Genomic DNA, 461,373 nt, shown 5'->3' on the forward strand with positions numbered 1-461,373 from the left:
TTCGTGGGCGACATGACCCACGACATCGAAACCGCCCGTCACGGTGGAATTTCCTCCATCGCCGTGCTCACCGGCTACACGCATGCCGAACCGCTGGCTGCGGTGCGACCGGACATCACCGTGCCGGATCTGGGCGTCCTGCGTTCGCTGCTCGGCCGCACCACCACCGCCCCGCGCCCCATCGCCACGGTGGGAGCCCTGCTTCATGACGGCCACGGCCACGTGCTGATGGTCCGCACCCACAAGTGGAGCCACCGCTGGGGCATTCCCGGTGGCAAGATCCGTCGTGGAGAAACCTCCCTCGATGCCCTGCGCCGCGAGATCCGGGAGGAAACCGCCGTGGAGCTGGACAACATCCAGTTCGCCCTCGTCCAGGACTGCATCGATTCCGAGGAATTCGAGCGCCCCGAGCACTTCCTGCTTCTGAACTACGTGGCGCGCGCCCGAACCACCGCGATCCAGCTCAACGACGAGGCGGAGGATTTCAAATGGCTGTCCCCGGCCGATGCCCTGACGCTCGATCTCAACCACCCCACCCGCGTCCTGCTGGTGGAGGCGATGGAGCGTGGGATGATCCCGGAGATGGAATCCTTCGCCTCCTGATATGACCGATACCATCGAGATCCGGAAACTCCGCGTCACCACCCACATCGGCGTGCCGGATGAAGAACGCGCCGCGCCGCAGGAACTGCTGCTGAGCATTGTGATGACACCACAAGCCTCCTTCCGACATCTCGGCGACGACATCGCGCAGACCGTCGACTATTACGCGGTGTCTCTGGAACTCGAAGCGCTCGCAGCGGAGAAACCGCGCAAGCTCATCGAAACCCTCGCCGCGGATGTGGCGGATCATTTGCTCTCCCATCATCCCCTGCGCCGGGTGGACGTTCTGGTGGAGAAATTCATCCTGCCGAACACCGAATGCGTCGCTGTGCGGACGGTTCGCGAAAAGGTCGCTTGAACGGCCCTTGTCGCCGCGGGTGCCATGCGGTTGAGTATGGCCAGCATGACCCGCGAAACGCTTGCTGAAGTCCTCGAAGAAATCGCCCGGTTGCTTGAGCTGAAGGGCGAGAATCCTTTCAAGGTCCGCGCCTACCGGCAGGGCGCGGAGGTCGTACTGGGTTACGATGGCGATATCGTCGCCCTCGCCGCCGCCAACGACTTGGAAGGCATCAAAGGCCTCGGCGACGCCTTGCGCGACAAGCTTCATGAACTCGCGACCACGGGGGAGCTCCAGTTTCACAAGAAGCTGCGCGCGGAGTTTCCGGAGGGTCTGTTCGAACTCTTCGATGTTTCCGGACTCGGGCCGAAGAAAATCAAGGCGCTCTTTGAGACGCTGGAGGTCGGCTCCATCGCGGATCTGAAAGCCGCCTGCGATGCCGACAAGGTGGCAGGTCTGCCCGGCTTCGGCGCGAAGACCCAGACGAAGATTCTGGAAGCCCTCCAGCAGCGCGAGAGTTTCGCCGACACCTTCCGCCTCGGCACGGTGACCTCGTTGGTCGATGACATTCTGGAAGCCCTGCGCGATCATCCGGCGGTATCGCAGGTGGCCGTGTGCGGATCGTTCCGTCGTGCGAAGGAAACGGTGCATGATCTCGATTTCCTGGTCGCCACCAAGGAGCCCGCGGAGTTGTGCCGCTACTTCACCACGTTCCCGATCGTGAAGTCGGTGATCGCCCGGGGTGAAACCAAGACCTCGGTGCGATTGGACAATGGCATCCAGTGTGACCTGCGCGCCGTATCGAACGCGGAGTTTCCTTTCGCGCTGATGTATTTCACCGGTTCCAAGGAGCATAACGTGGCGATCCGCCAGCGCGCGCTGAAACACGGCTGGTCGCTCAACGAATACGCCCTCACACCCGTGGAAGGAGTCGCGCCGCCACCCGAGATCCACGACGAACCGGGGCTCTACAAGGCGCTCGGCCTGCGCTATGTCTCACCGGAGCTGCGCGAGAACCGCGGCGAAATCGAAGCCGCGGAAACCGGCGACCTGCCACGGCTGGTCGAACTCAGCAACCTGCGCGGCACCTTCCACAACCACACCAATGCCTCGGACGGCGTCAACACGCTGGAGGAAATGGCGGAGGCGGCCCAGGAACTAGGACTCCAGTACCTCGGCATTTCCGATCATTCCAAATCCTCGTTCCAAGCCCGCGGTCTCGATGAGGAACGTCTCACCGACCAGATCGGCGCGATCCGCGAGCTGAACAAAACCTTCAGCGGCTTCCGGATTTTCGCCGGCTCCGAGGTGGACATCCTCAAGGACGGCTCGCTCGACTTCGACGATGCGATGCTCGCGCAGCTCGATTTCAGCGTGGCTTCCGTTCACAACGTTTTCACGCTTTCGGAGGACGAGATGACCGCGCGCATCTGCCGCGCGATGGAGAGCGAGCACGTCACCATGCTCGGCCACCTCACCGGCCGGCTGCTGTTGAAACGCGACGGCTACGCGGTGAACCACGCCAAGATCATCGACTGCGCCGCCGAGACCCGGACCATCATCGAGCTGAACTGCAACCCGATGCGCCTCGACATGGACTGGCGCTGGTGGAAGCGCGCCAAGGACAAGGGCGTGCTCTGCTCCATCAACCCGGACGCCCACGCCACCGACCAGCTCCAGTTCCTCCACTTCGGCATCCGCCTCGCCCGCAAGGGCTGGCTGTCCAAGGAAGACATCCTCAACACCCGCTCATTGGCGGAAGTGGAGAAGTTCCTGAAGACCCCGAAGGCGAAGCGGTGAAGCGGGTGTCCTGCGATCACTTTGCCAGCTCTCACTTCAGGCATCTCCGGAGGGTGGAGAAATGAAATCGGCTGAAGGAAAAATGGAAAAGGCAGAGCACCCATCGTGTCCCGGGTGTTCCCCCGCATCCTCACGGGAACGGATGCGGGATTCCTCCTCACGGGCGAATCCCTCTCTGATGGCTTGGACTTCCTCATCCGGAAGGCGGATTCCTTCCGGATAATCTTTTCCGCAGAAATCACAAGCACGGCGGAGGCGGCTATAGACCAGCCGTCCGCAATGGGGACACTTCATCGTCTCATTTGTTCGGGATCGAATAATACACCTGTTCCAGCGCAAGGAGGGTGTAGGCGGTGACAAGCACCGGATTGCTTTCCATCCATTTGCCGTCGGTGTTCTTCCAGGAACCGTCGCCCTGCTGGAGGGAGAGGAGCTTGTCAGCCACGTCCTTGCGCCAGTCGGCTTCCTTGCCATCGGCCAGCTTGAGGGTGGCGATGTTCGCCGCGCTGAGCGCCTTGGTCATGGTCTGGTAGTAGTAGTATTGGCCGCTGGTGCCGAGGCCGGGGTTTTCTGAGACGGTGTAGTTCCTGCCGAGCCATTCCTTCACCGCCTTCACCCGCGGATCATCGGCGGAGACCTTGGCGTAGATCATGGAAAGCAGGCCGGCGTAGGACATGGAACCGTAGGAACGCAGCGCCTTCCTGCCGTCCGGCAGCGTGTCCTCGGCCTTGGAGCCGGTGGGGCTGTAAACGAAGCCGCCCTTGTTCTTCGGATCTTCCGAGACCCATGGTTGGTCGTTGGTGGCGGAAAGGTTCTGGCAGCGCGAAAGAAAGGTCTCGGCGGCCTTCCAATCGAGGTCCGGCTGGTCGCCGAACTTGCCATCGGCCACGACCTGCGCGGAAAGCGAGATCGCCTCGATCGCGAGCCAGGTGTTGGAAAGGTCGTCGTGGTCCTTGTTGGTACCCGCGCCGTAGCCCACGCCACCATCGTTCGGATTGTCGGTCTTGCCCTTCTCACCTGTATCCCACTGCTGGCCGATGAGGTGCTTGCGCGCGCGGACGATGGTCGGCTCGTAGTCGCTCTTGCCAAGTACGACGAGTGCCGTAATGGAGGTGGCGGTGTTGTAGGTGGACAGGCCGCGGTTGTAGATGCCGCCGTCCTCCTTCTGCTGCTTGATGAGCCAGTCGTATCCCTTCGCGACGTATTCCGGCGTGTCCTTCTTCACGTTCACATTCGGATCGCGGGTGGCGGCGGTGAGGGCCAGCGCGGTGAAGGCGGGGATGCCCTCGTCATCCCAATGGCCGTCCTCCTTCTGCTGGGACTTCAGCCACGCGTTGCCGCGGGCGATGGCTTGCTTGATCTCCTGCTGCACCGAGGCGTAGCGGTCGGAGGTATCCGCGGCGGTGGCGACACCGGCGGCGAGGATGGAGAGAAAGGCGGTGGCTTTCATGGGGTTGCGACGGGTTTCGGGGATTGGTTCGGAGTGATGATGAGGACAACCGGCGTGCCGATGGCAGGCACGCGCTTGGGAAAGGGCAGCCACGCTTCATCGTCGTTGTTGTCCTTGCCTGGATAATTGAGAATGGCGCTGCTGCTGAGGAAAATCGCAACCACGTCACCGGTTGCCTCGGCCTGGTAGCGGTTGTTGGAAATTTCCGACCCACCGTAGACCCACGGCCCGGAGGGCATCTGCTTCTCGGTGACGGCGTGGGCAATCCATTCATTCACCGGCACCGCGCGGGTTTTCCCCGTGCCATCGGACCACTCGACCTTGATGTCCACGCGGGCACCCGCCTTCACGTCCGCGGCCACGTTCGGAAACTTTGTCCCGGCCTCGTGGTCGACGGGTGAATCCGTCGCATAAAGCTCCTTCGACGCCGGATAGCGCAACAGGGTGAAGACGACATTGAGCTTCGTGGGCGAAACCTCGGTGGAGAACAGCGATTCGTGGACCTTGCCACGGCTATGGACCACCAGATACTCCAGCAGCCCCTCCGTCATGTTCACCTTGGCGGGGAACCGGATCTCCCTCGATTTCTGGTCAAAAGTGATCTCACCCAGCTTGTAGCGGCTGCCGTCCAGCCGCTCGATGGCCGGTTTGGCTTCCGCCGTTTTGGCGGGAGGCTCCTGCGGACGCTCCTCCGCCACCGCCGCGATGGGCAGCATCAGCAAAAAGGAAAGTGTCCGGGGAACTCCCATGACGCTGAGAATCATGCGGCGACCCTGTCTTGTCAAAAAGAGCCGGAGCCGCCTGACAGTTGAGAATGTGACCCGAAAAGTTTCCGCTTCAGCGGGTCGGCCGGGTGCTCCGGGGAGCTGGATTCGGAGCCGGAGTGGCGCGGGGTGCGGGTTTAGCAGGCGTGGTTGCAGGTTTGGCGGGTTTGTTCGGAGTGCTGTTGCCACGGTTCGGACGAGGAGCCGGCTCCTCGTTCCGGCGCTCGGGCGTGGCGGGAGCGGGCGGTGGCGGCGGGGCGAGATTCAATCCCGCTCCAAGTTCACGCCAGCACAGCCGGGTAATCCGGCAGTTCAGGGACTCCACCGGGTCTTCCCCGGAGGGCAGTTCCGACAGCGGTGCGTAGGCGGTCTTCCGCTTGAGCTGGCCGCCTACGAGTCCATAGACGGTCGCAAACACCTGGGAGCGCAAATGGGCGGGATTTTCGACGGTGAACGACAGCGCCTCGGTCGCCGGGGCATCCTTCGCAGCACCGCTGATCCACAGGGCTACGGGAGCAGGACCGGTGGGGTTCGGCATCTTCTTGCCCACCGCGATGTCCACGGTGACCGTGAGGATGCCTTTGGAGGCGACAGCAATCTCCCGGGCCACATCGTCCAGAATCGGCTTCAACGCGGTGGCGGTCGCCTGCCCCGTACCGGCATGGATCACGATTGGAATGGAGTCCTCCGGATCGATGTTCCACGCGGGAAGGGTGGGGCGCAGGCGTTTGACCGAGGCCAAGGCCTGCGCGATGCTATCCGGATCGGGCTGCGGTTGCGCGTGATCGATCACCCGTTCCCAGGCGAGCAGGGCCCGCTGGAAGGCACCCTTCGCCTCCAGCGCGGTCGCCAGCTTCACCAGATGGTCGCTGCCCTTGGGCGTCTCCACGGCATAGCTCTGCAGACCGGGCGAGGTTTCCAGATTGCCTAGGTCGATTTCCGGCTCCTGAGGCGTATCCGGAGCGGGCTCGACCGGTTCCGCCTGACCATTCACAGCCGGGCGGCGAGGTGCATCGGCCGGGGCGTTTCCGGAAAAATCACGAGCCGCCTCGGCACGTGCCTGCGCCAGTTTCTGCTCCGGGGGCGGGCTGACGAAATCATAGCCGAGCGTCCCCTGCCACCAGATCAGCGCGACGACCGCGGCAACCAAGGGCAGAACGATATAAAGAGGCACTCGCACGCGCGGAACGTGACGCGGGGCCGCAGCGCCGAAAAGCGGAAACACGCAGCCTCATACGAAAAGCGGCAAAGCAAAACGCCCCGTCCGGAGAACCGGCGGGGCGTCTGCGAAAAACCAGGAAAAAGCTTACTTCTGCTCGGCGGACTTCACAAGGAGGGCACGCTTGCCGACACGACCGCGGAGGTAGTGAAGCTTGGCACGGCGGACCTTGCCCTTGGAGGCCACTTCGATCTTCGCGATGCGCGGGGTGTGCAGCGGGAACACACGCTCGACGCCTTCACCGTAGGAAATCTTGCGGACGGTGAACGAGGCGTTCACGCCGGTGCCGCGCTTGGCGATGACGAGACCAGCGAAGATCTGGACGCGCTCCTTGCCGCCTTCGACGACGCGGGTGTGGACCTTCACGGAATCACCGACATGGAATTCGGCGACGTCCTGCTTCAACTGCTCCTGCTCGATTTTCTTGATGATGTCCATGGGTCCTCCTTCGCTGGAAATTGGTTCCACACGGCGAGCTGGAAAACAGATCGTGCCGCGCGGGGGCGGGAGAGCTAGAGGATCTTCCCACCGATTGCAACCGCGAAATTCACCGGGTCAGGCTTTTCCGTACACCGCCCCGGGATCGAAGGTGCGGCCACCGCCGGTAAATTCCAGTGCCGCGGCACCATCCGGGCCCTTCACCACGCGGCGGTAGAAGCACGAGCCGCGCCCGGTGTGACAGGCTCCGGCACCCACCTGCTCCACCACCAGCACCAGGGCGTCCTGGTCGCAGTCGGTGCGGATTTCCACGATTTTCTGCACATGCCCGGAGGTCGCGCCCTTGTGCCAGAACTCCTTGCGGGAGCGTGACCAATAGACGGCTTCTCCGATTTCCAAGGTCCGGCGGAGGGATTCCTCGTTCATGTAAGCGAGCATCAGCGGCTCGCGGGTCACGGAATCGATGGCCATGGCGGCAATCAGTCCATCGGCGTCGAATTTCGGGGCGAAGGCGGCGCCTTCCTCGATCTCGGCCTTGTTGCCACGGGGTGCGAACACAGGATTCATGGCCGGGAACGTGCAACCGGCCCCCCGCCCTGCCAAGTGCCAAAGTGACCTGGTATTGACCCGGTGGCCCCGGGCGGAACAGCATCCGGGCGCAAAATGGCTTACACGGCGGATCATGCATACCAGTTGGTCGAGGCGGCGCACGAACGCGGCCGGCTTGCCCACGCCTTCCTGATCAGCGGCGCCCGTGGCAGCGGCAAGGAAGCCCTCACCGCCCGGATCATCCAGCTGGTGAATGGCTCCGGAGCGCAGGGCGGCGGTTTCGATCTCTTCGGTGAGCCGGTGGTGGTGGAAACTCCGCCGCTGGATGACCTGGAGGGTCCGTGGGTCCACATCCTGCGCCCGCGCATGAAATCCCGCCGCATCGCGGTGGACGCCATCCGCGATCTGGAGCGCCCGCTGCGCCTCACCGCCCCGGAGGGGAAATGGAAGGTCGGCGTGGTGGCCGAGGCGGACCGGATGGGCGTGGAAGCCTCGAACGCTTTCCTGAAGACCCTTGAGGAACCACCGGCCCGCACCCTGCTGCTACTCCTGACCTCCAATCCACAGGCCTTGCTCCCGACCATCCTCTCCCGCTGCGTCCGTCTGCCACTGCTCGGCGGCGTGGGACTGGAAGCGGAGGGCGGTCAGGAGCTCGTCACCTCCCTGGACAAGGTCACCGCCAGCGGCCTCGGCAACCCACGCGTCGCCCTCTCGATCAAGGCGGTCTTTTCCTCCATCCTCGAACAGCGCCGGGATACCGCCACCGCTGCGGCGGAAGCCGCCCTCAAGGAAGAAGAACAGGCCTACAAGCAGGTCACGGAAGGCGACTGGCTGAAGCGCCGCGAGGAATTCCACAAGGCTGCCGCCGAATCCGAATACCTGGAAGCCCGCGGACGCCTGTTCGACGTGCTCACCGCCTGGGTCGCGGACGTGCTGCGGGTGAAATCCGGCGCGGGCGGGCTGGACTTTCCTGACTCCCTGCCCGCCCTGCGGAAAGTCGCGGACGCCGAGCCGGAAGGCCGCTTGCTCCAGCGCATGGAAGCCTTGGAATCCCTGAGACGCTCCCTGGACACCAATGCCCAGGAACAACTCGCCCTGGAAGTCGGCTTCCTGAGAACCTTCGGATGACATATCTTTATCCACCCGGATCAAAGATATGCAAATGGGAACCGCTCCGCGCATCGCGCGCGGAGCGTCCCCAGTTACGGAGTCCCGGATGACTCTTCCGCCGGAGACGGGGTCCGGCTCATGCCATCCGGGTGGCTTTTGCTTCCGGACCCGTCATCCGGTCAATTCAAGTCTCCCGATTGATGGGTGAAATTCGAATCGATGCCGACCCACCCGAAGAAGTTGGTCGCACCGGCGATGAATCCATTGGTGCCGCAATCGCTGAATTCAGCGCAGTCAGCCGTGCAGCCGACGACGTTGACCTTGTCGCTCTTGCCCGGGCCAACTTCCACCGACAGCTTTTCCGCCGCCGCGAGGTTCAGCTTGAGGCTGTCCGTATCCGAGCCGGTATCGACGCAGATACGTTCGCAGCCGAAGGACGGGAAGGAACCCACCTGCACGGCCACGTCATCCTTGCCGCTGCCGCTGGTGACCTCCAGTTTCCGCACCTCGAAGTTCTGGACCACGATGCGGTCGTTGCCACTGCATCCGGCGATGGTGGACCACTTGGAGCCGTAACCGTTCCCACCTTCGATCCCGCGGGCTGACAGCAGATCGGTGTCCTGCCCGCCGTACCAGATGGTGTTGTTCAGCACGACCACGTTGGTGAGGTTGATGGCATCATTGCCATCATCACCTTTCACGCAGAGGTAACCTCCGGAGTTGCTGCTGCCGGACACCTCCGCGATTCCCGACGGAGCTTCAGACGATCCTCCGATCGTCAGGTTGAGCAGGATGAGCGCATCGTTGCCCGAGCCGAGATACACGCGCAGGAACTTCGGGATCACGCCGTCGTGGATGCCCACGCCGTCATTTCCACCCTTCATGTCGAGGCGCATGCCGCAATAGACATCGAACAACTGGAAGCTCGATCCATTGACCTTGGTGCCGCCGGTCCCCGCGACACGCCAGGTGACGGGACCGACCTGTTTGATATCGAGTTTGTCGGCACCGCTGGTGCCGCAAATGATGAGATCACCACCGTCCATGTAGGCGTTCACGTCGCCACCTTTGGACAATGGAGCGGAGGCAATGGCCGCGAGGCAGGCCACTGAAAAAACACAAGACTTGGTTTGGTTCATGGTTTTCTCCTTTGTTGGGGGATAGTGTGTGTATTGCTTTTTGCAAATAATGTCAATTTGTTCACACAAAGAAGATTAGACTAAGCAATGATTAACTATAACAAAGGTTAACAGTTTCAAAATCGACCGCACAACAGACTCACGCGCGCCCAATGTTTCGTTCTTCCAATGCGACGGCATCGGGTGTTGAATGACCCTTGTGCCACCCTCCTCTCCACCGGCGCGCGTGTCCTCCCCTTGGCGATTCATGCCCCCCCTGCTGGCCATCGGCGTTCTCGCCGGAGCCGGAGTTCTGGCGCGGAAAAAGGCAATGGACCGGGAGAGCCCGGGAGAAAATCCGGCGGGCATCGTTTCCCCATCCCGGAGCCCGCATGCCCCCGACGATGCGGAGCCCGTCGATCCCAACGCCTATTTCCCGGAGCCGCCGGAGGACAAGAAATGGTCGCCACCGCTGAAAAGTGCACTTCAGGGAATCTTCAGGGAACGCAACGAAGCCGCACGTTCGAAGCTACTCCAGCAAACCGCTGAAGCCATCCCCCCCACGGACTTTCCCGATGTCCTGTCCTACCTCCGGGAATTCGACCGCGAGGACGTCGCCTCGAACCTGACGGCGGATCTGGCCAACCGCCTCATGGAACGCTGGGCCGCGGCGGATCTCAAAGGGCTCTCGGATTGGGCCGCCAAGTCACCACCCGGCACACTCCGGGACGATGCCATCAGTTGCGTGATCCAGGAAACCGCCTCCAAGGACGCGGCAGCAGCGGAAGCATGGGCGCGGACGCTTCCCGATCCTGAAACCCGCACATCCGCTCTCCGCGATCTGGCGCAGCACCAGACCATCGAGCACCCCGAAACAGCCCTGAGACTGCTGAAGGATCTGCCGTCGGATCCGGATGATCTGGAGACCAATGCCCAGATCTCCCTGGCCGCCTCGAACTGGGCCCACGATCATCCGGAGGACGCCACCCGCTGGGTGGGGCAACTGGAGGACTCTCCGATGAAAACGGAAGCCCTCGCGGGAATCGCGATTTCCATGGCGGAAAAGAACCCGGCCGAGGCGGCGGCTTTCGCCGTGGACAAAATGCCGGCCTGCCAGCGGCAGTCGGACACCGTCGTGGGGGTGGTCCAGCTCTGGGCGCAGCAGGACCCACTGAAGGCCGCCGATTGGGTGGCGGATTTCCCGGCCGGTGCCATGAAGGACTCCGCCAGCCGCACGTTGGTGGCCATTTGGTCACAGACTGCACCGGACAAGGCCGGAGCCTGGTTGAAACAGCAGGTCGCGAAATAGCGGCCCGGTTTCAGAACTCGTCTCCGGCACCTGCCTCATCCAGCACCGCCACGCTTTCCAGCAGACGGTCAAGGCCTTCGGTCACGGTGAGAATTCCATCCAGCCAGCGCTGGATCTTCCACGCGGGTCCGGCCAGTTCCAGAAGATGATCGAGAGCCTCGCGGGTGACGAATGGTTCCAATCCGTATCCCACCATCAGCGCCCCCTCGGCGCGGCCCGGATCGACCGCCAGCAGGATCGTATGGTTTTCCGCACCGCGATGGGTGTCTCCGGCGAAGGAAGCCGCATTGAAAACCCAAAAGGCATGCAGGCCGAAGGGATGATCCGCCGGAAAGGAATGGATCACCACTTGGAGCATCACTTGAGGAAACTTCCGCTCCAGGGTCTCCTTTGCCTTGAGAAGCTTCGCGACTTCATGTGGCCCGAGGTGGCCGCCATCCGAAATACCCGTGGTAAGACGGGGCAGCACGCCCAGCAGCGCCGATGTACGCGGAAACGTCATCCGGCACGCCGGGCACTCCGGCGCGCCGGGAGCCAGCGGGGATCGGCAGAACGGACACAGCATCGGCAGGGAATCTAACCGATGTGGACGATAAGGAAAGCCCGCAAGCATGAAGGCTCACTGCACCGTGATCACCATGCGCTCTCCCATGCCACGGTACACCTCGTATTCTCCGGGTCCCGCATACAGGCTGGACACCCGGAAGAGCACCAGTGGATCGCCCGCGGCCAATCCCTTGCCATCCAGCTTGTTTGTCGAAGGTGCGCGATCCGGCTCCGTGACGGTCGCTTGGAATATCGGACCGCTGCAGGTGATCTCCACGATTCTTCTGAGCCCGTTGACCGTCGTCACCGTAGCCGTGGCCCGCAGTTGGCTGTCAACTTCCACAGCCGACACCGTGGCATCTGAAATCGAAGCCCCGTTCGCACCGAAGAGTTTCACCGTGATCCTGCGGGCAGCTCTTCCGTCCTTCTTCTCCACCGGCTTGGAAGCTTCTGCTTCCGCGGCAGAAAACATCGGCACCGCGGCCAGAACTCCGGACAACAACACAACCGACAACAGTTTGATTCGTTTCATGGCTTTTTGATTCCGCGCTAGGACTGACGGGAACGTGGAATGATTCAATGCTTTTGCCACTCCGGCTCTCCCGCCGCCACCGCTTTCGTCTTGGCACTGTCGCTCCCCCGCCCCACGCTCCCCGGCACACATGCAACGCTTTGCCAACAAAACGGCCGTGGTCACCGGTGCCGGACGCGGGATCGGCCAGGAAATCGCCAAAGCCCTCGCCGCCGAGGGCGCGAAGGTCGCCGTCGTGAGCCGCAGCGAATCGAGCTGCGGAAAAGCAGCCGAGGAAATCAACGCCCTCTACCCCGGCTCCGCCACCGCCTACGCCGTGGACGTGGCCGATCACGCCGCCGTACAGGAACTCGCCAAGAAGATCGGCGACGAACTCGGCACCGTGAACATCCTCGTGAACAACGCCGGTGTCACCCGCGATGGCTTGCTCATGCGCATGAAGGAGGAGGACTGGGACACCGTGCTCGATACCAATCTCAAGGGCGCCTTCAACACCGTGAAGGGCTTCATGCGCGTGCTGATGAAGGCCGAGGACCCACGCATCATCAACATCGCCTCCGTCATCGGCCTCATCGGCAATGCCGGGCAGGCGAACTACTCCGCCTCCAAGGCTGGCCTCATCGGCTACACCAAGGCTGTCGCCCGCGAGCTCTCCGGCCGCAAGGTGACCTGCAACGCGGTCGCTCCCGGCTTCATCACCACCGATATGACGGACGAACTGCCGGAAGCCGTCCGCGCCGAGGTGCTAAAGAAAATCCCGCTCGGTGACTTCGGCAAGACCGACGACATTTCCGCCGCCGTGCTCTTCCTCGCCAGCCCGGCGGCCCGCTACATCACCGGCCAGGTGCTGGCGGTCGATGGCGGCATGACCATGTAATCAACGCCACCGGCTCTCCTCCCAAATGGAACTCCTCATTCTCCGCCACGGCAAAGCCGAGGACCACGGTCACCCCGGAGGCGACGGCGAACGCGCGCTGGTGGAGAAGGGATACAAGCAGGCACGGCGTGCGGGTGAACTCGCGAAGGCCGCAGACCTGCTGCCGGATCTGGTCCTCACCAGTCCGCTGGTGCGCGCCCGCCAGACGGCGGAAACCTTTTGCGAAGCCGCCGGGATTTCCGCACCGGTGATCCAACCATGGATCGCCTGCGGCATGCGCGCGGACACGGCGATCAACGAACTCCGCGCATTCGATAGATTCCGCCGCATCCTGCTTGTGGGCCATGAGCCGGATCTCTCCGGCCTGATCGAGTTTCTTCTCGGTGCGAGTGGCGGAGCGGTCGACGTGAAGAAGGGCGCACTCGCCTGCCTGGACGTCTCGCCATCCGGACGACGCGGCCGCCTGCTGTTCCTCATCCCGCCGAAAATGGTGGAATGATGGAGCTCGGGAGCGTGGCTCCATCTAACGATACGTCACCTCGATCGCGGTCGGCACCTTGAAATGGCGCGCCATCTCCCGTGCCCGCCAGTGGAGATCGCCGTGGCTGGGGCTGGAGTCCGGACGACGCGACAGCATCCAGTGCAGGTAGGGCACCAGCTTGTAACCTGCTGTCCGAGCATAGCCCGCGCCGATGATGTCCGCCCGCAGTTCCTGCTGGGGATTGGTATTCCCGCGGTGGCCGAAGTTGTAAACCTGATGCGCGAACTCATGGCCGAAGATGAAGGCCCACGCGTTCAGCGGAATTTCCCGTGCTGCCCGCGGATTCACCAATATCCGGTCACCACCGGAAGTCTCCTGGATCGAGGCGACGGGGCCGTTGGGGAAAATACTCTGCTGCACCGATCCTGAAATACGGCGTCCTGCCACCGCCGCCACCTGGCGTGCGACGTGATCGATCTCCCACAAGCCGAGTGCCGGCCGGTTGGCCGGATCGTAGCGCAAGATACCGGGATGACCGGCATACGGGGTCGGAGACGGCCCCGCGCACGAGGCCAGCAGCAGCACAGGCAGCAGCAGGATCAATCCCTTCATGCCTCATCCTTGAACGGCTCCGCTTTCCGCTCTTCAAGACAGCGGGTGAGCCAGCCGACGAGCTTTTCCGCTTCCTCCGATTCGGTGCGGAGCGAGCCGAGCGCGTTCCAGTCGATGTGATGGCGGGAGTGCGGCGCGGCAATGCGGTTGATCTCCAGCTTGCCCATGATCGCCTCGGTTTCCCGCGGGTGGGCGTTGAGAATGTTCGCCGGGCGTGGCAGGTCATCGAGCGCATCGGCGGTCAGGCCGAAGGACGTCACCCCCACGCCGAAGAGTGCATTGAGCTTGCGGAGGCCATCGGCCAGCGCCTCATCCTCGATCGGTGCGGCGTAGATCAATTCCCCACCTTGCGCCCACATCGAGACGGCCAGCGTCTGGAAGAAATCCTCACGGTAGCTGAGCAGGGAGGGCTGGATGCGCAGACGCGCGCCATGCAGGCGGAATGGCGGCAGGCCGAGGCGTTGCTTCAACGACAGCATCGTCTCATCGAGCGTCATCTCCTCGTCCGCGGATTCGCCGGTTTCCCAATCGACCAGCACCAGTTCCGGATACTTCCAAAGATTGCCCAGCGGAGCCTCCTTGGCGAAGGCATCGCGGAAGGCGAAGGGAAAGCGGCCGTTGATTTCGAAATAGCGGGTGACCACCGCGCGGAACTTGCGGATGCGCATCAACGCGTTGTCCGCTGTCTGCGGATCCGCGGTGAGATCGTCGAGACGGCCCTGGGTCATCGACAGCAGCTCCTGCGCACCGGACAACGCGGGCACGGAGGCGGTGCGCTTGTAGTAACCCTGGCCCTTCTCCACCTTCGCGATCGGCGAGGCCGGATCACATGACATGATGGAGAAATGATAACGCAGCGAGGCGTCCGAATAATTTCCGGTGAGTTGCAGGCGGGTCAGGCGGATCAGTTCGGTTCCCTTGATTGCATCCACGGGATTGTTGGGAAGCAACGAGGGCAGGATGTCCGATAACTGCTTGCGAAGACTCATGGTTGGGGGCGTGACCGCGTGAAATGCGTTAGGGTTATCCAATTCCCACCCTGCGTCACCATCAAGCCCGGAATGGAACCATTTTGAAAAACGCCATCCCGGAGCCGCAGGTTTTTTGAAGGAATTCCGCCCCGGACTTGTCCAATCGGACAACCCGGCTACCCTTGCTCCTATGCTCCGCGCCCTTTTCGCCACCACCGTACTGGCCATCGCCAATGCCTCCGCCCAGGACCCCGATCCCGCCCGGATCATGGAAGGCACCCGCATCGCGACCACCCTCCAGCAGAGCGACCTGCACGGCAATCTCTCGAAGAACGGCGTGAAAACCCCGGTGCATTTGTTCCTGCGCGGCAAGGACATCCAGTTCGCCTACGACACCGGCGGCACCACCCAGCGCTTCCACCTGCGTCTGGGCGATGGAAAATACGACCTCTTCGATGTCGGCGCGGATGGCAAGACGACCGTCTTCCCGGCCGCGAAGCTGACCAGCCCCATTGCCGGGACGGACCTGACCTACGAGGATCTGTCGTTCCAATTTTTTTATTGGCCGAATCCCAAGCTGGAGGACATCGAGAGCGTCGGCGGGCAGGATTGCTACAAGATCCGCCTGAACAAACCCGCGGGCAGTGGCGGCCGCTATGCCGTGGTGTATGTCTGGGTCCACACCAAGCAAGGGGCTTTCATGCGTGTCCGTGGTTTCGACAAGAGCGGTGCCATGTTGAAGGAATTCCAGGTCGATGAGATCATGAATGTCGGCAATGGAGTTTATACGTTGAAGAAGATGACCGTCTCCAGCATGGCGGGTGACCGCCGCACCGGCGTCACCACGCTGCTCTTCGACAAGCCCCAGGATGCGGGCGGACCGAAGGGCTTGCGCTGAACCCGGCGATCGATTTCGCGTTTGCCATTTCCACTCCACGCTCTAACACCCGCCCCGTGACGCGATTCCGCCCCTGCATCGACCTTCATGACGGGAAGGTGAAACAGATCGTCGGCGGCACGCTGCGCGATGGCGGAGCCGGACCAACGGAGAACTTCGTTTCCGAAAAGCCGTCCGGCTGGTTCGCGGAATCATTCCGCCAGAATCATCTCACCGGCGGTCACATCATCAAGCTCGGCCCGGGCAATGACGAGGCCGCCCGCGAAGCGCTGACCGCATGGCCGGGCGGCATGCAGCTTGGCGGCGGCATCCACGCGGACAATGCCGCGGAGTGGATCAAGGCCGGGGCGAGCCATGTGATTGTCACCTCGGTGCTCTTTGACAAGGAAGGACGCTTCCTGCCGGAACAGCTCGCTGCTTTGGTAAAAGCCGTGGGTAAGGACCGGCTGGTGATCGACCTTTCCTGCCGCCGCACCGAACGCGGATGGACCGTGGCGATGAACCGCTGGCAGACGCTTACGGATCTGGATGTGACGGTGGAGACGTTGGATCGTCTGGCACCCTATTGCGATGAGTTCCTGATCCACGCCGCGGATGTGGAAGGCCTCTGCCGCGGCATTGATGGCGGGTTGGTCGAGTTTCTCGGCAATTGGGGTGAAATCCCGGTCACCTACGCCGGTGGCGCCGCCAGCTTCGCGGACGTCGCGAAGGTGGACGCGCTCGGCCAAGGCAAGGTGGATGTCACCGTCGGCAGCGCGCTGGATCTATTCGGAGGCAAGGGCGTGCGCTACGCGGATCTGATCGCGTGGAACCGGAGGTGACCACTTCACATAGCCGAACTGGTGACAGTTCAGCCACCACTTACGGTGCAGCGATCACCCCGACCTCGGCGGCGGTGACGTGGTTCTTCTCTACCGCATGCAGGCCGGTGAAACGGAAGTAGCGGGCGGACACAGGCGCTTGCAGCGGCACGATCTGCTCGATCGGGTTCGCCTTGATGTTGGAAAATTCCCCTTCCGCCGCCAGCGACCACGTCTGACCATCACGACTGACCTCGAAACGATAGCGGTCCGTCATGCCGTGCGCGATGCCATCCTGTCTCGGCAGATAGCTGAAGCCGGCGATCCTCACCTCGGCTCCGAGGTCGATCACGAACCCCTGTGGCGGTGGCAACTCTCCGGAGGTCGGATGCGTCTGCCATAGCGTCTTCGGATTTTCGTCCATCGCGTTCCTCGCATCACCCGCCGTCGCCGAAACCACTTTCCAACCCGTCTTGACCATGCCAAGCGCACGGGTGGCGATCGGGCCGAGTTTATCCCCCGCCACGATGCGGGCCTTCACCGTGCCACCAGACGGAAACACGACCGGCTCCCGGTATTCGGTCGAAGCCGCAGAGGGATCGGAGCCGTCCGTGGTGTAGCGGATCGTGCCCGCGCCTTGAACGCTGATGGAGAGTTTTCCCGCCGCATCACGCGTGATCGACGGAGCGACCATCATCACCGGAGCCCGGAACACGGCCAGTTCGCTGATGCACGGCACCGCGGGGGAAGCCGTGATGCGGAGACGCAGCCGGTCGGTGGTGCAGCTTGAGGAAAGACGTGCGAGCACCTGGTTGCCGATGGTCGAGCCCTTGTGGATTTCCTTCCAATCATCGCCCTGCCAGGCATCGAGAGCGAAGCCCTCCACGCGTTGGCCGAGGCGGATTTGCTCGCGCAGGCGGATCACGTCGAAAGTCGCTGGAGCGGCGAAACGGATCTCCACGGACGGCGCGTTGTTGCCATCGTCCACGGTCCAATAGCTGTCGATGTTGCCATCGGTGAGGTTGCCGGGCGCGAACTTCGCATCACTGCCGCGGAAGGAGGCGGCGGCCTTTGCACCGCGGGCGAAATCCTTGGAGAGCATTATTTCGCGCAACTCCCGGAATCCGTTCAGAGACGCGATGTCCGGCGCGCTGAGTTGTCCCGTGCGGTTCGGCGGGACATTGAGGATGAGATTCGCGCCACGTCCGACGCAATCAAACCACACCTGGAGGAGTTTGTCCGGGCTCTTCACCTGCGAATCCTCCCGCTGGTGCCAGAACCAGCCGTGCCGGATGGAGGTGTCTCCTTCCGCGGGCACCCAGCGGTCACCGTGGGCGAAGCCGATCGCGCCACTGCCACCGCGCTTGCTGTCCAGCGTGGCCCAGTGCGGGTAACCCACATGCCCCTGCTCCGAGCCACCCCAGCGGGCATCGCCGGATTCACCTCCGCCCCACACCACGCACTGCGGCTGAAGCCTGCGGACCATTTCGACGATTTTCGGAAAGTCATAGTAGTTCGGCGGAATCTTGCGCGTTTCCTTCGCACCGCCATACCAGCCGTCGCCGCCGTTCGCGCCATCGAACCAGATCTCGAACACCGGCCCATAGTTGCCGAGCACCTCGCGGATCTGCTCGTGAAATACCTTCACGTAGCCCTCGCGGCCGTATTCCGGCTGGCTGCGGTCCCAGGGCGAAACATAGACGCCGAACTTCATCCCCTCCGCCTTGCACGCCTGGGCAAAGTCCCGGACCAGATCGCCCTTCCCACCCTGCCAGGCGCTTTTCGAAATGTTGCGATCCGTCGTCTTGGTCGGCCACAGGCAGAAGCCGTCGTGGTGTTTCGCGGTCAGGACCACGCCGGTCATGCCCGCCTCCTTGAACTGCCGGACGATCACCCGGGCGTCGAAGGATGAGGGATTGAACAACTTCGGATCCTCATCGCCATATCCCCACTCGCGATCGGTCCACGTATTCAGCCCGAAATGGACGAAAGCATAGTATTCCATCCGCTGCCACTCCACCTGGCGTCCGGCAGGCACCGCTCCAAAGGGGGCCGGAGGCGAGGCAGCCCAAGCGGAGGCCATCAAGGCTAACGCGGGCAACACACGGGATAGGAAGGACATGGCGTGGGGATTGAGACTGAAAGGGCGTGGGCGGACAATCGGCGATTCTCCCTACCAATAGGGTGCGCAAAGCGGGAATCTTATCTCCCAGTCCGGAATCCGGCCGTTTTCTTCTTGCGTGGTGAAAGCTGTTGCGGGGTTTGTCCCCCCTGCCCTAGCCTTTGCCCGTGCCTGAACTGGACGTGCAACCATTTACCGAAGGAGCGGTTTTGAACCGGGATTATATCCGGGCGGCCTTCCGATCGATGCTACGGGCGCGTCTTCTGGAGAACAAACTCTCCAGTCTCTACAAGGCAGGCAAGATCGTCGGCGGAGTCTATCTCGGGCGAGGCCAGGAGGCGGTCAGCGCCTGCCTCGGCGCGGCCCTGATCCAAGGGAAGGATTTCTTCGCCCCACTGATCCGCGACCAAGCCGGTCGCGACGCCTTCGGCGAACCGATGATTGACTGCACCCGCACCTATCTGGGCTCCGTGCTCGGGCCGATGCGCGGCCGGGATGGCAACATCCACCGCGGCCGCCCCTCGCTGGGAATGCCGGCGATGATCTCCCATCTCGGCGCGCAGGTGCCGCTGATCGCGGGCATGCTTTTCGCCAAACGCCTGAAGGGCGAGCTGGCCGGCGTGGTCGGCGCGACCTGCATCGGTGATGGCGCGACTTCCACCGGCGCCTTCCACGAGGGCGTGAACCTCGCCGCCATGGAAAAACTTCCGATGGTCGTCGTGGTGGCGAACAACGGCTTCGCCTACTCGACCCCGAACGACCGCCAGTTCGCCTGCCGCGATCTGGTCGAGCGCGCCCGCGGCTACGGCATCGCCGGACACGCCGTGGATGGCACCGACCTGCTGGCCTGCGCCTCCGTCATCGGCAATGCGGTGGCACGCGCCCGCGAGGGCCACGGCCCGCAGATGGTGGTGGCCCAACTGCTGCGCCTCTCCGGCCACGGCGAGCACGACGATGGCTCCTACGTCCCCGATACGATGAAGGCCGGTCACTACGGCCGCGATTGCATCGAGGTGGCCATGCGCCAGCTTGTCGAGCACGGCTTCGCCACCGTGGATGAACTTTTCGCCTGGCAGGACGAGACCGCGGAAGAGGTCCAGCGCAGCGTCGCCCAGGCACAACAGGAGCCGCTACCCGATCCCTACACGGACGATTGGCGCGCCCTTTCCACCCGACTTTCCTAATCTTTCCCGAGTGAGTGTCACCTACATCGACGCGATCCGCGAGGCGCAGGCAAAGCTGCTGCGCGAGGACCCGCGTGTCTTCCTCTACGGCCAGGACATCGCCACCTTCGGCGGAGCCTTCAAGGCCACCAAGGGCTTGGCGCAGGAGTTCCCGAACCGCGTGTTCGATGCTCCGATCTCCGAGGACGCCATGCTCGGCCTGGCGGTTGGCACGGCCATCGAAGGCATGCGCCCGATCATTGAAATGCAGTTCGCCGACTTCTCGTCGATCGCGTTCAACCAGATCGTCAACCAGGCCGCGACGCACTACTACCGCACCGGTGTTCCCGTCCCTCTCACCGTGCGCCTGCCCTCCGGCGGCACACCCGGTTCCGGCCCCTTCCACAGCCAGAGCATGGAATCGATCTACGCCCACTACCCCGGGCTGATCGTGGTGACTCCCGCCACCGTCTCCGATGCCTACCACATGCTGCTCGACAGCGTGGCGCTCGATGACCCGGTGATCTACTGCGAGCACAAGTTCCTCTACCGCTGGCTCAAGGCGAAGTCGATCAACGGCGACCACCTGCCCATCGGTCAGGCCCGCATCGTCCGCCCCGGCAAGCACGCCACCGTCGTGACCTACTCCGCCATGGTCCATGAGGCCGTGCGCGCCGCCGAGCGCCTGCACGAGGACGGCTGGGAAATCGAAGTCGTGGACCTGCGCTCGGTGAAGCCGCTGGACATGGACACCGTGCTGGCCTCCGTGGCCCGCACCGGCCGCCTGCTCGCCGTGGGTGAGGCGTTCCCATGGGGTGGCGTCACCGCCGAAGTGGTAGCCCGCACCGTGAGCGAGGGCTTCCACCTTCTCGACGCACCGCCGCAGCGTCTGAACTCCCGCGACACGCCGGTCCCCTATCATCCGAAACTGTGGGCGGCCCACCGCCCCACCCCCGAATCGATCGGCGAAGCCCTGCGCCGCCTCCTTTCCTTCTAACGACCATGCCGTTTGTTCCGATCCTCATGCCCCAGCTCGGCGAATCCATCGCCGAGGCCACCATCGTCCGGCTGGATGTCGCGGTGGGCGATACGGTGCGCACCGACCAGGAGATCATCGAGGTCGAGACGAACAAGGCGGTGATGGGTGTCACCACGCTCTGCGATGGCATCGTCTCCGAACTCCGCGCCCAGGAAGGCGTCTCTTATTCAGTCGGCACCGTGCTCGGCATGTTGGAGGTGACGGCGGAAGAAGTCACCCGCACCGGCGTGGAGACGCTGGAGATGATGGAGGCGAAACTCAGCGTCAATCCACCACCCGGCAGCCAGCAGGCGGAGGAGAACCTTCATTTCGGCAATCAGGACGACAGTTACGAGGAAGCTCCCGCCGTGGTGCCCAGCGTCAAGGGCCTGCCCGTGCCCACCGGCACGATGGGCGCCCACTACATTTCGCCGCGGATGCGCGCGCGGATGGATGACCTCGGCCTGCGTGAAGCGGACATCTCCGCCATCGTCGGCACCGGTTCCGGCGGCCGCGTGACGGTGAACGACCTCGAGCGTTTCATCGACTACATCGAAACCTGGCCCAGCAGCCAGGCCTCCCCGATGCGTCTCGCCGTGGCGGATGCCATGCGCCGCAGTTGGACCCGTCCGCTGGCCACCGTCGGCCTGCCGGTCCGCCTCGACCGCGTGCTGGATCACCGCCGCAACAGCAATCCGAAGCCCGGTCTCACGCTCTATCTCCTCCGTGCCTTCGCCAAGGCTCTCTCCGAAGACCCAGCCAGCGCGGGCTTCCTGATGGGCGGCAAGGTCGTGCATCCCCGCGCCTTCGACATCGGCGTGGCCGTTCAGGTCGAGGATGGCGTGGTGGTGCCGGTCATGCGCAAGGTGGACCAGAAGCCACTGCGCGATCTCGTGCGCGAGTATGATGATCTCGTGGACCGCGGCCGCCGCCGCCGCCTCACGGAGGAAGATACCAAAGGAGGCATCGCCACCGTGACCAACTTCGGCACCTTCGGTCTGACTTGGGCCACGCCGATCCCGCTGCCGAATGAAACGCTCATCCTCGGCATCGGTGCGGGCGTGAAGAAACCGGTGTGGAGCACCGAAGTGGAAACGTTCCTGCCTGCAACGGAGGCGGACCTCGTTCTCACCTTCGACCACCGCGTGGTCGATGGCGGCGGCGCGGGCCTGCTTCTCAAGCGCGTGGGCGAACTACTACAGAAGCCGGAGGAACTCTGAGTTCCGGGGCATCTTTGCTGTAGTCCGCGCTCCGACTACAGCGATCCGCTCCATAAGATTTCAGTTCCAGTCCGTGTAGAGTCTCACGCCGACCTTTTTGCAATCGATCGGAAAGATCTGCACATTGAGCCAATCGCCGGTCGGGGAATCGCACTCGTAGGAGGCGATGGGGCGCTTGGCGATCCATGGCGCGGAAACTTGATACTGGCCGTTGGCCGGAATCATGAGATGGCTGCCGCGGATCCTCAGCGTGGAAACGAACGAACAAAGATCGGTCCTCGCCATCTCGAAGGTGGAGGACGCCCCTCGGTCCAGGATCATGTGCCAAGCATCGCCGCGGCATTCGGGATTCGAGGCGGACGAAGGGAGCGACAAGCCGTGTTCCCTCACAATGCGCTCGGTCGATTGGTCGAGAATGCCCTGATAGGTCACCACGACCGCCGCAACGATCATCAACACCGCCGCGCTCCAGACCACCCTGCCGAACCAGCGGCCCGGCGCGAAATCGCGGGGAGCGGTCAACAAAGGATCGCGATCATCGGGCATGGGGCAAATACGCCATGGAGTGCCATTTTCTCTCACCATCCGGGCACCCCGACCGGGCTTGACCGGAGCGGGCATGGCGGCTTTCCTCCAGCACTCGTGGATAAGGTGGATATTCCCAAGAAAGCCATTTACCGGCTTTCCATCTATTACCGCTGCCTGCAGCGGCTGAAGGAAAACGGCGTGGAAACAGTCAGTTCCACGGCGCTGGCACGTGCCGCGGGCGTGAAGCCCTCCCAACTCCGCAAGGATCTGGCCTATTTCGGCCAGTTCGGCACCCGCGGCCTCGGCTATCCGGTGGAACTGCTGGCGACCACCATCCGCGAGACTCTCGGCCGCGAACGGCTCCAGCCGGTGGTCCTCATCGGTGCGGGTAATCTCGGCTCGGCGCTGCTGCGCTACCAGGGCTTCCAAAAGGAAGGCTTCGAGGTCGTGGCCGCCTTCGATTCCGCCCCGGATGCGGCGCGGGCCCGCGGCATCAACGTGCCGGTCTATCCGGACACCGATCTCGACGAATTCCTCGCGAAAAACGGGATCAAGCTTGCGATTCTCTGCATCCCGGTCGAATTCGCGCAAGCCACCGCCAACCGCCTCGTCGCCGCCGGCGTGCAGGGCATTCTCAATTTCTCGCCGATCCTCCTGGAGGTGCCGGCGGACGTCACCGTGAACAATGTCGACCTCGCCCTCGAACTCGAACACCTCAGCTACTTCATCCGCTGACGCGCGGGAAACCTTCGTGGCTGCCGCCCTGGTGGCGAACGAATCCGCCCTGATGGCGGAAGCTCTCCAAACCACCACCAGCCTCGAGCCCGCCCGCGAGGCCGTGCTGGCCGCCTTCCTGGGCCTCTGCCGCCAAGCTCCGGAACAACTGCCGGGCGGAGCGAAAAGCTGGCTGGAAGCCGAGGTCCGCAAGCAAGCCCGCCGCCGCGCGCCGAAAGGCCCCGTCGCAGGTGAGGATGTCCGCTGGAAACGTGTGGCCGGAGCTGGCGAATCGACCGGGATCCCCGATCCCACACCGGCCACCCTGCTCCCTACCCAGCGGGAAGCCATTCTCCACACCGCCAGACAAGCCGCCTCGGCTCCAGATGAAAGTCCTTCCCGGCATCCGCGCTGGCTGATGCCAATGGCCGGTGCTGCGGTCGCCGTGATCGGTGGCGTCCTGCTGATCAACCGCTCCCAACACAAGGAGCAGCTCCGGCCCACTCCAGAGCCCGCGCCTGCGGCGGCAGCTCCCGCGCCTTCTGCTTCCTCCCAAGCACGGGAGGCACCAGTTTCCGCCCCAGCCCCTGCGGTGGCGGATGTCTCCCTGCCGAGGGATGCCTTCCTGCTGCCGCTTCCCGGGCCTCCGAGTGGCGTGGATCCGGCCCAGCCGGTCATGACCACCGCCGGGGCGAATGCCCGTGCCCGCGACAAGGCGTTGGAAACCTCGCCTGCCGACTTTTTGGCCGCTGCCGCCAGGCAATCCGCCGCCAACCGCGAGGTCGATCTTTCGACTCTGCCGGAAACGGTGATCCGCGACCACGTGCCCACCTCTGCCTCGAAGCAGCTCCCGCTGCCATTGCTGGCCGGAAGCAACAGCCTGTCATGGATTTCCAGCAGCGTGACCGGCAAGCGCGCCCTTCCTCCGGCCAAAGCGGTGCGCCTTGAGGAATTGCTCAACGCCTTTCCTCTGGTGCCCGGCGGCACCACCGCCATCGCGAAGGGCACCACCCTCACCGTGGAGTCGCTTTCCTGCCCGTGGAAACCTTCCGCCTCCTTGGTCATGCTCCGGTTCCAGGGAGCCGCCGATGGCCCGCGCTCGGTGGAAGCGGCTCTGGAGGTCGATCCCATGGCGATTTCGCAATTCCGCCTGCTCGGCTACTCGCCGGTCAAGGGGCTGGAGAACGAAACCCTGCCTGGAATTCTCCCGGCGAAAACCGGCACCACCCTTCTCATCGAGTTGGAGCCCCGCGCCAGCGCTCGTTCGCTGGGGGAAATCCGCTGGAAAGTCGACGGCAAGGATGTGCCCGCGCTTCAGATCCAGCGGATCCCGGACGCCGAACCCTCCGACAACGCCCGCTTTGCCACCCTGCTCGCCGTGTGGTCGATGTGGCTGACCCGCGACCAACCGGAACTCGTCGACGAGGATCTGGTCTCCGGCCTCGCCCGCGAATGCGCTGGCAGTGACCTGCCCAAGGACCGCCGGGACGCCCTGGTGCTGATCGCGAAGAGCCTGGAGCTGCGGTAAAGGAGTTGCTTCCCCGGGCCAGGGGCCTCTTGATCCCCCGCATGCCGACGGTGCATGTGGATTTGGCGGAACGCTCCTACGACGTGGTCGTGGAGCCGGGGGCTTTGGCGAAAGCAGGTGAACTGCTCGGCGCGATCGGTTTTGGCAAAAAGGTCGCCATCGTGAGCGATGCGACGGTGGCCAAATTTCATGGCGAACCGCTGAAGGCCTCGCTCGCCGCGGCGGGCTTCCAGACCACACTTCACACCGTCCCCTCCGGCGAACCGTCGAAGTCGCTCTCCCAGGCCGAGGAACTCTGCCGCTCGATGATCCGGGCCGGCCATGACCGGAAGTCCTCCATCATCGCGCTCGGCGGCGGAGTCATTGGCGACCTCTCCGGATTCGTGGCCGCCATTTTCTATCGCGGTGTTCCTTTCGCCCAGATCCCGACCACCATCGTCTCGCACGTGGATTCCTCCGTGGGCGGCAAGACCGGCGTGAACGTGGCCGAGGGCAAGAACCTCGTCGGTGCGTTCCACCAGCCGAAGCTGGTGATCGTCGATCCGGAACTGCTGCGCACCCTGCCCGCACGCGAGTTCCTCGAAGGCTTCGCCGAAGTCATCAAGCACGCCGCCATCCGTGATGCCGCGATGCTGGATGAACTCGCCGGACTCGATCCGGACTCCCGCGACGTGCCCGCCGACCTCATCGCCCGCAATATCGCCATCAAGGCCCGCATCGTGGAAGCGGATGAGCAGGAACTTACCGGAGAGCGCGCGTTGCTGAACTTCGGCCACACCATCGGCCACGGCATCGAGGCGGCCGTCCCCTACGGGGAGATGCTGCATGGCGAGGCAATCTCACTGGGCCTGCGTGCCGCCCTCCACATTTCGGTGAAACGTGCGGGACTCGCTCCGGCGGACGCCGCCCGCATCCTGGGGCTGCTGAAGCGGTTCTGCCTGCCGGTGGTCCTGTCCCCGGAAATTACGACGGAAACAGTCCTTGAAAAGTTGGGACGCGACAAGAAGTTCGAGAGCGGCAAGGTCCGCTTCGTGGTGCTGGACCGGCCCGGATCGGCGCGGTTGAGCGACGAAGTCACCCCGGAGGACCTCCGCGAAGCGATCGAACATCTGCGCACCCAGCCATGAATCTCGGCCTTTACACCGGCGGTTTCGTCCAAACCAACGGCTACCTGATCGAAGCCCCCCGCGGTCACATTCTCGTCGATGCCCCGGCCGGGGTGGTCGCGTGGATGAACCAGAAGGGCATCCACCCCACCGATGTTCTGCTCACGCATCAGCACTACGATCATGTCGAGGACGTGGCCGCCCTGCACCGCTTGGGGACCCGCATCCATGCCTTCGCGGACTACTCCCCGGAGCTCACCCTGGAAGCCCACGCCCGGCAATGGGGCTTGCCCATTCGGATCGAACCCTACGAGGTGAACCACCTGCTCACGGTCGGTGAACCACTCAAGATCAACGGATTCGACATCCAGCTCGCCCACGTCCCCGGCCATTCCCCGGATAGCGTGACATTTTTCTTCCCGGAGGAAGGCGTGCTGTTTTCCGGAGACACCCTGTTCGCCCGCAGCGTGGGACGCTTCGACCTGCCCGGCGGCGATGGCGAGCTCTTGCTCGAAGGAATCGCGTCCAAGCTTCTGACTCTGCCCTCCGACACCCGCGTGTTCCCGGGCCACGGTCCGTCCACGACGATCGGAAAGGAACTCAAGGGCAATCCGTATCTCTGAGCGGCGGCAAAACCGCTCCACAGAGGCGTTTCAAAGCCTTCCGGCGGGCGATAAAACGACTGGAAACCGGGCTCCTTGTCTGGAAGGTTAAGCTATCGCGCTCCGGTCGGAAATTCCGCCGCTCCACGCATGTCCGAACGCCCTCCATCGCCCCCTCCGGTGCCGATTCCCGAATCGCTGCGCTTGCAGCTTGAGGAATTCCGCCGGGTGCTTTGGCGGATCAAGGTGCAGGAGGCGGTGATCGCCGGGGTGATCGGGCTGCTGGTTTCATTCCTGGTCGTGTACGGGCTCGACCGGATCTGGCAAACACCGGCGCTGGTTCGCTTGGCGATCCTGCTGGGAGGCACGTCCGTGTTCGCGGTTTTCGCCCCGTTCTGGATCCACCGCTGGGTCTGGCGTCATCGCCGGGAAAACCAGCTCGCCCAGCTCATCGCCCGCCGCTTCCCGGGACTGGGAGACCGCCTGCTCGGTGTGATCGAGCTTCAGAATCAGGACGAGAATGTCACCTCGCTTTCGCCACGGCTGCGCGCCGCAGCCATGGAAGCGGTGGCAGCGGAAGCCTCCGCACGCACGCTGGCGGAAGCACTGCCCCCCGCCCGTCATCGCAAGTGGGCGCTCGCCGCATTGGTGCTGGCGGCGGGTGTCGCCACGATCTGGGTGGTCGCGCCACGGGCGGGCACGAATGCCCTGCGCCGCTGGCTGATGCCGCTCTCGGACACGCCGCGCTATACCTTCACCATGCTCGATTCACCGCCCACCGAGGTGGCGGTGCCATTTGGCGAGGCCTTTGACCTCACGCTGCGGCTTGCCAACGACACCGAGAGACGACCGCCAAACGCCAGCGGACGCTATGGCTTGCAGCCGCCGGTCGCCACGGATCTCGCGGAAGACAGCTACCACTTCCAGTTTCCCGGCCAGCAGGATCCGGGCACGATTGTTTTCCACATCGGGGATGCGGTGCATGAAACCCGGATTATTCCGGTTCAACGCCCTGCCGCGGAAGGCACGGTGGCGCGTGTGATTCCTCCGGCGTACCTGGGCATCCCGGAGAAAACCATCGAACTGGATACAGGCGTGCTGAGCGTGGTGGAAGGCAGCCAGGTGGATGTCCGCATCCGCACATCCCGCGCGCTTTCTTCAGCGCACTTTGGTCCGACCGTTGCCAATCGCATCCCATCCGCGGACGCGAAGGACGCCTCCCCCTTCGTTCCCGTGGAAGGCGATCTCATCCTGAAGGGCAGAGAAGCCCACATGCCGTTGCTCGCGGTAGGACAGGTGCCGTTCGACATTCCATTTTCATGGAAGGACGAATACGGCCTCGGTGGTGGCGGCAGCTTCAAGCTGCGCGTCGATCCACTCAGGGACGCCGCCCCCACCGCGTATCTCCAGGGAATCGAGCGTCAGAAGGTCATGCTGCCGGAAGAGACCATCGATCTCGAGGCGCTCGCCGAAGATGACTTCGGATTGAAGACCGCAGGTATCGAGTGGCAGGGGGAATTCAGCCGCCCCACCGATGAAACTCCGGCCACCGGCGGGATGAAGCTCAGCGATGGCGGCACCGAGCTGCGCCGTTTCTCCGGCCCGGTGGCGTTCTCCCCCGGAGCCTTCGGCATCGGCCCCCAGAAGCTCACGCTGCGGGCCTATTCGGAGGACTACCTGCCGGGGCGTCCTCGGATGTATTCGGAGCCGGTCACACTCTACATCCTGAGCCGCGACGAACACGCACAGATGCTGAAGAACCAGTTCGACCGCGCCATCACCGAGCTGGAGGATCTCGCCCGCCGCGAACGGAACCAGCTTGAAGAAAACGAGCGCATCGAGCGGCTGGATGGCGCGGACCTCCAGAAGGAGGAAAACCGCGCGCGGCTCGATGCCCAGCAACAGGCCGAAGCGGAAAACACCCGCCGCATGCAGGAACTGTCACAACGCATGGAGCAACTCATGAAGGACTCCACCCGCAATGGCGAGATCGACAAGAACACGCTCAAGAAAATGGCGGAATCGATGAAGTCGATGCAGGAGCTCTCCACCCAGGATCTGCCGAAGGTCGATTCCAAGCTCGGCGATGCCAACGAGGAAACCAACACGCCCGAAAAGACCAAGAAGGACGTCCAGGATGCGGTGAAGGAGCAGCAGAAGGCCGTGGAGAAAATGCAGGCCGCCATCGAAAAGGCGAACGATGCGAATCGCCGCTTCGAAGCGGGCACCTTCGTCAGCCGCTTGAAGAAGGCCGCGTCGGAGGAAGAAAGCATCGTCAACACGCTGGTGAAGCGCTACTCCGAGACACTCGGCCTCAAGGCGAACGAACTCGATCCCGCCGACCAGCGGATGGCGAACGAATCGATCCGCCAGCAATCGGACACGGCCTCCGATGTACGATGGATCCAGGAGGACCTCGGCCACTACTACACCCGTACCGAGAAGGCCACCTTCAAGGAGATCCTCGATGAGATGCGGGAGTCGAAGATCGATCTGGGTCTGGAGGACATCCGCAACCGCCTCCAGATCGCCCGCAACTTCACCGCCACGGAAGGCGCCAAGGAATGGGCCACGCGTCTCGGCGATTGGGCCAGGAAGCTGGAAGGCGAGATGAACCAGCAGAATGGCGGCGGCCAGGGCGGCGGCCAGGGCAATTCCGAGGACGAGGATTTCGAATTCATGCTGCGCGTGATGAAAATGGTGCAGCAGGAAATGGACATACGCGCCCAGACCCGTGCGCTGGAACAACTCCAGCGTTCACGGCAATCCACACCCGCAACACCGAGCGAGCCATGAAACACAGCCTTCTTTCCATCCTGATGGCGGCCATGGTCCTGCCACTGGCGGCCGATGAACCGGCACCCGCCAACCCGCCTGCCAAAGCCGCGGACGACAAGACGGAGGCGGAGCCGGAAGAGGATCACAAGGCCGGCTCCGGCAAGCTGGCCACGCGCCAGGATGAACTTTCCGCGGACGTCCAGCAGCTCGCCCTCGAGCAAACCGTCCAGAAGGTCATCGATCTGCTCAAGGAGTGCGAGGACATCATGGGCGAGGCTACCGAGCGCCTGATGGATCAGGACACCGGCGGCAAAACCATCGCCGCCCAAACCGAAGTGATCGAAAAGATCCTCGAAGCCGCAAAAGCCCGCCAGCAGCAACAACAGGGCGACGGCCAGCAAAGCCAGAGCCAGGCGGGCGGCGCGATGATGGACATGCTCGAACGCATGGCTGGCAAGGAACAGGCCGGAGATCAGCAAGGTCCTCCGAAGGAAGGCCAGCAGGGCGGCGACACCGGTGGTGGCGGCGTCCATGGCCTCTCCGATACCACCAATACCGCTGGCAATGGCATCGCCGGAGACGGCAAGGAAGAGCAACGCCGCGTTCCGAAAGCCGCCGGAACCGCAGGCAAGGCGCTGCCGGAGGAATTCCGCGGCGCGCTCGATGCCTACAACCGCGGCGCGGACAAACTCGTCAAATGAAAGCCTTCCTTCACATCTGTCTCGCAGGATTCACCCTGTCCGCATCCGCACCGGCGGCGGAACCCACACCAGAGGAATGGAAAAAGCTCTGGGAGCAGGACAAGCAGGCGGTGAAAACCGGAGTGTGCCAGGTCCACCACACCTCCATGCCCGCCACCACCGTGCCGATTCACTACGGTCTGGTGCGTCCCGACCCGAAAGGCCCTACCGAAGCGGAACGCATCCGGCTCTTTCCCCACGCCCGCAAGTTCCAGTTGGGAGGCTGCTGCCCGATCCCGGATGAAACCACCGCCACCATTCCCGTTTGCGATTCGTGCGTGAAAGCGGAAGCCGCATGGCTGGCCGCCCGCAAGGTCTCCCGCCCCGCGTCCCCGAAGAAATGAGATTTCTCGTTCCATTCCTGCTGATCCTGTCCGCCACCCTCCGTGGCCAGGACCTGCCGCGGCGCACCGATGACACGATCCCGGCACAGGTGGAGTCCATGTATGTACGAGGTCTCCAGTATTTGGGAAAAAGCCAGAACGCCCAGGGCTCGTGGACGGACTCGGTGGGCGGCGAGCCGGCGGTGGTCGGGCTTTGCGTGCTGGCCTTCCTTGCCCACGGTGAGGACCCGAACGTGGGACCGAACGCACCGTTCATCCGCAAGGGCATCGACTACGTCCTGTCCCAGCAGAACTCGGGCAACGGCTATATCGGCAACAGCATGTACAATCACGGATTCTCCACGCTCTGCCTGGCGGAAGCCTACGGCATGGTGGACAATCCGAAAATCGCTCCCGCGCTGAAGAAAGCCGTCGAACTCATCCTCAACGCCCAGAAGCGGAACACCCGCTTCAACGCCTGGCGCTACACGCCGGACAGCAAGGACGCGGACACCACCGTTTCCGGCTGCCAGATCGTGGCTCTCCTCGCCGCGCGCAACGCGGGAGTAGGCGTGCCGGATGACGCGATCAACAAGGGCCTGGCCTACCTGGCCAAGAACCGCGACAGCGAGGGCGGCTACGGCTACACCTCCATGGGTGGCAGCAAGCCGACCCTCACCGCGATCGGTTCGCTCTGCCTCTCGCTGGCAAAGAGCAAGGACAGCAAGGAATACAAGAACAGCCTCGAGTATCTGAAGAAGAACCTCGACTACCGCGACCGCTACTATCCTTACTACTACGAATACTATATGTCGCAGGCCCTCTTCCATGCCGACGAAGCCGTCTGGCGCGACTGGAACGCCCGCAACATCCGCTACATGGCCACCCTCCAGAACCGTGACGGCTCCTGGCCCGGTGCCCAGGGAGGATCGTTCAGCACCGCGGGCGCGCTGCTTTCGCTGGCGCTGAACTACCGCTTCCTGCCCATCTACGAAAAATGAAGCGCCTCGTTCCCATCCTGCTCCTGGGCTTTCCCGCGGTGGCCGCGGCCCAGGACGGCGTGCCGGGCGATCTGCTCCGCTTCACCAATGGCGACCGGCTGGACGGGCATTTCGAAGGATTGAAGCAAGGGCCGTCCGTGATGTGGCGGCGCGACGACGTGAACGCCCCCTTGGATTTCAAAACCACCCAGCTCCGGCAGGTGGTGCTGCGCTCGGCACGCCCGGCCAAACCGCTCCCGGATTTTTCCAGCGTCGGCCTGGTCAATGGCGACCGCATCCCAGGCACGCTCACCGGGATGGATGCGGAGGAACTCACCCTGGAAACGACCTGTGCCGGGCCGCTGACGATCCGCCGCAAGGACGTCACCATGATCTCTCCGAACCCCTTGGGCGGAAAGCTGCTCTACTCCGGGCCATTCTCGGACGAAGGTTGGACACTGGCCGCGATGAATCAGGAGGACGAGCCGGCCGCACCCGGCGACAAGGCAACCAAACCCGAATCCGACGAAGGAAAGAAGCCGCCCTCGTGGAGCTACTCCAGCGGAGCCTGGTATCATCGCCAGGGCCCCGCCGCACTGGTTCGTGACGTGCGGATGCCGGACCGGGCGCTGATGCGCTTCCAGATCGCATGGAAATCACGGCTCGCACTGGCGATCGCATTCCACGCGGATTTCAAGAAGCCGGACAAAGACGGCCAGCCGCGTTCCGATTCGTCCAACGGCCCGGGTCTGCCGCAAATGTTCGGCAACGCCTATGTGATGAACCTCTACACCGGCTACGTCATCCTGAACCGCTGCGGCTACGACGCGAATGGCAAGCCGGTCCTTGAGCGCATACAGTCCAGCGCCACCAACGCGCGCCTGCCGGAAACCGGCGAAGCCACCGTGGAAATCCGCTGCAACCGCAAGAGCGGCGAGATCGCCCTGTTCATCAATGACGAGTTCGCCGTCCAGTGGACGGAAGGCACGGGCGAGGGTGAGGACAGCTATGCGGGCCGCGGTGGTGGCATCGGATTCCAGGTGCAGACTTTGTCCACTCCCGGGCAGTCAACCTCCGTGCCGGTCCGCATCTCCGACGTGATGGTATCGGAGTGGAATGGCATGCCGGATGCGGCGCGCAGCCTCCAGACGAACGATCAGGACATCGTGCTGCTCACCAATGGCACGGACCGCTTTTCCGGCGAGATCACCGGCATGAAAAAGAACCGGATCCAATTGAAAGGCCGCTATGCCGATTTCGAGTTTCCGTTGGAAGATGTGGCGGAGATCCGCTTCGCCCGCAACCGCCAGGCCAAGCCATTGCCAGCAGCCACGGAGCAGGTACAGGTGAGGTTCCTGCCCTTCGGACGGATCTCCGGCACCGCCGCGGAAGGAACCCATTCCAGCGTCATCCTCAATTCCCCCATCCTCGGGAAAATGAAGGTGGATCTCGATTACTCCGTGATGCTCGATTTCAAAAACACGAACAGCTTCCTGGATGAGTGGGATCCCCAGTTCTGATGTCGCACGTCTCGCGTGCGGGCTGGCGTGTCTCGCCCTTTCCAACGCGCGCGCCGATGAGATCGTGATGGAGGGTTCTTCCAAGCTCTCCGGCAGGGTCACGGCCATGTCCGAAAACGGCGGCGTCCAGATCGAGTCCCCGATGGCGGCGGAACCGCTCTCTCTCCGGCCCGGCGTGGTGAAGCGTGTCGTTTTCACCGATTCCAAGGATGCCCCTCTTCCCGGCAGTACCCGCCTCAAGCTGGTGAATGGCGATGTGGTGCCCTGTGAGTTGAAGTCGCTGGACGCCCAGAACCTGCTGGTATCCACCTCGTTTTCCGGGGATCTCAAGATCCCGCGCCCGATCATCGCCGCCATGGATCTGGGAATCCATGAGGAGAAGGTGCTCTACAACGGCCCCGCCGGACTGGAAGGCTGGACCAACGACAAGTGGCGGGCGGTGGAGAGCCGCTTCAGTTGCTCCGGCAGCGGCAAGCTTTCCCGCTCGTTCGATCTGCCGGATCAATACAGCCTGCGCTTCACGCTCTCTTGGCGTGGCAACCCGAACTTCCAGACCACCTTCGGCGATATTCCGGACTCGGACTCCGCCTTGATGAGCCGCTATGCATTCCAGTTCAACAATGGCGGCATCGAGCTGCGCCGCCTCGGCGGCTCACGGACCTCCACCACCCTGATCCAGCTCAGCAAGGACCGCACGCCGGATTCATTCCCCAACTCCCGGATGAACGTGGAGATCCGCGTGGACCGGACCCAGAACGTGCTGGTGCTGCTCATCGATGGAGTGGTGGAAGGCCGTCGCGCCGATCCGATCAAGGAGCCGCCCGCGGGAGGCGGACTGACCTTTTCCGCAAATGCCGGCGCGGACACGGAGGTCACACTGACCAACCTGCGTGTCCTGACCTGGGATGCGGACGGAGACCGCCACCGCACCGAGGAACGCGGCGACAGCGGCTCCGACACGCTGATCCTCGCAGAGGGCGACCGCTACAGCGGAAACCTGGAGGCCATCCGCGCCGGTGCCGATGGCAAGGCCGTCCTCTCCTTCAAGAGTCCCGTGCTGGAGCAGCCGATGAATATTCCCGCGCGCAAGGTCTCGACGGTCTTTTTCAAGGATCCCGCGAAAAACGACAACGCCTCCACCGCCCCGTTCATTCTGCGGCTGCAGGGTGGTGGCAGTTTCCAAGTGGATGCATGTTCGTTCTCCGGCACGCAGATCGATATCCGCCATTCGAAACTCGGCACCCTCTCCTTGAAACGCTCCGCGGTGGCTTCCATCGAACAAGCGGGTGGCACCAACGAATCCCGGGAATGAAATCCAGCCTGACATTCCCGCTCTTCCTGTTGGCCACGCTTCCTGCCGTGGCCGCCCCCGGCGGCACCATCCAACTCTCGAACCGGGACCAGATCGGAGGAGAACTGGCGTCCATCGGCAAGGATCGCATTCTGTGGAGTTCGCCACTGCTGGAGAAACCCGCTCCCTTTCTGCTCAACAAGGTCCAGGAATTGAACCTCCCGACCGTGGTCCCCGAGAGCCTCGCCAACTACGATGCGGTGGTCTCCCTCACCAATGGCGACGCCCTGCGCGGACAACTGGCCTCGGTGACCGACAAGGCTATCGAGCTGGACACCTGGTATGCCGGACGCATCACCGTGAACCGGCCGATGGTGGAAGCGGTGCGGATCGAGGATCGCCCGAAGCTGTTGTTCCGTGGTCCGGATTCGCTGGAAGGCTGGACGCAGGACGAGTCCTCGGAAAAATCCGGCAAGGGCTGGACCTTTGAAGGCGGTGCGTTCCAATCCCACGGCGGTGGCGCGATCTCCCGGGACGTGAGCCTGCCGGATGTCTGCCGCATCGCCTTCAATCTCGAATGGCACTCGACTCTCCGCACGACGCTGCGGTTTTCCGCCGATCTAACAGCCAAGGCCAATCCTCCGAATTGCTACGAATTGGGAATGCAGCGCCGCTTCGTCGCGCTGCGGAAGCGCTTCCCGGGAGCCCAGCAATTCGTCCCCGGTTCGCAAAGCGTTCCCGAGTTCAGCGAGAACGAAAAGGCACGCGTCGAGGTATGCATGGATCGCAAGAAGGGGATCTTCAATCTGATCGTGGACGGTCGCTCCGTGGTCGTGTGGACCGATCAGAACCCGAATGACGCGGTCACGGGAGGTGGCATCCAGTTTCTAACGGAAGACTCCAATCCGGTCCGCATCTCACGCATCGAAGTCTCGGCCTGGGATGGCGTGATCGAACAACAACCGGAACAGGAAGATCTCCTGGGGGCGGAGCAGCAGGACAACGAGGCGAAGGAAGCCAAGGCGAAGGAAGCGGAAAGCGGGCGCATGATGCTGCGCAACGGCGACTCGATGGCCGGTGAAGTGCTCTCGATCCAGAACGGGGTGATGAAGGTGAAGACCCGTTTCGGCGAGGTGGATCTTCCGGTTTCCCGTCTGAAGAACATCGCCCTCAAGCCGGTCGAAGCGGAAGTGCCCAAGATCCGCGACGGCGACATCCGCGCCTGGTTCCCGGATGGCAGCCGGGTGGTGTTCCGCCTGGACTCGGCGACCGTGGATACCCTGACGGGCTTCAGCCAGAACTTCGGCACCGCCACCTTCAAGACATCCGCCTTCAGCCGGATCGAATTCAATCTCTACGACCCGGCTTTCATGGAACTGCGGGGGGAGAAGGGTTGGTAGCCCGGATGAGATCGGCGAGCGCCGCCCGGAGCAATTCCTGATACTCGTCCCGCGGCACCTCATACGCGCCGAAAGTCGCGAGATGGGGCGTGAGCCACTGCGTATCTAGTAATTGGAAGCCGTGCATGCGCAGTCTCTCGACGAGATGGACAAGCGCGATCTTCGAGGCATCCGTCTTCCGGGAAAACATGCTCTCACCAAAAAAGACCTTCCCCAGGGCGACCCCGTAAAGGCCGCCCTGCAGGCCCTCCGCATCCCAGCACTCCACCGAGTGGGCGAATCCCATCTCATGAAGCCCGCGGTAGCTGTCGAGAATTCGTGCGTCGATCCACGTCTCCTCCCGGTCCGCGCAACCGCGCATCACCTCCAGGAACGCGGTGTCCCAACGGATCTCGAAGGGCCGCTTGCGCAGCGCCTTCTTCAATCCATGCGGAATATGGAATCTGGCATCGAGTGGAATCACACCCCGCATTTCCGGCGAGAACCACAGGATCTCGCCTTCATGCGCCATCGGAAACACTCCCTGCGCGTAGGCGCCGAGGAGTGATTCCGGCGGGATGATGCCGGAGCTCACGGCTTGCCCGCGGCCGGCTTCGGCTTGGGAGCATCGCCACCCTTGGCATCGGCTTTCGGAGCGGCGGGCTTGTCGGACTTGATGTCCTCCAGCGCCTTCTTGCCCTCGGCCTTCTGCTCGGGGGTGAACTTGTCATCCAGCTCCTTCGCGAGCTTCGCGCCTTCCTCCTGCTTGCGCTCGGCGGCCAGCGTGGCGAGGGCCCAAGCCTTCGGCAGGTCCTGCTTGATGCCGGTACCGGTGGCGAACAAACGCGCGAGCGCGTAGGTGGCGGGACCGTGGCCTTGGTTGGCGGCGAGTGCGTAGAGCTGGCCGGCATTGGCCATGTTCTGCTGCACGCCACCGGCACCACGCTCATACATGGTGGCCAGATTGTTCTGGGCCGGAGCGAAGCCGCCCTGGGCCGCACGGGTCAGCCAGGCAACAGCGGCCACCGGATCGGCGACGCCACCGAGCTTCTGGGAAAGGTAGAACAGCGCGAGTTCGTTCTGCGCTTCCGACAGACCACCGGCGGCGGCGGAAAGGAGGTGGCCGTAACCGATGCCGATATCATCCGGTGTCGGCTTTTCCTTGGAAAGCCGGGTCACCGCCAGACGCAGATGAGCGGGAGCGCTGCCAGCAGTCGCCGCCTTTTCCAGCAGCTTCAGACCGCGATCCTCGTCCTTCTCGGTGCCTTTGCCTTCGAGATAAGCCTGGGCGGTGCGAAGGGTGCAATCGACCTGACCGGCGTCATCGCCCTTGCGGTAGGTTTCGAGCGCGGCCTTCGGGTCTTTCTTCACGTTTTCCTCGAAATCGCCGAGCGCGAGATAGCCTGAGTATTCCTTGGCTTCGAGTGCCTTCTTGATCCATTCACGGCCTTCCTTCTCATTGCGCTGGGCTTCCGCTCCATTGAGGAGGCGGGAGCCGAGGGCCACCATCGCACCGGCATCGCCGAGACCGGCCGCCTTGCGATAGGTGTCGTTGGCTTTCTTGAGGTCCTTCTTGTCCGGGAAACCGAACTGGCCTTCGTAGAGGCGGGCCAGCAGCATCAGAGACGGCGGATCACCGGCATCGGCCGCACGGGACCACCAGAACACGACCTTGTCGTAGTCCGGCTCCTTGCTCAGACGGCCACGGAGCCAGGCTTCACCGAGGATGCGACCTGCCACCGCCGGATCGTCCTTGGCGGCGTTTTCCAGCGCCTCCCGGCCCTGGGTGCGCTCCTTTTCGTCCTCCGAGGCCAGCAGGATGAAGGACATGCGGTAAGTCGCGTCCTTCTGGCCGGTGGCGGCGGCCTTCTTGTAATATTCCAGCGCCTTTTCCTTGGAGGCTTCAGCGCCCTGGCCGCTCTCATGAGCGAAGCCCATCAGGTAGAGCGCGTCACCGTTGCCTTGCTCGGCCAGTGGCTTCGCCAGCTCAATCGCCTTGGCGTGACGCCCGTCCTTGAAGGCCTCCAGCGCCTCCTTGGCAGGGCCTTCCGCCTTCTTGTTGAGGCCGGTGGACGGTTCCACCGGCATCGAAACGGCCGCGGAAAGAACAGCCACCGAAGACCAGGCGACCAACAACGAGAGGAGAGCGGTTTTCAAACGCATGGCGCGACGCTAACGGGGGCCAGCGCCGCGGGCAATAAACAATCGAACCGCATTCAAGGGCATTTCCGGCACCGGAAAATGCTCAGGAAAAGTTAAGAGTCATCCCTGAAACACCCGCGATGACTTCACTCCAGTTCCCGCCGCAGCGCAGACGGCCGGTTGCTCGTGATGAAGGAGACGCCGAGTGCCATCACCTTCCGCGCCGTGGCCGCATCATCCACCGTCCACGAGTCGAGTGGGACACCCAGCGACTTCAGCCATTCCCCGGAAACCGGAGCTCGGCAGTCGAACTGGAATCCCTGCGCCTTGCAGTCCTCAAACTGCTTGCGATACGCTGCTGCCTTGTCCGGCTGATCGACGTCCTTGAGCGAGGAAACCAGATGGGCTTGAAACTCCGGAAGTTTTTCGCGGCACGTGGCGATGACGGCAGGATCGAAGCAGATGATGATGACGTGCGCGGTGTCCGCCTTCTTCTCCAACAGGAGGCGCCGGATGGGATCCACGATCGCCGGACCGGTCTTGATCTCAAGGAAGAAGAACTTTCCCTGCGGCAGCACATCGAGCACCTCGCCCAATTTGGGAATCTTCTCACCGGCGAAGCGCGGAGACTTCCACGAACCGGCATCCAGCTTCGCCAGCTCCGCGTAGGTGCTGTTGGCGATGACGAGATTCTTGTCCGCGGTGCGCTTGGTGTCCGCATCGTGCATGCACACGATCTCGCCATCGGAGGTGAGACGGAAGTCCCCCTCGATGCCATCCGCGCCCTGTTCAAGCGCCAGCCGGAAGGCGGACAGCGTGTTCTCCGGAGCCTCCGAAGAAGCCCCGCGATGGGCAATGAAGCGCGGCATCTCCGCCATGGCGGAGACGGAGAACACGACCGGCAGGATCAGACTGAGAAGCTTCACTCCCGACGATAGCACGCGGGAGCGCGGGATCTTTCACTTCTTCTTCGCCTGGTTCATCGCCTGGCTGAACCAGTCGTTGCCACCACCGCCGCCACCCTGCTGCGGGCGCGAGTCGCGTTGGAAGCGCTGGCCGCCACCACCGCCACGGCGGTCGTCGCGATCGCCCGGAGCGCTGCGGCGGTTTTCCATCTCCGGCTTCGATTTCATCGAGAGCGCGATGCGATTCCGCTTCAGGTCCACCTCGACCACGGTGACATTCACCTTCTGGCCGACCTTCACCACCTCGCTGGCATCGCGGACGAACTGGTCCGAAAGCTGGCTGACGTGGACGAGGCCGTCCTGGTGAACACCGACATCCACGAAGGCGCCGAAGGCGGTCACATTGGTGACGATGCCCGGCAGCTTCATGCCCGGGGAAAGATCGGCGGGCTTCTCCACTCCGGCGGCGAATTCGAACAACTCGAACTTCGCGCGCGGGTCGCGGCCCGGCTTGCCGAGCTCGGAAAGAATGTCGCGCAAGGTCGGCAGACCGACATCGCCCTCCACATACTTCTGGAGATCGATCTTCTTGTGGAAGGCTTCGTTGCCGATGAGCTCGCCCACCTTGCACCCGAGGTCGGACGCCATGCGCTCGACCAGCGGATAACGCTCCGGATGTACCGCGGAGGAATCCAGCGGATGGGCGCCACCACGAACGCGGAGGAAGCCAGCCGCCTGTTCGAAAGCCTTGTCACCGAGACGCGGCACCCTCTTCAGATCCGCACGGGAAGTAAACGCGCCGTTCTCATTGCGGAAGGCGACGATGTTCTCGGCCAGCGAGCTGTTCAGGCCGGAGACGTAGGAAAGCAGTTGCTTGGACGCGGTGTTCAGTTCGACGCCCACGGCGTTCACCGAGCTGATCACGGTATCATCGAGGCTGGCCTTGAGCGCGCGCTGGTCGACATCGTGCTGATACTGGCCGACACCGATCGACTTCGGATCGATCTTCACCAGCTCGGCGAGCGGATCCATCAGACGGCGGCCGATGCTGACAGCGCCGCGCACGGTGACGTCGTGATTCGGGAACTCTTCACGCGCCACTTCGGACGCGGAGTAGATCGAGGCACCGCTTTCATTCACCATCACCACGACGATGGAGGACGGCAGCTTGAGCTTCTTCACGAAGGCCTCGGTCTCACGGCTGGCAGTGCCGTTGCCGATCGCGATGGCCTCGATGTCGAACTTCTTGATGAGTGTGGTGAGTTCGACTGCCGCTTCATAGAGCTGCGTGTTCGAACCGGCGGTCGGATGAATGACGGTGTGGTGCAGCAGCTTGCCGGAGCGATCGAGCACGACCGTCTTGCAGCCGGTACGGAAACCAGGGTCGATGGCGAGCAGGCGCTTCTCACCGAGCGGCGAGGCCAGCAGCAGTTCGCGGAGGTTTTCGGCGAACACCTGGATGGCGGTTTCATCGGCGCGCTTCTTGCCGAGCAAACGCATCTCCGTCTCCATGGAAGGCATGAGCAGGCGCTTGCAGCCGTCTTCAACCGCCATGCGGACCTGATCGCCCGCCTTGCCGGAACCGCTCACCCAATCCGACATCGCCAGACCGGTCACGCGCTCCAGCGGCACCTCCACGCGCATGAGCAGGAAACCTTCCTTCTCACCGCGGCGGATCGCCAGCATGCGATGGGACGGGATGTTTTTGAACGGTTCGCTCCACTCGAAGTAGTCGCGGAACTTCGCGGCTTCCGCATCCTCTTCCTTTCCATACATCACCTTCGAGGAAACGGTGGACTCTTCCTCATAACGCTGGCGGGCGCGGCCACGGAGCGCGGCATCATCGGCCACGCGCTCGGCGATGATGTCGCGGGCTCCGGCGAGGGCATCGTCCGCAGTCGGCACTTCCTTCTCGGCGTCCACGAACTTCGCGGCCTCCTCGGCGGGATCGGAGTTCTGGTTTTCGAAAATCCAATCGGCCAGCGGTTCGAGGCCACGCTCCTTCGCCTTGGTGGCGCGGGTCTGGCGCTTCGGACGGAACGGCGCGAAGATATCCTCCAGCGAGGTCATCGTCGCCGCACCCTCAACCTTCTTCTTCAGTTCCGGCGTGAGCAGCGAACGCTCTTCCAGCGACTTCAGGATCGCCGAGCGGCGGGAGTCGAGTTCCGCAAGTTGCAGCATGCGGTCGCGGATGGTAGTGATCTGGACTTCGTCGAGCGAGCCGGTCTGCTCTTTGCGGTAACGGGAAATGAACGGGACGGTGCCCCCTTCGGCGAGCAGCTTGGCAGTGGCGGCCACGGAGCGGGCGTTGATCCCGGTTTCACGGGCGATCACTTCCAGGTGCTTGGCGGCGGCTTCGGTCGGGGCGTCAGTCATGCGGTGGAGCGGTTGGGTAGCCGAGACCGCGCCAATTGGCAACCGCACGAGTTTCCGGAGAATCGAAACCACGCAAAATCAACGGGTTATTCTGCGGAAGAAATCGACCCGCATGGCGGTATCTCCCCCTCTCGCATGCATGTTTCCACCTTCTTTTCCACCCTGCTGCTGGCCCTCCCGGCGCTCGCCCTCGCCGATCTTCCCCCTCCTTTTCCGAGCGATCCCGCCGCGGCGGCGGAACGTACCTGTTTCCAGACCTCGGAAGCCTGGAATCCGAACGGCAACCTGCGCTCCGATGTCGCGCTCGTGTATGGCATCGATGCCGGTCTGCCGGACCGGATCAAGACCTGGCGTGATCGCGGCTACCGCGTGCATGTGATGACCGGCGTCGCCTGGGGCAACTACCAGGACTACCTCTACGGCCGCTTCGATGGCGTGAACCACGAGGACAACGCCCAAACCGACAAGAACGGCAAAAAGATCGGTCACGGTGGCGACGTCTACTACATGTGCCCGACTTCCAACTACGGCACCTACCTCGCCACCGGCGTGCAGCGCGCGCTCGATGCCGGAGCGGAGGCGATCCACCTGGAGGAGCCGGAGTTCTGGGCCCGCGCGGGTTACTCGGAAGCTTTCAAACGCGAGTGGCAGGACTACTACAAGGAACCCTGGCAGCCGCCGCATCTCACCGTGGACGTCCAGTGGCGGTCCTCGAAGCTGAAGTACTATCTTTATCGTCGCGCGCTGCAGCAGGTGTTCGATCACGTGCAGACGTTCAACCACAAGACCGGAGCCAAGGTCCGCTGCTACGTCCCCACCCACAGTCTGATCAACTACGCCCACTGGTGCATCGTCAGCCCGCAATCGAGTCTGGCGAACCTCAACGGCTGTGACGGCTACATCGCCCAGGTCTGGACCGGCACGGCGCGGACGCCGAACCACTTCCGCGGCGTCGGAAAGGAGCGCACCTTTGAAACCGCGTTTCTGGAATACGGGGCGATGCAGAACCTCGTCCGCTCCACCGGCCGCGGCGTCTGGTACCTGAACGATCCGGTGGAAGACAATCCGCGCCACGATTGGACCGACTACCGCACCAACTGGGAATCCACTCTGGTGGCCTCCCTGCTCCAGCCGGACGTTTCCAGCTACGAGGTCGCACCATGGCCGGAGCGGATCTTCGGTGGCAAGTATCCGAAGAGCGCCAAGCCGGAAGACCGGAAGCCGATTCCACCCGCCTACGCCACGGAACTCCAGGTAGTGATGAACGCGCTCAATGACATGAAGCAGCCGGACATCCAGTGGGAGGCTGGCACTCCCGGCATCGGCGTGCTGGTCAGCGATTCGCTGATGTTCCAGCGCGAGCAACCGACACCGAGCGATCCGAACATGGCGCACTTCTACGGTCAGGCGATGCCGATGGTGAAACGCGGCATCCCGGTCACGCCGGTGCAGCTTGAGAACGTCGCCCTCAATGGCTTCCTCGACGGCATGAAGATTCTGATGCTGAGTTACCAGGGTCAGAAGCCGATGAGCGCCGATGTCCACGCGCCGCTGGCCGCATGGGTCAAGCAAGGCGGCGTGCTGGTGATGATCGACGACGACTCCGATCCCTACAACCGCGTGAAGGAATGGTGGAACGAGGATGGCAAAACCACCACCGTGCCACGACAGCATCTTTTCCAAACGCTCGGGGTGAAGGATGAAGCGTTCACCGGCACCAACGAAGTCACCGTCGGCAAGGGCGCGGTGATCTGGTTGAAACGGAGTCCCGTGGGCCTCGCCCTCAGCACGGAGGCGGATGCCTTGCTCGCCTCGGTCATCAGAAAGGCCATCGAGCGAAGCGGCGGCACTTGGAAGGAAACGAACCATCTGGCCCTCCGCCGCGGTCCCTACTGGATCGGTGCGGGTCTGGACGAAAGCATTGGCGGTGATGCGAAAACCCTAACCGGTCGTCTTGTCGATCTCTTCGATTCAGAGCTGAAGGTCCAACGCACCGTTGATCTCACGCCCGGCAGCCGGCGCTTCCTCATGGACCTTGATCGGATCAAGGGAACTGGTACACGGGTCCTGGCCTCCGCATGCAAAGCTCTTCCCGATCCCAGCAAAGGCCATCCAGCGTGGACCGTGGAAGGAGTCGGAAATACGGAAGCCATCGTACTGATCTCCTGCGACAAAGCGCCGAAGAGCATCCTGCTAGGCGGCCAACCTCTGGCCTCCTTCGACTATGATGCTGCGGAAAAGCTGCTTCGGGCCCGCTTCCAAAACGAGGCGACGCCCCGACTGCTGGAGATGATAGTCGAATAATACTTGCGGCACCCTTCTGTCGTTCACCTCTGAAGGGCCGAAGGCCCGCTCCATATCAGCCCAGCCCGCAAGGGCTGGGCTGATGACCTGGAAATTTGGAGGGCTGAAAGCCCGATCCATATCGGAAAAGGATCAACGCATGGCCCACGAACGAACAATGGATCGGACCTTCAGCCCTCGTTCTCCCTCCATCATTGACCCAGCCCTTGCGGGCTGGGCTGATATGGAGCGGGCCGTTGGCCCTTGAGAGACAATCCGCAACCCAATGCCGATATCGTCCTTCAATCCATCAGCGTTGATGGACAACAAGCAGCCCCGGTTTCTCAAGGAACCCGGGGCTGCTTTGTTCAATCAAAATCCCACCTGGGTATTGATCCCCATCTCCCCGTGGAGTTCGGGACCGCCGTGGCGGGGCTCGACCATCTGCTCGAGCGGGTCCGTTGATCCCCAGTCCTTGCCGGGGGTGGTGGAACACGAAGCCAGCATGGCCACGCCGAGCAGGAAGAAAAGCGACCGGATCATGGTCACTTCTCTACCGTGCCGTTGTGGATGATGTCGAGGAAGCTCTGGGGATCGAGGGAAGCACCGCCGATGAGCGCGCCATCGATGTCCGGGCAGGCCATCAGCTCGGCGGCATTGTTCGGTTTCACGCTGCCACCGTACTGGATGCGCACTTTCGCGGCGGTCTCCGCGCCATAGAGGTCGGCGATCACCGACCGCACGAAAGCGTGCGCCTCCTGAGCCTGCTCGGAGGTGGCGGTCACGCCGGTGCCGATCGCCCACACGGGCTCGTAGGCCACGACGGTTTCGGTCATGTCCCGCTCTGACACGCCCTTGAGGCCTTCGGTGATCTGGGTACGGAGCACGGACTCCAGCTTTCCGGCTTCGCGTTCGACGAGGGTTTCACCGATGCAGAAGATCGGGCGCAGGTTGGCTTCGCGGGCTTTCTTGAGCTTCGCGTTGATGACCTCGTCGGTCTCACCGTAGATCGAGCGGCGCTCGCTGTGGCCGAGGATCACGTAGTGGACCAGCAGCTCGCGGAGCATGACCACGCTGACCTCGCCGGTGTAGGCGCCGGAGTCGAACTGCGAGCAGTTCTGTGCGGCGATGGCGATGCCGTGGTGGTTGTTGAGAGCCTCGGCCGCCTTCGGCAGCGCGATGAAAGCCGGAGCGATCACCACATCGCAGGAGAAGGGCTGGTTCTGGATCTTGGAAAGGATGCTCTTCACAAAGTCCTCCGCCTCGGACGGACCTTTGTTCATCTTCCAGTTTGCGGCGAAAATCGGCTTGCGGCTCATACGGGGAAAGAGGGGATTTTTCAAGGGAGTGCGGGCCTTCGACGTGAAGGCCCGCGGAAACATTCAGGCATTCGTGAGAGCGGCCACACCGGGCAGTTCCTTGCCTTCAAGGAGTTCGAGGGAAGCGCCACCACCGGTGGAGATGAAGGTCATCTTGTCATCCAGGCCGAACTTGTTCACGGCCGTGACGGAGTCGCCACCGCCCACGATCGTGACGCCATCGCTGGCGGCCATCGCTTCGGCAATGGCCTTGGTGCCCTTGGCGAAGGAATCCAGTTCGAACACACCCATCGGGCCGTTCCAGATCATGGTCTTGGCCTTGGCGATCTCGGCGGTGAACTCGTCGATGGCGACGTCACCGATGTCGATGCCTTCCCAACCGTCCGGGGTGAAGCCGCCCTTTTCGTACGGATCGGTCACCTTGGTTTCGGCACCTTCCTTGAACTCCTGGGTCACGCGGGTATCGGCCGGGAGCAGGAAGCCCACGCCCTTGTCCTTCGCCATTTTCAGGATGTCGAGGGCGAGCTCGAGCTTGTCGGCTTCGACGCGGCTGTTGCCGGTCTGGTACCCCTGGGCCTTGCGGAAGGTGTTGGCCATGGCACCGCCGATGATGAAGGCATCGGCCTTTTCCATCAGCGCGGTGATGACCTGGATCTTATCGGACACCTTCGCGCCGCCCATGATCACGAGGAACGGACGCTCCGGGTTCTGGAGCTTGCCATCAAGGTATTCCAGCTCGCGTTCCATGAGGAAGCCCATGGCGCTCTTGGAAACGTAGTGAGTCACCCCCTCGGTGGAGCCGTGGGCGCGGTGGGCGGTGCCGAAGGCATCATTCACGAAAATCTCGGCGCTGCCGGCCAGTTCCTTGGCGAAGGCGGCGTCATTGGCTTCCTCGGCGGCGTGGAAACGGGTGTTTTCCAGCAGCAGCACCTGGCCCGGCTGGAGCTCGGCGCGCAGGGCGGCGGATTCGGCACCGATGCAATCCGGAGCCAGCTTCACGTCCTGGCCGAGGATCTCGGCGAGACGGGCGGCGGCGGGAGCGAGGGAGAACTTGGCTTCCGGGCCACCCTTCGGACGACCGAGGTGGGAACAGAGCACAAGCTTGGCACCACCCGCGAGCAGATGCTTGATCGAGGGCACGGCGGCCTGGATGCGGGTGTCATCGGTGATGACGCCTGCATCATTGAGCGGAACGTTGAAGTCCACACGCATGAGGACTTCCTTGCCCTGGACGTCGAGATCGCGGATCGAGAGTTTGGCCATGAGGCGGGAATCCCGCCCGAGCGCCCCCGGCAAGTCAAGTGCAAGTCAAGACGCGCGCGGAACCACCATCCCGCCATTTCCGGCCTCCACGGCGACCAGGCACACATCGTCATCGTATTGCGCCCGTTTCTGGAAGGCCGTCACCTCGCAGACGATTTTGGCCGGCATGGCGGCCATCGGGCCATCCAGCGCCTCGTCGAAATACTTTGCCAACCGCTCGACCCCGAAGGCCTCTCCAGACGGATTTTCCGCCTCCACCGCCCCATCCGTATAGAGCAGGAAGACATCACCGGTGCGCAATTGGGAATCGGTGGTGCGGTAATTGACCCTCGGCACCAGCCCCAGAGCGGGCTGGCGCGGCGGATCCGTCCACAGCGGTTCGGGCTCCTTGCCACTGCCGCGGCGGACCCGCAGGGGGGCGGGATGCCCTGCCACGGCCCAGGAAGCCTTCCCGTTGCGGGTGTCCAACACGAGGAAAAAGGCCGTCACGAAAAGAGTCTGGCCGCTGCGGGCGATCACGTCGTGGAGGTGCTGGTTCAGTTCGCTGAGGAATGCTCCGGGGTTCCGCGCCTGCTCGGTGCTGTTCCGCACCAGAGCCCGCAGGATCGCTGTCACCAGCGCGGAACGCGCGCCATGCCCCATCACATCCGCAATCAGCACTCCCGCGCAATCCTCACCCAGCTCGATCAGATCGAAGAAATCGCCACCCACCGTCGAGGCCGGCTGATAGAAATGCGCGAACTTCAGCCGCATGGCGGTATCCACCTCGGCCGGTGGCACATCCGGATATTCGGAGGGTAGCAGGGCGTTCTGAAACTGCCGGGCCATCTCCAGATCCTCCTGAATCAGAGAGGTTTTCGCGGATACCTCGGCCTCCAGTTCGCGATGGTAGCGGAGCACCCGGGAAGTCATCACCGCCAGATCTCCGGCCAGTGCCTCCACCTCGTCTCCGGTGTGGATCTGCTGGATACGCTGCAGATCCAGCTCCGCCTCCGCGCGTTTTGCTTTCGCCACCTCCTCATCCCCACCCTCGTCACGCTTCAGGCGGGCGGTGGCGGAAATCGAGCGCGCCGCCCGTCCGAGGGCCTCCAGCGGCCGCAACACCTTGCGATTGATGAACGCGAATCCCGCCAGCGCGCAGAGCCCGACGAGCAATGCAGAACCCACCCCGACCCATGCCAGATTCCGCCTCAGCGGAGCCACCACTTCATCCCTGCGTGACGAAAAAATCACATACCCTCGCGGCTTCGAATCCCCTTCTCCGAGAGCCATGAATCCACAAAGGCGGGATTCCCCCTCCTCGTCCCGGCGCACCGTGCCACTGCGCCCCCCTCTCTGAAGACTCCTCAACTGGGATTCATCGAGCCGATCCCGGAGCGAGACATAGCCGCTTCTGGAACTGGCGAGAATCCTCCCGTCCGGCAGGACGATTTCCCAGCGCTCCCCCTTTTCCTCGCCATCGAATCCCAACGAGCGGAACAACGAGGTGATGTCCACGGAGAGCTTGGCCACCCCGGCAAATGCCGATCCATCGTACAACGGGATCACCACGTCCTGCGAAAAAACCCGCGAGCTTTCGTCATACTCCAGCGCATCGGTCCATACCTGCCCTTTGGCCATGGCCCGGCCTTTCTGCCACCAGGCCTCATCCGCCTGATCGTAGTCACTGGTCTTCTCGTTGGTGGAAACCAGGCGGCCTTCCTTGTCCGTGACGATGGTCTCCGCCACCTCCGGATGGTGCGCCAGGAATTCACGGAGGTTGTCCGCCCCGCGGTTCCGGATGGTCGCCTGGATATGAGGCTCGTTCACGTCCCACGACGCCCACGAGGCATCGATGCGCCGGGTCTCCTCCTGAACCTCCCGGATGTCCCGCTTTGACAGTTCCCGGTTTTTCTCCGTGAGAAATTCGAGCATGGAAGGGTCCGCGTTCTGCCATGTGTCGAACAGTTTCCCCTCCTCGTTGGAGGCCTGCTGGATCGCCTGCACCAGCGTCAGCGCCTCCATCTGGTGCATCTTCCCGCGCTCCCGGATCATGCCCCGGTAGCCGATGGTCTCCAGCACCACGAGCCCCACCACCAACGGCACCACCGCGGCGATCAGAAGCGCCGCGACAAATTTGCCACGCAGTCCAGGCAGATGGAACCTCATCGTTCCCATCTAACACCTTTCGGACCCGTTCCGCCAGAACCTTTTGCCTATCCGTCCCGCCTCAGCGTAACCGTATCGGTCAGCCCCCAGGCCGCCAGCAACGCCCTGACCGATGCATCGACCACCACGACATTCGCGGTCCCCTCGTAGCCAGCGGTCGTGTTGACGGGCTGCATCTCCTCAAAACCCGGCGCGTACTTGTCCGAGCGGTGGATCAGAAGATTGCACCGGCGCAACCGGGCTTGGTCGTCCGGATTGGCGGCGGGAAGGACGGGAATCACCAGCGAGCGGAGCTTGGGAAATTCCGAGGTCGCGACGAATGCCTCGCACGCGCCCATCTGGGCATCGGTAAGCTCCATTCCGGAATCGATCGCACGCATCGCCAGCATGCGCGCGTGATAGGAGAGCGCGGCCAGCTTGTCCGAGCGTTTGAGCAACCGCATCGCGCCACGCGCGAATTGGCGGGCTCCATCCGGGGTGAAGTGGATGCCATCCTCCCGGGGAATGTCCGCGGTATCCACCAGGAAATAGCGGGAATCATTGACCAATCCATCCAACTGGCTCTTCCGCTGGCGATGCTCGCATTCCACCTGGATGGGCAGGCGGTTCAGGTTCACGTACGCCACCCGTTCATAGATGCAGACCAGATTCGGAAATCCCGTGCCGGCACGCACTGCATTATTCCAAGCGACCGAGCGGGCTCCGTAGCTCTCGGCCAGGGCGTAGGGGTCGGTGAAGTGGGCGTTGTAGTCCACCGGACCACCGGGCACCCCGTTGGGCTTCCATTGGTTGGTGGCATCATCCGTGTCGTTCTCCCCCTGAACGAACAACATGGCGACCTTCGATTTCGGGTTCCGCCGCACGAGGTCATACTGCGCCTGCATGGCGGCGAGGGTCCTGTCTCCGCCGTGCAAGGGATCCCTCAGATAAGCCAGGGACCCGGCCGGGGCCGCGGTGAGATCGACGTGCGGCGTCACTTCGTAACCGCTGCCGTCCGCCTTGTCCCGCATCCACGCCATCAGCGAGGTGGCGGAGAAGTGCGGGCTGAATGCCAGCGCGGGGTTGGCGAAATTCGCTGCCAGGGCCTCCCTCAACGCGGACACGGAATAGGCATAGTTGCTCTGTCCGCCTCCCATGAAGAGCGCCGTCTCCGGATATTCCCCGTTCTTCTTGCGCTCCAGCCAGCGCTCGAACTTTCCCAGATCGGCATCACCGAGCATGGTGGGGAAAAATGCCGCATAGCGCACGGTGATCGGAGATGTATGGGAAACCGGATCATAGCTGCACCCGAGATTGAAAGTTCCCGCCTGCCCGGTGGTCTTCGAGGAAACCGCGCGGGTCGTCTCGCTGCCATCAATCTTCGTCTTCACCAGATTGTCTCCCGATCGCAGGACCACCACCCGCCAGTTGTCGTTCGGGAAAAGTGGAAAATCCGTCGTCAGCCCTTGGTCACCATCCCAAACCGTCCGCGTCGCAATGTCACCTTGGAACCACTGCGCCTCCAGGGCCCGGCCTGCCTCAAACGAGCCGCCGAAAAGCTGGCTGTAGTTGGTGATCCCCGGCCGCACCTTCACCAGCAGCACCAGAGTCCAGTTGGATCCCACGCCTCCCGCCCACATCGGAAACTGAAGGTTGTCCCCCGCCCCGTCGAATACCACCGAGCCGCCCTGATAGACCGGGCGGCTGCCTTGGACGGTTTGCACGTTCGAAGTGATCCCGCTGCCCTTCCATTGGGAAACCACGGAACCGTCCGCCGCAGCTTGGAAATCGATGGTGGCATCAAGCTGCCATTTCGGAGCCAGCACCGAGGGATTGAAATCCTCTCCGATCACGGACACCCGGTAGTAGGCCTTCGGAGCCTGCTGGGGATCGGCGATCGATTTCCCCAGTCCATCGCCCACCACAATATCGGATAGAGCCGTCCACGAGCCGGGAGCCAGTGTCTGTGATCGTTCGACCCGGTAGAGCTGGTTCCGGTACGCCTGCCACGAAACCGTGGGGCGTCCATCCGCACCCATCCCGCAGCTCACGGGAGGGAGTTCCGGCAGCGTGACGCCTCCGGCAGCGGAGACTCCACACAAGGCGATGGCGATGAAACGACGCACGGGTTCGATAAGGGTGCCGCACCCAAGCACGGGTGCGGCCGGACGCAAGCCATTCATGAAAAACGGCGGCCCGGAAACCCGGACCGCCGTTTTTGAAAAATCAGGTGTCGGCCGTGGATCAGAGGCCCTTCTTGACGACGTCGAAGAGAAGGTTGATCACGCGGTTGGAGTAGCCCCACTCGTTGTCATACCAGCTCACGAGCTTGAAGAACGTGGAGTTCAGCTCGATGGAGGAACCGGCGTCGAAGATCGAGGAATGGTTGTCGTGGATGAAGTCGGTGGAAACCACTTCGTCCTCGGTGTAGGCGAGGATGCCATTGAGGTAGGTGTCGGCGGCCTTCTTCATCGCGGCTTTGATCTCGGCCAGCGAGGTTTCCTTGGTCGTCTTCACGGTGAGGTCCACCACGGAGACGGTCGGAGTCGGCACGCGGAAGGACATGCCGGTGAGCTTGCCCTTCACTTCCGGGCACACGAGGGCGACCGCCTTGGCGGCACCGGTGGTGGACGGAATGATGTTGATCGCAGCGGAGCGGCCACCCTTCCAGTCCTTCTTGGACGGGCCGTCCACCGTCTTCTGGGTGGCGGTGTAGGAGTGGACCGTGGTCATGAGACCTTCCTCGATGCCGAAACCTTCCTTGAGAAGGACATGCACCAGCGGGGCGAGGCAGTTGGTGGTGCAGCTCGCGTTGGAGATGATATGGTGCTTCGCCGGGTCGTACTGGTGGTCGTTGACGCCCACCACGAAGGTGCCGTCCTCGCCCTGCGCGGGAGCGGAAATGATGACCTTCTTGGCACCAGCGACGATGTGGCCCTTGGCCTTGTCAGCGGCGGTGAAAAGGCCGGTGGACTCGATGACAACTTCGACACCGAGCTCCTTCCAAGGAAGGCCATCGGGAGTGCGGGCGCTCACGACCTTGATGTCATGGCCGTTGACCACAAGCACGTCATCTTCTTCCAGTTCCGGCTTGGACTTCTTGGAAGAAACGGTGCCGGCGAACTTGCCCTGCGTGGAGTCATACTTCAGCAGGTAGGCAAGGTTGTCGGCCGGAACGATGTCACCCACGGCGACAACGTTGAAAGTGGTGCCGAGGTGGCCCTGCTCGACGAGGGCGCGGAACACGAGGCGTCCGATACGCCCGAAGCCGTTGATGGCGATGGTGGTCATGGTGTTGGAAATGCCCTGAGGCGGTAGGAGGCGATGCTTCGGCGGACCCCAATGGCCCGCCCGGCCGGGCGATTATGCAAGCAGCCCGCATGCCGTCAAGCAGGGGTCGAAGGGCGATTTTCCACCGGCTGGAGTGTCCGGAAATCGCCGGTTGCCGGTTGTTTCCGGCGTTTTCACCCGTATGATGACCCACCATGTGGCGTGTTTTCGCTTTTTCCTGTGTTTTGTTGTTTCCGCTCGCCCTTTTTTCAGAGGCAGAGACCGTCATCCATGAAGTCGCGCCGCTGGGAGAGCCGTTCCGAAAGGAAAACCTCACCGGCACCTTCGTTTTCGGAGACCCGGCGACCGGTTCCGTGAAAGTCTGGAACGCCGCCCGCGCACGCAAGCGGGAGATCCCAGCCTCCACCTTCAAGATCGCGAACACGGTCATCGGCCTCGAAACCGGCGCGGTCAAAAACGTGGATGAAGTGCTGCCCTACGGCGGCAAGCCGCAGTGGATGAAGGAATGGGAGCATGACATGCCGCTGCGCGAGGCGATGGCCCTTTCCGCAGTACCGATCTATCAGGAACTCGCCCGCCGCACCGGCCTCGAACGGATGCAGGCCACCGTCACAAAACTCCACTACGGCAACGACCAGGTCGGCAAAGTCGTGGACCGCTTCTGGTTGGATGGACCTCTGGAAATCTCCCCGCTGGAGCAGGTCGGTTTCCTCGGCCGCCTGCTTGCCAGCAAGCTGCCGGTTTCCCAAGCCGCGATGACGGGCGCAAAAGACATCGTGCCGAAAACCGCCCTCGGCACCGCCACGGTCCACTACAAGACAGGCTGGTCCACCAATAGCAAACCGCAGCAGATCGGCTGGCTGGTGGGATGGCTCGAAACCTCGGATGGGAAAACGACACCATTCGCCCTGAACATCGACATGCCCACCCAGGATCTGGCGGCCAAGCGCCTGCCTCTGGCGCTCTCTTGTCTGGAGATCGTCAAATAACAACATCGCCGCGTTTCCGTAGGATTGCCCACGGGGTCGGCTCGGACTATGCTTCAAGGGCGGACGGTTCATCCCCCACCCGGAACCGCCCCTGTCCCCTTGCATGAGAATCCTGATCCACGATTACGCCGGTCATGCTTTCCAGACGGCGTTAAGCCGGGAACTTGCCCGGCGCGGCCATGAGGTCGCGCATCTGTTTGCCAGCGATCTGCAAACTCCGCGCGGCGATCTGAAGGTCCGAGACCATGACCCGGCAGGACTCGCCTTCCACGAGATCCCGATGGATCCGGACTATCCCCGCTACAAGTACTCCTTCCTGCGCCGCCGCAGCATGGAGATCGGCTACGGCAGGCGCGCCGCGGACTTCATCCGAGCATGGAAACCGGACGCCGTGCTTTCCGGGAATACGCCCACCGAAACGCAGGAGGAGATCACCCGCGCGGCCATCGAGTCCGGAGCGCGCTTCTACTACTGGCTTCAGGATTTCTACAGCCTGGCAGTGGACAAACTGCTGCGGAAGAAGATCCCGGTCGTGGGACATGCCGTTGGCGCGTGGTACCGCTTTTTGGAAGGCCGCCAGTTCCGGCGCAGTTCACAGGTTGTGGCGATCACCGGAGATTTCGGGCCGATCCTCCAACATGAATTCGGAGTCGCTGCCGAACGTGTGGCCGTGGTGCCGAACTGGGCGATCATCGAGGAAATGCCCGTGCATCCCAAGGACAACAACTGGGCGCGGAGGCACGGTCTCCACGACAAGTTCGTCTATCTCTACTCCGGCACGATCGGAATGAAGCACAATCCCGGTCTGCTGCTCGAACTGGCACGACGTTTCTCCAATGATCCGAACGTGCGGGTCGTGATTGTATCGGAAGGCATCGGTGCGGAGTGGCTCAGGAAAGAAGCGGGCGATTCCTTGAAAAACCTGCTCCTCCTCCCCTACCAGCCCTTTGCGGAGCTCCCGCAGGTGCTGGCCTCGGGAGATGTCCTGATCAGCATTCTCGAACCCGACGCGGGAATCTTTTCCGTGCCCTCGAAAACACTCAGCTACCTCTGTGCCGGGCGTCCCCTGCTGCTCGCCGTGCCTCGCGAGAATCTCGCCGCCCGTATCACCCGCGAGGAAGGAGCCGGGGTCACCGTGGAACCCGGCGATCTGGATGGATTTATCTCGGCGGCCGCCAACCTTCTAACCGATACTGCACGCCGCGAGGAAACGGGACGCAATGCCCGCGCCTACGCTGAGAAAACCTTCTCCATCGGCCCCACGGCCGACAAGTTCGAGCACATCCTCGCAAACCAAGGGTGAGAACCCGGCCGACTTCTAATGCGCTGCCTTTGGATCACCCGCCAGGACCCGCGACCGTCGAACAGCGGCGAGTTGATCTACACCCGCGGCCTGCTGCGCGCGCTTTCCGCACACCCCGGATTCAAGGTGACGGTGCTGGCCCATCGTGCCGTGGGCACACCGGATGAACCGCCCGATCCCAAGCTGCGCTGGGAACTCCACGGCTGGATTCCGAACGGCCGGCTCGGCGGGCTGGTTTCCATGCTGCCAAGCGATGCATGGCGGCTGGGCAATTTCACCATGCGGGACAGTCTGGAAACGCTCTCGGAAGAGGGGCACTGGGACTGGGTCATCATCGACCAGGCAGCTTGCGGCTGGGTGCTCAAACATCTCCCCCAACCCGGCCGACCCCGGGTCGCCTATATCGCGCACAATCACGAAGCCTCCGTCCGCAAACAAGTGGCATCCGAACGCGGCGGCTCGCTGCCGTTCCGCATGGCATTGGCATGGGATGCCTGGAAATACGGCAAACTGGAACGGGCGATCTGCGAACGTGCCGATCTCATCTCCGCGATCACACCGCGGGATGAAGCTCTCTTCAAACAGGAGTTCCCCGGCAAGCGTACCCTCCGCCTGCCTCCCGGCTACAACGGGCCTGCGGTGGAATCACCGCCTCCCATCACAAAAAACAGTCCGCGCCGTGTGGTATTGGCCGGTGCCTTCGAATGGCTGGCGAAACGCCGCAATCTCGAACTCTTTCTCGCCGCCGCCGATGCCCCGTTCCGGCATCACAACATCCGCTTCGTCGTGGCGGGCAAGGCGGACACCGATTACTTCGCCGGGCTCGACAGGCGCTACCCCTGGGCCGAGTTCCACGCCAATGTGCCGTCGATGGACCCCTATCTCGCCAACGCGCGCATCGGACTCATTCCGGAAGCGTTGGGCGGTGGCTTCAAGCTGAAGGCGCTCGACTACATCTTCCGCGGCCTGCCGGTGGCCGCACTCGAACAAGCACTCAGCGGACTGCCGGTGAACCCCGCACAGGATGTCATCACCGCCCGCCAGCCCGCCGAACTCGCCGAAGCGGTGGCGGCAAGGATCGACGATCTTGAATTCCTGAACGCCGCAGCCTCGCGGGCACTGTTCGCCTGCCGCGCGTCCTTCCAATGGAGCGACCGCGGCTCCGTACTGGCCGCAGCCTTGGAAGACATTTCCACTTCCCCGCCCCGTCCGTGATTCCAGCCCGCTCCATCCACAACCATGCCATTCAGGTACCCGCCGAAACGAAGGCCGGCCGGGTGGAGTTGTGGTTGTGGGTATTCATGATGTCCTTCGCCCTCGACTATCGGGCGGACGAGGCCCGCGCCGAAACCGGCGGTGCCGGCCTCGATCAACTGGTCTTCCTCGGACTCGCGGTCATTTCCACCCTCGCGATCCTATGGCATGGGTGGCGGCATCTGCTCACCCGGCCGGGCGCATGGACGCTGCTCCTCTGGAGCGGCTTCCTGCTCTACATGCTGGCGAATTCACTTCTCCAGGGCGTGGTTCCCGGCCACTCCCTGCGCATCATCCTCCCGCTGGTCTTGTGCCTTTGTGGAATGATGAATGCCCACATCGCGGGATGCATGGGAGTCACGCCTGCGCGGATCGTCGCACCGGTGTTTGTCGCCGCCTGCACCAACATCTGCTGGCGGATCGCACAGGGATTCCTCTTCAAGGGCGTGACGCTCGATACCGTCCGCGTGGAGGTACAAAGCTCAGCCAACAACTGGCTGGCGGCATGGATCGGCTGCTGTGTCCTGCTGCGCCGTGGATTCGACTGGCGGCTGTTGATCGGCTGCGGCGTGCTGTTCACGGGCATCTTCATCACCGTGACGCGGTCGCTGTTGTTCCCGGTGTTCGCGTCCGCGATGGCGGTTTCGATCTGCTATCTCATCGGCACGACGTGGGGCTTGTTCAAGCTCTTCGAACTGCCCCGCCGGTTGATGCCGGTCGGCGTGGCCGCCGGTTTGATCCTATTGGGAGCCGTCGCAATGTTCGTGATCGAACCCACCCTGGTCGAGCGCTGGGACGAGCGGCTCTTCCACCACGCGTCCGACCGCAATGTCGCTTCGGACATTTCCTATCTCACCCGCCGCGCGGAAGCGGACGCGATCCTTCATATCCTCAACAAGGATCCCGTCCACTTCGTGAATGGCAAGGGCATCGGTGCGACCTACTATTGGGATCCCGCCTACATGCCGGAAATCCATCTCGTCTATCCGCCGGAGATGGAACTGGGCCACGAGGTCTGGTTCGCCGGCCACTCGCTGTGGACCTATTCACTTTTCTCCGGTGGAGTCATCGGCGTCTGCGCGTTCCTGCTGCTGCTCGGCGGAACGATGATCGCAAGCCTGAGAGGTGCCCGCGCCAATGCCACCGATCCCGGCCCGGACCAATGGCTCGCGTTCCTGCCATTCGTCGCCGTGTTGTGCCTGGCGAGTGAAAGCTTCACCTCAAATCCCTTCGATGAACGCCTCGCGTCCATCATCTTTGGCATCATGGCGGGCCTGCCGCAGGCCTTCATGGTGCGCGCCTCGTGGATTCACGCCACCCGGCAGACGTCCTTCGTTCCGTTCCGATGAGCCGCCCTTCCACAAGCCGCCCCACCGTCGCGCTGATCGACCCGCTGTGGTACGGGCATCATCCGATGTACTTCTCCCAGTTCACGGCATCGTTCCTGAACGCGGGAGCGCGGGTGATCGGCCTCTGTCCGAAACCGGAAGCCGCCACCGCCGAGGCGATCGCCACCGCGCGCTACCGTGGCATTCCGGATGCGGAAACACGCATTTCGATGCACCTGCTTCCGGCCGGCCACCGGAGCTGGTTCCGCGGCCGCTTCGAGGGAGATCCGTGGCGCACCTTCCAGCGGTGGAAACGGGCCGCACATGCACTGGAACAAGCGGAGGAGACCACCGGCTGGTTCGCGGATCTGGTGTACTTCCCTTACCTGGACAGCTACCTGCGTTTCCTGCCGATCGCCCACGTGCCTGCCGCCACCTTCGGACGTCCGTGGGCCGGTTTGTATCTGCGCAACCATCATCACGACGAGCAACCGTCCATCAAGCGTGCGCTGCGTTTCCTGGCCAAAGGTGACGCGCTGATGCGCAGCGATCTCTGCCGCGGCATCGGCGTGCTCGATGAACGCTTCAACGAATCGCTCCACGCCTACACCGGCCAAACGATCACCGCGTATCCGGACGCCACCAACACTGACATCACCCCGGAACCCACCGGACTGGCGAAAACAATCCTCGCGGAAGCCCGTGGCCGGAAGATCATCGGCTTGATCGGACTCGAGCGGCGCAAGGGCATGTTGACCCTGTTGAAGGTCGCGCAGGAAGCCCATCGCCTGAACCTGCCGTGGTTCTTCGTCTGCGCCGGAGTCTTCGGACGCGATCAGTTCAATGCGGAAGAGCAGGCTTTCATCGATGGCATCGTTGATGAGATCCGCGCCGGGCGGATGGACAACCTGCACTTCGATCCCGTGGCGGAACGGATCGGCACGGACGCGGAGTTCAATTCGCTGTTCAGCACTTTCGACGTGGCCTGGACCGCCTATGAGGGCTTTCACGGCAGCAGCGGCGCGCTGACCAAAGCCGCTGAGTTTGGCATGCCATCTCTTGCCACCGCCGGAGAATGCATCGGCGGCAGGGTCGAACGACACCGCATCGGCCTCACCATTCCGGAGGGGGATTCCGGCAGGGCCCTCGAAGCCATCCGCCGGATGCTCGACGGGGTGGACTGGCAGGACCGTCCGCTTTCACCCAACTACGACGCCTATCGTAGCGAGCACGGCCTCGCCCGGCTCGACTCCATCCTCGCCGCATTGGTCACGGAGCGACCTTGAATTCACGGATCATCCGTTTCGGGATCACCACCTCCTTGCGATCCATCACACCGCTCTCGTTCCGGAATGAAATCGAGAGGACCACCCGGTCCGGTTGCACATCCCGCAGGTAGCCTGTGCAGATCGCTCCCTGTGGGGAATCGAGCATCATTTCCGGCGCGGTGGCTCCGCCTTCCAGTCCGGCGGCACCTCCATACACGGAAACCGCGCAGAGGCTGCCGCGGTTCGAAGCACTGACATCGGTCACATTGAGCGCCCGGTAACGGGCAACCTCCTCCATGCTGGGACGGGTGAAGGTCACAGGATCCTTGCAGGCGGAGAGAGCCAACACTGGAACGAAGGCCAACCATGGGAACAGTTTCATGACCAGGCACCGGGATTTCCGGCATCCCCTTTTACCCGCCGCCGCTCCGGCGATCAAGCGACGGTTCCTTCACAGACCCGAAGATCCTTTGCGGTCCCGGGGAACCTGCTATTCCTTCCAACACACGATGCCAGTCCCTTTGTTCATCGCCCATCGCGGAGCCTCGGACGCGGCTCCGGAAAACACCCTGGCGGCTTTCCGCATGGCATGGGATGAGGGCGCGGACGGCATCGAGGGAGATTTCCGCCTCACCGCGGATGGCAAGGTGGTCTGCATTCATGACGCCAATACCGGCCGCACCGCCGGCAAACGGCACACGGTGGAACGCTGCCATTGGAAGACCCTCGCGGGGCTCGATGTGGGATCGTGGAAAGGAAAGCGATTCGCCGGTGAACGGATTCCATTGTTGGAGGAGGTGCTGGAGACCATGCCCGAGGAAAAGCGCTTGTTCATCGAGATCAAATCCGGACCGAAAATCATCGATCCCTTGGTGGAAGCTCTGGAGACCCAGCATGCCGACCCGGAACGAATCGTGCTCATGTCCTTCGATAGCGGGATCGTATCCGCCTGCCGTGAACGGATGCCTGCGTACCAGAGCCATCTCATTCACTCTCTCAAAGGAGTGGCCAAACCGGAAAAGGCAGCTGCCTACGCTGCCGAGTTCAAGCAATGCGGCGCGCAAGGATTGCAATTCGATTGCAAGGCCCACGTATCCGCGAAATGGCTGGCGGCATTGAAGTGCCCGTTGACCTCGTGGACCGTCAACGATGTGAGGGCCGCGCGAAAGGTGATCGCGCTCGGCGTGAACTTCATCACCACCAACAAGCCTGCGGAGCTACGGGCCAGGTTGGGGATGTAACCGTGATTCCCCCCAAGACGATCTTTGCCCCAACGGAGCCAAGAGGGGCATCTACTACTCCCGCCACGCATCGAGAATGTCCTGCGCCCAGCCCGGCAGATCGTCCGTGGACAGCAGTCCATCCACCTGTACCAGAGTGGTCGCCTGTACCGTGTTGTCCACAGCATGAGTATCGGAACTGGATCCTCCCTCCACCCGCAGCAGCCCGTAGGCAGGCGGCGTGGAACTCGCCAGCGCGAGATTGCCTGCGATGACGATGCCCACGGGATGCACATGATCTTCCGTGCCGAAGTTCACCAGTTCCGGATAGGCCAGCAGCGCCGCCGGGACCGATGGTCCCGCAAGCGCCGTGATCCATCCCTTCTCGTAATCTGGCAAAAGGTCCGCCGCCCACGTCGCGAACAGAAACGCGACCTCGCACGGCATCGAACAATCGAGAAACAGATTCCCCTCCACCCGGTTGTAGCCACCGCCATGAACCATCACGGTCCAATCATCGCCGGTCGCACCGACATTGCGGAAAAGGTTTTCCTCCACCGTCACGCCCATGGTGGCATTGTCGAGATACACGGCGGAGCGGTTGCCGCCCGCACGTCCGATGTCATCGAAGAAATTGCCGCGGACCACCGTTCCCCTCAGCAACGGACTCTCGCCGGTATTCAAATAGACCGCCCCCATGTCACGGAAGTCCTTGCAGGTGCGGCGGAAGAGATTGTCCTGGATCAGGAAGTCATTCCCCTTCGCCTCGATCGCCATGTGGGGCAGGTCGAGGAACTGGCAATCGGTGACCTGATGACCCACGCCATGGAGCTCCACCGAAGCATTGAACACATGCGACCACCAGGCATTCCGCTGGAACAAGCAATGATCCACCGTGCTGCCGGAGGGAGCCAGAAGCACCGGATCACCACCGCTCAGACGCAGCGCCGCACCACCGCACGATTCAAAAAGGCAGTTGCTGACATGGATGCCCGCACCCTCCGCCACCAATCCATCCCCGCCATTGCGGCGGAAGGTGGTGTTGCGGACGATCACATCATTCCCGGCGATGATTTCCATCAGGCCATCACGCGCGCCGTCCAAAACCACGCCATCCAAACGGAATCCGGCAGCAGACTTGACGCTCAGGAGAGGACCGGTGCTCCATGTGACGCAGGCCGAGGTTTTCCAGGCATCCCCCGCGGAAGGTGGCAGCAGGAGCAAACGTTTCTTCGTGGCATCGATGCAATACTCGCCCGGCATGCTGATCTCGGAGATCGCGTTGACCACGCGGAAGCCGGGATGAAGGAACGATTCGTTCATCAATCCGCTGACCTCGCCATCCGCGAGGGTGAGCGTGCGGGTCAGCCGGTTGACGCGGCTGATCTGGTTGAAACTCCACTCCCAGTCGTAGCCGAAGGTTCCGTCCACCCACAGGTTCCGTTCCTTCGTCCATGCCGTGAGCCGGTCCGTATTGAGGCGGAAGGTTCCACCGCGCTTGTAGAAGTACCGGGAGTCTTTGCCATCGCGAGTGGGACCGGCATCAAGGATCGCGTCCGGCTTCACCGTGCCTTGATCCGGCCAAGCCGCCAGTGGCATCGGATTGCCGTTTACGAACAACAACGCGGGCGGGGTTTCGCGCACTTCCGCCACATTGAAACCGCGGCGGCTGAGATGGCCGGGATCTCCGGTGGCGATCTGCGAATACGGCACCTGCACGACCTGCCCGCGCGCTTCCGGGCTCAGTTGCTTCAAGGTGGCCGCATCCGGCTTCTTCCAGCCCGATGCCGGAATATTCCGGAAGCCGGTAACGACCGCGCCGGGTTGGCCGCTGAGCGTCAGCGAGCCTTTGATGGATGATGCATGGCTGGCGTTGATTTCGATCGTCTTCGCTATGACGTGCTGCCCCGGCTTCAGCACGATCACCGAATCGCCGTCACTGCGCTTCGCCGCACGATTCAGCGCCTCGGTCAACGTCGCCAACGGCAGCGCATTGCTGCCGCTGAAGCGATCATCCCCTCCGGGTGCGACATACCAGGTGGACGCCCATGCGGGAGCAACAAGCAGACAGGAAAAAAGAACCGGGCGGATCATGCGGAGCGGGGTGGAGAATCGGAAAGCGGAGGGGACGGACTCAGCACGCGCGCCACCATGAAGGGCAGGATGCGACCGGTCATCAGCAACAGTACGCCGCCCATGCACAGCAACATGACCGGGAGGCCTCCATAGTGCAGTCCCACCCATGCGGCCACAGCCACCAAGGCGGACTCGAACAACTGGATGCGGGCCATGCGCGTGACCTGACCCGTGCCGATCATCAGCGTATGATTCAGGTGCCTCCAGATGTGCGCCACGAAATAGAATGCGTAGCAGGCGAAAATCCCGTGACCGAGATTCGCGAACTCCTGACCGAGCCATAGACGGAACACCCACGGACCGAATGCCGTCAGCCCGATCGCGGAGAGCAATGCGAGTCCGCCACCATAGCGGTAGAGCCGTGTCGCCGCTCGGCGTGCCCAATCGCGATCATCCCGCGCCAGAGCCTCGGCGACCGCAGGCCATGTCGGCGTGCTGATCATCAGCACGAAACCCGCCTGCATGATCGTGAGACTGACAAAGACCCCATACAACGCCACCGCCGCCGGTCCGCCATCGCGCCCCACCATCCAGCCGACCACGTTGTACTCCACGATACCGGTGATCAGGCAGCAGGTGGAGAATGCCAGACCATCGCCCATCAGGTGCTTCGCCGTTCCGGGCCGAAACCAACTCCAGGAAGGAATCACCTCAGGCCGCTTCCGCCAGAGCAGCACGGTATTCGCCAGCTTCGCGAGCACCAGTGAACCATGAATCGCCAGCACCAGAAACCACACCTGCGGCACGAAATGGACGCCGATTCCCACCGCCAGCGCGGCGAGCAAGTTTCCCGCCGCCCCGCAGGCATTGGTGGTCGCGATCTCCAGATAGCCCTCGCGGATGCGCTCGGTGAGATTCAGCAGAAAGAGCAGCAGGAACAAACCCAGTCCTGTCCACAACGCAGGTCCCAACACGCTTTCCTGTCCGGCAAAGGCAGCGCCATACAACCGGGCCACCGGCAATGTTGAAAGAACGACCCCTGCCACCAGGCCCACCAACAACGACACCGCCAGCATGACGAAAAACGCGGTGGATGCCAGCGTACGCGCCTGATCGCGATCACCCGACGCCGAGGCCTTCGCCAAGCCATGTGCGAGGGCCGGCCCCACGCCGACCTCGAACAATGACACGGTGGTCAGCGTGAGCGTAACGCTGGTATAGATCCCGAACTCCGCGCGCCCCAGCACGCGGATCGCAATCGGAATGGCCAGCAGTTGCAATCCCGCCGTGCCCGCCTTCGACAACAACGAAGTCGCAACCGCAAGACGGATCGAGCGGTCGCGGCGGCGGACATGGGTCGTGTCGGGGGCGATCTCCATCGGCGGGTTTCCGGCGGACTGCATGGCTTTACAGGATTCAGGCACGTCCGGAAACCCCCGTTTTCCACGGGTCAACAAGCTCCTTTCCGGTTCACGAAGGTCCGGATCATGATCTGGAAATCGAGCAGGAAGTTCCAGTTCTCGATGTAGTCGAGGTCGAACTTGATGCGCTCACGCAGGCAGGTATCGCCGCGCAAGCCGTTGACCTGCGCCCAACCTGTGACGCCCGGCTTGATGTTGTGGCGCACATTGTAGTGCGGAATCTCCTCCTTGAAGTCCTCGATCAATTCCGGGCGCTCGGGGCGCGGACCGACGAGGCTCATGTCACCGCGCAGCACGTTCCAGAACTGCGGCAGCTCGTCGATGTTCCACTCGCGCATGAACTTGCCCACGCGCAGACGGCGCGGATCATCCTTCACCGTCCAGCCGGGGGAGCCGTTGGCTTCGGCGTCGATTTTCATGCTGCGGATCTTGAGAATCTCGAACGGCTTGCCATTGAGGCCGATCCGGCGCTGGCGGTAGATCACCGAACCGCGCGATTCCAAACGCACCAGCAGGCAGAAAAACGCGATGACGGGGGAGAATACCATCAGACCGATGATCGCCCCGATGATGTCGGTGGTGCGCTTCAACGCATTGTTGAAAGCGTGATGCAACGGCAGTTTGCCGACGCCAAGCACCGGCATGCCGTGGAAGCTCTCAAGATGGAGGCCGGACACCAGCACCTGGAAGCAATTCGGCACCATCTTGAAGTCCACGAACTCCTTGCCGCAGCACTCGGCCAGCGAAACCATCTGGCCGCGGTCGAGCACGCCATCCACCGCCATCACCAGATCGGCTCCGGTTTCGCGGATCAGCGGACGGAGGTCGTGATAGCCGCCGAGCACCGGAATTTCTTCCGGCGGCTGTACTTCGAGAGCTCCTCCCGGAGGTGCGATCACACCCACGACCGACATGCGCTGGGCACGGCCCTCCGTGAGACGCGCCACCGCACGGGCGCATTCCTCGTTCCAACCGACGAAGACCGCCTTCTGGCGCAACGCGTTCGCGAAGGATTCGCGGCGCAGCACGCAGTAGAGGAACCAGCGCCAGCCCATCAGCATGACCATGCTGGTCACGCTGGCGATGCCGCAATACATGCGGCTGATGGCGGGATCGATCTTGAAAACCAGCGCAAGGCCAAGGAAGCCGACAAACCACATCACGCACGACTTCACGATGACGGCGAAGGTTCGGCGGATCGCCAGATAATTGCGGGGATCGTGCAGGCGGAAATTCGCCAGCAGGAACATCAGCAGAGCGCTGCCGAACACCACGTGTCCGACGTACGCGCGAAGGTCCATGCCACCGGGGTGATCGACACCGATGTGCTTGAGACCGGTTTCAAACCGGACGAGATACGCGGCCACGAGAGCCAATACGACCACACCGGCATCTCCCAGGAAACTGATGGCTACCAGTTTCTGGTGGGCGACCCAGGGGCGTTGGCGATGTCGTAGGGTGTAACTACCGTTGTTTGCTATCCTAGTGCTAGGGGCCGGAGCGACAGCTGGGGGGAGCTGGGCCACGGGAAACGCAGGGGGGATGCGGTTCATGGTGGGGGATGTGGGGATGACGCAGGGACGCCCGCTCCCCGGCTGGGGGAGGAGGAACAGGCAATCCGGAGATGGGTAAACGGCGCTCATGAGGGTGAGGGCACGAAAAGAGAATCGGCACCGCCGGGGCGGGCCTGGCGGATTTTCATCGCCGTGGAAGGAGGAGTCGCACGGGGCGCGGGCAGCGAGGAACGAACAACCGGCACCGAGGGGCCGGTGTCACCACCCGCTTTGACGCGGGCAGGCAGTTCATTCCAAACGAAGCCGACCAGCGGGCCACCGGAGGTGCGGACGAGATCGGCGGCTCGGCGCAAGTCACGGCGATCGCTGGCCTTTTCACGAACCACCAGGCAGACCTGATCCGCATAACGACTGATCGCGAGCGCATCGCTGGTGCTGAGGATCGGCGGGGTATCGATGACCACGCAATCGAACCAACGATAGGCGTCTTCCAACAGCGCTGGGAAGCGCGTGCCGGACAGCAGCTCCGAGGCATTCGCCTGCATGGTGCCGGAGGACAGCAGATAGAGATTCGGCAGCGCGGTGGGATGGCAGGTTTTCGCTGGTTCCGCAGCTCCGGAAAGATAGTCCGCGAGCCCCACCTGGCCATCCACGGAACGAAGGTGCTCTCCGCTCAATCCCGGACGGCGCATGTCCGCATCCAGCAGCAAGGTGCGCAGTCCCTGCATCGCGAGTGAGGCGGCGTAGTTCATCGCGCAGAACGAACGACCTTCGCCCGGCTTCGCGCTGGCGAACATCACCGTGGCCGCACCGGTATGGCCGGGGGACGGAGCGAGCGCCGCACGCAGACGACGGAAGGATTCGGAGGTTTCGGAACCCGGCTGGGAAATCAACACCGGATCGCCATCCGTGCCTTCACGCAGGGCGGCTACAGAGCTTAACATCGGCACGCCGGTCACACGTGCGGCGGCGGCGGCATCTCGGACTTTGCCATCGGTCACTTCCAGTCCAACTGCCAGCAGCAGGCCGAAGAAAATACCACCCGCTCCGGCCAAGGCCATCATTACGGTCTTGCGCGGCTTGATCGGCTTCTCCGGCAGCATCGGCGTATCCTCCCAGCGCAGGACCGGACCGGGCACTGCCGCGGCCAACGCGGTTTCACGCAAACGGGCCGCAACCGCTTCATGCGTCGTGCGATCGGCGAGAGCCTCGCGTTCAAGCGCCTCGAACTGCGCGCGCAGACCCTCCGCCGCCACGGTGGAGGAACGCGCTGCATTTACCTCCCGCGTCAGCTTGGCTTCGTTGTCCGAGGCGATCTGGTAGTTCTTCGCCACCGCCTCACCGGCGGAACGCGCCGCTTGGGCGAGATTCTCACGCAGCTTCTTCAGCTCATTGAATGTCTCGATGTAGGTCGGGTGTTTGTAAAGGTAGCGTTCCTTCACTTTCGCGAACTCGACTTCCTTGTCCTGCACCGCGCGCACCAGCGACAGCACGCCGGAAGAACGCTCGCTGTTCGGCAGTGCTGCGACCGCATCGGGATGTTCCGGGTCGAACTTGCGGAACGCATCGGCCTCGGCTTCAAGGCGCAGGCGCTCCGACTTCACCCGGGTCAGCTCGCTTTCGATCCGGCCGAGGTCATCGGAGTTCGGGCCATTACGGCCACCAATGCCGGGAATCGGATGGGCATCACGGAAATCCTGAAGCGCCTTCTCGGATTTTGCCATGCGCTCGCGCAAGGACTTCTCCTCCTGGGAAATGCCACCGGCCACCTGGCGGGAAAGATCGCCCTGACGCTCGGCGATCCATTTCTCGTATTCGGTCACGAGCAGACCCACGAGTTGCTGCGCGCGGTCCGGATCGGTGTCCTCGACCGCGATATCGATCAAGCGCGTGCCACGGCGCAGTTCAACCTTCACCCGCTTCGCGAACGCGGTCAGCAGTTGCTGGCGGCTGGTGGCACCACCGGTGAAATCCGGCTGGTCAGCGAACTTGCCGGAATCGATCACCCGCATCAGCAGCGTCGAGGCCACAAGCCCCTGCTCGACCGAGCGCATCTGCTCAAGATCACGGGTTTCCTCCGGAGCGATCGCCCCGGACTCCACCACCCGCGGCGCGCGCGCGCTGACGTAAACGGAACCGGTCGCCTGATAGACCTTCTTCGCGTGCTTGAGATACATCCACATGCCGCCGAGGCACGCCATGACGACCAGGGCGATCACCCACGAACGGCGCAGCAGAACGCCGATCATCCGCAGCGGCTCCACCTTCGGCAGATATGCGGTCGCCGACGCACCGCGCGCTGCGGCCAACGATTGGTTGGCAGGCCCGAGGGAGTAGTCGGATGGACGGTGCGGAGCCATGAAGTTCAGAAGAGGCTTTCAGGAATGTTGATCACATCGCCGTCGCGCAACGGGATGTCCTTCGCCTTGCCGGTGGTGATTTCCTTGAGATCGACCTGTTGCACGGCACCGCCACGTTTCAACGTGAGTTTGCGGGCATTGCCGATGCGGGTGACACCACCGGCCATGCCAACGGCTTCCACCAATGAAAGCTGGCGGTTCGCGGGAAGCTCGAAAACGCCCGGGTTCTGTGCCTGGCCGAGCACCGTGATGGTGCGGCGGATGCGCGCGCCGATGGAAACCGAAACCTGCGGGCGCACCAGATAGCCGTCCTTGAGCTTCTGCTCGATCGCCTTCGCCGCCTGGTCGGTGGTCAGGCCCTGCAAATGCACGGTCCCGATCAGCGGCATGGTGATGCTGCCATCCGCGGAAAGCTGGCCGCGGGTGGCCAGCTCCTCTTCGCGGAACACCGTGATTTCCACGGTATCCATCCGCCCGATCACCCCGGACGATTTCCCGGCATTCTCCTCCGCTGCCCGTACCAGGAGGGGCAGGCAGGCAAGAAGGCCGATGAGGAATCGCATCACGGTCATGAGGATTAGAATTTGTAGCCGACCTGGACGCCGACGCTGTGATTGTCGTAGCCGAAGCCGCGCTGGTTCGAATCGTCGCGCTCGAAGCGGTAATACCCTTCGATCTGGACGTTTTCATTCATCTGATAGCGGAGGCTCGGGCGGATGAAGACGATGTTGTCACGGCGATTGGCAAAGCCGGGGCCGGACACCTGTTTGTAATCCGCATTTTCAATGCCACCTTCGAGGCGCGCGCTCCATTTCTCACCCAGCCGCTGGTCCAGGCCGACGGAGGCTCCGGTGAGATCGTAGTTCTGGCCGGGGTAATAGGCCGAGGCCTCGGTGCGGCGGTAGCCACCCGCGAAAATCTCGGTGCCCATCCGCGGACGCCATGCGACCTTGGCCTCGAACACCGGCGAGGTGGAGGAACCGGCGTCGTAGCGGCGGTGCTCGGCTCCAGCCTCGATATTGAACGAGATCTTTTCCCGCGGCTGCCACTCGAATTGCACGGTGCCGCGCTGGATGCGTTGGTCGCCCGCGCCATCCACCTCGAAGGTCCCCGTCCGATAGGCGAGCCCGACGCGGGTTTTCGGAGAGTATGAATAGCGCAGCGCGACCTCGCCGTATGCGCTCCGCGAATCCACCAGCAGGCGATCCTTGTAGTCGTTCGAGGACATGCCCGCCGCCAGTTCAATCGCGAGCTTTTCGCGCGGAGTCCACGCCATCCGCACGGCTTGATCGAGAATCACCCGGTCGGTCTGCCTGCCGGTATCCGCCGTGGCATCGCCCAGTTGCCGGACCCGACCACCGTAGGCGATGGCCACCTTCGGGCCACCCCAGCCGATGTCCCAGGATGCGTCCTGGTCGATCCGGTTCGAATCGCTGTGATCGGTATAGAGGACGCCCACCGGCCGGTAGGCCACACGGACGTAGCCACCTTCCCTGCCATCCGGATCTCCGTAGGTGTAAGCCATCGAGGGGGAGATGCGCACCACGAAGTCCTTCTCCCGCGCGGAAGAGGACAGGTAGATATTGTCGTCATAGGCCCCGGACACCGCCACGCCCACGTCCAAGCCCTGGGTGCGAACCTTCCCGGCGTTCGGGTCCTGCCGATAGGCCAACCCCGGCTGCGTCCGCACATCGAAGCGATCGGAAACGCGGCTTTCGATACCGCTTCCGGCTTCCTGACCCCACGTAGGTAGCACGACACCGACCGACAAGACGGCCAGCGCCACGCAAACCACCGGGGGGGGATGTGGTTTTCGGGACATGTCAGGGGGAGAACGGCGGAAGGATAAAAAATGCGAACTCTCGTCACAAGAATTTTCGAGTTTCCCAAACCTACGAGTTCGCGTAATATCGAAGCCCAATCGTTGGTGTTTCAATACTTTCCAGCTCCCAACAGCTTTTACCCCGCAGGAAAGCTTTCGTAATCCCCCTCATCTAACGATCACGACAAAAATTGATATTTAATATATCTTAAATATCCGCGATTGACCCTGCGGTTCCTCACCCCCTCCCCCAAAAGGTCATGTCGGCCACCCCTGCTCTCCCCGGGCACGACACCCCTGCCCTCGCCCCTCTGCCGGGCATTCCTCCCTGTCCCCTCTCGGACGAGATCGCTCTCGTTTCCGGAGCTTCGTCGCTCACCTATCGCGAACTCGCGATCCGGGTACACGCGCTTTCTTCCTTTCTCCGCACGCACGGCGTCGGTCCTGGCGTCCATGTGGGCGTCGCGCTGAACCGTTCCATCGAGCTGATCGCCGCGATTCTGTCGGTTGTGGAAGCGGGTGGCGCCTACGTGCCGCTCGATCCCTCCTACCCGCAGGCGAGGCTCGATCATATGGTGGCCACTTCGGGCCTGAAATGCATTCTCACGCTGCGCGCTCACACGGGACTCTTTCCAAACACGGACTGCGTGGCGCTGGATGAGTTCGAGGTGAACTCCGTGAGCGGCGACATGCCGCCTGCCGCCAACGGCAACGACCCGCTCTACGCGATCTTCACCTCCGGCTCAACCGGCCAGCCGAAAGCCGCGTCCGTCTTCCGCCGCGGCTTTTCCAATCTGGTGGCTTGGTATGCGAAGGAACTCTCACTCGGCCCGGACGACCGCTCACTGGTGATCAGCTCGCCGAGCTTCGACCTGACTCAGAAGAATTTCTTCGCCCCGCTGGTGACCGGCGGCCGGATGATCCTCGATGACTGCCAGACCTACGATATTTCCCGTATTTCAAAGCTGATCCGCGACCACGGCGTCACGTTGGTCAACTGCACGCCGAGCGCCTTCTACCCGCTGGTGGACGCTGCGGCAGCGGATGGCTACGCGGCACTGGCCACCCTGCGCTGGGCCGTACTCGGCGGGGAACCGATCTCGATCCCACGCCTTCGCGACTGGCTGGAGCATCCCTCCTGCCGCGCCGAGATCGTGAACACCTACGGTCCCACCGAGTGTACGGACATCTGCGCCTTCCACCGCATGCATCGTGGCAATCTCGATGCGTTCTCCTTCGTGCCGCTCGGCCGCGAGGTGCCGAATGTTACTGTCACGATCCGCGATGAAGACCTTTCGATCCTGCCCGATGGCGAGCTCGGCGAGCTGTGCATCAGTGGCGCGGGCGTCGGCGGCGGCTATTTGAATGATCCCGTCCGCACGGCGGAACGCTTCGTGCAGGACCACACGCTCTATAAGACCGGCGATCTCGCCAAGCGTCTGCCCTGCGGCACGCTGGAGTTCCGCGGTCGCGCCGACCATCAGGTGAAGGTGAACGGCTTCCGCATCGAGCTCGGCGAGATCGAGATCGTGCTCAACCGCCACGCTGCGGTGAAAGAAGCAGTGGTGATCGCACGTGACCAACGTCTGATCGCGCACGTCCAGAATGAATCTCCGGTGGAGGCCGCCGCCCTGCGCGAGCATCTCGCCACCGCGCTGCCCGCTTACATGATCCCGGGCGAGTTTCATTTCGTCAGCGTCTTCCCACTCACGCCGAACGGGAAGGTGGACCGGCTGGCGCTCGTAAACAACGGACACGCGGTAGCTTCCACACCCATCGCCCCGGCCAGTGACCCACATGAGGCGCGTATCCTCTCGATTTGGTCGGAGGTGCTGGAATGCCCGGTCTCTGATCCGACCGCGAACTTCTTCGACCTCGGCGGCACTTCGATCCTGCTCGCCGTGGTGCATGTGAAACTCCGCGAGGCCACCGGCCGCGACATTCCGATCACCGAGCTTTTCGCCCGTCCGAGCGCCCGCACGCTAGCCGGGTATCTCCAGCCGCAGGCCGCCCCCACGGCCAATTCCACCGCCCAGGACCGCGCCCGCATGCAGCAAGCGGGGATGGCCCGCTTCCGCCGCTCCACCCGATGAACGAGGAATTTCAAGAACCCGAAGCCATCGCCGTGATCGGCATGGCAGGTCGTTTCCCCGGTGCGCAGGGACCGGACGAGTTCTGGCAGAACCTCATCACCGACAAGGACTGCATCACCCGCACCGGTGTCCGCACCGATGCCGAGGGTCGGAAGTACGTCGGAGCCCGTAGCACGCTGGAGTCGCCCGATCTCTTCGACGCCTCGTTCTTCGGCATCTATCCAAAGGAAGCGGAGCTGATGGACCCGCAGCACCGCATCTTCCTGGAATGCGCGTGGGAGGCACTCGAACACTCCGGCCACGATCCGGCGGCGTTTCCCGGCATGATCGGCGTCTATGCCGGTCTCAGCCTGAACACCTACCTGCTGCACAATCTCGGCAAGGCCCGCGATCTCGCCGCCAACTACCAGGTGGCCGAGTACCAGACGATGCTCGGCAACGACAAGGACTTCCTGCCGGTCCGCGTGTCCTACAAGCTGAACCTGCGCGGCCCGAGCATGGCGATCCAAACCGCCTGCTCCACCTCGCTCGTCGCCATCGCCCAGGCCGCCACCGCATTGCTGACCTATCAGTGCGACATGGCGCTGGCGGGCGGTGTCTCGATCAGCTTCCCGCAGATGCGCGAGTATCTGTTCACCGAGGAAGGCATGGTTTCGCCGGACGGCACCTGCCGCGCCTTCGACGCGAATGCAGCAGGCACGGTCTTCGGCAGCGGCTGCGGTGTGGTGCTGCTCAAGCGCCTCAGCGAAGCCATCGCCGACCGCGATCCGATCCTCGCCGTGATCAAGGGCTGGGCCGTGAACAACGATGGCTCCGACAAGATCGGGTTCGCTGCTCCCGGCGTGAACGCGCAGGCCGATGTGATCGCACTGGCCCAGGCCGCCGCCGGAGTGCATCCGGAAGACATTTCCTACATCGAGGCCCACGGCACCGGCACGCCGCTCGGCGACCCCATCGAAATTGCCGGTCTCACCAAGGCCTTCCGAGAAGGTGGTGCACAGGGCAACGGCTACTGCGCCATCGGCACCGGCAAAACCCACATCGGACATCTCGATGTGGCCGCCGGTGTCACCGGGCTGATCAAGACGATCCAACAGTTCCGCCACGAAAAGATTCCCGCGCTACTGCACTTCCAGGCACCGAATCCGCGCATCGATTTCGCCAACAGTCCGTTCGCGCCGGTGCAGCGCGAGTTGGAATGGAAATCGAACGACAAGCCGCGCCTCGCGGGCATCAGCGCCTTCGGGGTCGGTGGCACCAATGCCCATCTCGTCCTTTCCGAACCGCCGACACCGCAGCCAGCCACTCCGGTGCGCAAGCAGCAGTTGCTGGTCCTTTCCGCGAAGACGCCGACCGCGCTCGATGCGATGGCGTCGCGACTCGCGGATCATCTGCTGAAGGAAGCGCTCGTACTCGGCGATGTGGCCCACACGCTGACCACCGGACGCCGCGGCTTCCTGCATCGTCGTGCGGTCGTCGCGGCCGATGTTTCCGAGGCAATCGCGAAACTGCGCGAGACCACTTCTTCCGCCCAGGCTCTTGCCGCCGCACCGCGCGTCGCCTTCCTGTTCCCCGGCCAGGGCAGCCAGTATCAGGACATGGGCCGCGATCTCTATCAGAGCGAGCCTGCATTCCGCCAAGCCATCGATGAATGCGCCGCCCTGCTCCAAGGCCATCTCAATCTCGACATCCGCGCCACGCTGTATCCCACCGATGCCGATCGTGAGGAAGCGGGCAAGCGCATCCACCAGACGTGGCTCACGCAGCCCTGCATCTTCGTCGTCGAATACGCGCTCGCGAAGCTGTGGATGTCATGGGGTGTCACGCCTTCCCTGTTGATCGGCCATAGCATCGGCGAATATGTCGCTGCCGTCTTGGCAGGCACGTTCACGCTTGCCGATGCGCTCAAGCTGCTCTCGGTGCGCGCCCGCTACATGCAGGATCTGCCGGGTGGCGGCATGCTTGCGATCCGCCAAGGAGCCGATCAGCTCACGCTACCAGCAGGCATCGAGATCGCGGCGATCAACAGCCCGCAGCTCTGCACCGTCTCCGGCAGCCACGAAGCCATCGCCGCCTATCAGGCTGAACTGGAAGCAAAAGGCGTGGTAAGCAAGGTGCTGAAAACCTCGCACGCTTTCCACTCCGCCGCGATGGAACCGATTGTCGCGCCCTTCACCGCCGAGGCCGCGAAGATCCCCGCCAACCCGCCATCGATCCCGTGGATCTCGACCGCAACCGGCCAGCCCATGGATGCCGCCACTCTCGCCGATCCCGGCTATTGGGCGCGCCAGCTCCGTCACTCCGTGCGCTTCAGCGATGCGCTTGCCACCGCGTTCACGGAAACGGGCCTGCTGTTGCTGGAGGTCGGCCCTGGTCAGGCACTCGCGCCCTTTGCCCGCCAGCATCCGGCACGCGCTACCACGCCGGTGGTTTCCACGCTGCCGTCTTTCTCGCCCACCACCGATCTCTCCGACCTCCTCACCGCTGCCGGGGAGCTTTGGAAAAACGGCGTGTCGATCGATTGGTCGGCGCTCTCCGGCGGAGTGCCGCACAACCGCGTCCACCTTCCCACCTATCCGTTCGAACGCCAGAGCTTCTGGATCGATCGTTCGTGCGAGCCCGTCGCCTCCATCCCATCCGTGGCTGCGCCGGGTCTTCCGTCTCCTGCTGCTTCTGTTCCACCCCCTCCCCCACCCGCAGTCATGTCCACCTCTACTGACCGCAAACCCGAACTCTCCGCCCGGCTCCGCGCCGTGGTGCTCGAACTCTCCGGCATGGCCGTGGAGGACGACAAGGCCACCTTCACCGAGATCGGATTCGATTCCCTTTTCCTCACCCAGGCCAGCCAGGCGATCCTCACGAAATTCGGTGTGAAGGTGACGTTCCGCCAGATGCTCGGCGAGCTGTCCTCCGTGGCCGCGCTGGTGAACCATCTCGACAAGGAGATGCCCGTCTCCGCACCGACGGCTGCGCCAGCTACGACGTCTGCCGTAGTTTCAGCGCCTGTTGTTGTTCCGCAAGCCGCCGGCAGCTCGCCCATCGAGCAGCTCATCGCGAACAACATCCAGCTCATGCAGGCATTGCTGGAAAGCCATCGTGCGGGCAACGCTCCGGCGACAGCACCAGCACCCGCTTCCACCCTGCCGGTCGTCCAATGGCCTGCGGACAAGCCGCGCACCACCGCAGCCAACAGCCGCTTCGGCCCCTACAAGCCCATCGAGAAAGGCGAGAAGGGTGGGCTCACCGCCACCCAGCAAAGCTCGCTCGACGCCCTGATCGACCGCTACACCCGCAAGACTCCGGGTTCGAAATCCTACACCGCCGAGCACCGCGGCCACTACGCCGACCCGCGCGCGGTCGCGGGCTTCAAGTCGCTGTGGAAGGAAATGGTCTATCCCATCGTCTCTCAACGCACCAAGGGCGCGCGGCTGTGGGACATCGACGGCAACGAATACGTCGATATCACCATGGGCTTCGGCACCTACTTCTTCGGCCACTCGCCGGAGTGGATCACCGAAGCCATCGAGACCCAGCTTCACACCGGCATCGAGATCGGGCCGCAGTCACCCATCGCTGGCAAGCTCGCCGGAGCCATCTGCGAGCTGACCGGCATGGACCGCGCGACGTTCTGCAACACCGGCTCCGAGGCGGTGATGGCCGCCATGCGCCTGGCCCGCACGATCACCGGACGCCAGCGCATCGCCTACTTCACCGGCGACTACCACGGCATGTTCGAGGAAGTGCTGGTGCGCGGCGCGTGGATCGATGGCGTCTACAAGGCCCAGCCGATCGCTCCCGGCATCCCGCAGAATCTGGTCGAGAACATGCTGGTGCTCGATTACGCCGATCCCACCTCGCTGGATATCCTGCGTGCCCACGCCCATGAGCTGGCCGCCGTGATGATCGAGCCGGTGCAGAGCCGCGCGCCCGGCCTCCAGCCGCGCGAGTTCATGCACGAGGTCCGTGCCATCACCCGTGAGGGCGGTGCGGCGCTGATTTTCGATGAAGTCGTCACCGGCTTCCGCTGCGCGCCCGGTGGAGCCCAAGCCTACTTCGGCGTGGAAGCGGATCTCGCAACCTACGGCAAGGTCATCGGCGGCGGCATGCCCATCGGTGTGCTGGCCGGAAAGCGCGAATACATGGACGCCCTCGATGGCGGTGCATGGAACTACGGCGACGATAGTTTCCCGGAGGTCGGCGTGACATTCTTCGCGGGCACCTTCGTCCGCCATCCGCTGGCGCTCGCCGCCGCCTGGCGCGTGGTGCAGCACCTCAAGGGCGAAGGCCCGCGCCTCCAAATTGACATGGAGGAACGCGTCAGCCGCCTGTGCCGCACGCTCAACGATCACTTCGATGCCATCGGCGTGCCGCTGCACATCCCGCACTTCAGCGCCTACGCGGTGATCGAGCACGCGCCCGATCTCAAATACGCCAGCGTGCTGTGGTATTTCCTCCGTGAGCGTGGTGTCCACGTTTGGGAAGGTCGCCCGCTTTACTTCACCACCGCCCACACGGACGAGGATCTCGATCTCGTCGTGCGCGGTTTCGTCGGAGCCGTGGCGGACATGCAGACCGCCGGTTTCTTCCCGGCCTCGCATGAAGGAGCGCCTGTCGCTCCGGAAGCCTTCCCACGTCACGACAGCTCGCCGAGCACCGAGGCCCAGCGTGAGATCTTTCACGCGGTCCAGATGGGTCCGGAAGCGAATGCCTCGTTCAACGAATCGAACCTGATCCGTTTCGATGGTGTCCTTGAGCCGGAGGCTTTGAAAACCGCGGTGCTCGATCTTGTCGTGCGCCACCCTGCTCTTCGCAGCACCTTCAGCGAGGATGGCACCACGCAGCTCTTCCATCCCGCGCCACGCGAGTTGGAGATCGTCAGCCACGATCTGACCGTGCTCGCGGATGCTGAAAGCCAGTGGGAGGACATCCGCCGCGAGGAATCGTTACAGCCGTTCGACCTCGTCACCGGTCCGCTGGTGCGCGTCCACCTCGCACGCTTCGCCGAGGATCGCCATGAATTGCTTTTCACCGCCCATCACCTCGTCTGCGACGGCTGGTCGTTCGGCATGCTGATGGCGGAACTCGCCACCGCCTACGATGCCCGCAAGGCCGGTCATCTGCCGAAGCTTCCGCCCGCGATGCCCTTCGCGGAGTATGCCCGCCATGAAGTGGTCACCCGTGATTCGCAGGAGACACTGGATGCCGAGCGCTTCTGGGTTTCGAAGTTCGAGCAAGGCGCACCGGTGCTGGAGCTTCCCGTCGACCGTCCGCGTCCGGCGGTGAAGACGTACGCCGGCTCAATGGAATCCATCGAACTGGATCCGCAACTCTACGTCCGCCTCAAGAAGGAGTCTTCGAAGCTCGGCGGCACCCTGTTCGCCACGCTGCTTTCTTCCTTTGCCACGCTGCTGCACCGCCTCACCGGTCAGGATGACGTGGTGATCGGCGTTCCCGCCGCAGGCCAAACCCGTATCGGCCGTGATGAACTCGTCGGCCACTGCCTGAACTTCCTGCCACTGCGTCTGAAGCCCGCAGGAGATCGTTCGTTCCGCGAGTTCGCCACCGAAGTGAAGGACGAGGTGCTCGAAGCCTACGACCACCAGAACTACACCTTCGGCAGCCTGCTCAAGAAGCTCACGCTGCCACGCGACACCAGCCGCCTGCCGCTGGTCACGGTGATGTTCAACATCGACCGCTCCGGTTTCGACCAAGTGCGCTTCGACAAGCTCACCTTCGATGTCGAGACGAACCCGAAGCGCTTCGTCAACTTCGACCTGTTCTTCAACCTCTCGCAGTCCGACCAGCGCATGGTCGTGGAGTGCGAATACAACACCGACCTCCACGATGCGGCGACGATCCGCCGCTGGCTCGGTGCTTTCGAACAACTCATCGGCAGCGCGATCGCAAAGGGCGACTCCACGCTCGACGAGCTTCCGATTCTGGCACCCGCCGAGCGGGAACAAACGCTCGGCGAATGGAATGCGACCCAACGCGACTATCCGAATGCGACCGTGGATCAACTCGTCTCCGGTCCTGCCGATAAAACCGCCATCCGCTGCGGGCAGCAAACGCTGACCTACGCCGAGTTGGAATCCCAAGCCACCACCCTCGCCGCACGCCTCCAGGCGTCCGGCGTGAAGCGGGGCGATCTCGTCGGCATCCACCTTGAACGTTCCACCGCCATGGTCACCGGCCTGCTGGCGATCCTGAAGTGCGGGGCCGCCTACGTGCCGATGGACCCCGCTTTCCCGGCCGAACGCCTCGCGTTCATGGTGGAGGACGCCCACATGCCGGTGATCCTCACGCAGTTCTCGCATCGTCACGCGCTGCCACCGACGACCGCCAAGCTCATACTCATCGATGATGCGCCGAACGGAGAAACGTTCACTGCTGTCGAACGCCATCCAGAGGATCTCGCCTACGTGATCTTCACCTCCGGTTCCACCGGTCGTCCGAAGGGAGTCCGCATCCCGCATCGCGCGGTGGTGAACTTCCTCCAGTCGATGCGCCGCGAGCCCGGCCTCACCGCCGATGACGTGTTGCTCGCGGTCACCACGCTGTCCTTCGACATCGCTGGCCTCGAACTGTTCCTGCCGCTCACCACCGGCGCCACCGTGGTCATCGCCACGCGCGACACCGTGATCGATGGCCATCTGCTCCAGCAGGAGATCGACCGCCACGCCATCACCGTCCTCCAGGCCACGCCTTCCACCTGGCGTTTGCTATTGGAGGCGTCATGGCCCGGTAAATCCGATCTCAAGGTCCTCGTCGGCGGCGAAGCCGTGCCACGGGACCTCGTCAACCGCCTGGCCCCGATCTGCAAGGAAGCGTGGAACGTCTACGGCCCCACCGAGACCACCATCTGGTCCACCACGATCCGCCTCCATGAGGAAGACGGTCCGGTGTCCATCGGTCGCCCCATCGACAACACCCAGGTCTACATCGTCAATTCCGCCTTCCAACCGCAACCCATTGGCATCGCCGGTGAACTCCTCATCGGTGGCGATGGCCTTGCCGCCGGTTACCACGATCGTGACGACCTCACCGCCGACCGTTTCGTTTCTGTCTCTCAACTCTCAACTCCAAACTCTCAACTACTCTACCGTACCGGCGACCTCGCGCGCTGGCGTGCGGATGGCACCATCGAGTGCCTCGGCCGCATGGACCATCAGGTAAAAGTCCGCGGCTACCGCATCGAGCTGGGCGACATCGAGTCCCACCTCGAACAGCATCCGGATGTGGAGCAAGCCGTCGCCCATGTTCATGATGGACGTCTTGTCGCCTACCTCCGCACCAAGGGAGCCCCGGCCGCGTCCGAAGACACCGCCATCTGGCAGGACCAGTGGGACATGCTCTACAGCTCGGCCATCAGCCAGTCCGGCTCCAGCAAGCTCGACAACCTTGATGCGGTGATCACTTCGTGGGCGGGACTGGAGAACGCGGGCGAACAGGTCTCCGAGTGGATCGACACCACCGTCGAACGCATCCGCAGCTACGGCTCGCGCCGTATTTTCGAGATCGGCTGCGGCACCGGCCAGATTCTCTCGCGTCTCGCGCCCGAAGCGGAAGCCTACTGGGCTGCGGACATCTCCAAGGTCGCGGTCGAGGCTCTCCAGAAGCATGTGCCGCTGGCTCAGGTGAAATTGTTCCACCGCCCCGCGGATGATTTCTCAGAACTTACCGCCGGAAGCTTCGACACCGTCATCATCAACTCAGTGGCGCAGTATTTCCCGAACGCCGCCTATCTCCAGCGCGTGCTGGAAGGAGCCACCCGCCTGCTCAGCCCCGGCGGACGCATCTTCCTCGGCGATATCCAAGGCAATGCGCTGCTCTCCGCCCATCATGCGGAGGCTTTGCGCGAGCGCGCACCCGCAGGCACCACCTGCAAGCAGCTCCGAGAGAAGATCAACCAACGCCTCGCGCAGGAAACCGAGCTTTCCGTCGATCCCGCATGGTTCGATCAACTCGGACTGCCTGGCATCAGCCATGTCACCATCCAGCTCCGCCGCGGCCGCATCACCAACGAAACGACCACCTATCACTACGACGTGGTTCTCCATGCCGATCCGGCACCGGCCACCCTCGCGATCACCCAATGGCGCGATTGGCAGCGGCTCAATCTGGAGCAGTTGGAAGCGATGCTCGCCGGGCAACCGGAGCAACTCGCCTTCACCCGCATTCCAGATGCCCGCTTGTCGAGGCCGTTGACCTTCCTGCGCCAGCTTCTCGATGGCGAAGCCGATGCATCGCTGCCCGAATGGCCCGGCTCGCCATCGTTCGCGGTGACGGCGGAGGAGCTGTTCGCGGTCGCCATCCAGGCCGGATACCAAGCCTATGTGCAATGGCACACCGATGGCACGGATGGCCTCTTGGATGCCGTGTTCCTGCCTGCGGAAAACACCGTTCTTCCACGCCACCTCAGCCACGCGCTGGCCAAGCCCGCCTTCTCGCTCGTCAACACTCCGACCCACGACCAGAAGGGCGGCAACGATGCCGTGATCCCCACACTGCGGCGCCACCTCGCCTCGCAGTTACCGGACTACATGATCCCTTCGGTGTTCGTGATCCTCGCGAAGTTTCCGCTCACACCGAATGGCAAGGTGGATCGCAAGGCCCTCCCTGCTCCCGATGCTCCGGTCCATGCCACCACGCCACGCGAGATCGTCGCACCACGAAATGACACCGAACGCGAACTGGCCTCGATCTGGCAACAGGTGCTCGGCTTGGAGAACATCGGCATCGAGGACGACATCTTCGAGCTCGGAGGTGATTCGATCCTGATCTTCCAGATCACCACCCGCGCCAACCGTGCGGGGATCGCGCTCACCCCCGCGCTGGTCTTCCGCCTCCGCACCATCGTAAAACTGGCCGAGGCGGTCGCAGCCACTCCTGCCGGACCCGTCGCCACCACACCGACCATCCAGCGCGTGAACCGGGATGCCTACCGACGCAAACTCTGAACCCGCCATGAACCCGCTTCCGGCAGATTCCGAAACTCCCTCGTCCGACTCCATGGCGGACGAGGTGCTGGCATTCCCCGCGTCACCCGCACAGGAGGCGTTCTTTTATCTTGAGCAACTCTTCCCGAGTCATCCGGCATTCAACGTTCCGGTGCGGTTCCGTCTGGATGGCGCGCTCGACCTCGCCTTGTTGAAGCGTTCCTTCGAGGCCCTGGCGTCGCGCCATGAAACGCTGCGGACGTCGTTCTCCGAACAGGACGGCAAGCTCCAGCAGATCGTGGGCCCGGAGCAGGCGGTGCCGATGCCAGTCACGGACATTTCTCATCTGTCCGGCGCGGAACTCGATGCGGAGATCGACCGCCTCGGTTCCTTGGAAGCCCGTGCGCCCTTCAAGCTCACCCAAGCCCCGTTGTTCCGTGCCAGCGTGCTCGTGATTGGCCCGGACCGCCACATCCTGCAAATCACCATCCACCACGCGGTGAGCGATGGCTGGTCGATCGGCATCATCACCGACGAGCTGGCCGCGTTCTACAACGCCTTCCTGCAGGACGCCGAACCCGATCTCGAGCCACTCGCGGTCCAATACGCCGACTTCACCATCTGGCAGCGCGAGTTTCTAGAGGGCCCCGAAGTCGCGGCCCATCTCGACTATTGGAAGAAGCAGCTCGATCACTACGCCGAACTGGAGCTGCCCACCGATCGCCCGCGCCCTGCTAACAAGTCATGGGACGGCGACATCGTCTCACGCATTCTTCCCGCCTCGCTCAGCGCGAAGGTCGCGGCTCTGTCCCGCGAACAGGGTGCAACCATGTTCCATGTCTTCCTCGCCGCCTTCAAAGCGGTAGCCAGCCGCTACACCGGGCAGGATGACATCGCTGTCGGCTCGCCGGTGGCGGGCCGCACCAACGCGGAACTGGAAGGCGTGATCGGCACCTTCATCAACAGCGTGATCCTGCGCACGAATCTCGCCGGTGATCCATCATTCCGCGAGCTGCTCAATCGCGTGCGCGACAGCGCCACCGATGCCATCGCGCATCAGGATCTGCCGTTCGAAAAACTGGTGAAAGCCCTGCAACCACGCCGCGATCCGGGCCGCAATCCGCTGTTCCAGATCAACTTCACCCACCAGCGCGACTTCGTGCGCCCGGTATCCTTCGGCGGCGCTCGGCTCACCGCCTTTCCCTCGCGTTCGCCCGGCGCGATCTTCGACCTGCACTTCTTCATGGTGGAACGTGCCGATGGCTGGCGCGCGTCCTGCGATTTCGCCCGGGATCTTTTCGACCGCGAGACGGCGCTGCGCCTGCTCGATCATTTCGAAACGCTGCTGGAAGCCGCCACGGCCACACCGGATCGCCCGCTCTCCAGCCTGCCGATCCTCACACCGCCGGAAATGCTCCAGTTTGAGGATTGGTCCGGCAAACGCCCTCTTTATCCGGCGGATGAAACGCTCGGCAGCCTGTTTCTGCAAAGTGCCCGCCGCCATGCCGACCGGACGGCCCTTTCCTACGACAAACGCAGTATATCCTACCGCAATCTGGCTCATGCCGCCCTCTCCATCACCGACAAACTCACGGCGAATGGCGTGAAGCCCGGCGACCATGTCGCACTCTGCGCTCCTTCCGTGCCAGAGATGATCGCCGCCCAACTTGGCATCGTGCTGGCAGGCGCATCCTGCGTGCCGCTCGATCCGGACTACCCGGTCGACCGCCTGCGCTACATGCTCGGGGACTGTGCGGCTCCGGCGCTGCTAATCGCTTCCTCGCTGAAGGATCGTCTGCCAAACGGCACGGCCAACGTCATCGCGCTGGAAGCCATCGCCACCGGCACCACCGCGGAGATTCCGGACGCTCCAATCCACGGAACCACCGCGGATTCCATTTCCCACGTCTTCTACACCAGCGGCTCGACCGGCATTCCCAAGGGCGTGCAAGTCCGGCATCGCGGCATCTCGCGGCTGGTTCACGATGGCGGCTTCATGGAGTTCGGGCCGGAGGATTCGTTCCTCCAGGCCGCGCCCATCTCATTCGATGCCGCCACGCTGGAGATCTGGATGCCGCTGCTGCACGGTGGCCGGGTGGTGCTCGCGGGCGAGGGAGGCACCACGCTTACCGGCATCGCACGGGCGGTGAAGGAAGAAGGCGTCACCTGCCTGTGGCTTACGGCGGGCTTGTTCCAGTCGATGATCGACGAGCACGCCGCCGAACTACGAGGACTGAAGTATCTCCTCGCCGGCGGTGACGTGCTCTCCCCGGGTCACGTGAAGAAAGCTCTGGAGACACTTCCCGATACCAGGCTGATCAACGGTTACGGTCCGACCGAAAACACCACCTTCACCTGCTGCCATCGAATCACCGCGGACGATCTCAAGCGCCCTTCGATTCCCATCGGCCGTCCGGTTTCCAACACCACCGTCCATATTCTCGACGAAAGGCTCCGGCCCGCTCCCATCGGTGTACCCGGCGAGCTCTTCACCGGTGGCGACGGGCTTGCCGCAGGCTATCTGCACCAGCCGGAACTCACCGCGGACAAATTCATCGGCGGTCCCTTCGGAGCTCCCCTCTACCGCACCGGCGATCTCTGCCGCTGGCTGCCGGATGGGACCATCGAGTTTCTGGGCCGCCGTGATCATCAGGTGAAAATCCGCGGCTTCCGGATCGAGACCGGCGAAATCGAAACCGCCCTCGCCGCCCATCCCGACGTCAACCAAGCCAAGGTGGCTGCACGTGGTGCGGATGCCGGATCGAAGAAGCTGCTCGCCTGGATCACTCCCTCGGGCACCACGGCACCGGATACCACGGCGATCCGCGATTTCCTCAAGGAACGCCTGCCCGCCTACATGGTTCCGGCGGCCATCGGGGTGATCGGACGTTTCCCGCTCAATGCGAACGGCAAGATCGATACCAAAGCCCTGCCGGATCCATCGCTCGGCAACAATAGCGCCACCAATCTTCCTACCACGGAAACCGAGAAACGCCTCGCCGCTATCTGGCAGGAGCTTTTGGAAATCCCCGCTGTCGGCATCGATGACGAATGGTTCGATCTCGGCGGCCACTCGCTGCTGGCGCTGAAACTCTTCTCCCGCCTACACCGTGATTTCGATCAAAGCCTGCCGCTGGCCACGCTGATCAGTCATCCCACCATCCGCACGCTCGCCGCGGTGATCTGCCCGGAGGTCAAAAAGGAGATCGCTCCAACTGCGGAAGTCCAGGGGGCAGCGCTCATCGTCACACTCAACGAAGGCAGCCGCATCCCTCTCTTCGCCGTCCATGGCGGTGATGGCGCCACCCTGTTCTACCGCGAACTGGCCTCCCTGCTGAGGGACCGGCCCTTTCATGCGATCGAATCCCTCCAGCTCAATCACAGCGGACCGCTTGAGGTCGGCTCGATCGAAGAAACCGCTGCGGCTTACATCGAGGTCATGCGTCGCATCCGCCCGCAGGGTCCCTATTGCCTAGCCGGGTATTCATTCGGCGGCCTCGTGGCCTGGGAGATCGCACACCAGCTTGAGAAAGTCGGTGAGGGCATCCCGTTCGTCGCGCTCTTCGATACGGCGAACCCGGTCGCCTATGCCCGGAAAAACAACCCGCTCGAGCGCGTCCGCTCATTCTGGGATCAGCACTCGGACCTGCCGGTTACGGAACGCGCGGGTCGTCTGGCCGCACGCTTTGTCGAAGGCACGCGCACCCACTTCCGCGTGAAGCGCGAGAGCGCCGAAGCCGCCATCGCCGGTCCGGCCGAAGCCCACACCGATCTCCGCCGCGTCCAACTCCGCGAGGCCCATGACGAGGCGATGCAGCGTTACCAGCCGCCGCGGCTCTCCGGTGCTGCGCATCTCTTCAAGGCCCGCTTCACCGGAGACAAGGTGGAGATGGCGGCGGACTATGGTTGGACTCCATTCTGTGAGAGTCTGACGATTCGCGAGATCCCCGGCCAACATCTCACACTCTTCGATCCGGAGAATGTCGGAGAATTCGCGCGTTCGCTTGATGCCGCGCTTCAATCCTGCGACCCGCGCTGACATGCCCGCACCGCTTCCAGGCACACTGCAGATCCACATCATCCGTCCCGGTGATGTGCCGCAGGATCTTGTGGAGCATTGCCTGACGGATGCAGACCAGAAACGGGCCGCCTCATTCCGCTTCCCCGAGCACGCCTCACGTTGGAGCCGCTACCGGGCAGCGCTGCGGATGATTCTGGCGGAATGCACCGGCGATACACCCCGGCAATTACCGATTTTCGAGGGAAAACATGGCAAACCGCAGCTCCGGGACCACGCCTTGCATTTCAATCTCTCCCACGATGACACGCTCGCGCTGGCCGTCCTTTCGGTGGATGGCCCCGTGGGCATCGATTTGGAAAGCCGCCATCGCGCGAAAGACCTGCCCGCCTGCGCGGAAACCTTCTGCCATCCGGAAGAACTCGCCTCCGGTCCGGATGATGCGGCTTTGCTGCGTATCTGGACAGCCAAGGAAGCCTGCGTGAAGGCGAGCGGCACCGGCTTCACGGTATCTCCCTGCGAGATCCGTGTCGTGGAAGACGGAGTGTTGGATGCCTCCGGCGTGACGTGGCCACTGCTCCGCTTGGAGCATCCGGCTTTGGCCGGACACCTCGCCCACGTTTGCGCCTTGCAGATGCCTGCCTTCATGGAGATTCTTGACGAGCCGGTGGCTCATCGTTTCACCGCCGCCACGTCCTGACTTTCCATGGCCGAGGTTCTTCAATTCCACTGTCCTGCCTGTGGCGGTCTGCTTCAGATCCCCGCCAGTGGAGCTGGCATGCGCGGCCCATGCCCTCAGTGCCATCATCCGATCATCGCCCCGGATCCACTCCGTGGCATCCCGGCCTGCGTGCTCGCCGTCGCACCGCCGCCAGCGGTTCCGGAATCCCAGGTAGCAGAACCACCGCCCGCTCCTGTGGCCACGGAAGAAATTCCGATCGCCACCATTCCGCACGCATATGCCGAATCTCCGGCTCCGGTTGCACATGTCGGACCTATGGCAGCTCCCGCACCCGTGCTCGAAACGCCACGGCCTGTCATCCCAGAACCTCCACCCGCACCAGCTACAGCCGATCCTGTTGCACCAGCCCCCCTTCCATCACCTCCCGCACCCACGTCTTCGCGCCTGGGGCTGGCAGCGGCTCTTTTGATCGGAGGGCTGGTGGCCGTACTCGCCTTCGCCGGTGGTTACCAGAGCGGGCATCAACCCGTTTCCAGTGCGCCCTCTTCAGTGGCCGCGCCTTCCACAGTCACCTCACCGAATCCAACACCGCACGTCGAACCCGTTGCTCCGAAAGCGAAGATCGTGGACGAACCGTCATCGGAGCCCCCATTGCCCTTCGCCCCAACCCTGGCGGCACCCCGCGCGGCTTTGGAATCCTTTCTCACAGCACCCGATTGGACCAAACGTGCTGAATTCGTCCTCTATCCGGATCGCGTTCGCCCCCGCATGCAGGCCTACTACTCGACTCATCCCGACAAGCCCACGCCTTGGTCCAAGCTGGAGGTCGAGCATTGCGAGGTAGTGGATTCCACCGGCTTCCTGCTTTCCGTCTTCCGCGTCCACACTGCCGCGTTTCCCAAGGGCTATCCGGTGGCCGTTGCTGAAACCGCTATAGGCTGGCGTGTCGACTGGGATTCGTTCATCGAGTATCAGGACAACCTTTTCCAACAGTTCATCGCAGCGACGGGAGAGGGCAAAGGGACTTTCCATCTGATCGTGCGACAATCCCCGGAACCAGCGAAGACGGCGGGACGGATTGATTACGAAATCATCCCCTTCACCGCACCAACGGGCGCGGCTCAAAAGGCCGGTGTCGCCAAGGATAGCACCGCCGCCGCCCAGCTTGCCCAAGTCACCCAGGATGGCAGCGTCGCCACCCTGGTCCTGGAGCTCGCCCGTCACATGAATCCGGATGGGACGAAGCGCCTGGATATCCTCTCCGTGCCCGCCACCAACTGGCGGCCACGGGAGGAATGATGGCCAGGCCTATTTCTTCTCCAGTCCCCGTCGTCCGGCCTCCATCGCAAGCGCGACGTTGAAGTAGATCGTCCCCTCCTTTCCTCCCGGCATCTTGCACACCATCTTGTCGCACGGTCCATCCACCAGACTCTGACTGGAAAGCTCCGCGCCAAAATCGCGGAGGATGGCATACTCCTCCGCAACCGCGATCACCTTGAAGCCGGTCTTCGCGGTTTTCCCATCCCCGGAGGCAATGACCGACTGCATCAATCCCGTCGAGAAGTAGGAATGATACATGTAGCTCTTCAAATCTCCCAACCGGCGGGCGGCCGCCGCCCGCAGCATATGAGCCTCGGCATCCACAGGGCATCCTTCCAACCACTTCCCGGACAATTCGAAGGCTCTCTGGTAACCGCCTTCCTTGAAGGCATCGAACAGCGCATCACGCTTTTCATCCGTAGTCCAATCGCCCGCGAAATCCGGCCTCTTGGCATAGTCGAGGCGCAGCTTGGTGAAGTAGGAAACATCCGCGGAAGGCAACTCCACCTTTTCCACGGAAGCAGATGGTTTCGCCGGAGCATCAGGCTCGGCCGCGAGAGCACCCACCAGGAGAAACGGCAGAAGCAAACAACTCTTCATGATGCCCGCATGCCTATCACGGCACGCGGGAAACCGGGAGATAAAAGCGATCCCGAAATGGAAACGGCGGACCTCCCGGTCCGCCGTTCAATAGTCAGCTTGGCTGCGGATACTTATTCGCCTGCTTCATCCGCAGCTGCATCCGGTTCTTCAGAGGCGCCATCTTCGCCCGAAACTTCATCCGCGTTCGCAGAGGAATCCTCGCCGTCCGGAATCACTTTCGAAATGTCCTGAAGCTTCTCGCCTTCGCGCAGCGTGAGCAGTTTCACGCCCTGGGTGTTGCGGCCGGCCTCACGGACTTCCGCGACGCGGATGCGGATGCTCTGGCCGCTGCTGGTCATGAGCATCAGTTCGTCCTCTTCCGTGACAGTCACCGCACCGACCACCGGGCCGGTCTTGTCCGTCACCTTCATGGTGATGATACCCTTGCCGCCGCGCGATTGCTTGCGGTACTCGTCGAAGGCGGTGCGCTTGCCGATGCCGTTCTCCGAGGCCACCAGCAGGGTGGAGCCCTCGGTGACCAATGCAAGGCCGACGACGAAGTCGCTTTCCTCCGGACGGATGCCCGCGACACCGGCGGTGTTGCGGCCCAGCGGGCGGGATTCATCCTCGTGGAAGCGGATGCTCATGCCCTCGTGGGTCACGAGGATCACGTCATCGCCACCGCTGGTGAGACGCACGCCGATGAGTTCGTTGTTCTCCTCCAGGTTGATGGCGATGATGCCGTCCTTGCGATAGTTGCGGAACTCGTTGAGCGCGGTCTTCTTCACCTTGCCCGAGCGGGTGGCGAAGAACACGAAACCGGCGTCCTCGCGGAAGGTGACATCGTCACCCTTCTCATCCGTGGCGCGCTCAAGACGCAGCAACGCGGCGATCTTTTCCTCCGGCTTCAGGTTGAGAACGTTCCGGATGTTGCGACCCTTTGAAGTACGGGAACCTTCCGGCACCTCATACACGCGCTCGACATAGACGCGGCCCGTGTTCGTGAAGAACATGAGGTAGTCGTGCGCCTGGACGCTGAAGAGATGCTCTACGAAATCGTCCTCGTCATCCTTCGAAGCCGCGCTGCGCGTCTCCATGCCGCGCAGGCCCTTGCCACCGCGGCCCTGCACGCGGAACTCGCTGGCCGGGGTGCGCTTGATGTAGCCGCGGTGCGAGAGTGTGACGATCATCGCATCGTTCGCGATCAGGTCCTCGATGGCGATCTCTCCTTCTTCCGGAAGGATCTCGCACTTACGGGGAGTGGCGTACTTGCCGCGGATGGCAAGCAGCTCATCCTTGATGATCGTGAGCACACGGATCTCGCGGGCGAGGATGTCGAGCAGGTCCGTGATCTCGGCGAGCACGCCGTTGTATTCGGACTGGATCTTGTCTTTCTCCAGCGCGGTGAGCTGGTAGAGGCGCAGTTCCAGGATCGCATTGACCTGACGCTCGGTGAAAATGTAGCGACCACCCTGCACCCCGGCCTGGCCGCGGATCAAGATGCCGATCTTCTCGGCCGTCTCCTTGCTGAAGCTGTAGGCGGCGAGGCGCTCGCGGGCTTCGTCGCGGTTCTTCGAAGAACGGATAATGTGGATGAAATCGTCGATGTGCTCCAGCGCGAGCAGGTAGGCTTCCAAAAGCTCGGCACGCTCCTCGGCCTTGCCGAGCAGGTAGCGGGTGCGGCGCACGATGACCTCGCGGCGGTGCTCGATGTAGCAATCGATCGCCTCCTTGAGCGAAAGCAGTTTCGGGCGGCGATCGTGGATCGCCAGCATGTTCACGCTGAAGCTCGTCTCCATGGAGGTGAGCTTGTAGAGCTGGTTCACCACCACCTGCGGACGGGCGTCGCGCTTCAGCTCGATCTCGATGCGTGTCTCCTCATCGGAAAGGTCGCGCATGCCGGAGATGCCGGTGAGGATCTTCTCATTCACCAGCTCCGCGATGCGCTCCTGGAGCGTGGCTCGGTTCACACCGTAGGGAACCTCGCGGATGGTGATGAGGGACTTTCCGTTGTCCATCTCCTCAATCTCCATCTTGCCCCGCATGCGGATGGAGCCGCGGCCGGTGCGGAAGTATTCCTCGATGCCGCGCACGCCGCGGATCTCGCACGCCACCGGGAAGTCCGGGCCTTTGACGTAGTGCATCAGCTCCGGAAGCGTGATCTCCGGATGGTCCACCTGCGCGCAGATGGCATCCACGATCTCGCCGAGGTTGTGCGGCGGCAGGTTGGTGGCCATACCGACCGCGATGCCGGTGCCGCCATTGACGAGCAGGTTCGGAAAGGCGGAGGGAAGAACGGTCGGCTCGGTGAGGCGTTCGTCGTAGTTCGGAACGAAGTCGACGGTGTCCTTCTCCAAGTCCTCCATCATCGCGAGGCCGAGGTGCGTCAAACGTGCTTCGGTGTATCGCATGGCGGCCGGCGGGTCGCCTTCCACAGAGCCGAAGTTGCCCTGGCCGTCGATGAGGCGCTCGCGCATCGACCAGTGCTGGCCCATGTTGACCAGCGTGGGATAGATGACGGCTTCACCGTGCGGATGGTAGTTACCGGAGGTGTCACCGCAGATCTTCGCGCACTTGATGTGCTGCTTGCCGGGCGCGAGGTTCAGCTCGCGCATGGCGAAAAGGATGCGGCGCTGCGAAGGCTTCAAGCCGTCCCGGACATCCGGAAGCGCGCGGGAAATAATCACCGACATCGAGTAATCGAGGAAGGACTTCGAAAGTTCCTCGGCTACGTTGATCGGCTTGATGTGGTCGTCGGACATGGAAATGGGAAGTGACCGGTGATCAGTGGACAGTGATCAGAGGGAAGAAAACAAAAGGGGCGGGATCAGACGTCGAGGTTTCTAACGTTGAGCGCGTTGTCCTCGATGTAACGTTTGCGGGGTTCGACGATGTCGCCCATCAACCTGTCGAACATGAGGTCCGCCTCGACGGCGTTGTCTTCGTCCAACCGCACACGCAGGAACTGGCGCTTGCCGGGGTCCATGGTGGTCTCGAACAACTCCTTGGCGTTCATTTCACCCAGACCCTTGAATCGCTTGATCTGCACGCCACGGCGACCGATCTCGAGCACGCGGTAAAGGATGTCCTGAACGGAGAAGACGGGTGTGACGGACTGCTTCTCACCCTCGCCTTCGACGAGTTCGAACAGCGGCGTGTCCATGGAGAAGAACTGCTTGGTATCGAGACCCTTCTCACGCAGGCGCGAGAACAGCTTGGTGATCGCATGCGATTCGTGGAGTTCATGCAGCACCGCGCGGCGGCTGGGACCGGCCACGTGGGCGGTTTCATCCACGATCTCTCCGAACAAGCGCAAGTCGGGATTCTCCGCGGAGAAGGCGCGAAGCGCGGAGTCATCCGTGAAGTAATGCACCGATTCATCGTTGCCGACGCGCACTCGCACCATGTAGGTGGGCAGATCCTCGCCATTGCGGGCATCCAAATACGCCTGGAAGTCCCCACCGTTGCCACGGATGGAATCCACATAGCGTGAGAGCGAGGAAAGCGTCTCGAGGATCGACTTCAACTCCTCCACGTCAAACGAACGGCTGGCGTCTGCCGTCCGCAACGTCACGTCACCTGCTCCGAGATCGATCAGGATGCGGTTCAGGGATTCATTGTCCTGCACGTATTCCTGGCGCTTCTTGCGGGACACCAGGTAGAGCGGCGGCTGCGCGATGTAGAGGTAGCCGCGCTTCACCAGCTCCGGCATGTGGCGGCAGAAGAAGGTCAGCAGCAGCGTGCGGATGTGCGAGCCGTCCACGTCGGCATCGGTCATGATGACGATCTTGTGGTAGCGCACCTTGTCGATGCGGAAGGATCCCTCCTGCTCGCCATCGCCGATACCCGCGCCGATGGCGGTGATCATCGACTGGATTTCCTTGTTCTGGAGCGCGCGGTGGAGGCGGGCCTTCTCGACATTGATCAACTTGCCTCGCAGCGGCAGGATGGCCTGCGTGCGGCGGTCACGGCCTTGCTTGGCGGAACCACCCGCGGAGTCACCTTCGACAATGTAGAGCTCCGACTTCGCCGGATCACGCTCGGAGCAGTCCGCCAGCTTGCCGGGCAGGCCGCCGCCGGAGAGCGCGGACTTGCGGACCGTCTCGCGGGCCTTGCGTGCCGCCTCGCGGGCGCGCGCGGCGTTCACCGATTTCTCGATGATCCGCTTCGCAACGTTCGGGTTGTCCTCGAAGAACTGCATCAGCCCTTCGTAAACGATCGAGGAAATCACGCCTTCGATCTCCGCGTTCACCAGCTTGTCCTTGGTCTGGGAGCTGAACCGCGGATTCGGCATCTTGATCGAGATCACGCACACCAGACCCTCGCGGACGTCATCGCCGGACAGCGAAGGGTCCTTGTCCTTCAGGATCTTGTTGGCCTTCGCATACTGGTTGATGCCGCGCGTCAGCGCCGTGCGGAAGCCGGTCAGGTGCGTGCCGCCGTCCGCGTTCGGGATCGAGTTCGCGAAGCAGAGGATCTGATCGTTGTAAGAGTCGTTGTATTGGAACACCACGTCGGCGAAGACATCGTCGCTCGATTTTTTGCCGTCGTAGTCGATCTCCACCTGGCGCTTGCCAGTGAGGATCACAGGCTCGTGGATCACCGTCTTGTTCTCACCGAGCTGATGGACGAATTCCTCGATGCCCTTCGCGTAGAAGAACGAGGTCTTTCTCGCCGACTCCGGACGCTCGTCTTCGAGGTCGATGGTCAGGCCGGGATTGAGGAAGGCCAGTTCACGCAGGCGGGTGGCCAGGCGGTCGAACTTGAACTCGATGGTATCCACGAAGATCGTGGCATCCGGGAAAAAGGTGATCGTGGTGCCGGTGCGCTTTTCATCCACCTCGCCGACCACTTGCAATGGCTGGGTGGTCTTGCCCCGCTCAAAGGAAATCATGTGGACCTTGCCGCCACGGAACACCTCGGCCTTGAACCAGTCGGAGAGGGCGTTCACGCACTTCGCACCCACGCCGTGGAGACCACCGGAGTACTTGTAGGCGCCTTGGCCGAACTTGCCGCCGGCGTGCAGATTGGTCAGCACCAGCTCCACCGCCGGGATGCCGAACTTCGGATGGATGTCCACCGGAATGCCACGGCCGTTGTCCGCCACGGAAATCGAACCGTCCACATGGATCGCCACCTTGATGCGCTGGCAATATCCTGCGAGGTGCTCATCGATGGAGTTGTCCAGCACCTCGAACACGCAGTGGTGCAAACCACGCTCGTCCGGGTCGCCGATGTACATCCCTGGACGCTTCCGGACGGCTTCCAGTCCCTCCAGCTTGTCAATCTGGGCGGCGTCGTACTGCTGTTGGCTGGCGACCTGGGTTTCGGGCTTCGGAGGTTCGATCGGCGTCTCGGACATGGGCTGGGAAAAGGTCCGAAATCCCAGCCATTTGAACAAGGAATTTCCTCGAAAAAAGGCGTTAGAAACCCGCCAAAAAGATATTCATTTTCAACGAATTACACTTCTACGACCGCCCCAACCAGAAGATCAGCAGCAAGCACAGCCCGACCACCAGTCCGGAGGCTCCCAAAAAGCGGTAGAAGCCCTTCATTTCCTTCTCATTTTCATGCGAAAAATCCCGGATCACCTCCGGAGACACGCCTCGTGGTCCGCCCATCATTGCTTTCGCTCCCGGTGTTTTCACTCCCTGCTTTTTCAATCGCGGGATCACCGGAACCTTGTCACCAGCGGCTCCTTCCTTTTGCCCGCCCACCGGCATCGCCGCAAGAGATCCCGGAGAGCGAATCCACCCTCCACAAGCCGGACACGGCCCCGACATGGAAACCTCCCCCGCAGGCATCAGCAGCCGCACTCCGCACCCCGGACAACAAAATGCCCGCTTGCCAGCTTCACGACTCCCCGATCGCGGCAATACCTTTGCCATAACTCTCCGAGATAAACCACGAATCCGCGGCTTTCTCAAGAGAGTCGATTTTCCATTCTCTTATGGCTCCAGTCCGAGGCAGCGACGCTGCCAGCCAAGCAGAAGCTCGGCCGGAGCCACCTCCTCCGCCGCGATGCTTTCCAGAGACGCACGGGGAGCAATAAGAGAGCCGTCGATATCCAGATCCCGCGACACCTGATCGCGGGTCTTAAGCAACTGATCCAGCCGCCGGTCAAAGCCGGAATCCCTTCTTCTCCTACGGCCTCGCGGACGATCAGGATATCCCGACTCAGGCATGGCATCCACCGCCGCGATCGCCTCACGGAAACGGCGCACCCGGTCCGGACGGAAGTAAGACGGCAGCGAAATCTGACCACCGTCCGCCAAAGCCACGCTCCAATCCACCAGCAGGCGATTGGTGGCAACCATGAAGGAGGGACGGTCCCAGGCTTCCGCCTCCGCATCACGCCATTGCCAGACCGCCCGCAGATAGGCCAAGCCCTTGCCGTCAAGGCGGCCGGAGCCCTGGATCCGCCACGCATCCTCGCGCGAATCATCGCGCTCCAGGACACGCTTGCGAGCCGCCACGCAGCTTTCGTCAAACCATTCGAAGCGCCCTTTCGCCTTGAGTTCGGCGACGATCTTTTCGCCCATCGGCATGAGATAGCGCACGTCATTGAGCGCATATTCCACCATCTTTCCGGAGAGCGGACGCTTGCCCCAATCCGCTTTCTGCGAGGACTTCGAAAGCTCGATACCGAAGTAGTGCAACACAAGATCCGCCAGACCAAACTTCCGGGCTCCCAGCAAACGGGCGCCGATCTGGGTGTCATACACCGTGGCCGGCAAGGAGCCGAACTGGCGCCGCAGCATCGTCATATCATAGTCGGCACCGTGCATCCACACGACCGCCTTCGAGAGCAATGTGGCAAGCGCGCCCATCTCCTGAAGCGCGAGCGGGTCGATCAGCACACAACGCTCTCCGATGGCAAATTGGATCAGGCACAACGATTCCCGGTATCGATGGAGGCTGTCCGCTTCGGTATCCACCGCACACACCAAAGTGCCCGTCCCGGGAGCCGCGCTTCGGACCAGACGCTCCAGCCCCGCCGCATCCGCAATGATACTCTCGTGGTCGTCGTTACTCACGCTGGGCTGGGTTTTGCAACTTGGCTTCGGCTTTTTCCAGAATTTCCACATCATTTCCTTCGGATTCATTCCCGGTGACAAGGAAGCGGACGAGATCCATGGCTTCCCCGCGGGTGGATGCGTCCTTATTTTTCGCAAGAGCCACCGCTCCGGCAAGCCGAACCGGATCAGGACGGTTGTGAAAATCAGATAGCAGGATGGAAGCCAGTTCGGGAGGAAGCGCGGGATCGCGGGCAAGCGCCACCAACCCCTCGCCCTGGCCGTCCGGAGTCAACAGCACGGCATGCTCCAAAGCCTCGATACGCTCCTCCAAGGGGATGTCCTTCCGGCCGGCCAGATCCTGGAGCTTGACGGCCACGGCCGCATCATCACGGGTGGTATCGCGGAGAATGGCATCGAGTTGGGCGGAACCGGAAGATTGCTGGTCCTCCCGCACCCTTCCGCGCTCCGGGCGCTTGATCTGCCCACCCTGATCGCTCCCTGCCGCGGGCTTCACCTCCCGCTGGGTGGTGGCGCGCGGCAAGACCACGGAAGACGTTCCGGAGCTCTTCTGACGCGAAGTCAACAGGATGGCCAAGACAGCCAGCAGGCAAACACTCGCCGCGAGCAGCAGCTTCGAAGAACGGGACATGGACGGAAAAGTAATGATGGCTCGATAAAAAGAAACGCCGGAGAAAACGAATTTTCCCCGGCGTCTCATGAATCAGCGCGTCAGACGCGCGGCAGGATTACCCCTTCTGCTCGATGAAGTAATACTGTCCGCCGATCTTGACCCTGGCGGTCCGCTTCAGACCAGTGGCATTGGCCGCCACCGTGATGGTGACCGCACCATCGCCCGTGCCGGAAGCAACGTCCAAGGTAACCCAGGTGGTCGTGGCGGCATCCACCACTTCAGCTTCCCAAGCGCCCGGGGTGAGGATGGTGACGTAGTAGACACCACCCGTCTTCGGCACCGGAGCGCCGGTGGAGTGGGCACTGAGGGTGGTGATCGGAGCCGGAGTGCCGTCATTCAGCACGTAGGCGAAACGACCACCGCCAACCGGGGCATAGTAGTGGCCCGCGATACGCTCCTGCTTCTGGATCGGCACCGCACGGGTCGGGATTTTGGCCTTGCTGAGACCACGGCTGACATCATCGATGCCATAGGTGGCGGTGGCGAGACCGGTCTTCTTGTCGTAGCGGCCACTGTAGGTGTAGAGGTTCACCCGCGGGATGGTGATCTGGCCGTTGGCAGCCCAGGTCGCAATGATGGAGTCACCGGAGGCGGCACCGTCGGCGAACTGAGCAACGACGTTGTTGGTGGTGGCCGGGAACGAAGTCAGACCGATGAGCACGGAGCTGGAGAAGCGGCTGCCTTCCAGGATGCGGCTCTGGTCGTAGCCGTTCTTGTAGGTATCCGTGCCGATGCCGGACAGGCGGATCATGCGAACGGCACCATCGAAGTCGCTCGCATTCGGAATGTCGCGGAACACCAGGTTGCCGGCCACCGCGATGCGGGCGTTGGTCGTCACGCTGGAGAACAGCGGAACGAGGTCACCGTTGTTGACCGTGCCGGACCAAGTGCCGGTCTGGTTGTCCGGAAGCATGACCTTCATGGTCACCTTGCCATCCGAGGTCACCGTGGTGGTGCCGATGAGGTCTCCGGTCGGTCCCGTCACGACGCCGGCATTGGCGGCGAAGGTGTAGGCACCGGCCAATCCCGTCGGATTGGTGCGGGAGTAGGCGGCGCGGCGCAGTTCGAAATACTGCTTGGCGGCGGACGGGGTCGTGAACGTGCCTTGGATCTGATACTTCAGACCGGCATCCTGAACGAACTGCATGTTCACTCCGGTGACACCCGGCAGGGTGGTCAATCCACTGGTGGAGATACCGTTGGCGTCAAAAGTACCACGCAGCGTGCCTTTGGTGCCGATACCTTGCTCGGTGCCGGTGTAGGCGCCCTTGTTGGTCACCTTGAGGGTCAGCGTGCCGATCGGCGTGCCGGTATTGTCAAAGACGAGACCGGTGTAGGAACCATTGACGGCCGGATCCGCGTAGTTTGTCGGAGAGCCCGGATTGCCGCCGAAGGACGGGACATTCGGGTCGGTGTGGTTCACCTTCACCTCAACGCCATCCGGCACACCATCACCATCGGAATCCGGATCGAGCGGATCGGTGGAGTAGGTCATGACTTCTTCGAAGTCGGTCAGGCCGTCACCATCGGTGTCCGCCAGATTCTTGTTGGTGCCGTAAGTGATGAGCTCCTGGTAGTCGGTCAGACCATCACCATCGGTATCGATGAAGAACGGATCATTGCCATCCAAAGGATCGGTGCCGAGCGTGACTTCCTGACCATCGGTGAGGGTGTCGTTGTCGGTATCGTTGTCGAGCGGGTTGGTCTTGCGATTACGGACTTCATCGTAGTCGCTCAGGCCGTCACCGTCGGTATCGACGACGTTCGGGTTGGTGCCGAGGACACCTTCCTCGGTGTTGTCAAGGCCGTCACCATCGGTATCCGGTCCGCGCAAGCGATAGGTGCGGAAACGCGCGATATTGCCGGACGGCTTTTCCGCGGTCGTGAAGGTCCAGCCGACATCATCCGGATCAAGGGTGATGTCCGTCGTATCGAGCACCACGCGGCCCGGGCCGTTGTTGGTGGTGGTCGGTCCCGGCAGGCCGTCGAGATAGATCTGGGTCGGGGTGATAACCAGAGCAACACGGCCGTAGTGCTTGATGCGCACCAGCGGATGGTTGCCGGCACCGTCCACAGGGGCGTGGGCGTTGTCCCAGAACACCGCTTCGGTGTCGGTCACGAACATCGGCTCGGCGAGGTTCGAGGCAGCCGGAAGAACGTTGTAGCCCTGGGCGTTCGAGTTGAGCCAAATGACGCTTTCACCCTTGATGATGACCGCGGAGCCAAGACCGGCGTTCGGGTTCGGGGTGACGCCATCGGGCTTCAGGGCCGGAGCCGGATTGATCGCCTTCACTTCGGCATTGCCCAGACCATTGACCGGCGGCTGGGCAGTGCGGACCAGAGTCGCACCGGAAGCACCGGACAGCTTGTAGGTGGTCACCGTGCCGTTCGGCAGCGGGGTGGTGGTGAAGGTGTAGAAGTACTGATCGTAACCCACACGCGTCACCTTCGGGAAGTTGAGCGGAGTCTGGGTGTTCGCGATACCAAGGCTGGTGGTCGCGGTCAGCAGGTTGGCGGAGTTGCGGGAAACTTCGAAGTACCCCGGAGCTTCGTTCGACGGAGAAGCCGCGAAGGTGCCGTCACCGTTGAGGTCCGCCGCATTGCGGTAATAGACGAGGCGGTTGTTGGTCAGGTAAAGCACCGAACCGAGGTCCGAAGGCTTGCCAACGTTGGTGGTGGACTGCGGCGTATCAACCTTCAGGAACAGGCCGTCCCCGTTCATCCACAGGAACTCAAGCTGGGTGAAGAAAGTGCTGGTATCGAGGCTGGCGTTGCGGAAAAGCGAAGCGCCATCGCTGCCCCAGCCAACGGCCGAAATATCCGGGCCGTTCTGGCTGTTCGAATACTGCAGGGAGTCCGCCAGCGTGTAACGGCTGACTTGGCTGAGACGCTGGGCGCCGCCCTGGAAGGTCACACGATAGGAACGAATGACGGCGTCGTCATAGATGTTGCGCGCCGGGTTGATCGTGTCCGTGCCGTTGTCGTTGCGCTCCGTGGTCACCAGCAACAGGTTGCCGGTGGTGGTGGTCAAGGAAGGCGTGTTCAGCACTTCCTTGCCTTCCAGAGCAATCGGCGTCTCGCTCACCGTGCCATCCACATTGACGGTGTAGAGGCTGACCTGAACCTTGGGCTTGTTGACGTAGAAATCGTAGTCCGCGAAGTGGTTTTTCCAGACGATCAGCTCGTTGTTGCTCACGTACAGGGGAGTCGCGAGCTCGGAGTTCGGGATCGTGCGGTAGTTGCCGACGGAATCCACCCAGATCAGCACGCCGGACGCATCCAGCACGCTGCTGGAACCATCGTCACCAAACTTGTTGAAATTGACGTTGTTACCGAAGGGCGTGAACGCACCGGAAATCGAAATGTCCTTGGTGCGCAGCAACTGCGGGTTGTTGTGTTGTGCCGATGCGATCGCTGTCAAGGACAAGAGCGTTCCAGACAGGGCACCGAAATGTAGGGCTTTTCGGGAAACCATGTGGAGACAACTAGCCGCAAGGTGGGGAGCCACAAGCAAAAAAGATCATGGTCGAAAAACCTGCGTAAATCCCGCGCTAACAAGGTTTGCAGCGCCTCCTCGGGAGGAAGATCCACTGTGCATGCTGCATCACCCGACTAACACTTCGTAATCACATTGTGATCGCTAAAGCCATTTCAGTATCAAGGCGAAACCGCGTTTCCTAACACCCCATTTTTCGCCTCTCAAGGCCCTGCAACTCCCCAAAAACGGCCACCCGCACACGCAATGGTGCATTTTGCAATTTAATTAAGTAATATTAAATAATATGCAGTTTTCGGCAAAAAACTCCGATTCCCACTCCTTTCTCCGGCCACAAAAAAACCGGCACCCTGAACGGGTGCCGGTTCGAAAGTCCTGAGAACTTGCCGCGCTGATCAAAGGGCGAACAATCGTTTTCTCACGGAGGAAGCGGAGGGCCGGTGAGGACGAACCGCATGCGATAGATTGCCGTGGGTGGCGCGCTGGCCTCAACAAGACGAACGGTCAGCGTGGGAGGAGTCAGGCCCAGAGTCGTAATCGACACAAGCTCACTCACCCAGGCACCGGTGCCGGTCTTGGTGGCGAGCTGTGTCCATACGACACCATCGTAGGAGCGCTCCAAGATATACTGGACATCATTCGGCGGAGTGATCGGCAGGGTGAAATCCGTCGTGCCAGCCTTGCCGGGAACGGCAACGAAATAGGGGGTCGCCGGAGTCACCGCGAATGGATCCCGGCCCAGGGCATGCTCGACCAGGTTGTTCTCGCTGTCTCCATCCGCATTGGCCGTCGGAGTCAGAGCCGAGAGCGGATAGAGGGTATTCTCCACCAAGTTGCGGTAAAACGGCGTATCCGCGATCTGCACCTCAAACTGTGGGGCGAGCAGGAAGTCCGTATCGTTCTTCTTCGAGTTGATCGCCTGGATGGCCAGCACGTTGCTGCCGTTCACCAGAGCGGATTTGAACGAAGTCAGGTCGATATCCAGCGGAGTGGCCACTTGGGCCGCGGTGCGCTTGATGGTGGTGGAGTTCCAAGCCGGAACGCCCGCCGGGGCATTGCGGCGGATGATCTCCGTGCCATTGAGATACATGATGAACCCGTCATCGAACTTCATCTTGAGGCGCATGGACGTCACATAGTCCACGGACCTGACAGTGAAGGGCACGCGCACGAACAGGTTGGAACCCTTGTTGTAAAGGGCGGTCCTGATGTCCGCTCCGCCGATGAGGTCGGTCTTGTAGAGGTTCCGGGTGTTGTAGCCCAAGGCGAGCTTGGTAGCAGTCCAGGCGGCATCGTTGAACGCGGGAAGCGTCCAGGTATTGCCGAGAGCACCATTGGTGGGCACCAGCATGCGGGCTGCGGAGGTGGACACCGCGGCTCCGATCTTGCGGACCGCCACATTGATCGGGAACTCACGATAGGTACGGACCTGGCCGTCGGTGGCCGTGAGCGAAACCTTGAAAGCTCCCGGAGTGGAGAAGGTGATCGGCGTGGTGACACCGGCGGGATTCTGAATCCGTGCGGCTCCCGAGGTCACATCCCAACGGATGAACGGAGTGATCGAGGTCGGCACGCCGTCATCGGATGCGGCTCCCGAAAGATTTCCGACGAAATCATAGAACTCGGTCGGAGATGTCACCGTGAGCACCGGACCCAGGTTGCTGAAGTTCCGGACATCATTCACACCTTCAACGGAAATCTGGACCGTATCCGTGCTGGAGAAACCGTTGGTGGTGACTTTCAGCTGGAGATTATAGATGCCGTTCCGGCTGAAGGCAGCACGGGTGTTCAGAGCCGCGGGCGCGGAGAAGGTGGTGGTACCACTCGGGGGCCCGGAAAGCTGGGACCACTGGATGATCGTAGTGGCATTCTGACCAGGGGCGGCGGCGGCGAGATAAACGCCATGACCCTCGCGCACGCTCACACCGTCCACTGTCGGCTCGGTGATCGCAACCGCACCGGAGCCAAGCCCGGGAATCACGCCGCTGATGGCGTAGGTACCAATGGAGCCATACTTGCTGTAGCCGCCGGTATCGAAGGTGCCTTCCGCGGCTCCTTCGACAGACAGGCGGTAGGTTCCCGCCGGGAGGACCTGGCTGACGCTTGCGGTCATCGCTCCTGCTGGATTGCTGGCCAATAGCACGGTGCCATTGGCATCGTAAAGAGTCGCCGAGATGTTGAGGTCCGTGGCGTTGGGATTGATGGCGGCGGGCGACTTCAGGTTGATCTGGCAGTTGCCGCCGGTGGTGCTGAACGTGAAGTAATCGATGTCCGTATTGGTCGCGATCAATCCATTGACGGCCAGCGCTCCCGATGAGTTTTTGGTGAGCGTGGAAGCTGTCGCCGGAGTATTGCCATACTCGTCGGTCATATAGCCAATGCCATTGACAGCACCGGAAATGATCGCGAGGTCATCCTCGAAGTTCGTGGCTCCGGTGTAATCGCCATTGGAAAATTGGACGATCGGGATGCCATAGGGGGCACCCATGATCGGCCCCCAGGCTCCATTGCCGGTACCGTAGTACTCGGCGGTGCCGAGACCGTCATGCAGCAGGCCGAAGGTGTGGCCCACCTCATGGCTGGCAGCCAAAGCCGAACCGTAGACGCTTCCGGTTCCAGTGGTGTAAACCCAGCAGGGATCACCGGAGCCATCCGACCACGAACCAAGCAAAGCAATACCGCCGGTTCCAAGCAAGAACGACAGCGGGGACGGGGTCAGGATCACACGCATGCGGCGGGTGGACGGCGCGGCGTTGAAGACAGCTTCATCGGTCGTGACCGTGACATTGAACGGTGCGTAGTCCTCCGCCACCACTTGACAAATCGAGGTCATTTCCGCCTCGGTGTAGGTGGGTGCGAGGGCGTTGATCGTCGGTTCCAAGGCGCTGTTCCAGCGGGAGCCGGTCACCACCTGGCCATCGAAGTCGAGATAGATGCATCCCCTGGCACCCGGCCGGCTGTTGAACTTGGGAGGATCCACCGCCTGGGGACCACCTGAAGCGGCGGCAGTGCCGGCACTGGCGGTCGGAGCGGGAGGCATGCCCTTGGCAATGTGCGCGTCGCCATGCTCGTCTTCATCAATCGCCGAGCAAAAAAGCTCGGTCTGAGCCATGCGCTTGAAAACCGGGGCGGACACGGTGCCATTCCAGCGGTAGGACGAAAGAGAGTCCTTGGGAACGAGATCCGCGAAAAGGGAGCCGTTCTTCTCGACACGCACATGAAGCGTGGAGCCATCCTGACCGAAATCAATACCCACCACGGTGCCGCCAGCGGGGCTGGGGCTGCTCATGAACACCTTGCCGGACATGGGCTTGCCATTGCCGAGATCAAGGGAAACTTCATCCCCAACCTTTTTGTCGAGGAAAGCGGCAGGATTCTGACCCTTCCAGGCAACGCCCTCCCACAGGGCGGCCTTATCAGCCACGCGCAGCCGGGACATCACCGCGTCCGGCTTGCTATCGTCATCACGGGAAGCGCGGGAATTGTGCTGGGAGCGGACATCGGCTCTCGGAGCGGCTGCCTTTCCTTCACCCTGGGAGGAAGCATTCTGCCGCCCTTGGTGAACAAAAAGTGCCGAAACCGCGAGTCCGGCCAACACGGCTGGCAACAGGATTTTTGAGAAACGGGGTTTCATTGTTCGAAGTGGAGATTAGAAACCGCATCGTTGGTGGCAAGCCACAAACCAACGCGGATATGAAATGAAGGCCTAACACTGCAATTTACAGCGTGGGAGGCACCTTCAGAGGGAGGTATCCGGGCTCAACGCAATCCCCGGAGGAGGAGTTCCGCGTTGCTCTTGGTGGCCCGCAGATTCGCCATCAGGGTCTCGATGGCATCCCCCACCGGCAACTGGGCGAGCTGGCGCCGGATATCGAGAACCCGGGCAAACTCTTCCGGATGATAGAGGCGGTCGTCATTGCGGGTTCCGGACTGGGGAATGTGGATGGCGGGGAAAACACGGCGCTCCGCGAGCTCCCGGTCCAGTTTCACCTCCATGTTGCCGGTTCCCTTGAATTCCTCGAAGATCACATCGTCCATGCGGCTTTCCGTCTCCACCAGAGCGGTGGCAAGAATCGTCAGGCTGCCGCCTTCCTCGACATTGCGCGCCGTGCCGAAGAATTTCCGGGATTTCTGCAGCGCTACCGGACTGATACCGCCGGAGCCGATGGGACCACCCTGCATGGAGGAATTGTGGCCGCGGGCGAGGCGCGTGAGGCTGTCCAGCAGGAGGATCACATCCTTGCCAGCCTCCACCAGACGCTTGGCGCGCTCAATCACCAGATCAGCGACCTGGGCGTGGCGCTTGGCGGGCTCATCAAAGGTGGAGGCGAAAACCTCCGCGCCCACGGTTTCCTCGAAATCGGTCACTTCCTCCGGACGCTCGTCGAGCAGGAGGATGATGAGGACGGCCTCCGGGTGATTCTTCCGGATCGCTTTGGCGATCTGCTTGAGAAGGATGGTCTTGCCACCACGGGGCGGGGCAACGATCAAACCACGCTGGCCCTTGCCCAGTGGAGCGATGAGGTCCAGCACCCGGACGCTGAGGAATTCCGGCCCTTCCCCTTCCAAGAGAATGCGGCGGTCCGGAAACAGCGGGGTCAGCTTTTCAAAATCCTTCGGCACCTGATACCCGGCCGCCGGGATGCCCTCGATGGCCACGGCTTCGTAGCCGGAGAGATATTTGTCACGCTCACGGGGCGCGCGCACCTTCACTCTCACGCGCTGGCCGATCCGCAGGCCCAGATCCCGCACCATGTTGCCGTGCAGGTGGAGATCGTCCTGCGAGGGACGGAAACTGCGGGCGGGATCACGGAGCATCGCGTAGTTGTCCTTGGTCTGCTCGAGGATTCCCTCCCCGACCAGTTCGACACCTTCCCGACCATAGAAGCCGAGCAACTCGAACACGAGCTGGCTCTTCGACAGCCCCGCCTGGATCCTCACCGGAATGGCATCGGCCATCGCCTGAAGATCGGCGAGCGGTTTCTGCCGGAAGACATTGATGTCGATCAAGGCCGGCAGCACCGGCGCGGCAACCACCACGGCGGGTTCGCTTTCAGGAGCGCCCGCAGCTTCCGCGGCGGATTCGGGATCATTCGGAATCATCATGGGATGGAGAGGGAGAAGCGGCGGATCTGGGACCGGAGGACTTCCGGCGGGCCTTCATTCCAGAAGACGATGTCCGCACGACGCATTTTTTCTTCGATCGGCAGTTGCGCCGCGAGGATGGCTTCCATGAGAGCATCGTCAAAGCCGTTGCGTGCTTTCAGCCGGAGGATCTGGGTTGCGCGCGTCACCGCAACCAGCAGCGAGCGTTCCTGACCGAAATCAAAGCCCTTTTCAAAGAGCAGCGGAACGTCCGCGACGAAAAGCACCTGCCCCTCTTTAGCCGCCGCGGCGCGGGACGCAAGACATTCCTCGCGCACCCGGGGATGCAGCACCCCCTCCAGAGCCAGGCGCGCGGCCGGATCGGCAAATACCCGCTGCCGCAGGAAAGCGCGATCCACGCACCCCTCCACATCCACCGCATCGTCTCCGAAAAGCCCCCTCACCTCCGCGGCGACTCCGGCATCGGCAGCCAGCAGCCCACGCACACTGGCATCACAATCGAAGATCCGGGCACCCGGCATTTCCTCCTCCAGCAGGCGGCAGAACGTGGACTTGCCAGTGGCAATCCCTCCGGTGAGGGCGAATGTGCGCATGCGGCAATCTCGCGGCAGACCCCGCGCCCTGCCAAGCGCCATCTGCCACGCCCACCAACAACCATCAGCCAAAAAAACGGGCGGGAGTTTCCTCCCGCCCGTTGGAATCAAACTGGTCTTGCCAACCGATCAGGGAGCGGGAGCAATCGCCGGCAGCACGCCAGGTCCCGGCACGTCACCACCGGTCGAAATCGGCGAGGCCAAGGGAGTCGCGGCAGTTTTGCCGGATTCCGGACCACGGATCGGGCGACCGGTCGCATCGATGATCTCCGCGGTCACGAAGATGATCAGGTTGCTCTTGATCCGGTTTTCCGACTTCGACTGGAACAGGCGGCCGATGTATGGGATGTCTCCGAGGATCGGCACCTTGTCTTCGACATTCTGCACGTCTTCGCGCATCAGGCCACCAACGGCGACGGTGTAGCCGTCATAGATGGTGAGCGAGGTATTGACGCGGCGGCTGGAGAAGACCGGCATCTCAATGCGGTTTTCCGTGATGGTCACCGTGCGCGGATTGCCGAGGGCATCCGAGGACGGGGACTGGATCGGGCTGCCGTAGTTGATGAAGCCTTCGAACTCGACGATTTCCGGCACAAAGCGCAGGTCGATCGTGAAGTCGTTGTCGGCGATGTTCGGCTCGATCTCCAGCGTGACACCGGTGTTACGGGTCTGGAACGCGGTCGGCGTCGCCGGAGTGACCGGGAAGAGACCGACGGAGGAAGAACCAAGACCAGGCCCAAGCGGGTTGCTGATCGAAGAAGTGCCGACGGAGTTCGGAAGTTCCGGGGGCTCGTATTCGGTCGGGTAGATAAACTCGCGGATGATCTCGATCGTCGCCTTCTGGCCGGGGCGGGCCATCACGCTCGGAGCGGTCATCAGGTCGGTGCCCTTCTTCTGGGACAGACCGCGCATGATCATCTGGACCTGGTTGTTGTCGAACAAACCGGTGAGCGCGAGGATGCCAGGAGCCGGGTTGGCGGACTGGGCGGTGCGGTTCGGATTGTTGAGGACCGAGTCGATATTGTTGCGGGTGATCGCACCATCACCGGAGCGGAGGCCGCCGGTCACGATGTTGTTCACATTGGTGCCGGTTGCGGTCGGAACACCACCAATGGGCACGCCATCCACCGGGCTGAGGAAGTCGGTGTTGGTGCGAGCCATGCCATTGCCGATGGTACCACCGCCGAGGAAGGTTTCCGCGCCGAGGCCGAATGGGGAAACGATCCAGTCGAAGCCGAGCTCGTCCGTATTCTCCTGGGAGATTTCGACGAACTTGGTGGTGATCTTGACCTGCTTCGGCGTCTTGGTGCCCATGGCCTCGACAAGCTGGTCGATCTTGTCGAGCTCGGTCGGGGTATTGGTCACCAGCAGCATGCTGCCGCTGAGAGTGGCGGAACTGCCTTCCGGGAAGACCACGCCGGCCTTCTTCAGCAGATCGGAGATCGGCGGACGGGCCGTGAGCTTGTTACCGGACTCCGTGGCACCGGAGGAAGCGGCGAACGGATCGGCCGGAGCCGCGGCGGCACCTTCGCCCGCGCTGCCTTCCAACATCGCGCCGAACGCCGGCGGGACGCGGAACTGGCGGGTAAAGAGGTCTTCACCGGTTTCGGTCTGAGGCACCAGGGTGACCGCGTATTCGTCCACCTTGTAACGGAGGCGGGCCTGATCGCAGATGTACTTCAGGGCGACCTGCAGCGGCACGTTGGTCAGGCGCAGAGCCTTGATGCGGGCGGCACCGGGCTCGTTGTTGATACCGAGGCCGGCGGAGTCACCAGCAGCGGCGGCACCCGGGGTCGCATTCGGAGTATTGGGGCGGCGCACGACGAAGTTCACACCCCTCTTGGCGGGGTCCACTTCGAGGTTGTCCAACTCATAGGCGCGGCGGCGGAGATACTCGACGGCTTCTTCCACCGTGGTGTCCTCGAAAGCGATCGAAGGCACGATGATGGAGCGGAGCTTGTTGGTGATGTAGCTGGTACCGGTGGCACGATTCGCCTCCTGATCGACCGGGATCGGCGGAGCTTCGGCAGGCACGGAGAGCTCCCACGCGCGATCAACCTGCATGAGCAGTTCGGCACGGGTCTGGTCGTAGGCGGCGCGGTAGTAATCGGACTTCGCACCGGCGACTTTCTCCATGTAACGGCGCGCGGCGCTGTTGTACGGGTCAACGCGCAGCACGTCCTCGAAGTGGCGCTTGGCCTCATCGAACTTGCCGAGGTTGTAGGCACCCTCACCCAGATAGAGGCCCTTGCGGACTTTTTCGACGTTCTGGGTGTGCTCGTAAGTCAGAGCCGGATTGGTGCGGATCGGATCGTTGAGATAGCCGAGCTCACGCTTCGCATCAAGATTCTCAGGATCCACATCGGCCTTGAGAACGTCATTGAGGAGCTGCTTCGCCTCATCGTACTTGCCGACCTTGCGGTAGTACTGGGCCAGAGCCACGCTGCCATCGATGTAATGCTTCGTGTAGGAATCCTTGCGGTCAGCCAACACGGGTGCATCGGGAAGACGGTCGAGGGCTTTGCGATACTTGTCGACTGCCTGCTGGTAGTCGCCCTTGGCGTAGGCTTCGCGGCCTTCGAGGAGCAAGCGGTCGGCATCCGCGACTGCTTCCTGGCGACGGATCATCTCGCGCTGGGCGAGACCACCACCGCCGTATCCATCGCCCGCATAGGCGACCGACACCACGGCTGGCGTGGCGGCGGCGACAGCCATCAGGGCGACGGCGGTACGACTGTTTCGATACAATGGCGTTTTTTGCATGGTTGGCTGACGTTTCTTGCCGGTGTTCACGGGGTTTGGAAAGCGATTTTTTCCGAAAGAATCAGGCTATCAGCCCTTCGGAATCGCGAGGGTTTTGGTTTCTCCGGACGGAGTCGTGTATTCGACTTCGATCCCTTCGGGGGTGACTTTCTTGAGAAGGTATTCCTTTTTGGCGGCGGTGGAAGGCAGGGCGAAGCGGGTGTTCTCCTCCACCTTGAACTCGGTGCCATTCTGGCCGATCGCCTCCAAGGTCATGACCGCGGTGCGGTCATACTGGAAGAACTCCTTCTTGCGGCCGTCCGGGATGTTGTTGGGGATGCGGTAGGTCACACCCTTCTTGTTTTCACGCAGGTCCTCGATGGTGAGATAGGTCCGCTCCTCTTCGGAGTGGGTGCTGTTGTTCATCTCCTTCACCTTTTCACTGCCGGCGAGCTTGAAGCGGTTCGTCATGAGGCCCTTCGTGAAGAACTTGTCGCCGGTATTGACGGGGTCCACGGCACCGGCCTTGTTCTCACCCTTCTTGCCGTCCTTCAGCTCGAAGTACTGCATGGTGAACTGGCCGGGAGCCAGTTCCATGCCGGGAGCGAGGAGCCACTGGAGCGACTCATCCCGGACATACTTCAACTTGGCAGCCAGAATCGGATGTGAAGCGGGATCGTTCGGGTTCGAGCTGGCCGCGAATTCCTCCTGGTTGCTGAAGCCATCGTTGTCCGCATCGCGCTGCGGCGAATCCGCGAAACCGGGATCGAGGCGGTTCTCGATCCACCACTTGTTCGGGATGCCGGCATGGATCTCCGCTCCTTTGACGGGATCGACGGGCTTGTCGAGCTCGCCCTTGCGAAGGAACAGCGGGATGCCCACGAAGAGGTCCACCGGGCGGTCGTCGAAGATGGTCGGGACCCACACGCGCTTCTGGCCGAGGGAACTGATGGCCGCCGGAATTTTCTCGGCACCATCGACCGCGGTGTTCTTGTTGCCGCCGCCTTTGGTCGAGACATTGAAGTCTTCATCCACCGCGCCGATCTTGGACCAGCCGAGGAAGGCCAGGCCGCCTGCCACGACAATGGCGGCGCCGATGGAGGCTTTTTCGTAATTTTGGGAAATCCAGGACATGGATCTGTGAAATGGGTTTGATCAGAGTTTCGAAGTATCTTTGGCAGCGAGGAACCGCATCAGGTCCACGCGCACGAATACCGTGACATTCTCCTGGCCGAGGACCTGCTGGAGAATCTTGCTGGTATCGGCCTTGGGTTTCTTGGCGTCTCCGGCGGGAGCGGCGCCTTCCCCCAGATCGAATCCCGCGAAGGGGTTGGCAGCGGCACCGGCACCGGCGGCCTTCGGCGTCTCGAACTTGGCATCCGCGGGAACCGGGCCCACCTGCTTCTCGTTCTCCACGCGGATGGTACGAATCACATAGTAGTTGTCCGGCGAGGCCGAGAGGGCGGTGAAGAAGTCGCGCACGGACTTCTCGCCGCCACGGAAGGTGATCTCGAAGGACAACGGCCGGACGGCCGCATCCTTGTCAGAGAAGACACCGCCCGCTTCTTCCGCCAGCGCCTGGCGGTGGACGTTCACCAGTTCCTGCGGAGCGGCCTTGGCAAGAGCCATGAACACTTCGGTAAGAGCACCGAGCTCATAGTTGAGAATACCGGTGGCGCTCTCCGGAGCGAGGGTGCTCTTGTAGTTCTCGAAGCCGACGAAGAACGACTCGGGAAGCGTGGCCTTCGAAGCGGCGAAGGCCTCATGAACTTTGTCCGAGGAAGCCTTCACGTTGTTGGTGAAGTCCTGCGGGCTGATGTTCTTCACCTCGGCCGGGCGGAACTTGTTGAAGGACTCCTGCAGCTTGCCGAGCTCCTCCTTGTATTCCTTGATCGCCACGTCCTTGCCACGGGCGTTCTCCTTGGCCGGATAGAGCGTGAGCTTTTCAGCAGCCGCGACCGCACTGGCATCCTCCGTGTAAGAGTCCTGCGCCTTCTGATATTTGCCGGAGAAATGGGAGCCCAGGAAAAGAAGGGCTCCAGCTCCGACGATGGTGACACCACCGAGGCCGGCGACAAATGGGTTTTCCTTGATCCAACTCATGGAATGCGTGTGAAAGGGTTTATTTGATGGCAACCTCGCGGGAGAGCAGGAGGTAGAGTTCGAACGGCAGCGCGAGCTCGTCCTTCTCGGGGATGGCGGTGACCTTGAGGATGTTCTCGTCGCGCAGATCGACTTCCTTGCCGGTGGCATCGACCGCCTTGAACTTGAAGTGGGCCGAGTTGTCCCGAAGGTTCTTAAGCAAAGCGGAAACGATGTTCTGATCCTTGTCATTCTTCCGCCAGAGACCGCGGATCCGGATCGCATTCGCCGCCGGAGCGGCCGGGGCCGCAGCCGGACCGGCGGTCTTCTTGCCGCCTTTTGCCGCTGGAGCAACCTCCTCGATCCGGATGTCCGCCAAGGCGCTGAGCCCATAGGCGACGGCGGCGAAATCGGGTTTCACCACCTCGACACCGGCCGCGGTCTTGGCTGCCGCCGGATCCTTCGGCGGGAAAGGGCTGTAGCCACGAAGGGGCGCCAGTTCGGTGACCCACACGGCATCGCTGGCGAAGGCGTTGCGAAGCTCGCCGAGAGCATCGTGCCAGAAGGCGCGGTCGCTTTCAGCACTGGTGTAGCCATCGGCAACCTTGCGGAGTTCCGCCTCCTTCTTCAGCAAACCTTCGATCTCCTTCTGCACCGGAGCGAGCCCGACCTTGGTCTCGTGCATGTCCTTGGCCTTCTCCTCGGCCTTGCCAGCGGCCATGGCCTGGAACCCGGCGTAGGCACCCGCACCGGCAAGCACGATGGCGGCGGCAGTGATGAGGAAGGGCTTGCGACGCTCCGCCGCACGGGATTGCTCGACCGCGGAGGGCACGAGATCAATGTTGATCTTGGCCTTGCCAATACCACGGAGACCAAGGCCCACCAGTTCGCCCATGAGGTGGGCTTCACGCTGGAGGCGTTCCGTATCGACGTTTTTGGAAACGGCGACGGTGGCCATCGGATTGAAGATCTCGACCGGCAGGTGAAGCTTTTCTTCGAAGAACTCGCGGGTGTACGGAAGGCTGGCACCACCACCGGCGAGATAGACGCGGCGCGGGGCATTGCCACCGTGCTGGCTGCGGTAGTAGTTGGTGGTGCGGGCGATTTCCGCCGGCAGGCGCGTCAGCGCGTTCCGGATGGCCATGGCCAGCGCGGCGACGGATTCATCGAGCTGCTCGGTGTGGCCACCGCCGAGCGCGACAAGACCGTTGCTGATCTTCTGGTTCTCCGCCTCAACGAACGAGACGCCGTATTCCTTCGCGATGGCCGAGGTGATGGCGACGCCGCCGATCGCGATGCTGCGGGTGAAGAAGCGGCCGCCCTCGATGTAGAGGAGGTTGCTGGTCTTCGCACCGATGTCGATGAGCAGAACCGGCTCGCCCAGATCGCCGTAAGAGGCGCGGAACGAGTTGTAGAGGGCCATCGGGGCGACATCGACCTCGGCGGTGGAGAGACCGGTTTCGGTCACCACGCGGTTGATTTCATCGAGGGCCTCGCCCTTGATCGCGACGATGACGACTTCCTTTTCGCCCGCGCTTTCGAGAAGCTCGTAGTCCCACACGACCTCATTGATCGGGAAGGGAACGTGCTGCTGGGCCTCGAAGGTGACGAGCTGCTCGATGTTGTCCTCCTGGAGAGGGGGCAGCTTGACGAAACGGGTGAAGACGGATTGTCCGGAGATCGCGTAGCGGACCTTGCTCTTGCCGAGCTTCAAGCGCTGCACCAGCGAGGCGATGGCGGTGCGGGTCTGGGACATGCGGATGGCCTCGCTGCCGGGATCGGCGACGATGGTTTCCGCGTCGTAATTTTTCAGGATGAGACCGCCGTTTTTCGAAGGTTCGAAAACGGCAGCGCTGATCCGCTGGGAGCCGATGTTAAGGGCGACGGTGGTCTGGTTGTCAGCCATGGTGGAAAAACGATAGGTAACTGGAGCCGGATGACCCGGCCGGGTTTTTGAAGAGAGCAGTCAGGAAAGCGAAATCAGCGCTTTTCCTCGATTTCCGCGTAGCGGTCCCACCACAGCATCTTGAACGGCGTCTCGTTCTTGTTCAGGAGCGGGAACTTGCTGCTCTGGTCGGACAGGCTCGGGGCGTTCCACCAGCCGGGCTGCATCTTGGAGGTGGCTTCGCCAACCTTCACGCCGTTGACCAACACTTCGAGACCGACGACTTCCACGTCCTGCTTGCCGGCACGGTCATGGCCGGTGATGCGCTTCAACATCGTCGGGGAAAGATAGACGGAGGTGTAGATCGCCTCGTCGAGCGGGACATTGATGTGGGTGATGTCCTTGCTGAGCTTGAGCATGCCCTTGCCGTCCGGATTCTTCACCGCGACGTACCACTTGACGGTCACCTGGTCCACGAAACCGATCTTCTTCTGCTCTCCGGCACCGGCGAAGGTGAGTTCCGCCTCGGCTTCGAGCCAATCCTTCGGCTTGAAGGCCTTTTCCTTGCCCGAATTGACCTGCGGGGAAGGGATACCGTCGAAGGTGATCTTTCCAACGGTGGCCTTGACCTGGGCCGAAGCGGTGGAGATGACCGCGCCGACAAGGGCGAAGCCGACAAAGAGGGTTTTACCGAGCGATGTGCGCATGTGTTTCAGGTTTCTCCAAAACCTAGGGAATGCGTTTTCAGGTTGGCCAGATAAAACCTCACTAAACCGGCAAATAATCAGGCCTCGTATTTACACGAATCCTGCTGTTGGAGGCCTCGGCGGTTGACGCCGGAGCCCCCCCGGTGCATCGCTGACCCATGATTTCCAACAGTCTCCGCCTCACCCCCGGAACCCCTTTGACCGTCGGCAGCTTCGGCGACGGGGAGGCCTTGCGGGGAGCGGGTTCCGGCCCGGTGCTGGCAGCCTGCGAGGTGGCGGAGATCCGGCTGGACGTTCTGGCTGCGGAGGGATTGGAGCCGGATCGTCGGCTCTGGGCTCATTTGGAAGGAGTTCCGCTGCTCTTCACCGCCCGCCGCCGCGAGGAAGGCGGGGCCATGGATTCCACCCCGGCCCAGCGCCGGAGCTGGCTGGAGACGGCTCTGGAAGACGCCGCCGCCATCGACATCGAAGTGGCCAGCCTGTCGGACTATCCGGGTCTGTTGGAGATCCTGGCCGGGCGGAATATTCCGCTGGTCGCGTCCTTCCACGATTTCGAAGGCACCCCAACCACCCCGGACCTGTTGGACCGGCTGGAGACGGCCCGCGCCGCCGGAGCCGCGGTATTCAAGGCCGCTGCCCGGGTCCACACCCCGGCGGATGTGGCAGCCCTGGCGGATTTCCAGCGGACCGACCACGGCATGGCGAAGGCACTCATGGGGATGGGTCCGCTCGCCCCGGTGTCCCGCCTTCTTTGCGCGCAATACGGCTCCGTGCTGAATTACGGCTACCTCGGCAAGACCCCGACCGCTCCAGGGCAATGGAATGCGGCCCGGTTGAAAGATGCCATCGGATCGGTGGAGCCTGCCTAAGCTCCATCGGGCGCAACCACATTCACCTACCCCACCACCTCCACCGGTGCGTCCGGCAGGGCATTGAGGAACATCTTGCCGTAGCGTTTGGTTAGAATGCGGTTGTCGAGGATGCAGACCAAGCCGCTGTCCCGCGCGGTGCGGATGAGACGGCCGACACCTTGGCGGAGCTTCAGGATCGCTTCCGGCACGGAGTAGTCCATGAAGGGATTTCCGCCCGCGGCCTCGATGGCTTCCAGGCGCGAAGCCGTCAGAGGATGATCCGGCACGGCGAAGGGCAGGCGCGTGACCACCACATTCGACAAGGCCTCGCCCGGCACGTCCACACCGGTCCAGAAGCTGTCCGTGCCGAAGAGCACGCTGTGAACATCGCTGCGGAATTCCTCGATCATCTTGTGGCGTGGCAAGCCCTCGCCCTGCATCAGCAGACGCCAGCCCTTCTTGCGGAAAAACGTCTCCAGCTTCGCCGCCGCATCACGCATCGTGCGGTAGCTGGTGAAGAGCACGAAGGCCCGCCCCTCGCTGGCCTCCACCGCATCGCGGATGCCATCGGCGAGCGCCTGATCGTAGCGCGGCGTGCCAGGATCCGGGATCGACTTGTAGATCTTCACCCGCATCTGGCGCTGGAAATCGAACGGACTGCCGATGCTGAGCGCGCGGGCGTTTTCCGCACCCACCCGGCCACGGAACCATCCGAGTTGCGGGTCCCCCACCCCGAGCGTGGCACTGGTGAGGATGCAGCTTTTCCCCTTCTCAAACAAAAGCGGCCGCAGCTTGTCCGCGACATTCACCGGCGCGCCGTGGAGCGAGTATTGCGTCTCATCGCGACCACTGCGTTCGACCCAATAGACACTGTCCTCATTGCTCTGATCGAGGAACACGGACACCGCGCCATGGGCCTCGCGCAGACGACGCGAGGCATCCTGAAGCTCCGAACGCGTGGCCTCGTTCTCCACGTCCGCGGCGAGCGCATCGATCTCCTGCCAGAGATTGCGTAGCGGTTCAGCGAGCGAGTTCGGCACCAGCTCCGGCTGGCGGACGCGGAACTCCTTCGAGAAATCCCCGAACCGCGCCGAGTCACCGAGTTGATGGAAAAAACGGTCCGCTGCCTGCATCGCCTCATCCACCGCGGTGATCGCGGAGGCTTTCCGGAAGGAACGCAGCAATCCCTTGCGCGTGCGCGGGTGATGCAGCCGCTGGAGATCGAAGCGCAACCCGGATTGGGACAAGCGCAGTCCGAGCTGGACCGCCGCCACCTGCTCGATGGTGTGGGCCTCATCGAGCACCACGAAATCGTTCGGAAACAGAAAGCCCGGTGACTTGTCTTCGATCTCCTCGCCGCTGTTGAGCAGCGCGAAGAACAGGGTGTGGTTCACCACCACCAGCTTCGCATCCGCCGCGGCCTTGCGGGCTTCCTGAAAAAAGCAATCGCCACGAGGACCGCAGTAGCGGGCGGTGCAGAGATGCGCCTCGCTGCACACCTGCAGCCAGACTTTCATCGAGGGCTGGAAATCCAAGCCGCTGAGCGTGCCATCGCGGGTCGCCTCGGCCCATTGGCGGATGCGCTCCAGTTCATCGCTCTCGCTGGTGGTGAAAAGATCCGCCGCCTGCTCGCGGGCGCGCTTCAAACGCGACGGGCACAGGTAGTTCTGGCGCCCCTTCAGCAGCACGGCGGGCAATTCCTCGCCGAGAATTTTTCTAACAATCGGGATGTCCTTCCGGACCAGCTGCTCCTGGAGATTGATCGTATGGGTGGAAATGACCGCCTTGCGGCCGGTCTGGAGAGCGAACTTCGCCGCAGGCACGAGATAGGCCAGGGACTTCCCCACCCCGGTGCCCGCCTCCGCCACGAGGGGCATGCTGCCCACCAGCGATTCCGCCACCGCCACGGCGAGCTCCTGCTGCTGCGGCCGGAATTCGAAGTCGCGGGACTTCGCGAGAGCCCCCTTGTTGGAAAACGCGTCCCTCACCAGTTCGGCGAATCCGGGCATCGGCTGGCCTTCGGTGAGGGCGATCATGTGCGGCCCATCGCACCCGTGAACGGCCCCGCTGCCAAGCCACAAACGCGCCCGCCGGATCATCCGGACCTAACACCGGATGAATACCTTCCGCCTGCGCGCGTCCAAGGCGGGCTTGAAAGCCGACAACACGCTCGACACCCGGCCCACCCCGGTCACAAGCTCCGCCCACCGAGGACCGATGCTTTTTTCCCGTGAGATCCTAAGGCGCGTGCTCGTGCCCCTGCTCCTCGCCCTGTTGGGCGTCGGCCTGTTCAACTGGCTGGTCCCGGGCGAATCACGGGCGGTTTACGAACAACTGAACGGATTCCCGGACTCGGACGCGGGTGCCCATGCCGTGCGCCCCACCCTGCTCGGCGCGTTGTGCTTCCTGCCTGCGGTCTGCGGCATCCTCTACTCGATCGCCGGAACCATGGCCCGCTACATGACACGGCAGTTCCTCGGCATCTTCACCATCTGCTTCTGCGCGCTGCTGACGATCTGGCTGCTGCAGGATCTCCAGAACAACCTCCCGGACCTGCGCGGCGGCAAGCACCTGTTCCAGACGATTGTCACCTTCTACGCCACCCGTCTGCCCTTCATCGTCCGCGAGTTGCTGCCCTACGCACTGCTGCTTTCGCTGCTGTTCTGCCTCGGCAAGCTTTCGAAGAGCCGGGAGATCGTGGCCATGATCCAGACCGGCCGCAGTCTGCCGCGGATCGTGAGTCCGTTGATCGTGGCCGGCCTGACCGCCACCATCCTTTGCATGGCCCTCAACTACCACTGGGCTCCGATTGCGGAAGGCAGCGGCGAGGAACTGCTCCAGCAGGCGAAGGGCGCGACGATCTCCGAAGCCAGCAACGTCCTCTACCGGAACTCCACCAAGCACCGGCTGTGGATGGTCGGAACCTTCCCGAAAAACTACGAGAAGGGCGAGCCGCTCCTCAATGTCGAGGTCACCACGACCGACGATGCGAAAAACCTGCTGACACGCATCTCCGCGGATCGCGCGATCTGGAACCGCCGCGACCGTTCGTGGACCTTTGAAAACGCCTGGGAAGGCGACTTCAAGGAAGTGAAATCCATCTACGAAGGCGAGCCGGACCGGATCGAACCGGTCTTCAACGACAACGAAGGCCAGCCCCGGACCGTGGTGCGGCGCGGCTGGAGCGAGACGCCGTGGCAGCTCATCAAGCCCGGCCTTGCCCCGCCCTATCTGGGTATTCCCGATCTCAACAGTTGGCTGCGCGCCAACTCTGGCAACGAGGTGACGATGGACCCGTCTCCGTATCTGACCCAGTGGCACTACCGCTGGGCGCAGCCGGTCATCTGCCTCGTCACCGTGTTGCTCGCGGCTCCGCTGGGCATCCACTTCTCGCGGCGCGGCTCGACGGGTGGCGTGGCGGTGGCCGTGGCGCTGTCCGGCTCGCTGCTGTTTCTCACCACCATGAGCCTGAGCCTGGGTGAAGCGGCGAAAATCTCTCCGGCGGTGGCCGCCTGGACGCCAAACGTGGTGTTCGCCCTGCTGGGGATCTACCTGTTCCACCGCCGCATCGCGGGTCGTCCGATCTACCAGTCGATCCTGAAGCTTTTCCCTGGCTGCAACTGAACGGATCGCACCGCGCGCGGCTTTTCGATTCCCTACCCGCCTTTCCGGCGCTTTTCTTTCTCCATGGCTCTCGCCGAATCCTGGCATCTCCGTTCCCGCTCCCGCGAATGCGCCGCCACCGGGCAGCCGTTCACCGACGGCCAGCCGATCGTGACCGCGCTGTTCCCCGATCCCGAGTCCAGCGGCTATCTCCGCAAGGACTTCAACGTCGATGCGTGGAAAGAGCGTTCCGATGAGGAGGAGAAGCCGTTCTCGTTCTGGAAGGCCGTGTATCACGCGCCCGTCGCCGAGGAAAAACCGGCGATGCACAAGGAGAACCCGGAAGACCTGCTGCGCCGCCTCGTGGAGGAAGACGAGGATCACACGGAAAACGTCCGCTACATCCTCGCGGTGATGCTGGAGCGCCAGAAGCTGCTGCGCGAGACCGATACCCAGCGCCTGCCCACCGGCATCCTGCGGGTGTACGAGCACCGCAAGGCGGGGGATGTTTTCATCATCAAGGATCCGAACATCCCGCTCTCACAGGTGGACAAGGTGCAGGAGGAAATCATCCTGCTGTTGGAAAACGGCGGACGCCTGCCGGTGGCCGAGATTGAGCAAACCGCCACCGAGGAGACAACCATTGCTGAAGCTTCCGAACCACCTGTCGAACAAGCGGAAGAAAAACCGTTGGTTTCCGACTCCGAGGAAGAAACCTTGGCGACACAAGAAGAGGAATAACGGCGGGCATCCATCTGTCCGGACATTTTCAATTCCGTCTGCCATGACCCCTCGGATCCATCTCATCGAGAAACTCAATCACATGAAACCCCTGCAGCTCGGCTCATCGGAATATGAGAGCGGCTGGTGGGTGGTTTCGGAAGGGACGGCCCGAAAATTGGTCGGCGGGGGAATCTATTTCCACAAAGCCCAAGCCTCACCTTCGTACTTTGGCGGCATCATCGACGATTTTTGCATCGAAACGCAAGGAGAGCGAAGCGGACGGATTATCTTCAAATTCCGCGCAGACCCTGCAAATTTCAGAGGTTTTTCCGCCGGAGCCGACGGCTGGGGCAACGAGAAGAAAATTGTTCTCTGAGTCCAAGCGGACTGCCCATCAGACCGGCCTGAAGTATCCCTACCGCAACCGCCCGTCGAGGCCACCAGCCCACAGCTCCGCCACGATCGCTTCCTGTGCGGTCTCCATCTGATCACGCTCATCCGGATCGGCGTCCTCATGCCCTGCGAGATGCAGCAGGCCGTGGACGAGATAACGGAGCAGTTCGCGGCCGACCGGCTCATCGTATTCCGCCGCCTGGCGCAGCGCCACTTCCGTGCCGATCACGATCTCACCGTGATGGAAGGTGATCACATCCGTTGGTCCCTCGATGTCCATGAAATCGCGATGTACGCGATCGCTGGTGGCATCATCGACCAAGGCCACCTCGATGGTGGCGAGCAGCGACAATGGCGACTCGTCATGAGCGGCGCGCGCAAGCGCCAGACGCGCGGCATCCCCTGCCGCATCCTCCAGCGCGGTGAGCCAACCTTCCGGAACCGGGACTTCCTCCTGATGATTGCCGACAATGACTTCGAGACTCATGGAAAAGGGTTCGGTTGGCGGGTTGCGGGAAAGGCACGATCACGCCGCCTCGTCGGGCCGGAAGGACCGGCCGCCGCGCGTGGCATCGCGATCAAGCGGTGGCGCGACAAGGCGGTGGGTATCGACACGACGGCTGGCGGTGGTGCCGCCGGACGTGCCCTTGTCCGCCTTGTCCTCGGGATAGTCGATCCGGCTGTGTAGCATGGATCGGAGGGTGTTGGCGAAACTTTCCTTCACCTTGGCCAGTTCGCGGCAGGACATCATGCACTCGTCGAGCTGTCCGTCGGCGATGCGCGCCTGGACGATATCGTCGATCATCGCGCGGATCTTCGCCGGAGTCGGCTTGCGCAGCGTGCGCGAGGCGCTCTCGATCGAGTCCGCCAGCGAGATGATGCCGCTCTCCGCGGTGCGGGGTTTCGGCCCGGGATAGCGGAAGTTCTTTTCCTCCACATGCGGCAGATCCTCGCGGTTGCCGAGCCCCTTCTCGACCTTCTCCATTTCCGCGCGCTTCTGCTCCTGCGCCTTACGATAGAAGTAGTAGACCAGCGAGTCGCCGTGGTGCTCCTGGATCACATCGATGATCCGGGGGTTGAGCTTGTGCTTCACCGCGAGGTCCACGCCGTCCTTCACGTGGGCGATGATGACCAGCGCGCTCATGGTCGGTGTAAGCGAATCGTGCGGGTTCTCCGCGCCGTCGTGCTGGTTCTCGATGAAATACTCGGGCTTCTTCAGCTTGCCGACATCGTGGAAGTAGGAACACACGCGGCAGAGCTGGGCGTTCGCGCCGATGCTCTCGGCCGCGGCCTCCGCCAGCGAGGCCACCACCAGACTGTGATGGAAGGTGCCGGGGGCCTCAAGCTGCATGCGGCGCAGCAGCTTGTGATTCAGGTCGCTGAGTTCCAGCCAGGTGATGCCGGTGGTCAGCTTGAAGATGCTTTCAAACACCGGCAGCAAGCCGCCAACCAACAGGGCCGTCATGATGCCGGTGCCAAGCGCGGCGGCACAGCCGAGGCCGAAGACCTGGAGCTGGTCCATGACCAACTGCATTTCCATCGGAGCGAAGGGATCAATCTGGCGGAACAGGATCGCCAGCACCAGAGCGGCAATACCCACCGAGCAACCCGCGCGGAGCAGTTGCACGCGCTTGAACACCCGGCTGGTGAAAATGACGGCGGTCATGCCGCACACCAGGCTGGTCACGAGGAACAGCACCGTCTGGTTCGAAGGCACGAACAACGCACCTACCAAGCTCACATAGACGGCGGAGAAGGCTCCAACCGAGCGGCCGAGGAGCACCCCGTGGAGCATGGGGGCGAGGGCGAAGGGGATCAGCAAAAGCCGGTACATCTCCGGCATCGATTCACCGGCCAGCAGCACGATGGTCAACCGGACAATGGCCAGATGGCCCAGCATCCCGCCCAGCACCAGCACCACGCGGCTGTTGCGACGGCAGGACGCCTCCCGGCCGACGTGGAACATGGCGACCGCGGTAAGCGCCAACACGAACCCGCAGACCGTGCCCATGAGCGGATCCGCGGAGAAAATCGAATTCTGGGCCGAACGCAGCACCAGCACGGCGGTACCGACCGCGAAGGTCGCGTAGAGTGCAAAACGCACCCAAACGCTGAACTCCAGCGACTGCATCGTCACGCTCTCCGCATGCACGCGGCGCTTTTTCCCGGACGACAGTCCCTGTCGGGCCAGTCGCCATCGTTTGATCGCATCCAAAAATCCCACGGGCGTTCGATCGGTTCGGGACAAAGAAGGGCGCGAATCCCGCGCCCTTCTGCGAGGGAACAGCTACCCTATCCCCACCCCCTTGGCAATGCGCAAATCCCGACCCTCTGCCTCGAATCCTTAGCAACAAAGTCAGCTTTATCCCTTCTGAGGGCCACGGAATTTGTCGTAAGCAGCCACAATCCGGGCCACCACGGGGTGGCGGACGATGTCCGCCGCAGAGAAGCGGATGAACGCGATGGACTCGATATTCTGAAGCGCCCGCTCCGCCTCGAAGAGGCCGGAGGCCTGACCTGGCTTGAGGTCGACCTGGGAGCCATCGCCCGTCACCACCATCCGGGAACCCTCCCCGAGGCGGGTCAGGGTCATGAACATTTGCTCGCGGGTGGTGTTCTGCGCCTCATCGAGGATGACAAAGGCCCGGGCCAGCGTGCGGCCACGCATGAAAGCCAGCGGCGCGATCTCGATGGTGCCGTCCTCCAGATAGCGCTGCCCCTCTTCCGGTGGCAGCATGTCATGCATGGCATCGTAGAGCGGGCGCAGGTAAGGAGCGACCTTCTCCTTGAGATCGCCGGGCAGGAAACCGAGGGCCTCCCCCGCCTCCACCGCGGGCCGGGTCAGCACCACCCGGTTGATGAGACGCTTCTTGAGCATGGTCAGGGCCATGGCCATGGCGAGGTAGGTCTTGCCGGTGCCGGCCGGGCCGAGGCCGAAGGTGATGTCGTTTTTCTCGATCGCCTTGAGGTATTCGAGCTGCTGCGGGGTGCGCGGCACCACCGGTTTGCGGCCCCGCAGGCCCAGCAGCCGGACTTCCGCCAGATCCGCCACCTTCACATCCCCGCCGCCGGTGGCAACATCGACCGAAAGGTGAAAATCCCGCTGGGATATGGTCGAGCCGTTCCGCCGTGCCTCCTCGAGATCATGGAAGACCGACTTCGCCCGTTCGACGGCGTCTTTCGGGCCGGAAAGCATCACCCAGCCGTCCCGGGTGATCGCACGCACGCCCAGCTTTTCTTCCAGATACTCCAGATTGTGCGGGTCATCGGCGAACAACGAGTGCAGGAACCGGGGGGTATCGAACTCCAGGCGGATTTCGGCATGCTTCTCTTCGCTCATTCGGATGCATCTAACGGTAACCCCGGATGGCGGTCATTGCAAAAATTCCGGCCCTGATTTTGTCTTGAAATCCACCTCGTACGGAAAAAATCAAAACGCGTCCCGTAACTGGTGGCGCTGAACCGAACGCCGGTCTGGCAACCCCATTTTCCTGATCCCATGATTGAAGTTGAGAACCTCAGCAAACACTTCGGCAGCAAGACTGCCGTCGACAACCTGTCCTTCTCCGTGAAGAAGGGCGAAGTCCTGGGCTTTCTCGGGCCCAACGGCGCCGGAAAATCCACCACCATGCGGATGATCACGGGCTTCATCCCGCCCAGCGCGGGCGATGCGAAGCTCTGTGGCATCTCGATCGTGGACCAACCGGCGGAGGCCAAGAAGAAGGTCGGCTACCTGCCGGAATCGGCCCCGCTCTATAATGACATGACCGTGTCCGGCTTCCTGAAGTTCTGTGCGGACATCAGAGGCCTCTCCGGGACCCGGAAAAAGGACGCCGTGGAGAGCGCCATCGAGACCTGCTTCCTCGGCTCGGTCGCCCATCAGGGCATCGAAACGCTGTCGAAGGGTTACCGCCACCGCACCTGCCTGGCCCAAAGCCTCCTTCACGATCCGGAAATCCTGATCCTGGACGAACCCACCGACGGCCTCGACCCGAACCAGAAGTTCGAAATCCGCCAGTTGATCAAGCGCCTCGGCGCAACCAAGACGATCCTGTTCTCCACCCACATCCTCGAGGAAGTGGAGGCCGCCTGCTCCCGCGCCGTGATCGTGGACCGCGGCCGCATCGTCGCGGACGGCACCCCGGCCGAACTTGTGAAGCGCGGCGGCGGATCGCTCCACGATCTCTTCCGCAAGGTCACCAGCCGCGACACGGAGGCGGCGGCCTGAAAACGGTTAAAGGTTCAGGGTTCGAGGTGATTGGGCATGCGCCCCGACCTCTTCCCCCTAACCCATAACCTCCAACTTTTAACTTCTTCCTACCTACTCCATGAAACACATCTGGACCATCTTCAAGCGGGAGATCGTCAGCTACTTCACCCACCCCATCGCCTACGTGGTGATCGTGGTGTTCATCTTCCTCTCGATGCTGCTCGCATTCACGTTCGGGAACTTCCTGGCCGCGCGCGATGCCTCGCTCACCTACTCGTTCTTCCTCTACCTGCCACTGCTGCTGATGATCCTCGTCCCCGCCGTGGGCATGCGCCTGTGGACGGACGAGCAGCGCAACGGCACGATCGAGCTGCTCGGAACCTTCCCGATCTCCACCTGGAACATCATCGTCGGCAAGTTCCTCGCCGCTTCCCTCGTGTGGCTGGTGGCGCTGGCGCTGACCTTCCCGATCTGGATCACGGTCAACTACCTCGGCAATCCGGACAACCTCATGATCTTCTCCGGCTATCTCGGAGCCTTCATGCTGTGCCTCACGTTCCTGGCGATCACCCTGCTGGTGTCCGCCTTCACCCGTGACCAGGTCATCTGCCTCGTGGTGTCCTCCGGCATCTGCATCGTGCTGGTCCTCACCACCTTCGAATCGGTGGTGCAGATCTACGCGCAGAGCATGCCGCAGTGGCTCGTCTCCTCGCTGACCTCGGCCGGCGTCTGGGACCACTTCATGTCGCTCGCCCGCGGCCTGTTCCGCCTCCAGGACTTCGTCTGGTTCGGCTCCATCATCCTGACCTGCCTGCTCGGTACCAGCGCGGTCCTTTCCGCGAAGCGCGCCTGATCCCCACGGAAAGCAGAAACCGAAACACGCACCTTTCCCAACCATGTCCGCCAAAACCACCCATCCGGTGCTCAGGACCGTTCTCGGCATCATCGCCCTGATCCTGATCCTCGCGCTCGGCAACGTGCTCGTCTCCTCGCTGGGGATCGGCCATCGCGGCGCCGATTTCACCGAGAACAAGATCCACACCCTCTCCGACGGCACCAAGGCCATCCTCAAGGAGCTCGACGCACCCGTCGTGATCCGCTACTACGCCTCCCGTAATACCGGCTACCTGCCGGAGGAGCTGAAGCTCCACATGCGCCATGTGGACGACCTGCTGAAGGAATACACCACCCTCGCCGGCGGCAAGCTGCGCGTGGAGAACCTCGACCCGCAGCCCGACACCGACGCCGAGGACTCCGCGAACCTCGATGGCATGAGCGGCCAGCGCCTCAATGACGAGAACCTGTTCTTCGGCATGGCGATCTCCTGCCTCGACAAGACCGCCAAGCTGCCCTTCCTCGATCCGAACGACGAGACGATGCTGGAATACCAGCTCTCCCGCGCGATCTCCGAAGTCAGCACGGTCAAGAAGCCGGTCGTCGGCGTGATGTCCGCCCTCGATCTGGAAGGCTCTCCGGCGATGATGCCCGGCCAGCAGGCCAGCCAAGGCTGGATCATCTACCAGCAGCTCAAGCAGTCCTACGACGTGAAGAACCTCGGCATGGCCCCGACCGCCATCGATCCGAAGGAAATCAAGGCCCTGCTGCTCTTCCACCCCGCCAACATCACCCCGGCCGCCGAGTTCGCCGTCGACCAGTATCTGCTCCAGGGCGGCACCGTGATCGCCTGCGTCGATTCCTTCTCGGTCGCGGCCCAGATGACCAGCGGCGGCAATCCGATGATGGGCGGTGGCACTCCCACCACCTCCACCCTGCCGACCCTGTTCCCCGCGTGGGGCGTGACCTTCGAGTCCGGCCAGGTTGTCGCGGATGGCACCTATGCCACCATGATGAATGGCAACCGCAAGGCCGTGGCCGTCCTCACCCTGCCGCAGACCGCGATGCAGAAGGACAACGTGATCACCCGCAATCTCGACAGCGTCACCCTCTTCCTGCCCGGCGGCTTCGTCAAAAAAGGCGGCGGCGGAGTGAGCATCAACACGCTGCTCAAAACCTCCGACCAGGCCGCGCTGGTGGACTCCACCCGCGCCGCGCAGCTCGATCCGAAGCTGGACACCACCATGACCCGCAGCGGAACCGCCTACGACCTCGCCCTCACCCTCGATGGCAGGTTCAAGTCCGCCTTCCCGAACGGCAATCCGGCCGATGCCGCCAAGCCCGCCGATGACAAGAAGGACGGCGATAAGAAGGATGAGCCGAAGAAGGCCGATTCCCTCAAGGAAGCCACCGCCGAAGGCCACGTCTTCCTCATCGGTGACGTGGACGCCTTCTACGACCGCTTCGCCTATCAATCCCAGAACTTCGGCGGCATGCAGATGGTTTCCCCGATCAATGGCAACTCCCCGCTGCTGCTGAACCTCATCGACCAGGCCGCCGGTTCCTCGCACCTCATCGGCGCCCGCAGCCGCTCCGCCACCCGCCGTCCGTTCGATGTCATCCAGAAGATGGAGGACGACTTCAACAAGACCATCGGCACCAAGATCGAGGAATTCGAGAAGCAGAAGACGGAAGCCCAGCAGAAACTCTCCGCCCTGCAGACCCAGAAGAGCCGCGGCAGCGAGCTTTACCTCTCGCCCGAGCAGGAAGCGGAAATCAAGAAGCTGCGCCAGCAGCAGGTCGATGCCTCCGGCAAGGTCCGTGACCTGGAGAAGGACCTGAAGCGCCAGAAGGACAATCTCTTCGGCCGCATCTTCCGCTACAATGTCCTCGGCATGCCGCTGCTGGTCGCGCTGTTCGCGATCGGCCTCTTCATCACCCACCGCAGCCGCACCCGCGCCCGCTGAACCCACCCTCACTCCAGCCTCAATCTTTTAAGACCATGTCAAAACGCCTGGTTATCGTCCTGTGGGTCATCGCCGTCGCTCTCGGTGGCCTCGTCTATGTTGTGAAGTCCGGCCAGAGCACGCCGGCCAAAGGCAAAGCCGCACGCAAGTCCGGCCAGACTTTGTTCGAATCGTTCCCCGGCGCTGAAGTCGCCGCGATCACCATCAGCGGCGCGGACGGCACCACCCACCTCGCCAAGAAGGACGGCAAGTGGACCGTCACCGACCGCGACGCCTATCCGGCGAACACGCAGAATGTGAACGATCTCATCCGCACCATCGGTGACGTGAAGGTGGTCGGCGCGATCGAAGATGCCGCTTCCTACTCCGCCCGCTTCGGCATCGATCCCTCTGCCGCGAAAGCGGAGGACCGCGGCATCGAGCTGACGTTTGCCAACGCTTCCGGCAGCGAGCTTGCCAAGGTCTCGCTCGGCAAGAGCATCGGCGGCAGTGAAGCCGGGCCGATGGGTCCGATGGGCGGTGGCTCCACCGGCCGCTTCGTGCTGAACCAGGGCGACAAGTCCGCGATCTACAGGACCAGCGAGATGTTCAGCGCGGTGAGCACCGATCCGAAGACCTGGTTGTCCGAGGACTTCATCAAGATCGAGAAGCCGAAGAGCGTGTCCGTCACCGTGCCGGGCAAAGGCGACATCGCGTGGAAGGTCAGCCGCGACAACGAAGAAGCCAACTTCAACCTCGAAGGTGCGAAGCCGGAGGACAATTACGATGCGTCCACCGCCACCCCGCTGAAGACCTTGTTCTCGTTCGCGAAGTTCGATGACGTGGTGCCCACCGCGGATGTCGCGAAGCGCGCCCAGCCGGACCAGAAGCGCGTGGCCACCATCGAGACGTTCGAAGGTTCCACCTACACGCTCAACATCACCCCGGCCAAGGCCGCGGACGCGAAGCCCGGTGAAGAACCGCCCGCCGCCACCGATGGCAGCTACTTCGTCACCGTGGACGTGACCGCCACCCTGCCGACCGAGCGCAAGAAGGAAGAAGGCGAGAAGCCGGAGGACGCCAAGGTCAAGGACGAGGCTTTCACCACCCGTCTCAAGGATCTGAAGGCCAAACTCGCCGCCGATCAGGCACTGAAGGGACGCACCTTCGAGCTCCGCCAGTTCGCCCTCGACATGCTGCTCAAGGGCCGCGACGGCTTCAAGAAGCAGGCCGCACCCGCCGGTGGTCCGCAAGGCATGCAGGGAATGCAGGGTCTGCCTCCCGGCATGATGATGCCCCACGGTGCCACTCCCGGCCCCGGCACCAAGGCCGGACCGGTGGAAGCCGTCACCCCGCCGATCCAGGTCCCCGCCCAGAGCGAAGACGACAAGTGAAGCCCGGCACGGTTCTCTGAATCTCCGGACGGCGGACCGCAAGGTCCGCCGTCTTTGTTTTTCCGGCATCTGGTTGCCTGAACCGACCGGTTGGCCACCGATAGAAGCAGGCTTCCTTGTTCCGTAGCGGAAATTCCATGCTTCCGTTCATTGCCTGTCTGCTCCTCCCTGCCGCCGTCCTCGCGGCCGAGCCCGCGGTGACCGATCTCTTCCGCGGCAGCGGTCATGCACCGGATCACACGTATCGTATCCCCTCGCTGGCGGTCACACCGAAGGGCGCGCTGCTTGCCTTTGCGGAGCTCCGGAAGAACAACGGCGGCGACACAGGGGATATCGATATTGTTCTCAGACGCTCGGACGATGGCGGGAAGACTTGGAAGCCGATGCAGGTGATCGCCGATTTCGGGATGGACACCATCGGCAATGCCACTCCCATCGTGGATCAGCGGACCGGTCGCATCACCGTGCTGGCGCAGTGGAACCGCCTTCCGGAACGCAAACTCGCTCCCGGATTTGGCGAAGACTCGCGTCGCCTCTACCAACTGCACAGCGACGATGACGGCATGACGTGGTCCCGGCCGGAGAACATCACGGAGCAGGTGAAGCAGCCCTCCTGGAGCTGGCTCGCCACCGGCCCCGGCGCGGGCATTGTCCTCACCCGTGGCACGCACAAGGGGCGCTATGTGGCCGGCATCAATCATCGCGAAACCGCAGGCGACGCTCCCGGCTACTACGCGCACGCCATCTACTCCGACGACTCCGGAAAAACCTGGAAATCCTCCCGCACCTACGCCTCCCGTCACACCAACGAGTGCGAGATCGCGGAACTCACGGACGGCTCGCTGATGCTGAACATGCGCAACCACGGCTCCAACAGACGCGACCGGGCCATCGCGATTTCCAAGGATGGCGGCGAAACGTGGGAAGACACAAGATGGGATGCGAATCTTCCCGAACCCCAGTGCATGGGCTCGATCCGGCGGGCCACATGGCCGTCGGACTTCAAACCCGGTCTCATTCTCTTCTCGAATCCCGCATCCCGCAAAAGCCGGCAGGATCTCATCCTACGCGGTTCCCTTGACGAAGGCGTGACCTGGCCGCTGGCGAAACTCATCAAATCCGGAGATGCCGCCTACAGCCACCTCGCCACGCTGCCGGATGGAACCATCGCCATTGCCTACGAAACCGACCGCTATTCGCGCATCGCTCTCACCACGATCCAGCCAGCAGATTTACAGTCTGCCCCGGAAGTCGCGAACCCGGACGGCACCTTGAAAGAAAACGCGGCGCGTTAGATTAAATCACCGGACAGCACTGGCGCGCCGGAACAATCCGTGCCATCAGTGCCGCGCCCCGGCGGGAAACGACGTCGGATGCCGTTTCATTCCATGTCCGACCCATCGCTTCCGGAGGCATCCTCCGACACCCGGCCTTCCCCAACTTTCTGGCGGAGCGTCGGCCAATCGCTGAAAGGCGAACACCACGACTACACCTCCGAGCCGCTCGGCCGGGCGGTGCTGCTGCTGGCTGTACCGATGGTGTTGGAAATGGTGATGGAGTCGTTGTTCGCGATCTCGGACGTGTTCTGGGTTTCGCACCTCGGCAAGGACGCGGTGGCGGTGGTCGGCCTCACCGAATCGATCATGACGCTCATCTACGCGGTCGCGATCGGCATTTCGATTGCAGCGACCGCCATTGTCTCGCGCCGCATCGGTGAGAACGATCCGGAGAAGGCATCGCATTCCGCAGGCCAGATCGTGCTGGCGGGCCTCGGGATTTCCGCCGGCATCGGCGTGGTGCTCGGCTGGTATGCTCCGCAGATCCTGCGGGCCATGGGTGCCGATGAAGGCATCGTGGCGATGGGCTCGGATTTCGCGCGGGTGATGTTTGGTGGAAACACCACCGTGTTCCTCATTTTCCTGATCAACGCCATCTTCCGTGGCGCGGGGGATGCCGTGATCGCCATGCGCACGCTCTGGCTGGCGAACGGCCTGAACATCGTGCTCGGTCCCTGCTTCATCTTCGGCTGGGGGCCATTCCCCGAAATGGGCGTCACCGGTGCTGCCGTCGCCACCAACATCGGCCGCGGAGTCGGCGTGATCTACCAGCTCTGGCATCTGACCGGCCATCACAGCCGCATCCGCGTGCTGCTCCGCCATTTCATTCCGGACCGCGAGGTCCTCGGCACCCTGATGAGCAAGGCGGGCAGCGGCATCGCGCAACTTCTGATCAGCACCACGAGCTGGGTGGGTCTGTTCAAGATCCTCGCCCTCTTCGGCAGCTCCGCGCTGGCGGGCTACACCATCGCCATCCGCATCGTGATCTTCGCGCTCATGCCCGCGATGGGACTTTCCAATGCCGGAGCGACGCTGGTGGGACAGAATCTCGGCGCGGAAAAACCGGACCGCGCGGAGGCCGCGGTACGCATGGCCACGCGTTACAACATCCTCGTGCTCGGCATCGTCGGATTGCTCTTCATCCTTTTCGCCGGACCGTTGGTCAGCCTCTTCACCCATGAGCCGGATGTTCACGGCTATGCCCGGCAGGCGCTATGGATCGTGAGCCTGGCATTCCCGCTCTACGCCGCGGGCATGTGTCTGGAAGGCGCGTTCAACGGAGCCGGTGACACCTGGACGCCGACCCGCTTGAATCTCTTCTGCCTGTGGCTCGGCCAGATGCCGATCGCATGGATTCTGGCCAAGCCACTCGGCCTCGGCCCCACCGGCGTTTTCATCGCCGTACCGGTGTCGTTCTCCATGCTCGCCATCTGGAGCTGGGTGCTCTTCCGCCGCGGCAAGTGGAAGCTCCAGAAGGTTTGAAATGCAGCACAAGCATTCCTGCTTGTGCTACTTAACGCTGCGCGGTTTGTGGAGCGGGCTCCAGGATGCGGATCTCCCCATCGCTGGCCTTGCCGTCCGGAATGTCTGACACCACGACCTTGAGTGTCAGCTTCGCTTTGAGAATCGCGGGCTCCAGTTCCACGCTGAACAACCCGGATTTCTTCCCCTTCAATGCCAGCGCGCGGTCATCGGCATCCACCTCGGTTCCATCGGCGAACAAACGCAGGTTCTCGATGTTCACCATCTCGCCATTCGTCTGCACGAAGGCGACCGTGAGCTGCCCCGGCCTGCGTTCGCCGGGCGGCAGCGGAATCTCCACCTCATGCCACCCATCGGTCACCACCGGTGCATGCTCGATGCTGTCACGCGTCCAGGAACCCACCTGCACGAAAGTCTTCGCATCATAGGTCGCCGGCTTTGGATCAGCCTTCGGCGAAGGCTTGAGCGTGACCGACGCCCGCACGTTCTCCGGCAAGGCATTGATCACCGCGGTGACCGTAGCGGCGAACGCCTCTCGGGCATTTGCTGCGGCCCCGATGCCATTGAGATACTTCACCAGTTCGTCCGTCTTGGCGGGCACCTTGAGCACCGGTGGCACCGGCGCGGTTTCACCCGCCTTCGGCTTCTTCGAGAACACCGCGAGCTCGATGACCTTGTCCACCTCCTTGCCCTTCAGCCCCAGGGTGACAAGCTGCCGGGAAAACACCTCGGCAAACGCCTTGGTGCCGAGATTCGCCTGGCGGGTCGCGGTGGCGTCGGCCAGTCCGGTCGCGATCTGTCCCAGATACGCGGCCTTCTGGCTCACGGTGAAGGCGGGATTGAGGCGCTTGGTTTCCGCCTCGCGGCGCAACGTCTCGGTGGCCATCGGGAACTCCGCCAGATCGCGGGCAAGATCCACGCATTCCTGGGACAGCCGGGTGATGAAGAGCGGTTTGTTGTCCTCCATCAGCAGTTGCATCATCGCCGCCCGGGAGAGGAAATGGAAGGGACACAGCTTGGATGCCTTGTCGAGGTTCGCGAGCGCGGCGGAGTTGTCGCCGGAGCAGAGCTTCACATTCGCAAGGCGGCGCAGGCGCTCCGCGTCTCCGAACTGCGGATGGTTCCACGCGCGGCTCAGCAGCTTGATGTTCACGCTGTAGTCGCAGGCGAAGAACTTGATCTGGTGCGCGCCGAAGCTGTCCTTCCAGCCTGAGACGAAGTTGCCGCCATCCCAGGAATTCGGCGACCCCTTCAAGATGAAAGCACAGTGTCCCGGCTGGCCGATGGTGAACGCGGGCAGTCCGAACACGTTCGCCACGCTGATGCCGGTGTTCGAGAGCCCGCCACAGACCGAACCATAGTCGGCGATCATCATCAGCGTGTTCGGCTTGCCGTCGAAATACGCGGAGCCGTGGATGATCGAGTCCCGGTAGTTGTGGAGCCGGTACTTGACGATCTGATACTCCATGTTCCCGGCCCCGCGCGGATTGAACCGGTCCGGCGGCAGCATCTCCTGCGCCCACTTCATCTCCTCGATCGAGCGATAGGAGGCATGCACCGTGTACACCAGTTCCCACGCCGGAGCGGCGGAAAAGTAGGACATCAGTTTCCCCTGCTGGAACGAAGCCCGGTAGAAATCGTAGCGCTCCATCGGATCGAGCACGCGATCGATCTTCTCGTCCCATGCCGTTTCCGTGACGACACGCTCCTTGCCATAGGCGATGGCGAACGCCGCCCCCACCCGGCACCACAGCCCGCCGTGGCTTTCCGGATCCTTCTGCCAGATCTTCTGCCATACTTGGAGACCGTAAGTGCGATCGGCCTCGGCGAAGGCGAAGAAAGTACTATCGAGATAGTAGCCAAGCGCCCGCGGATCATTGAGCAGCCACGAAAGGAACGCCTTGCCCTCGGCGGTCTTCGCCACCGTGGCGAGCGCGTCATTGCCCATGGTCTTGTCCGGCTGGCCGGGACGGGTCGCAGGCGGCAGGCCGGTGGAGGCCATCGTCTGGAGCAGGAATTCGTGGCGTGCCAGATCGAGGTCGAGCGCCTTGGCCTCGGCGGCCGTCAGCGATGGCTTGGCCGCAGCGGCATTGATCCGCGCGGCCAGCGTCTTCCGCCACGCCTTGAAGTCGCCGCTGCTGATCGCCGCGGCCAATCCGGCATCGGCGGGCGCGGTGGCGGCCGGAGTTTCCGGAGCGGCGTGCAGCAAAGGCGCGGCCGCGAACGTTCCCGCCGAAAACATCAGCAACCGGGCATACGCAAAGGTGGATTTCATCGCTGGAGAATCGGGAAAGTTCAAGGGTTGGCAGGAGCGGCAGGGGGTGCGGAAAGCGTGCGAACCAACGGTTCGACCGCACCGCGCATCTTCTCGGGAACCAGAGCAAGGCGGAAGCCAACCGTGCCGCCGCGGAAATCGGATCCCGGCTTGCCATCCGGCTTCTTCCCGGGAGCCGCGGCGTACTTCGCCGGATCGGCCCAATCGCGGGCCGCCGCACGGGTGCCCCGCTCGCCATCGATCCAGCAACCGCCGCGCATCACCCGCAGCTCGATTTCCTCCTTCTGCTTCTTGCCGGGAAAAACGCTCTTCAACGGCAGCGGATCGGTTGCCGTGCCGCCGGAATACGGTGCCGCCGGATCCAGCACCCATTCACGGACATTGCCCAGCATGTCGAAAAATCCCCAGGCATTCGCCTTCTTTTTTCCGACCGGATTGAGGCGGGCGCCCATCGAGTATGTCCATGGACCAGCGGTCTTCATGTACCAGATCGAGGCATCCCGCTCGGTGGTACTGGCAGGCACCAGACCCGCGGACCCCGCGCGACACGCGTATTCCCATTGGGCCTCGGATGGCAGGCTGAAGACGTAGCCCGGCTTCAGCCGACCCGCGTCGCGCTCGCGCTGCGTGAGCTTGTCGCAAAAGGAAATCGCCTGCCCCCAGGTCACATCCGCCATCGGCAGGTCACCAGCCAGTTCCTTGGTATCCTTCGGGCTGCCGATAAACGTCGGCCCCGCAATCGGCCCCATCACCGCCTCCCACTGGGAACGGGTCACTTCCGTTTTGCCAAGCCAGAATGGCTGGCTGATCGTCACCACCGTCGCCTTCAGCTCGGACGGAAAACGCTCCGGGTCCTTGTCATCCGATCCCATCCGGAACGTCCCACCGGAGACCCCGATCAATTCCAAACCAGGTGCGGTGAGATGGAGCGGCGCAGGCGCGTCCTCTGCCGCCGAAGCGGAGAGCGATGAAATGGACACGACGGTCCACAGAACATGAGACAGACGGGGCATACGGAACGCGGGTATATACCCCGCAACCCGGCAAATGTTACACGCAAATTTCAGAGGTGCCATTGGGGGAAACCCGCACCCGGGACGAGATCGAGGCTCCGGTGCCAGCTTCGCAAAATCACAAACAAAACCCGCTTTACGACAAAGACACGTGCGATTCCCGGACCATGCTGCGTAGATGCACGGCGTTTCCCTAAGACTCCGCCGTTTTTCGTCATTTGATCCGCATTCCTATGAAACACTCCTGGTTGCTTCTCGCTGCCGCACTTTTCGGAACCGCCCACGCGGCGGAGCCAAAGCCGAACATCGTCCTCATCAATGCAGATGACCTCGGCTATGCCGAGCTCGGCTGCTACGGCCAGCAGAAGATCAAGACCCCGAACCTCGACAAGCTCGCGGCGGGCGGCGAGCGCTGGACCAACTACTACTGCGGCGCCCCCGTCTGCAGCCCCTCCCGCAACGTGCTCCTCACCGGCCGCCATGGTGGCGGCTGCGACGTGCAGGACCTCAAGCGCGTGGACAAGAGCGAGGGCAGCAAGGACGCCGAACTCAAGGGCGACTGGCCGATTTCCCAAGGAGCCTACACGCTTCACATGGCTCTGAAGAAGGCGGGCTACGACACCGCCACCTTCGGAAAATGGGGCCTCGGTGAGTTCGGCACCAGCGGCGCGCCGGACAAGCACGGCACGGATGTCTTCTACGGCTACACCGACCAACGCGCCTGCCACAGCTTCTATCCGGCATTCCTCTGGGACAACGGCCGCAAGGACATGCTCAACGATCCCGAGATCCCCGGCCATGCCCGCCAGCCGGAAGGTCCTGTCGATGACGCGAAATACACCGGCACCAAGCACGCATCGAAGGAGATCGCGGAGCGCATGCTGGAGTTCGTAAACAGCCGCCAGGCGGACGGCAAACCGTTCTTCCTCTACTACGCTCCGACCGAACCCCACGTGGCGCTCCAGCCGCCGAAGGAGTGGCTGGACAAGTATCCGAAGGAGTGGGACACCGAACCCTATCGCGGCAACAACAGCTACCTCCCCCACTCGCGTCCGCGGGCCGCGTACGCCGCGATGATTTCCTTTCTCGACCACAATGTCGGCCAGCTCATCGACGCGCTGAAGGCCAAGGGCCTCGACAAGAACACCATCGTGGTCTTCACCAGCGACAATGGCACCACCCACGATGTCGGCGGCGTGGATCACAAGTTCTTCAACTCCGTGGCCGACCTCCGCGGACTCAAAGGCCAGACCTACGAAGGCGGCATCCGCGTGCCGGGCATCGTCTATTGGCCCGGCAAGGTTCCCGCGGGCAAGGTGGTCGACCAGCCCGGTTACGATGCCGACATCATGCCAACACTGTGCGCGCTGGCGGGGGCTGATGCCGGCCAGCCATATGGCGACGTACTGCTGCCGGTGTGGCTCGGCGAGAAAGACAAGCTCGAATCCCGCAAGCCGATGGTGTGGTGTACCGGCGGCTATGGTGGCCAGGTGGCCGTGCGCATCGGGGACATGAAGGCGGTCCGCCGCGATCTTTTCCCCACAAGCAAGAACGGCCCTTCCAACTGGGAGGTCTATAACCTCTCAAAGGACCGTGGCGAAACCACCAACCTCGCCGCCACCCGCCGCGACGTGATCGAGCAGGCCGTGGCCGTGATGAAGAAGGAATACAAGGCGGCCGACGGCTTCCCGGAACTCCGGATCTTCGCACCGGAAAAGAAGGAGGGCGAAGCCGCGCCCTCCCCCGGTGAAGCCATCTTCAAGAGCCTCGACAAGGACAACGACGGCCGGCTCACCTTCGAGGAATGGAAGTCCAGCCCGAAGGGGAAGGCGCTCAAGCCCGAGCACCGCCAGAAGGCCTTCAACAGCCTGGACAAGGACAACGACAAACGGATCAACCGCGATGAGTTCCTGACCCAGTTCCGGAACTGACTCCGGTTGACGGCTGACACATCCGGATACAATTTTTCCCGCGTGCCCGGGCGGAAGGCGTGGTATCTCCGTGAAGCCACGCCTCATGAGTTCCTCGCCCCACATCGCCGTCGTGGATGACCACAAGGACATCCGCGAGCTGCTGGTCCGCTATCTCGGATCGCACGGCTACCGGGTGAGCGAGGCGGACAGCGCCGCGGCATTCCGCTATCTGCTGGAGCGCAGTTCACCGGACCTCGTGGTGCTGGACATCATGATGCCCGGCGAGGACGGCCTTTCGCTCTGCCGCGATCTGCGCGCGAATACCCAACTGCCGGTGATCTTTCTCACCGCCGTGAGCGAGGACACGGATCGCATCATCGGTCTGGAGATGGGCGCGGACGACTATCTGACGAAACCTTTCAACCCGCGCGAACTGCTGGCCCGCATCAAGGCGGTGCTGCGGCGTTCCAACAGCCTGCCGCCGCAACGCGATGCCCCGCGCTCCGGCAATCTCCGTATCGGCGACAAGATCCTCGATATGGAGCGCCGCGAAATCACCGGCCCGGATGAAGTCGCCGTGCCGCTCAGCACGGCGGAGTTCCGGCTGCTCGCCGTCTTCCTCGATCACCCCGGCATCATCCTCAACCGCGACCAACTGCTCGACCTCACCACCGGACGTGCGGCGGACGTGTGGGACCGCAGCATCGACAACCAGGTCAGCCGCCTGCGCCGCAAGATCGAGCCCGATCCGAAAAATCCGACGCTCATCCAGACACACTGGGGCGGCGGCTACAGTTTCACCGGAAAGGTGGAGAAGGCATGAGACGCTTCTGGATGCGCAGCCTCACCGGGCAACTCATCGCGCTGATGCTGTTCACGCTCCTGCTCTCGCAGGTGGTGTTCTATTTCATCAACAACGACGAGCGCGACCGCTCGATGCGCAACGTACGTCAGGAAGAGTTCATCGCCCGCGCCATGGCCGTGGCACGCCTCATCGGCACCACCGATCCCATCCAGCACGGCGAGGTCATCGGTGCGGCGAACACGCCCGTCGTCCGCTATTGGCTAAGCGGGAAAGAACCCGGCGACCCGATGGAATGGCAGCAGGCCGCACGCAAGCGTGTGCTCCGCGCCCTGCCGACCATCCATGAGATCACCGCCTACGATGACCAGACGGAGTATCCACCCAACCCGCGCCTGAGCGAGAGCGACGTCCCCCTCCAGCCCGGCCCCAGGTGGACCCTGGTCACGCGCGGCACCGGCGGACAGGCCGCGCATTTGCTCGATCTCGAGGCATGGAACGGCTTCGGCCTCGCCAGCGAAGCGAAGCCCGGACTGTGGTTGAACGCGGTCTATGCCAAGGCCGAACCCACCACCCTTTCCCGCCGCTACTACGTCATGCTCGGTGTCGCCGCACTGGTACTTTCCGGCATCGCGATTCTCGCGGCACGACGTGTCGGCCGCCCGCTGCGTCACCTTACCGTCGCCGCCGAACGGCTCGGACGCGGCGAGGAAATCGTACCCGTTCCCGAAGCCGGTGCCGATGACATCCGCCACACCGCGGAAGCCTTCAACCGCATGCAGTCGCGCCTGCGCCGTTTCGTGGAGGATCGCACCCGCATGATCGCCGCGATCAGCCATGATCTCCGCACGCCGATCACCTCGCTGCGCCTGCGCGCCGAGTTCATCGCCGATCCGGAAACACGCGAACCGATGATCGCCACGCTCGATGAGATGCAGGCGATGACGGAAGCCGCTCTGGCGTTTTCCAAAGGCGAATCCATCACCGAGCCCGCGCGTTCCATCGATCTCGCCGCGCTGTTGGAAAGTCTTTGCGACGATCTCACCGCCATCGGCCTCGATGTCTCCTTCGAAGACGGCGAGCGCATCCCCTGGCGCTGCCGTCCGGACGCGCTGCGCCGTGCCTTGCGGAACGTGATCGAAAACGCCGTGCGCTACGGCGAACGCGCGCGCGTGAAACTCGAGCGCGCTCCCGGAGTCCTGCACATTCTCGTGGACGACGATGGCCCCGGCATGCCGGAAGCGGATTTTGAAAAGGTCTTCGCTCCTTTCGTGCGTTTGGAAAGCTCGCGCAATCGCGATACCGGCGGGGTCGGCCTCGGTCTTGCCATTGCACGCTCGATCGTGCGCTCGCATGGTGGAGACATCACGCTCGCCAACCGCGAGGATGTCGGCCTGCGCGTAACCATCGTGTTGCCAGGGGAGACGTTGTGTTAGTTTGAATCCACATTCCACACCTTGACTGGATCTCCTGCGCACCAACGGTGCGGCCCATACCAGCCAGGGGTCGAAAACCCCTGGACACAGCAGGACACGATTCGCATCCTGAAGGAATGCCCCATGCTGGGTGGAGCGGCGGAGCGAGGATGCGTCTTGAAAAGCATCTCCCTAACGGGATACCTTGCATTGCTTGGTCCTGTTTTACCCGTGGAGTGATCAAGCGTGGAATCCAGAACAACCTGCCATGAAATCCTCCATTCCCGCCTTCGCTGCAATCCTGCTTGCGACGCTCGCCATCCCCATGCCGCTGTGCCACGGCGAGGATCTTTCTCCCGACGAGAAGATCGCCGCCAACCTTGGAAAAACCGAAGCCTTGGGAAAGCTCACTTTGGATCAGAAGGCCACCGACGTGGAAAAGCTGCTGGGCGCACCCGATTCCAAAAGCAAGGCGGTGCATGAAGAAGGTGGCAGCGGCGACTGGGTCGAAACATGGAAGTATGCCAAGCAAGGCATCGAACTCCGGATGGGAGCCCAGGGCAAAAAAGAGGTGAAGCGAATCCTGCTCATCACCGCATCGCCCGCATGCAAGCTGGCCACCGCGCGCGGCATCAAGATCGGCAGTACCAAGGAGGAAGTCGAAAAGGCCTACAAGGACGTGAAAGCCAAGGACGCCTCTTTCGCGGAAAAGGACACCTTCGTCGTCGGCTCTATCTCGCCGGGTCTCGTCTTCACCTTCAAGGACTCGAAGGTGAACGGAATCCTCTTCGGAGAATTGGGTGACTGAACATCAGTGCGATCACCACTCACTTCTTCAAAACAGAGAGAAGTGGTGGCCCGAGCCGGATTCGAACCAGCGACACGCGGATTTTCAATCCGCTGCTCTACCAACTGAGCTATCGGGCCATTCCCTTGCGGGCGGGGCCGGGATTAAGGGTGTCCCCACGGGCTTTGACAACCGGAAAATTGAAAAATGTTGGCATCTTTCCCACCCCTGAACGGATGCCCGGTTCGCGGGGTCTTCTCTTGATTCCGGATTGCTGATTCTGGAGTCTCCCGGCCATGTCACGCAGCCACCGCATCACCGTGCTAGCCGGAGACGGCATCGGTCCCGAAGTCATGATCGAGGCGCTCCGCGTTCTCGACGCCGTGCAGGCGAAGTTCGGATTCCAAGTCACCCGCACCGAGCACCTCGTGGGTGGTGCGGCAATCGACGCCACCGGCCACCCGCTTCCGCCGGAAACCGTGGATGCCAGCGAAAAGGCGGACGCCATCCTCTTCGGCTCCGTGGGTGGCCCGAAGTGGGAGAACCTGCCGCCGGACATCCAGCCGGAACGCGGCGCGCTGCTGCCTCTGCGCAAGCACTTCGGCCTCTTCGCGAACCTCCGCCCGGGCGTGTGCCTGCCTTCCCTCACCCACGCCTCGCCGGTGAAGAACGAACTCATCAAGGATGGCTTCGACGTACTGTGCGTGCGCGAGCTGACCGGCGGCGTCTACTTCGGCAAGCCCAAGGGCCGCCATGAGGAAAACGGCGAACCGGTCGCGCTGGACACCATGATCTATCGCAAGAGCGAGATCGAGCGCATCGCCCGCGTGGCCTTCACCGCCGCCATGGGTCGCGACAAGCGCCTCGTCTCCGTGGACAAGGCCAACGTGCTCGCCTCCTCCGTGCTGTGGCGCGAGGTCGTCATCGAGGTCGCGAAGGATTTCCCGGAAGTACAGCTCTCGCACCTCTACGTGGACAATGCCGCGATGCAGCTCATCCGCCGCCCGGGCGAGTTCGACGTGCTCGTCACCGAGAATCTCTTCGGCGACATCCTCTCCGATGAGATGGCGATGATCTCCGGCTCACTGGGCATGCTGCCGTCCGCTTCGCTCGGCCAGCGCCACGAAAACGGCCTCTACTTCGGCATGTACGAGCCGTCCGGTGGCTCCGCTCCGGACATCGCCGGCCGGGGCATTGCCAACCCGATCGCACAGATCCTTTCGCTCGCGATGCTGCTGCGCTTCTCGCTCGGTGAAACCGGAGCCGCCGATGCGATCGACGCCGCCGTGGCGAAGGCCATCAACGATGGTTATCGTACTGGTGACATCGCCACCGGTGCCGAAGGCGAGATCCGCGTGGGCACCGCCGCCATGGGCGATGCGATCCTCGCCGGCCTCTGATCGGATGCTTCACGGGAGCCCGGTCACGAACCGGGCTTCCACTCCACCGTGGAGATCAGCTTCACGGCTCCCTGCATGCGGACGCTGGTACCGCCGTCATCTCCGGACATCGTGATGGCGGCATCCATTTCCTTCCGCAGCACCACCGGATGCAACAGCGAGAGCCAGACTTTTCCTGAGTCGATCATGTAGTCGCAACTGGTCTTCTTCCCATCCTCACGGAGCAGGTTGCGCTGGGTACACATCCCACGGACGGAGAAACGCCCGCAGGGATGACCGCCGATTCCTTCCACGCCCTCGAAGACAAGGTCCAGCTTGCCGGACTGGGCATCGCGGAACAGCAGCTTGAGACCGTCACCGGTCAAAGAAATGGCGGAGCCTTCCTTGAAGCGCGGCTTTCCGAACCAGAATCCCGAGGGCAGCGCGCCGGAATGGGACGCCATCGAGCCGATCACCGGCTCCACCTGCTCCAGCCACACCATACGCTTGAAGTCCGCGGAACGTCCCTCGGTCTTCCACTTGCCATTCGTCAGCTTGAAGGTCGCGGAAAGTCCGTTGGATTCGGATTCCACCGCCGCGGGCTGGACCGGTGCTTCCTTGCTGTCCTTCGCTGGCAGCGGCGTGGGAATGAACGCCTGGCGCTCGATGGTCAGGGTCAGCCGGTCACCCTCGCGTTTCCAGACATGCACGCTCTCCTCGGTGCCATCCTTGATGGAGGCCTCCTTGCCGAGCGCCGACTGACGGGTGAAACGCAGGCCCTTGCTCTCCATCCGCTCCTTTTCACGAACCGTGAGCAGTGGAGGGAAAGGCAGGTCCTTGCGGAACCGGACTCCCTCCTCCGTGCGGTCGATCTGTGCCTCCAGCGCCTGATCGATCGCCCCCCCCGGGCTGCCCTTGTCCTGCGGCGAAGAGGATTTCCCATTCCCGCTGCTGGAGGCCTTCGCCTTCGCATCGGCAACCGCCTGCTTCACCTTGTCACAGGAAACGAGGCAGGCACAGAACAGCAGCGGGAGCCATGGCAGGCGCATGCCATGATTCGATAGGCTAAAATATCAGCCCAGGCCAGCTTTCAATGCGGTCACTCGGATTTCCGGCACTCCAACGACTGGTCCATCTCACCCGCCGGATTTTCCTCCCGTGCCACGCCGACGATCACCGCCGGCACGCCGGCCACGGTGGTATGCGGCGGCACATCGGCCAGCACCACCGATCCGGCCCCCACCTTCGCCCCGGTGCCAATCTCGACCCGGCCGAGGATCTTCGCCCCGGCTCCCAGCAGCACGCCGGAGCGCACGATCGGATGACGGTCGCCCGTGTCCTTGCCGGTACCACCGAGAGTGACCTCATGCAGGATCGACACGTCGTTTTCGATGATCGCCGTCTCACCGACCACGAAGGAGGTGGCATGATCGAGCAGGATGCCGCAGCCGATCCGGGCCGCCGGGTGGATGTCCACGGCGAAGGCCTCGCTCATCACGCTCTGGAGATACAGCGCCAGCCAGCGCCGCTCCTCCAGCCACAACTGGTGCGCCACCCGGTAGGTCGCCAGTGCCAGAAAGCCCTTGTAAAACAGCAGCGGCTCCAGCGGAGAGAAGCAGGCCGGGTCACGCTCGTAGATCGCCATCATGTCCCGTGCCGCCTGGGACACGAGCTCCGGATGATCGCCGAAGATCTGGTTGAACAGGGGCTCGAGTTCCGCGCGGGTCATGTCCTCACGGGCGAGCCGCCGCGCCAGGCGGGCGGACAGGGCCTCTCCCATATTCGAGCGCAGGAAGACCACATCACGGAGCAAGTGGGCCAATCCCGGCTCCTGCTCCACCACCGTCGTGCCATCCCGTTTCAGGTGCTCCCACACCTCCCCGATAGCCATTTCGCGGCAGGGATTCGCTTCTGTTGCCTTCTTGCTCGCCGTGGGGGCGTGAATGTGTACCGAATCGGTCATGAAAATTTCCCAGAAGCTCGAATATGCCTGTCGTGCCCTCGCCCAACTGGCGCGTCGCAACGACGGACGGACGTTAACACGCCTCGACGAGCTCGCGCAACGGGAAGCGATTTCCGCCAACTTTCTGGTCCAGATCCTCAACGATCTGCGCCGTGCGGGCCTCATCGACAGCCGCCGGGGCAAAGCAGGAGGCTACCTGCTGGCCCGTCCCGCCAAGGAGATCACCCTGCGCCAGATGGTGGTGGCGGTGGACCCGGCCCTGCTCCAGTTCTCCGTCTCCAACGAAGGCGAATCCGGCCCGGGGGTGCGCGCGGCATGGGAACGCGTTTCGAAAGCTCTCGGCGAGTCGCTGGACGCGGTGACGCTGGAGGCCCTGTCCCAACAGGCCGCGGACCAGATGTTCTACATCTGATTTCCCGTGGGCAAGCGCGGTCGTTAGTCAAGAAATACGAATTATTTCACTGGCGGTAACAACTGGTGCGGGGTAAAATCATGGTCGTCCCGCCTACCTTTCCGCCTCCATGCCCGGCAACGCCGAACACACCCACCATATCCGGCTCCGCACCCAACAGTTGGAGATGAACACCTCCCCGGCCGTCAGCGATGACTACGAGGGAAAGCTCCAGGCGGCCCAGGTGCAACTGGAGGAACTCCAGAAGCAGCGCGAGGAACTGGAGCGCAAGAAGCAGGAGTTGGAAGCACTCAACGGACGCAAGCGCCAGTTCCTGTCCTCCCAGGTGGAGCTGACCGAGAAACTTTCCGCGGCGGTAACACGGATCGACCGCGAACTGTATGAGATGCGCCAGGAAATGGAGGATCTCGAGCAGTGCCGCGTGTGCTTTGCCTCCCACCTCGACAAGCTCCAGAAATACAATCCGGAAGCTTGGTCCAAGGAGCAGCTCGCCGCCCATCTCGACCGCGCCACGACCTCCGCGGAGCTGGCTGCGGACGAATACGAGCAGGCGGCCGCACACTTCAGCAACATGCGCAGCGGCGAGATCTTCGGCCGCGGCAAGGCCCGCCGCCCCGGTGCATCCGCCGGCGGCACCTCTGATTTCACCGCCCAGTTCCGCAGCGGACTGGCCTTCAACCTGCCGGTCCTCGTGCTCGGCGGGATCGCCTTGATCGTCTATCTCCTCAAGTAAGCAGGTCATGGCCGCCCGGAAGAAAAAGCCGCAGAACCTGGACCCCGAGCTTCAGTTGCTCGTGGATCAGGAGGCGGTGCTCCGCGCCCAGATCGCGGTGACAGCGGCCGAACCTGAACGCCTGCGCCGCCAGTATGAAGAGGAGCGTGCCACGCTTCCTCCGACCGAGGATTTCCGCGATCGCGAACGCCGCCGCGCGTTCGAAGAACTGGCCACCCGGGGCAAGGTCCGCAACGAGCACAAGAGCCAGCGCCGCAGCCTGCTGCTGCTGGTGCTGCTGCTGGCCGCCACCACCAGCCTGGTCATGTGGGGGCTGCAACTGATGCGCGGTTGAGAACCAGCCGGAGGTTCCGGCTTCGGACGATCAACCCGGCTCAACGCCGAAGCGGTCCATATCGACCACGCCCTTCACCACTTCCACGCCTTCGGCACGCAGCATCCGCGTCTTGCGGTCCATCTCCGGACCTTCCGTCTGCCCGCTGAATCCTCCGAGGGCGCCATTTGACCGCACCACGCGGTGACAAGGCACTTCCGGGGCAAACGGGTTTCTCGCCAGCGCGGACCCGACCGCCCGCGCGCCCCCTTTTCCCGCACAACGTGCGACCGCGCCATAGGTGGACACCTTCCCTCTCGGGATCAGGCGGACGACTTCATAGACCGCCATCTCGAATGCCATGGGTTCACGTTCCTTCATGGCGGTCTCTCGTAAAAGTCACTCTTCCGCGCCGCCAAGACGCTGGCGCAGTTCCGGCCACTGGTCGCGGCTGACGATATAGCCCACGCAGTTTTCCGAGCCGCAGAGGCATGGGTGATCCTCGTAGCAATCGACATCGAATCCGTAGTCGAAGGTAAGTTCCTCGCCTTCCTTGATCTCCCGGAGCGAGTGGATGAAAATCTTCCGGCCTTCGATCCACGCCTCACAGTTCGGATTGCAGGAATGGTTGATCAGGCGGGCCGTGTTCCAAGGAACGTTGCCATCAATGTCCCAGCGCTTGGAAAGCGTGAAAATGTACACCGCCGCATCGCCGGTTTCGATCGCCTTGGCATGCTGGGCATGGGCCCGCTTGTCGCTCTCCTCCTTGTCCACCAGCTCGCCGACATACTCGATGATCTTGGTCTCCTTCGGGATGAATTGCGTGGCATAAACCCCGCGCCCGTGAATCACCGAGCCGCGCACCTCGCAGTATTCGCTCTGCCCGCGGTTCCAAAGCTCCGTGAGCTTCTTCCGCAACCACGCATCCTGCGCCTGTTTGTTCTTCGCCGCCTTTTTGGCCATAACCTCGCTCGGAAAAAAATCGTCTGTTACTTGCGTTCGCCCCCGATCTCCCCGCCGCCGATCTTCGGCAGTTGGAGATCCACGGGCAGGGAGAAGAAAAGGCTGCGGAGATCCGCCAGGGTCGCCGAAGAACCATCGATGAAAGTCCAGTCGTACTTGCCCTTGTCCGATACCGCGACCTGGAAGGAGGTGCTCTCCGCCATCGTGCTCGCACCGGTCTTGGAAATCTTGAAGCGCGTGACCGTCGGCACGATCACCAGCCATTTGGTGTAACCCATGACCGCCACATCACTGCCACCAACCTTTTCGATGCGCTTCCCCGGCGCCACTTGGAAAATCTGGGGCGCGCCTTCCGGTTTGGAAGAAAGCAGTGTCACTCCGTTCTTCTGAAGCAGAATCGGTGCCTGGGCGAGTTGGGCATTGAGATTTTCCATCCCGCCGGCGCGCTTGGCCATGCGCTCCTTCCACTGCGGATACATCCGGTCGATGGCAATTTGATAACGGCCTGCCACCACCTCCGTGCAGAGTTTTTCCACGGCGGCCTTGGCGGAAGCACCCAGATCCGCCGGAACCGGATCGGCTTTGACCACGTTTTCGCCAGGAGCCGGCGCGGCGGGAGCCGGAGCAGGATTTTGGGCGCGCAAAGAAGCCGCTGTCACAAGCAGAATCCAAGGAGTGGCAAGGAGGGAACGGAGCACTATCACGCTTCAACCGATGGCCGCTGCGGCCCGTTCCGTCAAGCGCGCCCGGAATCCGCTTGGAATTCGCAGCCGGTCGGGGTAATCCTCGCCGCCCCATGGCGAAGCAGGCACTCGGAAAGGGACTAGGAGCCCTCATCAAGAAACAGACCGGAAGCGGAGTCCCCGCGTCCACCGTTTCTCCCGATGAATCGAAGCGCGTGCGTGACGTCCCACTCGACCAGGTCGTTCCTTCGCCTCTCCAGCCGCGCACCACTTTCATCGAGTCGCCTTTGGACGACCTGATGGAATCCATCCGCCAGCACGGCATCATCCAGCCGCTGATCGTCCGTCCGGTGGACGGCAAGCTGGAGCTCATCGCCGGTGAACGCCGCTGGCGCGCTTCGCAGAAACTCGGTCTGGCCACCGTGCCGGTCATCGAGCGTGAAGCCTCCGATCGCGATGTGTTGGAAATGGCTCTCATCGAGAACCTCCAGCGCGAGGATCTCAACCCGATGGAAGAAGCCGCCGGCTATGTGCGCCTCGCCCGCGAGTTCACGATGAAGCAGGAGGAGATCGCCGCCCGCGTCGGCAAATCCCGCGCCAGCGTCGCCAATGCGATGCGCCTGCTCGATCTCCATTCGGACGTGCAGTTGCTCGTCGCCCAGGCACGCCTCTCCGTCGGCCACGCCAAGGCCATCCTTTCGATCAAGGACCGCGATGCCCAGTTGCTCGCGTCCGATCAGGTGATCCGCCGCCAGCTCACCGTCCGCGCCACCGAGAAGCTGGCACAGACCTTCCAGAACGATCTGGCCACCCCAGCCGCAGACGGCACGAAGAAGCCTGCGGCCGCCACCCCGGCCCGCGAAACCGACGCCCACATCCGGGCGATCGAGAACCGGCTCCGCGATCTCTTCGCCACCCACGTGGCGATCACCCACAGCCCGAAGAAGGGCAGGATCGAGCTGGAATACTACGGCAACGACGATCTCCAGCGCATCCTCGAACTGCTCGGAGCGGACGAGGTATGACCCAGGAAGGCAGGACATTCCTGTCCTGCCTAGGGAAGGCCGCGAGTGATCCACCATGAACCCGCCCATCTCCCGGATCGCCCTCTATGTCCGGGACATGGAGAAAGTCGCCGCATTCTACGAGCGGCACTTCGGTTTCACCCGCACGGACACCGGTCTGACGGACAAGTTCCTCCTCACCCCGCCTTCCGGTGGCTGCGCTCTGGTGCTTCTCCAAGCGAGCAAAGGCCACAAGACCGGTCAATCGAACGTGAAGCTCATCTTCGATGTCGGAGATGTGGCCATGTTCAAAGCGGATAGCGCGAAGAGCGGCCTGAAATTCGGAGCCATCCACAAGGGGTCCGGCTACGAATTCGCGAACGCGCGCGATCCGGCAGGAAACCCGATCCAGATTTCCAGCGGCTATCGCATGGATGGCAAACCTAGCGCATCGCCCGGCGCCTGACCATCAAGCCACCCATCCCCGCGCAAAGCAGCAGCGCCGCCGCGGCAGGCTCGGGAACGGCTACCACGGAAAAGGTCACATCATGACCTCCGGCAAGCGAGTTGGTCGTCGCATCTCCCGTGTAGCCGACGCGGAATGCCAGCCCGAGATCCGCGAAGTTGGCCTCTCCGCCCACGATCGACTGGGTGTAGGTATTCCCGCCTTCGGTGATCGTGAGCTGCCCGAAGTTTCCGGTCGAAGTGCCATTGCCCAGCGTGAAGAGGAAATAGTTCGCGGGCATGGCCTGGGTCGCCTGGTCCTGCAAGTAGGACAGGGCATCCGAGGTCAGGTTGATCTGCAAGGTCGCGCCGGAATCGATGCCCAGCACACCTGCCGTGCCACCGCTGATCGCGATGCGGTCATAGTCCACGCCTGCGGTCGGGGTCCCACCCACTCCCGTTTCGATCGCGAACTGCGCCGTCGATCCGGCCTGATACTGGATGCTGGCCGCGGTCAGGATCTGCGGATCACCCGGATACGTGGAGCCACCGTTGCCGACCACCACCGCCCCCACCGTGCCGTGCCCGCCGAGCTGGCCGCCACCGCTCACGGTGACGGCACCCGAACCGGTGCCGAGTCCGGTGGTATTGTTCACGATCAGTTTGCCCCCGGTGATCTCGGTGCCGCCGCGATAGGTGTTCGCCGCGGTGAAGATCGTGGTGCCCGCCTGGTTCACCACCTTGGTGCTGCCGGAGATCAGGATGCCGGTGCCGCTGCTGTTCTTGAACTCGTATCCGCTTTCGTTGTGGTTGAAGGTGATCGTCGAGACCGCCGGCACCGTGGGCGGATTGGTACTAGTGGAATAGTAGCCATTGATCTCCGCCAAGTTCAGGCGGCCCGCCGCTCCGCCGTTGCCGATGTAGAGATTGCCGGTGCTGGCAGGGGTTCCGGGATTCGAGCTCTGCGGCGATCCTCCCAGAGTCAGGAGACCGTTGCCGGTGCCGCTCGCCGAGCCGGTGTTGGACACACTCACCAGCGCGCCATCGGCCACGGTGAGAGAGCCCGTCCCGCTTGACGACCCCAGGTTGAGCAAGCCGACGGCATTCCATTGCGAGCCTTGGCCCGTCACGGTCATCGTTCCGGTGCGGCCCAGGAAGCTGCCGATCGTACTGACCCCGTTGGAATTGAGAATGCCCCCCGCGCTGACCGTCGCTCCACCTGTCACGGTGCTGTCCACGAGGAAACTTCCGGTATTCACTGTCGAGGCCGCATGCGTCACTGGATCCGTCCCCGTGATAAGCAGGGTGCTGCCGGGCGACACGCCAAGCCCGCTCGAACTGATCAGGCCGCCGTGGTTCACGGTGACGGAGCCCGTTCCATTGGTGCTGCCCACGGAAAGGCTCATGTTCGGAATGATCCATTTCGTGCCATCTCCATCCACGGAAACCGTCCCTTTGCCACCCGAAGAGGAACCAACGGTCACGCCATAGAACGTCGGAGAGGTCGGCAGTCCGTTGCTGGTCATCACCGCCCCCGATTGGAGAATCAGATTCGCCGTGCCGGATGAGGCGATGAAAACGCTCTGGTTGGTGGTCAGGGTCGAACCCACTCCGCTCACCGTCACCGTGGCAGTCACACCCGCACTCTGGCCGACGCTGAGGGCATTCGTGACATAGTCGCTGTCCCCATCGACCCTGAGAGTGCCATTGCCAGTGTAGCCGATCCACGTCGAGGTGTAGTTCGGAGCGATGTAGGTGTTTCCGGTGGGTGTGATGGTCGCATGGGCCGACGGCGTCGGAAAGCCCAGCGAGAAGGCGATCGCGGCGGGTGCGAACAGGGAAAGGGAGGACGGCAGTCTGGGAGTCATCACCGGATAGGATCCCTAACAGTATGCGGCCGCTCAAATCGCAAAACCCCGTAGCGGGTACGGGGTTTTTGGAAGAGGCCGGAGCTTGCGCTGCGGCATGAATCGGAAAGGCTGCCGTCATGATCACCCGTCGCATTCCCCTCCGGCTCGCCGTCATGGCAGTGCCGTGTCTGGTGGCGGCGGGACTCGTCTGGCTGCTCCTGATCTTCGCAGGAGAGCGGACAGGCATGACGATGCTGCCGGACACCGCAGGCTCCATGGCTGAGTATCATTTCGACCCGGGCGGACGACTGGACGTCGAGCAGGTGAAATACCTGCCTCGGGAGGAATGGCGCCCGATGTCTTCCCGCGGATTCGCCCAGACCAACCGTAAGGATGAAATCCTCTGGTTGAAGGTCACGCTGGCCAATCCCACCCCGAACACCCAACACGGAGTCCTGGAGAATGGCGACTACTTCGCCGACCGTATGGACGGGTGGATCGCCACGGATCAAGGAGACACCCATTTGCTCTCGGGAGAAGGCGTGCCGGCGGCGGAGAAAAGCATTCCCGGACGCGAAATGGCGGTGCCTGTCAGCGTGCCCGCACGAAGTCGCGCGGTGATCCACCTGCGCTTCCAGAACTACTACGGAGCCTTTGCCCGGCCCGTGTGGTGGCCGGATGCCGCCAGTTTCCACCTCAACCGGATGCGCTCCGGACTGGCGGAAGGCATCTACCTCGGCGGCCTGCTCGCCCTGCTCGGCTACAATGCCCTGCTGTGGCTGCGCCTGCGCCAGAAGGACATCGGCTGGTATGCGAGCTATCTCGCCACACTGGCGGCATTCATGTTCCTTGCCCGCGCGCAGTTGCCCGCCCTTGGATTCGCCCTCGGTTCTCCATGGTTGGAAAAGGTGCTCACCTTCGTGATGATCACGAGCGCGGTCTGCCTCACCCGCTTTGCGATCGAGTTCCTGGATCTCCGCGCGGGATTTCCCAGGATGAACAAGGCCTTCCGCCGCTGGTGCGGAATTCTGGCCTTGCTCGCAGTGAGCTCGCTGACCATTCCATCGTGGCCCGCATGGCCGTGGCTCAGAACTTCCACCTTGGTCGTCGCCATCACGCATGTCGGATTGGTCGTGGCGGTGGTCGCTTCGTGGCGGGCCGGTGTGCGGCAGGCCCGTTACCTTCTGCTGTCATTCGGCTGCCTGTTCGCGGGTTCGCTGCCGATGATCGCCGTCTGGTTTTTCGAAACCACGCTGCGGGACGTTGCCATGCGCGGGCTGATGATCGGCTCCGCCTTGGAAATGCTGCTGCTGTCGCTGGCGGTGGCCGATCGTTTCGCACGGGCACAACGCCAGTTGCTCGAAGAAACCGAGCAGCGTCGCGCGATTGAAGAAGCCTATGCCGACGAACTCGAAGAGGAAGTCCGCGAACGCACCCGCGAACTCCAGGCCGCCAATGCCGACAAGGACCGGATGCTAGCGGTCATCGGCCACGACCTCCGCGGCCCGTTGACCGGCCTGATGCGCTCCGCCGATGGGATGCCCGGCGAGTTCTCCCACGGCGTGACCCGCACCAGCCGCGCGTTGCTGCTCATGATCGAGGACCTCGTGCTGTGGGCCCGACTGAAAGCAGGCAAACCCGCCATCTCCCACCAGACCGCGGACGAGATCCTCCTACCCGCCGCCGCCCTCCATCACTCACTGGCGGATCACGCCGGAATCCATCTCACGGTGGACGTGGCGGAAGACCTGCAAGTGTCGGCCGATCTGGTACTCGCGCAAACCCTGATCCGCAATCTCCTCGCCAATGCCCTGAAGTTCGCCCGCACCCGCGTGATCCTGCGCGCGGCCGCTGTTGCGGATGGCGTGCGCTTCACCGTCGTCAACGACGGCCCTCCCCTGTCCCCCGAAGTAGCCGCCCGCCTGCTGACAGGTGAAAACGAACCGATGACCGCCACCGGCGGCATGGGCCTCAATCTCTGCCGGGAAATCTGCGCGGTTCTCGATGTGAAACTGACCGCCCGTTCCGACTCGGGAACCGGTACCGAATTCGGATTCACCCTACCCGCCCCCCACCCGAACGCATGAACATGGAATCCTCCGCTCCCCGCCTCATCCGCGTGATGATCCTGGAAGACCAGGGCATGATCCGTACGTTCTTCGAACGCTGGCTGGCCACTCTTCCCGCCTACATCCTCGTTGCTTCCGTCCGCTCGGGAGAAGAAGCCCTCGCCCTGGTGGAATCGGCACGGGCGGATGTGGTGCTGGTGGACTACCAGCTTCCCGGCATGGATGGCTTGGAGTTCGTCCGAGCCGCGCGCCAGATCCGCCCGCAGCTGCGGGCACTGGTGGTATCCTCTCTCGTCGATGTGCTCGTGCTCGCACGCATCCGCGAAGCGGCGGTGGAAGGCTACGTCGAGAAGGACGCGACGCCGGAACAACTGGCGGAGGCACTTGATGCGGTGGCGAACGGGCAAAGCTATTTTTCCTCCGCCTTCCGCGAAACGCTCAAGCAGGAAGGCGCCAAGGCCGAAAGCGTCGGCAAGATTCTGTCACGCCGCGAGCAGCAGGTGCTGCGGCTTCTCCTGGAACGCAACAGCAACCGCGAGATCGCCGACAAGATGGGATTGAGCGCCCGTACCATCGAATTCCACCGCGCCAACCTGATGACCAAGCTCGATGCGAAAAACTACACCGAGCTGGTCACCGCCGCCGCGCTGCGAGGCTGGACTGTGTAAGTTGATGGCGAGTGGTTCCATGGCTCTTCACCCTCCATTGATCCGAACCTGCCCGGATGCGACATGGCGGTGGAACTTTTTTCTCAAAACCTTGCCCACTCCATCCTAGGTTCCTTCCCGGCCATGCAACTCACCGACTCAGGCTGCGAACTCCGCCCCACCGGGATCGATGCCACCCGCCTCGCCCTGCTTCGTGAAGAGCTGTTTCAGGAAAGCCGTGCCGGCACACGTTGCCTGCTTGATCATCCGTTGGTGCGGGAAATCGCGATTGCCCTGCGGCACGAACTTTCCGCGACAGGCCATCTTTCTGAAAGCGCAGTGGCCATCCAGGCAATCGCCTTCGACAAAACCGCGGAAACCAACTGGAAGGTCGCATGGCATCAGGATCTGATGTTTCCCTTCGCCAGAGCCGTCACCACGGCGGGCTACGATCTGCCGCGCCTCAAGGACGGAGTGGACTACGCCCGGCCGCCTGTGCCCGTTCTGGAGCGTCTGCTGGCGGTGCGCCTGCACCTGGATGATTGCGATGAGACGAACGGCCCGCTGAGGGTGATTCCCGGCAGTCATCGCCATGGTATCATTTCGACCGATGACGTCCCCTCTCATCTGGTACAACAGGAGGCCATCACCTGTCTTGCGAAAGAGGGAAAGGCTCTCTTGATGCGGCCCCTCCTTCTCCACGCTTCCTCGCAAGCAACCGTTCCGAAACACCGGCGGGTGCTGCATTTCGTCTATGACGGCGGCGGCCCCATGACGGAGGAATGGCACCGCCGGATCTGAACGGGAGACAAACTAAAACCCGCGCCCGGAATCCGGACGCGGGTTGGGTCATGGCATCCTGTTCCGTTCAGGGAACGACCGTGATGCTGTCAAAGGACGAGGTATTGCCCGTGCCCGCGGTACCGCTGGCCACGTTCAATCCGATGTAACAGTTGGTCGCCATGCTGACGGTAACACTGCTGATCGTGGTCCAGGTAGTGCCGTTGGTGCTCCGGGACGCGGTGAACGAGTTGCCGCTGCGTACGATACGCACCCAGATGTTCGGAGCCGTGCCACTGCTGCTGGACGTCGTCGTGACGCTGCCGCCCGCGGTGGTACGGCGCTGCCACTGCCAGGCACCACTGCCATTCACGGAGAGCGCGGCCATCCGTGAGTTGTTCGCCAGCGTGTCACGGATCATCACTCCGACACGTGCGGACGTGCCGGTGTTCTGAAGCGCGCTGACCCGGGCGATGATGGAGCCGTCCCCGCTGAGCGCCTGATAGAGGTAGCGGAAGTTGTCCGTCGTTCCACCCAACGGCCCCGCACCGGTGACGGTGTGGACGTTGTTGTAGAATTCCGCACGCCCGACCAAACCGGTGGTGCCGATGTCCGCCGTGACCCACGGCGAGGGATACGGAGTCACCGCCACATTGTCAAAGGTCGCCGTGCTGAGCATGCCATCGACATGCGAGGTCACCGCCAGACCGGCCGTCACCGTGGAGGTCATGCTGATCGTCGCCTGCCCCACCTGGGTCCATGTCGTGCCGTTTGCGGAGACATAGGACGTCAGCAATGAACCGCTGCGGGTGATGCGTACCCAGTTGTTCGGGAAGGCGTTGATCGCCGGTCCCGCCACGTGGGTACTCGCGCCGTTGGTAGTGGTGCGGTACTGATAGGCGAAGCCGTTGCCCGGTGTCACCTGCATCATCGCCTGCGTCGAACCGGCTGCGGACGTTTCACGGATCATCACCCCGGCCTTCGCCCAGGCATCGGTATTCGTCTGCGAGGTCACGCGGGCGCGGATCTCGCCATCACCGGTCAAGGTCGTGGACGCATAATAGAACGCATCCGCCGTCCCCCACACATCCGCCCCACTGCCGGTGACGGTATAGACTCCGCTGGCATAGCTGCTGCTGCCCGCGGCCGCCACGCTGCCCACATCCGCGCCGGTCCAGCCAGAGGGCAGCGAGCCACCGGTGACCGTCACGGTGTTGACCGACGAATCCACCGTCGCACCCCCATCGTAGGTGACACGCGCTTTCAACGCGTGACCACCCAACGTGGAAGTCGCCCAGGTCACGCTGTACGGTGAAGTCGCATCCTCGCCGACCAAGGACGCCCCGTCATAAAACTGGACTTTGCCAATATTGCTGAAGTTGTCCGTCACGCTCGCGGTCATCGCGGTGCTGACCGGGGAAGCCAGGCTCGCTCCGTTGGCCGGAGCCGTGAGCGAAACCGTCGGAGCCGTCCCGGCGGAACCCGTGAGCGGCGTGGCGATGTTGTCGTAGCACTGCTGGATCTCCGCAGGACTGAGCGAGCGGACATACATGCGGCTGTCGTCCATATTCCCCTTGAAGCGGCGGGTGCTGCTGGTCGGGTCGTAGCCCAGGTAGAAGTTGCCGTCGAGAGGCGTGCTCGTCTGGGCGGCGGTGTGAACGGCCGAGCGCAGCGTCGTTCCATCATGGAGATAGAGGGTGGCCTTGGTCGGCTCCACTACCAGCGCAACGAAGCACCACTGGTTGTCCGGAATCATCAATCCGGAATAATACCACCAATAGTTCTCACCCCACGAATATCTCAGGTCGTTGTTGTCGCCGACCATGATGCCGCTACCCGCATTCGTGCCGCTGGCCCTGCTGTACACCAGCCCGGACCACGGGGTCTGGCTGCCGTTGCGCTTGATCCAGCCGGTGATGGTGAAGGTATTGCTGGTCACGCCGAGCGGCAGGACCTTCACATCATCGTTGACGCCATCAAAGGCCATGCTGTTCCCGGTATTGGCACGCGCGCCAGCCTGGCCGAGCGTGGGCGTCCCCTCATAGGCGCCAGTCAAACCACCCGCGCCATTCGCTGCGGTGGTGCCACTGGTTTCATCCAGTTTCCACTGCTGGTCGGCCAGCACGGTCGGGGTGTTGCTGAAGACCTGCACGCGGCCGTAGCCGAATTGACCCGCACTGTCGGTGACACGAACGGTCAGCACCGCAGTGCCGGGGTTCGGCAACGAGGCCGGAGTGACCACGGTGACCACTCCGGTGGTGCTGTTGATTGCAAATACGCCGCTGCCATTGCCCGCCACGATGGCGAAGCCGGTGATCGTGCGGCCGGTTTCCGGGACGGCGCTGACCGTGCCGAGCACCGTGTTCGCGGCCATGCTGGCACGTGCTTCGAAGTTGATCGCCGACATCACCGGCACTTCCACCGTGTTGGTGACGTTCACCGTAAACGTGCGGGTGATCGCGTCGCGCGTGCCGCTGAGCGGGATGCCATCGCCATAGGCGGTGACCGTCAGCGAATACGAAGTGGCGCGTTCGTAGTCGAGCGCACGCACGCTGAGCACACCAGTCCCGCGGTCGATAGTAAAATCCCCGTTCGGATCACCGCCGGTGATCACGAAGGTGTGAGTCTCACCCGGATCGGGGTCGGTCACCGAAAAGGCATGGACGACGGTGCCCGTCGCTGAGCTTTCCGGCAGGGTCACGGTGCCCGGGTTGCTGATCCCGGTCATGATCTGGTTGTCGCTCCATACCGGATAGCCTCGCGAACTGATGAGCGTCTTCACCGATGCGGTGATTTCATAACCCGCACCCACCTTGCCGAGGCCATAGCGCTGGAAGTAGGTGTCGAGATTCCGCCCGGTGGCATCGCAGAACAGGATGTAGAACCGGTTGCGCTTGAAGTTCGGATCACTGGTGCTGAGATTTTTCAGGTCGGTGTCGGTCGATCCGCTCGGATTCTGCAGGTAGTTCATCAGCCGTGTGAACGCCGTCTTGTAGGCGGTCCAGCCGAAGGCCTCGGAGATGTTGTAGTAGAAGTCGTAAACGACCTCTCCCTTGTCATTCACCGGATCGCCCTCGCAGGCGACCTGCCATGTCTGCTGTGCGGCAGGCAGGGCGAAATAGTCCGCACGGCGGATGAGGCGTTCCGAAGCATCAAGCGAAGGGTGGGAGTTGTTGTCCCAAGCGGTATGCTTATGCACCATGTTGAAGATCATGCCCGGGAACAGGTTCACATCCGCCTCGGCATGCGTGGGAATGACGAACGCTCCGTCGAAGTTGTCCTGAAAGCCATGGCCGAGCTCGTGGTAATTGCCCCACGAGCCATTGACCCGCGCATCGTTCAACTGCTCCGCGCTGTCGGTGCCCCAGCCGGCCTCGATGGGATACCCGGCATAAGCCGCACCCGCCGCCACATAGCGCGAGGTCGCGATCGCTTCACTACGCTTCCGCCATGGCGTGTAGCCGTAATACTCGTCCGCAGTGTCCATCACGGTCTTCCAGTGGGTCGCCACCGCCGTCGGATTGGTCATCGCGGAGAGCTGGGATTTTGGAACGTAGAGCGTAAGCTTGTCGGTTTTGACGTAGCCATAAGGCGCGGGCTTGGTGCTCAGTCCGGTATTCCATTCGGTATCGGTGTTGGTGCCGAGGGTGAAACAGGGCGCTTCAAGTACTCCATCCACCGTAACATTGAAGGTGCCCAGGCTGCTGCCCGCGGGCACGAGGATCGTCACCAGACCACCGAAGACATTTCCGGTCTGGGTAGCGGTCGCCGTCAAGGGCACGCGACGCCACAGCTTCGGGAAGTAGCTGAAGGTATCCTGGTTCCAGGTCACATCCTCGCTGCCATTGCCGCAGATGTGCACCTGGAGTCCCGCCGCCGTCATACCGGACGGAATGGTCACGGTGATGGTCGCTCCGGGAGCGGCATAGAGACCGGTTTCCACACGCGTCGGCTTGTAGCCCTGGTTCATGTAGAAGTCGGTGGCGGTGGTGCCATTCACGGAAACAGTGCGGCTCACCGTCGAACCCGCCGAAGGCGAGCCCGGGAAATCCGCCGCCGCCGGATGGGCGAACAATTGCGCGGGCGTCATCGTATCGAAGAGACTCGATTGATACTGCGCGAGCATGGCTTCCACCGGTTTCGATGCTTTCGAGATCGGGTTCGCCGCGGTCGGCGCGATCCAGCCGTAGTGGCTGGCATCACTAAGCGTGCCCAGATCGGTGGTGAGCGCGGTGATGTCGGTCCGCACCGCCAGCACCTGTGCGATGGAGGCGGAGGCGATCACCTTGTCTGCCAGGGTCATCGTGATCAGCCCTTCCTTGTCCTTCACCAGATCACCGCTGCCATTGAGGGCGCTGTAGTAGGGCGAGGGTGAGGAGGAAGGCACGGTAGCGGGACTGGGGCCATTCCAGCCCGAACCGCTGTAGGTCAGGCCGAAGGGTGTGAGCACGTTGAAGGCGTCCGTGGTCGGCGTGGCACCGAGCGCCCACGGCGTGGCTCCGCAGACGATGCCACCACCTCCCGCGGTGAAGGTCTGGATCTTCGTGACCGCTGCGGCGCTGTAGCCCGAGTGCCAGTCGAAGATGAACACATCCACGCCGCTAAGATCGTTCGTGGACGACGACATCGTGGTGGTGACCGTCTTGGTCAGGTAGCCGCGGCTGGTCCAGAAGGACGCCGTGATTCCGGAGCCGCAACCCACCGTGATGGTGGAGGGTGTGGTCTTGCGGCTGGCCCACTTCACCGCGCCTTCCAGCAAGGCAGGCATCGAATCCCCGCCGCCGTTCAACGGACCATTGTGGGAGAAAGCCACGGCGCGGGCGGCCGTGGACACATAGCTGTCATTGTAGCGGCCCGCGGCCATCATAGCCATGCCGCCGCTGTCCATCAGGATCGGGAAGGCGGCCTTGCCGTGGCGGGCGACACTGCCGGGGGAACCCCAGCCGGAAACGGCCAAACCGGCCGATGTGCTTGTGATGCTTCCATAGTCGGCGGCGATATCTGCGCGCAGCACCTGGACGGAAGCCATCAGCACCACCACCGCAGTCACGCGTGAGGAAATGCTCATTTTTCTTGGGTTGGTTTTCAGGTTTTGAAGAAAGCGGGGAGGTTCCGGTTACATGCAAAAACCGGATTCCCCACTTCCACCCTAACAATTCCCTGTCCGCGTCCAGCAGGGAAAGCCATTTGATTCCACCCTTGAGCCGCTCCAAGGCGCAAGGCACACCAAATCCTTTGTAATCAGATCATTGGCATAAGGAATTTCCCCCATATGGGAAATGCAGTCCGGTCTTCCTTTTTTCCGCGCAACCCTTTTGAGTGTAGGGTGTTCCCTCTGGATTGTTTATGCTACCCTTGGATCGACAACCGCTTTCCCGGCAGGTCGCCATCAGACTGCTTGAGGAAATCCAAACCGGGCGCTGGCGCGAGCGCCTTCCCGGATATCGTGATCTCGGCAGTTTGCTGGGAGTCAGCCGCACCACCATGGAAGCGGCGCTGGAGCACCTGACCCAGGAGGGAGTGCTGATGCCGCCCAGCGGCCGCCGCGGCAGACGCATCCGCAAGGATTTCAAGCACGCCACCTCACGTCCGCAGCACCACCGCGTGCTGCTGGTGGGTGAGGCCCCCCTGCCGCGCCTGTGGCCCTTCACCCGCAGCGTGGTGGAGGAAAGCATCCAGCGGCTGCACCGGCGCGGCTACGAGGCGGACTATATCCTCTGTCCGGCACTCGCTCATCCTCATCCGGAAGCCGTCCTCGATGAACTGCTCCAAGTCCACCCGGACTGTCTGTGGATTCTGGTGAAACCTCTCCACGCGAGCGTCCAATGGGCGATCTCCCGGCGGATCAAGGCGGTGCTCCTGGGCGGAGAAGTCCGGGGCCACGGCGCGCTGCCATGTGTGGCCATGGCCATCGCGCCACTGCTGGCGGATGCCACCAAGCGTCTCATCGCCTGTGGTCACCGTGACATCGTTTTGTGCATCAACGATCTCGGCGAATACGGCAGGGCCGCCACCATCCAGTTCGCACGACCGATTTTCACCGAAGCGGGAATCCCCTTCGACTCGCTGCGCAACGTGCCCGAAGCCATTGCCAACGGGCCGGAAGGATTCAACCGCCTTTTGGAAAAGATATTCAGCGACAAGCGGCCAACCGCCATCGTAGTCCGCTGGCTGGGCGAAGCTCTCGCCTTGTCCAGCTTCTGCATGAAGCACGGCATCCGCATCCCGCAGGATCTTTCCGTCCTGGTGGCGGAACTCGATGACCTCACCGACTGGCATACCCCGGCGTTGAGCGGCTACTCCCTGACCACGCATTCCTATGTGACCCATATCGACCGCTGGGTGGAAAGCAACGGCACCGCCCTTTCAGGAGGGCTGATCCAAGTCATGCCGCGCTTCGTTGAAGGTGCCACCATCGCCGCCCCACGGAAAAATCCCGGAATCCAGCAGTCCGCCTGACCTTCCGGTTCACCTTGCCGTCCGGGCGATCCCCCGCCATCGTCCGCGTCCATGAAGCAGCGTGTGGTGCTTGTGTTGATCGCCGCGATCGTGATCGCGGTGGCTGGTGTCGTCGGTTGGCGTCTCCGTTCCTCCACCGGTGGCGACCTCGGTCAAAACGCCTACCAGCACACCGCCGCCATCCTGGCCATCGGCCCCCGCCCCCCGGGCTCCCAAGGCCTCGCCAAGGTCCGCGCCTATGTGAAGGGTGAATTGGAAAAATCCGGTTGGTCGGTGAAGGAACAAACCTTCAAGCGGCCGACTCTCAAAGGCGAGGTCGAATTCGTGAACGTCCGCGCCCGTTACTCGAAAAAGAATACGGACGTCTGGAACGGATCACGGGAGGGTCTTCTCTGCGCCCACATCGACTCGAAGGACATTCCCGGCATCGAGTTTCTCGGAGCGGACGATGCGGCCTCGGCCTGCGCGGCCATCGTGGAGATCGCGCGCCACCTCTCGGTCGAAAAACCGGAGCAGGCGGAAAAACTCGAACTGGTGTTCTTCGATGGCGAGGAAGGCTTCAGCGATACCATCACCACCGTGGACGGTCTCTTCGGCAGCCGCGAGTACGTGAGCCTGTGGCGCGGGCAGGCGCAGAAGCCGCGCTTCGGCATCCTGCTCGACATGATCGGCCACAACAATCTGAAGATCACATTGCCTGGTGATTCCCCCGTGTTTCTCAAGGACCACGTGCTGGCTGCCGCGGAAGAGGAGAACGTGAGGAAGCACTTCAGCGTGTCCGACTATTCCATCACGGACGACCACGTACCTCTGAACCAGGTCGGTATTCCTACCATCGATGTGATCGGGGATTTCTCGAACTTCAACTGGTGGCACAACAAAGGCGGCGGCAAGGATGATCTCTCGGTGATCTCCGCCGACTCGCTCGACAAATCAATCCGTGTGACAATCCGCACCTTGGACAGACTCCTTGGCAAAGGCGGCTGAATATGACATTCCGCCGTCATGAGCGGATGGAATCGGGACGCAAATGAGTCCGCTGGCCAGGATATCGAAGATCTGGCCTACCCTCCCTATGGTGCTGGCATCATCAGAAAAGTCCTACTCGGATTTCTTCTTCCGGGCTGGATAGGATGGCATGCAGTCAGCGGTTGGCTGACAGAGCGTCTCTATCTACCTGGCAAAGGCGGCACCGGCATCTGGATCACCGGCGGCAGCGCGCGGTGGCTGGCGGTGTCTTACGCCGGAATGGCGCTTTTCTGTCACACCCGCTGGTTCCTGGGTTTGCTGGAGAACCGATTCCGCCTGTTCGAAATGCTGACTGTGGTTTCGATCCTGATGATCGTCGCCGGGATGATCGGCATGTGGGTGTTCCTTTTCGATCTCTGAGCGCCTCAGGACGCCAGCACCTGCTTCACCGCCTCACGCTTGAGGCGGAGCTCCCGCCATTCGTTCACCAGGCGGCTGACTTCGATCACGCCGCAACCTGCGGGAAGTTTCACATGGCGGCCTTCCCACCACACGCCGCGGATCGCGACGATGGCATCGAAGCGCCCGTGATCCCAAACACCGAACGGAGCGCCGAACTCATACGGACATCCCAGACGGCGACGCCAGGCGATGAGCTGGGCCAGCGTTCCCGGTGTTCGTGGATGCGGTCCGAGCGCGGGCGTGGGATGAAGACGACGGATCAATTCCGAAGGCTTTTGCGATTCATCCAACCCGACCTCAATCGGGGAAAGGAAATGCACCAGCGATCCGAGATCGAGGATCGTCCGGTCTCCACGATGAACCGTGCCAATATCGCCCAGTTTCGAAACCAGCGACTGGGCGACGTATTCGTGCTCGCGGATCTCCTTTTCATCCACGGCGAAGACCACGCGTTCCTCGCGCTTCGCCGTACCGGCCAACGCCATGGTGACCAGTTTCCGATCCACCAGTGAAAACAGCACCTCCGGCGTCGCCCCGGAAAATCCCTGGTTGTCCTCCACCCAGGCGTAGGACAAGCGCGGTGAACCCTGACGGGTCATCGCGGCGGCGAGATCGAGAGGTGAACCGGAAACCAGCGTCCCCTCCTCCACCACCACCGGCACGGTTTTTTCAAAAGTGCCACGGCGGATCTCGTCCATCACCTCTTGGAACACCCCAGCAAAAGGTCCGGCATCGATCTCATCCCATTCGCATTCCGGAAGCGGACGATTGGAAAACCGCCGTTCCAATTCCCGGGCATCCAGATATTCGAACGCCGCTGGAATCCGCCACGGCTCCGGTTGGTCCAAGCCATAACGTTGCAGGTAGAACGCCACACCATCCACGGGTGGAATGGCTGCGGAAGTGAATGGACCGTAGCCCAGCACCACCGAACCATCCGGACGGGCGAGCCAGGCGAGAGATCCAAAATCGTTCATGCTTCCGCAGAGACGATGACCGGCCGTTCTGCCGCCGACAAGCCCTGTGGCTCGCCACCGCGCACCATCGTCCCCAACTTGTCCTCCAGCAGGGCGGTGAGTTCCAGCGCGCCACCTTTCTGGGGAAGGGCACCGGATTCCAGCAGCGCCGTGACATCGATCGGCTCGCCAAAGACGATCCTCGCCCTGCGCGCCACGGGATAGGTGGCCTTTCCAAGCAGATCCTCCTCCAGCTTCATCAGCGTCTCCGCGATGCGGTGATCGTCCGGATCTTCCGCCAGATAGACGCCGGGATAACTATAAACCTGGTAGGCGACGTGGATGCGCCTGATGTCATCCAGCATCCGCGCCCGTTCCGAGGGAGACGGCTTCTTTTCCGGATCGAGCAAAGCCCGGCGGATGCGGGAGCGCAGACCACGGACGCGTTCCGGAACGGTCTCCGCACGTGCGTCCTTGCCATGACGGCTTTCAACGTCCTCCAGCAAGCGCTCGCGCAGACGTTCGAGACGCTCGGCCAAAGTGCCAGCTTCCGTTTCGCCGAAAAACTCCATTTCCTTCGCGGCCAGCAAAGCCGGACCGAGGCAATACAGACGCTCCACCATCGGCAGGTCCTCCTTCGGAGACCAGTTGATGGTCTTCTCCAGCGCCGCGATCCGCTCCGGAAAAGTTTCACGCACCGCGCCGTCATACTCGAAGCGGAAAGCGATGGGAAAAATCCGCGCGCGCCGTGGAGCCGGAAGTTTCCGCGCCACCTTCAGCAGAATGGACGCCAGACCATCATGCAGTGGATCGAGCCACTCGTGGTGATGGTAGATCTCTCCTTCCGGATAGATCACCAAGGGGTATTTTCCCTCCTCCAGGATCGAAAGCGCCATCTTGATCGCAGCGATGTCCGCACCATCCCGGTCGACCGAGAACACCCCTCCGCTCTGGAGCGCAAAGGAGTTGAGCGCACCCGCCTCGAAAATCTCCCGCGCGCCCATGAACCGCGGCCGGATGCCAATCCGCGCCGTCACCTCGCTGAGCACATGCACATCCGCGTGATCGGCGTGGTTCGGAGCCAGCACCACGGCATCTCCCGCATCCATCGCCGAGCGCAAGGCCTCGATCCCGTGGCACTCGATGGCCTCCACGTTATAGACCCATTTCAAGAACACACGGCGGTTCACCCAGCGCAGCAGCGGATTCAGCCATGGCCGGTCCACCGGTGGCCGGAAACGATAGGGTCGGTCCTGTGGCAGCTCTCTCATCCGCAACCGCACGCTAACAAGCCGAAGCCTCCGCGGTCAACGGGAGGAAGCCTGCTTCACCCAGGTTCCCAGGCGCTGCTGGAGCGGTTCGAGTCCCGCACGATAGCGCGAGGATAGTTCCGGGTCTGCCAGCCAGCGATCAACCTGCCCCAGTGCCGCCCGGTCTCCGGCGGCAATCCCCTCCTTCGAATAAGGTGCGGGGTTTTCGCCATACAGGCGGTAGCCGGTGGTCGCGTTCCGGAGCGGAAAGATTTTCAGAAAGGCGGCCGCTTCTTCCGCGGTCAGATCGGGATTCCGGAGATAGGTATCCGCTGCTGCGAGCTGGCGGGCATCCGAGGGATCAGCGCGGGCCATCAAGGCAGCCCGCTCGGCCGGGGCCAAACCGGAGGTATCCGGAGAGGCGATCACCTCTGCCATGGCCGCAGGATGAGCGGAAGCAAATTCATCGAGCGCCATGGTCCGGAGCATCGGGTTGCCCTTCCATGCCAGAACCTGTCGTGCAGCAGCAGAAGTGCCGACGTAGCGGACCATGTCGAAGGCTTCAGCGAATCCCGGCTCGGTTCCCCAGCCGGCGTGATTCAACAAACCGCCAAAACGCGAGAGCAGCTCTTGATCGGTCGCACGGCCCGGGCCTTTTCTCGTCAACGAGCGGAGCGCCACCGCGAACTCATCCGCGGATTTGGTCCCATCCATCACCTCCCGGGCCACCGCCGGAGTCGCAGCAGGATCGGAGACGGCCAGCACATCGAGAAGAAATACCCGCAGCGTGGGCCAACCATCGAGAAGGCCATGAGGACCGACAGCGAATTTGATGCCGGTAGGGAGATCCTCTCCGGAGCGTAGAATCTCTCCCAAGACGGCGGTGAGCACCGTCGGGTCCATCGCCACCCATTCGATGCGAAGCTCCTTCAGACGAGCCTCGATTTCCTCCGGAGTCGGGCGGGGTTCCGCCTTCATCCAGCGCATGAGCTCCTTCCACGCTCCGAGAATCGAGCGGCGCTGGGATTCATCCCGGGCGGCAAAATCCGTTTCGTCCTCCCCGTCCGCTACCACCGTGGCCGGGTGCGAAACAACCGGCGATCCTGAAGGCACATCGGGCTGCGACCGGAACAGCCACCAACCGGAAACCACGGCCAGCGCGATCAGAACGATCCAGCCGCAGGTCCGCTTCGCATTCACAGCCCGGTTCCGCCCGTTCCACCACCGGTGGTGGTCTCCGCCTTCCCGGCCCCGATCTCCAGGACGATCTTGTTCACGGTGGAGATGTCTCCCTTCAGACGATCCTGCACGCGGACCATCCACGGGCCGTTCGGATAGACATCCTTGAAGGCCTCGCTGAAGTCCTTGTCATCCAGCACGAGATTGTGGATGCCGCCGCCTTCCTCGTTGTGGACGATCACACCGCTGCCACCCGGGCCCTGGAGGATGATGAACAGATCGCCTTGATGATCGGTGGTGATATCGAGCGAGAGATGCACCTTCGAAACCTTGGTCCCCTCCTCGAAGCGCGAGACATTGAAGCGGAAATCGGTATAGCGCTGCACGCCATCCGGGAGCTTCTTCGGCTTCGTCATCGGGAAGAAGTACGAGGTCGCCGCCACCCCTGCGACCGAAACCGGAGCAGCCGGAGTCGTTTTCACGATGGGTGCAACGGAGCGGGTCAGGGCATTCACGTCCGGAGAGAATGCATAGACGATGCTCTCCGATGGACGGCCCCCGACCAAAATCCCGGATGCCACCCAGGAGCTTCCCTTCTGAACCCAAAGGGGGCCGCCGCTGTTGCCAGGACCGGTGGAGATCAGGCTGGCGCGGAAGGCCTTTCCAAAGAACGGTTGATACGGGGTGATCCCGGGTCCGGTCTGATACATGTAGAAGCCCTCGATGTCCTCCTCGGTGTAGGCGTTCTCCCCCGGGTATCCCGTGATCATGGTCGTCACGTTGTTCCGGATATCGCGGTAGCCGTTCGTGTTCAAAACCGCCGGGGTTCCCGGAATCAAATCCTCGAATGCGAACGCGAGCACCGCATCGCGGCTGAAGGCACCGTTGGTTTGGCTTCCCTGCGTCTCGGTGAGGCTTTGGTAGGACTTGAAGCGATAGTAGCCGCGGCTGAGGACCATGGTTTCCTCGTCCAGATCCTCGGTCTCACCATTCGCCGTAGGGCACCAGACAGGCGGCGGATCCCAGGTCAGGGATGTCTCGCCGACCGTGGAAACGACGTGAGCCGCCGTGAAAAAGGCCCGTTGGTTCCAAGCCACAAAGCCGCTGCCGCGGACTTCATCTCCGAGAACCGCACCGTTGAAACGGTACGGTTCCGTACCGATCACAAGCGGATCGATCTTCACCGGAGTGAGGGTTTTAGACGTCTCGCCATGCGCCAATCCGGCGAGCGAAAGGATTCCCAAGGCGGAAAGGGTGGAGGTTTTCACGGGAACAGCAGGGAAATTTTTCCTTGGATTGCTTAAAGATCAACAACCCCGGTGTCAAGCCGACCCGGTGCGACCCAAGACACCAGATGGCGCAAGCCGGGGCGCATTCCAGATTGCCTGTCGGGGTTTTGTTGGGAAAGATTGGGAATCATCCCCATGCCGAAGAAAGTATTCATCGCCGTCGATCTGGGAGCCGGCAGCGGCCGCGTCATCGCCGCCAAGACCGATTTCTCCACCTTGGAACTGGAAGAGGTCCACCGTTTCGACAATCCGGGCACCGATCTGCCCGACGGCTCCTACTGGAATCTCATCGGCCTCTACCGCGAGATCCTCACCGGCCTGCGAACGGCGGTGGAACGCTACAGTGACAAGATTGTTTCGATCGGCTTGGACACTTGGGGATGCGATCACGGCCTGCTCGATGGCAAGGGCCAGCTTCTCGGCATGCCGCACCAGTACCGCGATCCGCGCCACGAAGGCATGCCCGAAGTGATGCACGCGATCCTCCCGGAAGTAGAGATCTTCGCCCAGACCGGCGTGGCCACGAATTTCTACAACACCTCGCTGCATCTGCTGGCGGAGTTGAAAAAGCAAAGCCCGGGCCTGCTGCATGCAGACCGCCTGCTCTTCACTCCGGACCTGCTGGCCTATTGGCTCACCGGCGTCCAAGCGGTCGAGCGCACGGTGGCCTCGACCTCCCAGCTTCTCGATCCACGCAGTGGTGACTGGGCCTGGGGCGTGATCGAGACGCTCGGCCTGCCTTCCCGGATCTTCGGAGACATCGTCGCTCCCGGCACCGTGCTCGGCCCGGTGCGGGCGGAAGTGGGACGGCAAATCGGCCGCAGCGATATTCCGGTGGTCGCCTCCGCGTGCCACGACACCGCTGCCGCCGTGGCAGGTATTCCAATGACCGGGGAAAGCAACCTGTGGCTGTCCTCCGGCACGTGGTCGATCATGGGTATCGAAACCCGCGAGCCGATCACGGGGCCGGATGCCTTCAAGGAAGGTTTCTGCAACGAGCTCGGTGTGGACGGCACCGTCCGCTTCCTGAAAAACATCGCCGGTCTGTGGCTGATCCAGGAGTGCAAGCGCCAGTGGGCGCTGGATGGGGAGGACATCACCTATGCCGGCTTGGCCGAACTGGCGAAGGAGGCGGAGTCCTTCAGCGCCTTCATCGATCCGGACGATCCGGTCTTCTCCAGTCCGGGCGACATGCCCGCAAAGATCTCAGCGTGGTGCGAGCGCACCGGCCAGACCGTACCGAAGAAAAAAGGCTGTATCCTGCGCATCGCCACCGAATCGCTGGCACTCAAGTACCGCATGACCCTCGACAAGCTGCGCCAGCTCACCGGCCGCAACTATGCGCGTCTGCATGCAGGCGGCGGTGGCATTCAGAACGCCCTGCTCAGCCAGGCCACGGCGAACGCCATGGGCATCGAAGTCGTGGCCGGTCCGGTGGAAGCCACCTCCTGCGGCAACATCATCACCCAAATGGTCGCCACCGGCCACCTGCCGGATTTCCAGGCCGGCCGCCAGCTGATCCGCGACTCCTTCGAGTTCATCACCTACACGCCTCGTGATACCGAGGCCTGGGAGGCAGCCTATACGCGCTTCCGCGAACTGCTCGACCGCTGAACCGCGCTTGTGACCTCCATGAAACAAACTCAGCGGGCCGGATGGCTTTCACCCACCATCCGGCTTGCGATCTGATCCATCCTCGCCACCGCTATTCCCATGATTGATCCGGAACGCATCTTCGAATCCGATTTCCTCCGCGCCACCGAAGCCGCCGCTCTTTTCGCCCACCGTTGGATGGGCCGGGGCGACAAGGAGGCCGCCGATGAGGCCGCATGCGATGCCATCCGCGGCATGTTCGACCTGATGGACATGCGCGGCGAGGTGGTGATCGGCGAGGGCATCAAGGATGATGCGCCGGGCCTGTTCAAGGGCGAGAAAGTCGGCACCTGGCTCGAAGGTTCGCCGCAGTTTCACATCGCGCTCGATCCGGTGGACGGCACCACCAATGTCTCCAAGGGCATGCCAAATTCGGTGGCCTGCATCGCCGCCGCCATTCCGCGCAATGGCGAGGAGAACGCGCTGGAGGACATCCCGGCCTTCTACATGGAGAAGCTGGCTTATCCGGAAAAGGTGCGCCGCGCCTTCATCGCCGATCCTTCGCTGCCGATCAGCGTGGAAGCGCCGACCGAAGAAGTCATCAAGATCACCGCGAAGATCCTGGAGAAAGACATCCGAGACATCGTCGTGATGGTGCTCGATCGCCCGCGCAACCAACCTTACATCGATGCGGTGCGCCGCGTGGGCGCGAAGCTGCGCATGCTGGCGGATGGCGACATCGCAGCGGCCATCGCACCCGGTTTCCCGGACAGCGGCATCGACCTTTACGTCGGCATCGGCGGCTCCCCGGAAGGAGTCCTCTCGGCAGCGGGCCTGCGCTGCCTCGGCGGCGGACTCCAGGCCAAGGTCTGGCCGCGCGATCCGATGGAACGCCGTCTCCTCATCGCGGAAGGCCATGAGAGTATCCTCGACCGCGTCTATCTCTCCAAGGATCTCGCCAAAGGAGACAGTATCATCTTCAGTGCCACCGGCATCTCGGACACCCCGCTGCTGCGCGGTGTGGAAGTCCGCGGCAATGTCGCCCGCACCCACTCCGTGCTGATGCGGGTGAAAAGCCGCACCATGCGCTCGATCAAGGCCCATCATGATCTCGGCACGAAGACATTCCATCTGCGTTCGAAGCAGGCGGAAGTGCTGCTTTTGGATTGAGAGGCCTTCCGGCAAGAGGAGGCCCCTTCGCGGAGCCAAGCTCCATCTGCTTCCGCGGCCAGCAGAAACCGCAAGTAACGGAGCGAAGAGTGCCAAATGAAAATGGCGGATCGGATTCCGCCATTCCTTGGGATTTTCCAACGGTCGGATGCCCACCGGTACCGGCATGAAAAAAGCCCCGCCACCCTTGCGGATGACGGGGCTTGGGAACTGGATCGGAAGAAGCTTACTTCTTCTTCGCTTCCTCGCGGGCCTTGGCCTTGGCGATGACGTCATCGGAGACGTTCTTCGGCGTCGCAGCGTAGTGGCTGAACTCCATCGAGAACTGGCCACGACCGGAGGTCATGGTGCGCAGGTCACCGATGTAGCCGAACATGGCGCTCAGCGGGGCCTCGGCCTTGATGCGGACACCACCCGGGGTCGGCTCCTGGCCTTGGATCATGCCGCGGCGGCGGTTGAGGTCGCCGATGACGTCGCCGACCTTCTCTTCGGGAGCGAAGACGTCGAGTTTCATCATGGGCTCGAGGATCTGCGGGCCGCACTTGACCATGGTCTGGCGATACGCGGCCTTTGCGGCGATTTCGAAGGCGATGTTGCTGGAGTCCACCGCGTGGAAACCACCTTCCGTGAGCGTGACCTTGAAATCCAAGCAAGGGTAGCCGGCAAGAGGTCCCTTATCGATGGAGGTCTTGAAGCCTTTTTCGACGGCGGGGATGAACTCCTTCGGAATGCTGCCGCCGACCACTTTCGATTCGAAGATGAAGCCGGAGCCGGGTTCGCCTGGCTCGATGGTGTAATCGATCTTCGCGAACTGACCGGAACCACCGGACTGCTTCTTGTGGGTGTAGCCGTCGCTGACCGCCTTGGTGATGGTTTCGCGATAGGCGACCTGCGGGGCGCCGACGGTGACCTCCACCTTGTGGGTGCGCTTGAGGATGTCGATCTTGATGTCGAGGTGGAGCTCGCCCATGCCCTTGAGAATCATCTCATTGGTTTCCTCGTCGGTTTCGACGCGGAACGAGGGGTCTTCCTGGATCATCTTGCCGATGGCGGTGGCCAGCTTTTCAGCGTTGGCCTTGTCCTTCGGAGCAACGGCGATGGAGATCACGGGATCCGGGAACACCATCGGCTCGAGGGTCGCCGGATTCTTCTCGTCGCAAAGCGTGTGACCGGTCTGCACGTTCTTCATGCCCACGATGGCGACGATGTCACCTGCCTGGGCGGAGTCGATTTCCTTGCGGTCGTCAGCGTGCATTTCGACCATGCGGCTGATACGCTCGGTCTTGCCGGTGAAGGAGTTGAGCACGACGTCGCCCTTCTTGATGGTGCCCGAGTAGATACGGGTGAAGGTCAGTGCGCCGAACTTGTCGTCCATGATCTTGAACGCCAGGCCGCGGAACGGGGCGGTCGGGTCGATGATGGCGAACTTGCCGGTCTCGTTGCCTTCTTCGTCCACTTCGGGAAGCGGCTTCACGTCGGTCGGGCTCGGGAGGTAATCCACCACGGCATCGAGCACGAGCTGCAGGCCCTTGTTCTTGAAGGAGGAACCGCAGTAGGTCGGGAAGAACGCGAGATCGATCGTGCCCTTGCGGATACACTTCTTGATCTGCTCGATCGAGGGCTCTTCGCCTTCGAGGTACTTCTCCATGAGTTCGTCGTCCTGTTCGACGGCGGTCTCAATGAGGGCGGCGCGATATTCCTTCGCCTTCTCCACCATGTCGGCGGGGATTTCCTCGATCTTGAAGTTTTCCGGCTGGCCGGATTCGTCCCAGATGTGGGCCTTCATGCTGAGAAGGTCGACCACGCCGGCGAAATCGGACTCGGTGCCGATCGGCAGGACCATCACCAGCGGGTGGGCGCCAAGGATCTTTTTGACCTGGCCCACGACGCGGTAGAAGTCAGCGCCAATACGGTCGAGCTTGTTGACGTAGATGACGCGTGCGACTTCGGAGTCGTTGGCGTAGCGCCAGTTGGTTTCCGACTGCGGCTCAACGCCGCCGGAACCGCAGAACACGCCCACACCGCCGTCGAGCACTTTCAGCGAGCGGTACACTTCGATGGTGAAGTCGACGTGGCCCGGGGTGTCGATCACGTTGAACTGGTGGTCCTTCCAGAAACAGGTGGTGGCCGCCGATTGAATGGTGATGCCGCGCTCGGCTTCCTGCTCCATGAAGTCCATGGTGGAAGCGCCATCGTGCACTTCACCGATCTTGTGGATCTTGCCGGTGAGCTTGAGAATACGCTCGGTCGTGGTCGTCTTGCCGGCGTCCACGTGGGCGAAAATGCCGATGTTGCGGTATTTGGAGAGGTCTTTCATGCCGTTGAGTGTAAGTGGGGTTCGGGGGCCGGCTGGCCACGCCGCGCGAATTGCTAGTCGGCCAGCGGCATTTGGCAATGCCGGAGTCGGATTTTCCGCAGGGGAGGGCGAAGATGCTCCCGGTTTGCGCCTCCGCAACCGGGAAATCCCACGCCAGTGCCGTCACACGGCAGCCATGACCCGTCCGGAAACCGCCTGCCAATCGGCATCAGTCAGGCAGCAAGGGTCGGCGGCGACCCAGTGGCCGGGCTCGATTTCCACGAGAGGGAGTTCCTTGCCGATGGTTTCCTCGTAGCGGGGATGCTTGATGCGGTGGCCGAAGGCGCTGCCTGCGGGCGGATTGATCGGGGACGGAACATCGCCTTCCAAGAGAATACGCTTTTTGACCGCCAGCGGATCGGGCTCCGGAATCGCGGAAAGGAGTGCCTTGGTATAGGCATGGCGGGGATCGCGGTAGATCTTCTCCGCATCCGCCAGCTCCACGATCTTGCCGAGGTACATCACCGCCACGCGGTCGGAGATGTGTTTCACCACCGCCAGATCGTGGGCGATGAAGAGATAAGAGAGCTTCATTTCCTGCTGGAGTTCCAACAGGAGATTCAGCACCTGGGACTGCACCGAAACATCGAGGGCGCTGACCGGCTCATCGCACACGATCAACTTGGGCTCCAGGGCAATGGCCCGGGCGATACCGATGCGCTGGCGCTGACCGCCGGAAAACTCGAACGGGTATTTTTCGGCCGCCGTCTTCGGCAGGCGCACACGATCCAGAAGCTCCGCGACCCGCTGGCGACGCCACGCGGCATTCCCCGCCCCGTGGATGATGAGCGGCTCTTCCAGAATCTCGAACACGCTGTGGCGGGAATTCAAAGACTCCACCGGATCTTGAAAGACCATCTGGAGATCGCGGCGGAGAGGCCGCATGGCCCCAGTGCTGGCGCGGGTGATGTCCCGGCCCTCGAACGCAATCGAGCCCTGGGTCGAATTCTCCAAACGGACGATCGCCTTGCCGAGAGTGGACTTTCCGCAGCCGGACTCCCCCACCAGACCGAGCGTCTCCCCCGGAGCGATGTCAAAGGACACCCCGTCCACCGCGCGCACAGCCCCGGTCTGTTTCAGAAACAGACCACCGTGGACGGGGAAATGGACCTTCAGGTCGCGGACGGAAAGGATCGGCTGCATCATTTTGGCTCTTCGAAACAATTCGGGCATGTCTCCGCCCAATGACCGGGAGAAACCTCTTCAAACGCGGGGCGCTCACGCAAAACGGCCCCTTCACGGCCCATCCGCTGGCAAAAACGGCACCCGGGAACGAGATCAAGTAAACCCGCCACCATGCCGGGAATGGTCGGCAGGATGGATTTCCGGGGAGTCGCCAGCGTGGGAATGGAGGCCAGCAGACCGCGGGTATAGGCGTGCAGCGGACGCTCGAACAACTCGCGCACGGGAGCCTTTTCCACCACCCGGCCGCCATACATCACCACCACCTCGTCGCAGGTCTCGGCGATCACCCCGAGATCGTGGGTGATGAGAACAACGGACATGCCCATCTCCGCCTGGAGCTGCTTCATCAGATCCAGAATCTGGGCCTGCACGGTCACATCGAGCGCGGTGGTCGGCTCATCCGCGATCACCAGATCGGGACGGCAGGCGAGCGCCATGGCGATCACGATGCGCTGGCGCATGCCACCGGAAAGCTGGTGCGGGTAATCCGAGATGCGGTGCTCCGGCGCGGGAATGCGCACCAGCTTCAGCATCTCGATCGAAGCATGCCACGCGTCCTTCTTGCTCATCTTCTTGTGGAGGATGAAGCATTCGGAAAGCTGCTTGCCGATGCGGTGAACCGGATTGAGGGCCGTCATCGGCTCTTGGAAAATCACGCCGATCTCGCCGCCGCGGACCTTGCGCATCTCGGCATCCGTGGCCTTGAGCAGATTGCGGCCTTTGAAGTTCACCTCGCCGTGCAGGATCTTGCCCATCGGCTGCGGCAGCAGACGGATGATGGACATGGCCGTCACGCTCTTGCCGCAACCGGACTCGCCGACGATGCCGACGGTCTTGCCGCGCGGAACCTCAAAGGACACGTGGTCCACCGCACGCACCAAGCCGCCATCGGTATCGAAGGCGGTGATGAGATCGTGAACCTGAAGCAAAGGATCGGACATGGTCATTTCTCGGGAGTCTTCTTCCGGTACTGGTCGAAGATCAGATTCTGCTCGGGGAAGGTCCGCCCGTGCTTCATCGCATCCTCGGTATCTGCCTTGATGTCGCTGTCGATCCAGTGGACGTAGCTGGTATCCGCCTCGTTCGTGAGACGGACATTGAAATTGTCCGGCCAGCGCACCCAGCGCCAATATCCCACGCGGAAGAAGGGACGCTCGTAGGAGGGCACCCAGATGGCCCGGTCGTTCATGATCTCTTCGATCTTCCAGCTCGAATCCTTGATGCTTTCCAAGCTGCGGGCGGCGCGGTTTTCCTCCAGGATGGGATCCACGCTGGAATCGGAGAACACGGAGATGTTGTTCGTCATCGGACGCGGCTTGTCCGATCCCGGTTCATAGGCTTCCGAGGAATGGAACTGCTGGAAGTAGTCCGGGAAGGGAGGCGTCAATTGCCATCCAGTGAACGCGATCTCATGCTCCTTCCGCAGGACCTTCTGGAAGGACGCCGTGCCGTCCATCCCCTCCAGCTTGTATTCGACTCCGCAGCGGAGCGCCTCTTCCTTGATGCGCAGCATAATGGGATCGATGATGGGATGCTTGGAGAAATTGATCGTGAATGAAAGCCGCTGTCCCTGCGCGTTTTCCAACACTCCATCCGCGCCAGCCTTGGTGAACCCGGCACGTGCGAAGGCTTCGCGTGCGAGATGGATCGAGAAAGGCCGGGTGCGGACGTTCGGGTTCGAAAACTCCCCGAACCCGGCGCAGAGAAGATTGAGTCGCTCTCCATCGCCGCGCAGGTCCATCTCGATGACCTTCTCGAAATTCGAGGCATGCTGGAGCCCGATCCGGATGTCCTGGTTCGAAAGCAAGGGGCGGCTGAGATTGAAATAGAGGCCCCGGGAAATCGCCGGGTATTCGTTGTAGAACGTGGCCTTCTCGATATAGCCGTCGAAGACCTGCGGCACTTCGGTCTTTTCGTACCACTTCTTAGCATCGTTGAGCAGATAGCAATCGACTTCTCCGCGGAGGAAGAGCTGGAAGACTTTCTCCTCATCCCGCACCAGAGTGTATTCAATGCGATCGGCATTGAAGCGGTTGCGATAGAATTTCTTGTCCTTCGCCCACCAGTCTTTCACCCGGGTCATGGCGATCGAACGTCCCTTGTCGATGTCCTCCTCGCGGATCTTGTAGGCTCCGGTGGTGGGGCGGGGACGCCAGTTGTAGCGCTTCTCGAAATCCGGTCCGAACTCGCGGTAGAAGTCCTCCTGAAAGGCATAGACCCCTGCCTGCGCCGCCGCCAATGGTTTCGGGTAAGCCAAGCGAATGCACAAGTAATCGTCCCCATAGGTGGCGATGCCCCAATACTGTTCTCCGAAATACGTGCGGTAGTATGGCTCGGTCAGATAGCGGGAAAGGTAGACGTAGAAGGTCATCATGAAGTCGCCGGACTTCACCTTTTTCCCGTCCGACCAACGTGCGTCCTTGTCGATGTGGTAGTAGATTGTCTGCCCGTCGGCAGCCACCGACCATCGGTCCGAGACACCCGGCATGACCCGTGCGGTGTCCGGGTGGAATGACGTCAGACCGATCTCGATGTCATCCCAGTGGCAGTTCCGGAAGGAATTGTTCGCCTCGGCTCCCACGCATCGGATCGTCGGCGGATAGGTGTTTCCTTGGATGATGTTATGATAGGTGCCTCCTTTCTTCGCCTTGGGCGAGCCCAGATCGGGCTGCTCCTGGCCATCCTCCCATTGCAGATCCTTCGGCAGATCGGCCTCGGTGAAAACCTCGAAGTATTTCGGCCGCTCCAGATGGTGGTTCAGCGCATCCGATTCGCTCTTCTTGTCCTTCCGCTCCGGATCAGGAAGGTCCTTTGCCAGGGCGGCATCGAGCTCGGCACGGCGGTCCTGAAGCTTTTTCAGCACCTCGGCATTGTAGCGTTCGTAAAAGGCGATGCGCTCGGCGGTATTGTCATAGGCGGCCTCGCCCGAACCAGCCTGACGCTGGCACGATGACAAGACGGCCGTGAAGACAACCGCGACAAAAACAAGGAGCGGACGCATCATCGGTAGGTGGTGAATTTCTTCGGATCGAAAGCCTCGCGGATCGCTTCTCCCACGAAGGTGACCAGAATGAGCAAGCCCACCATGACCACGAACACCGAGGTCACGATCCATGGCGAGGTGAGGTTCGACGTCCCGTCATCCAGCACGCGGCCCCAGCTCGGATACCGGTCCGGGAGGCCGAAGCCGAGGAAGTCCATCGCGGTAAGAGAGGTGGTCAGGCCCGCCACACTGAAGGGCAAAAGGGTTACGATCGGGGAAAGGGCGTTCGGAAGGATGTGCCGGAAAATCACACGAATGGTACCCGCACCCTGTACCCGCGCCGCCGCCACATAGTCGCGCGCCTTTTCCTTGTAGGTGGAGGTCCGGAGATAGGTGGCGACATACATCCAGGAAAAGAAGCAGTAGATCAGCAGGATATTCGCGAGCTGGATGTTGTCCCGGCCGAGGTTCGCCGTGATGATCATCACCACCAGCAGGAATGGCACATTGGACAGCACCTCGATCACCCGCTGGAGGATCAGGTCGAACCAACCGCCGAAGTAGCCGGACAACCCGCCGAGAATGATGCCAATGCCGTAAGTGAGCACCAGATAGAAGACGGAGGCCTTGAAGATCACCTGAAGTCCTCCGAACATTTGCGCCGCGATATCCCAGCCCTTGGAGTCGGTGCCGAGATAATGCCGGGCCTTCATCGTCGGCGGCGCGGGCGGGAAGATTTCCTCGATCCATTGCCCGGTGGGCAGTTCGGCCGTCCCTTCCGGAGCGGTGGTGCTTTCCCTGACACCCTGCTTCCACACTTCGCGCCCGAGGAATTCCTGGCCAGTTCCGTAAAGCAACGCATTCCCATCCCGTACGCCCTTCCGGAAACGGGACACGACGACTTTCTCGTCAGCGGCTTCCGCCCGGAATTTCACGGCTTGTCCGTTGTAAGGTTCCGTTTCTCCCGGGCGGTAAAGCTTTCCATCCGTTTCCACGAGAGGCCGCTGGACCACATCGTCTGAATCGAAAGTAGGGTCCCACGGAATGGGCGCCAGAATCACGCGGTTGCCGCCCCCCTCCTTGGAGAACTTCTCATGGAGTTCGCGATAATTGGTTTCCTGATCGTCGGAACCGCCGAACTCCCGCTCCGTGAAAATCTTCTGCACGAAGGCCGGGAATACCCAGTGTCCGTCGTGCTTGACGGCCAGTGCCCGCTTGCCCACCAGCACCTGATCCAGCAGTGCCACGAACAGCAGGATCACGAGAATGCGGAAAGACAACCACCCACGCCCGATCGACCGGAAGCGGCTGAATTTCCGGAGCGTGAGCGGATTCCACTGAAAGCCGCCGCCAAACACGATCATCAGAAGACCGGCAAGGGCGAGTCCCAGACAGATCGCGTGACCAATCCAGTTCTTGATCGGCCGGGCCTCACCAAACCAGGTCACCGGCTCTGCGGCGAAAGAGAAAAACCACCGTAGCGACGGCAAAGCCAGGCCGGCTTCATAGCCAACCGCCGCCCCGATCGCCGTGATAAGCAGCAACAGCCCGAGTTTGCGGGGAAAGGTCATTTGAAAGTCACTCGGGGATCAACTAGGGCCACGCACAGGTCGGACAGGATGTTTCCGATCAGCAGCAGGGTGGATGAGATGAAGAGCACGCCCATCATGAGAGGTTCATCACGCTCGAGGATCGCATTGAACTGGAGCAGTCCGAAACCGTTGATGTCAAAAACCCGTTCGATCAACATGGACCCAGCCACAAGCAGCGAAACATTGTTTCCGAAGGTGGTGGCGATGGGGATCAGTGAATTGCGGAACGCATGTCGGAACACCGCCGATGGGAATGATACCCCCTTGGCCGTGGCGGTCCGCACGTAATCGGCCGCCAGGTTATCCATCAGGGAGTTCTTCATCAGCATCGTCGTGAGCGCGAAGCTGCCGACCAGATAACAGATGGCGGGCATTGCGGTGTGCTGGTACAGATCCTTGATCTTGCCCGCCAAGGTAAGACTCTCGAAATTGTCTCCGGTGAATCCGCGGATCGGAAACCATCCCAACTTCGCGCCGAGGAAAACGACCATCAGCGAGCCCAGCGCATACCCCGGCACGGCATAGCCCGCGAATACCGCAGCGGAAGTCAAATTATCCAGCCAGGTACGATGCTTGATGGCCTTCACGATTCCCAGCGGCACGCAGATGCCATAGGTGGCGATCAAGCTGATGATGCCGAAGTAGATCGAGACCGGTATCCGGTTCACGATCATCTGCCAGACCGGATCCTGATATTTGGAAGAACTGCCGAGGCTGCCCTGGAGCAATCCATCGTAGCCCTCCCGATAAAGCACGGCACGGTAGCCGATCTCACTGCGGAGCGGAACACCCTGCAGCCATTTTTCCCATCGCTCCGCCTGTTCCTGCGGTGTCCGGATCCGGACCTTCCACCCTGTCAGATCGGCGTCTTTGACGGGTTCGAGAATGGCACTTCCGTCATCCTTGAGGGTTACCTTCGCCTCGAAAACGGTCGCAGGGACGGGGATGATCGCCTCCTTCTGTCCTACCGGGATTTCGACCCCGGTTTTTTCCAAATCACGGGGTTTCAGCCCGAGCCATTCGAAATAGGCGACCATCAATGGCTTGTCGCGGTTGTATTTCTCCTCCTGCTCCAGCACCTGCGCCGGTTTCAAAGAGAACCCGGATTCCGCACGGGTCCGCTTCCCCTCTCCACCTAACAAGCGGGACATGCTCTGCTCCATAGGGCCACCGGGAGCCTTGCGCATGATCAGGAAGACCAGCAGCGTGATCCCCACCAAAGTCGGCGGAATCAGCAGGAGGCGGCGGATGAAATAGGCAGTCAAAGGTGGAATGGAAAAGGCTTCGGCGGTTCTACCCGCCCGTAACGACCATGCAAGTACTGAACCATTCTATCAAATAGATCAGAGAACTCACCAAAAGCGGCACGCAATCCGCTCCCGTTTTCGGCAATTTTGGGAAAAATCCTGTTCCCCAATCCACATTCACCCCGGCAGACTCACGCCCGACATGTTCCGACCGATTGCCGTCCTCGCCCTCTCCACCCTCCTGCTCGCATCCTGCCAGCGGGAAACCCAGGTCGAGCGGGCGAACCGCGAAAAAGTCCTCCTCGTCGGCAACGGTGACGACCCGAAGGCCCTGGACCCGCACCTGGTCACCGGCGTGATCGAATCCAATGTGATCCGGTCCGTGCTGGAAGGGCTGGTCGCAGACGATCCTGAGAAGGACGCCACCTATCGGCCGGGTGCGGCCACCTCGTGGGAACACAACGCGGACTACACCGAGTGGACCTTCCACCTACGACCGGGAGCCACTTGGTCGGACGGCGCCCCGCTGACCGCTCACGACTTCGAGTTCGCCTACCACCGGAACCTCCACCCGGACCTCGCCGCGCCGTATGTGGAAATGCTTTACTTTATCAAGAACGCCGAAGCCTTCAACAAGGGCGAGATCAAGGACTTCAAGGAAGTCGGGATCGCCGTTCCGGATGACTACACCCTCAAGGTGACATTGCGCGAACCGGTGCCCTATCTGCCGGGCGTGACCCGCCACTACAGTTGGTTCCCGGTGCCAAAGCACGTGATCCTCCAGTATGGCAAGATGACCGACCGCCATACCAAATGGACCGAGCCGGGCAACATGGTGTCCAACGGTCCCTTCGTCCTGAAGGAGTGGAAGCTCAACGACCACCTCGAGGTCACCCGCAACCCGCGCTACTGGGATGCCGCAACCGTCAAGCTCAACGGCATCCGTTTCATCCCGATCGAGAATTTCTACTCCGAAACCCGTGCCTTCCTGTCCGGCCAGCTCCACACCGGCTACCAGGTGCCGCCCGATCTGGTGGACAAGTTGAAGGCCGAATACCCGAAAGAACTCCATCAGGAGCCCTATGTCGGCAGCGCCTTCATTCGCATCAATACCACCCGCCCGGGCCTCGACAATCCGAAGGTTCGCATGGCGCTCTCCCTCGCACTCGACCGGAAGGGTCTGTGCGACGCTGTCCTCAAGGGCTACCAGCCTGCTGATACCCTCACTCCGCAAATGGGCGACTACAAACCGGACCCGGTAGTCGGCTCCGATCCGGAAAAAGCCCGCAAGTTGCTGGCGGAAGCCGGCTATCCGGAAGGCCGCGGCTTCCCCCGCTACACCCTGCTTATCCGCAGTGCCGGCGCCCGCACCTCCGCCGAAGCCCTGCAGGCGATGTGGAAACAGCAGCTCGGCATCCTCATCGACATCCAGGCCAAGGACTTCGGCTCCTACATCAGCGCCCAGCAGTCGATGAACTTCGACCTCGCGATCGCCGGATGGATCGGGGACTACCTCGACCCCAGCACCTTCCTCCTGATGTGGACAAAGGACAACGGTAACAACAACACCGGCTGGGCCAGCACGAAGTTCGAGAGCCTCCTCAACGAGGCCGCCCATCAAGCCGATCCCTTGCAGCGCCTCGACAAATTCAGACAGGCCGAGCACCTGCTCATGGATGAGCAACCGATCATTCCTTACGCTTGGCAAGCACGGAACTATCTCCAGCGCCCGGAGATGAAAGGCTGGTATCCCCTGCTGCTGGACAACCATCCGTGGAAGGCCGTCTACCTCGACACTCCCTGATCGCCGCACGCCATGTTTAAGAATATTCTCAACCGGCTGCTTCAGGCCATCGTCGTCCTCTTCGTCCTCTTCACGGTCACGTTCTTCCTGGTGAAGGCGCTGCCCGGCGGACCCTTCCAATCCGAGAAAGCGATCCCGCAGCACATCCGGGCCAGGATGGAGGAGCAGTGGGGACTGCACAAAAGCCTGCCCGAACAATACGGGATCATGCTGAAAAACTACCTCACCGGCAATCCGGGACTGTCCACCCGCCTGGAAGGACGGGAGGTCACGGACGTGATTGCGCAGGCGTTCCCGGTTTCCGTCCAACTCGGAGTCGTGGCGATGTTTGTGGCGGTAACCATCGGCATTCCGGCGGGATGTCTTGCCGCGGCGAAGAAAAACAGCCTGATCGACACCGGCTCCATGGCGGCCGCGATGATCGGCATCTGCCTGCCATCCTTCGTGATCGGACCGCTGTTGGCTGAATTCTTCGGACGAAACTTGCACTGGTTTCCTTCCATGGGCTGGGACCGGACCAATCCCTCGACCTGGATACTTCCCGCAGTGACGCTCGGCTTGGCCTATGCCGCCTATATTTCGCGCCTCACACGCGCCGGCATGCTGGACACCTTGTCCCAGGACTTTGTCCGCACCGCTCGCGCGAAGGGCGTGCCGGGCCTCCAGATCGTCTTCCGCCATTGCCTCCGTGGCGGACTGATCCCCGCCGTCGCCTACCTCGGGCCGGCTTTCGCAGGCATCATTTCCGGCTCGGTGGTGATCGAGACCGTCTTCCAGATCCCAGGTCTTGGACGCCACTTCATCAAGGCCATCGAATCCCGCGACGCTGGAATGATCATGGCTCCGGTCCTGCTTTTCGGCTCTCTCATCATTCTGGCGAACTTCGTCACCGATGTCCTCGCCCTGTGGCTCAATCCGCGTCTGCGGAAGTCGTCCTGATCCCTCGCTCCCGAGATCCATCTTTTGCCCAAGACCATGTCTTCCGCTTCTCCCACCGCCCAGAAGGGCACATCACTCTGGCGTGATGCCTGGCTACGCCTCAGCCACAACCGGGCTGCCGTCGCAGGTCTGGTAGTCCTGATGCTGATCGGCTTGGTCTGTGTCGTCCTGCCTTTCATCCCAAACGCCCTTCAAGACCCGAACGCTCTGAATCTCCCGAGCAAGAACCTCCCGCCTACCAGTTCACACTGGTTCGGCACCGACCAGCTCGGCCGAGATATCTTCGCACGGGCGGTGTTCGGCGGACGCATCTCCATTCTGGTCGCCCTGATCACCACGTTCGTCTCGGTTTCCATCGGCATCGTCTGGGGCTCCGCCGCCGGCTATGTCGGCAGCAAGGTGGATGCGACCATGATGCGTATCGTGGACATCCTCTTCGCGCTGCCGTTTCTGGTCATCGTGATCCTTTTGTCCGTCGTGCTGACCCCTCGGACCAACCTCTTGACTGAAGCGATCGTCAACATGGTCGCAGGAAACCAGGCGAGCATGCCGGAACTCGACAAGGTACGGACGTGGGTGGAACCCATCACCTCGCTGGTTCCTCTCTTCATCGCCATCGGCGCGCTGTCATGGCTCACCGTTTCCCGCATCGTGCGCGCACAGGTGCAGAGCGTGGCGAAGCTCGATTTCGTGGAAGCCTGCCGCTCGCTCGGTCTCGGCCACCTGCGCATCCTCTTCCGCCACATCCTGCCAAACACCCTCGGCCCGATCATCGTCTATACCACGCTGACGATTCCGGGCATCATGCTTTTCGAAGCCACGCTCTCGTTCCTCGGCCTTGGCGTGAAGGCCCCGAACAGTTCATGGGGCGTGCTGATCCAGGAAGGAGCGAACGTGATGTTCTCGAATCCCTGGCCGCTGTTCTTCCCGTCCGTGCTGTTCTCGCTGACGCTGTTCTCTCTGAACTTCCTCGGCGATGGCCTGCGCGACGCGCTCGACCCGAAGTCCGCGAAGTGATGCGTGGCGGCGGTTTCCAACCGCCGCCACTATCAAACCAAACGCCGCACCACCGCCTGCTCCGGCAGGCTGCAATGGTCGGCCTTGCCAAACCAGTGGTAGCGGTTGCGGGCGATCCAACGATAAAGCGCGTCCAGCCATCGCTTCGGCACGATCGCGAGCACCAACGCGAGGTTGAAAGGAAAACCCAGCGCCCGCATCAGCTCCAGCCAGCCGGAGCTGTGATGGAACGCTTTCCCATCGCTTTCGCGGAACACCACCATGGTGTCATCCGCGGGATCTTCATGCATGGTGATGCCCTTCGACTTCGCAAGCTCTCCTTGCAGCGGGGAAAGGCGGACGCGGTCATGCCAATCCAACCGCGCCAGCAACCGGATGCTGCCGGAGCAGAAGGCGCATTCGCCGTCGAAGAACACGATCCATTTCACCCCATCACTTTTTGCGCTTCCGGCATGCGGCGCAACACCGGATGTTAGCTCCCATGGAGCCCGCCCGCATCCAGGATCTGCCAACCGCCGAGCGCCCGCGCGAGAAGCTCGCCCATTTCGGACCAGCCGCGCTCGACAATGCGGAGTTGCTGGCGCTCTTCATCCGCACTGGCACCAAGGGCCGCAGTGCGATTCAGATCGGCCGGGATCTGCTTCAGAAATACGGCTCCATCGGTGCCCTGGGGCGAATGCCGGTCACCGCATTGGCGAAGGAAAAGGGACTCGGCCTCGCGAAGGCATCACAACTGGCGGCGGCCTTCGAACTCGGTGCGCGGGTGGCACGCGAACAGGTCCATCTCACGCCGCTGGATTCACCGGAACGAATCTATGATTTTCTCGCTCCGCAACTCGGTCACCAAACACAGGAACATCTCGTCGTGCTACTGGTGGACACCCGGCTGCACCATGCGGGCACGATTTCCATTTCGATGGGCACGGTGAATGAAACCATCGCCCACCCGCGGGACATCCTGCGTCCGGCACTCACCCATGGCGCCTACGGCTTCATCCTCGCACACAACCACCCCTCCGGTGATCCGCGCCCGAGCGGAGCGGATGAAACGATGACACGGCGCATTCAAGAAGCCGCGGAGTTGATGCAACTCCGCTTCCTCGATCACATCATCATCGGGCGGCCGTCGCCTGCACGGCAGGCATGGTTTTCATTCCGTGAAGCGGGCGTGATCCGCTGACTCAGATCGCCTTCACCAGATCCGACTTCGCGGCCGGAATGGCGAGGTGTTCCGGTCCGAGCTCAAGCCCCTTGGCCGCTCGGACATCGCTGTCCACCGCATCCATGATGTCGAGTTCCGGGCGGAAGTCGGCGGCGTGGTAGGAGCTGCGCACCAGCGGGCCGCTGGCGACGTGCTTGAAACCTTTTTCCAGCGCGATGACCTTCAGTTCATCGAACACGGCGGGCTCGATGTACTCCACCACCGGCAGGTGCTTCGGCGTCGGGCGGAGATACTGGCCGAGCGTGAGCACGGTCACATCATGGGCGAGCAGATCGTCCATCGCCTGGAGGATTTCCTCACGGCGTTCGCCAAGGCCCAGCATGATGCCGCTCTTCGTCGCCACGCGGCCGCTCACCATCGCCTTGGCCTTCTTCAGGACGGCCAGCGAGCGGTGATACTTCGCACGGGAACGCACCAGCGGAGTGAGCCGCTCGACGGTTTCCAGGTTGTGGTTGAAGATGTGCGGACGGGCGTCCATGACCATCTGGAGGGCCCAGTCGCGGTCATTGAAATCAGGCACCAGCACCTCGATGACGATGCCGGGATTGGTCTCTCGGACGGTCTCAATGGTTCGCTGGAAATGCTCCGCGCCGCCATCCTTGAGATCGTCACGCGCCACCGCGGTGATGACCACGTGTTTCAGGCTCATGCGGCGGGTGGCCTCGGCCACGCGGGCCGGTTCGTCCGATTCGAGGGCGTCCGGACGGGCGGTCTTGACGGCGCAGAAACCACAGGCGCGGGTGCACTTGTCGCCCGCGATCATGAAGGTGGCGGTTCCCTGCCCCCAACACTCCCAGCGGTTCGGGCATTGGGCCTCCTCACAGACGGTGACCAGCTTCAGGTCCTGCACCATGGATTTGGTGGACCAGAACACCGGGTTGTTCGGCAGCCGCACTTTGATCCAGGAGGGCTTCTTCTCCCGGTGCAACGCCGGATCCATCTTCATTTTCGGACCGCAGGCACTCATATCGACGCGCGGAAGCTAGTCCTCCCTCCCCCCCGGGGAAAGCGCAAATATCCAACAAAAGATGCCGGAAGCCCGAACGTTCCGGCCTGCCAGCCCGCTCTCCCCAACCAAATGAAACACAAAGCTTAACGAAAATGCGGACACCGGGAATCCGGCGTCCGCATTTTGGAAAATCACGACTGGAGACCAATCAAGCGGCCTTCTTGCCGCCCTTCGGGGCTTCCGGCTTGGCCGCGGGCTTCTTCTCTTCCTTGGCCGGCTTTTCCTCGGCCTTGAAGTCGCCGGCAGCCCACTTGACGATGCCGTCGAAGGTCTTTTCACCGATGCCCTTGACCAGGATCAGGTCGTCCACGGTCTTGAGCGGACGGGCCGCCTTGATGTTGGCGGCCTTCTTGTCGCCGACACCCGGAATGGCTTCGAGCGCCTTGTCATCGCCGGTGTTGGCGATATCGAGCAGCTTGGCCTTCTGAGGCTCGGTGAGAGTCGCGGAGGACTTCGCGGCATGAGCAAGAAGCTCCTTGTCCGCAGCGGATTCGCCGGGTTTGGCTTCTTCCTTTTTCTTGTCGGCTGCCGGTGCGGCAGGAGCGGCCTTTTTCTCCTTCTTGGTGGAGGTTTCAGCGGGCTTGTCCTTGGCATCCCCTGCCTTGGGCGTCGGGTCCGCCGCGAGGAGGGAGAACATGGAGAGACCCAGGACCGACACGGTGGCAATCACGCGTTTCATGGTGATGATATGGTTGTTTAAACAGTGGAACAAACAGGCTTCCACGCTTGTTAGAGTGAAAGCCCGGAATGCGGAAAACTCAAGGTGTTTCCACACGTCTGCTGGGACGCTGCCACCCGCCCGCCTATTCAACCCAAATCCAGGGTTTTTCAGGCGTAGCGGTCCGGCGAGAGCATCGCCAGATCGTGCTCCGTCTTCTCCCGGTCCACCAGGACGGCCGCGAGCCGACCCGTTTCCGGACCGAGGCTCAGTCCCATCATGGAATGGCCGGTGGCGACCGTCAGATTGGACGCCGCCCGGGTGCGTCCGAGATAGGGCATGCCGTCCGGCGAACAGGGTCGGAAGCCCTGCCACGGCTTGATGCCGTCGAAGTCGGACGGCTTGAATTTCGGGAAATAGTCCGGCAGCGCCTTGAGGATGCCCGCCACCCGGCGTGGCTCGATCTTCTCCTGCTTTCCACTGATTTCCATGGTGCCTCCGACCCGGAGGGAATTCCCCATCGGCGTGACCGCCACGCGGGCCTCGGTGAGCACGGAGCAAAGGGTCGGCAGTTCCACCGGATTCGGGTTGGTCAGGCTGTAGCCCTTGCCCGCCTGCATCGGAATCTTCAGCCCGAGATCGCGCACGAGATCGTCCGACCACGCGCCCCCACAGAGCACGAATTCATCCGCCTCCAGCTCGCCTGCGGGCGTCTGGATCGCACGAAGCCTGCCACCCTCCTTCTTCCAGCCGGTCACCTCGGTATTCCAGCGGAAGGTGCCACCCGCCGCCAGAATGCGGCGCTCCAGCACGGCGATGAATTTCTCCGGAGCCATGTGGCAGTCCTTCGGAAACCACACCGACCCGGCCACATCCATGGTGATCGTGGGATCGACCTTGGCAGTGCCCGCGGCATCCAGCACCTCGGCGGGTACGCCGAGCGCGTTCGCCTTCGCCGCCACGGCCGCCTCTTCATCAAGGCCGTGCTGCGTCTTGCACAACATCAGAAGTCCTTTGGTCACCAGACCGAAATCCTCGCCCTCCGCGGCATATTGGAGATACAGTTCACGGCTGGCGAGATTGAGATCGCGCAGCAACGGTGAAGCCGCCTCCACGTGAGAGCGGGTCGCTGCCTGCATGAACTTGATGCCCCACGACACCAGATCGAGATCGAAGCGCGGCTTGATGTAAAACGGCGACTCCGGATTCCACATCCACTTAAAGCCGAGCGCGACCATCCCGGGCGCGGCGAGTGGAATGAAATGGCTCGGCACTACCATGCCCGCATTGCCGAAGGAACAACCGCTGCGCTGCTGCGGCTGGCGGTCGACCACGGTCACGCGGTGGCCGCGCTTGAGACAGGCTTCCGCCGCGGAGAGACCGATCACGCCTCCGCCGATGATGATGACATGCTTGGACATGAAGATGGAAAAAGGAATCAGACGATGCCTGCACGAAACGGATCCGCAGGATCGAAACAAAGGCGCGCGTCCACCGTGATGAAGGCTGTGCCGCGGATGGTCGGAATGATTTCACCGGCCGCTTGATCGAGCCATTGGAAAGATCCGGTGAAGGAACTGCCCACCACACTCTCCTGGATCCACTCATCGCCTTCATCAAGTTTCCCGTCCGCCGCAAGGCAAGCGAGCTTCGCGCTGGTACCAGTGCCGCACGGCGAGCGGTCGTAAGCTTTCCCCGGACAAAGCACGAAATTCCGCGAGTGGCCGCCGTTCTGGCCGGGACCGAACAACTCGATGTGATCGATCTCCGGATGGCCTTGCGCGTTTGCCGCCACACGGATCTTCCATGTCAACGCCGTGAGCTCCTCGGCGCGGGAAACGCTCAACTCTTCCTGCAACGAGGTGACGAGGTAGAACCAGTTGCCGCTCCACGCTAGATCGCCACGCACTTCGCCGATGCCGGGAACGTCCACCGCGAGATCCTTGATCGTGCGACGGCTCGGCACGTTGGTGATCGCGACCGTGCCGTCCTCGGCCAGCGTGGCAGTGACCACCCCGACCGGCGTATCGATGCGATGCGAACCGGGGCCGATCTTTCCGAGATGCGCGAGCGTCACCACCAGACCGATGGTGCCATGCCCGCACATGCCAAGGTAGCCGACGTTGTTGAAAAAGATCACGCCCGCCACGCAGTCCGGTTCATGCGGCTCGACGAGCAAGGCGCCCACCAGCACATCGGAACCACGCGGCTCCAGCACCACCGAGCGGCGGAACTCATCATGATCCTCACTGAAGCGGACAACGCGATCAGCCAAAGGACCGGTTCCAAGATCCGGACCGTCTTCGATCACGGTGCGGGTCGGCTCGCCGCCGGTGTGGGAGTCGATGACTCGGACGAATTTCATGAAAAGATGAAAATCACTTCTTGGGTTGTTCCTTCTGATCCGCCTGCTGGGGAGGCCAGTGGAATTCCCGCACATGCCCTTCCGGCACGCCTTTCAAATGGGCACGGTCTTCAGGAGCGCGCTTCGAGGGCCGGAGATAACGCCACGGCTTGTCGCCATAGACCTCGGCACAAAGCGCGGCCACCTTCGGATCGTATTCCTTCAGCTCCACGCGCGTGTTGACGTGGTTGTGCTCGTTGTCGTTCTCGCGGTTGTCATCGAACCAACTCTGCGTCGCTTCCGCCCAGTATTCCTGGCGGTTGCTTCCGGCATATTTGCCCTTCCACAGACCAGCCGCCACCGCCGCGTCATAGGACGCCTTGAGGCGCTTGTCGAAAGTCGGGTCCACCGCCTTCATGCCGGTTTCATGGATGGCATGGGCGAACTCATGGATCATGATGTTCTCGGACGAATACGGATCGTCTTTGAACTCGATCAGGTTTTCCTCCGCACAGCTCACACAGGGATTCTCCGGCGTGGCACCCAGCCCACGCGCGCGCCGGTCCCAGTAGGCCTTCGGCGTCAGCTTCGAGTGCTCCGGCACATCGGTGGTGAATTCCGTGGCTGCCATCACCGTGAGGTGGACTTTCGCCTTGGTCATGGCCTCCAGAATATCCTTCCGGCCATCAAGCACGCGACGGATGATCCATGCCGCCTCGCGCAAGGCATCGTCCGCCACCTTGTCGGAACTGACGATCGGGAATCCCTCCACCAGCATCTGGCGCTGGTAGAACGGAGATAAAACCAGGCGCTCCCGCACCGCCGGATCCACCGCGGTGACATCCGCCGGTTCGGCGGAAGCCAATGCGGTGAGAGCGAGCAGGAGCGCCTGGAGTCTCATTGCGTGCAAAGGGTTTGGATTACTTGCGCTTCGGCACCTTCGGCGCGTTGGCGATGCCGTCATGGATGACTTTGAGGACGGCCTTGCGTTCGGCGCCCTTGAGGATGGTGCGCGGAGCGCGGACCCACTCGGTGCCGAGGCCGACTTCCTGGACGCACAGCTTGATGTACTGCACGAACTTGATGTGGACGTCGAGATGAAGCAGCGGTGTGAACCAGCGGTATATCTCCACCGCCTTCTGCCACTCGCCCGCCTGCATCAGCTCCCAGAGATACTGGTTCTGCTCCGGGAAGGCGATGCCGGTGCCGGCCACCCAGCCATCGATGCCAAGCACGGCGCTCTCCAGCGCGAGGTCATCCACACCGGTGAAGATCGCATAACGGCCGCCGATGGTGTTGTGAAGATCGGTCACGCGGCGGGTGTTGCCGGAGCTTTCCTTGAGCGCGACAAAGTTCTTCACGTCCGCCAGCTTCGCGAACATCTCCGGAGTGATGTCGTTCCCATAGCTGATCGGGTTGTTGTAGATCATGATCGGCAGGCCGGTCGACTTCGCCACCGTGCGGAAGTGGAGCATCGTCTCATCCGGATCCGGGGTCTTGTAGTTCATGCCCGGCATCAGCATGTAGCCATCGGCACCCAGCTTCTCACAGTCCTTCACGAAGCGGATGGCCTCCGCGGTGGAGGTCTCCGCAACACCGGAAAGCACCGGCACACGGCCCTTCACCGTCTTCACCATCTCCGCCATCACCAGGCGCTTTTCCTCGGCGGTCATCGACTGGTTTTCACCGAGGGAACCAAGGAAAACGAGACCGCTGATCCCGGACTTGATGAGCACTTCGGTGTGGCGGGCGGTGCCTTCGATATCGAGGGAACCATCCTTGTGCATCTGGGTGGTGATGGCCGGGAAGACCCCACTCCAGGGGCCGGGAGATTTGCGGGAACGGGCGGATGTTGCCATGCCAGCGACCATAGCGCCCCGCCTTCAAGTGGTATTGTCCAAAATACCCTGCGAAAGTGCCAAAATGACACAAGCCATCCGGCCTCGCGCGGTTTATTAAACGAACATGTCACTCCACGGACAATCGCTCATCGCCGGCCGCCGCAGCGCGGGCGGGCAGCCCGTTTTCCAAGCCGTCTCACCACTCGACAGCACCACGCTGGAAGGAAACTTCGCCACCGCCACCGAGGCCGAAGTGAATGAAGCACTGGAAGCCGCGAAGGCCGCTTTCCCAGCCTTCCGCGATGCCGATGGCGAGACCCGCGCGTTGTTCCTCGAAGCGATCGCCGATGGCATCATGGAACTCGGCACGACCTTGATCGACCGCGCCCGCCTCGAAAGCGGCCTGCCGGTTCCACGTCTCGAAGGCGAACGCGGCCGCACCGTCAACCAGCTCCGTATGTTCGCGAAGATCGCCCGCGAAAACTCGTGGTATGACGCGCGCATCGAAACCGCCCAGCCCGACCGCCAGCCGATCCCGAAACCGGACCTGCGCCGCGCGATGCAACCGATCGGCCCGGTGGTGGTCTTCGGCGCCAGCAATTTCCCCCTCGCCTTCTCCGTGGCCGGCGGCGACACCGCCTCTGCTCTCGTCACCGGCAATCCGGTGGTGGTGAAGGCCCACGAAGCGCATCCCGGCACCTCGGAGTTGGTCGGTGAAGTGATCGCCGCCGCCGCCGCAAAAACCGGTCTGCCCGCGGGCGTGTTCTCAATGGTGCAGGGCAATGGCCGCACGGTCGGACCATGGCTGGCGAAGCACCCGGCCACCAGGGCCATCGGCTTCACCGGCTCGCTCGCCGCAGGCCGCGCGCTCTTCGATGCCGCCGCCTCCCGCCCCGATCCGATCCCCGTGTTTGCGGAAATGGGCAGCCTCAATCCCATCGTCCTGCTTCCCGGCACGCTGAAGAGCCGCCCTGCGGAAACCGCCGCGCTGCTGGCCACCTCCGCCACCGCCGGCGCCGGACAATTCTGCACCAAGCCGGGCATCATCATCGCCACGGAGGGCGAAGGCCTCGATGCCTTCCGCACCGCGTTGTCCTCCGCCTTCGCCGCCGTGCCGCCCACCACCATGCTCCACGCAGGCATCGCCGCCACCTACTGTAAATCCAGTAGAAAACTCGCGGAGCACGCCGCGCTCACGATTGTCGGACGCAGCTCCGCGGAGGCCGATACCACCGCCACCCAAGGCAGCGCGCTGATGGTGGAAACCACGGCGGAGAAGTTCCTCGCCCACCCGGAACTCGCGCATGAGGTCTTCGGTCCGTTCTCCACGCTCGTCGTGGCCAAGTCCGCGGATGAAGTCACGGATGTCCTCAGCACGCTCGGCGGCCAGCTCACCGCGTCCATCTTCGGGAATGATGCGGATCTCGCATCCTCGGCACCGCTGGTTTCCCAGCTCTCCGAAATCGCCGGACGCGTGATCATCAATGGCGTGCCAACCGGCGTGGAAGTGAACACCTCCATGCAGCACGGCGGCCCCTGGCCCGCATCGAGCGACGCGCGCTTCACCTCGGTGGGCACCGCGGCGCTTGAAAGATTCGTGCGTCCCGTTTCTTACCAAGGAGCCCCGCAGACCCTCCTGCCCCCAGCATTGCGCGACTGCAATCCGCTTCAGATCGACCGCCTCGTCAACGGCGTCCACACCCGCGAGTCCATCCAATGAAAGCCACCGCCGCCCTCTTCCTGTTCTCCGCCTTGGTCACCGGCCTGCATGCGCAAGGCACCAAGGCCGACTACGACCGCGCCAAGGAATTGGGAGGCAAGGCCCGTTCGCTGGTCACCGATAGCACACCACGCGTGACATGGACGGACACCGGCACCGCGTTCGCACGCACGCGCGACAAGGTGATCGCCATCGATCTCGCCACCGGCAAAACCCGCGCAGCCACCAAAGAAGAAGCCGACCAAGCGAAGATCGTCACCAAGAACGTGCCCGTCCTACCCTTCGGACGCGCGCGTTCCCGCGACAGCTCGGATCAGCAACCGCTGGAAATCCGCAACGAAACCAACGAAACGATCGGCATCAACTGGATCGACAGCCGCGGCGAAAGCAAATCCTACGGCACCATCGATCCCGGCAAAAGCGCGACCCAGTCCACCTACTCCGGGCATGTCTGGAGCATCACCGATCGCGAGGGAAAGCCTTTCGCCATGGTCCGCACCCCGGACTATCCCGGCGTGGTCCGTATCACCGGCAGACCGGCGGAAGCATCTCCGCGCGAGCGACGTTCCGAGCGCCGCTCGACCAGCGGCCGGGTATCCCCCGATGGAAAGACGGAAGCTTATGTCCAAGGCGGCAACACGCTGGTGATCCGTCCGCTGCCGGATGGCACGCCGGCCAATGCCACCGTGCTGTCCCCGGGCGAGCGCTTCGACAACGAGACGGACTGGTCTCCGGACTCGACCCGCTTCGTGATCTCCAGCGCCAAGGATGTTTCCGTGCGCCAGGTCACGTTGGTACAGTCCTCTCCAAAGGACCAGTTGCAGCCGAAGGTCGAGAAGATCGACTACGTGAAACCCGGCGATCCGATCCGCCAGCCCTTCCCGCGGCTCTATGACGCCGCCGCCAAAAAGGAAATCCCGGTGGATCATGCGTTGTTCCCGAATCCCTGGGAGATCAAGGAGCTCACGTGGGCAGCGGACTCCAGCGAATTCATGTTCGTCTACAACCAGCGCGGCCACCAGCTCATGCGCATCCTCGGCGTCAATGCGAAGGACGGCAAGGTGCGGGTGATTCACGAGGACAAGACCGACACCTTCATCGACTACTCACAGAAGTTCTACTTCCGTCACCTCCCGGAAACGAAGGAGATCCTGTGGATGTCCGAGCGCGACGGCTGGAACCACCTCTACCTGATCGATACCGCCAACGGCCGCATCAAGAACCAGATCACCAGGGGCCAATGGAACGTCCGGGAGATCGTGGATGTGGATGCCACCAAGCGCACGATTCTCTTCAAAGCCCTTGGCACTATTCCCGGGCAAGACCCCTACTACACTCACTTCGCGCGGGTGAACTTCGACGGCAGCGGCCTGATGCGTCTCACCGAATCGAACGGCGATCATCGCATCACCTTCTCTCCGGATCAGAAGCATCTCATCGATACCTGGTCGCGCATGGACCAGCCGCCGGTGACCGAACTGCGGAATGCGGAAACCGGCAAGCTGGTGTGCGAACTCGGACGCGGTGATGACTCCGCCCTTCAGAAAACCGGCTGGAGCCGTGCCGAGCCGCTCTCCGCGAAAGGCCGCGATGGCAAAACCGACATCTACGGCGTACTCATCAAGCCCTCCAACTTCGACCCGGCGAAAAAGTATCCCGTCATCGAGAACATCTATAGCGGACCGCACGATTTCTTCGTTCCGAAACCGTATCACGCCTGGACCCGCATGAACGATCTGGCCGAGCTGGGCTTCATCGTCGTGCAGATCGATGGCATGGGCACCAACTGGCGGAGCAAGACCTTTCACGATGTCGCATGGAAAAACCTCGCCGATGCCGGTCTCCCCGATCACATCGCCTGGATCAAGACCGCCGCCGCCACCCGTCCGTGGATGGACCTGTCCCGCGTAGGCATCTACGGTGGTAGCGCCGGCGGCCAGAACTCGCTCTCCGCAATGTTGCACCATGGCGATTTCTACAAAGCCTGCGTCTCCGACTGCGGCTGCCATGACAACCGCATGGACAAGATCTGGTGGAACGAGGCGTGGATGGGCTGGCCTGTCGATGAAAGCTACACCCGCAACTCCAACGTCACCGACGCCGCGAAACTGCAAGGCAAGCTGATGCTGGTCGTCGGCGAACTGGACCACAACGTCGACCCCGCCTCGACGCTGCAAGTTGCCAACGCCCTCCAAAAAGCGGACAAGGACTTCGAGTTGCTGATCATCACGGGAGCGGACCACGGGGCCGCGGAAACCCCCTATGGCAGCCGCCGCCGGGCGGATTTCTTCGTGCGCAATTTGTTGGGCGTGGAGCCACGGGTGAACTGAGCCGCCATTTTTCTCATTTTTCCGCTACAGAAATCGCGTGGGCGGGTTTCTATTCGTGAATGCGCGCGCCACGCTGGATACTGATCCCCCTCTTCCTTGCAGTTTGCACGGCAGGTGGATACCTGCTTGTCCGTTCGGCCAAGCCGCAGTCAGCCCCGAAGAAGGCCGCGTCCACACCCGAACCGATGGTCTATCATGACTCGGAAGCTCCGGCCTTCCGCAGTGGAGACCGCAAGGAGGCCCGGCCAAAGGGCGACGTGGAGGCGCTTTCAAAAGGCGCTCTCGCCGGACAACGTTCCGTCACTTTCAAGGATCGCGCCTCCATGGAGGCTTTCCTCGAGAAAATCAAAGGCAAGGGGATCGCCGTCATGGGCCGTCTCGATGCGATCAACACCCTGCGCCTTGGATTCCTGAGCGCGGACGAACTGGCCTCCGTGCTCGATGGCTCGGAAAAAACCGGTTTCATTTTCCCGGTAATGGTGCCGGGTCTTCCCGAAGGCAGTATCCAGCCGGGAGCCGTACCGCTCGGCAATCGCTTGGCGGAATGGCTCGGAATCGCCGGCTACGACCGGTCCACCTGGGGCAAAGGCTTGAACGTGGCCGTGCTGGATACGGGCATCTCCACCATGGCCTCGTTTTTCGGCAAGGTGAACCAGAGCGCGCTGGTGGATTTCTCCGCGGATGCCAGCGGGCTCAACGGGCACGGCACCGCGGTCGCCTCGATTATCAACGGCATCGCTCCCGAGGCGAACATCCTCTCCTACCGCATCGCCGACGACAATGGCATGTCCAACAGCGGACTGATCGCAGAGGGCATTCTCAAGGCCGTGGCGGATGGAGCCTCCGTCATCAATATTTCCCTCGGTGGCTTCGGTGACAGCCTGGTCCTGCGGCAGGCGGTGGAATACGCCCAACAGCATGGCGTGGCGATCGTGGCAGCCACCGGCAACAACGGCATCGACCAGATCGCGCAGCCGGCCTCCATCAGCGGCGTCATCGGCGTGGGTGCCGTCGATGCGAATGGCGATCACCTGCTGTTCTCCAACACCGGCAAGCAGATCTCCTCGGTGGCTCCGGGCTATGGAGTGGCCGCGGAAGGCGTGGATGGATCGGTCATCTATTTCAGCGGCACCTCGGCCAGCGCCCCGATTGAAACCGGTGCCCTGCTCGCCGCGATGTCCAACAGCGTGCTCTCCGGCAACCTGTCCTCCGGCGATGCATCCGCCCTTCTCACCTCCCTGCTGGACGAGTCCGGAGCTCCGGGATTCGACACCCAGTATGGCAATGGCGCCGTTGACCTGGGCCGGGTGATGATCAGCGGAACGCGCAATCTCACGGACGCCGCCATGGCCTCCCAATGGGTGACCACCAACGAAAACGGCCAGCAGATTCTCCAGATCACCGTCCAGAACCGCGGTACCAATACCCTCACCAACGTGCCGGTGATGGTGAATACGCCGGATGGCACCGCATCGTTCAATGTCGGCTCGCTCGGACCGACCGCGATCCAGACCTTCGAGGTTCCGATCCGTGTGACCGATTCGGCGATGACCTTCCAGTCGTCGATTGGAAATGCCGGTGGCCAAAAGGACATCAATACGGCAAACAATAGCCGCAGAGATGTCTATACGCCTGCCTCGGCCCAGTAGCCTGCTGCTCTGTCTCGCGCTCGTTTCCTGCGCCAAGGAACCGGCCGCATCCGCGGTCGTGAATGCACCTCCGTTCAACCAGCTCACGGTTTCCGGAAACGCCTGTGGCCCGGCGGCACTGCTGAACTCCTTTCGCCACGGGAACGCCGGATGGCGGGCCTTGGCCGATACGCTGCCCGGCGACAGCGACGAGAGCCGCCTGAGCTACACCATACGGGCCTATGGACTCCGGCCATCCGCTCACTTGCGCGGCCGAACCCGATGGTCGCGCGCGGGTATCAATGTAACGGATCTCACGAACCTGGGGAACGATCTGGCCGCCACCAGGCTTCTCCCCTCCTTGCGGAATGAAGTACTTTTGCCCCGCGCCGGGGAATCATCCGATCATTTGGCCGGGCGGGTGCGGGATACGCTTTCCACCTCGCTCTCGCATGGCCTGCCACCGGTGGTGAGCATACGACGGCAGGCGTTGCGAAACGGCGCATGGATCACGGTGGAAAGTCATTTCATCACGGTGTTGCGGGTAGGAGCAGTCGACCCAACCGGGATACAAATCGACTACATCGATCCGTGGGGCGGACGAAAATGCGTAGGCCACCTCGGGATCCCATCCGAATCAGCCTTGGGACTTGAAGCTGATCTACCCGCCACACCTGTGGGCAGGAGATTGGTACATGCAGGTGAAAAAACCCTCGTCACCGTCTCCGCAGTCATCGGCAGATGGTGATCCTCGTACGTAGTTCCGGCCTTCAGGCGGCGGAACTAGTTACGAAGAAACGCCTTCCACAGCAGCGCATAGACGCGCTTGCGCGGCACCTTGACCCGGCGTTCCAGATCCGCCCACCTGGCGCCTTGCAGCTTCGCCAAAGTTTCTTCCGCTAACAAAGCAGGCAGCACGGTGGCGGCACGCAAGCGGCGGATCGGCAATGTCCGCGCATAGTGACGGCCTTCTCCCACCCAAGCCTGTGCCTTTTCAACCCAGCGGGCATGGCATTCCAACAGCGCCTTCCGATCCCATGGTTCGTCCACCGGCAAATAGCAGCGTCCCGCGGCGAGATCACGCGGCAGATCCCGCAGAATATTCACGAGCTGGAGGCCTTTCCCATAGGAGATGCCCTTTTCCAACAGTTCTTCCATCGGCGCGGTCGAATAGCGTTCGCCCAGCGTAAGGAATCCCAGCTTGGTCCAGAAGGCACCCACGCATCCCGCCACGCGCCACGCGTAATCTTCGACCGTGTCATCATCCGGCAGAGAAACCGGCTCGGCCGGAGTCGCGGCGGAAAAACGCTCCAAATCCAGCCGCTGTCCGGAAACAATGATCTCCAATACCTCACGGATCAACGCCTTCTCCGCCTCCGGAGTTTGATCCAAGGCAGCCAGCACCTCGGCGGATCGCTCCAGCAGGACGATCTCCTTCGGCTCCGCGGCAGCCAGCAAATGGCTTGGCCACGCGGGCGTGGTTCCGGTCCCCGCCACCGCGGCACCGTACGCATCCAGCAACGCCAGCCGATCCGCCACCGGGACGAGAGTGGTATCGGTGATGGTGTCACTGGTCCGCGCCAACAAGTAGCCGAGGCTGGCCCCGTGGCGCATCGGCCCGGGAAGCAGCCGCAGCGTCAGATAAAACGAGCGCGACACCCCCTTCAGCACGTCCGTAGCCAGATCCCCCTTCACGCGAGCCACCCAACCAGCCCGGACCCGCCATTTCAACCATCCCGCACGATTTTCAGCGGACTAGCGGAATTTTAGTTTCGCATTCGCTTCCCGCGGGGCGATTTTCCCCACCGCTTCCGCTTGCTCACCTACCTCCATATCCCGTTCTGCCACCGTGTCTGCCCGTATTGCTCGTTCTACAAGCATACTCCCGGCTCCACGCCGATCGGCGCGTTCGTGGATGCCTTGGCAAAGGAAGCCGCCTACCGGCTGCCGCCCCTAAACACTCAACCTCGCACCCTCTACTTGGGAGGCGGCACACCTTCCATGCTCTCGCCGACGCATCTCGAGCGGTTGTTCGGCGCGTTGCGGGAACAACTGGATTTCGCGGCGCTGGACGAAATCACGATGGAGGCGAATCCCGCGACCTTCGATCTGACCAAGGCCCGGTTGTTCCGCGAGCTCGGAGTGACGCGTGTTTCGCTGGGCATCCAGTCGTTCACCCCGCATGTCCTGCAAACACTCGGCCGCGAGCACGATCCGGAGCAAGCGGCCGAAGCCGTGGCGATCCTGCGCGAAGCGGGCATGCCTTCGGTGAACATCGATCTGATGTTCTCGATCCCCGGCCAGTCCATTGACGATTGGCGTGAAACGCTGGAGCGCACCATTTCCCTCAATCCCGACCACGTCTCCGCCTACAATCTCACCTACGAGGAAGACACGGCTTTTTTCGAATCGCTGAAACGGGGTGAAATGAATGCGGACGAAGATCGCGATGCCAGCTTCTACCATCTCGCCCACCGCCTGCTGACCTCCTCCGGCTACGATCACTACGAAACCTCGAACTACGCCCGCCCCGGACATCACTCTTCGCACAACCGCGGCTACTGGCAGGGGGAGGACTACATCGGCCTGGGTCCCTCCGCCGTCTCCACCATCGAGCGCGTCCGCTCGCAGAACGTCGCGGACACCGCCCGTTATGTGGAGATGGTGAACGGCATCGGCCATGCGATCACCGGCAGCGAGGCCATCGATCCGGAGGCCTGGCGGATCGAGCGCATCGCCCTCGGTCTGCGCACCCGCGAGGGCATCCCGCTGGACCGCGTGGACAGCCGGGCCGAAACGCTGCAATCGCTGGTAGACGCCGGATATGCGGTCATTCAAGATGGCAGGCTGGTCTTGACCGAGGAAGGCTCGGCCTTGGTCGATCCGATCGCAGGCGAATTGGTCTGACTTATGGCCAAGTAAGGAAAACCTGCTATAGCGTGAACCGCCGCATGCGATTTTTCCTCACCGCCGCTCTCTGCATCGTCGTCACGCTGCTGACATCCTGTTTCGATGGGAAGGAGGAATTGTGGCTGGCCAAGGACGGAGCCGCCATCTTCGAGGCCACCTATGACGTGCCCACCACCACCGTCCGTCTCAGCGGCGGAGAAGCAAAGCTCCGCGGCAGCGTGGACGAGTGGTTGAAGGAATCTCCTGAAGTACGCTGCGAGGCATTCGACATCAGCCAGCACGAAGACCGCACGCGCATTCACATCCGGCTCTCCTGCGCCTCGGTGCTGAAGATCGCAGACCTTTCGAAACCGGAGAAATCCAAAAGCATGCCCAATCCATTCCAGCACATTGCCGGGGTGGTGGAGGTCAAACGCAATGGACTGGACGTGGAACTCACACGCACGATCAGTCCGAACCGGGCATTGGTGGGCGGCTTGTTCATGCCACGGAAGGAGATCGACGGACGGCGGCTCGTCTATGTGATGCATCTCCCGCAAGCCCCGCTGGAGTCCAATGCCACGCGCACGGAAGACGGCGGAAAGACATTGGTGTGGGACTACACGCTTGCCGAGGGATTGAAGCATCCCTTGGTCACCCGACTGAAAGGGCGCGTGCCGCTGCCCTGGTGGGTGTTCGGCGGTGCGGGAGTCGTGGGAGTGGGCTTGGTGTGGGTGGGATACCGCGGTTTCAAACGCTTGGCACGGGTGAGATCGGAACGTCCGCGCGACTCCGATGCTCCCCCATGAGCAAGTTGAAAACTTGCGCTACTACTTCACCGCATCCCCTGCCTTCGGCGGATTCGCGGCGGTGCGTTCGATGAACTCGATGATCATGCCGGACACGTCCTTGCCAGAGCATTGTTCGATGCCTTCCAGGCCGGGTGAGGAATTCACCTCCATCACCACCGGGCCGTGATTCGAGCGCAGCAGGTCCACACCAGCGACGTTCAGGCCCATCGCCTTCGCCGCACGACAGGCCACGGCGCGTTCTTCCGGGGAAATCTTCACTTTCTCCGCCACTCCACCACGGTGGAGGTTCGAGCGGAACTCGCCTTCCGCTGCCTGGCGTTTCATCGCTGCGACGACCTTGCCGCCCACGACAATGCAGCGGATGTCCGCTCCCTTCGCCTCCTTGATGAACTCCTGCACGAGGATGTTCATGTTCCCGGCTTTGAAAGCCTCGATCACCGATTGAGCGGTGTTCTGTGTTTCCGCCAGTACCACGCCCGCGCCCTGGGTCCCTTCCAGCAGCTTGATGACGAGCGGTGCGCCGCCGCACATCTTGATCAACTCATTGGTCGCATCCGTATGGTGGGCGAATGCGGTGACCGGCAGGCCCACTCCCTTGCGCGCGAGCAACTGCATCGAGCGCAGCTTGTCACGGGAACGGGCGATGGCCACCGAGTCGTTCACGGTGAATACCCCCATCATCTCGAACTGCCGGACGACGGCATTGCCATAGAACGTGTGCGAGGCGGCGATGCGCGGGATCACCGCGTCCGCCTGGAGTTCCTCCCCGTCCACATAGATCTTCGGCTTCCGGGAGGTGATGTTCATGTAGCAGCGGAGATAGTCCACCACCCGGACTTCATGCCCGCGCGTCTCGGCGGCGCGCACGAGCGCGTCGGTGCTGTACAACTGGGCGTTGCGGGAAAGGATGAGAATTTTCATGAGGGACGGGTGCCCGGAACGTGGGGTTCGAGATCGCGCACGCCTCCCAACAAGTGGGAAGCCTGCGGGTCAATGAGAAAAAAACCGGAAAGCGCGCGGCGTCCGATCAGCATGGGGCAGCGCATCACGGAGCGGTTGGCCAGACTGAGGCGGATCGCACAGGTGAAACCGCCTGCGAGTACTGCTTTTGTCTCGATGAAAATGCGTTTTTTCGCCGCCCCGGAGGAGCTGCGCACCTTCTTTGTCATCACCACCACCGCCTCGCAGGAAATACGATCTCCATAGTGGTTGGCGGTGACGAATTTGACACTTTTTCCATCCTCGGACAGCGATATGTCCTCCGCGTGAAGCGATGACGAACGCGCGCCGCTGTCGGTCTTCGCGTTGAGCGGCGAGATGCCGAGGTCCGGAAGCCCCACCCACTCGCGCCGACCGATGAGCAGGCGTGGCATCCCCGCTTGTTTCCATGGCAGACCGAGCTCCCGCGCCAGTTCGCCCGAAGAGGCCTCCACCTGCTCCGGCACGGCCTTGTAGGTGCGGGGCGTGCGTTTCATGCGTTTTCAAGCAGGCTGGCAGCCATCGCCCGCGCCTGCTCGCCACCACCGCCAAGCATGCGCACAAGCTCCTTGATCCGTGCCTCACCGGTGACGGGATAGAGACGCGAGCGGGTGCGGCCGTTCGCCACCTCCTTCTCGACCACGAAATGGTGTGCCGCGGTGGCGGCGACCTGCGGGAAATGGGTGATCGATACCACCTGATGGCGGGCACCGAGTGCCGCCATCTTCAATCCCACCGAGCGAGCCACCTCGCCGCCGACGTTCGCATCAATCTCATCGAAGACCATCAGCGGCGTGGCATCCTGTTCCGCCAGCGCGCTTTTCACCGCCAGCATCACGCGGCTGATTTCACCGCTGGATGCGATCTGGCGCAGCGGCAGCAGGGGTTCGCCGGGATTCGGACCGAACTGGAATTCCACACCTTCGTATCCCTGCGGTCCGGGTTCGGTGGAGGGCACCACCTGCACATCGAAGGAGGATTGCTTGAAGCCGAGATCCTTGAGCTGGGAGGCGATTTCCTTGGCCAGCTTCGGCGCGATCTTCTTGCGCGCGGCGGTGAGCGACTTGCCCGCCGTATCGAGTTTGGCACGGCAGGCGGTCACTTCGGCAGCGAGCTTTTCCAGTTTCTCGCCACGGTTCTCGATATTGTCGAGGCGGGCGGCGGCGGCATCGCGGCGCTCGATCACATCGGCCAAGGACGCGCCGTATTTCCTCTTCAGCGACTCAATGAGATTCACCCGTTCTTCCAGCGTGGCGGCTTCTTCCGGATCGATCTCCAGTTCCTCACCGTATTCCACCAGCGAACGCTCCAGTTCCTGAAGTTCCAGCACCGCGGTTTCCAGACCACCGGTGCGCTCGATCACGGACGGATCGAGCTTCTCCAACTCCCGGACCAGACGCTGGACCTCGCCGAGGCGTTCCAGGATGCCATCGTCATTCGAAAGCGATGCGATCGCAGCACCGGAAGCTTCCACCAATCGCGAAGCATTCACGGCGCGGCGCCAGCGGTCCTCCAGATCGTTTTCCTCACCGGGCTTGAGATTCGCAGCGTCGATTTCAGAAACCTGATAACGCAGTAGTTCCAGCTCCTGCTCGCTGGCACTCTCCGCGCGACGAAGCTCGTCCAACTCCGTGGTCTTCGCCCGCCAGTCGCGCCAGGCTTCACGCCACGCGGTGAGGCTGCTCTCCGCGCCTGCATAGGCATCCACCATCGAAAGCTGGCGTTCGGTGGACAGCAGCGACTGGTGATCGTGCGGGCCGTGCAGGTCCACGAGATGCTCACCGAGTTTCTTCAACATCGCCAGCGTCACCGGCGAGTCGTTCACGAACTGGCGGTTCGCCGTCTGGCCCACCGCGCGGCGCACGATCAGTTCGCCCTCACAGGGAGCCAGACCACCCTCCTCCAGAATCGCATCGATCGCGGAAGAATCGGTTAGATTGAAAATCGCCTCCACCGTGCAGGATTCCTCACCGGTGCGGATGAGCCCCTTGTCGGCCCGTTCACCGAGCACGAGCTTGAGGGCCCCCACGATCACCGACTTGCCCGCGCCGGTCTCACCAGTCACGCCGACAAGGCCGGAGCCCAGCTCCCAGGTAAGTTCATCGACGAGGGCGAGATTGCGGATTTTCAGCAGGGTGAGCATGCGGGTGCCGGAGGCGGCGGCATCATGCCAAGCCGGAGCCGGGAATCAATCTCTGGAAATCACCGGAATCGTCCCCTTCGCCCCAGGCAAAAGCGCCTCGATTTCCTCACACGTCCGCCGCATCCATGTTTCCGGCTCAAAGCAAGCGGCCATCTCCGTGGCGTTCTCCTTGAAAAACGAATCCGTCAACAAGCGATCCAGTATTTCCGCAATCCGCCCATCCGTGAATTCGGCGGGTGAAAGCCCGAGGCCCACCCCCATCTTCCGCACCCGGGCGAGCGTATCCAACTGGTCATGAGCCATCGGCTGGATCAGGTGGGGAATGCCCGCCTGCAAGGCCTGGGCACAAGTGCCGATCCCCCCATGATAGACCAACGCCGCAGCGCGCGGCAGCACCTCGCTGAAAGGCACGTAGGAGAAATGCCGGATGCCAGGAGGCAGATTCTCCGGAAGGGTTTCGGTGAAGGGTGAAAGCAGGATGCCCCGGCGGTTCAAACGGACCAGCGCCTTCACGGCCTCCCGGAAAAAAGATTCGCCGTGCGCCATCGCGCTGCCGGGAGTGAAAATCACCGGCGGCTCGCCCGCATCGAGAAAGTCCCGCACCTCGGCGGGCACCTCGCGGATGCCCCTTTCATCGAACAGCGGAAATCCGGTCTGCCGTGTCTGCTGCGGCCAATCCGGCTGGGGCGGTGCGAACCAGTCCGGAAACAGGGCGATCACCCGGTCCGGCGCATGCCACCAATCCAACAGCATGTTCCTCGCAGGCGGCAATCCATGCTCCTGCCGCAAGCGGTTCAACTGCGGGAGGACATAGTGGTCAACGACCTTGCCCGCGATCCACCACTGGATCTTCTTGAGAAAACGCGGCGCACCTTGGCCGAACACCATGCCATGCAGCTCCGGCTGATGATAAACGCTGGGGAGCAACGATGGAGCCAAATGCACGGTAGCCATTGGAATTCCCAACAGTTCGCTGGCATTGCGCGCCCCAAAGGCCAGCGAACTGGCCAGGAGGACGGTATTGCCGGGTTGGTGCAGCTCCCGTGTGAGCTCCAGGATCGGGGCGTAGCTGGGATCGACCGCGCCACGGATGATCACCTGGAGGGCTTTGCGCGGGTGCCAGAGGTCCGGATTGCTACGGAGCCGCTCGAAATCCTCGATCGTTCCGAGCGGGTGGAATTCCAATCCGCTTTCCCGCACCACCCGCTCAAAAACCGCGCCGGTGATGACATGCACGTCATGCCCGCGGGCCTTCAGGGCACGCCCCACGCCGATGAAGGGATGGACGTCCCCGGCACTGCCTATCGTGTGGACCAGGACCCGCATTTGCCCCGCACGGTCGTCTTCATCCGGATCTTCGCAAATTCCAAATGGATCGTCATCCGGCCTTTTCTTCCCCGAGTGTCCCGGACCGTTGCGAAGCCACCGGGCTTGTGCCAGCCTTGCTCCGGATTTCATGACGGACGATCTCACCCTCACCTTCCTCGGCACCGGAACCTCCACGGGCATTCCCGTGATCGGCTGTGAATGTGAGACCTGCCGGTCCACCGACCCCCGCAACACCCGCACCCGCTCCTCGATCCTCATCGAGACCCCGGAAACCACGCTGCTGGTGGACTCCGGGCCGGACCTCCGCCAGCAGGCGCTCCGTGAAAACATCCGCAGGATCGACGCCGTCCTCTACACCCACGGGCATCTTGATCACGTGACCGGATTCGACGATCTGCGCGCCTTCTGCTGGCACCGGGACGCCCCGCTTCCCATGCATGCCACCACCGAGTGCATGGCCACGCTGCGCTCGATGTTTGCCTGGGCTTTCTCTTCCGCGAATACCTATCGCGGTTATGTGAAACCCGATCCTCGTCTCATTGAGGGACCATTCACCTACGGCCGGTTGAAGATCACACCGCTGCCTGTCCAACATGCCTCGGTGGAGACGGTGGGGTTCCTGTTCGAGTATCCGGGCTGCAAATCGGCGGCGTATTTCCCTGATGCGAAGGCCTTCCCTCCGGTCACGCTGGCAGCCTTGAAAGATGTGGACGTGCTGGTCATCGACTCACTCCAGCCAACTCCGCATGCCACCCACTTCTCGAACGAAGAGGCACTGGCCATGATCGGCGAGGTCAAGGCGCGCGAGGCGTGGCTGATCCACCTCGGCCACCAGAACGAACACATGACACTGGAGTCCACGCTGCCGCGGCATGTGAAAGTCGCGTATGACGGATTGAAGTTGAGCTTGGCCCGGACCACCTGATCCTGACACCTTCCCTTGCAATGAGGCTTTTCCTGTTCCTGATCCTCACCACCGGCATCACCCTCGCGGCGACGCCCGACCCTGCTTCCGTGGTGGTCCTCTATAACAAGGCGATTCCGGAATCGGCGAAGCTGGCGGAAACGTACCGTGCCGCCCGCAGCATCCCCGCTGAAAACCTCGTCGGCCTCGATCTGCCGAAGAGCGATGACATCAGCCGCGAGGACTACGACAAGGGCTTGGTGAAACCGCTGCGTGGGATCTTCGATTCCAAAGGATGGTGGAAGCTTGGCAAGAACCAGGAGAACCTGACGCTGCCGGTTCAGAACCAGATCCGTTTCATCGCGGTGATGCGCGGAGTGCCGCTGCGGATTCGCAACACAAGTGCCACTCCGCCCCCGATCGATCTGCAAAAACCCTTCGAAGGCCGCAACGAAGCCGCCGTGGACTCGGAACTCGCGGCGTTCGGCATCCAGGGACTGCCGACGCTGGGCGTGGTCAACAATGCCTATTTCAAAAGCGAGAAGCCCTTTGCCGAGGCGGGCATGCCGTTTCTCGTCCTGGTGGCCCGCATCGATGCCGCAAAGTGGGAAACCTGCGAGCGGATGATCAAGGACGCGGTGGCAACGGAGAAGACCGGCCTGTGGGGCCGTGCCTACGTGGACATCGCGAACAAGATCCCGGAAGGCGACCAATGGCTGGAAGGCGTGGCCAAGGCCAACCTCTCCACGGGCATCCCGACGGTGGTGGACCGCTTCAACGACACGCTGCCGACGAACTATCCGATGACGGATGCCTCGCTCTACTACGGTTGGTACGAGTGGAATGTGAACGGCCCCTTCCTGAACCCGCGGTTCCAGTTCCGTCCCGGCGCGGTGGCGATGCATCTGCACTCCTTCAGCGCGGAGCAGATCCGCGACCCCAACAAAAACTGGAGCGCGGCCCTGCTGGAGCGCGGCGCCTGCTGCACCATCGGCAATACCTACGAGCCGTATCTGGGCATCACCCATTACTTCGACATCCTTCACAAGCGGTTGCTCGATGGCTCCACCTTCGCCGAAGCAGCCTACGCCGCGATGCCCGCGCTATCCTGGCAGGGCGTCGTGTTCGGGGACCCGCTCTACCGGCCCTTCATTCATCTGGACGGCAGTGGCGAGAAGCAGCCCGGCGACAATGACTATCGGGCGCTGCGGATGGCATCACTCCAATGGGACAGCAAACCGGCCGAACTGCACGACCAGCTCGCAAAAGCGGTCGAACGCACCCACAGCGGAGTTCTCGCGGAAGCCCTGGGTCTCCGCTATCGGGCGATCAGCCTGAACGACGATGCGAAAAAGTGGTTCGGCGTCGCCAGGGAGAACTACACCAATACCGCCGACAAACTGCGGCAGGAGTTCAACATCATCTCCATCGACCGCGCGGTGGGACACAAGGACCTGGCCATCCGGGAACTCCGTGATGCCCGCACGATCTACGCCGCCATTCCCGAATCCCAGGCTCTCACCGGCTGGCTCAATATCCTCGACCCGCCACCGCCACCTCCTGCCGATCCGACCAAAGTGCCGAAGATCAAATGAGCTACGCCCGCCTCCTTGAAGACGCTTTCCAGCCATCGACGCTGGCGGAGCCTCGCGGGCGCGCGCTGCCGCCGGAACTGGAACTGCAGGCGCTTTGGTTTGCCGGCGCCTTCGGGCGGGACTTCGCCACCACCAGCGGCAATCAGGTCCGCATCGTCCAATTCGGAGAGTGGAACCGCTCGGCCGGGCCGGACTTCATCCAAGCGGCGGTAGAGATCGATGGTGTCTTGAAAAAAGGAGCCATCGAACTCGATCCCGAACCGGAAGATTGGGAGCGCCACGGCCACGCGGCCAATCCGGCCTACCGCGAGGTAATCCTGCATGTGGTGTTCCGCCCCGCCGAACGGGAAAGTTTCACCCGCAATGACGAGCACCATGAGATCCCGCGTGTGGAAATCGGAGCGGAAGCCATCGAAGAAGCCCTGAACCTGCCTCCCCGCGAGATCGCCATCGCCCGCCCCGGCCGCTGCGTGCGGCCGCTGGCCGGAATGGACAGCGTGGCGGTGAGCCGCCTGTTGGAACAGGCGGCGGCTCATCGGGCGACACGAAAAGCCGCACGATTCCTTCGCATGGCGGACGCCCACGGCCGCGATGCCGCTCTCTTCCAAGCCACCGCGGAGACGCTGGGGTATCGTGGCAATTCCCTGGCCATGCGCCTGCTGGCCCAGCGGGCTCCGCTTTCCGCAATGAAGGAGGAGATGGATCATGAGGCGCTGCTATTCGGCACAGCCGGGTTCCTCTCGCCAATCCTGCACGAGAAAGCTCCGACCGATACCCGTGAATACCTGCGCGGACTGTGGGATACCTGGTGGAAGCAACGCGGCCGCTTTGAGACCGCTGGCACCCGCACAATCCCGTGGAAGCTTCATGGCCACCGCCCCGCCAATCATCCCCACCGCCGGGCTGGTGCTCTCTCCGCATTGGTGACGGTATGGCCGAAGTATCGGCGAGTCGCCTTGGCGAGGCCGTTTCGTCCGGAAGCTGTGCTCACATTCCTTGAAGAACTGAATCACGATTTCTGGGAACGCCGCCACACGCTGACCTCCGCACCGACGCTGCGGCCGGTGGCCTTGTTCGGACGTTCGCAGGGATTGGAACTTCTGGCGAATCATCTGGCTCCACTGGCTCTCCATGAGGATGACGGCTTCGATTTCAACGCCTACTGGAAACTCCGTGCGGCCTCTCCGAATGAACGGGTAAAACGTTGCGGACTGCGGTTGTTCGGCTCCCTGGAGACTGCGAAGCCATGGTTCCAGAAGGTGGCCCATCATCAGGCGCTGCTGCAGATCTACCACGACTTCTGCCTGGAGGATGTGAGCGATTGCGAACGCTGCCCGTTCCCCGAGCAGCTCGCCCAGTGGCGGGCGTGATTTTCCATTTCCGCTTCCTCCGTTCCGGCGTTATCGACGGGTCATGCAGATCACGCTCAATGGACAGCCTCACGAACTCGCCGCGACGCGCTCGGTGGAGCAGTTGCTGCAAGATGTGGGATTGGGCGGCAAACCGGTGGTGGTGGAGCTGAATCTGGAAGCGATCTTCCCCCGGGATTTCAGCACCACGCAGGTGAACGATGGTGACCGGGTGGAGATTGTGACGCTGGCTGCGGGAGGTTGAGACCACTCCGGCCAAATCGGGAACGCAGATTCATTTAGGCAGCCATTCAGCAAGGCCGGACTGGAGTCCGCAGCCCGGTTGGGGAAAACAAAAACGCCCGGCCACCTTGCGGCAGCCGGGCGTTTGTGAATGTTCGTCGGATCAGGCGGTGCGGGCGTCGTCGTCCACGGCCGGCTCCGGCTCATGGAAGATCGGCTCCGGCTCCTCGACGGTGAACTCGACTTCGACATCGCGGTGCGTTTCGAAACCGGAACCCGCCGGGATGAGGTGGCCCATGATCACGTTCTCCTTGAAGCCCGTGAGGTAGTCCACCTTGCCGAGGGTCGCCGCTTCGGTCAGCACGCGGGTGGTGTCCTGGAAGGACGCCGCGGAGATGAACGAGTCGGTTTCGAGCGAGGCCTTGGTGATGCCGAGCAGCACCGGTTCGGCTTCCGCCGGCTTGCCACCGCTGGCGACGATCTCCGCATTGATCTTCTTGAAGTTCGTGCGGTCGATCTGGTCGCCCCAGAGGAGCTGGTCGGCGTCACCGGGATCGGTGATCTTCACCTTGCGCAGCATCTGGCGGATGATGATCTCGATGTGCTTGTCGTTGATTTCCACGCCTTGGACGCGGTAAACGGACTGCACTTCGTTGACCAGGTGCTCCTGGAGTTCCTGGGCACCGCAAGCCTCGAGGAGGTCTTCCGGAGACACCGGGCCTTCCGTGATCTGGTCACCGCGGTGCACGCGGTCGCCTTCGGTCACGATGATGTGCTTGCCCATCGGCACGAGGTGCTCGACCTGCTCGCCGGTGGTGGAGTCGGTCACGATGACCTTCTTCTTGCCGCGGACGTTGCCACCGAAGGAAACCTCACCCTCGATCTTCGCGATCACACAGGCATCCTTCGGCTTGCGAGCTTCGAAAAGCTCGGCAACACGCGGAAGACCACCGGTGATGTCCTTGGTGCGGGCCACCTTGCGCGGGGTCTTGGCGAGCAGCGTGCCGCCCGTGACCTCCTCGCCTTCCTTGACGGAAAGGTGGGCGCCGACCGGAATCGAGTAGGAGGCTTTCACTTCCTTGGTCTTCGGATCCACGATGACGACCTGCGGGTGGAGGTCTTCCTTGTGGTCCGTCACCATCATGCCCTTCTTGCCCGTTTCCTTGTCGGTCTCGGACTGGACGGTGATGCCGGAGATCATGTCGCGGAACTCAACCTTACCGGACTTCTCGGTGAGAATCGGCACGTTGTACGGGTCCCAGGTGGCGATCACGTCGGCCTTCTTCACATCGTCGCCATCCTTGATCGAGATCACGGAGCCGATGACGATGTTGTGGCTTTCGAGTTCCAGACCATCCTTGTCGCGAACGGACAGCGTGCCGTTCTTGTTGAGGACGACCCAGTTGCCTTCGGCGGACTGGACGGTGCGGAGGTCCTTGTAAACGACCACACCGGTGTTCTTCGCCTTGATGATCGGCTGCTTGAAGGTCGCCGCCGCAACACCACCGACGTGGAACGTACGCATGGTGAGCTGGGTGCCGGGTTCACCGATCGACTGGGCGGCGATGATGCCGACCGCTTCGCCAATCTTCACCGTCTTGCCGGTGGCGAGGTTCAAGCCGTAGCAACGGGCGCAGCAACCACGGTCCGATTCGCACGTGAGCACGGAGCGGATCTTGAGCTGCTCGTAACCGATGCGCTCGATGGCCTGGGCTTGCTTCTCGGTGATCTCATCATCGACATCGACGATGATCTGACCGGTGACCGGGTCCTTGACCTGCTCGCAGGAAACGCGGCCATAGACACGCAGGGCCAACGAGGCGGCTTCTTCGTCACCATCATAGATGGCGCGAACAAGAATGCCGTTCGCGGTGCCGCAGTCCTGGTGCGTGACGATCACGTCCTGGGCAACGTCCACGAGCTTGCGGGTCATGTAACCGGAGTCAGCGGTCTTGAGCGCGGTGTCGGACAGACCCTTGCGGGCGCCGTGGGTCGAGATGAAGTACTCGAGCACGGACAGACCTTCACGGAAGTTCGAGATAATCGGGCGCTCGATAATTTCACCGGAGGGCTTGGCCATGAGGCCACGCATGCCGCCGAGCTGCTTGATCTGCGACTTGTTACCACGGGCACCGGAGTCGACCATCATGAACAGCGGGCTGAGGCCCTTGCCGTCGTTGTGCTCCAACTTGCTGTAGAGCTTGTTGGCGATGGCGTCGGTGGCCTGGGTCCAGATATCGACGACCTTCTGGTAGCGTTCGCCATCGGTGATGACACCGTTGCGATACTGCTTGGTCACCTTGCCGACTTCGTCGTAAGCCTTCGCGATGATCTCCGGCTTTTCTTCCGGGATGACCATGTCAACGATACCGATGGAGGCACCGGAGCGGGAAGCTTCGCGGAACCCGAGGCTCTTGAGCGAGTCGAGGGTCTCGACGGTCTTCTTCTTGCCGCCCACCTGGTAGCAACGCCAGATGATGTCGGCCATGACCTTCTTGGTCACGTTCTTGTTGATGAAGCCGAGGCCATCGGGCCAGATCTCGTTGAAGCGGACGCGGCCCGGGGTGGTTTCGATGATCTTCGACTCCTTGTCACCGTATACGCTGTCCTTGCCGAAATCGGGGTTCCGGATGCGGATCCAGGAGTGATACTTCACCTTGCGCGCAGCGATCGCGAACTCGACTTCCGAGGAGTTCTCGAACAGCGGCAGGTGCTCCATCTTCTCGCGGTCCTTCTGGGTCCGGACCGGAGCCCAGCTCAGGTAGTAGGAGCCAAGAATGATGTCCTGCGAAGGAGTGGTGATCGGGCGGCCGGACGCGGGCGAGAAGATGTTGTTCGGCGCGAGCATGAGCTGGCGCGCTTCCATCTGGGCCTCGACCGAGAGCGGCACGTGCACGGCCATCTGGTCACCGTCGAAGTCGGCGTTGTAAGCCGTGCAAACGAGCGGATGAACACGGATGGCCTCACCTTCGATGAGCTTCGGCTCGAACGCCTGGATCGAGAGGCGGTGCAGCGTCGGAGCGCGGTTCAGCATAACCGGGTGACCCTTGGTCACTTCGGCGAGGATGTCCCACACTTCCGGGGTCTTGCGGTCGATCATCTTCTTGGCCGAACGGACGGTGTGGCAGTAGCCCAGCTCCTTCAGGCGGCGGATGATGAACGGCTCGAACAAGGTCAGAGCCATCTTCTTGGGAAGACCGCACTGGTTGAGCTTGAGGTCCGGTCCGATGACGATGACGGAACGGCCGGAGTAGTCGACGCGCTTGCCGAGCAGGTTCTGGCGGAAACGGCCACCCTTGCCCTTGAGCATGTCGCTGAGGGACTTGAGCGGACGGTTGCCGGCACCGGTCACGGCGCGGCCGTGGCGGCCGTTGTCGAACAACGCGTCAACGGCTTCCTGCAGCATCCGCTTTTCGTTGCGGATGATGACCTCCGGCGTCTTGAGCTGGAGGAGGTTCTTGAGACGGTTGTTTCGGTTGATGACGCGACGGTAGAGGTCATTCAGGTCGGAGGTGGCGAAACGGCCGCCTTCGAGTGGCACCAGCGGACGAAGGTCCGGTGGAATCACGGGAAGTACGGTCTGGATCATCCATTCCGGGCGGGACTTGGAGCCCGCGAAGCCCTGGGTGATCTTGAGACGCTTCGAGAGCTTCTTCTTGTTCTGCTTGGAACGGGTGGTGCCGAGTTCCTGCTCGAGCTGCACGGCGAGGTCGGCCAGATCGATCTGCTTGAGCAGATCCTGGATCGCCTCGGCACCCATGCCGGCGCGGAAGGTGTCTTCACCGTAGGCGTCCTCCGCCTCGCGGAGTTCGGTCTCGGTGAGAAGTTGGCCGCGCTCAAGCGGGGTGTTGCCCGGCTCGGTGACGATGTAGTCCTCGTAATAGATCACCCGCTCCAGATGGCGGGCGCTCATGTCGAGCATGAGGCCGATGCGGGAGGGCATGCACTTGTAGAACCAAATGTGGCTCACCGGCACGGCGAGCTCGATGTGGCCCATGCGCTCGCGGCGGACGCGGGACAGCGTGACTTCCACGCCGCAACGGTCGCACACGACGCCCTTGTGCTTGATGCGCTTGTACTTGCCGCAGGCGCACTCCCAGTCACGGGTGGGTCCGAAGATGCGCTCGCAGAAGAGACCGCCCTTCTCGGGCTTGAAGGTACGATAGTTGATGGTTTCCGGGTTCTTCACCTCGCCCTTGGACCAGGAGCGGATGGTGTCCGGGGAGGCCACGGTGATGGAAACCTGGTCGAAGGCTTCCGGGCGCTCGTCCACGCCGAAGAGTTCGCGAAGATTGGTGTCAACACTCATGTGGTAGGATGGTTCGGGCTGTTTGTGTTTCGCGGCTCAAAAGTTACAGGGTGAGGTCGTCGAGCGAGAAGTCGTCCACGCCGCCGGTGATGCCGGAGCCGTGGGTCGATCCGCGCCTGCCCGGACGAACGTCCAGACCGAGCGACTGCATTTCCTTGATGAGGACGTTGAACGACTCGGGCGTGCCCGCCTCGAGGTTGTTGTCGCCCTTGACGATGGCTTCGTAGATCCGGGTGCGGCCCTGCACGTCGTCGGACTTGACGGTGAGGAGCTCCTGAAGGGTGTAGGCGGCGCCGTAAGCTTCGAGCGCCCACACTTCCATTTCCCCGAAACGCTGGCCACCGTATTGCGCCTTACCACCGAGCGGCTGCTGGGTGACGAGGGAGTACGGCCCGACGGCACGGGCGTGGATCTTGTCGGCAACCAAGTGGCCGAGCTTCAGCATGTAGATCATGCCGACCACGACCGGGTTGTGATACGGCTCGCCGGTGCGTCCGTCGAAGAGGGTGGACTTGCCACCGGTGGTGCCGTCCTTGCCGTCACCGATCCAGGTGAATCCGTCGATCTGCTTGGCCTGGGACATGAAGTCCCAGATCTTCTCTTCCTTGATGCCGTCGAAAATCGGCGTGGCGACCTTGAAGCCGAGGGCCTTGGCGGCGACGCCAAGGTGGGTTTCAAGAACCTGGCCGACGTTCATTCGCGATGGCACGCCGAGCGGGTTGAGGCAGATATCAACCGGAGTTCCGTCAGAAAGGAACGGCATGTCTTCCTCGGGAACGATGATGGCGACAACGCCCTTGTTACCGTGGCGACCGGCCATCTTGTCACCCACCGACAGCTTGCGCTTGGCAGCGATGAAGACCTTCACTTCCTTGATCACGCCCGGATCGACTTCGTCACCGGACTCGAGCTGGTCGAGCTTGCGCTCGCGCTCGTTGTCGAGTTCGGCAAAGCGGCCTTCGAAGGAACCGATGATTTCCAGGATCTTGTTACGGATCGGGGACGGATCGATTTCGATGTGGTCATGCACCGAGGCCAGCTTGCGGAGCAGGGTCTTGGTGATCTTGCGGTTGGCCGGGATGATGATTTCACCGGTCTGCGCGTTGACGACATCGAGCGGGATCTTTTCACCGAGCAGGATGTCCGAGAGCTTCTCGGTAAGCTGGTCGGTAAGCTGGTCGGCCTTCTTCTTGTGCTCGTCGTTGATCTTCTTGAGCTGCTTCTTGAGCTCGACCGGATCGACCTTCTCGGCACGCTTCTTGGCGAGGCCGTGGGAGGAAACGCGCACGTCCTGGACGATGCCGGTGACACCGGAGGGCACGCGCAGCGAGGTGTCCTTCACGTCCGCGGCCTTCTCACCGAAGATGGCGCGCAGCAGGCGCTCTTCCGGGGCGAGTTCGGTTTCGGACTTCGGCGTGATCTTGCCGATGAGGATGTCGCCGGGCTTCACTTCCGCACCGATGCGGATGATGCCGTCGTGGTCGAGGTTGCGCAGGGCGTCTTCGCCGACGTTCGGGATGTCACGGGTGATTTCTTCCGGGCCGAGCTTGGTGTCGCGGGCGGCCACGTCGAATTCAGCGATGTGGATGGAGGTATAGATGTCCTCCTTCACGACCTTCTCCGAGATGACGATGGCGTCCTCGAAGTTGTAGCCGTTCCAAGGCATGAACGCGACGAGCACGTTGCGGCCGAGGGCGAGTTCACCGCCTTCGGTGTTCGGGCCGTCGGCGAGCACGTCGCCCTTCTTGATCTTCTGGCCCTTCTTGACGATGGGCTTCTGGTTGATGCAGGTGCCCGCGTTGGAGCGCATGAACTTGCGCAGCGGGTAAACCATGATGCCCTTGTCGAGGTTGGTTTTCACCGACTCGGGTTCCGAGAGGAACTTCTCCTCGGACACCGGCAGCTTGCCATCCGAAGTGGTGACGATGATTTCCGCGGTGGCGGCGGCGATGATGCCGTCCGCCTCGGACACGACCACGGCGCGGGAGTCACGGGCGGCCTTGCCTTCCAGACCGGTGCCGACGAGCGGCGCCTCGGAAACGAGGAGCGGCACACCCTGGCGCTGCATGTTCGAACCCATGAGCGCGCGGTTGGCATCGTCGTGCTCAAGGAATGGAATCATGCCAGCGGCCACGGACACCATCTGCTTCGGCGAGACGTCCATGAAGTTCACCTCGGTCGGATCGACTTCGATGAACTCGCCGCCAGCCTCACGGGCGGTGACCTTGTCGTTGAGGAACTTGCCCGACTTGTCGATCGGGTTGTTGGCCTGGGCGATGAGGAACTTTTCTTCCTGGTCGGCGGTGAGGTACTCCACCTCATTGCTCACCTTGCCATCCTTCACCTTGCGGTAGGGGGTTTCGATGAAGCCGAATTCATTGATGCGCGCGTAGGTGCACATCGAGCTGATCAGACCGATGTTCGGACCCTCCGGGGTCTCGATCGGACAGATGCGGCCGTAGTGGGACGGATGAACGTCACGCACTTCGAAGCCGGCGCGGTCGCGGTTCAGACCACCAGGTCCGAGAGCGGAGAGACGGCGCTTGTGGGTCAGCTCGGCCAGAGGGTTGGTCTGGTCCATGAACTGGGAGAGCTGGCTGCGGCCGAAGAAGTCGCGCACAACAGCGGAAAGCGCCTTCGGGTTGATCAGCTTCTGCGGGGTCATGCCCTCGATGTTCACGTCGAACAGGGTCATGCGCTCCTTGACCAGACGCTCGGTGCGGGCGAGGCCCACGCGGCACTGGTTGGCAAGAAGTTCGCCCACGGCACGCACGCGGCGGGAACCGAGGTGGTCGATGTCATCAATGACGCCTTCGCCCTTCTTCAGCTTGAGGAGGTACTTCACCGCGCCGAGGAAGTCCTCCGGCACCATGATGCGCTGGTCGGAATCGACGCCGATGCCGAGCTTCTGGTTGATCTTGTAACGGCCGACACGGGTGAGGTCGTACTTCTTCGCATCGAAGAAGAGGCGCTTCAGGAGGGCACGAGCGTTCGCGGCCGTCGGCGGGTCGCCGGGGCGGAGCTTGCGGTAGATGTCCTTGAGAGCGGATTCCTCGTCCTTGGCCGGGTCCTTGCGGAGGGACTTCAGGAGGATTTCATCCTCGCGGGAGTCGATCACCTCCACAGCCTTCTTGCCGAGGGCGATAAGCTGGCGGACGATGCCGATGGTGAGCGGCTCATAGGCCTTGGCCACGACGAGTTCGCCATCGAGGATGTCCTCGAACGGCACCTTGTTGCCGAGTTCCTGCTCGTCCATCTGCTCGCTCAGCTTGAGCGATTCCACCTGGTAGAAGTTGGTGACGATGTCGCGGTCGGTCGGGAAACCGAGCACGCGCAGGAAGGTGCTGGCCAGGAACTTGCGGCGGCGGCGGCGGCGGTCCAGATAGACGTAGAGCAGGTCGTTGGTGTCGAACTGCACTTCCAGCCAGGAACCACGGTCCGGGATGATGCGGAAGGAGTGGAGCAGCTTGCCATTGAGGTGCTGCGAGGTCTCGAAGCAGATGCCCGGGGAGCGGTGGAGCTGGGACACGATCACGCGCTCCGCCCCGTTGATGATGAAGGTGCCGCGGCGGGTCATCATCGGCAGTTCGCCCATGTACACGCGCTCCTTCTTGTTGCCGGTCTCGTCCTTCAGCTTGAAGGTCACGTAGAGGGCGGCGCTGAAGCTTTCGCCGGTGCGCAAGGAATCAAGCGACGTGATCTTCGGGTCCTCGATGTCGTACGCGACGAAATCGAGCTCGATGGCTTCATCGTAGCTCTTGATAGGGAAAACCTCCTGGAACACGGCTTGGAGGCCGGTGTCGGTGCGCTCGCTCGGGGAGACGTCCTTCTGGAGGAATTCTTCATAGGACCGGCTCTGGACCTCGATGAGGTTCGGCGGCTCAATCACTTCCTCAAATTTCCCGAAATAGAGTCGTTCGGCCATAACGTGTCTGGGGTGCTGCTTACAGGTTTAGCCCGAGCCGCTTGCGGTCTCAGGCAGAAGGATTCAGGCGATGGAAAGTGGAATCGGTATCGGCGCGAAATGCCTCATTTGGGGGTTGTGGAATCTCGCGCCGGTGCCGGTGCCCGGAGATACTCCAGGGCGGCACGAAGCCGCCCTGGAGAAAATCCGGAATGTGAAGTTACTTGAGCTCGATCTTGGCGCCAGCTTCTTCGAGCTTTTTCTTGGCGGCTTCGGCAGCGTCCTTGGCGACGCCTTCGAGGATCTTCGCCGGAGCGCTTTCGACAAGCTTCTTGGCATCGGCCAGGCCGAGACCAGGGGAAACTTCGCGGACCGCCTTGATGACGGCGATCTTGTTCGCACCACCGTCGGTGATGACGACGTCGAATTCGGTCTTCTCTTCGACGGCTTCCGCAGGACCAGCGGCAGGGCCGGCGGCGGCGACAGGAGCTGCGGCGGAAACGCCCCAGGCTTCTTCCAGTTTCTTCACGAGGTCGGCGGCTTCCAGGACGGTGAGCTTGCCGAGTTCTTCAACGAGTTGTTCGATATTAGCCATTGTGTTTCTCCTTTGCGGTATCGTCGCGCCCGGAGCTCCGGGCATTTCAGAAGGGGCCCCCTTCCGACGAGGAACCATTGTGGGTTCAGGCGGTGGCACGGAGATGCCACCGCCGTCTGTTCAGATTGTTTATTCGGCAGCCGCTTCGGCGGCCGGAGCTTCTTCCGTGGATTCGTCGGAATCCGGGTTGAACTTCGCCTTGATGACGCGGGCGATGCTCGCGGCCGGCTCGAGGATGGTGCCAAGCAGCGAGGACAGGATGGCTTCGCGGGACGGGATGTCGGCGATGGCCTTGAGCTTGTCCGCGGAGAGGATGGCGCCGTCGAGGATGCCGATCTTCATTTCCGGCTTCTTGAACTCCTTCTCGAAGTTCTTGATGGCCTTGGCGGCGGCGAAGACCTCGCTCTCGCCGGTGACGAAAGCGGTCTGGCCAACGAGACCGTCAGCGATGTCCGGCAGACCGGCTTCCGCCAGCGCCTTCTTCATGTAGCTGTTCTTGGCAACGAGGCACTTGGCACCGCCGTCCGAGAGGCGGTTGCGCAGTTCGGTGAACTGCTGCACCGTCATGCCGGTGTAATCGATCACGATCACGTACGGGGAGGTGTTCACCCGGTCGAGCAGCCCGTCGATGATGATTTTCTTATCGGGATTCATGGTCGTTCCGTGGTTCAGGCGGATGCCTTGGTGTAGGTGGCCGATTCAAGCGGCAGGCCCGGCAGCATGGTGGCGGCGAGGGTAGCGCTCTGGATGTAGTTGCCCTTCGCGGAGGCGGGCTTGGCACGGACCACGCTGTCGACGAACGCCTGGGTGTTCTCGATGAGCTGCTCCGGGGAGAAAGAGGACTTGCCGACGGGGCCGGAAACGTTGCCGTTCTTGTCGAGCTTGAAGTCGACGCGACCGGCCTTCACTTCCTTGACGGCCTTGGCGACGTCATCCGTCACGGTGCCGGTTTTCGGGTTCGGCATGAGGCCGCGGGGACCGAGGACGCGGGCGATCTTGCGGACTTCGGTCATCGCGTCCGGCGTGGCGATCGCGGCATCGAAATCGGTGAAGCCACCCTGCACCTTGGCGATGAGGTCTTCGTAACCGACGAATTCCGCACCGGCAGCCTTGGCGGCTTCGGCGGCGGCACCCTGGGCGAAGACGGCGACGCGGACGTTCTTACCCGTGCCGTGTGGCAGCGAGACGGAACCGCGGACCATCTGGTCGCTCTTGCGGGGATCCACTCCGAGGTGGAAGGAGATCGTGACGGTGGGATCGAACTTCGGAGCCGGGAATTTCTTCACGGTTCCGACGGCGTCGCTGAGCGTGTAGGACTTGCCGGCTTCGACGAGCGCGACAGCCGAGACGTAGCGTTTGCTGCGGTGTTTGGCCATGGTGGTGTTTGGTTTGCAGTTCGGTCGGATTCCGCTTGTCGGAACCCTCCTGCGGGTGCCGGACGATTTTCACCGTCCGGCTGAGAGCATTAGTAGCCTTCGATCTCGAGACCCATCTGGCGGGCGGTGCCGGCCAGGATGCGGGCGGCGGCTTCCGGGTCCTTGGTGTTGAGGTCCGGCATCTTGATCTTCACGACCTCCATGAGCTTTTCCTTGGAGATCTTGCCGACCTTCTTCTTGTTCGGCTCACCGGAGCCCGAGGCCAGACCGGCGGCCTTCTTGAGAAGGTTGCCTGCGGGGGGCTTCTTGGTGATGTAAGAGAAGGTCTTGTCCTTGTAGACCGAGATCACGACCGGGAGGATGTCACCGGACTGGCTCTGCGTGGTGGCATTGAAGTCCTTGCAGAAGGCCATGATGTTGACGCCTGCCTGACCGAGGGCGGGACCGACGGGCGGGGACGGATTGGCGGCTCCGGCTGGAATCTGGAGCTTGATGAGTTTGACGACTTCCTTGGCCATGGTGATAGGGAGTTACAGTGACGTTCTTGAGATCGGAGGAACCGGAGGAAAACCGGTCCGGCACCGGGAGGGCTTCAGGCGCGCTCAACCTGCCAGTATTCCAGTTCAACCGGCGTGCTGCGGCCGAAAATGGTGACCGAGACGCGGAGCTTGCCGCGTTCCGGGTCGATTTCTTCCACGATGCCGGTCTGGCTCTGGAAGGGGCCGTCGGCCACCTTGACGGTGTCTCCGACTTCAAAAGTGATGGCGGGGCGGACATTTTCCTCCCGCTCGCGGATCTGGGCCAGCATTCCCTCAACCTCGCGCGGACGCATCGGGATCGGACGGTCCTTGGTGCCGGCGAAGCCGATCACGCCTTCCATCTCCTTGATGAAGTACCAGGCCTTCTCGACGAGCTGGTTGTCTTCGGTGATGAGGCTCATGTTCACCAGGATGTATCCCGGGAAGAACTTGCGCTTGGTTTCGGTCTTTTTGCCGCGGCGGATCTCGGAGACCATTTCGGTCGGAACGAGAGCGTCGAACACACAGTCACCCAGCTCCTCGGCTTCGGCTTGGCGGAGGATGCGCTCGCGGACCTTGGATTCCTGACCGGAGAGGACGTGGACCACGTACCACTGGTCTTTGGCGGGCGGGATGGCTGGCATGAGGAAGGTCGGAAATAAAAAAATGGAAACCGAAGTGCCGTCAAGGGCGCTTCAGTGTCCGAAATTGGTGAGGAAGGTAACGATCTCGACGTGGAGGAAGTCCCAGAATTGGACAAAGCCCGCGACGAGCACCATCGCGATCAAAACCACGACCGTGGAGTCGATCAGTTCTTTGTACTTCTTGACGCCCTTGATCTTCGGATCGGACTCCCAGGGCCAGCTGGCTTTGCGGAGTTCTCCGAGGGTCTCGCCGATGAAGCTGCCGAGTTTCATGAAGTCTGCTTTGCGGGGATGAGAGGGAAAATGGCACGGCAGGTAGGACTCGAACCTACAACACCCGGTTTTGGAGACCGGTGCTCTACCATTGAACTACTGCCGTGTTGAGGCGACTGCGGGGCAGTCCGGTTTTAGCCGGAATGCCCCGGAATCCAGCGTTCCAATCCGCGCATGGCGCGCGGATTGAAAGCTCTTCGCGAAATATTAGTCAAGGATGTCGCCCACGCGGCCGGCGCCGACGGTGCGGCCACCTTCGCGAATGGCGAAGCGCATGGTCTGCTCCATGGCGATCGGGGTGATGAGCTCAACCTCGAGGTTGACGTTGTCACCCGGCATCACCATTTCAACGCCTTCCGGAAGCTTGATGCTGCCGGTCACGTCGGTGGTGCGGAAGTAGAACTGCGGACGATAGTTGGAGAAGAACGGGGTGTGACGGCCGCCTTCTTCCTTGGACAGGACGTAGATTTCGCCCTTGAACTTGCGGTGAGGCTTCACGGTGCCCGGCTTGGCGATGACCTGGCCACGCTCAAGCTGGTCCTTCTTCAGACCGCGGAGGAGGAGACCGACGTTGTCACCCGCACGACCTTCGTCGAGCAGCTTGCGGAACATTTCGATGTCGGTGACGGTGGTCTTCTGCGTGTCGCGGATACCAACGATTTCGACTTCTTCCATCTTCTTGATGATGCCACGCTCGACACGGCCGGTGCAGACCGTTCCGCGACCTTCGATCGAGAACACGTCTTCGATCGGCATGAGGAAGGGCTTGTCGATCGGACGCTCCGGCTCCGGGATGTAGGAGTCGACGGCTTCCATCAGCTTGAGGATGGCTTCCTTGTACTTGGCGTCGCCATCGAGGGCGGCCTTGGCGGAACCCTTCACGACCGGGATGTCGTCACCCGGGAATTCGTAGGTGGAGAGGAGATCGCGGACTTCCATCTCGACGAGCTCGAGGAGCTCTTCGTCATCAACAAGGTCGACCTTGTTCATGAACACCACGAGAGCCGGCACGCCGACCTGGCGGGCGAGAAGGATGTGCTCGCGGGTCTGCGGCATCGGGCCGTCAGCGGCGGAAACAACGAGGATGCCACCGTCCATCTGGGCGGCGCCGGTGATCATGTTCTTCACGTAGTCGGCGTGGCCGGGGCAGTCGACGTGCGCGTAGTGGCGGATGTCGGTCTCGTATTCGACGTGAGCGGTGTTGATCGTGATACCGCGCTCGCGCTCTTCCGGAGCGGCGTCGATATCGGCGTAGTTCTTGGCCTGAGCGAAGCCCTTTTCAGCGAGGGTGTTCGTGATCGCGGCGGTGAGGGTGGTCTTGCCGTGGTCAACGTGGCCGATGGTGCCGATGTTGACGTGCGGCTTGTTACGCTGGAAGGATTCTTTAGCCATGGTGGTTGTTGGTTCGCGTGAGAGTTGCCGGATGAAGCGGACAACACCGCTGGAGCTCGTGGGGGGAATTGAACCCCCGACCTCATCCTTACCAAGGATGCGCTCTACCCCTGAGCTACACGAGCAACTGGCGTTGTACACCTCTCCCACCGGAGGACAAAAATTCCGCGGTCTGCTCCGGAGTTGAATCCGGAACCGGCCGCGGAACCGGTGTCGGCCCTGGCGGGGAAAGCGGGCGGAAGTTGAACAAAGCCGTCGACTCTGTCAAAAAAAATATCCTTGGAAAGAAGATTTTCGCCGGGCCTCTGATTTCAAAGGGTTTGAGGAGTTGCCGCGGCCGGTTCGGGTGCCTCCGCCTCGACCAAATGGGAGACCCGGCGCACCGAAATGCATTTTCCGGTCTCCGTATCCACATCCACGATCGCGCCGCACAGGCGCACCGGACCTTTCGCCACGGGAAAACGGGTCGGCAATCCGGTGCGGAACCGCCACACCACCGATTCCACCGAGCGCCCGAGCACGGAATCCTCCGGGCCGCACATGCCAGCATCCGTCAGGAAGCCGGTGCCTCCGGGGAAAATGCGCTCGTCCGCCGTCTGGACGTGGGTGTGGGTCCCGACCACGAAGGAAGCCTTGCCGTCCAACAGCCTGCCCATGGCGATCTTCTCGCTGGTGGTCTCGGCATGGATCTCGCAGACGATGATGTTCACCCCGTCCGCCCGCAGACGCTCGACCTCGGCCTCCGCAGCCAGAAACGGGTTTTCCAGCGGCGGCTGGATGAACGAGCGGCCCTGTACCTGCACCACGCCGACCTTGCCCTTCGCCGTTTCCAGCACCACAGAACCACCGCCCGGCGTGCCCTCCGGATAGTTCAGGGGGCGTAAAAGGCGCGGCTCGGTCGGAAAATAATCCACGATTTCCGGCTGATCCCAGACGTGATCACCGGTGGTGACGACCGCGGCCCCCGCGCGCAGGAGATCAATGGTGATCCGCGGCGTGATTCCCCGGCCGCCGGCGGCGTTTTCGCCATTGACGATGATGAAATCGACTCCTTCTTCCTCGCGGAAGCGGGGTAATTGGGCGATGACAGCCTTGCGGCCCGGCTCGCCGACGACGTCACCCAGAAACAAGATGCGGAGAGAGGACATGATGCGGAAAAACGTATGCGGCCTGAAGGCCCACCGGCCGAACTAACCACCCCGATCCGCCACCGACAACCGAATTCCCCCATGTCGCTCTGCACCAAAGCACTGGCGTTTCTTGTGCTGGTTATCCTCGCCGCGGGCAGCTGGCTGGCGCTGCGCCAGCCGGAGAAACCGGTCGTCCTTCCCGCCACCGAACGGCCCGCGGTGACGACGATTCCGGCCTCCCCACCGGGAGAAACCACCACTCCGGAACCCGAGCGTCATCTTGGACCGCTGGGGGACGCCCCGGACTGGGCGGCGCTCGATGCCTATCAGGGCACCATCAGCCGGAAGGATTTCGAGCAGTTGCTGGATACCATCTTCACCACCGGCAGCGGATGGCGGAGTTACTTCTCCATCAACGACCAGGAGGCGGTGATCGCGACCGACGCCAGCGACAGCGGCCTGCGCTTCCATCTGCGCTTCGCCGCTCCGGATCACACTTCCCCTGCTCCGCGGCATTGGCGGACCGCCCGGGAATTGCCGCCCGCGCCCCCGGAGCGCCCGCTGGAGGGACTCCGCATCGCGATCGACCCCGGCCACATCGGCGGGGAGTGGGCGAAGATGGAGGAACGCTGGTTTGCCATCGGCGAGGCTCCACCGGTCTGCGAGGGCGATCTCACCCTCGCAGTCGCCCGGCTGTTGAAGCCGGAACTGGAATCGCTCGGCGCGACCGTCACGCTCGTCCGCAACGACTCCAAGCCCCTCACCCCGCTGCGCCCGGAAACCCTGATGGCAGCGGCGGAGGCAGCAACCGATCCCGGCGGCGATGTCCGCAAGACCGCCGAGCGCCTGTTCTACCGCACGGCCGAAATCCGCGCCCGGGCGGAGTATGTGAACCGCACCCTCAAACCGGATCTCGTTCTCTGCCTGCATTTCAATGCCGAGGCGTGGGGCCATGCATCCAATCCCTCGCTGACCGATCATTCCCACTGCCACCTGCTGCTCAACGGCGGCTATACCGACGAAGAGCTCGCCCTCGCCGACCAGCGTTACGAGATGCTTCGCAAGCTCCTCCAGCGCACGCATGCCGAGGAAGCCGCCGTGGGTGCGGACGTGGCCGCCTCCTTCTATTCGTCCACCGGTCTGCCGCCCTACACTTACAACCCTCTCTCGCGGAACGCCCGGATGGTGGATGGAAATCCCTATCTGTGGGCGCGCAACCTGCTCGCCAACCGGCTCTACGATTGCCCGGTGATCTTCATGGAGCCGTATGTGATGAACTCCCGGCACGACTACAACCGTATCCAGGCCGGAGACTACGAGGGGACGCGTGAGATCGATGGCAAGCTGCTGCCCTCCATTTTCCGCGAGTACGCCGGAGCAGTGGCCAACGGGTTGAAAACCCACTATGCCAAGGTCCGGCAGGGCGAGCCGCTGCTGCCCGAACACTAGCATCGCCCCTCTCTTGAAACTACTCCTCTGCGGCCACGGCTACCTGGGCCAAGCCATTTCCCGCGAATTCCTGACCGCAGGCTGGGACATCACCGCCACTTCCCTCTCCGGTGGTGATGGCACACGTTCCTGTGATCTTTCGTCCGCCGCCCAGGTGGCTGCCCTCGCGGACGAGCAGCCCGACTTCCTCGTCCACTGCGCCGCTTCGGGCCGGGGTGGTCCGGAGGCCTACCGCGCGGTCTATTTGGAAGGCTGCCGCCATCTTGTCGCGACCTTTCCCGGCATCCCCCTGCTCTTTACCTCCAGCACGTCCGTGTATGCGCAAACCGATGGCTCGGTGGTGACGGAGGATAGCGACGCCGAACCGGATCGCGAGACGGGGCTGATTCTCCGTGAGACGGAAGAGCTCGTTCTCGCCTCCAGCGGCATCGTTACACGTCTGGCCGGCATCTATGGCCCGCACCGCAGCGTGATCCTGAAGAAGTTTCTCAATGGTGAAGCGGTGATCGAGGAAGACGGCCGCCGCTATCTGAATCAAATCCATCGCGACGACGCCGCCCGCGCCATCCTGCATCTGGCATCTTCTCCATCTGATATTTCAGATTTGAAATCTCAAATTTACAACGTCGGCGACTCGCACCCCCTCACCCAGTTGGAGGTCTACACAGCGCTCGCTTCGATTTTCGAAAAACCGCTGCCGCCCTCCGGCCCGCGTGACCTCAACCGCAAACGCGGCTGGACCCACAAACGGGTCTCGAATGCGAAACTCCGCGCCACCGGTTGGGAACCGCTCTATCCATCTTTCCTCGACGCCGCACCATACCTCGCGACCACGCTCTGAGCAAATCCCTCGATTTCATGACAATTCCATGACACATCCGGAGATGAAACCGGCTGTCATCCTTGCATGAGATCAATCGTTCTCGCTTCCGCACTCACCCTCGCCGCAGCCGCCGCCCAGACCTCCGCGCCTCCGCTGAACGAACTGTTGCGCGACGGCCTCTTCGCCGAGGAAGTTTCCCAAGACAGCGAGGAGGCCGCCCGGAACTACAACCGGGTGCTTTCCCGCGCCGCAGCCGACGAGCCTTTCATCGCCAATGCGCTCTTCCGGCTGGCGGAAATCCGCCGCAAGCAGGATCGCAGGGACGAGGCCATCGCCCTCTATCAGCGGCTGCTCACGCGTTATCCGGACGCCGATCCGCAAGCGAAGTTGAGCCGCGAGGCGCTGGCCAAGCTGGGAGTGGCCGACACCACCTCTCCCGGCCCCATACAGGAGGATGACGAATCCCGCGAAGTCCAGAGGCTGGAAAAGCTGCTCCAATCCAGCCCGGACCTGCTTCGCAAGGACGACTTCTTCCTCGATAACATCCAGAAAGGCTGGGAGCGCCCCATCGTTTTCCTGCTCGATCATGGTGTGGCGGCCAACCGGGAGGCCGTGGGCAACGGGTTGGTCAAAGCCGCGACCATCGGCCACCTGAATATCGTCAAAGCGATCCTCAGCCGCGGAGTCGATCAGAAGGGGGATCTCGCCAAGAAGGCGCTCTGCTGTGCCGTCAACGCGGGCAACACCGCCATCGTCAAACTGCTGTTGGAATCCGGCATCACGCCCTTGTCCGAACGCGCGGGAGACATCCCCAGCCACTATCCTCCATTGGGTCTCGCGGCCACCAGGAACCATCTGGACATCGCCAGGCTGCTCCTGGAGCACGGTGCCGACGTCAATCAAGGTCCACTGGAGGAAGGCAGGAGCATCCGGGTGGAAGGGCTCACCACGTCGTATGCAAATCCGCTTTTCGCAGCCATCGCCAACAAGCATGCGGGCATGGTCGCCCTGCTGATCGAGAAGCGCGCGAACCTGAATGTGGCGAGCAGCTACACCGAAGCCACCCCTCTCGCGCTGGCCGCAGATATATCCACGAAAACCGGCACCGAAATTCTCTCTCAACTGCTGGCCGCGGGAGCCGACCTGAAGACACCGGTGCCGGGCAGCCGCTCGCTGCTCCAGCGCGCGGCCTTCTCGGACAATGTCGAATCACTCAAGCTGCTGCTCGACCGTGGCGCGGTGCCGGAGCCCGGATGGATTGCCAGCGGATTCACGCCCTCCGGCGAAAATGCCAGGTTGGAACTTCTGCAGCGTTACGCGTTTCCGGTTTGGAGCCAGGAGTCCAAAGTCCGGATCATCGTCAGTGTCGGTGGCCATATGAGCGATGGCGCCCCGGGCAAAACCGACTCCGACAACAACTTCATCACCACAACCCCCATTCTAGCCGATCGTGACAAGAATGATGCACTCGGTTGCCCGGCGGCGCTCCTGCTTGAGGTGAAGTTCCTGAGCGCTTCCACGCCCGCCACGGAACTGACTCTCTATCGCCGCAAGCAGGAAGGAGGCTATCTCACCATTCCATTCGATTTTGGAAATCCCGCACCCTATCCGGAGTTGCAATGGGGTGACATCCTGATGGTGGGTTACAAGCAGAGCACCCCTCCCCGTTCCGGATCGTCCAGCTCCGGATGGAGCGATGAAATCGGAACCTCTCTCCTGCAACATGTGGTGGTGCCGATCATCGTGGAGCTGAATGGCAGGGAACAAGCCCTGACACTGCATGGCGACTGCCTCGTCTATGATCCCACCAAGCCGGTGGCTCCGTGGCTCGGCTCCCGCGAACTGGCCGGGCTCTTGTTTGACCATATCCCCGACCAGCACATCACGATCACCATTCACCGGAAAGGATCGGCCGGGCCCATTTCGATCGATCCGAACGACCCCGGTTCCGACAAGCCGCTGCGTGCGGGAGACCGTCTGGTCATCCACCGTGACAAGCAAGAGCGCCGGAAGGACGAAGTCCGGGTCGTCTCTCCGGATTTGTGGTTCGATCTCCGCTTGGGGGAAGACCCTTTCTTCTCCCGGGAAGAAGCAGAGAGGCAATTCCTCCCGCCCACCTTGTTCCAAGCCATTGCCGACTGCTACACCGGCATCCGCTGGCCCGACAACCTTCCCTATCCTTCCACTCCTCTGAAATTGCTCGAGCGCATGCATGGAGTTCGAACCCTGCTGCCCCATCCGGATCTCGCCCACGTCCGCATCCGCCGGCAGAACTCCGATGGCGGCGAAACAATCATCGACGTGAACATCGATGAAGCGGCTTCACGTTGCACCAATGAAACGACCTCCGCGGAGGCCAGGCTTCTCGATCAACCTCTCGTTCCCGGTGACATCGTGGAGCTGAAGACGCTCCCCGGCACAACCGATGTCCCATGGGCCGGCTTCAACGAAGCACAAAGCCGCCTGTTCACCAAGGCACTGTCCGGTCAGGTCACCCTGGTGAGCGGAGGACAATCCATTGCCAAGGACATCCTCTATGCTCCGGCCACGATGCTGCCTTCCTCCTATGGGCCGGTGCCGGTCGAACGCTCCGCCAGGAACAGGACTCCACTCAGGCTCGCCGAGGCGCTGCGCGGGTGGGGGTATTCGGATGCCGGCACGATCAACCTGACCCGGAATGGCAAAACCAGCGAGGTCAGCGTCCCTGCGGTCCTGCTGCAGGATGGCGACCGGATTGAATCGAAATCCGGCCTGTTGCCTCAAGGGGTCCGCCCGCCCCGGCCACGAAGCGCCCCGAATACTCCGGGTCGGTAACCACCAGTCCCCAGCGTCATTGATGAAAGTCCGCTTCCCGCTGCTCGCCGCCTTGGTGCTGGTGCCGATGGTATTGCTCTCGGTGCTGGCGTGGCGGGGCGCGCATGCGCGGCGTGTGGAACTCATACATGAGCAGGGGGAGGAGGCACGGCGTCTGGCCTTGGCCTGCGCGCTGGAGATCCGGAAGGAAATGGATCTCACCGCCATCAGCATTCCCAACTATCCCGACCCTCCCATCCCACAGGCCGACGACACCTGGAGCCGGAAATTGGAGGCGGCCGCCACCGCCGAGGAACTCCGGAAGTTGCGGGATGATCCCGCCGCCGGACTGACCACCTCGGGTCTGCCCGTGCGCGCGCTCGCGGCCTTCCGGATTTTGGAGATCACGGAAGCGGCTGCTCCGGGAGTGACACGGACGGACCAAACAATGTCCCCCGATGCAAAAGAATTCGAGCGCTTGGTCACTCACGAAGCGCCCTCGGTGATGACCGGCTTGCTGTTGGAACAAGCAGCCAATGAACCAATCGGTCCGGACGCGTTGGCCTGGCCCTCGCGGCAATCTCTCCGGGAATGGGCCGCCGCGCTTCCTCCGGATGCCAGACAGTGGGTGGGCACCTCGTGGCTGGACAATGGGAAGCACCTCACGGTGCCTCCGGACTGGATGGCGAAACTGCCGGCTCTTGTAAAAACCCCGGGGTGGAGCGCCCGGGCTGAGATTGTCGGCGTCGATGGATACCCGTACCACAACAAGCCGACAGCCGAACAGGAAGTCTCCGGCTACCCCGGTCTCTCGATCCAGATCATGCCCCCGAAGGCGGGAGTCGTGGAGGCGGGGCTGGCCGCACAGGAACGTCTGTCGCTGGTGATGGTCGTGGCATCCGCCGTCACGGCCTTGGGTGGCATGGCGCTGCTCCATCGCACTCTCGCGCGCGAACGCCGCCTCAACGAATTGAAGAGCCACTTCGTCGCCAGCGTCTCGCACGAACTGCGCGCGCCGGTGGGATCGATCCGATTGATGGCGGATGCCCTCGATGCGGGAAAGGTGGCACCGGAAACCGCCGCGGAATTCCATCGCCTCATTTCACGCGAGGGAAAGCGGCTGTCCCATCTGATCGAGAATGTCCTCGATTTCGCCCGCATCGAACAAGGGCGGAAGCGCTGGCACTTCGAGCCGACCGACATGGTGTCGCTGGTTGCGGACACGATGAAGGTGATGGAACCTCCCGCCGCGGAGAAGCGGATCGCGCTGGGATTCATCCACGGTGTTTTCACAGCGGAACCGGAAGTGGATGGGGCGGCTCTCCAGCAGGCACTGATCAACCTGCTCGACAATGCGATCAAGTTCTCCCCTCCCGACAGCGGCATCGAAGTCATCCTAGCCTCCGATGACCGCTGCTGGCGGCTCGCCGTGAGAGATCACGGCCCCGGCATCCCCAGGTCCGAGCATGCACGGATCTTCGAACGCTTCTACCGCCCCGGAGACGAATTGCGCCGGGAAACGCAGGGCACCGGCATCGGCCTCAGCCTGGTCAAAGCCATCGCCGAAGCCCATGGTGGCAAGGTCGAACTCGACAGCCGTCCGAACAGCGGCAGCACCTTCACCCTCGTGATCCCCCTCCATGCGCCTGCTGGTCATTGAAGACGAACTGCCGATGCGCACCGCATTGGTCGAAACGCTTTCCGCGGAAGGCTACCGTGTACGCTCTGCCGAAAACGGAGAAGAGGGGCTGGAGATCGCATGCACGGAAACTTTCGATCTGGTCCTGCTCGACGTGATGATGCCGGTCCTCGATGGCTTCTCCGTATGCCGGGAGCTGCGGAAGCGCGGCCGGCTCTTCCCCATCCTCATGCTCACCGCCAAGGGCCAGGTGGATGATCGCGTGGAGGGCCTGGACAATGGCGCGGACGACTATCTGGTGAAGCCTTTCAGCCTGCGCGAACTTCTCGCGCGCGTCCGCGCGTTGCTCCGCCGTCACGAACAAAAAAGCGCGGTGCCGGAGACGGTGCAGCTTGGATCGGTCACGCTGGATTTCAAAAAGCAGATCGTGCATCGCAGCGGTGCCGAGCTTCCGCTTTCAGACAAGGAAGCGGGAATGCTGCGCCTGCTGGCCGCGCATCCGGATGAACCGGTGTCCCGCGAGCGCTTTCTGGATGTGGTCTGGGGCTACAATGCCTATCCCTCCACCCGCACGGTGGACAATTTCATCGCCGCCTTGCGAACCAAGATCGAGGCCGATCCGGCAGCGCCCCGCCATCTCATCACGGTGCGTGGCACGGGATACCGGCTGGTCCCGTGATCCCGTTTGACGTCACGCCAGAGTGCCTCCAGATTCGCGATCATGAGAAAACTTCTCTCCATGCTCCTGCTCTGCCTCGGCATCCAGACCGGATGGGCGGATTCCACAGCCAAGAAAACGGGAGCCGCTTACGAACCCCAGGAAGGAGACATCGTTTTCCAATCCCTGCCCAATGGCTGGGGCATGGATCTGGTGGATGCCATCGAAGGATCGACCCACTCGCCCTATTCGCATTGCGGGATGGTTTTCCAGACGAGCGGTGCGTGGATGGTGATAGAGGCCATCGGCCCGGTGCAGCACACACCGCTCGCCGAGTGGATCGCCCGCGGCCGCAAGAAGAAGGTGTGGGCTTATCGTCTGGCGGAGGATCAGAAGAAATTCATCCCCACCGCGCTCGCCGCCATGAACAAGGATCTCGGCAAACCCTACGATCCACGCTACCGCTTCGACGATGATGCGATCTATTGCTCCGAGTTGATCTGGCGCGGATGGAAGGCCGCCACCGGCCACGGACTCGGCAAGACGGTGAAGCTCGGCGAGCTCGATTGGCAGCCGTATCGCAAGCTGATCGAACGGATCGAAGGAACCACGACCATTCCGGTGGATCGCGAGATGATCACCCCGCGCGATCTTGCAGCAGCGAGGGAACTGACCCAAGTCTATCCCCTGCCGTAAGCATGGTGGCTGGAAACCATGCTTTCAGAATGTAGGGGAAAGCTCCAGCTTTCCCTCTTCGGAGGCGGACGCCGCTTCGCCTGACACTCCACCGCCAACCTGAGCTGGCGGATACCATTCGAAAGCGGAGCTTCCGACTACATTGTCAACAAGGACCATCGATGACACGCCACCGGCGCGTCGAACCATGGATTGCCCGACAAGGCTGGATTGAGAATCGCCACGCCTCCCGCACCGGGATCAGCCTGTATCCAATCCCGCCCGCCGAAATAGATCATCACATGCCGGCCATCCCGTGTGATCGCAAGATCGCCCGGTTGGAGACTGTTGCAATCGAGGGCACGGACCGAGCCTTCGACTCCGAGTGACCGGGTCAATCCACGATAGCCTTCGCCCAACGCTTTCGCGCTCGCATCGTGCCACCATTGGTCCGCCCACATCCTGAAGGCCGCACCATTCCCATGATGCCAGCCTTGATTGAAAAGCGCATCGCGCATCGCCCGCCGTGGCAGACCGGAGCAATCGATGCCCGAACGGCCCTCTCCACCCCAGAGATAGCGCACGCCTTCGTAACGTTTCATGGCGGCGACGTAGTCGTCCCGAAGCTCATTCCGATCCATTGGGTGTGATGGCAGGAAAAAAGGAATGGCTGCCACCAGCGGAGCGAAGCGCAACGGCCATCGCCACAACGAGTCCCGGCTCCAACACAGCAGGGACACCCATACGCCCGCGATCCCATAGAGCGTTCCGAGCCTGAACGCCGCATCGTGATATGGCCAAAGGACCAGAGCGGCCAAAACGGTAACGGAACCGATGAAAAGCAGGCGAATGAACCTCGGAAGCATCTCCTCTTTTCCACTCCCGCCGACGGGCTTTCCATATTCATCAACCGCTTCACCGCGATTTCACACCGGCTTCACGGAACGTGGGCCAACACCCCATTGAGAATGCCGAACACCTCCGGCTCCAGGCCACGATCCGGCGAACCTTTCAGACAAGACGCGAACCACTTCTGGAGCACGGAACGCTGCTCCGATGGCAGCAACCGCACACGGCTTTCACCGGTGGCGGAACCGACTGCTTCCACATCCCGGCGTCCATGCGCGCGGTCGATGATATTCTGATACCGCAGCAACATCGAGTCCAGCAGCACCCACGGAAAGTTCGGGCTCGCGGGCGGGCCAACCACAAGGTTCCGGCCATCGCCACCGGCGAGCTTGATGCCGCCGAACTTCATCTTGAGTTCCGGCAGGCTTCCTCCCTTGAAGAACGCGGCGATACCACCACCCAGCGCACCAATCACCGTGCCTGCTCCGAGACTGTGGACGCCCACGCCGAGATCAAAAGCCGCTCCGGCCGCTCCGCCCGCGATCGCTCCCGCCGCCGCAAGCTGGCCGCGACCGAGCCCCCACTTCCGCCACGTTTCCTCGGTGGCGAGATCAAGGCCCCGATGGGAAGCGGGATCGGCATCGATGCGCAGCAGATGATGCCGGTAGAGCTTGAGCAGCTCCTTCACGCAATCGTTCTCGATCTCCGCGAGCTTCTTGAAATAGCGCTCGGACATTTCCGTCCGCTTGCGCTCACGGCGTGCGGGCAAGCCCTGGTCCTTTTCATCGAGCGGCTCATGAACGCGCAGCAGCAGGGATTTCTCAAGGAAATCCACGATGGCCTCTGCTGACAGTTCGCGGCGTTCCTGCCACTCGTCCTCCATCTTGCCGAGCACGCGCCGGATCGCATCGCCGTGGCGCTCGTCGATCTGGAGCAACGATTCGAGCAATTTACGACGTTCCTCGTAGCGGGCCGAATGAGCATCGAAGGTACGGACGAGATTGAAGGTCGCACCGAGGCGTTCGCGCCACGCGCTTTCCTGGCCGGGCGGGATGTCGCCCTGGGGATTGAGCAGCGCGAGTCGCGGGCGCCCGGTCCAGCGCAGGATTTCCATCTCCGCGAGGAAAGCATCACGCAGCGGATTGCTGGGATCGACCACGTAGAGCACGCCCGCTCCGGCCACTACCGGCTCGAGCAAGCGCACCTCATCGGGAAAGCGCGCGCCGCATTCCGCGACAAACCGCTGCACATGCGGCGGTCCGGGGGTGCCGCCACCCGCGATGCGTTCGATCTCGCGCATCGCCTCCACCGGTTGCTGGAAGCCGGGCGTATCGAGAAACCGCACCAGTTCCTCGCCGTGGTACACCACGGGGAGTGCCTGCACCCGCGTGGTCTCACCGGGCGTGGCGCTCACGCGCAGCACATCGTTGTCATCCACTTCCAACAAGGTGGCCAAGGTGGCAGTCTTGCCCGCGTTGACGCGACCGACGACGGCGAAGGATGGAATCGCCTCACTCACGCCGCACCTCCTTCCACAAAAATCAGTTCGATTTCCGAGCCTCTCATGCCATCCGCAAAGTTCTCCCACGTCCGGCGCTCTTCCGCCGATGGCGGACGGATCGCTCCAGCCTCGGCATTGCCCACGAAGAGGATCACCCGCCGGTTCTCCTTCACTTCACCCACGCGCGCCAGCAGACCCTCGATCTGCCGGGGCGAAAGCGCCCAACCCTCCGCGAGCAACACGATGGCCGCATCCGCCCGCGACAATGCCTCACGGGCCGAGGCTTCGCTGGCGGCATCCAGCACACCGATGCGTTCCCACGCGACGGGGTTTACCCGCAGCTTCTGCAAAAGAATCGGCCGAAGCTTGTCAGGAGAAAAACCAGCGCCGCCCACGTCGATCACCAGCGCGCCATCGGCCGGACGATTGTGGATCTCCTCCCGCTGTTCCGCCGCAAACCACTCGCGCCACGCCGCGCGGTGATGCTTCGATTGGAAGGACAGCGCCTTCAATGCCCGGCCCTCCTGCCAGCGACAAACCGCGCGTAGGATCCAGCGTGGGCCCATGCCCCACACCACCAGCGACCACAGCAGGAAGCGCCACCACTCCGGCGGACCGGGAGCGAGCTTGCCGACCTCACCGGGTTCCCAGCGGGTAGCGTCGAGGGTCAGGGAGCCCGGCACCGCGATCGGATCAACCCACTGCCACGGGGCGGAAAGGATGTGGGTCACCTGCCATAGCACCGCTCGCATGGTGGACTCGGTGGTGGTTTCCCAGAAAAAGCCGATGTTCCGGAACAGGATCAGCCCGGCCAGCGCCGCCAGCGCGCCGAGATTGAATGCCACCCCGGCGGTCTGCACCGATCGAGCCAACCGCCATAGCACGGCCTTCCGGGCTGCCGCATCCTCCATCAGGCGGTGCCACCATTCCGGGTCCTTCTCCCCGGAGAAACGCCGGGCCAGCACCCCGACCCAGCCTTGGATCTGCGAAAACGCTTCCCCTGCCCGCCGATGGAAGAGCCACGCCAGCAGCGCGCCCAGCAGCACCAGCCATTGCGTGCCGAGCACCAGCGCGAGGAAGAGCCCGACATTGATCCCACCGCGCTCCGGCTCCCACAGGCCGAGGACGGCCGAGCCACCCACCAGAGCCATCACGACCGCCAGGCAGAAGGTGACGCCACGGAGCGCTCCGAGAAATTTCCGCCCCGGTCCGCCAGATCCCGCCTCCCGCCAGCTTTCGAGCCACCTCCGCCACACCACCCGCCGCTCCGCTCCCTCCATGAGTAGGGAGCTCTTCTCCTCCTCGCCAGGGCCTGAGGACGCGGAACCCAAGGCCTGCTCGAAATCGATCAGATCCGCCAAATTCCACCTCCCACGATCACGCGCCATCCGCACTAACAGAGCCCATTTTCCATACGGTGGCAACGTTGAGGATCACTCCACGCCTCTCAATAGTACAATTTATTTGCATTTGCATATTTAGAGCAAATAGAAGAACAGCGTCCAATCCACATGAAAGCCATTCCATCCTCAGTCGTCCTCCCTCTGCGGAGCCTCGCCGCAGCCTCCCTGCTCCTCACCGCCGCCGGGTCTTCCGCAGCCATCGCCAGCTACTATGTCGGCGTAGACAACCTGCAGAACTTCACCAGCGGAACCTATCAGGGCCAAGCGAACCCCAATCACGGACGGCTCACCTTCCTCTATGCCCACCCCAACTATAACACGCCCGCCAGCAGCCACTATCACTCGAAGGGCGTCTATACCCTGAGCGGGCCGGCCGGATCTCCGACCGTGATCACCTCCTCCTCGAACTACCTCCCGGAAGGAGCCAATCCGCCTCTCCAGTTGACGGCAGGAAGCGGTTTTTATGCGAACAAGCTGGTCAGCAATCCTTACACGGATGCCGCCAATCCCGGGTTCCATTTCAGCCAACTGAACATCCGCGACACCGCCGACCTCAGTACCTCGGCTCCCGGAACCGCCGAGCAATTCCTCTTCAACAGCTCCGCAGGCCGCTGGAATTCACCGATTGCAGGAGCCGATATCCATCTCACTCTGGTCGGACTGAGCGAAGGGCTGCGGATCGGCGACATCAGCGCGCTCGATATTGGCCTGAATGCGGCTGGTGATGAATTCCACCTTGGGGATGACATCGATTTCACACCGGCCTTCTGGGTCGATGCCTCGGCGGCACCGGGCACCTACACCGCCACCTTCAAGTTGACGGACGAAAGCGGGCTTTTCCAGGAATCCGGCAATTTCGAATTCCGGTTCACCGTCGTTCCCGAACCGTCCGGTACCCTGCTGATCGCGGGAGCAGCGGCACTCGGAATCATGCGCCGTCGCCGCCACTGAGTCAAAAAAGCCGCCCCGACAGGCAAGCAACCTGTCGGGGTATAGCACCGGCCAATAAACGCATCAACACATCCGGATACGAAGATTTGACTCTTGCCCACCGGTGGTTCGTATCTAGATTGGCCCGCCCATGGCCATCATTGATCCGACCGCCGAACTCCGCCGCGCGATGCAGAACCGTATTCTGGTTTTGGACGGTGCGATGGGAACGACGATCCGGGGCTACGGACTCAATGAAGTGCAGGCCCGCGGCGACCGCTTCGCGAAGAACGACAAGGATCTCCTGAACAACGGCGACATCCTCTCGATCACCCGCCCGGACGTCATCGCGGACATCCACCGCCGTTTCTACGAGGCGGGATCGGACATCTGCGAGACGAACACCTTCTCCGCCACCGGGATCGCCCAGAGCGAGTTCTTCGTGGAGGACCCGCGCGAGCACGGCGGGCGGAAGGACCCGGAGTTCTTCCAGAAGATCTTGGAGAACTCGTTCCTCAACGACCTCGCGTGGGAGATAAACGTTGAGTCGGTGAAGCTCTGCCGCAAATGGGCGGACGACATCGGCTCCGATACCGGTCGCAGGCGCTACGTTGCCGGAGCGATCGGGCCGCTCACCGTTTCACTGAACATTTCCCCGGATGCGGATGACGCGGGATTCCGTGTGGTCACCTTCGATCAGGTGAAAGCCGCCTACACCCACCAGATCCGCGCGCTGATCGAGGGTGGCGCGGACATCCTGATGGTGGAGACGATCTTCGACTCCCTCAATGCGAAGGCCGCGCTGGTGGCGGCGCAGGAGATCTTTGAGAAGGACGGCATCCATCTGCCGCTGATCGTCTCCGCCGCAGTCGGCCGTGGTGGAGAAACGATGATTTCCGGCCAGACCGGCGAAGCCCTTTGGAACGCGGTGGCAAACGTGAAGCCGCTGGCCGTGGGCCTGAACTGCTCGCTCGGCCCGGACCTGATGCGGCCGTTCCTGGAGGAGCTCTCCTCGAAATCGAGCGCCGCCATTTCCTGCTATCCGAACGCCGGTCTGCCGAACCCGCTGGCCGCGACGGGCTTCGATCTGGAGCCGGGCGACATGGGCCGCTGGTTGAACGAATTCGCCGAGGCTGGTCTGCTCAACATGGCCGGTGGTTGCTGCGGCAACACGCCGGAACACGTCGCCGCGATTGCCAAGGCCGTCGAACGCCATGCCCCGCGCGAATTGGCGGAGCCGAAGCCCGCGTTGCGGCTGTCCGGCTCGCAGCCATTTACCGCGGACGAGAGCACCGGCTTCCTGATGATTGGCGAGCGCACGAACGTGGCGGGCTCGCCTCAGTTCGCGAAGCTGGTCCGCGCCGGAAACCTCGAAGAGGCCGTGGCCGTGGCCCGCCAGCAGGTGGAGAACGGTGCGAACATCATCGACATCTGCTTTGACGACGGACTCATCGACGGCAAGGCAATGATGGAGCGTTTCCTCAATCTCGTCGCCGCCGAGCCGGACATCGCCAAAGTGCCGATCATGGTGGACTCCTCGAAGTGGGAGATCCTCGAGCAAGGTCTCAAAGGCCTGCAAGGCAAAGGCGTGGTCAATTCGATCTCGCTCAAGGAGGGCGAGGAGGTCTTCAAGAACAATGCCCGCACGATTCTGAGATACGGCGCGGCGGCGGTGGTGATGGCCTTCGATGAACAGGGCCAGGCCGCGACCTACGACGAGAAAATCCGCATCTGCGAACGCGCCTACCGCATCCTCGTCGATGAGGTGGGCTTCTCCGGCGACGACATCATTTTCGATCCGAACATCCTCACGGTCGGCACCGGGATGGAGGAACACAACAACTACGCGGTCGACTTCATCAACGCCACGCGGTGGATCAAGGAGAACCTGCCGGGCGCGCGCGTGTCCGGTGGTGTCTCCAACATCTCGTTCTCCTTCCGTGGCAACAATCCAGTGCGCGAGGCGATGCACTCCGCCTTCCTCTACCACGCCGGCAAGGCGGGAATGGACATGGGCATCGTCAACGCGGGGATGCTGGAGGTGTATGACGAGATCCCGAAGAACCTGCTCGAACATGTCGAGGACCTGCTGCTGAACCGCCGTCCGGACGCGACCGAGCGGATGCTGGAGTTCGCCGAGCAGTTCAAGGGCAAGGGCGGCGCGAAGAAAATCGAGGAGGATCTGGCGTGGCGTGACACCACCGTCGAGAAGCGTCTGGAGCACGCGTTGCTCAAGGGCATCGACAAGTTCGTCGACGAGGACACCGCGGAAGCGCTGGCGCAATACAAGAAGCCGCTGAGCGTGATCGAAGGTCCGCTGATGGACGGCATGGGCGTGGTCGGCGACCTCTTCGGTGCGGGCAAGATGTTCCTGCCGCAGGTGGTGAAGTCCGCGCGCGTGATGAAAAAGTCCGTCGCCTATCTCAATCCGTTCATGGAGGCCGAGAAGGTCGAGATGCTCGCTGGAGACATCGAGCGCATCAAAAGTGAACATCCCGGCATCACCGACGAGGAGGCGCTCCACCGCGCCGAACGCGGACGTTCCGCCGGTCGTTTCCTGATCGCCACCGTGAAGGGTGACGTCCATGACATCGGCAAGAACATCGTCGGCGTGGTGTTGTCCTGCAACGGCTACGAAGTCACCGACATGGGCGTAATGGTCTCCTGCGACAAGATCCTGGCGAAAGCCGAGGAGATCGGCGCGGATGTCATCGGGCTCTCCGGCCTGATCACGCCATCGCTCGATGAGATGATCCACGTCGCGAAGGAAATGGAGAAGCGGGGCTTCGGCGAGCGCGGCATCCCTTTGCTGATCGGCGGTGCGACCACCAGCGCGGCCCACACCGCAATCAAGATCGCCCACCATTACAGCGCGCCGGTCGTCCACGTGCTGGATGCCTCGCGCTCGGTGCCGGTGACCACCGCGCTGCTTTCCGCCGACCAGCGCGAACCCTTCGTCGCCGAGAATTCCGCAAAGCACGAGAAGCTGCGCAAGCAGTATGCGGATGGGCCGAAGAAGCCGGTCGTGTCCCTGGCCGACGCCCGCGCCAATGCGCGTCAGACCGACTGGACGACGGTGGACATCGCGACGCCGTCGTTCACGGGCACGCGTCGTTTCGAAACGCGCGCGGACGCACCGTTCATCTGTGAACAGCCCGGCGACTACGAGGCAGGCTTTGCCGCTGATGAAATCATCCCGCTCTCGCTTCGCGAGTTGGTGAACTACATCGACTGGACGCCGTTCTTCCACTCCTGGGAACTGCGCGGCGTGTGGAAGTACGATGAGAAGCGTTTCCAATCCTCGAACCCCGAGGTGGTGGAACAAGCGCACAAACTCCATGCCGATGCGCTGGAACTGTTGGAGCGAATCATCACCGAGCAGCGTTTCGTCGCTCGAGGCGAGTTCGGTTTCTTCCCGGCGAATGCGGAGGGCGATGACATCATCATCTGGAACGACGCCACCCGCACCACCGAACGCACGCGCTTCCACTCCCTGCGCCAACAGATCAAGAAGGACACCGGCAAGCCGAACGAAGCGCTCAGCGATTACGTGGCACCCGTTGGCGCACGCGAGGATTTCACTGGCGCCTTCGTCGTCGGCATCCACGGTGCGGAGGAATTCGCGGCCACCTTCGATGCGGCGCACGATCCTTATCAATCGATCATGACCAAGGCGATCGCCGACCGCTTCGCCGAGGCCTTTGCAGAACTACTCCACCACCGCGCCCGCGTGGCGTGGGGCTATGAGAAGCCGGGCGATTTCACCAACGAGCAGCTCATCAAGGAAAACTACCGCGGCATCCGTCCGGCTCCCGGTTATCCCGCACAACCGGACCACACCGAAAAGCCGCCGTTGTTCAAACTGCTAAACGCGGAGGAGATCACCGGCGTGACGCTTACGGAAAGCTGTGCCATGCATCCCGGCGCGGCGGTGTGCGGCCTCTACTTCTCGCACCCGGAGAGCCATTACTTCATGATCTCCGAGTTGCAGAAGGACCAGATCGAGGACTATGCCGCGCGCAAGGACATGAGTGTGGAAGAAGTCGAGAAGTGGCTGTCGCCGTGGATGGGATATTGAAAAGACCACGCAAAGTGGTTCCAATCTAATGCCCTTTTGATAACAGCTTGGCCGGTGTTTCCTGTTAGCATGGATGGATGCCATCCGTCCCATCTTCCTCCCTCGCGATTCTGATCGACGCGGACAACGCCTCGCCGACGGTCATCGCCGCGCTGCTGGCTGAGGCCGCCAAATACGGCACGGCCAGCGTCAAAAGAATCTATGGCGACTGGACCCATGACCGCCTGGGAGGATGGAAAAAAGAACTGCTCCATCACTCCATCCAGCCCATCCAACAGTTCGCATACACGACCGGGAAAAACGCGACGGATAGTGCCATGATCATCGACGCGATGGATCTGCTCTACACGAACCGCTTCCAAGGCTTCTGCCTCGTCTCCAGCGACAGTGATTTCACCCGGCTGGCAACGCGTATTCGCGAGCAAGGCCTGACGGTCTATGGATTCGGAGAGAAAAAGACACCCGCTCCGTTCGTCTCTGCCTGTGACAAATTCATCCACACCGAACTGCTGGAAGTGCCGGGTGAAGAAAAAGACACCAAACCGGACAAACCCACCGCCAAGGATCTGCGGAAAAACACAAAACTGATCAATCTCATCGATCAAGCGATCAAAGCCGGAACCCCGGAAGAAAGCGATTGGGCGAATCTCGGAGCTGTCGGCAGCCTGATCAACAAACAACATCCCGCCTTTGATTCGCGCTCTTACGGATACCCCAAGCTCCGGAGTCTCATCGAGGCAACCGGCCTCTACGAATTCAACCCGTCGGAAAAACATCTTCAGGTCAGACGAAGACCCAAGGCCTGACCGGTTTGTCCAACCAACCGCGATTCTTGCGAAATATCCGATGGCATGGTGACGTTTGGGGGATTTCCTTTCGTTCACTGTTCCTATGTTTCGTTCCATTTCTCCGGTTCTGTTGTGCGGCGTGGCCGCGGTCGCCCAAGCGCAGGTTCCCCTTCCGGCCTCGGTGCAGGCGGGCAGCGGCAAGTTCGTCTTGAAAGCGGACGATGCCATCCAAACCAACTCGCCGGTCGCCGCAAAGGAGGCAGAGAAGTTCGCCGCCGGTCTGCGGACCTCCACCGGTCTGCCGCTCACAGTCGGCACGGCACAGGCGCGGATCCGGATCGGCATCGATGAATCGGTGAGAGCCGCCGCCGGAGACGAAGGCTACCGGCTGAACGTCACCCCGGAGCAGATCCAGCTCACCGCCGCCACGGCGGAGGGCCTCTACCACGGCATCCAGACGCTGCGGCAGTTGCTGCCACCCGCCGCGTTTTCCACACAAAAGGTGGGTGGCATCGAATGGTCGATGGGCAGCGTGAAGATCGACGACCGCCCGCGCTTCGGTTGGCGCGGCTTCATGCTCGATGAGTCCCGCCACTTCTTCGGCATGGACTATGTGAAACATCTGCTCGATGCCATGGCGGCACGGAAGATGAACGTCTTCCATTGGCACCTTTCCGATGATGATGGCTGGCGCATCGAGATCAAATCGTGGCCGAAGCTTACCGAGGTCGGTGCCTGGAGAGGCACCGAATGCGCGCTGCCGAACACGCGCGAGGGCGAAACCCACAAACGCTACGGCGGCTTCTACACCCAGGAACAGATCAAGGAGATCGTGGCCTATGCGGCGGAACGCCACATCGACATCATGCCGGAACTGGACATGCCCGGCCACTGCCTGGCCGTGGTGACCGCTTATCCGGAAACGCTTCCCGGTACGGCGGACGACAGCGTCTCCGTGCAGGGCGTGAAGTCCAACGTGATCTCGCCCGCCCGCGAGGAGAACTACAAGATGGTGGATGACATCATCCGCGAGGTCGCCACGCTGTTCCCCTTCCAGTTCATCCATGTCGGCGGTGACGAAGTGAACCACAACGCCTGGTCGAAGGATCCGAGGATCAAGGAGCTGATGGAGCGCGAGAATCTCAAGAACCTGAGCGCGGTTCAGAACTACTTCACGCGCAGACTTGAAGGCATCATCAGCAAGCACCAGCGCCGCATGGTCGGCTGGAATGAAATCCTCGGCGGCGGCAACCTGCGTCCGGATACCACCGTGATGGCCTGGACCGGCACCGGCCCGGGATTCGAGGCCGCGAAGAAAGGCCATCCGGTGATCATGGCCCCGGGCCCCTACTGCTACTTCGACATGGGCTACGGTGGCCCCGACGAACCAAAGACGCATTGGTGGGCGGGCAACGTCGAGACTTCGAAAACCTACTCATTCGATCCAACCGCCGGCGGCAATCTCACTCCCGACCAGCAGGCTCTCATCCAAGGCGCTCACAGCGCACTGTGGACCGAGTTCGTCACCGATGGAGAAGCCGCGGACTACCGCATCTTCCCGCGCCTCAACGCCCTCGCGGAAGTTGCGTGGACCCCGCAGGAGAAGCGCAACTGGGATGATTTCACCAAGCGTTTCGGCAACGATCTGGAGCGCTTGCATTACCAGGGCATCGCCTTCCGCGTTCCGCCGCCGACCGCATTGTGGAAACAGGGTGTCGCGAAGCTGGTGCCGCCCTTCCCCGGCGCGGAAATGCACTACACCACCGATGGCAGCAAACCAACCGCCACTTCACCGCGCTATGAATCGGTGATCCCGATCACTGATCCGAACAAGCTGCGTTACATCACCGTCTTCCACGGCCGCACCAGCCCGGCGAAGAATGGCGCGGAGCGCGAAGGCTTCGCGAAGTGGTCGCCGGAGAACATCACCGCGGACTGGAAGCCGGTCGACTTCGACGCGACCTCCGTTGTCACCGCGGATGGCATTCATCGCGCTGTGTTCCAATTCAACAGCGGCGGAAAGAAGCTCATGATCCGCAAGGTCGAGCTGCTCCGCGACGGCAAGGTCATCGCCACCGATGCTCATGACGGCGAGAGTGGCGGCAAGGCCGTGAACAACAGCTATCGCCTGCCCGTCACCGGTCATCGCAGCGGATCGAAGTACACACTGCGTGCGGAGATCAAGGGCGATGGCGGCAACGATTCACGCGGTGGCATTTCGCTGGATCGCGCGGAAGGCCTGGAACCCGAGATGACAGTGACTGCCACCGCCAATGGCTATCAGGATCACACCACGGCCTCACTCCCCACCTGGACCCCCGGCGCGTTTTTCTGGTCGGATCGCCCGCTGAAGGATGGAGACACGGTGACCTTCACCTTCAAGAATCCGCTGCCACTCCGCCAGGTGGAACTGCCCACCGGGGAAGCCTCCGGCACCAAGGACCAGATCCAGAACGCGGTCCTCGAAGTCTCCGCCGACGGGAAGTCCTTCAAGAAGGTGGCGGATTTCTCCTATGGCAGCGCCAAGGCCGCCCTCGATGGCAAGGCGGTCACCGCAATCCGGCTCCGCGCCACAGGTGCCCACGCCGGTTGGTGCATCGTGCGGTTGCCCCTGCTGAAATAAAGACTCCCCCTACTCAAATGGAGTAGTCCTGCGTTCTTTACACACGGGGGCATTCAGGGCTCGGATAACGGCTGCGCTGATTCTGGCGGCAGCCCGGGAGGACGATGCCTTCATCCTTTCGTCCTCGATCCAAACCGCCAGACTGAAAGAAGCATGGAGCCTACGTCGTCTTAGCCCTTGCCCTGTTATTGCATGAAATTGCCATTACCTCTTCTCGCCCTCACCGCCTTGGCGGCCCAGGCGGATCCGTTTCTCACCTATGAGAACCGGCCGCTCGGGACCGCGGACGCGCCGCTCCTCATCAGCACCTATCTGCCGGACCCGAGCCTCGATCCGGCGGTTTTCTCCCACCACCACGTGGGGGAAGCGGTGCGGAAATACAGCCCGGAAAAAGGTGTGGACCTCCCCGGATACGAATCCCCCATCCCCGGCGTCCCCGCGGCATTGGCCGTGAACTTCGGAAAGGATCTCTCCTACGTGTTCGACACGGTGGAATGCCGCCCGCTCTATGCTTGGCAGGGTGGCTTCCTCGATTTCACGCCGTATTGGGGTGATCAGGCACGCGGCTCCCGCGTCTCGTTCGACTACGTGCCGCGCTTGGTCGGCACGCTGTTCCAGAAGGCTTCCGGCAAGCACCCGATCAGCATCAACGGCAAGCCCGCGGATGCGGATGGCCCGCTGCAATACATCGGCTACAAGCTGGAGAAAGGCGTGCCGCGCTTCACGGTGAAATCCGGCAAGACTCTCCTGCGCGTGAAGATCACCCCGGGCAAACAGCCGCTGTCCTGCCACTACGAGTGGAGCAGCGATCCTGCCGCCAAGCTGGTTTACAAGGAGGGCGGGTTCACCGCCTCCGGTGACGGCAAGATCGAGTTCGATTACCAAGGAAAGGCGGTGGGTGAATTCACCGGCTATCAGGTGAAGCTGGACCTTTCGAAACCCAGCGCGAAGACGGGCAGCGCCCTTTTCGGCAACTTCGGCTGCGCCACCTGCCACTCGATCGACGGCGCGGGCGGACATGGCCCGACACTGGCCGGTCTCGCCAACAGCACCGTGGAACTCGAAGGCGGAGGCACGGCGAAGGCCGACACGGAGTACCTGCTGGAGTCCCTCCGCAATCCGAACGCGAAAATCGTCAAAGGCTATCCACCGAACTACATGCCGCCGTTCGCCGCCCTGTCGGACGTCGAGCTGAAGTCCATGGTCCTCTACATCCAATCCCTTCCCAAGCCCGAATGAAACCGCTGCTGCTCGCACCCCTGTTCGCCGGCATCGCGTTCGGTGTCGACTTCGACGATTGCTACAAGGTGGAAACCATCAAGCTGCCGGACGGCGTGCCGCCCGAAGTGGGCGCGATCGATTTCGCTTCCGATGGCACGCTGTTCGTGGCCCTGCGCCGCGGTGACATCATCAGGGCCAAGCCCTCGTCCGATCCCAATGGCTTCAAGTGGGAACTCTTCGCCACCGGTTTCCAGAACGGCTGCGGACTGGACGTGGTCTCACCGGTGAAAGTCCGCGTCATCCAGATGTCGGACATGACCGAGGCCGAGGACACCGATGGCGATGGCAAGGCCGATTCCTACATGCGCTTCTCCTCCGGATGGGGCCTCAGCGGAAACTACCACGAGACCAACAGCCTCACCCGCGATGGCAAAGGCGGCTACTACTTCTCGCTGGGCACCGCCTCGCATGCGGGCCCGGTGTTCACCCACGTGCTGAACGACTTCTCCGCCGCCGGTCACCGCGGGCGCAATTTCTCCTCCGTGAAATGGCGCGGCTGGGTGATGCACTGCGATGACAAGGGCGTGATCACGCCTTTTGCCAGCGGCTTCCGCATGGCCAATGGCATCTACCGCGATCCGGATGGCAATGTCTGGTGCGGCGACAACCAGGGCGACTGGAAGGCAGTGACCCCGCTCTACCTCGTCGAAAAGGGCAATTTCTACGGCCACCCTAGTAGTTTGAACTGGGACCCGGCATGGGCTGGCAAGGACCCCCTCCAGACCTATCGCGACGATCTGGGCGCCTACAACAAGGCGCGCACCAAGGCCACCGTGGAACTGCCGAACAAGACGATCAACCGTTCCGCGGGCGAGCCGATGGAACTGCCGCGCGCCGGTGGCTTCGGTCCCTTCGCCGGGCAACTGCTGGTCCCGGACAACAACAGCACCCGTATCTCCCGCGTGATGCTGGAGAAGGTGAACGGCAGGTTCCAGGGCAGCGTGACGCACTTCATCAAGGACCACGGCCTCCGCTCCGGCAACCACCGCCTGCGCTTCACCGCGGATGGCAAGCAGCTCTACGTGGGTGCGACCGTCCGCGGCTGGGGAACCCCGGCGGAAGGTCTCCAGCGCATCACCTGGCTGGGCGGCACGCCGTTCGACGTGAACATGATCCATGTCACCAAGACCGGCTTCAAACTGGAGTTCACCAAGGACATCCCCGACGATCTGCTGAAAGACAAATGGAAGGTCTCCTCCTTCACTTATCAGCCGAAGTGGACCTACGGCAGCGACGAGGATGATAAGAAGAGCCACGAGATCTCCAGCATCACCCGTACTGGCAAAAACTCGCTGGAAGTGAAGGTGGCGGATTTCTCCGCGGCGCGGATCTATCAGCTCGATCTGCCGAAGGCGGAATCGGCCGATCATTCGCAGCTTCAGAACCGCCTGTTCTACTACACCGCGAACCAGCTTCCCTGATCTGCTGATGATGACAGTCCGTGTCCAAAGGGCTCGCCTTGCCCGATGGACACGGACAGTCTGCGGCCGTTCATGGAACCGAACCCTTATCTCCCACCCACCGCCGCACCGGCTCCAGCGGATGCCGGTCTTTCCTCCGACGAACAACTCCGCCGCCAGTGCATCAAGCGGGAGTCCACCCTCAAGTCCTTGGGCGGATTGCAGATCATCGGAGGAGTTTTCCTCATCGTCGGGATTTTGAGCGCGCTTTCGCGCGGGCCGGGGCAAGGCCCTGACAATCCGGTGATGGCGGGTACCGCGGTGATTCTTCCTCTCGCCTTGTTGAGCCTGGTGAATGGCGTGGGCTTGTACAAGCTGATGCCATGGGCACGGATCGTGGGCACCGTCCTGTCATGCCTGGGATTGCTCGGTTTCCCCATCGGCACCTTGATCAACGCGCTGATTCTCGGCGCCTACTGGAGCAAGCCCAGCGACCTCATTTTCTCGGCGGACTACAAACGGATCGTCGCCGCCACGCCTCACGTGAAAATGAAGACCTCGAAGGTGATGATCGTGATGCTTGTCATCTTCGGTGTCGTGGTCCTGGCTCTGGCCGGACTGTTCATCGTCGGATCGCTGATCAGGTGAGCAACGCCTCATGGAGGCGACCGCAAAGGAAAAGCGGCCGCCTGCAATGAGCTCACGCTCCCTGGCCGGGAATCAAGCCCCCCTTCGCCTCCAGATAGCTGCGGACCGCAGCCACACGGTTCTCCACGCCGAAACGCTGGAACACGGCTTCCAGATGCTTCTCCACCGTGCGCGGGCTGATCTCAAGAATGATGGCCACCTCGGCGCTGGTCTTGCCCTCGGCAATCCAGTCCATGATGTCGCACTGGCGGCGGGTCAGCATCGGCACAGTACCTCCTCCGGAGATCTGGCGTGGCGGCGGAGCAAAGTAGATGATGATATTCCCCTCCGGCCGGGCAAGGGCACCAATGCGGACCAAGCCGCCACCGAGATCCAGATCCAGTTCCGCCCATTGGGCATCCACCGGACTGGACCACGAAGCCGTGATCGCCTTGTTGAGCGCCTCGATCATTTCCGGGGCAAGCGCATGCTCCACCTCATCCTTTTCCCAGCAGGAATCGGCGTAGGAAACCGCCCCGGGATTATAGGGAATGACCACGTCACCCCTGAGCATGAAGACGGCATTCGTCGTCTCCTTGCGGGAGTGCATGAGACGGTCCAGCACGCTGCGCTCGTAGTTCGCATCCAGCAGGCGGGAAAGCACGCTGCGCGCGACGAGCACGGCGGCCTGAAGACGTTCGCGTTCGTCGGTATCGAAAATGCTGTCCTTCTTGATGACGGCCATGCTGCCGGAGCGGAACCGGCCGCGGATGAGGCGGGCGCCGATGATGTCGGAGCAGCCGATCTGCTTCAGCCATTCGGCCACATCCGGTGCCTCGCGGAGCTCGCCGCCGGTGAGCGCCGTGCAGAGCACCGAGGAATCATCCGGGAACCGGCGGTCATGCTCGGATATCCATCCACGGACTCCTTCGAGATCCTGCCGGAGTGTCTCCGCCACCGGCCCCTCACCCACCACGCGGACCACCGAAAGGTCGGTCGCGAAATCGAAAAGCACCACCTCGGCGGCGCCAATCAGCTTACGGATGCGGCCGAAGAGCAAATCCGAGACCTGACCGTAGCTGGATGCCTTCACCAGCTCGTGGCCGGCCTCAAAGAAAGATTCACCAAGCATTTTGCAAAGTTCTATGCCGCTGGATGGACCATCTGTCAAACCTTGCTCTACGAAGAAATACGCAAGTAGGAACACGAATGGCTAAAACGTCCGTTTGGTGGCAGTTTCGTCACGTCACCGCAAGTGGCGCCAGTTGCTGGCGGTGATGTTTTCTTTGGGGGAGATGGCCCGTTGGTTCGCCAACGGGCCATCGTTTTTCGCGGGCCGCCTTGCCGCGGGTGCGATGGAAGACTAGCACGGATGCGCATATGCTGCTCGCCTTTTTCAAGCCTTACGGAGTGCTGACCCAATTCACACTGGACCAACCCGGCCAGCGGACTTTGGCGGATTTTGGATTCCCGCAGCGGGTGTATCCGCTGGGACGCCTCGACATGGATTCGGAGGGTCTCCTGCTGCTGAGCGATGAAGCGGGCATGAACAGCAAGCTCCTCGATCCCGAGGCCGGCCATCCCCGCACCTACCTCGCCGAAGTGGAAGGAATCCCGACCCGCGAGGCCCTGCAAACCTTGCGCAAGGGCGGCATCGATCTCAAAGGGCACCGCACCCGTGCGTGTGATGCCCGGCTGCTGGAATCCTCTCCCGATCTGCCGCCGCGCGATCCACCGGTGCGCTTCCGCAAATCGGTGCCAACCTCCTGGCTGGAACTGACGCTCACGGAGGGAAAAAACCGCCAGGTGCGGCGTATGACCGCTGCTGTCGGATTTCCCACACTGCGACTGGTGCGGGTGGCCATAGGCAAGCTCCGGCTCGGAGAAATGGAACCGGGCACCTGGCATGAACTGGCGTCTGCCGATCGCGATCTGATCTGGAAACGGTGATCATCTCGTCACCCGGAGGCGCAGGAATTTCTTCTCGTCCGCCACCCTCGGTACGCTCGCTTCCATCGTGAGCGTGCCACCGTCATCGCCGACTTCCATCGTGGTGATTCCTTCCGAGTGCCAGGTGATCAGATCCGTCGACCACTCGGGCACCACCGTGATTCCACCCGCGCCCGGATTGAGCGTGTAACGCCACTTCAGCGAGTTCCCGGTCACAGTTGGAGCAGACAGCGCGTTCGGCGTGGAGGGATCGAGATGCAATGCGAACTCGACGAGATTGTTGAAGCCGTCGTGATCCGGATCCGCGGTTGCAGCCTTGTCCTGAGCCGCAAGGGACGGGAAACCATCCATCCACACCACGAAGGGATCTTCCCCACTCACCACCAGCAGCAGCCCGGTACCGGTGATGCGGACCGTTTCATGCTCCGCGCCAGAACCGATCGAGCCCCACGTGCCCGCGAGCTGAAGCTCGCCATCGAAGCTCAGGCTTTGAACGGTATCGCTGCCGGCGAAGCCGAGCTTGAGCGTGGCGGCCGAGGAAATCTCCACCGCTCCCGCATCCGCCAGCATGGCGGAGGAAATGACGAGCGAGCCACCCGTGACGCGCGTGTCTCCCGAGTAGCTGTTCGCTCCGGTGAGCGTGGTGGTTCCGCTACCGGATTGGACAAACGAGCCTGTGCCGGAGATGGCATTCGAAATCGTATAAGCGTTCGAGCGGCACACCTCGAGCGTCGCGTTGTTGGTGGCGCCGGACACGCCGAGCGTGCCGGTGGCGCCGCCGTTTCCGATACGGAGCGTGCCTCCATTGATGGTGGTGCTGCCGGAGTAGCTGTTCGTGCCCGCCAGCGTCCAGGTGCCTGTTCCATCCTTCACCAGCGGGAAGCCACCGCTGCCATCGAGGATATTCCCGGTCACCACGCCATCGCCCGCTCCACCGAGACCAAAGGATCGGACCGAGGCCACGGTGTGGCTGATGGTACCCGCAAGCGTGAGGAAGCCACCGCTGGATTTCACATAGAGACCATTGCCGCCCATGCCAGTCACGGTCAGCGCACTGGTGATCGTGGTGATGCCGGAGAGGTTCTCGATGCAGGGCTGGGTGGCATCGCCATTGAAGGTGGTCGAATTGAAACCGGAGAACGTGTTGGCGAGCGTGTTCGTCCCGGTGAATTGGAGCGCCAGCGATCCGGTCACGGTGGAACTCTTCGAGAGCGTAATCGCGCCGGTGCCGAGAGCCGCGGGCCGCGTGATCACCAGCATGCCTCCGTTCGAGGGGATCACGGTACCGCCGCTGTAGGTATTGGTCCCGGTCAACGTGAGCGTGCCAGCGCCGTTTTTCGTCAGCGCACCGGTGCCGGAAACCACGGTCTCCAGCGTGGCATTGAAACCGTTCGTATGAATCGTGCCGCCGCCGGTGCCGATCTGGAAATTGAGCGCGCTGCCCGCGGTGGTGGCGAGCGTGGGCACATCCGCGGACAGTTTGAGAGTGCCTCCGCCCTGGATCACCAGATTCGCCGCACCGCTGCTGGATGCCACGGGATTGCTGAAACCCCGCGCCGTGGTGAATGTGCCGCCGGCCAAGTTCAGGCTGGTCGTGCCTGCCGCAGCGGAGGACGGATGCAGACTGATGGCGGACGTGCCATTGTAACTGAACGTCGCGCCGCTGTTGACGGTCACGCTGGTGCCATAGCTGGTGCCGGAGGAAGGACCGATGTCCATGGAGCCACCCTGGGTCCACGAAGCACCGGAATTGAAATTGGCAGTCGCGGCCCGGACCAGCGACAGTGCTCCGGCATTCGTGACCGTCCCGGCCACATTCAAGGTCGCAGCTCCGGGACTCGATCCGGCCTGGTTGACCACGATGCTCTTCCCCGTAGCGGTATCAATCTTCGAACCGGCCTGGAACGAAGCCGTGGCGGTCGTGGAGTTCGCACTGTTGCCGATGCTCCATCCACCGGTGGCGGCGGAATGATCGCCGGTGAGATTCACCACTCCGGCATTCACGATGGTGGCACCGGTGTAGCTGTTGGAGCCGGAGAGATTCACCGTGCCCCCACCCGCCTTCGCAAGCGAGAAAGCACCTTGGATCGCATTGCCCAGCTCCAATGTGGTATTGGTATCAGGTTGGAACGTGGTGTTTCCGGCGAGCGTCAGATCGGCAGCACTGCCAGGCACGCTGTAGGCCACCGATGAAGATCCGATGGTATTGGCGAGGGTGATGGTCGGAGATGCAGCGCCATCATTCGCCAGAGTGAGCCCGATGGACGTCCCGCCAAGCGATGTGCCGCCGGGATGATTCACCGTGGAGGTCGCCGTGCCGAGAGAGTCGAACCAATCCGGCTGGGCTCCTCCTGACAAATCGAGCCCGGTGGTGGAGACCTGGAGGGTCATCGCCAGGGCCTCCGGGTTGGCGCTGGTGATCTGGAGATTGTTCGGCTGGCGGTACACCTGCACGACCGCCTTGCCATTCGCTGACAGCGTCCTCCCCGGCGCGATCGTGATACTATCCGCACCGTAGAAAGCCGCCTGCGTGATGCCTGCGGAATCGTTGTCCACCGCCTGGACCGTGGCATCGTTCCGCACGGTCCGCACTGGAATCGCAGCCACATAGGCGTCCATGGCCGCCGCGGTGACACCGGGAACAACGATGTAATTGTAGGAGCCGCCCGTGCTCCCTGCGGACTGGCTGACATGCAGCGAGAAGACATTCTTGGAAACGTTCGAGGTCGAGTAACCTGAGCCGCTGTTGATCGAGGCCCAGCTTCCGCTCTGCGAAACCGCCTGGATGGTGGCGTTGTTGACGGGAGTATCGAACACATATCCGGTTCCATCGTGATGGACCCATTTCAACCCCGAAGGCGTGACCGTGCCGGAGGTGAGCGTCTGCGTTCCAGACGAGGTCTTGTAGGTGACCGTGCCGTTGAGCAGGCACTGGTTGAGGGTCGTATACACCGCCGAGGTCGCGGTGGAGGCGTTCACCGCCGCGCCGAGCGCCACGAACTCATGATCGAAATCGAACCAGCTTTTTTTCGCGGCGACGCGATAGCGGCTGTAGTTGAAGGCCGTCGCACCATAGAGCCCGTCGGAAACGCCCCCCGCATAGGTGCTGGTGCCAAACACGCCCCAGTCGGCGGACGGCTTCAGCGAACGTGTGTCCTGCTCGACGGTGGTGCCGGGAAGACGCCGCCAATCCCAAGCCGGCATGATGTCGTCGTATTCATTCCCCGTCCGCATGATCAGGGTGACGCCATCGCCAAGATAAAGGTTCTTCAGCCCTTCGTTGTTCCCGCTCTCCGGTTGGAAGGTACGGGTGGAGGATATTTTGACGGAGGTGTAAAAATCGGGGCGTTGGTGGGTGGAAAAATCGGATCGCCAGAAATGCCGATGGCCAACCAAAGCGAGCGCTGGGTCCGCGGTGTGGTTCGTCCGCGATGAAGTCTGCCGTGTGATCAACGCCTGGAGTTCGTCCGCACGATAGTCGCCGAGCGCCAGCGCGTTGGTCGCGGGACTGATGAGGCCATTGCCATTGGTCGATTGGTTCATGCGGGACAGACCGCGTCCGGATGCGGTGTAGTCGAAGGTTTCGCCACGGACCATCTGCTGGCTGCCATCCAGGATCGCATCGACCAGAATCTTCTGCTGGGCCGCGGTCACCTGATACGCCGTGCCGGCAGCCAGCACCGAATACGTGAGCACCTCGGAGAAATAGCCGGAGCCATAGCCCTGGTTGTAGAGTTGCGCGCCATGCTGCTGGAAGGAACCGTCCGGCTGGATACCCTCACCGGTGGTGACGGTGATCACGCTTCCGATGTAGGCGAAGGAACCGCTCACCAGCACCGCGTCATTCTGGGCGATGCCGCGGCAGACCTTCGACACGGCAATATCGACGCGGTTGAGACCGCCATAGGAAGCCGGATTGCCCGCGATCTTTGCCGCACCCGTATTGATCTGCGCGGTGGTGAGATCCCCTTTCATCAAGACGAGCGTATTGCCGATGGCCTGGGCACTGCCGATCGCGGCGAACCACCAGTTGGTGCTGGTGGGATAGGGATTGATGGCGAACCACGCATCGTAAGCCTGCAGGATCGAGGCTTTCAGCGATGCATCCTGATACAGCGTGTTGCCGCTTTTATTATACGCCTGCGCCATCGCCAGCAGGCGGGTGAGATGCGTCTGCGGAGCCCATACCGTCTGCCCATGGTCCGAGTAGTTGATGTCCGACCAGAGCCCGGTGGAGAGGAGCGAAGACTGGTAGCCCTGCACCGTCGTCACGGACGGTGTCGAACTGAGGATCTGCGTACGCAAGCGCGCTTCGACCGTCTCCATGTCTGTGGCGGCGGCTGCCTTGGCCGCCAGCAACAGGACGAGCGCCAGCATCCGGGCGCAAACACCCCCTGCCTCCAGCAGACGCCGGAAGCTCAAGCCGAACAAACGGGGGGGCTTGTGGCTTGGATTCAGGGTTGGTGGATTATGGAAGGTGAATGCTCATACAAAAACCAACGGATGAAAACTGAGGCTGTGCGGCGGCCGTTGCAAGCCGGGTTAGATATCGGGGCGGCCGCCCTTTCCGACGAGTTTCCACACCGGACCATCTTTCGCGAACGGCGGTGCTTCCCCTTTCATCTCGGGCAGATTCGAATCGATCCGGAACAGGGGAAGAATCGGATCGCCGCCCGAATCCTTCTCATAGGCGGCACCAACCTCCTCGATCAACAGGCAGGCTCCGAAGCTGCCACCCGGAATCTCGCTGATGAGGATCTCCATGTCGTAGACATTCCCCTCCCGGGCCTCGAACTCGCTGCCCACCGCCAATCCGCCAATGGCACCGTTCCATCCGGGAAGGCTGCTGTATTTGTAGAAAGTCACCGGGAGCTTGGACGGGTAGGATTCCTGCAGCTTCTTCTTCACCCCGTCATCCTGCGCCGCACCGGTCATCACGTCGCGGTTGTGGCTGCTCATCAGCGAAAGCCCGGTGGTGCCGGAAGTGAACCCATGATCGAGGACCAGCTTGTGGTTGAAGCGGATCACCATCACATCATCCGCGCCACCGACGAAGCGGTATTTGGCTGTCTTCGGCGGCGAAACCCGACCGCGATAGACCACGATCCAGCGGCTGGGCTTCACTTCATCCGCACACTTGAAGGCGGCGGGCGCGTTGTCCGCGGACATGCGCGGGATGTAGATCTTCGTTTGCAGGAGCTTCTGCTTCGCCTCGTAGTATTCGCGCAGTTCGGAATCGCGCCAGTTGCCCTCCACGAACTTGCGGATGATCGCCGGCATGCCCGATGGCTGCACGCCGGTGTCCTTGCGTTTGTCGGTCTGCTTGATGTCGTAAAACGCCCCGGCCATTCCAACTTCCGCACCCGCCACGGGAAGGATGCCGAAGGGGTTCGCGCCGGGAGCCCCACCGCCGAGGCCCGGCCCCGAACCGCTACCGAAGCCCTTGCCGTGACCATCGCCACGACCGCCACCGGAGCCACTGCCACCGAGACCTCCGGAAAGTCCACCACTGCTCAAGGAACCCACCGAGGACATCGCCGAGGCGGCATCCGGTTCCGGCAGAGTGAAGGTGCTGCTCGCCCCCTTGGCCGCCATCCGCGGCGTGTTCGGCGTGGACATGGTAGCGCGCTGCTTCTTGTTGCTGATCTCCTTCACCCCCGGAGAACCGCCGCCTCCGCCCTTCGGCATGAAGTCGGGCTCCGGCTTCTTGTCCGGAATCACCTGGAAAATCCAGAACACGCCGAGGGCCAGCAGGACCGCGTGGACGATGAGGGAAATGGAAAGCGAACCGCCTCCCAGTTTCCGCCAGAAGGACGTCCTGCCTGTGGTGGCGCGCGATGGATGAAGTTCGGAATGGGAAGGATCAACGGACATGAGAGGGAAAGCGCGTGGGTTCAAAGCTTGCGACGGCGCATCAGGAGCATCAGACCGATGCCTCCAAGCAGTGCGGCCTTCGGTTCGGGCACCACGGTAAGAGTCACGAAATTATCGTAGGAGCCACCATTGGTTCCGGCGGAAGTATCTGCATAATTGATCTGCCAGTTGTTCGCTCCGAGCGTGAAGACGGAGCCATCGGCATGGCTGTCAAATATACCACCATTCCACAAACCGTCGTAACTGATCAGCGTGAATTTGGTGTCTTGCGCCAAGGCCGCGGTGGCGAGGTCGGTGAGATCGAGCACCACCGTTCCGTTCAAATCGAGGGCCCCGCCGACGTTGAGAAGATCCGCGGAAACGGCGGTGGAATCGAGTTCATAGGAGAAGGTCGAACCGTCATTGAAGGCGATCGCTCCGGCTCCGAGCGCGCCGATCGATGCACCGGGAGCAAGCGTGCCATTCACCGTGACCGAGGCGGCACTGTTGATGGTGCCGGTGCCGCCCAGGCGTCCGCCCGCATTCACCGTCACGCCACTGGTCCCTCCCAGGCTGCCATTCACCAGTAAAGTCCCGGCACTGACGGTGGTGGCACCGGTGTAGGTGCTGCTGGCGCTTAGAGTCGTAACTCCCGTCCCGGCGTGGATGAAAGCTCCGCTGCCGCTGATCGCATTGCCCAACGCATAGGCATTGCTGCGGTTGATGGTGAGCGTGGCGTTGTTGGTCACCGACGCGGAACCAAGGCTGCCGGTGGTGCCGCCATTGCCAAGCTGAAGGACACCACCGCTGATGGTGGTTCCACCATTATAGGTATTGCTCCCTGTCAGGGTCCACGTCCCTGCATCGTCCTTGGTCAGACTCAAGCCGCCGGTTCCAGCCAGGATGTTTCCGGACACCAGCCCGTTGGATGCCCCGCCGAGCCCGACCGAACGAATGGTCCCTACCGTCTGGCTAATGTTCCCAGCGAGAGTGATGGAGCCGCCACTTGAGCGGACATAGACGCCATTGCCACCGGAGCTGGTCACGGTCAGAGCGCTCGTGATCGTGTTATTGCCGGAGATGTTGTCGATGCTAGCCGCCGTCGTGGCACCGGAGAAGGTCGTGGAACTGAAGCCGCCGAAGGTATTGGAAAGGGTATTGGTGCCGGTGAGCTGGAGGGCGAGCGTGCCGGTGGCGGCCCCCGATTTGTTGATGTTGATATTGCCGGTGCCCAGCGCTCCGACATCCGTGATAACGAGCGTTCCACCTCCGGAATTGATGGTGGTGGTGCCGGTATAGCTGTTCGCCGTCGCCAGCGTGATGGTTCCCGTGCCCGTCTTTACCAAGGAAAGATTGCCGGATGTGTTCTGGATCAGACCTGAAAAGCTGGAACTGGCATTGCCGGAGCCGATGGTGAGCGTGGCGGAACCGGAAGTGGTATCGACGGTGCCGGTGCCGCTGAGGCCGGCGATCGTTTCGCTCTTGGCATTGAGATCGAGCGTTCCATTGACGGTCACGGAGCTGCCGTCCGGAATCACGCCTGCGGCACCGAGCTGGAGAACCCCGGAACTGATGATGGTGCTGCCATTGTAGGTATTCGCCCCGCTCAGGATCAGCGTGCCCGCGCCGGTCTTGGTCAGAGCTGTGGTGCCGGAAGCCGTGCTGATCACAGAGGACACCGTGCCGGTTCGTCCGGAAGTAATGTCGAAGATGTGCGAACCGCTACCCGTGAGCGCGATCGAGATGCCGCTGATCGAGAGATTCCCGGTGGAAATATTGCCAATCGTTCCATCGGTCCAATTGATCCGGGCGGTGCGTGAGGTTTCCCCGGCCACCACGGTTCCCTGCTGAATGGTGGTCGAGCGGAGCGTGGTGGTGCCGCCCGTGCCGTCCAGAGAGAGCTGGCCATTGATATTGGTGGTGCCACCGATGCTTGCCAGCGCGTCGTTGCCGATTGTCACGGTGCCGATCGTGGCGGTGCCGTCCGCGGTGAGGGACAGCAGGCCGGTGGCCGTGTAGGTGTTCGTGCCAGTGGTGGCGGTGCCACTGATCTGGCCGATCACCGCGGAAGTAGCGGTCAGGGTGCCCGCCCCCATCTTGAAGGTGCCATTGCTGTTGACCTGACGTCCTGTCGCGCCGTCCGAATTCGCGTTTCCGATGACCACCGTGCCGACCAATGCATCCAGCGCAGCCCCGTTGCCAGTGGTATCGAACAACGAGGTGTAGACCGTGCTGTCTCCGCTGAAGGACGAGTTTTTACCAACGGTGATATTCGCCGCGCCGGTGCCTGCAGCATCCCGGATCACAAGCGAGCCACCGGTCCCGAGACCAGTGGCATACTGGATGGTGCCACCGGAGCGGCTGGACGAATTGCCCACGCCGATGCTATTGGCGTAGATCGTGTTGGTCAGTCCGAGATTGAGGATGCTCTTGCCGGTGCTGCCGGAAGCTCCGCCGACACCACCAATCGCAAGCGAACCCGCGGTGATGGTGTTGCTCGTTGCAGAAAGTGTGAGCGTCTGGTTGCCGGAGGTGTTGCTGCCGCCGCCGTTCTGCACGGCGAAAGTGCCGGAGGAGTTGTTGTAGGTGAAGGCACCGAGGGTGGCCATCGTCACCGTCAGGGTGCTGCCCGCGGCATTGGTCGGCGCGAAGGTCAGACTACCAGTGTTGATCGAGAGGGAGCTGGCGGCATTCCCGGAAATCGTGACGGTATTGGTTCCAGTTGTCTGCGTGCCGAAGGTGAGGCCCGCGAGGGTCTGGGCAACTCCGGTGATGTCCAACGCCACGGTCCCGGTGGTGTTGGTGAAGGCCACCGTGGTCCCGCTCGGCAGCGCACCGCTGGAAACGGCGAGTGTGCCCGCATTGATGGTGGTGGTGCCGGTGTAGGTATTCGCCCCGCCCAGCGTGAGCGTGCCCGCTCCGGTTTTGGTCAGCCCCACCGTTCCACCGATGGCGCTGTTGATCGTGGCATTCGCCGTGGTCGTGATAGTGGGACCGGTGAGGGTGATCGCTCCTCCGCTGAGTGTGACCAAACCTTCCTCAAAGGTGATCCCCGCTGCGGTCTGGGTTCCGCTCACCGTCACGGTGTAGGTCCCGGTGGCGGTGGTGCCGGCCGCAAAGATCGCGGTATCACCGGAGGTCCATCCGGTGGTGGCGGTGGTGCCTGCGGAACTCGTGGACCAGAATGTACTGCTCCCCCACGTGCCGGTGGGCGTCACGCCGGTGCCGGTGGTGGCTCCATTGTCATCCCAATACGCATTCGCCGCGTGCAGCGCGGGCATGGCGAAGGTCCAGGCGCATGTGGCGGCAAGGAAGCGGCGTAAAACAGGAGGACGCATGACTCGTAAGCGGGGGGGGAGGCGGATGGAGAGGAAGGGCGGCTGTACGACCTACCGGCGAGGCCACATGGACGACAAATTTGACGGAAAAGGACCATGGCATCGTCCCACGACGCCTCCCTCCCCGGTAGTCGGCAATTCTACCGACCGACGGCCGGCCATGAAGGCACCGCGCCGGAATCGCGGTGCCTCGCAAGGGGAGGGTCACAGATCAGGGCTCGGAGGCCACGGCGCGGAGGAAGCCATGCGGACCGAACGAAGTGGTACCGGGGAGACGGAAGGTGCGATACTCCCAACCCGTGCCGAGAGCCGGCATGCCGGATGCCAGCGCCGGAATCACCTCGGTAACGTTCGTGCTGATGAAGTCCGAGAGATCGGTGCTGCCTTGGATCTTGTAGATCACTCCATCCACCGGCGCGGACACCAGATCCCCACCTGCGGTGAAGGAGGCACCGAGGCGCACCGGCAGCGTGAGCGTCAGCACATTGTCGAGACCGACGGCTGCCCGCATCTTTCCATCATTGGCGGCATTGGTCGGATCACCGTCCAACGCAAACTCCAGGAGGTTGCTGCGCCCGTCGTGGTCCGGATCGGCGGACTTCGTCTTGTCCGCCGGATTGGTCAGGCTGGTGAAGCTGTTGATCCAAGGCGTGAACGGATCCGCGGCAACCCCCACCTGGATCCTGCCGGTGCCGGAGAAATGGGTGTCATCAATGACATTCGCACCGGAACCGGTGGCTCCGTAGGTAGTGCCGTTCGCCGGCATCTGCGTGCCATCGATGAAAAGACCCGCCACGACATCATTGCCGCTGAAGTTGAGTTCCACCTTGCCTCCCGTCAGAACGGAAACCGTGGATGTATCCGCCAGGAAGGCATTCGTAAGTGCGAAGGTGCCGTCATTGACATAGGTGTCACCCGTATAGGTGTTCACTCCGGAGAGGGTGAGAGTTCCCGGTCCGGCCTTGGTGAGCGTGCCCGTGCCGCTGACTACGGAAGAAACCGTACCAGTCTGGCCGAACGAGATGGAAAAGGTGTGGCTGCCGCTCGCGCCGAGGACCAACGAAACACCGCCGACCGTCAAATTGCCACCGGTGATGTTGCCGATCGTGCCGTCGTTCCAGTTGATCCTCGTGGTGAGGGTGCCGATGTCCGTCACCGTGCCGCGCTGGATGGTGGCGGCATTCAGGGTGGCACCGCCGCCGATGTTCACCTGGCTGTTGACGGTGATGGTATTGCCGGTCGCCAGGCTGTTGGTGGCGAAGGTCAGCGTCGAGATGTTCGCCGTGCCGCCACTGATATCCAGCAGGGCGTTGGCGATTTCCGTGCTGCCGGTGCCGGAGCCATCGACGGTGCCCAGAACCACGCTGTTCGCGCTCATCGTGCCAGCCCCCATCTTGAAGGTGCCGTTCACGGTCGTGCCACGGCTGCTGGCATTGGTGGTGGCGCGGGCCACGGTGATGGTTCCGAAAAGGGCATCCAAGCTGCCTGCCGAACTATCGAAGGTGGCATTGTCCACATCCGAAACTTGGAAGGAATTGCCAGCGCCCAGGGTCATGTTCGCGGTGCTGCTGCCACCGGTGGTCCCGCGGATCACCATGGACTTCGCGCCAGTGACGGCCGGGCCGAACTGCATCACGCCGGACGCACGGGAAAGGCTGGCGGCAATGCCGATCGCTCCGATGTTGAGCGTGTTGTTCCGACCGAGGTTCAAGGTGGAAACCGGCACGCCGCCGCTGGCCCCCGCGTTGCCCATGGAAAGATTGGCCGCGGTAACCGTATTCGACTCCGCGGAAAGGGAGACCGTGGAGAAGTGTCCGTTGCCACCCGCCACCGCCGTGCCACTATCCACCCGCAACGCGCCGGTGGAATTGTTATAGGTGAACGCGCCCAGACTGGACATGTCCACGGTGAGGTTGTTCGCGGAGTTGAGCGGACTGAATACCAGCGCCGCCGGACTCGTGGTCAAAGAGGTGCCGGTGATGGTGACGGTGTTGGTGCCGGAGGTCTGGGTTCCGAACGTCAGGCCCGCCACCGTCTGGGTGGTACTGGTGAGATCCAGCGCCGCGGTGTTGGTGGTGTTCGTGAAAGCAACCACCGTGGTCGCGGGCAGCGCGGTGGCGGATGAGATCTTCAGTGTCCCGTTCGCGACGGTGGTGGTGCCGGTGTAGCTGTTGGTGCCCATCAGTTCGAGCACACCGGCATCGGTCTTGGTGAAACCGGTCCCGGTCAGATCGCCGTAGAGACCCAGACCACCGCTGCCACTACCGCTGCCGATCGATGGGTTGGTTCCCAACACGATCGGGAAACCAACGAGCTGGAACCCGGACGACAGGTTGTCGATGCCACCGCTGAGGCCTATCGGCGTGGTTCCCAGCAGGGTGTATACATTGCCCCCGGCGAGGAAACGAATGCGGTCCAGCGTGATTCCCGGAGGGAGGTCATTGGTGAGAGTGCCCGCCGCTGCATTGGGGAAATAAACCTGGGTGCCGGTGCTCGGCACCAGATTGACATCCCAGTTCAAGGCCGTGGACCACAGGGCATCACCCCCGCCGTTCGTCCATTGATAGATGAAGGGCAGCACCAGCAGCTTGCCGGTGCCGGTGATGCGGGAATCGGTGTGATCCGCTCCTGAGCCGGGAGCGCCCCAGGTGCCCGTGGCCTGCTCGACTCCATCGAAGGTCAGCTTGGTGATCTGGTCGGTGCCGGTGAAATTCAGGTCCAGGGTCGCACCCGTGGAAACCTCCACCGCACCACCATCCGCGAGCAGCGAATTCGCCGAGAGGGAAAGCGTGCCGCCGGTCACACTGGTACCGCCGGTATGGGTGGTCGCCACGGAAAAGGTCACCGTTCCTCCCGTCACCTTTACGGCGGTCGCGCCAATGGTGCCGTTGGTGATGGGGGTGGTGGTGACATTGATCGCACCGGGACCTGCAAAGGTCACGGTGGAGGTGGTCGTATTGGTGGCCTTGATACCGCCGGTGATGTTCAGCGCATTGCCACCGGTGGTGGCGACCTGGCTGATGGTGGCGTTGCCAGCGAGGCCGATCGCGCCGGAGAAGGTGGAGCTGCTGTCGGTATTCCCACCGATGATGTTGGTGCCGCTGCTGGGTGTGGGGCCGACGTTGACGGCGCTGCTGAAGGTGAACGCACCGTTTGTCAGCAGGCTCGCGCCATTGGCTGCAGCCCCGATGGACACCGCGCCGGTGCCAAGCGCGCCGCTGGTGGTGCCCACATTGCTGACACCGATGAGGATGGTGCCATTGGTGAGCGAGGTGGTGCCGCTGTTGGTGGCGGCGCCACTGAAGGTCCATGTACCGGTGCCGCCCTTGATGATCGTGAACACGTTGGTCCCGGTATTGGAAATCACACCGGTAACCGCTCCATTGCCGACACCCCCGATGATGAACTGGCGGGTGCTGTCACCGACGCTGCTGGAGATCGAACCGGACAGGGTCAGCAAACCGGCATCCGATTGAATGTTGATGCCATTGCCTCCGGTGTTGTTGAGCAGCAGGCTGCCGCTGAGGGTATTGGTGCCGGAGATATTCTGGATGTGCGCGCTCCCTCCTCCGCCGAATCCCGTCGCCGATGAGAACGTGAAGTTCTTGGTGAGGGTATTCGTACCGGTGAGCTGGAGCTGGAGAGCACCGGTGGCGGTGCCGCCTTTCGGGATCGCAACGGTGGCACCGCTGCCGAGCGAAGCCGGATTGGTGATAAGGAGGTTTCCACCACCACTGTTGATGGTGGTGGTGCCGCTATAGGTATTGGTGCCCGAGAGGGTCAGAGTACCCGCACCGGCCTTGGTGAGCGCCAGGGTTCCGGCGGTGTTCTTGATGATGCCAGAGAAGGTGCTGGTCGCATCGCTGTTTCCCACGGTGAGCGTGGAGGTATTGGTGGCGCTGGTCTTGTCGATCGCTCCGCCGCCGCTGAGTCCATTGATCCCTTCGCTGGATTGATTGAGATCGAAGGTGCCGGTGACCGCGAGATTGCCCTTACCCACTCCATCCGGAATGACATTCGAGGCTCCGAGTTGGAGGATACCGGAGGTGACGGTGGTGTTGCCGGTATAGGCATTGGTGGTGCCGCTGAGGACCAGCTTTGCGGCGGTGTTCGAATTATTGACGGTCAGCCCGGTGACATTGCTGCCGATCTGGGAGCTGATGGTCACCGAACCGGCACCCGTACCGGTGGATACGCTTGTGAGCGTGCCGGCATTATTGATGGCACCGGTGCTGATGACCATCGTTCCAGTGTTGGTGGCCATGACCCTCAGATTGTTGGTGCCCGTCACACCGCCACTGACGGTGGCAGCACTGGCTCCCACCGTGTCGATGGTGATGTTGCCGGTGGCTCCGGTGGTCAGAACGATCGGATTGGCCACCGTCCGCGCACGCAACAGGACATCCACGCTGGTGGATGCATCTCCCATGGTCACGGTGGAGGTGGTGGCTCCGAACGGATTGACCGCACCGCTGGGTGAGATGATCGTGCCGCGCTTGAGAATGGTACCTCCGGTGTAGGTATTCGCGGTGGTGGAGCCGATGTTGCTCGTGCCCGCGGCATTCAAGACCAAGGCGGTGGTTCCGGTGGTGCCGCCGTTGGAGATGACTCCGTTGAGATTGACGCCGCTCGTGCCAGTCACAGTCAGCGTGACAGGCGCCACGTTCCCCGCATTCGACAGCGTGTTGTTCAAGGTGACGCTGTTGCCGGTGTTCACCGCCCAGGTCTGATCCGCGGCGAGCAGGACGCCGACATTCTGTCCGGCGGTCGCCAAGCCGATGGTCAGTGCGCCACCACCGCTACTGACCGTGATCCCCCCGGATCCAAGGGTCAGGGTTTGGTTGGTTCCCCCACCTTGGATATTGGTGGCGGCGGTATTGGGCACCACGAGTCCGAGCGCGGACTGGTTCGCGCCGAGATTGATGGTCTGCGCCGTGTTGACGCCGGTGATGTTGAACGTCGCGGTATCGGCAGCGCCTGGCACCGCCGCGGGATCCGGAGTGGTGCCGGCGGCGGTGGTGGACCACGAGGTGGCTGCACTCCAGGAGTTGCCAGTCACGCCATCCCAGTAGATGATGTCGGCGTTGGAGCGGGAGGCGAGGCAAAGCAGGCAGGCGGCCGCGAGGGCTTGGAGGGAACGGGGAGCAAATGCAACAAGACTGGGTTTCATGGGAAAATCGGGGGACTGATAGAATTGCACGTAACAGTCTCACCCGACGGCATTTCGCGGTAGTCGGGTATTCTGCCGACCAAGCGCGACCTTGTCCGGAAAGCCGCGCCATGATTGGATGGAGGCGTGTTTCCCCGGCTGATCCTTGTTCTCCATTTCCTGTGCCTTGCGGCCCCTTGCTCCCGGGGGGCGGAAAGCGAGCCGGTGGACATGCTTTACCGGAACTGGCGGACCCGCGAAGGGCTTCCCCAGGACCACATCCGGGCGATGGCGGGCACCCGCGACGGCTTCCTGTGGCTGGGGACGGACTCCGGTCTGGCGCGCTTCGACGGGGTTCATTTCAAAGCCTTCGGACTCCACGAGGGACTCGGCGCGGTCACCGTGCAAACCCTCTACGAAGCGCGCGATGGAGCACTGTGGGTGGGCACTCTCGGCGGCGGTGCCAGCGTGCTCCGCGGAGGCAAGCTCCAGCACGCCTACGGCAGCGGGGATGGTCTGCCTTCCACCAGCGTCCTGGCGGTGGCGGAGGACGACAGCGGCCGTATCGTGGTCTCCACCCGCGACGGGTTGTCCCGGCTGGAAGACAACCGTTTCGTCCCATTCAATCCACCCGGTAAAAAGGAGCACCAGGCGGTGAAGAGCCTGTTCTGTGATCTCACCGGCACCTTGTGGGTCTGCATCGCGCCCCAGGAAATCTGGCGCTGGAAAGCGGATCAATGGATGAAGGGCAGCGACGGCGGCCCGGCCACCGCCTCGGCCTTTTGCCAAGATCGGGAAGGACGGCTGTGGATCGGCGATCCGGACCGGCGGCTGTGGTGCCGCACCCCGGAGAGTGGTTGGAGATCCTATCAACTCCCGGTGCAGGGAGGTGATATCAATATGCTGTCGTCCGGACCGGACGGCACCGTATGGGCCTCGATGTACCGGCGTGGAATCTTCGGCCTGCAGGATGGCGGCGTGGTGGTTCCCAACACCGGCAGCGCGAATTTCCTCGATATCGCCGAGACGGTGTTCGTCTCTCAGGATGGCCAGCTTTGGGTAGGCACCTCAACGCGTGGCTTGTTTGCTTTAACCCCTCGCAAACTGCAGTTGGGAGTTGTGGATGAGGAGGCCTTCGGACCTGGCGCGAACTTCATCGGTGCCCTGAGGGAAACAGCTCCGGGACAATTCCTGATCGGCAGCCAGGGCCGCGGTTATTACCTCTGGCAGAATGGTGCCGCCCGCCCCGTGGCGACCGATCCGGAAAGCCTGCCCACCAGCAATGGCAATGCCATGGCCCGCACACGCGCGGGTTGGGTTCTGGCGGGTGGCACCGGCGGCCTCTACGATTACAGCCACCAGACCGGCAAACTCAGCCGGATCAACCCGAGCTTCCAGCCACTGACGGATGTCTGGCAGATCTGTGAGGGGAAATTCCAGGAGCTATGGATCGGCTTGGGCACCGGCGAACTCTTCCGGCTCGCGGACAAGAAGCTGACGAGAATCGGATACGGCGGCAGCAATGATCCGATCAAGGGCCTGGCCATGGACAACCAAGGCGCACTGTGGATCGGCACCCGCGGCAGCGGACTCTACCGTTGGAACAACAATGAAACAAAACGCTACGGCACCGCCCAAGGCCTGCCGTCTCCGGTGATCCGGGTGCTGATGGTGGATCGTGAGGGCTCGCTGTGGGTCGGCAGCGCGGGCGGCGGCATCTCGGTATTGAGAAATGACAAGTTTGTTTCCTTTTCCACGCGCGAAGGACTGCCGGACGATGTGGTTTCCCAACTCGCGATCGATGACACCGGGCGCCTGTGGGTGGGAACCAATCGCGGACTCGCGGTGATTACCAAAGAGGAAACGGACGCGATGCGGAGCGGCTCGCCGGAAGAGCTTCATCCGCTCCTGATCACCCGCGCGGATGGATTGCGCTCGGAGGAATTCACGATCACGGAACCCTTCCGCACCAGTGACAGCCGCATGGCCTTCGCCACCAACGATGGCTTCGCGCTGCTGAACCCACGTGACTTCCAGAGCGATACGCGAACGCCGCCGGTTTACATCGAGGAAGTATCGGTGAACGGCAAGCCGGTCGAACCCGTCAATGGCGAGCTGAATCTACCTCCCGGCACCGAGCGGTTGGAAATCCATTTCACCGGCCTGCACTTCGGCGCTCCGGAGCGGTTGCGGTTCCGCAACCGGCTGGCGGGGCTGGAAGACAACTGGGGAGCCGCCAGCACGGATCGCCGCGTGGAATACCGGAACCTTTCTCCGGGCAGCTACCAGTTCGAACTCTCCGGAACGATCGGCAACGGCCTCTGGAGTGCCACGCCCGCGACCCTCAAGGTCAACCTCGCCCCGCACTTCTGGGAGACGAACTGGTTCCGCGCCTTGGTCATCATTTCCGCGCTCGCCTTCGTGGGACTCATCGTCCGCCGCCGCGAACGTATGAAAGCGCGCCGCAAGATCGAGGCTCTGAAACGCGAACAAGCCGTGCAAACCGAACGCGCGCGCATCGCCCGCGATCTCCACGACGACGTGGGTGCGAGCCTGACGCAGGTGGCATTGCTCAGCGAACTTGCCCAAGGCGACCTCAACCAGCGGCCCGAACGCGCCAGCGCGCATATCAACGAGATCTTCACCACCGCCCAGGACGTGACCCGTTCTCTGGACGAAATCGTATGGGCCGTGAATCCGGCGCACGACACGCTGGAGAGTTTCGCCACCTTCCTCGGTGCCTTTGTTCAAAACTACACGCGGTCCGCAGGCCTGACCGCGCGCCTCGATCTGCCGGCCACGCTTCCGGCCACACCGCTGTCGTCCGTCATCCGCCACCATGTCTATCTCGCCACCAAGGAAATCCTGCACAATGTGGTGAAGCACGCGTGGGCCACGGAAGTCCATCTTTCGCTATCCATCCATCCCGGCTCCTTCCATCTCATATTGGAAGACAACGGCCGAGGCCTCAATGGAACCTCCACGCCCTCCCCCGGAGGAGCCGATGGCCTGCAAAATCTCCGCGAGCGCTTGCAGCAAATCGGTGGCACCTGTGTCTATGACAGCCATCCGGGCCAGGGAACCCGGATTGAAATGGACGTCCCACTCGATCCTTCGCAATAGTCGGCAGTTTTACCGACTAGCTTGGGCAACCCGGTCAAATTTATCCTGCACCCGATTCAGATCTGATGAAAACGGTCACTACTCCGATCACTGTCGCCTTGGTCGAGGACGATCCGCGCATCCGGCGCAGCCTCACCACGATTCTGGCACAAGAGGAGGACATCCGCTGCGTCGGAGCATTTCCCAGCGCGGAGGACGCGTTGGTCGAACTGCCATCGCTGAAACCCAAGGTGCTGCTGATGGATGTGAATCTTCCCGGCATGACCGGAGTGGATTGCGTGCGGCAGCTTTCCGGACGCGTGCCCGGCACCCAGATCCTGATGCTGACGGTGCACGAGGATACGGACGTGATTTTCAATTCACTGGCTGCGGGAGCGAGCGGCTACCTGCTCAAGCCACCGCGTGCGGCCGAGTTGATCGCAGCGGTGCGGGACGTCTCCACCGGTGGCGCGCCGATGACCAGTCTCATCGCCCGCAAGGTGGTGCAGTCGTTCAACCACGGCCCCGCGCCGACCAATGAGGCGGACGGCCTTTCACCGCGTGAGACGGAGGTGCTGGATCGCCTGGCGAAAGGTTTCGCCTACAAGGAAATCGCGGCGGATCTCGGCATCAGCTATTCGACGGTGCAAACGCACATCGAGCGGATCTATGAGAAGCTGCACGTTCATTCGAGATCGCACGCGGTGATGAAGTATCTGGGGATCAAGTAGGACAAACATTCCTGCTTGTGCCACTTAACGGAACATCTCGAACGTGCGATCGAGAAACCAGCAGGACGAAAGAATGCCCAGCGCATAGATCGTGCCCAGCTTCGCGCTGCGAGGGATTTGCACATGCATGAGCCGGATCGCCCCCGCGAGGCTGAACCATGCCGCCACGAAAATGAGCTGCCCGATCTCCACGCCGCAGTTGAAGAACAATAATGCGGACGGAATCTCCGCCGTGGGCAAGCCGAGCGAGTTCAGCGCCCCCGCAAACCCAAGGCCATGCACCAACCCGAAGCCGAAGGAAACCAGCCACGGTTTTTTCGCCGCGATCGTTTCACGGCCGCGCCATGCATACACGTTCTCCACCGCGAGAAAAACGATGCTCAACGCCACGATCGTATCCACCAGCCCCGTGGGCAAACGCATCTGCCCGAGCACGGACATCGCCAGCGTGACACTGTGTGCGAGCGTGAAGGCGGTGATGGTCAGCACCAGACGCCGCGTGCCTTTGACCAACAACAACAGCCCGAGCACGAACAGCAGGTGATCGAAGCCACGCAGGATGTGGCCGATGCCGAGGAAGACGTAACGCTTCGCCGTCTGCGCGAAGTTCCCCGAGCCCGCTTTGAGCATGCCGAGATCGATGAGGATGCCATCACCGCCGGCCATGAAGAACTGCCGCGCCTGCGTGCCGTTCTTCCAGTACACGGTGAAGAGCACGCCATTGCGCTTCCATGGCAGCAGGATCTTGTCCTCCGGGGAAAGCGGACGATCGCCCGAGGTGAAATTCAGGCCGATCGTCCCGGAACCCGCACCTTCGGATTCCTCATTCCACTGGCTGCCGGGAGGCAGGATGGGGCGGCCCTGGGCTTCCGCACTGCCGGGTGACGCCATGTAGGAAAGCCGGTATTGGTTTCCTTCGAATTCCTGCAGGTTCACGTTGTCCACGCCGAGCTGATGAGCCTGCAGAGGCAGCATCAGGCAAAGCAGGATCAAGCCGATCCAGATCAGGCATGCGCGTCCCGCGTTCATGGCTTCGCCGGGTTGGCCGGTGGCAGCACCACGCGGTAGGACTTTTTCATTTCCTCCACCTTCTGCGAAATGATCTCGGCTTCCTTGAGGCCGGTCCACTTGCCGGTGAGGGTCGGGCGGAGTTCGGCCATCGGCATGTCCTGCTCCGGCTCGGAAGAAAGCACCTTCACGAAATGGACGCCACGGTTGGATGGAAAGAGCCCGGACCAGACTCCCTTCTCGCATTTGATCAAGGTATCGGTGAATGCGGCACCGAAGAGATGGTCAAGCTGGGTGCGGAACGTCGGAGGCAAGGGATTCGCCAGACGCACGGCGGGATCTCCGAGTCCCTGTGGCGGAGTGCCGGAACGCAGCTTTTCGAGCAGACCTTCCGGAATCGATTTCTCATCCGCGAACGAAACATGCTCGAAGCTCACCTTGGCCGGATAGCGGTAAATCTGTGGTGTCTGATTCCGTAGCGCCACCAGATCCGCCTCGGTCGGCGGCGGCACGATCGGACGCAGCGAGGTGCGCATCGTCTGGATCAGCAACCCGCGCACGCGGTTGTCCTGGATCAACCCGGTCCGCAACGCCTCGCGATAGAGGATCTCGTTCTCCACATACTCATCGGTGATCTTCTTCACCTCTTCGGGCGTGGCGGGACGCCCGAGCGAACCTTCGTAGTCCTTCACGATGCCGCTGATGAGCTGGGGCGACACCTTCACCTCCGGCCGGGCGAAGAAATGCCACGCCACCAACAGCAGGGCCGCGGCCAGAAGGAAATGCAGCAGCGGCTCCTTCAAAAAGGATGGCACCCCCCGGCGGACCGGGGTTGGGGGTGAATCGACGGACATCGGAAAGAGGAGGTTCGGGCAAGCAAGGCAAAACCAGCGCGGGAAAGCAACGGTCCTGTCACACGCCCGCGCGACAGGCTATCGGAAGATTTTCCCGATAGCCCGCCCGATGATCTTGATCAGTGGGGGATCTCGTTCGGCGCGGCGGCACGGATGGTGCGGAAGCCGATCTGGCCGTAGATCGTTTCGCCGACCGGCGGGAAGGGATAACGGTGGGCGTTGGTCATGTCCGCCTCGTTGTTCCACCAGCTTCCGCCGCGGGTCAGGCGGGTCTCACCGGCATCCGGGCCCTTCGGATCGAAGAGCTTGGGTTTCTCGTAGTCCGAGTAACGGTCCCAGCACCATTCCCAGACGTTGCCGGACATGTCGTAGAGACCGAAGCCGTTTGCCATGTCCGGACCGGGCACCGCCTGATGCCCATCGAAGTAACCGACCGGCGTACTGAGCGGATAGGGAGCCTCGGTGTTGTCGATCGCCTGCTGGTACTGCCAGCCGTTGGTGCGGCCCACCAGCGACTCATCGCCCCAGCTGTAGGTCTTCCCTTCCAGTCCGCCGCGGGAAGCGCGCTCCCACTCGGCCTCGGTTGGCAGGCGGTAGCCATTGCCCGCCCAGTTCACGTTGGCGGAGGTGAGATCGATCGAACCCGTGCGATAGATGACGGTGGTCATCGTATCGGTGTAGTAGGCGGGCACGCGGCCTTCCATTTCGGAGCGGGCGTTGCACCACTTCACCGCATCATACCAGGACACTGCCGGAGCCGGGTGATTGAGCGGAGGGCTGAAGGTCAGGCTGATCGGGATGTCATATCCATGAGCCTGCGCCCAGGTGGCCACCGTCTTCCAGTCACCAAGGGTGACCTCGAACTTGTCCATGTGGAACGCGGACACCTGCACCAGGTGTTCGGGCATCGCGGATTGCTCGCCGCCATTGTCATCTCCCATGGTGAAAGTTCCGGCCGGGATGAGCTTCATTTCGCGCACCAGACTGCCTGGTTTCGGTGCAACAGACGTGGCGGACGGGTCCGCATCCAAGGTGGTGCCGGGAATGAGATCCGCTTTCACGCGGTAGAAATTCTTGCCGCCTCCTGTCAACGTGACATCGGCGGTGGTCATCGGCTCGACAGCGGCAATGCCATCGCGAACCAGGGTGAACGGAGTCTGAAGATCCGGCGAGGACCAGATGCCGTAGGTGCGGCCGGCAGCGCCGGGCCAGCTCAGGGTGAGCTTGTTCGAGATACCCTTCTGGAGACTCTTCACGCCGAAGGTCTTCGCCGCATCCTGGTCGTCCATGCCCGCGATGAATTCCTCCGCGGCGGTCTTGCCGTCGCCATCGGCATCGGCCAGCTCGGCGGCGGCGAAATTACCGCCCACCACCTTGCCATGGCGCTCGAGCCACCACTTCGGCGTGCCGCCGGGAGCGGCTGTCGCCTTGAAGTCCGCCGCGATGATGCGCGGCTGGTCAAGCGTCAGGGTGATGTCCTGCGAACCTGGAGAACCGGTCACATCCCCACGCCAGGCGGAGAAGCCAAAATCAGAGGCAGGCTGCGCATGCAGGGTCACTGTCGTGCCGAGCGTGTGCCAGCCGCCCGCGTTGGTGGGCAGGATGGAACCTTCCGAGCCACCGGCGATTTCCAGCACCACCTGCGGGCTCCAGCTCCAGGTGAGCGTGGTATCCGCATTCATCGTGAAGCTACCCGCCGTGGTATCACCCGAGGTGCCATTGCTGAGAGTCCATCCGGTGGGGATGAAGCGGGTGCGGCCGTTCTCCACCGGCTGGGCGGAGAAGTTCACCTGCGAGCCATGCGGGAAGGAATACGAGCCCGGAACCGGGAGCGTGTTCGCTTGATCGGAAACGACGGTGAGTGTGTGATAGCCGGTGGCGAAATTCGCGGTGAGCGGCCCCACCGGGCGGGTCATGCTGGCGATGGTGAAGACATTGCCGGTGCTGGTGCCAGCGGCGGTGTCTCCACTCCAGACCGTGAACGCCGCACCAGGACCGGCAGTGGCGGTTACCTGCGCGCTGGCATTCTCATCCACCCACGTGCCATTGCCGGTCACGGTGCCGGGACCATTGACGCTGGTCAGCAGGAGATACTGCGTCTTCCACTGCCAGGTGAAGGTGAAGTCACCTGTGACGGTGATCGCGGCGGTGCTGCCGCCGCCGGACTGGGTCACACCACCCGTGGCGGTCCAGCCGGTGCAGACATGGCGGACATTCCCATCCGTGTAATCCTGAGCGGAGAAGTTGGCGACGGTGCCTTGCTCGAAGGGATAGCTCGCGGGAGTCGGGGTGACACTTGGATAGTTGGACACCACCACCACGTTGTAAGTCGGCACCAGTGGCGTGAATTCGGCGGTCACCGGACCACGGCCACGGGTCATCGGCACGGTGATCGAAGTGCCATCGATGGTGCAACCCGCGATGTCCCCGCTCCAGCGGAGGAACGATGCGCCGCCATCCGGCTGGGCGAGAATCGTCACGGACGCTCCCGCGGCCTGATAGCCGCTGTTCACGCTGACGATGCCGCGGCCGGTCGCCTGGGTATCGAGATAGTATTCGGTCGCCCAGTTCCAGGTGAGCGTGGCATCCCCCGCCATGGTAAAGGAAGCGGTTTTGCCCGTGCCTGTTCCGGTCTGGCCACCGGTGAGCGTCCAGCCGGTACACTTGTAGCGGGTGGTGCCGACCACGTTGTCAGCCGCATTGGCCACCACCGGCGTGCCTTCCTCGATGCTCACGGTGCCAACCGCCGGAGAAACGGTGGGTTGGGCGGAGACGATGGTCAGGTTCTTGTTGAATCGCGTGTCGAAGTCCGTGGTCAGCGTGAACTCACCGCCGTTCTTGTCGGTGAGGTCGAGCATGCCGGTGTTGTCCGACGTAAGCTGGGCGGACGGGCTGCTGGTGTTCGACATGTAGCGCCCGAGGTGCGGCGAGTAGGTCGTGTTGTAGATCTGGTTCTGCGCAGGGCGGAACTCCATGATACGCAGGAAACCGTTGCCGCCGTTCGGCAGTGTCTGGTAGTCGGCGATGACCTGGTGGACGATCTTGCCCGCGGCATTGGTGTCATCGACGTTATACTGCGCGAAGTTGTGGCCGCAGATCACCATGTAGACTTGGTTGAACGGTCTCACGAGCGTGTTCCAGATGTCCGTGACGGGATTGCGATCCGGACCTACGCTGATGTAGCCGGTAGGCCAGTTCACACGACCGCGCTGACCGGTGCCGCTGCCGGAGGAACTGGAGGCACCCGTTTCCGCAAGGTAGTCGTGGGTGGTGAGGAAAGTGACCGTGCGCGGATGCTGGCTCAACACGGTGGCGGCCCAGGCCATGTCGGAGTCCGGGCAATCGCAGTCAATATGGAGGAACATGTAGTCCCGGCCATTCACGGTGATCACCTGGAAGGAACTGTAGCCGCGCGGCGAAGCACCCTGGTACCAGTTGTAAACCTGGCTGGTCCCCGGATCCACCCAGCGCGGATGAGTCGGCCCGAAGCGATCCAGGTAGTGCGTCGAACCGTTGGCCAGGTCATGGTTGCCGGTGCACACGCCATACGGGAGCTTGGTGTCGAGCTTGCCCATGGCCGCCGTGGCGATGTTCCACTGCCCGGTGTTGGTGGCGCTGTCCACGATGTCCCCGAGATGGGTGAGGAACTTGATGTTGAGCGTCTCCTTGTTATCGAGCACCCACTGGGTCTGCTTGTCGTAGATGCCGAGCGCGCTGTTCGAGCTGATGCAGTAGTTCTGCGTGTCCGGCAGACCGACAACGGTGAAATTTTCCACCGCGGAGAAGTTCGCGGTGATGGTGGCATAGGGACGCCCCACCGGCACCACGATGCTCTTGCCACCCATGGTGCAGCCGGTGGTGTCACCGCTCCATCCGGCGAAGAAATAGCCGGTGGCGGGAGTCGCGGTGATCTGGATCGGGCGGTTTGCCTCATACCATCCGCTGGAGGCGGAGATCGTACCGCTGCCACTGGTCGCCAGCTCCACGCGGTATTCGGTCTGCCACAGCCAGGTGAGAGTCGAATCGCGGGTCAAGGTCATCGACATCGAGGACGCGGTGCCGCTGTGCGGTCCATCCCCCACCATCGACCAACCGATGCAGTGATAGCGGGACGTGGCGGTGGCCTCGTCTGTCACGCTGTTCGTCAACGCGGTGCCGCGCGCGTGGGGATAGGTCCCGGCAACGGGGTTCGGCGTACCGTGGGCGGAAACGATGGTCAGCACCGGATCCGCGAAGGGATTGGTGACAGTGACGTTGAAGGTGATCGTATCGGTAGACCAGCCATCCGAAACCTGGACGACGAATGAATCCAGACCGGAGAACCCATTGGCAGGCGTGTAGGTCACGCTGGCTGAGGTATTCGCGCCGGTGATATTCGCCGTGCCGCTGGTGGCCGGGGAGGAGACGCTCCACGAAAGCGGCTCGTTATCCGCGTCGGTGGCGTGAACGGTGGCGTTCACCGCGCCGCCATTCTTGGTGGCATTGAGTGTGTAGGTTTCACCTTCCGTGACAACCGGTGTGCTGTTCGGAGCGACCGGAGTGACGCCATCCGCAGCGGCCACGGAGGCATCGCCAAGCACCAGCGCCTCACCCGCCGTCAAGGCACGGCCCCAGACCGCGAGCGTGGTCACATCCATCACGTCATCGCCGCCATTGTCATCGGCGAAGGCGAGGAAGCCGGAGGGATCAAGCGCACAACTGTCGTCCACGACGCCCGCGTTGCCATCATACCAGAGCGTACCATTCACATAGATGCGGCGGTCGGTGCCGTTCTTCACGACCATGACCACGCGATACCAAGTGCTGGCGGAAGTCGTCTGCGAAGAGAAGCCGCCCAAGGCAGCATGACCAACCTTGCCGGTGCCATCCACCGCCAGCTCGGCGTCATCGTTGTTGGCGAGAGTGGTTTGATAAAGCGACTTGGTCGTTCCGACATTCGGATACTTCACATCCCACAGGACCGAGTATTCATTGACCTTGCTGCCACCGCCATTGGCCGCGATACCGTGCGGCACGAGATAGTTGCTGCCCGCGGCGATCTCGATGGCACCGTCGCCCGCCGTGCGTCCGGCGACCGAAGAAAAGCCCGCGCCATTGCGGACGAGGCGGTTGCTGCCAACCGTCGGAGCTTCCGGGCGGGTTGGCTCGTCGAATTGCCAGAGAGCATACGGAGCGGGTTTGGGCGGAAGGGCCACGTCCATCGGAGTGCCTGCATTGCCGAGCAGGGCGATCTGGTTGTCCGAAAGCACGCCGTTGAAGGAAGCCATGGAGGACACATCCATCGCGCCGTCCTCGCCGTCTTCATCGGCGAAGGCGAGGATCTGGCCGAGCAGGCCGTAGCGTGTCTCATCGAGCGTGCCCGCTGAACCGCTGAGCACCTTCACGCCGTCCACCCAGATATTTCGACCGGTGCCGTTGCTCACGGTGAGAACCACCCGGTGCCACGCATTGGTGGAAATGGAGGATGCAGAATAAGCGCCAAAGCCCGCATTGCCGCCGATGTTGTTGGTCGTGTTGATGAACAGATCGCCATCGTCGCTGTTGGCGACCGTAGTCTGAAGAAGGTTCTTATAGATCGCGGCGCTGGCGGTCGGAATCTTGATGTCCCACACAAGCGAATACTGGTTCGCGCGCTTGGCAGAGGCGCTGCCGTTCGGAGGCACGCCATGGGTCATCTTGTAGTAGCTGCCGACGGCCACTTCCATCGCGCCATCCGAACCATCGATGCCCGGCACCACGGCGAAACCGGTGCCGGTGGGCTCCAGATCAAAACCGATGGTGGCCTGATTGCGGTTGGCGGAGTTGTTGAACTCCCACAGGCCGGTGATCCGCGGCACCGTGGAGGATTCGGTCACCACCACATAGACAGTGATGGAACTACTATCCGTGCCGTCGCTGGCGCGCACCACGAACGAATCCGGACCGGTGTAACCGGCAGCCGGAGTGTAGGAAAGCGGACAGGTGGTGTTGCTGCCGGTGACCTGAGCGGTGCCATGGGCCGGAGGAGTGGTGACGCTCCAGATGATGGCATCACCATTGGCATCGCTGCCGTTCAAAGTCGTGGTGGAGGCCATGCCATCCTTGACGGCATTGAGCGAGGTCGAGACACCCTGCGCGATCACAGGAGCGCTGTTCGGCGGCGGAGTGGTGGAGACAGCCACGCCGGGATTGCCAAGTGTGGCCACCTCCGAAGCGGTCATCGCGCCGTCCCAGATCGCGACCGCTCCCACGTTCATCGCCTTGTTCTCGCTGTCATTGTCCGCGAACAACAACACCTGCGAATCGAGCGCGTAGTGACTGTCCACCGCCTGGCTGGTGTGGGTGGAGAAAAGAGCGCCATTCACATAAACCTTGAAGAAGCCCCCCAGATCCACCGTGATCACCACCCGCTTCCACTTCGTGTCGTCAATCGCCGGGGAATAGACGAGCTCCGCGGTGCCCATCTTCTTGTCCGTGTTCCGGATGAAGTATTCGCCGTCCGAGGTGTTCCCGGTGTCCGTCTGATAAAAGCAACGCCACTGGTTCCGGCTCGCGCTGGGCGAGAACACATCGAACATCAGCGTATATTCGTTCACCTTGGTGCCGCCGCCGTTCGGAGCGATGCCATGGGCGAGCTTCAGGCGGTTCGCAGGGCCGACCACCGTGGTGATGGCACCGGACAAACTCGTGGTCCCATCGCTGAGCGTGGTGTTGTAGGTAGGGGCCGTACCTTCGATTACCAGATTGGGAGCGGCCGCTCCACCGACAGTGACGCCGGGAAAGGCGCCTCCGGAGGCGGGACTGGAGAATTCCCAATATCCCTTCAACTGGGCGGCATGGGAAAAGCCTGCGGCGGCCAAAAGCGTGGCAGCAGACCATAGCGGACGGAACAGAGCGGAGCGGAGCATGACGATGACGCGGAAGCGGGAAGACTACCCTCGCATCCTCTCTTTATTCCCTCAGTGACGACAATGGCGGCGCGGCAAGAGTCATTGAGGGAATCGCAACCGGCTTGCCCCATCTCCGTCACCCGGAAAAGCTGGACACGATTGTGACGTGCAGTCCGTATCCCGAAAGGATCGCCATGAACCCCGCCCATCCCTGCCCCGCCGCACAGCCGTTTCCACCGCCTTGCTGTTGCTGGCGCTCGCCTGCCCCGCCCATGCCCACGCCGCACATGGCGAGGCCGCGGGATTCACGACGGGCTTCGGCCACCCATGGTCCGGCTGGGACCACATCCTCGCCATGATCGCGGTGGGTCTGTGGGGCGCGCAACTGCGGAAACCCGCCGTGTGGGTGCTGCCGGTGGCATTCCCTCTGGTGATGGCATTCGGCGGCTTTCTCGGTCTGATCGGCACTCCGCTGCCGGGAACGGAGATTGGCATCGCGCTCTCCGCGATCCTGCTGGGCGCGGCGGTCGCCTTCGAGGCCCGCCCTCCGCTGTGGGTGGCCGCACTTCTGGTCGGCATCTTCGGACTCTTCCATGGTCACGCCCACGGCACCGAACTGCCGGAAGGCCAGAACGGTCTTCTCTACAGCCTTGGCTTCGTGATCGCCACCGGCTGCCTCCACGGCGTGGGCATCACCATCGGCCTGATCCACAAATGGAAGGGCGGCCAAATCGCCCTTCGTGCCTCCGGGGTCGCGATTGCCTTGGCCGGCTTCTGGTTCGCGAAGGAAGCGCTGGCATGAAGCGTCCTTCCCTGATCCCGGTCATCGCCGCCTCGTTGCTGGGAACAGGCGCGGCCAACGCGCACGTGATCACCACCGGCTTGGGACCGCTCTATGACGGTGCGACCCATCTCGCTCTCTCGCCGGAAGACTGTGTGCCGCTGGTGGCGCTGGGCCTTTTCGCCGGCCTGCGCGGACCGGATGCGGCACGCCGCGCCTTTTTTGTCATCCCTGCGGCTTGGTTGGCGGGCGGCTGGCTGGGACTTTCGGGCGGCATGGCTCCGGCGTTCCCCATCGCTGCGGCATCATTCCTTGTACTCGGACTGCTGATTGCCACCGACTGCAAAATGAAGCCCGCCTGGGTGGCGGCGCTGGCCGGGCTCATCTCCGCCACCCACGCCTGGCTCGATGGTGTGGCGGTGCGTGCGGAAGGCGGCGAACACCTCGGCACCCTCGGTGGCGCGATCACCGCCACCGTGTTTTTTCTGCTTTCCGCCGGACTTGTGCTGGCACTGAAGCCCGGGTGGACCCGCATCGTGGTGCGCGTGCTCGGCAGTTGGATCGCCGCCACCGGCCTGCTCATGGCCGGATGGTGGATCCACACGTCAAAGCCGAGGCCACCGAAACCGCCTCAGGGTGCGGCCAGAGCCTCGATTTTCTGGCGCGCTTCGGCAGCCTTGTCCGCCTGTCCGGCCTTGTCGGCAGCCGCAGCCAGCCCTTTCAGCGAGACAAGATCAGCCGGGAAAGCCCTGAGGGCACCCTCATAGGACTCGACCGCATCCGCCGCTTTCCCCGCTGCAAGCTGGCAGGCCCCGACATGGGAGGCCATCGGAGTCAACAGTGCGGGCGGCAGCATCATCGTGGCACGCGTCTGGCGGTCGGCGGCGGCGCGGAACCAGTTGTAGGCCGAGCCTTGGCCGGGCTTCGGCCCCGCCATCGCGATCCTGCCGCGCAACTCGGTGGCCAATACCTCCAAGGCCCGGAAGGAACGCGCCCACATCGAACGCTCACCGGAAAGGTGCGACACCTGCTGGACGCGGGCGAAGGCTTCGCCATGGTTGCTCAGCAGTTCCGCGACATCGGAGGCTTCCTTGATCTTGCCCTCATCGAGCAACCGCAGGCCTTCGAGATCGAGGCGCAGCCCGTCGAGATACCACCGCGCCAGCGAACGGTCCACATAGACAGTGAAGTCGGCGGCGGACGGCAGCGAGGCCAATGCCTTGGCGGCATCCCCCTTTTCCCCGCGGCTCATCAACAAGCGCGCGGGCAGGGTCTTCGCCTCCCACAGCAGCATCCGTCCGCCACCCGAGGCGGCCCGCTCGACGGGCACCTTCTTGGCCGCGAGCGCGGTGGCCGCTGCCAGCGCGGTATCGAAATCCCCCTTGGAAGCAAGCGCCACGACCCGATAGCACTCCGCCACCACCCAGCCCGGGCAATCGAGCGCCGTGACCTTGTTGGCGGTCATCCATGCTTCGTAGAGGGCGGACGCACGTGCGAAAGCGGCGACGGCCTTCGTGTGATTGCCAGTACGCCATTCATAGTGGCCGAGCAGTTGGAAGTACGGCGGATAGTCCGGTGCCAGCTCGCACAGCTTCCGTGCCATCGGCAATGACGGTGTGAGATCGGGAGCTTCGGCGCGGATCGTGAGCAGCGCATTCAGCAGCACGGTGCTGTCCGGATAACGCGCGAGCAATCCCTCCAACAGCTTCTCCGAACGCTCCTGATCGTCGGTGGGCTTGTCGAACTCATCGTAGCCACCGCGGCCGAAGAGGGCGGCGAACATCTTCGCCTGCACGTCGTTCGGAAACTTCTCTGAGAGCTTGCGGAAGGCATCCGCCGCGCTGGCCGGGCCTTCCTTGAAATACTGGATCACTCCGAAGGCATAGCCGCGCTCCAGTTCATTGCCCGCGCCCTCGTCCACCAGCGTCAGCAGGCGCTCCATCGCAGCATCGCGTTGCGCGGTCGTTTCCGGATTCGGAGCGATCATTGCGATCACCAGCCCCCAGTGGGCGAGCAGGCACTTCGGGTCGCGCTTGACGGCAGCGGCGAAGTGGCGGGTGGCTTCGAATTCCCAGCCGCCATGCAGGTGATCGAGCCCCTGGACCACGTGGGCCTGGGTCTCTTCGTCAATGGCCGTAACAGCCATCTTCAAGCCGCCCTGGAAAGTGTTGAGAGCGGGCTCGGGCAGCGCCGCCACGGACGCCGGGATCATGTCCTCGACGGTGGGGTCCTTGTGGGGCGCGGGTGGGGCTTCTTCCTTCGGCTTGGAGGGCTCTTTCGGCTCCTTCTTGTCCGCGGCCGCCGGTTTCGCGGGGGAGACCGGTTTGGCCGGAGCCGCTTTTTCAGCACCGACCGCGAGTGCCGGAACCAGCAGGAAAGTCGAAATCCAACGGATCATGCGCGGACGATGCCGCCCGCCGTGGTGCCGGTCCAACAAAATGACGCTGGAACGGGCGGCACGCACGCCGCTAGATTCCGCGCCATGAAGCTCGGCGTCATCGGATGTGGCAAAATGGGCACGGCCCTCGTGCAGGGAGCCGTGAAAGCGGGAGCGGTGACGGCGGAAGACATCCGCGGTTGCGACCCGGTGGCCGCGGCGCTGGAAGCCTTCACGGCAGCCACCGGCGCGCAGACCGCCGCGGATGCCGCCGAAATCGGCGCGACCTGCGATACCATCCTGCTGGCCACCAAACCCCACGACGTGGCCGCCGCCCTGAAGCTGGCCGCGAAAGGGGCTGACGGCCAGCCGCGGCTGGTGATTTCCATCGCCGCAGGCCTGACTCTCACCACCCTCCAGGACAGCGCTCCGGAAAACTTCCGTATCATCCGCACCATGCCGAACACCCCGGCGATGGTCGGCCAGGGCGCCACCGCCTTCTGCCGTGGAGCGAATACCACGGCGGAGGATGCCGCGCTGGCGATGCAATTACTCAGTTCCGTGGGCCACACCATCGAGGTACCGGAACGACTCATCAATGCCGTCACCGGCGTCTCCGGCAGCGGGCCCGCCTACATCTATCTCATCATCGAAGCCCTCGCCGATGGTGGCGTGAAAGCCGGACTCGGCCGCGCGGATGCCATCAAGCTGGCCGCCCAGACCGTGCTGGGAGCCGCCGCCATGGTCATGGAGACCGGCCTGCATCCCGCGGTTCTAAAAGACATGGTCACTTCGCCCGGCGGCACCACCATCGCCGCGCTGGCGGAAATGGAGAACCACGGCGTGCGCGCCGCCATGATCGCTGCCGTGGACGCCGCCGTGCGCCGCGCGGACGAACTCGGTGGATCCTGACCCATCCAAGCTCCTGATAGGATTTCTCTTTCCCGCACTCATTCCCCGTTCCTATTCTCCCGCCATGTCCCCGAGGTCATTGATCGCGCTCGCCGGCACCGCCGCCCTGCTTGTTTCCTGCGGTAACAAAAACGAGGGGCCGCCGCTCGCCTCCCACGCGCCGAAGTCCAACAGCGAAAGCGAAGGGATCTACTGGCAGGCGAAGAAGGCGGATGACGCCGGTGACCGGGAAAAAGCGATCAAGCTCTACGACGAAGCCGCCGACCGCTCCGTCTATGCCCAGAATTCCGCCCAGGCCCGTTTCCGCCAGGCTCAGCTCCTCGAACAGAAGGGCGACCTGGTGAACGCCTTCAAGGCCTATCAACAGTTCGTGGTCGGCTATCAGGGCAGCGGCCTCTACACCAAGGCGCTCGAACGCCAGGTGGTCATCGCCGACTCCGCCGCCAACGGCGTGATCAAAACCAGTTTCCTCGGCCTGAAATCCGGCCTGTCCCGCGAAAAGGTCGTGGAGATGCTGGAGGAGGTCCGCAACAACGCACCCAAGTCCGCGGTCGCGGCCCACGCCCAGTTGAGCCTCGGCCAGCTTTACGAAAAGCAGAAGAAGGACAAGGAAGCCATCGAAGCCTACAAGAAGGTCGTCAGCGACTATCAGGACCGCTCCGAAGCCGCCGAAGCCCAGTTCCGCGTGGCACGGGTCTATATCAATCAGGCCGAGCGCGGAAACCAGAACCAGGCCACCATCAATCTCGCCCGCGAGGCGCTGCAGGACTACCTCAACCAGTATCCGAACCACCACCGCGCCGGTGAAGCCCGCCGTCTGATGGCGGATCTGGGTGGCCGCAGTGTGCAGCGCTCCTTCGACGTCGCGGAATTCTACCTCAAGACGAAGGAATACGAATCCGCGAAGGTTTACTACCGCGAGGTGGTCAAGCGTGCCGGTGGCAATCCCCTGGGCCAGAAGGCCAAGAGCCGCCTCGCCGAACTCGGCGAGCACTGAACGCCCTGACCGCCTTTTCCTGAATCCCGGCCTCCCTTCCCGATCATGATGCGTGCCCTCGCCGTTCTCGCCGCCGCCGCCCTCACCTCCTGCGCCGGCTACCAGCTCGGCGGGGTGAAGCCTGCCTCGCTCGCCCGGATCAAGACGATCCAGGTGCCGATGTTCAAAAACGACACCCAGCACCCGCGGGCCGAGGCGATCGCCACCTCCGCCGTCGCCAGCGCGCTGGCCCAGGACGGCACCTACAAGATCGCCACGCTGGACAAGGCCGATGCCATCCTCGAGGGCCGCATCCGCCGCATCGACTACATCCAGATCCGCGGCGAGCGCCTCGACACGCTGCGTCCGCTGGAACTCCAGACCACGGTCACCTTTGCCTGGAGCCTGAAGGACGCCAAGGACCCGTCCAAGGTACTCGCCACCGGCTCCGCCGTCGGCACCAGCCAGTTCTTCGTGGACGCGAATCTCCAGACCTCCCGCAACAACGCCCTGCCGGATGCCATGGAGCGCGCGGCGGACAGCCTGGTCTCCCGCATCGCCAACGGCTACTGAGCCGCCCTGATGGATTCCTCCGACAATGCTTCATCCCCCACCGCACAGCCTGCGGCGGGAGGACGCGTGATTTTCGTCCCAACCCCGATCGGGAACCGGGACGACCTCACGCTCCGCGCGCTGGAGGTCCTGAAAAACTGTGACCGGATCGCCTGCGAGGACACCCGCCACTCCGCCCCCCTGCTCCAGCACCACGGGATCGCCTTCAAGCCGCTGGTCTCGCTCCACGAGCACAATGAGATCCGCCGCATCCCGGAACTGATCGCCGCCGCCCAGGCCGGGGAAACCATCGCCGTGGTCACGGATGCGGGCATGCCCGGCGTCTCCGATCCCGGCTACCGTTTCGTCCACGCCTGCATCGAGGGCGGAGTACCCTTCGAGGTATTGCCCGGCCCTTCCGCCGTGCTCACCGCGCTGATCGGCTCCGGCATGCCTTGCCACGCCTTCCGGTTCGGCGGCTTCCTGCCGGTGAAGTCCGGCCGCCGCCGCCAGGCGCTGGAAGAGGCGCTGGCCTCGGGCGAGACCGCCATTTTCTTCGAATCCCCGCACCGTCTGACGGGCACGCTGGAGCTGCTGGCGTCCTTTTCCCCGGACGCCACCGTCTGCGTGGCCCGGGAGTTGACCAAGAAATTCGAGACCTACCACCGGGGCACCGCAGCCGAATTGTCGGCGCACTTTGCAAATCACCCGCCGAAGGGGGAAATCGTGTTCCTGCTCCACGCTCCCGCCTAACCGTTGGGGGAGCTATTGGACCTTGACGTTAGGGGCCGTCGCCGGGTCTTATGCGGCAACTCCCACAAGCATGTCGTCTTCCCACAGTTCCGGTTTGCAACGCGCGGCCCGCTCCGCCCGCATGGTCCTGCCCCTGACCTTCGCGGCTGCGGCTCTCTCCACCACCGCCCTGCGCGCCCAGGACTTCGAGGGCAAGACCATCAGCGAAGTTTCCATCCGCTACGTCGGCCCGAAGACGGTCGATGAAGCCCGCATCCGCAACTCGATGTCCTCCGCCGCCGGCCAGCAGTACCGCACGGAGAAAATCGACAGTGACATCAAGTCCCTCTATGGCTCCGGCCTCGTGGAAGACGTGCGCTTCCTCGCCGAACCGCAGGGCGACCGCGTGAAGCTCATCGCCGAGGTCCGCACCCGCTCCACCGTGAGCGGCGTCGGCTTCGTCGGCAACAGCACCTTCTCCGACGCGAAGCTCGCCAAGGAAACCAAGCTCAAGTCCGGCGGCATCCTCAGCGACGCCGCCATCGTGGAAGCCAAGCGCAATCTCGAGAAATACTACCAGGGCTACGGCTACCCGGACGTCGCGATCTCCTACCGCACCCAGCCGAGCGCCGGTGGCGCCGACCTGATCTTCGTCATCGACGAGGGCAGCAAGAACGAGATCCACAAGATCCGCTTCGAGGGCAACACCGCCTTCACCGACGCCGAGCTGCGCAAGAACATGAAGACCAAGCCGAAGGGTCTTCTCTCCTTCCTCACCAAGTCCGGCCGCTTCGAAACCGGCAAGCTCGACGAGGACGTCGAGTCCGTCCTCGATTTCTACCGCAGCCACGGCTACCTCCGCGTGAGCAGCCCCGGCCTGCGCCGCGATCCCGCCGGCAATGACAAGGTGGACATCGTCATCCCGATCGTCGAGGGCGACAAATACACCGTCGCGGGCGTGGGCTTCGGCCACATGAGCGTCTTCAAGCCCGAGGAACTCTACCCGGCGCTGACCCTCAACGGTGGTGACGCGTATTCCTCCAAGAAGATGCGCGCGGACATCACCATGATCCGCAGCTACTACGGTTCCCGTGGTTACGCGGACGCCACCGTCGTCCCGGACATCAGCGACGCCGGTCCGAACCAGGTCAAGATCATCTACCGCATCACCGAAGGCAGCCGCTTCCGCGTGGGTGACGTCCATATCGAGGGCAATACCAAGACCAAGGACAAGGTCATCCGCCGCGAAGTCCCACTCAAGCCGGGCCAGTGGTTCAACTCGGTGGACCTCGATGTCACCAAGTCCCGCCTCCAGAACCTCCAGTATTTCTCGGACGTGCAGGTGAACGGCAACTCCGGAAGCAACGCCGGATACCGTGACGTGAACATCCTCGTGGAAGAGAAGAAGACCGGCTCCGTCGGCGTCGGCGTGGGCTTCAGCTCCATCGACAGCATCGTCGGCTTCATCAACCTGGAGCAAACCAACTTCGACCTCTTCAACCCGTGGAGCTTCACCGGTGGCGGCCAGCGCTTCGGCATGAACCTGCGTCTTGGCAGCACCCGCACCGACTTCAGCCTGTCGCTGGTCGAGCCGTGGTTCATGGACCGCCAGCTCTCCCTCGGCGGCGAGCTGTTCTACCGCGATTCGAACTACTTCAGCGACTTCTACGACCAGAAGAACGTGGGTGCCTCGATCTTCCTCCGCCGCCCGCTCGGCGAAAAGGGTGCGGTGAAGGTGGAATACAAGCTCGAGCAGGTCTCGGTCGATCTCGACCCGAGCGTGGCCGTGCTTTCCAACAAGTCCGTGCTCGCCGGCGGCCCGCCGTCCCAGTTCCTGCTGGATCAGGGCGACTTCATCCGCAGCGCGCTGACCGCCGAATATGTCTATGACAGCCGCGACAGCAACCTCCTCGCCCGCAGCGGTGAGAAGCTGAGCGCGAGCGTGACCCTCGCCGGCCTCGGCGGTGACGTGGACATCGTCTCCACCTCCTTCCAGGGCCAGAAATACTGGAACCTGTGGGGTGACAGCATCCTCTCGCTCAACGGCGAACTCGCCTTCGTGGACGCCCTCAGCGGTCGCGTGCCGATCTTCGACCGCATGTTCCTCGGCGGTGGCCGCACCCTGCGCGGCTTCGAGTTCCGCGACGTGGGTCCGCGCGATGCCGCCACCGGCGAAGTCATCGGCGGCCGCTCCCTCGCCTACCTCGACACCGAATACACCATCCCGATCATCGAGAACGTCCGCGCCGCGGTGTTCTACGACATGGGCTTCGTGAACTCCGGTTCGTGGGATCTCGACCCGAGCGACATCTACAGCGATGTGGGTATCGGTATCCGCCTCAAGCTCCCGATCAGCCCGCTGCCACTCGCCCTCGACTACGCCATCCCTCTTCAGGTGCCGGACCAGAAGGCGGACAATGGCGGCCAGTTCAACTTCTCGCTCCAGTACCAGTACTAAGCCAAGGCAGGTTTTTCGAAAAGCCGGTTCCCTCTCGGGAACCGGCTTTTTTATTGGTCCGGGAGCGATGCGACGGTTTTCATCCCGCAATGGCGAGACGTTTCCTCCAGCTCCTGCCCTGTCTTCTGCTCAGCTCCATCGGCATCGCGAAGCCCCTGAAGCCGGACGTCGACAAGTTGATCGACCCCGATACCCAGGAGGCGGAGATCCGCCGGGTGCTGGATGCATCCAAAAGCGACGCCCTCACCTCCTACCGCCTCCACTGGAGCCCTCAATTTCACGAAGCCCCGCCCCTCATCGTGCTTGCAGCAGACAATGGGTGGTCCCGGATTTCTTCCTCTTTCGAGGACTATCCTCCGGTGGAAAATCCAGCGGAGCTCTTCGGCGAGGACCGGGTGGCAGGTAGGATTCCCGGGCTGAGCCGCCCCAGCTTGGCTCCCCTGAACGACGTCCGAGTGCATGTTTTCGACCGGCAGGGAAACACTCCTGCCGCTTGGAAAGACCGCGGCTTCGGCGTCAGCGGCTATCTCTGCGACTTCAACAACGACGACACCCTCGATCTGGCCGAAGTCGAAAACCATGATCTTTTCGTCAACAACCGGCAGCATGAAATTTCGGTGGTGACGATCACCACGATCGAAGCCAACCCACGGATGCTTGGACAGATCGTCTTCAACTGCCGTCCCAGTGATGCGGAAGGCGAAGACGACTGGACCGTGTCCTGCGAGCATCTCGATCAGGAAGGATCGCCCGTGCTTTCCTTCGGCCCATCCGGCGGTCGCAACGAACGCGAACACCATCAATTCCTGATTCATTGGGATTCACAGAAAAAGGAATTCGCGATTCTCCAGGCACCGGAAGACGAGCCTTCCCACCGCCACCTCCGGCTTCTTGGCTCCAAGGAGGCTCTCGACTCGTTCGCCAAGGGAAACGGGCTCGGCTATCCGGTCCGGCCCTCATCGGAGCAACGGGAGAAACTCCCCACTCCCCAGAAACCCTACGAGTTCCGCTCCCTGAAGGACTCTCCCGATCAGGATTTGCTCTCTTTTTTCAAAGGCAAACCGCGCAACAACGACCGCTTCGAGCGTGGCTCGCCTCTTTCTCTTCCCGAGAATTTCTGGCACCTCGACCCAAAGGAGGCGGCTCTCGCCCTCGTCAAAGCCAACAGCGATTCCACCCAACGTTTCCGCTGGCAACTGGCGGTGGATGCCCGCCCGCCCGCAGCTCCGCCCACGAGCGGTTGGCTGGTTTTCGATGGCAGCTCCGCCCCTTGTTACAGCTTCAGCACGGCCGGCATCGCCCTCCGCTTCGGGGTGTCGGACTCGTGGCTGCTGGTTAAGGAATCCAATCACCAGGGCGGTGTCGGAGCGGACGCCTTCGTGGATAGCCCGGCCTACCGGGTTCAGATCATCCCCTTGTCCCTGGCTGAGGGCCGCTTTCTGGCCGACACGATCTACTGGATGAACCGTATCCGTTCCGTCGATACTCTTCTTCCCGCGGAACGCAACCAGCCTGGCCGCTTCCAAAGCAGCGCCGATGGCTTCGGAACCCTCTCTCTTTTCCCCGATGGCATGCCTGCGGAGAAAGTCGCCACCGGCACGGTGACTTTGTTCCAATCCACCGCCACCGTTGGAACCGGCTACGATCGTCAGAGCTTCCTCAATCTCACTTCCTGGCTTCTCAAGCGCGCATTGCCCGGGCACCTGAAGGATCGTTGGCAACAAACCGATCCCATCGAACCCCGTAGTTTGATGACTCCCCTCAAGGAACGGCTGGCCGAAAGACAATCAGCGGAATCGAGGAAACAACTCGAATCCACCATCCTAACCATCCTCCGCCGCCATGCCTCGGATTCCATACCGGCATCCGTTCTCGCAGAGCTTGTCGGCTATGCAGGCGAAGAAAGGCTGGTCGGTCTCGTGGAAGAACTGAAGACCCTACAGGCCACGTTGAAACCGGAAACGGCCGAAGAACGCGAACTCGCGGAACTCGATCGGAAGTTCGCCCCGAATGGCCTCGATCTCCCCTTCGATGGCGAAGAGAAGCCCGCGGATGCAAAGCTCCGGCAACGGCGCGAAACGCTCCAATCGAAATACGAGTTCCATCCCTCGCACACGCTTCGAAAGCCTGTCGGGTCGGCCCTTCGCCAACTCCGGATGGCCCGCGATCCGGGCCTCCTGATGAAGGAAGGCGCCAAACAAGAAGCGCTGTCCTATTGGGCGCTCAAGGTGCTCCAGTTCGACTATCCGGAAATCCATGCGGAAATCCTGATCGAGCGCTTCCACAAGGAAGAACTGGCCGACCGCCGCAGCATCTTCAGGGTCCTGGCCTCATCGAAGCCCGCGAAGGCCGCGGAACTGGTCACATTCATGACACCAGCACAGCAACGGGATCTTGCTCCGGAGCTGACCGATTTCGAACTGGAGAATACTCCGGAGGCCGCCTTGAAGCGCGTCCCCGATCTTCTGAAAATCCTCGCGGACAGGAATCGGGAAATACTCACCCGGCAAAAGGCCATGGCCAGCCTTGCGAAGCTCACGCTCTCGTCTGGCGATGAAGCGGAATGCGAACGTCTCCTGCTCCGGGAACTGGATGATCCGCAGAAGGCCCAGTTTGGATCGACTACTCTTCCAGATGCGGTGGAGGCCTTATCCCATCTCCCCAACGCCTCCAAGCACCTCAAACGGATAGAGGGACTTCCGACCAAGGAATTCCGCATGGCGGACATCGTGATGGATGCCGTCAGCCGGGCCAGCATGGGTCGGCAGGACCGGCAGGATCACCTGTTGCGATTGATCGGACCCAGGTTTGAGAAAAACGAGAATCTCAACAACGATCTGTTTTGGACGGTGCTGGCCTTCGATCTCAGATCCCTGGCACCCAAGCTCGTCGATCTGGCGACTGAAAACAGCAGCATCGAAGATGGCTACGGAGCGAATATCTTCAGCGGCGGAACCCCCATCAACGCAGCGGGCCACCATTTCCATGCGGCCCGCATCATCACCGCGCTTTGGAAGGAAACCGATCCGGAAACCCTCGCGCGCATGTGGACTGCGCTCGCATTGGCAGAGCGCCTCAGCGGCGATGACCGTGACGTGGCATCGGTTTCCGGATCGCTCGAAAGCCGCACCAAACAGGCTTTGCTTCGCATTCCTCCGGAAAAGCGCCAGCTGCTGGTGGAAGGATTGATCACCGCGGCCGGCATGGATGACTACAATGCCGCCACCATCGTGTGGCTGGGAAAACTCGCGAAAGAAGGATCGTAACTGAAGTCGTGAGACTTCAGGCAGGGTGCAATCCCGAGGTCGCCCGCAATAATTTCACTTCGCGATGATCTCCACCGGCGTCTGATCCGCCAATCGCAGCCCCTGCCCTTCCACGCTCCGCTTCACATAACCTAACAGAACCCTGCGGGCATTCGCGACAATCGGCGAGACGCTGGTGATCACTCCGGCTTCAGTTCCCTCAGCTGTGAGCAATGCATCCCCCGCCACACAAGCCACGGACTCCGGCACCACCAGCTTCGTAAGCCGACGATTCACCTTCCCCGCCGACTTGATCCGCGAAATCACTTCCTGGCCGATGTAGCAGCCCTTCGCATAGGAAATGTCCGTGCGATCCAATCCTGCTTCCGGTGGCAGCATACCAGCTTCGAGCTCTTTCCCCCACGCCGGGATTCCGGCCGCGATACGCGCGGCCTCCGTTTCATCGGAGGACCATGCGGGAAGATTCTCCGCCGGATGCGATTCTCCGCACGGAATCCAAACATCCCAACCCGGAACACTGATGCGGTTGATCGCAACCGCATATGCATTCCCTTCGCAGACGGGAGCTTCGCCACCCGTCACATGAATGCGCTTCCATTCCTCCGAGATGTCCACGATCTCCGCATCATCCGCGATCAGATAGCGATCCAACCGCATGAGCAATCCATCCGCACCTTCGTGATCGCAGGAAACCCGCAGCACGCCACCGGGACGACCGTGGATCGCAACGCGGAATTGCAGCTTCCCCTTCGCGTCCGTGACACAGGCATGCAGCGACTTCGTGGCATCGCCCGCGAGTCGCACATCCTGCGTAACCTGCCCGTTCAGATAGCGCGATCCATCCGGCCCGCGGACTTCCAACAGGACGGGCGCGGGCAATTCCAACCGGCGCGGTTCGGCGGAGCTCACTGGTAGGCTTTGGCGAGGGCTGAGTAATCCAGATCGGCCAGGCCATCGGCGCACAGCGCGGCCATACGGGCGGATACCGCGTCGATCGCAGGCGTTTCCAAACCGGATTCGGCGGCCAGCGCACGGACGTAGCGGCTGTCCTTCTCCATATTTCCCAGCGAGAAATGCGTGTCGTAGTCGCCGCTGGCCATGGTCGGCAGCTTCATGCCGGAGAGCACGGAGGCACAGGCATTCTTCGAAACGGCGCTGATGAAATTCTCCGGCGCGATGCCATTCGCCGTCGCCACCGCCAGCGCCTCGGACAAGGCTTGGACCGTGCAGGCGGAAATCAGGTTGGTGGCCAGCTTCACGATGGTCGCCGCGCCCACTTCGCCGCAGGGGATGAGATCCTTCGCCGTCACCCGCAGGTACGGCTCCGCCTCCTCCAGTAGCTCCGGATTACCAGAAGTATAGTAAACGAGCTGCCCGCCTTCCGAGGCGACCTTGCTGCCGGTGAACGGCACATCGAGAAAATCCGCCCCCACTTCCGCGCAGCGTGCGGCGATCCAGCGGGTGGTCTCCACATCCAGAGTGGAATGATTCAGCACCACCATGCCCGGTTTCAGCCCCGGCAGGATCGCCTCGACCGTGGCCCGCACCGCCGGAGAATCCTTCAGGTAGATTGAAATCCAACGCACACCCTCGATCGCGGCCAGCACGGACGATTCCTCGCCCGGCAGCCCCTTCGGCGTGCGGTTCCACGCTTTCACAGACCACCCGGCATCCCGCAGACGCCCGTATGCGCGTGATCCGATGATCCCCAGCCCCAGCACCGCAGCGGGTGCTTTCTCCAATTCCGTATGGCTCATTTCTGTCGTTGCAGGGCGAGTTCCACCAGCTTGTCGGACTGCTTCTTGATCTCCGCCACTTTCGCGGCGGTCGGGACCTCCTTGTCCTCCAGCACCATTTCATGGCGCAGGCCGGAGAGAATGTCGCGCATCGCCATGTAATTCGTGCGTTCGGAAATCCGCGGCTCCAGACCGGCAACCGACTCGGTATAATAGTCGGCGATGTCCTCACGCATGATCAGCTTGGCCCGCTCCGGGGTGAACTGCTTCTCCACCGCACCGGCGGAGACATTCAGGGCGTGGACCCAGCCGCCGAGGGAAATCAGGTGGGCAAGGTCGGCATCGCGGAGGGCGACCAGCTCGCGCTCGACATCCTTCTGGGTGGCGGCGAGCTCCTTTTTCAACTGATCGACCTTCTGCTCCTTCGCGCTCTCCAGCAGGCTGGCGGCATGGCGGTTGACCCGGTCGCCCGCGCCGAGCGCCTTGCCGTAGCGGGTCAGGTCGGAGGCCAGAGACTCCACCTTTTCCATCTGGCCCGCTTGAACGATCAGGAAGCCGTCCGCGATCAGGAAACCCAGCTCGATCGCGAGATCCGCGCGATCCAGTGGCATGCGCGCCGCCTGCTTGCGGTCCGAGTCATTGACCGGCAGCGGAGCCAGGCCATTGAGGGTATCGAACAATTTACCGATGGACGGCGCGGTGAACTCGTTGATTCCCAATTCCTCACGCACATGAGGATCATCCACCAGATCCGCGGGGATCGGATTCTTATCCTTGCCCTCCACCTCGTCGGCGGAAGCAGGCAGGCACAGGGCCGCCAGCAATCCCATCAGTGCGATCGGTAATTTCACACCCGGATGCTGACACCGCCCCGCCCTTTCCGCAATCGGCAATCATGGGGACCAAGCGCCCCTCACCAAGCCGACCCAGCCCTTCCGGCTTGACTCCGCGGGCCGGTTCTGGTGGCCTCCGGCAGGGCGGCCTCGATTGATTTCCAGTCCGTTCCGTATCCGCGTCGCCGATCGCCGGATTTCCTCGTAAATTCCGGCTCCCGCTGACACGCCTCATCCTTTTCTCCCGTAACCCGCTCTTCACGTCATGGATTGGACCTCCCCGCTCTGGTATGCCAGCTACCTCATCGTGCTCATCGGCCTCTCCGGCTATGGGTTCCACCGGCTGACGATCGTCTATCTCTACCTGAAGCACTCGCGGAACAAGCCGCAGCCGAAGAAGCCCTTCGAGGTGCTTCCGCTGGTGACCGTCCAGCTTCCGGTCTTCAATGAAATGTACGTGGTGGACCGCCTCCTCGATTCCGTGGCGGCCATCGACTACCCGAAGGACAAGCTCCAGATCCAGATCCTGGACGACTCCACGGACGACACCGTGGCGATCTGCGCCGCCGGGGCCGAGCGCCTGCGCGCCCAGGGCTTCGACGCCGAGCACATCCACCGCACCGACCGCACCGGCTTCAAGGCCGGGGCGCTGGAAAACGGCACCAAGTTCGCCAAGGGCGACTACCTGTTCATCCTCGATGCCGACTTCGTCCCGAATCCGGACGTGCTCCAAAAGACCATCCATTTCTTCAGCGATGACCGCATCGGCATGATCCAGACCCGCTGGGGCCACCTGAACCGCACCTTCAACGTCCTGACCCGTATCCAGGCCATGTTCCTGGACGGCCACCTGGAGCTGGAACAGACCGCCCGCAACCGCAGCGGCCGCTTCTTCACCTTCAACGGCACCGCCGGCATCTGGCGCAAGTGCTGCATCGCCGACGCCGGCGGCTGGGAGCATGACACCCTCACGGAGGACATGGACCTCAGCTACCGCGCCCAGCTCAAGGGCTGGCGCTTCATCTTCCTCAATGACGTGGAGACCCCGGCCGAGCTGCCGGTGGACATGGACGGCTTCAAGAGCCAGCAGCACCGCTGGACGAAGGGCTCCATCCAGGTCTGCAAGAAGGTCCTGCCCGCGATCTGGCGCAGCAATGTCCCGCTGCCGGTGAAACTCGAGGCCACGGCCCACCTGACCTCGAACTTCGCCTACCTGATGTTGATCTGCCTGTGCTTCCTGATCTACCCGAACCAGCACGGCGTGAACCACCTCGGCCCGATCGGCTACTATGTGGTGAACGGCTCGATCTTCTTCTTCTCCTCCGTCTCGGTGGCGATGTTCTACTTCATGTCCCAGAAGGCGCTCCGCCCGGGTTCCTGGTGGAAGGAAATCCCCTATCTTCCGCTCCTGCTGGCCCTCGGCATCGGCATGTCGATCAGCAATGCCAAGGCCGTGCTGGAAGCCATCTTCAACCACCAGACCGCCTTCATCCGCACCCCGAAATACGGTGATCAGCAGAAGAAGACGGATTGGAAAAAGAGCAGCTACAAGGCTATGAAGACTCTCACTCCGGTCGTCGAACTGCTGTTCGCATTCTTCTTCCTCTTTGTGGTTGTGGAAGCTGCGATGAATGGAAACTGGGCCTCCACGATTCTTCTGCTTCCATTCCCGGTCGGATTCTTTTATACATCTCTTTCGTCACTCGCCCGCCTGCTTCCCCAAGGCCGTGCTGAAACACAAATCGTGTCCCGCAACGATCCTTGATACCATGTATGGCAAACTGCTGAGAAACACCCTTCTCCCCTTTTCCTCCCTGCTTCTCGCGCTGGGTCTGGCCAGCTGCGGCTCGACATCCAAAGACACCCGCAACAAGGTGTTGGTGAGCGTCCGCGATCAAAAAATGATGCTGATGCAGGACAACAAGCCGGTGAAGACCTACAAGGTCTCCACCTCCAAGTTCGGCATCGGTGACAAGCCGGGCAGCAACTGCACCCCTCTGGGCCACCTTGAGGTGGCTTCCAAGATCGGTGACAGCTTCCCCTCCGGCACCGTCATCAAGAATCGCCGCCCCACCGGCGAGATCCTCAAGCCGAACGCGCCGGGCCGCGATCCCATCGTCAGCCGCATCATGTGGCTGAAGGGAACGGACAAGGCCAACAAGAACACCTTTGGCCGCTGCATCTACATCCACGGCACCGCTGAGGAATGGCGTCTCGGCACCCCGGCCTCCTACGGCTGTATCCGCATGGCCTCCAAGGACGTGATCGACCTTTACAAGCGCCTCGGCGTGGGTGCGGATGTCCACGTGATGCGGGATTCGCTGGACTCCGTCCAGCCGGTGAAATCCTACGCCTCGGTCGCCTCGAATCACTGATCCGGCCTCTGCGTTGGGATTTCCCGACGCAGAAGCTTGACAGAATCCACTCTGTAACTATCTTTCGCGCCCCGCCCGTCCGGGGCATCAACCAGCTTTTCCCACTACCATGGCCAACACCAAGTCCGCCCAGAAGCGCTCCCGCCAGACGATCGTGCGCACCGAGCGCAACCGCGCCGAGAAGAGCCGCGTGAAGACCCTTCGCAAGAAGGCCCTCACCGCCATCGCCGCCGGTGACAAGGCCGCCGCCGCCGAAGCCGTCAATGCATTCTCCTCCGCGGTTGACAAGGCCGCCAAGCGCAACCTCATTCACCCGAACAAGGCTGCGAACCTGAAGAGCAAGACCGCCAAGGCGATCGCTGCCATCGCCTGAAACGGCGCCCCGGACAAACGATTAAAAGCGGACCGGGCTCCCGGTGCCGCTTTTTTCGTGTAACGCCCCGACCATGTCGAAACCCGCTCCAACTCCCGATCCCTCCCGCGAGCAGAAGGCCGCGCGGATCGCCGCGAACCCCTCCGCCTACAAGGTATGCGAGGGCTGCGACTCGATCGTGGGCGCGGGAGCCGCGCTATGCCCGAACTGCCACAGCTTCCGCTTCGACATCCGCGCGGACCGGGTGGTGAAGCAGGCCCTTTTCCTCGGCGCGCGTGAACAAAGTTCCGTCACGGCGGAAGATATCAGTTGATCATCGCGCGGGTTCCGGCGTAAAACGCCGCCCCGCAACGCGGGCGTAGCTCAGTGGTAGAGCGCCACCTTGCCAAGGTGGATGTCGTGAGTTCGAATCTCATCGCCCGCTCCATTTTCCCAAACAAAAAGGATGCCTCTCCAGGCGTCCTTTTTGTTTCACCGGCAGAGGACTATGGCTTGAGACCAAAGGCAGCAACGGTGCGCGGATTGAGCACCACCAAAACCCGGCCACCCGCCGACAGCGCTGCCTCCCCCTTGTCGAGGGAAAGTGACTTGCCATCAGCGGTCTTCACTTCGAATTCCGGCAGAACCCGGCACTGTCCGCCACCCATGGGCTCAACCCAGCAGCGGAAGCGGGTATCCAATTCGTTGCTGCCATCCGGCAAACCTTGGTCGCACATGAGCGTCAGCCCCTTTCCGACAGGGAAACGGGAAATCATCATGAGGTGTGCCCCGGAACCGGATCTTGGAGCTTGGGTCAGGTTCAGCAACTCATTGCGATCCGCATCACTCAAACGACCGGCATCCGGCACGTCATAAACAGACACGACCACCGTGGCCACGGTCTCTCGCTTGCAGGACGACAGAAGCGCGAAAAGCGGCAGAAGGGCGGCTAGGGCAAAATCACGCATGGCAGGAGATGACAACCCGCAACCTCCCTGCTCATGCCGACGGGGTCAAGGCCATCTCTCCTAGCGGAACTTCACACCAAGCCCCTTCACGAGGGAATCGAGCACGCGCTGGTGCGCGCCATCGACTTCCTCCGCCTTCAGGGTTCGGGCGGCATCACGGTAAACAAAGCGGTAGGCCACCGACTTGCGGTCGGCGGGGAGCTTTTCACCGGACGGATCGCGGAAGACATCGAAGCACTCGAAGGAAATCAGCAGCGGCTCCTGGAGCTTCGCGAGGGTTTTCTCGATCTCCAGATTCGCCAGCGTCACCGGCACGTCCATGGCGGCGTCGCGGGACGAGGCCGGGAACTGCGGCAGATCTTCGGCATGGGCGATGCCCGAACGGAGCTTGCGCAGCTTCGCGAGGTCGAATTCCGCCACGAACACCGCGCCACCCAGATCGAGCTCGCGCTCTCGGGCAGGCAGCAGGCGGGCGAAGTTGCCGATCGACTGGCCGTCGGCCTGCACATCGGCCCCGAGGGCGAAGCCATCGCGCTCCTTCGGCACGAACTGGACATGGGCGTTCGGCACCAGCGCGCCAACGACCGCTTTCAGGTCATAAAGGTCGCTCACGCGCTCGGCCTGCGCCCAACCGGCTGGCACCGCCGGACCGGCAAGCAGAATGCCGAGACCATCGCTTTCGAGATCCTTCGCCTTGCCGCCACCGGCATTGCGGAACACCCGGCCGAGCTCGAACAAGCGCAGCGCCTTGGTGCCCTGGCGGATGTTGCGGGCGGCGGAAGCCACCAGCCCCGGTACGAGGCTCGGACGCATCACGGCGTGATCCTCGCTCAGCGGGAGCTTCACCCGGATCAGGTCGCCGTCCTGCAGCGGACGCAGCGGCAGCGAATCGGCCACCTGGTTGTCGGCGATCAATTTGATCGTCTGGGATTCGTGGAAGCCGAGGGCGGCCAGAGCGCGGCGCAGGGCCATATCGGCGTCATAGGCGGCATCGACCGCGCTGGAAGCCACGAAGGCCCCTTGGAAGCGCGATGGCACGTTGTCGAGGCCGTGGACGCGGGCCACCTCTTCGACGAGGTCGATGTGGCGCTGGAGATCGGCACGGAATGACGGCACCTGCCACTGGCCACCGTCCTGTTTCACCAGCCCGAGGCGGGTAAGAATCTCATCCGCCGCCTCATGGGAGATCGAGCTGCCCATGAGCTGGTCGAGACGGGCGTAATCGAGCGTCACCGGCTGGACGCGGACGGGAGCTTCCCCGGCCACAGCGGCGGTCGCGGCGGCCGTGCCGCCAGCGGTTTCGAGAATCAGCTTCACCGCCAGCGCGGAAGCGGGCAGCACGCCCTGCGGATCAGCCCCGCGCTCGAAACGGTAGGAAGAATCCGAAGAAAGGGCAGTGCGGCGCGAGGTGCGGCGGATGCCGGACGGCTCGAACCAAGCGGATTCAAGCAGAATGGACGTCGTGCCCTCCGTCACGCCGGAGTCCGCGCCGCCCATCACGCCGCCGAGGGCGAGGGCCGCGCCGGATTCATCCGAGATGACGAGGTCGGAGCCTTCGAGCGTATAGGTGGCGTCATCGAGCGCCTTGAACGCCTCGCCGTCTTTGGCGCGGCGGATCACCAGCGCCCCGTTGACCTTGGCGGTGTCGAAGGCGTGAAGCGGCTGGCCGGTCTCGTGGAGCACGAAATTGGTCACATCCACCACGTTGTTGATCGGGCGCAGGCCGATCGACTCCAAACGGCGCTGGAGCCAGGCCGGGCTTTCCTTGATCTCGACACCATCGATTTTCACCACGGTGTAAAACGGGCAGCCATCAACGGACTCCAGCTTCACCGAATCACCCGCCGGAGCGGTGTCGCGGGCCGGGATTTCCAGCGGCTTGAGCGGCTGCTTGAGCAGGGTCGCCAGCTCGCGGGCCATGCCGTGGTGGCTGAGCAGGTCCGGGCGGTTCGGGGTGACCTCGACTTCCAAGAGGACGTCGGATTCGAAAAGCTCCTTCACCGGGCGGCCGATCGGGGAATCGGACGGCAAAATGAGAAGGCCGTCCTCGCCCTCCGGCAGGCCGATTTCCACGGACGAGCACAGCATGCCCTTCGACTCGACGCCGCGCATCTTGGTCTCGCCGATGGTGAAACCACCCGGCAGCGCCGCGCCGGGCAGGGCGCAGGGCACCTTGTCACCCACCTTGTAATTCTTCGCACCGCAGACGATCTGGCGGAGCTGGCCCTCGCCCGCGTCCACCTGCGTCACTTTGAGGCGATCCGCGTTCGGGTGCTGGACGGCCTCCATGATCTGAGCGACCACGATCTGGTTCGACGAAACGCCCTCGGCCTCGATGCCCTCGACCTCGATGCCGGCGAAAGTCAGCAAATCGTCCAGTTCCTGCGGAGATTTGCCACCCAGGTCCACGTGCGTCGAAAGCCAGTTGAGGGAAACGTTCATGATCGGCCCCGCAGGTGGTCGCGGAGAGGCCGGGGATTGTCAAGGACGGGGGCTTTCGAGCGCCCCCTTCCATCCGTCAAGGGAGGGGGATTACGAAGGTGCGGCTCCTTGCATTTGTTGGGGCGCTGTGGCATGTTAGATCGGCTGCTCCTCATTTCCGTGGGGCGGTCCTGTTGGAGGAAACCGCCATGTTCACCCTGTCGAAACTGGCCTTCTGGAAGCGGACGTCTCCGGACACCCGCTCCGGCCGCCCGATGGGGGATCACCCGGCGTGGAAACCCCGGCTCGGGCTGGCGCTTTCCTCCGGCGGAGCCCGCGGTCTGGCCCATGTGGGCGTGCTGGAAGTGCTGGAGGAGGCGGGCATCGAAATCCACGCCATCGCCGGATCGAGCATGGGAGCCTACGTCGGCGCGCTGTGGGCCGCCGGGTTTTCCGGCAAGCAGCTCGAAGACCTCGCGGCGGAGATGAATGACAGCCGCCAGATGTGGAAACTGGCCGATCCGCTGATTCCGCCACTGAAAGGCCTCTTCAAGGGCGAGAAGGCGAAAAAGCACCTCTCCCGCTCCATTGGCGACCTCAAGATCGAGGATCTCGAGCGCCGCCTGATGATCATCACCTTCGATCTGGATACCTGCGAGCGCCTCGTGGTCCGCAGCGGCAGCCTGGCCGATGCCGTCCACGCTTCCTGCGCCATGCCGGGCGTGGTCGCGCCGGTTTCATTCAAAGGCCGGCGTTGCGCGGACGGCGGCGTGGTCGATCCGGTCCCGGTCGGTGCCTTGCGGCGCTTCGGCGATGTCGACCGGGTGATCGCCGTTTCCACTTTGCCGAGCCTCGCCGAGGTTGAAGCCGGGTGTTGCCGCCCCGAGGAAGAAGCCAATCCGTCGTGGTGGCGGCGCGGCACCGAGGCCTTCAGCCGCCACACCAATCCCCTCGCCCCAGGCAACATCGGCGACACCTTCCGCAAGAGCATCCGCGCCGCCCAGATCCGTCTCGCCGATGACGCCTGCCGCCGTGCCGACCTGTGCCTGCACCCGCCCTACGTCGCGGCCCGCTGGCACGAGTATGCTCGCTTCGAGCACTTCATCGAAGCGGGCCGCCGCATCGCGCGGGAACATCTCGATGAAATCCGCGCCCTCGCGGGCGTGCCCAATCCGGAAACCCAACCTCATGAGCCAACCAAGGACAACCTGGTGGTGGGAGAACGCGTCGCCTGACGAACAGCGCTACCTGCAAGGCCTGCGCCTGCGGAAATTTCTCCGCGAGGCGGTGGTGCCGTTTTCGCCCTACTACGGGGAGCTGTTCCGCCAACGCGGCATCGACTGGCGCGACTTTCAATCCATTGACGATCTCGACCTGCTGCCGCTGACCTCGAAGGCCGATCTGGTCAACCCGCGCGACTTCATCCTCCAGCCGGACTCCTCAGTGCTGCGCAAGCGCGGCTCAATCATCGCCAGCGCGCTCCTCCACGGCACCGGGGCGACCAAGGAACAGTTGGAGCGAGAATGGCGGCCCGTGCTGATGACCAGCACCACCGGTCGCGCCGCCGCACCAGTGCCGTTTTTCTATACTCAACACGATCTCGACCGGCTGGCCATGGGCGGTCGACGGATGATGGAGATCGCCCAGTCCGATCCGGCATTCCGCCACGTCAACGCCTTCCCTTTCGCACCGCATCTCGCGTTCTGGCAGGGGCACTACGCGTCGCTCGGCTTCAACACCTTCATGATCTCCACCGGTGGTGGCAAGGCGCTCGGCACCGAGGGCAACATCCGGCTCATCGACCGCGTCGACCCCGACGCGCTGATCGCGATGCCGACCTTCCTCTATCACCTGCTCCAACAGGCCGCCGCGGGTGGCAGCCGCTGGCAGAATCTCAAACGCATCGTGCTCGGTGGCGAAAAGGTGCCGGAAGGCATGCGCCAGAAAATCGTCGTGCTGTGCGAGCAACTCGGCTCGCCCGGCGTGAGCGTGCTTTCCACCTACGCCTTCACCGAAGCGAAGATGGCATGGACCGAATGCCGCGTGGGCCATGACAAAAACCCCACCGGCTTCCACCTCTATCCGGATCTCGGCTTCATTGAAATCGTCGATCCGCAAACCGGCAGACGCGTGGCGGACGGCATGCCCGGTGAGATCGTGTTCACCCCGCTCGATTCGCGCGGCACCGTGGTCCTGCGCTATCGCACCGGCGATGTCACCGATGGCGGCATCGTTTACGAACGTTGTCCCGCCTGCGGCCGCACCTGCCCGCGCATCACCGGCAATGTCTCGCGACTCACCGACCGCCATCAACTCAACATCGACAAGCTCAAGGGCACGCTCGTGGACTTCAGTGAGCTCGAGCATCTGCTCGATGACACCCGCGAGATCGGCGCGTGGCAGATCGAGCTTCGCAAGCGCAACGACGACCCGCTCGAGTGCGATGAGGTGATCGTCCACGCCGTGCCGATGAACGGCCTTTCCGGCGATGCGCTGCGCGAACTGGTGATGCGCCGCTTCCGTGAAAAAGCGGAGTTTTCCCCGAACAACGTGCTGCTCCACGACTGGGACGAAATGCGGCAACTGCAAGGTGTCGGCCGCGAGTTGAAGGAACAGAAAATCGTGGACCACCGCCCAACCTCCTCACCCAAATGAACCTCTGGATCCTCGCCGGTGTCAGAACACCCTTCCTGCGTGCAGGCACGCGGTTCGAGCCGCTCGGCGCGGCGGATCTGGGTCGGCTTGCAATCAGCGCGTTGCTGGCGCGCACCGGCATCGATCCCGGCGCGATTGATGAGGTGATCCTTGGATGCGTGGGCCAACCGGCGGACGCGGCGAATGTCGCTCGCGTGGCCGCCCTTCGCGCCGGGATTCCCGCCAACGTGCCCGCCGCCACGGTGCAGCGGAACTGCGCGTCCGGCCTGGAGTCAATCACCAGCGCCTATGAACGCATGGCCGCAGGCAAGGGCGAGCTGTTCCTAGTCGGCGGCATGGAAAGCATGAGCCGCTACCCCCTGCTCTACAACGACAGCGCGGCGAAGCATTTTGGCTTGCTGGCGAAGGCCCGCAGCCCGTTCCAGAAACTGGCGGCTTTGACAAAATTCCGCGCGAAGGATTTCTCCCCACAGATCGGCCTGAAGCTCGGCCTCACCGATCCCTACACCGGGATGATCATGGGCGAGACCGCCGAACTGCTGGCGCGCGAATATGGCATCAACCGTGCGGAGCAGGATGTCTTCGCCGCGGACTCACATCGCAAGGCACTGGCCGCCACCGAAGCCCGCGCCCGCGAAGTCGCCCCGGCACATGTCGGCGGCGAAGCGGTGCTCAACGACAACGGCCCCCGCGAGGATTCCACTCCGGAAAAACTCACCAAGCTCAAACCGATCTTCGAACCAAAGTGGGGCGGCGTCACCGCAGGCAACAGCTCACAGATCAGCGATGGCGCGGTGGCCTTGCTCGTGGGCTCGGAAGCCGCCGCCGCACGACTCGGCCTCACGCCACTCGGCCGTCTCACCCACTATGCCTATAGTGGATGCGATCCCGCCCGCATGGGCATCGGTCCCGTGCTTGCCAGTGCGAAAGCCATGCGTGATGGAGCCCCCTCGCCCGCCGAGGCGGATGTGGTGGAACTCAACGAAGCCTTCGCCGCCCAGGTGCTCGCCGTCCTCAAAGCATTCCGCGATCCCGCCGCCGCGAGGCTGGCCGGACTCGATCATCCGCTCGGCGAGATTGCCCCGGAAAAACTCAACCGCCGTGGTGGATCGATCGCGCTCGGCCATCCCGTCGGTGCAACCGGCTCGCGGTTGGTTCTGACCGCCCTCGACCAACTTCACGAAACCGGTGGCAAACGCGCGCTGGTCACACTCTGTGTCGGCGGCGGCCAAGGTGCCGCTCTGTGGTTCGAACGTCCCTAACCTTTCCCCGCCATGCCCAACCTCCATCTGCAACGCGACGGCGACCGGGCCACGCTGACCTTCGACCGCGAAGGTTCCTCGGCGAACATCTTCGACGCCGCCACGCTTCGTGAACTGGACAGCCTGCTCGCCGATCTGGAAAACAGCCCGCCGTGGGATGGCCTGCTGATCGTTTCGGCCAAGCCGTCCATCTTCATCGCAGGCGCGGATCTCAATGCCTTCCTCAAAGCCTCGCCCGAGGAATTCGACGCGCTGATCCGCCTGGGTCAATCGGTCTTCACCCGCTTGCAACGGCTGCGCATTCCCACCTGCGCCGCGATCCACGGTGCCTGTGCGGGCGGCGGCTACGAACTCGCGCTCGCCTGCGATTGGCGGATCGCCAGCAATGCGAAGGCCACCAAGATCGGACTGCCGGAAACCCAACTCGGTATCCTGCCCGCCTGGGGTGGCTCAACCCGACTCCCGAACCGCGTCGGCCTGCCCACCGCGCTTGATGTGATTCTCGGCGGCAAGCTTCACGCCGCGGAAGCCGCCCGTCGCAAGGGCCTCGTCGATGCCGTGGTACCGAAGGAGGTGCTCATTGAGCAGGCGTGGAAACTGATCGCAAAGGGCAAGCGTCGCCCGTTCCATCATCCCTTCCTGCATTCTCCGCCGGTACGCGCGCTCATCGCGAAGAAAGCCGCCAAGACGCTGCAGGAAAAAACCCGTGGCAACTACCCCGGTGCCACCAAGGCTCTCGCGGTCGCCTGTGCCGCCACTCATGGCTCGCCGCAGGAAAGCATGGATCGCGAACGCGCGGCGATTCTCGAACTCACGCCTCTGCCACAAACTCGGAATCTGATCCGCCTGTTCTTCCTCACCGAGAAGGCGAAGAAGGATCAGCCGGTGGCCGCATCGCCGCGGAACATCGGCCAGATCGCCGTGATCGGTGCGGGCGTGATGGGTTCCGGCATCGCGCACTGGCTGGCCTCGCGCGGTCATCCGGTACTGCTCCAGGACATCGACGATGCCGCGCTCGCCCGTGGTATGAAGACGATTGAGAAGCTGATCGCACAAGCGGTGCAGAAGCACGTCGTCACCCGCGTCGAAGCCCAGCACACGCTCGATCGCATCACGCCCGTGCGCGGGAATGTTCCGCTCACGCGCTGTGATCTGGTGATCGAAGCCGCGGTGGAGGATCTGTTCATCAAGCGCCGCGTGTTCGGCGATCTCTCCGCGCGGGTGCGTCCGGATTGTTTGCTCGCCACCAATACCTCCGCGCTGCCGGTGCATGAGCTGTCGGAGGTCGTTGAGAATCCCGGACGCTTGTTCGGTCTGCATTTCTTCAATCCCGTCAGCCGCATGCCGCTGGTCGAGGTGGTGCGTTCGGAAACCACCTCGGATGAAACCATCGCGTCCGCCTTCGCGTTGGTGCGCCAGATTGTCAAGACGCCGGTGCTGGTGAAGGACCGTCCCGGCTTCCTCGTGAACCGTATCCTGCTACCCTACTTGGTGGATGCCGGCGTGCTGTTCGAAAACGGCGCGGATCCGGAGGTTGTCGACAAAGCCATGCTCGACTTTGGCATGCCGATGGGACCGTTGCGTTTGATCGACGAGGTCGGCCTCGATGTCTCGCTGCATGTGGCGAAGACCTTGGCCACCGCGTTCCCCGATCGAATGAAGGTCCCCGCCATTCTCGAAACGATGGTGGAGAAGCGGATGCTCGGCAAAAAGAACGGCACGGGATTCTACAAATACGACGGCAGGAAAACCGTGCCGAACCCGGACGCGCTCAAGCTCCGCACCGGCACCACCGCCATTCCGGAAGGACTTCCGCTGCGCCTCGCCAACCGCATGACCGAGGAGGCATCCCGCTGCCTGGATGAAGGCGTAGCGGCGACCGCGGACGAAATCGATCTCGCAATGATCCTGGGCACCGGCTATCCGCCATTCCGTGGAGGACCGTTGCGGCATCGCGACAACCCCATCACGCCATGAGCCTCGACACCTCGAAGATGAGCAGCGGCCAGCGCGCCGCCATGGAACTCGCCGAATCGTCACGCGACACCCGCGAGCTGAGCGGGTTCGCCGCCTCGATCTTCGACGGCAAGGCAGACTTCAGCCTGGCCTGTCCCTTCCCGATGCAACCGCAGGAGGACCGCACCCAGGGCGATGCTTTCCTTGATCTACTGCGTGATTTCCTTAAGCACCATACCGATCCCGATGCGATCGACCGCGATGGCGAGATTCCGCAGGAGGTGTTTGATGGTCTTGCCCGCCTAGGTGCTTTCGGCATCAAGATCCCCACCGAGTATGGCGGCCTCGGTCTTTCGCAAACGAACTACTCGCGCGCCGCGATGGTGCTTGGGGGCCATTGCGGCAACCTCACCGCGTTGCTCAGTGCGCATCAGTCCATCGGCATTCCGCAGCCGCTGTTGATGTTCGGCAGCGAGGAGCAGAAGCGGAAGTATTTGCCGCGCTGCGCCCACGGCGGAGTCTCCGCTTTCGCCCTCACGGAACATGACGTCGGCTCCGACCCGGCGCGCATGAAAACCGAGGCGAGGCGCGAGGGCGACCACTACATTCTCAACGGTGAAAAGCTGTGGTGCACCAACGGCCTGAAAGCCGGACACATGATCGTGATGGCGAAAACGCCGACCCCCGAGAAGCCGGGCGCGATTACGGCATTCATCGTAGAAACGGACATGCCCGGCGTGGAGATCGTCACGCGGTGCCGCTTCATGGGACTGAAGGCGCTCTACAACGGGATCATCCGCTTCACCAACGTCCGCATTCCCGCGGAGAACATCGTATTGGGAGAAGGCAAGGGATTGAAGGTCGCGCTCAGCACGCTGAATACCGGCCGCCTCACCCTGCCCGCCGCCTGCGCGGGGATGATGTATCGTCTTCTCGATATTTCCCGCCGCTGGTGCTCGACCCGTGAGCAATGGGGCCAGGTGATCGGCAAGCATGCCGCCATCGCCGCAAAGCTCGCCGACATCGCCGCCGATGCCTTCGCCACCGAGGCACTGGTCCGCTATGCATCCGCGCTGGTGGATGCCGATCATTCCGCCGACATCCGCCTCGAAGCTGCCTTGGCCAAGCTGTGGGGCACCGAAGCCGGTTGGCGTGCCGCCGACCAGACGCTCCAGCTTCGCGGCGGACGCGGCTTCGAAACCGCCGACTCGCTCCGCAACCGTGGCGAAGCACCCGAGCCGGTGGAGCGGTTTCTCCGCGACAGCCGTATCAATACCATCTTTGAAGGCTCGACGGAAATCATGCACCTCTTCATCGCCCGCGAGATGCTCGATCCGCATCTACGCCGCGGGGCCGACGCCATCGATTCGCGCAAGCCGATGGGCGAGCGCCTGTCCGTCGCCGCGAAGGCGGGCGTATTCTATGCCGGATGGTATGCGGAACGACTGCTGCCCCTGCACAGCGCGCTACCCCACGATCTCGATCCAAAGCTCCGCTACCATCTCCGCAAGACCGCTTCTCTCAGCCGCTCGCTGAGCCGCGCGATTTTCCACGCGATGATCCTCAACGGCCCGAAGCTTGAGAAGAAGCAGATGCTGCTCGCACGCCTCGTCGACGCTGGAGCCGAGCTGCTGGCGATGTCCTGCGCCTGCGGCTACGCCCATGCGGTGAAGGACGACTCCACCCATCCGCTGACTGGCAAGGTCATCGCCACCGCGGACTACATCTGCACACGCGGGGCGCTGCGTGTGAATGCCCTGCTGCACGCCCACGCCGAAGAAGCCGACTCACGCGGTTACTCTCTCGCGAAGAGCCTTCTGAGTTCGTAGTTCCTCCTTCAGGAGGGCGTCTTACGCATCGTAGCTCTAACCCGCCCTCCTGAAGGAGGAACTACGTACGAAGAGCCCTCACGCGAACTGCTTGAGAAAACGCGCGTCGTTCTCGATCAGCAGACGGATGTCCTTGATGCCCCAGCGGATCATCGCCAGACGGTCGAGGCCCATGCCGAAAGCAAAGCCGGTCACCTTCGCAGGATCAAAGGCATCGTCCTTGCGGGATTTGCTGATCGCTTCGAACACCGCCGGATCCACCATGCCACAACCGGCCACCTCGATCCAACGCGGGGCCTGGCCCTTGGCGTGGAGCTTCACATCGATCTCAAAGCTCGGCTCGGTGAACGGGAAGAAGTGCGGGCGGAAGCGGACCTCCGTCTCGGTGCCGAACAGCTCGCGGAAGAAGTATTCCAGCGTGCCCTTCAGATCCGGTAGAGAGACATCCTCGGCGACGTAAAGGCCTTCGAGCTGGTTAAAAACGGAAAGGTGCGTGGCATCGATCTCATCGCGACGGTAGGCCGAGCCGGGAGCGATGATGCGGACCGGCGGCTTCTGGCTCTCCATGGTGCGGACCTGCACGCTGGAGGTGTGGGTGCGCAGCAGCTTGCCGGAGTCGAAGTAGAAGGTGTCCTTCTCGTTGCGCGCCGGGTGATCGGCGGGCGTGTTGAGAGCATCGAAGCAATGGAACTCGTCCTCGATTTCCGGTCCCTCAGCGAGGGCGAAGCCCATGCGGCGGAGAATGCCGATCGCCTGATCACGCAGGATCGTGAGCGGATGGAGCGAGCCGGTGTTCACGGCGCGGCCCGGCAGGGTGATGTCGATCCCGGCCAGCGCGGCGCGGTCGGCGGCCTCACGGACGGCGAGCTGCTTTTCCTCCAGCGCACCGGTGATGACGGTACGGGCGGCATTCAGAAGCTGGCCGACAGCGGCCTTGTCCTCCTTCGGCACGTCCTTGATGCCAGCGGCGGCAAGCGTCAGCGTGCCCTTTTTGCCGAGCACGGCGACACGGGCATCGTCGAGCGAACGCTCGTCGGCGGCAGCGGCGATGGCGGCGAGGGCCTCGGCCTGGATGGAATCGATTTGCTCCTTCATGGCGAAAACGGAGGCCGGGATAGCGGGAACCAGCGGCGACGTCAAAGCCTACTCCCAGTTGGTTTGCTCCACGAAGGCCGGTCCGGGCTGCTCGTCATCGTAATAGCGGTGGAAAACCGGGCAGGCGGAGCCGGACATCGGCGGCACCAGCCACGACCAATCGCCCGGCACCTTCCGGCCGCATTCGGCCTCCTTCTGGAGGTGCTGCATGAACTGGAGCGAGGCGGTGTGATGATCCACGACCGTGACCCCGGCCTCCCGGAAAGAGTGCAGCACGGCGGTGTTCAGCTCCACCAAGGCGCGGTCCTTCCACAACATCCGGCGCAGCGACCGGTCCAGTCCCATCCGATCCGCCACCAGCGGCAGGAGGTTATAGCGCTTCTCGTCCCCGAAATTTCGCGAAGCGATCTCCGTGCCCATGTAATAGCCACTGAAGGGACAGGCAGGGTAACGGAAACCGTCCCCCTCCAGTGCCATGTCCGAGATCACCGGTACCGCGTGCCAGCGGAGCCCCAGATCCGCGAACCACGGCAGATCCGGATGGGTGATCTCCACCTCCATCACCGCATCTCGCGGCAGCTCGTAGAGTTTCGGAGCCTGATCCGGCATCTCGATGACAAGCGGCAGGAGGTCGAAACGCCCCGGCTCGTCCGGCGGTTGCCAACCCAGCTCGATCACCCGGCGGGTGAAAGCAGCCTGCTCGGGATCGCCCAGCACGCTGCCATCACCGGATTCATAGCCCGCGTAGCGGATGAGCTGGCGGTTCCAGATGCGGATACCGCGTTCGCAAGATTCCACAGCGGCGAACACCGTGGCTGCGGAGCGGATGCGCCCGCCATTGGTCGAAAACCTGAGGTGGTGGACGCAGGCCTCGAACACCTCATCGGCGGTGCGGGCCTCGCGGGCATCCAGCACCTCCAAGGTGTTCCAAAACAAGCGGCCGATGCAGCGGGCATTGTTCCGCCAGGCGATCTTCGCCATGGCGGTGAGTTCCTCATGCGTCTGGGCGGCCTGCATTTCCGAGCCGGAAAAAGCACGGGATTCTACAGGCGTCCAGCGTGGACTCCTCATCTGCCTACCGCCGCCATCATGGCTGCCGGGTAGCGGGTGCCGGAGACAGCATCCTTCGGGAAAGCCTCCTCGATGTGCTGGAGATCTTCCGGTGTGAGCACCACCTCCTCGCTCTCGATGTTCTCATCGAGGTACTTGCGGTGCTTGGTGCCGGGAATCGGCACGATGTCGTCCCCTTGCGCCAACACCCAGGCGAGCGCGAGCTGTGAGGCGGTGCAGCCTTTTTCATCCGCGATGGCCTCGATTCGCTTCACCAGATCGAGGTTCTTCTGGAAGTTCTCCCCTTGGAAGCGAGGGGAATGGCGGCGGTAGTCGTCCGCATCGAAATCCTCAAATCTCCGGATCTGGCCGGTGAGGAAGCCTCGGCCCAGCGGGCTGTAAGCCACGAATCCGATGCCCAACTCACGGCAGGTCGCCAGCACGTCGTCCTCCGGATCGCGGGTCCACAGCGAGTATTCCGTCTGGAGTGCGGTGATCGGATGGACCGCATGGGCGCGGCGGATGGTTTCCGAGCCTGCCTCGGAGAGTCCGAGATAGCGAACCTTGCCCGCCTTCACCAACTCCGCCATCGCGCCGACGGTTTCCTCGATCGGCGTATTCGGATCGACGCGGTGCTGATAGTAGAGATCAATGGTCTCGACCTCAAGTCGACGCAGGCTCGCCTCGCAGGAGGAGCGCACGTAGTCCGGTTGTCCGTTGACGCCACGCTTCGCCGGATCATTGCGGTCGCGAACGATGGCGAATTTCGTGGCGAGGAACACCTCATCGCGGCGACCCGTGATGGCTTGGCCGACCAGCTCCTCGTTATCGCCGAAGCCGTAGACATCCGCGGTATCGAGGAAGTTCAGCCCCTGATCCAAAGCGTGGTGAATGGTGGCAATCGACTCCGCGTCATCCCGCGCACCGTAGAACTCCGACATCCCCATGCAGCCGAGTCCGATCGTCGATACGGACGGCCCACCCTTGCCAAGATCACGCTTCTTCATGATCGGCCAACCTAACCGGAGTCCGCAGACTGTAAAGGGAGAGCGGCGTTACAAATCACGGCGGCGGCTTCCATCCACCAAGTCTCCGATTCAGTTCGCACTCATCAGTTTCATGCCGTCTTTCCTACTTTTGATTGGAGAATCGTCACGGCAGCCGAGAAATCCCCCTCCGAGGAAAACGCATGGTGAGGCAGAACGACACATTGTTGTTCCGTCACATAAACGACGATCATCTTCTTGGTCTGACGCCACTTGAGAACATCGGGCCATTTCAGCACCGTGTAGCCTCGGTCGTTGGTCGATTTGAACTCTTCTTCTCCCAGTTCCACCTCAAAGGGCCGCTCACCCAGCTTTTGCACCCGGAAAGCTTTCCTCATCTTGGAAGGCGTGCCGATGAAGAGAACCCATGCGAGCACCACCATCACGCTGACGAATACCCACCGTGAACTCTCCACCGGTTCGCCGCGCAAAAGATCAGCGATATTGGAGCCCGCCGTTACCAAGGTGCTGATAGCTGCCAAAATCAGGAACACCAACGTCCTCCGATTTGAAAAGAGCGTCGGCCACAAGGTCGAAACATAATCCTCCTCGGTCAGTTGAACCCTTATTTTCATCTCCCCATCCAACAGATGAAGCATGACCCAGCCAAGAGTGAGCCTCCGCCACGAAACAAAAAACCGCCGCTTGGCGGACCAAGCGGCGGTTTCGGGAAACGAATTCGTTTCAGGCTCAGGCAGCGGCTTTCGAAGCCTTGGCTTCGAGGGCCTTCTTGACCTGCGCGACGATCGCCGAGAAAGCAGCGGCGTCGTTGATCGCGAGATCCGAGAGGATCTTGCGGTCGGCTTCGATACCGGCGGCCTTGAGGCCTTCGATGAAGCGCGAGTAGGTGATTCCTTCGTTGCGGACGGCAGCGTTGATACGTGCGGTCCACAGGCGGCGGAACTGACCCTTGCGCTTCTTACGGTCGCGGTATTCGTAGGTCATCGCCTTCCGCACGGCATCCTTGGCGTAGCGGAAAAGCTTCGAGCGGAATCCGCGGAAGCCCTTCGCACGCTGCAGGGTGCGCTTGCGGCGCTTGCGGCTGGCCGGGGAATTGGTGGCGCGTGGCATGTGTTGTTTCTGGTGAGCGGGCCGTTGTTTTACTTACCTTCCACAGTCTCGCCTGCTCGTGCTTCCCTCTCGGGACCAGGCTGCGTAAAGGCCACCCGAAACGCGGGTGGGGGCGTGGTTGCGTCGGACGACGAGGGGATCAGGCGAAGGGAAGATTTTCCTTCACACGCTTGTGGTCGGCGTCACAAACAACAACGGCCTTGCTCAGAGAGCGCTTCCGTTTGCGGCTCTTGCACTGAAGCAAGTGGCGCTTTCCTTGTTTGCGGCGCAGGATCTTCCCGGTGCCCGTCACCTTGAATCGTTTGGCGACGGCCTTTCGGGTCTTTGCTTTTCCTCCAATCCTTGGCATGGGGCGGGCAGACTAGGGGTCGCGACCGGGTTGGCAAGGGAAAAGTGGCCAATTTCCGGAGAAACGGCTCTTATTCCGCGACCTTCGCGATCCGGAGGAGCTTCGCTTCCTCGAAATGCGGGCCCAGGATCTGGAGGCCCACGGGGAGTTCCGTGCCGGCATCCGAGGTGATCGTCCCGGCCGGGACGGAGATGCCGCAGATGCCGGCGAGATTCGCCGAAAGGGTGAAAATGTCCGAGAGATACTCGTGGAGCGGGTCGTTCGCGAACTCACCCAGCTTCCGGGCGGCGGTCGGAGCGACCGGTGACAGGATGGCGTCCACGCTCTGGAAGGCGGTCTCGAAATCGCGACGGATCAGCGTGCGAACCTTCTGGGCGGTGGTGTAGTAGGCGTCGTGATAGCCGGAGGATAGCACGTAGGTGCCGAGGATGATGCGGCGCTTCACCTCCGGGCCAAAGCCCTCCTCACGGGAGCGGCGGTAGAGCTCATCCAGATCCGCCGGATCCTTGGCGCGGTGGCCGTAGCGGACGCCATCGAAGCGGGAGAGGTTCGAGGAGGCCTCCGCCGGGGCGATGACGTAATAGGTCGCCACGGCGTATTCGGTATGCGGCAGGGAGATTTCCACCAGTTCGGCTCCGGCGGCAGCCAGCTTTTCAGCGGCAGCCATCACGCGGGCGCGGACCTGCGGGTCGATGCCCTCGCCGAAGTATTCCTTCGGCAGGCCCAGCTTCAGGCCCTTCACGCCGTCATTCAGCGTGGCGAGATAGTCCGGCACCGGCAGGTCCAGCGAGGTGGAATCGAGCGGATCATACCCGGCGATCGCTTGGAGCACGATGGCGGCATCCTCCACCGTGTTGGTGATCGGGCCGATCTGATCGAGCGAGGACGCGAAAGCCACCAGCCCGTAGCGGGACACGCGGCCGTAGGACGGTTTCAGGCCGACCACCCCGCAGTGCGAGGCGGGTTGGCGGATCGAGCCGCCGGTATCGGAACCGAGCGCCGCGAAAGCGGAACCAGCCGCCACCGAGGCGGCGGAGCCACCGGACGAACCGCCCGGCACGCGCTCGAGGTCGCGTGGATTCCGAGTCACCTGGAGGGCAGAGTTTTCCGTGGAGGAGCCCATCGCGAACTCGTCCATGTTCAGGCGGCCGAAGGGGATTGCTCCGGCAGCGCGGAGCTTCTTGATTACCGTCGCGTCGTAGGGAGAGACGTAGTTCTCCGAGAGGAACTTCGAGCCGCAGGTGCAGGGCTGGCCGAGGACATTCATGTTGTCCTTGATCGCGATCGGGATGCCGCCGAGAGGCAACGAGAGATCGACGGTGGCGGCCTCCGCCTTGGCGGCGGCGAGATCGTGGGAGAGATAAGCGCCGATCTGGCCATCCCCGGCCGAGATTTTCGCGGCGAGATCGTCGAGGAGCGCTTCCGGGGTGACGGCACCGCTGCGGAGCTGTTCGCGGAGAGAAAGAAGGGACATGGGATCGATCAGGCTTCGGCGATGACTTTCGGGACGCGGATCTGGTGCTGGGCCTGCTCCGGGGCGTTCCGCAGCACGGCTTCGCGGTCGAGGCTTTCGTGGGGGACATCCTCGCGCATGCGGTCGAACACAGGAGCCGGGTAGGACGTGGGCTCGATGCCGGAGACATCCAGCTTCGAAATCGCATCCACGTAGCCGAGGATGTCCTCAAGCTGACCCCTGAAAACGGCGGTCTCTTCCTCGCTCAGCTCCAGCCGGGCGAGGTTGGCGATGTTCCGCAGGGTGCGGTCATCGATGTGCGTGTTCGACATGGCGGGGAGAGTCCAGAGCCGGGCCGGACGTGGCAAGACTCAACCGCCGTGAGAAGATGGATTGCGCCCCGCGGGAATGACCCTCTAGGGTCCGCCCATGCACCCTTCGCGCTGGCTTCCGCTCGTTCCGATCGTCCTCGCCGCTCCGGCCCATGCCGGCAGCCCGGCGGAAGCCGCCCGCATCCGCCAGGAATTCACCCTCCGCAACGAGCGTTGGGAGCTCCAGATCAAGGCCACTGCGGACGCCACCGCCCGTCAGGCGCTGTGGAAGGAAAAACCAAATCCCCAGGAATACGCCCTCCAGATGTGGAACTGCCTGCGCCCGTCGCTGGCGGAAGACTGGACCCTCGAGCCTGGCGCGTGGCTGCTGCGAATCACTCCCGCGCAAGCCCTCGCTCCGGCCCCCGCCGACATCGACACTGTCAACGCCAACCCTGACCGGAAAGGTCCCCGTTCCCCCTTGGCCGAGGCAGTGCTGAAGATCCGCGAAACGGTCGAGAAATACCACCTCCGCAGCCCGAAGCTGGCTCCGATGTGCCTCGCCCTCGTTTCCGCCCGCGATCCCGGTGCGCTGTCGCTGCTTCAGAAAATCGAAGCCCAGAACCCGGACCCGAAAGTCCAGGGCGTGGCCGCGCTCGGCCAGGCGATGATCCTCAAGGGCATCGGTGACGATGCCGACGTGATGAAAAAGCGCCTCACCCTGCTTCGCAAAGCCATCGTCAATGCCGGCGATCAGGAAGTGGATGGGGTGAGCATCTCCCATCTGGCGGAGGACGAGCTCTACATCATCCTGCACCTCAGCAAGGGCCGCGAAGCCCCCGATCTCGATGGAGCGGACTCCGCCGGAAAACAAATCCGCCTTTCCGACTACAAGGGCAAGGTCGTGGTCCTGCTGTTCTGGAACAGCGGCAGCACTGATGATTTGGACCACCTGCTGGAACTGACCGGCAGCATGCAGAAAAAGTTCGCAAACAAACCCTTCGCTCTGATTGGCGTGAACAATGATCCGCTCAAGACCCTCCGGGATCTCCAGCAGATCGAGGGCAGCAAGGTGACCTGGCCGAACTATTCCGATCCCACCGACAAGCTGGCGAAAGAGTATCGCGTCGGCACCCGCCCGTTGGCCTATGTCCTCGGGCCTGATCGCACGATCCAGTACTTCGGCGCTCCCGGCTCCTTCGTCGAACTCGCGGTGGAAGCTCTTCTATCGGAAGGCATGAAGCCTCCATCCCCGCGTTGAGCCGGGTTTGATTGCTGTTCCGTAGTCCAAGGCCGATCCGGCTGACTGGCTGTGACGTTTCCGTCGCGCGACCTCCATTGTCCGCGTGGAAACGAACCCGCCAGTTTCTGGCCCGCCCTTGTACGCCACCTCCCCAACATCCTCATCCCATCGACCGGACACCCCTCCGGCGGATGAAGCGCTCTGGAACCGCCGGGCGATCCTGTTCCTGCTGGCTCTAACAACCCTGCGGCTGGTCATCCACGCCTGCGGAGTGATCGGCGTGCTCGGAGACGAGGCCTACTATTGGGAATGGGGCAACCACCTTGCCGCGGGCTACTACAGCAAGCCACCGCTGATCGGGTGGATCATGGGCATGCTGAGACTCTCCGGGCTGGATCACGCATTCGGTCTGAAGACCACGGCCAATCTCCTCTCCACGCTCTCGCTGGCCGGTCTCTATCTTTTCACCCGCCAGTGGTTCGGAGCCCGCACGGCGTGGTGGACGCTGGCCACCGCAGGCCTCTCGGCAGGCAGCCTGATGCTGGGATCGTTCCTCACCATCGACTCGCCGTTGGTCGCCATGTGGTCGGTGGCTCTGGCTGCAAGCTCCAGCCTGCTGCGAAACGGTCCGCGCCCGGGCAATGTGATCGTGCTCACGTTGTCGCTCGGCATCGGCATGCTCGGGAAGCAGATGATGATGCTGTTTCCCGTGCTGCTGTTCATCGCGGCATGGCGGCTCAGGGTGCCGCGCCGGACATGGCGGGCGGTCATCGCCTGCTCCCTGTTGTCGTTCCTGGCCCTCCTGCCACCGGTCCTCTGGAACGCGCATCATGATTGGGTCACCTTCAAGCATACCGGCCATCATTTCGAAGGCGCGCCGGTCACGCCGGCCGCGATCGGAAAGCGGCTGGCCGAATACATCGGCAGCCAGTTCATGGTGGCCGGCCCGGTGGCGCTCGCACTTGCCATCGCGGCTCTCCGCAACCGGGAGAGCCGCCACCGCTACCGCATCCCGCTCATCTTCGGAGTCATCGGCTGGACCGCGTGCCTGCTGATGAATCTCCGGCAGGAGGTCAATCCGAACTGGCCCGCCGTCTATCTATTTTCATGGATGCCCGCGGGCATCGCCTGGGCCATGGACCGGCGGCCGGGACTTGCAAAGGCAGCCCTGTGGCTCAATGCGGCCATCACCCTGGCGGCCTTGGGCGCGATCCTGTTCCCGTCCCTCTGGAACAAGGGTGACAAGAAGTTCTGGTATGGCTGGGACAGCCTCGCCCGCGAGGTGGACGCCCTGCAACCTACTACAAACCCAGGAGAAAAGCCGCTTCTCATCGTGGCAGGCAGCCGCTTCACCGCCGCACAGGTGGCGTTCCTCTCCCCGCGCCGTCCGGAACTGCACACGTGGTACTACGGCCGCGAGTTCATTCCCGGCACCACCAGACAACGCGGTGTCACCAGCCAGTTCGATCTCTGGCCCGGCCCCTCCTGTCCGGTGACACGACCGCTCGTGGTGCTGGTGGATGAAAACCTCCCGCTTCCACAAGGCCTGGAAAACGCCCTCGTGAATCCCGCTCCTCCGAAAAAGGTCCACGTCCGGTTCGGCAGGAAAAACGGTGCCAACTTCAACCTGATCCGGGCCGAGGGACTCACCTCGTGGCCCCCGCCCCCTTTCGAATGAACGCCAAGCTCAGCATTGTCGTCCCCTTCTACAACGAGGAGGAAACCATCGCCGAAGTCATCGCGGAAATCGTCCGTACCGTCCCCGGCGCCGAGGTCATCGCCGTGGATGATGGCAGCAGGGACCGCACCTGGGAAATCCTCTCCGCCATTCCCGGCATCCGGGCGATGCGCTTCCCGCAGAACCGAGGCCAATCCGCGGCGATGTATGCGGGCATGCGCCAGGCCAGCGGCGACATCGTCGCGCTGATGGATGGCGACGGTCAGAACGATCCCGCCGATTTTCCGAAACTGGTCGAAGCCCTGGAACAAGGCGCCGATGTCGCCTGCGGCTATCGCGCGAACCGCCAGGACACCGCCAGCCGCCGCTACGCCTCGAAGATCGCGAACGGCATCCGCCGCACATTCCTTCACGACGGCGTGCGCGACACCGGTTGCTCGCTCAAGGCATTCCGCCGCGAAGCCGTGGACCATCTCGTGCCCTTCAATGGCATGCACCGCTATATCCCCGCCCAGCTCCTGCGCGCGGGCCTGAAGATCGTGGAACTGCCCGTGAACCACCGCGGCCGCATGGCCGGCACCTCGAAATACACCAACTGGGACCGCGCGCTCCGCGGCATCCACGACCTGATCGGCGTGTCCTGGCTGCTGAAACGCAAGGTCAACATCCGCTTCGACTGAACCGCCATGATGAGGGAAACACTGCTCGAATTCGATCTCTACAAGGCTCACGTCGTCGTGAACCTCTGGAAGATCATCGGCTGGACCGGAGCCGCCTTGTTCGGCCTGCGGTGGATTCCGCAGTTCTTCGCCACCCGCAGGGCGAAGAAGGTCACCATGCCGCGGGTGTTCTGGGTGATGTCGGTCACCGGCAGCCTCTGTCTGCTGTCCTATTTCATCGGCTACCGCGCGGACTCGGTGGGCATCCTGTCCAATTTGTTCCCGACCTTCGTGGCGCTGTACAATCTCTTCCACGATCTCCGGAAAGGCTCATGACGGACCCGCGCAATACCCCGCCTTCTTGGCTCCGCCTGCTGGTCCTGCCGACAATCGTGGCGCTGGCCGCCATGGGTTGGCTCGCATGGAGCGGATGGGACTTGAAGCTCCAGCAACTCGCCTTCGACTTCGACCTGCGGCGCTGGAAATACGGAGAGGAAGACCCCTGGCTGTGGCTCTTCCAATACGGCCCCCTGCCGATGCTGGTGATGGGCTTCGCCTTCCTCCTGAGCCTCTTCGCGGGATTGGCCTTTCCCAAGCTGGCGCGCTTCATGAAGCCGTCGTTGTTCTTGATCCTATCCATCGCCATCTCCAGCGGTTTGATCTCGAACGTCCTGCTCAAGGATCGATGGGGCCGGCCGCGCCCATCGCAAGTCGATGGCTTCGGTTTGATGACCGATGTACAAGGTATGCCGTACCAATCGGCACTCCGCCCGGCTTTCGGCCAGGATGGCAAGTCCTTCCCCTGCGGGCATGCCACCACCGGCTTCGGTTTGGCCGGCTTGGGATTCATCCTGTGGCGGCGTCGGCGCAAGACCGCCCTCGCTATCTTCACCGCCAGCTACGGCTACGGAATTCTCATCGGCATCGCCCGCATGCTGCAGGGAGGACACTTCGCCTCCGATGTGATCGGTGCGGCGCTGGTCTGCCATGCGACCCAGGCGGTGCTCTACCGCTGCATGCATCTCTACGAACAACCGGAGTGGGGCTATCATCCCGGCCGGTCGCGCTGGGGCACGGCGGTCGGCATCGGCATTCCGGCGGTGGGACTGGCGGTATTCGCGGCCTTGCTGGGCACCCCTTACCACGAGCCCATGAACATCGCCGCGGAAACGCTGGCGAAGGTTGATCAGGATGCCACGACCGTGAAGATCGAGTCCTTCGGCAAGACCCGTCTGGACGTCGGTCCCGAAACCCGCTGCCGCGGCGTGATCAAGGGCTTCGGCCTGCCAAGAAGCCGCGTGAAGTTCGCCCTTCAAACGCGCGGCAATGTCACACGCTTCTTCCAGATCGAGCGCGGCTGGTTTACGGAACTGGGGCAGGACCTGCTCATCACCCTGCCCGCCAAGCGAGGCCTGACGGTGGAACTCTCCGCCCCCGAGCGCGAAGCCTCATGGGAGCTCGATCTCACCCGTGCGGGCGAGGATCTCGGGCAATCGTGGACGCTTCATGGCGGCCCGCGCCATCATCCGGTCATTCTTCTGAACCAGGATTCCCCCGTGCTGGTGCAACACCTCGCTCCGACCGCCCAATCGCCGGTCGTGGTGTTCAAGGGCCGCGGTGAGACCCCCATTCGCATCACGGTGGACGGCCCGCTCGACCCTGATCTGCGGATCCTACCCCCGGCGATGGCGGTGCAATAGAGCATGCCGTTCAAACGACGGCCTCTTCGTGGCGGTACCACTCCGCGAATTTCCGCACGCCCTCCGCGAAAGACCATCGCGGGCTGTAACCGAAGCGCGCGCGGGCATAGCTGATGTCCGCATGGGTGGTTTCCATATCACAGGCCCGCGGCGGCAGTTGCCGGATCTTCACTTCTTGTCCGAATGCATCCGCGATCTCTTCGATCATCCGCTTGAGAGAAATGGTCCGCCCTGAACCAAGGTTCACGATCTCGAATGGCATTGGCGTGGCACCGACGATCTTCAACAAACCGTCCAGCAGATCCTCGATGAAGGTATAGTCGCGCAGCGAACTGCCATCCCCGAACATGGTGATCTCCCCACCCTCGGTCATGAGCCGCGCGAACTTATGGATCGCCAGATCCGGGCGCTGGCGCGGCCCGTAAACGGTGAAAAAGCGCAGGCAGGTCGTCTGGATGCCATGCAGGTGGGAATACACCGCGCACAGATGCTCACCCGCCACCTTGGTGGCGGCGTAGGGGCTGAGCGTGCGGCTGATGGCGGCGGACTCCTGGAAGGGCGGTGATTGTCCCGTGCCATAAACCGAGGAACTGGACGCGAACAACAGCCGGGGCACTCCGGACTTCCGGCAGGCTTCGAGGATGTTCAGCGTACCGTTGACATTGGTTGCGACGTAGGAAGCCGGTTGCTCGATCGAAGGCCTTACTCCCGCGAGCGCGGCGAGATGGATGACCTGATCGAACTTCCCTTCGGCCACGATCCGGTCCATCCTTGCGGCATCGCGGATATCCGCCTCCATCATGGTCACACTGGCCGGAAATCCGGCGACGGTCGCGCGCTTGATGGCGGGATCGTAAAAGGAATCGAACACATCCACGCCCGTCACCTGCCATCCGGCTGCCGCCAGTGCTTCCACCAGATGCCCGCCGATGAACCCCGCTGCACCCGTCACCATTATCCGACCTCGCGGAACCGCGTTCATCTTGGAGTTATCCGGGCATCCCGGCTTCCGGTCACGTATTGAATTATTACAATTTTGATAGAATCTCAAGCCGGGAGGGCATTTCCTCCGGCCCCCTCCCGCAACCGCATGAAGCAGCTCAAAGACGGCATCCGCTCCACCGTCCGGATCGATTTCCAAGGCCACGTCCACAAGCGCCTGCGCGGCACCGGGGCGGAAGAACGCTACGCCAATGAAGTCGCGGTGCTGAAGGTGCTGGAGGAACGCGGCTGCCCTTACGTACCGAAGCTCGTCGAGGAACATCCGGAAGAGCTGTATTTCGTGTCCACGAACTGCGGTCGCATCGCTGATCAGATCCGCAGGGAAAGGTCGGACGAACTCTTCGCGGAACTGGAGCGGGACTACGGCGTGCGCCACCTCGATGCCGAACCACGGAACGTGACTTATTCCGACAAGCTCGGGCGCTTCTGCCTGATCGACTTCGAACTCGCGGAAATCCTCCCCGATCCAAAAGCCGGGGCGGTTTGATCTCCAGCCCTTCCTGTTGCAAGTTTCCGGAATCCGCTCCGTTTTCTTCCCGCCCATGCGCGCCCTCTTTGCCAGCCTCGCCGTCTTCTATCTGCTCGCCCGTTCCTCCTCCGCGGAAGAGGCATCCAAGGGCGTCGATCTGTCGCTGGTGTCCGAAGTGAGTGCCATCACGGGTTCCAAGTCCTTCACCGTCGGCCTCAAAGTCCACCATCATCCGAAGTTCCACACCTACTGGCGCAATTCGGGGATCGTGGGCGTACCGATCGCGTTGAAATGGCAGCTCCCCCCCGGATTCACAGCGGGAGAGATCCAGTGGGCCACCCCGGAGCGGGTGGACATGGCTGGTCACCCCGCCCACGGCTACGAACGCGATGTGATGCTGCTGGTCGAGATCACGCCCCCCGCCCATCCACCGGAAAAGCTCGAATTGAAAGCCGAAGCCTCCTGGATGGCCTGTGCGGATGGCTGCTATCCGGGCCGGAAAACCCTGACACTCGCTTTTCCCGCCGCCGCTCAGGCCGATGCGATCGCCAAGGCACGCGCCGAGCTTCCACAACCCCTCCAAGGCTGGAGCGCCACCCTTGAATCGGCGAAGGACGCACCGGAAATCCGGGTCAAATTCACCCGCACTGGGGGCAATACGGCGGATCCCGGCAAACCCTACTTCTTTTCCTCCGATGGCCAGATCTCTTCCGATCCGCCCCAGAAAATCGAAGTGCTGCCGGACGGCTTCCGTCTGATCGCGGAACGTTCCGAATACAGCCCGAAAGGCCGCACCACCCTGCCGGGTGTCCTGGTAGCTGAAAAGCCGCTGGCTTCGAATGCCGTATATGCCGCGGTGCTGGAGCCCAAGTATCCCTGATCGCAGATCGGCATCTAAAAGGATTTTATAGCATTTTGCCAAGGGCCTGCCAAGCTGGCCTGAACATGACGGACGATCTTTCCCCTCCCCGGCGTTTCCGCGTGGGCGTGCGCCTGCCGGAATGGTCCACGGGATTCAGCTTCCGGATCTTTGCCGGGCTGACGGATTTCCAGCGCCAGAGCGCACCGTTCCAACTGTTCTTCAATCAACCGAGCGGCGGAGACCTGCCCGCCACCGTGATCGATGAGTCATGGGATGGGGATGGCCTGATCGTTTTCCGCTACACCGCAGAAGAAGGCCGCGCGTGGAAGGCCCGTGGTGTGGCGGTGGTGAACCTCAGCGCGGAGACTCCCGAAGGCGGCCCGGTGTTTCCCCGGGTGACGCTGGACAACGGCAAGGTCGGGGCCATGGCCGTAGAGCACCTCGCCGCCCTGGGTCTCCGCGATTTCTGCTACATCCACGAATCCACCCGCAGCTATTCCGAGTCACGTTGGAAGGGCTTCGAATCCGCGGTCAAAACGGTTGGCGGCCGCTGCCACCGCATCGACATTCCGGTTTCCTCCTTCCCGGAGGACATCCGCGTGCGCCGCATCCGTGAAACGCTGCGCGGGCCGCTCTCGAAACTCCCGCGGCCCTGCGGCATCTTCACCAAGGACGACATCGCCGCCGTGTGGACGATCACCACGCTCGCCGATCTGGGCATCCGCTGTCCGGAGGAAATGCCGGTCCTCGGTGTGGATGATGACGTGGTCTTCTGTCACACGACCCAGCCGCCGCTCAGCAGCATCTCCTATCCGGGGAGGCACATCGGCTTTGAGTCCGCGAAGTTGCTTCACCGCCTGCTCGCCAGTGAAACACGGCGTGGTGACGGTCATCTGCAAATCCCGCCCGCCGGGGTGGTCTCCCGCGAATCAACCCGCCACGTGATCCTCAAGGATGCGGTGGTGACCAAGGCGCTCGCGGTGATCCGCCGCGAAGTGCCACGGACCAACATCCAGGTGGCCGAGGTCGCACGCCTCTGCGGAGTATCCCGCGAGTTGCTCCGGCAGCGGTTCCAGGAACAACTCGGCGAAAGCCCGAAGGATGAGATCAAACGCCTGCGGCTGCGCCACCTGATGGAGGTGCTCACCACCACCGACTGGACCTTGGAGGCCATCGCCGAAAACTGCGGCTACTCCGGAGCGGAGGAAATCTGCCGCTTCATCAAGCGCAACACCGGCAAGACCACGGGCGAAATCCGGCGCGGAGTGGAATAAAAAGCCCGCCGCCGAAACCCGGCGACGGGCTGAGTGCTTGTCCGATGTTCAGGGAATGGTCACCTTCAGGCGGCCAAACAGCTTCCCTCCTACGGACAATGCTTGCGGGATGTAGGTCTCCACTTTGTCGACTCCCGTTTGGAAGCCATCCGGTGTCGGAACGATGACCACTCCCGGAGTTCCCTCCGCAGATGTCCATGTCGCTCCCAGATCGGTATTGTAGGAGATGCCCGGATGGAGCGCGGCGGAGGCGGCTGAACGGCGGAAGGTGAATTTGAAATAGTCCACCATGCCCGCACCCACGTCGGCGCGGACGATCTCTCCGGTCGGCATCAGGGCGCTGTCCATGCCTGTGGCCGGATTACCCCCGATCACGAACTCGATGCCATTCGAAATGCCATCATGATCCGGATCGGCACCCGGCAGGCGGTCGGATGCATTGGTCAGGCCGAAGCCGCCGATCCAGGTGGCGAACGGACTGGCGGTGAGGGCCAGCACTCCGGTGGACTGGGTGAAGGTCCACGTACCCGATCCGTCCGCCATGCTCCAGACATCTCCGTTTTTGGTAAAGCCCGGGAGAGTGAAGTGCTCGCCATAGGTCACCGCCAGCGTCGAGGTATTCACCAGTGTCCAGGTATTGCCACCGGTCTTGTCCGCCGTGGACAAGTCGAGATTGAAGGAGCCATCGAGGAGAACCGATCCCGCACCACCCATGGAAGTGGTCACTCCATTCGCAGCCACCTTGAATGCAAGCGCACCGCTCTGGGTGAGAACGAGCGAGCTTCCACTGTTGATGGTGGTGTTGCCCACATAAACGTTCGCGGCACTGAGGGATACCGTGCCATTGCCCATCGTCGTCACCCCGAAGCCGGTGTTCGAGGCCGGAGCTCCGATGATGCCGGTGAGGAGGATGTCCGCCGAGGCATTCCCCGTGACATCCGCCACATCCAGCGTGAGGGCGCCACCACCACCCGTGACATTTTGGGCGTTGATGACTGCGGGAACCACATCTCCACCCGCCACGGTGATCTTGCTGGAAGGCGTACTGATGGTCCAGGACCCCCACTGGCTGCTTCCGGTGCCGGACAGGGTCGCCCCTCCCTGCATGAGCAGGCTGCCACTGTTGGTGCCGATGTTGCTCGTGATGCCATTCGCGAGATCCAGCGTGCCGCCCGCTTCCACCGTGATGTTGCCGGGATAGTGCTGGAAGCCATTGTCCGTGGCGTAAGTAAGCCTGGCTCCGTTCTTGATGGTCACATCGCAGTTGAACAGACGGCCATAGCCCCCGGAGCGGCTGAGAACAAGATTCCCCCCTCCCACGACCAGCGAGCCGGTATAGATGTATGGATTGCCTCCCGAGGTGATGGTGGCGGTGCCTGTTCCCATTTTCTGGAATACCGAACCGCCGGTGATCACACCGGTGAGATCGAGCGCACCCGTCCCCCCGAAACCGGTATCCGCGGTGACGTTCACAGCACCGCTCACGGTGACAGCCGTGGCGCTGTTGTTGATCAAAGCGCCGGCGCCAAGCGGGCCCGTGCCGCCCAACGACAACGCTTCCGTGATGGAATAACCATTGAGGTCAAGAGTTCCGTATCCACTGATGAGCGTCCCGGTTGCCGCGGATCCAAGCGCCGCGGCATTGCCCATCACGAGAATCCCGGAGTCGATCACCACGGGCCCCGTGAAGGAATTCGCAGTCGCAAGAGTCAGCGTTCCGCTGTTCGTCTTCGTCAAGCCGGTGGTGCCCGCAATGGCACCCGATCCGCTGATCGAATAGTCGATCGTGGCATTCACCGTGACGGCCGCGGGTAACACCGGTCCATTCAGGGAGATCGCATTGTTGGTTCCCCCGTTGTCATCGAAAACGACGATGTCCTCATCGTGGTAAGTGCTCAGCGAATCCACGAGGAACCAGTTCACGGAGGTATCCACATCCCAGGCGCTGCCATTCGTTCCCGTCCAGATGAGCGGATTCACCGTGCCGATCAGGATGTCGATCTCACCGGAACCGGGGTGATCCTCAAGCGTGGCGGAAATCCCTCGCGGCAGCGGCCCGAGCTTGAAGGCCGAGAAACCCGAACCGCCAACGGAAGTGCCCGGCGTGTACCTCAGCAACGGGAACACTCCTCCGGTGAAGGTACCGCTGAGATTGATGACGATGCTTTCCGGCGCGCCGTGGGTGGTGATCGCTCCGGCATTGATCGGTGCGGTCGTCGGACTGCTGGCAAAGTTCCGGATCGAAAGTGTGGCCCCGGTGGATGAGCCAAGGGTCAGATTCGCCGGAGATAGGCTGGAGCCCGGCACGACGGACAGGTCCAGGGTCGTGCCATCGTTCACCGTGATGTCACCGGTGCCGCTCTGGCTTGAAGGGATGGCCAACGTTCCTGCATTGATGACGGTGCTGCCGGAATAGGTATTCGCTCCGTTCAGCGACAGCGTGCCCGCGCCATTCTTCACAAGCCCCAGCTTGTTACCATTCACCGTGCCTCCGCCGATCCGGCCGTTGTAGGAGAGATTCGTCGCGGCATTGATCGTGAGCGTGCGTCCGGTGGCGTCTCCATTCCACACGCGGGAATTGCTGCTCACGCCGCTCAAGCCCGCGAGGGTCACATTGCTGGCGGCACCGGCAAGGGTCAGACCGACGGGGGTCGGACCATAGCCATCATCGCCGGAGGTGGTTTCCAGAACCACGGACGCGGTCGGCATCGCATTGTCCGCCCGGAGCACGAGGCTGCCATTGCCGCCCGCGCTGGCGTTCACCGTCACGGTGCCACCGTAGGTTCCATCGGCCGCCACATGGACCGCGCCGCAACCGTAGTTCCCACCTTGGTCGGTGATGGTGATGGGCACCGAACCTGAAATGCCGCCATCGAGGTAGAGATCCTTCAGATTGTACTGGGTCTTGAGCGTGGTGGCGGAGGCAACAGTCACCGGGGCTGTGAAGTGGTTGACGCCGTCATCCTGGAACAAGGTGCCTCCATTCAAAGTGATGGCATTCGGGAAGGTGTAGGTGCCACCCGTATTGTTGCCGGGATTGAGTTGTAGCGTCCCTCCGTTGAGAGCAATCGGACCAGTCCCCAGAGGAGTGTAAGCCCCGGACGCGAGCGCCGCGCCATTGTTGAGGAACAAGGTACCCGCATCAATGGTGGTGCCTCCGGAGAACGAGTTCGCATTGTTCCAGAGGGTGACGGACCCGGCTCCCGTCTTGGACAGGGCTGCCGTGCCGTTGATCGATCCTGTGCCGCCTCTCATCACGTAGGCCGTCGAGGCATTGGTGAAAGCCACGGAGGATGGGAACAATGCACCGGCGAGCGTAACGGTGGCATTCACCGGGCTGTCCGCGAACGTGACATTGTCGAGCTGATAAAACTTCTCCGAGCCGGTGTTCCAGTTCGACGTGGCATTCACATCCCACACCGTGCTGGTGGTGCCGCTCCATGTGAGACTACCGGGAGCTCCCGCGTCCAAGGTCAACTGCAGGGTGCCCGCACCTAGGGTGAAGGTTGGCGTCTGGCCGCGTGTGGGATTGCCCCAGGCCAGATTGGCGGTGGTGCCGGTGCTGGACGAGAATCCGTCCGCGAGCGTGTAGGTGCCGGCGGGGAAATAACCGGCGTTGGCGCGGAAGGTATTGGTGCCGGTCAACGTCAGCGGACCGGTCAAATGAACCACATCCGACGTAATCCCCGACCGGTCGAGATTGATGGAGGCTCCGTTCAAGGTGAGTCCGCCGCTGATACTGGTCGAGCCGAGGCCTGCGGTTCCTCCGGGGTTCAGATTGCCCGCGACAGTGAGGCTGCCGTTGATGTCGGTGGCAGGAGTTCCTGCGCGACCGGAATACAGGTTCTTCGCCGCTGGTACGGTGAACCCCGCAGGAATGGCAGACGAATCAAGCAGCGCACCCGGAGCGAGAGTCACGTTGTTCGATGCCAACGTGGCCGATGCCCCCAGCATCAGGGTTCCCGAATTGACGGTGATATTGCCGGTGGCGGTATTCACCGCATTGAGCCGCACGGTGCCGGCACCGGAGAAGGCGATGTGGTTGGCGCTCGTCAGAGGGCAGTTGAAGATCAACGTGCCGCTGTTGGTCACCGGCAGCGTGTTGCCGGGATTGCCTTCGCGGAGGACGAAGTTGCCACCTGCGGTGAAGGTGCTGGTACCCGTGTTCGTAATGGCGGAACCGCCACCAAACGACCAGTTCGATCCCGTCACGGAACCCATGGTCGCATTGTTCAGATTGGCGGCGGTGGTCCATGCGCTGTCACCGGTGGCGATGGTGAAGGCGCCATTGATGTTCCAAGTCCGGCAGGAGGTGTTCCAGCCCGCCGCGTTGCTCGCGGTAGTGGTGGCCGATGCCCCCGCCGCCACCGTCAGCGATGATCCCGCGCTGCCGGTGGAAAGGTTCGCAGCCCCCGCTGCAATGACCACCGGGCCGGTGATCGTCTTGGTGCCGGAGAAGGTGACTGTTCCGGATCCATTCTTGGTGTATCCCGCCGTCCCGGCGACACCGGACGAAATCGTGACAGCCGCTCCCGTGGTGATCGCCGGAGACGAACCACCGAACGTCAGCGTATTGCCGGTGATGGTGTAGCCCGCCGCATTCACCGAGACACTGTTCGCGGTGATCGCCGCGCCCAAGGTGACGGTGCCCGCCCCGGTGGAGTCGAAAACGGCGCTGTCAGGCGTGGCGTTGTTCCACGCCGCGGGGGCGGCTCCATCGAGCCAATTCGTAGTGGTGGTGTCCCAGGGGCCTCCGGCGGAAGCGCTGTTCCAGGTGAGGGATGCGCCGCGAACCACCGGTGTGGCGGAGAGGGCGATGGCGGTGAGAAAAACAAACAACTTGGGTTTCATGGGATGGAGTCGGGTTGCAATGCCTTCGGGTCAGGCTTCCGTCCCACGTTTTGCTACTACTCATATCGTACAAACGGGAACGGAAAGAACACCCCATCATGAAGCAAAACCCCCTCCGGCCCGCACGTCGTATTCATTGCAAAAACAGGTCCGGGGGATGGCATTTTCCGGGCACCCTCACGGCCAAGGGGGACCATCCCGCCAAAGAAAAACGGCCACCCGCGCGAGCGGATGGCCGTTTTGGAAGGAAGGCAGGAAAGACGACGCCTCAGGCGGTCGGAACTTCCGAGATGGTCTTGAGCACGCGGCCGGCGATCGCGTATGGGTCGCCCTGGGAGTTCGGACGGCGGTCTTCGAGGTAGCCCTTGTAGCCGTTGTTCACGAAGCTGTGCGGGATGCGGATCGAGGCACCGCGGTCGGCCACGCCGTAGGAGAACTTGTCGATGGACTGGGTCTCGTGGAGGCCGGTGAGGCGGAGGTGGTTGTCCGGACCGTAAACGGCGATGTGCTCGTCGCGGTTCTTGTCGAAGGCAGCCATGAGCTTCTCGAAGTACTCCTTGCCGCCGGTTTCGCGCATGTACTCGGTGGAGAAGTTGCAGTGCATGCCGGAGCCGTTCCAGTCGCCCTTGACGGGCTTGCAATGGAACTCGACGTCAAGGCCGTAGGATTCGCAAAGGCGGAGAAGGATGTAGCGGGCCACCCAGATTTCGTCGGCGGCGCGCTTCGAGCCCTTGCCGAAGATCTGGAATTCCCACTGGCCTTTCGCCACTTCGGCGTTGATGCCTTCGTGGTTGATGCCGGCATCCAGGCAGAGGTCGAGGTGCTCCTCGACGATCTGACGGGCGACATCACCAACGTTCTTGAAGCCGACGCCGGTGTAGTATTCGCCCTGCGGAGCGGGATAGCCTTCCTTCGGGAAACCGAGGGGCTTGCCGTTCTCATAGAGGAAATATTCCTGCTCGAAGCCGAACCAGGTGCCCACGTCATCCAGGATGGTGGCACGGGTGTTGGACGGATGCGGGGTGACGCCGTCCGGCATCATCACTTCGCACATCACGAGGGCGCCATTGACGCGGGTGCTGTCCGGATAAACGGCGACGGGCTTGAGCACGCAGTCGGAGCTGCGGCCTTCGGCCTGCTGGGTGGAGGAACCGTCGAAGCCCCAGTTCGGAAGCTGCTCGAGGGTCGGGAAGGATTCGAACTCCTTGATCTGGGTCTTGCTACGAAGGTTCGGAACGGGGGTGTAGCCGTCGAGCCAGATATACTCCAATTTGAACTTGGGCATCGATGTGGTGGTTGTTGTTTGCGGATTCGCGGATGATTCGAGGGCGCGTTTGCCCTCACGGACCATCGCGCCCACGGGCGGCTTTAAAAGCAATTCACGGGCCAATTCGCAACAGAATCCGGAATTTTTCCGTTTGCGGCTCCCCGCCGTCCCCGCCAGCGTTCCCTTTCTACCGATGGAACAAGATCCGGCCACCCTCCCACCCGCCAGCCTCCGCTGGTCCGGCATGACCCACCCCGGGAGGTTCCGGGCGAACAATGAAGACGCCTTCCTCGCCCTCACCTTCGATGCCCGGGAGTTCCACTATCTGGGCAAAACCGGCCAGGCCTCCCTGGCGCAATCGGACTACGTCTTCGCCGTTAGCGACGGCATGGGCGGGGCGAAATCCGGCGAATTCGCCAGCAGGATCGCGGTGGAAAAAATCACCCGCCTGCTGCCAAAAAGCTTCGGGATGGCGGCCCAGCACCTGGACGCCGGGTTCGAGGACGTGCTGGCCACCCTCTTCGACAGCATCCACGGCGCGATCCTCGATCTGGGCCGCCACTATGAAGAATGCCAGGGCATGGGAGCCACCCTCAGTCTGGCGTGGTTCATGCCGGGCTGGATGTGTTTCTGTCACATCGGGGACAGCCGGATTTATTACCTGCCGAAAGACGGGGATTCCATACAGATCACCCACGATCACTCCCACGTCGGCTGGCAGCGCCGTATGGGTAAAATCAACGAGCGCGAGGCCCGCTCCCACCCCCAGCGCCACGCTCTATCCCAAGCGCTTGGCGGCGGGCAAAAGAACATCGATCCGCATATCGGCCGGGTGGCCTGCCAGCCCGGCGACCGCTTCCTGATCTGCTCGGACGGCCTCGTGGACGGCCTCTGGGACCGCCGCATGACCGAGCTGGCCCGCGGCGAACTGGACGCCTCCCGGCTGGTGTTGGAGTCCGTGATGGAATCCGGACGGGACAATACGACCGCACTGCTGATCGAGATCGAGGAATGAGCCACGCCTTTTGACGCTTGGCACCTGCCTCCTGCCGTCTAAAACACCCGTCCCATGCACGGCTTCGCATACAAGAACGGTTCCCTTTTCTGTGAGAACGTCGATCTCCAGACGCTCGCGGAGACCCACGGCACCCCGCTCTACGTTTATTCCGCGAACACCATCCTCGACCATTTCCGCCGCCTCGACCAAGCGCTCGCCGGAATCGACCACGAGGTGGCCTATGCGGTGAAAGCGAACTCGAATCTCTCCGTGCTGCGCCTGCTGGCGAAGGAAAACGCCGGTTTCGACATCGTCTCCGGCGGCGAGCTCTACCGCGTGATCAAGGCCGGTGGCGATCCGGCCCACTGCACCTTCGCCGGTGTCGGCAAGACCCGCGCGGAAATCGAATACGCCCTGCAGCAAGGCATCTACTCCTTCAATGTCGAGAGCGAAGCCGAGCTGCGCTACATCGACCAGGTCGCGGGCGACCTCGGCGTGGTCGCCCCGGTGGCGGTGCGCGTGAACCCGAACGTGGACGCGAAGACCCACAAGTACATCTCCACCGGCAAGTCCGAGAACAAGTTCGGCGTGGACTTCGGCTTCATCGAAGAAGTCTACGACCGCGCCTCCAAGGAACTGAAGAACGTGAAGCTGCGCGGCCTGCAGATGCACATCGGCTCCCAGCTCACCTCCGTCGATCCCTTCGTCGAAGCCGTGAAGAAGGTGGCTCCGCTGGCGACCTCGCTGAAGGAAAAGCACGGCATCGAGTTCTGGTCGATCGGCGGTGGCATTGGCATCGTCTATCGCGAGTCGCTGGAATCCGGCGCGCAGGATTGGTGGGACAAAAAGGCGGACGCGGAGCGCCCGCTGACGATTGAGGAATACGGCGCGTCCATCATGCCTCTCATCAAGGACCTCGGCCTGAATATCCTGCTTGAGCCCGGACGCTACATCGTGGGCAACGCAGGCGTGCTGCTCACCCACTGCCTCTATGAGAAGAAGGGCACCGCAAAGACCTTCAAGATCGTGGACGCCGGCATGAACGACCTGATCCGCCCGGCCCTGTATGAAGGTCATCACGAAATCGTGCCGCTCAAGGAGCCGAACGCCGAACGCCTGAAGGTGGATGTCGTCGGCCCGATCTGCGAGAGCGGGGATTTCTTCTGCCAGGACCGCGAACTGCCGGACTTCCAGCCGGGCGAAACCGTCGCCCTGATGAGCGCCGGTGCCTACGGCTTCGTGATGGCCTCGAACTACAACACCCGCCCGCTGCCAGCCGAGATCCTCGTGGATGGCAGCACGGCCACCGTGGTCCGCAAGCGCCAGACCCTCGACGATCTGCTCGTCGGCGAACTCTGAGGCGATTGACTGATTTTCCCACGCGGTGGCCGGCTTCCTCCAAGCCGCCACCGCGTTTTTTGTTTTACGCCCATCCTCCGATGCCTCCCCTTCTCCAACTTCATTTCCTCGTCGTGCTGCTGGCCGCCACGGCCATCCTTGGCAGGCTGATCTCGCTGCCTGCTCCGGCCTTGGTCACGTGGCGCACGCTGCTGGCGGCGATCGGCGCGGCGATTTTCATGAAGCTGGTGCGGAAGCGGCCGCTGCGCGTGCCTGCGAAACAACTCGCCGGGCTGCTCGGCATCGGCGCGATCATCGGACTGCACTGGGTGTGCTTCTTCGGTGCGATCCAGCTCTCGAACATCTCGATCAGCCTCGCGGGCATGGCCACCATCTCGCTCTTCACGGCCTTCACCGAACCGCTGTTGGAGAAGCGTGCGATCCGGCCGCTGGAAGTCGGACTCGGATTGTTGATTGTCGCAGGCTTGGCGATGGTCGCGGGCTTCGAGCGCGGACACTGGCTCGGACTGTTGGTGGCACTCGGCGCGGCCTTCCTGGCCTCGATCTTCCCCGTGCTCAACCGCCGCGTGGTCAACACCAGCGGACTCGATACCCAGGCGATGGTCGCATGGGAAATGCTGGGCGCGAACGTGACGGTGCTGGTGCTGGTGCTGCTGCCGGTCCTGACCGGACACCTCTCCGACCCCGCCACCGCCTACCGGGATCTGTTCGCCTTCCACGGCCTCGACTGGCTGTGGCTGCTGGTGCTGGCGTGGGCATGCACGGTCTTCGCGCACGGGTTCCACATCCATCTGCTGCGCAGCCTGAGCGCCTACACCAGCAATCTGGCGATCAACTTCGAGCCGGTGTATGGCATCCTCGCCGCGGGGCTGATGTTCGGCGAGTTCAAGGACCTGCACGCGGGCTTCTACGCAGGTACGGTGACCATCGTAGCCGCCAACCTCCTTCACGCGCTCGTGCCCGTCTGGCGGCGCAAGCGCGGGGTGGAATGAGCCCGCTCAATTCGTGCTCACGGCCATGGAAGTGGCCGGAGATCCGCTGTTCTTTTCCGGAGCGGGCTTCGCGGGTACCGCAAAACTCGCGGCCACCGGACGCCCATCCGCTCCCTCATATACCGTCACCACGCTGCGGGCGGCCGCATCGACCTTGATGCCGGTGAAGCAGATCGGAAGGATCTCGTTGTTCTTCCCCAGGCAGTCGATCTTGTAGTTGAAGGTCGGGGCACTCTTCCCCGGAGTGATGACAAAGCCGCTCTTGAACGCCATCGGGCGTGCCTGGTTGGTCTGGGGCATCACCAGACGGACCGAGCGCTGGGTGAAGTTGATGAAATACACGCTGCCCGGAGGAAACACGGACTCGGCGAGATCCACCGGCAGGTATTCCGGATGCTTCCAATCATCTTTCGGCTCCTTCCGCCACATCATGATCATCTGGTAGTCGGCGGTCTTGACAGTGGGAATGGTCATCACCGCCTCCGGCTGCTTTTTCTGGTCCTCGGCCTTGGCGGCATCGGGACCGTAGAGGACGAGCCCTTCCGCACCGAATGGCGCCGGCACCGAGGGGATGTTCAACGTGAGAGCGAAGGGAACATACTCCTTCTTCCCGTTCTTCACGACTTTCACATGGAGTCCGGTGGGAGGCAATGTCTGGGCCTCGCTCATCTCATAGGAGATCTGGCCGTCGGTGCCCCACTTCACGACGCTCTTCGGCATCGTGCCAAGCGCCGCCACCGTCACCCGGGCGGGTGATGGCGCCGGATCGGCGGGAGCGGGAACCGCAGCGGTTTCGGCACGAACAAGGCCCGTCGCCAGGCTCAACAACATGCAATGTAAAAGCGTGGATTTCATGAGATCAGACTTCGGAGGATTTCAGCCAACGGAAGGACACCAGTTCGAAGCGGCGGCCGAACTTCTTGTTGAGAGTGGTTAGTTTGCCGTTTTCCACGACCGTGGGATCGGTCGGGTCGGATGATCCGGGAACCAACTCGCGGGTCGCCGATTCATTGCGGGAATCCATGTAGTCCGGGGTTCGCTGCACCACGGCCTCACACCATGCGGAAGCAGTCACCTTGCCATCTTTATCACGGGCTTCGCCATAGCTGCGTACGAGGAAGGTATCACCACGGGCGGTCAGTGTCGGAGCCAGCACGGACAGGATGTCACCCTGGGTCAGATAACCGGGAAGACCGATCGTCTTGTAGTCCGGCTGCGCCCCATAGGGGATGTAGCCCTTCGTCAGATCGTCTCCATTGAATGCCTGCTCGCATGAAGCCAGGTCGCTGGTGCCACCGGCCTGCAGGTTCTTGTTGAGGTTCGCACGCCGGATCGCTCCATCGAGAGCGCCATAGCGGCCGGTCGCCTCCAAGGTGTTCGATTCGCTGTCTTCCTTGAGCGCGGAATTCGCGGATGCCGGGGCATCGACCAGACGGCGGTTCACGAAATCCGAGAGCGAGAGGAAAGGACCGCGCAGTTTCACTTCCTGGACCATGGCCTTCGCCAGCTGGCGGATCTCGTCATCATTCAAGCCACGGGAGCCGCTCCATGTGGACGGATCGATCCAGGATGAAGGCTCGCCATTCACGGCGGTGGGATGCTGCATCCGCGAAAAGGGGGAGGAACCGGAAGCGGAGCCGCCGGACGTATCGCGCTTCAACCCGCGCAAGCCGCTGAGGTGGGCGATCCATGCGGCTTCCGAGGTGGAGTTCACATTGAAAGCCCCGCAGTTTCCGAGCAAGGACGCCGATTTGTTGAACGCGGTATCAAGCGCTCCCAGCGAGATACGCGCGGATTTTTCGGTCTTCGCGAAGATCGGACGGAGGCGGCCGTTCGGCAATACGGTCTGGAGGTTCCAGGAAGATCCGGACGACGAGTATGGGATGGTGGAAAGGTAGTAGTTGTCGAACAAGCGGTTGTTCACCTCGAACGCCATGTCATAGAGCAGGATGTCATCCGCATGGCCACTGCCCTTCTGGATGAGTCCCTCGTGGCCGACATTCCAACGCTTCGGCTGTGAGATGTCATCTGCCCCGCCCACGTCCGCGGAGCCGGCTCGCCCGGGACGGACCACGGTGGCACCGCGCTCGCTCCGCACGTCCTGGAACGACCATCCGACCACATTGCCAGGCTGGTAGTTGGCATAGGAAAGCTGTGCGTTCTGGAACTGCGCGAGGGATGCCACCGGCGTGTCCGACTGCGGCACCTCGTAGAAGACGAAGGACTGCACCCCGCCCAGATCCGAGGAGTTTCCGAACGGAGGTATCGTGAACTGACCCGCGTCATTCGGTGAGGCCATCATCCGCGTGTCGTCGTTCGAGAGGTTGTTGCGGATGTTGATGTAGTTGCCGCCCGGATTCCACTCGTAGGCCTTGCCCGGATCCGCCTCGCTGTAGTTGACGTTCGAGCCGAGCCACGCGGTATGCACGTGGCCGCCGCGGAGATTGTATTGCGACCAGGCGGAGACGAACGGGATGCGGCCCATGAACAGCGCGCCGTTGTTGGTGCGTGCGGCCCACTCGTTGGTTTCGTCGAACCAACGGACGCGCACGCCGACGCGCCAGGTGCTCTGCTGATGGCGCGTGGCGCTGAGCCCGTATTCCTGGAAGGGCTGGCCCTCGCTGTTGGTGCCGTCCTTGAGGCCCTCGTAGGTCTTGTAGTTGGTGCCCCAGGCGTTCGGCACCACGTACTGGATCGTCTCGTAGTTCCCTGCCGCCGGAACGGTGAGATTGCTCACGCCCGCCGGCAGTTGCTTCAACTGGTAGAACATCCCCACGTCATTGACGTAGCTCCAGCTGTAGTCGGTGGTACCGGCCTTGGGTATGCCGCTGAAGTGCAGCGTATTGTCACCGCCGGGGCGGATCGGCGCCTCGCCGTAGAAGTTCTCCTGCCCGCCGGGGGACGAGATCGGATTGCGGCACGTCAGGATGTTGGTTTCGATACGACGCGCATCGTACTTCACCGCCGTGCCTCCGATCTTCGACGTGCCCTTGGCGACATCCGGCGTGAAGACCAGCGCCTGCCCGGCCGGAATCACGGTCGCTTCGGTGGTGAAACCGAGGCAGTTGTTGGTGATGGTCTCGTCATCCTCCACCATGGACAACAGGTAGGGATAGTAACCGTGGGACGAGGACTTTTTCGTATAGAAGGGAGTCTCAAGCGCGACACCACGCATCTTCAGCGAAACGCGCGGATCATAGCGAACGATCGCGAGGTAGGAGGGCGCGTTGATGGCGACGTTGTAGGGATTCCAAAGCACCACCCGCGGATAGATGTGCAGGCGCAGGCCGTCCTTGCTTGCATCACGTCCCGCCTGGGCCGTGCTGAAAGGGGTGAAATCAAACCCAACGGAGAATTCCGTCATGATCGGCTGGATCGCCTGGGCGGCCACCCGGGTGAGGTCCGGCCCCTTGTAGGGATGCGTGGTGGTATAGGGCGGCAGCGACGCCTTGATCTGGGCGCCTCCGCCTTGGCCGCTCACCTGAGCCGCCAGATCCGCCCATGCCTTGAGAGCGCCGAAGCGCGGCGAGGTCGCGGAATGGCGCGCGCCATACACCAGCGGAGAACCTATCGAAAGGCCCGGCGTTCCAATGGAGCTGTCCGGGGTGAACCCCGAAGAAGCCGAGCCGAGAGTTGTCGTCTCCGTGATGGTCTCCTGCCGGGCGAGGAAAGCGGAAAGATCCTGCTGGTAGCCACCCGTCTGCGGATTGGTCAGCAGGCCCACGCTGGTGGCGGTGAGGTCATGACCCAATTCGCGGATCTTCTTGGCAAGATCCTCGGACTTGCCGGAGAGGGGTAGCAGGGCCGCGGTGTTGAGAGTGCTTACGTTCTTGACCACGGAAGCCGGCCCGCGGGCGAGTTCGCCATGGCCATTGAATCCGGAGTCCACATTGTCCGCGGCGGAGATCTGCGAGACGGCCAGGGAATTCTGCGATCCCGGAGTCTGCCGGTCCTCAATCGCAATGTTGGCCTTCTCGCTCTCATCACTGACCCAATAGGCGTAGCCGCCCTTCTGATCCTCCCCCGCCTTGACGGAAACGACGGGCACCGAAACGGCCTTCTTCTTCTGCTCCGGATCTCCGGAAGATGCCCACTGGGAACCGAACACCACACGGGTCTTGTCCTCGCTGCTTTCGAAGGTCTTTGGATCGAGAATCATCGAAGGATCGGCCGATACCAGCCAGCCCAGTTGCCCCTTGCTCCCAAACTCGGTCCGACTCGCATCGAAGGTCGATGATCCCGAAGACGGAGTGGAGGCATTCCGCAGATCCACCAGATAGTTTTTCTTTTCGCTGTCAGCCCCATAGCGCCCGACGACGAATCCGGCATTACCGTTTCCAGTCACAGTGGTCGGCCAGACGCCGATCCAATGTGGCTGGGCCACCTGCTGGCCCTGGGCCTTGCCTCCGGCACTTGCCTCCACCTCCTGCTGGGCGGCGGGCGCGGTGGCGCGGGTATCCGGCCCGGCGAGGGTCTGCAACTGTCCCAGCGCCATGACCAGCGCAAGCCGGGCATTCGACCGGGCCACCGATTGTGCCGTTCCCTGGCTGGAAGCCCGGAGCGTGATGGTGGAGAGCGACAACAGCCCCAGCGCGAGAATGCTCAGGAGCATCATCATCATCAGGGTGATCACCAGACTGAACCCACGGACGCGGGCACGACGGTACTTTTTGGCAAAGAAAACGGGCGCACTCATGCAACAAGTAATTGCATGAGACTTTCATCCCAAATGATACGATGTAAATACGGTGGCAAGCCGGAATTCTGCCGACCTTCTGTCGGCAGAACTGCCGACACCGAGGCAGTCCCGTTGCCAGGGCAGCACGCAGGAGCTGCCTGTCTTCAGCGGGCGCGACGGCCTTGTTCCTCCAGGAAAATCTCAGCCAATCGGAAGCTGCGGCGGCTGATCTCGCGGGCATCCTGATCTCCGATCAAGGCGAGGCCTTCCTCACCGACTTCACCCAGGAAAATCCGCCAGGCTTTCTTCGCCAGTTCCTCGGGGTCAACCGGTACACGCGGTGCCTGCGGCTGGGGAGAAGGCTGGGGCCGCTGGTGGGATGATGAGTCGCCCGCGGGGGCCACCGGCTGTGGCTGCGGACGGGGAGCCTGATGTTCGTGGGACACGTGACCACCCTGGGGAGATTGACCACCACCCTGACCACCCTTCTTCTTCCGGCGACGCTTCCGCTTGCCGGACGAGCCTGAACCTTCGGAACCACCTTGGATGGTTTCCGGCTCAGGCCAGCCAGACTTGGCCCCACCCTGGTCGTGGGATTCGTGGCCGGAAATATCATCCAGCCGTGGATCACGTGCCACCGAGCGAACCTCGGAAATGACCGGACGCTCCTCGCGCTCCACCGGCTCCGGGCGCGGCTCCGGTGCAACCACCGGGGCTGGAGCAGGAACAGAAGCCTCTGATACCGCAGCAGCGGGCGCGGCTACCTTGCGCGCGGCTTTCTTGGCGGTCTTGCGCGGACCCGGTGCTGCCGCACGGCGCGTTTTCTTGGGCGCTTCGGCAGCGGAATCGTTGGACTGTGGCTCTTCGCTCATGGACTGGAAACAAGAAGCCCGCCGGAACGGCGGGCGTCGAGTGGAAAGGAAGCTGGATCGCCGGGAAGGTCAGTTCGAGTTCCGGATATCGTCGATGCTTTCCTTGGCTTTCGGCTCGTCCTCCTTGGTCTTGCCGTCCTTGCCAACGGACCAGACATCGAAGTCCTGGTTCGCCGCCGCCTTGCCCGAGCGGTAGCGATACTCATTGCCCCAAGGATCGGTGATCTTCGCCGTGTCCCCGGTACCGGTGATCCACCCCTGCTTGGAGGTTTCCTCCAGTTCGGTAAGGTAGATCTTCTTGACCTTGTTGGTGTCGTCCTTGCCATCCAGGAAGAGCAGCTTCCGCAGATTGGCGGATTCGTTCTCGCCGGTCGGGTTTTGCGACGCCGGATAGGAACCGGTGTCGATCTTGTATTGCTCGATGGCCGAGGACAGCAGGGCGACCTGGATCTTGGCCTTGTTCGTATTGGTCTTTTCGGTGGCGTATTTCATGCCACCGACCACCAGCGCGGCCAGGATCACGATGATCGCGACCACGGCAAGCATTTCGACGAGGGTGAAGCCCCTGCGTCCCGCGGGATTGCTATTTTTCATGACTGATTCGGATTTTTTATGCCCGGACCTCCTCAGGAGCTTTGGCCCAGGTTCTGGATCACCTTAATCAGCGGTAGGAACAATGCAAATACAACGCAACCGACCACCAACGCCAGAATCACGATCATGATCGGCTCGAGGATGGAGGTGAGGGCGGTCACGGCGTTGTCCACTTCGTCGTCATACACTTCCGCGACCTTGAGAAGCATCTCGGGGAGCTGACCGGTTTCTTCACCGACGTCCACCATCGAAATCACCATCGCCGGGAACACGCTCGATGCGGAGAGCGGGGTCACGATGGATTCCCCTTCTTTCACCGCTTCATAGACCTTTTCGATGGCCTGGGAGACGACCACGTTGCCAGCGGTGTCACGGGTGATGTTGAGCGCCTGGAGGATCGGCACACCGGAAGTCACCAGAGTGCCGAGCGTGCGGGAGAAACGGGCGATGGCGCTCTTGCGCTGGATATCACCGAAAATCGGCGCCTTGAGCTTGAGGTTGTCGATGATGTTGCGGCCGTTCTTGGTGCGCCCCCACATCTGGAAGCCGAAGGCGATGGCACCGATGATGAGGAAGATGAACACCGCATTCGGCAACACGAACGGACGAGCCAGCATCCACTCGGAGAAGCCGAAGACGATTTTCGAGATGGTCGGAAGCTCGGCACCAGGCATGTCGCTGAACATCTCCTTGAATTTCGGAACGATGAACAACATCAGGAACACCAGAATCGCCACCGCGATGAACATGACGATCACCGGGTAAACCATGGCGGAGACGATCTTGTTCTTCAGCTTGTGGGCCTTTTCCTGGTACTCCGCGAGACGCTGGAGGACGATTTCCAGCACACCGCCGAGCTCACCGGCCTTGACCATGTTTACGTAGAGCTTGTTGAAGATCTTCGGGTGCTGGGCCAGCGATTCGGAGAAGGTGGAACCACCCTGCACGGAATCGGCGAGGGCGTTGACAGTGGCCTTGAGGACAGGGTTCGGTTCCTGCTTGGCCAACACGGTCAGACCACGGAGCAGCGGCAGGCCGGCATCGATGAGCGTCGCAAGCTGGCGGGTGAAGATCATGAGGACCTTCGGCTTGATGCGGCCGCCGACCTTGCCTTTCACGGCCTTCGGAGCCGCCTTGGCCTTGCTCTTGGCAGCGGTCTTGCCTTTGGACTGGGCGATCTTGCCCTTTCCTTCTTCCACCACCTGGGTGGGATAGAGGCCTTGTCCGCGCAGGATTTGGATGGCTTCGGCATCGGTGGACGCCTGGATCGCGCCGATGGTCTCTTCACCTTTGGCATCAAGGGCTTTGTATTGGAAATTGGCCATGGATCGGTGGGATTTTTAAAACAAGAACACAGGAAGGGTTTTAGTCTATGAAAGCCGGACGGGGGGCTGGCGACTCGAAAATGCCGCCAACTTTTAATCCGTGGAATAATGTATATCAGGTGTATTTCAGCACTTCTTCGATGGTCGTCGCACCGTTGTAGATGTTGCGGAGGCCGTCCTCGCGCAAGGTGTTCATGCCCAGTTCGACAGCCTTCTGCTTGATCACCACGCTGGGTTTGCGCTCGGTGATCAGTTCGCGGATCGGCTCGGTCACATCGAGAAGCTCGTAGAGGCCGCGGCGGCCCTTGTAGCCGGTCTGGCCACAAATGGAGCAGCCACGACCGGTGTAGAACGCCTTGTCACCCAGCTCGTGCGGGGAGACGCCGAGCTGCGAGAGGATCGCCTCGGTGGGTTCATACGGAGCGCGGCATTCCTTGCAGATGGTGCGGACCAGACGCTGGGCAAGCACGCCTTCCAGCGAAGCGGCGACCAGGAACGGCTCGCAGCCCATGTCCACCAGACGGGTCATGGCACCGGCGGCATCGTTGGTGTGAAGGGTGGAGAGCACCAAGTGACCGGTCAACGACGCCTGGATGGCGATCTGGGCGGTATCCAAGTCTCGCATTTCCCCCACCATGATGCGGTCCGGGTCCTGGCGGAGGAAGGCACGCAGGATGCGCGGGAAAGTCAGGCCGATCGCCTCGTTCACCGGGATCTGGACGATGCCGTCCATGTCATACTCGACCGGATCCTCGGCGGTGAGGAGCTTGTGGTCGATGGTGTTGATGCGGCGCAGCGCGGCGTAGAGCGTGGTGGTCTTGCCGGCACCGGTGGGACCAGTGACGATGAAGATACCGTTCGGCTTCTCGATGGTCTCACCGATGTACTCGTAGATGTGCGGTGGCAGGCCCAGGTTCTCGAGCGAGAGGTTCACCGAGGAGCGGTCGAGAATACGGAGCACGATCGATTCACCGTGCTGGGTGGGCAGCGAGGAAACGCGCATGTCCACCTGCTTGTCGCCGACCTGCTTCACGATGCGTCCGTCCTGCGGCACGCGGCGCTCGGCGATGTTCATGTTCGACATCACCTTCACGCGGGAAAGGATCGGGATCGCCAGATGCTGCGGCGGTGGCGCCATTTCATAAAGCGCGCCGTCCACGCGGTAGCGGATCTTGAAGTCCTTCTCGAAGGGCTCGAAGTGAATGTCCGAAGCCTTTTCCTTGATGGCCTGATACATCACCAGGTCCACGTAGCGGATGATCGGCGCGGAGTTCGCCTCGGCCTCGAGGTCGGCCTGGCTCATGTTCGAGTCACCGCCAATCTTGAGCTGGGCGAGAAGATCCTCCATCGCCTTGCCTTCGCCGCCGTAGCACTCGTTGAGCTTTTCCTCGACGAGATAGTCCGGGGCGATCACCAGCACGACCTCGCGGCCGAGGGTGAAGCGCAGGTCTTCAACAGTCTGCGGATTGAGCGGATCTACGAGCGCGATGTGGATGCCGTTCTGGTCGAAGTGAACGGGAAGCGCGCCGTGAAGGCGGGCGGTACCGGCGGGGACCAGCGCCAGGAGCTCCGCAGGCGGAGTCCAGTTGCGGAGGTCCACCATCTCCGCGCCAAGCTCGGAGGCGACCACAGGCCAGACATCATCGCGATGATTGATGACCTGATAGTCGGCGAGGATTTCGGCAGGTTCCTTGCCGCTGGTGTCGATCTCAGCGAGGATGTCCTGGGCGAGCGAGCGGTCGATGAGGCCGCGCGACTGGAAAAGTTCGATAAGCTGGGTGTTGTCCATGGGACGTGGGAAATCGGTTTGCGAGGGTTTGGATCATTCGGCGTCGGCCATGGTGGCGTGGATCACCTCCTGGGCGGAGGTGAGACCCGCCAGCACCTTGCGGATGCCGTCTTCGCGGAGGGTTCGCATGCCGAGTTCCCGCGCGCGGCGCCGGAGCTGCATGGTGGTCAGTTCAGCATTGATCATATGACGGGCTTCGTCATCGATCTCGAAAATTTCGAAGATGCCCATACGGCCTTTGTGGCCACCGCCGCGGCACTTCTCGCAACCCACCGGTCCGAAGATGGTGGCGGAGGCGGTGCGGGAGGCATCCACATTCAGCGCCCGCATTTCCTTTTCGGTCAGGTCAACCGGGGCCTTGCAGTTCGGGCAGAGCTTGCGGACGAGGCGCTGGGCCATCACCGCGCGCACGGCGGAGGCGATGAGGAAGCGCTTCACGCCGATGTCCGCGAGACGGGCCACGGCACCGGGGGCATCATTGGTGTGGAGCGTGGAGAACACCAAGTGACCGGTGAGGGACGCGTTGATCGCGATGTTCGCGGTCTCGGCGTCTCGAATTTCCCCGATCATGACGATGTTCGGCGCCTGGCGGAGCATGGCTCGCAGCGCGGCGGCGAAGGTCATGCCGATATCGGTGCGCACCATGACCTGGTTGATGCCGGCGAGCTCATACTCGACCGGGTCTTCCACGGTGATGATCTTCTTGTCCGGCTTGTTGATGACGTTCAAGCAGCCGTAGAGCGTGGTGGTTTTGCCGGAACCCGTGGGGCCGGTGACCAGAATGATGCCGTCTGGAAGGGTAATGAGCTTTTCGAAGGTCGCCTGGTCGTCCGAGAAGAACCCGAGCTGCGGCAGGCCGAGCACGAGCGCGGACTTGTCGAGAATACGCATGACGATCGATTCGCCATGATTCGAAGGCACCGAGGAAACGCGGAGGTCGACCTCTTTTTCCGCCAACTTGAGCTGGATACGTCCGTCCTGCGGCAGACGCTTTTCCGCGATGCTCATGGTGCCGCTCATCACCTTCAGACGGGCGATGATGGCAGGGAGCAGCTTCTTCGGGTGATTGTCCACTTCCACCAGCTTGCCGTCCATGCGGTAGCGGATGCGGACGGAGGTCTCCATCGGCTCGATGTGGATGTCGGACACCTTGAGGCGCATGGCCTCGGTGAGGATCTGATAAACCAGCTTGATGATCGGCGCATCGGCGCTGCTGGCTTCGTCTTCGGGAAGGGTGAGGTCCGAGACGGCGCTGCTGGTATCCACGCCATAGAACTGGCGCAGACAGTTGGTGATCGCGTGGTGGGTGCCGCACACGAAGTTCATCTCGCGGCCGAGGACGTGCGGCAGGCTGTCCATCACCTCGAAATTGAGCGGATCGGCCACCCCGAGGGTGAGATAGTAGCCGTCGTCCTGCACCGGAATCACGTTGTAGCGGCGGGCGATATCGTCCGGCACCGATTCGGTGATGGTCGGCTCGAAAGAAAACGACTCCAAGTCAACGTAGGGAAGCCCGGCGTTTGACGCCAGCACCTGCGCCACGGTTTCCTGAGTCACAGTGCCTTGGCTCAACAGCCTCTCGATGAGGGTTTCGCGACCGGAAAGAGCGAGACGTGCCTGGGCGACGTCATCTTCGCTCACCATGCCGGACTCGATCAGCAATTGGGCGAGATATTCTTCGTTGGAAAACACGGGTTTTTTAATCCAGGGATGGAAAAAGCCCGCCCGGAAATCGTTTCCCGGGCTGCGGCGTGTCGCACATTGGTCAACCCCGCCCGGGGTTGTCAACCAACCACGGCGCGTTTTTCCCGCTTACGCGGATTCCCGTATGAACCCCGTCATTACAAGGCGTGGCGGGCAGCGGGCGGGCGAAATCGGCGGCTCTATCAGAGCCGGATCGCGTAGCGCTTCTGCTCTCCCAACACCAGCTCCGGAGACTCCTCCGGCAACCCGCGCCGATGGATCCCCACCAGCATCCCGACCGCCGCGAGGGCGAAAACGATGCTGGAGCCGCCGTAGGAAATGAAGGGCAGCGGCAGGCCGTCATTCGGCAGGCAGGCAGTGGTCACGGCCACGTTCTGCATCGCCGGGACCACGATCATGCACGTGAGCCCTACCGCCGATAGTCGGGCGAAGACGGTTTTCGCCTGGGAAGCGATGCCGATCCCGCAAACGGCGATCAGCACGAAACAAAGCACCACACCCAGCGTGAAGGGCAGGCCCAGTTCCTCACCGATCTCCGGGAAAATGAAGTCGATGTGGGCGAAGGTCAGCTTGCCGACGAATTTCTGGGTGCCATTGCCCAAGCCGACGCCGGAGGGTCCGCCATTTCCAAAAGCCACCAAGGCGCGCCACTGCTGCATCCCCTGGTCTTCCTTGTGGTTCTCCGGGTCGAGCCAGCACTCGATGCGGGTCCATCGCACCGGATCATGGCGCACGTAGAGATAGGCCGCGGACATACCCAGCACCGCGACAGGTATCAAAAAACGCAGCCGTGTGCCCGCGCAGAAAAAGACCGTCGCGCAAGCCGCGGACATCGAAAGAGCGGAGCCCACGTCGGTCTCGATCGCAATCAGCCCGATCGGAAGCCCGATGATCATGCCCGGTAGAATGAAGCCCCGCCAGAACGTCCGGGTTTCCGTCTGCCAGCGGGCGAACCAACCGGCCAAGGCGATCACGCCGATGACACGGGCGAGTTCCGAGGGCTGGAACGAGCCGACAACCGGCATTTTCACCCAACGCTTGGAACCATAGATCTCCACGCCCAGCCCGGGAATGAGGCACATCACCAGCAGCACGCAGACCACCGCCAGCGCCCACGGCCAGAGCTTCCGGAGCGGAGCATCCGGCACCCGTGCGGCAACCACCGCCAGCACCACGCCGACCACCACCATGACAGCCTGTTTCTTGACGAACGAGTACGGAGAAGCCCCCTCCTGCAACACCCAGGCACTGGTGCTGGCCAGCATCACGAGACCGAGGCCCACCAACAGGGCAACGGCGATGCAAAGCACGATGGAGCAGTAGCGGATCATCTCGTCCGGATCAGTTCGGCACGGAAAGGGTCATGCCCGGCTTGAGCTTGCGGGCATCGCTGATGCCATTGGCCTTCATGAGTTGCTCGGGGCTGATCTTGTAGCGGCCAGCGATGCGGTAGAGCGTGTCACCGTTCTGCACCGTGTAATTGCGACCGGACGCGGTCCTGGGAGCGGGGGATTCCTTCTTCGGGGTCTCCTTTTCCTTCGGCGTGGTGGTCGTCTTCGCAACCGGGGTGGCCTTCGGGGCGCGCGGCTCCGTTTCCGTCTTGGTCACAGCGGAGAAGCTTTCGGCGGTGCTCTTCGTCACCTTCGGTTTCACAAGAGTCGCACCCGGAACCGGTGTGGCCCGTGGGATCTCGACGTCGAATCCACGGTCATCCGGCTTCGACTCGGCGCGCAGGGCCGCGACTTCGGGAGAGTCCATCGCGCTGATATTCTTGGGCGGGATTTTGAGCAGCAGGCCGGGGCGGATCGCCGTGTTGTTGTTGGCCTCGCGGAGTTGGCTCTCGTCCACCTTGTGCTGGGCGGCGATCGACGGATAGTTCTCGCCGCTGCGCACCGGATGGATCTCGTCATTCTTGGAAACGGTCGGCAGAGGCGTGTTGGAGGTCAGCGGAGCAGGAGCCAGCGAGCCGGTCGAGGCCCCGGCATCTCCGCCACGGCCTTCAAGGCGCCAGTGATGGAAAAACACCAGACCGGCGGCGATCACGTGGACGCCAACGATGACGGCAAGCGCCATGCCGATCTTGCGGCCGGGCAGTTCGGTTTCGAAGTCACCCGCCATCGCGGTGGCGGCCACACGCTGCTTGCGGTTCTTCGTGACGGCGTGGAGACGCTTGATGATGCCCTTTTTCACGGGCTCCCGTTTGGTGGGCAGGGTCGGGTGGTGTTTCATCGGGTTCAGCGCAGTTGATGGACGATGTCGCGGAAGACGTTTCCGCGGTTTTCATAGCCGGAGAACTGGTCGAACGACGAGGTCCCCGGGGACAGCAGGACCGTCGAACCCCGCGGTGCCAGACGGCGCGCGGCGTGGACGGCTTCTTCAAGAGTGGAAACGGTTTCGACCGGCACGGCTTCCGCCAGCACCTTGCCGAGCGGGACGGCGATCTGGCCGAAGGTGACGGCGGCAAGGCCCTTCGCTTTCAGCAGCGGCACTACCGGCGCGTAATCCAGCCCCTTCTCCTTGCCGCCGGCGATGAGCACCACCGGGCGGGTCTGGGAACGCAGGGCGCTTTCCAGCGCATGCAGGTTGGTGGCCTTCGAATCGTTGAGATACTCCACGCCATCGAGCGTGCGGATGAGTTCGCAGCGGTGCGGCGGTGGTGCGTAGCCGTGCAGGGAATCGCGCATGGTGGCGAACGGAATGCCGAGCGCGTGCCCTGCGGCGAGCGCGGCCATGGCATTCTCCGAGTTGTGCAGGCCGCGGAGGCTGGTGTCGTGCTGGAGATCGAGCACCACCTCGCCACGATAGCGGACGACAAGACCGTCCGAGAACCAGTCGGCGGAGTCATCCTCCGTGGAGAACGTCTCGGTGCGGGCCTTGCGTTCCGGCAGCGCTTCCCCATCGCGGATGATGGCGATGTCCGCATCGGTCTGGTTTTCGAAGATGCGAAGCTTCGCGGCGAAGTAAGCCTCCACCGTCGGATAGCGGTCCATGTGGTCCGGCGCGAAGTTCAGCCAGATGGCCACCTCCGGATGCAGCGTGCGGATCGTCTCGAGTTGGAACGAGCTGAGTTCAAGCGACACCGCCGCAGGCTGATCCTTTTTCAGCGCTACCTCCGCGAAGGGCACGCCATAGTTGCCGCAGGGCGTGCCGCCGAGACCCGCGCCCGCAAGAATACGGGACACCAGTTCGGTGGTGGTCGTCTTGCCATTGGTGCCGGTGATGCCGACGATGCGGCCGGTGAAATATCGAGCGGCGAATTCGGTTTCGCCGATCACCTCCCCCGCCTGTTCCGAGAACGCGGCGACATACGGGCCGTAGGTGTCGATCCCGGGACTCACGACCAGCAGATCGGAGACAACGGTGCTGCCGATGGCGGCGGTGGCGTGGGAGACAATCTCCACACCTTCCGGCATGCCCTTGAAGACCTCGGCCCCCGCGGCGTCGTACACGGACACGGTCGCGCCCTCGCGCAACGCAAGTGCGGCGGCGGCCCGGCCGCTATGGCCGGCACCGAGAACGGCGACATGTTTGCCGAAAAGAGTCATGCGATTTTCAGGAGAGCGAGGCCGAAGAGAGCGAGCATGATGGAAAGCAGCCAGAAGCGGATGATGACCTGGTTTTCATGCCATCCGATGAGCTCGAAGTGGTGATGGATCGGCGACATCTTGAAGATGCGCTTTTTCCTCAGCTTGAAGCTGCCGACCTGCAGGATCACGGAAAGGGCCTCCATCACGAACACGCCGCCGATGATGACGAGCATCAGCTCCTGCTTGGTGCAGATCGCCGCGGTGGCGAGCGCGCCACCGATACCGAGCGAACCGGTATCACCCATGAACACCTTCGCCGGATGACAGTTGAACCACAGGAAGCCGAACCCGGCTCCCACCAAAGCCATCAGAAATACCGCCAGCTCACCAACATAGCGGTTGTGCGGGATCACCAGGTAGTCGGTGGCCATGTAGAAGTGACCGGCCAGATAGGCGAGCAGTGAATAGGCGAGCGCCGTGGTGATGGTGCAGCCGGTGGCCAGACCATCGAGACCGTCGGTGAGGTTCACAGCATTCGAGGTGCCGATGATGATCGCCACAAAAAATGGAATCGCCAGCCAGCTCAGGTTGACCAACGGCGTTTTCCACAGCGGAAAGCACACGGCACCGATGTCGATCGGCTCCTTGCCCAGACGGAATCCGGCGATGCCCGCGAGGCGCTCCGCCTCGGTCGCGCCGAAACCGGAGATCTCCTTCTTGAAATAGATGAAGCACGCCGCCACGACCGCGATCACCAGTTGCCAGAACAACTTGGTGCGGGCGCTGACGCCGTCCGACTTCTTTTCCTTCACCTTCTTGAAGTCATCGCAAAAACCAAGCAGGCCGCAGGCTCCCATGGTACAGGCGCAAACCGCCACGAACGGATTGAAGACCCGCGCGCAGACCAGCGTGGAAACCAGCACCACGCCGAGAATGAGGACCCCGCCCATGGTGGGCGTGCCAATCTTGCCGCCATGCAGTTCCGCGAGCTTGTGAACCTCGGCGGCGGTGCGGATCGGCTGGCCGACCTTCAGCGAGATCAGCTTGCGAATCACCCGCGGCCCGATCAGCAGGCTGAGGATGAAGGAAAGCAGGCAGGCCACCGCGGCGCGGAAAGTGATGTAGCCGAGGAGATTGAGGAACGAATAGGTGTGCGCCCACCCCTCGGGATGGCGCGGGTTGGCGAGGATCTCGGCCTCGTAGGCGGACTTCCAGAAATCGTAGATCGCGGTGAGCATCAGGGACGGGGGAAAGCGGAGTTCATGACGCGCTCGATGGCGGCGGAGCGGCTGCCTTTGAAGAGCACCACATCACCCGGATGACAGGCGGAGGAGAGCCATCCGGCGGCGGATTCGACATCGCGGAAATGACGGCCGTTTTCCGCGGCTCCGGCGATTTCCTCCGCACCATCGCCGACTGCGATGACGGTGATGCCGCGGCGGGCGGCCAGTTCGCCGGTGCGGCGGTGGGCCGCAGGCGCATGCTCACCCTGCTCCGCCATGCGGCCGAGCACGGCGATGCGGCGCGCGCCATTCACTACCGGCGTGTCCGCCAGCGTTTCCAACGCGGCGGCCATCGATTCGGGGTTCGCGTTGTAGGTGTCGTCGAAGAGAGTGATGCCATTCCACTCGATGCGGCGCAGGCGGCCGCCGGTAAGCACGGTGGCGGAAAGACCGGCGGCGATTTCCTCCGGCGAAAGGCCCACCTTCCAAGCAGCTCCGGCGGCGAGCAGGGCGTTCGTCACCATGTGGCGGCCCGCCACCGGCAACAGCACGTCGGCCGGGGCTTCGCCCTCGATCACCAGCTTGAAGCGCGAGGAACCATCACCGAGTTCCAGGTTCTCCGCGCGAATCAAGCCACGACCATTGCCGACCGGGATCACGTGCGCCTTCGTGCGCTGGCGGAAGTATTCGTAGAAGTCGCAGCCCGCGGGCAGGAACAGAGTGCCGTCCGATGGCAGCGAGCGGGCGAGCATGCCCTTCTCCTCCGCGATGCCTTCACGGGAACCGAGATACTCGATGTGGGCGGTGCCGATGTTGGTGATGATGCCGAACTTCGGGCGCGCAATCTCACACAACGGCGCGATCTCGCCGCTATGGTTCATGCCCATTTCCCAAACCGCGGCACCCGTGTCTTCCGCCGTGGAAAGCACGGTGAGCGGTACACCGATGTGATTGTTCAGGTTGCCCTTGGTCGCGCTCACCTTGAAGTGGCGCGACAGGATCGACGCGGCAAAGTCCTTGGTGCTGGTCTTGCCATTCGAACCGGTGATGCCGATCACCGGAATATCGAGCTGGCTGCGCCACCAGAACGCGAGCCGCTGCAGCGCGGCCAGCGTGTCCGGCACAACCACGACGCCGGCATTCTCCGGAGCCTCCCCTTCCCATTGGTCCACGACCAGCGCGGTGGCTCCCGCGTTCAAGGCGACATCCGTGAAACGATGACCGTCGAAACGCTCGCCACGCAGCGCGAAAAACGCCGATCCGACGGGCAGCGTACGCGTGTCCGTGGAAACTCCGCTGGAAACGCGCGCCTCCCCGCTGCCTGCGGCCACCGAGGTGCCGAGGATTTCAGCGAGTTGGCTGACGGTGATAGTTCTCACGGGCGTTCGGCGGTTTCACTGCGTTCGCGCAGTGCCTTCCATGCATGCTTGCGATCGTCGAAGTCGATGGTGCGGTCGGCGAACTGCTGGTAGGTTTCGTGACCCTTGCCGGCGATCAGCACGATGTCTCCGGCGCGCGCGGCCTTGATCACGGACGAGATGGCTTCCTCACGGTCGGCAATGACCTTGTAGGTCGCGCCACCCATACCCTTCTCGATTTCCTGGATGATGGCCATCGGCTCCTCGCTGCGCGGATTGTCGGAAGTGATGATGCAGATGTCGCTGCCCTGTGCGGCGGCGGCACCCATCAACGGGCGCTTGGCGCGGTCACGATCGCCGCCACAGCCGAAAACGGTAATGAGACGGCGTGGGTTGAGTTCGCGCAGTGTGCGGCAGGCGTTTTCCAGCGCATCCGGCGTGTGGGCATAGTCCACGAACACGGTCGCACCACCGGCATGGCCAATGTTCTCCATACGGCCCGGAACCTGCGGAGCCTCGGCGATGGCGGCGACGGACTCGCGCGGACGGATGCCACAGGCGCTGGCCGCGGCGATGGCACCGAGGAGGTTGTAAACATTGAAGCGGCCGATCAACGGGGCGCGCACGAGGAACGACTTGCCCTTCGCGGTGAGCTCGAACTCCATGCCACGCGCGCTCTGCTTGAGATTGTTCGCGCGGAAGTCGGTGTGGACGCCGAAGCCGAAGCGATAGACGGGCAGCTTTCCTTCCAACGATTCCGCGATCTCAAGACCGTGGGCGTCATCCACATTGATCACCGCCACCGGCTTCTTGCCGAGCGGGTTGTCCGCGAGCTTGTCGAACCACGACTTCTTCGCCTCGAAGTAGCGCTCCATCGTGCCGTGGTAATCGAGATGATCCTGCGTGAGGTTCGTGAAGATCGCCGCATCAAAGCCCAGCGAGGCGATGCGCTGCTGGTCGATACCATGGGAGGAAACCTCCATCGAAACACCGCGGCAGCCGTGGTCGCGCATGCGGCCGAGCAGGTTCTGGAGTTCCAACGATCCGGGCGTGGTCGAAGTGGCGGCTACCTCGGTTTCCCCGTCATCGACGGTCACCGTGCCGAGCAAACCGGCGCGGTGCCACTGCGACTTCATCAGGTGATGTACCAGGAAGGCGGTGGTCGTCTTGCCATTGGTGCCGGTCACTCCGGCGACGGCCATGTCCTTCCAGGCATCGCCATTGAAGGCGCTGGCGAAAACGGCGAGCACGTAGCGGCTGTCCGGCACGTGCAGCCAGGTCACGTCCGTGGAGAAATTCCGCGGCTGGGCGTGTTCCGCCACGATCACGGTCGAGCCGGCCTCGAGGGCCTTGTCGATATAGTCGTGGCCGTCCACAACCTCGCCGCGGACGGCTACGAAAAGAATACCGGCTCCCGCCTTGCGGGAGTCATCGGTCACGGCGGACAGTTCCTGGTCGAGAGATCCGGCAACCGTCACTCGGGTCAATTTGGCGGCTAGGTCGCGGAGGATCATCGGGAGGCGGTCCGGGAAGACGGGGTTTCGACGGGTTCGGTCGGTTGCAAATTCATGGCGTTGGCGATCCGGGCCGCCATTTTGCCGAAAACCGGGGCGGCGATGGTGCCGCCGAAGTGAGTCACCTTGGTCGTGCGCGGATCGTCGATCACGACCACCGCCACGAACTTGGGATCCTCCGCGGGAAGCATGCCGGCGAAGGACACCGTGTAGTGCCCCTCCAGATAGCCCCGCCCGTTCGGATTGTGCATCCTGGCCGTTCCGGTTTTGCCGGCGACGTGGAAGCCCGGGACGGCAGCGAGGGGTGCGGTGCCCTGTTTATCAACCACTTTTTGAAGCGCGGTGCGCATTTTCCGCGCGACATCCGGCCTCACGACCTGGGAGACCACTTCCGGGTCGTAGCGCTCGACGACGCTGCCATCATTGGCGATCAGCGCCTTGACGATATGGGGCTTCAGCAGGCTGCCATCATTACCGATCGCGCAGTAGGCGGTGGCCACCTGCAACGGAGTGACATTCAAGGCGTAACCGTAGGCCGCGCGCGAGAAATCGACCGCATTTCCAGAATTCCGCGCGCGCCCGGAACTCTCTCCCGCAAGCAACACGCCGGTCTTCCGGCCGAAGCCGAAATCCTTCACATAACGGTAAAAACGTTCGTTCCCGAGCTGGAGTGCCAGTTTGTAGGCTCCGATGTTGCTGGAGTGCTGGAGGATACCCTCCACACTCAGCATACCGTAGCCACCGTGGTCCTTCACCTCGATGGCACCTTCGTGATAGATACCATTGTTGCAGAAAATCTGGCTCTGCGGCGTGACGAGCTTTTCGTTCATGGCACCCGAGGAAGCCACGATCTTGAACGTCGATCCCGGCTCATACACCGCCTGCAGGGCGAAGTTGAAGCCATTGGTCGTGATGTTCTCGCGCAGGTTCAGGTCGAAATTCGGACGGCTGACCATGGCGAGGATCGCGCCGGTCTTCGGGTCCATGACCACGACGGCTGCCCGCTTCGACTGATACTCGGTCATCGCCGCATCCAGCTCCTCCTCGACGATGGTCTGGATGCCCATGTCGAGCGTGAGCTGGACATTCAGGCCCGCACGCGGTGGCAGCAGGCTCTCGGCATCGCCCGGCAGGGGCGCGCCGACAGCATCGCTGCGGAACTTCCGCCAGCCATCGCGACCGCGCAGGTATTCCTCCATCGACGCCTCGATGCCCGCCTTGCCAACCGCACGGTGGATGACTTCCCCATCGGCACCGGTTTCTTCCTTTTCGCCGGTATAGCCGATCACGTGGGTGGCCACGGTCGGGGCATTGTACCAGCGCTTGAGGGAGTTCTCCAAACGGACGCCACGGATACCGCTGTCCTCGATCGCATCGCGGAGCGGCTCGGCCGCGTCTCCCGGCAACTCGCGACCCAGCGCGAAGTAGCCCTTGGGATTGGCGGCGCGCTTTTCCTCGATCTTGGCGCGCAGCTCCTCGCGGCGCATGCCGAGAGGGCGCGCCAACACTCCGATGACGTAGGCGAGATGCTTTTCGACGATGTCCTCCCCGTTCTCGTTGGTGAGGATCTTGCTGCGGAGAGCTTTGATCAGACGGGCTTGATCGTGGGTGTCCAGGGTGGACCATTCCGGCCGCGCCTTCGCCTCGGAGCGCGCCAATCCCCAGGCCACGGTCTTGGGATCCGAAAGGTGGGTGAGGTCCACCATCACCGTGGCCATGGGCAGGCTCTTCGCCAGCACCTCCTCGTTGCAATCAACGATCATGCCACGCATCGCGGGCAACCGGTCCATCTCCCCGGAGCTGGTTCCGTTCTCCGCATACCTCTTCCGATCCACGAGCTGGATCTGGATCAGGCGGGCCGAAAGGGCGCTGAATCCGGTCACAAGGACGGCACAGATCACCAACGACCGGCTTTGGAACGTGCGAAGCATGAACTAGGGAACAGCGGAAACGACGGCACGCGGCTGGGCCGAGGGCACATCCTCGACCACACCGCGCGGGATGGGCTTGAGCGGGGAATGCTGGCGCGCGAGTTCCTCGCGGACCGTGTAGCGGTTGAGCAACTCACCGATGCGCATCTCCGTGGTGAGAATCTCCAGTTCGCGCTCCTTGGTTTCGCTCTCGACACGCTTGATCTCCCGGCGGGATTCAACCTGCCGGTTCATGAAGTAGGCGTGCGTCACGCCACCAGCAGCCGCGACCACCGCCCCGGCGATGACCGAGAGATAGGTGGTGAAATGGCTGCGCGGAATATCTGTGCGGCGGCGGTTCATGAGGCAGGGGCCAGAAGCTCGGCGACCCGCAGTTTTGCACTGCGGGCCCGCGGGTTCAGGGAGATCTCTTGCGTGGTAGGTGCCACGGCTTTCCGCACCAGGAGGCGGAATTGGTAATCGGGGTTCGGCCTTGGATCGGGCCAGCCGGGTTCATCCAGCCAGGCCGTCGAACGGTAGCGGAGGAAGCGCTTCACCATCCGGTCCTCCAAGCTGTGGAAAGTGATGATCAGTAATCTTCCCCCGGGCTTCAACACGCGGGTGGAGGCTTCGAGAGCTTTGGAAAGGGATTCGAGCTCTTCGTTCACCGCCATCCGGATCGCCTGAAAGGCACGGGTGGCGGGGTGGGTCTTGCCCTGGCGGCCGATGGCGCGCTCGATGCACTGGGCGAGATCGGTGGTGGTGTCGAACGGACGCTTGGCGCGGCGCTCGATGATCGCGGCGGCGATGCGGCGGGCTTTCGGTTCCTCGCCGAATTCGAAAAGGAGCTTCGAAAGCTCCGTCTCCGACCAGGTGTTCACGATCTCCGCCGCCGTGTGCGGGCTGGAGGGCCCCATGCGCATGTCGAGAGGCCCCTCCCTCATGAAGGAGAAGCCGCGCTCGGCCGCGTCCAACTGACGCGAAGATACCCCGAGGTCCAAGAGCAGGCCATCGGCCTGTTCCCCCCCTTGGACCTCGGGGGTCTCTTCAAAATCCGCGAAATTACCCTCCCAGGTGGAGAAGCGCGCGCCGTACTGCGCGAGCCGCTGCCGGGCATGGGCCAGCGCCTCCGGATCGCGGTCGATCCCGAGCACGCGGGCTCCCGTGGCGAGGAATGCGCCGCTGTGGCCGCCGCCGCCGAGGGTGCCATCGATGATGAACTTGCCCGGGCCGGCCGCCATCCACTCGTTCACCTCGTCCGGCAGGACCGAAAGGTGATAGTGAGGCAGCTCGCCACCGGCGGCTTGTTCCGATGCGAAAGAGTGGGACGCCCGTGCCGACAACCAGCCAGAAGCGGCACGGACGACCCTGTTGAGGAGCGAAAGAGGGGCTGTCCCGAGAACCCTCTTGCGCCCAGCCAGGAAAGTGTCCGACCGCCGTCCCGGAAACCAGCCAGGAACCGGAGCGACGATCGGCATTTGAGTGGCGGCAGGAAGCGCTGTCCCGAGTGCTTCCGTCCGCCCAGCCAGGAAAATCCGGGCAGCCCGCGCCGACAACCAGCCAGAAGCGGAGCGGACAGCCCATTTGATAGGCGAAAGAGGGAGTGTCCCGATAATCCTCTTTCGCCCAGCCAGGAAAGATTCCGGCCCCCGCCCCGCCAACCAGCCAGGTGCGGAACGGACGACCGGTGCCAGGGATGCCGGGCGCGCTGTCCCGAGCGCGATTTGGCATCCCGCCATGAAAATAGCTCCCAACTCCGGCGCATGGGCGCCGGTGGACAGGGCCGCCGCAGGGTGCTGCGCGCCAAGTGCCGGAGTTGGTGGGGTGAACAGCATGTCTGCCGTTGGGTGTGGGTGAGTGTCTGTGAAATCAGAGGACTCCGAGTTCGTCTTCGTCGTCCTGGTTCATTTCGATCTCGAGCGCGCGTTCGTGGTTCGCCTTGCTCCAGATCTCGAAGTGCTTGCCGCGTCCGGCGATGATCACCTCGGCTTCCGCCTCGATGCCCGCCTTCTCGCTCAGGTCTTTTGGGACAAGCAGCTTGCCCTGCTCGTTCAGCGATGCCTCGCGGCAAAGCATGTAAAGGCTGTCCAGCGTCGCCCGCTTTTTGGCCGGGCTCAGGTCGCTGGCCTCCACGACCGCCACCCGCTCGTCGAAGGCCTCTTGCGTGAGCACCTTGATGACCGGCATGCCGTGCGTTTTGGAAAACAGCAGGCGAAGCACCTCACTCGGAGCAGGACGCCAGGCAGGCTGGATGGAGACCCGAAACTTCGGATCCATCTTGTATGGCGAAAAGCCAAAGTAGCGCTGACCAGTGGTGTTCAACTCGGGGGAGAGGTTCGCTTCAGTGCCCCGAAGTACACCAGAGAACACCGGAAGGGTCAACGAGAAACTAGACCTCTGTTAATAAAATTTTAAAACCTTCATTATCAGTAGCTTGAATCGCAAAAATTGATCTTTAAAACACTCGATTCAAGGGGATTTTATTTCAAAAACCCTTCTCCAGACCGATTTTGAGGCCCGAAAATCTCAAAAATGACCCGATTTGAGGTCTTTGGTGTACGTGGACCCGGGAAAGTGCATCCCGGTGTACAAACGGGCCTCAATCCCGCTGGTACACCCGCACATAGTCCACAGTCATCCGTTGCGGAAACACGGTGGCCGCATCCGGTGGCCCGGGCCAACCACCGCCCACCGCCACATTCAGAACCAGATGGAATGGCTGGTCGAACGGCGCGGGAAACTCCGCGCCGGTAGTGCTCCACTTCGTCTGGGTCTGATACAGCGCGCCATCGACATACCAGCGGAACACGCCCTTCTCCCATTCCAAGGCGAAGACGTGGAAGTCATCGGCGAAAATGCCGCTCTTGAGGGTGAAGGGTTCGCCGGTGTGGATATTCTTCGGCCAGGAGGCGCCGTAATGCAGGGTGCCGTGGGCCTTTGCGGGCTCATGGCCGACCAGTTCCATGATGTCGATCTCCCCGCTGGCTGCCCAGCCGCCATAGGCTTCCTTCTCCGGCAGCATCCAGACGGCCGGCCAGATCCCCCGCCCCGTCGGCAGCTTCGCGCGGATTTCGAAGCGGCCGTAGGTCCAGCTCGCATGACGCTTGGTGCGGATGCGGCCGGAGCTGTAGTCCTTCACCACACCGGCTGAGGAATAGGAGTCCTTCCGTGCTTCCAGCACCAGATTGCCATTTTCCAACCGCACGTTCTCGGAGCGATCCACATAGAATTGCAGCTCCCCGTTACCTCCTCCATGGCCGTTCTCCTCCACCGACCACTTGGTGAAATCGAGTTCCTTGCCATTGAACTCATCGGACCACACCAGTTTCCAGCCGGGTGTCTCCGCGGCGTGCAAAGCTCCGATGAAACAAGCCGTTCCCAGCAACATGCGAATGATCATGCTGCCACGCTCTGCGAGTCGGCGATGGCACGTCAACCCCGCTTCTCCATGCCTTCCTTGCCACAAGGCATGCACTGACTGAAAGTGGCCTCATGACCACCGCCGATCTTGCCCGCTCCGTCGCCACCGATTCCCAACCACCCGCCGGACTGACCGATACCGAGCGCTGCCTGTGGCTGGCCAAGGCCGGGAAATGGCACGAAGCCCACGATCTCTGCCAAGAGCTGGGAGATCAGCGCGCGGGTGCCTGGATCCACGCATGGCTGCATCGTGAGGAAGGTGACTTCGGCAACGCCGGCTACTGGTATGCCCGCGCCGGGAAATCCGCTCCCGCCAACCGGGCCGATCTCGCCGCGGAATGGGAACAGATCGCCTCCGCGCTGCTGGATTGACCTGCTTCCCGCCCTTCATCCCAAAGCAGAAACGCCGCCTCCGGTTTCCCGGAGACGGCGCTTTTCTGGGTTTCATGCAATGAAGAAATGGGAACCTACTGGGCCGGCCTCGGCGGAGGAAGCGGCTCATGGTCGGCGATCGTGCGCACGCTGGGAGCCATGGCACCCGGGCTGGCGTAAGTGATGAAAACACGACGCATCGTTTTGACATATTGAAGCTGGCGCTCTGTGAACGGCTGCCAGTCTTCTCCCGCCTTCGCATAGAAGTTGGTCTGAGCGACATTGAACTCATTCACATCCTTGATTTCAGGCAAAGAGGCGATCTGTCCCGCAGGCAACGGCCTCTTGATCGTTCCAGCCTGCATCGCCAGCGTCACGGGAGTGAGATTGACGATACGGGATTCACCAAAAGGGAAGGCCTGCGGCGAATCGTCGAGAGCGATGGCACGGTACGGCAGCTTCCCTCCCTTTGCCTCCGGTGCGATCACGACGATGCAGCGCTGGGCGGTCGCGGGCACGGTGGCCGAGGCAATAACCGGAGGCGGAATATTGGGATCGCTGCCGAACGGCCCATGCAGGGTGAGCTCGTTTTGAGCGAGCGTGACCTTGATGGTCGCGCCCAAGCCTTCGGCTACCAAGGGCAGTTTGTTGAAGACCTTGGGAGCGGTCTGCACCTGGAACTCGGCGCTGCCGTTCACCGGATCGTTCAGGACGGCACGCACTTCAATCTGCCGCTGGGCGCGGGCCTCCGCCAACAGGCAGACGAAGGCCAAGGAAAGACACTGGAGCAATTTCATTCTGGAGGACTTCTAGATCAAATTTCGGAATTGGAAAGCCAACGGAACGAAACGATCTCCATGCGTCTTCCAAAGGTCAAGTTCACCGAGGTATGTCCGGCGGTGGTCTCATAGATGTTCTTGCTGGCCTTGTCCGAGCTATCGACCCACTCGGGCAGGCGCTGGACCACGGCCTCCGCATAGGCACGGGCGGTCACATTACCGCTGTCATCCGTGGCCTGGCCGCAGACGCGGATCACGAATGTATCGGAACGCACCGTGGCACCCGGTTCCAGAAGACGCATGACGTCTCCCTGGGTGAGCCAGCCTGGAGCTCCCTCGGCGGGATATCCCTCCTGCTGCTGCTGGCTCCCCTGCTGCTTGCCAAGAAGAGCTTCCTTGGTGGGGAGATTGTAGAGCTTGGGATCAGACAGGTCATTCAGCGCGATCGGCACGTTGCCGGGGAGCAGCCTGCTGGGATTGATGTCGGAATTGGCGATCGCCGCGCCCAAGGCTCCGATACGGGTCTTGGCGGAGCTGGTGCCGACCTGACGGTTGACGAACTCGGACAGCGAGAGGAACGGGCCGCGCTCGCGGACCTGCTCCACAATCTTGGTGGCCAGGGTTTTGATCTGGTCGGTCGAGAGCTCGCGATAACCATTCCAGTTGTTGGTCTTCTCGTTGTCGATGTTGCCGGAAGACCAGTTGCCGAGGGAGGAACCTCCAACCGGCAGGGTCATCGGGAGAATCGGGGTGCCGGTCATCTTCCGCGACTCCACCGCACCGGACACCGCCCACAGGGTGTTGACGTCACTCTTGTTCAGGGTGGAGAGCATGGCCTGCCACGACTGGACGTTGGTCGAGTTGACATTGAAGGGCGATCTCACGAGCTGGGTGGCGGCGATTTCCTTGTAGGTGTCCGCATTCGGCTTGGCACCCACATAGTACTTGGTCGCGAGGGTCTGGGAGGTCTCCCCTTCCGGCACGTACGGCTGGAAGTTCTGGTTGAGAAGGGGCTGGTATCCGGTGCCGCCGGCGGCTCCCGCAAGGAAATCCTTGTATACCCGGTCGATGCTGCGGCCGCTGGTATCCGGTGCGATCGTGGAAAAGTAGAAATTGTCATACAGCGTGCGGTTCGCCAGATAGGACTGGTCGAGCCACAGTCTGGCAGGGCCGAAGCTGCCACTCGTCACCACGGCAGCGGTCGGCATCAAGGGCGAGATGGCGGAGTTGCCGACCGGTTGCGTGTAACTCGGCTGGAACGGAGTCGTCAGCGCGTTCGAGCGGCGGAAATCCGCGATGGCCTGCATCGGTCCGGTGGGGATCTCGAAAAGGCTGCCGGACTTGATGCCAAATGCCGTGGAGTTGCCGGAGAGAACCGGGCTGCGGTTGAGACTATCCAGTTCGAAGTAGTCGTCCGGAACGTTCAACGGCTGGAAGTTGACTTCATGACTGAAAGCGGAGGGATTGCCCGCCACCAGGTCGTTCTGCTCCAATGGAGATGCCGGATTGTTGAACAGGAACGGCTTGCCAGCCACACGACCGTCCACAAGCGCGTTCACACCACCACCACTGCCGGAACGGCTGCCCGTTTCATAGACCCCGCCGTTCGAAGTCTTGGCGGACGCGGTGAACAGCGCGACCGAACGGACCTTCACCTGATCCTTCAGCGGCTTGGTGCTCGGCTCATACAGGTCCATGACCGAGATTTCACCGCTCTTCGGATATCTCATCCTGGGAGGGAAGGCGGACACGAGACCTCCCGCATTGTTATACACGAGATCGAGACCCCCGTAGTTCTTGGTGGTCCCCTTGCTGGTGATGGTCGCCGTCACTTGGAAGCGATCATTCATACCGGCGCTCGGCTGGGTCGCCACAAATTCGATATGGAACGTATCGCTATCCTTCACTCCGCCCACGCCCAGTCCATCCGAGCCTGGAGAGGGATGTGGAGTGACCCAGTCAACATCAAACCCGAACTGGCGGCCGGTGAATCCGGTCTTCATGCGGATGGGGCTGGTCTCCGAGCCCGTCATATTGGTGTGCTGCGGGTCCCAGTCGAAATTCGAATTCCACATGCCATTCGGATCCACATAAGGGCTGCATACGATGGTCTGACCTGGCTTGAGAGTGATGGTGCCGCTGGGATTGGACGCTCCGAATGAGGTCCAATTCGCGATCTCCACCCAGAACTGGCGTTCCATCGCTCCATACACGAACATGTCCGTGAGAGGGACGATGTTGGCGGTGTCCAGTGCGGTGTTGTTGGCGTAGAGGTTGAAACCCACCGGAGCATTGCGGATACCGACTTTCATCCGCTCGAACTCGACCGACACGTTGTACGGATTGTGCAACGTGACAACCGGTGTGTACATCAGGTGGAACATTTTGGTCATCCCCTTCGCACCCAGTTGTCCGATCCAAGTGCCGTGCGCATCACGCAGCACCAGCGAATAGAGCAGGTCCACTTTCGCGATTACCGGCGCGGGATAGAAGGAACTCGGAGCGATCGGCACGTCGCTGATCTTGATGTCCGTGCTGGGAGCAGCCGTGTAGGTCGGCCGGCTTTCGGGACTGCTGATGTTCTTGTACATCCCGTAGTAGCTGGCCAGAGCCGACCAATTCGGATCCGCCTCGGCAGCCTTGTTCAGGGTTTTGGTGGAGGCATAGAGGGGACGTCCCGAATAGTCGGACGGCAGGGACGGCGCCTCGAACAGGGAGGTGAGGTCCTTCTTGAAACCACCCGTGCGGGTGTTCGTCAGCAAGCCGACGGAGTAGGGAGTGACATACTTGCGGAACTTGCCGGCCTGCGGAGTCCCGGCCAGGAGGTCGGTCTGGGAGAGCGTGACCAGTTTGCCGGAGGCCGCGGTGGCCGCCTTGTAGGCCTGCGCGGAATCATCCTTGGGCAGATAATCGAGAAGCGTGCCGTCCGCCGCAGCGACGACGGAAGTATCCGGGCGATGACCCGCAAGCAGGGCACGCTTCTGGGCAAGAGTGGAGTTTTTCGACGGATCGCGATAGGTAGCGATGCGGGCCTTCACCGACTCATCCGCCACATACCAAGCGTAGGCACCATCGTTTTTGCCATCACGGATCAAGGACACCAGACCTGCGGACACCTTGTCGCTGGCCTGCGCGCCCTTGCCGAGCGCTCCTTCACCGATCAGTTCGATCGTTTTGCCCGAAAACCCGGAGGTCGGGTAGTCCGGCTTTTTCACCGATTCGAGATCGTTGTCCGACACCAGCCAACGGAGGAACCGGTTTTCCTTTTCCCTGGTGTAGTTCGGTGCGCCCGAAGTCGCGACCGGGTCGTAGTCCCAGGACTGCCACACGCCGGTCAGGCCGGGCTTGGTCGGAGTGGCGGCCACGATCTCGGAGGTCGCGGTCACCGCCTTGTCCGTTCCCGCAGCCTTCTGGAGTTCACCGATCGCCAACATGAGGGCGAGACGCGCATTGGCTTTGGCCTTCTGCTGGGCCTGCAGGCTAGCGGAATTCCGCAAGGTGATGCTGGACAGGCCGAGCAACCCCAAAGCCAGTCCGGCGAGCAGCACCATGATTGACAATGTAATTATGAGCGAAAATCCGCGTGGCGCTTGCTTGCGCTTGCCAATCCGGACCCGACGGCGGCCAAAGGGTTTTAAAATCATGGAATAGAGCATGGGTTTGAGGGGTAACGCTTACTCCTATTCGCTCCAAGAGCGCCCCATGTCAAACCCCTTCCCACTTCAAATGTAAATACATTGTTGCAGGCAATTAACAAAGCCAAGCTCATCGGGAATGGCAAGCAGGCGAAGATATCTCATCGGATGAACCGTCTGTCACGCCACTCCATGACGCATTCATACAGGCAATCCCTTCAATTTACCTGCGTTTTAGTCCGACGACCGTGTTGCTCCACGAAGCAACCCGACCGGTCCAAAGGTCGCTTTCACGGAGTCTCCCAATGGACTCCAACCCCATCAAAAGCATCCGGCTTCTCCATGCGGTCCGCCGGAAAAACAAATCTCCCTACGGCTCCGGAGCCTCTTTCTGACGCCGCAGGATGACCGCCTGGAGAAACCCGGAGCGGGTGCCGTTGGTGGCTTGGAAGTACTCGGCATCGCTCTTGAGGACGATCATCTGGGCCTGCTCTTCATCGCCCACGCGGACAATATTGTTCTCCAGCATCTTCCACTCCTCTCCGTCCTGGTAGGCCAACTCATAGATCACCTGGTGGTTTTTCGGCTTCACGACGAAAGCATCCCGGGTCTTCAGCTCTTTGGCGGTGGTTCCATTGCAACGCATCGCGATGACGAAAGCGCTGTAATTGTGGATCCGCAGGTTCCCGAGAGGCAGTTTCGAAGGGTCGTCATCAATGACGACCGTCTTGTAGGTGTGGTCCGGACCGGGAGCCAGAAGCACGGTCACCCGTTTCGAATTCGCCGGGATTGCGGCAAGGGCGACCAGATCCGGCTTTTCCTTGCGGCGCTTGAGTAATTCAGGGGAAACCGGTTCCGTACTGGCGGGCGTGCTGGCAGGAGGCTTTCCAGCCTGCGCAGGTTGCGGAGGAACAGGCGCGCCCGGATCGTTTTTTTCGGAACCCGCGCTGGCGCTCTGATAGATCTCCATCACGTTCGATCCTGCATAGGAAACCGCTTTGGAGTATTGGAAGGCTTTGGCTGTGACTCCTTCCTTCTTGTTTGCGGCGGTGACCGATAACCCGGGAATGTCATGGCCCCAAGCCACGAGATCCACCTTGAGTGAAACCGCCTCCCCCTCCTGCGCAAGAGCGGCAGCGGGAGCGAACAAGCAGACAATGGACGGAAGAATGAGATGGAAGTAGGAACTAGATTTCATCAGGAGAGAGCCAGCGGAAGGAGACGATTGCAAATTGGCGGCCAAACGTACGGTTGGTGGCAGTGAGGACGGGGCCGCGGTCGGATGCGGCATTCGAAGCATCCACGTAGAGGGGCATGCGCTGCACGACCGCCTCACACCAGGCGCGGGCCACCGTATTACCGGACTCGCCGTCCACCGCCTCGCCATAGGCGCGGATCTTGAACGTGTCGGACCGAGCCGAGATCGACGAACCAATCACCTGAAGCACATCCGCCTGGGTGACCCATCCGGGAATGCCGGTGGAGCGGAAACCTTGCTCGGCCCTCAAGCCGGAATCGGTCAGCAGCGACCGATCCGAAACGATGCTGGCGACGGTGCCAGGATTGAGGTCCTGGGAGCTGGTGGCCCAGTCGTTGGCCGTATTGGACATGCCGGTGGACTTTCCTCCGGCCATGTCGGCCCGCGGGGCTCCGTTCTCGACCTGGAGGTTGAGCCTGTCGTTCGCGACGACGATGTTCTTGAAAACCGAAGCCGAGCCATCCGGCTTGATATTGGCGCCACCCAGATCCAAGGCACTTTGAAGGGCCCCGCTGCGGCTCACGATGGTCTTGGGATCGAGGCCATCGGTGCCCAGTCCCACCAGCGCGCGGTTCACGAACTGGGATACCGAAACGAATGGTCCGCGCAGCCGCACCTGTTTGACGATCTCGGTGGCGATCGTATCGATCTGCGCATCGGTGAGGCGTCGGAAGCCGGACAACGAGTCATCGCCATCACCGGTCGGCTGCGAGGCACCCGCGGTGGGTTGTTCAAGGCTGCGCGGATAAAGGGCCTCGGTGGAGGTGCCGCCGGCAGGATGGCTCAGGTATTTGCTGCCCGCGAGCAAAGCCTTCCAGGCATCCTTCTCGGTGCAATTGATATTGAAGCCTCCGTTCGCCAACACATGGCCGGCCGACTTCAGGCCATCGAGCAATTCGGGCGAACGATCCCCGGCCCCGCCGGTCTTCACGATTCCCTTGTTCAAAGGGTCCATCGCTGCTCCGCTGCGTGGAATCGTGGAGAAATAGTAGCCATCCCAGAGCGCGGTATTCAGCAGATGGGAGATGTCATAGTAGTTCCCCTGGGCCGTGGTGGCAGACGTGGACCCGCCGTTGGCCACAACCGTGTAGTCGGTTCTGTTCTCTTTCACGAGCGACCGCTTCAGGAAGGGAGAGGCATAGGAATTTCCAACCGCATTGCCCGGCTGATGGCCGACGGAGGCGAAGGTGTCATCACCCGTCAGATCGGCATGCTGGAACTGGGCCAGCGACGCCAAGGTCTGCGGAGGACTGAACAGGACGACCTTCTTTGACGTGAAGGGGGAAGCGCCCCAGCCGATCGGGGAGACCGCCAGGTTCTTGGCAAAGTTGCTGCCGGTATCACCTCCGGGGCCGGTCGAACTGAACGGCAGCGTGCTGATGCTGTCCGTACTTTCCATAAAATAAGGTGGAGGATTGTAGGAAGTGATCGGCTTTCTGAACCGGGTCGCCTGCATGTTGAAATCGGCGAACGTGCGCATCGTGGAACTGCGCAATCCCATCTGGCCGGAGGGGGACAACGGCAGGATTTGATCGTATCTGTTCGTGGACTGGCTCAACTGGAAGCTGTAGTGCATCAGCGGGAACGGCTTGGTCATGACCGCCGCGATGGCGGGTGTGATCGCACGCTGCGTGGCCGAGAAATTGGCATTATCGAGTTCAAACCTCTCGATCCGCCGCAGGATATCGGTCGATCCGGCCGGCCGCAGTTCCACGCACAACTGCGAGGTGATCCAGGTCTCCCGGACATCCATGGAGACGTTGGCGGAACTCGCGTTGTTGAACTGCTGCATCATGCAGATTTCGAAATTGGTGGCATCGCTGCTGTCGAGCGGCCCCATGTTGACAACAGTCTGCGCCGTGCTGCCCACCGGGCGGGAGGCCGCGGAAGCGAGGGTATAGGCCTTCGCCTCCCCTGCGGGGATCTCTCCCGCCGGAATGCGGAAAATCGTGTTGTTGAACACCGCCGGGTCGGACGAATTGGCGGGCAGGAAGGCCGGTTGTCCGGCCGCCCCCCAGATGCAGGACGGGCGGTAGCTGGTGGTCGGCATCTCACACTTCACCTCGATGTCCAACCCGTTGTTCCACTTCAAGGGAACGGAATAGGGGTTCGCCAGAGCGATGGCGATCTTGCCGCAGGAATGGGTCTTGTAGCTGCCCGCACTCGCCTCCAAGCGCGCTCCCAGGAGCACCCGGAAATCCACGACCACCGGAGCGATGGCGTATTCCTCAGGCTTCGTCGCCGGCTTGCAAACCAGCCGCCCACCGCTGAGAGAACCGTAAAGATCCTTGAATTCCTTGAGACGGTCCCACTTCGGCCCCTTCATGTTGGTGGAGGTGACGGAGACCGGCAGGATGTTTTTCCCGGCCAACGGCGGATTTGGAACATTCGGCACCGGACTGGACGGGAGCGACTCCAGATAAGCGGAGAGATCCAGGCGGAGGCCGCCAGCCACGGTGTCAGCGAGGACATTGTAGCTGTCAGGAGTGGCCGCATGGAAAATCTGGCCCAGAGGACCGGAAGCACCGTCCTTGTACTGGGATGCCAGTAGTTCCGCTTGCGACAAGGTCACCACACGGCCGAGCACGGAATCCGCGCCGCCCGTCGGCACCGGATACTGATTCAGTGCGGTCGTCTCCCAACCACGCCGGACCGTGGGTAGATTCGCATACGTGAGAGTGCCGGTATTCGCGGGCTGGTTGATGCGCGCCTTGACGCCTTCATCCCCCACCCACCAACCGTAGCGACCGGAGACTTTGTTGGAGCCCTTGCCCGTGTTCACATCGACCAGCGGTGCCGAGACGTAATGGACCACGTTCGGATCATTCGCCCCGGAGTAAACCGTTCCGGCATCTCCGACAGAATTCTTCCCCACCAGAATGACGGCCTTCTTCGGATCCCCCACTTTGCCGGAGGCATTCAGCGCGGCGATGGGCGAACCGGGGTTGATGGCGGTAGTGGGGGTGGCCATTTCATTGCCGCTGATCAGCCACTTGACCAGTTCCGGCGAAGGGGTCTTGGTATAGATCTCGATCTCGGGATTGGTGACATTCTTGTTTTTCCAAACGCCGGTCCAATAACGGGTGCCATTCTGGACCTTGGACAACCCTTTTGCGTCGCCATTCACGGAGGTGTTGTTCTGTGGCGTAGCTCCGGCAGGCAGGCGCTCGCCTCGGTCGGCTGCCGCAATGTCGGCGGCGGCCGTCACCCGCTGGTCAGGACCGGCCTGCTTCTGAAGCTCACCCAAGGCCAGCATCAGCGCCAGACGGGCGTTGTTGCGGGCGGTGACCATGGCCGTGCCCGACGCGCTCTGGCGCAGTGTAATCGTGGAAAGAGAGAGAAGGCCTAGGGCCAGAGTCGCCAACAGCATCATCATCATCAGCGTGATGATGAGCGAAAAGCCGTTCTTCCGCCGTTTTGCGACAGAACGGAATCGAGAAAGATGCGGGGAAAAACCCACATACTTCAACATTCCCAAGCAATACCGGGCATAAATGCGATGCATGCCAATACAAATCCATACAAACACAGAATCCGTCAACAAAGAACCTGCGAAAGTATTTACATTTGTGCTACAGCGATACGAAGAACCGGCACGTCCATGTCGATTCCTGCCATCGCCCGTGTCGGCACTGGCGGTAGCGTCATGGGACTGTTTCCTAGGCACACCCATAGCCGGAGTGGCCGCGGTTTGCCAGACGGGCTCCGAAGCACAGACAAAGGGTTTCATTGGATGGGCTTGAGCGAGGCATTCAGGGGCGCCTCACGTTTCCGCATGGAAGTCCATGCGGTGGAATATCTTACAACTCCCACCCTTCACCCCACCACCCGAATTGGTGGAAATCAAACTCTCCCCAAGAAACAAAAACGCCGCCCGGTGGAACCGATGCGGCGTTTATGAAGAGTCGGAAGCGGTCGCGGCCGCTGGCGGATCAATGCTCGCGGCAGAACTGCTCGAAGCGGGTCAGGCCCTCATTGAGCACATCCAGCGTGGTGCAGTAGCTGAGGCGGATGCCATCGTCATAGCCAAAAGCGATCCCCGGAACGGCAGCCACCTTGTATCGCGACAAGAGCTTGTCGCAGAGGTTCTGGGACTTCAGTCCGAGGTTGCCGGTGTAGACGAAGAAGTAGAACGCTCCCTTCGGCTCGACCACGCGGATGTTATTGATGCCCTTCAGGCGGTTGAACATGAACTGGCGGCTCACGTCGTATTCGCCACGGAGGTCTTCGATGAAGGTCTGGTCACCGGTCAGGGCCGCCACCGCCGCGTATTGGGCGAAGGAGGTGACGTTCGAGACGGTGTGGTTCTGGATCTTGTCGATCGCTTCGGCGAGAGCCTTGGGCGCGGCGGTGTAGCCGAGGCGCCAGCCGGTCATCGAGTAGGCCTTGGAGAAGCCGTTGACGGTGATGGTGAGGTTGTAGAGCTCTTCGCTGAGGGAGGCGATGGAGACGTGCTTGGCATCACCATAGACGAGCTTTTCGTAGATTTCGTCAGACAGGATGACGATGTCCTCGCCCAGGGCGATGTCACCGATGTCCCGAAGCTCCTGTTCGGTATAGACGGCACCGGTCGGGTTCGAGGGCGAGTTGAGGATGACCATCTTGGTCGCCGGGGTCATGGCGTCCTCGAACTGCTCCGGAGTCATCTTCCAGCCGGTGGACTCCTTGGTTTCCACCAGCACCGGGATGCCGCCGGCGAGGCGGACCATCTCCGGATAGGACACCCAGTAGGGAGTCGGAATGATGACTTCGTCACCTTCCTCTACGACGGCGAGGATGGCGTTGAAGCATGCCATCTTGGCACCTGCGGTGACGCAGATCTGCTTCGGATCGTAGGTCAGGCCGTTGTCCTTGAGGAGCTTCTCGGAAAGGGCTTGGCGCAGTTCCGGGATACCGGCGGAAGCGGTGTACTTGGTCTTGCCCTCCTGCAGCGCCTTGATGGCGGCTTCCTTGATGAAGTCCGGGGTATCGGAGTGGGGCTCGCCACCGGCGAGACCGTAAACTTCCTCGCCCTTGGCCTGCATGGCCTTGGCCTGGTTCGTGACGGCCAGAGTGAGCGACGGTAGAACCTGTGCGATGCGGGATGAAATGCTGTCCATGGAAGCGCGCGGATGGTGATTGGCCGTCCTCCGGGCGGTCAACGGCGTTGGACAGCCCGGAAGGCGGGGCGCTGTTTTCACCGCTGGCCCCCGGGGGTGCAAGTGAAATGGACACAGTTGACAAAACGGCCCCTTGAAGCCGTGGGCTTTCCGCCAGAATGAGCCGACAACCTCCCCCCTGTTGGACGGGATCAGACCTTCTCCACCAAATCCACCATCCGTCCACCGCGCGCGGTCACCCATTTCCCCTTCCGGATCACTTGGGTAAACCCGAGGCCATTGGCGGCGGCAGCGGTGAAAACGTCCCACGCCTGGGTGGCGAGGATACCGGAGACGATCAGATCACCGCCCGGTGCCACCGATTTCGCGATCACCGGCCACGCCTGGATGAGCACGGTGGAAAAAATGTTGGCCAGGACCACATCATAGCCCTTCTTGCGCGGCTTCCACTTGAGGATGTTCTGTTCCTTCACTTCGACGCCATCCACACCGTTGCGACCGAGATTTTCGATGGCGACCTTCACGGCAAAGGGATCGAAATCGCAGGCGTAGGCCTCGCCGGAACCCAGCTTCCGGGCGGCGATGGCGAGCAGGCCGGTGCCGGTGCCGAGGTCCGCCACCGTCCAATCCGTGCCCTTGCGCTCGCGAGCGATGTCCACCAGCAGACGCAGGCAGGTGGAGGTGGTGGCATGATCGCCGGTGCCGAAGGCCATTTCCGGCGGGATCGAGATGATGTCGCGGCCGGGATGTTCCTTGCGGATCTTCGCGAGCTCCTTCGGCTTGCTCTCACCCGTAACGAGAAACACATCGCGGACTTTGATCGGGCGCGGCAGCGGGACCTCCTTCTTGTGCCAATCGCTGGCCAGCGGCCGGACGGATCCCCCCCACTGCTCGATGATGACATCCGCCTCCCTGCGGGTGTTGCAATAGACCTGCACGCGCACGGACTTGCCGCCCTTGATGATCTCGATGGCGAGGTTGGGATTCCCAGCGAAGCGTTCTTCCCAAGCATCCATCCACTTCGCGGCGGAGAGTTTCGACCAAACAAACATGAGGACAGGTTGAACCGGGCGGAGGATTTTGGGAAGCCGCAGCTTGCCGTTTCAACGAGGCGGCAGAACCATGTCATCCCCTGAAACGCAAAAACCTCCCGGAAAGGGAGGTTGGAGCGGGCGATGAGATTCGAACTCACGACATCCACCTTGGCAAGGTGGCGCTCTACCACTGAGCTACGCCCGCGACGCGTATTGCGTGCGCGCTTTCTACGCATCCGCGGCCTGCGCGCAAGAGAAAACCACAAAGTTTTTTGCCATGCGGACGGAGATCCCCTGGCCACCAGTCGTTTGCCGGAAGATGCTCCGCCGCACTTGGGGCTTGGAACTTGCCGCAAGGAACTCCAAACACAGCCGCGTGTCCGACAAGCTCGCCCAGATCATCGCCACCAAGCACCAGGAAGTCGAAGCGCTGATTCCCCGCGCCGCCCACCTGCGCGCGGGCGCGCTGATGCGGAATGACTTCGGCGGCTTCCGCGCGGCCCTCGACCGCGGCCCGGGCAAGCTGGGCGTGATCGCCGAGGTGAAGAAGGCGTCCCCCTCCGTGGGTCTGATCGATCCGGACTTCGATCCGGTCCGCCAGGCGAAGCGCTATCTCGATGGCGGCGCATCCTGCCTCTCCATCCTGACGGACGAGAAGTATTTCCAAGGCTCGCTGAGCTACCTCACCCAGATCTCGCGCTTTTCCAACGCCCCCCTGCTCCGCAAGGACTTCACCATCCATCCGGTGCAGATCCACGAGGCCGTGGTTTCCGGCGCGGACGCCATCCTCCTGATCGTGGCGGCGCTCGATGATGACCTGCTCCGCAAGCTCTACGACGAGGCGAAGTCCTTCCAGCTCGACGTGCTGGTGGAAGTCCACGACCTGCCGGAAATGGAACGTGCGCTGGAACTCGGTGCGGACCTGATCGGCATCAACAACCGCAACCTGAAGACCTTCGAAATCGACCTCGCCACCACCGAAGCCCTCGCCGACGAGGTGCCGGACGAGGTGCTGCTGGTGTCCGAAAGCGGCATCAAGACGCTCACCGATGCCCAGCGCGCGCTCGATGCCGGTGCGAACGCGGTGCTGATCGGCGAGAGCCTGATGCGCGCGCACAATCCCTCCGAGGAGATCGAGGCGTATCTGGCGCTGGAGGCGAGCTGAGAATAAGGTTCAAAGTCAGCTAACGAGATGTCCTCCATTGCTCAAGCGTCCTCTCTCGTCAGCCACTTTCGCGGGTCTTCATTCAGGAACGCAGTATCCAGCCTTGAAAAAAAGTTCACAGGTTTAGATCAAAAACGCACAGCTGAGGCCCTGTCTGAAAAAGGCATTGGAATTGACCTCTTGGCGGCAGCGCTATTCATCAAACGGAACTCGAGCCAGATTGACGAGATCATTCACACCATCGGCATTCTTCAAGTTCTTCCTCTGATCTTAAAAGAAGGGGAAATAGTCGAATCTCTTTCTCTTGCAGCTGGAAATACAGGCCGTGGATTTGACTTGGAGACCAACCATCGGATTGCCGAATTCACCTTCATTGACTGGAAGGGAGGCTCGGAAGTAATACGACAGAACAAGATCTTCAAAGACTTCTTCTTTTTGGCGGAAGAGAATACGAGCAGAGAGAAAGAGCTATATACCATCGGCACATCGCATCCTGCCAAGTTCTTCGAAAGCAACAGAGCCCTGAGCAAAATTCTGCAAGGCAACTCCAAACTCGGTGAGGCATATCGACAAAAACATGGTGAACCCGCCAACAAGAGTGTGCGCACCTACTGTGAACCCAGAAAGAACTCCGTAAAGCTACGGGACATTTGTGTCTATATCCCAAGCCTCGGCATACTCGAAGGCGCCCACCGGCAACAAGCGAAGCGCCCTAGGTTCTCTCTCTTGCCCCGACTTGGATTTCATGCTTCCCTGCTGGCATCATGAAAACCCGGCAAATGCTTCTCGGGGCTTGGTTGTGTGGTGCCACGGCGTTCTCACAGGTCGCTCTTCCGGAGGCCGCTCCGGGTCCGTTCGCGCCGGTTCCGGCGAAGCTTTCCACCGGCCCCGAACTCCCGACCCAGCCGATGGAGCCGAAGCCGCCCGCGCTCAAGGACTGCGCCAATGCCACTGCGGTTTACAAGACCCTCGGCATCAAGCTCAGTGATGAGCAGAAGAAGACGCTCGAAAAAGACCGCTTCATCCTGATTCCGCTTGAATCCACCTGGTTGGCAGAAGACCTGCCGACCACCGATGAGGAAAAGGAGTGGGCGTTCACGCAGGACGAGATGTTGAGCGCCTTTTCCCAAACCGGCGGCACCGATCCGGAAGACCGCAAGCCGTGGCAGACGCGGCTCATCACTCCGGATGTGGTGCTGCACGCTTGGCATGCCGGGTTTTCGCGGGTGTTGGAATACATCGAACAGCGCCGCCTGCATGAAGTGCTCACCATCTTCCTCGAAGGCTCTCTCGACAATGTCCGCGAACTGCGCTCGAAAGCGACCGGCCCGGCGGCGGATCGCCTTGGTTGGACGGAAGCCCGCTTTGCCGCGCCGTGGATTTTGTTGGGGCCGCCCGCACCACCGGATCCCGATCCTTCGAAGGACTTCGATGAAGAGGGTAAGCCGAAGCCAACACCGCCGCGTCCATCGTACGATGAGGTGGTGAAGCAGCGCCTCGCCAGGATCAAAGCGGAACTACCCGCCGAGGCGGGAGCGGCCTTGGAAAAGGAAATCAGTCTCGTCATGGCGGCGGAAGGCATGTCCTCCTCGCCCTTGTTCGGCAAATACGCGCCGGACAAACCTTCCGATTACACCCAGTATAAAGTCCGCTCGCACTACACCAAGAGCGACACGCTCGGCGGCTACTTCCGCGCGATGATGTTCCTGGGTCGCAACGGCTACGAATTGAAGAGCGCGGAAGCGATCGGAGACGCGCAGCTCGCGACGCTGGCAATGGCCCGCACAACCTCGAAAGGCGCGACTCCTTTGACCGCTTGGAAGGAGGTGATGGAGATCACCGGTTTCTTCGCCGGCCAGAGCGATGACATCACCTACACGGAATTCCGCGAATGGATCGGCTCCACGCTCGGCAAGCCCGCGCTGGAAACCGAGGCCGCGCTTTCCACGGACACCGCCACGAAGCTCACCGCCGCACTCGGCAAACTGCGCGCGCCGATAATCGTTTCCACCGGTCATGCCGACCAAACCACTTCGCCGGATTCCGATCCGAAGGCCTTTCGTGTGTTCGGCCAGCGTTTCACCTGGGATGCGCGCGTGCTCGATCGATTGACCCGCGGTGCCCCGCAGGACATGCCCGCGCTGCCAACCGCGGCGATGATTCCCGCGGCCTTCGGCGACGAGAAGGCGGAGGCGATTTCGAAAGACTATCTCAAGGCGATCCCGGACAAGGGAGCAGCCTACGCGGCGGAGTTCGACAAGCGGCTGCCGGACATCCGCAAGGAACTCGCGGGCGTGAGCGACAACGATTGGTTCGCCTCGATGGCATCGAAGCAGCTCCATGTGATCTCGATGCTGGCGAAGAAACGCAACGCGAATTTCCCCGCCTACATGCAGTCCCCCGGCTTCGCGGCGAAGAATGTGATCTCGATGCTCGGCTCCTACACCGAGCTGAAGCACGACACCGTGCTCTACGCGAAGCAGAGCTACGCCGAAATGGGTGATGGTGCGGAAGAAGGCAAGATCCCGCCCGCACCCCACGGCCTGGTGCAACCGGACGTGGCCTTCTGGCGCGAGATGGAACGCCTTGCCACCTTCGCCAACGACGGCTTCACCCGCCACAAGCTGCTGCCGGATGCGGAGGAAGAATTCAACCGCTTCCGGATGTTCGCGAAATCGATCAAGAGGTTCCGCGAAATCGCCGAGAAGGACGTGGCCGGCCAGCCGATCACGGACAAGGATTGGGAAGCGATCCGCACCGCCGATTTCTCGCAAATGGCGCGCCCGATCCTACCCTATGACGAACCAAAACCCGGCGAAGGCAAGAACGCGCTGGTCACGGACATCCACACGGATGCCGCCGGCGGCAAGGCCCTGCACCAGGGACTCGGCCGCCCGCAGGTGATGATCGCCATCGGCGGTGGCCGCCATGGCAACCGCCTGCTGGTGGGACTGGCCTACAACTACTATGAGTTTGCGAGATCGCTGGAAAAGGGCCGCATGACCGATGAGGAATGGCAGTCCCACATCTACGTGGCGAAACCCGAACTCCCGGCGCGCTCCGTCTGGCAGCCGCCGGTGACCAAGCCCGCGACCGTGAAGCGCGAGGAATGAAGCCGCTCCGGCTTTTGATTCCCGCCATGTGTCTCATGCTGCGGGCCGCGGCGGCGGAGCCTTATCCGCTGTTCTACGATACCTCCGCGCTGTTCCTGCCTGCCATCATCAGCGCGGAGAAGAACGTCCGGCCGCTGGAGCAGCCGGTGACGGGTGTGACCGTGCCGCATCACCTGCTGGCTGCGGATATGATCGCGGACACGCTGCGGCTGGCATCGGCGCATCGTTACAAGCGGATCCTGCTGCTCAGCCCGGATCATTTCCGCCGCGGCACCACGCCTTGCTCCACCACCACGCGGCCCTTCAAGACCGTGCTGGGTGATGTGCCGGTGGACGAAGCAGCCGTGCGCGCGCTGCTCGGCGATGCGGCGGTTTCGGAGTCCTCGCTGTTTTCGCACGAACACGGCATCCAGGCGATCCTGCCGTTCCTCGCACGCTGGTTTCCCGGCACACCGGTGGTGCCGATGACGCTCGATATCCGCTCGAAGCCGGAGGATTGGCCCGCTCTCGCCCAACGTCTCAAACCTCTGGTCACACCAGACACCTTGATCGTCCAATCCACAGACTTCTCCCACTACCTGCCGCAACCTGCAGCGGCGGAACGCGACCAGCAAACGATGCGTCTGCTGGCCTGCGGAGATGCCGCTGGCATTCCGGCCTTGGGACAACCGCAGAACCTCGATTCCAAAGCCTGCCAATGGCTGCACATGACACTGGAGCGGGAGGTGAATGGCATCGCCGCTCCGGTGGTGGTGGATAACCGCAATGCCATCCGCTATGGCGGTCGCAGGGACGAGCCGCGCACCACTTCCTACATCACGCAGGTCTATTCGCCGCGCTTCATTCCGGCATCGTCGCTTCCGGGCGAAGCATGGTTCTTTGGAGGAGACACCCAGTTCGGCAGGAACATCGCGAATCTATCGAAGGAACGGCTGGATGCCATGTTCGAGAAAATCCTCGCCGTCACCGGTTCGCGTCCGCTGGTGGTGAATCTGGAAGGCGTGGTGCTGGATGATCCTCCATCCGGCCAGCAACATCCGATGCGCATCGGCATGGCTTCCGCAATCACCTTGGAACAACTCCACAAACTCCATGTGGCTGCCGTCTCCATCGCGAACAATCATTCACTCGACTACGGCCGCGAAGCCCGCAAGGGGATGAAGAAGACTTTGGCTGATCACGGCATCGTCGTGCTGGACGAAGGCACTTCCACCGATCTCGGCCCCTTCCGGATCGGAACCGCAACCGACGTCATCAATCTCCCTTCTCCCGCGAATGCGGTGCTGGCAGCGGATTCCTTCGATGTATGGAAGCAGCCGGACTCCAAGAAGCCCTTGTTCGCATTCCTTCACGCGGGCATCGAGTATCGGGATGCGCCGGGAGCGCGCGAACGATGGCTGGCGGAGTGGACTGAAAACGCGGGGGCGGCACTGGTGATCGGCTCTCATCCACATCGACCGTCAAAAGGATGGGAACGATCGGAAAAATCGCTGCGGTTTTATTCGATGGGGAATCTGATTTTCGATCAGAGCGATCCGGCGAACAGCGGAGGGCTGGTCGAGGTGCGCTTCTTCGAACAAGGAACGTGGGCGGCGAGATGGCTTCCCTTGGGCAATCTGTATCGCAACTCGAAGTAAGCTCCATGCACCCACCCGAACAAATCACGACCGCACGCTTGGTTCTGAGAAGGCCCAAAGCTTCCGATCAGGCCGATCGGTATGCTTACGCCAGTGATCCGGAAGTGGCCCGCTACATGGACTGGGCCATGCCGGAAAGCCCTCTCGACATGCCCAGTGTGGAGAGTTCCGCGGCACGCTGGCAGGCCGGACGGGATTTCAACTGGGTCATCACGGCCAGACCCTCGGATCAGGCGATCGGAAACATCGCATGCCGGATCGAGGGCGATACCGCAGACTTCGGCTACCTGCTGTCGCGAGACTGCTGGAGCCGAGGCTACGCCACCGAAGCGGCTGCCGCACTCTTCGAGTGGCTACACGGTCTGGATAGCATCACACGCATTGAGGCAACGTGCGACATCGACAACGCGGCTTCCGTCCGGGTACTCGAGAAAGTCGGCCTGACATTCCAAGGCACCCACCGGGAGCGAATCATCCGGCCCAATCTCGAGCCCGGAGTTCCCCGGGAAGTGCTGGTATATGCATGGGTCCGCGAGGCTCATCCCCGCGCCTCCGGATAGGTATTATTCCTGCGGCTTCGAGCCCGCCTGCTTGAGCTTCGCAACGGCTTCGTCGAGGCGCTTGCGGGTCGCAGCCAGGGCGTCGCTGGTTTCCTTCAGACGCTCGTCCCGCACCTTGATGGCTTCATCGCGCACCTTGATGGCCTCATCCTGGACCTTCACCTGCTCCTGGGCCTGCGTGATGCCGGCCTGGAGGGCGGTGGCTTCGGCGAGGCGGGCTTCGAGATCCTTGGTCTTCGCGTCGGCGTCCGCACGGATCGCTTCGATGGATTTTTTCAATCCGTGGATATCCCCTTCGAGCGCGGACTCGCGCTTCTCCGATTCGATGCGGAGATTGTATTCATTGACCGCCTGGACCTCCGTGTCATGGAGCTTATGCTCCATGCCCTGGCCGATGACCCATTGGATCAGGATGAAGACGACCAGAAGCACGCAGCCGATGGCGTTGACGATGGCAAAAATGCGGGCGCTCACTTGCTGGGAGTTTTGGTTTCGAAGCCGTACTTTTCAACCTTGGCGGCCCTGATGGCATCGATCACGGCGACGATGGACTTGTGCCTCGTTTCTTCGTCCGCGGCGATAAGCACACGCGTTTCATCGGTCACGGGCAGGTTCTTCAACCGGTTGGTGATCTCCGTGGGAGTGACGATGGCGGTGTCCCATGTGGTCACGCCCTGGGCGTCGATGGCGAGATGGATTGTCGGTGGCTTCGCGTCATGCACGGCCGTGGAGGCCTGCGGGACCTTCACGTTGATCCGGTGGATCTGTGTCATGCTCAGGCTCACCAGCATGAAGCTGGCGAGCAGGAAGAACATGATGTCGATGAGCGGAACGATCTCGATCCGGGCTTCCTCCTCGTGATCGCCACCGCCGCCTGAAAGTTTGACCGGCATCGCAGGGATCAACGGTTGATGTGACGGGCCGCGGCGAATGCCTCAAGGTCGTGGCCGTGGGCTTTCGCGTTCTGCACCAGCAACTCGGCGTGGTTGATCCAGCGCTCGAAGTCGCCGCGGAGGACCGCCACGCGCTTGCGGAAATAGTTGTAGGGCAGCAGGCAGCTGATCGCGATGCCGAGACCGGCCGCGGTGGCGATGAGCGCCTCACCGATACCGCCGGAGACCTTCGACACGGCCAGCGCGTCATCACCGATGGAGCTGAAGGAGCCCATGATGCCGACCACGGTGCCCAGCAGACCAAGGAGCGGGGCGAGCGTGATGATGGTACCGAGCACCCACTGGCGTGCCTCCGCCTTCTCCAGCAGGTCGGACGCATGCAGTTGCATCGCGGCGAGCATGGAGGTGTGGGCGTGGGTCATGCCATCCCGCAGGTTGATGAGGAACGGATCACTCGAATTGCCGACGATCTGCCATGTGGCATCAAACCGGCCGGTGCCGAGTGTTTCACGCGCCTGCTCGTGCTGGGAACGGCGGATCGTGCGCTTCAGGGATGCCCACCACAGGGAGCGCTCGAGGAGCACGCAGAGGGCGAGGAAAAAGGTGACGAGGATGGGCCACATGACCCAGCCGCCGTGCTGGAACTTCTCGATGACAATATTGGCGAACAACATGAATCTCTGGAGTCAGTGGGCATCCGTCAGGTTGAAGGTCACGGACGCCTGGATGCTGCCACGGGCCCCGGGCTTGAACTTCCAGCGGCGCACGCCGCTCTCCGTGGCGGATGCCAACCCTGGATAGGGGGAGGACTTGATGCGGACGTCCACCACATTGCCCTGTTCGTCCACGGTCAGGACAAAGGATACGCGGCCCTGCTCACCACGGGAGCGGCAGTCGCTGGGATAGTTGGGCCTCGGCCTGCGGCCACCGGCGAAACGATCCGCCCCCACCTGGCCCGCACCGGTGCCTGCCGCGGTACCCGCGCCACTGCCGGCTCCAGCGCCGCTGTTGGCAGCGGAAGTGGCGGGACGGGAAGTACTCCGGGGTGCGGAACCCGTGGTCTTCGCCTTGACCACCTGGGGACGCGGCTTCTCCTTGGGCTTCTCGGTCACAAGGCTGTCCGGCTTCGGCTCGGGAAGATCCGGCACTTCGGGCAGCGGTTCGATCTTGGGAACTTCCGGAATCTCCGGCACGGGCTCGACCGCAACCGGCTCCGGTGTGGGAACGTCTTCCGTCGGCTCGGCATCCGCGATGTCTGTTGGTGCGGAGCCGGCGGCTTCCAGATCGAGATCCAACAAACCTTCGTCATCCGACAGCTTCAACTCAATGCCCTTCCGCTCCGGCAGTATGTAGTCCACCTTGACCCAACAAGCCACCGAACTGGCTCCCGCCATGGTCAACCACGCGGCGAGGGTGGAAATATTGACGACTTGGAAGAGCGGGCTCATCGCGACAAGGAGTTCTTATTGAGACTGCGTCTCACTTGCGAAGAGAAAAGAAGACCCTCGGGCAGGTGTCAAAGCAAATTTAACGCAACCAATATACAATTACAGTCCTCCTACAAGGATTCCTGTCGGGCTTTTTCGTAAAAATCGCGGAACCAAGCTGGCATCTGCTCCAGCTCCTCGGGTTTCAGGCTGAAAGCCACCGGCTTCAGCAACCACCCCTGCACGTTCATGGCGGTGAGGAAAAGAAACACGAAAGCCACCGTCCGCCACGCGGGAGGGTAGGTGCGGACGGTTTCGTGGCCACCCACAAAATCCCACAAGCTGGCACCCACCCGCCGGAGACTGATCCAACTGATTGTGAGGCAGATCGGGAACAGCAGGTTGAGCCCCAGCCCGACACCCGCGACGCACACCAGGACCGCCCGCCGGAGGCTCTGCACCGCCGAGAGTTTCGAGCCATCGCGATTGAGCACCTTCAGCCCCAGCAAGGCTTTGCCGGGAGTGGTGGCGAACCAGTGGATCAATCCGATCTCGATCACGAACCACGGGATCAGTTGCAGCCCGATGAACCAGGGATTTGCCGCCACGGACTTCAGGTCCACCTTCCCCAGGGTGAGAAAGCCCCACAGGAAGACGCCATAGAGGGTGAAGTCGAACATCCTCGCCCAGAAACGCCGCCACACCGGCGGAGCGGCGACCGCGTGTGCAGGCAGGGGCGGTGGCAGCACCGGCGGTCGCTCGATAGTGACACGGAATACAGGAACCTCCCCGACGGGGGTCCAACCTGCCATGCTCTCGCTCCAGACCGGATCGGCCGGGCCGAGTTCACCCGTCTCGATTTTACGACGAATCTCGTAGTCGGGAAACGGACCGGCTTTCTCGCCGTCGCGGATGATCCAGAAATCCATCGGTTCAGAGGTTGCGGAGGGACTTCGCGGCATCGCTGCGGGCGGCGAAGAACGCGGGCACGAGCGCGGCGAAGGAGCAGAGAAGGAAGGCGAGGAAGGCGAAAGCCACCTGCTCCTTCGGATTGTTGTAGGCGGGGAGGATCGTGAAGCCGGTGAAGCTGGAGGTGAAGGGATCGAAGCCAAGCTGGCGCAGGCAATCCTGCAGCACCCCGCGGTAGTGGATCACCACTCTTCCCAAACCAACCCCCAGCACCGCGCCGAAGAAACCGAGGATCATGCCCTGATAGACGAAGACCCGCACGATCTGGCCGGAGGTCGCCCCCAGCGCCTTCATCACGCCGATCTCACGGCGCTTCTGGATGGTGACCGTGAACATCACCGCCATCATCGAGAAAGCGGACACCAGCACGATGAACGACAGCGCGAAGTACATCATCATGCGCTGCTGGTTGATGAGCGAGAAGAACGCCGAGTACTGCTGCATCCAGGTGAGCGTCCTCCACTCCGGACCCATTCTTGCAGACAGCTCCTTCGCCACCTCTCCCGCCTTGTAGGGATCGGACAGACGGATGGAGATCCCTTGCACCGAATCACCGAGACCGGACAGCGTTTGCGCGAGTGTCAGGGGCATGAAGACCTCCGGAGTAAGGGTCATTTGCGAGGCCTGATAGACGCCCACAACCAGCGCTTCCTTCGGCAGCACCACTTCCTTGAGACTCTTCAAGGTCTCCCCGTCCATCTTGTCCGGATCGGTTTTCCCGAGTTCCGCGAGGCTTTGGTCCAGTTGTTCGCGCTGTTCCTTGTTGAAGACATGGGTGCCATTCGCCTCATCCCGTTCGGCCTCGCCCATCGTATCCAGGACATCCTGGAGCAGTTGCCGCTCCGGCTCCCGGATGCGCTCCGACCAGATTTCGTGAAACAGGTCGTACGACTGTTGCAGGGTGGCGGTGGGAATGACATCGGCCTCGCCGCGCTTCTTCCATCCTTGGGAAAGCAGATCGTTGGCCTTCTTCCACTTCTCCGCGAATGCATCGCGGACGGGCGGCTTTTCAGTGATCTTGTAGGCCGCCATCACCTGCTCGAAGTTGCGCGTCGAATAAAGCCGGACGGTCTGGCCCACGCCGATGCCGAACTGTTCCGCCAGCGTGGATGAGATCACCACCCGGTCATCCAGGCCCATGTCCGCGGAGGAATCGGGATAGTGGTCCCGGTCCAGCATCCGCGTGATGCGTTCCACCTGCGAAGGATCCTCGGTGTCAATAGCCTGGAACATCACCGGCTTCTGTGTCGAATCGACATCAAGGATGACATTGTCCGAAACAAACGGCGCGACCGCGTCCACTCCCGTCACCATTTTCGCAGGCCCGGAGTCCTTCCGCCAATCGTTCACGGTGTTCGGGCTGGCGGGGTCGAGAGGATGGTGGGTCAGGAGGATGTGCGGGGTGAACCCGAGCAGGCGGCTCTTCACATCGCGCTCCAGACCTGCGTACACCGCCATCACCACCACCAGCACCAGCACGCCGAGCAGGACGCCGACCAACGAGATGATGCTGAACGAGGACAGCATCGAGCGCCGGGGATTGAGATACCGCCGGGCGAGCAGAAAGCTGAAGGAGCGTCGGGCCATGCGGCATCCCTAACCGCCGTCCGCCAGTCCCGCAAGGCCAACGCCATCAGGACCGTTTCACGGGAATCACCAGAGTGGGCACCGCCGCCTTGCGGATCAGGCCTTCCGCCACGCTGCCGAGAAGCAGAGAGGCCACCACCCCGTGGCCATGGGTGCCGAGAATCACCAGATCGGCGGAATGTTCCGCCACATACTCGATGATCGCGTGCAGGGGGCTGCCATCGGCCAGCTTGGTGCGGGCTTCCACGTCACTGGGGACCGTCGCGAGCAATTCGTCCAGTTTCGCTACCGCCCGCTTCCGGGCTTCTTCCTGAAAGGTGTGGATCGCCGGGAACTCGTCCGGAGTGAACCCGTAGGCAGTGTAGGCAGGCTCCGCCTCCAAGACGTGCAGGAGATGCAGGATCGCCTTGAAGGCGCGGGCCTGGTCCACGGCAGAGGCCAGTACCGCAGAGGTGGAATCGGAGAAATCGAGGGCGGCGACGATCGTTTTCATGGCACCGGATATCCTAACCCCGCTCGAGGCCGGATGCCACGATGATCGTGTCCGCAGCGGTTTTTGCGCGGCTTTCGCCAAAAACCGGGTTTTGCCAAACCGCCGGTCCGCAGCCACACTCCCCGGCGATGATCAAATTTCTCCATACCCGCATCCGCGTGAAGGACATCGATGTCTCCGTCGCGTTCTACGAAAAGCTCGGCTACGAGCTGACCGACCGCCGGGACTCGCCGCAGGGCAACAAGCTGGCGTTCCTCGGTCTGGAAGGAAACGACGTCTTCCTGGAACTCTGCCACTCGCCCGAATACACCGCCACCTGCCCGGAAGACCTCATGCACACCTGCCTCGGCGTGCCGGACATCGTGGAATACTGCGACAGCCTGGAACAGGGCGGCATCGAGATCTGGCCCTCCGGCTGGCGTGAAAAATTCACCACCGGCGGCCGCAAGATGGCCTTCGTGACCGATCCGGATGGTTACGAGGTGGAGATTCTGGAGCGTGCCTGATTCGCTTGGAATTCGGGCAAATGAACCACGGATTTCGCAGATGGCGCTGATTGAAGATTCTTTATCTGCGTCATCTGCGAAATCCGTGGTTCACTTGCCTTCTCCCCGGTGCCGTTTGTTTGAAACAGCTCGCTCGTAAAATCACGAGAATGCGCCTCGCCGGTTGCGTCATCGCTTGCGGCTGCTAGGGTCGCGGCACGCAAGCGGATGCTTGCGGGATTTTCATCCCATCCACTCCGCGCATGTTCGGCCTCGCGCTCAAAATGCTCTTCGGCGACACCGCCAAGTATCTCATGCTGGTGGCCGGATTGTTTTTCGCGACCTTCCTCATCGTCCAACAAGCGTCCGTGTTCTGCGGGCTGATGCGCTGGACCACCGCCACCCTCAAGAATGTCGGCGCACCGATCTATGTGGTGGAGGAACGCGTCGAGCAGATCAACGAGGTAAACCCGATGCGCGACACCGACGTCTCGCGCGTGCGCTCCGTTTCCGCCGTGCGCTGGGCGATGCCGCTCTACTCCGGCATCCAGCGCGTGAAGCGCGATGACGGCAGCTTCAAGACGATCCAGCTCGTCGGTATTGATCCAGCTTCGCTCGCCGGAGCACCCACGCGGATGGTGGAAGGCAATCTGGAAGACCTGCGGCTGCCGAACACCGTCATCATCGACGAGCTCGCCATCGAGCAGCTTTCCAAGGACAAGGACCATCCGATCAAGATCGGCGATCGCTTCGAAATCAACGACGTCGAGGCCCGCGTGGTGGGCACCTGCAAGGCGATGCGTTCCTTCATCGGCGGCCCCTACATCTGGACCACCTACGAGCGCGCGCTGCAATACACACCGCCCCAGCGCAAGATGCTCTCCGCGGTGATCGCCGCTCCGGTGGAAGGCATGACTCCCGATGAAGCCGCCGCCGCGATCACGCGTGAAACCGGTCTGCGCGCGTATGTGAACCGCGAGTTCAGCAAGGATCAGAACGACTTCAATACCTCCACGATCTGGTGGTACGTGCGGAACACCGGCATCCCCTTCTCCTTCGGCACCACCGTGGTGATCGGCTTCATCGTCGGCATCGCCATCGCCTGCCAGACCTTCTACGCCTTCGTGCTGGACAACCTGAAGCACCTCGGCGCGCTGAAGGCGATGGGCATGTCCAATTTCCGGCTCAGCGTGATGCTGGTAATCCAGGCGATGACCGTCGGCATCATCGGCTTCGGACTCGGATTGCTCGCGACCTCCGGCTTTGCCATGGGTGCGATCAAGCACGACCAGCCCCCATTTTACATGCCATGGATCATCCCGGTGGTCGCCTTCGGCGTGATCCAGGTGATCTGCATGCTCGCGGCGTTGATGGGCATCATCCGCCTCAGCCTTTACGAACCCGCCATGGTCTTCCGCGCATGAACGGTGACTCCCACATCGTGGTCGATGTCCGCGCCGTCGAGAAGAGCTTCGGCGAAGGACAGAACCGCATCCATGTGCTCAAGCACGTGAACCTGGAAGCCCGCACCGGCGAGATCCTGATGTTGGTGGGCCCGTCCGGTTGCGGAAAAACCACGCTGCTCAGTGCGATCGCCGGCACGCTCAAGATCGATGGCGGCGAGGTAAACGTCTTCGGCCAGCCGCTGCATGACATGTCCGGTGGTGCGCTCACGCGTTTCCGCGCGAAGCACATCGGTTTCATCTTCCAGCAGTTCAATCTCATCCCCACGCTCAGCATCGCGGAGAACGTGAGCGTGCCGCTGTTGATCCAAGGCGTGTCGAACGGCACCGCGATCAAGAAGGCCCGCGCCGCCCTGGAGTCCGTGGGTCTCGGCAACCGCTGGAAGGAACGCCCGAACAAACTTTCCGGCGGCCAGCAGCAGCGCGTCGCCATCGCCCGCGCGCTGGTGCATGAACCTCCGCTGGTGATCTGCGACGAACCCACCGCCGCTCTCGACGCGCAAAACGGCGAGATCGTTCTCGACCTGTTCCGCGGCGTGGCGCGGTCACCGGATCGCGCCGTCATCATCGTGACCCACGACAACCGCATTTTTTCCTACGCCGACCGCATCGCAAAAATGGACGACGGCGAGATCATCGAGGTCCACGAGCAATCGCAGGACGTGAAGCCTCATTTCGAACACGAAGCCGCTCATTGATTCCCTCATGAACTTCCTCTCAAAACTCATCCGTTACGGCACGCTGGCCGGTGCCGCGTTCGGCGTCTGGATGATCTGCATGGTATCGAAGAGCCAGGCGGAAAAAGAGATGCCGCCCGCGGCTGATCCGCCGATTCCACCGCCTCAAAAACCCTTCATCCATGCGGTCGCCGCCACCGGCATTCTGGAGGCCCTGAGCGAGAATGTCTCCATCGGCGTGCCCGTTCCCGGCCTGGTCACGCAGATGCAGGTGAAGGTAAACGATGCCGTGAAGAAGGATCAGCCGCTCTTCACCATCGATGACCGTGATCTGCGCGCGGAGGAACTCTCCACCAAGGCCCAACGCGAAATCGCCCGCGCCCAGATCGATGTCTCCGAAGCCCAGCTCAAGAAGACCGAGACCCAACTCGCGCGCCTCGAGTCCGTGACCGATCCACGCGCCGTCAGCAAGGACGACCTCGAAAACCGCCGACAGGACGTGCTCGTCGCCAAAGCCCAGGTGGCCGCCGCCAAGGCCCAGCTCGCTTCCACCGAAACCGCGCTGCAACGGCTCGCCCTGCTCATCGAGCGGCTCACCGTCCGCTCGCCACGCGATGGCAATGTCCTCCAGGTGAACATCCGCTCCGGCGAATACGCCGCCACTTCGCCGAAGTCCCCCGCCCTCATTATCGGAGACATCGACCGCCTCCAGATCCGCGCGGACGTGGATGAGCAGAATGCCATCCGCATCCGCCCCGGCCAAAAGGCCATCGCCTATCTCAAGGGCGACCCCAGCGTGACCTTCCCCCTCGAATACCTGCGCGTGGAACCGTATGTGATTCCAAAAGTCTCGCTCACCGGTGCCAGCACCGAACGGGTGGACACGCGAGTCTTGCAGGTGATGTATTCCCTCAAGCGCCCGGAAAATCCGCCGCTCTACGTCGGCCAGCAAGTCGATGTCTTCATCGAAGCCCCGGAAAAATGACCGCCTCCGATCCCATCACCCAGCCGCTCGACTGGATCGCGCTGAGCCGCGAATTGAAATCCATCGCCGAAGCCGGTCTCCGCTACGGCGAGAATGCCTACGACCGCGAACGCTACGCGCGTATTCTCGAACTCGCCTCCGCTCCCCTCTCTGCCGTCGCACCGGACTTCGAATGGCCGCATGAGTTCGGCTACGCCACGCCGAAGGTGGACGTGCGCGCGGTGGTGTTCGATGGAGACAACGTGCTGCTCGTCCGCGAAGCTTCCAATGGCCTGTGGACTCTACCCGGCGGTTGGGCCGATCTGAATCTCAGCCCCGCTGAAAACGCGGCGAAGGAAGTGCGCGAGGAAGCCGGTCTCGATGTGGTGGTGGAAAAACTCATCGCCTGCTGGGACAAGGACAAGCAGGGGCATCCGAAGCAGCCGGAGCACGTCTACAAGCTGGTGTTCCTGTGCCGGAAAACCGGCGGCGAGCTGACCACCAGCCACGAAACGGATGCGGTGGAGTTTTATCCCATCGACCAGCTTCCGGAGCTCTGCCCGCACCGGGCGGCCGATCACTACATCGAACTCGCGCGCCGCCATCACGCCGATCCTTCTCTTCCCACCGCTTTCGATTGATCCATCCACCCATGAAACCCGTCCTCCTTCTGCCACTCGCCGCCACCTTCGCCCTTACGGCGTGCAAGGTCGGTCCGAACTTCCAGTTTCCGAACCTCTCCGGCGGCAGCAAGTGGAAGGAGTCATCGGTTTCGCACAACGCGCGGTTGCCCGATGACTGGTGGCGTCTCTTCGGCGATGCGGAACTCACCCGCCTGATCAACCGCTCGCTGGCGGCGAACAACGACCTCGCTGCCGCCAAGTCGCGCCTCGATACCTCGCGGGCGCTGGTGGGACTCGACCGCGCGCGCTTGTTTCCCACACTCGATCTCAGTGGTTCAGGTGGGATCTCACGGCAGTCGTCGGATTCGGTCACCTCGAACGTTCCCTCTGCCTTTGCCTCTTCGATCCCGCTGGAGAACCAACGCTATCGATCCACTTTCAATCTCGCCTACGATCCCGACCTGTGGGGCCGCAACAAGCGCGCGGTGGAAGCGTCCTCCGCCGAGGCCGATGCAAGCGCCGCGCTGGTGGATGCGCAGCGTCTCGGCATCGCCGCGGAGGTGGCCCGCCAGTATTTCCTGCTGCGCGGACTCGATGCGCAGGAAGGCGTGCTGCAGGCCACGCTCAAGACCCGTAAGCAGTCGCTGGACATCCAGAAGAGCAAGACCGACGCGGGCCTGACGGATGGCATCGCCACCTCCAGCGCCCGCACCGAGCTGGAGCTTGCCAACAACGATCTCGCCTCCGTGCAGCGCCAGCGCGGCGCGGCGGAGCACGCGCTCGCCGTGCTCTGCGGCACCACGCCCTCCAGCTTCTCCGTCTCCCATCGCGGTCCCTCAGGTTCGATGCCCTCAATCCGCCCGGGCCTTCCAGCCGATGTTTTGGCACGCCGCCCGGACGTCCGCGCGTCCGAACAAAAGCTGCGTGCCGCCAACGCCCGCATCGGCGTGGCGCAGGCCGCGTTCTATCCGAACTTCAGCCTCTCCGCGGATGCGGGTTTCGAGTCGCTGGACATCACCCGCTTCCTCAACTGGGAAAACCGCGTGCTCTCGCTGGGCGCGAACGTAGCCGCACCGATCTTCGACGCGGGCACCAACAAGTCGAATTACGCCGCAGCCCGCAGCCGCTACGATGAAGCGATGGCCGCCCATCGCCAGACGCTGCTCGTGGCCTTGCGTGAGGTGGAGGATGCCCTTGTCGATTTGAAGGGCCTCGCCGCCTCCCGCCGCTCGCTGGACGCCGCGCTCACCAGTGCGCGCGACACCAAGCGTCTGACACAGGAGCGCTACGACAAAGGACTCACCAGCTATCTCGATGTGGTCGAAACCGACCGCACCGTGCTGCGCGTGGAGCTCGCGCTCGCCCAGGTGGATTCCCAACAGCGCATCACTCTCGCCGCGCTGGCCAAGGCTCTCGGCGGTGGCTGGAGCGGGAAATGATTTCATGAACACGCCGCTCACGCAGAAGTCCACCACCACCGAGATCCGCGAACGCTTCGACCAGGATGTCGAGCGCTTCAGCAATCTCGAAACCGGCCAATCCGCCACCATGGACGCGCCGCTGGTGCTGGAACTCGTCGCCAACACGGCCGCACTCCATCTCCAGCCGGGTGCGGCGGTGCTCGATCTCGGCTGTGGTGCCGGGAACTTCACGCTGCGGGTGATGCAGGAGGTCGGACCGGTGGCGAGCCACCTCGTGGACCTCAGCCAACCGATGCTGGACCGTGCGGAGGAACGCGTCCGTGCCGCCGGCGCGGTCTCAGTGGCAACCACCGCCTCCGATCTGCGCGATCTCGATTTCGCGGAAAACTCCTTCGACTGCATCCTCGCGGGAGCCGTGCTCCATCACCTGCGCGAGGACGCGGACTGGCGGGATGTCTTCGCCAAACTCCACCGCTGGCTCAAGCCGGGCGGTCGCCTCTATGTCGCGGATCTCGTGGACTTCGATTCACCGGAAGTCCGCACGCTGATGTGGGACCGCTACGGGTGCTACCTCGAAGGTCTCGGTGGTCCGGAATACCGGCAGAAGGTGCTCGCCTACATCGACAAGGAGGACTCTCCGCGTTCGCTTCCGTTTCAACTGGAACTGCTCAGAGCCTGCGGCTTCTCCAGCTATGACGTGCTGCACCGCATCAGCGTCTTCGCGTGCTATTTCTGCACGAAGTAACAAAGCCTGTTAGAAACGGGGACCCACCAAATGGCTATCGGGATTCGTCCGATGCCCATGGCCTGCCGGGGCATCCATCAGCCGGGCGGCGGATCACTTGGCTTCGATCGACTTCTTCAAGGCCTTCACGTCCTCCACCAGCTTGGGCAGGCGGCGGGCGTAGGCGCGGAGCTTCTGGCCCTCGGCAAATGGCAGCGCGGGATCGCCATAGTAGGTGATGCCACCTTCCAAACTCCGGGTAACGCCGGTACGGGCGGCGAGAACCGCCTTGTCCCCCACCGTGACGTGTCCGACCATGCCGACCTGCGCGGCCACCGTAACATAGTTGCCGAGCCGGCTGCTGCCGGCGATGCCGGTCTGGGCGATCACCAGGCAATGCTTGCCGATGACGACATTGTGGGCGAGCTGGACCAGGTTATCGATCTTGGAGCCTTCTCCCACCAAGGTCTTGCCGAAACGGGCGCGATCGATGGTGGTGTTGGAACCGATCTCGACATCGTCGCCGAGTTCCACAATGCCGACCTGATCGATCTTCATGTGGCGGCCGTCCACAAATTCGTAGCCGTAGCCATCGGAACCGATCACGGCTCCGGGCTGGAGAATGACGCGATCCCCGAGCACGCAGCGCTCGCGGACGGTGGAGTTCGCGTGGAGCTTGCAATCGCGGCCGATGACCACGTCCTCGCCCACCACCACGTTCGGCCCGATGTCCGAGCCGTCTCCAATCGAGGCCCCGGCCATCACCACGGCACCCGCATGGACACGGACCTTGCCGGCATCCAGCACGGCTGTCGGATCGACAAACGCGCGCGGATGAATCCCCGGCTGGAAAGGACGGCCTGAAACGGCGAAATGCTTCACCACGGCTCCGAATGCGAGGGAGGGATTCTCCACCGCGATGAGGGCGGTTCCTTCCGGGCCCTCGGTTTCACCGAGGGGGACGATCACCGCGCCCGCAGCGGTCGTCAGGAATTGGCCGCGGTACTTTTCGTTTCCGAGGAAACTGATGTCTCCCGCTCCGGCCACATCAAGCGCGGCCATGCCGGAGTAAGACGAAGCGAGCCCGCCCCTGACGATGTTACCACCGGTCAGCTGGGCGAGCTCGGAAAGAGAGAGGGCGAATGCCACTACGGGACGCTACAGATTACTTGTCGTCGGCGGGGGGCACGTCCGGAGTCTTGAGCTCCTCGACAGGCTTCAGGCTTTCCGGCGGAGCGTCCTTGTTGAGGTCCTTCAGGAGGCCGGCGGTGATGTCGGTGGCGTCCTTGGTGTAGAGGAGGAAGGGAACCTGGGAGGTGCTGAGGCCGGACTTGTCGAAGACGTAGTCATAGTTTTCACCCTTGGCCTGCTCTTCCACCAGCTTGCGGATTTCGTTCAGGATGCCCTTCATGCGCTGGACCATGGTTTCGTTCAGGGCCTGGTTCTTGCGCTGGAGGAATTCGCGACGCTCGCGGTCGAGGGCGATGCCTTCCTGCTGCTGCATCTGCCAGTCCTTGAAGAGCGCCTGCTTCTTCTGGTCGGAAATGGCCGGGTCCTCGATCTGCTTGCGCAGGTTGGCGAGGCTGTTTTCCAGTTCGCGGATGCGGGTGAGGCGGTCGTTGTTGTCCTTCTGGATCCGGGCGCGCTCGATGTTGATCTGCTTCTGCGCCTCGTTGGTGCGGTAGTACTCCTTGAAGAGCTGCTGCATGTCGACCGTGGCGATCTTGAGCTTGCCTTCCTGGGCGGCACCAATGCCGGAGAGGGAGGCGGCGAGCACCACCGCGAGAAGCGAACGGATGAGAGTCATGTTTAAGATGGGGTTGATCCGGAACGGATGGCCGACCTTGTACGGAAACCCGGAACCCGTCAACGCCTTCCCGCCCCGGCGGCAACCTCCAACAACCGGGGATTTTTCCTCGCGGAGCCAGTCATCCGGTGGCATCGGACGCGCATGCAAGTCATCGCCGATCCATCCGGGTTTCGCGCCGCGGCCACCTCCGCCGGAAAGCCGCTGGTGCTGGTTCCAACCATGGGAGCCCTCCATGAGGGACACCGCGCCCTGATCCGCAAGGCCCGTGAATTGGCAGGACCGGGGGGTACGGTGGCGGTCTCGATCTTCGTCAATCCGATCCAGTTCGACCGGGCCAACGATCTGGCAGCCTACCCGAAGCCACTGGAAGCGGACCTGGTCGCCTGCGAAGCCGAGGGAGCCGATCTGGTGTTCACCCCCGAGGCCGGGGCGATGTATCACCCCGACCGTTCCGTCACGGTGACGGAATCGTTGCTTTCCCGGAACCTTTGCGGAGCCACCCGGCCCGGCCATTTTGATGGAGTCTGCACCGTGGTGTTGAAGCTGTTCCTTCTTTCAGGCGCGGATTCAGCGGTCTTCGGCGAAAAGGATTTCCAACAACTCGCGGTCATCCGCCGGATGGTCCGCGATCTGGATGTACTCGTGGAAATCATCGGCCACCCCACGATCCGCGAGGACGACGGGCTGGCGATGTCCTCCCGCAACGTGCGGCTGCTGCCGGAACACCGCGCGGATGCCCCGCGCATCCGCCGCTCCCTCATCGCGGCCCGCGACCTGCTCGGCGGCGGAGAACGCCCGAGTGCCGCCCTGCTGGCAGCCGCCCGTGCGGGAATCGAGGATTCACCGTTCGCCCGGATCGACTATCTGGAGCTGGTGGACGCGGAAAACCTGCAACCGGTGGAGCGGGTGGAACGCCCCGCCGTCCTCGCCACCGCCGTATTCTACGGCGAGGTCCGCCTGATCGACCACATCACGCTGCGGCCGTAAGACTCCCTAGCGGGGGACGGCCTCGGACACCGGCAATGCCCGGGGAATGACCTTGCCGTCCTCATCATGAGCCGGAGGCGGAGAAGATTTTTTCGTTTCGGTGGCTCCGTTGATCCCCAGGTGCTCCCTAATCAGAAACCAAATTGCGGTCGCGAGCAGGAGCGACAGGATCTTCGCGATCCAGTTTTTGGTCAGGTTCAGTTTCATCGGGTTCGTCGGAAGGCAGGAAGATTTGCGACAGTTTTTCTCGGAACAGCTTCTCGGAGAGATTGCGGTGGAAGGCACCATCCACACAGATGGAAATGCTGCCGGTTTCCTCGCTGACGATCACCACCACGGCATCGCTTTCCTCGGCGAGACCGAGTCCGGCGCGGTGGCGCAGGCCCAGTGAGCGGTCCGTCAGCTCCCGCTGGCTCACCGGAAACACGCATCCCGCACCCGCCACCCGGTCATCCGCGATGATCATGCCGCCATCGTGCAGCGGGGTTTTCGGGAAGAAGACGCTGGTGGCCAGTTCCGGCGAGAACTGGGCATCGAGCACCACGCCGCTCTCCAGGTGGGTCTTCAGGCTGATGCTGCGCTGGATGGCGAACAACGCGCCGATGCGCTTCTTCGAAAGCGCGATCACGGCATCGGTGAAGCGCTCGAGGAACGCCACCCGGCGGGTGCTGGAAAACGAGAACAGGCGGCTGCTGCCCAGCTTCGCGAGGGCGTTGCGGAGTTCCGGCTGGAAGATCACCAGCAGGGCGAAGGCCAGCAGGGCCGCCGCGCGGGTGATGAGCCAGTTGATGACCTCGAAATGGAAGATCCCAGCGATAAGGGTCAGCACGACCAGAATCGCGCCCAATCCCACCAGAATCTGAGCCCCGCGGGTTGCCCGGAAGGCCCGGTAGATTTGGTAAATGCAGATCGCCAGGATGATGATCTCCACCCCGTCACCCGCGTGCTTTTGAACAAATTCCCACATGACGCCGTGGCCACAGGCTACCGGCGGCCCGGCCTTCTGTCACCTTCGATTGCACGCTGTTGAGAGGAGTCCCGGCATTTCACCCCTTGCCCGCGGGGCGCGGGTGCATTCTACTGCCGCCATGCAAGACAAGATCCTGCTCGCCCGCGAAGTGGATGCCATCCAGATCCCGAGTGGCGACACCATCACCCTCCCCGTCGGCACGGAGGTGTTCATCACCCAGCGTCTGGGCGGCACCTTCACCGTGGCCACCACCCAGGGCCTCGCCCGCATCTCCTCCAAGGACGGCGATGCGCTGGGCCTGAATGACGAGGAAGAGCAGAAGAAACACGCTGAGGCGGAGCGACTCAAGGATGCTCCGCTCGAGGAGCAGGTCTGGGCCCAGCTCAAGGCCGTCTATGACCCGGAAATCCCGGTGGACATCGTCAATCTCGGCCTCGTTTACGACTGCTCCATCGGTCAGGAGGCCGACAAGACCGTGGTGACGGTCAAGATGACGCTCACCGCCCCGGGCTGCGGCATGGGTCCGGTCATCGCCGCGGACGCCCAGTCGAAGATCATGACCATCGACGGCATCGACGACGCCAAGGTCGAACTGGTCTGGGATCCTGCCTGGAACCAGGACATGATCTCCGAAGAAGGGAAGATGAAGCTCGGGATGATCTGAGTTTCCCACGGGGGGAAGCCCAAAAGCTCCCCCGCTCAATCCTCCTTCGTCGTCTGATCGATGTAGGCGATGATGGAGGGAATCGCGATTTCCAGGACGTCCGCAACCTCTTCATAGGCACGGCGGCCCATGCCGATGGGATCGGGCACATCCATCCCAATCCCCTCGCCCGGCACTTCGGCGAATTCGCAGGTGAGGTAGAATTTGTCCGCATGCTCGGGAAATGCCGTCTCCATCGCACGGAGATGGCCGCGGGTCATGGCAAAGACGTGGGTGACCTCGCGCAGCAGGTCATGGCTGAGCGGGCGGCTGGAGAAGCCCTTGAGATCCACGCCATGTTTTTTGAGCAGGGCGACCGTCTCCGGATTGGCGGGAGTCCCTTTGCGGGCGGAGACTCCGGCGGAGCCGACCGCAAAATCCGCCCGGGATTCCACCGCCTTCCGGAAGAGTCCTTCTGCCATCGGGCTGCGGCAGGTGTTGCCGGTGCATACGAAGAGCACGTGTTTCTCAATCGCCATCGCGGCGATCATTCGCCCCCCTTTCCACGGAGTCAAACGGCAATCGGTGGCTCGAAGCTTGCGTTGTAGGAACGCTGTGCATACTCTGACATAGGAGACAGCCGTGGCAGAAGATTGGGAAGAACCAGGCAGCAGGTTGCTCGCAGCACGCGAAGCAAAGGGCATGTCCATCGCTGATGTGGCCCATCGCACGCGAATACCCGCGCGGGTCATCGAGGCTCTGGAGAAGGACGACTACGGGTCGTTCCCCAGCCCGACCTATGCGAAGAGCTTCCTGGCCCAGTATGCGGAATTCGTAGGCATCGATCCGAGCCGCTGGATGGACTTCTTCGAGCCCGTCGCCTTCACCGGCCCCGATGACGTGCTGTCCATCGTGGACGCGCCGGAACCAAGTCATCATCATACCCACCACTATCACGACGCCTCGGTCTCCGAGCCGCGCCATCTCCGCAGATCGAGTGGAGTGGCTTCCACCGTGATGCTGATCCTCCTCACCGGCGGAGTGATCTACGCCTGTGTCTGGGCCATTCCGCTCATCGAGAAGAAATACGGTGGCGCCGATACCCACGTTCCTCCGGCGCCTCCGAAGTTCATCGAGCCGCACGCCAAGTCGCTCCCGGCGGAATCCCCCGCCACCACTCCGGCGGGTTCCCAGAACGATCCCACGATGACCGCTTCCAAGCCGGCCTCATCGCCGCCCGGCGAACCCATTCCGCGCGCGATCGTCGTGCCGGAAAGCTAGCCCGGCTCAGCGCCCGCGCTTCCACGTCTTGATGACATCCAGGAACGGCTTCAGGTAGCGCTGTGCCTTCACCACGCCCACGCCGGAAATCTTGAGCGCCTCTTCCTCCGAGGAAGGACGATAGAGCACGAAAGCTTCCAAGGTCTTGTTCCCGAAGATCACATACGGCGGCACTCCTTCCTTGTCCGCGATCTTCATCCGCAGATCCCGCAGCATCGAATACAAGCCGCCATCGAAGCCGTGGTCCTTCAACCCGGGATTCGCCGGGCCATCGTCCGCCGCGGGCCAAACGAGACGGTAATCCACATCCCCGCGCATCACGCGGTCACCGGTAGCGGTGAGTGAAACGACGGGATATTCACCGGGCTCGGTTTCGAGCAGGCCGGCATCGGACAGTGCGCGCATGAGCCCGTTCAGATAACCGGTGCCGCGTTCCTTGAGCAGGCCGTAGGTGCTCAGCTTGTCGAGCCCGGCGGAGAGGATTTCCTGAGAACGGCTGCCACACAGCATCTGCACAATGCGGCCACGGCCATAGCGCCCCTCCCAGCCTTCGGGCGTGCGACGGGACATGCGGGCCACGCCGCTGAGCGCCTTCTTCACGATCATCGCTTCCTCCGCCGTCGGCGGCCGCGATTCCCCCGCTCCACCATCCCGGCAGACATCACAACCGCCGCAGGTGCGCGCGTCCTCCTCGCCGAAGTAGCCGAGAATCCACTGCTGGCGGCAGGTGCGCGCGTAACACATCTCCACCATCGCCTTGAGTTTCTCGCGATCGCGGCGGTCCTTTTCGCCGATGGACGCCTCGTCAAGCTGGAGGCCGCGCGCGAGCACGTCCGGCTTCAACAGGCGGGTGCCGCGGGTCCGGCGCCCGGCGATGTCGAAGCGCTCGATATAGCCGCCGCGCGCCAGCACGGTCAGCGCGCTGCCCACGGACATCGGATTCTTCACGTCCGCGCCCTCGGCGATCTCGTCCAACGTACGATGAACCTCGTACTCCTTGTCTGCCTGGTTCAGCAGATACTGGTAGATGCCGCGGATGATCGCGGGCGTGGGGTTCGCGCCATCGATGAAGAACTCCTGGGTGCGGGTGTCGGCGTAGTTGAACAGCAGTTCGCATACCGCCGCCTCGCCATCACGACCGGCGCGGCCCGCCTCCTGATAATAGGCCTCCACGCTGCCGGGCACCTCGTAGTGGACCACGAAACGCACGTCCGCACGGTCGATGCCCATGCCGAAGGCATTCGTCGCCACCGCCACGTCCGCCTTGCGCTGAATGAAAACCTCCTGCGCGCGTTCGCGTTCCGAGTCACTGAGGCCACCGTGGTAGGCGATGCACTTCACGCCCCAGCTCGCCAGAGTTTCGGAGACGGCCTCCACTTTCTTGCGGGTGGCGCAATAGACGATGCCGGTCTTGTGCGCGGCAATCACCGCGCGCATCCGCTCGTCCTTGTGCGCGGCCTTTTCCACCGCCGTGATGCCCAGCGAAAGGTTCGGCCGTGAGAAGCCGCTGACCCGCTCGAACGGCTCCCGCAGTTTGAGCACGGAGACGATGTCCTCGCGCACCACCGGTGTGGCCGTCGCAGTCAGGGCCACGCACTGTGGCCGCCCCAGCTTTTCGAGAGCCTTGCCGAGGCGCAGATAGTCCGGGCGGAAATCATGCCCCCACTGGCTGAGGCAGTGGGCCTCATCCACCGCGAACAGCGAGACATTCGCGCCGCGCACCGCATTCAAAAAGCTCTCCGCGCGGAAGCGTTCCGGAGCTACATAGACCAGCTTGTAGGTGCCATCCCGCATGCCATCGAGCCGCTCCTTCTGCTCCGCCCACGGGACGGTGGAATTGATCATCGTCGCCGGAATGCCGCGTGCGATCAAAGCGTCCACCTGATCCTTCATCAGCGCGATCAGCGGCGAAATCACCAGCGTAACCCCGCCGAAGCACAGCGCCGGAAGCTGGTAGCACAGCGACTTGCCGCCACCCGTGGGCATCACCACCAGCCCGTCCCGGCCGGAGACGATCTCGTCCATCACGCTTTCCTGCCCATCCAGGAATCCGGAGAACCCGAAATACCGCTTCAGCGCCTCATGGGGCGTCATCACCAGGGGTTTCGGTGCCTGCGGGGACTCGGTCATCTGCTGCACAAATGAACAATCATCGCACCTCCCGGTCAAGTCCGCTCCCCCGCCCTGACATCCCTTAACCGACTCTTAACCGCCAATCGCTTTTCATGGGCTGCCGGACATTCTAACGGTAATCGTGGATCCGGCCCAATTCCGGATTCCCACCGCCCGAAAACCCAATCAGATTCGATCCAATGCCCGCCGTTTTCGATTTCGTCCACAGTGCCTTCAGCGCCGGAGCCACCGACCTCCTGATCGCGGAAGACCAGTCGCCCCGCGTCCGGATCAACGGCGAGCTGCTGGTGTTCGAACACGAGCCCCTGAACCGCAAGTGCCTGGAGGACTTCTGGCGCGATTGCAACACCGACCCCGCCTCCGACTACGAGTCCGACCTGAGCTGGATCGCCCCGGACGGCTCGCGGCTGCGGGTGAACCTCTACCAGTCGCTCGGCAAACTCTGCGCGGTGCTGCGCCCCATCAAACGCTACGTCGGTGATTTCCACGAGCTCGGCCTGCCTCAGGAACTGCTCATGAACTGGCTGTCCCACCGCAGCGGCCTGATCGTGGTCAGCGGACCCACCGGTTCCGGCAAGTCCACCACCATCGCAAGCTGTCTGGACTGGATCAACCACCACTACCGCCGCCACATCGTCACCATCGAGGACCCGGTGGAATACATCTTCGAAAACGACCTCTCGCACTTCTCCCAGCGCGAACTGGGGGGCGACACCAAGTCTTTCCCGCACGCGCTGCGCACCGCGCTCCGCCAGAGCCCGGACATCATCTTCCTCGGGGAAATCCGCGATGAGGACACCGCCCAGGTCGCCCTGCGGGCCGCGGAAACCGGCCACTTGGTTCTCTCCACCCTCCACAGCCCCGGGGCGACCGAAACCTTGGAGCGACTCAGCAACCTCTACCCGGACGGCCAGCGCGAATCCTCGCTGCAACTGCTCTCCAGCCACCTCGTCGGCGTCCTCTGCCAGCGACTGCTACCCTCCACCAGCGGCACGCTCCACCTTGTCTGCGAATCGCTGCAGAACGAAGCCGCCGTGCGCGAATGGGTCCGCAACCGCCAGACGGCGGAGATCCGCGACTTCCTCACCCGCACCGAGACGCCCGGTAATGTCTCGATGCTCCGCGCCCTGACCCACGCCGCCATTCACGGCCACATCAGCCCGGCCACCGCCCGCGCCGCCGCGCCGAATTCCCAGGACCTCGACCGCGCGCTCCGCGGCTACGTTTGATCCGTCCGCCCTCCGTTCCTTTCCCAGATTCCTCACCCAAAGCCCCATGTCCCAGCTTCGCGACATCGACGAATATCTCCGCATCACCGTGGAAAACCGCGGTTCCGACCTGCACCTCAGCGTCGGCGCACCACCCGCCGCCCGCATCCACGGTTCCATGGTGCCGCTGGAAGATTTCACCCTCAATGCGGAGTCCACCCGCAGCCTGATCTACTCGACCCTCAGCGAAGCCCAGCGCTCCCGCCTGGAAACCGATTGGGAACTCGACTATGCCATCGAGATTCAGGGCCTCGGCCGTTTCCGTGGCAATGTCCACTTCGCCAGCGGCCACTTGGAAGCCGTCTTCCGGCACATCCCGGAGAACATCCCGGAACTCTCCAGCCTCGGCCACTCCGAGACCATCGAGACCCTCTGCAACGAACGCCGCGGCCTCATCCTCGTCACCGGCATCACCGGCTCCGGCAAGACCACCACGCTCGCCTCGATGGTGAAGCGTATTTCCGAAACCCGCTCCGGCGTCATCATCACCATCGAGGACCCCGTCGAGTTCATGCTGCCGCACCGCTCCTGCCTGATCAAACAGCGCGAGATCGGCAAGGACACCAAGAACTTCTCCAACGCCCTGCGCCAGACGCTGCGCCAGGACCCGGATGTCATCGTCGTCTCCGAGTTGCGCGATTTGGAAACCATCCGCATCGCCCTGACCGCTGCGGAAACCGGCCACCTCGTGCTCGCCACCCTCCACACCATCGATGCCCCGCAGACCATCGACCGTCTGGTGGACGTCTTCCCCGCCGACCAGCAGCCGCAGATCATCTCCCAACTCGCCAACGTGCTGGAAGGCGTGATCTGCCAGCGCCTGCTGCCAAAGGCGGACGGCAGCGGCCGCGTCCTCGCCACCGAAGTCATGCGCGTCAACTACGGCCTCCGCTCGCTCATCCGCGACCGCAAGATCGAGCAGATCGTCGGCCTGTTGGAAATCGGCCGCAAGGAAGGCATGCACACCATCGACGACTCCCTCGATTTCCTGCTCAAGGGCGGCTACATCAGCCTGGAGGAAGCCCTCTTCCAATGCCGCGACCGCCAGCGTTTCATGCAGTACCTGCCGCGTGAGACGAAGGTGAAGTGAACCATCGGAAACAGGGATTCACCTTCAACAAAAAACGGCCGCCCCGTCGGGCGGCCGTTTTGTTAAAAACACTTTTGGACCAGGTGTCGGCAATGCCAGGGAGCCTGTTTGTGCCTCAAACTTTGTCTTGATTCAGGGAGGAGCATACAAATCTCAAATCTCCGGTCAAGCCCGTCGTCCAGGTTAAGTCTGGACTTGATAGATATCATTTCATATTCATCCGATCCCCTATGAGCCTGACGCTCGCATTTGACATCGGCTACGCATCCATTGGCTGGTGCGTCCTTTCCGCGCCACAGCCAGCTCCGGCCCAGCCAGACATCGTGGCAACCGGAGTCGTTACTTTCCCGACCGATGACTGCCTGGCCTCCCAACGTCGGAATCTGCGCCGCACCCGCCGTCACATCCGTTCCACCCGTCAGCGGATCGAACGATTGAAGCAGTGGCTGCTCCATCACGGCGTGCTGTCCCGGCAGGAGCTGGACCGTCCCGGGCATCCGGCCCCTTTCCTGCTCGCCGCAGCGGCCCTGCAGAAACACCATCAACTCTCTGCTTTCGAACTCTGGACCGTGCTGCGCTGGTATGCCCACAACCGCGGTTATGATGGCAATTCCCGCTGGTCCCGCGATGAGGAATCCGGCGAGGACACGGAGAAGGAAACACACGCAATCGAGCTGATGCAGCAACACGGCACGGAGACAATGGCAGAAACGGTTTGTGCCTGCCTGAGGCTGGACCCGGCGAAATTCCGCAAACGGATCTCTTCCACACTTCCCTACAAAACTCTCAACGCCGCCTACCCGCGGCGCGTCGTCACGCAGGAAGTCGGTCGCCTGCTTTCGCTCCACCTCGGACAAATTCCAGGACTGGACCCCGCCCTCGCCCGGATGATCCTGACTGCCGATGATCTAACCGCGGATGAACGGAAGCGTTTAACCACCGAGGGTATCCGCCTGCCCAAGCGCTACAGCGGCGGACTACTCTTCGGCCAACTCGTCCCCCGTTTCGACAACCGCATCATCGCCCGCTGTCCGATCACATGGGCGAAGACCTTCGATGAAGCCACTCAATCCGGGCAGACGGAAGACAAGGCGCGTCAACTGGCAGACAAGTTTTCCAAGGTTCCCGCCGCCAAGTGCCGCGAATTCCTCGAATACCGGTTTGCACGCATCCTCGCTAATCTAAGAGCAGACGGCCAGCCGCTTGATCGCGCCCTGCGGAAGCACCTTTGGGATCTGGCTTCTTCCCAAGGCAGCCTCACAGCCGCGACTCTCCAAAAAGAGATCCGTGCCCACTGCGGTGACGTAGAGACCAATACCGAAGCTTATTTCAATCTCCACCCGGACAGCGCGGACGCCTTGGTCCTCGATCCGGTGAAGGACGAAGTCCGCAAGGCCACCGGAGCCCGTGCGAAAATCTCCACCATTTGGAACCTATTGCCTGAACCGGCCAAACAAGCCGCGCAGACGACCTGGAGCCGCGGCAAGAAAATCACTTACGCACAACTGCTGGAAATTTCCGGCAATCCGCCCTCGCTACTGAAGGCCCTCGAAGAAAATTTCGCCAAAGACAACAAGCCGAAGCGTGGCCAGAAGCCCTATGCGACCTTTGAAGACTATCTGCGCAAAAGCGGCGTAGCGGCAAAATACCCCACAGGCCGGGCCCCCTACGCCAAACCGGTGCTGCGGCAGGTGGTGGAGGAAGTGCTCGCGGGATTCGACTCCACCAAGGCCTGCGCCGCCACCGATCCCGAAAAGGGCGAAGCCAAACCGGCGAACGGCGTCCTCTACGATCTCAATGTTCCGACCTCCCGGGTGAGGGAGGTGCAGAACAAGCGTCCGCTCGACCAACTCACCAACAACCACCTCGTCCGCCACCGGCTGTTAATTCTCGACCGTCTGATCGACGATCTCATCACGGAATTCCCCAATCTAGCCAAAGCCGACACACAAGTCATTGTCGAAGTCGCCCGTGAACTCAAAGAGTTCTCCGGCAAAGACCGTGTTGCAATAAAATCGGCCGAAAATGCAAAAATCGCTCAACACAAATCAGCTGAGAAACGACTCATCGAAAAAGGGATCTATCCAACATATGCATTGATCAAAAAGTGCAGGATTGCAATGGATCTCAACTGGACATGTCCATTCACGCATCGAGATTACGGAGAGGCTGAACTGGCCGATTTGCAGTTTGAACACATCATTCCGCGATCCAAACGGCTTTCGGATTCAATGGCGGGCTTGGTCCTTACGCGCGCGGAAATCAACGCATTAAAAGGAAACCGGACTGCTAGGCGCTTCATTTTAGATCATGCAGATGACGATCGGATAGTATCTCCTGACAAATACAAAAAATGGGTCGAATCTTTAAAAGTCGCCCGCAAAGAATCCTATCCGGATGACTACGCGAGACAAAGCGCCCGCAAGCGCTTGCTGATGATCGAGGATTACGAGGACAAGGATCGCACTTTTACTGAAGGGCAGCTCACTCAGACCAGCCATCTCGTAAAACTCGCCACGAAGTCCATCCGCCAAAAACTGGTGGATGCTCCCATCTTCCCTATCCCAGGACCCGTCACCGCAGAAATCCGCAAGGCATGGAAGCTCACCGGCGCTTTAGCACTGGCCTGTCCGGAAGTACTCAATGAGCGGGGCGAAGTCCGCCCCAAAGAGGAGATTCGCAACCTTACCCACCTCCATCACGCCCTCGATGCAGCCACGATCGGCTTTACCGCTCACTATTTTCCATTCATTTTTCACGGAGAGAACCAAAGCGGAAAACTATGGAAGTCTATCATCGCTCGCAACAAAACCGAAGAAGATGTGTGCCGACTTAGGGCCACTCAACTTTACAAGTTCCACACCAAGTTGGACAGCAGGGGGCGAGAGGTGACCCGTGCTTCGCTCAACGATCTCCCTACTGATCTCAAGAATGCTCTAGCGCGGTCCCTAGCTCAGTCTCGCGTCATGCAGCATATCCCCGCCGACCGGTCCGGCACTAGGGCGGAACTCACCACTTGGGGCATCGTCACCCTCGAAGGGAAAGGCACGGACGCGCGCGTCAAGCTCCGGCAGCGCACAACCACTATCGAAAACAAACGGCGAGTGATAGTCCCGAAGGAACGAGAAGAACGTGCAGGCAAACTGCTGGGGCCGATGCCCAAGGCAGGCTCCGGCAAACTCCAAGCCATCTCCGGCGCACTCATTATCAACGAGAACTACGGGCTCTGCCTCGATCCCGCCCCAAGGATCATCTCTTTCCACAATGTCCAGTCCCGCCTCGACGAAATCTGGAAAGCCAATGGAGGCAAGCCAGTTCGAATTCTCCGAAATGGAATGCTGATCAGACTTACAAACCAAGGAGACAGGGACGGAATATGGCAGATCAAATCAATCAAAGCGTCCTTGAAGCTAGATTTGACACGCCCACAGATCTTTGGTCGACCCGATACCGGCCTCGGGGTTTGGCGTGAAGTTTCTGTCGCTGGGTTAATAAAGAGACATTTGGAAATTCTTCCGCAACGTTACACAGGCTATCCCGCATGATGCCGTGTCCTATCACATCGTCAGCATCGATTCTCCCGATTGCTCCCTTTCCTGCAAGGATGGGCAACTGACCTGCAAGAGCGCGGACGGTGAACGGCGTCTTCCTTTGGAAGACATCGCCGCCATTATCGTGACATCCTTTTCCGCTTCGATCCATTCGAAGCTGCTGCTGGAAGCCGCCAAGCACGGCGTGGGCCTCATCATCTGCGAGAACTTCAAGCCTGCCTCACTCGTCCTCCCCGCCAATCGTGCCACGGACACGCTTCTCACCCGAGCCCAAGCCTACATCCCGGCCCAGTTGAAGCAGCGACTATGGCAAAAGACGATCGATTCAAAATGCATGAACCAGTTTTCGCTGGCGGCAGAACTGGCACCCGGGGACGAACGGTTGGAGCGACTTGGCAAGCTGGCGCGGGGAAGGTTCGCATCAAAGGAGGCCGAATGCGCGAAAGCGTTCTGGCGGATCTACGCGGACCGGGTGGCGGAGACAGACGATTTCCGGCGTCGACGCGATGGAGACGGCCCCAATCCGCTGCTCAATTACGGCTATGCGGTTTTGCTGTCCACCGTCCTGCAAAACCTCTTTGCCGTCGGACTGGATCCGACTTTCGGGATTGCCCACGCCACGCGGGAAAACTCCACACCGTTGGCCTACGATCTCATGGAGCCCTTTCGCCCCTGCGTCGATTGGCGGGTGGCGGACTGGATCCGGCGGCATCCCGATGAGAAGGACTGGCAGGTTACCCGCGAATTCCGCCAGTGGGTGACGGCCTTCCCGCTGGAGAAGGTGGACTATTTTGATCTCACGCTCGATATCCGAGGCGTCATTGAAGGAGCCGTCCGTTCCTTCCGCCAAGCGGTAACCACCGCCCAATCCGGCCCCTACCGGCCATGGACCCGAACCACTACAAAATGGGCTGGCTGATGGTCGCCTTTGACCTGCCGGTCAAAACGAAAGCGGAACGGAAACGGGCCACCGATTTCCGGAAGTTCCTGCTCGATGATGGCTTCCAGATGATCCAGTTCAGCGTCTACGCCCGGCCCTGCGTGACCTTCGCCAGACAAGAAACCCACCTCCGGCGCATCCGGCTGGCTGTTCCTGAAGAAGGTTCGATCCGCGCGATCTACATCACCAAAGCCCAGTGGGAACGGGCCTACATCATCCACGGAAAACCGGCCAAAGAAGCCCCTCCAGAAGAAATTCCGGAACAAATCCAGCTCTGGTGAACCTTTCTCCGTTTTCCATAAATAGCTACAAATCACTGGAAATGAATACCGAGCAGGCGACCTAGAGTCGCCTGCTCGGTTTCTGAATCAAGGCAAAGCTGCTTCAAGCCGGGCCTTTTCTGCGGCTTCAGAGTCGCCTGCTCGGTTTCTGAATCAAGGCAAAGCTGCTTCAAGCCGGGCCTTTTCTGCGGCTTCAGAGTCGCCTGCTCGGTTTCTGAATCAAGGCAAAGCCGCGCACGTCGCGCAGGTAGCGGTCCGCCTAGAGTCGCCTGCTCGGTTTCTGAATCAAGGCAAAGCACGGAGGGCGGCCGCGTGCCGCGCTGCTGCAGAGTCGCCTGCTCGGTTTCTGAATCAAGGCAAAGCTGCTGGTGGATGCAGATGGTGCCACGCTCAAGAGTCGCCTGCTCGGTTTCTGAATCAAGGCAAAGCGCACAGGGCCAGCAGGATCGAGGCGGCGAAAGAGTCGCCTGCTCGGTTTCTGAATCAAGGCAAAGCCGGAACCTCCACCGCACCCGCCGGTGCCTCAGAGTCGCCTGCTCGGTTTCTGAATCAAGGCAAAGCGGGAGCCGCGGGCTTGGTAGCGGTGCCGAGAGAGTCGCCTGCTCGGTTTCTGAATCAAGGCAAAGCCGGCAAGCTGGTAGGCTTGAAGGGAGGCAAAGAGTCGCCTGCTCGGTTTCTGAATCAAGGCAAAGCCGGCCTGCTGCACGCCTGTCGCGGGAAGCGAGAGTCGCCTGCTCGGTTTCTGAATCAAGGCAAAGCAATAGTATTGATCGGCAGTCCAAGTGTTGAAGAGTCGCCTGCTCGGTTTCTGAATCAAGGCAAAGCAGGGCGGCCTTTTCCTGTTCACTGGCGGCGAGAGTCGCCTGCTCGGTTTCTGAATCAAGGCAAAGCGAAGGAGTCAATGCGCATGCAGGATGTTGGAGAGTCGCCTGCTCGGTTTCTGAATCAAGGCAAAGCCGAGCTTGGGAAAACGCGATCCACTCCCGCAGAGTCGCCTGCTCGGTTTCTGAATCAAGGCAAAGCAATAGCAGTCCCGGCCCGGTCTGGATGTGCAGAGTCGCCTGCTCGGTTTCTGAATCAAGGCAAAGCATTCCCTATCCATTCGGGGACAACATCGACAGAGTCGCCTGCTCGGTTTCTGAATCAAGGCAAAGCTGAACATCGCCCTCCCACTCGCTGGCGGTGAGAGTCGCCTGCTCGGTTTCTGAATCAAGGCAAAGCGATGGCGTCATAGAGGTTCAGGCGGGCATCAGAGTCGCCTGCTCGGTTTCTGAATCAAGGCAAAGCCCAGACGTTGAACTGGTGTTGTTCCAGGTAGAGTCGCCTGCTCGGTTTCTGAATCAAGGCAAAGCGGCTTCCGCGATCTTCTTGCGGAGACCTTCAGAGTCGCCTGCTCGGTTTCTGAATCAAGGCAAAGCCGCAGCATGCATGGCCTTCCTCGATCTGAAAGAGTCGCCTGCTCGGTTTCTGAATCAAGGCAAAGCCGTCGCCGGTCAATCCAATGCGGAAAATTCAGAGTCGCCTGCTCGGTTTCTGAATCAAGGCAAAGCGGAAACTCCGGTGGCAATCCCGGCAGCGGCAGAGTCGCCTGCTCGGTTTCTGAATCAAGGCAAAGCTAGATGCGGTGACCACATCACCTTGGATCGGAGAGTCGCCTGCTCGGTTTCTGAATCAAGGCAAAGCACTTCACGTCCACCCCGCTCGCGATGTAGGAGAGTCGCCTGCTCGGTTTCTGAATCAAGGCAAAGCAACCGGCGGTGAAGTCTCTCCGTTTTCTTTAGAGTCGCCTGCTCGGTTTCTGAATCAAGGCAAAGCAGCCGGAAGCGAACAACGCGGACGCGGCGCAGAGTCGCCTGCTCGGTTTCTGAATCAAGGCAAAGCACTTCACGTCCACCCCGCTCGCGATGTAGGAGAGTCGCCTGCTCGGTTTCTGAATCAAGGCAAAGCAACCGGCGGTGAAGTCTCTCCGTTTTCTTTAGAGTCGCCTGCTCGGTTTCTGAATCAAGGCAAAGCAGCCGGAAGCGAACAACGCGGACGCGGCGCAGAGTCGCCTGCTCGGTTTCTGAATCAAGGCAAAGCAGGACTGCTGCGTTCCTCGGAGATCACCCTAGAGTCGCCTGCTCGGTTTCTGAATCAAGGCAAAGCAACTCGGAGCGGGCATCCTTCGTGGATTGCAGAGTCGCCTGCTCGGTTTCTGAATCAAGGCAAAGCCAAGGTGCCGACCATCGCGCGGCTACACCAAGAGTCGCCTGCTCGGTTTCTGAATCAAGGCAAAGCTGGAGCCGTGAGCGACGGCCGTGTAGGTGAAGAGTCGCCTGCTCGGTTTCTGAATCAAGGCAAAGCAGGCGATTCGCTGACGATTTCCGGGAAATGAGAGTCGCCTGCTCGGTTTCTGAATCAAGGCAAAGCCGACCGGCCACAACCATCGATGCGGATGGTAGAGTCGCCTGCTCGGTTTCTGAATCAAGGCAAAGCGGTCGGCACCTTCGCCTATGCGCCCGCGCAGAGTCGCCTGCTCGGTTTCTGAATCAAGGCAAAGCCACCACCGGTGCCGCCGAGCGAACTACGGCAGAGTCGCCTGCTCGGTTTCTGAATCAAGGCAAAGCGTGCCGGGTTCCTTCCCGTCGCTCTGATGAAGAGTCGCCTGCTCGGTTTCTGAATCAAGGCAAAGCTCCTCCCTCTACTTCGAAGAACCCGAGGCAAGAGTCGCCTGCTCGGTTTCTGAATCAAGGCAAAGCTCTCGTCAACCTCCCAAACCTGCCAGCCTTAGAGTCGCCTGCTCGGTTTCTGAATCAAGGCAAAGCTGGCGGTTGATCGCTTCCGCTCCGGCGGGAAGAGTCGCCTGCTCGGTTTCTGAATCAAGGCAAAGCTGCAATACAAGCGCACGGTCGCCCTTGAGCAGAGTCGCCTGCTCGGTTTCTGAATCAAGGCAAAGCATGAATATCCTTTCACTTCACGTCATCTATAGAGTCGCCTGCTCGGTTTCTGAATCAAGGCAAAGCCGGTTCTGGCCCGGGCGCAACTGGCACAACAGAGTCGCCTGCTCGGTTTCTGAATCAAGGCAAAGCGATACAGCGCGCCATCCGCCGTCAGCGCCGAGAGTCGCCTGCTCGGTTTCAAATATCTTTAATATCTTTCACCCGATCAAATCCCCGATCGAGCCGAAGTCCGGCATGAAGAGGCGTTTGTAGGTGCGGGCGGCGTAGCCGTCCGTCATGCCGGCGAGAAAGTCGCAGACGAGGCGTGCGCGGCCGTTCTCGTCCGGAGCGGCGGTGATTTCCGAAACGGTGTCGGCGGCGAGAAGCTGGAAGTCCTGGCCGTCGATGGTTTCGCCGCGGACGTAGCGCTGGCCGAGCACTTCCCAAAGCTGGCGCAGCATGCGGCTGCCCTTGTGCTCGAGCTGCTTGAGCTGCGGTGAGAGGAACACCACCTCGAAGGCGAGCTTCTTGAAGAGCTTCGACTCCGCCTTCACATCCGGATCGATGGCGAGGTGGTAGCGATAGCGGTTGGTGAGGCCGCTGAGAAAGTTCACGTCCGACTCCAGACGGGTGGCCTGGATGTAGGAGCCGATGCGACGGCCGACGAGCGGATCGACACGCTTGCGGCGGATCGCGCGGATGAGATCGCCGAGCGGGGTGCCCTCGCCTTTTTCCACGCCGTTCGCCTCCGCCCACGCCTCAATCTTCGAGATCGTGAGGAATCCGGCGCGGACGCTGTCGGAGAGGTCGTTCAGCGAATAGGCGGTGTCGTCCGCCCAGTCCATGATCTGGCACTCGATCGACTTGAAGCCATCCCGCACCGGGCCGGGTGGCAGCTCCAACGGAAAATCGTTCCCGCCCATCGCCCAGTCGAGATGATGGTGCTGCTCGTCGTAGAGGAAATGATGCTCCGGCTCGGCACCGGTGGCGGCCTTCAGCTCGGTCCAGAGCGATTTGTATTTCAGCACGCCATCCATGAAGGCGCGGGTCGGATCCATGCCGGTTCGGCGGGCGGAGAAGATGCGGTCGGTAAGCAGGCGCAGCGTCTGGGCATTTCCCTCGAAGCCACCATGGCCGCGCATCAGGAAATTCAGCGTGCGCTCGCCAGCATGACCGAAGGGCGGGTGGCCGAGGTCGTGCGACAGGCACACGGCCTCGACGAGATCCTGATCGACGGTGTAGTCCGGCTCCAACGGACCGTCCGGACGCGTCTCCAACCAGTGGCAGATCGCCTTGCCGATCTGGGCCACCTCCAGCGAGTGGGTCAGGCGGGTGCGGTAGAAATCGTATTCCCCGCTCCAGAAGACCTGGGTCTTGTTTTGCAACCGTCGGAAGGTGGGCGTGTGCAGGACGCGGTCGCGGTCGATCTGGAAAGGCGAGCGGTAGTCGCCCTCGTCCGTTTTGCCGGAGCGGCGTTCGAAATCCCAAGCCTGATAGAAGCGGTTGCGCATCCCGTGCATTCGTAGAGGGCCGGGGCGCGGCGGGCAACCGAATCCGTGGCGGGCCGCTCCGGATCGACCCCGGTAGGTCCAGTGGAAAGATCCCCCGATTTTTTCAGAGAATCCCGGAAATGTGATGAAACAATGGAAGGAAATCCCGGTAGTAAACCGAAGTGTTCCGGACTCTTTTTTGATCCCTTTTCAAGATTCTCCCCATGAAATCCAGCCCGATCAAACGACTCTTCTTCTGGCTCTCCGGCGCGGGCACCGAAACGCTCGAGCAATGCCCGGCCTGGGAGCAGCGCAAATACGTCGCCTTCGGCGCCACCGTGCTGGTGCCCTGCGCGTTCGCCTTCATCGCCTGCGCCTACGCCCTCTCCACCCTCACCCAGAACCCGCAGGTGATCTATCCGGTGGCGGCGGTGTGGGCGTTCATCATTCTAACGATCGACCGCGCCCTGATCGCGGGCTACCGGCCCTATCTCTCATGGACGCGGAAGTTGTCCCAGTTCGCGCTGCGTCTATGCGTGGCGGTGCTGATGGGACTGACCATCGCCCACCCGCTGGTGCTGCTCCTTTTCCGCGACACCGTCTCCGCGGTGATCGAGAAGGACCGCGCCGCCGAGGTGGAGACCGTGCGTGGCGGATTCGAAAACGAGAAGACGAAGATCCGCGGGGAGATCACCAAGCTGGAAACCGCCATCGCCGAGCAGCGCCAGAAGTGGAACGAAACCTTCCAGGCCAAGTTCATCCTGCAGGAGACCGAGGATGCCTCCTCCGCCATTCCCGGCCTGACCAAGGAACAGCAGGCGGAATTGAAAAATGCCACCGACGAGGCGACCAAACCCTTCCGCGACCGTCTCGCGACCGTCGATAAACAGTCCGAGGAACTCACCCCGCTCTATACCAAGGTCCAGAGCGAACTGGGCTACTGGCAGGCCGAGTATGAGCGCGAGCTCAACGGCCAGCGTTCCGGCCTGAAGGGCGAAGGTCCGCGCGCACGCTCGATCCGCTCCGACCAGCTCGACCCGCGCCGCGAGGAATCGAAGCGCCTCGGCGGCCTGCTGGAACACGTCTCCGCCGAGAAGGCCAAACTCCAGACCCAGATCCGCGAAGCCGAAAAGGGCGCCATCGGTACCTTCGAAGCCCACATGAAGGAAATCGAGGCCGCCAACAAAGCGGAAGCCGACCGCGTGGCCGGGCTCAAGCGCAAGGTGGAGGAGGACCAGGCCGGCCAATTCGTCACCCAACAGAACGCCTTGCGTGAAACCATCAAGCAGCAGATCGATAGCCGCTTGAAGGAACTCTCCCTGACCCAGGATGGACTGGCCCGCATTTCCAATGAGGAAGCCACCCGCCTCGACGCCATCCGCGCGGAGCCCCGCCGCGACATCCTCACGCAAACACTCGCTCTGCACCGCCTCTTCCAAAGCGGCGCGGAGGGCGGCGTCTTCGCCTTCTACACCTATCTGGTACTCACGCTCCTGTTCATGCTGGTGGACACCATCCCGCTAGTTGTGAAGTTCTTCACCAAGCCCGGTCCCTACGATTCGCTGGTGGATCGTGACGAAGTCACCTTCGACTCCGAGCACAAGGCGTTCCTCCAAAGCCACCGCCGCTACATGGGCCAGCTTGCCGAGGGCAACCTGCTCGCCGTCACCCGCAACAAGCGCCTCGAAAACGCGCTGGTGGATGGCGTGGAGCATTCCCGCGCCGCGCGTGAGTTCCTCGATTCGCTGATCGAGATGGAACGCGCGTTCTCGGAGAAGATGCACCTCGAACAGGAAGCCGCCGCAGCCGCCTCGCCGGAAAAGCTGGCCGCGCTGGAAGCGATCAAGCGCCGCTTCTATGAAGACATGCAGCACCGCATGGAAAGCTTCTTCGCGGGACAGAGAGCCATGTCATAACTCCTGCGGCCTGCGACAATTTGCGAAGAATTGTTTCTTCTCCAATAGCATGAGCGGATCTATCGGTTATCGGTAGATCCACTCATGCTGATGAAGACATCCCTCTTTCTCCTGCTCGCCCTCGTCGGTCACGCCACAGCCGATGAGACAGCGGACAAAGTCGCCGAAGAGCTCGCCGCCGCATATAAAAAGACTGGCGGCTTCATCGCGAAATACCATTCGGAGTCCAAAGGCAGAACCCTTGATGCCACTGTCGCCTTGGACATGACATCCGGACTGATGGTGAGCGAGACCAACATCCTGAATCCGGAAAAACCCGCGGACATCGGCCGGATGTGGAATATCCCGGGCGATGTGGTCTACATGCAGCGGGGAGATCACACCTTCAAAATAGAAGGGATGCTGGAGGACCTGAAATTCCTCAATCGTTTCTCCAACGCCGTTTCCTACGCATGGACCCCATACGATGCCAAGGCTCCTCCCTCCATACAGGACCCGACACTCGTCGGCGGCACCATGCTGACCACCGAGGGAATGACCACGGGGTTCGCTGGCAGCACGTCAGATTGGAAGCCGTTATGGTGGAAGAGCGTTCAAGGAGGCACCGTCCAGGCACAAAGCCCCGAGAGCGTAACCTTCCAAACCAAGGATGACGGCTTGGTGACCATCGAACGGGCGAGCGGCGTGCTTCTGAAGCAATCAACTCCAAACCAAGCCGGCTCCATCCGCACGCTCTCCGTGCAAGGCCCCATCATCCTCAATCCCGGCAAGGAGCGAGTGGCCGCACTGAGTGTTGGCTGGAGCACGGCGACCGTCGGTGTCAAAGGTTCCGGCTCCCTGACCAATACCGCCCGCGCCCTTCAATTCCAAGACATCATCGCGAAATTGGAACGCGGGCTCATTGATCTGGGGAAAATCGAGAAGGCACTCGAAGAGAGGAAAGGCGAGCTCCATCAGATCGCAATCAAATGGGCGAAATCCGGAGAACTCTCCCGGCACCCCCGCTGGAAAGCAGTCATGGATGTCTGCAAGGAAGAAGCCCGCAAGGTCTGGTTGAAGCAACTGCCCGACAGTGGCAAAGGTGCGGACGAAGAAGCCTTCGAAGCATTTCTGGGTTCATCCGCTTTCCGCTCTCAGGCACTTGCAGAGATGGCCAAAGGCATCGCGCAGAATGAAGACCTGCGGGCGAGAGCCCTTGATGAAATGTTCCAGCCGCGCTTGAGCGCCTCCAACGAAGCGGGAGAAGCAGCGAAAACCCTGCTGGAGGATGTCCTGGTTGCCGCTTACGCCGAAGCCATCATGGAACAGAAAGCACGAGAATACTGGGGCGAGCGCAAAGGCTTGGATTGAGCTTCCGGGCATGGCCGCACAGATTCGCGCCGTGGCCAGCTACCAGTCTCTCGAAGCCGAATTCCACGATCCTTTCTGGGAGGCGGAAGGACCGTCCGTGGAACTGCCGTTGCTCCAGACGTTCCTTGCCCACTTCCCGGGGCCATCGCTGGAGGTCGGATGCGGCTCGGGCCGCTTGTTGATTCCGCTGCTTCTGGAGGGCTTCGAAGTGGAAGGGCTGGAGCCATCCGCGGACATGATGGCGCTGTGCCGGAAGAAAACGGCGGTGATCGGCCTGGAGCCGGTACTGCATGCCGGCACGGTGGAGGATTTCAAATCGGATACGCTCTATTCCGCGATCGTCGTTCCGGCCTTCACGCTCCAGCTATGCCCCGACCCCGCGCTGGCGCTGCAGTGCATCGCCGGATTGCTGAAGCCGGAAGGAGGACTCTATCTCACCGTGTTCACACCGGATGCGGAGTTGGAAGGCGATCTGCCGGAGAACGAATGGTATCCCGATCACGAGGTGCGGTTGCCGGACGGGCGGATCGGCGGGTTGGAAACCAGGCACCGGATGGATCCCGCAAACCGCACGCTCCAACGCGAACACCGTTACACGCTGATGGATGCGGAGCGGAATCCGCTGGCGACGCATGAATGCTCGCAGACGCTGCGCTGGTTCGAACCTGATGAACTGCACGCGCTGCTGGTCGCCGCGGGCTTCGAGCACTTCGAAGGCATCGCCGAGTTCGAAGAAACATGCGCGTTTCCGGAAGAAGCAGACGCACAGATCCTCACGGTGATCGCACGCAGAAGCTGAGACTCTTCGTAAGCAGTCTCTCCTTCAGGAGGAACTACGTGCGAAGAACTTACTCCGCTTCCTTGCCAGCCAGCACTTCTTCCGGTTCGGAGGCTTCGGACTCGTCGCTCGATTCCGGCAGCTTGCGGAAGTGGACCTGGCCCACGCGGCGGCCGTCGGTGCTGGTCACCTTCGCCTCATAGCCGAGGATCTCGATCGTCTCGCCGGGCTCCGGGAAGCGGCCGAGCTGCTGGGTGATGTAGCCGCCCACGGTGGTGACCTCGCCGCTTTCCAGATAGAGTTCCTCCACGTAGCCGCTGAGGTCGTTGAGGGTCATCGTGCCTTCGATGACGAATTCATCGTCATTGATGCGGTTGAACGAGGAACGTTCGTTGTCGAACTCGTCCTGGATGTCGCCCACCAGCTCCTCGATCACATTGTCGAGGAACACGATGCCAACGGGTGTGCCGAACTCGTCCACGACCATTGCCAGATGCGCGTGCTCACGCAGGAAGAACTTGAGCAGCGTGTCGAGCGGCATGGTGTCCGGCACGATCTTCAGCTCGCGCTTGATCCGCATCAGATCCGGATCCGGCTGGCTGACCAGCTTGAGCAGGTCCTTGATATGGATCAGGCCGATGGCGTGGTCGAGGTGGCCCTTGATCAGCGGGAAACGGGTGTGCTTGCTGCGCTGGGCGATTTCCAGCGCTTTCTCGAAGGGCTGGTCGGCATCGAGCGCCACCACGCGGGCGCGCGGCGTCATCACGTCGCGGACCCAGAGTTCGTTCAGCTCCAGCGCGTTGATCAGGATCTCGCGCTCGGTTTCGGTCACTTCCTGGGCGCGCTCGCTCTCGGCGAAGAGCAGCGCCAGCTCGGCCGCGGAGTGGACATGCTCGCCCTCGCTGACCGGATCGATGCGGAAGATCACCTTCAGCAGCCAGTTCGCAGTGCCGTTGAGCATCGCGATACCCCATTTGAAGGTCTTGTAAAACACATGCAGCGGCGCGGCCAGCAACAAGGTGGTGACGACCGCCTTGCGGATGGCGATGGATTTCGGCAGCAGCTCGCCGATCACCACGTGCAGGAAGGTGAAGGAGCCGATCGCCAGGATGAAGGAAATGATCGAGCCCACCTTCGCGGGCACGCCAATCATCAACAACAGCGGATTGACCAGCGCCTCAACGAACGGCTCACCAAGGAAACCGAGCGCCAGCGAGGCGATGGTGATGCCGAGCTGGGTGGCGGAAAGGTAGCCATCGAGATGCCCCACCACATGCTGGGCGGTGCTCATGCGGGTCGGCCTGTCCTTGTTGCCGGTCTCCAGCTGGCTCGGACGGACCTTCACGATCGCGAATTCCGAAGCCACGAAGAAGGCGTTCAGCAGCAGGAAGAAGACGATGCCCAGCAGGTAGAGCAGGCAGACGCCGAGCGATGGCAGCTCATGAGGCGCTTCGTGCCCGCCTTCCACGGCGAGCAGGGTGATGAGGGAGAAAATGGACATCGCAGGAGTTCAGAGTTTCTCGTAGACGCCTTTGTCGCGTCTTTCGAGGACGGTGAATCCCGCGGCCTTGGCATCGCTGATGGACAGCGGCTTGGCGATTTTGGGAGTATTGACCCGGGAGATGACTTTCTTCACCGGGTGCTTGCACAACGGACACTTCTCCAGCGGCGCGCGGTCTACAGGGCGGCGCAGCTCGAACCCTCGGGCGCAGATGCGGCACGATCGTTCGGGATCCTCAGGAGCTTCTGAAACGTATTCGTAGATGGGCATGAAAAAGACCCGGGAGCGGGTAGTTTCCGTCCCGGGTCGAAATGTAGCGCGTGTCGTGCCAGCTTACCAGCTCGACTTGGTCACGCCCGGAATCATACCGGCGCTGGCAAGTTCGCGGAAGCTGATACGGGAAAGCTTGAAGCGGCGCAGGAAGGCGCGGCGGCGGCCGCTGAATTCGCAGCGGTTCACCAAGCGCGTCGGGCTGGCGTCGCGGGGAAGCAGGGTCAGACCCACGTAGTCCTTCTCCTCCTTCAGTTTCTGACGGAGGTCGGCATACTTGGCGACAGTTTGTGCCTTGCGTTCGTTGCGTGCGATCCAGCTCTTCTTAGCCATAATTCGGGGCGCGGTGAATACCCCATCCACAGGGGGAGGCAAGCCCAAACTTCCTATTTTCCGGCATTTTCTCCAAAATGAGTCGCCGCAGCGGGGATCGGGTGGCGGATTTTTTCAAAATCCCGGCCGCCCGCAAGCCGGGGTTGCAGGCGGAATGCGGATGGAAAATCGGGTTCAAATGGGAATTGTGGGAATCCACCCCGCTTCCCTACCCTGCGGACACACATGCAACGATCGTGGCTCGTCGGAATGCCGGTCTGGGTGGCTGCCTGCCTGGCCACCGCGAATGAAACCAAGACGCTTGATCTGGGCGGCGGCGTCACTCTGGAGGTGGTGCGGGTGGAGGCCGGAACTTTCACCCAAGGGTCCCCAGACACGGAGGAAGGCCGCGCAGCGGATGAAAGCCAGCGCCAGGTAACGATCAGCCAGCCGTTCTGGATCGGCAGGAGCTCCGTCACCGTCGGCCAATGGAAGCGCTTCATCTCCGAAACCGGCTACCGGACCGAGGCGGAGACCGGCACCAGCGGTGGCTTTGGATGGAATGGCAAGGAACTCGTCCAGCAGAAGCAGTTCACGTGGAAGTCTCCGGGCTTCGGCCAATCGCCGGACGATCCGGTGTGTCTCATCACTTTTCCGGATGCCTCGGAGTTCTGTAGCTGGCTGTCGAAAAAGGGGGCTCTCCGCATCACGCTGCCGACCGAAGCCCAATGGGAATATGCCTGCCGTGCTGGCAGCACCGCCGCGTGGCACGACGGCACCTCCACCCTCGCCGCCGCCGGAGTGAAAACCGATCTGACCTGGCACAAAGGCAACTCGAACAACAGCACCCACGCCACCGCCTCCACCGCCTCGAACCTGTGGGGCATCCGCATCGGCGGGAATGTCTCGGAATGGTGCCTCGACTGGTATGCGCCTTACACGGCGGGCCCTGTCACCGATCCCCTCCAAACCAACCAGAACCTCTCCGACAAGCCGCGCCGCGTGCTCCGCGGTGGCTCGTGGATCCGTGACCTGAAAAACACCCGCAGCGCGGCCCGCTACCGCGCCGATCCGCGCAGCCGCAATGCCGATATCGGTTTCCGCATCGCCGCGCCGTATCAGGTGATCGCGGAAGCTCCGACGCCCGCTCCATTGCCGGCCAAATCATCGCCTTCTTCCGCAGGCGCTCCTGATCCGGCTCCTTTGTCCGGCAGCACCGTCGCTTACTCCGGCCAATCCCCAGGTTTCAGCATCGGCGGACTCGCCTGCCTGTTGATCCCTCTTGGTGCGGTCGTCGCCATCGTGGTCGCGATCGTGAAAACCGCCTCCCGCAGGAGTGGTGGGACGCCGCCCCCGTTCCCATCCAACAGCAACAATAGCTATCTCCCTCCCGCTCCGGCCGTGCAGCATCAGGTGCGCATGACCGAGGACGGCTTCTGGCTGCAAACGGATGCGGCAGCGGGCACGCCGCTGGACGTGACCTACCGGCTCGCCGATGGCGTGGAACAACGCAGCCGCCTGACCTACCAGCCGGGACCGCAGGGACATTTCGTCTTCACCGGACGCCGCCCGCTTTCCGTTTCGATCATGCCCATCGTGGCTGCCGCAGCGGCTTCCGCCATGGCCTCGCGGATGTTCAACCAGCCGCCGCCGATGCAACACAGCCCCCTGATGGATGATCGGGATGACGACTGGGCCCGCCCTGTTCCGCCGCCCCGCAATCCGGCTGCCTATTGATCGATCTGTTTTCATGTCCACGCTCAAGGTTTTCACCGATATCCAGGCCTCCGCCGGACTCCTCGATTGGCTGCGCAACGAGATCGCGCCGCATGAACTTCTGCTTCCCGCCAAACGCGCGGCCTCGGTACTGGTCGAGCAGGCCTCCGATCCATTGATTGCGGAAGCGGACATCGCTTTCGGCCAACCGGATGTCGCCAGCGTGTTGAACGCTCCGCGCTTGAGGTGGCTCCAGGTCAGCTCCGCGGGATTCACGCGATATGACACGCCTGGGTTCCGCAAAGCCGCGAAAGCCCGCGGACTGGTGGTGACGAACAGTTCCCATGTCTACGATCAGGCGTGCGCCGAGCATGTCTTCGCCTTCATGCTCGCACAGGCCCGGCAACTACCGCGTTCACTCAAAACCCGCTGCACAAACAGCGATCCCGCATGGACGATGCTGCGCGAAAGCAGCCGCCTGCTTCTCGGGCAATCGGTGTCGATCTACGGCTATGGTGCCATCGCCGAGCGGCTCGTTGGCATGCTCGCACCCTTCAACATGGAAATCACCGCCGTCCGTCGCCAACCGCGCGGAGACGAAGGCATCCGCATTGTCACACCGGATCAAGCGATCGCCGCTCTTGGAGAGGCGGATCACGTGATCAACATCCTGCCGGACAACGCGGACTCGCGCGGCTTTTTCAACGAAACGGTTTTCCGCGCGATGAAATCGGGAAGTGTGTTCTACAACATCGGCCGCGGCACCACGGTGGATCAGGACGCGCTGGCCGACGCCCTGCAACACGGTCCTATCGAGGCCGCATGGCTCGATGTCACCGATCCGGAACCGCTGCCGGAAGGACATCGCCTGCTCGGTCTTCCAAATTGCCACATCACGCCGCATGTCGCCGGAGGGCAACGCGGAGAAAGCCGGGTGCTGGTGGCTCATTTCCTCGAGAACTTCCGCCGTCATCTGAACGACGGGGCGCTGCTCAACCGCGTGATCGGATGAGCGGAGTGCGTGCCTGGATATTCGATGGCGATCCTCGGCGACCATGGCTGGCCGCACGTACGATCCGCAGCCTCCGCGCGGCGGGCATTCACGAAATCCACACCGCTCCTCCTGAAGAAGGCCCCGTGCTGATCGTCCGCGCGGGGACCTGGTTGACGCATCCGGAGTGGTTCATGCCACTGCCTGAAAACGCTCCGGTGGCCTTCGGGCTCCCGCCGTTCGATGCGAAGGATCATCCATGGCATGACCTGCAAGCAGCGCACGGCGGAGACATCCAAGCCGCCAACGGTCTCCCGCCCGTCATGTGCGAATGGCATCCCACGCTCGCAACCGCCACGGCACGCATCGAGGAGAGAGACATCCCGCCCGGAACGCGGCTGGTGCATTTCCCTGCGTTGGATTTCGCCAGCGGCAATTCGCTGCGCGCTCTGGAAATCGTCACCAGCCTCCAGCATGGCGGAGCAGAGAAAATAGCTGCTGATCTCACCCGGCATCTTCCCGGCCATGGTGTGGATACGATACTTGCCGTACTTGGCACGCCGCTGCGGCGGATGCTGGAGGACGCACCGCCTTTCATCGATCTCTCGCATGCCCGACGTCATGAACGCGCGGGCGAGGTGAAGAAGCTGGTCCTTGCCCACGGCATCGACGTCCTGCACCTGCATCTCACCAGCGCGGAAGATACCCGTGCGCTATCCACGCTTGGACTGCCTACCGCCGTGGCCCTTCACAATACTGCGCGCGGTTGGCCGGAAGACTGGCACACGCTGCGCAAGGAAGACGCCTCGCTGTTCATCGCCTGCTCGAATGCGGTTGCTCAGGAATCCCGTTATCGCTTGCCGGAAATTCCGGTGCGCACGGTGTGGAATGGCATCGAGCCGCTGCAGGAATCGCCGCGACCGGATGGCGAAGCATTCACGCTGGTCGCAGTGGCGAATCCACGCCCCCAGAAACGGCTCGACCGCCTGCCTGCGATGCTGGCGGCCACGCGCACGGAACTGAAACGTCGCGGGCATTCCGGAGCCTTGAGACTCGTCATCGCGGGTGAAGCCCCGGAAAGCCATCCGAATGCGGTCGCGTGCCTGGAGGATCTGGAGATACAGGCTCAACTCCATGGCATCCGTTGGGAGTTCACCGGCGGCACACGGCCCGTGCCTGAGGTGCTCGCGGAAGCACATGCCTTCGTTTCCTACAGCGCGCACGAAGGGCTGAGCCTCGCGCATCTGGAGGCCCTCTCGGCGGGTTTGCCAGTGGTTGTCACGGCGGTCGGCGGCACGCCGGAAATCGCGGCGCGCTGCCCGGCGATGAAACTCATCGCACCGGAAGCCACGCCGGAGGAATTTGCCGCCGCGCTGGTGCCGGTATTGCTCGATCCTCCCGCATCCGGCCGCGACAGGGTCTTCCGCGATTTCAGCACGGACCGCATGGCGGCAAGGACGGCACGCCTGCTCCGGCAATTAGCCTGCCGACGGGAGAAGCCCGGAGAAACGTTCTGGTTCGTCGCCAACAATCTCTCAGTCGGCGGTGCGCAATCTTCGCTGCGGCGTCTGATGGTGGAACTGCATCGCTGCGGCCACCGCGTGCGTCTTGCTCTGCTACAGGAATATCCCGATCACCCGACACCGGGACGCGAAGCTCTCGTAGCAGCGGGCATTGATGTGTTCGTTCCTCCACCTTTCGGACAAATCGATGCGATCGATTCCGCGGATCTCATTCTCGCGGAGATGACGGCCGACCCACCACGCACGGTCACGTTCTGGAATGCCATCACGGCTTCGAAGTTCCTGATCGCGGAAGGGCTGCCTTTCGCCCGGGTGGTGGATGTCAGCCCGGGGGAGATGTTCTTCGATTCGCTCGACCGCTGGCTGTTGCAGCGCCCCGCATCACTGCCGGTGTGCGAGCCTGCGGACTACGGACGCGTGCTCGATGTGATGGTGGTGAAGTATCACGCCGAAGCGGAGCGCGCCGCCGCGCTCGGTGTGCCGGTGAAGGTGGTGCCGAATGGCATTCCGCTACATGAGGTTCCGGCACGACGGCCTGCCGGTCCCGTGCTGGTCTTCGGCACGACGGCGCGCATCAGCCCGCAAAAACGCCTTGGTGATTTGCTTGATGCGTTTCGTGATGCCATCCCGGAACTCCCTACCTGCGTGTTGAAAATCGCCGGAGGAATCGAAACGGGGAGTGAGGAACATGCCGCCGAACTGAAAACCCGATCCGCAGACCTGCCGGTGGAATGGCTCGGGGATGTCCGCGATATCCCCACGTTCCATGCGGGTCTCGACGTTTTCGTGATGATCTCGAATCCAGCGGGATGTCCGAATGCCTCGCTCGAAGCACTCGCCTCGGGTCTGCCGGTGATCGCCACCGACATTGGCGGCGCCTCCGAGCAGGTCATCGACGGACAGACAGGCCGTTTGGTGCCGCCTTATGAACCGGAAGCTCTGGCGAAGGCGATGGTCGATCTGACGCGATCACCGGAAGAACGCGCGAGACTCGGTGCGAATGGCCGCCGCCATGTGGAGGAGCATTTCAGCCTCGAACGCATGACGGAGAATTGGCTCAAGGTTCTCACCCATCACATCGAATCCTGATCGCTCTCTTGAGGACCAAAGGTCCGCCCCATACCAGCCCAGCCCGCAAGGGCTGGGTGGGCATGACTCCCATGATGGAGGGCTGAAAGCCCGATCGATGTGGAGAAGACTACGATGCTCACTCCCCGAACGAAAAATGGATCGGGCCTTCAGCCCTCCAAACAAACACCGGACCCAACCTGGGCCTTGCGACCCAGGCTGGTATGGAGCGCGCCTTTGGCGCTTTAGAGATTCACTTCTTCTCCACCACCTCCAACCGGATCTCGTCCGAGTTCGCGCGCAGTTCCGGCGCGTACATCGCCTCTGCTTTCGCGGGCAGCGCGTGATACTTGCCGGGAGCTTCCGCACGGAGCTGGTAGGTCACCTGGCTGGTGCCACGCGGCAGCGACCGGATGAAGAAGTCCACCGTCTTGTCGCGTGGTTCCATGTAGGCCTGGATTCTGCCGCGGACGTAACCGCTCAGGCTTTCGGTCGCTTCGAAGCCCGCCGCCTTCGCGTCGGAGAAGATCAGGTATTCGTAGTCGTTCTTGCTCTCCAGCACGAGCTCCACCTCAATGCGGTCACCACTGGCGAGGCTTGCTCCGTCCTTGAGTTCCTCGCGGCGGAACTTCTGCACGCGCTGGTTCACCACGAGTCCGGTCGAGTCCGGTACCACGGTCTGGTTCTCTTCCGGGATCAGTTTGTAAACGTGGCGCTCCACCTTCACCTCGAGGCCCGCCTTGCGCAGGAAGTCCTCCAGCGAGAAGACCTCCAGATAGACGTTCCCATACAACGAACCTTCCCCCTTCCGGCGCAACTCCACCGTATGCCTGCCCGTCGGCAAGCCCGCTGCATCCACGATCACCGTGCCATCAAAAGAGAACAGGTTCTCCCGGTCGATGGACACCGTCCGCAGCGATTTCCCATCCAGCAGCACCTCCACATCCATCTTCGGAGCAAGCTCACCGCTCGCCTTCAAATAGGCGGCGATGGCCTCGATCGCATATGCGGTGTCGCGGGTGGAGTTCCAGTAGCAGGCATGGCGGCGGTTGTTCACCAGATACTTCACCAAGCCACGAGTTTCCGGCGCTTTCGGCTTCACCGCCGAAAGCAGCTTGAGATACCAGGCGTTCGCCTCCACATCGCTGCCATACCAGTACCACCAGTAGGACTCGTTCTTCAGATCAAGGTAGTGGGTCTGGTTTTCATCGTCGCGCTTCGCGAATTGGGCGATGGTCTGCATGACCTCGTCACGGCGGCCCGCGTCCTTCCTCCGATGAAGCTCCAGCCCCGCGAGGCACTGCGCATACACCGGTAGCTCCAGGCGATCGCGGAACAGGAAATCCACCATCTCCGGCCCATCCTTGCCCGCCTCACCCAGCACCATCCGGACAAAGGCATCGGTGGAATCCGTACGGCTCTTCTCGTAGAGTTTCGATGGCTTCGGCTTCTTGCCCGCTTTCTCCGCAGCAACACGGGCGACATGACGTTTCAGGGCGGCGACTTCCTTTTTCTCAGACGATTGCAGCCACGCGACGCCACGATTCAGCATGCCGTCCGGCACATTCGCGCCATTCGCCTTCGCGGACAGCAAGCCGTGGACGACCACCACCGTGGTGTGGGGATAAGACGTCTCTCCATAACCGGAGAACCATCCCCATCCGCCATCGGAGTTCTGCATGTTCATGAGGCGGTCCACGCCCGCCTGCTCCATCTTCTCGATCTCAAGCGCATCGAAAACCGGATTCCTCTTCCACTGCCGCCATTGCTCGGCACGCTCCCGGGCGTCCCCCATCTGCTGGGGATTCAGGTTGATGCGTTTCTCGCGGATCTCATCGAGATTCACACCGAGGTCCTGCACCATCTTCCGCGCGATCACCAGGGGCACGAAGCGGTTCAGCGTCTGCTCGGTACAGCCGTATGGATACTCCGCCAGATAGGGAATGGCATCCACCACCGCACCCGCCACCGTGGGCGAGAAACGGACCGTGAGCTTGGTCTGGTCGGCGCGGCGTTGCTCCGGAATCTCGAAATCGATCGACGTGCTGTCCTTGCCCGGATCGATCACCCGGCTCCACGCATCCTGGCGCAACATGCCGTGAACGATCACCGGCACCTTCTTCTCGATTGCATCGCCGTCGTCCGTGGTCACCGCTTTCATGCGAACCACGGCTTCTCCTTCCTTGAGGGCTTTCACCCGCCAATCGACACGAACCTCGCCCTTGGCAGGTATCTCCACACTTTTGGTCTCGCCCCCGATCTGCTCGACCGTGCCGCCTTCAAGCTCCAGCGAAACCTTCACCGTCCTGGGTGCGTCGTATTCGTTATGGACGACCGCGCTGAATACCGCCTCATCCTTCTCGACGAGGAAACGCGGAGCTTCCAAACGCACCAGCAATTCCTTCGAGGTGATGATCTCGGCGCTGCCCTCGCCCACCCGGGTTCCCTCACCCAATGCCCACACGCGGGCTTTCCAGGTGGTGAGATTGTCCGGGAATTCCAGCGGAATTTCCGCGCGTCCTTCCGCGTTGGTTTTCACCTCACCGGCCCACTTCAACAGATCGGCGAACTCCTTGCGGACAGTGACCGCAGGTTCCGTGCCGTCCTCTCCTCCGGCTGCGTCCTTTTTCTTCGCCACTTCCATGGGAGCGGCGAAGGTAGCGGGAGCGGCACTGAATGCATCCGCAGCCATCCCGCCCTCGTCGAGGCCCAACCTGCTTCTCGCCGAAGCGGAGCGTCTCTCCAGCCTGCCGCCCACGCCACCTGTCACGACGCCCACCCATCCGAAGTTGCCCAACGTCTGCATCGTCACCTCATCCGGAGCGGCCAGGCTCCCTTGCGAACCCGGCACGGACCCCACAGTACGAGGACCCCAGTAATTCCGTTTCCACGACCAGAAGTTTTCCAGGATCGGCGCGGCATTCGGACCGCCGGTGAGTGCCTCCAACGCCTTGTCATAGATCGCCACCGTGGTAGTCCCCTGGAATGGCTTGCCCCCGCCATCCCGCACGATCACCGCGAGCGCGGATTTCTCGCCGGGTTTCACGCGGGCCTTTGCGGGCTCCACCGAGACGTCCAGCGCCCGGCTCTGCGGAGGAAGGAGGATCTGCCTGACCGCGGTGTGAACCTGTGCTCCATGCACCGTGACGCCCTCGACAAAGATGTTCGGCATGTCATCGAGCGACAACGGGATCTGCACCTCGCCACTGCGACCATCCAGCACGATCCTTTTCGCCTCACGTCCACCGCCTTGTTCGGCACGCAGGAACAACCACACGTGGGCGTTCGGCTGATCGCTGTTCACCCGCAGCTTCACCGTGTCTCCGGGAGCATAGGAAACCTTGTCGGTCACCAGCTCCAGATCGCCGAATTGCCAGTCATCCCCCGGTTTGTCCGTGCCGTGGACGTTGAGAATGAGTCCGCCCTCGGTGGCCTCGCCACCGTTGTGAGAGAGCTTCGCCGCAAGCCTGTATTGTCCGGCAGCGGGTGCCTGGAAACGCTGGTGGATCTCTCCTTCCGCATCCGTCTTCACCTGCCAAAGGGAGATCTCCTTTTCATCGATGCGGCCGTTTTCTCCTGCCACGAGGCGCAGCAGACGAAGCGTGCCCTCGGCCCCCACCACCGGCTTGCCCGCCAGTGTGGCGGCGGAAACCGTGACCTCCACATTCTCGCCCGGGCGGGCGTAGCCACGGTCCGCAGCCACCACGATCTCGAACGGTTTCCGCGCGGCCACCACGCTGCCCTTGCCGGTTTCCTCACGGCGGGAGGCATCCACCACCTTCGCCTCGATCGAATAGCGGGCATCCATGTCGCCATGCACCTGCTTGGCCGGAGCGGTATCCACCTCCACCCTGGCGGTGCCGTCCTCGCCGATCTGCACGGTGCGCTTGATCACCAGCTCCGGCGGCGTCCAACGGTTGCCGCGCCACCATGGAGGAGACGGTGGAATGCAGCCCCAGGACTTCCATCCCGGATGCCACGGAGCCTCGACGCCGCACCACCACGCACCACGGCCATACAGCCAATCCCAGCGCCACATCGGGAACCAGCGCTCTCCGAGCGATTCGCGGTTCACGGTGATCTCGACGGTGGCATTGCGCACCGGTGCCCCGTGGAAATACACCGCCTTTACGATTGCCGTGAACTTGTCCCCGAGCCTCACAGGTTCGGACGGAGCCTCGATGCTCACCTCATATTCCGGCTTGCGATACTCCTCGACGCGGAAACGCACGATGGCGGTGATCTGATTGGGAATCTCGAAGCGTGCGGTCCATGCGCCGAGCACGGCATTCTTTGGCAGCACGCTCTGGACCTCTATCGCCCCCAAGGCATCTGTCTTGAGATTCTCGATCTTCATCGCCTCCTGGCCGCAGCCATCGATGAAGATCACCCGGCCGGTCTTCCCTGACCAACGCGCCTCGTCGGCTTTGCCATAGCTGACTTCACGCAGCCAGAACTTCGCATGGATGGCGTCTCCAGCCTTGTAAAGCGGGCGATCCGTGACGCCGTAGGAGATGGCGTCACGATACGCTCCGGGGTCATTGCCGCCATATCCGTAAAATGGCCCGAAGCCGCCGAATGCCAGACCCCGGCCGTTCTTCCGGGAAACCATCGACCATTGGTACTGGCTGTCCCAATCGCCTGCCTTGAGGAGAATGCGGCCCTCGCCATCGGTCGTGCGGTTGAAGATCTTCGTGCGGATTTCGTAGCGTCGTCCCAGCGGCAGCTTCCGCTCGATGTCCACGGTGCGGTGGCCGAAGAACTCCACTTCCGCGTCCGCCACGGGAGCGCCGGTGGCGGCATCCGCCAGCCAGACCTGACGCCCGGCGGCGGTCTCATGCTGAACGATCACCGTATCGATGATCCAGATCACGGTGTGGATGGTATTGCCATTCGCCAGCGTGCCGGTCACCCACCATGCGCCCGGCTTGTCGAGCGGCACCTCGATGTTCGCCAACGTATCGCGATGCTTTTCCCCCGGTTTCAAATCCTGCTGCCAGGCCGCTCCGATCTCGCCGAGATACTTGGTGGATTTCCCCTCGATGAGCCGCATGCCGATCTGCCCCGGCTGGATGCGCTGCCAATCGAGCTCCGGCGGATTGCCCGAAATGTAGTCCTTGATGTCGCGGAGCACCGCTTCCATGTCGATGGGCGCGGCGGTGAGCTTGATCGAGCCCGCATTGCGGAAGGTCAGCGGAATTTTCGGCCGCGTGCCGGACGCCGCGGTTTCCGCGGCACCGAAACGTCCCCATGCGCCGGTGATCTGGGCGAGGAGCTTTTCACGCTGCTTGTCATCGCCGGGACCTTGTTTGGAAATCACCTCGCGCAGCGCGGTCTCCGCACGGTCATACTGACGCCGGTCGAGATATTCATCCACCAGAGCATCCCCCGCCGAGCCGCCAACAGACTTGTCATCCAACAGCGAACGATAGAGCGCGATGAAGTGTTGCCCGGGCGGCAGCTTGAAACGGCGGACACCATCCGAGGTCTTCGCGAGACATTCATCATCTGCAAGAGTGTCCACGGCGAGAATACCCTTCCCGCTTTCCTCATCCGGAGCTCCCCACCAGCCATACCCGCCCAGGGTCTGCACGCCGTACTGGCTGCGGTTGAACTGGGCCAGATAGAACCGCGACCATGGCTCCAGAGACGCATTCAACCGCGCCTGCTCGGCCCAGGCGAAACGCAGCCGCTCGCCATCGTTTTTCGCCGCATCCCAGGACGCCGGAACTTCATAGAGCACCGGCTTGTCACCCGCCCATGGCGCGCCCTCCGTGCCTCCGGACGGACCTTCCTCCTGCCAATCCGGGAGAGTGTCCAGAGGCGTGAGCAACTGGAGCCTCCATGCCTCGCTGCCATATTGTCCCTCCCCCAGCTTCGCCGCCACCATGGCCCATGCATTGACGCGGAATGCCTCGTCCCGGGCCGTGTCCACCGCGCGCTTCACCAGTTGCATCCCGCGGACGAAATCACGGTAGGCGCAGGAGATCATTTCCCCGGCGGTGGCATCGCCATCGCCCGGATTGAAAGAATGCCGGCCACCACGCCTCGGGCCGTAGTAGCCCTGCTGGCGCTCGAACTCCCCGGCCAGCATCCGGCCGCCGTGAGGCACCGATTGGAGGCTCACGCCCGCGGCCAGCAGCAGATGCGGTTGATCGGGATGAGCCTCGAGGGCTTTCTCCATCAGGCCGTCGAACTTCTGCCAATCGTTGAGGCGTTGGAGGGACATCATCACCTTCTCCCAATCCTTCCCGGAATTCTCATCTCCGACCGGCAGGAGCTTTTCCTCATAGAGGTCCAGCGCCTCACGCCAGCGCCCCTTGTCCACCATGCCATCGCGTTCCGCGCGGATCTTCGCGACATCCTGCCCCATGGCAGCGAGTGCAAAAAGCCACATCCCTGTCAGACTGAAGAACAAGGTTTTCATGAGTTCTGCAGAGTAGACAGCGGACGGCCGGAAGTCTTGGAGGAATTTGCGACCTTTTCGCGATGACGGGGCAGAAAGGCGGACAAACCAACACCGGAATGACGAGTGTCGATCTATCCGCCCTGCTGCGACCCACTACGGGGTCGGAGAAAATATCAAAGGGCTGTGACGCCCGGAGGTCGCTGCGCGACGCACCGGCTACTTTCTTCGACCTCTTCGAGGTCGAAGATCCAGAACGACCAGACCTATAGGAAGGTATTCTACCGAAGCCTACTCGAAGTCGAAGCTCTTGCGGCGCTGGGGGCGCAGGCGGTGACGGCCGCCGTTCATGGAACGGAGCGGATCGAACAGCTTGTCCATGCCGGTTTCCTTCACCTCATAGACGATGGCCATCAACTCGCCGAGCCGTCCCTTTGGAAAGCCGCGCTCCTTGAACCACGCGAGATACTCCGGCGGCAGATCCATGACCGGCACTCCGGCAGGCGGATAGTCCTTGGGGCCGAACTTGCCATAGGGCATGCGCGCCTTGCCGATCTCCGCCAGAAGCCGGCGAAAATCCTCATGGTCGATGTCGGTCAGGTTCACATCCATGCGCTGGGTTCACTCAACCACGAAAATCCAGATCGGTCACGGACCGGATGCTCCGGACACGAAAAAGCCCGCGGGCGATCGCTCACCCGCGGGCTTGGGAAAGGAAAGAGTCCGCTTACTTGTGCTCCTTGGGAGCCTCAGCTGCCTTGGGGGCTTCGGCGGCCTTGGCGGCGGCAGCCTGATTGGCCTTGAGAGAGGATGCACTCTGCTCCTGGAACCACTTGTCGAAGGCCTTCTGCGGAACCACTTCCATGGTGCCGACCATGTTGCCGTGACCTTCACCGCAAAGCTGGCCGCAGACCACGAAGGTTTCGAGTTCCTTCACCGGGGTGAACCACATCGGGATCTCCTTGCCCGGGATGGCGTCCTGCTGGATGCGCATCGGGATCATCGAATAGTTGTGGATCACGTCCTTGCTGGTGACGTTCAGCACCGCCGGGTAGTTCACCGGCAGCTTGAGGATCGGGCTGGTGAAATCGTCGAGCGCGTTCGGATCGTTGTGATCGATGCCGAGCTCGTTCGAGCTGGAGATGAGGTGCGGATCGATCCGGCCGAATTTGCCATCGGCACCGGCGTAGTGGTAGGTCCAGCCGAACTGCCAGCCCACGACGCGGACACGCAGCGGGTTTTGTTCCTGCACCAGCTTCCAGGAGTCCACGCGGTCCGCCCAGAGCGGGAACGCGAAGCCGAGGAGCAGCACCGCCTCGATGATCACCACGCCCACCTCGATGTGGGAGGAGATGTGGTTGCGGACACCCTCGTAGGAGGCTTTGCCATTGCCGGTGCGGCGGTGCCAGAAGCGGAACAGGCAGAAGAGGAAGAAGATCGTCCAGCCCATGAACAGCGCGAACATGAACCAGTGGACCACGTCGATGAGGTGGTCAACCTGGCCGCCGTGGGCGGAGAAGCATTCGGGGATGCCGAGGAATTTGGAAGGACTCATGCTGAGAGGGAAATCGGAGTGCGGTTTGGGAAGAGGGAATCAGTCGTCGTCCCGGTTATAGGGGACATCGTCACGCAAGCTCGGGTCGAGCCCGGCGGCCTCGCGGCGGACCAAGCGGGCCATCACCGCGACCACTCCGCCAAGCACCACGAGGATGACGACCAACAGGAAGAAGATCGACCATCCGGCGGCATCGCCACCACCTTGGGCCATATTGACCTGGCAGGTTGCACACGCGATGAGTGACATGGCAGCGGGAGTAAGGGGTTCGGGAGATGGGTTCAGAGGACGAGCTTCTTCGCCTTGCGATAAAAACAGACGCCGTAGATCGGCATGCCGATCAGACCGAGCACCCCCACCACGCCCAAGGCGGTCACCAGCGACGTGCGGTCGTGGGCGAACAGGAGCCCCCAGGCGGCAATGAAACCGAACAGCAGGGTGCAGACGGTGACGAAGACGATGTGGAAGGCTCGGAGGGACATGGTGATGGATTCTAGGGCCGGACGGCCGGTTTCGAAACAGGGAAAATCACTCGGCCTGTCCTTCGTAGCCGGGCTTGGCGCCGGGGAAGAACTTGTCGTGGATGGGGCTGAAATACGCGAGGGCGGTCAGACCGGCCAGCGAGGCGGCGGTGATGAAGCTGCCGAAGAAGATCCAATAGACGGCCTTCTTCTCATGATTGAGGTGCATGAAGATGGCGGCAACCAGCGTGGCTTTCACCGAGGCGATGGCGAAACCGATCAGGCAGTCGTCACGGTCGAAGCCGTGCTTGCCGAAATCGAGGAACTCCTGGGTGGCCACCAGGTAGGTCAGAACGGTGCCAATGAACAGGACGCCACCGACAAGCAGGTAGGTCTTGGTCTTCTTTTTGATGTCTTCGGGAGAATCAGCCATGGGATTCCGGAGTCAGAAATTTGCAGGAAAGGAACTGGAGCACCTTACATGAGGTAAAGCAGCGGGAAGAGGAAGATCCAGACAAGGTCGACGAAGTGCCAGAACAGGCCGCCGACTTCCACCCGGTTGGCGAGCCACTCGGGATTGCTGAGATACATCTTCTTTCCGAAGAACAGGTAGTAGGCCAGCACCAGCGCGCCACCGATGACGTGGAGGCCGTGGAGACCGGTCATCGTGAAGTAGATGGCGTAGTAGGTGCTCCAAGCGGGTGCGAACTTCGAGGAGAAGGCGACCTGCTCGCGGGGAACCTCAAGGTGCGGGAAGGTGTGTTTTTCCTCGCGGGCCTCGTAGTCCGGCCCCTTGATCTGCTCGGCGAAGCTCGGCATGCTCTCACGCTCGGTGCGAGGCTTGCCCTCGGCCTTCGCGGCGAAGTCCTTCCACTCGATACGGTAGCGTTCGGTGAAGGTCGGCTCACGCTTCGGATTGCCGTTCTTGTCGAGGCCGTACTTTTCGGTGAGATATTTCTGAAGCTCGGCGATCTGGCCCTTGTGCCATTCCCAGGCGTCCTTGATCTCGTGGCTGTTCGCCAGGATCCAGGATTTCTCGACGGCAACGGCGGGATCAATGCCCTTCTCTTTCGCCTTGAGGGCGAGGTAGCGGAAGTCGATGGCGTCCACGTAGTGGAACTTCATCGGGCTTTCAAGAAGCTTGCCTTCGACCACGGTATCGTCGCGCAGGCGGCTCTGGGTCGGGCCTTCCTTCACGTCGCGCGGCTTGAACTCCAGCTTGACGGCGGGCTCGACCTTGAACGCGAGGCTCGGCACTTCGGTGGCCAGCTTGCCTTCCAGTTTGACCGGATCGATGGCGACCTTGTCGGAAATCTCCCAGTCCGCCTTGTGGGGATACTGGGTGTGGGCTTCATCCCACGCATCGCGGAGCACCTGGGTGCGGACCTTGCCGTTGTGGGCTCGGGCTTCCTTGTGGAGCTCGGCGGCTTCCGCAAGAATCTCCACCGTGAGCGGCGTGCCAGCGGCGAACACCTTGCCGCCCTTTTCGATCTTGCCGTTCTTCTCGATGTCCAGCTTGACCTCGGAGGCCAGTGTGACCTTCGCGTTCTTGGACGAGGCTTCCTTGAGAATCTCCTCGACCCAGTCCTTGTGGTAGCGGAGCGAGCTGAAGGTCAGGCTGGTGGCGTCCACGAAGATGCGGTCTTCCTCGATCTTGTTGCCGTGGTGGTCGAGAGCGTAGTCCTCTTCCTTGATCTTGCCGTGCGGATCGACGCCTTCCTTGAGCTCGCTGCCGAGGTGGCCTTCCACGACCGCGCCGTCCGTCATGCGGAGCGCCTGGTGGTGGAACTTCACGTTGTACTCGATGCCCTTGAGCACCATGAACACGCACGCGCAGAGAATGGTGAAGCCCATGTAGGCCTGGAAGCGGCCCCACTGGCGGAGCTTCAGCGAGGCCCAGGCGAACACCACCGTCACGGAGGAGGCGATGAGCACGAAGGTATTCACCAGACCCGGGATGACGGGAAGGGCGCGCTCCGGCCACGGATAGTCCGCGCCGATGCGCAGGAAAACGTAGGCGGAGAAGAAGCCGCCGAACAACATGACTTCGGACGCGAGGAACAGCCAGATGGCGATCTTCGAGTTGATAAGGCCCGTGTCCTTGCGGGGAGTGACGACGTATGGGATTTCCATTTCGCGTGAAACGTGGGAAGTGGGATGACGGGCGGTGGATCAGTGATGGGCCGGGGTGCTCTTGGCCGGCGCGGTTTCCGTTTCCGGGCGCTTCGGCTCGGTCCACTGCGGGAGGTAGTCCTCATCGTGATCCGGACGGCTGTACTCATACGGGCCGCGGTAGATCGCCGGTTCGAACTCGAAGTTGCCATGTCCCGGAGGAGTCGGGGTCGCCCACTCGAGGGTGGTGGCGTGCCATGGGTTGTCGCTCTCGACCTTGCGGCCGAAGAACTTCGCGCCGAAGAGGTTGAGGAGGAAGGGAACCTGGGCGATGGCCAGAATCCATGCACCGTAGGACATGAGGATGTTCAGGTCGATGTGCTGGACAACGGTCTTGCCGAAAACGTTGGTAAGCTCCTTGGTGCGGTCGAGGTAGGCGTCACCACCGTTGTACCAGCGGCGGTGGAAGCCAGCCATGCCCTGCACGAGCATCGGGAAGAAGATGACGTTCATGCACACCAGGCTGGGCCAGAAGTGCAGGTGCGAAAGCGTGCGGCTCATGTAGCGGCCGGTGATCTTCGGATACCAGTGATACACACCGGCGAAGAGGCCGAAGAGAATGCCGGGAGCCACCACGTAGTGGAAGTGGCCGATCACGTAGTAGGTGTCGTGCAGGTGCAGGTCGGCCAGGTTGAAGGCCAGCGGCAGACCGGTCAGACCACCGATACCGAACATCGGCAGGAAGGCGCAGGCCCACATCATGGCAGGCTGGAAGCGGATCGAACCACCCCACAGCGAGATGATCATGGCGGTGAGAAGAATCACCGACGGCACCGAGATCAAAACCGTGGTGGTCTGGAACCAGGTGGACACCGCGGCACCCATGCCGGTGAGATACATGTGGTGGGCCCACACGACGAAGGACAGGAAGCCGAGGACGAGCACGCCGTAAACCATCGACTTGTAGCCCCACAGCGGCTTGCGGGTATAGACCGGGATGATTTCTGCGACGCAGGCGATGGCGGGAAGCAGGAGCACGTACACCTCCGGGTGACCGAGGAACCAGAAGAGGTGCTGGAACAGCAGCGGCGAACCGCCACCGGAGAGCTCGGCGAGGCCTTCGGTCTTGGTGTAGAGACCGGTGGGCATGAAGAAGGACGAGTGGGCCACACGGTCCATGAGCTGCATGATGCCGGCGGCTTCAAGCGGCGGGAAGGCCAGCAGGAGCAGGAAGCCCGTGACGAGCATCGCCCATACGAAGAACGGCAGACGCATCCAGGTCATGCCGCGGGCGCGCAGGTTGATGATGGTGGTGATGAAGTTCACCGACCCAAGCAGCGAGGAAGAGATGAGCAGCACGAGGCCGACCAGCCACTGGGTCTGGCCCGCGAGCCACTGGTTGACGATCTGGCCGTCCGCGAAACCGGCAAGCGGCGAGTAGTTCGTCCAACCGGACTTGGCGGCACCGGACTCCATGAAGAAGGAGGCGCACATCACCAGACCACCAAGCAGGTAGAGCCAGTAGGAGGCCATGTTCAGCTTCGGGAACGCCATGTCCGGCGCGCCGATCTGGAGCGGGGTGACGTAGTTGCCGAAAGCACCGAAGCCGAGCGGCACGATGCCGAGGAACACCATGATGGTGCCGTGCATGGCGCCGAACATGTTGTAGGTCTCACCGGTGATCTTGCCATCCTGGAGCCAGCGGCCCTTCCAGGTGTCATTGAACAGGAAGCCCATCCACTCCGGCAGCGGGCGGTGCGGGTAGGCGATGCTCCAGCGCATCATCATCATCAGGTAGAACCCGAAGGCGAGGAACGCCATCGCGGTCAGACCGTACTGGAGACCGATCATCTTGTGGTCGGTCGAGAAGACGTATTTGCTGAAGAAGCCCGGATTGTGGTGGTGGTCGTCGTGACCGTGGTGGGCGTGATCTTCGGTGTGTGCGTGAGCGCTCATGCGTGATGGCAAAGGTACGGGGTTTCCTTACTTGGCCGCGGCCGGAAGAAGGGTGGCTGGATCAACCAGGGTGTTGGCGTCGGCTTTTTCGCCGGGGAGGTCCTTGTCGTGCTCGGCCTTGAGTTCGTCGGCATCGGTCTGCTGACCGGCCTTGGCACGCTTGGCGGAAATATCCATCGCCGCCTTGGCCATCTCGGGGGTGACGACGTCGCCCACGGAGTTGCCCTTGTCGTTGCGGAGGAAGGTGAGGATGCCGGCGAGATCTTCCGGAGTCATGCCACCGCCCTGCGCAGGCATGCCTGCGGCGCTGTACACCTTGCCGGTACTGGTCGGGCCATGGAGACCATTGAGGATGATCATCGCGAAGCGTTCGGTATGGCCGGTCACCCAGGTGGAACCGGAGAGCGACGGGTAGTTGGCACCGTCACCACGGGCGTCTGCACCGTGGCAGCCGTTGCATTTGGCGGAGTAGATCTTCGAGCCCTTCGCGGACAGCGCCTTGACGAGCGGCACCGGCGGAAGTTTGTCGTCACCACCACCCGGTTCCGGAGCACGGACGTAGCCCTCGCGGAAGGTGTGGTCGTAGGCGAACAGCTTGCCGCTGTTGTTCAGGACGGCCCCGGCGGCGAGGCCGACGAGCACGAGGATGAAGATGAACCAAGGCGCGATCGGGTGGTTGCCGTTCTCGCCGAGCTTGTTCTCGCGGGCGGCCGCAGCGATCTGGCGGGCGATGCGACCGTGCGTCTCGGTCACATTGATCGATTCCTCGAGATCGGGCTTCTGATTGGGATCGGACATGTCGGAAATAGGCTGGGAGGGATGAGCGGCCGGCGGTTACTTCTTCTCGCCCTTCTTCGGCGAGAAGTTCATGGAAGCGGGGACGACATCGTCCTTCTTGAGGGACAGCAGGTAGGAGACGAGCTCCTTGGCTGCGGAAGTCGGGACGATTTCCTCACCTTCCTTGGAAGCCGGGAACGGCAGCGCCTCATTGGACGGGGCACCCTGCACCTTGCGCTCTTCAAAGAGGTAGCGGAAGGACGGGCAGGCGGACTGGCGGCGATCCACGGCGGCGCGCGGATTGTAAAGGTGGGCATAGAGCCAGGCGGCCGGGTCGGAGCCCTTGGCGTAGTTGGTTTCCACGCGGCGGCCGAGGTTCGAAAGATCCGGACCGAAGCGGGTCACGCCGATCTGGGCGAACTTCTCGTATTGGAAATCGAAGGCGTTGGTTTCACGGCGGGTGTCGACCCCTTCGCCATTGTCCTTCAGACCACCCCAATCGGCGCGGTAAAGGTCATTGCCAGCGTAGGTCGGACGGACGACCTGGGTGTGGCAGAGGTAGCAACCGTTCTCGGCATAAACCGCCGCGCCATTGGCCACGCGTCCGGAACGCTTCGGGAAGTAGTTGCCCTCCTTGGTGTCGAGGCCCTCCTTGAAGGTGACCGGCTGGAGGTCACGCATCTTGAAGAACGGGACGACAACCACGAACAGCCAGGCAATGCCGAAGCTGGCGGAAAGGCCGAGGACGAATGAGCGGAAGGTCATGGAAGATGGGGAATTTCGAACTTCGAGGTCGGGAATCCGAAACGGAAATCAGTGGGCGGCGGAGGCGTGGCCGGGGCCGGCGTTGTCGATATCACCCTCGGGACCGTGCGGGCTGCCGTGATGGCCGTCGAGAAGCAGGGTCGGGTGCGAGGAGCGGCGGCCGAGGCGGAGCCACATCAGCGTGAGGTGCAGGAAGAACCAGATGTTCGAGAGCAGGATCCCGATCCACGCGAACGTCATGAAAATGGCGTACGGGAAAGCGCGCTCGGCGACGAACTGCCAGTTGCTGCGGAATTCCTCCTGGCCGACACCCTGCATCAGGCCGCCAAAGAGGGCGACGAGCACCACGATCGCAAGACCGTAGGAGGAGAACAGGAAGTGCCACTTGATGAGGCGGCGGGACAACCACTCGCGGCGGGTGATGCGCGGAACAATGAAGTAGATCGCACCGAACATCACCATGCTGAAGAAGCCGTAGATGCCGAGAAGATCGAAGCCATAGCCGGAAAGGGTGAACTGGCTGAGCGGCAGCGTGGAGTTCAGGTTGAGGATCACGCAGGCGACACCGAACGTCGCGAGGCCGATCAGGCCGCCGAGGGTGAAGCGGAGAGTCGGGCTGTGGACGACGGTTTCACCGGAGCGGGCGGCGGTGGAGATCAGGTTGAAGGCGTTCGCGAAGGACGGGATCGCGCAGAGGATGGTGGCGGCCGCACCGAGATACGGCAGGAAGTAGGGAAGCGGAGCGCCCGCGAGCTTCTGCATGCCAGCCCAAGGTGCGATGATCGCGAGCGACCAGAAGCCGATCTTGGCGAGCGTGTAGCTCATGACCGGGCGGCCGGTGACCTTCGGGATCAGGTAGTAGGCGGCACCGGTGCCGACCGGCACGAAGAAGAGAAGCAGCAGCGCGGAGCGGTACCAGGCATTGACGCCAGCAGCCATCACCGGATGACCCGGCATGCAGTGCAGGATCACATTCGCGGTGAGGAAAACCCACGGGAACCAGACCATGGCGGCGAGCACGTACCACTGGGAGACATAGGTGTGGCCCTCCGGGCGCACCTTGAACTGGACCAGCGACCACACGCAGATGGCGGTGTAGGTGATGAAGAGCACCGGCCAGGCAAAGGCGGGGAATTCCATCCACGGCATGCCGGTACCGAACCCGGCGAGGATGCCGACGGTGCCGCAAAGCACGGTGAAGTTCCAAACGTGACCGGCGGTCAGGATGAGCCCGGCGGCACGGCACTGCTGACGGGAAAGGCGCGACATCAGCCAGATGATCGTGCCGAAGGCGGCCTGGGCACCCCAACCGTAGATCAGTGTATTGATGTGGGACGGGAAGACACGACCGTAGGTGAGCCAACCGGCGCAGCTGAGGAAGCCGGGGCTGTGGATCTTGATCGAGGAAATCAGGCCGAGCAGGATCGAAACAGCCAGCCAGGCGGCGGCGCTGGTGAAGAAGAACATCACCGGATGGCGCAGCGAGCGGTCGATCGAGGCGCGCAAGATCGCGTCCTTGTCCGGGGTGTTGGTAGTGTCTTGGGACATCGCGGGAAAATTGGGCGGAGTTCTCGGCGGGAAAACGTCAGGGCTTGATCAGGTCGGCTTCCGTGAGCATCGGCTTGCCGACTTCACTGCGGAGGGCCTTCACCTGCTCGGGAGAGACGGCGGAGCCCTTGTTGCCAAAGCTGTTGCGAACGTAGGTCAGCACGTGGGCGATCTGCTCATCGGTCTGAAGATTCTGGGGAGTCATCATCGGGATGGTGCTGAACAACTCGCCCTTCACATGGATCGGACCGGTAAGACCCCGGAGCTGGATGCGGATCAGGTTCGAACGCGGACCGGTGATCCACTCGGAACCGGCGTGTGCCGGACCGGCGGGAGTGCCTTCGCCATTCTGGCCGTGGCAAGCCGCGCAGAGGATATACTGGGCCTTGCCGGCCTCCATGACTGCGGGATCGATCGGGTCGCCGTCCTTCGGATCCATCTTGTCGACTACCGCAGGGTCGACGACTGTGAGCAGTGCAGCCTGATCTGCCTCGGTCTTGGAGCCCGGAACGACCGTCTTGGTCGCGGCGGCTTTCGTGGAAGCGAGCTGCTTGCCAACGAGGTCGAAGACATCGTGCGGCGGAACCTGGACCTTCTTGCCGGCTTCGATCTCCTTGTAGCCAACGGCGGAGTCCTGGGTGGCGAAGACCTTGGCCTTGGTTTCGTAGCGCTTCGCGGCGGCGGAGTCCTCAAGGGAAACCGGATCCTCGCGGCTGAAGAGGTAGATCACGGCCAGACCCACCACGAAGAGCAGGAAGGTGCCGATGCCCCAGACGAAAGCCGAGAACCGGGCGAGTGGATTGTCGCGGGTAGAAGACATGTGCGGAGTAAGCTGGAAATTCCGTTCGCGGGATCAGTTCGAGATGTTCGCGGACTCGAGGATGCGCGGGTCGCGGTGCGGATAGAGGGCGTGCTGCCCCATGGCGCGCAGATAGAAGAACAGGAAACCGGCGCCAACGGTGACGAAGGCGATGATGTCACCGACGAAGGCACCCGGGATGGTCGGCTGGATCTTGCCGAAGACGGTCGGCTCGATGTTGCCGAGCGAGATGCCACGCTCCGGGATGGTGATGAGGTAGTGGTCGAGCACGTGCATCACCAGCGTGTAGATGGAGATCCAGGCGAGGATGTTCCAATTACGCTTCCAGCGGGACTGGAGGAGGGCGACGAACGGAATCACGAAGTGGCCGAAGACGAGGCAGATCATGCCGGTGTTCCAGCCGCCGGTGTTGCGGATGAGGAAGTACTTCGTTTCTTCCGTCACGTTCGCGTACCAGATGAGGAAGTACTGGGAGAAGGAGACGTAGGCCCAGAAGATGGTGAAGGCGAACAGCAGCTTGCCCTTCACGTGGAAGTGTTCCTCGGAGACGACGTTCTTGAGGTAGCCGTTGTTCTTCAACCAAACGGCGGTGAGGATGATCACGGCCATCGAGTTGAGCGCGGAGCCGGCGAAGAGATAGACGCCCCACATGGTGGAGAACCACGTGTAGTCCTGCCCCATCAGCCAGTCGAAGCCGGCGAAGGTGATGGTGATGGCGAAGATGATGAAGGTGTAGGTGGAGTGGAAGCGGGCCTTGAACAGGCGCCAGGTGCCGGGGGCATCGTCCTTGTCCTGGTCGGTGGACAGCTTGCGCATGCCGATGATGACCGCGCCGAGACCGACGAAGTAGAAGAAGAAGCGGCCGTACCAGAACGGGATGTTCATGTAGAAGTACTTGTTGGCCAGCAGATGGTTCGTGTGGTGCAGCGCTTCCTCACGGGAAGGCCCGACGGCAGCACGATGCTCGTTCATCCACTCGAACAAGTAGTGCTGCACCTGCGGAAGCGCGAGCGGCGCGGCAAAAATGAGCATCCACGGCAGGGTGGAACCAAGGTTCTCGAAGATGCGGCGGACCGAGGTGCCCCAGCCGGAGTTGGTCACGTTGTGGAGCAGGGTCCAGAAGCAACCGCCGATGGAAAGGGTGAAGAAAAAGAAGACCGCGAAGACCCAGGAGTAGGAGTAGATACCGGCGATCTTTTGGAAGCTCGGGTTGTTCCCCATGAGGAAGACGACATAGCTGGCCAGCGTGCCGAGAGCCATGATGGCGAGGCAGATGGTCTTGAGCTTCGAGACCTTCGCGGGATCGAGGTGCTCGCCGTTGACGGGGATGTCGGCGGAAGTGACGTGGTGGTCGGACATTTCAGTCGGAGGAAGATCGTTGCGTTACTTCACCTGACCCGCTGCTTTGGCGGCATCGAAAGCGGATTTGACGGACTCGTAAGGAACTTCCTTGGCGGTCTGGAGGGCGCGGATGTAGGCGACGATGGCCCAGCGATCACGTACGGAGATGTTGTAGCCGTATCCGCTCATGTTGCCCTTGCCCTTGGTGATGACCTCGAAAAGGCGGCCATCCGGATAGGTGTCGGACTTGAGGATGTGGAGGTTGGCGATGCCGGGAATGCCGTATTGGCCCGCGACACCCTGGCCGTCACCGGACTTGCCGTGGCAGGGCATGCAGTAGATCTGGAAGCGCTCCTCGCCACGGCGGAGGAAGGCGGCCGCATTGGCATCGGTCAGGGCGAGTTCCTCGGGCATGCCTGCACCGTAGAAGTCATCGAAGTGACCGGTGTAGTAGTAGCCGGTCTGGCCGCCGAATTCCGGCTCGGCGATGCCGCCGATTTCCTTCGCGCCTTCTTCGTTGAAGCCGCGCGGCTGGGTGCCGGTCACGGGCTTGCGGGCACCCTGGCCATCGGCGAAGAACGGATCGGGCTTCTGGGCACGGAGCTTGTCCTGCTCCTTCATGTCCGGGAAGATGCGGACCGGCGGGCTGGAGAACTTCTGACCGCGGAATCCGAAGATCCCGACGACGAGAAGCGCGATGATCGCGTAGGCTAGGAAGAAGTAGCGCATGCTGGGAAAGAGCTAAAAAGGTTCAGGATTCCTCTTCCTCGACGAGTTCGATGCTGGCACCGCCGATGTTTTCGAGGAACGAGCGGGTGCCTTCCGGGCTGAACTTGGCGTCGCGCGCCTCGACGGCGATGAAGAAGCCATCGTCGGTGGCGCGATGGAACTGGCGGCTGGCGAAGAGCGGGTGATTGAGGCGCGGCAGCTTCATGAGCGCCAGCAGGCCGAACAGCACAGTGAAGCCCGAGAACAGGATCGTGAGCTCGAACATGATCGGGAAGAACGCCGGCACCGTGAAGATGTTGGCGGGCTTCGCCTGCACCACGGTCGGATAGATCACGACCTGGGTGGAATAGGCCAGGGTGAAGGCGGTGCAGGTGCCGGTGATGCCGCCGAAGAACACGAACCAAGGAAGGATCGAGCGCTTCATGCCCATCGCCTTGTCGAGGCCGTGGATCGGATACGGGGAATAGCAATCCCATTTCCGGAAGCCGGCGTCGCGCACCTTTTCCGCGGCCTTGTACAGGGCGGAGGCGCTCTTGAACTCGGCGAGGTAGCCGTAGACGCGTTTGCGGGTCGTGCTCACGTTTTGCTAAGGAAGGTCGGGATTCGCGTTCAGGCCTTGTGGGCGGATTTCAGCTCGTGCTGGTAGGCGGCTTCACGCTTCACGCCATGGTCGGGATGGTCGTGGTGGTCGTCGAAGTGCGGGTCGGACTCGAGCAGGGTCCACTTCACTTCCGCGATGTTGATGCAGGGCAGGAAGCGGAGGAACAGCAGGAAGAGGGCGAGGAACATGCCGATCGTGCCGAGGAAGAGCATGATCTCCACCGGGCTGGCGGTGTAGTAACCCCAGTCGGCCGGCAGGAACATGCGGGCCAGGGTGGTGCAGATGATCACGAAGCGCTCGAACCACATGCCCACGTTCACGCACATGCAGACGCCCATGACGACCCAGAGGTTCTCGCGGCACCACTTGAACCAGAAGATCTGCGGCGAGAGCACGTTGCAGGACATCATCGCCACATAGGCCCACCAGAAGGGACCGGTCAGGCGGTATTTGAACGCCGCGGCCTCATACATCGCGCCGGAGTAGAAGGCGACGAAGAGCTCCATCAGGTAGGCGTAACCGACGATGGTGCCGGTCATCAGGATGATCTTCGCCATGTTGTCGATGTGCTTCATGGTGATCATGTCCTGGAGGCCGTAGATGTAGCGGGCCGGGATCATGATGGTGAGCACCATCGCGAAGCCACCGAAGATGGCGCCCGCGACGAAGTAGGGCGGGAAGATCGTGGTGTGCCAGCCGGGGACGACAGAGGTGGCGAAGTCGAAGGACACGACGGAGTGAACGGAAAGCACGAGCGGAGTGGAGAGGGCGGCCAGCAGGAGGTAGGCCATTTCGTAATGGCTCCACTGGCGGTTGCCACCGCGCCAGCCGAGGGAGAAGATCCCGTAGAGGAGCTTGCGGAGGCCCGGCTTGCACCGGTCACGGATGGTGGCGAGGTCCGGCACCATGCCGAGGTACCAGAAGATCAGGGAGATCGTGAAGTAGGTCGAAACGGCGAACACGTCCCACAGCAGCGGCGACTTGAAGTTCTGCCAGACCGCGTTGGCGTTCGGCACCGGTGCCAGGAACCACGCGAACCACACGCGGCCGACGTGGAAGGCCGGGAAGATACCGGCGCAACACACGGCGAAGATCGTCATGGCCTCCGCCGCGCGGTTGATCGACGTTCGCCAGTTCTGGCGCGTCAGGAAAAGAATGGCCGAAATCAGCGTGCCAGCGTGGCCAATACCGATCCAGAACACGAAGTTGGTGATGTCCCAACCCCAGAACACCGTGTTGGTCATGCCCCACACGCCGACACCGGTCGAAACCAGGATCGAGAGGCCGCCGACGACGCCGATGAGGGCGATGAGCGCGGACGGAATGAACAGCAACCACCAGATGGCGGGCTGCTTGTTCTCAACGACGCTGCAGATCCGGTCGGTGATCCAGTGGTAGGATCGGCCGTTCAGGATGAGCTTCTCGCGCTCGAGCACCGGGATTTTCGGTCCCTGACGGGTCTCCGGGGCGTGGGTGGTGGCGTGGGCCATGGTTTAAGTCGTGGAAGTGGGAGATGGAACGGGCGGAGGATCAGGCCATGTGGATGGTGGCCTTGCCGACGAACTTGGCGTCCGGCATCTTGTCATTCGGATTCTTGACGCGGGCGAGGTAGCTCGTGCGCGGGCGGGTGCCGATGTAGTTGAGCAGGTCGTAGTTGCGCTGGATGCCCTTGGCGCGGACCATCGCCGACTTGTCGCCGTCGAGAAGGTTGCCGAAGGTGATGGCACCGGAGGCGCAGGCGTCCTGGCAGGCCACCTTCACGGAGTCCACCGGGATGCGGAGGGTCTCGGTGGTGACCTTCACGTCCACGGACGGCTTGCCCGAGGCGAAGGTTTCGACCTTCTGGCCGGCCTTCTGGCGGATCTTGGCATCCTTCAGGCGCTGCACGCAGTAGGTGCACTTTTCCATCACGCCGCGCATGCGGACGGTGACGTTCGGATTGCGCTGGAGGTGCGGTGCTTCACCGACGGTCTTCTCGCCGAAGGGTCCGCGATAGAGGTTGTGGGCGACCAGCGGGTTGCGCTTGTTGTAGTCGAAGTAGTTGAAGCGACGGGCCTTGTACGGGCAGTTATTCGCGCAATAGCGGGTGCCGATGCAGCGGTTGTAGGCCATCGCATTGAGACCGTCCTCGGTGTGGACGGTGGCGTTGACCGGGCAGACGGTTTCGCACGGAGCGGCTTCGCACTGCACGCAGGCGACCGGCTGAGGAATAAGTTCCGGGCTGTCCGGGTCGAAGCTGTTGTCCTTGTCCACCGCGAAGTAGCGGTCCATGCGGATCCAGTGCATCTCGCGGCCCTTGGCCAGCTGCTCCTTGCCGACGATCGGAATGTTGTTCTCGGCCTGGCAGGCGATCACACAGGCGTTGCAACCCGAGCAGGAGGAAAGGTCGATCGCCATGCCCCACTGGTGGAGGTCATCGCTGAGCAGGGTGTTGCTGAAGTTCTTGTGCGGCTCCTTGTTGGCGGTATCCGGGTGCCAGGTGCTGGAACCTTCCTGCTTGTAGAGGGAGACGTTCGGCGGCGCGTGGGCGTCATTGCCCTGCTTGGCCACACCGGCGAGCTGCTCTTCGAACGAGCCCTTTTCCTCGTCCTTCATGGTCGAGATCTCGCGGGCGAGGGCGCGGCCATACATGGCGGCGTGTTCCTGGCCAACGGCGAGCGAGTAACGCTTGCCGGTCTTGGCGATGGTGGCACCGGTGGCGAAATAGGAAGTGGCGGAGGTGCGCAGCGGATAGGCATCGAAACCACGGTTCACGCCGACGAGACCAACGTGGCCGGACTTGGCGGTGTCACGGGCGAGCTCATCATCCTTGTCGAAGCCCTGGCCGTAGCCGAGCGGCAGCACGATGGTGTTCTCGGCCTGGCCGAAGGCGACAAGCACCGGGAAATCCGCGGACTTGCCGTTTACGGTCAAGGTGATGAGCGGAGCCTTGCGGTGGCCGCTTTCGCCGTCCGGATGGACCGAGGCGTGCTCGGTTTCGAGTTGGATGATCTCGTCGTAGATGCCGAGTTCCTTGGCGGTCTTCGGAGAAATCAGCGCGGCGTTGTCCCAAGCGAGCTTGGTCACCGGATCGGGGACTTCCTGGAGCCAGCCGTTGTCGATCCACCGGCCGTCATAAACGGACGAGTCGGTGGCGAAGACCACTTCGAGCGCGCCCACGGTCGGAGCCGCGATGGCCTGAACGGCGGCGGAACCAGCCTTCGGCGTGGCGGTGGCATACTTCGAACCGGCGAGGAAGCCATCGCGAAGCAGCTTTTTCCAAGCGGCATCCGACTTGTCACCCAGAGCACCGAAGGTTTCGCGGACAGCATCGTAAGCCGGGGACGGCGGAGCGACCTTGCCCTTTTCAGCCTCACCCTCGCCATTGACGAGCTTGCCATTGTCATCCAGCAGGGCGATCAGCAGCTCCAACTCCGAAACGCAGTCCGGATAGAGCGGGAGGATCATCGGCTGGACGATGGTGTAGGCACCATTGGCGGAGCGGGCGTCCGACCACTGCTCGAGGTAGTGGGCGGCGGGCACGTGCCAAGTAGCGGCGTGCGCGGTGGCATCCGTGCGGGTGCCGAGATGGATCGAGGTTTTCGCCTTGGCCACGGAAGCGGCGAAGTCGAGATCCGCCGGGGCGTCATACACCGGATTCGACGGCGTGAGGAAAATCACGGTTTCGACGGCACCGCCGTCGAGGTCCTTCTTGAGATCGGCGAGAGTTCCGGTGCCTGCGACTTCGGTCTGCCAAGCCTGGAGCGGCTTGCCCGCACCGATGTTGCCGAGGGTGGTGTTGATCGCGAGGGCGATCTGGTGAACCACGGCGGGCTGGCGCGGACCAGCGAGAACAACGGACTTGCCGGCGTTTTCCTTGAGATCTTCGGCGAGCCTCAGGATCCACTCCATCTGCTTGCCATCCAGCACCGAGCTGGCGGAGCCACCGGCACGGAGGGCGCTGGCAAGTTGGGAAGCCACTGCGGCGATCTGGCTGGGAGCCACGCGCAGGCGGTGATCGGCCATACCGCCGGTGAGCGAGTAGGTGCCCTCCACCACGTAGAGGCGGTTCATTTTCGAAACGTCCGGCTTGCCCTTGTAGTCCTTGCCTTCCGGCTTGCGGCGGTCGGAGAAAACGGCGGTCGGGAAGCTCTGGTCGACACCCACGAAGTCGTGGTCGAGCGAGACGATGCGATCGGCCTTGGAGAAGTCCGGCACGAGCGTCACACCCGCGCCGATACCGGCGTCCGGGGAAAGCGCTTCGTAGCTGTAGAACTTCGCGGCGGAGAACTTGGCGGCCAGTTTCCTGGCCAGCGCGGAGCGGGTCGGCGAGTCATCGGCGCCGAAAACAAAACCGATCTTGGCGGACTTGTCCTTGGCCAGAGCGGCCAGCGCTTCCTGGAAGTCGGCTTTGGTGGCCTTCTTCGCGTTCTTCGCGAAAGTGCGGGAGCGCGACGGAGAATAGAGATCGAGAACGGAAGCCTGGGCGAAGGCGTCGGTGCCATCACCATCCGGATGGAGGGAGTTCGGCGCAACCTTGGTCGGACGCCCTTCGAAGGTGGTCACCACCAGCGGGGTGGCACCACCACTGCGGGGCATGGCGGACGCGTAGTAGAGCGCCTTGCCCGGGATGATCCACTCGGGAGCCTGGGCGTAGGGAACAATGTAGCTTTCCGGGCGGCGGCAGGCCGCCATGCCGAAGCCGGCCAGCGCGGTGGACGCTCCCATCAGCTTCAGGAAGGAGCGGCGGGATGTTTCCATGTCACCCTCTCCAGACATTTCCGCGGCCCCACGCGGGAACTCGCGGGTCAGCCATTGGCGGAAGGCGGGGGTATCCTCGAGTTGCTCCACGCTGCGCCAGGAGACGGTCTTTTCTCCTGCGGGGACTTCGGGATGTTGCCAGATGCGCTTGCTCATGTCGGCGTTCGGAAAGCTTGGTAGGTGGAAATCAATGGTGGCAGGTGGCGCAGGAGGTCTTCGGTTTGACCTGCCACTTGTCCTTGAGCTTGAGGCCAAGCTCCTCGGTGGTCGTCACGCCCAGTTCCTTGCCGTATTTTTCCACGGCCTGATGGGCGTCATACTTGAGATTGAAGACTTCCTCCAAGGGGCGGAGGTTCTTCTCCGGCTCGCGGTGGCACTCGAGGCACCAGCCCATCGAGTGGTTCTCCGCCTGATAGACGACTTCCATCTGATCGATGCGGCCGTGGCAGCTCTGGCAGGAAATGCCGCGGTTCACGTGGGCGGAGTGGTTGAAATACACGTAGTCCGGAGACTTGTGGATGCGGACCCACTGGATCGGCTTGCCGTCGTAACCCGGATAGTTGACGTCCATCTCGCGATGCAGCGGAGCCAGCTTCGGACTGTCCTTCTGGACGTGCTGGTGGCAGTTCCAGCAGGTATTGCCGGTCGGCACGTTCGAATGGCCTGAAACATCCACGAAGGAGTGGCAGTAACGGCAATCCAGACCGACCTGGTCCACGTGGATCTTGTGGGAGAACGGAATCGGCTGCGATGGCTGGTATCCCACGTTGAGCGTCTTCGGCGTCGCGTAATAGGTGAACGCGAGGCCGACACCGGCTCCGAGACTGAGAACGCAGAACGCGATCTTGAACGGGAGCAGGTTCGTCCAGCGAGGGAAGAAGTTGGCCATGGGAGCGCGGGTCGTTGAAAGGGTCGGCGGATCGCTTGTGAAAAATTTCACAAGCTGGATTCGAGGTCACCACGGTAGATGCCGCGGAGCGGCGGCGAGCATGCAGTCACAGGATTTCGTGGCAATGCCAAAAACAGGAAAATCGTCCGCCTTTTCTTGTTGCGGTTACAAATTTCCAGCTAGATTGCCGGTTCTAACGACCTTCCCAGTTGAGGCCCTGATCCTTGCGCCATTTCCGATAAGCGGCGAATTGCTCGCTCTTCGACGCTTGGATCAGTTCGGGACGCTCGCTGAGGAATTTCCCGAAGGGTCCGCTCATGTCCGGAGTCTCGCCGGAATCGGATTTTTCGGACTTTTCCGACCTGCGGGAGGCCTCGGGCTGCCCGCCGAGGCCTTTTTCGATCCGCGCCAGCCGCCAGGAGATCCGCAGCAGCACGAAAAGGCAAAACAACAGCAATCCGGCGACGACGATCGCCACGGTCAAGAGGTTCTGGGACTCCGGTTCCGGCAGGGGCATGGCCGCAGAGTGCGGGAAAAGCCCCCGCAGGGTCAAACCGGAGTTCCTGATATATGGCAATCAGCGCGCGGCTTTCTGCAGCCGTCGCAGACGGTCGAGCGCCGCGCCGCTGGAGATCGTCTCGCGCGCCAGTTCGATGCCTTGGCCGATGTCATCGGCGAGGCCGCAGCAGGCGAGCGCGGTGCCGGCATTGAGGAGCACCATGTCGCGTTTCGGACCGGTTTCCTTGCCATCGAGGACCGCTTGGAGAATGGCAGCATTGGCCACCGCGTCCCCCCCCCTCAGATCCTCCACTTCGGCATGAGTCATGCCGAAGTCCCGCGGACGGACTTCCTCGTCCTCAAGATCCTGATAGGTGCCCGCCTTGCAGATACGGGTGGAGCCCATGAGACTCATCTCGTCCACCGAGCGGCCATCACCGGTCGTTCCATGCACCACCCAGGCGCTCTCGCGACCCAGACGTTGGAGGATTTCCGCGAATACCGGGCACCATTCCCGCTGGAAAACGCCGGTGAGCTGGCACTGGGGCCGGGCGGGGTTCATCAGCGGCCCGATCACATTGAAAATCGTGCGCACTCCGCGCTCGGCGAGCATTTTGCGGACGCCCGCCACCGCCTTGAAGGCCGGATGATACATGGGGGCGAAGAGGAATCCAACGCCCGCCTCCTCCAAGCACTTCCGGAAACCCTCGGCGGGCAGGTCGATGCGGATGCCCAGGGCCTCCAGCACATCCGCACCGCCGCTTTTCGAGGTGATGCCGCGGTTGCCGTGCTTGAGCACGATGCCGCCCGCGCCCGCCACCACGAACATCGCGGTGGTCGAGACATTGAAAAGGTCCAGCTTGTCGCCGCCGGTGCCGCAGACATCAATGGTCGGGCCGGGAAGATCCAGCAAGCCCACATGGGGATCCACCGCATGGGTCAGGAAGGCCTCCACGAAACCCGCGATCTCCGCCGCGGTTTCGCCCTTGTTGGAGAGCGCCTCCAGCAACCGGGCCTTCTTCTCGTCCGCCACCGTCGTATCCAGCAGCAAATCCGCCGCCACCTCCACCTCCTGGGGGGAAAGCTCCTCCTTGTGTTCCAAATGATGGATCAGCGCGTCCATGAACGGCCATTTTTCGCACATCTCCGGCAGAAAGGAAAGCCCGACCCGCAGCCTCGCAGCACTTCCGGGCGGATTGTCCAACAATTTCTGGATTGTCGCGACTCCATCTCCCCGTAGCATCCCGGGCGAACCTTAAGACCCCATGACTACTCCAGCGCCTCCTGGCAAAGCCAGTTCCTACAGCCGTTATCTTCTTCTCATCGCCGGCCTGGGAGGCCTGCTCTATGGTATCGATGTCGGCATCATTGCCGGTGCGCTGCCCTATCTTGAAGCGACTTCCGGCCTGAACGCGGGCCAGCTTTCCCTCATCGTCGCAGCGGTGCTGCTCGGCAGCGTGATCTCCACCCTGTTCGCCGGCTTCCTTTCCGACCTCTTCGGACGCAAGGCGCTGATGATCACCAGCGGCGTGATGTTCATCGTGAGCATCCCGATGATCGCCCTCGCCCATGGTTTCGGCCCGTTGATCGCCGGACGCCTGCTGCAGGGTGTCAGCGCCGGCTTCATCGGCGTGGTGGTCCCGCTCTATCTGGCGGAGTGCCTGAACGCCTCGAACCGCGGCAAGGGCACCGGTATTTTCCAATGGCTGCTCACCCTCGGCATCGTGGCCGCGGCCGTGATCGGCTACGGCTTCAGCCTCCATCTCCACGGCATCGAGCAGGCGATCGAAGGCGGCACCAAGAGCGCCCAGGATCTCTTCAGCGCCAAGGATTTCGCATGGCGCAGCATTTTCTGGGTATCGATTCTTCCCGGTATCCTCTTCACCCTCGGCGCGTTCTTCCTCTCCGAATCCCCGCGCTGGTCGTTCAAAAAGGGCCGCACCGATGCCGCCCTGAAGGCCCTCCTCCGTGATCGCAGCGAGGAGCAGGCCCGGCTTGAAATCAAGGAAATGGGCGAGCACGCCGAAGCGGCCAAGTCCGCCAGCGGAGCCACCAAGCTCAAAGACTCCCTGCTCAGCCGCAAGTATGTCATCCCCTTCATTCTCGCCTGCGTGATCCTCGCCTGCAACCAGGCCACCGGCGTCAACTCCATCATCGGATACAACTCCACCATCCTCATCCAGGGCGGCCTGAACGACCAACAGGCCCACCTCGGCTATGTGATCTTCACGGTGGTGAACTTCCTCATGACCATGGGCGCGCTCGCCCTGGTGGACAAGAAGGGCCGCAAGTTCCTCCTCACCCTCGGCAGCTCCGGCATCATCGTCTCGCTGCTCATCATCGGCTTCCTCTTCAGCCGCACGGAAAAGCAGCGCGTCGATTGCAAGGAGATCGTCCAGCGCCTGGTGAAGACCACCGACAAGGAAGTCGAGAATGCCGACGGCTCGAAGACCACCAAGAAGGACGAGACCGTCGAGATCGCCTTCAACCAGGAAAAGGTGGTCGAACTGCTCACGGCAGCAGGCAAGGATACCGAACCGTTCAAGAACGGCGCCACGCTGAACATCATCTACTCGGTCGGTGATTTCACTTCCGCCAGCACGGTGGTCCGCTCCGATGACAAGGCCGCCAAGCCGCTGTCCGTCGGCAAGCTCGCCGGTCTGCCGAGTTCTTCCGTCGAGGCGTTCTTCAAGAACCCCTTCGCCAGCCTCGATCGCTCGCAACATGCTTCTTTGAAAATCGAGAACGCGCTGCTGACGCCGATCCCCAGCACCTCCAACGGCTGGCTCGTCGCCTCCTTCACCTACGTGTTCATCGCGTTCTTCGCCGTCGGGCCGGGCGTCTGCGTCTGGCTCGCCCTTTCCGAACTGATGCCGACCCGCATCCGCTCCAATGGCATGTCGATCGCCCTGCTGGTGAACCAGGCGGTTTCCACCACCATCGCAGCGGTGTTCCTGCCAATGGTCGGCAAGCATGGCTATGGCACGCTCTTCTACTGCTTCGCTGGCTTCACGGTCGTCTATTTCATCGCCGCCGCATTCTTCCTCCCGGAAACCAAGGGCAAGACCTTGGAAGAGATCGAGGAGCACTTCGAAGGCAAGAAGAAGGCCTGATCCTCCATACTCATCGGGAATTCCGATTCCCCATAACTCTCAACGCGGGATGGTTCGCCATCCCGCGTTTTTTCGTGTGTGGCTCCATTTCTGTACAAGCCGGTTGTACATGAATTGCCGGATTCCATCCTCGATTCACCGGAGCGCAGCCTTAGCGTGGCGGGTCAAAAGTTTCATCTGTTGCCATGAAAAGACTCCTGCTTCTCGCCGCCCTCGGGCTGGCACCGCTGGCCCACGCGCAGCGTTCCACGATGACCGAGATCACCTCGGTGCCCACTTCCGAATCCGCGAAGGCCGGCCTTGAGGAGATCAACAAGCACCACCTCCTGCTCGGTCCGCAGCCGAAGGAATACTTCGAGGGCAAGACCAAGACCGAGCTCGCCAAGATCCGCGCGCAGGAGGAACTGGCCGTGCGCGATGCCTCGGTGAAATTCTACGAGGAGAACCCGAAGGACCCGCTCCGCTGGGAAGCCGTGCTGCATCTCATCATGATCCAGCCGGACTTCATCAAGGACATCAAACCCGGCTTTGAGGACGCCAAGCCCGGCGACTACAAGGACTATCTCATCATCGATGCAGAAGCGAAGGCCGTGTGGGAAAAGAAGCTCGCCGTTTACGAAGCCTCCCTGCGCTCCGCCACCGATGTGCCATGGGAAGTCCAGGAGAAGCTGGCCTCGCTCGATCTCTCCAAGAAGATAATGGCCGCACGCAAGGACGGCAGTTTCAACGACGCCATGATGCAGACGGCTGCGGATGATTTCGCAAAGCGCTTCCCGAAGGGCAAGGCCGCCCTCGGATTCTACATGCAGGCATTCCAGAAGAGCGGCAAGAAAGGCACACCGGAGGCCAAGAGCTTCTGGGAGCCGCTCGCCAACAGCCCCAGCGAAGTCGTCAAGACGCGCGCCGAAGCCGAACTCCGCGTGGCCGCCGTGCAGAGCCAGCCGATGGAGCTGAAGTTCACCGCCGTGGACGGCCGCGAGGTCGATCTGGCCAAGCTCCGTGGCAAGGTCGTGCTGGTGGACTTCTGGGCCACCTGGTGCGGTCCGTGCATCGCCGAACTGCCGAACGTGAAGAAGGCCTACGACACCTATCACGACAAGGGCTTCGAGGTTATCGGCATCTCCCTCGACAAGGCGGATGACAAGCAGAAGCTCATCGACTTCACCAAGGCGAAGAACATGCCATGGCCGCAGTACTTCGATGGCAAGCACTGGGAGAACGAAATCGCCCGCAAGTACGCCATCTCTGGTATTCCCGCCATGTTCCTGCTCGACCAGAACGGTGTGGTCATCAGCACCAACGCCCGCGGCGAAAAGCTGGAGCCGGAGATCAAGCGGCTGCTGAAGCTCTGAGCCCCGCCCCTCCCCTCTCAAACCCAAAACACAAAAAGGCCCGGCGCAAGCCGGGCCTTTTTCATGGTAGGTTTGGAAAAGGGTCAGCGGAGGATCCGCGGATCACTTCTTCTCCTCTTTCTTTTCTTCCTTCTTCTCGCGCTTTCCGCCTTCCTTGTGATCGTCCTTGATGGCGGCGATCTCATCCTTGGAGAGAGCGCCATCCTTGTTGGTGTCGTACTTCTCCAGGAGGTGGTTGCGGCGCTTTTCCGGCATGCCGGCGAGTTCGTCCTTGGAAAGCTCGCCATCCTTGTTGGTGTCGAACTTCTCAAGCAGGCCGGCGGAGCCGCCCTTGCCATGTTCCTTTTCCTTCTTCTCCTCACCTTCGGCACGGGCGGCCTGGCTTCCGAGGACGAGGGCGGCGGCAGCCGCGCACAGAATCGATTGGTATTTCATGGTTTGCTGAGGGGTTGGATGTGAACACCCCATGCAACATATAACCCCGGCTCCCGCGAAAGTCGCGCCGGATTGAAATTTCCTCCTTCCGGAAGCTCTTTCCACCCGCCTTCCCGACGATCGGAAAAGCAAACAGCCCACCGATGAAGGGCGGGTCGCTCGACCAACCCCGCCTGACCCGACACCTATTTTCCGGGAGAGGTTTCCACCTTCGTTGGCACGGGAACAGCCTCGACCTTCGCAGGAATCACCCAGGCATCGCGCCACTCCGCAGGCTTCTCTTCCTTCCATCCCTTCGCCAGCAGCCGCTTCCGGAGATCGGAGAAATGATCGCTGCCATAAAACAGGGCGAGATTCCGTTTGCCCGCCGCGAGTTGCTGGTCCAGCACCTCGATAGCCCGGGTGTTCCGGGCCATAACGACGATCTCGTTGAACAGCTTGTCCTCCGAACCTCCCTCCGGAGACTCCAGCTTCGCCAGCATCGGGGCCATCATGCGCTGCAGCGCCTTCGGATCGTCCTTGGGAATGAGGGTCTTGAGCATGGGCAGCATGGCGACGATTTGTTCGAGATTGATCCCGGAGCCCTTCAGCTTCCCTTCCAGCAAATCATCCAGCGTCCGACCACGGGCTTTCAAAAGAGCCTCCAGTTCCTTCTCCCCCATGTCCGCATGGACGAAGTTCGAACGACGATAATCGATGGTTTCGATTTGCAAGGACAGCCCCAGGAGGTCGTGGGCCAACACGCGGTAGAGCTTCGACATCTGGCTCTCCTTCAGCGTAGCGCCCGCTCTACCGGGTTCCATACGTCGCAATTCCGCCACCTTGTCCGGATCCGCCACCAGTTCGAAGAGCACCGCGTCGAACCCTTCGAAATGTCGGTTGAGTCCCTCATAGTATTCCTTGTCCGCGATATGCACGGCACCGGTGAGCTCCAGTCTCCGCCCATCGCCATCGATGAAGTGATAGCACGGAATCTGCACCACGCTGCGCTCCGGCCCCGGAATGTACCGGACACCCTCGTTCTCTATCCGGACACGGGCATCCGGAGCGCTGGAGATCCCGGAAAGGAGTTCTTCCATTCCCGCTTGGGCACCCTCGCGGGCAATAGACGGCCCCACCAACAGCGCCGTACACACAACGAACGGAACGGCCAACCAGACGACGAATTTCTTATTCACGAGGATGGAATGTTCCCAAACCGCGGGAACCGGACAAAAATCCATTGCGCCTGTCCCCACGGCCATCTCGCCGAAAGCGCCGCCCCCTGCAAAGCGAACGGCCCGCCGGTGAGGGCGGGCCGCGCTTGAAACCAAGGGCTGTCTGACCGGACGATTACTTCGCCGCGGCGACCACGGATTCGGTGGTGATGCCGAGCTCCTTGAAGACGGTGTTGCCCGGAGCGCTGATGCCGAAGCGGTCGATGCCGACCACCTTGCCTTCGGTGCCCACGTACTTCCACCACAGACCGGAAACGCCGGCCTCGATGGCCACGCGCTTGGTCACGGCCTTCGGCAGCACGCTCTCGCGGTACTCCGCGCTCTGGCGGTCGAAGCGCTCGAAGCAGGGCAGCGAAACGACGCGGACGCCATCACCCAGCTCCGTAGCGGCGGCCACGGCGTATTGCAGCTCGGAACCGGTGGCGAGGAGGATGGTGGTCAGCGCGCCGGATTCCTTCTTCGCGATGTAGCCACCGCGGATCACGCCGTCACGACGCTCTTCCACGGACAGTTCGTTCATGAGCGGGATGGCCTGGCGGGTCAGGATCAGGGCGGTCGGGCCGTCCGTGCGGTTCATCGCGGAGATGAAGGCACCGGCGGTTTCCTCGGCGTCACCCGGGCGGATGACATCGAGCCCCGGGATCACGCGCAGGCCGCTGACGGTTTCCACCGGTTGGTGGGTCGGGCCGTCCTCACCGACGCCGACGGAGTCGTGGGTGAAGATGTAGGTGACGGGCAGCTTCGAAAGCGCGGCGAGGCGGATCGACGGGCGCAGGTAGTCGGCGAAGACCAGGAAGGTCGCGCCGCTGGAGCGGAAGATGCCGTCGTAGGCAATGCCGTTGCAGATCGCGCCCATCGCATGCTCGCGGATGCCGAACCAGATGTTGCGGCCGAGCGGGTTGGTGGCGGAGAAGTCACCGCCGTCCTTGATGTAGTTCTTGGTGGAGCCGTAGAGGTCGGCGCTGCCGGTGATGAAGTTCGGCACGGCCTTGGCCACCGCGTTGATCACGTTGGCACCAGCGGAGCGGGTGGCGTCCTTGTAGTCGGCCGGGAATGCCGGGATCCGGGCGGAAAGATCGGACGGCACGGCGTGGGACACGCTCTCGGTCAGCTCGGTGGCGAGCGCCGGATTCGCGGCGGCCCAGGCATTGTAGTTGGCTTCCCAGGCGGCGTAGGCCTTCTTGGACTCTTCCTTCTTGGCGGCGAAGAACGCGCGGACTTCCGCGGAGACGAAGAAGTGCTCGTCGGCAGGCAGGCCGAGATTCTTGCGGGCCTCGTCCACGAACTTGGCGCCACCTTCACCGTGGGCCTTGGCGGTACCGGCCACTTCCGGGATGCCCTTGCCGATGATGGTCTTGGCGATGATCACCTTCGGGCGGCCGTTGTCGTCGGACTTGGCCTTGGAGAATGCGGTGGAAAGCGCGGCCAGATCGTGGCCGTCCACGGTCACGGCGTCCCAGCCCTGGGACTTGAAGTACTGCTCGGCGTCCTCGCCCTGGGTCACGTCCGCCATCGCGTCGAGGGTGACGTCGTTGGAGTCATAGATGAGCACCAGGTTGTCGAGGCCCACGTGGGCGGCGAACGCGATCGCTTCCTTGGCGACACCTTCCTGGAGGCAGCCATCACCGTGCAGGGCGAAGACGTGCTGGTCGAAGATGACGTGGTCGGCGGTGTTGAACTTGGCGGCGGCGCGCTTGCCGGAAAGGGCGAAGCCCACGGCGTTTGCGATGCCCTGGCCGAGCGGGCCGGTGGTGGCTTCCACGCCCACGGTCTCGAAGGACTCCGGATGGCCCGGGGTATGGGAATGAAGCTGGCGGAAGTTCTTCAGCTCGCCGATCGGGAGATCGTAGCCGGAAATGTTCAGCCAGGAGTAGAGGAACATCGAGCCGTGGCCGGCGGAGAGGATGAAGCGGTCGCGGTTCAGCCACTTCGGCACGTCCGGATTGTAACGCAGCGTTTCCGAATACAGCACCGCACCGATCTCGGCGCAGCCGAGCGGGAGGCCGAGGTGGCCGGAGGAGCAGGCGTGGACGGCATCCATGGCGAGGCCACGGGCTTGGTTGGCGGCTGCGGAGAGCAGGGTCGTGTTCATGCGGAATGAGGGAGTAGGAAGGGCGGACACCGTAGGGGCCGGAAACCGGATGACAAGCGGCTTTGAAATGGGGTGCATGAATTGGCGTCAACTGAGAGCTGGAAAAAATGACGGGATCGTGACATTTTCCTCTTGCCGGAAGCGCCGCGGTCGTGTTTTTTGCCGCCCGCACCGCGACCAACGACCCGTTCGTCTATCGGTTAGGACTCTAGATTTTCATTCTAGCAAGAAGGGTTCGACTCCCTTACGGGTCGCCATCTCGGCATAAGGAAAAGCCACCGGAATCCGGTGGCTTTCTTGTTTTCCGGGCGCTGATGGGGATCTCTCGAAAAATCCCGATCATTCGTCTTGCATCGCCGGTCCCGCCCGTGCTTTTTTCCCGCCCCGCACCGCGAACAATGACCCGTTCGTCTATCGGTTAGGACTCTAGATTTTCATTCTAGCAAGAAGGGTTCGACTCCCTTACGGGTCGCCATCCCGGCACAGAAAAGCCACCGGACTCCGGTGGCTTTCTTAGTTTTGGGTGTGCCCCTCGGACTCAGACTCAAATCGGTCGATTCTAAACGGATTCCCTGACTTTCAAAGGGACAAATGTGTCTCATCTCTTATTGAGAATAAATCTCACTTGCAGACAATTCGATATTGAGACGCATTCTCATTTCGACGCTAGTCAGCGTCGTCCGCACACATGAAACCGAAGCACGCCCTGCTCAAGACCGCCGTCTCCACCCGCGAGATGGTTGCCATGACCGCCCTGCTGACGGCCGGCTACGCCGCAGCCGAAGCCTCCCCCGCCAAGCCGAAAGAAGATCCCAAGAAGAAAAAAGACGGCGAAGAATCCCAACAGAACCTCGGCGACATGCTGGTGGAAGCTGTCCGCCAGTCGCTCTATCGCCCGGAGAACGTCACTTCCCAGAAATACACGGTGCCGCTCCGCGACGTGCCGCAGACCGTGACCGTCGTCCCCAAGAAGGTGATCGAAGAGCAGGGTGCCACCACCCTGACCGAAGTTCTCCGCAACGTGCCGGGCATCTCCATCCAGGCCGGTGAAGGCGGCGGCGCGAGCAGCACCGCCGGTGACATGTTCAACATGCGCGGCTTCAACGCCAGCAACAGCATCTTCGTCGATGGCGTCCGCGATGACGGTCTCGTCTCCCGCGACACCTTCAACCTCGAAGCCGTGGAGGCCTTCCTCGGGCCGACCGGTTCGGACGTGGGCCGCGGCACCGCCTCCGGCTACATCAACATGGCGACCAAGTCGCCGAAGCTTGAAAATCTCTACGCCGGCTCCGCCTCCGTTGCCAGCGGCGAGCGCTTCCGCGCCACCGCCGACGTCAACCAGAACATCGGCACCTCGCTGGGCCTCGGCTCCGATGATTGGCTCAGCCACGCGGCCCTCCGCGTGAACGGCCTCTACCAGACCGGCGGCGTCGCCGGCCGCGACATCGTCGAGAGAAACACCTACTCGATCGCCCCCTCCCTCGCCTTCGGTCTCGGCACGGACACCCGCCTCATCCTGCAAGCCCAGTATCTGAAGCAGGACAACATCCCGGACTACGGCGTCCCGGCCCGCAACGGCTACGCCCTTCCGACCGTCGATCCGGAATGGTACTACGGCAGCATCTATGACCGCGACGATGTCACCCAGAAGAGCTTCACCGCCCGCTTGGAGCATGACTTCAACGAGAACCTCCAGCTCCGCACGCAGGTCCGCTACAGCGAGAACGAGCGCTTCGCCGTGATCACCAGCCCGGGCTACAACGTGGCCAACAACTGGATCACCCGCAGCCGCCAGGGCAACGAGCGCAACAACGAGATCTTCTCCAGCCAGACCAGCCTCACGGCGAAGTTCAACACCGGCCCGCTGGAACACGCGGTCGTCGGCGGCTTCGAATACACTTACGATTCCCAGACAGCCCCCGGCCTCACCGGCCTCGGCACCGGCCCGACCGTCCCCTTCCCGTTCGTCCCGAATCCGAACTTCCCGATCACGGGCGCCAACCTGGCCTACACCGGCTTCGGCAGCATCGGCTCCACGGACACGTTCGGCCTGTTCCTGTTCGACACCATCAAGTGGGGTGAACACTGGCAGCTCAGCGGCGGTATCCGCGCGGACACCTACGAGACCCGCTTCCACTCCACCACCGCCACGACCAACGTCTATGCCATGGCGGATGACACGCTCTTCAGCGGCAAGGTCGCCCTGACCTACAAGCCGGTGAAGGAAGGCAGCATCTATCTCGGCTACGGCACCACCCAGACGCCTCCGGGAACCGCGAACTTCACCCTGAGCACCTCGCCCACCAACCAGAACAACCCGAATCTGGACCCGCAGGAATCCCAGAACATCGAACTGGGTGCGAAGTGGGACTTCTTCAAGTCCGCCCTCACCGTGAATGCCGCCGTGTTCCACACCGAGAACACGAATGTCATCTACGTCAGCGATCCGGGTCCGCCGCAGGTTTTCTCCGTCGATGGCGGACAGGAGATCAACGGTGCCACCTTCGGCGTCGCCGGCAAGATCACCGAGAACTGGAGCATCATCGCCAACGCCGCGTTCCTCGATGCCAAGCTCGACCAGCCCGGCAATGCCAACGATGGCAAGGACCTGACCTTGACCCCGGAATTCTCCGGCAGCATCTGGACCACCTACAAGCTGCCTTACAACTTCACCATCGCGGCCGGCCCGCGCTACCAGGAGTCCGTCTTCATCAACGCTGGCAACACCATCAAGGTGCCGAGCTACGCGGTGCTCGATGCGATGGTCCAGTATGACGTCAACGAGAACGTCACGCTGCGCCTGAACGTCTACAACCTCCTTGATCGCGAATACCGCGCGAGCATCAACAACAACGGCCAGCGCTACAATCCAGGCGCGCCGCTGTCGGCGATGTTTACCACGGAGTTCAAATTCTGATCCGGCCCCCCGGATCCATCCTGGACATCGGTTGCCCAACAGCCGCGCCTCTTGCGAGGGGGCGCGGCTACGGGCTTGGAACGTACATTCCAACAAAAAAGGCTTGCCCCGATATTGAGACTCATTCTCATTTCCAGCCGCTCCACGGTTCGCCGCGGAGTTGCAGCCCGTTCCGCAACCGACACCATGAAACCGAAGTCCAATCTCCGCACCGCACCAACCACGCGGGAGATGCTGGCGCTCAGCGCCTTTCTCGCCACCGGCACCGCCCTCGCCGCAGACGCTCCGGCCCAACCCGAGCCCAAGAAGGACGAAAAGAAAAAGGACGGCGAAACCCAGCAATCGCTGGGAGACATGGTCGTCGAGGCCGTCCGCCAGTCCCTTTACAAGCCGGAGAAGCTTCAAACCATGAAGTACACGGTGCCGCTGCGGGATGTGCCGCAGACCGTGACCGTGGTGCCGAAGGAAGTGATCCGCGAGCAGAACGCCTCCACCCTCCGCGATGTGCTCCGCAACGTGCCGGGCATCAGCATGCAGGCCGGTGAAGGCGGCGGCGGTCCGGCCGGTGACAACCTCGCGATCCGCGGCTTCGCGGCGCGCTCGGACATTTTCGTCGATGGCATCCGCGATACCGCCGGCGGCGGTTACATCCGCGACCCCTTCAACTTCGAACAGGTGGAAGTCACCAAGGGTCCGTCCTCCTCGAATGCGGGCCGTGGTTCCACCGGTGGTTCCGTGAACATCGCCACCAAGACCCCGCACCTCGGCAACAACTACGATGTGATGCTGGGCGGCGGCTCCGACGATTACTTCCGTGGCACCTTCGACGTGAACCAGGAAATCCCGGGCCTCCAGAGAGCCGCATTCCGCTTGAACGGAGTGTATCACAACCAGGACATCCCGGGCCGTGACTTCGTGAACCAGGAGCGCTGGGGTATCGCCCCCTCGCTGGCCTTCGGCCTCGGCACGGACACCCGCTTCACTCTCAGCTATTCCCACCTCGATCAGGACAACGTGCCGGACTACGGCATCCCCTGGGTGAGCCGCGCGAAGGCCACCGGCCTCGGCATCGCCCCGGGCATCCCGCCCGTCGATTTCGACACCTACTACGGCAACCTGAACCGCGACTACGAGGAAACCGTCACCGACATCGTGACCGCGGTGTTCGAGCACGATTTCAACGACAAGCTGAAGCTGCGCAACACCACCCGCTTCGGCGTCAATGACCGCGACTCCGTGACGACCGCGCCGCGCTTCGTGAACGGCACCAACGCCTCCACCGCGCTCAACCAGCAGTTCCAGTCCCGCGACCAGGTCGACACCGCGATCTCGAACCAGACCGAAATCCGCTACGATTTCGAGACCGGCACGCTGAAGCACGAAATGGTCGGCGGCCTTGAGTTCGACAAGGAGATCTCGAAGAACCGCGGCCGCGCGATGCTACTGCCGAACGGCACCACCGCTCCCGCTCCGGTCGTCGATCTCTTCCACCCGAACCCGTGGGCGCCCTACACCGGCGTCCTCAGCTACACCGGTGCCGTCACTACCGTGGAAGTGGACACGGTCAGCGCCTACCTGTTCGACACGATCAAGTTCAACCGGCAGTGGGAACTCAGCGGTGGCCTGCGCTGGGATCACCTCGAAACCCAGTATGACTCGATCGCACCACAAAGCGCGCAGTCCCTCGCCGCCGGCAACCTGCCTTACGAGTCCCACGGCTTCGGCAACGATCTGCTGAGCTACCGCGCCGCGCTGGTTTACAAGCCGCAGGAGAACGGTTCCATCTACCTCGGCTACGGCACCTCGTTCAACGCCTCGTCCGAGAACCTCGCCTACATCGCCCACCCGATCCGCTTCCCGTTCGGCACCACCAACCCGAACAGCACACTGAGCCTGCTCGGCGCCGATCCGGAGAAAAACAACACGATCGAGCTCGGCACGAAGTGGGAGTTCTTCAATGACAAGCTGATGGTCACCGGCGCGCTCTTCCGCACCGACAAGACCAATGCCCGCACCACCGACCCGGTGGATCCCTCCGTGGTGACCCTCACCGGCGAACAGCAGGTGCAGGGCTTCGAACTCGGCTTCACCGGCCAGATCACGGACAAGTGGCGCATCATGGGTGGCTACACCCACCTCGACAGCGAGGTGAAGAAGTCGCTCGTGGCCGCTGAAATCGGCTCCGAACTCAGCAACACGCCGGACGATTCCTTCAGCCTCTGGACCGTCCATGAGCTGCCGTTCAAGATCGAAGCCGGCCTCGGCGTCCAGTATGTGGGTGCGCGTTTCAACAGCACGAATGCAACCACCCGCCAGGAAGCCCCCGACTACGTCCTCGTGGACGGCATGCTCGGCTACAAGCTGAACGATCACGTCTCCTTCCGCCTGAACGCCTACAACCTCGGCGACAAGGACTACATCGATCGTGTTGGTGGCGGCCACTTCGTCCCAGGCCAAGGCCGCTCGTTCGTCTTCAGCACGAACTTCACGTTCTAAGACCTCTTCGTTTCATCTGACATACGGTTGCTCCGAAACGGCTCCGCCTCTCTTGCGAGGGGCGGGGCCTTTCAGGTGCCGGGACTTCGTTTCCACTTCATCCGCAGCATCCTCCCACATGATCCTCTGCATCCCCGACGTCCTCACCTCCGAACAGGTGTCCGAAGCGCGCGCGCTGCTGGATGCAGCTGAGTGGGCGGATGGCAAAACCACCGCCGGCTACCAGGCCAGCCAGGTGAAGGACAACATGCAGCTCCCGCCGAACCATCCGGTGGCGCGGCAGGTGGGCGAGTGGATTCTCCGGGCGCTCTCCACCAATCCGCTGTTCATGTCCGCGGCGCTGCCGCTGCATTTCCTGCCGCCGATGTTCAACCGCTACTCCGGCGGCCAGCAGTTCGGCACCCATGTGGATGGCGCGATCCGCCAGATCCCCGGCACCAGCCATCGCATCCGCACCGATCTCTCCTGCACGCTGTTCTTCGCCGCACCGGAGGAATACGACGGCGGAGAACTCATCATCGAGGACACCTACGGCAGCAAGAGCGTGAAGCTCCCGCCGGGCCACATGGTGCTGTATCCCTCCACCAGCCTGCACCACGTCACGCCGGTGACGCGCGGCACGCGGTTGTGTTCCTTCTTCTGGCTCCAGAGCCTGATCCGTGACGACCAGCGGCGCTCGATGATGTTCGACATGGATGTCGCCATCCAGCGGCTGGCCGCGGACGTGCCCGGGCATCCCTCCGAAGTCGCCCTCACCGGCGTCTATCACAACCTGCTCCGCCAGTGGGCCGAGATGTGATGGAAAAATCCCGTTTTGCCGCAACCGGAACCATCTACTAAGGTTCTAGTAGGAGTAACGGGCAGCCTCCCGATCCGCCCTGTCCGGAGGCCGCCCCCCGATTGAAAACCGAAGATCGTCATTTCCCATGGTTCATCCCACCCTCCGCCGCTGTTTGTTCTGGGCCCACCTCGCCACCGGTGTCATCGCCGGATTGGTCATTCTCATCCTCGCCGTCACCGGCATCCTGATGTCGTTCGAGACACAGGTCATCGGCCGTGCCGAGTCGAAGATCGTCACATCGAAAGCGCCTGTCTCGGGCACGCCCGCAGGCCCCGAGGAACTGGTGGAAGCCTACAAGGCCTCCGGTCTTCCCGGCCGCCCGACCACGCTGGTCATTTCCTCCGATCCGGAAGATCCCGCCATCTTCCAGGCAGGCCGCGAGGGACGCCAGTTGTTCCATCCGACCACCAAGGAATCGCTCGGCAAGGGAGCGGAGGGTACCCGCCGCTTCTTCCAGATCGCCGTCTCGCTCCACCGTTGGCTGACGTGGCCCGCCCAGCGTGCCGAAGGCCAGGGACAACAGGGACAAGGTGGTCCGGGTCGCGAAGGCATGGGCATGGCCCAGCGCGGCGAAGGCGGCCAAGGTCAGGGCCCGCAGGCCCAGGCGCCCGGTGGTGCTCGTGGCGAGAGCGGTCAAAGCCGCCCCCCGGGCGCTCAGGGCGAAAGCCCGGGAGAAGGCCGCAACCAACCCCTCACCTGGCGCAATGTCGGCGGCCAGATCACCATGGCGTCCACGCTGGTCTTCGGCTTCCTGCTGGTGAGCGGTCTGGTGCTGTGGATTCCCCGCAAGTTTTCGAAGAAGGCCTTCAAGGCGGTCATGGTGCCGCAAACACGACTCAAGGGCCGCGCCCGCGATTGGAACTGGCACAACCTCGCCGGTTTCTGGGCCGCGCCGCTGCTGCTGCTGGTGATCGTCACCGGCACGATCATGGGCTACCCATGGGCGAATCGCCTGATGTTCAAAGCCGTGGGTGAAGAACCACCGGTACGCCAAGGTCCGGGTGGCGGTGAAGGTGGCGGTGGTGCCCGCGAAGGCGCGGGTCAGGGCGAAGGCCGCCCGCCATCCGAGGGTGGCGGCGAGCGCCGTCGCTTCCGTGGTGAAGGCGGAGAACAGGCCCAAGGTGAAGGCGGCGAGCGTCGCGAACGCGGTCCGCGCCCCGAAGGTGCTCAAATCGCTGGCGGTGACAACGCGGGTGCCGAAGGTGGCGAACGCCGCCGCCCTCGCGGAGAAGGCGATGAGCAAGCCCAAGGTGAAGGTGGTGAGCGTCGTGAGCGCGGCCCGCGGCCCGAAGGCGCACAAGCCGCCGGTGGCGGGAACGCAGGTGCCGATGGCGGAGAGCGCCGTCGCCCACGTGGTGAGGGTGCCGAAGGTGGTGGCATGGCCATGGGTGGCGAGCGTCGCGGACGCGGCGGCCAGCAGGATACCCGCCCCATCGTCGCAACCGGTCTCAACCAGGCACTCGCAGCGGCCAAGCAGGATCTGCCGGCATGGGAAACCATCACGCTTGATCTCCCCGGCGATACCACCAAGCCCGTCACCGCTACCGTAACGGACGCCGGCCGCGGCCGCCCCGACCGCCGCGTGAAGCTCACGATCGATCGCGAGACCATGGCGGTGACCGCGCGTGAGAACAGCTTCGAAAAGCTCACCACCGGCGGCAAGATGCGCCAGTTCGTGCGCTGGCTGCACACCGGTGAAGCCGGTGGTGCCTTCGGTCAGTTCCTCGCCGCGCTGGGTTGCGTCTCCGCCGTCGTGCTGGTCTATACCGGCTTCGCCCTCGCGTGGCGCCGCCTGGCAGGCATGATCAAGAACAAGCGCGCGAAGAAGAAGGAATCCGCCGCGTGACCTTCACCGGGAGTGGCTCCTCGAAAAAAGAAGCCATTCCTTGAGGCTCACAAATACTCCTTCAGCCACGCATCCACCTCTTCGATGATCCGCGGATAGCTCGTCTCATCGAAGACGTGGTCCGCGCCATCGATCTCCACGAGGTGCTTGTCGCATTGTGCGGCGGCATAGGCATCCTCGCTGTCGAGCACCGGGATGATGTCATCCTGCGAGCCATGGATCAGCAACCACGGCACCTCGATCTCCGCAGCCACATCGAGCGTGTCGCCGATGGCCTGGAGATCCGCCACATACACCTTCGAAAGCGGGAAGTCCGGGTCCTCCCACATCACACCCTCCCCGGGCACGATGTCATCGAACTCACGCTCGACGAAATTCGCCGTGTAAACCATCCCGGAAAGCGTGACCAGCACCCGGATGCGCGCATCGGCCGCCGTGGTGATCACGCCCACCGCGCCGCCCATGCTGTGACCGCAGTAGGCGATTCGGACACCTTCCGGCAGCGCGTCGAGCAGATCGGCGAGGTCCTCGGTTTCCTTCGTGATGGTAACATCCTCGAAACGCCCTTCGGAGCCACCGCTACCCGTGTAGGAAATTCGCAAGCACGGCCAGCCGCGCTTCGACAAACCCTCGGCGAGAGCGATGAGCAGCGGGCGATCCTTGTTGCCGGTGAGGCCGTGTCCGAGCACGAGCAGCACATCCTCGCGCGGCGCGGAGTGGAATGAAGTATCGATACGTTCGCCGAGGCGGTTGCGGAATTCGGGAAGATTCATGGGATCAAATCGGATCAATCAGGCGGAGCGCCCGGGGAAAGTGATTTCGGCGATGCCGGACTTGTCGAGTTCGCCCAGATCGAGATCGATCAAGCGGCGGTATTGGGCCTCGGTGGCGCGGGAAAGCGGAACATCCACGCCCGCCTCCGCGGCGAGCGCATTGGCGATGCCGCTGTCCTTCGCGGCGTGGCTGGCGGAGAAAAAGCAATCGTGCTCGCGGGCGATCATGTCATCGCCATCGGTTTCCAGCACGCGGGAGTTCGCACCGGTCTGGGAAAACACTTCCTTGAGCATCTGGAGATCAAGACCAAGCGCGGCACCAAGACCCAGCCCTTCGGCGAGGCCCGCGGTGTTGATGTTCATCACCATGTTCACCAGTGCCTTCACCTTCGCGGCCTGACCAACACCGCCGACGTGGCGCAACGAGGCAGAGAGATCCTTCAGGATCGGCTCCACCCGGGCGAACGTCTCGGCATCGCCGCCGACCATCAGATACAGCGTGCCATTGCGGGCCTGGGTGATGCTGGAGGCCATACAGGCTTCGAGCGCGGACGCACCCGCCGCTTCGCATGCGGCGGAAATCTCCTGATGCACCGCCGGGCTCACTGTGGCGCAGTTCATGAACACCTTGCCGGTCGCATTGGTGAGAAGGGTATCGCCTTCCTTCGCAAAAATCCCGCGCATCGCAGCGTCGTCCGTGACCACCGTGATCACCAGATCGGCGGAGGCAGCCGTCTCCGCCAGAGTCGAAGGCGCGCCACAACCCAGCTCGGTCGCCAGCCCCTGGGCCACCTCATGTTTCACATCATACACCGCGCTCACGGTGTGGCCGGTGTCCTTCAAGCGGCGGGCCATGTTCGCGCCCATGCGCCCCACGCCCACCACCGCGATCGTTTCGATTTTCACGCCGCGATGATGGCGCAGGAACCCGTGGCTGTCCACGTCCGGAATGCATTCTCCGTGACTCTGACTGGTGGCTGGAGTCGTAAGACTTCAGGTTGGATCGAGAAACGGAGTTGCCTGCGCGTCCAGTCGGCCGACGCGCACCCGTAAACCATGCGGTGGAAGGGTGGATTGACCCCGCCTGAAGTCTCACGACTCCAGCTACGTGGCAGAGACGCGGCTCAACGGCCGTGACCACGGGTGCGGTCTCCCGGACCGCGGTCGTAATCGAGGATGAACGGACGGCCGCGCAGCTTGATTCCCTTCACCACCTGGAGCAGGCGCTCGGCGTGTTCGGAGCGCACGTCGATGCGGCTGTGCTTGTCGAAAAGCTTGATGTGACCGATCGAGCCCTGCGGCAGACCGGCTTCGTTGTAAAGCATGCCGACGATCTCGCCGGGGCGGACGCCATGCATCTTTCCGAGCGAGAAGAACAGCGGAGTCATGTCTGCATCATCGCCACGCGGCGCGCGCTCGCGGGGTTCACGCGGCTCGCGCACCGGGCGCTCGCCCGGACGGCGGCGCTCGCGCGGCTCCTCGCGGTCCTCGGCGATCTCGCCGAACTCGCGGCCGCTGGATTCACGCAGCATGGTGAAAAGGACGCTCGCCACATCGGTGGGCGTAAAGCCCTGCTCGAGCAGGCGGTCCATCTGGTCCTGATACGAATTGAACTTCGACTCGGTGAGACGCTCCTTCACTTCCTCGAAAAGCTGGTCGGCGAGCTTGCCCTCCACCTGCTCCTGCGAGGGCACGCGCTCACGGCGGATCGGGTGGCGCGTGTAGCGCTCGATCATTTCCAAACGGTGGATTTCGCGGCCGAAGACGAAGCTCACGGCGCGGCCGCTGCGACCTGCACGGCCGGTGCGGCCGATGCGATGCACGTAGTCTTCCGGATCCTGCGGCAGATCGTAGTTGAACACCGCCTCGATGTCCTCGACATCCAGACCGCGCGCGGCCACGTCGGTGGCGACGAGCACTTCGATGATGCCATCGCGGAAACGCTTCAGCACGCGCTCGCGCATCTGCTGGGTGATATCGCCGTGCAAACGGTCGGCGGAATAGCCGCGGGCCAGCAGCGCTTCGGTACACTCGTCCACCGCGCGCTTGGTATTGCAGAAAATGATGGCGAGCTTCGGTGCCTCCATGTCGAGCAGGCGGGAGATCACCTCCACCTTCGAGCGCTCGCGCACCTCGATGCACGACTGGTCGATGGTCGAGACGGTCATCGCCTTCTGCTCCACCTTCACCGTCTTCGGATCACGGCCGAAGTGCTCGATCAGGCGCTTCACGCCCGGGCTCATCGTCGCGGAGAAGAACAACGTCTGGCGCTCCTTCGGCAGCGCGGCGAGCATTTCCTCCATCTCCTCACGGAAACCGAGATCAAGCATGCGGTCCGCCTCATCCAGCACCACGTGGGCGATCTGGGAAGTATCGAAGGAACCACGGCGGACGTGATCGAGCAGGCGGCCCGGCGTGCCCACCACGATGTGGGCGCCATCGCGCAACGCGCGGAGCTGGCGGTCCATCGGCGCGCCACCATAGACCGGCACCGCGCGCAGACCGCGCATCTTCGCACCCAAGCGGTGAACCTCTTCGCACACCTGCACCGCGAGTTCGCGGGTCGGGCAGACCATCAGCGCCTGCGGCGCGTAAGTCTGGAGATTGATTTTCGCCAGCACCGGAAGGGCGAAGGCCGCGGTCTTGCCGGAGCCGGTCTGCGAAAGACCGAGCATGTCCGAGCCGGTCAGGGCGACCGGAATCGAAAGCGCCTGGATCGGAGAGGGACGCTCGAACCCGAGGGATTCAACAGCGGCGAGCAATTCCTCGGGAAGGCCGAGTTCGGAGAAGGGAGGCGTATCCATACACTTGACGGGGTTCGGCAGCCCCGAGCGATGACAGCGCCAGGCGACCAAAGAAAGCCGGAAAACCTGTTCACTCCGGCGGGGCGCGGAGACTGACCCGCTTTTTCCGCGTGGCAAGAACGAAAACACCCCGCCGGGAAAGTCCCGGAAACGCCTTATTCCAGCGTCTCGCGCAGCTCGGCGATCAGCGCGGCATCCTCATCCTGCTTCATGCCGGCGAAGGATGAGGCCAGATTCAGCAGCACGCGGTTCAGGATCGCACCCGGCTCGGCGGGATACTTCAGTGCCTCGCGCTGTTCGCGGCCCAGCTCCGGATGTGCGGCCAGCAGCGAGGCGAGGTGGTGGCGTTTCCCATTGTCAAAGCAGTCCACGATCACCGGCTGGCCGTCATCCTGGATGCGGCACAGGAAGTGTCCCGGGAAGCCAACGCCGGTGACATCCAGATCCAGCCGCCGCGCGGTGAAAAGGTAGATCAGGCACAGCCCGATCGGGTTCGACGTGCCCGCTTCGATCACGAACGAGAGATCCGAATTACGCGGGTCGTAGTAGGATTCCTTGTTGCCGCGGAAGCGTCCGGTTTCGAACAGGAACTGCCGCAGCGCCTCCTCCGAATCCGCCGCGTCGTTTTCCTCCGCTTCTTCCGCGAGCAGATCGAGGGCATCGGACAGGGACTGGCGGATGGTCACACCATCGTGGAGGAAATCGGAAAGCAACCGCAGCAGGTATTCGAGCTGGTCCCAGTCATCGCCGAGTCCGCCCGATGGCATCGCCCACTCCGTGCGCAGCGTCTCGCGCCGGGCGGGCAGCAGCAGATTCGAAAGCAGTTCTCGCTCGGCGGCGGTTCCTTCCCAGCCCAGCTCCGCCAGTGATTCGCTCACATCACCTTCACCCGCCGCCAGCCGCTCGGCGACCCGCGCGCGGATCTCCGGTGTCTCGTCATCGAGCAACCGCAACAACACGGACAGCTCCGTCGTGGCGAGGGCAGGACCATTCATGGCAATCGAGCTTGGGGGTGAAGAGAGGAAGGAAGGATCAGCGACCGGTTTGGGACGATCACCATCCAAACGCATCATCGCAGAAATTCCCGAAGCGCGCCATGCGTCGTTTCCCGTAGGTTGACAAGTGCGGAACCTTGCCCAGGAGCGGCGGCACCAATCCTGCCTCTGCCGGTCATCACCCGGAAACGCCTCGTCTCTTTGCCCGATCAATCTGATGATCGGATTGACCCATCACCGCAATGAACGGGCACTCTCCATGTGGAGTGCGGCGAAGCATCGCCGCTTTCAGCACGGAAGAGAATCAACGGGGACGTAGTGGGTCTTTGGGAAGAATACTTGGGCCAGTGCAGAGATGGCTATGGGACATCGAAATCGTTCCGCAACGCAGATATACCTGCCGACGATGGCTCGTCTCCGCCCAAAGCGGCGATGCCTCGCCGCACTCCATATGAGGTACCTTCGCAGGACGGCCCCTTCCACATCCACCGCACAAAAAGGGCTCCCTAGTGGGAGCCTGAATCATTGAGCGGGAAATGGTGCGCGATACAGGGTTCGAACCTGTGACCCCTACCGTGTCAAGGTAATGCTCTACCACTGAGCTAACCGCGCGTCCCGTCGGGGGCCGAAGGCTAGGAGCGCCCCCGCGGCGATGCAATCCCTTTTTACCGAAAAAAACGGCCGGTCCGGGATGGCCGCTTTTGCCAGTGCGGAGAGGGCCGTAGCTACGACCGGTACAAGAAAAGGGCGGGGAGTCCGGAGACTCCCCGCCTTTCAAAAACATCTACGTGGACGCGAACAGTCCGATCGCTTTCGGCGTGACGATTCTGTTTGCGGGTTGAAGGGTTAGGCCTTCTTGGCAGCCTTTTTGGCAGCGGCTTTCTTGGCCGGAGCCTTCTTGGCGACCTTCTTCGCGCTCTTGGCGGCCTTCTTGGCCGGCGCTTTTTTGGCGGGGGCCTTCTTGGCTGCTTTCTTCGCGACCTTTTTCGCAGCCTTCTTGGCAACCTTCTTGGCCGCCTTCTTGGCTACGGTTTTCTTCGCCGCCTTCTTCGCCGCTTTCTTGGCGCTCTTGGCGACTTTCTTCACCGCCTTCTTGGCGGCTTTCTTGGCCGGAGCCTTCTTGGCCGGGGCCTTCTTGGCCGCTTTCTTCGCCACCTTCTTCACCGCAGCCTTTTTGGCCGGGGCTTTCTTAGCGGGGGCTTTCTTGGCGGCTTTCTTGGCCGGAGCCTTTTTGGCTGGGGCCTTCTTTGCTGTTTTTTTTGCAGCCATGGCTTTGTGTCGTTTGAGTTCGCGTTCGATGTTGGTTTTCTCTTCCGGTGTCAAAGTCCCGGCGGAGAGGAGTGCGAGGATCGCCTCACCGAGACGTCCTCCAAAAGCGTTGGTGAGGAATTCATGACTCGCCCGATGGACGATCGTTTCCTGCGAATAGGCTGCTTCGTATACATGAGCGCGACCGACACGCACCCGCTTGACCAACTTCTTCCGCTCCAGGCTCTGCATTACGGAGAGTACCGTAGTATAGGCCCGGTCCTTGCCATCCGGCAGCGCGTCGAGGATCGCCGCCACCGTCGAGGGTCCTTCATGCCACAGCACCGACAGTGCCTGGAGTTCTAAGTTGGAAGGATGGGTTGGCCGAGACATGACGTGTTGCCTTGTTGGTTGGCACCATGAAACTAGTAGTTGACGAATCCGTCAAGTTCATTCCTGCGAAAATTATGGAAAAATTTACTATTTTCCCAAACACCCTTCCCGCAACCGATGAATCACTATGATTCTAGTAGATCGCAAAACGGCCCCCGGAGATCCCATTCCGTAACAACTCCGATGCATCCAGTAGCAACGGAGACATCGCGCGCAGCCCTACGGGCGCTTCACTTCGCAGGCTTCTTCTCCTGCTTGCCATCCTCCGGCAACGCGGGACGCTTGATCTCCGGAGAGATCGCGGAAAGCGCCTTCCACAACGCTTCATCGGCAGGTGATCCGTTGAAGAGCACGCGGCCTTCAGGCGACAACAAAACCATCACCGGGATGCCTTGAACGCGGAAAAGACGGTCGAGCGGCTGCTTTTCATCATCGCGGACCCATGTGCCGGGAGGATGCTCACCAAGCTTCGCGACCATCGCGCGCGCTTCCTCCAACAGCTTCGGCTCTTCTTCGGAAACGACCGACACCACCGCGAGACCATGCTTCTCGAACTCCTTCGCCGCAGCGGCGAAGTCCGGCATGCTGTCCTCGCACTCGCGGCTCCATGGCGACCAGAAGTGGAGCAACACGGCCTTCTTTCCCGCGGCCACTTCCTTGAGCTTCACCTTCTGCTTTCCCTTCAGCGGTTCGAACTCCTGATCGAAGCCGTAGCTCACATCCTTCATCGCCTCCTGCATCCGCATCTTCTCGATGTGCGGCGCGTAGGCGGCTCCTTGGCGCGGACTCAGCCAGAAAGCCTCGAGGATGTGCTTCTTGAAACCCTCGTGATCGTCCTTCTTCATCGCATCCACGGCCTGCACGTATTCCACGACGGCGAGCCAGTCTTCCTTCACGGCGAAAATCTCGGAGTCCTCCAGCTTGAAGGAATCCTTCCGCTTCAGCATCTCCGGCAGCAGCGCGGCGATGCCCTCGTCATCGCCACGGTCCACGAGAAAGAGAAAGCGCGCCTCGAACTGCGATTGCTCGGACGCGCCCTGCTTCTTCGCCTCGGCGATGGCCTTGTCGAGCGCGGCGGGCGACGCGCGTTCGGTCAGCATGTGCTCCACCGCGGCGGCGCGCGGCGAGAGTTCCTTTTCCTCCGCGTGCCCGCCCGGCTCATCCGCAGCGAGACAAAGGGCCGGAAGCAAACCGAGCAGAACGAACGCGCGCATGAAATTCGGGGGGAGAGGAAAGGGAGAGCGGATGATCTGCCGGTCAGCGCGCCGGGATCTGGAGCGTCTTGCCGAGGACCACGGTGTCCTTGGTCATGTTGTTCGCCTTCTTGATCGCGTCCTGGCTCACGCCGTACTTGCGGGCGATACCCCCGAGCGTGTCACCCTTCACGACGAGATGGCTGGTGCCACCGGCACTGGCGGCCGCCGGCTTCGGCGAGGCCCCGGTCGGCTTCGGAGAAGTGTGCTGGGTAGAGCGCGGCGCGGTCATGCCGGGATCGACGATGGCGGACTCCGGCGCGGCGGCCGGCGCGGTGCCGGTGCTTTCTTCATAAGCGGCCGGCGTGTCGTACGTCGGGTTGGCTGCCTGGGCCGGAGCCTGGGCGGTCTGGCCACCGCCACCCTGCGGCGCGCCATAGGGATTGGTGGTATCGTAGTGGCTGTCACCGCCGCTGTTGCCACAGGAGGCGAGCACGGCGACGGAAGCGGAAACGGCGAGCAAGCGGAGCGGAGTCATATCAGTGGAGTAGCAAGTGGTGGATGAATTGGGAAGAGCCGAACGCGACGCCGCGCCGACCCGGTCTGCTACAGAAACGCCGCGAGCGGGTCCGGTTGTTCAACTCGCCTTCAGCGGAAGTGGAAAAACTCCGCCGCCGTCGCCGAGGTGGAGGCGGCGAATTCTTCCAGCGATTTCCCACGCAGTGCGGCAAGACGTTCTGCCACGTGACGGACGTACGCCGGTTCATTGCGCTGGCCGCGGTGCGGCTCCGGCGCGAGGTAGGGAGAGTCCGTCTCCAACATGAAGCCGCCATCCGGACATCGCGCCACCGTCTCGCGGACCTCCGCCGCATTCTTGAAGGTGGCGACACCGCCGAATGACACCAGACCTCCCGCCTCCAACACCCGCGCGGCATTCTCCCACGCGCCGATGAAGCAGTGGAACACGGCGCGGGTCCGCGAGGCATACTCTTTATAGATAGCGAGGGCGTCCTCGAAGGAACCCGCGCCGCTCTTGTCGCGGGTGTGGATCACCACGTTCAGCCCGCACTTCACCGCCAGTTCGAAGTGCGCGCGCAGAAACACGCGCTGCCGCTCGCGGAACACCTCCTCCTCCCAGCCATCCGGCGCGGGGTGATAGTAATCGAGCCCTGTCTCGCCCAAGGCACACACCCGCGGGTCCGCCACGTGCGCGGCGATCCGCTCGACCGCATCGTCCGGCGCCGAATGCACGTCACAGGGATGGATGCCGATGCACGCATGGACGGAGGGAAAGCGCCCGGCGATTTCCAGATTCGCGCCGAGATCCTCCAAGCAGGTCGCCAGGGTGACGATACGGCTCACGCCGGCATCGGCGGCACGTTGGACGAGGTCCGCGACTTCGTCAGGCTTGAAGCGGTGGCTGGCGAGATGGGCGTGTGAATCGGTAATCACTCGGATAAAGGCGATGGATGGTCAGTGGGCGACGGCATCCGGTCCGGGATGTTCCTCGGACTCCACGTCGTCCTGCAGATAGCTCTTCGGTCGATAGAGCATGGCGAAGGGGATGAAAAGCACCGCCGTACCAAGCACCAGCAGGGTGAAGAAGCGGAAGTAGGCGGCACCTTCCAGTTTGCTCTGGCCTCCACAGAATTCGGTGTGCGCGAAGCCGGCCACCATAGGAGCCTCGGTCACGCCGAGCTCCTGCTTGCGCTTGTCGAGCCACGGATGGTCTTCCTTCGGTTTGGGCCTTTCGATCATCAGGCCCATTTCCCATTCGGTGTGGTCCTGACGAGTGGGACCGGCGCTGGCGATGCGGGCGGTGGAGGAATCGATCACATCGTAGCGGAACGAATTCCCCCACTGGTCCTTCATGCCTGAGAGCAGGGCGGCGCCTTCTTCCTTGCTCGGGAATTTCACTCCCGACTGGGTCTCGATCTTTGCTGCCGCATCCAGGTAGGTCTGGCGGCCCGGGATTTCGATCGAGTCGAGCGCACCCTGCTTGGAGCGCGCGATGATATCGTCATCGGTTCCGACCACCCCATCGTAGCCGGGCAGCACGATGTTCCGGGGCGAGGTCTGCATATCCGCCGGGAGTGCGGCAGTGGCGACATCGAACTGCTTTTGGGATGCGGAGGGAATCGCAATGTAGTGGTTCACTTGGGCCGTGAACTGGTTCCCACCGAACACGGAGAGCCAGAACAACCCCATCACCCAGGACTTCATCGTCTTCGGAGCCTGCGTGTAAGCGAACTCCAGGCCGACAATGGCCACCATGACTTCCGACGCGGTGATCACGTAGTACGCAAGGAGCTGCCAGTGGATGGACGGACGTTGACCGCCATCAATCCACGTCTGGGTCAGCGTGACGATGCCAAAGGCCGCTGCCATCAGAAACAAGCCGCACCCGATCTTCCGCAGCGGAGTCAGGCGGAAGATCCGGTTCATCCAAGGATAGATCACAAGGGTGAAGAGCGGGATGTAGATCAGGATCAGGATCGGGTTGATCGCCTGTACCGCGGAGGCCTGGACAGTCCAGTCGAGGAATGAGAATGGCTTCAAATCCAGGCTCGTCGCCTGGAGCACCCACGATGAGCCGGTCTGGTCATACAGCGACCAGAACACCGAAATGAGGGCAAAGAGTGGTATCAGCTTGCCCAGCGCGATCAGGCCCTCGCGGGAGAACGATTCCTCGACAAATTTCCAGCCGCCCGCCGGAATGTGGACGAACTTGTTCCGGCCCATCCAGAACATGAATGTGGCGATGGCCATCAACACTCCGGGCACGCCGAAGGCCCAGTGCGGGCCATACTTGGCGAGGAGGGTGGGTGTCAGCATCGTGGAGAAGAACGAGCCGAAGTTGATCGAGAAGTAGAACCAGTTGTAGATCCGTGTGATCAGGTGATGGTTGCTCTTCCCGAACTGATCTCCCACGTGGGCGGACACACACGACTTGATCCCGCCTGCACCGAGGCAGATCAGACCGAGGCCGGCAAACAACCACCAACCGGAAAAACCAAACGAACCCATGCAGGCCAGAGCCGCATGCCCGAGGCAGTAAACGATCGAAAGCCAAAGGATCGTGTTGTACTTGCCAAAGAAAATATCCGCGAGCAGGGCTCCCAACAGCGGGGTGAAATAGACGAAACTGGCAAAAAGGTGGTAGCGCTCCACCGCCTCCGGGTTGCTCATCGCGTGCCCCGGTACCTTGTCCATCAGGTGCAGATACTGCGCCATGAACATCACCAGAACCGCACGCATCCCGTAGAACGAAAACCGCTCGGCGGCTTCGTTGCCGATGATGTAGGGGATGCCGGGGGGCATCTTGTCGGTATCGATCGCCGTCGTACGGTAGGACATGGAGCAGGAGCCTTTCCAGTCCCTGCCTCGGGTCAAGAAGGGAACTGCTTCACCGAAATTGGAAGATTCATGGCAGGCCGGGCGTTCCAATCGTTTTTGTCATGCATCCCTTCCTGGCCTCCCTCATCGCCTGCATTCTCATCCCGACCGCCCGCGCGGAATCGTCATGGGACCCGCTCACGGAAATCAGCCGCCAGGACGTGATCTGGACCACGCACGGCACCGGCGAGGCCGACAACCTGCCGCTGGGCAACGGCCGCGCCGGGGCGAATGTCTGGGTGGTACCGGACGGCGATCTGGAACTCTACCTGTCCCACAACGATGCGGTGAGCGAACTCCACCGCCTGCTGAAGCTGGGCAAACTGAAGGTCCGTTTCGATCCCAGCCCCTTCGGCAAGGATGAGCCGATCCGCCAGCAGCTCGTCCTGCGCGGTGGCCGGATCGAGCTTTCCGCAGGCGCTCCCGATCGCCGCCTCGATCTCCAGCTCTGGATCGACAGCGAGACGGACGTCCTCCATCTCACCGGCACCAGCGCGATCCCGCGCCGGATGACAGTCACGCTCGATAACTGGCGCACGGAAAAACGGACACTCAACTCCAGCGAGCTCGCTTCCACCTGGGTTTACCGCACCGGCATCCAGCCGGGCATCGCCGACTGGGAATCCGCGGATACGATCAAGCCGCACGCGAAAGGGTTGATGTGGTACCACCGCAACGCCTACTCATGCCTGCCCACCCACTTCGAGCATCAGGGGCTCGGTGAGGCGTTGAAGAAATTCCGGGATCCGCTGGAGAACCGCACCTCCGGCGTGTTGCTCGCAGGCCGCGGATTGAAGGGCACCAGTCCTACACTTCTCGACTCCCCCGCCCCGCTGACCACCTTCGATCTGCGAGCCGCGATTCAAGTTTCGCAAACTCCGACACCAGAGGAATGGGAAAAGCAGACGGAGGCCAAGCTGACCGCGAGTGTCAGTCCGGAAGAATCCCGCGCCCGCACCACCCGCTGGTGGGATGCGTATTGGCAGAGGAGCTGGTTGTTCGTGGATGAAGGTTCCGCGCCGATCATCCCGCGGCTGAAGCATCCGTTGAAGTTCGGCAGCGATCAGGGTGGGAACAACCGGCTCGACGGCGAAATCGGGGAGGTCGTCGCCACCCCGGAGGTTCTTCCCGTTCAGGAAATAGCCAGACTCTCCACGATAAAACCTCTCGAAACCAAAATCCTTGATCGCTCGGTGGAGAAGGCAAACGCCCTCACCGCGAGTGATTTCACCCTCATGGTTCGTTTCATTCCGAAGACTCCGGGTGGCAGGCTCTTCGACAGCATCACCCCCGGCGGCAACGACGGCATGCTGCTCGATACCCATGACGGGCTGAGGTTCATTTTCGGCAATCACACCCTGCAGGTTCCCGTCGCTTGGAAACCGGGGAATGCCTACGCCGCCACTTGTGTCGTTTCCACATCCCGCCAGGAAGTACTGCTTTATCTCAACGACCAACTGGTCGCCCAATGGAGCGAGGCACCTTCCCCTGTCACCCGCGCCTACGTGCTCTCCAAACTGCTCACCGCGATGCAGGCCCGCGCGGAAACGCCCGCGCATTTCCAAGGAGGCATCTTCACCGTCGCCCCTCCGGTCGCCTTCTACGCCACCAATCCGGCGACCTTCGATCACACGCCCGACTACCGCTTCTACGGATGCAGCTACTGGTGGCAGAACGCGCGCTTCATCTACCTGCCGCTGCTGGCCCAGGGCTGGAACGAACCAGTGCGGAAGTTCATCGAGTTCTATGCCTCGAAGCGCGAGCTCTTCAACGCCCGGGCGAAGCACTACTACAACGCCCGCGGTGTCTATTTCCAAGAGACGGTCAATCTCGCAGGCCTGCCCGGGATGGGAGACTTCGGCTGGGGTGCGAAGGAGTATTCGGAAGGATACACCCGCAACATCTGGCAGCAGGCACTGGAACTCACCGTCCTCATGCAGGACTACTACGAGCACACCGGCGATGAGAAGTTCCTGAAGGACACGCTCATCCCGTGGGCGAATGACGCATTGGCATTCTATGACACGCGCTTTGAGAAAAAGGACGGCCGCATCCGCATCGAGCCCACCCACGCGGTGGAAACCTACTGGACCGGCGTGGTGGATGACATGCCCTCCGTTGCCGGACTGCATGCGGTGACCGCGTGGCTTCTGAAGCTACCCGCCAGCCAAACCTCCGCCGCGGATCGCGCGAATTGGGAGCGCATTGCCAAAGCCCTGCCACCTTTGCCGAAGCGCACCGTGGATGGCGTGGTGATGCCGGACAATGCCGCTGCCTACAATCCGCAGCGCTCCAACTACGAATCTCCGGATCTCTACAGCGTGTTCCCATTCCGCGTGTATGGAATGGATCGCAAGGAGCAGCCCATCGCCGAAGCCATCGCCGGATGGAAAAAGATGCCGAATCCCGGACACGTCTGCTGGTATCAGACCGGCGTGATCGCAGCCCGCCTCGGTCTGGCGGAGGGAGCGAAGCAGGATGTGGTGCTGCGCGCGAAGAACCGCATGGCCCGCAGCGACAAGTCCGGATCGTTCCTGCGCTTTCCCGGCTACCTCGGTTCACCCCACGACTGGTGTCCGGACTTCGATGGCCCGGGCAACATGATGAACACGCTTCAGGAGATGATCCTCCAGCCGGGTCCGGATGGCGAGATCCTGCTCACCCCCGCCTGGCCCGCCGACTGGAGCGCGAAGTTCCGCCTGCACGCGGCGGGGAATGTGTTCGTCGAGGGGACGATCGTGAAAGGAAAGCTGACGGAGTGGAAGACCATCCCGGAGAGTGCAAAAGCGCGGGCACGAGTAAAGCAGTAGCACAAGCATTCCTGCTTGTGCCAATTCTTCACCACTGCACCGCCGCAGCCGCCCACGTAAGACCGGCGCCGAACACCACCAGCACGATGTTGTCCCCGCGCTTGAAGGCACCGGTACGGTTCGCCTCATCCAGCGCGATCGCCACTGCGGCCGCGGAGGTGTTGCCGTACTTGTCGAGGTTCACGAACAC

At 62.4% G+C, this 461,373-nt stretch carries 344 protein-coding genes, 8 tRNA genes, 1 pseudogene and 1 CRISPR repeat array (2 of these 354 cut by a window edge); of the genes and pseudogenes, 159 read left to right on the forward strand and 194 right to left on the reverse strand.

The features are described 5' to 3' along the window. The 3 genes in view from KBB96_RS11805 to polX are tightly spaced (at most 45 nt apart) and all read left to right on the forward strand, a layout consistent with a single transcriptional unit that may run on beyond the window. A protein-coding gene (locus KBB96_RS11805; RefSeq protein ID WP_211629647.1) for an HAD hydrolase-like protein crosses the window boundary here: on the forward strand, positions 1–603 show its 3' portion. Its footprint begins 459 nt before the window's first position; the window shows 603 of its 1,062 coding nt (coding positions 460–1,062); its start codon lies off the left edge, out of view; its stop codon occupies positions 601–603. A gap of 1 nt (position 604) precedes the next feature. Beyond that, positions 605–961, forward strand: a complete 357-nt coding sequence (locus tag KBB96_RS11810; RefSeq protein ID WP_211629648.1) for a dihydroneopterin aldolase — start codon at positions 605–607, stop codon at positions 959–961. Positions 962–1,006: 45 nt separating this feature from the next. Further along, positions 1,007–2,740, forward strand: coding sequence for a DNA polymerase/3'-5' exonuclease PolX (gene polX, locus KBB96_RS11815; protein WP_211629649.1), 1,734 nt, complete (start codon positions 1,007–1,009; stop codon positions 2,738–2,740). Positions 2,741–3,038: 298 nt separating this feature from the next. On the opposite strand, the gene KBB96_RS11820 is transcribed toward polX, so the two are convergent. The 5 genes from KBB96_RS11820 to hisI all read right to left on the reverse strand — a co-directional run bounded on the left by KBB96_RS11820 (position 3,039) and on the right by hisI (position 7,178). Next, positions 3,039–4,190, reverse strand: coding sequence for a prenyltransferase/squalene oxidase repeat-containing protein (locus tag KBB96_RS11820; RefSeq protein WP_211629650.1), 1,152 nt, complete (start codon positions 4,188–4,190; stop codon positions 3,039–3,041). Beyond that, positions 4,187–4,906 carry a YdjY domain-containing protein gene (locus tag KBB96_RS11825; protein WP_211629651.1) on the reverse strand — a complete coding sequence of 240 codons (720 nt, stop codon included), beginning with the start codon at positions 4,904–4,906 and terminating at the stop codon, positions 4,187–4,189. The genes KBB96_RS11820 and KBB96_RS11825 overlap by 4 nt, the downstream gene beginning before the upstream one ends. A gap of 121 nt (positions 4,907–5,027) precedes the next feature. Continuing rightward, the gene (locus KBB96_RS11830) at positions 5,028–6,128 is read right to left on the reverse strand and encodes a hypothetical protein (protein WP_211629652.1); all 1,101 of its coding nucleotides are present in this window, start codon (positions 6,126–6,128) and stop codon (positions 5,028–5,030) included. A 132-nt stretch (positions 6,129–6,260) separates the two neighbouring features. Then, positions 6,261–6,611, reverse strand: coding sequence for a 50S ribosomal protein L19 (gene rplS, locus KBB96_RS11835; protein WP_211629653.1), 351 nt, complete (start codon positions 6,609–6,611; stop codon positions 6,261–6,263). A gap of 117 nt (positions 6,612–6,728) precedes the next feature. Then, positions 6,729–7,178: a phosphoribosyl-AMP cyclohydrolase gene (gene hisI, locus KBB96_RS11840; RefSeq protein WP_211629654.1), complete on the reverse strand. Its 450-nt coding sequence runs from the start codon at positions 7,176–7,178 to the stop codon at positions 6,729–6,731. 96 nt (positions 7,179–7,274) lie between these two features. Here hisI and KBB96_RS11845 point away from each other — a divergent pair, with 96 nt between their 5' ends. Then, complete coding sequence (locus KBB96_RS11845; protein WP_211629655.1) at positions 7,275–8,288, forward strand: DNA polymerase III subunit; 1,014 nt, start codon at positions 7,275–7,277, stop codon at positions 8,286–8,288. A 161-nt stretch (positions 8,289–8,449) separates the two neighbouring features. Here the strand turns inward: KBB96_RS11845 and KBB96_RS11850 are convergent, their stop codons facing one another. Next, complete coding sequence (locus KBB96_RS11850) at positions 8,450–9,409, reverse strand: hypothetical protein (RefSeq protein WP_211629656.1); 960 nt, start codon at positions 9,407–9,409, stop codon at positions 8,450–8,452. 247 nt (positions 9,410–9,656) lie between these two features. On the opposite strand from KBB96_RS11850, the gene KBB96_RS11855 reads away from it, so the two are divergent. Then, complete coding sequence (locus tag KBB96_RS11855; protein WP_211629657.1) at positions 9,657–10,697, forward strand: hypothetical protein; 1,041 nt, start codon at positions 9,657–9,659, stop codon at positions 10,695–10,697. Between the two features lie 10 nt (positions 10,698–10,707). On the opposite strand, the gene KBB96_RS11860 is transcribed toward KBB96_RS11855, so the two are convergent. Continuing rightward, positions 10,708–11,199, reverse strand: a complete 492-nt coding sequence (locus tag KBB96_RS11860) for a hypothetical protein (protein WP_211629658.1) — start codon at positions 11,197–11,199, stop codon at positions 10,708–10,710. A gap of 117 nt (positions 11,200–11,316) precedes the next feature. Continuing rightward, positions 11,317–11,775 (reverse strand): hypothetical protein, encoded by a 459-nt coding sequence (locus KBB96_RS11865; RefSeq protein ID WP_211629659.1) that lies wholly within the window; start codon positions 11,773–11,775, stop codon positions 11,317–11,319. Between the two features lie 130 nt (positions 11,776–11,905). Here KBB96_RS11865 and fabG point away from each other — a divergent pair, with 130 nt between their 5' ends. Together fabG and sixA are read left to right on the forward strand one after the other, a co-directional pair. After that, positions 11,906–12,652 (forward strand): 3-oxoacyl-[acyl-carrier-protein] reductase, encoded by a 747-nt coding sequence (fabG, locus tag KBB96_RS11870; RefSeq protein ID WP_211629660.1) that lies wholly within the window; start codon positions 11,906–11,908, stop codon positions 12,650–12,652. A 25-nt stretch (positions 12,653–12,677) separates the two neighbouring features. Further along, positions 12,678–13,151, forward strand: a complete 474-nt coding sequence (gene sixA, locus KBB96_RS11875) for a phosphohistidine phosphatase SixA (protein WP_211629661.1) — start codon at positions 12,678–12,680, stop codon at positions 13,149–13,151. 24 nt (positions 13,152–13,175) lie between these two features. Here the strand turns inward: sixA and KBB96_RS11880 are convergent, their stop codons facing one another. After that, the gene (locus tag KBB96_RS11880) at positions 13,176–13,745 is read right to left on the reverse strand and encodes a hypothetical protein (RefSeq protein ID WP_211629662.1); all 570 of its coding nucleotides are present in this window, start codon (positions 13,743–13,745) and stop codon (positions 13,176–13,178) included. Further along, positions 13,742–14,734 carry a hypothetical protein gene (locus KBB96_RS11885; RefSeq protein WP_211629663.1) on the reverse strand — a complete coding sequence of 331 codons (993 nt, stop codon included), beginning with the start codon at positions 14,732–14,734 and terminating at the stop codon, positions 13,742–13,744. The genes KBB96_RS11880 and KBB96_RS11885 overlap by 4 nt, the downstream gene beginning before the upstream one ends. A gap of 172 nt (positions 14,735–14,906) precedes the next feature. On the opposite strand from KBB96_RS11885, the gene KBB96_RS11890 reads away from it, so the two are divergent. Then, entirely contained in the window at positions 14,907–15,614 is a 708-nt protein-coding gene (locus KBB96_RS11890; RefSeq protein WP_211629664.1) for an outer membrane lipoprotein-sorting protein, read from the forward strand. Positions 15,615–15,670: 56 nt separating this feature from the next. After that, positions 15,671–16,435: a phosphoribosylformimino-5-aminoimidazole carboxamide ribotide isomerase gene (hisA, locus tag KBB96_RS11895; protein ID WP_211629665.1), complete on the forward strand. Its 765-nt coding sequence runs from the start codon at positions 15,671–15,673 to the stop codon at positions 16,433–16,435. Between the two features lie 40 nt (positions 16,436–16,475). On the opposite strand, the gene KBB96_RS11900 is transcribed toward hisA, so the two are convergent. Further along, positions 16,476–18,536, reverse strand: a complete 2,061-nt coding sequence (locus KBB96_RS11900) for an alpha-L-fucosidase (RefSeq protein ID WP_211629666.1) — start codon at positions 18,534–18,536, stop codon at positions 16,476–16,478. 167 nt (positions 18,537–18,703) lie between these two features. On the opposite strand from KBB96_RS11900, the gene KBB96_RS11905 reads away from it, so the two are divergent. The 3 genes from KBB96_RS11905 to KBB96_RS11915 are packed head-to-tail and all read left to right on the forward strand — an operon-like array spanning position 18,704 to position 21,937. Further along, positions 18,704–19,720 (forward strand): thiamine pyrophosphate-dependent dehydrogenase E1 component subunit alpha, encoded by a 1,017-nt coding sequence (locus KBB96_RS11905; RefSeq protein ID WP_226373530.1) that lies wholly within the window; start codon positions 18,704–18,706, stop codon positions 19,718–19,720. Positions 19,721–19,730: 10 nt separating this feature from the next. Beyond that, the gene (locus KBB96_RS11910; RefSeq protein ID WP_211629667.1) at positions 19,731–20,696 is read left to right on the forward strand and encodes an alpha-ketoacid dehydrogenase subunit beta; all 966 of its coding nucleotides are present in this window, start codon (positions 19,731–19,733) and stop codon (positions 20,694–20,696) included. A gap of 5 nt (positions 20,697–20,701) precedes the next feature. Continuing rightward, a complete protein-coding gene (locus KBB96_RS11915; RefSeq protein ID WP_211629668.1) occupies positions 20,702–21,937 on the forward strand; it encodes a dihydrolipoamide acetyltransferase family protein in 1,236 nt (411 codons plus the stop codon). A gap of 60 nt (positions 21,938–21,997) precedes the next feature. Here the strand turns inward: KBB96_RS11915 and KBB96_RS11920 are convergent, their stop codons facing one another. After that, on the reverse strand, positions 21,998–22,483 hold the full coding sequence (locus KBB96_RS11920) for a hypothetical protein (protein ID WP_211629669.1): 486 nt from the start codon (positions 22,481–22,483) through the stop codon (positions 21,998–22,000). A 96-nt stretch (positions 22,484–22,579) separates the two neighbouring features. Here KBB96_RS11920 and KBB96_RS11925 point away from each other — a divergent pair, with 96 nt between their 5' ends. The 11 genes from KBB96_RS11925 (at position 22,580) to KBB96_RS11975 (ending at position 35,447) form a co-directional block, all read left to right on the forward strand. Continuing rightward, positions 22,580–23,200: a redox-sensing transcriptional repressor Rex gene (locus KBB96_RS11925; protein ID WP_211629670.1), complete on the forward strand. Its 621-nt coding sequence runs from the start codon at positions 22,580–22,582 to the stop codon at positions 23,198–23,200. Next, the gene (locus tag KBB96_RS11930; RefSeq protein ID WP_211629671.1) at positions 23,151–24,707 is read left to right on the forward strand and encodes a hypothetical protein; all 1,557 of its coding nucleotides are present in this window, start codon (positions 23,151–23,153) and stop codon (positions 24,705–24,707) included. Before KBB96_RS11925 ends, KBB96_RS11930 begins: the two co-directional genes overlap by 50 nt. Positions 24,708–24,748: 41 nt before the next feature. Then, on the forward strand, positions 24,749–25,834 hold the full coding sequence (aroB, locus tag KBB96_RS11935; RefSeq protein WP_211629672.1) for a 3-dehydroquinate synthase: 1,086 nt from the start codon (positions 24,749–24,751) through the stop codon (positions 25,832–25,834). After that, complete coding sequence (locus tag KBB96_RS11940; RefSeq protein ID WP_211629673.1) at positions 25,831–26,436, forward strand: MBL fold metallo-hydrolase; 606 nt, start codon at positions 25,831–25,833, stop codon at positions 26,434–26,436. Before aroB ends, KBB96_RS11940 begins: the two co-directional genes overlap by 4 nt. Positions 26,437–26,565: 129 nt before the next feature. After that, entirely contained in the window at positions 26,566–29,211 is a 2,646-nt protein-coding gene (locus KBB96_RS11945; protein ID WP_211629674.1) for a GtrA domain-containing protein, read from the forward strand. After that, a complete protein-coding gene (locus tag KBB96_RS11950; protein WP_211629675.1) occupies positions 29,208–29,894 on the forward strand; it encodes a hypothetical protein in 687 nt (228 codons plus the stop codon). Before KBB96_RS11945 ends, KBB96_RS11950 begins: the two co-directional genes overlap by 4 nt. Then, a complete protein-coding gene (locus KBB96_RS11955) occupies positions 29,891–30,277 on the forward strand; it encodes a hypothetical protein (RefSeq protein ID WP_211629676.1) in 387 nt (128 codons plus the stop codon). The genes KBB96_RS11950 and KBB96_RS11955 overlap by 4 nt, the downstream gene beginning before the upstream one ends. Next, entirely contained in the window at positions 30,274–31,257 is a 984-nt protein-coding gene (locus tag KBB96_RS11960) for a prenyltransferase/squalene oxidase repeat-containing protein (RefSeq protein ID WP_211629677.1), read from the forward strand. The genes KBB96_RS11955 and KBB96_RS11960 overlap by 4 nt, the downstream gene beginning before the upstream one ends. Further along, on the forward strand, positions 31,254–32,756 hold the full coding sequence (locus KBB96_RS11965; RefSeq protein ID WP_211629678.1) for a hypothetical protein: 1,503 nt from the start codon (positions 31,254–31,256) through the stop codon (positions 32,754–32,756). The genes KBB96_RS11960 and KBB96_RS11965 overlap by 4 nt, the downstream gene beginning before the upstream one ends. After that, entirely contained in the window at positions 32,734–34,068 is a 1,335-nt protein-coding gene (locus tag KBB96_RS11970) for a hypothetical protein (protein WP_211629679.1), read from the forward strand. Before KBB96_RS11965 ends, KBB96_RS11970 begins: the two co-directional genes overlap by 23 nt. Beyond that, a complete protein-coding gene (locus KBB96_RS11975; protein ID WP_211629680.1) occupies positions 34,065–35,447 on the forward strand; it encodes a hypothetical protein in 1,383 nt (460 codons plus the stop codon). The genes KBB96_RS11970 and KBB96_RS11975 overlap by 4 nt, the downstream gene beginning before the upstream one ends. On the opposite strand, the gene aat is transcribed toward KBB96_RS11975, so the two are convergent. The 4 genes from aat to KBB96_RS11995 all read right to left on the reverse strand — a co-directional run bounded on the left by aat (position 35,416) and on the right by KBB96_RS11995 (position 40,849). Then, positions 35,416–36,021 carry a leucyl/phenylalanyl-tRNA--protein transferase gene (gene aat, locus KBB96_RS11980; protein ID WP_226373531.1) on the reverse strand — a complete coding sequence of 202 codons (606 nt, stop codon included), beginning with the start codon at positions 36,019–36,021 and terminating at the stop codon, positions 35,416–35,418. The two genes, KBB96_RS11975 and aat, sit on opposite strands and share 32 nt — an antisense overlap. Continuing rightward, a complete protein-coding gene (locus KBB96_RS11985) occupies positions 36,018–37,589 on the reverse strand; it encodes a tetratricopeptide repeat protein (protein ID WP_211629681.1) in 1,572 nt (523 codons plus the stop codon). The genes aat and KBB96_RS11985 overlap by 4 nt, the downstream gene beginning before the upstream one ends. Positions 37,590–37,714: 125 nt before the next feature. Next, positions 37,715–38,494 carry a glycerophosphodiester phosphodiesterase family protein gene (locus KBB96_RS11990; protein WP_211629682.1) on the reverse strand — a complete coding sequence of 260 codons (780 nt, stop codon included), beginning with the start codon at positions 38,492–38,494 and terminating at the stop codon, positions 37,715–37,717. A gap of 33 nt (positions 38,495–38,527) precedes the next feature. After that, positions 38,528–40,849 (reverse strand): Tex family protein, encoded by a 2,322-nt coding sequence (locus KBB96_RS11995; protein ID WP_211629683.1) that lies wholly within the window; start codon positions 40,847–40,849, stop codon positions 38,528–38,530. A 135-nt stretch (positions 40,850–40,984) separates the two neighbouring features. On the opposite strand from KBB96_RS11995, the gene KBB96_RS12000 reads away from it, so the two are divergent. Next, a complete protein-coding gene (locus KBB96_RS12000) occupies positions 40,985–43,153 on the forward strand; it encodes a hypothetical protein (RefSeq protein WP_211629684.1) in 2,169 nt (722 codons plus the stop codon). A 351-nt stretch (positions 43,154–43,504) separates the two neighbouring features. Here the strand turns inward: KBB96_RS12000 and KBB96_RS12005 are convergent, their stop codons facing one another. From KBB96_RS12005 to gap, 6 genes are all read right to left on the reverse strand, one after another. Then, positions 43,505–43,675, reverse strand: coding sequence for a hypothetical protein (locus KBB96_RS12005; protein ID WP_211629685.1), 171 nt, complete (start codon positions 43,673–43,675; stop codon positions 43,505–43,507). Positions 43,676–43,677: 2 nt separating this feature from the next. Further along, a complete protein-coding gene (gene tpiA / locus KBB96_RS21055; RefSeq protein ID WP_226373532.1) occupies positions 43,678–44,451 on the reverse strand; it encodes a triose-phosphate isomerase in 774 nt (257 codons plus the stop codon). A gap of 63 nt (positions 44,452–44,514) precedes the next feature. Further along, entirely contained in the window at positions 44,515–45,714 is a 1,200-nt protein-coding gene (locus tag KBB96_RS21060) for a phosphoglycerate kinase (RefSeq protein ID WP_226373533.1), read from the reverse strand. 45 nt (positions 45,715–45,759) lie between these two features. Then, positions 45,760–47,862 (reverse strand): SpoIIE family protein phosphatase, encoded by a 2,103-nt coding sequence (locus tag KBB96_RS12015; protein WP_211629686.1) that lies wholly within the window; start codon positions 47,860–47,862, stop codon positions 45,760–45,762. A gap of 47 nt (positions 47,863–47,909) precedes the next feature. After that, positions 47,910–50,024 (reverse strand): hypothetical protein, encoded by a 2,115-nt coding sequence (locus KBB96_RS12020; RefSeq protein ID WP_211629687.1) that lies wholly within the window; start codon positions 50,022–50,024, stop codon positions 47,910–47,912. A gap of 61 nt (positions 50,025–50,085) precedes the next feature. Then, positions 50,086–51,132, reverse strand: a complete 1,047-nt coding sequence (gene gap, locus KBB96_RS12025; RefSeq protein WP_211629688.1) for a type I glyceraldehyde-3-phosphate dehydrogenase — start codon at positions 51,130–51,132, stop codon at positions 50,086–50,088. Positions 51,133–51,359: 227 nt separating this feature from the next. Here gap and KBB96_RS12030 point away from each other — a divergent pair, with 227 nt between their 5' ends. From KBB96_RS12030 to KBB96_RS12050, 5 genes are all read left to right on the forward strand, one after another. Beyond that, the gene (locus KBB96_RS12030; RefSeq protein ID WP_211629689.1) at positions 51,360–52,121 is read left to right on the forward strand and encodes a class D beta-lactamase; all 762 of its coding nucleotides are present in this window, start codon (positions 51,360–51,362) and stop codon (positions 52,119–52,121) included. A gap of 103 nt (positions 52,122–52,224) precedes the next feature. Beyond that, entirely contained in the window at positions 52,225–53,424 is a 1,200-nt protein-coding gene (locus KBB96_RS12035; RefSeq protein ID WP_211629690.1) for a glycosyltransferase family 4 protein, read from the forward strand. A gap of 18 nt (positions 53,425–53,442) precedes the next feature. Beyond that, positions 53,443–54,639, forward strand: coding sequence for a glycosyltransferase (locus KBB96_RS12040; protein ID WP_211629691.1), 1,197 nt, complete (start codon positions 53,443–53,445; stop codon positions 54,637–54,639). After that, entirely contained in the window at positions 54,636–56,027 is a 1,392-nt protein-coding gene (locus KBB96_RS12045; protein ID WP_211629692.1) for an O-antigen ligase family protein, read from the forward strand. The genes KBB96_RS12040 and KBB96_RS12045 overlap by 4 nt, the downstream gene beginning before the upstream one ends. Further along, positions 56,024–57,292 carry a glycosyltransferase family protein gene (locus KBB96_RS12050; protein WP_211629693.1) on the forward strand — a complete coding sequence of 423 codons (1,269 nt, stop codon included), beginning with the start codon at positions 56,024–56,026 and terminating at the stop codon, positions 57,290–57,292. The genes KBB96_RS12045 and KBB96_RS12050 overlap by 4 nt, the downstream gene beginning before the upstream one ends. Here the strand turns inward: KBB96_RS12050 and KBB96_RS12055 are convergent. Next, the gene (locus KBB96_RS12055; RefSeq protein WP_211629694.1) at positions 57,276–57,656 is read right to left on the reverse strand and encodes a hypothetical protein; all 381 of its coding nucleotides are present in this window, start codon (positions 57,654–57,656) and stop codon (positions 57,276–57,278) included. The genes KBB96_RS12050 and KBB96_RS12055 overlap by 17 nt on opposite strands. Positions 57,657–57,783: 127 nt before the next feature. On the opposite strand from KBB96_RS12055, the gene KBB96_RS12060 reads away from it, so the two are divergent. Then, positions 57,784–58,515 (forward strand): glycerophosphodiester phosphodiesterase, encoded by a 732-nt coding sequence (locus KBB96_RS12060; protein ID WP_211629695.1) that lies wholly within the window; start codon positions 57,784–57,786, stop codon positions 58,513–58,515. A 54-nt stretch (positions 58,516–58,569) separates the two neighbouring features. On the opposite strand, the gene KBB96_RS12065 is transcribed toward KBB96_RS12060, so the two are convergent. Genes KBB96_RS12065 through KBB96_RS12075 form a run of 3 tightly spaced genes read right to left on the reverse strand, consistent with a single transcriptional unit; the run spans position 58,570 to position 63,316 of the window. Then, complete coding sequence (locus KBB96_RS12065) at positions 58,570–60,588, reverse strand: right-handed parallel beta-helix repeat-containing protein (protein WP_211629696.1); 2,019 nt, start codon at positions 60,586–60,588, stop codon at positions 58,570–58,572. After that, a complete protein-coding gene (locus KBB96_RS12070) occupies positions 60,585–61,973 on the reverse strand; it encodes a lipopolysaccharide biosynthesis protein (protein WP_211629697.1) in 1,389 nt (462 codons plus the stop codon). The genes KBB96_RS12065 and KBB96_RS12070 overlap by 4 nt, the downstream gene beginning before the upstream one ends. 47 nt (positions 61,974–62,020) lie before the next feature. After that, complete coding sequence (locus tag KBB96_RS12075; protein WP_226373714.1) at positions 62,021–63,316, reverse strand: sugar transferase; 1,296 nt, start codon at positions 63,314–63,316, stop codon at positions 62,021–62,023. Between KBB96_RS12075 and KBB96_RS21065 the strand changes: the two genes are divergently transcribed. Next, positions 63,266–63,448 carry a hypothetical protein gene (locus KBB96_RS21065; protein WP_226373725.1) on the forward strand — a complete coding sequence of 61 codons (183 nt, stop codon included), beginning with the start codon at positions 63,266–63,268 and terminating at the stop codon, positions 63,446–63,448. The two genes, KBB96_RS12075 and KBB96_RS21065, sit on opposite strands and share 51 nt — an antisense overlap. Before the next feature lie 182 nt (positions 63,449–63,630). Here the strand turns inward: KBB96_RS21065 and KBB96_RS12080 are convergent, their stop codons facing one another. Genes KBB96_RS12080 through KBB96_RS12090 form a run of 3 tightly spaced genes read right to left on the reverse strand, consistent with a single transcriptional unit; the run spans position 63,631 to position 67,651 of the window. Next, on the reverse strand, positions 63,631–65,865 hold the full coding sequence (locus tag KBB96_RS12080; protein ID WP_211629699.1) for a GumC family protein: 2,235 nt from the start codon (positions 65,863–65,865) through the stop codon (positions 63,631–63,633). Between the two features lie 5 nt (positions 65,866–65,870). Continuing rightward, positions 65,871–66,428: a polysaccharide biosynthesis/export family protein gene (locus KBB96_RS12085; protein ID WP_226373715.1), complete on the reverse strand. Its 558-nt coding sequence runs from the start codon at positions 66,426–66,428 to the stop codon at positions 65,871–65,873. A gap of 14 nt (positions 66,429–66,442) precedes the next feature. Continuing rightward, complete coding sequence (locus KBB96_RS12090) at positions 66,443–67,651, reverse strand: outer membrane beta-barrel protein (protein WP_211629701.1); 1,209 nt, start codon at positions 67,649–67,651, stop codon at positions 66,443–66,445. 296 nt (positions 67,652–67,947) lie between these two features. Between KBB96_RS12090 and KBB96_RS12095 the strand changes: the two genes are divergently transcribed. The 5 genes from KBB96_RS12095 to KBB96_RS12115 all read left to right on the forward strand — a co-directional run bounded on the left by KBB96_RS12095 (position 67,948) and on the right by KBB96_RS12115 (position 84,718). Further along, positions 67,948–69,780 carry a non-ribosomal peptide synthetase gene (locus KBB96_RS12095; RefSeq protein ID WP_211629702.1) on the forward strand — a complete coding sequence of 611 codons (1,833 nt, stop codon included), beginning with the start codon at positions 67,948–67,950 and terminating at the stop codon, positions 69,778–69,780. Further along, positions 69,777–78,740: a hybrid non-ribosomal peptide synthetase/type I polyketide synthase gene (locus tag KBB96_RS12100; RefSeq protein ID WP_211629703.1), complete on the forward strand. Its 8,964-nt coding sequence runs from the start codon at positions 69,777–69,779 to the stop codon at positions 78,738–78,740. The genes KBB96_RS12095 and KBB96_RS12100 overlap by 4 nt, the downstream gene beginning before the upstream one ends. Positions 78,741–78,747: 7 nt before the next feature. After that, positions 78,748–82,758, forward strand: a complete 4,011-nt coding sequence (locus KBB96_RS12105) for a non-ribosomal peptide synthetase (RefSeq protein WP_211629704.1) — start codon at positions 78,748–78,750, stop codon at positions 82,756–82,758. Between the two features lies 1 nt (position 82,759). Then, positions 82,760–83,437: a 4'-phosphopantetheinyl transferase family protein gene (locus KBB96_RS12110; protein ID WP_211629705.1), complete on the forward strand. Its 678-nt coding sequence runs from the start codon at positions 82,760–82,762 to the stop codon at positions 83,435–83,437. A 750-nt stretch (positions 83,438–84,187) separates the two neighbouring features. After that, positions 84,188–84,718 carry a hypothetical protein gene (locus KBB96_RS12115; protein ID WP_211629706.1) on the forward strand — a complete coding sequence of 177 codons (531 nt, stop codon included), beginning with the start codon at positions 84,188–84,190 and terminating at the stop codon, positions 84,716–84,718. A 9-nt stretch (positions 84,719–84,727) separates the two neighbouring features. On the opposite strand, the gene KBB96_RS12120 is transcribed toward KBB96_RS12115, so the two are convergent. From KBB96_RS12120 to KBB96_RS12185, 14 genes are all read right to left on the reverse strand, one after another. Then, the gene (locus KBB96_RS12120; protein ID WP_211629707.1) at positions 84,728–85,339 is read right to left on the reverse strand and encodes a DUF4919 domain-containing protein; all 612 of its coding nucleotides are present in this window, start codon (positions 85,337–85,339) and stop codon (positions 84,728–84,730) included. 113 nt (positions 85,340–85,452) lie between these two features. After that, entirely contained in the window at positions 85,453–88,083 is a 2,631-nt protein-coding gene (gyrA, locus tag KBB96_RS12125; RefSeq protein ID WP_211629708.1) for a DNA gyrase subunit A, read from the reverse strand. A 65-nt stretch (positions 88,084–88,148) separates the two neighbouring features. Further along, a complete protein-coding gene (gene gyrB / locus KBB96_RS12130; protein ID WP_211629709.1) occupies positions 88,149–90,683 on the reverse strand; it encodes a DNA topoisomerase (ATP-hydrolyzing) subunit B in 2,535 nt (844 codons plus the stop codon). Between the two features lie 586 nt (positions 90,684–91,269). After that, positions 91,270–92,358, reverse strand: a complete 1,089-nt coding sequence (locus KBB96_RS12135; protein WP_211629710.1) for a ribonuclease D — start codon at positions 92,356–92,358, stop codon at positions 91,270–91,272. Continuing rightward, entirely contained in the window at positions 92,351–92,989 is a 639-nt protein-coding gene (locus tag KBB96_RS12140; RefSeq protein WP_211629711.1) for a hypothetical protein, read from the reverse strand. Before KBB96_RS12140 ends, KBB96_RS12135 begins: the two co-directional genes overlap by 8 nt. 97 nt (positions 92,990–93,086) lie before the next feature. Further along, entirely contained in the window at positions 93,087–96,452 is a 3,366-nt protein-coding gene (locus tag KBB96_RS12145) for a BACON domain-containing protein (protein ID WP_211629712.1), read from the reverse strand. Between the two features lie 493 nt (positions 96,453–96,945). Beyond that, the gene (locus KBB96_RS12150; RefSeq protein WP_211629713.1) at positions 96,946–100,161 is read right to left on the reverse strand and encodes a zinc metalloprotease; all 3,216 of its coding nucleotides are present in this window, start codon (positions 100,159–100,161) and stop codon (positions 96,946–96,948) included. Positions 100,162–100,286: 125 nt separating this feature from the next. Beyond that, positions 100,287–101,633 (reverse strand): transcription termination factor Rho, encoded by a 1,347-nt coding sequence (gene rho / locus KBB96_RS12155; RefSeq protein ID WP_211629714.1) that lies wholly within the window; start codon positions 101,631–101,633, stop codon positions 100,287–100,289. After that, positions 101,630–102,226, reverse strand: a complete 597-nt coding sequence (gene coaE / locus KBB96_RS12160; protein WP_211629715.1) for a dephospho-CoA kinase — start codon at positions 102,224–102,226, stop codon at positions 101,630–101,632. The genes rho and coaE overlap by 4 nt, the downstream gene beginning before the upstream one ends. Positions 102,227–102,355: 129 nt before the next feature. After that, positions 102,356–104,989 (reverse strand): Amuc_1098 family type IV pilus outer membrane protein, encoded by a 2,634-nt coding sequence (locus tag KBB96_RS12165; RefSeq protein WP_211629716.1) that lies wholly within the window; start codon positions 104,987–104,989, stop codon positions 102,356–102,358. Between the two features lie 69 nt (positions 104,990–105,058). Further along, positions 105,059–106,102 carry an Amuc_1099 family pilus-like system protein gene (locus KBB96_RS12170; protein ID WP_211629717.1) on the reverse strand — a complete coding sequence of 348 codons (1,044 nt, stop codon included), beginning with the start codon at positions 106,100–106,102 and terminating at the stop codon, positions 105,059–105,061. 21 nt (positions 106,103–106,123) lie between these two features. Then, entirely contained in the window at positions 106,124–107,071 is a 948-nt protein-coding gene (locus tag KBB96_RS12175; RefSeq protein WP_211629718.1) for an Amuc_1100 family pilus-like protein, read from the reverse strand. A gap of 19 nt (positions 107,072–107,090) precedes the next feature. Continuing rightward, a complete protein-coding gene (gene mul2B, locus KBB96_RS12180) occupies positions 107,091–108,956 on the reverse strand; it encodes an Amuc_1101 family PilM-like pilus complex protein (RefSeq protein ID WP_211629719.1) in 1,866 nt (621 codons plus the stop codon). Positions 108,957–109,030: 74 nt separating this feature from the next. Beyond that, entirely contained in the window at positions 109,031–109,642 is a 612-nt protein-coding gene (locus tag KBB96_RS12185) for an Amuc_1102 family pilus-like protein (RefSeq protein ID WP_211629720.1), read from the reverse strand. Positions 109,643–109,800: 158 nt separating this feature from the next. On the opposite strand from KBB96_RS12185, the gene KBB96_RS12190 reads away from it, so the two are divergent. Continuing rightward, positions 109,801–110,511 carry a type I 3-dehydroquinate dehydratase gene (locus tag KBB96_RS12190; protein WP_211629721.1) on the forward strand — a complete coding sequence of 237 codons (711 nt, stop codon included), beginning with the start codon at positions 109,801–109,803 and terminating at the stop codon, positions 110,509–110,511. Between the two features lie 26 nt (positions 110,512–110,537). Here the strand turns inward: KBB96_RS12190 and KBB96_RS12195 are convergent, their stop codons facing one another. Continuing rightward, a complete protein-coding gene (locus KBB96_RS12195; protein WP_211629722.1) occupies positions 110,538–112,529 on the reverse strand; it encodes an ATP-dependent DNA helicase in 1,992 nt (663 codons plus the stop codon). Between the two features lie 79 nt (positions 112,530–112,608). Here KBB96_RS12195 and KBB96_RS12200 point away from each other — a divergent pair, with 79 nt between their 5' ends. The 3 genes from KBB96_RS12200 (at position 112,609) to KBB96_RS12210 (ending at position 115,195) form a co-directional block, all read left to right on the forward strand. Further along, positions 112,609–114,117: an LptF/LptG family permease gene (locus KBB96_RS12200; protein WP_211629723.1), complete on the forward strand. Its 1,509-nt coding sequence runs from the start codon at positions 112,609–112,611 to the stop codon at positions 114,115–114,117. A gap of 63 nt (positions 114,118–114,180) precedes the next feature. Then, positions 114,181–114,837: a hypothetical protein gene (locus KBB96_RS12205; RefSeq protein ID WP_211629724.1), complete on the forward strand. Its 657-nt coding sequence runs from the start codon at positions 114,181–114,183 to the stop codon at positions 114,835–114,837. Positions 114,838–114,919: 82 nt separating this feature from the next. After that, positions 114,920–115,195 carry a hypothetical protein gene (locus KBB96_RS12210; RefSeq protein WP_211629725.1) on the forward strand — a complete coding sequence of 92 codons (276 nt, stop codon included), beginning with the start codon at positions 114,920–114,922 and terminating at the stop codon, positions 115,193–115,195. A 39-nt stretch (positions 115,196–115,234) separates the two neighbouring features. On the opposite strand, the gene ybeY is transcribed toward KBB96_RS12210, so the two are convergent. The 3 genes from ybeY to KBB96_RS12225 all read right to left on the reverse strand — a co-directional run bounded on the left by ybeY (position 115,235) and on the right by KBB96_RS12225 (position 118,552). After that, on the reverse strand, positions 115,235–115,699 hold the full coding sequence (gene ybeY, locus KBB96_RS12215) for an rRNA maturation RNase YbeY (RefSeq protein ID WP_211629726.1): 465 nt from the start codon (positions 115,697–115,699) through the stop codon (positions 115,235–115,237). Positions 115,700–115,738: 39 nt separating this feature from the next. Beyond that, positions 115,739–117,436, reverse strand: coding sequence for an HD family phosphohydrolase (locus KBB96_RS12220; RefSeq protein WP_211629727.1), 1,698 nt, complete (start codon positions 117,434–117,436; stop codon positions 115,739–115,741). Positions 117,437–117,574: 138 nt separating this feature from the next. After that, positions 117,575–118,552, reverse strand: coding sequence for a PhoH family protein (locus KBB96_RS12225; protein ID WP_211629728.1), 978 nt, complete (start codon positions 118,550–118,552; stop codon positions 117,575–117,577). 159 nt (positions 118,553–118,711) lie between these two features. Between KBB96_RS12225 and KBB96_RS12230 the strand changes: the two genes are divergently transcribed. The 6 genes from KBB96_RS12230 (at position 118,712) to KBB96_RS12255 (ending at position 126,415) form a co-directional block, all read left to right on the forward strand. Then, on the forward strand, positions 118,712–119,440 hold the full coding sequence (locus KBB96_RS12230; RefSeq protein WP_211629729.1) for an ABC transporter ATP-binding protein: 729 nt from the start codon (positions 118,712–118,714) through the stop codon (positions 119,438–119,440). 100 nt (positions 119,441–119,540) lie between these two features. Further along, positions 119,541–120,275: an ABC transporter permease gene (locus tag KBB96_RS12235; RefSeq protein ID WP_211629730.1), complete on the forward strand. Its 735-nt coding sequence runs from the start codon at positions 119,541–119,543 to the stop codon at positions 120,273–120,275. Between the two features lie 43 nt (positions 120,276–120,318). Further along, entirely contained in the window at positions 120,319–122,223 is a 1,905-nt protein-coding gene (locus KBB96_RS12240) for a Gldg family protein (protein WP_211629731.1), read from the forward strand. 35 nt (positions 122,224–122,258) lie between these two features. Further along, on the forward strand, positions 122,259–123,596 hold the full coding sequence (locus tag KBB96_RS12245) for a DUF4340 domain-containing protein (protein ID WP_211629732.1): 1,338 nt from the start codon (positions 122,259–122,261) through the stop codon (positions 123,594–123,596). Positions 123,597–123,733: 137 nt separating this feature from the next. After that, positions 123,734–124,891, forward strand: coding sequence for a sialidase family protein (locus tag KBB96_RS12250; protein WP_211629733.1), 1,158 nt, complete (start codon positions 123,734–123,736; stop codon positions 124,889–124,891). Between the two features lie 93 nt (positions 124,892–124,984). Then, the gene (locus tag KBB96_RS12255) at positions 124,985–126,415 is read left to right on the forward strand and encodes an MATE family efflux transporter (protein ID WP_211629734.1); all 1,431 of its coding nucleotides are present in this window, start codon (positions 124,985–124,987) and stop codon (positions 126,413–126,415) included. A gap of 31 nt (positions 126,416–126,446) precedes the next feature. Here the strand turns inward: KBB96_RS12255 and KBB96_RS12260 are convergent, their stop codons facing one another. Together KBB96_RS12260 and KBB96_RS12265 are read right to left on the reverse strand one after the other, a co-directional pair. Then, a complete protein-coding gene (locus tag KBB96_RS12260) occupies positions 126,447–128,690 on the reverse strand; it encodes a hypothetical protein (RefSeq protein ID WP_211629735.1) in 2,244 nt (747 codons plus the stop codon). Positions 128,691–128,710: 20 nt separating this feature from the next. Next, positions 128,711–129,703, reverse strand: a complete 993-nt coding sequence (locus KBB96_RS12265; RefSeq protein WP_211629736.1) for a formylglycine-generating enzyme family protein — start codon at positions 129,701–129,703, stop codon at positions 128,711–128,713. 233 nt (positions 129,704–129,936) lie between these two features. Between KBB96_RS12265 and KBB96_RS12270 the strand changes: the two genes are divergently transcribed. From KBB96_RS12270 to KBB96_RS12285, 4 genes are all read left to right on the forward strand, one after another. After that, positions 129,937–131,634, forward strand: coding sequence for a sulfatase-like hydrolase/transferase (locus tag KBB96_RS12270; protein ID WP_211629737.1), 1,698 nt, complete (start codon positions 129,937–129,939; stop codon positions 131,632–131,634). Between the two features lie 85 nt (positions 131,635–131,719). Next, the gene (locus KBB96_RS12275) at positions 131,720–132,439 is read left to right on the forward strand and encodes a response regulator (RefSeq protein ID WP_211629738.1); all 720 of its coding nucleotides are present in this window, start codon (positions 131,720–131,722) and stop codon (positions 132,437–132,439) included. Continuing rightward, complete coding sequence (locus tag KBB96_RS12280) at positions 132,436–133,854, forward strand: sensor histidine kinase (protein ID WP_211629739.1); 1,419 nt, start codon at positions 132,436–132,438, stop codon at positions 133,852–133,854. Before KBB96_RS12275 ends, KBB96_RS12280 begins: the two co-directional genes overlap by 4 nt. A 247-nt stretch (positions 133,855–134,101) precedes the next feature. Further along, entirely contained in the window at positions 134,102–134,641 is a 540-nt protein-coding gene (locus KBB96_RS12285) for a hypothetical protein (protein ID WP_211629740.1), read from the forward strand. Positions 134,642–134,684: 43 nt separating this feature from the next. Here KBB96_RS12285 and KBB96_RS12290 read toward each other — a convergent pair. Further along, positions 134,685–134,760 (reverse strand) — tRNA-Phe (locus KBB96_RS12290). A 156-nt stretch (positions 134,761–134,916) separates the two neighbouring features. On the opposite strand from KBB96_RS12290, the gene leuB reads away from it, so the two are divergent. Continuing rightward, positions 134,917–136,020 carry a 3-isopropylmalate dehydrogenase gene (leuB, locus tag KBB96_RS12295; protein WP_211629741.1) on the forward strand — a complete coding sequence of 368 codons (1,104 nt, stop codon included), beginning with the start codon at positions 134,917–134,919 and terminating at the stop codon, positions 136,018–136,020. A 23-nt stretch (positions 136,021–136,043) separates the two neighbouring features. Here the strand turns inward: leuB and KBB96_RS12300 are convergent, their stop codons facing one another. After that, on the reverse strand, positions 136,044–137,048 hold the full coding sequence (locus KBB96_RS12300) for a hypothetical protein (RefSeq protein WP_211629742.1): 1,005 nt from the start codon (positions 137,046–137,048) through the stop codon (positions 136,044–136,046). Positions 137,049–137,098: 50 nt separating this feature from the next. Beyond that, the gene (gene cysE / locus KBB96_RS12305; RefSeq protein WP_211629743.1) at positions 137,099–137,890 is read right to left on the reverse strand and encodes a serine O-acetyltransferase; all 792 of its coding nucleotides are present in this window, start codon (positions 137,888–137,890) and stop codon (positions 137,099–137,101) included. Positions 137,891–137,960: 70 nt separating this feature from the next. Between cysE and KBB96_RS12310 the strand changes: the two genes are divergently transcribed. The 3 genes from KBB96_RS12310 (at position 137,961) to KBB96_RS12320 (ending at position 139,441) form a co-directional block, all read left to right on the forward strand. Beyond that, on the forward strand, positions 137,961–138,374 hold the full coding sequence (locus tag KBB96_RS12310; protein WP_211629744.1) for an RrF2 family transcriptional regulator: 414 nt from the start codon (positions 137,961–137,963) through the stop codon (positions 138,372–138,374). A 109-nt stretch (positions 138,375–138,483) separates the two neighbouring features. Next, positions 138,484–139,107, forward strand: a complete 624-nt coding sequence (locus KBB96_RS12315; protein WP_211629745.1) for a coiled-coil domain-containing protein — start codon at positions 138,484–138,486, stop codon at positions 139,105–139,107. Positions 139,108–139,114: 7 nt separating this feature from the next. Next, on the forward strand, positions 139,115–139,441 hold the full coding sequence (locus tag KBB96_RS12320) for a hypothetical protein (protein WP_211629746.1): 327 nt from the start codon (positions 139,115–139,117) through the stop codon (positions 139,439–139,441). Between the two features lie 30 nt (positions 139,442–139,471). Here the strand turns inward: KBB96_RS12320 and KBB96_RS12325 are convergent, their stop codons facing one another. Genes KBB96_RS12325 through KBB96_RS12335 form a run of 3 tightly spaced genes read right to left on the reverse strand, consistent with a single transcriptional unit; the run spans position 139,472 to position 141,042 of the window. Next, positions 139,472–139,801, reverse strand: coding sequence for an MGMT family protein (locus tag KBB96_RS12325; protein ID WP_226373534.1), 330 nt, complete (start codon positions 139,799–139,801; stop codon positions 139,472–139,474). Between the two features lie 18 nt (positions 139,802–139,819). Further along, positions 139,820–140,383, reverse strand: a complete 564-nt coding sequence (locus tag KBB96_RS12330) for an SET domain-containing protein (protein WP_211629747.1) — start codon at positions 140,381–140,383, stop codon at positions 139,820–139,822. Between the two features lie 26 nt (positions 140,384–140,409). After that, positions 140,410–141,042, reverse strand: a complete 633-nt coding sequence (locus tag KBB96_RS12335) for a hypothetical protein (protein ID WP_211629748.1) — start codon at positions 141,040–141,042, stop codon at positions 140,410–140,412. A 137-nt stretch (positions 141,043–141,179) separates the two neighbouring features. On the opposite strand from KBB96_RS12335, the gene KBB96_RS12340 reads away from it, so the two are divergent. Both KBB96_RS12340 and KBB96_RS12345 read left to right on the forward strand, forming a co-directional pair. Then, positions 141,180–142,091 (forward strand): ParB/RepB/Spo0J family partition protein, encoded by a 912-nt coding sequence (locus tag KBB96_RS12340; protein ID WP_211629749.1) that lies wholly within the window; start codon positions 141,180–141,182, stop codon positions 142,089–142,091. A gap of 55 nt (positions 142,092–142,146) precedes the next feature. Further along, a complete protein-coding gene (locus KBB96_RS12345; protein WP_211629750.1) occupies positions 142,147–142,536 on the forward strand; it encodes a VOC family protein in 390 nt (129 codons plus the stop codon). On the opposite strand, the gene KBB96_RS12350 is transcribed toward KBB96_RS12345, so the two are convergent. After that, a complete protein-coding gene (locus KBB96_RS12350; protein ID WP_211629751.1) occupies positions 142,514–144,382 on the reverse strand; it encodes a beta strand repeat-containing protein in 1,869 nt (622 codons plus the stop codon). The genes KBB96_RS12345 and KBB96_RS12350 overlap by 23 nt on opposite strands. A 119-nt stretch (positions 144,383–144,501) precedes the next feature. On the opposite strand from KBB96_RS12350, the gene KBB96_RS12355 reads away from it, so the two are divergent. The 3 genes from KBB96_RS12355 (at position 144,502) to KBB96_RS12365 (ending at position 147,881) form a co-directional block, all read left to right on the forward strand. Then, entirely contained in the window at positions 144,502–146,451 is a 1,950-nt protein-coding gene (locus KBB96_RS12355) for a sensor histidine kinase (RefSeq protein WP_211629752.1), read from the forward strand. Between the two features lie 2 nt (positions 146,452–146,453). Then, positions 146,454–147,101 carry a LuxR C-terminal-related transcriptional regulator gene (locus KBB96_RS12360; RefSeq protein ID WP_211629753.1) on the forward strand — a complete coding sequence of 216 codons (648 nt, stop codon included), beginning with the start codon at positions 146,454–146,456 and terminating at the stop codon, positions 147,099–147,101. A 123-nt stretch (positions 147,102–147,224) separates the two neighbouring features. Then, the gene (locus KBB96_RS12365) at positions 147,225–147,881 is read left to right on the forward strand and encodes a phytanoyl-CoA dioxygenase family protein (RefSeq protein WP_211629754.1); all 657 of its coding nucleotides are present in this window, start codon (positions 147,225–147,227) and stop codon (positions 147,879–147,881) included. A gap of 67 nt (positions 147,882–147,948) precedes the next feature. On the opposite strand, the gene KBB96_RS12370 is transcribed toward KBB96_RS12365, so the two are convergent. Next, positions 147,949–152,928, reverse strand: a complete 4,980-nt coding sequence (locus KBB96_RS12370) for a M60 family metallopeptidase (RefSeq protein ID WP_211629755.1) — start codon at positions 152,926–152,928, stop codon at positions 147,949–147,951. 287 nt (positions 152,929–153,215) lie between these two features. Here KBB96_RS12370 and KBB96_RS12375 point away from each other — a divergent pair, with 287 nt between their 5' ends. From KBB96_RS12375 to KBB96_RS12385, 3 genes are read left to right on the forward strand one after another with little or no spacing between them, the layout of a single operon-like run. Further along, complete coding sequence (locus KBB96_RS12375; RefSeq protein WP_211629756.1) at positions 153,216–154,319, forward strand: substrate-binding domain-containing protein; 1,104 nt, start codon at positions 153,216–153,218, stop codon at positions 154,317–154,319. 51 nt (positions 154,320–154,370) lie between these two features. Continuing rightward, positions 154,371–155,306 (forward strand): M28 family peptidase, encoded by a 936-nt coding sequence (locus KBB96_RS12380; protein ID WP_211629757.1) that lies wholly within the window; start codon positions 154,371–154,373, stop codon positions 155,304–155,306. Positions 155,307–155,324: 18 nt separating this feature from the next. After that, positions 155,325–155,708, forward strand: coding sequence for a hypothetical protein (locus KBB96_RS12385; RefSeq protein WP_211629758.1), 384 nt, complete (start codon positions 155,325–155,327; stop codon positions 155,706–155,708). 5 nt (positions 155,709–155,713) lie between these two features. Here the strand turns inward: KBB96_RS12385 and KBB96_RS12390 are convergent, their stop codons facing one another. From KBB96_RS12390 to KBB96_RS12405, 4 genes are read right to left on the reverse strand one after another with little or no spacing between them, the layout of a single operon-like run. Continuing rightward, positions 155,714–156,727, reverse strand: coding sequence for a chorismate-binding protein (locus tag KBB96_RS12390; RefSeq protein ID WP_211629759.1), 1,014 nt, complete (start codon positions 156,725–156,727; stop codon positions 155,714–155,716). Beyond that, positions 156,724–157,977: a lysophospholipid acyltransferase family protein gene (locus tag KBB96_RS12395; protein ID WP_211629760.1), complete on the reverse strand. Its 1,254-nt coding sequence runs from the start codon at positions 157,975–157,977 to the stop codon at positions 156,724–156,726. The genes KBB96_RS12390 and KBB96_RS12395 overlap by 4 nt, the downstream gene beginning before the upstream one ends. Positions 157,978–158,013: 36 nt before the next feature. Continuing rightward, positions 158,014–159,156: a hypothetical protein gene (locus KBB96_RS12400; RefSeq protein ID WP_211629761.1), complete on the reverse strand. Its 1,143-nt coding sequence runs from the start codon at positions 159,154–159,156 to the stop codon at positions 158,014–158,016. After that, complete coding sequence (locus KBB96_RS12405) at positions 159,153–160,403, reverse strand: proprotein convertase P-domain-containing protein (protein WP_211629762.1); 1,251 nt, start codon at positions 160,401–160,403, stop codon at positions 159,153–159,155. The genes KBB96_RS12400 and KBB96_RS12405 overlap by 4 nt, the downstream gene beginning before the upstream one ends. A 156-nt stretch (positions 160,404–160,559) precedes the next feature. Between KBB96_RS12405 and KBB96_RS12410 the strand changes: the two genes are divergently transcribed. Together KBB96_RS12410 and glpX are read left to right on the forward strand one after the other, a co-directional pair. Then, positions 160,560–162,038 (forward strand): rhamnulokinase, encoded by a 1,479-nt coding sequence (locus KBB96_RS12410; protein ID WP_211629763.1) that lies wholly within the window; start codon positions 160,560–160,562, stop codon positions 162,036–162,038. Positions 162,039–162,137: 99 nt separating this feature from the next. Beyond that, complete coding sequence (gene glpX / locus KBB96_RS12415) at positions 162,138–163,187, forward strand: class II fructose-bisphosphatase (protein ID WP_211629764.1); 1,050 nt, start codon at positions 162,138–162,140, stop codon at positions 163,185–163,187. Positions 163,188–163,413: 226 nt separating this feature from the next. Here glpX and fusA read toward each other — a convergent pair whose 3' ends face one another. The 6 genes from fusA to KBB96_RS12445 form a co-directional block, all read right to left on the reverse strand. After that, on the reverse strand, positions 163,414–165,504 hold the full coding sequence (fusA, locus tag KBB96_RS12420) for an elongation factor G (RefSeq protein WP_211629765.1): 2,091 nt from the start codon (positions 165,502–165,504) through the stop codon (positions 163,414–163,416). 162 nt (positions 165,505–165,666) lie between these two features. After that, complete coding sequence (locus tag KBB96_RS12425; RefSeq protein ID WP_345779492.1) at positions 165,667–166,686, reverse strand: ABC transporter ATP-binding protein; 1,020 nt, start codon at positions 166,684–166,686, stop codon at positions 165,667–165,669. Then, positions 166,686–167,669: an ABC transporter ATP-binding protein gene (locus KBB96_RS12430; RefSeq protein ID WP_211629767.1), complete on the reverse strand. Its 984-nt coding sequence runs from the start codon at positions 167,667–167,669 to the stop codon at positions 166,686–166,688. Before KBB96_RS12430 ends, KBB96_RS12425 begins: the two co-directional genes overlap by 1 nt. Positions 167,670–167,671: 2 nt before the next feature. After that, on the reverse strand, positions 167,672–169,732 hold the full coding sequence (locus KBB96_RS12435) for an ABC transporter substrate-binding protein (protein WP_211629768.1): 2,061 nt from the start codon (positions 169,730–169,732) through the stop codon (positions 167,672–167,674). After that, positions 169,729–171,282, reverse strand: coding sequence for an ABC transporter permease subunit (locus tag KBB96_RS12440; RefSeq protein WP_211629769.1), 1,554 nt, complete (start codon positions 171,280–171,282; stop codon positions 169,729–169,731). The genes KBB96_RS12435 and KBB96_RS12440 overlap by 4 nt, the downstream gene beginning before the upstream one ends. Further along, positions 171,279–172,568 carry an ABC transporter permease subunit gene (locus tag KBB96_RS12445; protein ID WP_211629770.1) on the reverse strand — a complete coding sequence of 430 codons (1,290 nt, stop codon included), beginning with the start codon at positions 172,566–172,568 and terminating at the stop codon, positions 171,279–171,281. The genes KBB96_RS12440 and KBB96_RS12445 overlap by 4 nt, the downstream gene beginning before the upstream one ends. A 184-nt stretch (positions 172,569–172,752) precedes the next feature. Here KBB96_RS12445 and KBB96_RS12450 point away from each other — a divergent pair, with 184 nt between their 5' ends. From KBB96_RS12450 to KBB96_RS12460, 3 genes are read left to right on the forward strand one after another with little or no spacing between them, the layout of a single operon-like run. Beyond that, positions 172,753–174,354: a peptide ABC transporter substrate-binding protein gene (locus KBB96_RS12450; RefSeq protein WP_211629771.1), complete on the forward strand. Its 1,602-nt coding sequence runs from the start codon at positions 172,753–172,755 to the stop codon at positions 174,352–174,354. A 12-nt stretch (positions 174,355–174,366) separates the two neighbouring features. Beyond that, positions 174,367–175,293: an ABC transporter permease gene (locus KBB96_RS12455; protein WP_211629772.1), complete on the forward strand. Its 927-nt coding sequence runs from the start codon at positions 174,367–174,369 to the stop codon at positions 175,291–175,293. Between the two features lie 36 nt (positions 175,294–175,329). Continuing rightward, complete coding sequence (locus tag KBB96_RS12460) at positions 175,330–176,310, forward strand: ABC transporter permease (protein ID WP_211629773.1); 981 nt, start codon at positions 175,330–175,332, stop codon at positions 176,308–176,310. 32 nt (positions 176,311–176,342) lie between these two features. Here the strand turns inward: KBB96_RS12460 and KBB96_RS12465 are convergent, their stop codons facing one another. Continuing rightward, positions 176,343–176,738 carry a thiol-disulfide oxidoreductase DCC family protein gene (locus KBB96_RS12465; RefSeq protein WP_211629774.1) on the reverse strand — a complete coding sequence of 132 codons (396 nt, stop codon included), beginning with the start codon at positions 176,736–176,738 and terminating at the stop codon, positions 176,343–176,345. Between the two features lie 53 nt (positions 176,739–176,791). On the opposite strand from KBB96_RS12465, the gene radC reads away from it, so the two are divergent. Continuing rightward, on the forward strand, positions 176,792–177,490 hold the full coding sequence (gene radC, locus KBB96_RS12470; protein ID WP_211629775.1) for a RadC family protein: 699 nt from the start codon (positions 176,792–176,794) through the stop codon (positions 177,488–177,490). A gap of 1 nt (position 177,491) precedes the next feature. Here radC and lipA read toward each other — a convergent pair whose 3' ends face one another. The 6 genes from lipA to KBB96_RS12500 all read right to left on the reverse strand — a co-directional run bounded on the left by lipA (position 177,492) and on the right by KBB96_RS12500 (position 183,402). Beyond that, on the reverse strand, positions 177,492–178,478 hold the full coding sequence (gene lipA, locus KBB96_RS12475) for a lipoyl synthase (RefSeq protein ID WP_264176974.1): 987 nt from the start codon (positions 178,476–178,478) through the stop codon (positions 177,492–177,494). A 211-nt stretch (positions 178,479–178,689) separates the two neighbouring features. Then, positions 178,690–179,220, reverse strand: coding sequence for a ComEA family DNA-binding protein (locus KBB96_RS12480; protein ID WP_211629777.1), 531 nt, complete (start codon positions 179,218–179,220; stop codon positions 178,690–178,692). Between the two features lie 149 nt (positions 179,221–179,369). Then, entirely contained in the window at positions 179,370–180,620 is a 1,251-nt protein-coding gene (locus KBB96_RS12485) for an NAD(P)/FAD-dependent oxidoreductase (protein ID WP_211629778.1), read from the reverse strand. Between the two features lie 17 nt (positions 180,621–180,637). After that, positions 180,638–181,564, reverse strand: coding sequence for a proline racemase family protein (locus KBB96_RS12490; protein WP_211629779.1), 927 nt, complete (start codon positions 181,562–181,564; stop codon positions 180,638–180,640). A 13-nt stretch (positions 181,565–181,577) separates the two neighbouring features. Continuing rightward, on the reverse strand, positions 181,578–182,444 hold the full coding sequence (locus KBB96_RS12495) for a hypothetical protein (RefSeq protein WP_211629780.1): 867 nt from the start codon (positions 182,442–182,444) through the stop codon (positions 181,578–181,580). A 19-nt stretch (positions 182,445–182,463) separates the two neighbouring features. After that, the gene (locus KBB96_RS12500) at positions 182,464–183,402 is read right to left on the reverse strand and encodes a dihydrodipicolinate synthase family protein (protein ID WP_226373535.1); all 939 of its coding nucleotides are present in this window, start codon (positions 183,400–183,402) and stop codon (positions 182,464–182,466) included. 106 nt (positions 183,403–183,508) lie between these two features. On the opposite strand from KBB96_RS12500, the gene KBB96_RS12505 reads away from it, so the two are divergent. The 4 genes from KBB96_RS12505 (at position 183,509) to KBB96_RS12520 (ending at position 189,810) form a co-directional block, all read left to right on the forward strand. Beyond that, positions 183,509–185,104, forward strand: coding sequence for an aldehyde dehydrogenase (NADP(+)) (locus KBB96_RS12505; protein ID WP_211629782.1), 1,596 nt, complete (start codon positions 183,509–183,511; stop codon positions 185,102–185,104). After that, positions 185,101–187,434 (forward strand): DPP IV N-terminal domain-containing protein, encoded by a 2,334-nt coding sequence (locus KBB96_RS12510; RefSeq protein WP_211629783.1) that lies wholly within the window; start codon positions 185,101–185,103, stop codon positions 187,432–187,434. The genes KBB96_RS12505 and KBB96_RS12510 overlap by 4 nt, the downstream gene beginning before the upstream one ends. A gap of 59 nt (positions 187,435–187,493) precedes the next feature. Continuing rightward, entirely contained in the window at positions 187,494–189,083 is a 1,590-nt protein-coding gene (locus tag KBB96_RS12515; RefSeq protein WP_211629784.1) for a S8 family peptidase, read from the forward strand. Positions 189,084–189,243: 160 nt separating this feature from the next. Further along, entirely contained in the window at positions 189,244–189,810 is a 567-nt protein-coding gene (locus KBB96_RS12520) for a hypothetical protein (protein ID WP_211629785.1), read from the forward strand. A 35-nt stretch (positions 189,811–189,845) separates the two neighbouring features. Here KBB96_RS12520 and KBB96_RS12525 read toward each other — a convergent pair whose 3' ends face one another. Continuing rightward, positions 189,846–190,757, reverse strand: a complete 912-nt coding sequence (locus KBB96_RS12525; protein WP_211629786.1) for a phytoene/squalene synthase family protein — start codon at positions 190,755–190,757, stop codon at positions 189,846–189,848. A 120-nt stretch (positions 190,758–190,877) separates the two neighbouring features. On the opposite strand from KBB96_RS12525, the gene hemW reads away from it, so the two are divergent. Together hemW and KBB96_RS12535 are read left to right on the forward strand one after the other, a co-directional pair. After that, on the forward strand, positions 190,878–191,969 hold the full coding sequence (gene hemW, locus KBB96_RS12530) for a radical SAM family heme chaperone HemW (protein WP_226373536.1): 1,092 nt from the start codon (positions 190,878–190,880) through the stop codon (positions 191,967–191,969). Between the two features lie 44 nt (positions 191,970–192,013). Beyond that, on the forward strand, positions 192,014–192,760 hold the full coding sequence (locus KBB96_RS12535; protein ID WP_211629787.1) for a hypothetical protein: 747 nt from the start codon (positions 192,014–192,016) through the stop codon (positions 192,758–192,760). 21 nt (positions 192,761–192,781) lie between these two features. Here KBB96_RS12535 and rimK read toward each other — a convergent pair whose 3' ends face one another. Genes rimK through KBB96_RS12555 form a run of 4 tightly spaced genes read right to left on the reverse strand, consistent with a single transcriptional unit; the run spans position 192,782 to position 197,210 of the window. After that, positions 192,782–193,684 carry a 30S ribosomal protein S6--L-glutamate ligase gene (gene rimK, locus KBB96_RS12540; protein WP_211629788.1) on the reverse strand — a complete coding sequence of 301 codons (903 nt, stop codon included), beginning with the start codon at positions 193,682–193,684 and terminating at the stop codon, positions 192,782–192,784. Further along, on the reverse strand, positions 193,681–194,238 hold the full coding sequence (locus KBB96_RS12545) for an ATP-dependent zinc protease family protein (protein ID WP_211629789.1): 558 nt from the start codon (positions 194,236–194,238) through the stop codon (positions 193,681–193,683). The genes rimK and KBB96_RS12545 overlap by 4 nt, the downstream gene beginning before the upstream one ends. Continuing rightward, entirely contained in the window at positions 194,235–195,884 is a 1,650-nt protein-coding gene (gene recN / locus KBB96_RS12550) for a DNA repair protein RecN (RefSeq protein WP_211629790.1), read from the reverse strand. Before recN ends, KBB96_RS12545 begins: the two co-directional genes overlap by 4 nt. 45 nt (positions 195,885–195,929) lie before the next feature. Beyond that, positions 195,930–197,210, reverse strand: coding sequence for a glycosyltransferase (locus tag KBB96_RS12555; protein WP_211629791.1), 1,281 nt, complete (start codon positions 197,208–197,210; stop codon positions 195,930–195,932). 130 nt (positions 197,211–197,340) lie between these two features. On the opposite strand from KBB96_RS12555, the gene KBB96_RS12560 reads away from it, so the two are divergent. The 4 genes from KBB96_RS12560 to thiS are packed head-to-tail and all read left to right on the forward strand — an operon-like array spanning position 197,341 to position 201,326. Then, positions 197,341–198,138, forward strand: a complete 798-nt coding sequence (locus tag KBB96_RS12560; RefSeq protein WP_211629792.1) for an MBL fold metallo-hydrolase — start codon at positions 197,341–197,343, stop codon at positions 198,136–198,138. A 20-nt stretch (positions 198,139–198,158) separates the two neighbouring features. Further along, complete coding sequence (locus KBB96_RS12565; protein WP_211629793.1) at positions 198,159–199,712, forward strand: TIGR03790 family protein; 1,554 nt, start codon at positions 198,159–198,161, stop codon at positions 199,710–199,712. Beyond that, positions 199,709–201,082, forward strand: coding sequence for a DUF2851 family protein (locus tag KBB96_RS12570; RefSeq protein ID WP_211629794.1), 1,374 nt, complete (start codon positions 199,709–199,711; stop codon positions 201,080–201,082). The genes KBB96_RS12565 and KBB96_RS12570 overlap by 4 nt, the downstream gene beginning before the upstream one ends. A 43-nt stretch (positions 201,083–201,125) precedes the next feature. Further along, entirely contained in the window at positions 201,126–201,326 is a 201-nt protein-coding gene (gene thiS / locus KBB96_RS12575; RefSeq protein WP_211629795.1) for a sulfur carrier protein ThiS, read from the forward strand. Positions 201,327–201,467: 141 nt separating this feature from the next. Here thiS and rpoC read toward each other — a convergent pair whose 3' ends face one another. From rpoC to KBB96_RS12635, 12 genes are all read right to left on the reverse strand, one after another. Then, positions 201,468–205,613, reverse strand: a complete 4,146-nt coding sequence (gene rpoC / locus KBB96_RS12580) for a DNA-directed RNA polymerase subunit beta' (RefSeq protein ID WP_211629796.1) — start codon at positions 205,611–205,613, stop codon at positions 201,468–201,470. Positions 205,614–205,656: 43 nt separating this feature from the next. Beyond that, positions 205,657–209,538 (reverse strand): DNA-directed RNA polymerase subunit beta, encoded by a 3,882-nt coding sequence (gene rpoB, locus KBB96_RS12585; RefSeq protein ID WP_211629797.1) that lies wholly within the window; start codon positions 209,536–209,538, stop codon positions 205,657–205,659. Positions 209,539–209,737: 199 nt separating this feature from the next. Continuing rightward, positions 209,738–210,112, reverse strand: coding sequence for a 50S ribosomal protein L7/L12 (gene rplL / locus KBB96_RS12590; RefSeq protein WP_211629798.1), 375 nt, complete (start codon positions 210,110–210,112; stop codon positions 209,738–209,740). A gap of 129 nt (positions 210,113–210,241) precedes the next feature. Continuing rightward, positions 210,242–210,766, reverse strand: a complete 525-nt coding sequence (gene rplJ, locus KBB96_RS12595; RefSeq protein ID WP_211629799.1) for a 50S ribosomal protein L10 — start codon at positions 210,764–210,766, stop codon at positions 210,242–210,244. Positions 210,767–210,780: 14 nt separating this feature from the next. After that, a complete protein-coding gene (gene rplA, locus KBB96_RS12600) occupies positions 210,781–211,488 on the reverse strand; it encodes a 50S ribosomal protein L1 (RefSeq protein ID WP_211629800.1) in 708 nt (235 codons plus the stop codon). Positions 211,489–211,577: 89 nt separating this feature from the next. Next, positions 211,578–212,006 carry a 50S ribosomal protein L11 gene (gene rplK / locus KBB96_RS12605; RefSeq protein WP_211629801.1) on the reverse strand — a complete coding sequence of 143 codons (429 nt, stop codon included), beginning with the start codon at positions 212,004–212,006 and terminating at the stop codon, positions 211,578–211,580. A gap of 74 nt (positions 212,007–212,080) precedes the next feature. Continuing rightward, a complete protein-coding gene (gene nusG, locus KBB96_RS12610) occupies positions 212,081–212,650 on the reverse strand; it encodes a transcription termination/antitermination protein NusG (protein WP_211629802.1) in 570 nt (189 codons plus the stop codon). 51 nt (positions 212,651–212,701) lie between these two features. Further along, complete coding sequence (locus KBB96_RS12615; protein WP_211629803.1) at positions 212,702–212,923, reverse strand: preprotein translocase subunit SecE; 222 nt, start codon at positions 212,921–212,923, stop codon at positions 212,702–212,704. Positions 212,924–212,954: 31 nt separating this feature from the next. Next, positions 212,955–213,029: transfer RNA gene (locus KBB96_RS12620), tRNA-Trp, on the reverse strand. Between the two features lie 101 nt (positions 213,030–213,130). Then, entirely contained in the window at positions 213,131–214,315 is a 1,185-nt protein-coding gene (gene tuf, locus KBB96_RS12625) for an elongation factor Tu (RefSeq protein WP_211629804.1), read from the reverse strand. A gap of 50 nt (positions 214,316–214,365) precedes the next feature. Then, positions 214,366–214,440, reverse strand: a tRNA-Thr gene (locus KBB96_RS12630). 186 nt (positions 214,441–214,626) lie between these two features. Continuing rightward, positions 214,627–215,463: a TIGR00282 family metallophosphoesterase gene (locus KBB96_RS12635; RefSeq protein WP_211629805.1), complete on the reverse strand. Its 837-nt coding sequence runs from the start codon at positions 215,461–215,463 to the stop codon at positions 214,627–214,629. Between the two features lie 81 nt (positions 215,464–215,544). On the opposite strand from KBB96_RS12635, the gene KBB96_RS12640 reads away from it, so the two are divergent. From KBB96_RS12640 to KBB96_RS12665, 6 genes are all read left to right on the forward strand, one after another. Then, entirely contained in the window at positions 215,545–216,894 is a 1,350-nt protein-coding gene (locus tag KBB96_RS12640; protein ID WP_211629806.1) for an N-acetylmuramoyl-L-alanine amidase, read from the forward strand. A gap of 13 nt (positions 216,895–216,907) precedes the next feature. Continuing rightward, entirely contained in the window at positions 216,908–217,735 is an 828-nt protein-coding gene (locus KBB96_RS12645) for an NAD-dependent epimerase/dehydratase family protein (RefSeq protein WP_211629807.1), read from the forward strand. Positions 217,736–217,801: 66 nt separating this feature from the next. Next, positions 217,802–220,531, forward strand: a complete 2,730-nt coding sequence (locus KBB96_RS12650; protein ID WP_211629808.1) for an ankyrin repeat domain-containing protein — start codon at positions 217,802–217,804, stop codon at positions 220,529–220,531. A 22-nt stretch (positions 220,532–220,553) separates the two neighbouring features. Beyond that, positions 220,554–222,170, forward strand: coding sequence for a sensor histidine kinase (locus KBB96_RS12655; RefSeq protein ID WP_211629809.1), 1,617 nt, complete (start codon positions 220,554–220,556; stop codon positions 222,168–222,170). After that, positions 222,151–222,828: a response regulator transcription factor gene (locus KBB96_RS12660; protein ID WP_211629810.1), complete on the forward strand. Its 678-nt coding sequence runs from the start codon at positions 222,151–222,153 to the stop codon at positions 222,826–222,828. The genes KBB96_RS12655 and KBB96_RS12660 overlap by 20 nt, the downstream gene beginning before the upstream one ends. Before the next feature lie 42 nt (positions 222,829–222,870). Further along, complete coding sequence (locus KBB96_RS12665) at positions 222,871–223,503, forward strand: YiiX/YebB-like N1pC/P60 family cysteine hydrolase (RefSeq protein WP_211629811.1); 633 nt, start codon at positions 222,871–222,873, stop codon at positions 223,501–223,503. Between the two features lie 137 nt (positions 223,504–223,640). On the opposite strand, the gene KBB96_RS12670 is transcribed toward KBB96_RS12665, so the two are convergent. From KBB96_RS12670 to KBB96_RS12680, 3 genes are all read right to left on the reverse strand, one after another. Next, on the reverse strand, positions 223,641–224,084 hold the full coding sequence (locus tag KBB96_RS12670; protein WP_211629812.1) for an NlpC/P60 family protein: 444 nt from the start codon (positions 224,082–224,084) through the stop codon (positions 223,641–223,643). A 335-nt stretch (positions 224,085–224,419) separates the two neighbouring features. Beyond that, complete coding sequence (locus KBB96_RS12675; RefSeq protein WP_211629813.1) at positions 224,420–225,850, reverse strand: GTPase/DUF3482 domain-containing protein; 1,431 nt, start codon at positions 225,848–225,850, stop codon at positions 224,420–224,422. Then, a complete protein-coding gene (locus tag KBB96_RS12680) occupies positions 225,847–227,193 on the reverse strand; it encodes a DUF2868 domain-containing protein (protein ID WP_211629814.1) in 1,347 nt (448 codons plus the stop codon). Before KBB96_RS12680 ends, KBB96_RS12675 begins: the two co-directional genes overlap by 4 nt. A 150-nt stretch (positions 227,194–227,343) precedes the next feature. Between KBB96_RS12680 and KBB96_RS12685 the strand changes: the two genes are divergently transcribed. The 7 genes from KBB96_RS12685 (at position 227,344) to KBB96_RS12715 (ending at position 238,983) form a co-directional block, all read left to right on the forward strand. Continuing rightward, positions 227,344–228,186 carry an all3515 family Zur-repressed PEP-CTERM protein gene (locus tag KBB96_RS12685; RefSeq protein WP_211629815.1) on the forward strand — a complete coding sequence of 281 codons (843 nt, stop codon included), beginning with the start codon at positions 227,344–227,346 and terminating at the stop codon, positions 228,184–228,186. Between the two features lie 130 nt (positions 228,187–228,316). Beyond that, positions 228,317–232,243 (forward strand): methionine synthase, encoded by a 3,927-nt coding sequence (gene metH, locus KBB96_RS12690; RefSeq protein WP_211629816.1) that lies wholly within the window; start codon positions 228,317–228,319, stop codon positions 232,241–232,243. Positions 232,244–232,320: 77 nt separating this feature from the next. After that, on the forward strand, positions 232,321–233,049 hold the full coding sequence (locus KBB96_RS12695) for an NYN domain-containing protein (protein ID WP_211629817.1): 729 nt from the start codon (positions 232,321–232,323) through the stop codon (positions 233,047–233,049). 85 nt (positions 233,050–233,134) lie between these two features. Further along, complete coding sequence (locus KBB96_RS12700) at positions 233,135–235,654, forward strand: glycoside hydrolase family 20 protein (RefSeq protein WP_211629818.1); 2,520 nt, start codon at positions 233,135–233,137, stop codon at positions 235,652–235,654. A 192-nt stretch (positions 235,655–235,846) separates the two neighbouring features. Continuing rightward, a complete protein-coding gene (locus KBB96_RS12705; RefSeq protein WP_211629819.1) occupies positions 235,847–236,893 on the forward strand; it encodes a c-type cytochrome in 1,047 nt (348 codons plus the stop codon). Then, entirely contained in the window at positions 236,890–238,356 is a 1,467-nt protein-coding gene (locus KBB96_RS12710; protein ID WP_211629820.1) for a DUF7133 domain-containing protein, read from the forward strand. Before KBB96_RS12705 ends, KBB96_RS12710 begins: the two co-directional genes overlap by 4 nt. A 72-nt stretch (positions 238,357–238,428) precedes the next feature. Further along, positions 238,429–238,983 (forward strand): hypothetical protein, encoded by a 555-nt coding sequence (locus KBB96_RS12715; RefSeq protein WP_211629821.1) that lies wholly within the window; start codon positions 238,429–238,431, stop codon positions 238,981–238,983. Between the two features lie 52 nt (positions 238,984–239,035). Here the strand turns inward: KBB96_RS12715 and KBB96_RS12720 are convergent, their stop codons facing one another. Next, a complete protein-coding gene (locus KBB96_RS12720) occupies positions 239,036–240,094 on the reverse strand; it encodes a helix-turn-helix domain-containing protein (RefSeq protein WP_211629822.1) in 1,059 nt (352 codons plus the stop codon). 248 nt (positions 240,095–240,342) lie between these two features. Between KBB96_RS12720 and KBB96_RS12725 the strand changes: the two genes are divergently transcribed. Then, a complete protein-coding gene (locus tag KBB96_RS12725) occupies positions 240,343–240,912 on the forward strand; it encodes a pseudouridine synthase (protein ID WP_211629823.1) in 570 nt (189 codons plus the stop codon). Here the strand turns inward: KBB96_RS12725 and KBB96_RS12730 are convergent, their stop codons facing one another. The 4 genes from KBB96_RS12730 to KBB96_RS12745 form a co-directional block, all read right to left on the reverse strand. Further along, positions 240,913–245,334: a polysaccharide lyase family 8 super-sandwich domain-containing protein gene (locus KBB96_RS12730; protein ID WP_211629824.1), complete on the reverse strand. Its 4,422-nt coding sequence runs from the start codon at positions 245,332–245,334 to the stop codon at positions 240,913–240,915. Positions 245,335–245,454: 120 nt separating this feature from the next. Beyond that, entirely contained in the window at positions 245,455–246,786 is a 1,332-nt protein-coding gene (locus KBB96_RS12735; protein ID WP_211629825.1) for a hypothetical protein, read from the reverse strand. 20 nt (positions 246,787–246,806) lie between these two features. Then, positions 246,807–250,103, reverse strand: coding sequence for a beta strand repeat-containing protein (locus KBB96_RS21205; RefSeq protein ID WP_211629826.1), 3,297 nt, complete (start codon positions 250,101–250,103; stop codon positions 246,807–246,809). A 211-nt stretch (positions 250,104–250,314) separates the two neighbouring features. Beyond that, on the reverse strand, positions 250,315–255,273 hold the full coding sequence (locus tag KBB96_RS12745) for a beta strand repeat-containing protein (RefSeq protein WP_211629827.1): 4,959 nt from the start codon (positions 255,271–255,273) through the stop codon (positions 250,315–250,317). Between the two features lie 126 nt (positions 255,274–255,399). On the opposite strand from KBB96_RS12745, the gene KBB96_RS12750 reads away from it, so the two are divergent. Continuing rightward, positions 255,400–258,375 (forward strand): sensor histidine kinase, encoded by a 2,976-nt coding sequence (locus KBB96_RS12750; protein ID WP_211629828.1) that lies wholly within the window; start codon positions 255,400–255,402, stop codon positions 258,373–258,375. A 65-nt stretch (positions 258,376–258,440) separates the two neighbouring features. Further along, positions 258,441–259,085 carry a response regulator gene (locus KBB96_RS12755; protein ID WP_211629829.1) on the forward strand — a complete coding sequence of 215 codons (645 nt, stop codon included), beginning with the start codon at positions 258,441–258,443 and terminating at the stop codon, positions 259,083–259,085. A gap of 24 nt (positions 259,086–259,109) precedes the next feature. Here KBB96_RS12755 and KBB96_RS12760 read toward each other — a convergent pair whose 3' ends face one another. The 3 genes from KBB96_RS12760 to KBB96_RS12770 form a co-directional block, all read right to left on the reverse strand. Then, positions 259,110–260,114 carry a HupE/UreJ family protein gene (locus KBB96_RS12760; RefSeq protein WP_211629830.1) on the reverse strand — a complete coding sequence of 335 codons (1,005 nt, stop codon included), beginning with the start codon at positions 260,112–260,114 and terminating at the stop codon, positions 259,110–259,112. Beyond that, entirely contained in the window at positions 260,111–260,908 is a 798-nt protein-coding gene (locus KBB96_RS12765) for a peptidyl-prolyl cis-trans isomerase (protein ID WP_211629831.1), read from the reverse strand. The genes KBB96_RS12760 and KBB96_RS12765 overlap by 4 nt, the downstream gene beginning before the upstream one ends. Before the next feature lie 158 nt (positions 260,909–261,066). Then, the gene (locus tag KBB96_RS12770; RefSeq protein ID WP_211629832.1) at positions 261,067–267,834 is read right to left on the reverse strand and encodes an SUMF1/EgtB/PvdO family nonheme iron enzyme; all 6,768 of its coding nucleotides are present in this window, start codon (positions 267,832–267,834) and stop codon (positions 261,067–261,069) included. Between the two features lie 148 nt (positions 267,835–267,982). On the opposite strand from KBB96_RS12770, the gene KBB96_RS12775 reads away from it, so the two are divergent. From KBB96_RS12775 to KBB96_RS12810, 8 genes are all read left to right on the forward strand, one after another. Further along, positions 267,983–268,618: a HupE/UreJ family protein gene (locus KBB96_RS12775; protein ID WP_211629833.1), complete on the forward strand. Its 636-nt coding sequence runs from the start codon at positions 267,983–267,985 to the stop codon at positions 268,616–268,618. Further along, a complete protein-coding gene (locus KBB96_RS12780; RefSeq protein ID WP_211629834.1) occupies positions 268,615–269,364 on the forward strand; it encodes a HupE/UreJ family protein in 750 nt (249 codons plus the stop codon). Before KBB96_RS12775 ends, KBB96_RS12780 begins: the two co-directional genes overlap by 4 nt. Before the next feature lie 1,715 nt (positions 269,365–271,079). Then, the gene (gene proC, locus KBB96_RS12785) at positions 271,080–271,886 is read left to right on the forward strand and encodes a pyrroline-5-carboxylate reductase (protein WP_211629835.1); all 807 of its coding nucleotides are present in this window, start codon (positions 271,080–271,082) and stop codon (positions 271,884–271,886) included. A gap of 64 nt (positions 271,887–271,950) precedes the next feature. Then, positions 271,951–272,883 carry a tetratricopeptide repeat protein gene (locus tag KBB96_RS12790; RefSeq protein WP_211629836.1) on the forward strand — a complete coding sequence of 311 codons (933 nt, stop codon included), beginning with the start codon at positions 271,951–271,953 and terminating at the stop codon, positions 272,881–272,883. Between the two features lie 45 nt (positions 272,884–272,928). Next, complete coding sequence (gene lptE / locus KBB96_RS12795) at positions 272,929–273,435, forward strand: LPS assembly lipoprotein LptE (protein ID WP_211629837.1); 507 nt, start codon at positions 272,929–272,931, stop codon at positions 273,433–273,435. Positions 273,436–273,444: 9 nt separating this feature from the next. Next, the gene (rsmI, locus tag KBB96_RS12800) at positions 273,445–274,167 is read left to right on the forward strand and encodes a 16S rRNA (cytidine(1402)-2'-O)-methyltransferase (protein ID WP_211629838.1); all 723 of its coding nucleotides are present in this window, start codon (positions 273,445–273,447) and stop codon (positions 274,165–274,167) included. 70 nt (positions 274,168–274,237) lie between these two features. Then, a complete protein-coding gene (gene bamA, locus KBB96_RS12805; RefSeq protein WP_211629839.1) occupies positions 274,238–276,604 on the forward strand; it encodes an outer membrane protein assembly factor BamA in 2,367 nt (788 codons plus the stop codon). A gap of 89 nt (positions 276,605–276,693) precedes the next feature. Then, positions 276,694–279,870: a hypothetical protein gene (locus KBB96_RS12810; RefSeq protein WP_211629840.1), complete on the forward strand. Its 3,177-nt coding sequence runs from the start codon at positions 276,694–276,696 to the stop codon at positions 279,868–279,870. 54 nt (positions 279,871–279,924) lie between these two features. Here the strand turns inward: KBB96_RS12810 and ygfZ are convergent, their stop codons facing one another. The 3 genes from ygfZ to KBB96_RS12825 are packed head-to-tail and all read right to left on the reverse strand — an operon-like array spanning position 279,925 to position 282,457. After that, the gene (gene ygfZ / locus KBB96_RS12815) at positions 279,925–280,779 is read right to left on the reverse strand and encodes a CAF17-like 4Fe-4S cluster assembly/insertion protein YgfZ (RefSeq protein WP_211629841.1); all 855 of its coding nucleotides are present in this window, start codon (positions 280,777–280,779) and stop codon (positions 279,925–279,927) included. Further along, positions 280,776–281,627 (reverse strand): NAD(P)-dependent oxidoreductase, encoded by an 852-nt coding sequence (locus KBB96_RS12820; RefSeq protein WP_211629842.1) that lies wholly within the window; start codon positions 281,625–281,627, stop codon positions 280,776–280,778. The genes ygfZ and KBB96_RS12820 overlap by 4 nt, the downstream gene beginning before the upstream one ends. Then, a complete protein-coding gene (locus tag KBB96_RS12825) occupies positions 281,624–282,457 on the reverse strand; it encodes a hypothetical protein (protein ID WP_211629843.1) in 834 nt (277 codons plus the stop codon). Before KBB96_RS12825 ends, KBB96_RS12820 begins: the two co-directional genes overlap by 4 nt. A gap of 247 nt (positions 282,458–282,704) precedes the next feature. Here KBB96_RS12825 and KBB96_RS12830 point away from each other — a divergent pair, with 247 nt between their 5' ends. From KBB96_RS12830 to KBB96_RS12850, 5 genes are all read left to right on the forward strand, one after another. Beyond that, positions 282,705–284,204, forward strand: a complete 1,500-nt coding sequence (locus KBB96_RS12830) for a cellulose synthase family protein (protein ID WP_211629844.1) — start codon at positions 282,705–282,707, stop codon at positions 284,202–284,204. Positions 284,205–284,208: 4 nt separating this feature from the next. Further along, positions 284,209–284,814 carry a L,D-transpeptidase gene (locus tag KBB96_RS12835; protein ID WP_211629845.1) on the forward strand — a complete coding sequence of 202 codons (606 nt, stop codon included), beginning with the start codon at positions 284,209–284,211 and terminating at the stop codon, positions 284,812–284,814. 109 nt (positions 284,815–284,923) lie between these two features. Then, entirely contained in the window at positions 284,924–285,187 is a 264-nt protein-coding gene (rpsT, locus tag KBB96_RS12840) for a 30S ribosomal protein S20 (protein WP_211629846.1), read from the forward strand. Positions 285,188–285,260: 73 nt separating this feature from the next. Continuing rightward, complete coding sequence (locus tag KBB96_RS12845; RefSeq protein ID WP_211629847.1) at positions 285,261–285,500, forward strand: hypothetical protein; 240 nt, start codon at positions 285,261–285,263, stop codon at positions 285,498–285,500. A gap of 39 nt (positions 285,501–285,539) precedes the next feature. After that, positions 285,540–285,614, forward strand: a tRNA-Gly gene (locus KBB96_RS12850). A gap of 58 nt (positions 285,615–285,672) precedes the next feature. On the opposite strand, the gene KBB96_RS12855 is transcribed toward KBB96_RS12850, so the two are convergent. After that, complete coding sequence (locus KBB96_RS12855) at positions 285,673–286,134, reverse strand: hypothetical protein (RefSeq protein ID WP_211629848.1); 462 nt, start codon at positions 286,132–286,134, stop codon at positions 285,673–285,675. 60 nt (positions 286,135–286,194) lie between these two features. Further along, on the reverse strand, positions 286,195–288,576 hold the full coding sequence (pheT, locus tag KBB96_RS12860; RefSeq protein WP_211629849.1) for a phenylalanine--tRNA ligase subunit beta: 2,382 nt from the start codon (positions 288,574–288,576) through the stop codon (positions 286,195–286,197). A gap of 188 nt (positions 288,577–288,764) precedes the next feature. On the opposite strand from pheT, the gene KBB96_RS12865 reads away from it, so the two are divergent. From KBB96_RS12865 to KBB96_RS12885, 5 genes are read left to right on the forward strand one after another with little or no spacing between them, the layout of a single operon-like run. Next, the gene (locus KBB96_RS12865) at positions 288,765–289,790 is read left to right on the forward strand and encodes a patatin-like phospholipase family protein (RefSeq protein WP_211629850.1); all 1,026 of its coding nucleotides are present in this window, start codon (positions 288,765–288,767) and stop codon (positions 289,788–289,790) included. Next, entirely contained in the window at positions 289,744–291,210 is a 1,467-nt protein-coding gene (locus KBB96_RS12870; RefSeq protein WP_226373537.1) for a phenylacetate--CoA ligase family protein, read from the forward strand. The genes KBB96_RS12865 and KBB96_RS12870 overlap by 47 nt, the downstream gene beginning before the upstream one ends. Continuing rightward, positions 291,207–292,472 (forward strand): thiolase family protein, encoded by a 1,266-nt coding sequence (locus tag KBB96_RS12875; RefSeq protein WP_211629851.1) that lies wholly within the window; start codon positions 291,207–291,209, stop codon positions 292,470–292,472. Before KBB96_RS12870 ends, KBB96_RS12875 begins: the two co-directional genes overlap by 4 nt. 12 nt (positions 292,473–292,484) lie before the next feature. After that, positions 292,485–294,449, forward strand: coding sequence for a 3-hydroxyacyl-CoA dehydrogenase NAD-binding domain-containing protein (locus tag KBB96_RS12880; protein WP_211629852.1), 1,965 nt, complete (start codon positions 292,485–292,487; stop codon positions 294,447–294,449). Continuing rightward, positions 294,446–296,257 carry an acyl-CoA dehydrogenase family protein gene (locus KBB96_RS12885; protein ID WP_211629853.1) on the forward strand — a complete coding sequence of 604 codons (1,812 nt, stop codon included), beginning with the start codon at positions 294,446–294,448 and terminating at the stop codon, positions 296,255–296,257. Before KBB96_RS12880 ends, KBB96_RS12885 begins: the two co-directional genes overlap by 4 nt. Before the next feature lie 78 nt (positions 296,258–296,335). Here KBB96_RS12885 and pheS read toward each other — a convergent pair whose 3' ends face one another. From pheS to gatC, 8 genes are all read right to left on the reverse strand, one after another. Further along, positions 296,336–297,352 (reverse strand): phenylalanine--tRNA ligase subunit alpha, encoded by a 1,017-nt coding sequence (gene pheS / locus KBB96_RS12890; RefSeq protein WP_211629854.1) that lies wholly within the window; start codon positions 297,350–297,352, stop codon positions 296,336–296,338. A gap of 48 nt (positions 297,353–297,400) precedes the next feature. Beyond that, positions 297,401–298,423 (reverse strand): nitric oxide synthase oxygenase, encoded by a 1,023-nt coding sequence (locus KBB96_RS12895; RefSeq protein ID WP_486624505.1) that lies wholly within the window; start codon positions 298,421–298,423, stop codon positions 297,401–297,403. Further along, positions 298,420–299,409, reverse strand: a complete 990-nt coding sequence (locus KBB96_RS12900; RefSeq protein WP_211629856.1) for an aldo/keto reductase — start codon at positions 299,407–299,409, stop codon at positions 298,420–298,422. Before KBB96_RS12900 ends, KBB96_RS12895 begins: the two co-directional genes overlap by 4 nt. A 110-nt stretch (positions 299,410–299,519) precedes the next feature. Further along, positions 299,520–300,047: a YcxB family protein gene (locus tag KBB96_RS12905; protein WP_211629857.1), complete on the reverse strand. Its 528-nt coding sequence runs from the start codon at positions 300,045–300,047 to the stop codon at positions 299,520–299,522. A 91-nt stretch (positions 300,048–300,138) separates the two neighbouring features. Continuing rightward, positions 300,139–300,519, reverse strand: coding sequence for a 50S ribosomal protein L20 (gene rplT, locus KBB96_RS12910; protein WP_211629858.1), 381 nt, complete (start codon positions 300,517–300,519; stop codon positions 300,139–300,141). Positions 300,520–300,658: 139 nt separating this feature from the next. Next, positions 300,659–300,868, reverse strand: coding sequence for a 50S ribosomal protein L35 (gene rpmI, locus KBB96_RS12915; protein ID WP_211629859.1), 210 nt, complete (start codon positions 300,866–300,868; stop codon positions 300,659–300,661). 70 nt (positions 300,869–300,938) lie between these two features. Continuing rightward, positions 300,939–302,342 (reverse strand): Asp-tRNA(Asn)/Glu-tRNA(Gln) amidotransferase subunit GatA, encoded by a 1,404-nt coding sequence (gene gatA, locus KBB96_RS12920; protein WP_211629860.1) that lies wholly within the window; start codon positions 302,340–302,342, stop codon positions 300,939–300,941. An 8-nt stretch (positions 302,343–302,350) separates the two neighbouring features. After that, on the reverse strand, positions 302,351–302,653 hold the full coding sequence (gatC, locus tag KBB96_RS12925) for an Asp-tRNA(Asn)/Glu-tRNA(Gln) amidotransferase subunit GatC (protein ID WP_211629861.1): 303 nt from the start codon (positions 302,651–302,653) through the stop codon (positions 302,351–302,353). A gap of 97 nt (positions 302,654–302,750) precedes the next feature. Here gatC and KBB96_RS12930 point away from each other — a divergent pair, with 97 nt between their 5' ends. The 5 genes from KBB96_RS12930 (at position 302,751) to KBB96_RS12950 (ending at position 307,912) form a co-directional block, all read left to right on the forward strand. Next, positions 302,751–303,893, forward strand: coding sequence for a peroxiredoxin family protein (locus KBB96_RS12930; RefSeq protein ID WP_211629862.1), 1,143 nt, complete (start codon positions 302,751–302,753; stop codon positions 303,891–303,893). Between the two features lie 118 nt (positions 303,894–304,011). Further along, positions 304,012–305,553: an ArnT family glycosyltransferase gene (locus KBB96_RS12935; protein WP_211629863.1), complete on the forward strand. Its 1,542-nt coding sequence runs from the start codon at positions 304,012–304,014 to the stop codon at positions 305,551–305,553. Beyond that, positions 305,550–306,233, forward strand: a complete 684-nt coding sequence (locus KBB96_RS12940) for a glycosyltransferase family 2 protein (RefSeq protein WP_211629864.1) — start codon at positions 305,550–305,552, stop codon at positions 306,231–306,233. The genes KBB96_RS12935 and KBB96_RS12940 overlap by 4 nt, the downstream gene beginning before the upstream one ends. Before the next feature lie 6 nt (positions 306,234–306,239). Beyond that, positions 306,240–306,548, forward strand: a complete 309-nt coding sequence (locus KBB96_RS12945; RefSeq protein WP_211629865.1) for a lipid-A-disaccharide synthase N-terminal domain-containing protein — start codon at positions 306,240–306,242, stop codon at positions 306,546–306,548. After that, on the forward strand, positions 306,545–307,912 hold the full coding sequence (locus KBB96_RS12950) for a phosphatase PAP2 family protein (RefSeq protein WP_211629866.1): 1,368 nt from the start codon (positions 306,545–306,547) through the stop codon (positions 307,910–307,912). Before KBB96_RS12945 ends, KBB96_RS12950 begins: the two co-directional genes overlap by 4 nt. 10 nt (positions 307,913–307,922) lie before the next feature. Here KBB96_RS12950 and KBB96_RS12955 read toward each other — a convergent pair whose 3' ends face one another. Further along, on the reverse strand, positions 307,923–308,894 hold the full coding sequence (locus KBB96_RS12955; protein ID WP_211629867.1) for an NAD-dependent epimerase/dehydratase family protein: 972 nt from the start codon (positions 308,892–308,894) through the stop codon (positions 307,923–307,925). Between the two features lie 108 nt (positions 308,895–309,002). Here KBB96_RS12955 and KBB96_RS12960 point away from each other — a divergent pair, with 108 nt between their 5' ends. From KBB96_RS12960 to KBB96_RS12970, 3 genes are all read left to right on the forward strand, one after another. Further along, positions 309,003–309,401 (forward strand): BUD32 family EKC/KEOPS complex subunit, encoded by a 399-nt coding sequence (locus tag KBB96_RS12960; RefSeq protein WP_211629868.1) that lies wholly within the window; start codon positions 309,003–309,005, stop codon positions 309,399–309,401. Between the two features lie 55 nt (positions 309,402–309,456). Then, positions 309,457–310,263, forward strand: coding sequence for a protein-disulfide reductase DsbD domain-containing protein (locus KBB96_RS12965; protein WP_211629869.1), 807 nt, complete (start codon positions 309,457–309,459; stop codon positions 310,261–310,263). Positions 310,264–310,328: 65 nt separating this feature from the next. Further along, a complete protein-coding gene (locus KBB96_RS12970) occupies positions 310,329–311,519 on the forward strand; it encodes a XylR family transcriptional regulator (RefSeq protein WP_211629870.1) in 1,191 nt (396 codons plus the stop codon). Between the two features lie 48 nt (positions 311,520–311,567). Here the strand turns inward: KBB96_RS12970 and KBB96_RS12975 are convergent, their stop codons facing one another. Both KBB96_RS12975 and KBB96_RS12980 read right to left on the reverse strand, forming a co-directional pair. Continuing rightward, positions 311,568–316,370, reverse strand: coding sequence for a beta strand repeat-containing protein (locus KBB96_RS12975; RefSeq protein ID WP_211629871.1), 4,803 nt, complete (start codon positions 316,368–316,370; stop codon positions 311,568–311,570). 268 nt (positions 316,371–316,638) lie between these two features. Continuing rightward, positions 316,639–317,655 (reverse strand): glutamine synthetase beta-grasp domain-containing protein, encoded by a 1,017-nt coding sequence (locus tag KBB96_RS12980; protein WP_211629872.1) that lies wholly within the window; start codon positions 317,653–317,655, stop codon positions 316,639–316,641. Between the two features lie 175 nt (positions 317,656–317,830). Between KBB96_RS12980 and KBB96_RS12985 the strand changes: the two genes are divergently transcribed. From KBB96_RS12985 to KBB96_RS12995, 3 genes are all read left to right on the forward strand, one after another. Further along, entirely contained in the window at positions 317,831–318,652 is an 822-nt protein-coding gene (locus KBB96_RS12985) for a PP2C family protein-serine/threonine phosphatase (RefSeq protein ID WP_211629873.1), read from the forward strand. 54 nt (positions 318,653–318,706) lie between these two features. Continuing rightward, complete coding sequence (gene lysA / locus KBB96_RS12990) at positions 318,707–319,993, forward strand: diaminopimelate decarboxylase (RefSeq protein ID WP_211629874.1); 1,287 nt, start codon at positions 318,707–318,709, stop codon at positions 319,991–319,993. An 80-nt stretch (positions 319,994–320,073) separates the two neighbouring features. Beyond that, a complete protein-coding gene (locus KBB96_RS12995) occupies positions 320,074–320,985 on the forward strand; it encodes a DMT family transporter (protein ID WP_211629875.1) in 912 nt (303 codons plus the stop codon). Positions 320,986–320,991: 6 nt separating this feature from the next. On the opposite strand, the gene KBB96_RS13000 is transcribed toward KBB96_RS12995, so the two are convergent. The 18 genes from KBB96_RS13000 to KBB96_RS13085 form a co-directional block, all read right to left on the reverse strand. Further along, positions 320,992–321,840 carry a hypothetical protein gene (locus KBB96_RS13000; protein WP_211629876.1) on the reverse strand — a complete coding sequence of 283 codons (849 nt, stop codon included), beginning with the start codon at positions 321,838–321,840 and terminating at the stop codon, positions 320,992–320,994. A 4-nt stretch (positions 321,841–321,844) separates the two neighbouring features. Then, the gene (locus KBB96_RS13005) at positions 321,845–325,681 is read right to left on the reverse strand and encodes a hypothetical protein (protein WP_211629877.1); all 3,837 of its coding nucleotides are present in this window, start codon (positions 325,679–325,681) and stop codon (positions 321,845–321,847) included. A gap of 146 nt (positions 325,682–325,827) precedes the next feature. Continuing rightward, positions 325,828–326,535: a hypothetical protein gene (locus KBB96_RS13010; RefSeq protein WP_211629878.1), complete on the reverse strand. Its 708-nt coding sequence runs from the start codon at positions 326,533–326,535 to the stop codon at positions 325,828–325,830. 69 nt (positions 326,536–326,604) lie between these two features. Next, positions 326,605–327,129 carry a type II secretion system protein GspG gene (locus tag KBB96_RS13015; RefSeq protein WP_211629879.1) on the reverse strand — a complete coding sequence of 175 codons (525 nt, stop codon included), beginning with the start codon at positions 327,127–327,129 and terminating at the stop codon, positions 326,605–326,607. A gap of 32 nt (positions 327,130–327,161) precedes the next feature. Continuing rightward, the gene (locus tag KBB96_RS13020; protein ID WP_211629880.1) at positions 327,162–328,454 is read right to left on the reverse strand and encodes a type II secretion system F family protein; all 1,293 of its coding nucleotides are present in this window, start codon (positions 328,452–328,454) and stop codon (positions 327,162–327,164) included. Positions 328,455–328,569: 115 nt separating this feature from the next. Beyond that, positions 328,570–330,243 (reverse strand): GspE/PulE family protein, encoded by a 1,674-nt coding sequence (locus KBB96_RS13025; protein ID WP_211629881.1) that lies wholly within the window; start codon positions 330,241–330,243, stop codon positions 328,570–328,572. 33 nt (positions 330,244–330,276) lie between these two features. Further along, complete coding sequence (locus KBB96_RS13030; RefSeq protein ID WP_211629882.1) at positions 330,277–331,935, reverse strand: GspE/PulE family protein; 1,659 nt, start codon at positions 331,933–331,935, stop codon at positions 330,277–330,279. A gap of 194 nt (positions 331,936–332,129) precedes the next feature. Next, entirely contained in the window at positions 332,130–333,278 is a 1,149-nt protein-coding gene (locus tag KBB96_RS13035; RefSeq protein WP_211629883.1) for an FtsW/RodA/SpoVE family cell cycle protein, read from the reverse strand. A 10-nt stretch (positions 333,279–333,288) separates the two neighbouring features. Next, positions 333,289–334,176: a LysM peptidoglycan-binding domain-containing protein gene (locus KBB96_RS13040; protein WP_211629884.1), complete on the reverse strand. Its 888-nt coding sequence runs from the start codon at positions 334,174–334,176 to the stop codon at positions 333,289–333,291. A gap of 5 nt (positions 334,177–334,181) precedes the next feature. Next, a complete protein-coding gene (murD, locus tag KBB96_RS13045) occupies positions 334,182–335,492 on the reverse strand; it encodes a UDP-N-acetylmuramoyl-L-alanine--D-glutamate ligase (protein WP_211629885.1) in 1,311 nt (436 codons plus the stop codon). After that, positions 335,489–336,712 (reverse strand): phospho-N-acetylmuramoyl-pentapeptide-transferase, encoded by a 1,224-nt coding sequence (mraY, locus tag KBB96_RS13050; protein ID WP_211629886.1) that lies wholly within the window; start codon positions 336,710–336,712, stop codon positions 335,489–335,491. Before mraY ends, murD begins: the two co-directional genes overlap by 4 nt. Continuing rightward, complete coding sequence (locus KBB96_RS13055) at positions 336,712–338,076, reverse strand: UDP-N-acetylmuramoyl-tripeptide--D-alanyl-D-alanine ligase (protein WP_211629887.1); 1,365 nt, start codon at positions 338,074–338,076, stop codon at positions 336,712–336,714. The genes mraY and KBB96_RS13055 overlap by 1 nt, the downstream gene beginning before the upstream one ends. After that, entirely contained in the window at positions 338,073–339,569 is a 1,497-nt protein-coding gene (locus KBB96_RS13060; protein ID WP_211629888.1) for a UDP-N-acetylmuramoyl-L-alanyl-D-glutamate--2,6-diaminopimelate ligase, read from the reverse strand. The genes KBB96_RS13055 and KBB96_RS13060 overlap by 4 nt, the downstream gene beginning before the upstream one ends. After that, on the reverse strand, positions 339,566–341,500 hold the full coding sequence (locus KBB96_RS13065; RefSeq protein ID WP_211629889.1) for a peptidoglycan D,D-transpeptidase FtsI family protein: 1,935 nt from the start codon (positions 341,498–341,500) through the stop codon (positions 339,566–339,568). Before KBB96_RS13065 ends, KBB96_RS13060 begins: the two co-directional genes overlap by 4 nt. Before the next feature lie 3 nt (positions 341,501–341,503). Then, entirely contained in the window at positions 341,504–341,842 is a 339-nt protein-coding gene (locus KBB96_RS13070) for a hypothetical protein (RefSeq protein WP_211629890.1), read from the reverse strand. After that, positions 341,839–342,768, reverse strand: coding sequence for a 16S rRNA (cytosine(1402)-N(4))-methyltransferase RsmH (gene rsmH / locus KBB96_RS13075; protein WP_345779494.1), 930 nt, complete (start codon positions 342,766–342,768; stop codon positions 341,839–341,841). The genes KBB96_RS13070 and rsmH overlap by 4 nt, the downstream gene beginning before the upstream one ends. Positions 342,769–343,348: 580 nt before the next feature. Continuing rightward, positions 343,349–343,756, reverse strand: coding sequence for an MraZ C-terminal domain-containing protein (locus tag KBB96_RS13080; protein WP_211629892.1), 408 nt, complete (start codon positions 343,754–343,756; stop codon positions 343,349–343,351). A 322-nt stretch (positions 343,757–344,078) separates the two neighbouring features. Continuing rightward, positions 344,079–344,867 (reverse strand): glycoside hydrolase family 16 protein, encoded by a 789-nt coding sequence (locus tag KBB96_RS13085; RefSeq protein ID WP_211629893.1) that lies wholly within the window; start codon positions 344,865–344,867, stop codon positions 344,079–344,081. Between the two features lie 104 nt (positions 344,868–344,971). On the opposite strand from KBB96_RS13085, the gene KBB96_RS13090 reads away from it, so the two are divergent. Next, positions 344,972–345,271, forward strand: a complete 300-nt coding sequence (locus tag KBB96_RS13090) for a hypothetical protein (protein ID WP_211629894.1) — start codon at positions 344,972–344,974, stop codon at positions 345,269–345,271. A 95-nt stretch (positions 345,272–345,366) separates the two neighbouring features. On the opposite strand, the gene KBB96_RS13095 is transcribed toward KBB96_RS13090, so the two are convergent. The 7 genes from KBB96_RS13095 to KBB96_RS13125 all read right to left on the reverse strand — a co-directional run bounded on the left by KBB96_RS13095 (position 345,367) and on the right by KBB96_RS13125 (position 357,281). Further along, complete coding sequence (locus KBB96_RS13095) at positions 345,367–346,068, reverse strand: hypothetical protein (RefSeq protein ID WP_211629895.1); 702 nt, start codon at positions 346,066–346,068, stop codon at positions 345,367–345,369. Between the two features lie 17 nt (positions 346,069–346,085). Next, positions 346,086–349,601, reverse strand: a complete 3,516-nt coding sequence (locus tag KBB96_RS13100; protein WP_211629896.1) for a hypothetical protein — start codon at positions 349,599–349,601, stop codon at positions 346,086–346,088. Between the two features lie 454 nt (positions 349,602–350,055). Then, on the reverse strand, positions 350,056–350,883 hold the full coding sequence (locus KBB96_RS13105; RefSeq protein WP_211629897.1) for a hypothetical protein: 828 nt from the start codon (positions 350,881–350,883) through the stop codon (positions 350,056–350,058). Then, positions 350,873–354,415, reverse strand: a complete 3,543-nt coding sequence (locus tag KBB96_RS13110) for a hypothetical protein (protein WP_211629898.1) — start codon at positions 354,413–354,415, stop codon at positions 350,873–350,875. The genes KBB96_RS13105 and KBB96_RS13110 overlap by 11 nt, the downstream gene beginning before the upstream one ends. A gap of 460 nt (positions 354,416–354,875) precedes the next feature. Beyond that, positions 354,876–356,042: a pyridoxal phosphate-dependent aminotransferase gene (locus KBB96_RS13115; protein WP_211629899.1), complete on the reverse strand. Its 1,167-nt coding sequence runs from the start codon at positions 356,040–356,042 to the stop codon at positions 354,876–354,878. Positions 356,043–356,233: 191 nt separating this feature from the next. Beyond that, positions 356,234–357,094, reverse strand: coding sequence for a 50S ribosomal protein L11 methyltransferase (locus KBB96_RS13120; RefSeq protein WP_211629900.1), 861 nt, complete (start codon positions 357,092–357,094; stop codon positions 356,234–356,236). 112 nt (positions 357,095–357,206) lie between these two features. After that, a tRNA-Gly gene (locus KBB96_RS13125) sits at positions 357,207–357,281 on the reverse strand. Between the two features lie 171 nt (positions 357,282–357,452). Between KBB96_RS13125 and trpC the strand changes: the two genes are divergently transcribed. Genes trpC through KBB96_RS13150 form a run of 5 tightly spaced genes read left to right on the forward strand, consistent with a single transcriptional unit; the run spans position 357,453 to position 363,551 of the window. Beyond that, positions 357,453–358,241, forward strand: a complete 789-nt coding sequence (gene trpC / locus KBB96_RS13130; protein WP_345779495.1) for an indole-3-glycerol phosphate synthase TrpC — start codon at positions 357,453–357,455, stop codon at positions 358,239–358,241. 27 nt (positions 358,242–358,268) lie between these two features. Further along, positions 358,269–359,009: a hypothetical protein gene (locus KBB96_RS13135; protein ID WP_211629902.1), complete on the forward strand. Its 741-nt coding sequence runs from the start codon at positions 358,269–358,271 to the stop codon at positions 359,007–359,009. Further along, positions 359,006–361,354, forward strand: a complete 2,349-nt coding sequence (locus KBB96_RS13140; protein WP_211629903.1) for a DUF3160 domain-containing protein — start codon at positions 359,006–359,008, stop codon at positions 361,352–361,354. The genes KBB96_RS13135 and KBB96_RS13140 overlap by 4 nt, the downstream gene beginning before the upstream one ends. Before the next feature lie 35 nt (positions 361,355–361,389). Further along, positions 361,390–362,991, forward strand: a complete 1,602-nt coding sequence (gene amrB / locus KBB96_RS13145; protein ID WP_211629904.1) for an AmmeMemoRadiSam system protein B — start codon at positions 361,390–361,392, stop codon at positions 362,989–362,991. Between the two features lie 5 nt (positions 362,992–362,996). Next, on the forward strand, positions 362,997–363,551 hold the full coding sequence (locus KBB96_RS13150; protein ID WP_211629905.1) for a GNAT family N-acetyltransferase: 555 nt from the start codon (positions 362,997–362,999) through the stop codon (positions 363,549–363,551). A gap of 3 nt (positions 363,552–363,554) precedes the next feature. On the opposite strand, the gene KBB96_RS13155 is transcribed toward KBB96_RS13150, so the two are convergent. The 7 genes from KBB96_RS13155 to KBB96_RS13185 form a co-directional block, all read right to left on the reverse strand. After that, a complete protein-coding gene (locus tag KBB96_RS13155) occupies positions 363,555–364,025 on the reverse strand; it encodes a hypothetical protein (protein WP_211629906.1) in 471 nt (156 codons plus the stop codon). After that, complete coding sequence (locus KBB96_RS13160; protein WP_211629907.1) at positions 364,022–364,444, reverse strand: ExbD/TolR family protein; 423 nt, start codon at positions 364,442–364,444, stop codon at positions 364,022–364,024. Before KBB96_RS13160 ends, KBB96_RS13155 begins: the two co-directional genes overlap by 4 nt. Positions 364,445–364,452: 8 nt before the next feature. Then, on the reverse strand, positions 364,453–365,118 hold the full coding sequence (locus tag KBB96_RS13165; protein ID WP_211629908.1) for a MotA/TolQ/ExbB proton channel family protein: 666 nt from the start codon (positions 365,116–365,118) through the stop codon (positions 364,453–364,455). A gap of 12 nt (positions 365,119–365,130) precedes the next feature. Then, a complete protein-coding gene (locus KBB96_RS13170; RefSeq protein WP_211629909.1) occupies positions 365,131–365,892 on the reverse strand; it encodes an energy transducer TonB in 762 nt (253 codons plus the stop codon). Positions 365,893–366,002: 110 nt separating this feature from the next. Then, positions 366,003–366,800 (reverse strand): RDD family protein, encoded by a 798-nt coding sequence (locus KBB96_RS13175; RefSeq protein ID WP_211629910.1) that lies wholly within the window; start codon positions 366,798–366,800, stop codon positions 366,003–366,005. A gap of 4 nt (positions 366,801–366,804) precedes the next feature. Beyond that, complete coding sequence (locus KBB96_RS13180; protein WP_211629911.1) at positions 366,805–368,427, reverse strand: ABC transporter permease; 1,623 nt, start codon at positions 368,425–368,427, stop codon at positions 366,805–366,807. 46 nt (positions 368,428–368,473) lie between these two features. Beyond that, on the reverse strand, positions 368,474–368,920 hold the full coding sequence (locus KBB96_RS13185; RefSeq protein ID WP_211629912.1) for a universal stress protein: 447 nt from the start codon (positions 368,918–368,920) through the stop codon (positions 368,474–368,476). A gap of 128 nt (positions 368,921–369,048) precedes the next feature. Here KBB96_RS13185 and KBB96_RS13190 point away from each other — a divergent pair, with 128 nt between their 5' ends. The 7 genes from KBB96_RS13190 (at position 369,049) to KBB96_RS13220 (ending at position 375,298) form a co-directional block, all read left to right on the forward strand. After that, entirely contained in the window at positions 369,049–369,426 is a 378-nt protein-coding gene (locus tag KBB96_RS13190; protein WP_211629913.1) for a VOC family protein, read from the forward strand. Positions 369,427–369,668: 242 nt separating this feature from the next. Continuing rightward, positions 369,669–370,829, forward strand: a complete 1,161-nt coding sequence (locus KBB96_RS13195; protein ID WP_211629914.1) for an ABC transporter permease — start codon at positions 369,669–369,671, stop codon at positions 370,827–370,829. After that, positions 370,826–371,566, forward strand: coding sequence for an ABC transporter ATP-binding protein (locus KBB96_RS13200; protein WP_211629915.1), 741 nt, complete (start codon positions 370,826–370,828; stop codon positions 371,564–371,566). Before KBB96_RS13195 ends, KBB96_RS13200 begins: the two co-directional genes overlap by 4 nt. A gap of 7 nt (positions 371,567–371,573) precedes the next feature. Further along, positions 371,574–372,530 carry an efflux RND transporter periplasmic adaptor subunit gene (locus KBB96_RS13205; protein WP_211629916.1) on the forward strand — a complete coding sequence of 319 codons (957 nt, stop codon included), beginning with the start codon at positions 371,574–371,576 and terminating at the stop codon, positions 372,528–372,530. After that, on the forward strand, positions 372,527–373,150 hold the full coding sequence (locus tag KBB96_RS13210) for an NUDIX hydrolase (protein WP_211629917.1): 624 nt from the start codon (positions 372,527–372,529) through the stop codon (positions 373,148–373,150). Before KBB96_RS13205 ends, KBB96_RS13210 begins: the two co-directional genes overlap by 4 nt. An 11-nt stretch (positions 373,151–373,161) precedes the next feature. Beyond that, entirely contained in the window at positions 373,162–374,571 is a 1,410-nt protein-coding gene (locus KBB96_RS13215) for an efflux transporter outer membrane subunit (RefSeq protein ID WP_211629918.1), read from the forward strand. 4 nt (positions 374,572–374,575) lie between these two features. Further along, positions 374,576–375,298: a class I SAM-dependent methyltransferase gene (locus tag KBB96_RS13220; protein ID WP_211629919.1), complete on the forward strand. Its 723-nt coding sequence runs from the start codon at positions 374,576–374,578 to the stop codon at positions 375,296–375,298. Between the two features lie 93 nt (positions 375,299–375,391). On the opposite strand, the gene lpxD is transcribed toward KBB96_RS13220, so the two are convergent. Next, entirely contained in the window at positions 375,392–376,426 is a 1,035-nt protein-coding gene (lpxD, locus tag KBB96_RS13225) for a UDP-3-O-(3-hydroxymyristoyl)glucosamine N-acyltransferase (protein ID WP_211629920.1), read from the reverse strand. Positions 376,427–376,442: 16 nt separating this feature from the next. Beyond that, on the reverse strand, positions 376,443–377,084 hold the full coding sequence (locus KBB96_RS13230; protein ID WP_211629921.1) for an OmpH/Skp family outer membrane protein: 642 nt from the start codon (positions 377,082–377,084) through the stop codon (positions 376,443–376,445). 144 nt (positions 377,085–377,228) lie between these two features. Between KBB96_RS13230 and panC the strand changes: the two genes are divergently transcribed. After that, complete coding sequence (panC, locus tag KBB96_RS13235) at positions 377,229–378,074, forward strand: pantoate--beta-alanine ligase (RefSeq protein ID WP_211629922.1); 846 nt, start codon at positions 377,229–377,231, stop codon at positions 378,072–378,074. A gap of 127 nt (positions 378,075–378,201) precedes the next feature. Here the strand turns inward: panC and cdaA are convergent, their stop codons facing one another. Continuing rightward, entirely contained in the window at positions 378,202–379,041 is an 840-nt protein-coding gene (cdaA, locus tag KBB96_RS13240; RefSeq protein ID WP_211629923.1) for a diadenylate cyclase CdaA, read from the reverse strand. A gap of 121 nt (positions 379,042–379,162) precedes the next feature. Between cdaA and sufT the strand changes: the two genes are divergently transcribed. Then, positions 379,163–379,708: a putative Fe-S cluster assembly protein SufT gene (gene sufT / locus KBB96_RS13245; RefSeq protein ID WP_211629924.1), complete on the forward strand. Its 546-nt coding sequence runs from the start codon at positions 379,163–379,165 to the stop codon at positions 379,706–379,708. A gap of 35 nt (positions 379,709–379,743) precedes the next feature. Here sufT and KBB96_RS13250 read toward each other — a convergent pair whose 3' ends face one another. Beyond that, positions 379,744–380,226 (reverse strand): low molecular weight protein arginine phosphatase, encoded by a 483-nt coding sequence (locus KBB96_RS13250; protein ID WP_211629925.1) that lies wholly within the window; start codon positions 380,224–380,226, stop codon positions 379,744–379,746. Between the two features lie 103 nt (positions 380,227–380,329). Here KBB96_RS13250 and KBB96_RS13255 point away from each other — a divergent pair, with 103 nt between their 5' ends. Then, positions 380,330–380,968, forward strand: coding sequence for a helix-turn-helix domain-containing protein (locus KBB96_RS13255; RefSeq protein WP_226373539.1), 639 nt, complete (start codon positions 380,330–380,332; stop codon positions 380,966–380,968). Between the two features lie 6 nt (positions 380,969–380,974). Here KBB96_RS13255 and KBB96_RS13260 read toward each other — a convergent pair whose 3' ends face one another. After that, positions 380,975–383,098 (reverse strand): RecQ family ATP-dependent DNA helicase, encoded by a 2,124-nt coding sequence (locus tag KBB96_RS13260; RefSeq protein ID WP_226373540.1) that lies wholly within the window; start codon positions 383,096–383,098, stop codon positions 380,975–380,977. 182 nt (positions 383,099–383,280) lie between these two features. Between KBB96_RS13260 and KBB96_RS13265 the strand changes: the two genes are divergently transcribed. The 5 genes from KBB96_RS13265 (at position 383,281) to cas2 (ending at position 390,231) form a co-directional block, all read left to right on the forward strand. Then, positions 383,281–384,330 (forward strand): type IV pilus twitching motility protein PilT, encoded by a 1,050-nt coding sequence (locus KBB96_RS13265; protein ID WP_211629927.1) that lies wholly within the window; start codon positions 383,281–383,283, stop codon positions 384,328–384,330. Between the two features lie 46 nt (positions 384,331–384,376). Next, entirely contained in the window at positions 384,377–385,459 is a 1,083-nt protein-coding gene (locus tag KBB96_RS13270) for a type IV pilus twitching motility protein PilT (RefSeq protein WP_211629928.1), read from the forward strand. 230 nt (positions 385,460–385,689) lie between these two features. Then, a complete protein-coding gene (gene cas9 / locus KBB96_RS13275) occupies positions 385,690–389,004 on the forward strand; it encodes a type II CRISPR RNA-guided endonuclease Cas9 (protein WP_211629929.1) in 3,315 nt (1,104 codons plus the stop codon). Positions 389,005–389,008: 4 nt separating this feature from the next. Further along, positions 389,009–389,929 carry a type II CRISPR-associated endonuclease Cas1 gene (gene cas1, locus KBB96_RS13280; protein ID WP_211629930.1) on the forward strand — a complete coding sequence of 307 codons (921 nt, stop codon included), beginning with the start codon at positions 389,009–389,011 and terminating at the stop codon, positions 389,927–389,929. Continuing rightward, positions 389,896–390,231, forward strand: a complete 336-nt coding sequence (gene cas2, locus KBB96_RS13285) for a CRISPR-associated endonuclease Cas2 (RefSeq protein ID WP_211629931.1) — start codon at positions 389,896–389,898, stop codon at positions 390,229–390,231. The genes cas1 and cas2 overlap by 34 nt, the downstream gene beginning before the upstream one ends. A gap of 63 nt (positions 390,232–390,294) precedes the next feature. Beyond that, a CRISPR array of direct repeats spans positions 390,295–393,299; the repeat unit is 36 nt; unit sequence AGAGTCGCCTGCTCGGTTTCTGAATCAAGGCAAAGC. Positions 393,300–393,367: 68 nt separating this feature from the next. Here cas2 and dgt read toward each other — a convergent pair. Continuing rightward, a complete protein-coding gene (gene dgt, locus KBB96_RS13290; RefSeq protein WP_211629932.1) occupies positions 393,368–394,660 on the reverse strand; it encodes a dGTP triphosphohydrolase in 1,293 nt (430 codons plus the stop codon). 203 nt (positions 394,661–394,863) lie between these two features. On the opposite strand from dgt, the gene KBB96_RS13295 reads away from it, so the two are divergent. From KBB96_RS13295 to KBB96_RS13305, 3 genes are all read left to right on the forward strand, one after another. After that, positions 394,864–396,555 carry a DUF4407 domain-containing protein gene (locus KBB96_RS13295; protein ID WP_211629933.1) on the forward strand — a complete coding sequence of 564 codons (1,692 nt, stop codon included), beginning with the start codon at positions 394,864–394,866 and terminating at the stop codon, positions 396,553–396,555. Positions 396,556–396,645: 90 nt separating this feature from the next. Then, a complete protein-coding gene (locus tag KBB96_RS13300; protein ID WP_211629934.1) occupies positions 396,646–397,905 on the forward strand; it encodes a hypothetical protein in 1,260 nt (419 codons plus the stop codon). Between the two features lie 10 nt (positions 397,906–397,915). Next, positions 397,916–398,704 carry a class I SAM-dependent methyltransferase gene (locus KBB96_RS13305; protein ID WP_211629935.1) on the forward strand — a complete coding sequence of 263 codons (789 nt, stop codon included), beginning with the start codon at positions 397,916–397,918 and terminating at the stop codon, positions 398,702–398,704. A gap of 49 nt (positions 398,705–398,753) precedes the next feature. Here KBB96_RS13305 and KBB96_RS13310 read toward each other — a convergent pair whose 3' ends face one another. The 3 genes from KBB96_RS13310 to rpsN all read right to left on the reverse strand — a co-directional run bounded on the left by KBB96_RS13310 (position 398,754) and on the right by rpsN (position 400,787). Further along, entirely contained in the window at positions 398,754–400,184 is a 1,431-nt protein-coding gene (locus tag KBB96_RS13310) for a hemolysin family protein (RefSeq protein WP_211629936.1), read from the reverse strand. Positions 400,185–400,193: 9 nt separating this feature from the next. Further along, complete coding sequence (locus KBB96_RS13315) at positions 400,194–400,454, reverse strand: FmdB family zinc ribbon protein (protein ID WP_211629937.1); 261 nt, start codon at positions 400,452–400,454, stop codon at positions 400,194–400,196. A gap of 63 nt (positions 400,455–400,517) precedes the next feature. After that, positions 400,518–400,787, reverse strand: coding sequence for a 30S ribosomal protein S14 (gene rpsN, locus KBB96_RS13320; RefSeq protein ID WP_211629938.1), 270 nt, complete (start codon positions 400,785–400,787; stop codon positions 400,518–400,520). Positions 400,788–401,012: 225 nt separating this feature from the next. Between rpsN and KBB96_RS13325 the strand changes: the two genes are divergently transcribed. The 3 genes from KBB96_RS13325 to KBB96_RS13335 are packed head-to-tail and all read left to right on the forward strand — an operon-like array spanning position 401,013 to position 406,085. Continuing rightward, positions 401,013–402,503, forward strand: a complete 1,491-nt coding sequence (locus tag KBB96_RS13325; RefSeq protein ID WP_211629939.1) for a formylglycine-generating enzyme family protein — start codon at positions 401,013–401,015, stop codon at positions 402,501–402,503. 13 nt (positions 402,504–402,516) lie between these two features. Next, positions 402,517–403,494 (forward strand): D-2-hydroxyacid dehydrogenase, encoded by a 978-nt coding sequence (locus KBB96_RS13330; protein WP_211629940.1) that lies wholly within the window; start codon positions 402,517–402,519, stop codon positions 403,492–403,494. Then, positions 403,491–406,085 (forward strand): glycosyltransferase family 4 protein, encoded by a 2,595-nt coding sequence (locus KBB96_RS13335; protein WP_211629941.1) that lies wholly within the window; start codon positions 403,491–403,493, stop codon positions 406,083–406,085. Before KBB96_RS13330 ends, KBB96_RS13335 begins: the two co-directional genes overlap by 4 nt. A 232-nt stretch (positions 406,086–406,317) precedes the next feature. Here the strand turns inward: KBB96_RS13335 and KBB96_RS13340 are convergent, their stop codons facing one another. From KBB96_RS13340 to trpD, 21 genes and pseudogenes are all read right to left on the reverse strand, one after another. Further along, complete coding sequence (locus KBB96_RS13340; RefSeq protein WP_211629942.1) at positions 406,318–412,491, reverse strand: alpha-2-macroglobulin family protein; 6,174 nt, start codon at positions 412,489–412,491, stop codon at positions 406,318–406,320. Between the two features lie 270 nt (positions 412,492–412,761). Continuing rightward, a complete protein-coding gene (locus KBB96_RS13345; RefSeq protein WP_226373541.1) occupies positions 412,762–413,082 on the reverse strand; it encodes a DUF3820 family protein in 321 nt (106 codons plus the stop codon). Positions 413,083–413,197: 115 nt separating this feature from the next. Then, positions 413,198–414,025, reverse strand: coding sequence for a cytochrome c oxidase subunit II (locus KBB96_RS13350; protein ID WP_211629943.1), 828 nt, complete (start codon positions 414,023–414,025; stop codon positions 413,198–413,200). A 39-nt stretch (positions 414,026–414,064) separates the two neighbouring features. Next, positions 414,065–414,274 carry a hypothetical protein gene (locus tag KBB96_RS13355; RefSeq protein ID WP_211629944.1) on the reverse strand — a complete coding sequence of 70 codons (210 nt, stop codon included), beginning with the start codon at positions 414,272–414,274 and terminating at the stop codon, positions 414,065–414,067. A gap of 32 nt (positions 414,275–414,306) precedes the next feature. After that, positions 414,307–414,507 carry a hypothetical protein gene (locus tag KBB96_RS13360; RefSeq protein ID WP_211629945.1) on the reverse strand — a complete coding sequence of 67 codons (201 nt, stop codon included), beginning with the start codon at positions 414,505–414,507 and terminating at the stop codon, positions 414,307–414,309. A 46-nt stretch (positions 414,508–414,553) separates the two neighbouring features. Further along, positions 414,554–414,919, reverse strand: a complete 366-nt coding sequence (locus tag KBB96_RS13365) for a cytochrome C oxidase subunit IV family protein (RefSeq protein ID WP_211629946.1) — start codon at positions 414,917–414,919, stop codon at positions 414,554–414,556. Between the two features lie 44 nt (positions 414,920–414,963). Further along, the gene (locus tag KBB96_RS13370; RefSeq protein ID WP_211629947.1) at positions 414,964–416,619 is read right to left on the reverse strand and encodes a cytochrome c oxidase subunit 3; all 1,656 of its coding nucleotides are present in this window, start codon (positions 416,617–416,619) and stop codon (positions 414,964–414,966) included. Positions 416,620–416,658: 39 nt separating this feature from the next. Next, positions 416,659–418,554 carry a cytochrome c oxidase subunit I gene (locus KBB96_RS13375; protein ID WP_211629948.1) on the reverse strand — a complete coding sequence of 632 codons (1,896 nt, stop codon included), beginning with the start codon at positions 418,552–418,554 and terminating at the stop codon, positions 416,659–416,661. A 27-nt stretch (positions 418,555–418,581) separates the two neighbouring features. Further along, positions 418,582–419,352 carry a c-type cytochrome gene (locus KBB96_RS13380; protein ID WP_211629949.1) on the reverse strand — a complete coding sequence of 257 codons (771 nt, stop codon included), beginning with the start codon at positions 419,350–419,352 and terminating at the stop codon, positions 418,582–418,584. A gap of 36 nt (positions 419,353–419,388) precedes the next feature. Then, a complete protein-coding gene (locus KBB96_RS13385) occupies positions 419,389–420,096 on the reverse strand; it encodes a cbb3-type cytochrome c oxidase subunit II (RefSeq protein WP_211629950.1) in 708 nt (235 codons plus the stop codon). A gap of 48 nt (positions 420,097–420,144) precedes the next feature. Further along, a complete protein-coding gene (locus KBB96_RS13390) occupies positions 420,145–421,644 on the reverse strand; it encodes a cbb3-type cytochrome c oxidase subunit I (RefSeq protein WP_211629951.1) in 1,500 nt (499 codons plus the stop codon). A gap of 37 nt (positions 421,645–421,681) precedes the next feature. Then, a complete protein-coding gene (locus KBB96_RS13395) occupies positions 421,682–422,464 on the reverse strand; it encodes a c-type cytochrome (RefSeq protein ID WP_211629952.1) in 783 nt (260 codons plus the stop codon). Between the two features lie 33 nt (positions 422,465–422,497). Then, the gene (locus tag KBB96_RS13400) at positions 422,498–423,823 is read right to left on the reverse strand and encodes a hypothetical protein (RefSeq protein ID WP_211629953.1); all 1,326 of its coding nucleotides are present in this window, start codon (positions 423,821–423,823) and stop codon (positions 422,498–422,500) included. Positions 423,824–423,847: 24 nt separating this feature from the next. Further along, entirely contained in the window at positions 423,848–424,534 is a 687-nt protein-coding gene (locus KBB96_RS13405) for a c-type cytochrome (protein WP_211629954.1), read from the reverse strand. Positions 424,535–424,556: 22 nt separating this feature from the next. Continuing rightward, positions 424,557–425,114, reverse strand: coding sequence for a DUF3341 domain-containing protein (locus tag KBB96_RS13410; protein ID WP_211629955.1), 558 nt, complete (start codon positions 425,112–425,114; stop codon positions 424,557–424,559). A gap of 29 nt (positions 425,115–425,143) precedes the next feature. Then, the gene (nrfD, locus tag KBB96_RS13415; protein ID WP_211629956.1) at positions 425,144–426,625 is read right to left on the reverse strand and encodes an NrfD/PsrC family molybdoenzyme membrane anchor subunit; all 1,482 of its coding nucleotides are present in this window, start codon (positions 426,623–426,625) and stop codon (positions 425,144–425,146) included. Between the two features lie 40 nt (positions 426,626–426,665). Next, entirely contained in the window at positions 426,666–429,188 is a 2,523-nt protein-coding gene (locus KBB96_RS13420; RefSeq protein ID WP_386780352.1) for a 4Fe-4S dicluster domain-containing protein, read from the reverse strand. 669 nt (positions 429,189–429,857) lie between these two features. Further along, positions 429,858–430,031 (reverse strand): annotated as a pseudogene (locus KBB96_RS21340) (TAT-variant-translocated molybdopterin oxidoreductase); the annotation flags it as partial. Between the two features lie 31 nt (positions 430,032–430,062). After that, a complete protein-coding gene (locus KBB96_RS13425) occupies positions 430,063–430,764 on the reverse strand; it encodes a cytochrome c3 family protein (RefSeq protein ID WP_211629958.1) in 702 nt (233 codons plus the stop codon). A gap of 193 nt (positions 430,765–430,957) precedes the next feature. After that, positions 430,958–431,281 (reverse strand): hypothetical protein, encoded by a 324-nt coding sequence (locus KBB96_RS13430; RefSeq protein WP_211629959.1) that lies wholly within the window; start codon positions 431,279–431,281, stop codon positions 430,958–430,960. A gap of 60 nt (positions 431,282–431,341) precedes the next feature. Further along, positions 431,342–432,385 carry an anthranilate phosphoribosyltransferase gene (trpD, locus tag KBB96_RS13435; RefSeq protein WP_211629960.1) on the reverse strand — a complete coding sequence of 348 codons (1,044 nt, stop codon included), beginning with the start codon at positions 432,383–432,385 and terminating at the stop codon, positions 431,342–431,344. A 142-nt stretch (positions 432,386–432,527) separates the two neighbouring features. On the opposite strand from trpD, the gene KBB96_RS13440 reads away from it, so the two are divergent. Together KBB96_RS13440 and KBB96_RS13445 are read left to right on the forward strand one after the other, a co-directional pair. Then, entirely contained in the window at positions 432,528–434,375 is a 1,848-nt protein-coding gene (locus KBB96_RS13440; RefSeq protein ID WP_211629961.1) for an MFS transporter, read from the forward strand. 185 nt (positions 434,376–434,560) lie between these two features. Further along, complete coding sequence (locus tag KBB96_RS13445) at positions 434,561–435,727, forward strand: TlpA family protein disulfide reductase (protein WP_211629962.1); 1,167 nt, start codon at positions 434,561–434,563, stop codon at positions 435,725–435,727. A 102-nt stretch (positions 435,728–435,829) separates the two neighbouring features. Here the strand turns inward: KBB96_RS13445 and KBB96_RS13450 are convergent, their stop codons facing one another. The 3 genes from KBB96_RS13450 to tkt all read right to left on the reverse strand — a co-directional run bounded on the left by KBB96_RS13450 (position 435,830) and on the right by tkt (position 439,471). Next, positions 435,830–436,162, reverse strand: coding sequence for an EF-hand domain-containing protein (locus tag KBB96_RS13450; protein WP_211629963.1), 333 nt, complete (start codon positions 436,160–436,162; stop codon positions 435,830–435,832). 185 nt (positions 436,163–436,347) lie between these two features. Beyond that, positions 436,348–437,340, reverse strand: a complete 993-nt coding sequence (locus KBB96_RS13455; RefSeq protein ID WP_211629964.1) for a hypothetical protein — start codon at positions 437,338–437,340, stop codon at positions 436,348–436,350. A gap of 154 nt (positions 437,341–437,494) precedes the next feature. Then, complete coding sequence (gene tkt / locus KBB96_RS13460; RefSeq protein ID WP_211629965.1) at positions 437,495–439,471, reverse strand: transketolase; 1,977 nt, start codon at positions 439,469–439,471, stop codon at positions 437,495–437,497. 182 nt (positions 439,472–439,653) lie between these two features. Here tkt and KBB96_RS13465 point away from each other — a divergent pair. The 6 genes from KBB96_RS13465 (at position 439,654) to KBB96_RS13490 (ending at position 447,571) form a co-directional block, all read left to right on the forward strand. After that, positions 439,654–439,728: transfer RNA gene (locus KBB96_RS13465), tRNA-Glu, on the forward strand. Positions 439,729–439,871: 143 nt separating this feature from the next. Beyond that, positions 439,872–439,946 (forward strand) — tRNA-Glu (locus KBB96_RS13470). Positions 439,947–440,159: 213 nt separating this feature from the next. After that, positions 440,160–442,388, forward strand: coding sequence for a TonB-dependent receptor (locus KBB96_RS13475; protein WP_211629966.1), 2,229 nt, complete (start codon positions 440,160–440,162; stop codon positions 442,386–442,388). A 186-nt stretch (positions 442,389–442,574) separates the two neighbouring features. Next, entirely contained in the window at positions 442,575–444,884 is a 2,310-nt protein-coding gene (locus KBB96_RS13480) for a TonB-dependent receptor (protein WP_211629967.1), read from the forward strand. A gap of 118 nt (positions 444,885–445,002) precedes the next feature. Beyond that, entirely contained in the window at positions 445,003–445,683 is a 681-nt protein-coding gene (locus KBB96_RS13485; RefSeq protein WP_211629968.1) for a Fe2+-dependent dioxygenase, read from the forward strand. A gap of 127 nt (positions 445,684–445,810) precedes the next feature. After that, positions 445,811–447,571, forward strand: a complete 1,761-nt coding sequence (locus KBB96_RS13490) for a PepSY-associated TM helix domain-containing protein (protein WP_211629969.1) — start codon at positions 445,811–445,813, stop codon at positions 447,569–447,571. A gap of 47 nt (positions 447,572–447,618) precedes the next feature. Here KBB96_RS13490 and KBB96_RS13495 read toward each other — a convergent pair whose 3' ends face one another. From KBB96_RS13495 to KBB96_RS13540, 10 genes are all read right to left on the reverse strand, one after another. Beyond that, entirely contained in the window at positions 447,619–448,344 is a 726-nt protein-coding gene (locus KBB96_RS13495; RefSeq protein WP_211629970.1) for an alpha/beta hydrolase family protein, read from the reverse strand. 18 nt (positions 448,345–448,362) lie between these two features. Continuing rightward, positions 448,363–449,250: an NAD(P)-dependent oxidoreductase gene (locus tag KBB96_RS13500; protein ID WP_264176975.1), complete on the reverse strand. Its 888-nt coding sequence runs from the start codon at positions 449,248–449,250 to the stop codon at positions 448,363–448,365. Between the two features lie 218 nt (positions 449,251–449,468). After that, the gene (locus KBB96_RS13505; protein WP_211629971.1) at positions 449,469–451,148 is read right to left on the reverse strand and encodes a DEAD/DEAH box helicase; all 1,680 of its coding nucleotides are present in this window, start codon (positions 451,146–451,148) and stop codon (positions 449,469–449,471) included. A gap of 155 nt (positions 451,149–451,303) precedes the next feature. Next, complete coding sequence (locus KBB96_RS13510) at positions 451,304–452,143, reverse strand: transglutaminase-like domain-containing protein (protein WP_211629972.1); 840 nt, start codon at positions 452,141–452,143, stop codon at positions 451,304–451,306. A 537-nt stretch (positions 452,144–452,680) separates the two neighbouring features. Beyond that, a tRNA-Val gene (locus tag KBB96_RS13515) sits at positions 452,681–452,755 on the reverse strand. A gap of 234 nt (positions 452,756–452,989) precedes the next feature. Beyond that, positions 452,990–453,784: a BlaI/MecI/CopY family transcriptional regulator gene (locus tag KBB96_RS13520; protein ID WP_211629973.1), complete on the reverse strand. Its 795-nt coding sequence runs from the start codon at positions 453,782–453,784 to the stop codon at positions 452,990–452,992. A 230-nt stretch (positions 453,785–454,014) separates the two neighbouring features. Then, entirely contained in the window at positions 454,015–454,998 is a 984-nt protein-coding gene (locus tag KBB96_RS13525; protein ID WP_211629974.1) for a TlpA disulfide reductase family protein, read from the reverse strand. A 43-nt stretch (positions 454,999–455,041) separates the two neighbouring features. Then, the gene (locus tag KBB96_RS13530) at positions 455,042–455,515 is read right to left on the reverse strand and encodes a LysM peptidoglycan-binding domain-containing protein (RefSeq protein WP_211629975.1); all 474 of its coding nucleotides are present in this window, start codon (positions 455,513–455,515) and stop codon (positions 455,042–455,044) included. Between the two features lie 110 nt (positions 455,516–455,625). Next, complete coding sequence (locus KBB96_RS13535) at positions 455,626–456,429, reverse strand: TatD family hydrolase (RefSeq protein ID WP_211629976.1); 804 nt, start codon at positions 456,427–456,429, stop codon at positions 455,626–455,628. A gap of 21 nt (positions 456,430–456,450) precedes the next feature. Continuing rightward, the gene (locus KBB96_RS13540; protein ID WP_211629977.1) at positions 456,451–458,334 is read right to left on the reverse strand and encodes a POT family MFS transporter; all 1,884 of its coding nucleotides are present in this window, start codon (positions 458,332–458,334) and stop codon (positions 456,451–456,453) included. A gap of 101 nt (positions 458,335–458,435) precedes the next feature. Here KBB96_RS13540 and KBB96_RS13545 point away from each other — a divergent pair, with 101 nt between their 5' ends. After that, a complete protein-coding gene (locus tag KBB96_RS13545; protein WP_211629978.1) occupies positions 458,436–461,183 on the forward strand; it encodes a DUF5703 domain-containing protein in 2,748 nt (915 codons plus the stop codon). Between the two features lie 28 nt (positions 461,184–461,211). Here the strand turns inward: KBB96_RS13545 and KBB96_RS13550 are convergent, their stop codons facing one another. Then, positions 461,212–461,373, reverse strand: partial view of a beta-ketoacyl-ACP synthase III gene (locus KBB96_RS13550; RefSeq protein WP_226373543.1) — the 3' portion only. 828 nt of this gene lie beyond the right edge of the window; the window shows 162 of its 990 coding nt (coding positions 829–990); its start codon lies beyond the right edge, outside the window; the stop codon is at positions 461,212–461,214.

The sequence above is a fragment of the Luteolibacter ambystomatis genome, from assembly GCF_018137965.1.
Taxonomy (GTDB): Bacteria; Verrucomicrobiota; Verrucomicrobiia; order Verrucomicrobiales; family Akkermansiaceae; genus Luteolibacter; species Luteolibacter ambystomatis.

Coding starts and splice junctions, on each gene's coding strand:
- KBB96_RS11810 (WP_211629648.1), top strand. CDS start 605: ATGACCGATACCATCGAGATCCGGAAACTCCGCGTCACCACCCACATC.
- polX (WP_211629649.1), top strand. CDS start 1,007: ATGACCCGCGAAACGCTTGCTGAAGTCCTCGAAGAAATCGCCCGGTTG.
- KBB96_RS11820 (WP_211629650.1), bottom strand. CDS start 4,190: ATGAAAGCCACCGCCTTTCTCTCCATCCTCGCCGCCGGTGTCGCCACC.
- KBB96_RS11825 (WP_211629651.1), bottom strand. CDS start 4,906: ATGCTGCCCATCGCGGCGGTGGCGGAGGAGCGTCCGCAGGAGCCTCCC.
- rplS (WP_211629653.1), bottom strand. CDS start 6,611: ATGGACATCATCAAGAAAATCGAGCAGGAGCAGTTGAAGCAGGACGTC.
- hisI (WP_211629654.1), bottom strand. CDS start 7,178: ATGAATCCTGTGTTCGCACCCCGTGGCAACAAGGCCGAGATCGAGGAA.
- KBB96_RS11845 (WP_211629655.1), top strand. CDS start 7,275: ATGGCTTACACGGCGGATCATGCATACCAGTTGGTCGAGGCGGCGCAC.
- KBB96_RS11850 (WP_211629656.1), bottom strand. CDS start 9,409: ATGAACCAAACCAAGTCTTGTGTTTTTTCAGTGGCCTGCCTCGCGGCC.
- KBB96_RS11855 (WP_211629657.1), top strand. CDS start 9,657: ATGCCCCCCCTGCTGGCCATCGGCGTTCTCGCCGGAGCCGGAGTTCTG.
- KBB96_RS11860 (WP_211629658.1), bottom strand. CDS start 11,199: ATGACGTTTCCGCGTACATCGGCGCTGCTGGGCGTGCTGCCCCGTCTT.
- KBB96_RS11865 (WP_211629659.1), bottom strand. CDS start 11,775: ATGAAACGAATCAAACTGTTGTCGGTTGTGTTGTTGTCCGGAGTTCTG.
- fabG (WP_211629660.1), top strand. CDS start 11,906: ATGCAACGCTTTGCCAACAAAACGGCCGTGGTCACCGGTGCCGGACGC.
- sixA (WP_211629661.1), top strand. CDS start 12,678: ATGGAACTCCTCATTCTCCGCCACGGCAAAGCCGAGGACCACGGTCAC.
- KBB96_RS11880 (WP_211629662.1), bottom strand. CDS start 13,745: ATGAAGGGATTGATCCTGCTGCTGCCTGTGCTGCTGCTGGCCTCGTGC.
- KBB96_RS11885 (WP_211629663.1), bottom strand. CDS start 14,734: ATGAGTCTTCGCAAGCAGTTATCGGACATCCTGCCCTCGTTGCTTCCC.
- KBB96_RS11890 (WP_211629664.1), top strand. CDS start 14,907: ATGCTCCGCGCCCTTTTCGCCACCACCGTACTGGCCATCGCCAATGCC.
- KBB96_RS11900 (WP_211629666.1), bottom strand. CDS start 18,536: ATGTCCTTCCTATCCCGTGTGTTGCCCGCGTTAGCCTTGATGGCCTCC.
- KBB96_RS11915 (WP_211629668.1), top strand. CDS start 20,702: ATGCCGTTTGTTCCGATCCTCATGCCCCAGCTCGGCGAATCCATCGCC.
- KBB96_RS11920 (WP_211629669.1), bottom strand. CDS start 22,483: ATGCCCGATGATCGCGATCCTTTGTTGACCGCTCCCCGCGATTTCGCG.
- KBB96_RS11930 (WP_211629671.1), top strand. CDS start 23,151: ATGTCGACCTCGCCCTCGAACTCGAACACCTCAGCTACTTCATCCGCT.
- aroB (WP_211629672.1), top strand. CDS start 24,749: ATGCCGACGGTGCATGTGGATTTGGCGGAACGCTCCTACGACGTGGTC.
- KBB96_RS11940 (WP_211629673.1), top strand. CDS start 25,831: ATGAATCTCGGCCTTTACACCGGCGGTTTCGTCCAAACCAACGGCTAC.
- KBB96_RS11945 (WP_211629674.1), top strand. CDS start 26,566: ATGTCCGAACGCCCTCCATCGCCCCCTCCGGTGCCGATTCCCGAATCG.
- KBB96_RS11950 (WP_211629675.1), top strand. CDS start 29,208: ATGAAACACAGCCTTCTTTCCATCCTGATGGCGGCCATGGTCCTGCCA.
- KBB96_RS11955 (WP_211629676.1), top strand. CDS start 29,891: ATGAAAGCCTTCCTTCACATCTGTCTCGCAGGATTCACCCTGTCCGCA.
- KBB96_RS11960 (WP_211629677.1), top strand. CDS start 30,274: ATGAGATTTCTCGTTCCATTCCTGCTGATCCTGTCCGCCACCCTCCGT.
- KBB96_RS11965 (WP_211629678.1), top strand. CDS start 31,254: ATGAAGCGCCTCGTTCCCATCCTGCTCCTGGGCTTTCCCGCGGTGGCC.
- KBB96_RS11970 (WP_211629679.1), top strand. CDS start 32,734: ATGAGTGGGATCCCCAGTTCTGATGTCGCACGTCTCGCGTGCGGGCTG.
- KBB96_RS11975 (WP_211629680.1), top strand. CDS start 34,065: ATGAAATCCAGCCTGACATTCCCGCTCTTCCTGTTGGCCACGCTTCCT.
- KBB96_RS11985 (WP_211629681.1), bottom strand. CDS start 37,589: ATGCGTTTGAAAACCGCTCTCCTCTCGTTGTTGGTCGCCTGGTCTTCG.
- KBB96_RS11995 (WP_211629683.1), bottom strand. CDS start 40,849: ATGACTGACGCCCCGACCGAAGCCGCCGCCAAGCACCTGGAAGTGATC.
- KBB96_RS12000 (WP_211629684.1), top strand. CDS start 40,985: ATGCATGTTTCCACCTTCTTTTCCACCCTGCTGCTGGCCCTCCCGGCG.
- KBB96_RS12005 (WP_211629685.1), bottom strand. CDS start 43,675: ATGATCCGGTCGCTTTTCTTCCTGCTCGGCGTGGCCATGCTGGCTTCG.
- tpiA (WP_226373532.1), bottom strand. CDS start 44,451: ATGAGCCGCAAGCCGATTTTCGCCGCAAACTGGAAGATGAACAAAGGT.
- KBB96_RS21060 (WP_226373533.1), bottom strand. CDS start 45,714: ATGGCCAAACTCTCGATCCGCGATCTCGACGTCCAGGGCAAGGAAGTC.
- KBB96_RS12015 (WP_211629686.1), bottom strand. CDS start 47,862: ATGAGGTTCCATCTGCCTGGACTGCGTGGCAAATTTGTCGCGGCGCTT.
- KBB96_RS12020 (WP_211629687.1), bottom strand. CDS start 50,024: ATGAATGGCTTGCGTCCGGCCGCACCCGTGCTTGGGTGCGGCACCCTT.
- gap (WP_211629688.1), bottom strand. CDS start 51,132: ATGACCACCATCGCCATCAACGGCTTCGGGCGTATCGGACGCCTCGTG.
- KBB96_RS12035 (WP_211629690.1), top strand. CDS start 52,225: ATGAGAATCCTGATCCACGATTACGCCGGTCATGCTTTCCAGACGGCG.
- KBB96_RS12040 (WP_211629691.1), top strand. CDS start 53,443: ATGCGCTGCCTTTGGATCACCCGCCAGGACCCGCGACCGTCGAACAGC.
- KBB96_RS12050 (WP_211629693.1), top strand. CDS start 56,024: ATGAGCCGCCCTTCCACAAGCCGCCCCACCGTCGCGCTGATCGACCCG.
- KBB96_RS12055 (WP_211629694.1), bottom strand. CDS start 57,656: ATGAAACTGTTCCCATGGTTGGCCTTCGTTCCAGTGTTGGCTCTCTCC.
- KBB96_RS12060 (WP_211629695.1), top strand. CDS start 57,784: ATGCCAGTCCCTTTGTTCATCGCCCATCGCGGAGCCTCGGACGCGGCT.
- KBB96_RS12065 (WP_211629696.1), bottom strand. CDS start 60,588: ATGATCCGCCCGGTTCTTTTTTCCTGTCTGCTTGTTGCTCCCGCATGG.
- KBB96_RS12070 (WP_211629697.1), bottom strand. CDS start 61,973: ATGCAGTCCGCCGGAAACCCGCCGATGGAGATCGCCCCCGACACGACC.
- KBB96_RS12080 (WP_211629699.1), bottom strand. CDS start 65,865: ATGGCTCCGCACCGTCCATCCGACTACTCCCTCGGGCCTGCCAACCAA.
- KBB96_RS12085 (WP_226373715.1), bottom strand. CDS start 66,428: ATGCGATTCCTCATCGGCCTTCTTGCCTGCCTGCCCCTCCTGGTACGG.
- KBB96_RS12095 (WP_211629702.1), top strand. CDS start 67,948: ATGTCGGCCACCCCTGCTCTCCCCGGGCACGACACCCCTGCCCTCGCC.
- KBB96_RS12100 (WP_211629703.1), top strand. CDS start 69,777: ATGAACGAGGAATTTCAAGAACCCGAAGCCATCGCCGTGATCGGCATG.
- KBB96_RS12105 (WP_211629704.1), top strand. CDS start 78,748: ATGAACCCGCTTCCGGCAGATTCCGAAACTCCCTCGTCCGACTCCATG.
- KBB96_RS12110 (WP_211629705.1), top strand. CDS start 82,760: ATGCCCGCACCGCTTCCAGGCACACTGCAGATCCACATCATCCGTCCC.
- KBB96_RS12115 (WP_211629706.1), top strand. CDS start 84,188: ATGCAGGCCTACTACTCGACTCATCCCGACAAGCCCACGCCTTGGTCC.
- KBB96_RS12120 (WP_211629707.1), bottom strand. CDS start 85,339: ATGAAGAGTTGTTTGCTTCTGCCGTTTCTCCTGGTGGGTGCTCTCGCG.
- gyrA (WP_211629708.1), bottom strand. CDS start 88,083: ATGTCCGACGACCACATCAAGCCGATCAACGTAGCCGAGGAACTTTCG.
- gyrB (WP_211629709.1), bottom strand. CDS start 90,683: ATGTCCGAGACGCCGATCGAACCTCCGAAGCCCGAAACCCAGGTCGCC.
- KBB96_RS12140 (WP_211629711.1), bottom strand. CDS start 92,989: ATGTCCCGTTCTTCGAAGCTGCTGCTCGCGGCGAGTGTTTGCCTGCTG.
- KBB96_RS12150 (WP_211629713.1), bottom strand. CDS start 100,161: ATGAAACCCCGTTTCTCAAAAATCCTGTTGCCAGCCGTGTTGGCCGGA.
- rho (WP_211629714.1), bottom strand. CDS start 101,633: ATGATGATTCCGAATGATCCCGAATCCGCCGCGGAAGCTGCGGGCGCT.
- coaE (WP_211629715.1), bottom strand. CDS start 102,226: ATGCGCACATTCGCCCTCACCGGAGGGATTGCCACTGGCAAGTCCACG.
- KBB96_RS12165 (WP_211629716.1), bottom strand. CDS start 104,989: ATGCAAAAAACGCCATTGTATCGAAACAGTCGTACCGCCGTCGCCCTG.
- KBB96_RS12170 (WP_211629717.1), bottom strand. CDS start 106,102: ATGTCCTGGATTTCCCAAAATTACGAAAAAGCCTCCATCGGCGCCGCC.
- KBB96_RS12175 (WP_211629718.1), bottom strand. CDS start 107,071: ATGAGTTGGATCAAGGAAAACCCATTTGTCGCCGGCCTCGGTGGTGTC.
- mul2B (WP_211629719.1), bottom strand. CDS start 108,956: ATGGCTGACAACCAGACCACCGTCGCCCTTAACATCGGCTCCCAGCGG.
- KBB96_RS12185 (WP_211629720.1), bottom strand. CDS start 109,642: ATGCGCACATCGCTCGGTAAAACCCTCTTTGTCGGCTTCGCCCTTGTC.
- KBB96_RS12190 (WP_211629721.1), top strand. CDS start 109,801: ATGATTTCCAACAGTCTCCGCCTCACCCCCGGAACCCCTTTGACCGTC.
- KBB96_RS12195 (WP_211629722.1), bottom strand. CDS start 112,529: ATGATCGCCCTCACCGAAGGCCAGCCGATGCCCGGATTCGCCGAACTG.
- KBB96_RS12200 (WP_211629723.1), top strand. CDS start 112,609: ATGAATACCTTCCGCCTGCGCGCGTCCAAGGCGGGCTTGAAAGCCGAC.
- KBB96_RS12205 (WP_211629724.1), top strand. CDS start 114,181: ATGGCTCTCGCCGAATCCTGGCATCTCCGTTCCCGCTCCCGCGAATGC.
- KBB96_RS12210 (WP_211629725.1), top strand. CDS start 114,920: ATGAAACCCCTGCAGCTCGGCTCATCGGAATATGAGAGCGGCTGGTGG.
- ybeY (WP_211629726.1), bottom strand. CDS start 115,699: ATGAGTCTCGAAGTCATTGTCGGCAATCATCAGGAGGAAGTCCCGGTT.
- KBB96_RS12225 (WP_211629728.1), bottom strand. CDS start 118,552: ATGAGCGAAGAGAAGCATGCCGAAATCCGCCTGGAGTTCGATACCCCC.
- KBB96_RS12230 (WP_211629729.1), top strand. CDS start 118,712: ATGATTGAAGTTGAGAACCTCAGCAAACACTTCGGCAGCAAGACTGCC.
- KBB96_RS12235 (WP_211629730.1), top strand. CDS start 119,541: ATGAAACACATCTGGACCATCTTCAAGCGGGAGATCGTCAGCTACTTC.
- KBB96_RS12240 (WP_211629731.1), top strand. CDS start 120,319: ATGTCCGCCAAAACCACCCATCCGGTGCTCAGGACCGTTCTCGGCATC.
- KBB96_RS12245 (WP_211629732.1), top strand. CDS start 122,259: ATGTCAAAACGCCTGGTTATCGTCCTGTGGGTCATCGCCGTCGCTCTC.
- KBB96_RS12250 (WP_211629733.1), top strand. CDS start 123,734: ATGCTTCCGTTCATTGCCTGTCTGCTCCTCCCTGCCGCCGTCCTCGCG.
- KBB96_RS12255 (WP_211629734.1), top strand. CDS start 124,985: ATGTCCGACCCATCGCTTCCGGAGGCATCCTCCGACACCCGGCCTTCC.
- KBB96_RS12260 (WP_211629735.1), bottom strand. CDS start 128,690: ATGAAATCCACCTTTGCGTATGCCCGGTTGCTGATGTTTTCGGCGGGA.
- KBB96_RS12265 (WP_211629736.1), bottom strand. CDS start 129,703: ATGCCCCGTCTGTCTCATGTTCTGTGGACCGTCGTGTCCATTTCATCG.
- KBB96_RS12270 (WP_211629737.1), top strand. CDS start 129,937: ATGAAACACTCCTGGTTGCTTCTCGCTGCCGCACTTTTCGGAACCGCC.
- KBB96_RS12275 (WP_211629738.1), top strand. CDS start 131,720: ATGAGTTCCTCGCCCCACATCGCCGTCGTGGATGACCACAAGGACATC.
- KBB96_RS12280 (WP_211629739.1), top strand. CDS start 132,436: ATGAGACGCTTCTGGATGCGCAGCCTCACCGGGCAACTCATCGCGCTG.
- KBB96_RS12285 (WP_211629740.1), top strand. CDS start 134,102: ATGAAATCCTCCATTCCCGCCTTCGCTGCAATCCTGCTTGCGACGCTC.
- leuB (WP_211629741.1), top strand. CDS start 134,917: ATGTCACGCAGCCACCGCATCACCGTGCTAGCCGGAGACGGCATCGGT.
- KBB96_RS12300 (WP_211629742.1), bottom strand. CDS start 137,048: ATGCGCCTGCCATGGCTCCCGCTGCTGTTCTGTGCCTGCCTCGTTTCC.
- cysE (WP_211629743.1), bottom strand. CDS start 137,890: ATGGCTATCGGGGAGGTGTGGGAGCACCTGAAACGGGATGGCACGACG.
- KBB96_RS12310 (WP_211629744.1), top strand. CDS start 137,961: ATGAAAATTTCCCAGAAGCTCGAATATGCCTGTCGTGCCCTCGCCCAA.
- KBB96_RS12315 (WP_211629745.1), top strand. CDS start 138,484: ATGCCCGGCAACGCCGAACACACCCACCATATCCGGCTCCGCACCCAA.
- KBB96_RS12320 (WP_211629746.1), top strand. CDS start 139,115: ATGGCCGCCCGGAAGAAAAAGCCGCAGAACCTGGACCCCGAGCTTCAG.
- KBB96_RS12325 (WP_226373534.1), bottom strand. CDS start 139,801: ATGAAGGAACGTGAACCCATGGCATTCGAGATGGCGGTCTATGAAGTC.
- KBB96_RS12330 (WP_211629747.1), bottom strand. CDS start 140,383: ATGGCCAAAAAGGCGGCGAAGAACAAACAGGCGCAGGATGCGTGGTTG.
- KBB96_RS12340 (WP_211629749.1), top strand. CDS start 141,180: ATGGCGAAGCAGGCACTCGGAAAGGGACTAGGAGCCCTCATCAAGAAA.
- KBB96_RS12345 (WP_211629750.1), top strand. CDS start 142,147: ATGAACCCGCCCATCTCCCGGATCGCCCTCTATGTCCGGGACATGGAG.
- KBB96_RS12350 (WP_211629751.1), bottom strand. CDS start 144,382: ATGACTCCCAGACTGCCGTCCTCCCTTTCCCTGTTCGCACCCGCCGCG.
- KBB96_RS12355 (WP_211629752.1), top strand. CDS start 144,502: ATGATCACCCGTCGCATTCCCCTCCGGCTCGCCGTCATGGCAGTGCCG.
- KBB96_RS12360 (WP_211629753.1), top strand. CDS start 146,454: ATGGAATCCTCCGCTCCCCGCCTCATCCGCGTGATGATCCTGGAAGAC.
- KBB96_RS12365 (WP_211629754.1), top strand. CDS start 147,225: ATGCAACTCACCGACTCAGGCTGCGAACTCCGCCCCACCGGGATCGAT.
- KBB96_RS12370 (WP_211629755.1), bottom strand. CDS start 152,928: ATGAGCATTTCCTCACGCGTGACTGCGGTGGTGGTGCTGATGGCTTCC.
- KBB96_RS12380 (WP_211629757.1), top strand. CDS start 154,371: ATGAAGCAGCGTGTGGTGCTTGTGTTGATCGCCGCGATCGTGATCGCG.
- KBB96_RS12385 (WP_211629758.1), top strand. CDS start 155,325: ATGAGCGGATGGAATCGGGACGCAAATGAGTCCGCTGGCCAGGATATC.
- KBB96_RS12390 (WP_211629759.1), bottom strand. CDS start 156,727: ATGAACGATTTTGGATCTCTCGCCTGGCTCGCCCGTCCGGATGGTTCG.
- KBB96_RS12395 (WP_211629760.1), bottom strand. CDS start 157,977: ATGAGAGAGCTGCCACAGGACCGACCCTATCGTTTCCGGCCACCGGTG.
- KBB96_RS12410 (WP_211629763.1), top strand. CDS start 160,560: ATGCCGAAGAAAGTATTCATCGCCGTCGATCTGGGAGCCGGCAGCGGC.
- glpX (WP_211629764.1), top strand. CDS start 162,138: ATGATTGATCCGGAACGCATCTTCGAATCCGATTTCCTCCGCGCCACC.
- fusA (WP_211629765.1), bottom strand. CDS start 165,504: ATGAAAGACCTCTCCAAATACCGCAACATCGGCATTTTCGCCCACGTG.
- KBB96_RS12425 (WP_345779492.1), bottom strand. CDS start 166,686: ATGCAGCCGATCCTTTCCGTCCGCGACCTGAAGGTCCATTTCCCCGTC.
- KBB96_RS12430 (WP_211629767.1), bottom strand. CDS start 167,669: ATGTCCGATCCTTTGCTTCAGGTTCACGATCTCATCACCGCCTTCGAT.
- KBB96_RS12435 (WP_211629768.1), bottom strand. CDS start 169,732: ATGATGCGTCCGCTCCTTGTTTTTGTCGCGGTTGTCTTCACGGCCGTC.
- KBB96_RS12440 (WP_211629769.1), bottom strand. CDS start 171,282: ATGACCTTTCCCCGCAAACTCGGGCTGTTGCTGCTTATCACGGCGATC.
- KBB96_RS12450 (WP_211629771.1), top strand. CDS start 172,753: ATGTTCCGACCGATTGCCGTCCTCGCCCTCTCCACCCTCCTGCTCGCA.
- KBB96_RS12455 (WP_211629772.1), top strand. CDS start 174,367: ATGTTTAAGAATATTCTCAACCGGCTGCTTCAGGCCATCGTCGTCCTC.
- KBB96_RS12460 (WP_211629773.1), top strand. CDS start 175,330: ATGTCTTCCGCTTCTCCCACCGCCCAGAAGGGCACATCACTCTGGCGT.
- radC (WP_211629775.1), top strand. CDS start 176,792: ATGGAGCCCGCCCGCATCCAGGATCTGCCAACCGCCGAGCGCCCGCGC.
- lipA (WP_264176974.1), bottom strand. CDS start 178,478: ATGAAGATGGATCCGGCGTTGCACCGGGAGAAGAAGCCCTCCTGGATC.
- KBB96_RS12480 (WP_211629777.1), bottom strand. CDS start 179,220: ATGAAACGCGTGATTGCCACCGTGTCGGTCCTGGGTCTCTCCATGTTC.
- KBB96_RS12485 (WP_211629778.1), bottom strand. CDS start 180,620: ATGTCCAAGCATGTCATCATCATCGGCGGAGGCGTGATCGGTCTCTCC.
- KBB96_RS12490 (WP_211629779.1), bottom strand. CDS start 181,564: ATGAAATTCGTCCGAGTCATCGACTCCCACACCGGCGGCGAGCCGACC.
- KBB96_RS12495 (WP_211629780.1), bottom strand. CDS start 182,444: ATGAGACTCCAGGCGCTCCTGCTCGCTCTCACCGCATTGGCTTCCGCC.
- KBB96_RS12500 (WP_226373535.1), bottom strand. CDS start 183,402: ATGGCAACATCCGCCCGTTCCCGCAAATCTCCCGGCCCCTGGAGTGGG.
- KBB96_RS12505 (WP_211629782.1), top strand. CDS start 183,509: ATGTCACTCCACGGACAATCGCTCATCGCCGGCCGCCGCAGCGCGGGC.
- KBB96_RS12510 (WP_211629783.1), top strand. CDS start 185,101: ATGAAAGCCACCGCCGCCCTCTTCCTGTTCTCCGCCTTGGTCACCGGC.
- KBB96_RS12515 (WP_211629784.1), top strand. CDS start 187,494: ATGCGCGCGCCACGCTGGATACTGATCCCCCTCTTCCTTGCAGTTTGC.
- KBB96_RS12535 (WP_211629787.1), top strand. CDS start 192,014: ATGCGATTTTTCCTCACCGCCGCTCTCTGCATCGTCGTCACGCTGCTG.
- rimK (WP_211629788.1), bottom strand. CDS start 193,684: ATGAAAATTCTCATCCTTTCCCGCAACGCCCAGTTGTACAGCACCGAC.
- KBB96_RS12545 (WP_211629789.1), bottom strand. CDS start 194,238: ATGAAACGCACGCCCCGCACCTACAAGGCCGTGCCGGAGCAGGTGGAG.
- recN (WP_211629790.1), bottom strand. CDS start 195,884: ATGCTCACCCTGCTGAAAATCCGCAATCTCGCCCTCGTCGATGAACTT.
- KBB96_RS12555 (WP_211629791.1), bottom strand. CDS start 197,210: ATGCGGGTCCTGGTCCACACGATAGGCAGTGCCGGGGACGTCCATCCC.
- KBB96_RS12560 (WP_211629792.1), top strand. CDS start 197,341: ATGACGGACGATCTCACCCTCACCTTCCTCGGCACCGGAACCTCCACG.
- KBB96_RS12565 (WP_211629793.1), top strand. CDS start 198,159: ATGAGGCTTTTCCTGTTCCTGATCCTCACCACCGGCATCACCCTCGCG.
- KBB96_RS12570 (WP_211629794.1), top strand. CDS start 199,709: ATGAGCTACGCCCGCCTCCTTGAAGACGCTTTCCAGCCATCGACGCTG.
- thiS (WP_211629795.1), top strand. CDS start 201,126: ATGCAGATCACGCTCAATGGACAGCCTCACGAACTCGCCGCGACGCGC.
- rpoC (WP_211629796.1), bottom strand. CDS start 205,613: ATGAGTGTTGACACCAATCTTCGCGAACTCTTCGGCGTGGACGAGCGC.
- rpoB (WP_211629797.1), bottom strand. CDS start 209,538: ATGGCCGAACGACTCTATTTCGGGAAATTTGAGGAAGTGATTGAGCCG.
- rplL (WP_211629798.1), bottom strand. CDS start 210,112: ATGGCTAATATCGAACAACTCGTTGAAGAACTCGGCAAGCTCACCGTC.
- rplJ (WP_211629799.1), bottom strand. CDS start 210,766: ATGAATCCCGATAAGAAAATCATCATCGACGGGCTGCTCGACCGGGTG.
- rplA (WP_211629800.1), bottom strand. CDS start 211,488: ATGGCCAAACACCGCAGCAAACGCTACGTCTCGGCTGTCGCGCTCGTC.
- rplK (WP_211629801.1), bottom strand. CDS start 212,006: ATGGCCAAGGAAGTCGTCAAACTCATCAAGCTCCAGATTCCAGCCGGA.
- nusG (WP_211629802.1), bottom strand. CDS start 212,650: ATGCCAGCCATCCCGCCCGCCAAAGACCAGTGGTACGTGGTCCACGTC.
- KBB96_RS12615 (WP_211629803.1), bottom strand. CDS start 212,923: ATGAAACTCGGCAGCTTCATCGGCGAGACCCTCGGAGAACTCCGCAAA.
- tuf (WP_211629804.1), bottom strand. CDS start 214,315: ATGGCTAAAGAATCCTTCCAGCGTAACAAGCCGCACGTCAACATCGGC.
- KBB96_RS12635 (WP_211629805.1), bottom strand. CDS start 215,463: ATGTCCTCTCTCCGCATCTTGTTTCTGGGTGACGTCGTCGGCGAGCCG.
- KBB96_RS12640 (WP_211629806.1), top strand. CDS start 215,545: ATGTCGCTCTGCACCAAAGCACTGGCGTTTCTTGTGCTGGTTATCCTC.
- KBB96_RS12650 (WP_211629808.1), top strand. CDS start 217,802: ATGAGATCAATCGTTCTCGCTTCCGCACTCACCCTCGCCGCAGCCGCC.
- KBB96_RS12655 (WP_211629809.1), top strand. CDS start 220,554: ATGAAAGTCCGCTTCCCGCTGCTCGCCGCCTTGGTGCTGGTGCCGATG.
- KBB96_RS12660 (WP_211629810.1), top strand. CDS start 222,151: ATGCGCCTGCTGGTCATTGAAGACGAACTGCCGATGCGCACCGCATTG.
- KBB96_RS12665 (WP_211629811.1), top strand. CDS start 222,871: ATGAGAAAACTTCTCTCCATGCTCCTGCTCTGCCTCGGCATCCAGACC.
- KBB96_RS12670 (WP_211629812.1), bottom strand. CDS start 224,084: ATGAAACGTTACGAAGGCGTGCGCTATCTCTGGGGTGGAGAGGGCCGT.
- KBB96_RS12685 (WP_211629815.1), top strand. CDS start 227,344: ATGAAAGCCATTCCATCCTCAGTCGTCCTCCCTCTGCGGAGCCTCGCC.
- metH (WP_211629816.1), top strand. CDS start 228,317: ATGGCCATCATTGATCCGACCGCCGAACTCCGCCGCGCGATGCAGAAC.
- KBB96_RS12695 (WP_211629817.1), top strand. CDS start 232,321: ATGCCATCCGTCCCATCTTCCTCCCTCGCGATTCTGATCGACGCGGAC.
- KBB96_RS12700 (WP_211629818.1), top strand. CDS start 233,135: ATGTTTCGTTCCATTTCTCCGGTTCTGTTGTGCGGCGTGGCCGCGGTC.
- KBB96_RS12705 (WP_211629819.1), top strand. CDS start 235,847: ATGAAATTGCCATTACCTCTTCTCGCCCTCACCGCCTTGGCGGCCCAG.
- KBB96_RS12710 (WP_211629820.1), top strand. CDS start 236,890: ATGAAACCGCTGCTGCTCGCACCCCTGTTCGCCGGCATCGCGTTCGGT.
- KBB96_RS12715 (WP_211629821.1), top strand. CDS start 238,429: ATGGAACCGAACCCTTATCTCCCACCCACCGCCGCACCGGCTCCAGCG.
- KBB96_RS12720 (WP_211629822.1), bottom strand. CDS start 240,094: ATGCTTGGTGAATCTTTCTTTGAGGCCGGCCACGAGCTGGTGAAGGCA.
- KBB96_RS12725 (WP_211629823.1), top strand. CDS start 240,343: ATGCTGCTCGCCTTTTTCAAGCCTTACGGAGTGCTGACCCAATTCACA.
- KBB96_RS12735 (WP_211629825.1), bottom strand. CDS start 246,786: ATGTCCGTTGATCCTTCCCATTCCGAACTTCATCCATCGCGCGCCACC.
- KBB96_RS21205 (WP_211629826.1), bottom strand. CDS start 250,103: ATGCGTCCTCCTGTTTTACGCCGCTTCCTTGCCGCCACATGCGCCTGG.
- KBB96_RS12745 (WP_211629827.1), bottom strand. CDS start 255,273: ATGAAACCCAGTCTTGTTGCATTTGCTCCCCGTTCCCTCCAAGCCCTC.
- KBB96_RS12755 (WP_211629829.1), top strand. CDS start 258,441: ATGAAAACGGTCACTACTCCGATCACTGTCGCCTTGGTCGAGGACGAT.
- KBB96_RS12760 (WP_211629830.1), bottom strand. CDS start 260,114: ATGAACGCGGGACGCGCATGCCTGATCTGGATCGGCTTGATCCTGCTT.
- KBB96_RS12770 (WP_211629832.1), bottom strand. CDS start 267,834: ATGCTCCGCTCCGCTCTGTTCCGTCCGCTATGGTCTGCTGCCACGCTT.
- KBB96_RS12780 (WP_211629834.1), top strand. CDS start 268,615: ATGAAGCGTCCTTCCCTGATCCCGGTCATCGCCGCCTCGTTGCTGGGA.
- proC (WP_211629835.1), top strand. CDS start 271,080: ATGAAGCTCGGCGTCATCGGATGTGGCAAAATGGGCACGGCCCTCGTG.
- KBB96_RS12790 (WP_211629836.1), top strand. CDS start 271,951: ATGTCCCCGAGGTCATTGATCGCGCTCGCCGGCACCGCCGCCCTGCTT.
- lptE (WP_211629837.1), top strand. CDS start 272,929: ATGATGCGTGCCCTCGCCGTTCTCGCCGCCGCCGCCCTCACCTCCTGC.
- rsmI (WP_211629838.1), top strand. CDS start 273,445: ATGGATTCCTCCGACAATGCTTCATCCCCCACCGCACAGCCTGCGGCG.
- bamA (WP_211629839.1), top strand. CDS start 274,238: ATGTCGTCTTCCCACAGTTCCGGTTTGCAACGCGCGGCCCGCTCCGCC.
- KBB96_RS12810 (WP_211629840.1), top strand. CDS start 276,694: ATGGCGAGACGTTTCCTCCAGCTCCTGCCCTGTCTTCTGCTCAGCTCC.
- KBB96_RS12820 (WP_211629842.1), bottom strand. CDS start 281,627: ATGAGCCATACGGAATTGGAGAAAGCACCCGCTGCGGTGCTGGGGCTG.
- KBB96_RS12830 (WP_211629844.1), top strand. CDS start 282,705: ATGGATTGGACCTCCCCGCTCTGGTATGCCAGCTACCTCATCGTGCTC.
- KBB96_RS12835 (WP_211629845.1), top strand. CDS start 284,209: ATGTATGGCAAACTGCTGAGAAACACCCTTCTCCCCTTTTCCTCCCTG.
- rpsT (WP_211629846.1), top strand. CDS start 284,924: ATGGCCAACACCAAGTCCGCCCAGAAGCGCTCCCGCCAGACGATCGTG.
- KBB96_RS12845 (WP_211629847.1), top strand. CDS start 285,261: ATGTCGAAACCCGCTCCAACTCCCGATCCCTCCCGCGAGCAGAAGGCC.
- KBB96_RS12855 (WP_211629848.1), bottom strand. CDS start 286,134: ATGCGTGATTTTGCCCTAGCCGCCCTTCTGCCGCTTTTCGCGCTTCTG.
- pheT (WP_211629849.1), bottom strand. CDS start 288,576: ATGAACGTTTCCCTCAACTGGCTTTCGACGCACGTGGACCTGGGTGGC.
- KBB96_RS12865 (WP_211629850.1), top strand. CDS start 288,765: ATGTTCACCCTGTCGAAACTGGCCTTCTGGAAGCGGACGTCTCCGGAC.
- KBB96_RS12870 (WP_226373537.1), top strand. CDS start 289,744: ATGAGCCAACCAAGGACAACCTGGTGGTGGGAGAACGCGTCGCCTGAC.
- KBB96_RS12875 (WP_211629851.1), top strand. CDS start 291,207: ATGAACCTCTGGATCCTCGCCGGTGTCAGAACACCCTTCCTGCGTGCA.
- KBB96_RS12880 (WP_211629852.1), top strand. CDS start 292,485: ATGCCCAACCTCCATCTGCAACGCGACGGCGACCGGGCCACGCTGACC.
- KBB96_RS12885 (WP_211629853.1), top strand. CDS start 294,446: ATGAGCCTCGACACCTCGAAGATGAGCAGCGGCCAGCGCGCCGCCATG.
- pheS (WP_211629854.1), bottom strand. CDS start 297,352: ATGAAGGAGCAAATCGATTCCATCCAGGCCGAGGCCCTCGCCGCCATC.
- KBB96_RS12895 (WP_486624505.1), bottom strand. CDS start 298,423: ATGAGGAGTCCACGCTGGACGCCTGTAGAATCCCGTGCTTTTTCCGGC.
- KBB96_RS12900 (WP_211629856.1), bottom strand. CDS start 299,409: ATGAAGAAGCGTGATCTTGGCAAGGGTGGGCCGTCCGTATCGACGATC.
- KBB96_RS12905 (WP_211629857.1), bottom strand. CDS start 300,047: ATGCTTCATCTGTTGGATGGGGAGATGAAAATAAGGGTTCAACTGACC.
- rplT (WP_211629858.1), bottom strand. CDS start 300,519: ATGCCACGCGCCACCAATTCCCCGGCCAGCCGCAAGCGCCGCAAGCGC.
- rpmI (WP_211629859.1), bottom strand. CDS start 300,868: ATGCCAAGGATTGGAGGAAAAGCAAAGACCCGAAAGGCCGTCGCCAAA.
- gatA (WP_211629860.1), bottom strand. CDS start 302,342: ATGTCCCTTCTTTCTCTCCGCGAACAGCTCCGCAGCGGTGCCGTCACC.
- gatC (WP_211629861.1), bottom strand. CDS start 302,653: ATGTCGAACACGCACATCGATGACCGCACCCTGCGGAACATCGCCAAC.
- KBB96_RS12930 (WP_211629862.1), top strand. CDS start 302,751: ATGCACCCTTCGCGCTGGCTTCCGCTCGTTCCGATCGTCCTCGCCGCT.
- KBB96_RS12940 (WP_211629864.1), top strand. CDS start 305,550: ATGAACGCCAAGCTCAGCATTGTCGTCCCCTTCTACAACGAGGAGGAA.
- KBB96_RS12945 (WP_211629865.1), top strand. CDS start 306,240: ATGATGAGGGAAACACTGCTCGAATTCGATCTCTACAAGGCTCACGTC.
- KBB96_RS12950 (WP_211629866.1), top strand. CDS start 306,545: ATGACGGACCCGCGCAATACCCCGCCTTCTTGGCTCCGCCTGCTGGTC.
- KBB96_RS12955 (WP_211629867.1), bottom strand. CDS start 308,894: ATGAACGCGGTTCCGCGAGGTCGGATAATGGTGACGGGTGCAGCGGGG.
- KBB96_RS12960 (WP_211629868.1), top strand. CDS start 309,003: ATGAAGCAGCTCAAAGACGGCATCCGCTCCACCGTCCGGATCGATTTC.
- KBB96_RS12965 (WP_211629869.1), top strand. CDS start 309,457: ATGCGCGCCCTCTTTGCCAGCCTCGCCGTCTTCTATCTGCTCGCCCGT.
- KBB96_RS12970 (WP_211629870.1), top strand. CDS start 310,329: ATGACGGACGATCTTTCCCCTCCCCGGCGTTTCCGCGTGGGCGTGCGC.
- KBB96_RS12975 (WP_211629871.1), bottom strand. CDS start 316,370: ATGAAACCCAAGTTGTTTGTTTTTCTCACCGCCATCGCCCTCTCCGCC.
- KBB96_RS12980 (WP_211629872.1), bottom strand. CDS start 317,655: ATGCCCAAGTTCAAATTGGAGTATATCTGGCTCGACGGCTACACCCCC.
- KBB96_RS12985 (WP_211629873.1), top strand. CDS start 317,831: ATGGAACAAGATCCGGCCACCCTCCCACCCGCCAGCCTCCGCTGGTCC.
- lysA (WP_211629874.1), top strand. CDS start 318,707: ATGCACGGCTTCGCATACAAGAACGGTTCCCTTTTCTGTGAGAACGTC.
- KBB96_RS12995 (WP_211629875.1), top strand. CDS start 320,074: ATGCCTCCCCTTCTCCAACTTCATTTCCTCGTCGTGCTGCTGGCCGCC.
- KBB96_RS13000 (WP_211629876.1), bottom strand. CDS start 321,840: ATGAAATCCACGCTTTTACATTGCATGTTGTTGAGCCTGGCGACGGGC.
- KBB96_RS13005 (WP_211629877.1), bottom strand. CDS start 325,681: ATGAGTGCGCCCGTTTTCTTTGCCAAAAAGTACCGTCGTGCCCGCGTC.
- KBB96_RS13010 (WP_211629878.1), bottom strand. CDS start 326,535: ATGAGCGAAGAGCCACAGTCCAACGATTCCGCTGCCGAAGCGCCCAAG.
- KBB96_RS13015 (WP_211629879.1), bottom strand. CDS start 327,129: ATGAAAAATAGCAATCCCGCGGGACGCAGGGGCTTCACCCTCGTCGAA.
- KBB96_RS13020 (WP_211629880.1), bottom strand. CDS start 328,454: ATGGCCAATTTCCAATACAAAGCCCTTGATGCCAAAGGTGAAGAGACC.
- KBB96_RS13025 (WP_211629881.1), bottom strand. CDS start 330,243: ATGGACAACACCCAGCTTATCGAACTTTTCCAGTCGCGCGGCCTCATC.
- KBB96_RS13035 (WP_211629883.1), bottom strand. CDS start 333,278: ATGATCCGCTACTGCTCCATCGTGCTTTGCATCGCCGTTGCCCTGTTG.
- KBB96_RS13040 (WP_211629884.1), bottom strand. CDS start 334,176: ATGAAACACCACCCGACCCTGCCCACCAAACGGGAGCCCGTGAAAAAG.
- murD (WP_211629885.1), bottom strand. CDS start 335,492: ATGACTCTTTTCGGCAAACATGTCGCCGTTCTCGGTGCCGGCCATAGC.
- mraY (WP_211629886.1), bottom strand. CDS start 336,712: ATGCTCACCGCGATCTACGATTTCTGGAAGTCCGCCTACGAGGCCGAG.
- KBB96_RS13060 (WP_211629888.1), bottom strand. CDS start 339,569: ATGATCCTCCGCGACCTAGCCGCCAAATTGACCCGAGTGACGGTTGCC.
- KBB96_RS13065 (WP_211629889.1), bottom strand. CDS start 341,500: ATGCTTCGCACGTTCCAAAGCCGGTCGTTGGTGATCTGTGCCGTCCTT.
- KBB96_RS13070 (WP_211629890.1), bottom strand. CDS start 341,842: ATGAACCGCCGCCGCACAGATATTCCGCGCAGCCATTTCACCACCTAT.
- KBB96_RS13080 (WP_211629892.1), bottom strand. CDS start 343,756: ATGGATCCGAAGTTTCGGGTCTCCATCCAGCCTGCCTGGCGTCCTGCT.
- KBB96_RS13085 (WP_211629893.1), bottom strand. CDS start 344,867: ATGTTGCTGGGAACGGCTTGTTTCATCGGAGCTTTGCACGCCGCGGAG.
- KBB96_RS13090 (WP_211629894.1), top strand. CDS start 344,972: ATGACCACCGCCGATCTTGCCCGCTCCGTCGCCACCGATTCCCAACCA.
- KBB96_RS13095 (WP_211629895.1), bottom strand. CDS start 346,068: ATGAAATTGCTCCAGTGTCTTTCCTTGGCCTTCGTCTGCCTGTTGGCG.
- KBB96_RS13100 (WP_211629896.1), bottom strand. CDS start 349,601: ATGGTGCTGCTCGCCGGACTGGCTTTGGGGTTGCTCGGCCTGTCCAGC.
- KBB96_RS13105 (WP_211629897.1), bottom strand. CDS start 350,883: ATGAAATCTAGTTCCTACTTCCATCTCATTCTTCCGTCCATTGTCTGC.
- KBB96_RS13110 (WP_211629898.1), bottom strand. CDS start 354,415: ATGTTGAAGTATGTGGGTTTTTCCCCGCATCTTTCTCGATTCCGTTCT.
- KBB96_RS13115 (WP_211629899.1), bottom strand. CDS start 356,042: ATGGACAGCATTTCATCCCGCATCGCACAGGTTCTACCGTCGCTCACT.
- KBB96_RS13120 (WP_211629900.1), bottom strand. CDS start 357,094: ATGTTTGTTTGGTCGAAACTCTCCGCCGCGAAGTGGATGGATGCTTGG.
- KBB96_RS13135 (WP_211629902.1), top strand. CDS start 358,269: ATGTCCTCCATTGCTCAAGCGTCCTCTCTCGTCAGCCACTTTCGCGGG.
- KBB96_RS13140 (WP_211629903.1), top strand. CDS start 359,006: ATGAAAACCCGGCAAATGCTTCTCGGGGCTTGGTTGTGTGGTGCCACG.
- amrB (WP_211629904.1), top strand. CDS start 361,390: ATGCTGCGGGCCGCGGCGGCGGAGCCTTATCCGCTGTTCTACGATACC.
- KBB96_RS13150 (WP_211629905.1), top strand. CDS start 362,997: ATGCACCCACCCGAACAAATCACGACCGCACGCTTGGTTCTGAGAAGG.
- KBB96_RS13160 (WP_211629907.1), bottom strand. CDS start 364,444: ATGCCGGTCAAACTTTCAGGCGGCGGTGGCGATCACGAGGAGGAAGCC.
- KBB96_RS13165 (WP_211629908.1), bottom strand. CDS start 365,118: ATGTTGTTCGCCAATATTGTCATCGAGAAGTTCCAGCACGGCGGCTGG.
- KBB96_RS13170 (WP_211629909.1), bottom strand. CDS start 365,892: ATGAGCCCGCTCTTCCAAGTCGTCAATATTTCCACCCTCGCCGCGTGG.
- KBB96_RS13175 (WP_211629910.1), bottom strand. CDS start 366,800: ATGGATTTCTGGATCATCCGCGACGGCGAGAAAGCCGGTCCGTTTCCC.
- KBB96_RS13180 (WP_211629911.1), bottom strand. CDS start 368,427: ATGGCCCGACGCTCCTTCAGCTTTCTGCTCGCCCGGCGGTATCTCAAT.
- KBB96_RS13185 (WP_211629912.1), bottom strand. CDS start 368,920: ATGAAAACGATCGTCGCCGCCCTCGATTTCTCCGATTCCACCTCTGCG.
- KBB96_RS13190 (WP_211629913.1), top strand. CDS start 369,049: ATGATCAAATTTCTCCATACCCGCATCCGCGTGAAGGACATCGATGTC.
- KBB96_RS13195 (WP_211629914.1), top strand. CDS start 369,669: ATGTTCGGCCTCGCGCTCAAAATGCTCTTCGGCGACACCGCCAAGTAT.
- KBB96_RS13200 (WP_211629915.1), top strand. CDS start 370,826: ATGAACGGTGACTCCCACATCGTGGTCGATGTCCGCGCCGTCGAGAAG.
- KBB96_RS13205 (WP_211629916.1), top strand. CDS start 371,574: ATGAACTTCCTCTCAAAACTCATCCGTTACGGCACGCTGGCCGGTGCC.
- KBB96_RS13210 (WP_211629917.1), top strand. CDS start 372,527: ATGACCGCCTCCGATCCCATCACCCAGCCGCTCGACTGGATCGCGCTG.
- KBB96_RS13215 (WP_211629918.1), top strand. CDS start 373,162: ATGAAACCCGTCCTCCTTCTGCCACTCGCCGCCACCTTCGCCCTTACG.
- KBB96_RS13220 (WP_211629919.1), top strand. CDS start 374,576: ATGAACACGCCGCTCACGCAGAAGTCCACCACCACCGAGATCCGCGAA.
- KBB96_RS13230 (WP_211629921.1), bottom strand. CDS start 377,084: ATGACTCTCATCCGTTCGCTTCTCGCGGTGGTGCTCGCCGCCTCCCTC.
- panC (WP_211629922.1), top strand. CDS start 377,229: ATGCAAGTCATCGCCGATCCATCCGGGTTTCGCGCCGCGGCCACCTCC.
- cdaA (WP_211629923.1), bottom strand. CDS start 379,041: ATGTGGGAATTTGTTCAAAAGCACGCGGGTGACGGGGTGGAGATCATC.
- sufT (WP_211629924.1), top strand. CDS start 379,163: ATGCAAGACAAGATCCTGCTCGCCCGCGAAGTGGATGCCATCCAGATC.
- KBB96_RS13250 (WP_211629925.1), bottom strand. CDS start 380,226: ATGGCGATTGAGAAACACGTGCTCTTCGTATGCACCGGCAACACCTGC.
- KBB96_RS13260 (WP_226373540.1), bottom strand. CDS start 383,098: ATGACCGAGTCCCCGCAGGCACCGAAACCCCTGGTGATGACGCCCCAT.
- KBB96_RS13265 (WP_211629927.1), top strand. CDS start 383,281: ATGCCCGCCGTTTTCGATTTCGTCCACAGTGCCTTCAGCGCCGGAGCC.
- KBB96_RS13270 (WP_211629928.1), top strand. CDS start 384,377: ATGTCCCAGCTTCGCGACATCGACGAATATCTCCGCATCACCGTGGAA.
- cas9 (WP_211629929.1), top strand. CDS start 385,690: ATGAGCCTGACGCTCGCATTTGACATCGGCTACGCATCCATTGGCTGG.
- cas2 (WP_211629931.1), top strand. CDS start 389,896: ATGGACCCGAACCACTACAAAATGGGCTGGCTGATGGTCGCCTTTGAC.
- dgt (WP_211629932.1), bottom strand. CDS start 394,660: ATGCGCAACCGCTTCTATCAGGCTTGGGATTTCGAACGCCGCTCCGGC.
- KBB96_RS13295 (WP_211629933.1), top strand. CDS start 394,864: ATGAAATCCAGCCCGATCAAACGACTCTTCTTCTGGCTCTCCGGCGCG.
- KBB96_RS13300 (WP_211629934.1), top strand. CDS start 396,646: ATGAAGACATCCCTCTTTCTCCTGCTCGCCCTCGTCGGTCACGCCACA.
- KBB96_RS13305 (WP_211629935.1), top strand. CDS start 397,916: ATGGCCGCACAGATTCGCGCCGTGGCCAGCTACCAGTCTCTCGAAGCC.
- KBB96_RS13310 (WP_211629936.1), bottom strand. CDS start 400,184: ATGTCCATTTTCTCCCTCATCACCCTGCTCGCCGTGGAAGGCGGGCAC.
- KBB96_RS13315 (WP_211629937.1), bottom strand. CDS start 400,454: ATGCCCATCTACGAATACGTTTCAGAAGCTCCTGAGGATCCCGAACGA.
- rpsN (WP_211629938.1), bottom strand. CDS start 400,787: ATGGCTAAGAAGAGCTGGATCGCACGCAACGAACGCAAGGCACAAACT.
- KBB96_RS13325 (WP_211629939.1), top strand. CDS start 401,013: ATGCAACGATCGTGGCTCGTCGGAATGCCGGTCTGGGTGGCTGCCTGC.
- KBB96_RS13330 (WP_211629940.1), top strand. CDS start 402,517: ATGTCCACGCTCAAGGTTTTCACCGATATCCAGGCCTCCGCCGGACTC.
- KBB96_RS13335 (WP_211629941.1), top strand. CDS start 403,491: ATGAGCGGAGTGCGTGCCTGGATATTCGATGGCGATCCTCGGCGACCA.
- KBB96_RS13340 (WP_211629942.1), bottom strand. CDS start 412,491: ATGAAAACCTTGTTCTTCAGTCTGACAGGGATGTGGCTTTTTGCACTC.
- KBB96_RS13345 (WP_226373541.1), bottom strand. CDS start 413,082: ATGGATGTGAACCTGACCGACATCGACCATGAGGATTTTCGCCGGCTT.
- KBB96_RS13350 (WP_211629943.1), bottom strand. CDS start 414,025: ATGAGTCCTTCCAAATTCCTCGGCATCCCCGAATGCTTCTCCGCCCAC.
- KBB96_RS13355 (WP_211629944.1), bottom strand. CDS start 414,274: ATGTCACTCATCGCGTGTGCAACCTGCCAGGTCAATATGGCCCAAGGT.
- KBB96_RS13360 (WP_211629945.1), bottom strand. CDS start 414,507: ATGTCCCTCCGAGCCTTCCACATCGTCTTCGTCACCGTCTGCACCCTG.
- KBB96_RS13365 (WP_211629946.1), bottom strand. CDS start 414,919: ATGGCTGATTCTCCCGAAGACATCAAAAAGAAGACCAAGACCTACCTG.
- KBB96_RS13370 (WP_211629947.1), bottom strand. CDS start 416,619: ATGGAAATCCCATACGTCGTCACTCCCCGCAAGGACACGGGCCTTATC.
- KBB96_RS13375 (WP_211629948.1), bottom strand. CDS start 418,554: ATGAGCGCTCACGCACACACCGAAGATCACGCCCACCACGGTCACGAC.
- KBB96_RS13380 (WP_211629949.1), bottom strand. CDS start 419,352: ATGTCCGATCCCAATCAGAAGCCCGATCTCGAGGAATCGATCAATGTG.
- KBB96_RS13385 (WP_211629950.1), bottom strand. CDS start 420,096: ATGACCTTCCGCTCATTCGTCCTCGGCCTTTCCGCCAGCTTCGGCATT.
- KBB96_RS13390 (WP_211629951.1), bottom strand. CDS start 421,644: ATGTCCCAAGACACTACCAACACCCCGGACAAGGACGCGATCTTGCGC.
- KBB96_RS13395 (WP_211629952.1), bottom strand. CDS start 422,464: ATGTCTTCTACCCGCGACAATCCACTCGCCCGGTTCTCGGCTTTCGTC.
- KBB96_RS13400 (WP_211629953.1), bottom strand. CDS start 423,823: ATGTCCGACCACCACGTCACTTCCGCCGACATCCCCGTCAACGGCGAG.
- KBB96_RS13405 (WP_211629954.1), bottom strand. CDS start 424,534: ATGCGCTACTTCTTCCTAGCCTACGCGATCATCGCGCTTCTCGTCGTC.
- nrfD (WP_211629956.1), bottom strand. CDS start 426,625: ATGGCCCACGCCACCACCCACGCCCCGGAGACCCGTCAGGGACCGAAA.
- KBB96_RS13420 (WP_386780352.1), bottom strand. CDS start 429,188: ATGAACCGCCTCTACGTGGTGGAGGGCACCTACTCGCTCACCGGCGGT.
- KBB96_RS13425 (WP_211629958.1), bottom strand. CDS start 430,764: ATGGCCAACTTCTTCCCTCGCTGGACGAACCTGCTCCCGTTCAAGATC.
- KBB96_RS13430 (WP_211629959.1), bottom strand. CDS start 431,281: ATGCCCCTGCCGGAACCGGAGTCCCAGAACCTCTTGACCGTGGCGATC.
- trpD (WP_211629960.1), bottom strand. CDS start 432,385: ATGGACGCGCTGATCCATCATTTGGAACACAAGGAGGAGCTTTCCCCC.
- KBB96_RS13440 (WP_211629961.1), top strand. CDS start 432,528: ATGACTACTCCAGCGCCTCCTGGCAAAGCCAGTTCCTACAGCCGTTAT.
- KBB96_RS13445 (WP_211629962.1), top strand. CDS start 434,561: ATGAAAAGACTCCTGCTTCTCGCCGCCCTCGGGCTGGCACCGCTGGCC.
- KBB96_RS13450 (WP_211629963.1), bottom strand. CDS start 436,162: ATGAAATACCAATCGATTCTGTGCGCGGCTGCCGCCGCCCTCGTCCTC.
- tkt (WP_211629965.1), bottom strand. CDS start 439,471: ATGAACACGACCCTGCTCTCCGCAGCCGCCAACCAAGCCCGTGGCCTC.
- KBB96_RS13475 (WP_211629966.1), top strand. CDS start 440,160: ATGAAACCGAAGCACGCCCTGCTCAAGACCGCCGTCTCCACCCGCGAG.
- KBB96_RS13480 (WP_211629967.1), top strand. CDS start 442,575: ATGAAACCGAAGTCCAATCTCCGCACCGCACCAACCACGCGGGAGATG.
- KBB96_RS13485 (WP_211629968.1), top strand. CDS start 445,003: ATGATCCTCTGCATCCCCGACGTCCTCACCTCCGAACAGGTGTCCGAA.
- KBB96_RS13490 (WP_211629969.1), top strand. CDS start 445,811: ATGGTTCATCCCACCCTCCGCCGCTGTTTGTTCTGGGCCCACCTCGCC.
- KBB96_RS13495 (WP_211629970.1), bottom strand. CDS start 448,344: ATGAATCTTCCCGAATTCCGCAACCGCCTCGGCGAACGTATCGATACT.
- KBB96_RS13505 (WP_211629971.1), bottom strand. CDS start 451,148: ATGGATACGCCTCCCTTCTCCGAACTCGGCCTTCCCGAGGAATTGCTC.
- KBB96_RS13510 (WP_211629972.1), bottom strand. CDS start 452,143: ATGAATGGTCCTGCCCTCGCCACGACGGAGCTGTCCGTGTTGTTGCGG.
- KBB96_RS13520 (WP_211629973.1), bottom strand. CDS start 453,784: ATGTCTCGGCCAACCCATCCTTCCAACTTAGAACTCCAGGCACTGTCG.
- KBB96_RS13525 (WP_211629974.1), bottom strand. CDS start 454,998: ATGCGCGCGTTCGTTCTGCTCGGTTTGCTTCCGGCCCTTTGTCTCGCT.
- KBB96_RS13530 (WP_211629975.1), bottom strand. CDS start 455,515: ATGACTCCGCTCCGCTTGCTCGCCGTTTCCGCTTCCGTCGCCGTGCTC.
- KBB96_RS13540 (WP_211629977.1), bottom strand. CDS start 458,334: ATGTCCTACCGTACGACGGCGATCGATACCGACAAGATGCCCCCCGGC.
- KBB96_RS13545 (WP_211629978.1), top strand. CDS start 458,436: ATGCATCCCTTCCTGGCCTCCCTCATCGCCTGCATTCTCATCCCGACC.